Origin of the sequence: Streptomyces sp. NBC_01481 (assembly GCF_026339995.1) — a bacterium.
In the GTDB taxonomy this organism is placed as follows: domain Bacteria; phylum Actinomycetota; class Actinomycetes; order Streptomycetales; family Streptomycetaceae; genus Streptomyces.
Window position 1 is genome coordinate 285,603 of the sequence record NZ_JAPEPT010000004.1, and the last position, 461,373, is coordinate 746,975.

The 461,373-nt window shown below is 69.1% G+C and carries 392 protein-coding genes and 21 pseudogenes (2 of these 413 running past the window's edge); 219 read left to right on the forward strand and 194 right to left on the reverse strand.

Annotation, left to right across the window (positions count from 1 at the left end; all coding sequences use genetic code 11):
• Positions 1 to 71, reverse strand: the start of a protein-coding gene (locus tag OOK40_RS23040; protein ID WP_266486527.1) for a YncE family protein. 1,150 nt of this gene lie to the left of the window's left edge; 71 of the gene's 1,221 nt are visible here — the first part of the coding sequence; the start codon lies at positions 69 to 71; its stop codon lies beyond the left edge, outside the window.
• A 250-nt stretch (positions 72 to 321) separates the two neighbouring features.
• On the opposite strand from OOK40_RS23040, the gene OOK40_RS23045 reads away from it, so the two are divergent.
• Complete coding sequence (locus tag OOK40_RS23045) at positions 322 to 981, forward strand: TetR/AcrR family transcriptional regulator (protein WP_266485148.1); 660 nt, start codon at positions 322 to 324, stop codon at positions 979 to 981.
• Between the two features lie 46 nt (positions 982 to 1,027).
• On the opposite strand, the gene OOK40_RS23050 is transcribed toward OOK40_RS23045, so the two are convergent.
• Both OOK40_RS23050 and OOK40_RS23055 read right to left on the reverse strand, forming a co-directional pair.
• Complete coding sequence (locus OOK40_RS23050; RefSeq protein ID WP_266486530.1) at positions 1,028 to 3,082, reverse strand: FUSC family protein; 2,055 nt, start codon at positions 3,080 to 3,082, stop codon at positions 1,028 to 1,030.
• A gap of 92 nt (positions 3,083 to 3,174) precedes the next feature.
• The gene (locus OOK40_RS23055) at positions 3,175 to 3,348 is read right to left on the reverse strand and encodes a hypothetical protein (RefSeq protein WP_266485150.1); all 174 of its coding nucleotides are present in this window, start codon (positions 3,346 to 3,348) and stop codon (positions 3,175 to 3,177) included.
• 251 nt (positions 3,349 to 3,599) lie between these two features.
• On the opposite strand from OOK40_RS23055, the gene OOK40_RS23060 reads away from it, so the two are divergent.
• From OOK40_RS23060 to OOK40_RS23070, 3 genes are all read left to right on the forward strand, one after another.
• On the forward strand, positions 3,600 to 4,130 hold the full coding sequence (locus tag OOK40_RS23060) for a hypothetical protein (protein WP_266485156.1): 531 nt from the start codon (positions 3,600 to 3,602) through the stop codon (positions 4,128 to 4,130).
• 19 nt (positions 4,131 to 4,149) lie between these two features.
• Entirely contained in the window at positions 4,150 to 5,046 is an 897-nt protein-coding gene (locus OOK40_RS23065) for a DMT family transporter (protein ID WP_266485162.1), read from the forward strand.
• A gap of 97 nt (positions 5,047 to 5,143) precedes the next feature.
• On the forward strand, positions 5,144 to 7,555 hold the full coding sequence (locus tag OOK40_RS23070; RefSeq protein ID WP_266485165.1) for a SpoIIE family protein phosphatase: 2,412 nt from the start codon (positions 5,144 to 5,146) through the stop codon (positions 7,553 to 7,555).
• Between the two features lie 73 nt (positions 7,556 to 7,628).
• On the opposite strand, the gene OOK40_RS23075 is transcribed toward OOK40_RS23070, so the two are convergent.
• Positions 7,629 to 8,282 (reverse strand): M15 family metallopeptidase, encoded by a 654-nt coding sequence (locus OOK40_RS23075; RefSeq protein ID WP_266485168.1) that lies wholly within the window; start codon positions 8,280 to 8,282, stop codon positions 7,629 to 7,631.
• Between the two features lie 24 nt (positions 8,283 to 8,306).
• Here OOK40_RS23075 and OOK40_RS23080 point away from each other — a divergent pair, with 24 nt between their 5' ends.
• Complete coding sequence (locus OOK40_RS23080; RefSeq protein ID WP_266485170.1) at positions 8,307 to 9,113, forward strand: class I SAM-dependent methyltransferase; 807 nt, start codon at positions 8,307 to 8,309, stop codon at positions 9,111 to 9,113.
• A gap of 120 nt (positions 9,114 to 9,233) precedes the next feature.
• Here OOK40_RS23080 and OOK40_RS23085 read toward each other — a convergent pair whose 3' ends face one another.
• The gene (locus tag OOK40_RS23085; protein WP_266485173.1) at positions 9,234 to 9,536 is read right to left on the reverse strand and encodes a dsRBD fold-containing protein; all 303 of its coding nucleotides are present in this window, start codon (positions 9,534 to 9,536) and stop codon (positions 9,234 to 9,236) included.
• A 228-nt stretch (positions 9,537 to 9,764) separates the two neighbouring features.
• On the opposite strand from OOK40_RS23085, the gene OOK40_RS23090 reads away from it, so the two are divergent.
• The 6 genes from OOK40_RS23090 to OOK40_RS23115 all read left to right on the forward strand — a co-directional run bounded on the left by OOK40_RS23090 (position 9,765) and on the right by OOK40_RS23115 (position 15,031).
• A complete protein-coding gene (locus OOK40_RS23090) occupies positions 9,765 to 11,096 on the forward strand; it encodes an ABC transporter substrate-binding protein (RefSeq protein WP_266485176.1) in 1,332 nt (443 codons plus the stop codon).
• Complete coding sequence (locus OOK40_RS23095) at positions 11,093 to 12,031, forward strand: sugar ABC transporter permease (RefSeq protein ID WP_323136096.1); 939 nt, start codon at positions 11,093 to 11,095, stop codon at positions 12,029 to 12,031. Before OOK40_RS23090 ends, OOK40_RS23095 begins: the two co-directional genes overlap by 4 nt.
• On the forward strand, positions 12,031 to 12,864 hold the full coding sequence (locus tag OOK40_RS23100; protein WP_266485179.1) for a carbohydrate ABC transporter permease: 834 nt from the start codon (positions 12,031 to 12,033) through the stop codon (positions 12,862 to 12,864). The genes OOK40_RS23095 and OOK40_RS23100 overlap by 1 nt, the downstream gene beginning before the upstream one ends.
• A 38-nt stretch (positions 12,865 to 12,902) precedes the next feature.
• Positions 12,903 to 14,093 (forward strand): ABC transporter ATP-binding protein, encoded by a 1,191-nt coding sequence (locus OOK40_RS23105; RefSeq protein WP_266485181.1) that lies wholly within the window; start codon positions 12,903 to 12,905, stop codon positions 14,091 to 14,093.
• Positions 14,094 to 14,229: 136 nt separating this feature from the next.
• Positions 14,230 to 14,436: a cold-shock protein gene (locus OOK40_RS23110; RefSeq protein WP_266485183.1), complete on the forward strand. Its 207-nt coding sequence runs from the start codon at positions 14,230 to 14,232 to the stop codon at positions 14,434 to 14,436.
• Between the two features lie 85 nt (positions 14,437 to 14,521).
• Positions 14,522 to 15,031 (forward strand): DUF664 domain-containing protein, encoded by a 510-nt coding sequence (locus OOK40_RS23115; RefSeq protein ID WP_266485185.1) that lies wholly within the window; start codon positions 14,522 to 14,524, stop codon positions 15,029 to 15,031.
• A gap of 72 nt (positions 15,032 to 15,103) precedes the next feature.
• Here OOK40_RS23115 and OOK40_RS23120 read toward each other — a convergent pair whose 3' ends face one another.
• Positions 15,104 to 15,982, reverse strand: a complete 879-nt coding sequence (locus OOK40_RS23120; RefSeq protein WP_266485187.1) for a trypsin-like serine protease — start codon at positions 15,980 to 15,982, stop codon at positions 15,104 to 15,106.
• Between the two features lie 235 nt (positions 15,983 to 16,217).
• On the reverse strand, positions 16,218 to 17,456 hold the full coding sequence (locus tag OOK40_RS23125) for an AI-2E family transporter (RefSeq protein ID WP_266485189.1): 1,239 nt from the start codon (positions 17,454 to 17,456) through the stop codon (positions 16,218 to 16,220).
• Between the two features lie 211 nt (positions 17,457 to 17,667).
• Between OOK40_RS23125 and OOK40_RS23130 the strand changes: the two genes are divergently transcribed.
• On the forward strand, positions 17,668 to 19,887 hold the full coding sequence (locus OOK40_RS23130) for an NADP-dependent isocitrate dehydrogenase (RefSeq protein WP_266485191.1): 2,220 nt from the start codon (positions 17,668 to 17,670) through the stop codon (positions 19,885 to 19,887).
• A gap of 57 nt (positions 19,888 to 19,944) precedes the next feature.
• Here the strand turns inward: OOK40_RS23130 and OOK40_RS23135 are convergent, their stop codons facing one another.
• Entirely contained in the window at positions 19,945 to 20,676 is a 732-nt protein-coding gene (locus OOK40_RS23135) for a TetR/AcrR family transcriptional regulator (protein WP_266485193.1), read from the reverse strand.
• Between the two features lie 179 nt (positions 20,677 to 20,855).
• Here OOK40_RS23135 and OOK40_RS23140 point away from each other — a divergent pair, with 179 nt between their 5' ends.
• Positions 20,856 to 22,079, forward strand: a complete 1,224-nt coding sequence (locus OOK40_RS23140; protein WP_266485195.1) for a saccharopine dehydrogenase family protein — start codon at positions 20,856 to 20,858, stop codon at positions 22,077 to 22,079.
• A 273-nt stretch (positions 22,080 to 22,352) separates the two neighbouring features.
• Positions 22,353 to 23,720 carry a DUF1996 domain-containing protein gene (locus OOK40_RS23145; protein ID WP_323136097.1) on the forward strand — a complete coding sequence of 456 codons (1,368 nt, stop codon included), beginning with the start codon at positions 22,353 to 22,355 and terminating at the stop codon, positions 23,718 to 23,720.
• Between the two features lie 76 nt (positions 23,721 to 23,796).
• On the opposite strand, the gene OOK40_RS23150 is transcribed toward OOK40_RS23145, so the two are convergent.
• Complete coding sequence (locus tag OOK40_RS23150) at positions 23,797 to 24,747, reverse strand: DUF5996 family protein (protein ID WP_266485197.1); 951 nt, start codon at positions 24,745 to 24,747, stop codon at positions 23,797 to 23,799.
• A gap of 98 nt (positions 24,748 to 24,845) precedes the next feature.
• Positions 24,846 to 25,682: a hypothetical protein gene (locus OOK40_RS23155; RefSeq protein ID WP_266485200.1), complete on the reverse strand. Its 837-nt coding sequence runs from the start codon at positions 25,680 to 25,682 to the stop codon at positions 24,846 to 24,848.
• A gap of 114 nt (positions 25,683 to 25,796) precedes the next feature.
• On the opposite strand from OOK40_RS23155, the gene OOK40_RS23160 reads away from it, so the two are divergent.
• Both OOK40_RS23160 and OOK40_RS23165 read left to right on the forward strand, forming a co-directional pair.
• The gene (locus OOK40_RS23160) at positions 25,797 to 27,275 is read left to right on the forward strand and encodes a glutamate-cysteine ligase family protein (RefSeq protein WP_266485203.1); all 1,479 of its coding nucleotides are present in this window, start codon (positions 25,797 to 25,799) and stop codon (positions 27,273 to 27,275) included.
• 144 nt (positions 27,276 to 27,419) lie between these two features.
• Complete coding sequence (locus OOK40_RS23165) at positions 27,420 to 27,971, forward strand: hypothetical protein (RefSeq protein WP_266485205.1); 552 nt, start codon at positions 27,420 to 27,422, stop codon at positions 27,969 to 27,971.
• An 18-nt stretch (positions 27,972 to 27,989) separates the two neighbouring features.
• Here the strand turns inward: OOK40_RS23165 and phzG are convergent, their stop codons facing one another.
• From phzG to OOK40_RS23225, 12 genes are all read right to left on the reverse strand, one after another.
• The gene (gene phzG / locus OOK40_RS23170) at positions 27,990 to 28,655 is read right to left on the reverse strand and encodes a phenazine biosynthesis FMN-dependent oxidase PhzG (protein ID WP_266485207.1); all 666 of its coding nucleotides are present in this window, start codon (positions 28,653 to 28,655) and stop codon (positions 27,990 to 27,992) included.
• Positions 28,648 to 29,484: a PhzF family phenazine biosynthesis protein gene (locus OOK40_RS23175; protein ID WP_266485209.1), complete on the reverse strand. Its 837-nt coding sequence runs from the start codon at positions 29,482 to 29,484 to the stop codon at positions 28,648 to 28,650. The genes phzG and OOK40_RS23175 overlap by 8 nt, the downstream gene beginning before the upstream one ends.
• Before the next feature lie 40 nt (positions 29,485 to 29,524).
• Positions 29,525 to 31,465: an anthranilate synthase family protein gene (locus tag OOK40_RS23180; protein ID WP_266485211.1), complete on the reverse strand. Its 1,941-nt coding sequence runs from the start codon at positions 31,463 to 31,465 to the stop codon at positions 29,525 to 29,527.
• The gene (locus OOK40_RS23185) at positions 31,462 to 32,052 is read right to left on the reverse strand and encodes an isochorismatase family protein (RefSeq protein ID WP_323136113.1); all 591 of its coding nucleotides are present in this window, start codon (positions 32,050 to 32,052) and stop codon (positions 31,462 to 31,464) included. Before OOK40_RS23185 ends, OOK40_RS23180 begins: the two co-directional genes overlap by 4 nt.
• 41 nt (positions 32,053 to 32,093) lie before the next feature.
• Positions 32,094 to 33,299 (reverse strand): 3-deoxy-7-phosphoheptulonate synthase, encoded by a 1,206-nt coding sequence (locus OOK40_RS23190; protein WP_266485213.1) that lies wholly within the window; start codon positions 33,297 to 33,299, stop codon positions 32,094 to 32,096.
• Between the two features lie 28 nt (positions 33,300 to 33,327).
• Positions 33,328 to 33,816, reverse strand: coding sequence for a PhzA/PhzB family protein (locus OOK40_RS23195; RefSeq protein ID WP_266485216.1), 489 nt, complete (start codon positions 33,814 to 33,816; stop codon positions 33,328 to 33,330).
• A 469-nt stretch (positions 33,817 to 34,285) separates the two neighbouring features.
• The gene (locus OOK40_RS23200; RefSeq protein WP_266485218.1) at positions 34,286 to 34,594 is read right to left on the reverse strand and encodes an SCO5918 family protein; all 309 of its coding nucleotides are present in this window, start codon (positions 34,592 to 34,594) and stop codon (positions 34,286 to 34,288) included.
• A gap of 55 nt (positions 34,595 to 34,649) precedes the next feature.
• The gene (locus OOK40_RS23205) at positions 34,650 to 35,048 is read right to left on the reverse strand and encodes a CBS domain-containing protein (RefSeq protein WP_266485221.1); all 399 of its coding nucleotides are present in this window, start codon (positions 35,046 to 35,048) and stop codon (positions 34,650 to 34,652) included.
• A gap of 58 nt (positions 35,049 to 35,106) precedes the next feature.
• Positions 35,107 to 36,648: a DEAD/DEAH box helicase gene (locus OOK40_RS23210; RefSeq protein ID WP_266485223.1), complete on the reverse strand. Its 1,542-nt coding sequence runs from the start codon at positions 36,646 to 36,648 to the stop codon at positions 35,107 to 35,109.
• A 363-nt stretch (positions 36,649 to 37,011) separates the two neighbouring features.
• Positions 37,012 to 37,215: a cold-shock protein gene (locus OOK40_RS23215; protein ID WP_018536328.1), complete on the reverse strand. Its 204-nt coding sequence runs from the start codon at positions 37,213 to 37,215 to the stop codon at positions 37,012 to 37,014.
• Positions 37,216 to 37,522: 307 nt separating this feature from the next.
• The gene (locus OOK40_RS23220) at positions 37,523 to 37,870 is read right to left on the reverse strand and encodes a MerR family transcriptional regulator (protein ID WP_266485227.1); all 348 of its coding nucleotides are present in this window, start codon (positions 37,868 to 37,870) and stop codon (positions 37,523 to 37,525) included.
• Positions 37,871 to 38,306: 436 nt separating this feature from the next.
• Positions 38,307 to 38,930, reverse strand: coding sequence for a class I SAM-dependent methyltransferase (locus OOK40_RS23225; RefSeq protein WP_266485230.1), 624 nt, complete (start codon positions 38,928 to 38,930; stop codon positions 38,307 to 38,309).
• Positions 38,931 to 39,235: 305 nt separating this feature from the next.
• Between OOK40_RS23225 and OOK40_RS23230 the strand changes: the two genes are divergently transcribed.
• A complete protein-coding gene (locus tag OOK40_RS23230) occupies positions 39,236 to 40,921 on the forward strand; it encodes an RICIN domain-containing protein (protein ID WP_266485232.1) in 1,686 nt (561 codons plus the stop codon).
• Between the two features lie 189 nt (positions 40,922 to 41,110).
• Entirely contained in the window at positions 41,111 to 42,949 is a 1,839-nt protein-coding gene (locus tag OOK40_RS23235; protein WP_266485235.1) for a sulfatase-like hydrolase/transferase, read from the forward strand.
• Positions 42,950 to 42,985: 36 nt separating this feature from the next.
• On the opposite strand, the gene OOK40_RS23240 is transcribed toward OOK40_RS23235, so the two are convergent.
• Positions 42,986 to 43,411, reverse strand: a complete 426-nt coding sequence (locus OOK40_RS23240; protein ID WP_266485237.1) for a VOC family protein — start codon at positions 43,409 to 43,411, stop codon at positions 42,986 to 42,988.
• A gap of 270 nt (positions 43,412 to 43,681) precedes the next feature.
• A complete protein-coding gene (locus OOK40_RS23245; protein WP_266485239.1) occupies positions 43,682 to 45,190 on the reverse strand; it encodes a glutamate synthase subunit beta in 1,509 nt (502 codons plus the stop codon).
• 157 nt (positions 45,191 to 45,347) lie between these two features.
• Here OOK40_RS23245 and OOK40_RS23250 point away from each other — a divergent pair, with 157 nt between their 5' ends.
• From OOK40_RS23250 to OOK40_RS23265, 4 genes are all read left to right on the forward strand, one after another.
• Positions 45,348 to 46,058 carry an alpha/beta fold hydrolase gene (locus tag OOK40_RS23250; RefSeq protein WP_266485241.1) on the forward strand — a complete coding sequence of 237 codons (711 nt, stop codon included), beginning with the start codon at positions 45,348 to 45,350 and terminating at the stop codon, positions 46,056 to 46,058.
• Positions 46,052 to 46,888 (forward strand): SDR family NAD(P)-dependent oxidoreductase, encoded by an 837-nt coding sequence (locus OOK40_RS23255; RefSeq protein WP_266485244.1) that lies wholly within the window; start codon positions 46,052 to 46,054, stop codon positions 46,886 to 46,888. Before OOK40_RS23250 ends, OOK40_RS23255 begins: the two co-directional genes overlap by 7 nt.
• A gap of 98 nt (positions 46,889 to 46,986) precedes the next feature.
• Positions 46,987 to 48,129 carry a serine hydrolase gene (locus tag OOK40_RS23260; protein WP_266485247.1) on the forward strand — a complete coding sequence of 381 codons (1,143 nt, stop codon included), beginning with the start codon at positions 46,987 to 46,989 and terminating at the stop codon, positions 48,127 to 48,129.
• Positions 48,130 to 48,396: 267 nt separating this feature from the next.
• Positions 48,397 to 49,485: a sugar ABC transporter substrate-binding protein gene (locus OOK40_RS23265; RefSeq protein ID WP_266485250.1), complete on the forward strand. Its 1,089-nt coding sequence runs from the start codon at positions 48,397 to 48,399 to the stop codon at positions 49,483 to 49,485.
• Positions 49,486 to 49,555: 70 nt separating this feature from the next.
• Here the strand turns inward: OOK40_RS23265 and OOK40_RS23270 are convergent, their stop codons facing one another.
• The gene (locus OOK40_RS23270) at positions 49,556 to 49,894 is read right to left on the reverse strand and encodes a hypothetical protein (protein ID WP_266485253.1); all 339 of its coding nucleotides are present in this window, start codon (positions 49,892 to 49,894) and stop codon (positions 49,556 to 49,558) included.
• A 145-nt stretch (positions 49,895 to 50,039) separates the two neighbouring features.
• On the opposite strand from OOK40_RS23270, the gene OOK40_RS23275 reads away from it, so the two are divergent.
• From OOK40_RS23275 to OOK40_RS23290, 5 genes and pseudogenes are all read left to right on the forward strand, one after another.
• On the forward strand, positions 50,040 to 51,698 hold the full coding sequence (locus OOK40_RS23275; RefSeq protein WP_266485256.1) for an FAD-dependent oxidoreductase: 1,659 nt from the start codon (positions 50,040 to 50,042) through the stop codon (positions 51,696 to 51,698).
• Entirely contained in the window at positions 51,695 to 53,212 is a 1,518-nt protein-coding gene (locus OOK40_RS23280) for an ATP-binding protein (RefSeq protein WP_266485259.1), read from the forward strand. Before OOK40_RS23275 ends, OOK40_RS23280 begins: the two co-directional genes overlap by 4 nt.
• 15 nt (positions 53,213 to 53,227) lie before the next feature.
• Entirely contained in the window at positions 53,228 to 53,587 is a 360-nt protein-coding gene (locus OOK40_RS23285; protein WP_266485261.1) for a UBP-type zinc finger domain-containing protein, read from the forward strand.
• A gap of 271 nt (positions 53,588 to 53,858) precedes the next feature.
• A complete protein-coding gene (locus OOK40_RS35515; RefSeq protein WP_368078519.1) occupies positions 53,859 to 54,203 on the forward strand; it encodes a three-helix bundle dimerization domain-containing protein in 345 nt (114 codons plus the stop codon).
• 7 nt (positions 54,204 to 54,210) lie between these two features.
• Positions 54,211 to 55,890: pseudogene (locus OOK40_RS23290) on the forward strand (SulP family inorganic anion transporter); the annotation flags it as partial.
• A gap of 73 nt (positions 55,891 to 55,963) precedes the next feature.
• Here the strand turns inward: OOK40_RS23290 and OOK40_RS23295 are convergent.
• The 3 genes from OOK40_RS23295 to OOK40_RS23305 form a co-directional block, all read right to left on the reverse strand.
• Entirely contained in the window at positions 55,964 to 56,773 is an 810-nt protein-coding gene (locus tag OOK40_RS23295) for a Cof-type HAD-IIB family hydrolase (protein ID WP_266485263.1), read from the reverse strand.
• A gap of 64 nt (positions 56,774 to 56,837) precedes the next feature.
• The gene (locus OOK40_RS23300; protein ID WP_266485266.1) at positions 56,838 to 58,169 is read right to left on the reverse strand and encodes a diacylglycerol kinase family protein; all 1,332 of its coding nucleotides are present in this window, start codon (positions 58,167 to 58,169) and stop codon (positions 56,838 to 56,840) included.
• 96 nt (positions 58,170 to 58,265) lie between these two features.
• Positions 58,266 to 59,195, reverse strand: a complete 930-nt coding sequence (locus OOK40_RS23305) for a YhjD/YihY/BrkB family envelope integrity protein (RefSeq protein WP_266485268.1) — start codon at positions 59,193 to 59,195, stop codon at positions 58,266 to 58,268.
• Between the two features lie 272 nt (positions 59,196 to 59,467).
• On the opposite strand from OOK40_RS23305, the gene OOK40_RS23310 reads away from it, so the two are divergent.
• The 5 genes from OOK40_RS23310 (at position 59,468) to OOK40_RS23330 (ending at position 62,151) form a co-directional block, all read left to right on the forward strand.
• On the forward strand, positions 59,468 to 60,136 hold the full coding sequence (locus OOK40_RS23310; RefSeq protein WP_266486539.1) for a GAP family protein: 669 nt from the start codon (positions 59,468 to 59,470) through the stop codon (positions 60,134 to 60,136).
• A gap of 169 nt (positions 60,137 to 60,305) precedes the next feature.
• On the forward strand, positions 60,306 to 60,743 hold the full coding sequence (locus OOK40_RS23315) for a DUF6325 family protein (protein WP_266485271.1): 438 nt from the start codon (positions 60,306 to 60,308) through the stop codon (positions 60,741 to 60,743).
• Positions 60,744 to 60,770: 27 nt separating this feature from the next.
• Entirely contained in the window at positions 60,771 to 61,049 is a 279-nt protein-coding gene (locus tag OOK40_RS23320) for an SHOCT domain-containing protein (RefSeq protein ID WP_266485274.1), read from the forward strand.
• A 48-nt stretch (positions 61,050 to 61,097) separates the two neighbouring features.
• Complete coding sequence (locus OOK40_RS23325; RefSeq protein ID WP_266485277.1) at positions 61,098 to 61,388, forward strand: YkvA family protein; 291 nt, start codon at positions 61,098 to 61,100, stop codon at positions 61,386 to 61,388.
• Positions 61,389 to 61,455: 67 nt separating this feature from the next.
• Positions 61,456 to 62,151 carry an alpha/beta fold hydrolase gene (locus OOK40_RS23330; protein ID WP_266485279.1) on the forward strand — a complete coding sequence of 232 codons (696 nt, stop codon included), beginning with the start codon at positions 61,456 to 61,458 and terminating at the stop codon, positions 62,149 to 62,151.
• Positions 62,152 to 62,218: 67 nt separating this feature from the next.
• On the opposite strand, the gene OOK40_RS23335 is transcribed toward OOK40_RS23330, so the two are convergent.
• From OOK40_RS23335 to OOK40_RS23350, 4 genes are all read right to left on the reverse strand, one after another.
• Positions 62,219 to 62,677: an SRPBCC domain-containing protein gene (locus tag OOK40_RS23335; RefSeq protein WP_266485281.1), complete on the reverse strand. Its 459-nt coding sequence runs from the start codon at positions 62,675 to 62,677 to the stop codon at positions 62,219 to 62,221.
• A 43-nt stretch (positions 62,678 to 62,720) separates the two neighbouring features.
• On the reverse strand, positions 62,721 to 63,362 hold the full coding sequence (locus OOK40_RS23340; RefSeq protein WP_266485284.1) for a TetR/AcrR family transcriptional regulator: 642 nt from the start codon (positions 63,360 to 63,362) through the stop codon (positions 62,721 to 62,723).
• Between the two features lie 185 nt (positions 63,363 to 63,547).
• Positions 63,548 to 64,888, reverse strand: coding sequence for a M1 family metallopeptidase (locus tag OOK40_RS23345; RefSeq protein ID WP_266486540.1), 1,341 nt, complete (start codon positions 64,886 to 64,888; stop codon positions 63,548 to 63,550).
• Positions 64,889 to 65,101: 213 nt separating this feature from the next.
• Positions 65,102 to 65,470 carry a low affinity iron permease family protein gene (locus OOK40_RS23350; RefSeq protein ID WP_266485287.1) on the reverse strand — a complete coding sequence of 123 codons (369 nt, stop codon included), beginning with the start codon at positions 65,468 to 65,470 and terminating at the stop codon, positions 65,102 to 65,104.
• 200 nt (positions 65,471 to 65,670) lie between these two features.
• On the opposite strand from OOK40_RS23350, the gene OOK40_RS23355 reads away from it, so the two are divergent.
• The 9 genes and pseudogenes from OOK40_RS23355 to OOK40_RS23395 form a co-directional block, all read left to right on the forward strand.
• Positions 65,671 to 67,464, forward strand: coding sequence for an enoyl-CoA hydratase-related protein (locus OOK40_RS23355; protein ID WP_266485289.1), 1,794 nt, complete (start codon positions 65,671 to 65,673; stop codon positions 67,462 to 67,464).
• Between the two features lie 48 nt (positions 67,465 to 67,512).
• Positions 67,513 to 68,601, forward strand: coding sequence for a hydrogenase expression protein HypE (locus tag OOK40_RS23360; protein ID WP_266485292.1), 1,089 nt, complete (start codon positions 67,513 to 67,515; stop codon positions 68,599 to 68,601).
• Positions 68,602 to 68,699: 98 nt separating this feature from the next.
• Entirely contained in the window at positions 68,700 to 70,484 is a 1,785-nt protein-coding gene (locus OOK40_RS23365; RefSeq protein WP_266485294.1) for a nickel-dependent hydrogenase large subunit, read from the forward strand.
• The gene (locus OOK40_RS23370; protein WP_266485297.1) at positions 70,481 to 71,083 is read left to right on the forward strand and encodes a hypothetical protein; all 603 of its coding nucleotides are present in this window, start codon (positions 70,481 to 70,483) and stop codon (positions 71,081 to 71,083) included. Before OOK40_RS23365 ends, OOK40_RS23370 begins: the two co-directional genes overlap by 4 nt.
• 56 nt (positions 71,084 to 71,139) lie before the next feature.
• Complete coding sequence (locus tag OOK40_RS23375; RefSeq protein ID WP_266486542.1) at positions 71,140 to 71,757, forward strand: DUF5947 family protein; 618 nt, start codon at positions 71,140 to 71,142, stop codon at positions 71,755 to 71,757.
• The gene (locus OOK40_RS23380) at positions 71,754 to 72,452 is read left to right on the forward strand and encodes a DUF6084 family protein (RefSeq protein WP_266485299.1); all 699 of its coding nucleotides are present in this window, start codon (positions 71,754 to 71,756) and stop codon (positions 72,450 to 72,452) included. Before OOK40_RS23375 ends, OOK40_RS23380 begins: the two co-directional genes overlap by 4 nt.
• Positions 72,449 to 73,825, forward strand: a pseudogene (locus OOK40_RS23385) (hypothetical protein). The gene OOK40_RS23380 and the pseudogene OOK40_RS23385 overlap by 4 nt, the downstream one beginning before the upstream one ends.
• Positions 73,822 to 74,370 carry a hydrogenase maturation protease gene (locus OOK40_RS23390; RefSeq protein WP_266485301.1) on the forward strand — a complete coding sequence of 183 codons (549 nt, stop codon included), beginning with the start codon at positions 73,822 to 73,824 and terminating at the stop codon, positions 74,368 to 74,370. The pseudogene OOK40_RS23385 and the gene OOK40_RS23390 overlap by 4 nt, the downstream one beginning before the upstream one ends.
• Positions 74,371 to 75,045: 675 nt before the next feature.
• Positions 75,046 to 75,365, forward strand: a pseudogene (locus OOK40_RS23395) (cation transporter); the annotation flags it as partial.
• 559 nt (positions 75,366 to 75,924) lie between these two features.
• Here OOK40_RS23395 and OOK40_RS23400 read toward each other — a convergent pair.
• Together OOK40_RS23400 and OOK40_RS23405 are read right to left on the reverse strand one after the other, a co-directional pair.
• The gene (locus OOK40_RS23400) at positions 75,925 to 76,929 is read right to left on the reverse strand and encodes an NADP-dependent oxidoreductase (protein ID WP_266485304.1); all 1,005 of its coding nucleotides are present in this window, start codon (positions 76,927 to 76,929) and stop codon (positions 75,925 to 75,927) included.
• A gap of 341 nt (positions 76,930 to 77,270) precedes the next feature.
• Positions 77,271 to 77,741, reverse strand: coding sequence for an aldo/keto reductase (locus tag OOK40_RS23405; protein ID WP_323136114.1), 471 nt, complete (start codon positions 77,739 to 77,741; stop codon positions 77,271 to 77,273).
• A gap of 58 nt (positions 77,742 to 77,799) precedes the next feature.
• Between OOK40_RS23405 and OOK40_RS23410 the strand changes: the two genes are divergently transcribed.
• The 3 genes from OOK40_RS23410 to OOK40_RS23420 are packed head-to-tail and all read left to right on the forward strand — an operon-like array spanning position 77,800 to position 79,594.
• Positions 77,800 to 78,771, forward strand: coding sequence for a helix-turn-helix domain-containing protein (locus tag OOK40_RS23410; protein WP_323136098.1), 972 nt, complete (start codon positions 77,800 to 77,802; stop codon positions 78,769 to 78,771).
• A 27-nt stretch (positions 78,772 to 78,798) separates the two neighbouring features.
• Positions 78,799 to 79,224, forward strand: a complete 426-nt coding sequence (locus OOK40_RS23415; protein ID WP_266485307.1) for a VOC family protein — start codon at positions 78,799 to 78,801, stop codon at positions 79,222 to 79,224.
• Positions 79,225 to 79,231: 7 nt separating this feature from the next.
• Positions 79,232 to 79,594: an MmcQ/YjbR family DNA-binding protein gene (locus OOK40_RS23420; protein WP_266485310.1), complete on the forward strand. Its 363-nt coding sequence runs from the start codon at positions 79,232 to 79,234 to the stop codon at positions 79,592 to 79,594.
• Between the two features lie 207 nt (positions 79,595 to 79,801).
• Here the strand turns inward: OOK40_RS23420 and OOK40_RS23425 are convergent, their stop codons facing one another.
• Positions 79,802 to 80,326, reverse strand: coding sequence for an ankyrin repeat domain-containing protein (locus tag OOK40_RS23425; protein ID WP_266485313.1), 525 nt, complete (start codon positions 80,324 to 80,326; stop codon positions 79,802 to 79,804).
• A 124-nt stretch (positions 80,327 to 80,450) separates the two neighbouring features.
• Between OOK40_RS23425 and OOK40_RS23430 the strand changes: the two genes are divergently transcribed.
• Entirely contained in the window at positions 80,451 to 80,615 is a 165-nt protein-coding gene (locus tag OOK40_RS23430; protein WP_266485316.1) for a hypothetical protein, read from the forward strand.
• A gap of 429 nt (positions 80,616 to 81,044) precedes the next feature.
• On the opposite strand, the gene OOK40_RS23435 is transcribed toward OOK40_RS23430, so the two are convergent.
• The 5 genes and pseudogenes from OOK40_RS23435 to OOK40_RS23455 all read right to left on the reverse strand — a co-directional run bounded on the left by OOK40_RS23435 (position 81,045) and on the right by OOK40_RS23455 (position 84,201).
• Entirely contained in the window at positions 81,045 to 81,401 is a 357-nt protein-coding gene (locus OOK40_RS23435) for a hypothetical protein (protein ID WP_266485319.1), read from the reverse strand.
• 1,571 nt (positions 81,402 to 82,972) lie between these two features.
• The gene (locus OOK40_RS23440) at positions 82,973 to 83,155 is read right to left on the reverse strand and encodes a hypothetical protein (RefSeq protein ID WP_266485322.1); all 183 of its coding nucleotides are present in this window, start codon (positions 83,153 to 83,155) and stop codon (positions 82,973 to 82,975) included.
• Positions 83,156 to 83,197: 42 nt separating this feature from the next.
• Positions 83,198 to 83,383, reverse strand: a pseudogene (locus OOK40_RS23445) (isoprenylcysteine carboxylmethyltransferase family protein); the annotation flags it as partial.
• Positions 83,384 to 83,665: 282 nt separating this feature from the next.
• Positions 83,666 to 83,908: a DUF2933 domain-containing protein gene (locus OOK40_RS23450; RefSeq protein ID WP_266485327.1), complete on the reverse strand. Its 243-nt coding sequence runs from the start codon at positions 83,906 to 83,908 to the stop codon at positions 83,666 to 83,668.
• 26 nt (positions 83,909 to 83,934) lie between these two features.
• Positions 83,935 to 84,201 (reverse strand): SHOCT domain-containing protein, encoded by a 267-nt coding sequence (locus OOK40_RS23455; protein ID WP_266486550.1) that lies wholly within the window; start codon positions 84,199 to 84,201, stop codon positions 83,935 to 83,937.
• A gap of 202 nt (positions 84,202 to 84,403) precedes the next feature.
• Between OOK40_RS23455 and OOK40_RS23460 the strand changes: the two genes are divergently transcribed.
• The 5 genes from OOK40_RS23460 to OOK40_RS23480 all read left to right on the forward strand — a co-directional run bounded on the left by OOK40_RS23460 (position 84,404) and on the right by OOK40_RS23480 (position 91,575).
• Positions 84,404 to 87,151 (forward strand): heavy metal translocating P-type ATPase, encoded by a 2,748-nt coding sequence (locus tag OOK40_RS23460; RefSeq protein ID WP_266486553.1) that lies wholly within the window; start codon positions 84,404 to 84,406, stop codon positions 87,149 to 87,151.
• 818 nt (positions 87,152 to 87,969) lie between these two features.
• Positions 87,970 to 88,590 carry a hypothetical protein gene (locus tag OOK40_RS23465; protein ID WP_266485329.1) on the forward strand — a complete coding sequence of 207 codons (621 nt, stop codon included), beginning with the start codon at positions 87,970 to 87,972 and terminating at the stop codon, positions 88,588 to 88,590.
• Between the two features lie 70 nt (positions 88,591 to 88,660).
• Positions 88,661 to 89,137 (forward strand): DUF6153 family protein, encoded by a 477-nt coding sequence (locus OOK40_RS23470; RefSeq protein ID WP_266485332.1) that lies wholly within the window; start codon positions 88,661 to 88,663, stop codon positions 89,135 to 89,137.
• Between the two features lie 89 nt (positions 89,138 to 89,226).
• A complete protein-coding gene (locus OOK40_RS23475; RefSeq protein ID WP_266485334.1) occupies positions 89,227 to 89,880 on the forward strand; it encodes a DUF305 domain-containing protein in 654 nt (217 codons plus the stop codon).
• 636 nt (positions 89,881 to 90,516) lie between these two features.
• Positions 90,517 to 91,575: a vWA domain-containing protein gene (locus tag OOK40_RS23480; RefSeq protein ID WP_266486556.1), complete on the forward strand. Its 1,059-nt coding sequence runs from the start codon at positions 90,517 to 90,519 to the stop codon at positions 91,573 to 91,575.
• 257 nt (positions 91,576 to 91,832) lie between these two features.
• Here OOK40_RS23480 and OOK40_RS23485 read toward each other — a convergent pair whose 3' ends face one another.
• Entirely contained in the window at positions 91,833 to 92,540 is a 708-nt protein-coding gene (locus OOK40_RS23485) for a TetR/AcrR family transcriptional regulator (protein WP_266485337.1), read from the reverse strand.
• Between the two features lie 121 nt (positions 92,541 to 92,661).
• On the opposite strand from OOK40_RS23485, the gene OOK40_RS23490 reads away from it, so the two are divergent.
• Together OOK40_RS23490 and OOK40_RS23495 are read left to right on the forward strand one after the other, a co-directional pair.
• Complete coding sequence (locus OOK40_RS23490; protein WP_266485340.1) at positions 92,662 to 93,285, forward strand: class I SAM-dependent methyltransferase; 624 nt, start codon at positions 92,662 to 92,664, stop codon at positions 93,283 to 93,285.
• 111 nt (positions 93,286 to 93,396) lie between these two features.
• Entirely contained in the window at positions 93,397 to 94,044 is a 648-nt protein-coding gene (locus tag OOK40_RS23495; protein WP_266485343.1) for a DUF2218 domain-containing protein, read from the forward strand.
• Between the two features lie 164 nt (positions 94,045 to 94,208).
• On the opposite strand, the gene OOK40_RS23500 is transcribed toward OOK40_RS23495, so the two are convergent.
• Complete coding sequence (locus tag OOK40_RS23500) at positions 94,209 to 95,021, reverse strand: tyrosinase family protein (RefSeq protein ID WP_266485346.1); 813 nt, start codon at positions 95,019 to 95,021, stop codon at positions 94,209 to 94,211.
• A 1,570-nt stretch (positions 95,022 to 96,591) separates the two neighbouring features.
• Between OOK40_RS23500 and OOK40_RS23505 the strand changes: the two genes are divergently transcribed.
• The 3 genes from OOK40_RS23505 (at position 96,592) to OOK40_RS23515 (ending at position 100,718) form a co-directional block, all read left to right on the forward strand.
• Positions 96,592 to 97,797, forward strand: coding sequence for a PLP-dependent cysteine synthase family protein (locus tag OOK40_RS23505; RefSeq protein WP_323136115.1), 1,206 nt, complete (start codon positions 96,592 to 96,594; stop codon positions 97,795 to 97,797).
• Positions 97,794 to 99,101 carry an MFS transporter gene (locus OOK40_RS23510; protein WP_266485349.1) on the forward strand — a complete coding sequence of 436 codons (1,308 nt, stop codon included), beginning with the start codon at positions 97,794 to 97,796 and terminating at the stop codon, positions 99,099 to 99,101. The genes OOK40_RS23505 and OOK40_RS23510 overlap by 4 nt, the downstream gene beginning before the upstream one ends.
• Positions 99,102 to 100,421: 1,320 nt before the next feature.
• Entirely contained in the window at positions 100,422 to 100,718 is a 297-nt protein-coding gene (locus OOK40_RS23515) for a hypothetical protein (protein ID WP_266485352.1), read from the forward strand.
• Positions 100,719 to 100,949: 231 nt separating this feature from the next.
• Here OOK40_RS23515 and OOK40_RS23520 read toward each other — a convergent pair whose 3' ends face one another.
• Positions 100,950 to 101,555, reverse strand: a complete 606-nt coding sequence (locus tag OOK40_RS23520) for a TetR/AcrR family transcriptional regulator (RefSeq protein ID WP_266486562.1) — start codon at positions 101,553 to 101,555, stop codon at positions 100,950 to 100,952.
• Between the two features lie 65 nt (positions 101,556 to 101,620).
• Between OOK40_RS23520 and OOK40_RS23525 the strand changes: the two genes are divergently transcribed.
• Complete coding sequence (locus OOK40_RS23525) at positions 101,621 to 103,000, forward strand: cytochrome P450 (RefSeq protein WP_266485355.1); 1,380 nt, start codon at positions 101,621 to 101,623, stop codon at positions 102,998 to 103,000.
• A gap of 164 nt (positions 103,001 to 103,164) precedes the next feature.
• Here OOK40_RS23525 and OOK40_RS23530 read toward each other — a convergent pair whose 3' ends face one another.
• The 3 genes from OOK40_RS23530 to OOK40_RS23540 are packed head-to-tail and all read right to left on the reverse strand — an operon-like array spanning position 103,165 to position 105,349.
• The gene (locus tag OOK40_RS23530; RefSeq protein WP_266485358.1) at positions 103,165 to 103,518 is read right to left on the reverse strand and encodes a sulfurtransferase TusA family protein; all 354 of its coding nucleotides are present in this window, start codon (positions 103,516 to 103,518) and stop codon (positions 103,165 to 103,167) included.
• Positions 103,515 to 104,684 carry a cysteine desulfurase family protein gene (locus OOK40_RS23535; RefSeq protein ID WP_266485360.1) on the reverse strand — a complete coding sequence of 390 codons (1,170 nt, stop codon included), beginning with the start codon at positions 104,682 to 104,684 and terminating at the stop codon, positions 103,515 to 103,517. The genes OOK40_RS23530 and OOK40_RS23535 overlap by 4 nt, the downstream gene beginning before the upstream one ends.
• The gene (locus OOK40_RS23540) at positions 104,681 to 105,349 is read right to left on the reverse strand and encodes a metalloregulator ArsR/SmtB family transcription factor (protein ID WP_266485362.1); all 669 of its coding nucleotides are present in this window, start codon (positions 105,347 to 105,349) and stop codon (positions 104,681 to 104,683) included. The genes OOK40_RS23535 and OOK40_RS23540 overlap by 4 nt, the downstream gene beginning before the upstream one ends.
• Positions 105,350 to 105,434: 85 nt before the next feature.
• Between OOK40_RS23540 and OOK40_RS23545 the strand changes: the two genes are divergently transcribed.
• The 3 genes from OOK40_RS23545 (at position 105,435) to OOK40_RS23555 (ending at position 109,066) form a co-directional block, all read left to right on the forward strand.
• Positions 105,435 to 106,799: a rhodanese-like domain-containing protein gene (locus OOK40_RS23545; RefSeq protein ID WP_266485364.1), complete on the forward strand. Its 1,365-nt coding sequence runs from the start codon at positions 105,435 to 105,437 to the stop codon at positions 106,797 to 106,799.
• A complete protein-coding gene (locus OOK40_RS23550) occupies positions 106,796 to 108,055 on the forward strand; it encodes an MFS transporter (RefSeq protein ID WP_266485367.1) in 1,260 nt (419 codons plus the stop codon). The genes OOK40_RS23545 and OOK40_RS23550 overlap by 4 nt, the downstream gene beginning before the upstream one ends.
• 810 nt (positions 108,056 to 108,865) lie before the next feature.
• Positions 108,866 to 109,066 carry a hypothetical protein gene (locus tag OOK40_RS23555; protein ID WP_266485375.1) on the forward strand — a complete coding sequence of 67 codons (201 nt, stop codon included), beginning with the start codon at positions 108,866 to 108,868 and terminating at the stop codon, positions 109,064 to 109,066.
• A 418-nt stretch (positions 109,067 to 109,484) separates the two neighbouring features.
• Here OOK40_RS23555 and OOK40_RS23560 read toward each other — a convergent pair whose 3' ends face one another.
• A complete protein-coding gene (locus OOK40_RS23560) occupies positions 109,485 to 109,931 on the reverse strand; it encodes a hypothetical protein (RefSeq protein ID WP_266485377.1) in 447 nt (148 codons plus the stop codon).
• A gap of 1,347 nt (positions 109,932 to 111,278) precedes the next feature.
• On the opposite strand from OOK40_RS23560, the gene OOK40_RS23565 reads away from it, so the two are divergent.
• The 3 genes from OOK40_RS23565 (at position 111,279) to OOK40_RS23575 (ending at position 120,023) form a co-directional block, all read left to right on the forward strand.
• Complete coding sequence (locus tag OOK40_RS23565; RefSeq protein ID WP_266486565.1) at positions 111,279 to 118,937, forward strand: DNRLRE domain-containing protein; 7,659 nt, start codon at positions 111,279 to 111,281, stop codon at positions 118,935 to 118,937.
• Between the two features lie 126 nt (positions 118,938 to 119,063).
• A complete protein-coding gene (locus OOK40_RS23570) occupies positions 119,064 to 119,555 on the forward strand; it encodes a hypothetical protein (RefSeq protein ID WP_266485379.1) in 492 nt (163 codons plus the stop codon).
• A 162-nt stretch (positions 119,556 to 119,717) separates the two neighbouring features.
• Positions 119,718 to 120,023 (forward strand): hypothetical protein, encoded by a 306-nt coding sequence (locus OOK40_RS23575; protein WP_266485381.1) that lies wholly within the window; start codon positions 119,718 to 119,720, stop codon positions 120,021 to 120,023.
• Between the two features lie 436 nt (positions 120,024 to 120,459).
• Here the strand turns inward: OOK40_RS23575 and OOK40_RS23580 are convergent, their stop codons facing one another.
• Positions 120,460 to 120,840 (reverse strand): hypothetical protein, encoded by a 381-nt coding sequence (locus OOK40_RS23580; protein ID WP_266486616.1) that lies wholly within the window; start codon positions 120,838 to 120,840, stop codon positions 120,460 to 120,462.
• Positions 120,841 to 121,003: 163 nt separating this feature from the next.
• On the opposite strand from OOK40_RS23580, the gene OOK40_RS23585 reads away from it, so the two are divergent.
• Complete coding sequence (locus OOK40_RS23585) at positions 121,004 to 123,337, forward strand: SpoIIE family protein phosphatase (RefSeq protein ID WP_266485383.1); 2,334 nt, start codon at positions 121,004 to 121,006, stop codon at positions 123,335 to 123,337.
• 476 nt (positions 123,338 to 123,813) lie between these two features.
• Here OOK40_RS23585 and OOK40_RS23590 read toward each other — a convergent pair whose 3' ends face one another.
• Entirely contained in the window at positions 123,814 to 124,569 is a 756-nt protein-coding gene (locus tag OOK40_RS23590) for an ankyrin repeat domain-containing protein (RefSeq protein WP_266485385.1), read from the reverse strand.
• 16 nt (positions 124,570 to 124,585) lie between these two features.
• Positions 124,586 to 124,816 carry an organomercurial lyase gene (gene merB / locus OOK40_RS23595; protein WP_266485387.1) on the reverse strand — a complete coding sequence of 77 codons (231 nt, stop codon included), beginning with the start codon at positions 124,814 to 124,816 and terminating at the stop codon, positions 124,586 to 124,588.
• 7 nt (positions 124,817 to 124,823) lie between these two features.
• Here merB and OOK40_RS23600 point away from each other — a divergent pair, with 7 nt between their 5' ends.
• From OOK40_RS23600 to OOK40_RS23610, 3 genes are all read left to right on the forward strand, one after another.
• Positions 124,824 to 125,006, forward strand: coding sequence for a hypothetical protein (locus OOK40_RS23600; RefSeq protein ID WP_266485389.1), 183 nt, complete (start codon positions 124,824 to 124,826; stop codon positions 125,004 to 125,006).
• Between the two features lie 7 nt (positions 125,007 to 125,013).
• Entirely contained in the window at positions 125,014 to 125,208 is a 195-nt protein-coding gene (locus OOK40_RS23605) for a hypothetical protein (RefSeq protein WP_266485392.1), read from the forward strand.
• A gap of 261 nt (positions 125,209 to 125,469) precedes the next feature.
• A complete protein-coding gene (locus OOK40_RS23610; RefSeq protein WP_266485395.1) occupies positions 125,470 to 126,783 on the forward strand; it encodes a sodium:proton antiporter in 1,314 nt (437 codons plus the stop codon).
• Positions 126,784 to 126,826: 43 nt separating this feature from the next.
• Here the strand turns inward: OOK40_RS23610 and OOK40_RS23615 are convergent, their stop codons facing one another.
• The 3 genes and pseudogenes from OOK40_RS23615 to OOK40_RS23625 form a co-directional block, all read right to left on the reverse strand.
• A complete protein-coding gene (locus OOK40_RS23615; protein WP_266485398.1) occupies positions 126,827 to 127,135 on the reverse strand; it encodes a hypothetical protein in 309 nt (102 codons plus the stop codon).
• Positions 127,136 to 127,514: 379 nt separating this feature from the next.
• A pseudogene (locus OOK40_RS23620) lies at positions 127,515 to 127,706 on the reverse strand (MFS transporter); the annotation flags it as partial.
• A 49-nt stretch (positions 127,707 to 127,755) separates the two neighbouring features.
• On the reverse strand, positions 127,756 to 128,877 hold the full coding sequence (locus OOK40_RS23625) for a PP2C family protein-serine/threonine phosphatase (RefSeq protein WP_266485401.1): 1,122 nt from the start codon (positions 128,875 to 128,877) through the stop codon (positions 127,756 to 127,758).
• Positions 128,878 to 129,458: 581 nt separating this feature from the next.
• On the opposite strand from OOK40_RS23625, the gene OOK40_RS23630 reads away from it, so the two are divergent.
• The 4 genes from OOK40_RS23630 to OOK40_RS23645 all read left to right on the forward strand — a co-directional run bounded on the left by OOK40_RS23630 (position 129,459) and on the right by OOK40_RS23645 (position 132,565).
• Positions 129,459 to 129,644, forward strand: coding sequence for a hypothetical protein (locus tag OOK40_RS23630; protein WP_266485403.1), 186 nt, complete (start codon positions 129,459 to 129,461; stop codon positions 129,642 to 129,644).
• A 64-nt stretch (positions 129,645 to 129,708) separates the two neighbouring features.
• A complete protein-coding gene (locus OOK40_RS23635) occupies positions 129,709 to 129,843 on the forward strand; it encodes a hypothetical protein (protein ID WP_266485406.1) in 135 nt (44 codons plus the stop codon).
• A gap of 227 nt (positions 129,844 to 130,070) precedes the next feature.
• Positions 130,071 to 130,235 carry a hypothetical protein gene (locus OOK40_RS23640; RefSeq protein ID WP_266485408.1) on the forward strand — a complete coding sequence of 55 codons (165 nt, stop codon included), beginning with the start codon at positions 130,071 to 130,073 and terminating at the stop codon, positions 130,233 to 130,235.
• Positions 130,236 to 131,038: 803 nt separating this feature from the next.
• A complete protein-coding gene (locus OOK40_RS23645; RefSeq protein ID WP_266485411.1) occupies positions 131,039 to 132,565 on the forward strand; it encodes an SDR family oxidoreductase in 1,527 nt (508 codons plus the stop codon).
• A gap of 143 nt (positions 132,566 to 132,708) precedes the next feature.
• On the opposite strand, the pseudogene OOK40_RS23650 reads toward OOK40_RS23645, so the two are convergent.
• The 3 genes and pseudogenes from OOK40_RS23650 to OOK40_RS23660 all read right to left on the reverse strand — a co-directional run.
• A pseudogene (locus tag OOK40_RS23650) lies at positions 132,709 to 132,834 on the reverse strand (acyl-CoA desaturase); the annotation flags it as partial.
• 83 nt (positions 132,835 to 132,917) lie between these two features.
• Positions 132,918 to 134,369: a radical SAM protein gene (locus tag OOK40_RS23655; protein ID WP_266485414.1), complete on the reverse strand. Its 1,452-nt coding sequence runs from the start codon at positions 134,367 to 134,369 to the stop codon at positions 132,918 to 132,920.
• Positions 134,369 to 136,984 (reverse strand): glycosyltransferase, encoded by a 2,616-nt coding sequence (locus tag OOK40_RS23660; protein ID WP_266485416.1) that lies wholly within the window; start codon positions 136,982 to 136,984, stop codon positions 134,369 to 134,371. Before OOK40_RS23660 ends, OOK40_RS23655 begins: the two co-directional genes overlap by 1 nt.
• Positions 136,985 to 137,338: 354 nt before the next feature.
• Between OOK40_RS23660 and OOK40_RS23665 the strand changes: the two genes are divergently transcribed.
• From OOK40_RS23665 to OOK40_RS23675, 3 genes are all read left to right on the forward strand, one after another.
• Positions 137,339 to 137,623, forward strand: coding sequence for a hypothetical protein (locus OOK40_RS23665; protein ID WP_266485419.1), 285 nt, complete (start codon positions 137,339 to 137,341; stop codon positions 137,621 to 137,623).
• A gap of 440 nt (positions 137,624 to 138,063) precedes the next feature.
• The gene (locus OOK40_RS23670; protein WP_266485422.1) at positions 138,064 to 139,419 is read left to right on the forward strand and encodes a chloride channel protein; all 1,356 of its coding nucleotides are present in this window, start codon (positions 138,064 to 138,066) and stop codon (positions 139,417 to 139,419) included.
• A 1,272-nt stretch (positions 139,420 to 140,691) separates the two neighbouring features.
• On the forward strand, positions 140,692 to 141,222 hold the full coding sequence (locus OOK40_RS23675; RefSeq protein WP_266485425.1) for a gluconokinase: 531 nt from the start codon (positions 140,692 to 140,694) through the stop codon (positions 141,220 to 141,222).
• Here OOK40_RS23675 and OOK40_RS23680 read toward each other — a convergent pair.
• The 5 genes from OOK40_RS23680 to OOK40_RS23700 all read right to left on the reverse strand — a co-directional run bounded on the left by OOK40_RS23680 (position 141,200) and on the right by OOK40_RS23700 (position 148,435).
• Positions 141,200 to 143,605 carry a tetratricopeptide repeat protein gene (locus tag OOK40_RS23680; RefSeq protein WP_266485428.1) on the reverse strand — a complete coding sequence of 802 codons (2,406 nt, stop codon included), beginning with the start codon at positions 143,603 to 143,605 and terminating at the stop codon, positions 141,200 to 141,202. The two genes, OOK40_RS23675 and OOK40_RS23680, sit on opposite strands and share 23 nt — an antisense overlap.
• Positions 143,606 to 143,696: 91 nt before the next feature.
• On the reverse strand, positions 143,697 to 144,170 hold the full coding sequence (locus tag OOK40_RS23685) for a hypothetical protein (protein ID WP_266485430.1): 474 nt from the start codon (positions 144,168 to 144,170) through the stop codon (positions 143,697 to 143,699).
• A 307-nt stretch (positions 144,171 to 144,477) separates the two neighbouring features.
• Entirely contained in the window at positions 144,478 to 146,040 is a 1,563-nt protein-coding gene (locus tag OOK40_RS23690; RefSeq protein ID WP_266485432.1) for a SpoIIE family protein phosphatase, read from the reverse strand.
• Between the two features lie 335 nt (positions 146,041 to 146,375).
• Positions 146,376 to 146,948, reverse strand: a complete 573-nt coding sequence (locus tag OOK40_RS23695) for an ATP-binding protein (RefSeq protein WP_266485434.1) — start codon at positions 146,946 to 146,948, stop codon at positions 146,376 to 146,378.
• Between the two features lie 278 nt (positions 146,949 to 147,226).
• Complete coding sequence (locus tag OOK40_RS23700) at positions 147,227 to 148,435, reverse strand: MFS transporter (RefSeq protein ID WP_266485437.1); 1,209 nt, start codon at positions 148,433 to 148,435, stop codon at positions 147,227 to 147,229.
• 401 nt (positions 148,436 to 148,836) lie between these two features.
• Between OOK40_RS23700 and OOK40_RS23705 the strand changes: the two are divergent.
• Positions 148,837 to 149,204: pseudogene (locus OOK40_RS23705) on the forward strand (TetR/AcrR family transcriptional regulator); the annotation flags it as partial.
• 143 nt (positions 149,205 to 149,347) lie between these two features.
• Here the strand turns inward: OOK40_RS23705 and OOK40_RS23710 are convergent.
• Positions 149,348 to 149,758, reverse strand: a complete 411-nt coding sequence (locus tag OOK40_RS23710) for a VOC family protein (RefSeq protein WP_266485439.1) — start codon at positions 149,756 to 149,758, stop codon at positions 149,348 to 149,350.
• A gap of 173 nt (positions 149,759 to 149,931) precedes the next feature.
• The gene (locus OOK40_RS23715) at positions 149,932 to 150,909 is read right to left on the reverse strand and encodes an AraC family transcriptional regulator (protein WP_266485441.1); all 978 of its coding nucleotides are present in this window, start codon (positions 150,907 to 150,909) and stop codon (positions 149,932 to 149,934) included.
• A gap of 313 nt (positions 150,910 to 151,222) precedes the next feature.
• Here OOK40_RS23715 and OOK40_RS23720 point away from each other — a divergent pair, with 313 nt between their 5' ends.
• A complete protein-coding gene (locus OOK40_RS23720) occupies positions 151,223 to 151,945 on the forward strand; it encodes a response regulator transcription factor (RefSeq protein ID WP_266485443.1) in 723 nt (240 codons plus the stop codon).
• On the opposite strand, the gene OOK40_RS23725 is transcribed toward OOK40_RS23720, so the two are convergent.
• Positions 151,929 to 153,236, reverse strand: a complete 1,308-nt coding sequence (locus OOK40_RS23725) for a beta-ketoacyl synthase (protein ID WP_266485445.1) — start codon at positions 153,234 to 153,236, stop codon at positions 151,929 to 151,931. The two genes, OOK40_RS23720 and OOK40_RS23725, sit on opposite strands and share 17 nt — an antisense overlap.
• A gap of 306 nt (positions 153,237 to 153,542) precedes the next feature.
• Here OOK40_RS23725 and OOK40_RS23730 point away from each other — a divergent pair, with 306 nt between their 5' ends.
• The 8 genes from OOK40_RS23730 (at position 153,543) to hypE (ending at position 163,589) form a co-directional block, all read left to right on the forward strand.
• The gene (locus tag OOK40_RS23730) at positions 153,543 to 155,339 is read left to right on the forward strand and encodes a fatty acyl-AMP ligase (protein ID WP_266485447.1); all 1,797 of its coding nucleotides are present in this window, start codon (positions 153,543 to 153,545) and stop codon (positions 155,337 to 155,339) included.
• 74 nt (positions 155,340 to 155,413) lie between these two features.
• The gene (locus OOK40_RS23735) at positions 155,414 to 157,222 is read left to right on the forward strand and encodes a fatty acyl-AMP ligase (protein WP_266485449.1); all 1,809 of its coding nucleotides are present in this window, start codon (positions 155,414 to 155,416) and stop codon (positions 157,220 to 157,222) included.
• Positions 157,223 to 157,424: 202 nt separating this feature from the next.
• Positions 157,425 to 157,820, forward strand: a complete 396-nt coding sequence (hypA, locus tag OOK40_RS23740; RefSeq protein WP_266485452.1) for a hydrogenase maturation nickel metallochaperone HypA — start codon at positions 157,425 to 157,427, stop codon at positions 157,818 to 157,820.
• Between the two features lie 3 nt (positions 157,821 to 157,823).
• Entirely contained in the window at positions 157,824 to 158,588 is a 765-nt protein-coding gene (hypB, locus tag OOK40_RS23745) for a hydrogenase nickel incorporation protein HypB (RefSeq protein WP_266485460.1), read from the forward strand.
• Positions 158,585 to 160,981, forward strand: coding sequence for a carbamoyltransferase HypF (hypF, locus tag OOK40_RS23750; RefSeq protein ID WP_266485462.1), 2,397 nt, complete (start codon positions 158,585 to 158,587; stop codon positions 160,979 to 160,981). Before hypB ends, hypF begins: the two co-directional genes overlap by 4 nt.
• Positions 160,982 to 161,033: 52 nt before the next feature.
• Positions 161,034 to 161,357, forward strand: coding sequence for a HypC/HybG/HupF family hydrogenase formation chaperone (locus OOK40_RS23755; RefSeq protein ID WP_266485465.1), 324 nt, complete (start codon positions 161,034 to 161,036; stop codon positions 161,355 to 161,357).
• The gene (gene hypD / locus OOK40_RS23760) at positions 161,354 to 162,478 is read left to right on the forward strand and encodes a hydrogenase formation protein HypD (protein ID WP_266485468.1); all 1,125 of its coding nucleotides are present in this window, start codon (positions 161,354 to 161,356) and stop codon (positions 162,476 to 162,478) included. The genes OOK40_RS23755 and hypD overlap by 4 nt, the downstream gene beginning before the upstream one ends.
• A gap of 31 nt (positions 162,479 to 162,509) precedes the next feature.
• A complete protein-coding gene (gene hypE, locus OOK40_RS23765; RefSeq protein WP_323136116.1) occupies positions 162,510 to 163,589 on the forward strand; it encodes a hydrogenase expression/formation protein HypE in 1,080 nt (359 codons plus the stop codon).
• Between the two features lie 39 nt (positions 163,590 to 163,628).
• Here the strand turns inward: hypE and OOK40_RS23770 are convergent, their stop codons facing one another.
• Positions 163,629 to 164,207 (reverse strand): hypothetical protein, encoded by a 579-nt coding sequence (locus tag OOK40_RS23770; RefSeq protein ID WP_266485471.1) that lies wholly within the window; start codon positions 164,205 to 164,207, stop codon positions 163,629 to 163,631.
• 259 nt (positions 164,208 to 164,466) lie between these two features.
• On the opposite strand from OOK40_RS23770, the gene OOK40_RS23775 reads away from it, so the two are divergent.
• Both OOK40_RS23775 and OOK40_RS23780 read left to right on the forward strand, forming a co-directional pair.
• A complete protein-coding gene (locus OOK40_RS23775; RefSeq protein WP_266485474.1) occupies positions 164,467 to 164,961 on the forward strand; it encodes a peptidylprolyl isomerase in 495 nt (164 codons plus the stop codon).
• 144 nt (positions 164,962 to 165,105) lie between these two features.
• Positions 165,106 to 166,251, forward strand: coding sequence for a PP2C family protein-serine/threonine phosphatase (locus OOK40_RS23780; protein WP_266485477.1), 1,146 nt, complete (start codon positions 165,106 to 165,108; stop codon positions 166,249 to 166,251).
• Here OOK40_RS23780 and OOK40_RS23785 read toward each other — a convergent pair.
• Positions 166,238 to 167,623, reverse strand: coding sequence for an aminopeptidase P family protein (locus OOK40_RS23785; RefSeq protein ID WP_266485479.1), 1,386 nt, complete (start codon positions 167,621 to 167,623; stop codon positions 166,238 to 166,240). The genes OOK40_RS23780 and OOK40_RS23785 overlap by 14 nt on opposite strands.
• Before the next feature lie 187 nt (positions 167,624 to 167,810).
• On the opposite strand from OOK40_RS23785, the gene OOK40_RS23790 reads away from it, so the two are divergent.
• Positions 167,811 to 170,195, forward strand: coding sequence for a collagenase (locus tag OOK40_RS23790; protein WP_266485481.1), 2,385 nt, complete (start codon positions 167,811 to 167,813; stop codon positions 170,193 to 170,195).
• A gap of 130 nt (positions 170,196 to 170,325) precedes the next feature.
• Positions 170,326 to 171,057, forward strand: coding sequence for a GntR family transcriptional regulator (locus OOK40_RS23795; protein ID WP_266485483.1), 732 nt, complete (start codon positions 170,326 to 170,328; stop codon positions 171,055 to 171,057).
• 15 nt (positions 171,058 to 171,072) lie between these two features.
• Here the strand turns inward: OOK40_RS23795 and OOK40_RS23800 are convergent, their stop codons facing one another.
• Positions 171,073 to 172,638, reverse strand: coding sequence for a glycosyltransferase family 39 protein (locus OOK40_RS23800; protein WP_266486569.1), 1,566 nt, complete (start codon positions 172,636 to 172,638; stop codon positions 171,073 to 171,075).
• A 374-nt stretch (positions 172,639 to 173,012) separates the two neighbouring features.
• On the opposite strand from OOK40_RS23800, the gene OOK40_RS23805 reads away from it, so the two are divergent.
• Positions 173,013 to 173,621: a rhomboid family intramembrane serine protease gene (locus OOK40_RS23805; protein WP_266485485.1), complete on the forward strand. Its 609-nt coding sequence runs from the start codon at positions 173,013 to 173,015 to the stop codon at positions 173,619 to 173,621.
• A 51-nt stretch (positions 173,622 to 173,672) separates the two neighbouring features.
• On the opposite strand, the gene OOK40_RS23810 is transcribed toward OOK40_RS23805, so the two are convergent.
• A complete protein-coding gene (locus OOK40_RS23810) occupies positions 173,673 to 174,083 on the reverse strand; it encodes a putative quinol monooxygenase (protein ID WP_266485487.1) in 411 nt (136 codons plus the stop codon).
• A gap of 172 nt (positions 174,084 to 174,255) precedes the next feature.
• On the opposite strand from OOK40_RS23810, the gene OOK40_RS23815 reads away from it, so the two are divergent.
• The 3 genes from OOK40_RS23815 to OOK40_RS23825 all read left to right on the forward strand — a co-directional run bounded on the left by OOK40_RS23815 (position 174,256) and on the right by OOK40_RS23825 (position 177,701).
• Complete coding sequence (locus OOK40_RS23815; protein ID WP_266485489.1) at positions 174,256 to 175,782, forward strand: serine/threonine-protein kinase; 1,527 nt, start codon at positions 174,256 to 174,258, stop codon at positions 175,780 to 175,782.
• 185 nt (positions 175,783 to 175,967) lie between these two features.
• Entirely contained in the window at positions 175,968 to 176,735 is a 768-nt protein-coding gene (locus tag OOK40_RS23820) for a transglutaminase domain-containing protein (protein WP_266485492.1), read from the forward strand.
• Between the two features lie 9 nt (positions 176,736 to 176,744).
• On the forward strand, positions 176,745 to 177,701 hold the full coding sequence (locus OOK40_RS23825) for an aldo/keto reductase family oxidoreductase (RefSeq protein ID WP_266485493.1): 957 nt from the start codon (positions 176,745 to 176,747) through the stop codon (positions 177,699 to 177,701).
• 14 nt (positions 177,702 to 177,715) lie between these two features.
• Here the strand turns inward: OOK40_RS23825 and paaN are convergent, their stop codons facing one another.
• The 4 genes from paaN to OOK40_RS23845 all read right to left on the reverse strand — a co-directional run bounded on the left by paaN (position 177,716) and on the right by OOK40_RS23845 (position 184,060).
• Positions 177,716 to 179,413 (reverse strand): phenylacetic acid degradation protein PaaN, encoded by a 1,698-nt coding sequence (gene paaN, locus OOK40_RS23830; protein ID WP_266485496.1) that lies wholly within the window; start codon positions 179,411 to 179,413, stop codon positions 177,716 to 177,718.
• A 6-nt stretch (positions 179,414 to 179,419) separates the two neighbouring features.
• On the reverse strand, positions 179,420 to 180,394 hold the full coding sequence (locus OOK40_RS23835; protein ID WP_266485498.1) for a hypothetical protein: 975 nt from the start codon (positions 180,392 to 180,394) through the stop codon (positions 179,420 to 179,422).
• 35 nt (positions 180,395 to 180,429) lie between these two features.
• A complete protein-coding gene (locus tag OOK40_RS23840) occupies positions 180,430 to 181,923 on the reverse strand; it encodes an APC family permease (RefSeq protein WP_266486572.1) in 1,494 nt (497 codons plus the stop codon).
• Positions 181,924 to 182,170: 247 nt separating this feature from the next.
• Positions 182,171 to 184,060: an ABC transporter ATP-binding protein gene (locus OOK40_RS23845; protein WP_266485500.1), complete on the reverse strand. Its 1,890-nt coding sequence runs from the start codon at positions 184,058 to 184,060 to the stop codon at positions 182,171 to 182,173.
• Between the two features lie 378 nt (positions 184,061 to 184,438).
• Between OOK40_RS23845 and OOK40_RS23850 the strand changes: the two genes are divergently transcribed.
• On the forward strand, positions 184,439 to 187,072 hold the full coding sequence (locus OOK40_RS23850) for a SpoIIE family protein phosphatase/ATP-binding protein (protein WP_266485502.1): 2,634 nt from the start codon (positions 184,439 to 184,441) through the stop codon (positions 187,070 to 187,072).
• Between the two features lie 45 nt (positions 187,073 to 187,117).
• Here OOK40_RS23850 and OOK40_RS23855 read toward each other — a convergent pair whose 3' ends face one another.
• The 3 genes from OOK40_RS23855 to OOK40_RS23865 all read right to left on the reverse strand — a co-directional run bounded on the left by OOK40_RS23855 (position 187,118) and on the right by OOK40_RS23865 (position 190,367).
• Positions 187,118 to 188,296, reverse strand: a complete 1,179-nt coding sequence (locus OOK40_RS23855; RefSeq protein ID WP_266485504.1) for a serine hydrolase — start codon at positions 188,294 to 188,296, stop codon at positions 187,118 to 187,120.
• Between the two features lie 149 nt (positions 188,297 to 188,445).
• Positions 188,446 to 189,105: a response regulator transcription factor gene (locus OOK40_RS23860; RefSeq protein ID WP_266485506.1), complete on the reverse strand. Its 660-nt coding sequence runs from the start codon at positions 189,103 to 189,105 to the stop codon at positions 188,446 to 188,448.
• A complete protein-coding gene (locus OOK40_RS23865; protein WP_266485509.1) occupies positions 189,093 to 190,367 on the reverse strand; it encodes a sensor histidine kinase in 1,275 nt (424 codons plus the stop codon). The genes OOK40_RS23860 and OOK40_RS23865 overlap by 13 nt, the downstream gene beginning before the upstream one ends.
• Positions 190,368 to 190,577: 210 nt before the next feature.
• On the opposite strand from OOK40_RS23865, the gene OOK40_RS23870 reads away from it, so the two are divergent.
• From OOK40_RS23870 to OOK40_RS23880, 3 genes are read left to right on the forward strand one after another with little or no spacing between them, the layout of a single operon-like run.
• A complete protein-coding gene (locus OOK40_RS23870; protein WP_266486574.1) occupies positions 190,578 to 190,814 on the forward strand; it encodes a hypothetical protein in 237 nt (78 codons plus the stop codon).
• Positions 190,811 to 191,584: an ABC transporter ATP-binding protein gene (locus tag OOK40_RS23875; RefSeq protein ID WP_266485511.1), complete on the forward strand. Its 774-nt coding sequence runs from the start codon at positions 190,811 to 190,813 to the stop codon at positions 191,582 to 191,584. Before OOK40_RS23870 ends, OOK40_RS23875 begins: the two co-directional genes overlap by 4 nt.
• 3 nt (positions 191,585 to 191,587) lie before the next feature.
• On the forward strand, positions 191,588 to 194,128 hold the full coding sequence (locus OOK40_RS23880; RefSeq protein WP_266485514.1) for an FtsX-like permease family protein: 2,541 nt from the start codon (positions 191,588 to 191,590) through the stop codon (positions 194,126 to 194,128).
• A 45-nt stretch (positions 194,129 to 194,173) separates the two neighbouring features.
• Here the strand turns inward: OOK40_RS23880 and OOK40_RS23885 are convergent, their stop codons facing one another.
• The 4 genes from OOK40_RS23885 to OOK40_RS23900 form a co-directional block, all read right to left on the reverse strand.
• Entirely contained in the window at positions 194,174 to 194,569 is a 396-nt protein-coding gene (locus tag OOK40_RS23885; protein WP_266485516.1) for a DUF3592 domain-containing protein, read from the reverse strand.
• Between the two features lie 98 nt (positions 194,570 to 194,667).
• Positions 194,668 to 196,089, reverse strand: coding sequence for a DHA2 family efflux MFS transporter permease subunit (locus tag OOK40_RS23890; protein WP_266485520.1), 1,422 nt, complete (start codon positions 196,087 to 196,089; stop codon positions 194,668 to 194,670).
• A 12-nt stretch (positions 196,090 to 196,101) separates the two neighbouring features.
• Entirely contained in the window at positions 196,102 to 196,914 is an 813-nt protein-coding gene (locus tag OOK40_RS23895) for an alpha/beta hydrolase (protein WP_323136099.1), read from the reverse strand.
• A 59-nt stretch (positions 196,915 to 196,973) separates the two neighbouring features.
• Positions 196,974 to 197,432 (reverse strand): cupin domain-containing protein, encoded by a 459-nt coding sequence (locus OOK40_RS23900; RefSeq protein ID WP_266485523.1) that lies wholly within the window; start codon positions 197,430 to 197,432, stop codon positions 196,974 to 196,976.
• 156 nt (positions 197,433 to 197,588) lie between these two features.
• Between OOK40_RS23900 and OOK40_RS23905 the strand changes: the two genes are divergently transcribed.
• On the forward strand, positions 197,589 to 198,203 hold the full coding sequence (locus OOK40_RS23905) for a TetR/AcrR family transcriptional regulator (RefSeq protein WP_266485526.1): 615 nt from the start codon (positions 197,589 to 197,591) through the stop codon (positions 198,201 to 198,203).
• A gap of 94 nt (positions 198,204 to 198,297) precedes the next feature.
• Here the strand turns inward: OOK40_RS23905 and OOK40_RS23910 are convergent, their stop codons facing one another.
• Positions 198,298 to 198,702 carry a hypothetical protein gene (locus OOK40_RS23910; protein WP_266485528.1) on the reverse strand — a complete coding sequence of 135 codons (405 nt, stop codon included), beginning with the start codon at positions 198,700 to 198,702 and terminating at the stop codon, positions 198,298 to 198,300.
• A 239-nt stretch (positions 198,703 to 198,941) separates the two neighbouring features.
• On the opposite strand from OOK40_RS23910, the gene OOK40_RS23915 reads away from it, so the two are divergent.
• Both OOK40_RS23915 and OOK40_RS23920 read left to right on the forward strand, forming a co-directional pair.
• The gene (locus tag OOK40_RS23915) at positions 198,942 to 199,637 is read left to right on the forward strand and encodes a L,D-transpeptidase (protein WP_266486582.1); all 696 of its coding nucleotides are present in this window, start codon (positions 198,942 to 198,944) and stop codon (positions 199,635 to 199,637) included.
• A 379-nt stretch (positions 199,638 to 200,016) separates the two neighbouring features.
• A complete protein-coding gene (locus tag OOK40_RS23920; protein ID WP_323136100.1) occupies positions 200,017 to 201,003 on the forward strand; it encodes a chitinase in 987 nt (328 codons plus the stop codon).
• A 237-nt stretch (positions 201,004 to 201,240) separates the two neighbouring features.
• Here OOK40_RS23920 and OOK40_RS23925 read toward each other — a convergent pair whose 3' ends face one another.
• Entirely contained in the window at positions 201,241 to 201,849 is a 609-nt protein-coding gene (locus OOK40_RS23925) for a GPP34 family phosphoprotein (protein WP_266485531.1), read from the reverse strand.
• A gap of 164 nt (positions 201,850 to 202,013) precedes the next feature.
• On the opposite strand from OOK40_RS23925, the gene OOK40_RS23930 reads away from it, so the two are divergent.
• Entirely contained in the window at positions 202,014 to 202,193 is a 180-nt protein-coding gene (locus OOK40_RS23930) for a hypothetical protein (protein WP_266485534.1), read from the forward strand.
• 95 nt (positions 202,194 to 202,288) lie between these two features.
• Here OOK40_RS23930 and OOK40_RS23935 read toward each other — a convergent pair whose 3' ends face one another.
• A complete protein-coding gene (locus OOK40_RS23935; protein WP_266485537.1) occupies positions 202,289 to 203,167 on the reverse strand; it encodes a C40 family peptidase in 879 nt (292 codons plus the stop codon).
• Positions 203,168 to 203,401: 234 nt separating this feature from the next.
• On the reverse strand, positions 203,402 to 203,764 hold the full coding sequence (locus OOK40_RS23940; RefSeq protein WP_266485540.1) for a hypothetical protein: 363 nt from the start codon (positions 203,762 to 203,764) through the stop codon (positions 203,402 to 203,404).
• Positions 203,765 to 203,995: 231 nt separating this feature from the next.
• Here OOK40_RS23940 and OOK40_RS23945 point away from each other — a divergent pair.
• Positions 203,996 to 204,833, forward strand: a pseudogene (locus OOK40_RS23945) (PP2C family protein-serine/threonine phosphatase); the annotation flags it as partial.
• A gap of 11 nt (positions 204,834 to 204,844) precedes the next feature.
• On the opposite strand, the gene OOK40_RS23950 reads toward OOK40_RS23945, so the two are convergent.
• From OOK40_RS23950 to OOK40_RS23960, 3 genes are all read right to left on the reverse strand, one after another.
• Complete coding sequence (locus OOK40_RS23950; protein WP_266485544.1) at positions 204,845 to 205,966, reverse strand: glycoside hydrolase family 26 protein; 1,122 nt, start codon at positions 205,964 to 205,966, stop codon at positions 204,845 to 204,847.
• Positions 205,963 to 207,711, reverse strand: a complete 1,749-nt coding sequence (locus OOK40_RS23955) for a glycosyltransferase family 2 protein (protein ID WP_266485548.1) — start codon at positions 207,709 to 207,711, stop codon at positions 205,963 to 205,965. Before OOK40_RS23955 ends, OOK40_RS23950 begins: the two co-directional genes overlap by 4 nt.
• Positions 207,712 to 207,809: 98 nt before the next feature.
• The gene (locus tag OOK40_RS23960; RefSeq protein WP_266485551.1) at positions 207,810 to 209,798 is read right to left on the reverse strand and encodes a PQQ-binding-like beta-propeller repeat protein; all 1,989 of its coding nucleotides are present in this window, start codon (positions 209,796 to 209,798) and stop codon (positions 207,810 to 207,812) included.
• Positions 209,799 to 210,045: 247 nt separating this feature from the next.
• Here OOK40_RS23960 and polX point away from each other — a divergent pair, with 247 nt between their 5' ends.
• Positions 210,046 to 211,779 (forward strand): DNA polymerase/3'-5' exonuclease PolX, encoded by a 1,734-nt coding sequence (gene polX, locus OOK40_RS23965; RefSeq protein WP_266485553.1) that lies wholly within the window; start codon positions 210,046 to 210,048, stop codon positions 211,777 to 211,779.
• A 17-nt stretch (positions 211,780 to 211,796) separates the two neighbouring features.
• Here the strand turns inward: polX and OOK40_RS23970 are convergent, their stop codons facing one another.
• Positions 211,797 to 212,666, reverse strand: coding sequence for a UbiA family prenyltransferase (locus OOK40_RS23970; RefSeq protein ID WP_266485555.1), 870 nt, complete (start codon positions 212,664 to 212,666; stop codon positions 211,797 to 211,799).
• A 120-nt stretch (positions 212,667 to 212,786) separates the two neighbouring features.
• Between OOK40_RS23970 and OOK40_RS23975 the strand changes: the two genes are divergently transcribed.
• The 4 genes from OOK40_RS23975 to OOK40_RS23990 all read left to right on the forward strand — a co-directional run bounded on the left by OOK40_RS23975 (position 212,787) and on the right by OOK40_RS23990 (position 216,228).
• A complete protein-coding gene (locus tag OOK40_RS23975) occupies positions 212,787 to 213,842 on the forward strand; it encodes a type III polyketide synthase (RefSeq protein WP_266485559.1) in 1,056 nt (351 codons plus the stop codon).
• A gap of 13 nt (positions 213,843 to 213,855) precedes the next feature.
• Positions 213,856 to 214,383 (forward strand): isoprenylcysteine carboxyl methyltransferase family protein, encoded by a 528-nt coding sequence (locus tag OOK40_RS23980; protein WP_266485562.1) that lies wholly within the window; start codon positions 213,856 to 213,858, stop codon positions 214,381 to 214,383.
• Complete coding sequence (locus OOK40_RS23985; protein WP_266485566.1) at positions 214,380 to 215,396, forward strand: NAD(P)/FAD-dependent oxidoreductase; 1,017 nt, start codon at positions 214,380 to 214,382, stop codon at positions 215,394 to 215,396. The genes OOK40_RS23980 and OOK40_RS23985 overlap by 4 nt, the downstream gene beginning before the upstream one ends.
• 67 nt (positions 215,397 to 215,463) lie before the next feature.
• The gene (locus OOK40_RS23990) at positions 215,464 to 216,228 is read left to right on the forward strand and encodes a YqjF family protein (RefSeq protein WP_266485570.1); all 765 of its coding nucleotides are present in this window, start codon (positions 215,464 to 215,466) and stop codon (positions 216,226 to 216,228) included.
• A gap of 28 nt (positions 216,229 to 216,256) precedes the next feature.
• Here OOK40_RS23990 and OOK40_RS23995 read toward each other — a convergent pair whose 3' ends face one another.
• Positions 216,257 to 217,879 (reverse strand): IclR family transcriptional regulator C-terminal domain-containing protein, encoded by a 1,623-nt coding sequence (locus OOK40_RS23995; protein ID WP_266485573.1) that lies wholly within the window; start codon positions 217,877 to 217,879, stop codon positions 216,257 to 216,259.
• Between the two features lie 175 nt (positions 217,880 to 218,054).
• On the opposite strand from OOK40_RS23995, the gene OOK40_RS24000 reads away from it, so the two are divergent.
• From OOK40_RS24000 to OOK40_RS24015, 4 genes are all read left to right on the forward strand, one after another.
• A complete protein-coding gene (locus tag OOK40_RS24000) occupies positions 218,055 to 218,810 on the forward strand; it encodes a CoA transferase subunit A (protein WP_266485576.1) in 756 nt (251 codons plus the stop codon).
• Positions 218,810 to 219,454 (forward strand): CoA transferase subunit B, encoded by a 645-nt coding sequence (locus OOK40_RS24005; RefSeq protein WP_266485579.1) that lies wholly within the window; start codon positions 218,810 to 218,812, stop codon positions 219,452 to 219,454. Before OOK40_RS24000 ends, OOK40_RS24005 begins: the two co-directional genes overlap by 1 nt.
• A 44-nt stretch (positions 219,455 to 219,498) precedes the next feature.
• Entirely contained in the window at positions 219,499 to 220,689 is a 1,191-nt protein-coding gene (locus tag OOK40_RS24010) for a thiolase family protein (protein ID WP_266485582.1), read from the forward strand.
• Positions 220,690 to 220,783: 94 nt separating this feature from the next.
• The gene (locus OOK40_RS24015; protein ID WP_266485585.1) at positions 220,784 to 221,965 is read left to right on the forward strand and encodes a 4-hydroxybenzoate 3-monooxygenase; all 1,182 of its coding nucleotides are present in this window, start codon (positions 220,784 to 220,786) and stop codon (positions 221,963 to 221,965) included.
• Positions 221,966 to 221,982: 17 nt separating this feature from the next.
• On the opposite strand, the gene OOK40_RS24020 is transcribed toward OOK40_RS24015, so the two are convergent.
• From OOK40_RS24020 to aceA, 3 genes are all read right to left on the reverse strand, one after another.
• Positions 221,983 to 222,852 (reverse strand): 3-hydroxybutyryl-CoA dehydrogenase, encoded by an 870-nt coding sequence (locus tag OOK40_RS24020; protein WP_266485588.1) that lies wholly within the window; start codon positions 222,850 to 222,852, stop codon positions 221,983 to 221,985.
• The gene (aceB, locus tag OOK40_RS24025) at positions 222,849 to 224,441 is read right to left on the reverse strand and encodes a malate synthase A (protein ID WP_266485590.1); all 1,593 of its coding nucleotides are present in this window, start codon (positions 224,439 to 224,441) and stop codon (positions 222,849 to 222,851) included. The genes OOK40_RS24020 and aceB overlap by 4 nt, the downstream gene beginning before the upstream one ends.
• A gap of 84 nt (positions 224,442 to 224,525) precedes the next feature.
• The gene (gene aceA, locus OOK40_RS24030; protein ID WP_266485592.1) at positions 224,526 to 225,827 is read right to left on the reverse strand and encodes an isocitrate lyase; all 1,302 of its coding nucleotides are present in this window, start codon (positions 225,825 to 225,827) and stop codon (positions 224,526 to 224,528) included.
• Between the two features lie 358 nt (positions 225,828 to 226,185).
• On the opposite strand from aceA, the gene OOK40_RS24035 reads away from it, so the two are divergent.
• Positions 226,186 to 227,592: a short-chain fatty acyl-CoA regulator family protein gene (locus tag OOK40_RS24035; protein ID WP_266485594.1), complete on the forward strand. Its 1,407-nt coding sequence runs from the start codon at positions 226,186 to 226,188 to the stop codon at positions 227,590 to 227,592.
• A 317-nt stretch (positions 227,593 to 227,909) separates the two neighbouring features.
• The gene (locus OOK40_RS24040) at positions 227,910 to 228,131 is read left to right on the forward strand and encodes a DUF5999 family protein (protein WP_266485597.1); all 222 of its coding nucleotides are present in this window, start codon (positions 227,910 to 227,912) and stop codon (positions 228,129 to 228,131) included.
• 31 nt (positions 228,132 to 228,162) lie between these two features.
• Here OOK40_RS24040 and OOK40_RS24045 read toward each other — a convergent pair whose 3' ends face one another.
• From OOK40_RS24045 to OOK40_RS24055, 3 genes are all read right to left on the reverse strand, one after another.
• Positions 228,163 to 228,309 carry a hypothetical protein gene (locus OOK40_RS24045; RefSeq protein ID WP_266485600.1) on the reverse strand — a complete coding sequence of 49 codons (147 nt, stop codon included), beginning with the start codon at positions 228,307 to 228,309 and terminating at the stop codon, positions 228,163 to 228,165.
• Between the two features lie 78 nt (positions 228,310 to 228,387).
• Positions 228,388 to 230,823: a SpoIIE family protein phosphatase gene (locus OOK40_RS24050; protein WP_266485602.1), complete on the reverse strand. Its 2,436-nt coding sequence runs from the start codon at positions 230,821 to 230,823 to the stop codon at positions 228,388 to 228,390.
• Between the two features lie 2 nt (positions 230,824 to 230,825).
• Entirely contained in the window at positions 230,826 to 232,955 is a 2,130-nt protein-coding gene (locus OOK40_RS24055; protein WP_266485604.1) for a SpoIIE family protein phosphatase, read from the reverse strand.
• A gap of 256 nt (positions 232,956 to 233,211) precedes the next feature.
• Here OOK40_RS24055 and OOK40_RS24060 point away from each other — a divergent pair, with 256 nt between their 5' ends.
• Positions 233,212 to 234,648, forward strand: coding sequence for an amidase (locus OOK40_RS24060; protein ID WP_266485607.1), 1,437 nt, complete (start codon positions 233,212 to 233,214; stop codon positions 234,646 to 234,648).
• 100 nt (positions 234,649 to 234,748) lie between these two features.
• On the opposite strand, the pseudogene OOK40_RS24065 reads toward OOK40_RS24060, so the two are convergent.
• The 3 genes and pseudogenes from OOK40_RS24065 to OOK40_RS24075 all read right to left on the reverse strand — a co-directional run.
• Positions 234,749 to 234,937 (reverse strand): annotated as a pseudogene (locus OOK40_RS24065) (type III effector protein); the annotation flags it as partial.
• A 76-nt stretch (positions 234,938 to 235,013) separates the two neighbouring features.
• The gene (locus tag OOK40_RS24070; protein WP_266485609.1) at positions 235,014 to 235,289 is read right to left on the reverse strand and encodes an isoamylase early set domain-containing protein; all 276 of its coding nucleotides are present in this window, start codon (positions 235,287 to 235,289) and stop codon (positions 235,014 to 235,016) included.
• A 300-nt stretch (positions 235,290 to 235,589) separates the two neighbouring features.
• Positions 235,590 to 235,781 (reverse strand): DUF6381 family protein, encoded by a 192-nt coding sequence (locus OOK40_RS24075; protein WP_266485611.1) that lies wholly within the window; start codon positions 235,779 to 235,781, stop codon positions 235,590 to 235,592.
• Positions 235,782 to 236,312: 531 nt separating this feature from the next.
• Here OOK40_RS24075 and fusA point away from each other — a divergent pair.
• The 3 genes from fusA to OOK40_RS24090 all read left to right on the forward strand — a co-directional run bounded on the left by fusA (position 236,313) and on the right by OOK40_RS24090 (position 243,185).
• Positions 236,313 to 238,415, forward strand: a complete 2,103-nt coding sequence (gene fusA, locus OOK40_RS24080; RefSeq protein ID WP_266485613.1) for an elongation factor G — start codon at positions 236,313 to 236,315, stop codon at positions 238,413 to 238,415.
• Positions 238,416 to 238,586: 171 nt separating this feature from the next.
• Positions 238,587 to 240,518 carry an NAD-binding protein gene (locus OOK40_RS24085; RefSeq protein WP_266486584.1) on the forward strand — a complete coding sequence of 644 codons (1,932 nt, stop codon included), beginning with the start codon at positions 238,587 to 238,589 and terminating at the stop codon, positions 240,516 to 240,518.
• A gap of 588 nt (positions 240,519 to 241,106) precedes the next feature.
• Positions 241,107 to 243,185 carry a SpoIIE family protein phosphatase gene (locus tag OOK40_RS24090; RefSeq protein ID WP_266485616.1) on the forward strand — a complete coding sequence of 693 codons (2,079 nt, stop codon included), beginning with the start codon at positions 241,107 to 241,109 and terminating at the stop codon, positions 243,183 to 243,185.
• A 12-nt stretch (positions 243,186 to 243,197) separates the two neighbouring features.
• Here the strand turns inward: OOK40_RS24090 and OOK40_RS24095 are convergent, their stop codons facing one another.
• Both OOK40_RS24095 and OOK40_RS24100 read right to left on the reverse strand, forming a co-directional pair.
• The gene (locus OOK40_RS24095; RefSeq protein ID WP_266485619.1) at positions 243,198 to 243,818 is read right to left on the reverse strand and encodes an L-threonylcarbamoyladenylate synthase; all 621 of its coding nucleotides are present in this window, start codon (positions 243,816 to 243,818) and stop codon (positions 243,198 to 243,200) included.
• A gap of 55 nt (positions 243,819 to 243,873) precedes the next feature.
• Positions 243,874 to 244,386, reverse strand: coding sequence for an NAD(P)-dependent oxidoreductase (locus tag OOK40_RS24100; protein WP_266485623.1), 513 nt, complete (start codon positions 244,384 to 244,386; stop codon positions 243,874 to 243,876).
• Between OOK40_RS24100 and OOK40_RS24105 the strand changes: the two genes are divergently transcribed.
• Both OOK40_RS24105 and OOK40_RS24110 read left to right on the forward strand, forming a co-directional pair.
• Positions 244,387 to 244,725: a hypothetical protein gene (locus OOK40_RS24105; RefSeq protein WP_266485627.1), complete on the forward strand. Its 339-nt coding sequence runs from the start codon at positions 244,387 to 244,389 to the stop codon at positions 244,723 to 244,725. It begins immediately after the preceding gene.
• 9 nt (positions 244,726 to 244,734) lie between these two features.
• Positions 244,735 to 245,259 carry a GNAT family N-acetyltransferase gene (locus tag OOK40_RS24110; RefSeq protein WP_266485630.1) on the forward strand — a complete coding sequence of 175 codons (525 nt, stop codon included), beginning with the start codon at positions 244,735 to 244,737 and terminating at the stop codon, positions 245,257 to 245,259.
• Here OOK40_RS24110 and OOK40_RS24115 read toward each other — a convergent pair.
• Positions 245,252 to 245,395: a hypothetical protein gene (locus OOK40_RS24115; RefSeq protein ID WP_266485633.1), complete on the reverse strand. Its 144-nt coding sequence runs from the start codon at positions 245,393 to 245,395 to the stop codon at positions 245,252 to 245,254. The genes OOK40_RS24110 and OOK40_RS24115 overlap by 8 nt on opposite strands.
• 10 nt (positions 245,396 to 245,405) lie before the next feature.
• Here OOK40_RS24115 and OOK40_RS24120 point away from each other — a divergent pair, with 10 nt between their 5' ends.
• From OOK40_RS24120 to OOK40_RS24140, 5 genes are all read left to right on the forward strand, one after another.
• On the forward strand, positions 245,406 to 246,542 hold the full coding sequence (locus OOK40_RS24120; RefSeq protein WP_266485635.1) for a sensor histidine kinase: 1,137 nt from the start codon (positions 245,406 to 245,408) through the stop codon (positions 246,540 to 246,542).
• Positions 246,539 to 247,186: a response regulator transcription factor gene (locus tag OOK40_RS24125; RefSeq protein WP_266485637.1), complete on the forward strand. Its 648-nt coding sequence runs from the start codon at positions 246,539 to 246,541 to the stop codon at positions 247,184 to 247,186. The genes OOK40_RS24120 and OOK40_RS24125 overlap by 4 nt, the downstream gene beginning before the upstream one ends.
• A 519-nt stretch (positions 247,187 to 247,705) precedes the next feature.
• On the forward strand, positions 247,706 to 248,623 hold the full coding sequence (locus OOK40_RS24130; protein ID WP_266485640.1) for an ATP-binding cassette domain-containing protein: 918 nt from the start codon (positions 247,706 to 247,708) through the stop codon (positions 248,621 to 248,623).
• Positions 248,624 to 248,655: 32 nt separating this feature from the next.
• Positions 248,656 to 249,459, forward strand: coding sequence for an ABC transporter permease (locus tag OOK40_RS24135; protein WP_266486586.1), 804 nt, complete (start codon positions 248,656 to 248,658; stop codon positions 249,457 to 249,459).
• A gap of 192 nt (positions 249,460 to 249,651) precedes the next feature.
• Positions 249,652 to 250,182, forward strand: a complete 531-nt coding sequence (locus OOK40_RS24140) for a DinB family protein (RefSeq protein WP_266485642.1) — start codon at positions 249,652 to 249,654, stop codon at positions 250,180 to 250,182.
• Between the two features lie 196 nt (positions 250,183 to 250,378).
• Here the strand turns inward: OOK40_RS24140 and OOK40_RS24145 are convergent, their stop codons facing one another.
• Complete coding sequence (locus OOK40_RS24145) at positions 250,379 to 251,455, reverse strand: NAD(P)/FAD-dependent oxidoreductase (RefSeq protein WP_266485644.1); 1,077 nt, start codon at positions 251,453 to 251,455, stop codon at positions 250,379 to 250,381.
• Positions 251,456 to 251,650: 195 nt separating this feature from the next.
• On the opposite strand from OOK40_RS24145, the gene bla reads away from it, so the two are divergent.
• The 3 genes from bla to OOK40_RS24160 all read left to right on the forward strand — a co-directional run bounded on the left by bla (position 251,651) and on the right by OOK40_RS24160 (position 254,338).
• Positions 251,651 to 252,571: a class A beta-lactamase gene (gene bla, locus OOK40_RS24150; protein ID WP_266485646.1), complete on the forward strand. Its 921-nt coding sequence runs from the start codon at positions 251,651 to 251,653 to the stop codon at positions 252,569 to 252,571.
• 61 nt (positions 252,572 to 252,632) lie between these two features.
• A complete protein-coding gene (locus tag OOK40_RS24155) occupies positions 252,633 to 253,190 on the forward strand; it encodes an HAD domain-containing protein (protein WP_266485648.1) in 558 nt (185 codons plus the stop codon).
• Between the two features lie 170 nt (positions 253,191 to 253,360).
• Positions 253,361 to 254,338 (forward strand): glycosyltransferase family 2 protein, encoded by a 978-nt coding sequence (locus tag OOK40_RS24160; protein WP_266485651.1) that lies wholly within the window; start codon positions 253,361 to 253,363, stop codon positions 254,336 to 254,338.
• Here the strand turns inward: OOK40_RS24160 and OOK40_RS24165 are convergent.
• Complete coding sequence (locus OOK40_RS24165) at positions 254,313 to 255,815, reverse strand: DUF6056 family protein (protein WP_266485654.1); 1,503 nt, start codon at positions 255,813 to 255,815, stop codon at positions 254,313 to 254,315. The two genes, OOK40_RS24160 and OOK40_RS24165, sit on opposite strands and share 26 nt — an antisense overlap.
• A 122-nt stretch (positions 255,816 to 255,937) precedes the next feature.
• Between OOK40_RS24165 and OOK40_RS24170 the strand changes: the two genes are divergently transcribed.
• A complete protein-coding gene (locus OOK40_RS24170; protein WP_266485656.1) occupies positions 255,938 to 256,777 on the forward strand; it encodes an alpha/beta fold hydrolase in 840 nt (279 codons plus the stop codon).
• Positions 256,778 to 256,827: 50 nt separating this feature from the next.
• On the opposite strand, the gene OOK40_RS24175 is transcribed toward OOK40_RS24170, so the two are convergent.
• The 5 genes from OOK40_RS24175 to OOK40_RS24195 all read right to left on the reverse strand — a co-directional run bounded on the left by OOK40_RS24175 (position 256,828) and on the right by OOK40_RS24195 (position 262,892).
• Entirely contained in the window at positions 256,828 to 257,844 is a 1,017-nt protein-coding gene (locus OOK40_RS24175; RefSeq protein ID WP_266485660.1) for an ABC transporter ATP-binding protein, read from the reverse strand.
• A 26-nt stretch (positions 257,845 to 257,870) separates the two neighbouring features.
• Entirely contained in the window at positions 257,871 to 258,974 is a 1,104-nt protein-coding gene (locus OOK40_RS24180) for an ABC transporter ATP-binding protein (RefSeq protein WP_266485662.1), read from the reverse strand.
• On the reverse strand, positions 258,971 to 259,981 hold the full coding sequence (locus OOK40_RS24185; protein ID WP_266485665.1) for an ABC transporter permease: 1,011 nt from the start codon (positions 259,979 to 259,981) through the stop codon (positions 258,971 to 258,973). Before OOK40_RS24185 ends, OOK40_RS24180 begins: the two co-directional genes overlap by 4 nt.
• 111 nt (positions 259,982 to 260,092) lie before the next feature.
• Positions 260,093 to 261,856: an ABC transporter substrate-binding protein gene (locus OOK40_RS24190; protein ID WP_266485667.1), complete on the reverse strand. Its 1,764-nt coding sequence runs from the start codon at positions 261,854 to 261,856 to the stop codon at positions 260,093 to 260,095.
• A gap of 40 nt (positions 261,857 to 261,896) precedes the next feature.
• The gene (locus OOK40_RS24195) at positions 261,897 to 262,892 is read right to left on the reverse strand and encodes an ABC transporter permease (RefSeq protein WP_266485669.1); all 996 of its coding nucleotides are present in this window, start codon (positions 262,890 to 262,892) and stop codon (positions 261,897 to 261,899) included.
• Positions 262,893 to 263,253: 361 nt separating this feature from the next.
• Here OOK40_RS24195 and dnaK point away from each other — a divergent pair, with 361 nt between their 5' ends.
• Positions 263,254 to 265,137 carry a molecular chaperone DnaK gene (gene dnaK, locus OOK40_RS24200; protein WP_266485673.1) on the forward strand — a complete coding sequence of 628 codons (1,884 nt, stop codon included), beginning with the start codon at positions 263,254 to 263,256 and terminating at the stop codon, positions 265,135 to 265,137.
• A 98-nt stretch (positions 265,138 to 265,235) separates the two neighbouring features.
• Here dnaK and OOK40_RS24205 read toward each other — a convergent pair whose 3' ends face one another.
• From OOK40_RS24205 to OOK40_RS24215, 3 genes are all read right to left on the reverse strand, one after another.
• A complete protein-coding gene (locus OOK40_RS24205) occupies positions 265,236 to 266,687 on the reverse strand; it encodes an FAD-dependent oxidoreductase (RefSeq protein WP_266485675.1) in 1,452 nt (483 codons plus the stop codon).
• On the reverse strand, positions 266,684 to 267,868 hold the full coding sequence (locus OOK40_RS24210) for an MAB_1171c family putative transporter (protein WP_266485680.1): 1,185 nt from the start codon (positions 267,866 to 267,868) through the stop codon (positions 266,684 to 266,686). The genes OOK40_RS24205 and OOK40_RS24210 overlap by 4 nt, the downstream gene beginning before the upstream one ends.
• A 219-nt stretch (positions 267,869 to 268,087) precedes the next feature.
• The gene (locus tag OOK40_RS24215) at positions 268,088 to 269,287 is read right to left on the reverse strand and encodes an MAB_1171c family putative transporter (protein WP_266485683.1); all 1,200 of its coding nucleotides are present in this window, start codon (positions 269,285 to 269,287) and stop codon (positions 268,088 to 268,090) included.
• A gap of 594 nt (positions 269,288 to 269,881) precedes the next feature.
• Here OOK40_RS24215 and OOK40_RS24220 point away from each other — a divergent pair.
• Positions 269,882 to 271,630: a S8 family serine peptidase gene (locus tag OOK40_RS24220; protein ID WP_266485686.1), complete on the forward strand. Its 1,749-nt coding sequence runs from the start codon at positions 269,882 to 269,884 to the stop codon at positions 271,628 to 271,630.
• A 109-nt stretch (positions 271,631 to 271,739) separates the two neighbouring features.
• Here OOK40_RS24220 and OOK40_RS24225 read toward each other — a convergent pair whose 3' ends face one another.
• From OOK40_RS24225 to OOK40_RS24235, 3 genes are all read right to left on the reverse strand, one after another.
• Entirely contained in the window at positions 271,740 to 272,258 is a 519-nt protein-coding gene (locus OOK40_RS24225; protein ID WP_266485689.1) for a DUF3592 domain-containing protein, read from the reverse strand.
• Positions 272,259 to 272,384: 126 nt separating this feature from the next.
• Positions 272,385 to 272,807 carry a hypothetical protein gene (locus OOK40_RS24230; protein WP_266485691.1) on the reverse strand — a complete coding sequence of 141 codons (423 nt, stop codon included), beginning with the start codon at positions 272,805 to 272,807 and terminating at the stop codon, positions 272,385 to 272,387.
• Between the two features lie 74 nt (positions 272,808 to 272,881).
• The gene (locus tag OOK40_RS24235) at positions 272,882 to 273,511 is read right to left on the reverse strand and encodes a TetR/AcrR family transcriptional regulator (RefSeq protein WP_266485694.1); all 630 of its coding nucleotides are present in this window, start codon (positions 273,509 to 273,511) and stop codon (positions 272,882 to 272,884) included.
• A 66-nt stretch (positions 273,512 to 273,577) separates the two neighbouring features.
• On the opposite strand from OOK40_RS24235, the gene OOK40_RS24240 reads away from it, so the two are divergent.
• A complete protein-coding gene (locus tag OOK40_RS24240; protein WP_266485695.1) occupies positions 273,578 to 274,234 on the forward strand; it encodes an O-methyltransferase in 657 nt (218 codons plus the stop codon).
• Here OOK40_RS24240 and OOK40_RS24245 read toward each other — a convergent pair.
• Positions 274,218 to 275,444, reverse strand: coding sequence for a damage-control phosphatase ARMT1 family protein (locus OOK40_RS24245; RefSeq protein ID WP_266485696.1), 1,227 nt, complete (start codon positions 275,442 to 275,444; stop codon positions 274,218 to 274,220). The genes OOK40_RS24240 and OOK40_RS24245 overlap by 17 nt on opposite strands.
• Positions 275,445 to 275,835: 391 nt before the next feature.
• Between OOK40_RS24245 and OOK40_RS24250 the strand changes: the two genes are divergently transcribed.
• Positions 275,836 to 276,237: a DUF4234 domain-containing protein gene (locus OOK40_RS24250; protein WP_266485697.1), complete on the forward strand. Its 402-nt coding sequence runs from the start codon at positions 275,836 to 275,838 to the stop codon at positions 276,235 to 276,237.
• A 217-nt stretch (positions 276,238 to 276,454) separates the two neighbouring features.
• On the opposite strand, the gene OOK40_RS24255 is transcribed toward OOK40_RS24250, so the two are convergent.
• The 3 genes from OOK40_RS24255 to OOK40_RS24265 form a co-directional block, all read right to left on the reverse strand.
• The gene (locus tag OOK40_RS24255; RefSeq protein WP_266485698.1) at positions 276,455 to 277,597 is read right to left on the reverse strand and encodes a N(5)-(carboxyethyl)ornithine synthase; all 1,143 of its coding nucleotides are present in this window, start codon (positions 277,595 to 277,597) and stop codon (positions 276,455 to 276,457) included.
• A 123-nt stretch (positions 277,598 to 277,720) separates the two neighbouring features.
• Positions 277,721 to 278,539, reverse strand: a complete 819-nt coding sequence (locus OOK40_RS24260) for an alpha/beta fold hydrolase (RefSeq protein ID WP_266485700.1) — start codon at positions 278,537 to 278,539, stop codon at positions 277,721 to 277,723.
• A 267-nt stretch (positions 278,540 to 278,806) separates the two neighbouring features.
• Positions 278,807 to 279,670 (reverse strand): helix-turn-helix transcriptional regulator, encoded by an 864-nt coding sequence (locus tag OOK40_RS24265; protein WP_266485701.1) that lies wholly within the window; start codon positions 279,668 to 279,670, stop codon positions 278,807 to 278,809.
• Positions 279,671 to 280,135: 465 nt separating this feature from the next.
• Between OOK40_RS24265 and OOK40_RS24270 the strand changes: the two genes are divergently transcribed.
• The gene (locus tag OOK40_RS24270; RefSeq protein ID WP_266485702.1) at positions 280,136 to 280,966 is read left to right on the forward strand and encodes a helix-turn-helix domain-containing protein; all 831 of its coding nucleotides are present in this window, start codon (positions 280,136 to 280,138) and stop codon (positions 280,964 to 280,966) included.
• A gap of 139 nt (positions 280,967 to 281,105) precedes the next feature.
• Here the strand turns inward: OOK40_RS24270 and OOK40_RS24275 are convergent, their stop codons facing one another.
• Both OOK40_RS24275 and OOK40_RS24280 read right to left on the reverse strand, forming a co-directional pair.
• The gene (locus tag OOK40_RS24275; RefSeq protein WP_266485703.1) at positions 281,106 to 283,583 is read right to left on the reverse strand and encodes an alpha/beta fold hydrolase; all 2,478 of its coding nucleotides are present in this window, start codon (positions 283,581 to 283,583) and stop codon (positions 281,106 to 281,108) included.
• A gap of 49 nt (positions 283,584 to 283,632) precedes the next feature.
• Positions 283,633 to 284,034, reverse strand: coding sequence for a nuclear transport factor 2 family protein (locus tag OOK40_RS24280; RefSeq protein ID WP_266485705.1), 402 nt, complete (start codon positions 284,032 to 284,034; stop codon positions 283,633 to 283,635).
• Between the two features lie 222 nt (positions 284,035 to 284,256).
• On the opposite strand from OOK40_RS24280, the gene OOK40_RS24285 reads away from it, so the two are divergent.
• The 6 genes from OOK40_RS24285 (at position 284,257) to OOK40_RS24310 (ending at position 291,303) form a co-directional block, all read left to right on the forward strand.
• On the forward strand, positions 284,257 to 285,651 hold the full coding sequence (locus OOK40_RS24285) for an MFS transporter (RefSeq protein ID WP_266485706.1): 1,395 nt from the start codon (positions 284,257 to 284,259) through the stop codon (positions 285,649 to 285,651).
• A gap of 86 nt (positions 285,652 to 285,737) precedes the next feature.
• Entirely contained in the window at positions 285,738 to 287,297 is a 1,560-nt protein-coding gene (locus OOK40_RS24290) for an NAD(P)/FAD-dependent oxidoreductase (RefSeq protein ID WP_266485707.1), read from the forward strand.
• Positions 287,294 to 288,304 carry a ketoacyl-ACP synthase III family protein gene (locus OOK40_RS24295; protein WP_266485708.1) on the forward strand — a complete coding sequence of 337 codons (1,011 nt, stop codon included), beginning with the start codon at positions 287,294 to 287,296 and terminating at the stop codon, positions 288,302 to 288,304. Before OOK40_RS24290 ends, OOK40_RS24295 begins: the two co-directional genes overlap by 4 nt.
• Before the next feature lie 100 nt (positions 288,305 to 288,404).
• Positions 288,405 to 289,490 carry a ScbA/BarX family gamma-butyrolactone biosynthesis protein gene (locus OOK40_RS24300; RefSeq protein ID WP_266485709.1) on the forward strand — a complete coding sequence of 362 codons (1,086 nt, stop codon included), beginning with the start codon at positions 288,405 to 288,407 and terminating at the stop codon, positions 289,488 to 289,490.
• Positions 289,487 to 290,218 (forward strand): HAD family phosphatase, encoded by a 732-nt coding sequence (locus tag OOK40_RS24305; protein ID WP_266485710.1) that lies wholly within the window; start codon positions 289,487 to 289,489, stop codon positions 290,216 to 290,218. The genes OOK40_RS24300 and OOK40_RS24305 overlap by 4 nt, the downstream gene beginning before the upstream one ends.
• 44 nt (positions 290,219 to 290,262) lie before the next feature.
• The gene (locus OOK40_RS24310) at positions 290,263 to 291,303 is read left to right on the forward strand and encodes a ketoacyl-ACP synthase III (RefSeq protein ID WP_323136101.1); all 1,041 of its coding nucleotides are present in this window, start codon (positions 290,263 to 290,265) and stop codon (positions 291,301 to 291,303) included.
• 171 nt (positions 291,304 to 291,474) lie between these two features.
• Here the strand turns inward: OOK40_RS24310 and OOK40_RS24315 are convergent, their stop codons facing one another.
• Positions 291,475 to 292,404, reverse strand: coding sequence for a LysR substrate-binding domain-containing protein (locus OOK40_RS24315; RefSeq protein ID WP_266485713.1), 930 nt, complete (start codon positions 292,402 to 292,404; stop codon positions 291,475 to 291,477).
• Positions 292,405 to 292,551: 147 nt separating this feature from the next.
• Between OOK40_RS24315 and OOK40_RS24320 the strand changes: the two genes are divergently transcribed.
• The 4 genes from OOK40_RS24320 (at position 292,552) to OOK40_RS24335 (ending at position 295,585) form a co-directional block, all read left to right on the forward strand.
• The gene (locus tag OOK40_RS24320) at positions 292,552 to 293,502 is read left to right on the forward strand and encodes a zinc-binding dehydrogenase (RefSeq protein WP_266485715.1); all 951 of its coding nucleotides are present in this window, start codon (positions 292,552 to 292,554) and stop codon (positions 293,500 to 293,502) included.
• A gap of 2 nt (positions 293,503 to 293,504) precedes the next feature.
• The gene (locus tag OOK40_RS24325) at positions 293,505 to 294,152 is read left to right on the forward strand and encodes an NAD(P)H-binding protein (RefSeq protein ID WP_266485716.1); all 648 of its coding nucleotides are present in this window, start codon (positions 293,505 to 293,507) and stop codon (positions 294,150 to 294,152) included.
• Complete coding sequence (locus tag OOK40_RS24330; protein WP_266485717.1) at positions 294,149 to 295,234, forward strand: hypothetical protein; 1,086 nt, start codon at positions 294,149 to 294,151, stop codon at positions 295,232 to 295,234. The genes OOK40_RS24325 and OOK40_RS24330 overlap by 4 nt, the downstream gene beginning before the upstream one ends.
• Positions 295,235 to 295,351: 117 nt before the next feature.
• The gene (locus OOK40_RS24335) at positions 295,352 to 295,585 is read left to right on the forward strand and encodes an Lrp/AsnC family transcriptional regulator (RefSeq protein WP_266485718.1); all 234 of its coding nucleotides are present in this window, start codon (positions 295,352 to 295,354) and stop codon (positions 295,583 to 295,585) included.
• Positions 295,586 to 295,598: 13 nt separating this feature from the next.
• Here OOK40_RS24335 and OOK40_RS24340 read toward each other — a convergent pair whose 3' ends face one another.
• The 5 genes from OOK40_RS24340 to OOK40_RS24360 form a co-directional block, all read right to left on the reverse strand.
• Positions 295,599 to 296,282, reverse strand: a complete 684-nt coding sequence (locus OOK40_RS24340; RefSeq protein ID WP_266485719.1) for a CPBP family intramembrane glutamic endopeptidase — start codon at positions 296,280 to 296,282, stop codon at positions 295,599 to 295,601.
• Between the two features lie 120 nt (positions 296,283 to 296,402).
• Positions 296,403 to 297,341 (reverse strand): glycoside hydrolase family 16 protein, encoded by a 939-nt coding sequence (locus tag OOK40_RS24345; protein ID WP_266485720.1) that lies wholly within the window; start codon positions 297,339 to 297,341, stop codon positions 296,403 to 296,405.
• Positions 297,342 to 297,506: 165 nt separating this feature from the next.
• On the reverse strand, positions 297,507 to 297,695 hold the full coding sequence (locus OOK40_RS24350) for a YbdD/YjiX family protein (protein ID WP_266485722.1): 189 nt from the start codon (positions 297,693 to 297,695) through the stop codon (positions 297,507 to 297,509).
• Positions 297,692 to 299,812 (reverse strand): carbon starvation CstA family protein, encoded by a 2,121-nt coding sequence (locus OOK40_RS24355; RefSeq protein ID WP_323136102.1) that lies wholly within the window; start codon positions 299,810 to 299,812, stop codon positions 297,692 to 297,694. Before OOK40_RS24355 ends, OOK40_RS24350 begins: the two co-directional genes overlap by 4 nt.
• A gap of 63 nt (positions 299,813 to 299,875) precedes the next feature.
• Positions 299,876 to 300,106 (reverse strand): DUF3311 domain-containing protein, encoded by a 231-nt coding sequence (locus OOK40_RS24360; protein WP_266485724.1) that lies wholly within the window; start codon positions 300,104 to 300,106, stop codon positions 299,876 to 299,878.
• Between the two features lie 172 nt (positions 300,107 to 300,278).
• On the opposite strand from OOK40_RS24360, the gene OOK40_RS24365 reads away from it, so the two are divergent.
• The 5 genes from OOK40_RS24365 (at position 300,279) to OOK40_RS24385 (ending at position 305,658) form a co-directional block, all read left to right on the forward strand.
• Positions 300,279 to 301,850 (forward strand): sodium:solute symporter, encoded by a 1,572-nt coding sequence (locus tag OOK40_RS24365; protein WP_266485726.1) that lies wholly within the window; start codon positions 300,279 to 300,281, stop codon positions 301,848 to 301,850.
• Positions 301,851 to 301,873: 23 nt separating this feature from the next.
• On the forward strand, positions 301,874 to 302,455 hold the full coding sequence (locus tag OOK40_RS24370; RefSeq protein WP_266485728.1) for a SigE family RNA polymerase sigma factor: 582 nt from the start codon (positions 301,874 to 301,876) through the stop codon (positions 302,453 to 302,455).
• Entirely contained in the window at positions 302,452 to 302,739 is a 288-nt protein-coding gene (locus OOK40_RS24375) for a hypothetical protein (protein WP_266485731.1), read from the forward strand. The genes OOK40_RS24370 and OOK40_RS24375 overlap by 4 nt, the downstream gene beginning before the upstream one ends.
• Positions 302,740 to 303,345: 606 nt before the next feature.
• The gene (locus OOK40_RS24380; protein WP_266485733.1) at positions 303,346 to 304,893 is read left to right on the forward strand and encodes a diguanylate cyclase; all 1,548 of its coding nucleotides are present in this window, start codon (positions 303,346 to 303,348) and stop codon (positions 304,891 to 304,893) included.
• Between the two features lie 114 nt (positions 304,894 to 305,007).
• A complete protein-coding gene (locus OOK40_RS24385) occupies positions 305,008 to 305,658 on the forward strand; it encodes an HAD family phosphatase (protein ID WP_266485735.1) in 651 nt (216 codons plus the stop codon).
• Positions 305,659 to 305,707: 49 nt separating this feature from the next.
• On the opposite strand, the gene OOK40_RS24390 is transcribed toward OOK40_RS24385, so the two are convergent.
• Together OOK40_RS24390 and OOK40_RS35320 are read right to left on the reverse strand one after the other, a co-directional pair.
• Positions 305,708 to 306,064 (reverse strand): hypothetical protein, encoded by a 357-nt coding sequence (locus tag OOK40_RS24390; protein ID WP_266485737.1) that lies wholly within the window; start codon positions 306,062 to 306,064, stop codon positions 305,708 to 305,710.
• Positions 306,065 to 306,136: 72 nt separating this feature from the next.
• On the reverse strand, positions 306,137 to 307,792 hold the full coding sequence (locus OOK40_RS35320; RefSeq protein WP_323136103.1) for a LuxR C-terminal-related transcriptional regulator: 1,656 nt from the start codon (positions 307,790 to 307,792) through the stop codon (positions 306,137 to 306,139).
• Between the two features lie 296 nt (positions 307,793 to 308,088).
• Between OOK40_RS35320 and OOK40_RS24400 the strand changes: the two genes are divergently transcribed.
• The gene (locus OOK40_RS24400) at positions 308,089 to 308,475 is read left to right on the forward strand and encodes a VOC family protein (protein WP_266485745.1); all 387 of its coding nucleotides are present in this window, start codon (positions 308,089 to 308,091) and stop codon (positions 308,473 to 308,475) included.
• Between the two features lie 256 nt (positions 308,476 to 308,731).
• Here the strand turns inward: OOK40_RS24400 and OOK40_RS24405 are convergent, their stop codons facing one another.
• The gene (locus OOK40_RS24405; protein ID WP_266485748.1) at positions 308,732 to 309,868 is read right to left on the reverse strand and encodes an NAD(P)/FAD-dependent oxidoreductase; all 1,137 of its coding nucleotides are present in this window, start codon (positions 309,866 to 309,868) and stop codon (positions 308,732 to 308,734) included.
• 90 nt (positions 309,869 to 309,958) lie between these two features.
• On the opposite strand from OOK40_RS24405, the gene OOK40_RS24410 reads away from it, so the two are divergent.
• Complete coding sequence (locus tag OOK40_RS24410) at positions 309,959 to 310,654, forward strand: TetR/AcrR family transcriptional regulator (protein WP_266485751.1); 696 nt, start codon at positions 309,959 to 309,961, stop codon at positions 310,652 to 310,654.
• Between the two features lie 181 nt (positions 310,655 to 310,835).
• Here OOK40_RS24410 and OOK40_RS24415 read toward each other — a convergent pair whose 3' ends face one another.
• The 3 genes from OOK40_RS24415 to OOK40_RS24425 form a co-directional block, all read right to left on the reverse strand.
• A complete protein-coding gene (locus OOK40_RS24415; RefSeq protein ID WP_266485754.1) occupies positions 310,836 to 311,306 on the reverse strand; it encodes a GNAT family N-acetyltransferase in 471 nt (156 codons plus the stop codon).
• 57 nt (positions 311,307 to 311,363) lie between these two features.
• Positions 311,364 to 311,531, reverse strand: coding sequence for a hypothetical protein (locus OOK40_RS24420; protein WP_266485757.1), 168 nt, complete (start codon positions 311,529 to 311,531; stop codon positions 311,364 to 311,366).
• A gap of 645 nt (positions 311,532 to 312,176) precedes the next feature.
• On the reverse strand, positions 312,177 to 312,521 hold the full coding sequence (locus OOK40_RS24425; RefSeq protein ID WP_266485760.1) for a hypothetical protein: 345 nt from the start codon (positions 312,519 to 312,521) through the stop codon (positions 312,177 to 312,179).
• Between the two features lie 113 nt (positions 312,522 to 312,634).
• Between OOK40_RS24425 and OOK40_RS24430 the strand changes: the two are divergent.
• Both OOK40_RS24430 and OOK40_RS24435 read left to right on the forward strand, forming a co-directional pair.
• Positions 312,635 to 312,757, forward strand: a pseudogene (locus tag OOK40_RS24430) (IS630 family transposase); the annotation flags it as partial.
• A 64-nt stretch (positions 312,758 to 312,821) separates the two neighbouring features.
• On the forward strand, positions 312,822 to 313,361 hold the full coding sequence (locus tag OOK40_RS24435; RefSeq protein WP_266485762.1) for a GNAT family N-acetyltransferase: 540 nt from the start codon (positions 312,822 to 312,824) through the stop codon (positions 313,359 to 313,361).
• On the opposite strand, the pseudogene OOK40_RS24440 reads toward OOK40_RS24435, so the two are convergent.
• Both OOK40_RS24440 and OOK40_RS24445 read right to left on the reverse strand, forming a co-directional pair.
• Positions 313,358 to 313,462 (reverse strand): annotated as a pseudogene (locus OOK40_RS24440) (IS5/IS1182 family transposase); the annotation flags it as partial. The gene OOK40_RS24435 and the pseudogene OOK40_RS24440 sit on opposite strands and share 4 nt — an antisense overlap.
• A 151-nt stretch (positions 313,463 to 313,613) precedes the next feature.
• Positions 313,614 to 313,766, reverse strand: a complete 153-nt coding sequence (locus OOK40_RS24445; RefSeq protein ID WP_266485764.1) for a hypothetical protein — start codon at positions 313,764 to 313,766, stop codon at positions 313,614 to 313,616.
• Positions 313,767 to 314,343: 577 nt separating this feature from the next.
• Here OOK40_RS24445 and OOK40_RS24450 point away from each other — a divergent pair.
• The 4 genes from OOK40_RS24450 (at position 314,344) to OOK40_RS24465 (ending at position 323,706) form a co-directional block, all read left to right on the forward strand.
• On the forward strand, positions 314,344 to 314,859 hold the full coding sequence (locus OOK40_RS24450) for a GNAT family N-acetyltransferase (RefSeq protein ID WP_266485766.1): 516 nt from the start codon (positions 314,344 to 314,346) through the stop codon (positions 314,857 to 314,859).
• 735 nt (positions 314,860 to 315,594) lie between these two features.
• Positions 315,595 to 316,947: a beta-ketoacyl synthase N-terminal-like domain-containing protein gene (locus OOK40_RS24455; RefSeq protein ID WP_266486591.1), complete on the forward strand. Its 1,353-nt coding sequence runs from the start codon at positions 315,595 to 315,597 to the stop codon at positions 316,945 to 316,947.
• A 78-nt stretch (positions 316,948 to 317,025) separates the two neighbouring features.
• Positions 317,026 to 323,385 carry a type I polyketide synthase gene (locus OOK40_RS24460; protein WP_266485768.1) on the forward strand — a complete coding sequence of 2,120 codons (6,360 nt, stop codon included), beginning with the start codon at positions 317,026 to 317,028 and terminating at the stop codon, positions 323,383 to 323,385.
• Between the two features lie 111 nt (positions 323,386 to 323,496).
• A complete protein-coding gene (locus tag OOK40_RS24465; RefSeq protein ID WP_266485770.1) occupies positions 323,497 to 323,706 on the forward strand; it encodes a DUF5988 family protein in 210 nt (69 codons plus the stop codon).
• A gap of 262 nt (positions 323,707 to 323,968) precedes the next feature.
• On the opposite strand, the gene OOK40_RS24470 is transcribed toward OOK40_RS24465, so the two are convergent.
• The 3 genes from OOK40_RS24470 to OOK40_RS24480 are packed head-to-tail and all read right to left on the reverse strand — an operon-like array spanning position 323,969 to position 327,967.
• The gene (locus OOK40_RS24470; protein WP_266485773.1) at positions 323,969 to 325,228 is read right to left on the reverse strand and encodes a VWA-like domain-containing protein; all 1,260 of its coding nucleotides are present in this window, start codon (positions 325,226 to 325,228) and stop codon (positions 323,969 to 323,971) included.
• Positions 325,225 to 326,487, reverse strand: coding sequence for an AAA family ATPase (locus tag OOK40_RS24475; protein ID WP_266485775.1), 1,263 nt, complete (start codon positions 326,485 to 326,487; stop codon positions 325,225 to 325,227). Before OOK40_RS24475 ends, OOK40_RS24470 begins: the two co-directional genes overlap by 4 nt.
• 58 nt (positions 326,488 to 326,545) lie before the next feature.
• Complete coding sequence (locus OOK40_RS24480) at positions 326,546 to 327,967, reverse strand: hypothetical protein (protein WP_266485777.1); 1,422 nt, start codon at positions 327,965 to 327,967, stop codon at positions 326,546 to 326,548.
• A 1,201-nt stretch (positions 327,968 to 329,168) separates the two neighbouring features.
• On the opposite strand from OOK40_RS24480, the gene OOK40_RS24485 reads away from it, so the two are divergent.
• Positions 329,169 to 329,774: a calcium-binding protein gene (locus OOK40_RS24485; protein WP_266485780.1), complete on the forward strand. Its 606-nt coding sequence runs from the start codon at positions 329,169 to 329,171 to the stop codon at positions 329,772 to 329,774.
• A gap of 65 nt (positions 329,775 to 329,839) precedes the next feature.
• Positions 329,840 to 330,619 carry a calcium-binding protein gene (locus OOK40_RS24490; protein ID WP_266485782.1) on the forward strand — a complete coding sequence of 260 codons (780 nt, stop codon included), beginning with the start codon at positions 329,840 to 329,842 and terminating at the stop codon, positions 330,617 to 330,619.
• Between the two features lie 238 nt (positions 330,620 to 330,857).
• On the opposite strand, the gene OOK40_RS24495 is transcribed toward OOK40_RS24490, so the two are convergent.
• Positions 330,858 to 331,178: an alpha/beta hydrolase gene (locus OOK40_RS24495; RefSeq protein WP_266485785.1), complete on the reverse strand. Its 321-nt coding sequence runs from the start codon at positions 331,176 to 331,178 to the stop codon at positions 330,858 to 330,860.
• Here OOK40_RS24495 and OOK40_RS35460 point away from each other — a divergent pair.
• Positions 331,098 to 331,313 (forward strand): winged helix-turn-helix domain-containing protein, encoded by a 216-nt coding sequence (locus OOK40_RS35460; protein WP_353961858.1) that lies wholly within the window; start codon positions 331,098 to 331,100, stop codon positions 331,311 to 331,313. The two genes, OOK40_RS24495 and OOK40_RS35460, sit on opposite strands and share 81 nt — an antisense overlap.
• Positions 331,314 to 331,425: 112 nt before the next feature.
• Here the strand turns inward: OOK40_RS35460 and OOK40_RS24500 are convergent, their stop codons facing one another.
• The 6 genes from OOK40_RS24500 to OOK40_RS24525 form a co-directional block, all read right to left on the reverse strand.
• Positions 331,426 to 332,592, reverse strand: coding sequence for a hypothetical protein (locus OOK40_RS24500; RefSeq protein ID WP_266485788.1), 1,167 nt, complete (start codon positions 332,590 to 332,592; stop codon positions 331,426 to 331,428).
• Entirely contained in the window at positions 332,589 to 333,383 is a 795-nt protein-coding gene (locus OOK40_RS24505; protein ID WP_266485790.1) for a PP2C family serine/threonine-protein phosphatase, read from the reverse strand. The genes OOK40_RS24500 and OOK40_RS24505 overlap by 4 nt, the downstream gene beginning before the upstream one ends.
• Positions 333,384 to 333,398: 15 nt before the next feature.
• Positions 333,399 to 334,163, reverse strand: coding sequence for a hypothetical protein (locus OOK40_RS24510; RefSeq protein WP_266485792.1), 765 nt, complete (start codon positions 334,161 to 334,163; stop codon positions 333,399 to 333,401).
• A complete protein-coding gene (locus tag OOK40_RS24515) occupies positions 334,153 to 335,112 on the reverse strand; it encodes a hypothetical protein (RefSeq protein ID WP_266485794.1) in 960 nt (319 codons plus the stop codon). The genes OOK40_RS24510 and OOK40_RS24515 overlap by 11 nt, the downstream gene beginning before the upstream one ends.
• A gap of 89 nt (positions 335,113 to 335,201) precedes the next feature.
• A complete protein-coding gene (locus OOK40_RS24520) occupies positions 335,202 to 335,657 on the reverse strand; it encodes a hypothetical protein (protein WP_266485796.1) in 456 nt (151 codons plus the stop codon).
• Positions 335,644 to 336,639, reverse strand: a complete 996-nt coding sequence (locus tag OOK40_RS24525) for a serine/threonine-protein kinase (protein ID WP_266485798.1) — start codon at positions 336,637 to 336,639, stop codon at positions 335,644 to 335,646. Before OOK40_RS24525 ends, OOK40_RS24520 begins: the two co-directional genes overlap by 14 nt.
• 50 nt (positions 336,640 to 336,689) lie before the next feature.
• Here OOK40_RS24525 and OOK40_RS24530 point away from each other — a divergent pair, with 50 nt between their 5' ends.
• The 4 genes from OOK40_RS24530 to OOK40_RS24545 all read left to right on the forward strand — a co-directional run bounded on the left by OOK40_RS24530 (position 336,690) and on the right by OOK40_RS24545 (position 340,174).
• The gene (locus OOK40_RS24530) at positions 336,690 to 336,890 is read left to right on the forward strand and encodes a hypothetical protein (protein ID WP_266485800.1); all 201 of its coding nucleotides are present in this window, start codon (positions 336,690 to 336,692) and stop codon (positions 336,888 to 336,890) included.
• A 658-nt stretch (positions 336,891 to 337,548) separates the two neighbouring features.
• The gene (folE, locus tag OOK40_RS24535) at positions 337,549 to 338,082 is read left to right on the forward strand and encodes a GTP cyclohydrolase I (RefSeq protein WP_266485802.1); all 534 of its coding nucleotides are present in this window, start codon (positions 337,549 to 337,551) and stop codon (positions 338,080 to 338,082) included.
• Between the two features lie 199 nt (positions 338,083 to 338,281).
• Entirely contained in the window at positions 338,282 to 339,448 is a 1,167-nt protein-coding gene (locus tag OOK40_RS24540; protein WP_266486593.1) for an MFS transporter, read from the forward strand.
• A 72-nt stretch (positions 339,449 to 339,520) separates the two neighbouring features.
• Complete coding sequence (locus OOK40_RS24545) at positions 339,521 to 340,174, forward strand: NUDIX hydrolase (RefSeq protein WP_266485807.1); 654 nt, start codon at positions 339,521 to 339,523, stop codon at positions 340,172 to 340,174.
• A 111-nt stretch (positions 340,175 to 340,285) separates the two neighbouring features.
• Here the strand turns inward: OOK40_RS24545 and OOK40_RS24550 are convergent, their stop codons facing one another.
• Positions 340,286 to 341,656: a DNRLRE domain-containing protein gene (locus tag OOK40_RS24550; RefSeq protein WP_266485819.1), complete on the reverse strand. Its 1,371-nt coding sequence runs from the start codon at positions 341,654 to 341,656 to the stop codon at positions 340,286 to 340,288.
• Positions 341,657 to 341,972: 316 nt separating this feature from the next.
• On the opposite strand from OOK40_RS24550, the gene OOK40_RS24555 reads away from it, so the two are divergent.
• The 4 genes and pseudogenes from OOK40_RS24555 (at position 341,973) to OOK40_RS24565 (ending at position 345,266) form a co-directional block, all read left to right on the forward strand.
• Entirely contained in the window at positions 341,973 to 343,313 is a 1,341-nt protein-coding gene (locus OOK40_RS24555) for an MFS transporter (protein WP_266485822.1), read from the forward strand.
• Between the two features lie 5 nt (positions 343,314 to 343,318).
• Complete coding sequence (locus tag OOK40_RS24560; RefSeq protein WP_266485825.1) at positions 343,319 to 344,308, forward strand: hypothetical protein; 990 nt, start codon at positions 343,319 to 343,321, stop codon at positions 344,306 to 344,308.
• A gap of 328 nt (positions 344,309 to 344,636) precedes the next feature.
• Positions 344,637 to 344,843 (forward strand): annotated as a pseudogene (locus OOK40_RS35465) (hypothetical protein); the annotation flags it as partial.
• A 282-nt stretch (positions 344,844 to 345,125) separates the two neighbouring features.
• Positions 345,126 to 345,266 carry a hypothetical protein gene (locus tag OOK40_RS24565; RefSeq protein WP_266485828.1) on the forward strand — a complete coding sequence of 47 codons (141 nt, stop codon included), beginning with the start codon at positions 345,126 to 345,128 and terminating at the stop codon, positions 345,264 to 345,266.
• A 171-nt stretch (positions 345,267 to 345,437) separates the two neighbouring features.
• Here the strand turns inward: OOK40_RS24565 and OOK40_RS24570 are convergent, their stop codons facing one another.
• From OOK40_RS24570 to OOK40_RS24580, 3 genes are all read right to left on the reverse strand, one after another.
• Positions 345,438 to 346,712 (reverse strand): IPT/TIG domain-containing protein, encoded by a 1,275-nt coding sequence (locus tag OOK40_RS24570; RefSeq protein ID WP_266485830.1) that lies wholly within the window; start codon positions 346,710 to 346,712, stop codon positions 345,438 to 345,440.
• A gap of 435 nt (positions 346,713 to 347,147) precedes the next feature.
• Positions 347,148 to 347,891 carry an IPT/TIG domain-containing protein gene (locus OOK40_RS24575; RefSeq protein ID WP_266485833.1) on the reverse strand — a complete coding sequence of 248 codons (744 nt, stop codon included), beginning with the start codon at positions 347,889 to 347,891 and terminating at the stop codon, positions 347,148 to 347,150.
• Between the two features lie 746 nt (positions 347,892 to 348,637).
• Complete coding sequence (locus OOK40_RS24580; RefSeq protein WP_266485836.1) at positions 348,638 to 349,285, reverse strand: TMEM175 family protein; 648 nt, start codon at positions 349,283 to 349,285, stop codon at positions 348,638 to 348,640.
• 294 nt (positions 349,286 to 349,579) lie between these two features.
• On the opposite strand from OOK40_RS24580, the gene OOK40_RS24585 reads away from it, so the two are divergent.
• The 4 genes from OOK40_RS24585 to OOK40_RS24600 all read left to right on the forward strand — a co-directional run bounded on the left by OOK40_RS24585 (position 349,580) and on the right by OOK40_RS24600 (position 353,356).
• On the forward strand, positions 349,580 to 350,245 hold the full coding sequence (locus tag OOK40_RS24585) for a hypothetical protein (RefSeq protein ID WP_266485839.1): 666 nt from the start codon (positions 349,580 to 349,582) through the stop codon (positions 350,243 to 350,245).
• A 112-nt stretch (positions 350,246 to 350,357) separates the two neighbouring features.
• Positions 350,358 to 350,603, forward strand: a complete 246-nt coding sequence (locus tag OOK40_RS24590; protein WP_266485841.1) for a ferredoxin — start codon at positions 350,358 to 350,360, stop codon at positions 350,601 to 350,603.
• Positions 350,593 to 351,984, forward strand: coding sequence for an NAD(P)/FAD-dependent oxidoreductase (locus OOK40_RS24595; protein ID WP_266485843.1), 1,392 nt, complete (start codon positions 350,593 to 350,595; stop codon positions 351,982 to 351,984). The genes OOK40_RS24590 and OOK40_RS24595 overlap by 11 nt, the downstream gene beginning before the upstream one ends.
• A gap of 142 nt (positions 351,985 to 352,126) precedes the next feature.
• The gene (locus OOK40_RS24600; protein ID WP_266485845.1) at positions 352,127 to 353,356 is read left to right on the forward strand and encodes a cytochrome P450; all 1,230 of its coding nucleotides are present in this window, start codon (positions 352,127 to 352,129) and stop codon (positions 353,354 to 353,356) included.
• A 134-nt stretch (positions 353,357 to 353,490) separates the two neighbouring features.
• Here OOK40_RS24600 and OOK40_RS24605 read toward each other — a convergent pair whose 3' ends face one another.
• The gene (locus tag OOK40_RS24605; protein WP_266485847.1) at positions 353,491 to 354,993 is read right to left on the reverse strand and encodes an MFS transporter; all 1,503 of its coding nucleotides are present in this window, start codon (positions 354,991 to 354,993) and stop codon (positions 353,491 to 353,493) included.
• Between the two features lie 137 nt (positions 354,994 to 355,130).
• On the opposite strand from OOK40_RS24605, the gene OOK40_RS24610 reads away from it, so the two are divergent.
• Positions 355,131 to 355,571 (forward strand): MarR family winged helix-turn-helix transcriptional regulator, encoded by a 441-nt coding sequence (locus tag OOK40_RS24610; RefSeq protein ID WP_266485850.1) that lies wholly within the window; start codon positions 355,131 to 355,133, stop codon positions 355,569 to 355,571.
• Positions 355,572 to 355,613: 42 nt separating this feature from the next.
• Here OOK40_RS24610 and OOK40_RS24615 read toward each other — a convergent pair whose 3' ends face one another.
• Positions 355,614 to 356,222, reverse strand: a complete 609-nt coding sequence (locus OOK40_RS24615; protein WP_266485852.1) for a hypothetical protein — start codon at positions 356,220 to 356,222, stop codon at positions 355,614 to 355,616.
• A 391-nt stretch (positions 356,223 to 356,613) separates the two neighbouring features.
• On the opposite strand from OOK40_RS24615, the gene OOK40_RS24620 reads away from it, so the two are divergent.
• The 4 genes from OOK40_RS24620 to OOK40_RS24635 all read left to right on the forward strand — a co-directional run bounded on the left by OOK40_RS24620 (position 356,614) and on the right by OOK40_RS24635 (position 361,446).
• Entirely contained in the window at positions 356,614 to 357,453 is an 840-nt protein-coding gene (locus OOK40_RS24620; RefSeq protein WP_266485855.1) for an SDR family oxidoreductase, read from the forward strand.
• Positions 357,454 to 357,459: 6 nt separating this feature from the next.
• Positions 357,460 to 358,800, forward strand: a complete 1,341-nt coding sequence (locus OOK40_RS24625) for an NAD(P)/FAD-dependent oxidoreductase (protein ID WP_266485857.1) — start codon at positions 357,460 to 357,462, stop codon at positions 358,798 to 358,800.
• 121 nt (positions 358,801 to 358,921) lie between these two features.
• Entirely contained in the window at positions 358,922 to 360,406 is a 1,485-nt protein-coding gene (locus OOK40_RS24630) for a cytochrome ubiquinol oxidase subunit I (protein WP_266485859.1), read from the forward strand.
• The gene (locus OOK40_RS24635) at positions 360,403 to 361,446 is read left to right on the forward strand and encodes a cytochrome d ubiquinol oxidase subunit II (RefSeq protein ID WP_266485861.1); all 1,044 of its coding nucleotides are present in this window, start codon (positions 360,403 to 360,405) and stop codon (positions 361,444 to 361,446) included. The genes OOK40_RS24630 and OOK40_RS24635 overlap by 4 nt, the downstream gene beginning before the upstream one ends.
• Before the next feature lie 90 nt (positions 361,447 to 361,536).
• Here the strand turns inward: OOK40_RS24635 and OOK40_RS24640 are convergent, their stop codons facing one another.
• Positions 361,537 to 363,117 (reverse strand): GMC oxidoreductase, encoded by a 1,581-nt coding sequence (locus OOK40_RS24640; protein WP_266485864.1) that lies wholly within the window; start codon positions 363,115 to 363,117, stop codon positions 361,537 to 361,539.
• A gap of 171 nt (positions 363,118 to 363,288) precedes the next feature.
• The gene (locus OOK40_RS24645; RefSeq protein ID WP_266486595.1) at positions 363,289 to 363,774 is read right to left on the reverse strand and encodes a gluconokinase; all 486 of its coding nucleotides are present in this window, start codon (positions 363,772 to 363,774) and stop codon (positions 363,289 to 363,291) included.
• Positions 363,775 to 363,914: 140 nt separating this feature from the next.
• On the opposite strand from OOK40_RS24645, the gene OOK40_RS24650 reads away from it, so the two are divergent.
• The gene (locus OOK40_RS24650) at positions 363,915 to 364,877 is read left to right on the forward strand and encodes a 2-hydroxyacid dehydrogenase (protein WP_266485867.1); all 963 of its coding nucleotides are present in this window, start codon (positions 363,915 to 363,917) and stop codon (positions 364,875 to 364,877) included.
• Between the two features lie 52 nt (positions 364,878 to 364,929).
• On the opposite strand, the gene OOK40_RS24655 is transcribed toward OOK40_RS24650, so the two are convergent.
• Together OOK40_RS24655 and OOK40_RS24660 are read right to left on the reverse strand one after the other, a co-directional pair.
• The gene (locus OOK40_RS24655; RefSeq protein ID WP_266485870.1) at positions 364,930 to 365,874 is read right to left on the reverse strand and encodes a cyclase family protein; all 945 of its coding nucleotides are present in this window, start codon (positions 365,872 to 365,874) and stop codon (positions 364,930 to 364,932) included.
• Entirely contained in the window at positions 365,871 to 367,685 is a 1,815-nt protein-coding gene (locus tag OOK40_RS24660; RefSeq protein ID WP_266485872.1) for a glycoside hydrolase family 15 protein, read from the reverse strand. Before OOK40_RS24660 ends, OOK40_RS24655 begins: the two co-directional genes overlap by 4 nt.
• 336 nt (positions 367,686 to 368,021) lie before the next feature.
• On the opposite strand from OOK40_RS24660, the gene OOK40_RS24665 reads away from it, so the two are divergent.
• Both OOK40_RS24665 and OOK40_RS24670 read left to right on the forward strand, forming a co-directional pair.
• Positions 368,022 to 368,990: a DUF389 domain-containing protein gene (locus tag OOK40_RS24665; protein WP_266485875.1), complete on the forward strand. Its 969-nt coding sequence runs from the start codon at positions 368,022 to 368,024 to the stop codon at positions 368,988 to 368,990.
• Between the two features lie 265 nt (positions 368,991 to 369,255).
• Positions 369,256 to 370,176, forward strand: coding sequence for an aldose 1-epimerase family protein (locus OOK40_RS24670; protein ID WP_266485877.1), 921 nt, complete (start codon positions 369,256 to 369,258; stop codon positions 370,174 to 370,176).
• A 213-nt stretch (positions 370,177 to 370,389) separates the two neighbouring features.
• On the opposite strand, the gene OOK40_RS24675 is transcribed toward OOK40_RS24670, so the two are convergent.
• Entirely contained in the window at positions 370,390 to 370,857 is a 468-nt protein-coding gene (locus OOK40_RS24675; protein WP_266485880.1) for an SRPBCC family protein, read from the reverse strand.
• Positions 370,858 to 370,864: 7 nt separating this feature from the next.
• On the opposite strand from OOK40_RS24675, the gene OOK40_RS24680 reads away from it, so the two are divergent.
• From OOK40_RS24680 to OOK40_RS24690, 3 genes are all read left to right on the forward strand, one after another.
• On the forward strand, positions 370,865 to 371,023 hold the full coding sequence (locus OOK40_RS24680) for a hypothetical protein (protein WP_266485883.1): 159 nt from the start codon (positions 370,865 to 370,867) through the stop codon (positions 371,021 to 371,023).
• A gap of 191 nt (positions 371,024 to 371,214) precedes the next feature.
• Entirely contained in the window at positions 371,215 to 371,406 is a 192-nt protein-coding gene (locus OOK40_RS24685) for a hypothetical protein (RefSeq protein WP_266485885.1), read from the forward strand.
• Between the two features lie 311 nt (positions 371,407 to 371,717).
• Entirely contained in the window at positions 371,718 to 372,584 is an 867-nt protein-coding gene (locus tag OOK40_RS24690) for a class I SAM-dependent methyltransferase (protein ID WP_266485888.1), read from the forward strand.
• Between the two features lie 23 nt (positions 372,585 to 372,607).
• Here OOK40_RS24690 and OOK40_RS24695 read toward each other — a convergent pair.
• From OOK40_RS24695 to OOK40_RS24710, 4 genes and pseudogenes are all read right to left on the reverse strand, one after another.
• Positions 372,608 to 372,727: pseudogene (locus OOK40_RS24695) on the reverse strand (TetR family transcriptional regulator); the annotation flags it as partial.
• A 132-nt stretch (positions 372,728 to 372,859) separates the two neighbouring features.
• Complete coding sequence (locus OOK40_RS24700) at positions 372,860 to 373,624, reverse strand: hypothetical protein (protein WP_266485891.1); 765 nt, start codon at positions 373,622 to 373,624, stop codon at positions 372,860 to 372,862.
• A 34-nt stretch (positions 373,625 to 373,658) separates the two neighbouring features.
• On the reverse strand, positions 373,659 to 374,639 hold the full coding sequence (locus tag OOK40_RS24705; RefSeq protein WP_266485894.1) for a GNAT family N-acetyltransferase: 981 nt from the start codon (positions 374,637 to 374,639) through the stop codon (positions 373,659 to 373,661).
• A gap of 443 nt (positions 374,640 to 375,082) precedes the next feature.
• Positions 375,083 to 375,793, reverse strand: a pseudogene (locus OOK40_RS24710) (AraC family transcriptional regulator).
• Here OOK40_RS24710 and OOK40_RS24715 point away from each other — a divergent pair.
• Positions 375,792 to 376,157, forward strand: a pseudogene (locus tag OOK40_RS24715) (DUF2000 family protein); the annotation flags it as partial. The pseudogenes OOK40_RS24710 and OOK40_RS24715 sit on opposite strands and share 2 nt — an antisense overlap.
• A gap of 151 nt (positions 376,158 to 376,308) precedes the next feature.
• Here the strand turns inward: OOK40_RS24715 and OOK40_RS24720 are convergent.
• On the reverse strand, positions 376,309 to 377,355 hold the full coding sequence (locus OOK40_RS24720) for a M36 family metallopeptidase (protein ID WP_266485898.1): 1,047 nt from the start codon (positions 377,353 to 377,355) through the stop codon (positions 376,309 to 376,311).
• A gap of 1,247 nt (positions 377,356 to 378,602) precedes the next feature.
• Positions 378,603 to 379,340, reverse strand: coding sequence for a cyclopropane-fatty-acyl-phospholipid synthase family protein (locus OOK40_RS24725; protein ID WP_266485900.1), 738 nt, complete (start codon positions 379,338 to 379,340; stop codon positions 378,603 to 378,605).
• Positions 379,341 to 379,884: 544 nt separating this feature from the next.
• Between OOK40_RS24725 and OOK40_RS24730 the strand changes: the two genes are divergently transcribed.
• Entirely contained in the window at positions 379,885 to 380,844 is a 960-nt protein-coding gene (locus tag OOK40_RS24730) for a GlxA family transcriptional regulator (protein ID WP_266485903.1), read from the forward strand.
• A 75-nt stretch (positions 380,845 to 380,919) separates the two neighbouring features.
• On the opposite strand, the gene OOK40_RS24735 is transcribed toward OOK40_RS24730, so the two are convergent.
• Entirely contained in the window at positions 380,920 to 381,171 is a 252-nt protein-coding gene (locus tag OOK40_RS24735) for an acyl-CoA dehydrogenase family protein (protein WP_323136117.1), read from the reverse strand.
• 238 nt (positions 381,172 to 381,409) lie between these two features.
• Between OOK40_RS24735 and OOK40_RS24740 the strand changes: the two genes are divergently transcribed.
• Complete coding sequence (locus OOK40_RS24740) at positions 381,410 to 382,042, forward strand: HD domain-containing protein (protein WP_266485906.1); 633 nt, start codon at positions 381,410 to 381,412, stop codon at positions 382,040 to 382,042.
• Here OOK40_RS24740 and OOK40_RS24745 read toward each other — a convergent pair.
• On the reverse strand, positions 381,982 to 382,461 hold the full coding sequence (locus tag OOK40_RS24745) for a carboxylesterase family protein (protein ID WP_266485908.1): 480 nt from the start codon (positions 382,459 to 382,461) through the stop codon (positions 381,982 to 381,984). The genes OOK40_RS24740 and OOK40_RS24745 overlap by 61 nt on opposite strands.
• 650 nt (positions 382,462 to 383,111) lie before the next feature.
• Between OOK40_RS24745 and OOK40_RS24750 the strand changes: the two genes are divergently transcribed.
• The 4 genes and pseudogenes from OOK40_RS24750 to OOK40_RS24765 all read left to right on the forward strand — a co-directional run.
• Complete coding sequence (locus tag OOK40_RS24750) at positions 383,112 to 383,927, forward strand: hypothetical protein (RefSeq protein WP_266485912.1); 816 nt, start codon at positions 383,112 to 383,114, stop codon at positions 383,925 to 383,927.
• Between the two features lie 389 nt (positions 383,928 to 384,316).
• Positions 384,317 to 384,961, forward strand: coding sequence for a dihydrofolate reductase family protein (locus OOK40_RS24755; RefSeq protein WP_266485914.1), 645 nt, complete (start codon positions 384,317 to 384,319; stop codon positions 384,959 to 384,961).
• Positions 384,962 to 385,087: 126 nt separating this feature from the next.
• The gene (locus tag OOK40_RS24760) at positions 385,088 to 385,354 is read left to right on the forward strand and encodes a transposase (protein WP_266485917.1); all 267 of its coding nucleotides are present in this window, start codon (positions 385,088 to 385,090) and stop codon (positions 385,352 to 385,354) included.
• Between the two features lie 35 nt (positions 385,355 to 385,389).
• Positions 385,390 to 385,560: pseudogene (locus OOK40_RS24765) on the forward strand (IS5/IS1182 family transposase); the annotation flags it as partial.
• A 52-nt stretch (positions 385,561 to 385,612) separates the two neighbouring features.
• Here OOK40_RS24765 and OOK40_RS24770 read toward each other — a convergent pair.
• The 4 genes from OOK40_RS24770 to OOK40_RS24785 form a co-directional block, all read right to left on the reverse strand.
• Positions 385,613 to 386,032 (reverse strand): hypothetical protein, encoded by a 420-nt coding sequence (locus tag OOK40_RS24770; protein ID WP_266485920.1) that lies wholly within the window; start codon positions 386,030 to 386,032, stop codon positions 385,613 to 385,615.
• 197 nt (positions 386,033 to 386,229) lie between these two features.
• Positions 386,230 to 386,523, reverse strand: a complete 294-nt coding sequence (locus tag OOK40_RS24775) for a hypothetical protein (protein WP_266485923.1) — start codon at positions 386,521 to 386,523, stop codon at positions 386,230 to 386,232.
• Positions 386,524 to 387,061: 538 nt separating this feature from the next.
• Positions 387,062 to 388,033 carry a hypothetical protein gene (locus OOK40_RS24780; protein WP_266485927.1) on the reverse strand — a complete coding sequence of 324 codons (972 nt, stop codon included), beginning with the start codon at positions 388,031 to 388,033 and terminating at the stop codon, positions 387,062 to 387,064.
• Positions 388,026 to 388,646, reverse strand: coding sequence for an RNA polymerase sigma factor (locus OOK40_RS24785; RefSeq protein WP_266485929.1), 621 nt, complete (start codon positions 388,644 to 388,646; stop codon positions 388,026 to 388,028). The genes OOK40_RS24780 and OOK40_RS24785 overlap by 8 nt, the downstream gene beginning before the upstream one ends.
• Before the next feature lie 400 nt (positions 388,647 to 389,046).
• Between OOK40_RS24785 and OOK40_RS24790 the strand changes: the two genes are divergently transcribed.
• The 4 genes from OOK40_RS24790 to OOK40_RS24805 all read left to right on the forward strand — a co-directional run bounded on the left by OOK40_RS24790 (position 389,047) and on the right by OOK40_RS24805 (position 392,150).
• Entirely contained in the window at positions 389,047 to 389,277 is a 231-nt protein-coding gene (locus OOK40_RS24790; protein WP_266485933.1) for an ATP-binding protein, read from the forward strand.
• Positions 389,278 to 389,332: 55 nt separating this feature from the next.
• Positions 389,333 to 390,460, forward strand: coding sequence for a peptidoglycan bridge formation glycyltransferase FemA/FemB family protein (locus OOK40_RS24795; protein ID WP_266485935.1), 1,128 nt, complete (start codon positions 389,333 to 389,335; stop codon positions 390,458 to 390,460).
• Between the two features lie 214 nt (positions 390,461 to 390,674).
• Complete coding sequence (locus OOK40_RS24800; protein WP_266485939.1) at positions 390,675 to 391,190, forward strand: hypothetical protein; 516 nt, start codon at positions 390,675 to 390,677, stop codon at positions 391,188 to 391,190.
• A gap of 372 nt (positions 391,191 to 391,562) precedes the next feature.
• Positions 391,563 to 392,150 carry a hypothetical protein gene (locus OOK40_RS24805; protein WP_266485942.1) on the forward strand — a complete coding sequence of 196 codons (588 nt, stop codon included), beginning with the start codon at positions 391,563 to 391,565 and terminating at the stop codon, positions 392,148 to 392,150.
• Positions 392,151 to 393,164: 1,014 nt separating this feature from the next.
• On the opposite strand, the pseudogene OOK40_RS24810 reads toward OOK40_RS24805, so the two are convergent.
• Positions 393,165 to 393,325: pseudogene (locus tag OOK40_RS24810) on the reverse strand (IS5/IS1182 family transposase); the annotation flags it as partial.
• Positions 393,326 to 394,727: 1,402 nt separating this feature from the next.
• On the opposite strand from OOK40_RS24810, the gene OOK40_RS24815 reads away from it, so the two are divergent.
• Positions 394,728 to 395,024, forward strand: a complete 297-nt coding sequence (locus OOK40_RS24815) for a hypothetical protein (protein WP_266485947.1) — start codon at positions 394,728 to 394,730, stop codon at positions 395,022 to 395,024.
• 137 nt (positions 395,025 to 395,161) lie between these two features.
• Here OOK40_RS24815 and OOK40_RS24820 read toward each other — a convergent pair whose 3' ends face one another.
• The 3 genes from OOK40_RS24820 to OOK40_RS24830 all read right to left on the reverse strand — a co-directional run bounded on the left by OOK40_RS24820 (position 395,162) and on the right by OOK40_RS24830 (position 398,591).
• The gene (locus tag OOK40_RS24820) at positions 395,162 to 395,548 is read right to left on the reverse strand and encodes a VOC family protein (protein WP_266485951.1); all 387 of its coding nucleotides are present in this window, start codon (positions 395,546 to 395,548) and stop codon (positions 395,162 to 395,164) included.
• Positions 395,545 to 395,838: a helix-turn-helix transcriptional regulator gene (locus OOK40_RS24825; protein ID WP_266485955.1), complete on the reverse strand. Its 294-nt coding sequence runs from the start codon at positions 395,836 to 395,838 to the stop codon at positions 395,545 to 395,547. The genes OOK40_RS24820 and OOK40_RS24825 overlap by 4 nt, the downstream gene beginning before the upstream one ends.
• A 203-nt stretch (positions 395,839 to 396,041) precedes the next feature.
• Positions 396,042 to 398,591: a discoidin domain-containing protein gene (locus OOK40_RS24830; protein WP_266485960.1), complete on the reverse strand. Its 2,550-nt coding sequence runs from the start codon at positions 398,589 to 398,591 to the stop codon at positions 396,042 to 396,044.
• Positions 398,592 to 399,104: 513 nt separating this feature from the next.
• On the opposite strand from OOK40_RS24830, the gene OOK40_RS24835 reads away from it, so the two are divergent.
• From OOK40_RS24835 to OOK40_RS24855, 5 genes are all read left to right on the forward strand, one after another.
• Positions 399,105 to 399,743: a hypothetical protein gene (locus OOK40_RS24835; RefSeq protein WP_266485963.1), complete on the forward strand. Its 639-nt coding sequence runs from the start codon at positions 399,105 to 399,107 to the stop codon at positions 399,741 to 399,743.
• Positions 399,744 to 400,101: 358 nt separating this feature from the next.
• Entirely contained in the window at positions 400,102 to 400,698 is a 597-nt protein-coding gene (locus tag OOK40_RS24840; RefSeq protein WP_266485967.1) for a hypothetical protein, read from the forward strand.
• 859 nt (positions 400,699 to 401,557) lie between these two features.
• Positions 401,558 to 403,879: a LuxR C-terminal-related transcriptional regulator gene (locus OOK40_RS24845; protein WP_266485969.1), complete on the forward strand. Its 2,322-nt coding sequence runs from the start codon at positions 401,558 to 401,560 to the stop codon at positions 403,877 to 403,879.
• Between the two features lie 231 nt (positions 403,880 to 404,110).
• Positions 404,111 to 404,743, forward strand: a complete 633-nt coding sequence (locus OOK40_RS24850) for a dioxygenase (RefSeq protein ID WP_266485972.1) — start codon at positions 404,111 to 404,113, stop codon at positions 404,741 to 404,743.
• A 30-nt stretch (positions 404,744 to 404,773) separates the two neighbouring features.
• Positions 404,774 to 405,934: a hypothetical protein gene (locus OOK40_RS24855; RefSeq protein WP_266485974.1), complete on the forward strand. Its 1,161-nt coding sequence runs from the start codon at positions 404,774 to 404,776 to the stop codon at positions 405,932 to 405,934.
• Between the two features lie 136 nt (positions 405,935 to 406,070).
• Here the strand turns inward: OOK40_RS24855 and OOK40_RS24860 are convergent.
• The 5 genes and pseudogenes from OOK40_RS24860 to OOK40_RS24875 form a co-directional block, all read right to left on the reverse strand.
• A pseudogene (locus tag OOK40_RS24860) lies at positions 406,071 to 406,451 on the reverse strand (hypothetical protein); the annotation flags it as partial.
• 132 nt (positions 406,452 to 406,583) lie between these two features.
• Positions 406,584 to 407,753, reverse strand: a complete 1,170-nt coding sequence (locus OOK40_RS24865; RefSeq protein WP_353961859.1) for a GTP-binding protein — start codon at positions 407,751 to 407,753, stop codon at positions 406,584 to 406,586.
• Positions 407,754 to 407,758: 5 nt separating this feature from the next.
• Positions 407,759 to 407,929: a 50S ribosomal protein L32 gene (gene rpmF / locus OOK40_RS35470; RefSeq protein ID WP_353961860.1), complete on the reverse strand. Its 171-nt coding sequence runs from the start codon at positions 407,927 to 407,929 to the stop codon at positions 407,759 to 407,761.
• Positions 407,930 to 408,005: 76 nt separating this feature from the next.
• Positions 408,006 to 408,569 carry a GNAT family N-acetyltransferase gene (locus OOK40_RS24870; RefSeq protein ID WP_266485981.1) on the reverse strand — a complete coding sequence of 188 codons (564 nt, stop codon included), beginning with the start codon at positions 408,567 to 408,569 and terminating at the stop codon, positions 408,006 to 408,008.
• A gap of 26 nt (positions 408,570 to 408,595) precedes the next feature.
• Entirely contained in the window at positions 408,596 to 410,062 is a 1,467-nt protein-coding gene (locus OOK40_RS24875; protein ID WP_266485983.1) for an alpha/beta hydrolase, read from the reverse strand.
• Between the two features lie 187 nt (positions 410,063 to 410,249).
• Here OOK40_RS24875 and OOK40_RS24880 point away from each other — a divergent pair, with 187 nt between their 5' ends.
• Genes OOK40_RS24880 through OOK40_RS24925 form a run of 10 tightly spaced genes read left to right on the forward strand, consistent with a single transcriptional unit; the run spans position 410,250 to position 421,491 of the window.
• Complete coding sequence (locus OOK40_RS24880; protein WP_266485986.1) at positions 410,250 to 411,506, forward strand: ATP-grasp domain-containing protein; 1,257 nt, start codon at positions 410,250 to 410,252, stop codon at positions 411,504 to 411,506.
• On the forward strand, positions 411,503 to 412,354 hold the full coding sequence (locus tag OOK40_RS24885; protein WP_266485990.1) for a DUF364 domain-containing protein: 852 nt from the start codon (positions 411,503 to 411,505) through the stop codon (positions 412,352 to 412,354). Before OOK40_RS24880 ends, OOK40_RS24885 begins: the two co-directional genes overlap by 4 nt.
• Positions 412,351 to 413,442 carry a cysteine synthase family protein gene (locus tag OOK40_RS24890; RefSeq protein ID WP_323136105.1) on the forward strand — a complete coding sequence of 364 codons (1,092 nt, stop codon included), beginning with the start codon at positions 412,351 to 412,353 and terminating at the stop codon, positions 413,440 to 413,442. Before OOK40_RS24885 ends, OOK40_RS24890 begins: the two co-directional genes overlap by 4 nt.
• Positions 413,439 to 414,494: a dipeptide epimerase gene (locus OOK40_RS24895; RefSeq protein ID WP_266485994.1), complete on the forward strand. Its 1,056-nt coding sequence runs from the start codon at positions 413,439 to 413,441 to the stop codon at positions 414,492 to 414,494. Before OOK40_RS24890 ends, OOK40_RS24895 begins: the two co-directional genes overlap by 4 nt.
• Positions 414,491 to 415,750, forward strand: coding sequence for an MFS transporter (locus tag OOK40_RS24900; protein ID WP_266485996.1), 1,260 nt, complete (start codon positions 414,491 to 414,493; stop codon positions 415,748 to 415,750). The genes OOK40_RS24895 and OOK40_RS24900 overlap by 4 nt, the downstream gene beginning before the upstream one ends.
• A 10-nt stretch (positions 415,751 to 415,760) precedes the next feature.
• A complete protein-coding gene (locus tag OOK40_RS24905; protein ID WP_266486000.1) occupies positions 415,761 to 416,552 on the forward strand; it encodes a class I SAM-dependent methyltransferase in 792 nt (263 codons plus the stop codon).
• Positions 416,553 to 416,610: 58 nt separating this feature from the next.
• Complete coding sequence (locus tag OOK40_RS24910) at positions 416,611 to 418,203, forward strand: ABC transporter substrate-binding protein (protein WP_266486003.1); 1,593 nt, start codon at positions 416,611 to 416,613, stop codon at positions 418,201 to 418,203.
• Positions 418,200 to 419,153 carry an ABC transporter permease gene (locus OOK40_RS24915; protein ID WP_266486006.1) on the forward strand — a complete coding sequence of 318 codons (954 nt, stop codon included), beginning with the start codon at positions 418,200 to 418,202 and terminating at the stop codon, positions 419,151 to 419,153. The genes OOK40_RS24910 and OOK40_RS24915 overlap by 4 nt, the downstream gene beginning before the upstream one ends.
• Positions 419,150 to 419,956 carry an ABC transporter permease subunit gene (locus OOK40_RS24920; protein WP_266486008.1) on the forward strand — a complete coding sequence of 269 codons (807 nt, stop codon included), beginning with the start codon at positions 419,150 to 419,152 and terminating at the stop codon, positions 419,954 to 419,956. Before OOK40_RS24915 ends, OOK40_RS24920 begins: the two co-directional genes overlap by 4 nt.
• Entirely contained in the window at positions 419,953 to 421,491 is a 1,539-nt protein-coding gene (locus tag OOK40_RS24925) for an ABC transporter ATP-binding protein (protein WP_266486010.1), read from the forward strand. Before OOK40_RS24920 ends, OOK40_RS24925 begins: the two co-directional genes overlap by 4 nt.
• Before the next feature lie 5 nt (positions 421,492 to 421,496).
• Here OOK40_RS24925 and OOK40_RS24930 read toward each other — a convergent pair whose 3' ends face one another.
• The 3 genes from OOK40_RS24930 to OOK40_RS24940 all read right to left on the reverse strand — a co-directional run bounded on the left by OOK40_RS24930 (position 421,497) and on the right by OOK40_RS24940 (position 426,475).
• Positions 421,497 to 422,231: a TIGR03943 family protein gene (locus tag OOK40_RS24930; RefSeq protein WP_266486013.1), complete on the reverse strand. Its 735-nt coding sequence runs from the start codon at positions 422,229 to 422,231 to the stop codon at positions 421,497 to 421,499.
• Positions 422,228 to 423,238 (reverse strand): permease, encoded by a 1,011-nt coding sequence (locus OOK40_RS24935; RefSeq protein WP_266486015.1) that lies wholly within the window; start codon positions 423,236 to 423,238, stop codon positions 422,228 to 422,230. Before OOK40_RS24935 ends, OOK40_RS24930 begins: the two co-directional genes overlap by 4 nt.
• Positions 423,239 to 423,646: 408 nt before the next feature.
• The gene (locus OOK40_RS24940; RefSeq protein ID WP_266486018.1) at positions 423,647 to 426,475 is read right to left on the reverse strand and encodes a BTAD domain-containing putative transcriptional regulator; all 2,829 of its coding nucleotides are present in this window, start codon (positions 426,473 to 426,475) and stop codon (positions 423,647 to 423,649) included.
• A 229-nt stretch (positions 426,476 to 426,704) separates the two neighbouring features.
• On the opposite strand from OOK40_RS24940, the gene OOK40_RS24945 reads away from it, so the two are divergent.
• The 6 genes from OOK40_RS24945 (at position 426,705) to OOK40_RS24970 (ending at position 431,907) form a co-directional block, all read left to right on the forward strand.
• Positions 426,705 to 427,091 carry an SH3 domain-containing protein gene (locus OOK40_RS24945; RefSeq protein WP_266486021.1) on the forward strand — a complete coding sequence of 129 codons (387 nt, stop codon included), beginning with the start codon at positions 426,705 to 426,707 and terminating at the stop codon, positions 427,089 to 427,091.
• Between the two features lie 421 nt (positions 427,092 to 427,512).
• Complete coding sequence (locus OOK40_RS24950; protein ID WP_266486023.1) at positions 427,513 to 427,980, forward strand: hypothetical protein; 468 nt, start codon at positions 427,513 to 427,515, stop codon at positions 427,978 to 427,980.
• 72 nt (positions 427,981 to 428,052) lie between these two features.
• Positions 428,053 to 428,244 (forward strand): hypothetical protein, encoded by a 192-nt coding sequence (locus OOK40_RS24955; RefSeq protein WP_266486026.1) that lies wholly within the window; start codon positions 428,053 to 428,055, stop codon positions 428,242 to 428,244.
• A 39-nt stretch (positions 428,245 to 428,283) separates the two neighbouring features.
• Positions 428,284 to 429,195, forward strand: coding sequence for a hypothetical protein (locus OOK40_RS24960; protein WP_266486029.1), 912 nt, complete (start codon positions 428,284 to 428,286; stop codon positions 429,193 to 429,195).
• Between the two features lie 1,092 nt (positions 429,196 to 430,287).
• The gene (locus OOK40_RS24965) at positions 430,288 to 430,686 is read left to right on the forward strand and encodes a hypothetical protein (protein ID WP_266486032.1); all 399 of its coding nucleotides are present in this window, start codon (positions 430,288 to 430,290) and stop codon (positions 430,684 to 430,686) included.
• A 33-nt stretch (positions 430,687 to 430,719) separates the two neighbouring features.
• Positions 430,720 to 431,907, forward strand: coding sequence for a 3-hydroxybenzoate 6-monooxygenase (locus tag OOK40_RS24970; RefSeq protein ID WP_266486599.1), 1,188 nt, complete (start codon positions 430,720 to 430,722; stop codon positions 431,905 to 431,907).
• 49 nt (positions 431,908 to 431,956) lie between these two features.
• On the opposite strand, the pseudogene OOK40_RS24975 reads toward OOK40_RS24970, so the two are convergent.
• The 4 genes and pseudogenes from OOK40_RS24975 to OOK40_RS24990 all read right to left on the reverse strand — a co-directional run.
• Positions 431,957 to 432,469: pseudogene (locus tag OOK40_RS24975) on the reverse strand (transposase); the annotation flags it as partial.
• A gap of 93 nt (positions 432,470 to 432,562) precedes the next feature.
• The gene (locus OOK40_RS24980; RefSeq protein ID WP_266486035.1) at positions 432,563 to 435,397 is read right to left on the reverse strand and encodes a type 2 lanthipeptide synthetase LanM family protein; all 2,835 of its coding nucleotides are present in this window, start codon (positions 435,395 to 435,397) and stop codon (positions 432,563 to 432,565) included.
• Between the two features lie 252 nt (positions 435,398 to 435,649).
• The gene (locus OOK40_RS24985) at positions 435,650 to 435,850 is read right to left on the reverse strand and encodes a DUF6229 family protein (protein WP_266486038.1); all 201 of its coding nucleotides are present in this window, start codon (positions 435,848 to 435,850) and stop codon (positions 435,650 to 435,652) included.
• A gap of 519 nt (positions 435,851 to 436,369) precedes the next feature.
• Positions 436,370 to 436,762, reverse strand: a complete 393-nt coding sequence (locus OOK40_RS24990; protein WP_323136118.1) for a hypothetical protein — start codon at positions 436,760 to 436,762, stop codon at positions 436,370 to 436,372.
• Between OOK40_RS24990 and OOK40_RS24995 the strand changes: the two genes are divergently transcribed.
• Positions 436,735 to 437,892, forward strand: a complete 1,158-nt coding sequence (locus tag OOK40_RS24995) for a CocE/NonD family hydrolase (protein ID WP_266486041.1) — start codon at positions 436,735 to 436,737, stop codon at positions 437,890 to 437,892. The two genes, OOK40_RS24990 and OOK40_RS24995, sit on opposite strands and share 28 nt — an antisense overlap.
• Before the next feature lie 141 nt (positions 437,893 to 438,033).
• On the opposite strand, the gene OOK40_RS25000 is transcribed toward OOK40_RS24995, so the two are convergent.
• The 3 genes from OOK40_RS25000 to OOK40_RS25010 all read right to left on the reverse strand — a co-directional run bounded on the left by OOK40_RS25000 (position 438,034) and on the right by OOK40_RS25010 (position 442,099).
• Positions 438,034 to 438,576: a trypco2 family protein gene (locus OOK40_RS25000; RefSeq protein ID WP_323136106.1), complete on the reverse strand. Its 543-nt coding sequence runs from the start codon at positions 438,574 to 438,576 to the stop codon at positions 438,034 to 438,036.
• Positions 438,576 to 441,167: a CHAT domain-containing protein gene (locus OOK40_RS25005; protein ID WP_266486077.1), complete on the reverse strand. Its 2,592-nt coding sequence runs from the start codon at positions 441,165 to 441,167 to the stop codon at positions 438,576 to 438,578. The genes OOK40_RS25000 and OOK40_RS25005 overlap by 1 nt, the downstream gene beginning before the upstream one ends.
• Before the next feature lie 320 nt (positions 441,168 to 441,487).
• A complete protein-coding gene (locus tag OOK40_RS25010) occupies positions 441,488 to 442,099 on the reverse strand; it encodes a TetR/AcrR family transcriptional regulator (RefSeq protein WP_266486080.1) in 612 nt (203 codons plus the stop codon).
• A gap of 168 nt (positions 442,100 to 442,267) precedes the next feature.
• Between OOK40_RS25010 and OOK40_RS25015 the strand changes: the two genes are divergently transcribed.
• The 3 genes from OOK40_RS25015 to OOK40_RS25025 all read left to right on the forward strand — a co-directional run bounded on the left by OOK40_RS25015 (position 442,268) and on the right by OOK40_RS25025 (position 445,735).
• On the forward strand, positions 442,268 to 443,110 hold the full coding sequence (locus OOK40_RS25015) for an alpha/beta fold hydrolase (RefSeq protein WP_266486083.1): 843 nt from the start codon (positions 442,268 to 442,270) through the stop codon (positions 443,108 to 443,110).
• 57 nt (positions 443,111 to 443,167) lie between these two features.
• Positions 443,168 to 444,082 carry an MBL fold metallo-hydrolase gene (locus OOK40_RS25020; RefSeq protein WP_266486086.1) on the forward strand — a complete coding sequence of 305 codons (915 nt, stop codon included), beginning with the start codon at positions 443,168 to 443,170 and terminating at the stop codon, positions 444,080 to 444,082.
• Between the two features lie 798 nt (positions 444,083 to 444,880).
• Positions 444,881 to 445,735: a GNAT family N-acetyltransferase gene (locus OOK40_RS25025; RefSeq protein WP_266486089.1), complete on the forward strand. Its 855-nt coding sequence runs from the start codon at positions 444,881 to 444,883 to the stop codon at positions 445,733 to 445,735.
• A gap of 634 nt (positions 445,736 to 446,369) precedes the next feature.
• Here the strand turns inward: OOK40_RS25025 and OOK40_RS25035 are convergent.
• The 4 genes and pseudogenes from OOK40_RS25035 to OOK40_RS25050 all read right to left on the reverse strand — a co-directional run bounded on the left by OOK40_RS25035 (position 446,370) and on the right by OOK40_RS25050 (position 450,981).
• A pseudogene (locus tag OOK40_RS25035) lies at positions 446,370 to 447,130 on the reverse strand (class I SAM-dependent methyltransferase).
• Positions 447,131 to 447,296: 166 nt separating this feature from the next.
• Complete coding sequence (locus OOK40_RS25040) at positions 447,297 to 447,896, reverse strand: N-acetyltransferase (protein WP_323136107.1); 600 nt, start codon at positions 447,894 to 447,896, stop codon at positions 447,297 to 447,299.
• Positions 447,897 to 448,346: 450 nt separating this feature from the next.
• On the reverse strand, positions 448,347 to 450,404 hold the full coding sequence (locus OOK40_RS25045; protein WP_266486092.1) for a phosphocholine-specific phospholipase C: 2,058 nt from the start codon (positions 450,402 to 450,404) through the stop codon (positions 448,347 to 448,349).
• A 175-nt stretch (positions 450,405 to 450,579) separates the two neighbouring features.
• The gene (locus tag OOK40_RS25050) at positions 450,580 to 450,981 is read right to left on the reverse strand and encodes a hypothetical protein (RefSeq protein WP_266486095.1); all 402 of its coding nucleotides are present in this window, start codon (positions 450,979 to 450,981) and stop codon (positions 450,580 to 450,582) included.
• Positions 450,982 to 451,142: 161 nt separating this feature from the next.
• Between OOK40_RS25050 and OOK40_RS25055 the strand changes: the two genes are divergently transcribed.
• Positions 451,143 to 453,314 carry a TerD family protein gene (locus tag OOK40_RS25055; RefSeq protein WP_266486098.1) on the forward strand — a complete coding sequence of 724 codons (2,172 nt, stop codon included), beginning with the start codon at positions 451,143 to 451,145 and terminating at the stop codon, positions 453,312 to 453,314.
• Positions 453,315 to 453,426: 112 nt separating this feature from the next.
• Here OOK40_RS25055 and OOK40_RS25060 read toward each other — a convergent pair.
• From OOK40_RS25060 to OOK40_RS25070, 3 genes and pseudogenes are all read right to left on the reverse strand, one after another.
• Positions 453,427 to 453,588 (reverse strand): annotated as a pseudogene (locus OOK40_RS25060) (fructosamine kinase family protein); the annotation flags it as partial.
• Positions 453,589 to 453,632: 44 nt separating this feature from the next.
• The gene (locus OOK40_RS25065; RefSeq protein ID WP_266486100.1) at positions 453,633 to 454,661 is read right to left on the reverse strand and encodes a TolB-like translocation protein; all 1,029 of its coding nucleotides are present in this window, start codon (positions 454,659 to 454,661) and stop codon (positions 453,633 to 453,635) included.
• Positions 454,662 to 454,761: 100 nt separating this feature from the next.
• Complete coding sequence (locus OOK40_RS25070; RefSeq protein ID WP_266486102.1) at positions 454,762 to 456,048, reverse strand: MFS transporter; 1,287 nt, start codon at positions 456,046 to 456,048, stop codon at positions 454,762 to 454,764.
• A gap of 1,083 nt (positions 456,049 to 457,131) precedes the next feature.
• On the opposite strand from OOK40_RS25070, the gene OOK40_RS25075 reads away from it, so the two are divergent.
• On the forward strand, positions 457,132 to 458,628 hold the full coding sequence (locus OOK40_RS25075; RefSeq protein ID WP_266486104.1) for an alkaline phosphatase family protein: 1,497 nt from the start codon (positions 457,132 to 457,134) through the stop codon (positions 458,626 to 458,628).
• A gap of 443 nt (positions 458,629 to 459,071) precedes the next feature.
• Here the strand turns inward: OOK40_RS25075 and OOK40_RS25080 are convergent, their stop codons facing one another.
• Positions 459,072 to 460,271: a serine hydrolase gene (locus OOK40_RS25080; protein ID WP_266486107.1), complete on the reverse strand. Its 1,200-nt coding sequence runs from the start codon at positions 460,269 to 460,271 to the stop codon at positions 459,072 to 459,074.
• A 309-nt stretch (positions 460,272 to 460,580) separates the two neighbouring features.
• Positions 460,581 to 461,373, reverse strand: the end of a protein-coding gene (locus OOK40_RS25085; RefSeq protein WP_266486109.1) for an FAD-binding oxidoreductase. The gene runs 812 nt beyond the window's last position; the window shows 793 of its 1,605 coding nt (coding positions 813-1,605); its start codon lies beyond the right edge, outside the window; it ends in the stop codon at positions 460,581 to 460,583.

Sequence of the window (461,373 nt, forward strand, 5' to 3'; positions counted from 1 at the left end):
GCGGCGGTGTCGGTGGTCGCGGCGGGTGCGACGGGTGCGGCGAGAGCCGATGTCGAACCTGCGACGGTCATGGCGACGGCCGTGGCGAGTGCGCGCAGCGCGCGCCGGGTGATCCGCTGTGGACGCCGGCTTGCGGGCAGAGACATCGTCGTCGTTCCTTCCGTGGGGGGCGCTACCGGACGGGCTTGTGCGAAGAGCTGCGGCAGGCAGAGTCTGAATACGGGCCGCTTCAGACTGGGCTACTGGAAAGTAACGACAGGCGGTGAGGTCCACAAGACTCGCGACACGAGAAAATGACCGGGACCGACGAGGGAGGGACGCGTGGCCGGCAGGCTCAGACAACCGACGGGCCGCTACGGGGGCAGGTCCGCCGAGGAACGACAGGGCGAACGGCGCCGGCGGTTCCTCGACGCCGCACTCCAGCTCTTCGGCGACAGCCCCGGCTACCGGGCCACGACCGTGGCGGCGCTGAGCGAGGCGGCAGGCCTGTCCACCCGTCAGTTCTACGAGGAGTTCCGCACCCTCGAAGACGTACTCGCCGCTCTGCACCTCCAGGTCAACGACTGGGCGGAGGAGGCCGCGCTGGCCGCGCTCGCCGAGGCCGAAGGCATGCCGATCGCGCAACGTGCCGCGGCGGCGTTCCGCGCGTACGCCGCCAACGTCACCGGCGACCCGCGTCGTATACGCATCACGTTCGTCGAGATCATCGGCGTCAGCCCGCGGCTGGAGGAACAGCGTCTGGCCCGGCGCTCGCGCTGGGTGGACCTGATCTGCGCCGAGGCGGCAGCGGCGGTCGAACGAGGCGAGGCGGCACCGCGGGACTATCGCGTCGCCGCGGCGGCCTTCATCGGAAGCGTGAACGGCCTGCTGCACGACTGGAGGGCGGGCTGGGTGGATGCGACGCTCGATCAGGTCGTGGACGAGCTGGTGCAGTTGCTGCTGGGAATCCTGCGCCCGGTCGACCGGGAGCCGGGCACGTAGAACGCTGGTGCCCGCTCGCCGTGTTCGGCGCGCTCCGCGCGGCACCTCACTTCCCGGGCGGCACCGAGCTCTCGATATGCGTGAGTTGGGCCGCGAGGCTGCTCAGCCACTGCTCCAGGTCGATCAGCATCGGCAGGGGAGCGAAGGCCCGCACCCCGGGCGGCGGGTGGTACGCCACGGGGGCGGGCGGCCCTGGCTCCCGGTTCTCGTCGGCGCAGAGCGCGGCGATCCGGTCCGTCGCCCGGGCGAGCTGTTCGGCGGTCGTACGAGCCCAAGCGGCGGCGTCCGGGGGAATACCGGTCGGCGGCAGGTCGAAGCGGGGCAGCCAGTGGGCGCCGAGCAGCACATGGTTCGCCGTGATCAGCGCGGCGTGCCAGTCCATGGGATCGGCCGACGCATCGCCCGGTTCGCTCCGGAGCTGGAAGTACGCGGCCTCGGCGAGGCGGAGGCGGTGGACGACGGGGAAGGTGGGTGGTGCGGGCGCTGTTCCCGGCGGGGTGGCGAGCTGCACCCGCACCGTCCCGGTGATCAGCGGGCCGCAGGACTGCAGCAGGTCGGACACGGTTCTTCGTACCTCGCGCCGGGCCCCGGCCGGCCAGGCGAGGAGCCCGCACAGCAGACCGATCGCGCTGCCCGTGACCACGTCCAGGATCCTTTCCTCGGCCAACTGCCAGGAGGCGGGGGCGATCTGGGCGAACGCGGCCGACACCACCAGCGTGAACAGGGCCTGGGCCCAGGCGATCCCGAAGAGCGGGCCGAGAGCGAAGGCGGCCAGCATGGCGGGCGCCAGCACCGCCGCGTACGCATCGGTGTGACGTCCGACGACGAGCAGAAGCGTGCCCGCGGCGACCGCGCCGACGAGCGTGCCGATCAGCGCGGAACGCACGGCCGTCCAGGTGGCCCCGGCGGTCGTACGGCCAAGAGTGAGCACGGCGAGCAGCACCCAGAAGCCGTGGGACAGGTCCAGCGATCCGGCGATCAGGCGGGCGGCGCCCAGCCCGAGCGCGGTCCGGATGGCGTTCTGGAACAGGACCGAACGAAGCGTCATATGGCCGGCGAGGCGGCGCCACCACAGGTACGGGGTGCGAGCGTCGGCGTACCAGAAGAGGGCGTGCGGCTGGATCGGCGCAGTGCGTCTGCCGTCCAGCCCGACGCGTACGGCGGTCTGCAGGATCCGCGCCGATTCGGCCGTGCCCAGTACCTCGGCCTGGCGGCGCAGTGCGGGGACCGGCGGCGCGGTCCCCGGTGGCCGGGCAGCCCGTGCGACGCGCAGCGCTTGGAAGCGCTGTATCGCCGTGTCCAGGGCGGGGGCCGCCGACCGCGGGGGCGGGCGGCCGGTGCGCAGGGCCTCTGCGGTGGAGGAGCAGTGCGCTGCGACGCGGGCGAGCATGTCGGCCGACGCGGCATCCGCCTCCGCGTCGCGGCCGGCCGACGGGGTCGCGCCCAGCTGCGCCAGTTGGTCGAGGAGTCTGCGTGCCGCGGATCCGGCCTGGGCAAGGGCGCGGGCCGAGCGCCCGGCCCCGGCGGGCCGTTCGGCGGGTGGAAGACGGGAGAGCCGCAGCCGCCGGCCGGTCGCCCGCAAGCGGTCCGCAGAGTCGCCGCTCTCGCCGGCCGCTGCCGCGGCCGCCGCGCGACCGGCTGTCGCGACGGCCTCCGTCAGGCTCTCCCGGTAGGAGACGGCCGGCGCCGCGGGCAGCAGGAAGACCTCGCACGCCGCGAGCAGCAGCACGCCCAGCGTGAGGCCGGCCAGCCGCGATCCCAGGGTGTCCGGCGCGTAGGGCGGAAAGCAGGCCAGGATGTAGAAGAGCTGGAGCCCGGGTGCCGCTCCGGCCGGTCGGGGTCCCGCGACCGCCGCGAAGCCGACCACCAGCATCCCGAGAACCGCCGCCCAGGTGTCGACGGCCAGCACCGTGCCCAGAGTGACGAGCACCAGGCCGACCGGCAGTGCGCGCAGCATCACCGCCGCCCGCTGCCGCCCGGAGCCGGGGATGGGGGACAGCATCCCGAGTGCCACCGGTCCGAACAGGGCGTACAGCGCCGGCACCGGCTGATCCGCCCCGTACACGAAGGGGTAGAACCCGGCGCACGAGGCCGTGGTCACCCGGACCGCCCGGTGCACGATCGCCGTACGGTCCGCCTTCCGCGTGACAGCGCGGTGGCGCCGCGAGTCCGCCTCGGCGGGGCGTGCCCGGCTCACGGCCGGATCTCACGGTTGCCGGGGCCCATGTCCGCGGGCTGGCGGGGCGCGTGCACGGACAGCGGCGGCACCTTGCCGTGGACGACGAGCCGGTGGCGACTGCGGAACAGCGCGACCGTGACCAGGACAGAGGCCCCTGTTCGCGCGGCCGATGACGACTCTGCGCGCATGGGCACGTTCCTCTCGGGCGACGCCGCCGCAGCGTCGCGGGTCGTTCGGGCATGCGCCCTTGATCCCTCGGGCCATTGTCGGCTCGGGGCCGCGGGTCCGCAGCCCGGGCCGGTGCCGGTGCCGGTGCTGTGCGGCGGATGATCGGCCGGATCGCGGGAGAGCGCCGGCCGGGGCCACCATGGCAGTGAGTGCACGGACCGGTCCCGTGGCGCCGCGGGGCGCCGGACCCCTGCGGAACGTGGGAGGTCGTATGTCTGCCGAGCGTGCTGCCCCGCTGATCTGGGACACGATCGAGCGCTACTTCGCACTGCTCCAGGCCCATGTCCCGGCGGAGCGGATGCGGGACGAAATCCTCACCGACGACTTCCGTACGGGCTTCGTCAACGGGCTGATCTGGCAGGGCGATGAAGGGCTGCGGGACTTTCTGGAGGCCCGCGCGGAGTTCTTCGACGAATCCCACGTCGTGGAGCAGCTGTCCCGGCCCGAGCGGCTGCCCAGCGGCCGCTGGCGCGCCCATACCCGGCTGGAGTTCTTCCTGCGGCAGCGGCTCGAAGGATCGCCGGTGAGCGAGACGTTCACCGGAAAGGCCTTCCATGTCTGGGAGTTCGCCCCGATGCCCACGCTCGTCGATCCACCCGGTGAGGAGCTACCGGGTGACGAGCCGTCGGACGGCGGCTGGCGGGTCGCGGCGCAGCTGGTCGAAGGCTTCGCCGCCCTCGACGAGAACGCCCGACGGCTCTTCGCGCAGCCCTCCGCGGGACTGAACCTCGACGAACCCTGAGAGCGGGAGGCCGACCACCGTGCACCTGCTGCTGCCGGTCCTCTTCGCCCTCTGCGCGGCACTCAGCAACGCGGTCGCCACCGTGCTCCAGCGCAAGGCGGCCCTCACCGTGCCTCGCTCCGAGGGCCTGCGCGCGGGGCTGATGCTCGATCTGCTCAAGCGTCCCGTCTGGCTGGCCGGAATCCTTGCCGTCATCGCGGCCGCCGTCTGCCAGGCGCTGGCGCTGGTGACCGGGCCACTGACGATCGTTCAGCCGCTGTTCGTCCTGGAGCTGCCGCTCACCCTGATTGTCGCCTCGCTGCTGATGCGGCGGCACCTTCCGCGCGTCGGCTGGGTGGCGGTGGCCGGTGTGGTGGCGGGTCTGGCTGTCGCCCTCGCCGCGGCGTCCCCCACGGGCAACCGCACCCACGTGGCGCTGGATCGCTGGGTCCCCGCGCTCGCGGCGTGCGTGGGACTGGTCGTCGTCCTCGCCCTGGCGGCACTGAAACGCCCCGAGGGCCGGGCACGTGCCGCCTGCTTCGGCGCGGCGACCGCCATCAGCTACGCGCTGACCGCGGCTCTCATGAAGGCGGCGATGCACATCCTGGACGACGAGGGGATCGTGGCGTTCTTCACCGCATGGCAGACCTACGCCTTCGCGGCGGTCGGCGGGGGAGCGCTCTTCCTGCTGGAGAACGCGATGCAGTCGGGCCCCCTGGTCGCCTCCCAGCCCGCACTGACCCTCGGCGACGCGACGGTGAGCCTGGCCCTCGGTATCACTCTGTACGAGGAACATGTCCGCTCCGGCTGGTGGCTGCTCCCGCAACTGTTCGGCGTCGTCATGATCGCCACGGGTGTGTTCGCGCTCGCCCGGATCCCGCTGACCCGGTCGGTGGTGTCCCCCGACGAGCCGCAGCGAGTCGGAGACGCGCCGTGAGCGCCCGCACATCAATGCGTACGGGAGTGCCCACCCGGTTGTGCCCGTCGCGGGCAAGGCGGATTCTGGAGGCAATGAACCGGGCTGGTGTGGCGCTGTGACCGCATGGGGTGCGGCGCAGAGTGCCGATTTCCGTGGTCCGCTCGATGTCGCCAGGGCTGCCACGGTGGTTCTTGATGCGCAGGACACGGTCATCGGATGGAGCCGCACGGCCGAGGAACTCTTCGGATACGCGCAGGACGAGATCATCGGAAAGCCCCTGGACACCTTCCTGCCGCCCCGGCAGTCCTCCGGGCTCACTGCGGCCGACGAGCCGGGTTCGGCCCTGGGTGCCCCGCTGAGCGGCGGCGAGATCCGCGTCGCCCAGCACAGTGACGGCCGCTCGCTGCTCGTGGCCACGGCGGTGAGTTCCCTGCCCGGCAGCGGCACGGCGGCCCATGTCCTCGTCGCGACGGCACTGGAGAGTCTGCGGCTGTGGGAGTCCCGGCTGGCGCTGCTGCACGGGCTGGCCACCCAGTCGCCCGTCGGCCTGGGCATCTATGACACCGACCTGCGGCTGACATGGTGCAACGCCGCCTACGAGCGGGAGATCGGGCTGCCGTTCGCCGAGTTCCGCGGTCTGCGGGCCGACGAGCTGTACTCCGAGGGAAGCTTCTTGACCGAGAGCTACCCGAACACCCTCGACGCGGTCATGAACCACGTGCTCGACACCGGTGAGCCGATCCTCGACCTGCACTTCCGCGGCCACCCGCCCAGCGATCCAGACGTCGAGCACCTTTGGTCGTGCTCCTACTACCGGCTGCAGGACGCGGACGGGCATGTCTTCGGGGTCTGCGAGGACGCGTTCGACATCACCGATCGCTACGAGGCGCAGAAGCGGCTGGCCCTTCTCGTCGAGGCCGGCCGTGGAATCGGCACCGTCCTCGACGTGATGGTGACCGCGGAGGAGATCGCCGAGGTGGCAGTCCCGGAATTCGCCGACGCAGTGACGGTCGACCTCGTCGAGGAAGTGGTGGAGGGCGAAGTGCTGGGCGCCGGTGGCCCGGCTGGGGGCGTTCTCGTACGGGTCGCTTCGCGATCGGCCACGGCGACCGGGATGAGCGAGCCGGACGAGTCGGAGAAACCGAATCCGCCTTCCCCTGTCGACTACCCGCCGGGTTCCCCGCAGCTGCGCAGCCTCTCCTCGGGCGGGCTCGTGCTCGCGGACGACACCTTGGTCGTTCCGTTGCGAGCCGGCGGCAGCCCGCTGGGACTGGTCACTTTCCGGCGCGCACCGTCGGTCACCTTCGACAACGGCGAGATAGCTCTCGCCGACGAACTGGCAGCCCGTACAGCGGTGTCCATCGACAACGCGCGACGCTACTCCCGTGAACGGGCGGCCTCACTCGCCCTCCAGCGCCAACTGCTGCCGCGCCACCTGCCGCAGCAGACAGCGGTCGACCTGGCCTACCGCTATCTGCCCACCGACGATGTGACTGGGGTGGGCGGCGACTGGTTCGACGTCATCGCACTGTCCGGAACCCGGGTCGGGCTCGTCGTGGGCGATGTGGTCGGCCATGGCCTGCAGGCGGCGGCGACCATGGGCCGACTGCGCACGACCGTACGCGCGCTCGCCCAACTGGACTTGTCCCCCGACGAGTTGCTCACCCGGCTCGACGATCTGGTGGGCCAGTCGGCAGAGGATCTGATGGACGCGGTGGGTCCGCCCGTCGAGCCGCGCGAGGACGACGCCACCGGGGCGACCTGTCTCTACGCCGTTTACGATCCGGTCTCGCGCCGCTGCACCATGGCCCGGGCGGGGCATCTGCCACCGGCGGTCGTGGACCCCGAGGGCCGCCTGTCCTTTCCTGACCTTCCGGCCGGTCCGCCGCTGGGGCTCGGCGGTCTGCCGTTCGAGTCGAAGGAGCTCGAGCTGCCGGTGGGCAGTCTCATCGCCATGTTCACCGACGGCCTGGTCGAAACCCGCGGCCGCGACATCGATCAGGGCCTGAACATCCTGGGGCGGGTGCTCGGCGACCGCGGCAGGTCGCTGGAAGAGCTGTGCGACCGCGCTCTGTCGGAACTCCTGCCGTACGGCACGACCGCCGACGACACGGCACTGCTGCTCGTACGCACCCGGGAACTCGACCCCGGACACGTGGCCCACTGGGAACTGCCCGCCGAACCGGTCGCGGTGGGCCACGCCAGGGAACTGGCTACCGGTCAGCTGCGCGAATGGGACCTGGAAGAGCTGACGTTCTCGACCGAACTCGTCGTGAGCGAGCTGGTCACCAACGCCGTCAGGCACGCCGCTGGGCCGTTGCAACTGCGCCTCATCCGCGACCGCACGCTCCTGTGCGAGGTCGCGGACGCCGGCCACACCTCGCCACATCTGCGCCACAGCGAGGAGGAGGACGAGGGCGGGCGTGGCCTGTTCATCGTCGCGCAGCTGGTTCACCGATGGGGCACCCGGTACACCGAGTCCGGGAAGACGATCTGGACGGAACAGGTCTTCCCCTCGGCGGAATGACGGTCCGCGACGGCGGCCCGGACGTCCCGCGCGGCGCGCTGAGCTGTTACGCCGGGCCGGACCCTAGCACGGATCAGTCCAGGGTGCGCGGCCCGTAGAGGGCGGCAGCGGCCCCGGTGGCCAGGGCCCAGTAGCGGTCGCCGAAAGACCAGTGCCACCATTCCGTGGGGTAGTTGACCAGGCCCGCACCCGTCAGTGCGCCGCCAAGGATGTCCCGGTTGGCACGGGCGTCGTCCGGGATGTTGGCGGCATGCGTATAGCAGGCGCCGTCGCTCTCCTCGGGGCTCGCGTTCATCCGGGTCCCCAGGTCCAGTTCACGGCCGTCGGCATGCGCAAGCGTCAGGTCGACGGCCGCACCGGCGCTGTGCGGGGCGATCTCGGGCGGGGACACATAGCGGCTCGCCGCGGAGTGGACCTGGCCATCGGACCAGTCGGGACGGTCGGCTCGTAGCTCGTCCGCGTACTGCTCGAAGTACCGGCGCTGCAGCGAAGGCGGCCGGTAGCCCTCGACGAACAGCAGCCGCAGACCGGGCGGAAGCAGTGTCTGAGCCGTGAGCAGACGATCGTAGACGCCCTCCCGCAGCCGGGCGAAGGCGCCCGAGGGATCCTCCTTCCTGGCATCGACCAGCAGGGAACCGCCATGGCGGACGTCCACGAGGCGCTCCCCGCACTCCTGGACAGGCAGGGCCACGATCTTCGGGTCCGACATCAAGATGATCTCGCTCATGACCTGCACCTTAGGATGACGGCCGTGACTGTGTTCGACGATGCGGAGCGCCGGACCTGGGCCGGGCGGGCCGAGGCGTACGCGGCCAGTTTCGCGGGGCTCTGCGCCTACCCGGTGCCCATGCTGCTCGACGCCGCGGAAGTCCGGGCGGGTACCCGCGTGCTGGACATCGGGACCGGCACCGGAACCGTCGCCAGAGCCGCGGCCGGGCGCGGAGCGAAGGTAACGGCCGTGGACGCCGAGCCCGGCATGGTCGCTCTGGCCGCGCGGGTCGCACCGGGCGCGAATGTACGAGTCGCCGTACTGCCCGATCTCCCCTTCGCCGACGGCGAGTTCGACGCCGTCGTGGGCAACTTCGTGCTCAACCACGTGGGACAGCCACACGTGGCCCTGACCGAACTGCGCCGGGTGACCCGACCGGGAGGGCGTGTCGCGCTGACGATCTGGACCGCCCCCACCGCCGCCGGACAGGCTTTGTTCGGACGCGCTCTTCAGGCGGCGGGGGTCTCCCGGCCGGCCCATCTGCCTGTTCTGGCCCCGGAGGACAACTTTGAGCGGACGGCCGGTGGGCTGGCCGGGCTGCTCGGCGCCGCGGGCTTCGCGGACGCTGCCTGTCGGACACTCGCCTGGAACCACCGGGCAACCGCCGAGGAGTGGTGGAGCGGACCGGCCGCTGGGGTGGCGTCGATCGGGCAGGTCGTGGTGAGTCAGACCGCCGAGGTGGTGGCGGAGATCAAGCGGCACTACGACTCGATCAGTGCCGAGTTCGCCGGACCGGGCGGTGTGCTGGCTCTGCCCCAACTCGCCTTGCTGGGTTACGGACAAGTCTGATCCACGATGCCACCGGCGGCCGGAGGTCAGTCGGTCCCCGCGCCCGCCAGTTCGGCGACCACCGCGGCTTGACCCGACGGCTATACCCCGTCGACCGGGTGTGAGGGCAGCGCTGTCGACCTATGTCACCGCGTCCGACCAGCCGTAAGGCGGCCCTGCGCGCCCTGTCCCCGGACCCGCGCCCACTGCCTCCAGGTCCCGGTCCGCCGCACGCATCAGCTTCCCGGCGATGTCCCGCATGGCCCGGCTCGCCGCGAGTTCGTCGCCGATCGCCGGCACGTCCACGTCCTGGGGATTGCAGTGGGCCACCCCATGGCCGGTGAGCGTCGTGGTGCCCGTGTCCAGCACCGCGCGGGCCTTCGTCTTGCCGTCCTCCTCGGACAGATAGACGCTGACCTTCCACTCCAGTGTCCGATGAGTCATCGCGCACCTCCTCGCCCGCGGCCGCGGAGCCGCCGCGACGCAGTCCTGCCTTCAGGATCCACCCACCTGTTCCCGGTCGCGCGCCGCCCCCTGGCCATACGGGGGATCTCCGTCCACGACACGCCGCATCGCGGCTGGCAACGGCAGGTGAGGGGCTACCTTCGCCCGACGAAGGCGCTGCGCGGGGTGACTAGGCACCCGGTGACCGCCGGGTCCGGGAGGTGAATGGTGGGGCGCACGAACGGACAGGCCCGTCCGGTACGGGTGCGCGGCAAGGCATCGCCGCGAACCGCCGGCCGTCGTGCCGGGCAACGGCTGCGGTGCCTCGTCGCGCTGTCGCTGCTGGCCGGGCTGCTGACGTCCTGCGGCTCAGAGGAATCCGGCGGCCCGGTCAGCCTGAACTGGTACAACTTCCCTGACGACTCGGGCGCCCTGGCCAGTGCGGCGAGCAACTGCAGCCGCGACTCGGGCGGGCGCTACACCATCTCGTACCAAAAGCTCCCGCGCGCCGCGGACGGCCAGCGTCAGCAGCTCGTCCGTCGGCTAGCCGCCGAGGACAGCGCCATGGACATCCTGGGCCTCGATGTCACCTGGGCCGCGGAGTTCGCGGAGGCCAAGTGGATCCTGCCGTGGACGGGCGCCAATCGCCGCAGGGCCACAGTGGACACCCTCGAAGTGCCGCTGCAGACGGCGACGTGGAAGGGCAGGCTGTACGCCGTCCCGTACAACACCAACACCCAGTTGCTGTGGTACCGAGAGGATCTGGTGCCCAAGCCGCCCACGACCTGGGCGGAGATGCTGGCCATGGCCCGCGTCCTCGCCAGGCAGGGCAAGCCCCACTTCGTGGAGATCCAAGGCGCCCAGTACGAGGGACTGACGGTCTGGTTCAACACGCTCGTGGAGAGCGCGGGCGGCTCGATCCTCAACCGGACGGCCACCGCACCCTCGCTCGGCCCGCCCGCGGTCCGGGCGGCCACGATCATGCACGACCTGGCGACCTCGCCCGCCGCCGACCCCTCCCTGTCCAACCAGATGGAGGACCAGAACCGGCTGGCCATGGAGTCGGGAACCGCGGCCTTCGAGCTGAACTACCCGTTCGTCTATCCCTCGATGAAGTCGAACAACCCCGAGCTGTTCAAGAGTTTCCGCTGGGCGCCGTACCCGGGAGTCGAACCCGGCCGGCCGGCGAAACCGACCATCGGCGGTATCGACCTCGCCATCGGCGCCTATTCGAAGCACCCCGACCTCGCGTTCGAAGCCGCCCTGTGCCTGCGCAATCGTCAGAACCAGATGACCGCGGCGATCGAAGGCGGACTTCCGCCCACCCTGCGCTCGCTCTACTCCGACAAGGCGTTGATCAAGAGCTACCCGTTCGCCGCCGACGTGCTCTCGGCCCTTGAGAACGCGAGCACCCGCCCCCAGACCCCCGCCTACCAGAACGTGTCCATCGCGATCTCGCACACGCTCTCCCCGCCCTCGGCGATCAATCCCCGAAGCGATGTCGATGAAATCGGCAACCAGATCGAGGACGCCCTCGAGTCCAAGGGGCTGATCCCGTGAACACCCCGACCTCCGCTACGGCGACGGCCCCGGCCCCCGGCACCACCGAGGCACTGTCCGAGGGCGCACGGCAGGAACGACGGCTGGGCTGGCTGCTGTGCGCGCCCGCGGTCGTCGTCATGCTCGCCGTCACGGCCTACCCCATCGGCTACGCCATCTATCTGTCCCTGCAGCGCTACGACCTGCGCTTCCCCAACCAGGCGAAGTGGGTGGGCCTGAGCAACTACGGGGCCGTGCTCTCCTCCGACTTCTGGTGGGAGGCGTTCTGGGTCACTCTGTTCATCACCGCCGTGTCGGTGGCCGTGGAACTCGTCCTCGGCTTCGCGCTGGCCCTGGTCATGCACCGTGCCATCTTCGGCAGAGGGACGGTGCGTACCGCGATCCTGGTCCCGTACGGCATCGTCACCGTCGTCGCCGCCTACTCCTGGCAGTACGCATGGACTCCTGACACCGGCTATCTCGCCGCGCTGCTTCCGTCGGGTGAAGCCCCGCTGACCGAGCAGTGGCCGGCCATCGGGATCATCATCCTCGCCGAGGTCTGGAAGACCACCCCCTTCATGGCCCTGCTCCTGCTGGCCGGACTCGCCCTGGTGCCAGAGGAGACGCTGCGCGCCGCCATGGTCGACGGTGCGTCCTCCTGGCAGCGTTTTATTCTGGTTACGGTGCCGTTGATGAAGCCGGCCATCCTGGTCGCCCTGTTGTTCCGCACCCTGGACGCCTTCCGGATCTTCGACAACATCTACATCCTGACCTCGGGTGCTCACGGCACAGGATCGGTGTCGATTCTCGGCTACGACAACCTGTTCACGTCACTCAACCTCGGCATCGGATCGGCAATCTCCGTGCTCATCTTCATCTGCGTCGGCCTGATCGCCTTCGGCTTCATCAAACTCTTCGGGGCTGCCGCCCCCGGTTCAGAGGAGGCGGGCCGCTGATGGCCAGTGCAGGCAAGAGGCACATCACCGGCTGGGCCATCACCAACATCGTGGTGATCGCCTACGCACTGTTCCCGGTCTGGTGGATCGCGGCTCTGTCGTTCAAGGACCCCAGCACCCTCACCGACGGCAACTTCGTCCCCGACAAGTGGACGTGGGAGAACTACCGCGGCATCTTCGACACCTCGGAGTTCACCCGTGCCCTGATCAACTCGATCGGTATCGCCCTGATCTCCACGGTGATCGCCGTGGTGCTCGGCACCATGGCCGCCTATGCCGTGGCGAGGCTTCGCTTCCCCGGCAAGAAGCTGCTGATCGGTATGTCCCTGTTGATCGCGATGTTCCCGCCGATCTCCCTGGTGTCCCCACTGTTCAACATCGAGCGCATCATCGGGATCTTCGATACCTGGCCGGGGCTGATCATCCCGTACATGACCTTCTCCCTGCCGCTCGCGATCTACACCCTCTCGGCGTTCTTCCGGGAGATCCCCTGGGATCTGGAGAAGGCGGCCAAGGTCGACGGGGCAACTGCAGCCCAGGCCTTCCGGCTGGTGATCGCACCCCTGGCAGCGCCGGGCGTGTTCACCACCGCGATCCTCGTCTTCATCTTCTGCTGGAACGACTTCCTGTTCGCCATCTCCCTGACCTCGACGACCGCGGCCCGCACCGTGCCGGCGGCGCTCGCCTTCTTCACCGGGAGCAGCGCGTTCCAGCAGCCCACCGGTTCGATCGCCGCCGCCGCGGTGGTGATCACCATTCCGATCATCGTCTTCGTGCTGCTGTTCCAGCGGCGCATCGTCGCCGGACTGACGTCCGGGGCCGTCAAGGGCTGACCGGCAGCAGCCGACCGTCAGGACAAGGAGCAGCGACCGTGGCCGAGATTGTTCTCGAGGGCATCACCAAGAGGTTTCCCGACGGCGCCCTGGCCGTTCAGGACGTCAACCTCACCGTGGCAGACGGGGAGTTCGTCATCCTGGTCGGCCCCTCCGGTTGCGGCAAGTCCACGACCCTCAACATGATCGCCGGGCTGGAGGACATCACCGACGGCACCCTGCGTATCGACGACCAGGTGGTCAACGACAAGGCGCCCAAGGACCGCGACATCGCGATGGTCTTCCAGAGTTACGCCCTCTATCCGCACATGACCGTGCGCGAGAATATGGGGTTCGCCCTGCGCCTGGCCAAGGCCGACAAGGCCACCATCAAGAGCAAGGTGGAGGAGGCCGCCCAGATCCTCGACCTGACGGAACATCTGGACCGTAAACCGGCGAACCTCTCGGGTGGCCAGCGGCAGCGTGTCGCCATGGGCCGCGCCATCGTCCGCAGTCCCAAGGCGTTCCTGATGGACGAGCCGCTGTCCAACCTCGACGCGAAGCTCCGGGTGCAGATGCGCACCCAGATCGCGCGTCTCCAGAAGCGACTGGCCACCACCACCGTCTACGTCACCCACGACCAGACCGAGGCCATGACCCTCGGGGACCGCGTGGTCGTCATGCGCAGCGGCATCGTCCAGCAGGTGGGCACCCCGCAGCACCTCTACGACGCCCCGCGCAACCTGTTCGTCGCCGGGTTCATCGGCTCACCCGCCATGAACTTCATCCACGCCACGCTGGAGGAGAACAGGCTGCAGACCGCCCTCGGTGACTTTCCGGTGAACGACGAAATCCGTCGCAGCCTGGAGCGGCAGAACGCCCCGCGCGACCTCATCGTCGGGCTGCGGCCCGAAGCGTTCGAGGACTCCTCGCTGGTGGATCCGGACCGGGAAGGGACGCGGTTCAGCGCCAGCGTCGACGTGATCGAGTCCGTGGGCTCGGATGTCTACGCGTACTTCAGCGAGGAGGGCTGGGAGGCGACCATGACCTCGGAACTCGAGGAGCTGGCAGCCGACTCCGGCCAGAAGGACACCGGAGCCGCAGCCAACAAGATCGTCACGCGGCTCGACGCGTCCACGCGCATTACCGAGGGAGGCGGCCGGGCCGAACTGTGGGTGGACACCTCACGCATGCATGTCTTCGACCCGCGCACCGGTGTCAACCTCACCCACCCGGAGAACAGCGGCTGAGCCTTTCGCAATTGCCAGCGTGTCATGGCACGCCTGGCAGCGGACGGGTGGGGAACATTTGAGGACCACAGTCGCCATGGGGCTGCGGTCGGCACGTCAAGGACATGCCGTGGCAAGCGAACAAGGAATGTGACCAATGGCAACTGGCACGGTGAAGTGGTTCAACGCGGACAAGGGCTTCGGCTTTATCCAGCAGGACGACGGCGGCCCGGATGTATTCGTCCACTTCTCCGCCATCCAGGCCACCGGCTTCAAGGAGCTGGTTGAGGGAAACAAGGTCGAGTACGAGGTCACGCAGGGCCCCAAGGGCCCCCAGGCGGAGAACGTCGTCCCGCTGGCCTAGGACCCCCACACGAGTGAGACACGCTCTGCCCACCGGTGACCCCGAGGGCAGAGCGTGTCTGCTTCAGCGACCAAGGGATCAGTGCATGAACAGCTCAGATTTGCTGGCCGATGCGTTCGAGCGCATCCGGGAAGCAGTACATGGTGCCGTCGAGGGGCTTTCGCCGGACGACCTCAATGCCCGGCTGGACCCCGACGCGAACTCGATCGCCTGGCTCGTGTGGCATCTTTCACGCATCCAGGACGACCACGTGTCCGACGCGGCCGCGGTGGAGCAGGTGTGGTTCTCACAGAAGTGGGCGGACCGTTTCGAGCTGCCCTTCGCCAGGGGAGCGACCGGCTTCGGCCACACCAGCAAGCAGGTCGCCGCGGTACGGGTCGAGTCCGCCGAGCTGCTGCTCGGCTACTTCGACGCCGTCCACGAGCAGACCGTGCGATTCGTCGGCGGCCTCGACGACGCGGCACTCGACAGCGTGGTGGACGAGTCCTGGTCCCCGCCGGTCACCCTGGGCGTCCGTCTGGTCAGCGTCATCGCCGACGATCTGCAGCACGCGGGCCAGGCGGCTTTCGTGCGGGGCTCTCTGGAACGCCGGTAGCCGGAACAATGAGGACTGCGGTGCCGCCGGGTCCCGGACCCGGCGGCACCTGTGGAGCATGTGTGGCAGCTGCTACGGCAGCTTCGCGAAGGGGGAGAGGAAGGCGCGGGCCCCGGGGGTGTCCAGGCGGTACGCGACGTTCGTGGCGTAGCACGGCGTGTCGCCCGTGATCGTGGTGGCGACCAGGGTGATCTTCCCGCCCAGCGTGGCGAAGTTGGGGCCGCCGGAGTCGCCGTAGCACGCGCCGCCGTTGCCCTGCGGCGCGGTCATCGCGAGGCGTACCCAGGCGGTGTTGAGCGCGTCGAAGGTGACCGGGGCCTTCATCCGCACACCGCCGCCGGGATGGGTCTGGCCGCCGGGGCCTCGCTGGGCCTCCTGCGTCCCGTAACCGGCCACGAAGAACGAGGTGTCATTGAGCCCCTGCGGACCCAGCGCACCCAGTGCCCCGGCCTTGGGAAGCGTGGCCGGGGTGAACGTCCAGCGCGACTTGACCTGAGCGGCGGGCAGTTCGATCACCGAGATGTCATGCGTGTCCGAGGCAGGGCCCGGGTATGCGGGGTGGCTGTGGGCCGTGCCCTGGACGGCGACGGCCTTCGCCACGGCCGCCGGGTCGCCGGGGTGCGCGGCGGAGGCTTTGTCGAGTGCGCCCTGTACGTCCTGGTCGAGGGAGACGTAGAACTTCACGTTCGCCGGCCAGTCGGTGGTGCAGTGCGCGGCGGTCAGGAAGGTGTCCGCGTCGATCATGGTGCCCGAGCAGACCCAGTCGACCCGGTCGGGGGTCGCGGGGTTGTCGTCGTTGTCCCAGGTGGCGACGAGCGCACCGACTTCGGTGCGCTCCGGCGCGGGCATCGCGTTGTACGAGTTGATCGCTGAGGACGGCAGAGCGGCGCCGAACACCAGGGCGCAGGCCGCGGCGCTGACGGTACTCAGGCGTACTGGAACGGCAGTCAAGAGAAGCCCTTCGGTATGAGGGAACTGGGGTTCTCCTGTGGGGGTGAGCGACAGTGAAGCGCGCGGGTGGCCGGTGCGGCAAGAGTGCCGGGAATCCTTGGCTGTTGTTTGACGGATCTCCTGTTGCGTACGGGGTGTCGCAGCAAGGTTTGCGCTGACCGGTCCGGCCCCCCCGGGGGCTGCGGACGAGCGCCGGGTTCTGGTGAGGGCCGGGGCGCCCGTAATCCGCAAGGCATTACGGGACGGGGGAGGCCGCCTTCTCCAGCGGTTCCGGTTCGGGCGCCCGGCGCAGCGCCTGACGGGCCGACCACACGACGGACACCAGCGGTACGGCCACCACCGCGCCAAGGATCCCGGCCGCGATGGCGCCGCCGATGACCGTGAGCGCGACCACCACCGGGTGCAGCCGAACCGCCCAGCTCATCACGATGGGGTGCAGGAGATGGCCCTCGATCTGCCCGATGATCACGATGAGCGCGATGACCAGCCCCGCGATGAGCGGACCTTTCGCTGCCAGGGCCACCACGGCGGCGACGGCCAGGGCGATGGGCGAGCCGATGAGCGGAATGAAGGCGGCGAAGAACTCCAGCAGAGCCAGCGGGAGCGCGAGCGGCACGCCGAGGATGAACAGGGCCACCCCGACCAGGACGGCATTGGTCGCGGCCACCAGCACGATTCCGTGCGTGTAGCCGGTGAAGGTCCGCCAGGCCGCACGGCCCGCGACCGACACCCGTTCCCGGGCGGCCACCGGAAGCTGCTCGCAGAACCAGCCCCACTGCCGGTCGCCGGAGTGAATGAAGAAGACCGAGCAGAACAGGGCCAGCGCGAGCACCGTCAGCACCTCGACCAGCCTGTGCGCGCCGCTCATCGCCGTACTGATGAGGGTGGAGCGGTGGCTCGAAAGGAACTGCCCGATCCGGGACTGGAGGTCGGTGAGTGCGTCAGGGTTGAGCCGGAACGGCGGCTTCTCAAGCCAGCGCTCGATTCTTCCGATGCCTGCCTCGAACTCCCGTTGCAGTCCGGCCCGCTCTCCCGCCACCGACTCGCCGATCAGGGCCAGCACCCCGAGGACGATGACGATGCTGCCGAGCAGGGACACCGCGACGGCGAGCGGTCGCGGCATCACGCGCCCCAGCAGGTCGGCGACCGGCCGCAGCATCGCGGTGACGACCAAGCCGAGAAAGACCGCCACGGCAATCTCGTGGAACCGGCCCAGCACCGAGAAGACGGCATACACGAGGGCACCCACCACGAGGACCCGCCAGGCGTACGAGGCTGCCGTCTGCAGTGCGGGATGCACCGGCAGCCGGTCGCCGGGCCGGGAGCGGGACAGCGGCCCCCCGCCCGGGTTCCCGGCCGCCGGGCGGCTGATGCCGTGCAGGGCTTGACGCGTCGCAGTGCGGATCCGGCGCCGGCGCCCTACGGAGGGCCGGCCGGGGTCCGGGTTGCTGGACTGCGGATCCGATGGCCACATCCACAAGCACGTACCACCGGGGGCGCCCCGTGCCACGCCACCGGCGCGATATTCGCCCGAAGGCACCCCGATCCAGGGCACCGGATCCCTGCCCGGCACAGAGCGTGGCGCCCGGTTCCAATTCCCGGTGGGGCAGGGCCCTGCCGGGTGGCGCCCGAACACGAGATATCTTGATGTCGAGCAATGTTGCAGACGTGGAGTGGAGTATCCGGTGACTGACTCGACCATCATCTATACGCACACTGACGAGGCCCCCGCCCTGGCGACCTATTCGTTCCTGCCTGTGGTCGAGGCGTACGCCGCGACGGCCGGTGTCAGGGTGGAGAGCCGTGACATCTCCCTGGCCGGCCGGATCATCGCTAGCTTCCCCGAGCGTCTGGAGGAGGGACAGCGGATCGAGGACGCCCTCCACGAACTGGGCGAGCTCGCCAAGACTCCGGGCGCGAACATCATCAAGCTGCCGAACATCTCGGCTTCGATTCCGCAGCTGAAGGCTGCGATCGCCGAGCTGCAGCAGCAGGGCTACGCGCTGCCGGACTACCCGGACGACCCGAAGACCGACGAGGACAAGGACGTCCGCGCGCGGTACGACAAGGTCAAGGGCAGTGCCGTGAACCCGGTGCTGCGCGAGGGCAACTCCGACCGCCGTGCCCCGGCGTCGGTGAAGAACTACGCCAAGACCCACCCGCACCGGATGGGCGCCTGGACCGCCGACTCGAAGACGAACGTCGCGACCATGGGCGCCGGTGACTTCCGCTCGACCGAGAAGTCCGCGGTCATCGCCGACGCCGGCTCGCTGCGTATCGAGCTCGCCGGTGACGACGGCAGCACCACCGTCCTGCGCGACTCGGTGCCGGTCCTCGCGGGCGAGGTCGTGGACGCGTCCGTCATGCGCGTCGCCGAGCTGCGCGAGTTCCTCACCGAGCAGATCGCCCGCGCCAAGGCCGAGGGCGTGCTGTTCTCCGTGCACCTGAAGGCCACGATGATGAAGGTCTCCGACCCGATCGTCTTCGGCCACGTGCTGCGCGCCTTCTTCCCGAAGACGTTCGCCGAGTACGGCGAGACGCTGGCCGCTGCCGGTCTCAGCCCGAACGACGGACTCGGCGCCATCTACCAGGGCCTGGAGTCGCTGCCCGAGGGTGCGAAGATCAAGGAGTCCTTCGAGGCCGAGCTCGCCGCCGGTCCCGAGCTGGCGATGGTCGACTCCGACCGCGGCATCACCAACCTGCACGTGCCGAGCGATGTCATCGTCGACGCCTCCATGCCGGCCATGATCCGCACCTCCGGTCACATGTGGGGCCCGGACGGTCAGGAGGCCGACACCCTCGCGGTCCTTCCCGACAGCAGCTACTCCGGCGTGTACCAGGTCGTCATCGACGACTGCCGCGCGAACGGCGCCTTCGACCCGTCGACGATGGGTTCCGTACCCAACGTCGGTCTGATGGCGCAGAAGGCCGAGGAGTACGGCAGCCACGACAAGACCTTCGAGATCCCCGCCACGGGCACGGTGCGGGTCGTCGACGGCAGTGGCACTGTCGTCCTGGAGCAGACGGTGGGCGCCGGCGACATCTTCCGCATGTGCCAGGCCAAGGACCTGCCGATCCAGGACTGGGTCAAGCTCGCCGTCACCCGCGCCCGCGCGACCGGCGCCCCGGCTGTGTTCTGGCTCGACGAGAGCCGCGCGCACGACGCTCAGCTGATCAAGAAGGTCAAGGCCTACCTCGCCGACCACGACACCGACGGTCTGCAGATCGAGATCATGTCTCCCGTGGAGGCGACCGCGTTCTCGCTCGAGCGCATCCGCCGCGGCGAGAACGCCATCTCGGTCACCGGCAACGTGCTGCGTGACTACCTGACCGACCTGTTCCCGATCCTGGAGCTCGGCACGAGCGCCAAGATGCTGTCGGTCGTCCCGCTGATGAACGGTGGCGGTCTGTTCGAGACGGGTGCCGGCGGCTCGGCGCCCAAGCACGTCCAGCAGCTGGTCAAGGAGAACTACCTGCGCTGGGACAGCCTGGGCGAGTTCTTCGCCCTCGCGGCCAGCTTCGAGCACCTCGCGCAGACGACGGGCAACGCGCGCGCCCAGGTGCTCGCCGACACCCTCGACCGGGCGACGGCCACGTTCCTCAACGAGGACAAGTCGCCGACCCGCCGCGTGGGGGGCATCGACAACCGTGGCAGCCACATTTACCTGGCCACGTACTGGGCCCAGGAGCTGGCCAGGCAGACCGACGACGCGCAGCTCGCGGGGGCGTTCACGGCTCTCGCCAAGACGCTCACCGAGCAGGAGCAGACGATCGTCGACGAGCTCCTCGCGGTGCAGGGTTCCCCGGCCGACATCGGCGGCTACTACCAGCCCGACGCTGCCAAGGCCGCGGCGGTCATGCGTCCGTCGGCGACCTTCAACCAGGCCATCGCGACGCTCGGCTGACGCGAAGGCGGCGGCACGGACGCCGTCCGTCCGCACCTGTTCCGCCCCGGTCGGCACTCATGCCGACCGGGGCGGCTTCGTTGTCCGGGCCGTGGAGCCGAGCTGGGCGGATGCGCTGTCCAGCAGCATGTCCAGGGCCGTGGGATACGCGCTGTGGTTCATGCGGGCGACGAGCAGGTGCGCCGTGGCCGCGATGTGGGGATGCGTCGTCGCGGGCAGCCGGGCATAGGTGGCCCGCCAGACCTCCTCGTCCGCCTCGCGCGCCGCGGCAGGCAGCGCGAGTGAGGCCGCGTCCAGCGCGGCGAAGGCCAGGGTCTGGTCGATGAACGCCTGATAGATCCGGACGGCGTCGGCGTCCGTGAAGCCCGCCGTACGCAGCACCCCGAGGATCGTCTCGTCGGCGGCGACCTCGTGCGCCCTGCCGGACACCCGACTCGCGGTGAGGACGGCCGCCTGGGGGTGCCCGAGGTACGCGGCGTGGATGCGCAGCCCCAGTTCCCGCAGGTCGGCCCGCCAGTCACCGGTGCTCTTCCAGCCCGCCACGGCCCGCCCGACGAGCACGTCCCCGATGGCGAGCGTCAGGTCGTCGATGCCGCTGAAGTACCGGTACAGGGTGCTCGGGTCCGCGCCCAGGGCGGTGCCGAGGCGGCGCACGGTCAGGCCCGCGCTCCCGTGCTCCCGCAGCATGCGCAGGGCGGTCTCAATGATCAGCTGCTCGGAGAGCACCGCCCCGTTCTTGGTGGGACGACGGCGTCGCCGGGCCTCTTCCGGCACGACGGGCTTGGCCACGGCGCACTCCTTCCACGGTGACCGTGCGGACCCCGGCGAGCTTATGCCAACACCATTGACGTGAAAAGGGGCGCGAGCGTTGGATCGATGACAACGGGCGCCGCGACCGGAGCAGCGTCCTGCCCGTTATGACCACTGAATCTGCTATGCCCGCTGTGCCTTGGAAACGGAGTTCTGTCATGCGTGTTCTGCTCGTGGGAGCCGGCGGCGTCGGTACCGCCATCACCCGGATCGCGGCCCGCCGATCCTTCTTCGACCACATGGTCGTCGCCGACTACGACCTCTCCCGCGCCCAGGCCGCCGTCGCGGCTCTGGAGCCGGACGGCCGCTTCCGCGCCGTACGGATCGACGCGAGCGACGAGGGGGCCGTCACCGCTCTGCTGAAGGAGCAGCGATGCGACGTGCTGCTCAACGCGACCGACCCACGCTTCGTGATGCCGCTGTTCCAGGCGGCCCTGGCCGCCGGGGCGCACTACCTGGACATGGCGATGTCGCTGTCCCGCCCGCACCCGGAGCGTCCGTACGAGCAGTGCGGAGTCAAGCTCGGCGACGCCCAGTTCGAGCGGGCCGGGGACTGGGAGCAGGCTGGATCGCTCGCCCTCGTCGGCATCGGCGTCGAACCCGGCCTGTCCGACGTCTTCGCGCGGCACGCCGCCGACGAACTCTTCGACGAGATAGAGGAGATCGGCATCCGCGACGGGGCGAACCTCACGGTCGACGGATACGACTTCGCGCCCTCGTTCAGCATCTGGACCACCATCGAGGAATGCCTCAACGCACCCGTCGTCTACGAGGCGGGCCGCGGCTGGTTCACCACCCCGCCCTTCAGCGAGCCCGAGATCTTCGACTTCCCCGAAGGGATCGGACCCGTCGAGTGCGTCAACGTCGAGCACGAGGAGGTGCTGCTGGTGCCGCGCTGGGTGGACGCGGGACGCGTGACCTTCAAGTACGGCCTCGGAGAGGAGTTCATCCGTACGCTGCAGACGCTGCATCTGCTGGGTCTGGACCGCACCGATCCGGTGCCGGTGGCCGCGGCGGACGGGTCGGGTACGGTCCTCGTCTCCCCGCGCGACGTGGTCGCCGCCTGCCTGCCCGACCCGGCAACCCTCGGGGAGCGCATGCACGGCAAGACCTGCGCGGGCACCTGGGTGAAGGGAACCAAGGACGGCCGACCGCGCGAGGTCTACCTGTACCACGTGGTCGACAACCAGTGGTCGATGCGTGAATACGGCTGCCAGGCCGTCGTATGGCAGACCGCGATCAACCCGGTCGTCGCCCTGGAACTGATCGCCGCGGGCACCTGGACCGGCAGCGGTGTCCTCGGCCCCGAGGCGCTCCCCGCCCGGCCCTTCCTGGACCTGCTGACCGAGTACGGCTCGCCGTGGGGCATGCGGGAGCAGTGAGAGCGCCCGCCGACGTTCTTCAGGCCCGCGCCACCGCCCCGCCGGAGCCGTACTCCTGACCCGAATCAAAGAATCTCGGTTCGTACTGAGCAGAACAGTCCCCGTCTCCGTATCCCTGTGCGTCGTGCTGTGCCCTCCGCCCGAGCGGGCGAGGGCACGGTCCGGCTCGGCCGAGGGCACGACGTCCCGGCGCGACGACCACAGAGGGGCGGACCAGTGAGGTACAGGCAGAGACACAAGCGGTCCAGATGGATCGGCATCACTGTTGCCGGAGTGGCGGCTCTGGCCGTCGGGGGCGGGGCGATGCTGATGACCGACAACAACGCCTCGGCCGCGCGTGACTCCTGGGGCGGGCAGGCCGCACAGGCACCGATGACCATCAACTGCCCTGACGTCGCAGTCCGTTTGTCGAACGTTCCGGAGCAGGCACGGCCGGCCGTGGACAATCAACTGGCGCAGCTGGACACTCAGGTCGCGGATGCCTACGAGCAACTCGCCGCGGCCGGCACGCAAACCGACCGGAGCTGGGTGCGCACGCGCGTGCTGGAGCCGCTCTCGTCCCAGCGCCGCGGCACCCTGGACCGTATCGCCACCGAGATCGAGCGCGTCTCGAACCGGCCTGCTGGTCTGGAATCGATGGCCTCCTGCACCGTCAAGAAGGACGACGTGGCCCCCGCTGCCGCACCCGCGTCCGGCTCCGCGGCTCCGAACGCCCCCGCTCCGAGCGCTTCCGCCCCTGCCAGCGGCGACAAGGCGCAGACCGGCCCCCGCAGGTCGGACTTCGTGGACATCCGCAGAGTGCGACCGAATGTCGCGGCGCCGCGCCTCCAGGCCAACGCCTCGCGCGGCACGTTCAAGTCCCGCTGCGGGCGCAACGAGAACAAGCACTTCAACCCCGACAACGTGATCGTGGCCCCCGGCGTGAGCAACGGTGCCCACCACATGCACGACTACGTCGGCAATCTCGAGACCGACGCCTTCGCCACCAACGACGACCTCGCCGCCGCCGGGACGACCTGCACGAACGGCGACCGCTCCACTCACTACTGGCCGGTCCTGCGACTGCGCAACGGAAAAGTCGAGAGCGACGCGAGCCTCCCCGGCGGAGGCCAGGACGGCAACGTCGGACGCATTCTCCAGCCCGCTTCCGTACAACTCACCTTCCGCGGCAGCCCCGTCAGCAAGGTGACGGCGATGCCCACGTTCCTGCGCATCATCACCGGCGACGCCAAGGCGTTCACCAACGGAACGGCCAACGCCAACGCGTCCTGGAGCTGCACCGGCTTCGAGAACCGGCAGCTGAAGGAGAAGTACCCGATCTGTCCGCAGGGCAGCAATGTGGTGCGTACCTTCAACTTCCAGAGTTGCTGGGACGGCAGCAACACCGACAGCGCGAACCACCGCACGCATGTGGCCTTCGCCCGCCCCAACGGCACGTGTCCCAAGGGATTCAGGGCCATACCCCAGCTGGTCCAGCGGATCACCTACAAGATCGCGCCCGGCTCGGTCTTCGCCGTCGACAGCTTCCCCGAGCAGTTGCACAAGCCCGGCACAGACCACGGTGACTTCATCAACGTGATGTCCTCGTCGCTGATGAAGAAGGCGGTGAGCTGCGTCAACAGCGGCCGCAGGTGCGGCTGACGCCCGGCGGACCCGGCACGGCGAAGCGCGTCGCTGCCGGGTCCACGGCAGGCCTTCGGCCGTAAGCCCGGCGGCTTCAGAGTCCGCCGGGCGGGAGGGGCAGTCGCGGGTCCGTGATGCCGCCCGGAGAGGCGAAGTGGCCGACGTCCCAGCCCGCGCGCCGGGCACCGCCCTGGTACGCGCTCTCGTAGAAGGCGAGGACGGTGGCACGAGGATCGCTCTCGGCGCGTGCCGCGTCGTAGGGCAGCACGGCCAGGTGGGTCTCGTAGCGCGGTGACCAGTACGCCGACGCGGGTTCGAGGGGCTCCTCAGTCAGTCCCGCGGGCTCGGGCGCCGTGTAGGAGTAGAACGCCGGCTCGGGAAACAACTCGTCACCGAACCAGAATCCGAAGCTGATCAACTCCCGCGAGTACGCCTCTCGCGTCACCGGATCGACTTCCGGCGGCTGGTCGGTGTGCCGCCCCGAGAACCGGGTGTGGGCGATGTCGAGCGAATGCCAGAAATGGTGGACGGGGCTGGCCTTTCCCGCGAAGCCGGAAGCGAATTCCTCCAGTACGACGGCCACCTGGCTGAGGAGCCGCCAGTAGCCGTTGGCCAGTACGGGATCGTAGGCCGCGTGCTCGGTGTCCTCGGCGAACGGCCGGCCTGCATCGGGCAGCCCGTAGGGCTTGGGAAGGCTGATTCTCACCCCGAGGCCCAGGGCGGCCAGAGCATCGAGCGTGTTGTCGTGGAAGGACGCGACGGACTGGCCCGCGAGCGGGAACGACCTTGCTCTGCCGTCCAGCGTTGACACGACGAGTCGGTGGTCGACGAAGTCGAAGTCGACCGTGAAGACCGAGGTGCCGTCGACGTCTCTCATCGGACGTGTCGTGATGCCGCGACCGGTGAGATGGAAGGGAACGTTCCACCAGTGGTTGCGCCGGGAACTCGCGGCGAGGCGGATCTTGCCGACGATCTGCTCGAATCGATGCAGCGTCTCTTTGGTGTCCTGCCACTCGCTGAGCGGCATCGGCGGGAACAGCTCCATCGCGGCACCTTTCCTGCCCGGCGCGCCTGCTGGCCAGGCCCTTCCATGATGACCACGCCTGACACGTACGGCATCCTGCCGCACCGCGAGGCGCGACCTTAGGGGCGCTCGAAGAGCTGCAGTACGCCGCCGACCGAGAAACACGCGGCGCCGGTGATGGTCCCCCATTTGGCGACGGCGGCGTTGATCACATCCCCGGTGGTCGGGTTGGTGAAGTCGGCCAGCGCCGCGACCAGGAACAGCGCCGAGCCGAGCTGGTTGACGGCGACGATCCACCAGCCGAGGTTCCGTACGCGCAGCCGGGGAGGGCCGTGGCTGACCTCGACGAGGGCAAGGTGCCCGGAGATGAGGAACAGCAGGCATCCGATGAGGTCCGGCGTCCAGATCAGCCGGTTCACCTGCTGGGAGGACAGCCCCTTGAAGAAGGAGTCCAGAAGGTTGACCCCGAACACCAGCGTGCCCGCGAACAGGACGAACGTACTCAGCCAGTCGATCTGCAGGGGCTCGTAACTCCACCACCGCCACCGATGCGTGACCAGGGTGCCCCCCTCGCTGCGGCGCCTCGGGGCGTTGACCGTCTGCAGCAGGGAGGCGTACGCGCCGGCGGTGAAGAACAGGCCCCCGACGAGGTAGACCGTGGCGCTCAGCGTCGGATCGCCGGACCCGAACTGGGCGAGTGCGGCGCCGAGGACGAACAGCGCTCCACCGATCGTGAATGACACCGCGGCCACCGCGTTGAGGGCGCGAAGCCGGTGGAGGGCTTCCTCGTCGGCGTACTGCGTGACGGCCTCGGCTCCCTCGGGCCGGACCGTGAGCGTCCCGCGTTTGCGGGCCGCGCGTGATTCCCAGACCGCGGTGCCGCCCCCGGCGAAGCGCCAGGTGAGGCGCGTGGTGAACGGTCCAGCGCCCTCGGCGCGCTCTTCGCTGTGACTCACGTGCCGAGCCTACGAGCGAGTGCACGCCGGAACGCGGACCTCTTGGCTGGTCCGGGTGGCGGGGGAGTGGGACCCTATGAGTGGGGTGTCTGCCGAGGGGACTCGGGAGGGCCGATGGGACGAGACGTCCCGGCGCTGGTATTCACCCGTGACGACCGCCGCCGGTACCGGATCAAGATGCAGGAATGCCTCGACGCGTTCGCGCAGATGCTGCGTGAATCGCGATTCGAGTTCGAGCGGCCCCAGGTGGGTCTGGAGATCGAACTCAATCTGGTGGACGCGAGCGGCGAGCCCACCATGCGCAACACCGACGTGCTGGAGGCGATCGCGGATCCCGCCTGGGCGACCGAGCTGGGCAGATTCAACCTGGAGATCAACATTCCGCCGCGGCGGCTGACGGCCGGCGGACCCGACGCGTGGGAGCAGGAGATCCGGGACGCGCTCAATCACGCCGAGGGCCGCGCCGCGGAGGTCGGCGCGCATCTGATCATGGTGGGAGTCCTGCCTACGCTGCGCCAGCCGGACGTGAGCGAGGCGGCGCTGTCGGAGAACCCCCGGTACCGGCTGCTGAACGAGCAGGTGTTCGCGGCTCGCGGCGAGGATCTGCGGATCGCAGTGGACGGCGTGGACCGGCTGCGGACGTACGCGGACACCATCACGCCGGAGGCGGCGTGCACCAGTACCCAGTTTCACCTGCAGGTCTCTCCGGACGAGTTCGCGGGCTACTGGAATGCGGCACAGGCGATCGCGGGGGTTCAGGTGGCCCTGGCCGCGAACTCGCCGTTCCTGTTCGGCAAGGAGCTCTGGCACGAGACGCGCATCCCGCTCTTCGAGCAGGCCACCGACACCCGCTCGGAAGAGATCAAGGTGCAGGGGGTGCGACCACGAGTGTGGTTCGGAGAGCGCTGGATCAACAGCGTCTTCGATCTCTTCGAGGAGAACGTGCGCTACTTCCCCGCGCTGCTGCCCCTGTGCGACGAGCAGGACCCGAAGGACACCCTGGACGGCGGCGACACTCCTGAACTGGCCGAACTCACGCTGCACAATGGCACGATCTACCGCTGGAACCGCCCGGTCTACGCCGTGGCCCACGACAAGCCGCACCTGCGGGTGGAGAACCGCGTTCTCCCCGCCGGCCCCACGGTCGCCGACGTCCTCGCCAACGGCGCCTTCTATTACGGGCTCACGCGCGCCCTGGTCGACGAGGAACGGCCGGTCTGGTCGCGGATGTCGTTCTCTGCCGCCGAGGACAACCTGCACGCCGCGGCCCGCAACGGGATCGACGCGCGGCTGTACTGGCCCGGGATGGGCGAGGTGCCTGCGTCGGAACTCGTACTGAGACGCCTCCTGCCGTTGGCGCACCGGGGACTGGAGCGGTCGGGAATGGATGCCGCGTGGCGCGAGCCGCTGCTGGGGATCATCGAGCAGCGGTGTGTCACCGGCCGCAATGGCGCGGTCTGGCAGAAGGAGATGTTCCACCACATCGATGCCACCGCCCATGTCAGCCACCATGAGGCGCTGCGGCGGATGACACGGCAGTACATGGAATACATGCATCTCAACGCGCCTGCGCATACCTGGCCCGTCGAGTGATGCAGCTGCGCTGTGCCACTTCGGCTACCGTTTGTCACTGATAAATGCCCGCATTTCGGGCATGGTGTCTTCACGGCGGAAGGGCGCACGCATGACCCCGATCCTGGCCGACGCTGTGGTCGGCGCGCCCGGTTCCGTGCCGGCATGACGATTCCCGACCCGGAACCGCGAGGCGGCGCCGTTGAGCCGAGCATCGCCGCCACCGCCGCCCGCGCCGGCGACACTGCGGCCGCACGGCTCAAGGAGCGGATCTACGCGACCATCACCGTGGCCGCGGTGGTGGTGACTCTCGCGGAGGCAGACACGCACGACCCCGAGGAGGCGGCGCTCACCGTGGCCGGGACGGCTCTCGGGGTCTGGCTGGCAACGCTGGTCGCCGACGAGCAGGCGCATCGTGCCGTGAGCAAGCGTGGCGCGAACCGGGCGGAGATCCGGACGACTTTGTACGTCTCCGCTCCGTTGTTGCTGAGCGCGGTGGGGCCACTTGTGCTGATCGGTGTGTCGGCGCTGGGCGCGATGGATCTGGGCACCGCGCTGCTGATCAGCGCCGGGGTGGAAGTGGCGACCCTCTTCCTGTGGGGCTGGCGAACCGGCCTTCGGATGGGCAACGGGCCGCTGAGCGCCCTTGTCTCAGGCCTGCTGGACACCGCGATCGGCGTAGGGGTCGTGGGCGTGAAGCTCCTCGCGGGTCATTGAGCCGGGCGGCGATGTCCGTCAGGGCTGCAGGCGGGTGGCGCTCCAGCCGTTCGGTGTGCGGTCGTAGCGGAGTCTTTCGTGCAGCCGGTCGGTGCCGTTCGCCCAGAACTCGACGGCGCGCGGGACCAGTTCGAGGGCGATATAGGTCAGCGGGCGTGGCTGCGGTCCCGCCTGGGCGAGGGTCTGGGCGCGGGCGCGCAGGGCTGGCACGTCGTCCAGGGGCTCGCTCTGGCGGGATGCGGTTGTCATCGCGTGGATGAAGACCGGCCTCTCGGCCCACAGGGCTTCGGTATCGGCGTCGGACAGTTCTCGCACCGGGCCGCCGAGGCTGACCTGCCGACTGGTCTCGCGCCAGTAGAGCAGGCCGGAGGCCCAGGGGTTCGCCCGTAGTTCGCGAGCCTTGCGGCTTGTTCGGTGGGTGGTGAAGACCAGGCCGCACTCGGTGAGCCGATTGACGACCACCGTGCGCAGGGAAGTCCGGCGCTGGGTGTCGGCGGTGGCCAGAGCCAGAGCTCTCGGTTCACGAACACCGTGAGCGTGCGCGTCATCAAGCCAGCTGTGGAGCAGCGCAATCGGGTCGGGCGGCGGCGCCGTGTACTCGGGGAAGGCGATGTCGATGGTCGCCGTAAGGGATTCGGAGCCGGACCGGGTGCCGGGGCGCGCGTTCATGGGCAGGTCAGACATGGAGGGTTCCCTGGGCTGTGATCACGCCGTCGCCGCCGACCTCGACCGACTCGACGTGGGTTCCGATTCCTTCGGCGCGGGCGAGCATGCGGGAGGGGCGGCCCATCTCGACGCCCTGCATGATCTCGATGCAGCGGCCGCGGGTGAGAGCGCCGTGCCGCAGGAGGTGGACGACCAGCGGGCCCGCGGCCGAGCCGGTGGCCGCGTCCTCGGTCACTCCGTAGGCGGGCGAGAACATCCGGCTGCGCCAGTGCGCGCCGTTGCCGGCGAAGCAGTTGGTTGCCATGTCCTCGAAGGCGGCCAGCGCGCGGTGGTCGGGATTCAGCGCGGACAGTGCGCTCACGCTGTCCAGGCCGACGAACACGTGCCGGGGCCCGTTGTGGTAGATCTCCACGGGCAGCGTCGAGGCGGGCACACCCAGCGCGTCGAGAAGTTCCCCGGTCCGGTCGAACGGTTCCCAGGTGGGCAGCGGCTGTTGCATCCGGGCGGTGGTCACCCGGCCGTCCGTGCGGTCCAGTTCGAAGGGGATGACGCTGACGGCGGTCTCCAGCTGGAGGCGGTCGCCCGGGATGCGGCGGGCCAGTGCGAGGGCGGTGCCCAGCAGCGGATGCCCGGCGAACGGCAGCTCGTTGACCGGCGTGAAGATACGGATCCGCGCGTCACCGCCCTGACGCGGGCGCAGGACGAAGGTGGTCTCGGAGAGGTTCATTTCGCGGGCAATGCGCTGCATGAGCTCCGGGCTGAGGTCGTCGCTGTCGAAGAAGACCGCCACGGGGTTGCCGAGCAGGCGTTCTCGGGCGAAGACGTCCACGACGACGTAGGGGTGCATCCGATGTCTCCAATCACCGCTGGCAGCAGCGGCTTCGGGGTCAGGCGGGCACGGCGGCCGGGCGCTCGGTGGTGCCGGTGGGTACGAGGGTCGGGCGCATCGCCCGGTGTACGGCCTGTGCGACGAGTCGGACTCCGTGCTGGGTGAGTACGGATTCGGGGTGGAACTGCATCGACGTGAAGTGAGGCCCGCGCAGCGCGTGGACCTCGCCGCTCGCCCGGTCGCGGGAGACGTCCACCCTGCCGACACCGTCGATGTGTTCGGTGTCGCGGCGACTCTGCGCGGCGTACGTGTTGTAGAAGCCGGCCCGGACGCGGTCGCCGAAGAAGTCGATCTCCTGTTGCGCGCCCTGGTTGGGATGATCGCGGCGCTCCAGGCGGAAGCCGAGCCGCAGACTGAGGACCTGGTGGCTCAGACAGACGGCGAGGAACGGCCGCCGCTGCGCCAGCAGCGTGTCCACTGCCGAGCGCAGGGCCTCCATGCGGGGGTGGCCCCGCTCGCCGGGGTCGCCGGGTCCGGGTCCCAGCACCACCAGGTCGTAGCCGTCGAAGGTGTGTGCCTGGTCGAACCGGCGGACGGTCACCACCAGCCCGAGGGACCGGAGTTGATGGGCGATCATGGAGGTGAAGGTGTCCTCCATGTCGATGACCAGCACGCTGCGTCCGGTCAGGTCGGGCGGCGACCCCTCCCGCGGCGTGTCCGGCCGCAGCCAGAACGACGCGAGGGTGTCGTTACGGCGCTCCAGCGCGGCGCGGACGCTGGGATGCGCGGCAAAGCGGGCGACTTCGCCGGTGTGCGTTTCGGGTGGGGCGGCGGGTGCGGATTCCAGGGCGGCGATCAGTCCGGCCGCCTTGGCCCGTGTCTCGGCCGCCTCCGCACCCGGGCCGGAGTGGCGTACGAGGGTCGAGCCGGCCCCGATCCGCACCCGCCCGGCCGGGCTGATGTCGGCGGTGCGGATGAGGATGGCCGAGTCCAGGGTGCGGCACCCCTGCTCGTCGAAGCCGATGAGGGCGGCGATTCCGCTGTAGTAGCCGCGGCCCTGCTGCTCGTGCCGGGCGATGACGCGGCAGGCGCTCTCCAGCGGGCTGCCGGTCACGGTCGGCGCGAGCAGCGTCTCACGCAGGATGCTGCGCACATCGCGGGTGGTGCGGCCCTGGATGTAGTACTCGGTGTGTGCGAGCCGCGCCATTTCCTTGAGATACGGGCCGGTGACGCGGGTGCCCGGCTCACAGATCCGGGCCATCATCTTGAGTTCTTCGTCGACCACCATGCACAGTTCGTCGCTCTCCTTGGGGTCGGCGAGGAAGTCCATGACGCCGGTCAGGCTGGGGCCTGCGGCCGGGTAGCGGTAGGTGCCGCTGATCGGGTTCATCACCGCCGTCGCGCCTCGTACGCTGATGTGCCGCTCCGGCGATGCCCCGACGAAGGTGCGTGAGCCGGTGTGGACGACAAAGGTCCAGTACGCGCCCCCCTCGCTCTCCAGCAGTCGGCGGAAGAAGGCCAGGGCGCTGTGGGGCCCGTAATCGGTGATGTCGGCCACGAAGGACCGCTGGATGACGAAATTCGCCCCGGCGCCCGTGCCGATCTCGTCCGTGATCACCTGCTTGACGGTCTGTGCGTACGTGGCGTCGTCGCTGTCGAAGCGCCCGCCCGACAGGGAAGTCGCCACGCGCGGCAGCCGGGAGAGCGCTGCGCCGAGCGGCATGGTCTGCTGCTCGGTCACCGTCATTGAGATCAGCGGGGAGTGGTCGTCGTGGCAGGCGAATCCGCGTTCGGTGATCTGCCGGTAGGGGATGAGCACAAGTGTTTCGTGGCGGCCGGGTGTGGCTGTGCGCGGGAGCGGGATCCGGGCGAGCGTGGCGGGGTGCGTCACGCTGCCCGTGAGGATGTCCAGTTGGCCGGGGCCCGTGGTGTGGGGGCGGTGGAGGATGGCGTAGGCGGGTGGGGGATCGCGGAGGATCCGGTCCAGCAGGGTGGTCATGCCAGGGCCTCCTTGGTGGTGATGACCATGGCGCAGCGCCGGGCGGCGTAGCGGAGAGCCATGCGGTGGTCTTCGAGGGAGAAGTCGGCGACGGCGTCGGAGACCAGGAAGGTCTGGATGTCGTGGCTGAACGCGTCGGCTGCGGTCATGAGGACGCCGATGTGGGCGTACACCCCGCACAGCACCAGCTGGTCGCGGCCCCGTCGGCGCATCCACTCCAGCAGCCGGGAGCGGTGGAATGCGCTGTAGCGCCACTTGGTGAACACCATGTCGTGGGCGGTGGGCGCCAGTTCGCCGGTCACGCTCTGCTCGGTGGGTGTGGTGCGCATGCCGGAACCCCAGAAGTCCCTCAGCAGGCCGCGCTGTTGGTCGTTCATGCTGCCGGGCTGTGCCGTGTAGGCGGTGGGGATGCCGCGAGCCCTGCAGTGTGCGCGAAGGAGTGCCGTGTTGTGGACGAGTTCGCTACGAAGTGGGTGGGGGAGTGGTGCGAGGAAGTAGCGCTGCATGTCGTGGATGAGCAGTGCGGCACGGTCGGGATCGACGCTCCAGCGGGCGGTGTTGGCGGGCGGCTCGGCGGCGGCTGCCATGAGGTAGGGCTCGGTGGGCGCCATGCCGGTCACGGTTGTCCTCATGCCGGGTCCTCGTCCAGGTTGGAGCCGCCGGGGGAGAAGGCGGAGACGACGGACAGGGCCTGGTCGAGGTTGAGGCGGGGGTCGCACAGGCTCGTGGAGTGGCGCCCGCCGGTCATGGACAGGTCCCTCTCGTCGCCGACGCACTCCAGGACATCGTCCGGAGTCGTCTCCAGGTGCAGTCCCCCGGCGATGCCGCCGCCGGCCCGGACCGCCTGCCGGAACGCGATGACTTCGCGGATCGCGTGCTGGACGACGCGGGTCTTGGTGCCGTTGGCCGTCTGCACGGTATTGCCGTGCAGCGGGTCGGTCAGCCAGCTGACGGGGTGGCCGGCGGCGCGGACCGCTGCGACGAGGTCGGGCAGACGATCGGCCACGGTGTCGGCGCCCATCCGGGCGATCAGGGTGAGCCGGCCGGGCTGTCGCTCAGGGTCGAGACGTTCGCACAGGGCGAGGAGCTCACCCGTGCGGACGGTGGGGCCGACCTTGCAGGCGACCGGGTTGGCGATGGCGGCGAGGAGGGCGACATGGGCGCCGTCCACCTGACGGGTGCGCTCGCCGATCCACGGCCAGTGGGTGGAGCCGAGATACAGCCGGCCCGCTTCGTCCCGGCGGAGCATGGGCACTTCGTAGTCGAGGAGCAGCGCTTCGTGGCTGGTCCAGACAGGCGCATCGATACGGGTGCTGCCGGGCGGTGCTGCCCAGCCCAGGTGGGTCATGATGTCGCTCGCGGCCATGTAGCCGGTGAGGATGCGCAGGGGGTCGGGCCTGCGGCTGTCCGGTGTCGGCTGTGGCCCGTTGACCATGTGCCCCTGGTAGGAGGGGAGTTCGAGGTCGCCGACCTGCTCGGTTCGGTGCGTACGCGGCTTGGCGAACTGTCCGGCGATCCGGCCGACGCGCAGTACCGGCCGGGCAGTGGCCATGCGCAGTGTTCCGGCGAGCAGTTCCAGTACGGCGATCTTGCGGCTGACGTGGGCGGGCGTGCACTCGGCGGGGTCCTCCGAGCAGTCGCCGCACTGCACGACCACGCACTGTCCGGCCGCGACCTGGGCCAGCAGACCGGAAAGGGTACGCAGGTCCTGGGGCCGTGACAGTGCGGGGCGGGCGGCGAGGGCGTGGCGCAGCCGCCGTACTTGTACGGGGTCGCTCCACTGCGGCTGGTGCAGCGCGTTGTCGAACCGGGTCTCGCTCAGCAGGTCTTCCATCACATCGCCCCTCGTTCCCGGCCGGCCTTCAGGTGGGAAGTCCTTCTCGCTTGATCCGGGGCACTGGGATGCCGAGCGCGCGCAGTTGCTCGCAGGGGTTCATGAACTCGCGGTTCTGCCTGATCTTTCCGTTGTCGAGCAGGAAGGAATGCAGGAAGCGGTTGTGGTAGTAGCCCTCCGGATAGCCCGGGAAGAGGATCTTTCCGCGGCCTTCGCACTCGACCCAGAAACGGTTCGGGTCCTGCGTCTCGAAGATCTGGATGTTGTACCACTGCCAGTCCGGGAAACAGGCCAGCGACCAGACGGCATGCTCGGCAAGCCGGTCCCGGCCGCTGATGACGATCGGCTCCCCGTTGTCGGTGGTCCACAGGCCGCCGCTGCCGTCGGCGGTGAACAGCTCGTGCCGGCGCAGCCGGTCGGGGCCTGTGGTGTGCATGTACTTCTCGACGGTGGCGCGGTTGGTGCGGCGCAGTTCGGCCGCATCGGTGAAACCGTGCGTCACGACGGCGTCGGACATGGCTCTTCCCCCTTGAGGCGTGGACGGGCCCAGGGCGTGTTTGAGAAGTCGCTCCCCCAGAGCTTCGCCTGGGAGGTACCCCCACCCCGCGACGCCTGGCATGCGCACTCGCGGTGTTGTCGGAGTCGCCCAAGTACGTCCAGTACGAGGGCGATCTCCCCCAGACTTCGTCCGGGGGTGCCCCCACCGCCTTGCGACTGCACGCACCAGACGCCGCGGGGCCCGCCCTGCGGGCGGACGGCGCTACTTCTCAAACACGCCCCAGCGAGCGGGCGGTCAGCGCGATCGTCCAGGTGCGCGCTCGGGATCGGCTCGGAGCTGACCTGAGGAGCGGTGGATTCCGGGCGGGTCGACGCGTGACACCGGGCCCGGCGACCTGGTCGCGGACAGACGGAGGAGGACCCCGACCGGTTGCCGGTCGGGGCCCTCGATGCTGTCCGGTCCGGGTTCGCGCCCGTCCCGCTGTCGGTCAGATGCGCGCCGCTGTGCCGAGCTGCACGGACGCCGATTCGAGCGGGGTGAGGACGGGGGGAACGACGGGTGCCGGGGTGGCATGGCAGGTGAAGCCGAGCTTGGTAAGGGCCCTGGTCACTTCGCCGGCGGTGAAGTCACGGCGGTCCTGGCCGGTGATCACCTCGCCGACCTGCTTGACGGGGAAGACGCGGCGGCCGATGGTCACTGACTCACCCGTGACGGGTTCGGGCTTGATGCCCTTCATCGATTGCTGCACGTCACTCTTGACCAGGTCGAAGGGGAAGCGGGCGATGACGCAACGCATAGTGCCTCAACAGGGTTGGAGGGAAGGGCGGACACGGATGCCGACCAGGGGGAGATCAGTTTCTGAGAGCGAGGACGCCGAGGATGTACCCCTCTTCGTCGACCACGGGCGAGGAGCCGAGGGATCGGGCCCGCATGGCGTATTCCGCCTCGGGCAGCGAGGTCTCGGACAGGGTGAACGGTCCCCGGTCGTGGACGATGTCCCGCAACCGAGTGTCCTCGGTGTACCACGAGCCGCCGCGGTACGCGGTGAGCTGGGCGCGTGAGACAAGACCGGCACAGCGGTCGTCCTCACCGCGGATGATCAGGTGCCCCACGCCGGCGCCGATGAGGACGGAGAGGGCGACGTCGACGATCATGTCGTCGCCGACCTGCGGTCCGGGTGCGGTCATGGCGTCGGCGGCAGTCAGCCCGATGCGGTCCGTCTGCCGTGGCTGCGTGAGAATCAGCGTCAAAGGACACCTTTCGTGTTCTGCGGGTCGACCGGTCGCGCGTGACTGCCGGCGTGCGGTGTCATACGGCGCTCTTGAACGAGGACTGGCGCTGCGAGGTGGTGCCTGCCCGCCCCTGCGACGCGGCGCGGGAGCGGCGGGCCTGGGAGGGACGGCTGCGCTTGCCGCGTGAGGACGAGGAGCCGCCCTTCGCTCGCTCCGGCACCGGTGCGGTGATGGTGACGGGAACGCCCGAGGGCGCCTGGGCTCCGGTGATGCGGCTCAGTTCGGCCTCGCCGGAGCGCACCTGTGCGACCTGCGGGGTGATGCCGGCGTCGGCCATCAGGCGGGTCATCTCGCGGCGCTGATTGGGAAGGACCAGCGTGACGACGCTGCCGGACTCGCCGGCACGGGCGGTGCGGCCGCCGCGGTGCAGGTAGTCCTTGTGGTCGCTGGGGGGATCGACGTTGACGACGAGGTCGAGGTTGTCGACGTGGATCCCGCGGGCCGCGACATTGGTGGCCACCAGCGCCGTGACGTGGCCGGTCTTGAACTGGGCGAGGGTGCGGTTGCGCTGGGGCTGGGACTTGCCGCCGTGCAAAGCCGCGGCCCGTACGCCGCTGTTCAGCAGGTGCTTGGTGAGCTGGTCCACGGCGTGCTTGGTGTCCAGGAACATGATCACCCGCCCGTCGCGGGCCGCGATCTCAGTGGTGGTCGCGTGCTTGTCGGCGCCGTGGACGTGCAGTACGTGGTGCTCCATGGTGGTGACCGCGCCTGCCGACGGGTCGACGGAGTGGACCACAGGGTCGTGCAGGTAGCGGCGGACCAGAAGGTCGACGTTGCGGTCAAGGGTGGCGGAGAAGAGCATCCGCTGGCCCTCGGGGCGTACCTGGTCGAGCAGCTCGGTGACCTGCGGCATGAAGCCCATGTCGGCCATCTGGTCGGCCTCGTCCAGCACGGTGATGCCGACGCGGTCCAGGCGGCAGTCGCCGCGCTCGATGAGGTCCTTGAGTCGGCCGGGAGTCGCCACGACGACCTCGGCACCGCCGCGCAGCGCGCCGGCCTGGCGGCCGATCGACATACCGCCGACCACGGTTGCCAGTCGCAGCTTCAGCGACCTGGCGTACGGGGTGAGCGCGTCGGTGACCTGCTGAGCCAGCTCGCGGGTCGGAACGAGAACCAGGGCCAGCGGCTGCCGGGGCTCGGCGCGCTTGCCCTCGGTCCGCGCCAGCAGCGCCAGGCCGAAGGCGAGAGTCTTGCCGGAGCCGGTGCGTCCGCGGCCCAGTGCGTCCCGGCCGGCCAGCGTGTTCGGCAGGGTGGCCGCCTGGATCGGGAACGGTACGGTCACGCCCTCGGAGCGGAGCGCCGCCAGCAGGGGTGCGGGCATCTCCAGGTCCTCGAAGGCCTCGACAGCGGGCAGCGCCGGGGTGATGGTGACGGGCAGGGCGAACTCTCCCTGGCGCGCCGCGGGGCGGCGCCCGTAGCCTCCGGAGCGGCTGGGGGCGGCCGAGCGGCCCGGAGCGCCCTGGCGTCCCTGCGACTGCGTACGGAAGCCGCCGCTCCTGCCGGAGCCGGCGTTGCCCCTGCGGGAGTAGCGGTCGTTCGTGCGAGCTGTGCGGTTCATGCAGAACCTTCCTCGATGCGGCACGTATCGAGGGGTTCCCGGCAGCAAAAATGAGCAGCCATGAGAATCGCAAGAACGAGCCGGAATGAAAACGAAGACGAAGTACGGCCGCCGGCGAAAGCGGAGGGCCGATACGTCAAAATGAGTGACATGCGCCGGAGCGGCTGCGATGCCGAATCATGGGGGATCGGGCGGACGTGTGTCCGGCAGGAGCAGGAGGGCGGATCGACCGCCCTGCGGCGTTGAAACGTATGACGTCTCGCCGCATATGACGTCACTGCGGCCTGGCCAAACCCGGAAAAAGCAACGAGCCGGGGCCCGCACCCCAAGGTGCGGGCCCCAGCTGCGTTGTGCGTTTCAGCCTCAGGCGGGAACGATGTTCTCGGCCTGCGGGCCCTTCTGGCCCTGCGTGACGTCGAAGTTCACCTTCTGGCCTTCCTGAAGCTCACGGAAGCCCTGGGTGGCGATGTTCGAGTAGTGGGCGAAGACGTCGGGGCCGCCACCCTCCTGCTCGATGAAGCCGAAGCCCTTTTCCGCGTTGAACCACTTGACGGTGCCAGTAGCCATGTCTTATCTCCTTCGGGGCAGTGCCGGAGCCCGCACTGTGCGAACTCCGCGTCGCCTTGATGATTGCCCCGTCCGGAAATAAATCCGGAAATACATAAGTGCACGATCCGGCATTGATACCGGTCCGAGCACTTGAAGTCTTTGGGAACCACAACTGCAACTGAGAACAACGGTAGCACGACGCAAGCGGCCGGGCGCGGCGAGTAATATCACTCCGCCCGTCGCGCCATAAACCCTCATCGCCCGTTGCCCGAATTTCTATGCCTGCCGCGACAGATATCGGCTGCCCGCCGAGCTGGGGGCGCTGTCAGGAGTCGGCCGCCCCGCTCGAGTCTGCCGTGGACCGTCGCAGCTCTTCATTGAGTCGCAGGGCCTCCTCGAGCTGGTCCTCCAGAATGACGATGCGGCAGGCTGCCTCGATCGGTGTACCGCCGTCGACGAGCTCGCGCGCCCGGGCGGCGATGCGCAGCTGGTAGCGGGAGTAGCGGCGGTGGCCGCCCTCGGACCGCAGTGGGGTGATCAGCCGGGCTTCGCCCACGGCCCGGAGGAAGCCGGGCGTGGCGCCGATCATTTCGGCGGCGCGGCCCATGGTGTACGCGGGGTAGTCGTCATCGTCGAACCGGTCGGCGGCGGGCGAGGGGGTTTCTTGGGGCATTCGCACCTCTTCTGAAACGCGTCGAGGGGCCCCAGTGCGTACACACCGGGGCCCCGAGGGGTATCAACACCATCTGCCGGCGCTGTGCGCTGGCTTTCGTATTCCGCTGGTCCGTCCTTGAGACCGGACGTGCGGGGATCGCGGATGCGTGACCGGGGACCACCTTCCCATCGGGGTCTGCGGCACCCGGGCGAACCGGAGTATCGCCCGGGCGATCCTGATGGCGTCTGCTCCTCTCTTTCTTCGGGGTGTGCGGGTCTGAACATCTGGTGCCGCGCAGCGCTTGGCCTGCGCTCGCACCAGTCGGCTGTGTTGCGTATCGCCGACGTGATCGGCTACGCAAGAAACTTTAGCCGCGTGGCCATCCAATTTCTACCTTGTCGGCCATAGATTTTGAGGACTGGGGAGAGCTAGGGCCTGTCGTTCGGATCAGGCCCTAGGCGGACAGGGCGACGCCGAGGGAATGGGCTGCCATGGGCTTCGGCGCACCCTTCTCGTAGAAGACGTCCAGTTCCGAAATCGTGAACCCCGCGCTGGTCAGCATGCCGACGATCGGCCTGGTGAGGTGACACCCGCCGAAGAGCCGCTTGTTCACCGGCTCGAGGCGTCGTTGCCAGCGGCGGACGTTCTCGTCCCCTTCGGGAGCCAGCCCGTGCTCGACGAAATGCAGCGTCCCACCGGGCTTGAGGACGCGGCGCACTTCGCGCAGGGCGGCGTCGGCATCGGGAATGGTGCACAGCGTCCACGTGGACAACGCGGCGTCGAAACTGTCGTCCTCGAACGGCAACGACTGCCCGTCAAGCCCGGCGCGCCGCACCGGGATCCGTGACGCCCTGACGCGCTCGCCGGCAATCCTCCACCCGACATCGGAGGGCTCGACCGCGGCCACGCCGTTGACGGTCTCCGGGTAGAAGGGAACGTTGTGCCCCGTCCCGAACCCGATCTCGACGACTTCGCCCTTCAGGCCCTCGCAGACTCGGCGTCGCAGCGGCTGGGCGGTCTTGGCTCCGCAGGCGACGTTGACAACCCGCGGCAGGACCCGCTCGGCATAGAACCCCATGGCGACCTCCGCGTCTCTCGTCCAGCATGGCACCGGAGCAGCTCGGATGCAGTGCCCGGCGGGCTGTTCGCCTGCTTTGGAACGGTGCCGAGCGACGAATGGGCGTGAGGGACTGCTTCCCGCTGTGGGTGGCGAGTTGAGCGCCAGTCGCCGGTCTCGCCGCGAGCGGCGACTTACCCGCGGAAACACCTTTCGCTGAGGTGCCGACTGCCTCACTATGGGCTTTTGTTTCTTGCCGGTAACACTGGCGCGTTTTCCACTGGGCAGCGGGTCGCTCGCGCTGTAATGAACGAGGAGTCAAGAGGGTGCCAGAGCTCCACCAGATCGGTCCCGGTCCCGCGGACGAGAAGCCGGTCTACGCCGCCCTGTCGGACGCGGAGCTCACCGAACGCATCCGCGCCGGTGCACCTGCCGCCCATCCCGCCGCCCAGGAGCTCAAGCGCCGCCACCTTCCCGCCGTCCTCACCTACGCCCGGCTCTGCGGACGCCATCAGGCCGCCGGGCACCAACTGGCCGTGCAGGCCTTCGACCTGGCCGTTCAGGAGGCGTGCCGGGGCATCGAACCCCGGGGGAACTGGCGGCACCATGTGCTGATGCTCGTTCAGCGGGTGGGTCTCGCCTGGGCCGTCGGCAGCCGCCGGGACCGGCTCGAACCCGATTTCGCCGCATGGATCGACGAGACGGCCGACTTCACCGCACCGGATGTGCCCATGTCCCGGCTCCGGTTCGAGGCGTCGTCCGCGATGCTCACCGGCTTCTACCGGCTGCCGGAGCTGACACGGGGCATCCTCTGGTACGCGGTGGTGGACGCGGAACCCGTCGCCACCGTCGCCACCTTCCTCAGCGTCAAGCCGGAGCTCGTACCGGAGCTGCGGGACAAGGCACAGGACGCCATGCGGCAGGCCTATCTGCGGGCCTATCTGGAGCGTGGCGGGGACAGGAAGTGCCTGGGCTTCCGCCGCATCATCGAGGCGGCGGCGCGGCCGGGGGACCGGCGGCACAGCGAGGATCTGACGCTCCACCTGGCGGAATGCCCCAGCTGCACCCGGCTGCTTGCGGAGCTGGCGCGGATGGGGGACGACCCCCGCACCGTGTTCGCCGAAGGGCTGCTCGGCTGGGGCGGACCGGCGTACGCGGACCGCGGTCCGGTGCGCGGGCTGCTCGATGCCGTACCGGCGCAGCCCGACCGGTCGAAGGCCACGGCCACCATGCCGGCGTACGCCGCTCCCGGGACGCTGTCGGGGCGCGACGGGACGTCGCGGAAGGGCGCGAGCCGGCCGTCCCGGACCGTCGTCCTCGTCGCCGTGGCGGTCGTGGGCGCCGTCGTCGCCGGCACTCTGCTGGCGAACGCCTCCGAGGACTCCGGTCCGGCACGCGTGCGTGCGAAGGAGCCCCCGCTCAGGGAGAGCTGGCCGGCCGTTGCCGCGCCCGCCCCCGCCCCCGCCCCGACGAAGAGTCCCACCCGGCAGCCGTCGAAGAAGCCTTCACCCTCGCCGAGCCCCACCGCCTCGCTCACCGCCCGCAAGACCCCGGCGCCCACTGCCTCGAAGAAGCTCCCGCCCCCGCCGTCACCGATCGCTGCCGGGAACGGCTTCACCCACGTCGTGAATGCGGATTCCGGGCTGTGCCTGGACATCGTGAACGGCGTGATGGAGAACCGTACCGACGTCATCACCGCCCGCTGCAGTGGCGCCCCGACCCAGCAGTGGAGCCTGGACTCCATCGGACTGCTGCACAGTAAAGAGGACCCCGACTACTGCCTGGACTCGCGCGGTGACACCGACCGTGGCGTCGGTATCTGGTCCTGCGCCTCGGTCGACGGCCCGAACGGGCTGAATCTGCTCTTCACCGTTGATGGATCGGGAGCCATACGGCCACGGATCGCGCCGGACTTCGCCCTTGAACCCCTGGGCGGCTCCGAGGGCGCTCCCCTCGACTTCGACCCCGCGGACGGAGACCGCGACCAGCGCTGGACCACGGGTGTTGCCTGATCGGCGGGCTGGTCAGCTCAACAGGGGGACCCCGTCAACCACTTCACCCTCCCCGCGTACGCTTCCCGCGCGGGCGACCCCGGTGATTGAACAAAAGCCGCAGGCAGGCCGTACACATGGGCGCGGCCCCGAACTCACGAGCCTGGTCCGCCGTGCCACCACCCGGCTTCGTACGGAAGGACCTCCGGCGTGTCGCTCTTCACGCGCTCCAGCCAGCTGCCGCCCGCGGACATGGCATCCACAGAGGAGGGCCCGGCGCCGGACGGCCACTCGGAGCGCACGCCGGACGACGACGCCGCGGGTCGGGACAGCACCGCAGGTGACGCCACCGGCGACGACCCGCACGAGCCCGTCGCCGGCGGCAGCCGGCGGGACAGGCATCCGGCCGCGGCGCGTGCGGTGGCGTGGGCGACCACCGCCCTGGCCGCCCTGCTCGTATTCTTCGCCCTCCTCATGCCGCAGGACGTCGCCCGCCTCACGCCCAGCACGTTCATACGCATACCGGTGGAGGGGATACTCGGCGCCGCCGTACTGCTTGCCCTGCCGACGAGGGCGAGGCGTGCGGCGGCGGTCCTCGCCGGGGCGGTCCTCGGCATGCTGACCCTCCTCAACTTCCTCGACATGGGCTTCCATGAGGTCTTCGGCCGAGGGTTCAACCTTGTGCTCGACTGGATCCTGCTCGACGACGGCGAGTCGTTCCTCCAGGACTCGATAGGCCGGGCGGGCGCGATCGGTGTCGTCATCGTGGTCGTGATCCTCGTGCTCGCCCTGCTCGTCCTCATGACGCTGGCGGTCGTCCGGCTCAGCAACCTCATGGCCCGGCACAGCGCCGTGGCGACCCGTACGACTCTGATACTCGGGACCGCCTGGATAACGTGCGCGGCGCTCGGCCTGCAGCTCGCCGGGGCGCCGGTCGCCTCCAGGAACACCTACGCGCTCGTGCACAACCGCGTGGACCTCGTGAACGCGACCCTGAAGGACGAGAAGGCGTTCGCCAAGGAGGCCGCCGTCGACGCCTTCCGCAACACCCAGCCCGACCAGTTGCTGACCGGACTGCGCGGCAAGGACGTCATCTTCACCTTCATCGAGAGCTACGGCCGCAGTGCGGTCGAGGACCCGTCGATGGCGCCGCAGGTCGACGCCGTACTCGCGGACGGGACCAAGCGGCTGCGCGCGGCCGGGTACTCGGCCAGGAGCGGCTGGCTCACCTCTCCGACGTACGGCGGCGGCAGCTGGCTGGCCCACTCCACCTTCGCGTCGGGCCTGTGGATCGAGAACCAGCAGCGCTACCGCACCATCACCGCCGGGGACCATCTGACCCTGCCCGGCGCCTTCCGGAGCACCGGCGCCTGGCGGACGGTCGGCATCATGCCGGGCGTCACCAAGAACTGGCCGGAGGGAAAGTTCTACGGCTTCGACAAGGTCTACGATTCGCGGCATCTCGGGTACGAGGGCCCGGAGTTCAGCTGGTCGACCATGCCCGACCAGTACGCCCTGAAGGCCTTCGAGCGCCTGGAGCACGGCAAGAAGCACGACAAGCCGCTGATGTCGGAGATCATCCTGACCTCCAGCCACAACCCCTGGGCACCCCTGCCCAAGACCCTCGGCTGGGACGAGATAGGTGACGGCTCCGAATACGACGCCATCGAGAAGGCGGGCAAGGACCCCGTGGACGTGTGGAAGGACTCCGGCGAGTTGCGCGCCGAGTACGCCAAGTCCATCCAGTACTCGCTGGAGAGCCTGATCTCCTATGTGGAGAAGTACGGCAACAAGAACACCGTGCTCGTCTTCCTCGGCGACCACCAGCCCGTGTCGAAGGTCTCCGGCGACCACGCCAGCCGGGACGTACCGATCGCGATCGTCGCCCACGACCCGGCCGTGCTGGACCGGATCTCCGGCTGGGGCTGGCAGGACGGCCTGAAGCCCGACCCGAAGGGCCCGGTCTGGAAGATGGACGCCTTCCGCGACCGCTTCCTGACCGCGTACGGCCCGAAGCCCGGCCCCACGCCGTCCCCGGCGGCCCGGTGACGGGACTTTGAAGACCCGGCCTGGCGCGCCCGGTGATCAGACGACCGGCTCTCCGATGCCCAGCATGTTCCCCTCGCTGTCGCGGAACCAGGCGCCGCGTTCACCCCGTGCGCCCTTGCTCGGGTAGTTCCCGTCGATCTCGGCGATCCCGCCACTCGTACGCAGTCCGGGAAGGTCGACCTCCTCGAACACGACGCCGCGTCGCCCGAGTTCCGACACGACGGCCTCGATGTCGTCGACCTCCCACCCCATCTGGGTGAAGGTGCCGGGTGACGATCCCGCGGACTGGAACAGGGCGAAGTCCACGCCTCCGCAGCGGTACAGCAGCCCGCCGGGCCGCTCGTCGACCGGTTCGAGTCCGAGCATCTCGGAGTAGAACTGCCGCGCCCGGTCCAGGTCCTGGGCGGGAAGCCTGGTCGCCACGCGTGCGCCGGCGAGAATGCTCGTGTCATGTGCGTTCATACGTCCCACTGTGCCGTGAGCAGGGCGAAGGGGCAGCTGCGACGAAGCCGTCCGCCTGGTTTCTTGTGGCGGACGGCTTCGTCGTGATGTTCAGAGATCAAGATCGGCGACGGCACATAAGTGTCCTTGGCCGCTGGACGACACCGGCGCGAGCCGGCGGCGGGATTCGAACCCGCGTTGCTCTCTTGACAGGAGAAGTAGCCGCAGCCTGCGCACCTGAACGAGTTTCACAGTAGCTCCGGAGCGGCTGCGCGGGCACGCGAATAATCGTCAGGCCACCAGGGGCCGGTCCGTAGGGGCGACGGGAGCCGGGAGCACGGTGGAGCCGGTCAGATAGCGGTCCGTCGCCGCCGCGGCGGAACGCCCCTCCGCGATGGCCCACACCACCAGGGACTGGCCGCGTCCCGCGTCGCCCGCCACGAAGACCCCGTCCCTCCTGGTGCCGCCCGTCGCCTCGGCCGCCTCCGTCGCTTCGGCCGCGAAGGCGGCGTCCCGCGCGAAGTTCCCCCGCTCGTCCAGCCAGAGTCCCAGCTGCTCCATCAGACCTGTGCCCCGTTCGGGGCCCGAGAAGCCGAGGGCGAGCAGGACCAGCTCCGCCGGGATCACCCGCTCGGTGTCCGGCCGCGGCTTTCTGTGCCCGGGTTCCACTTCCGACAGGCGCAGCGCGCGCACGTGTCCGGCCGGGTCCCCTTCGAAGCGGAGCGTGGCGGAGGCGAAGACCCTTGGATCCGTGCCCTCCCGCCCCCGGGCCTCCTCATGGGCGTGGGAGATCCGGTAGACCTTCGGGTACGTGGGCCAGGGCTCGGCATCCCGCCGGGAGCCGCCCGGCTCCGGATTGATGTCCAGCTGCACCACGGAGGCCGCGCCCTGGCGCAAAGCGGTGCCCAGACAGTCCGAGCCGGTGTCCCCGCCACCGACGATCACCACGTGTTTGCCCTCGGCGGTGACGGGGGGCGAGGCGTAGTCGCCTTCTCTGACGCGGTTGGCGAGGGTCAGGTAGTCCATGGCCTGATGGATGCCGTACAGCTCGCGGCCGGGGACGGGGAGCTCCCGCTGCTGCGTGGCTCCGACGGCGACGACCACGGCGTCATGGCGCCTTCTGAGCTCGGTGGCGTCGAGATCGCTGCCGATGTCCACACCCGTGCGGAATTTGGTCCCCTCCGCCCGCATCTGCTCGATGCGGCGGTCCAGGTGCCGCTTTTCCATCTTGAACGCGGGGATGCCGTAGCGCAGCAGCCCGCCGATGCGGTCGGCCCGTTCGTAGACGACGACGGTATGACCGGTACGGGTGAGCTGTTGCGCGGCGGCCAGTCCGGCGGGTCCGGAGCCGATGACGGCGACGGTCTTCCCGCTGAGCCGCTCCGGCGGCTGCGGGGAGGCGTACCCGCGCTCCCAGATCTGGTCGGCGATGGCCTGCTCGACGTTCTTGATCGTCACCGGATCGGCGTTGATGGTCAGCACGCAGGCGTCCTCGCACGGTGCCGGGCACAGCCGCCCGGTGAACTCGGGGAAGTTGTTCGTCGCGTGCAGCCGTTCGGCCGCGGCCCGCCAGTCGCCGTGCCTCGCGTACGCGTTCCACTCGGGGATGAGATTTCCCAGCGGGCAGCCGCTGTGGCAGAACGGTATGCCGCAGTCCATGCAGCGCCCCGCCTGCTCGGAGACGAGGGGAAGCAGGACCTGCCCCGCGTAGACCTCGTTCCAGTCGCTCAGCCGCTCCTCGACGGGGCGCGGGGGGACGGGCCGCCGGGGGGTCTTGAGGAAGCCGAAGGGGTCGGTCATGCGCCGCGCCTCCAGTGTTCATTCGCGGTGCAATAGGGCGGTCTGGCCAGCCTACGCCTGCTTTGTTCCATCTCCGTCGAACGTCTGACGAGGGGGAACGGTTCGGCTGCGGGTGAACCTCGCTGCGGAGACCGGAACCCTCACGTAGGTTCCGGCCATGGTTGATCATCGCTCCATTGACGTCGGGGGCATCCTGCTGAGCTTTCAGGTCTCGGGTCCCCCGGACGCTCCACCAGTCGTCCTGCTGCACGCGCTGGGCGAGGACGCGACCGACTGGAATTTCGTCGCTGCCGCGCTCGCGGCCGGCCGACGCGTCTACGCCCTCGATCTTCGCGGTCACGGCCGGAGCGCTTGGCCCGGGGAGTACTCGCTGGAGCTCATGCGGGCCGACGTCATCGGTTTCCTGGACGCGCTCGCGCTCGACCGGGTGGACCTGATCGGGCATTCGATGGGCGGGATCGTGGCCTGCCTGCTCGCCGAGGAACATCCGCGGCGGGTGAACCGGCTCGTCCTGGAGGACGTTGCGGTTCCACGTCCGCGCGCGAAGACGACCCCGACGAGGCCGGAAGGCGAGCTGACCTTCGACTGGGACATGGTGCTCGCCATCAGGAAGCAGATCGACGCGCCTCCCGCTGCGTGGCTGGAGCGGCTGGGTCTGATCACCGCGGAGACGCTCGTCGTGGGCGGCGGTCCGCCCAGTCATGTGCCTCAGGACGGCGTGGCCGAGTTGGGCAGGCTGATCCCAGGCGCCCGGGTGGTCACCATCGCGGCCGGGCACCTGATCCACAGGGTGGAACCGAAGGCGTTCACGGAAGCAGCGGGGACGTTCTTGGGATGTGCCGTTGAGGAGGGCCAACAGTCATGGTGAGCAAGCGAGTTGTTCTCGTTACCGGCGGTGGTACGGGGATCGGCGCGGCCACAGCCCGTCTGCTGGGCGAGGCCGGGCACCACGTCGTTGTCTCGGGACGCCGGCCGGAGCCGTTGGAGCGGCTCGCGAAGGAGACCGGAGTTCTCGCCCACCCGTCCGACATCGGTGATCCCGACGCCGTGCGTGATCTCGTCGCGGCGTCCGTGGCTGCCTACGGCCGACTCGACGGTGTCGTGCTCAATGCCGGCGTGGGGAGAGGTGGAGCGGTCGGCGACCTGTCGGTCGAGGACTGGGACACCGTCATGCGGACCAATGTCACCGGCCCCTTCCTGCTCCTGCGCGCCGCACTCCCGCACCTGCTGAAGGCCAAGGGCTCCGTCGTCGCCGTCGCCTCGGTCTCCGCGCTGCGCAACGGGTCGGCCAACGCCGCGTACGCAACGTCCAAGGCGGCCCTCCTCCAGCTGTGCCGCTCGCTCGCCGTCGACTACGGGCCACATGGGCTGCGCGCCAATACGGTGTGCCCCAGTTGGGTGCGTACCGAGATGGCCGACCGGCGGATGGTGCGATTCGCCGAAGAGGCGGGGCTGGGGGAGGGCGGCGTCGATGTGGCGCACGGCGTCGATGCGGCGTACGAGGAGGCGACCCGGCTGCTTCCCGCAGGCCGCCCCGGAGAGCCGCACGAGGTCGCCGAGGCGATCGCCTGGCTGCTCTCGCCCGCCGCGTCGTTCGTCAACGGGGCGGTGCTCACCGTCGACGGCGGGGCGACGGCGCTCGATCCCGGGACCGTCGCCTTCGACTTCCGCATCGAGCCCCGTGCCGAAGGCAGCTGATCCCCCTCGCTGATAGTGAATCTGCGGCACCGGCGCGCGATGATTCCGTGCCGCAGGGGGAGTCTTCCTTCCGACCGCACTCTCGAGAAGGTGGACTGATGACCAACCTGCACGACACCCTTCAGGTGAGCGTCAGCAACGGATCGGTGCCGGGCGCGGTGGGCCTGGTGGCCCGCGGCGACCGCGTCGAGGTGGCGGCCGTCGGTTCCGTCGACGGCACCGCGCCGATGGCCAGGGATTCGATCTTCCGTATCGCTTCGCTCACCAAGCCCGTGGTCGCCGCGGCGGTCATGATGCTGGTCGAGGACGGCCGCATCGCGTTGGACGACCCGGTCGGCCAGTGGCTGCCGGAGCTGGCGAAGCCGACCGTCGTTCGCACGCCGGGCAGTCCGGTCGACGACGTGGTCCCGGCAGCGAGGCCCATCACCGTGCGCGATGTGCTCAGCTCCCGCGCCGGGCACGGCTTCCCGTCGGACTTCTCGCTCCCGGCGGTCCAATTGCTGTTCAGTGAGCTGAAGCAGGGACCGCCGCGGCCCCAACTCGTCGCGGCGCCGGACGAGTGGATGGGGGCGCTGTCCGGTATTCCGCTGCTGTACCAGCCGGGGGACGCGTGGCTGTACAACACATCCTCTGACATTCAGGGCGTTCTGATCGCCAGAGTCTCGGGCCGTCCGCTGCCCGTGTTCCTGGCCGAGCGGCTGTTCGAGCCGCTCGGCATGAGCGACACCGGATTCGAGGTCCCGGCCGACAAGCTCGACCGGTTCACCAGCTACTACCAAGCGGATCAGGAGGGCGCACTCGAACTGGTCGACGCCCCCGACGGGCAGTGGAGCAGCCTCCCGGTGTTCCCGTCCGGTGCCGGGGGGCTGGTCTCGACCCTCGACGACTGGCACGCATTCGCCCGGATGCTGCTCGCCGAGGGGACCGTCGGCGGCCGCCCCCTGCTGTCGCCCGAGTCGGTGCGGCAGATGACCACCGACCAGCTGACCCCGTCCCAGCGCGCTGCGGGCACGTTGTTCCTGGAGGGCCAGGGCTGGGGCTTCGGCGGCTCGGTCGACATCGAGGCCATCGACCCCTGGAACGTCCCGGGACGCTACGGCTGGCTCGGCGGCACCGGAACGGCAGCGCACATCACGGCGTCCACCGGCGCGGTCACCATCCTGCTCAGCCAGCGTGCGATGTCCGGACCGACTGCGCCCGATCTGATGCGGGACTTCTGGCGGTACGCGGCCGCCACCTGAGACCGGGCGTGGTGCGGCTTGTCGTCCCCCGCCGCCGGTTCACATGGATGGGTGCTCGACGTTGGCTCGACGACGCGGCCTGCGAGTGCCCCCGAGGCGAGGCGCAACTGCTGGTCGGCGGGCCTGCTTGCCTTCACTTAGCTAACGAATGAGCGCCGTTGCTATCTCGTTAGGATTGTACTTCTTGACGCTTTTATGGGGGTGGAGTTGACTTCCAGCCACCTCGGCCGCAGTAACGCGGTCGGTCAGGGAGGTTGAGTTCCACAGATGAACGCACTACTGCGTCGTTCCGCCGTTGCTGTCGCCGCATCCACCATGGCTGTCTCGCTCGCTGCCTGTGGCGGCGATGAGGGCTCGGGCGTGAGGATGAGCGACGACATCACCGTCGGTCTGCTCCTTCCGGAGAACGAGGCTGCTCGCTACGAGAAGTTCGACCTGCCGGTCATCAAGGAGAAGATCGGACAGCTGACGAACGACAAGGGCAAGGTGGTCTACGCCAACGCGAAGCAGGACGCGACGCTGCAGAGCCGGCAGGTCGAAACGATGGTCGCCGACAAGGTCGATGTGCTGATCGTGGACGCGGTGGACTCCAAGGCCATCGCGGGCTCGATCAAGAAGGCCCACGACGCAGGTATCCCGGTCGTCGCCTTCGACCGTCTCGCCGAGGGGCCGATCGACGCCTACACCTCTTTCGACAACGAAGAGGTCGGCCATGTGCAGGGCAAGGCGCTGCTCACGGCACTCGGCGACAAGGCCAAGGACGGCCGGATAGTGATGATGAACGGTGCCGTCACCGACCCGAACGCCGCCATGTTCAAGAAGGGCGCGCACACGGAACTCGACGGCAAGGTCAATATCGGCGAGGAATACGACACCAAGGACTGGAAGCCGGAGAACGCCACCGCGAACATGGAGGCGGCGATCGACTCGATCGGCAACGACAAGATCGTCGGTGTCTACTCCGCCAACGACGGCATGGCGGGCGGCGTCATCGCCGCCCTGAAGTCGGCCGGTATCTTCCCTATCCCGCCGGTCACCGGCCAGGACGCCGAGCTCGCCGCCGTGCAGCGCATCGTCGCGGGCGAGCAGTACGCCACCGTCTACAAGCCGTACGCGCCGGAGGCCGCTGCCGCCGCCGAGATGGCCATCCTGCTGGCCAGGGGCATGGAGCTCGGCATGGCTCAGACGGACGTCGACAGCCCGACCACCAAGGCCATCCCCTCGGTGCTGGTCCCTGTCATCTCTGTGACCAAGGAAAACATCGGGGAGACGGTCATCAAGGACGGCGTCTATACGGCCGCGGAGATCTGCACCCCGAAGTACAAGGCAGCCTGCGCCCAACTCGGTCTGAAGTAGGACCTCACCCGGCAGCGGCACCGCGACTCCAGGGGTGCCGCGGGCCGGGCTCAGAGGGGCCGATCTGCCCTCAGCCCTTGTCGCCGGGCCGGTCCTGGTCGCCGCTCTCGCTGTCGGCCGCGCTGTTGAGCACCTTGAAGTCCTTGTCCAGGTGGACATCCGTCTGCATGCCGTCGGTGAGCGTGACCTCGACCTCGTAGTAGCCCTCTTCGTCGCCGACCTCGGTGCCGGTGACCGTGCCGCCGCCGGTGTGGGCGAGCGCGGCGCTGCTTGCCCTGTCGAGGGCTGGTCCGGTGATGGCCGGTGTGCTGTCGTCGTCGCCGGAGCCCGCCACGGCAATGCCCGTGCCCGCGCCGATGAGGGCGGCCGCGGCCGTCGCGCCGACGATCCACATGGTCCTGCGGTTCATGGCTGCTGCCTCTCGCCGAGGGTTGCTGTGCGGAAACATGATGCGCCGGCCCACCTGAAGGGACGCTGAACCGGCCGACGCCGGTGGCCCGCCCAGTTGGGCATCCGCATCGCTTTCGTGATCGATGCGGCGCATTATGGGGGGCATGGCGAAGCCGACCATCCTGACCGTCGATGACGATCCGGGAGTCTCCCGAGCCATCGCCCGTGACCTCCGACGCCGGTACGGCGACCGGTATCGGGTTATTCGTGCGCCTTCGGGTGAAGAGGCATTGGACGCCTTGCGCGAGGTGAAGCTGCGAGGCGAGCCGCTCGCCGTGATGATCGCCGACTACCGCATGCCGACGATGAACGGCGTGCAGTTCCTCGAAGCGGCCATGGACCTCTTCCCGCTGGCCAGACGGGTGCTTCTGACGGCGTACGCCGACACGGGCGCGGCCATCGACGCGATCAACATCGTCGATCTCGATCATTACCTGCTCAAGCCGTGGAGTCCCCCGGAGGAGAACCTCTATCCGGTGCTGGACGCACTGCTGGAAGTGTGGGCGAGCGCACCCGACCCGGAGGTCGGAGAGACAAGGATCGTCGGCCACCGCTGGTCGGCGCCGTCCTTCGCCGTACGGGAATTCCTCGCCCGTAATCTCGTGCCCTACCGCTGGATCGCCGCCGACGAGCCCGAAGGCGGGCGGCTCCTGGACGCGGCCGGCCTCAGTGCCGATGATGTGCCCCTGGTGATCACGGCCGACGGCAAGACCCTGCAGGCGCCGACCGAGGCCGAACTCGCCGCCCAGGTGGGGCTGAGCACCACCCCCGCCGCAGACTTCTACGACGTTGTCGTCATCGGCGCGGGCCCCGCAGGTCTCGGCGCCGCCGTCTACGGGGCCTCCGAGGGCCTGCGCACGGTGCTGGTGGAGCGGAGTGCGACCGGTGGGCAGGCCGGTCAGAGCAGCCGTATCGAGAACTACCTGGGCTTCCCCGACGGAGTGTCCGGTGCGCAGCTGACGGACCGGGCACGTCGGCAGGCGACCCGTTTCGGCGCCGAGATCCTCAGTGCGCGGGAAGTGGTCTCGCTCGAGGCGGCAGGGGCAGGCCGGGTGCTGCGCTTCAGCGACGGGACCTCGATCGGGGCCCACACCGTCGTCCTGGCCACGGGCGTCTCCTACCGGCGGCTTGAGGGGCCGGGCCTTGACGAGTTCACCGGAGCGGGCGTGTTCTACGGCTCGGCGTCCTTCGAAGCGGCCAGCTGCACCGGGGAAGACGTGTACATCGTCGGAGGAGCCAACTCCGCGGGCCAGGCCGCCGTCTACTTCTCCCGCTACGCCGAGCGCGTCCATCTCCTCGTGCGCGGCCCCGACCTGACCCGGGCCATGTCGCACTACCTGATCCAGCAGATCGAGAGCATCCCCAACATCCAGGTGCACCCGCACACCGAAGTGGCGGGCGGCGAGGGCGAGTCGCATCTTGAGCGCCTGGTACTGCGTGACAACCGCACCGACGCTGTCACCACGACCGATGCCTCATTGCTCTTCGTCTTCATCGGCGCCGAACCGCCGACGCAGTGGCTGGAAGGCGTCGTCTCCCGCGACGAACGGGGCTTCGTGCTGACCGGCCCCGACCTGCTGTCCGAGGGGGCGCGCCCCGCGGGATGGCCGCTGGCACGGGACCCGTACCACCTCGAGACCAGCGTGCCCGGTGTCTTCGCCGCCGGCGACGTACGGGCCGACTCGGTCAAACGGGTCGCTTCCGCGGTGGGGGAAGGCGCCATGGCCGTCTCCCTGGTGCACCGCTACCTGGAGGCGCAATGAATGCCCCGATCCGCGACAGGCTCAGCCCGGCCGAACTGCAGACCCTCTTCCTCTTCGAGGCCCTCGACGACAAGCAACTGGCCTGGCTCTCCGAGCGCGGCCGCGTCGAAGTACGTCAGGGCGGAACGCCCGTCTACTCCCAGGGCGAGCCCGCCACCTGCTTCTTCGTGCTTCTCAGCGGCACCGTCGCCGTCGTGCGCCGTCTCCACGGCGATGACATCGAGTTCGGCCGCACCGACCAGGTGGGCGTCTACAGCGGAGCCACTCAGGCCTACCTCGGGGACCGGGTGGACCAGGTCTACCCCAACAGCCTGAAGGCCATCACCGACGTCGAACTCTTCGTGCTGCCCGCCGAGGAGTTCGCCCACGCGATACGCACCTGGTTCCCCATGGCCCTGCATCTGCTCGAAGGCCTCTTCTTCGGCACCCGCGCCAGCAACACCATCATCGGCGAACGCGAACGCCTGGAGGCCCTCGGCTCACTCACCGCCGGACTCACGCACGAGCTCAACAACCCCGCGGCCGCGGCCGTACGAGCCACCGACACCTTGCGCGACCGGGTCACCAAGATGCGCCACAAGCTCGCCCTCATCGCCGACGGCCGGGTCGACGGCACCCGCCTGCACCATCTGGTCGAGATGCAGGACGAGGCCGTCAAGCGCGCCTACAACGCCCCCAAGCTGTCGGCGATCGAGGCCGCCGACGCCGAGGACGAGGTCACCGACTGGCTGGAGGACCACGACATCGACCGGTCCTGGGACATCGCGCCCGTCCTGGTCGCCGGTGGCATCGACCCCGCATGGCTGTCCGCGGCCACCGACAGCCTGGGCGACGAGAACCGGCAGGCCGCAGTGGGCTGGCTCATGTACACCATCGACACCGAGCTGCTGATGGGGGAGATCGAGGACGCCGTCAGCCGCATCTCCGGCCTCGTGGAAGCGGCACGCCAGTACTCCCAGCTCGACCGCGCCGCTCAGCAGCCCGTCGACGTCCACGAACTCCTCGACGCCACCCTGGTGATGCTGCAGGCCAAGATCCCCCCGGGCGTGCGGGTGGTGAAGGAGTACGACCACGACCTGCCGGCCGTCCCGGCGTACGGCGCGGAGCTCAACCAGGTCTGGACGAACCTCATCGACAACGCGCTCGGCGCGATGAACGGCAGCGGCACCCTCACGATCGCCACCTGGCGCGACGGCGAACACCTCTTCGTCGAGGTCCGCGACACCGGTCCCGGCATCCCCGCCGACATCCGTCCGCGGATCTTCGAGCCCTTCTTCACCACGAAGCCGGTCGGCGAGGGCACCGGCCTGGGCCTCGACATCTCCTACCGCATCGTGGTCAACAAGCACCACGGCGACATCAGAGTGGACTCGCAGCCGGGCGACACGAGATTTCGCGTATGCCTGCCGATCACACCGCCCACGGACGCCGAGGAACCGCCACCCGCCGCTGCCGAAACGTCCCGGGCCTCCCCGACTTCCCCGACTTCCCGAACCCAACCTGCCTCCGGATGAGCGAGGAGAGAACTGATGGCACACGACCAGATTCCGGGCATCGACCTCGCAGCCAGGCCGAGCGGTGACGGGTGCGCCGAGTGTCTGGCCGGTGACGGTCCAGGCTGGTGGTTCCACCTGCGGCGCTGCGCCGAGTGCGGGCACATCGGCTGCTGCGACTCGTCGCCCTCACAGCACGGAACGAAGCACGCGAAGCAGGTGGGGCACCCGTTCATCACCAGTTTTGAGCCGGGGGAAAGCTGGTTCTGGAACGTGAACACACAGGAGTACTACGAGGGGCCGGAGTTGGCTCCCCCCACCTCGCATCCGATGAGACAGCCGACACCGGGCCCTGCGGGCGCGGTGCCCGCGGACTGGGAGCGGCACCTGCACTGACGCAGGGGGCCGAACCGGCGTCGTCCGCCTCGTTGGTGTCCCGGACGCGGCCCGGGGGCGATCTTCACCGGTCGGCCGGAGAATGGGGCGTGGCGGCTTCGCCGTCAGGCGATGAGCGTGCCCCCAAGGGTTTTGGGGTCTGGAGGTCGTGGGCCATGCAGTCTGTGACAGTCCGGAGCGGAGCATGGGCCTCGGCCGTGCGCGTCCGGAAGGCGCAGGGGGAACAAGGGATGGTCGGGCTGCCGCCCCCGAATACCGGGCCGGCGCGGCCATGACGGCCGAGTCCTTCGAGGGGGAAAGTCGCTCTCCCGGCCTGGTGGACGGCGGGCATCCGGCGACGCAACCGAGCAGCGCGCCAGCCGCCTCGCGAGACGAACTCGTGGCCATTCAGAACGTGGCGGCGCGACTGAGAGCCGCCTACCCTCAGGCCGACGCAGCCACCGTAGAGGCGACGGTCGGGACTGCATACGGCTCATTCCGCCAGGCCAGGGTGAGAGCTTTCCTCCCGATCCTGGTCGAACGCCGAGCCCGGACAGTGCTCGGTGCTGCTGCCCGTGCGGCGGTGGGGGAAGCAAGGACGTTCCAGCCTCCGCCCGCGGCGGGGAGCGGGCCGTGACCATCGGATGAGTTGGCGCTTTCCCGTGCCCGGTGTGCCGGGCCTCGCCGTCCTCAAGGGATACCGGCGCGGCTGGCTGCGAGGCGACCTCGTGGCCGGGGTCACCGTCGCGGCCTATCTCGTGCCGCAGGTCATGGCGTACGCCAGCGTCGCCGGTCTGCCGCCGGTCGTGGGGCTGTGGGCGATCCTGCCGGCCATCGTCCTGTACGCCTTTCTCGGCTCGTCACGGCTGCTGTCGGTGGGTCCCGAATCGACGACCGCGCTGATGACCGCCACGGTGGTGGGGCCGCTGGCCGGCGGTGATCCCGCGCGGTACGCCGTCCTGGCCTCGGCGCTCGCCGTCGCCGTCGGCCTGATGTGCCTGCTGGCGTGGGCTGCGCGGCTCGGCTTCGTGGCTGACCTGCTGTCGCAGCCCATTCTGATCGGATATCTCGCCGGCGTCGCACTGATCATGATGGTGGACCAGCTGACCAAGCTCACCGGTGTCCCGACGGAGGGCTCCGGCTTCTTCCCGCAGCTGCTGTCCTTCGTGCAGAACCTGGGTGAGGCGCATCCGGCGACGGTGATCTTCAGCGCCGTGGCCCTGCTCTTTCTCTTCCTGGCGGCCCGCCTGCCCCCCACGGTCCCCGGTCCCTTGCTGGCCGTCGTGCTCGGTACGGCCGTGGTGGCGGCTTTCGGTCTGGAGGACCACGGCCTCGCGGTGATCGGGGAGATCCCGGCCGGGCTGCCGGGCCCGAAGCTTCCGGCGCTGGGCGACCTGCCCGAGCTGCTGCTTCCCGCGGCCGGTGTCCTGCTCGTCGGCTACACAGACTTCATCCTCACCGCGCGTGCCTTCGCCACCGACGACAGCGGGCCGCGCCTCGACGCCAACCAGGAACTCCTCGCCCCGGGCGCCGCGAACCTCGGAGCCGGCACGCTGCAGGGATTCCCGGTGAGCAGCAGCGCCAGCCGGACCGCGCTCGCACAGTCGGCAGGCGGACGCACCCAGGGGTATGCGCTCGTCGCGGGTGCGGCCGTACTGGCCGTGCTCCTGTTCCTCAGCCCGCTGCTCCACAGCACACCCACGGCCATACTTGGCGCGCTGGTCGTCTACGCCGCCGTGCGGATGATCGACCTGTCAGGCTTCCGACGGCTGGCCTCCTTCCGGCGCAGGGAACTCCTGCTGGCCGTCGGGTGTCTCGGCGGGGTCCTGGTCCTGGACATCCTCTACGGGGTGCTCGTGGCCGTGGGCCTGTCGGTCGTCGAGCTGCTGAGCAGGGTGGCGCGACCGCACGACGCCGTCCAGGGCATGGTGCCCGGCCTGGCCGGCATGCACGACGTCGACGACTACCCGCAGGCGCGGATCATCCCCGGGCTGCTGGTCTACCGCTACGACTCCCCCCTGTTCTTCGCCAACGCGGAGGACTTCAGACGCCGAGCCCTGGCAGAGGTGGCCGCGCAGGAGAGTCCCGTCAGGTGGTTCGTCCTCAACGCGGAGGCCAACGTGGAGGTGGACATCACCGCGCTGGACGCGCTGGACGCACTGCGACGGGAACTGACCGGACGCGGCATCGAGTTCGCGATGGCGCGCGTCAAACAGGATTTGCGGGACGAACTGGAGGCGTACGGGCTCACCCGGTCCGTGGGCGAGGACCGGATCTTTCCCACCCTGCCCACGGCGGTGGCCGCGTACCGCGCCTGGTGCGGGGAGAACGAGAACGGTGGCGGCGGCCACCCGGCCGACGGGTCCCCCGGCAAGATCGGCCGGACAGGGCCTAGGTTCAAGCGTTGCCGAAGAGCTGTTCCAGGACGACCGCCACCCCGTCCTCCTCGTTCGACGCGGTGTGCCGCGGCACCGCAGCGAGTACTGCCGGATGCGCGTTGGCCATGGCGTAGCCGGTGCCTGCCCATTGCAGGATGGTCAGGTCGTTCGGCATGTCGCCGAACGCGACCACTTCCGTGGCGTCGATTCCGCGTGCGGCGCACAGTGCGGCCAGGGTGCTTGCCTTGCTGACACCCGGCGCGCTGATCTCCAGCAGACCGGCCCCGCCCGAGTGGGTGAACTGCGCCACCCCGCCTGCCGAGGCTTCCGCGGCTGCGAGCAGGAAGTCCGCGTCGAGCTGCGCCGACCAGGCGAGCAGCTTGGTGATGGGGACATTGGTCAGCCACAGGTCCGGCAGGGACGCCACGGCGATCTCGGTGTCGGCGGCTCCGGGGAATCGCAGCCCGAACCCCGACTCGTACAGGACCTGGTGGCCGGTTTCCACGGCGAAGCCCAGTCCGGGTGCGGCTTCCGAGAGTGCGGTGGCCACGTGGCGGGCGGCGGCTACGGGCAGGGCTCGTGTTTCGACGACGGTGCGTGCCGTGGCGTCGTAGACGAGGGCACCGTTGCTGCATACCGCCGTTCCGACCAGCCCGCTGGCTGTGGTGAGCATGTCGACGAAGCGGGGCGGCCGGGCGGTGACGAGGACGACCTCCGCGCCGGCGTCGACCGCGCCGCGCAGCGCGCGAACGGTGCGCTCCGAGAGAACACCGCCGCTGCGCAGGAGGGTGCCGTCGAGATCGGTGGCGATCAGCCGAGGAGGATGCATCGCCCGATGTTACTGAACTGCCCGGCGCACGCCCTGTCTTCAGGCCCGGAGCCTGGCGGGGGCCTCAGCTGCTGCCCGTGGCGAGCTTCCCCAGCCGCCGCCAGTCCATCGGCGGCCTCGTCGGGGGCACACCGGGGCGGTCGCGCGGAACCCGTACGCGCAGGGCCCGCGGCTGGATCCGGCAGCGGACGGGCGTCGGCAGGGTCAGTGCCTCGCCGTCCACGCCGACCTGGACTTCGGGCTCGTCCGCGTCGACGACCACCTCACGGACAGTCAGCACAGTGAGTCCGTGCGCATGTTTGCCGCGAAGCAGGTCGGCTGCTTGCGCCGGGCTGTCGACCTTGATGCCCAGGACGCCGAGGATGCCGGAGTCCAGCCGGTCCCGGCGCCCCAGTCCGGCGCGATCGCCCACTTGGTACGGGTTGTTGCTCACCAGTACGGCCTGGGGCTCGTGTACGGCATCGGGCTCGCCGGTCGCCTCGTCGGCGGCGCGCAGGACCAGGCGGGGCCCGCTCCGGTAGGTGAGCAGGTCCGGAATCATCCGCATGATGGTGCGCACCTTGTCGTTGCGGTAGGCGGGGCTCTGCACCACTGCGGCGTACGTGCCGAAGGAGGCGTTGTTGACGAAGGCGAGCTCTCCGATGAAGCCCAGGTCGACACGGAGTTCGACGCCGTCGGTGAGTGCGTCGAGGGATGCCGACGGGTCGTCCCGGTCGAGGCCCAGATCCAGGGCGAAGTGGTTGCGCGTTCCTGCCGGGAGGACCAGGAAGGGAATGTCGTGTTCCGCGGCGACCGCGGCGACCTGGGCCTGTGTGCCGTCGCCGCCCGCGACGCCGAGCAGGTCGGCGCCATCGCTGATGGCCCGGCGCGCGAGCTCGGCGACATCTCGTGGACCGCCGGGCTCCAGCACCAGAACCTCGGCGCCCAGTGCCTCGGCCTTTTCCCTGAGGTGGAACTTCCCCACCTTTCCCCCGCCCGACCAGGGGTTCATGATCAGGAACGGACGTTTCGGGGGCGGAGTACGGAATTCAGGAGTGGGCGCGGGTTTCGGGGGCCTGAGGGCAGCCCGGCCTGCGGAGCCCGCCGCCGCGCACAGTGCGAGGGAGCCGACGACCACCCACAGCAGGTCGTACAGCGCGTACAGCACGATCACGGCCACCGGTGCGGCCGCCCCCACCACGAACGCGAGCATCCTGCCGAGTCCGCGGCGGGTCAGTGCCCACCACGCGCAGGCCGCGCTCAGGGCCAGTCCGCCAAGCCCCAGGGCCACCAGGGCCACGCTCTTCAGTCCCGCGAACACCAGCGGCAGGAGTAGGGCCGCGGCTCCAGCGGCAATCGCCGAACGAGCGAGCCAGCGTCTCGCCCGGGCGCTGCGCGCTCCGGCCACGATGTCCATGGACCCTCCCGCCGCCGGCTGTGGCTCATTGCACCGCTGCGAGGCGGCTCACGCATCACCTTTCACGGGTGGCTCGTCGTCGCTTGCGGATGGCTCTCATGGTGCGCGCGTCACGTCCCCTTCGGCCAGGCGGGAGGGCGGACTGCCGAGGTGACGAGCCAGGAGCGGTTGCTGGGCCGCGACGGCTCCCACGGTGATGCCGATGGCGATCGCCACGCAGACCACGATGAGCCACGAGAGCATGACGAAGACGGTGCCGACCGAGCCGTATTCGGACAGTGCGCGATTGAGCGCCCGTGGCATGTAGAACTGCGCCGCGACCGACAGACCGCTCACGCCGATCGCCGTGAGGAAGGCACCGGGCAGGAGGGGCGGCCAGCGGATGAGGCCGCCGAGCAGAAGGTGCTGGCTCCACCACCACAGCCCGGTCTGGGTCACGACGGTGACCGGGATGCCGAGCCACAGCCCTGCGCCGAAGCCGTTGCGCAGCGGCGCCTGCACGATAAGGACGGCCAGCCAGACGCCGATCCAAGCCAGCCACCGCCAGGGGGCGATCCTGGTGCCCGTCCTCGGCAGCTCCCAGGCCCGCTTGCACAGCCGCTGCATCGCCCGGCTGACGGCGGTCGCGGAGAGCAGCAGCATCAGTGCCCCCACCACACCGGTGGCCTCGCGCAGGCTGCTGGCCGTGGACTGATACACCTTCGCCAGCTCCTGGTTCGCGGCGCCGCTGAGCCCGAAGACCGCGCGTACGGAGCTGATCAGCTGGTTGCGTACGGCCTCCGGGGCGAAGGCTCCGACGACGAAGAGCAGCGGGACCGCGGTCAGGAAGCACTGCGCCGCCAGCCGGGTGGCGGAGTCGAAGATGTTCACCGACACCATTCGAGCGGCGAGATGGGTGATGACCGGGAAGCGTGCCTCGGCCTGCTTGTGCAGCCACTTCGCCCTGGTGAGCAGCTCCTGGGACCGGACCCGCCGCCACGACGGCCGGAAGATCGAGCCGACGCGACGACCCGATACGCCCCCCACCCCCTTCCTTCCCTTGCTCGGCTGCGCCCGGAGATCCTCGGGCTCTTTGCGGGGCATCAGCCGGCCGGTACTGCACCCGGGCTCTGTGAACGGCCCCTCACCCGCGACGGCACCCGTCCGATAGGCGTCATGGCGTTGCTCCTTCCCTGCGTCCAGCGTGGGGGACGCGGCACGCGGCGGCATCTCGGCAGAGGGTGGGACACGTCGGCCAAAACGTGCCGCTTTCTTGGTCATTGCGTAGGCTCGTGACATCGCCGCACGATTGGGGCGCCATGGTCCTCGACCTCCTCCTCATCGCGCTGGCCATCACGCTCGACCCACTGCCGATCATGGCTTTCGTCCTGGTGGTGTCGTCCACCAGGGGTGTGTGGAAAGGGCTGGTCTTCATCCTGGCCTGGCTGGCCTGTCTCGTCGCCGTGATGGCCCTGGTGCTGACGCTGACCGGCGGAGATCCGCCGTCGCCCAGATCCGCGCCGTCGACGGCGGGGATCGCGGTGAAGCTCGCCATCGGCGTCGGGCTGGTCGTCTACGGCGAACGCCGGCGACGGCGCATGCGATCGGCCCGCGAGTCGTCGTCCTACCGCTCCACGTCGTCCGCTTCCGTGACCTCCCGGATGGACCGCAGTTCGATCTGGGCGGCGGCAGGACTTGCCGTGTTCCTGCAGCCCTGGGGCATGGTCGCTGCGGGCGCGGCCACGGTCCTCGAGGCCGACCTGTCGCACTCTTCGTCGTTCCTGGCGCTGTTCGGATTCGCGATCCTGGCCACCGCGAGCCTGCTCGCCGCCGAGCTGTACGTCGTGTTCGCTCCTGAGGCTGCCCAGGCGCGGCTGATGAAACTGCGCGCTTGGATGCAAGGCCACCAGGAACAGGCGATCGTGGTGATCTGTCTCCTGCTCGGCCTGTGGCTGACCGGGAACAGCATCTACCAGCTGACCAGTTGACGTGCGTCATTCTGCCGACTGACGTGCGGCACCCTGCGGAAGTGCGAAGCCCTGCCCAGGGTGCTGCAATGGTTGAAAAGGGCCGTTCGTCGCCGTCTCTCGCGGCGAGCGCCGCCGGACATGAGCGGCGGGCCAGGCCCGGACCCCGAACCGCTCGTGAGGAGTGGCCATGAGCGATGACGTGGAACAAATGGGACCCGTCGACTACGTGGTCGTCGAGTTCCCCGGCAACCGCATGACGGGCGAGGGCTTCCCGATCCTCCTCGACCTGGTCGAACGGGGCATCATCCGCATCCTCGACCTCCTGTTCATCCGTAAGGACAGTGATGGGTCTGTTGCGGCACTGGACCTGAAGGATTTCGGGGACGAGGTGGATCTGACGGTCTTCGAGGGCGCTTCGTCCGGTCTGCTGGGCCAGGACGACATCCAAGAGGCCGCGAACGCGCTGGAGCCGAACAGCTCCGCCGGAATCCTGATCTACGAGAACGTCTGGGCGGCACCTTTCGCGCGGGCCATGCGGCGCAGCGGTGGGCAGTTGGTGGCGAGCGGGCGCATTCCCGTCCAAGCGCTGCTCGCCTCGCTGGACGCGACCGAAGCGACCGCGTGAGCCGCACACCCTGGGAGATGAGTGAACATGCCCGGACTTCTTCGTGGTGTCGCCCGCACCGCCGTCGTCGCCGGAACCGCCACCGCGGTGTCCAACCGCGTGTCGCGGCGGCAGGCCGGCCGATGGGCACAGCAGGACGATCAGCAACAGGCGAGCCAGCAGGCCGCGGCGCCCCCTCCGCCTCCCCCTGGCGACGACATGACCGCCAAGATGGATCAGCTCAAGCAACTGGGTGACCTCAAGGCTCAAGGGGTACTGACCGAAGAGGAATTCGCGGCACAGAAGGCCAAGATCCTCGGTAGCTGACACCGGACGCGGTGTGGGGTATGCCTGTTCCAGGAGACAGGAGCAGACATGCGTACCGAGATGTGGGTTGTGGTGGCGGTCGTCGCGGCTCTGATCGCCGCCACGGTGGTGCTTGCGGGCGTGCTCCTGGTCAGACTCGTGAGGGCACGGCGGCTGCTGCGGGACGCCGGAATTCCGGTGGAGAACAAGGTGATCTTCTGGGGCGCCCTGATCTACCTGGCGAGCCCGGTCGACCTGCTGCCCGACCCGGTGCTTCTCGACGACATCGGCGTCCTGCTGCTCGCGCTGCGTTCCCTGCAGTCCGCGGTGGACAGCGCAGGCGTCGCCCGCCGGCCCTGAAGCCGCGGCCGTATCTGTCGAAGCGCCCGGGACCGGTGTTGTCAGACCCCTCCGCTACGTTGCCACCATGACGGAATTCGTACTGGTTGCAGGCGCGTGGCTCGGATCGTGGGCGTGGGACGAGGTGGTGCCGGAGCTGCGTGCGGGCGGCCACGGCGCCCACCCCTTGACGCTCTCCGGCCTCGCCGACAAGCAAGGTGTTCCGGCCGGGCAGCAGACCCATGTCCAGGACATCGTCGACGAGGTCGAACGCCTCGATCTGCGCGAGGTCGTCCTGGTCGGACACAGCTACTCGGGCATCCCGGTCGGTCAGGCGGCTGAGCGGATCGGCGACCGCCTGGCCCGCGTGGTCTTCGTCGACTCCAACGTTCCTGCCGACGGCGAGTCGTTCGTGTCCGGCTGGTGGGAGGGCCCGGCGAAGCTGGAGGCCGCGATCGCCGGGAACGGTGGCTTCTGGGCACCGCTGACCGCGGCCGACTGCGACGGCCAGGGGCTCACCGATGAGCAGATCGCACGGTTCGTGGGCGGCTCGACACCGCACCCGCGTGCCTCTCTGGCCGAGCCGGCCGTGCTGGCTCGCCCGCTCGGCGAGCTTCCGGTGACGTACATCAAATGCCTGCTCGACGGCCCCGAACCGAACCCCGACGTGGCCGAGCTGCTGGCCAGCGAGCACTGGCGGCTTGTCACGATGGACACTGGCCACTGGCCCATGTTCTCCCAGCCGCGCGAGCTGGCACGGATCCTCCTGGAGGCGGCCGGGTAAGCGCGTTCGAGTCGGACAGGAACGGGCCATATCTGACGAGGTGGCAGGTGGGCTGCGTTCACGAGTGCTATGCCGGTGCTTGTGCTGACAGCAGTCTCTCCAGCTTGTCGAGGGCTTGAGTCCAGCCTGCCTCGTGCAGGGCGTAGCGCTCCTCAGTGGCGAAGTCGCCGTGCGTGAGGACCAGCTCTGTGGCCGTCCAGCCGAGATCGTGGAGGGTGAGCGTCACCACTGTCTCCCGGTCGTCGGGGGTGGGGGGCTCCCAGCGGAAGGTGTAGGACAGGTGAGCCGGCGGGTCGACACCGAGGAACTGGCCCGTCAGGTGGAAGAGATCTCCTTCCGGAGGCTGCATGGCGATGCGATAGTCGCCGCCGGTCCGGAGGTCGCTGTCCACACGGGGAATGGCGAATCCGTCCGGACCGAACCACTTCGCCAGCTCCTGCGGTTCGGTCAGGGCCCGGAACACAGCCGCGCGCGGTGCGCGCACGATGCGCTGCAGATGCAGGGTCGGACGGGCTCTGTTCGTCATCACGGACCTCCTCGGGTCAGGGGCCGCAGGGTGGCACTTGGCTTCATGTGACGGAGTTCTGGTGCGCCTGGCTCTCAGGCGTGGGCCGGGCGTCGAGGGCGCGCAGAAGGTGCTCGACCAGGCGGTCGAAGTAATCGGGCTCCAGGTGCGCGTGGCGGACGCTCAACCGCCAGTAGACGGGGGCGGCGAGCAGGTCGAGGGCGAGTTCGAGATCGAGGTCGGTGGGCAGTTCGCCGCGCTCGACGGCCCGCCGCAGTATGGCCGTGCCGAGTGCGCGTCTCGGTTCGCCGATGGTGGTACGTATCGCCTCGGCCAGGGCCGGGTTGCGCACGGCCTCTGCGGTCAGGTCCGGCAGGATCGTCGCCACGTGGGGATCGGTCAGCCAGTCGTGCAGCGCCTGCAGTACGGACTGCAGGTCCTCGCGGAGTGAGACGCCCTCGGGAACGTCGGCGAGCGGGACGACGCTGAACTCCGACAGCACCGCGATCACCATGTCCTGTTTGGACGGCCAGCGGCGATAGAGGGCACTCTTGCCGACCCCGGCGCGTCTGGCCACCGCCTCCATCGCCAGTCGCGCATAGCCGTGCGCGGCCAGTTCCTCCAGGACGGCCTCGGTGATGGCGGTGGTGATCCGCGGCCGGAAGAGGGCGTTGCCGGTCGGGGCGCGCCGGGGGACTTCGGACATGACTCAAGGCTACCTGTGGGCGGGACGGTACCGTCCCGTTCAGGGTCGAGGGGTTGTTCGCCGCGTTCGTTGAGGCCGACCGGGACGCCTCACCGCATGACGACGGGTCCGTTTCCGCCGGGGCAGCGGCAACCGGGCAGCGCCCGGGCGCTGCCGCCGCCTCCGGCGGGCCGTCGCCGTGACGTCTACGGCTTGGACGGCTTGCCCTTCGTCCCGATCCACGTGTGGAACAACTGGTCCAAGTCCTTGCCCGACTGCCGCTCCGACAGGCGGATGAACTGGGCAGTGGTCCCGTGTCCGTCGCGGTGGTCGGACGCCCACGTGCGCAGGATCCGGAAGAACGTCCTGTCGCCGACCGCCGTGCGCAGCTTGTGCAGAGCCATCGCCCCGCGCGCGTAGACGGGCGTATCGAAGATGTGCGCCCCGCTGCCGGGGTCGGCGGGCGGGAACGCCCACAGGTCGCTGCTCGCCGGGCCGGCGTAGAGGGCGTCGAAGGTCTTCTGTGCGCTCTGGCCGCCGTGCTGTTCGTCGTAGAGCCACTCGGCGTAGGTCGCGAAGCCCTCGTTGAGCCAGATGTCCTTCCAGGTAGTGAGGGAGACAGAGTTCCCGAACCACTGGTGCGCGCTCTCGTGGACCAGGGTGCTGAGGTCCGGCGCCCGGTCGTACACCGGCCGTACCTGGGTCTCCAGGGCGTATCCCGCCTGCGGGGCACGGTCGACGATGGCTCCCGCGCCCTTGAAGGGGTAGGGGCCGAAGAGCTTGCTCTCCCACGCCAGGACCGACGGCAGCTTCTTGAGTACGGGCGCCGAGGCGGCCGCCTCACGGGGGTCGACGGCGTTGAAGACCTTGAGGCCGCCGGGCGTGGTGTACTGCTCGACCTTGAACGTGCCCACCGTCGCCATGGCGAGGTACGCCGCCATCGGCTCGGACTGCCGCCAGCGGAAGGTGGTACGTCCGTTGGCCGTCTTCTGCCCGCGGAAGACACCGTTGGACACGGCGGTGCGCCCCGCGGGGACAGTGATCGCGAAGTCGTAGGACGCCTTGTCCTTGGGGTGGTTGTTGGCGGGGAACCACGTCATGGCGCCCTGCGGCTCACCGGCCACGAACGCCCCGTCATCGGTGGGGATCCACCCGTCGAGGGACCCGTCCGGATCGGTGACAGGCCCGGGAGTGCCCGCGTAGGTGACCGTGGTGCGGAACTCCTGGTCCTTGCGAAGGGGTTTCCTCGGGGAGACCACGAGTTCCTGTCCGTCGCGGCGGAAGGCCGCCTTGGCGTGGTTGACCGTGATGCTCGTGACCTTCAGCCCCTTCAGGTCGAGGTCGAAGCGGGTCAGCCGCTCGGTGGCCCGGGCCGTGATGACCGCCCGTCCTTCGAGGTGACGGGTCTTCGGGTCGTATCCGAGGGTGAGGTCGTAGTGGTGGACGTTGTAACCGCCGTTGCCCGCCAGGGGAAAGTACGGGTCCCCCACACCGGACGAGCCCGTCGTAGCGGCCGCGGGCCCGGCGGCCGCGGCGAGCAGCGCCACGACGGCGGCGGGGAGGCCTGCCGCGACAACGGCGCCTCTCCGGTGGGGAGTCGCGCGCCCGGCGGTCTGCTGGAGGGGTGGCGTCACAAGGGCTCCTCTGGGCTCGGTAGTGATCATTCGGGCCCAGCCTATGGGTCTCCTCCGCCCCAAAACTCCCTCGAATCAGTCAAGTCACGCCCAATGCCCGGCGCAGGGACGGTACTTGGCTGTCCATCAGGTCTCCTCTTCCATACGGATGGCCTTCCTGAGGTCCTCGAACGCCTCGCCGGGTTTGTTCCCGTGCATCTCCAGAAGCGCTGCGGCGATGGCATCGAGCTTGCGCTGGATGGCGTGCTCGGCCCGCCGCTCCGAGTTCTTGAGCAGGGCCAGGAGCAGCAGAGTGACGGCAGTCATCGATTCTCCGGCGAGCAGCAGCCACTGGTCCGAAAGCTTCAGGGCGTGGGCGACGGCGACGAGTGCCACCAACGCCAGACACACTCCGAAGAACACGGGTGAGCTGGTGAAGTTCGATGCCCGCTCCGCCAGCCGGGCGAACAGTCCGGGCTCGTCGCCACCGCGGTCGGCGGGATGCTGAAAAGTCATGCGACGTGCCTACCCGACGGCGTCGTGCGCGAACGCCGGGGCCGCACATGCCGCGGGACCGAACCGCCGGGTGGCCGTCGCCATGTCCGCTTTCGGGTGACCTCGTGGCCCGGCGCCGCCATGGCCTATCCGGCGTACTCGACGATCACAGGCGGCCGGGGAGACCCCTGCCTGAGACATCGACCGCTGGGAGGCCCGCCATGCACATTCTGCTTGTCGCCACGGCGTTCAACAGCCTCACGCAGCGCCTCCACGCCGAACTGAGGGATCACGGTCACAGCGTGGCGGTGGAACTCGCGGTGCACGGCGAGTCCTTGACCGACGCCGTACGCCGTCATGAGCCCCAGCTCGTCGTCGCGCCGATGCTGAAGACGGCGATCCCGCGCGAGGTGTGGTCCGCGCACACATGCCTTGTCGTCCATCCGGGGCCCGTCGGAGACCGCGGGCCCTCGTCCCTCGACTGGGCGATTCACGAGGACGCCGGCGAGTGGGGTGTCACGGTCCTGCAGGCCAACGCGGAGATGGACGCGGGCGACGTCTGGGCCTCAGTCGTCTGCCCGGTGCCGCCGGTGGCCAAGAGCGACCTCTACCGCGGCGAGGTGTCCGACGCGGCGGTGGCTGCGGTGCTGCTGGCGGTGGAGCGGTTCGCCACCGGGACGTACTCCCCGCGGGCGCAGACCGAAGGCGGTGCGGGATCCGGCCGAGCCCGGCCGTATCTCGATCAGAGCGTCCGGCGGATCGACTGGGCTTCGGAGTCCACCGAGACGATTCTCCGCAAGCTGCGGGCCGCGGACTCGCAGCCCGGCGTACGGGACGAACTGCTGGGCGGCGAGTGGTACTTGCACGGGGGCCACCGCGAGTACGAGCTGCGCGGCCACCCCGGCGACCTTCTTGCGACCCGGGCCGGAGCCGTCTGCCGGGCGACGACAGACGGCGCCGTATGGATTCCCGAGCTGCGGGCCCGGCGCGGGCCGGGGCAGCCCCCCACGTTCAAGCTGCCTGCCGTCACGGCGCTCGCCGGCCGGCTGCCCGCCTTGCCACAGAGCCCCGCGCCCTCGCGTCCGGACGGCCAGCGGCGTGTCTGGACCGACATCAGCTACCGCGAAGAACGCAATGTCGGCTTCCTCTCGTTCTCGTTCCCCGGCGGCGCGATGAGCACCACGCAGTGCCGGCGCCTGCTGGCGGCCTATCGCGAGGCCTGCTCGCGCCCTACGTCGGTGCTGGTCCTCGGTGGCGGCCGGGTCTTCTCCAACGGCATCCACCTCAATGTCATCGAAGCAGCCGAAGACCCCGGCGCGGAGTCCTGGGCGAACATCAACGCCATCGACGATCTGGTCGAGGCCGTACTGACGACCACCGACCGGCTGGTGGTCGCCGCAGTCGGCGGGTACGCCGCCGCGGGCGGGGTGATGCTCGCACTGGCGGCGGACGAGGTGTGGTGCAGAGCGGGCACCGTGCTGAACCCGCACTACCGGCTGATGGGGCTGTACGGCTCCGAGTTCTGGACGTACACGCTGCCTCGCCGAGTCGGTCCGGCAGTGGCCGAGCGTCTGATGCGCCAGGCTCTGCCCGTCAGCGGGACGGCCGCGCATCGGCTGGGCCTTGTCGACCGTCTCGTCGAGTGCACCCCACAGGACTTCGCCGCAGAGGCGGCCCGGCTCGCCGGACATCTCGCTTCCCTGCCCGCCGTGCAGCAGCGGATCGCCGCGAAGAAGGCCGAACGGGACCACCAGGAGAGCCTCAGGCCGCTCGCCGCCTTCCGGGAAGAGGAGCTGGCCCACATGCGGCGGGCATTCTCCGACCCGTCGGCCCCGTACCACGCGTTGCGTCGCGCATTCGTCCGCAAGGAGAAGCCGCTGCGAACGCCGCCGCATCTGGGCGTTGCGGTGCCGGCAGTGCGCATGACGGATCAGCTCCGCTCCGAGCCCCGTGTCACTGAACCGGCCCCCGATATCTCGGCCCCGGAGCCGGATGCCTGTTACCAAGAAGGCTGAGACCGAAATGCCGACGTTCCTGCCATACCTCCCCGAGGGGGCATCCTGATGAATGCAGCCACGCCGACCGCGGCCCAGGACACGGACGCCGCCGGGGGACCTGCCGACGAAGCGTCCCCGATCCATATCCTCTGGATCAATGCCGGGCTGAGCTGCGACGGCGACTCGGTAGCCCTGACGGCGGCCATGCAGCCGAGTATCGAGGAGATCGTCACCGGAGCGCTTCCCGGCCTGCCCAAGATCGCTGTTCACTGGCCTCTGATCGACTTCGAATGCGGTCCGGTCGGGGGAGCGGACACGTTCATCGAATGGTTCTTCAAAGGCGAGCGCGGCGAGATCGACCCGTTCGTCCTGGTGATCGAGGGATCGGTCCCCAATGAGTCGATCAAGCCGGAAGGCTACTGGTGCGGCTTCGGCGACAACCCCGAAACCGGCCAGCCGATCACCACCAGCGAATGGATCGACCGGCTCGCGCCCAAGGCACTGGCTGTCGTCGCGATCGGAACCTGTGCCACCTACGGCGGGATCCACGCCATGGCGGGCAACCCGACCGGCGCGATGGGTGTGCCCGACTATCTGGGCTGGGACTGGAAGTCCAAGGCCGGCATCCCGATCGTGTGCGTGCCCGGCTGTCCGATCCAGCCCGACAACTTCTCCGAGACCCTGACCTACCTGCTCTACCAGGCGGCGGGCTCTGCTCCGATGATCCCGCTGGACGACAAGCTCCGGCCGACCTGGTTGTTCGGTGCCACCGTGCACGAGGGATGCGATCGCGCGGGCTACTACGAACAGGGCCAGTTCGCCGAGACGTACGACTCACCCAAGTGTCTCGTCAAGCTCGGCTGCTGGGGCCCCGTCGTCAAGTGCAACGTCCCCAAGCGGGGCTGGATGAACGGGATCGGCGGCTGCCCGAACGTCGGAGGCATCTGCATCGCCTGCACGATGCCGGGATTCCCGGACAAGTTCATGCCGTTCATGGACGAACCGCCCGGCGCGAAGATCTCCAGCGCCGCCAGCGGTGTGTACGGCACGGTGATCCGCCGACTGCGGTCCATCACGGCCAAGACGGTCGACAAGGAGCCGAAGTGGCGCCACACGGGGGAGAAGCTGACCACCGGTTACCGGCGGCCCTGGTGATCCCCTGCCCCATCCGCATCAGACCTCCCCGCGCCGCATCCGAATGAGACCTCCCCGCGCGACCCAACTCCAGCTTGAAGAAGGGCACGGCACTCACGATGGCACCGACGACGAAGGCGGCCGGCGACGGCAGTGGCCTGATGGAAATGTCCTGGGATCCGATCACCCGGATCGTGGGCAGTCTCGGTATCCACACAAAGATCGACTTCAAGCAGAAGCGGGTTGCGGAGTGTTACAGCACCTCGTCCGTCTTCCGCGGCTACAGCGTCTTCATGCGCGGCAAGGACCCCCGGGACGCGCACTTCATCACCAGCCGGATCTGCGGGATCTGCGGCGACAACCACGCGACCTGTTCGGTGTACGCGCAGAACATGGCGTACGGCGTAAAGCCCCCGCATCTCGGTGAGTGGATCATCAACCTCGGCGAGTCCGCGGAGTACATGTTCGACCACAACATCTTCCAGGAGAACCTGGTCGGGGTCGACTACTGCGAAAAGATGGTCCGCGAGACCAACCCCGGCGTCCTCGAACTCGCCGAGCGCACCGAGGCACCGCACGCGGGGGAGCACGGCTATCGCACCATCGCCGACATCATGCGGTCACTCAACCCGATCGAGGGCGAGTTCTACCGCGAAGCTCTCCAAGTGAGCCGCTACACCCGGGAGATGTTCTGTCTGATGGAGGGACGCCATGTGCACCCCTCCACGCTCTATCCGGGCGGAGTCGGCACTGTCGCCTCCGTACAGCTCTTCACGGACTACCTCACCCGCCTCATGCGCTACGTGGAGTTCATGAAGCGCGTCGTCCCCCTGCACGACGACCTGTTCGACTTCTTCTACGAGGCCCTGCCCGGCTACGAGGAGGTCGGCCGCCGACGCGTGCTGCTCGGCTGCTGGGGAGCCCTCAACGACCCCGAGTACTGCGACTTCACCTACGCGAACATGACCGGTTGGGGACGGCGGATGTTCGTCACCCCCGGCGTCATCGTCGACGGCAAGCTCGTCACCAACGACCTCACCGAGATCAACCTCGGCATCCGCATCCTGCTGGGGAGCTCGTACTACGACGACTGGCAGGGCCAGGAGCAGTTCGTCACCCACGACCCGCTCGGCAACCCCGTCGACCCGCGCCACCCGTGGAACCAGCACACCATTCCGGCCCCGCAGAAGCGGGACTTCAACGACAAGTACAGCTGGGTGATGTCGCCGCGCTGGTTCGACGGCAAGGACTATCTGCCGCTGGACACCGGCGGCGGCCCGATCGCCCGCCTGTGGTCGACTGCGCTGTCCGGCCTCGTCGACGTCGGCTACGTCAAGGCCACCGGCAACAGCGTCGTCATCAACCTGCCGCGCACGATGACCAAGCCCGAGACCACCTTCGAGTGGAAGATCCCGCGCTGGAGCAACGCGCTGGAACGCAACCGCGCCCGCACCTACTTCCAGGCCTACGCCGCGGCCATCGCCCTGCACTGCGCCGAGAAGGGCCTGGAGGAGGTACGGGCCGGCCGCACCCAGACCTGGGAGAAGTTCGAGGTGCCGGACCAGTCCATCGGCGTCGGCTTCACCGAGGCCGTGCGCGGTGTCCTCTCCCACCACATGGTCATCCGGGACGGGAAGATCGCCAACTACCACCCGTACCCGCCCACTCCGTGGAACGCCAGCACGCGCGACACCTACGGCACACCCGGCCCGTACGAGGACGCCGTGCAGAACACGCCCATCTTCGAGGAGAACTCGCCGGAGAACTTCAAGGGCATCGACATCATGCGCGCGGTGCGCAGCTTCGACCCGTGCCTGCCCTGCGGCGTTCACATGTACGTCGGCGGCGGTAAGACCGTGAAGTCGATGCACGTGCCCACCGGCCTGAGCGGTCTGGCCGGATGAGCGCGGCAGCCCGCACCGCGGCCCCGCCGAAACACGGCGACACCGGGGTCATGAACGCGGAGCAGGCAGGACGGCGCGTGGAACAGGTCCTCGACAAGCTGGCCGCCACCGGTGACGAATCGGCACGTGCCATGGCCGAGGAACTGGTCGGGGTCCTGATGGACTTCTACGGCGCCTCTCTGGCCCGGATCGTCCGGCTGCTCGACGCCCCGGGCGCCGGCGGCCGCCTGTCCGGCCTGCTCGAAGACGAACTCGTCTCGAGCCTGCTTCTCCTGCACGACCTGCACCCCGAGGACGCAGGCACGCGCATCGCCCGTGCCCTGGACGCGGCCGGTGACACGGCCTGGGAGGTGGCGGGCTTCGACGACGCCTCCGGAACGCTGCGCCTGCGGTCCGCGGGCGGTGGAGGCTGCGGATGCGCCGCCACGAGCGCGGCGGCACTACAGGCCGTCGAGAACTCTCTCACCTGCTTCGCGCCCGAGGTGACCGCCGTGGAAGTGGAGACGGTCGCCGCCGCCGGGGAGCCCGCGTTGCTCCAGATCGGGACCCCTCCCACCTCCCGCACCGGGCCCGGACCGGCCGGGGCGACGACGCGGTGAGCGCCTCTCGGCTCCGGCCGCGGCCTCCTGCGCCGCTCGCCGGTGAAGTCCGCGGACTGCGACGATTTCTGACGGGACGTCCAGTCCCGCAGGCGAGTTGCGAACTGTGCGGAGCGGTGGTGGCCGAAGACAGTCACCGCCACCTGGTGGACACGGACAAGCGTGCACTTGCCTGCGCCTGCGTCTCGTGTGCCCTCCTGTTCGAGCGGCCCGGCGCTGCGGGCGGCCGCTTCCGGGCGGTCCCGGACCGCTATCTCGCCGACCCGGACCATCGCCTGGACGACAGCGCGTGGGACGTTCTGCAGATCCCGGTCGGTGTCGCCTTCTTCTTCCGCAACGCGGCGCTCAACCGCCTGGTGGCGCTCTACCCGAGTCCCGCGGGCGCGACCGAGAGTGAACTCGAACCCTCGGCGTGGCAGACCGTGCTGGGCAACAGTCGCCTGGCCGCGCTCCTCGAACCCGACGTGGAGGCGCTGCTGCTGCGCCGTGCACAGGGCGGTGGCCGGCCCGAGTGCTACCTCGTCCCGATCGACATCTGTTACGAACTGGTGGGCCGCATGCGCCTGTTGTGGCAGGGCTTCGACGGCGGAGCCGAGGCCCGGGCCGATCTGGAGGCGTTCTTCGAGCAGGTCGGCCGCCGCGCCCGTGCGGTGCAGGGAGAGGTCCGGCCATGACGGAGTTCGCCTTCACGTGTACGGGCGTACGGGCCGACCCGTACGCGGCCGGTCCGACGCTCGTCTTCAGGCTGCGCATCACCGCGTCCGACAACGCCCGCGTGCACGCCCTGGCCCTGCGCTGCCAGATCCGCATCGAGCCCGCGCGGCGCGGCTACGAGCCCGCGGAGGCCGATGGGCTTGCCGACCTCTTCGGTGACCGCTCGCGCTGGGGCAGCACGCTCCAGCCGGTTCAGTTCGCCCAGATCTCGCACATGGTTCCCGGCTTCACGGGGGAGACGGAGACCGACCTCGCCGTGCCCTGCACGTACGACATGGACGTCGCCGCAACCCGGTACTTCAACGCCCTGGAGGCGGGCGAGGTGCCGCTGCTCATGCTGTTCTCCGGAACGGCATTCACGGGAGCGGGCGGCTTCCGCGTCGAGCCGGTGCCGTGGGACCGGGAGGCGGCCTTCCGGATGCCGGTCGAGGTGTGGCAGGAGATGGTCGAGCAGCACTTCCCCGGCTGCGGCTGGATCCGGTTGCCCCGCGACACCGTGGACGCACTGCTCGCCTTCCGGTCACAGCGGGCGCTGCCCTCCTGGGAGGCGGCCGTACGAGCCCTGCTGGCCGAGGCCGAACGGCCGGGGCCCCGGCCGGGCCACGCCCTGGACCGGGCGCTGCTGCCACACGCGACGGGAGGGACGGCGCGGTGACGACAACTGCCTTCGCACCGGAGACGGAAGCCAGACTGGCCCATGCCCGTCAGGTGGCGGACGCGGTGCTGTTCGAGGGCTATGTGCTCTACCCGTACCGCGCCTCGGCCGCCAAGAACCGGCTGCGCTGGCAGTTCGGCGTGCTCGTGCCGCCCGCGTGGGGCGCCGAGTGCGAGGAGCACGAGTTCCAGCACACCGAATGTCTGATGGAGCCGAAGGCGGGCGCGAGTCTCGCGGTCGAGGTGCGCTTCCTGCACGCCCAGCGGCGGACCGTACAACAAGCCCTGCTGGACGGCGGTTTCGAGACGGTGCCCGAACTCCCCTTGGAGGACCGCGTCCTGGTGCCCTGGGACGAGGGCGTCGAAGAACGAGTCGAAGTGCTCGCCCCGGTGGAGAGGCTGACCGGAGACGGCGTCTGGACCCTGCCGCCGGCCTGAAGACCGGCCAGCCTGGACGGCGAGATGAGCGTGACCATTCGCCGGTGCGAGGAGATCAGCGGCGTCCTGCGGCTGTCCGCGCGTGAACTCGACGGCCCCTACCGGGTGATGTGCCTGACCGCTGTCGTGGAGAACACCAGCACCTGGAGCCCGCCGGACGGCTCGGCCGACCGGGACGCCGCGCTGGCGTACTCGCTGGTGGCCGCGCACCTTCTGATGGGCCTCAGCGCCGGGTCGTTCCTGTCGATGACGGATCCGCCCGAGTGGGCCAAGGGCGCGATCGCCTCGTGCCGCAACCTGCACACCTGGCCGGTCCTGGCCGGGGAAGCCGGCCGCGCGGACCTGGTGCTGTCCTCCCCGATCATTCTTGAGGACCACCCCGCCATCGCCCCGGAGAGTCCAGGGACCCTCTACGACGCCACCGAGATCGACGAGATCCTCGCGCTGCGCACCGCGGCCCTCACCGACGAGGAGAAGCGCGAGGCCCGCGGCACCGACGAACGTGCGGCTGCCGTGATCGACCTGGCCGACTCGATGCCCCCCGAGGTCCTTGAACGCCTGCACGGCGCGGTGCGTTCGCTGCGGGAGGTGACCGGCTCCGACCTGGTGGACGAGGTAAAGCGGCCGGACACCCCGTGGTGGGACCCGGCAAGCGACTCCGGCTTCGACCCGGCACACGACCGGGTCCTCGTCGACGGCCGGCCACTGGGCGCCGGGAGCCGCGTACAGCTGCGCCCTGGCCTGCGCCGCACCGACGCACAGGACCTGTTCCTGCACGGCCGCAGCGCCAGGGTCGAGGCGGTGCTGCACGACGTGGACGGTGCGGTGCACCTGGCGGTGACCGTCGAGGGCGATCCGGGAGCCGACATCCGCCGCGAGCAGGGCCGCTTCCTGTACTTCCAGCCCGACGAGGTCGTCCCCCTGGAGGACGGATGAAACGGCCACAGGACAACAGCGCCCGGACTCTGGTCGCCGGGGTCGGCAACATCTTCCTCGGCGACGACGGTTTCGGCGTCGAGACCGTACGCAGGCTGGCCGCGGAACAGCTTCCGGACCACGCGGAGGTCGTGGACATCGGCGTACGAGGCGTACACCTGGCGTATGAACTCCTCGACGGCTACGACACCCTCATCCTGGTCGACGCCACGGCACGCGGCGGCGCACCCGGCACGGTCTACCTGATCGAAGCCGAGCACGCGGGCGGCATCGAGCCCCAGGGCGCCCTGCTGGACGGCCATCGGATGTCCCCCGACGCGGTCCTGGCCCTCCTGGAAACCCTCTGCGCGGGCACCGGCGCCCGGCCACCGCGGCGCACCCTGGTCGTCGGCTGCGAACCCGCAGGCGTGGAGGAAGGCATCGGCCTCAGCCCGCCGGTGGCTGCCGCGGTGCCGGAGGCCGTGGGGCTGATCCTGGGCGTGCTACGGGACGGCGAGCAGGAATCGTCCGCGCGACCGGCTGCGGTCGGCGAGGCCGCGAAGTGAGGAGACAAGCATGAAGAAGACAATCATCGGCGGCGCGGCCGCCGCGGTTGCTCTGGTGGCCGCTGTCAGGCAGTTGCTGCCGGATCTTGCGCGGTACCTGCGTATCCGCAAGATGTGAGCGACGGACTCATAATCCGTCGGCCGTGGGTTCGAGTCCCACCCGCCCCACTCCAGTAGTGCCCTGACCTGCAGGAACGTCCCTCTTGGGGCGTTGGGGCGCGAACTCGGGCTCAACGGAGAGAATCCGCTGCTCACGGCTTTGGGGCATAGTGCAGCTCCTGTTGCTCGGGGAGTAGAGGACTTCTCTGACCTGCGCTGATGTGGGTGATCAAGGTTGTTGCCGACTGGAGGGACGGCCGCTGCCGGGCTGGAATTCAAGATCGAGGGGACGCACAGGGGACGCGGGGCGTCGGTAGTGGCCCCGCGACCCCGCCTCGTGTGCCCGGTCTGGGGTGTTCCGGCGGGTGCCGTGCGGTCGTCTTGAGGTGCCGGAGAGCAAGATCACCTTTGCGGGGCTGGTCGCCTCCGGCATCGGTACGAAAGCGGGATCGGACGAGGGGGATGGGCCTGAAGCGGCCCGAACTGAAAACCGCCCGAACTGAAAACGGTCCGGCCAGCTGGTTCTGCACGCAAGTAGCGACAGCGCATGTACCTCTACTTGAGCAGCATCCAGCTTCGGTCATGCCGTTCCTGTCCGCCTCCCAACGCCGCGCCGGGCGCGAACTCGGCTCCGCTTCCGCGGTGGCGGACTCCAAACAGACCCTGCTGTGCACCTACCTGTCCGCCGTGCTCCTGCTCGGCCTGGTCCTCAACGCCACCCTCGGCTGGTCGTGGGCCAACCCGATCGCCGTGGTCATCGCCGTTGTCGCGGTGAAGGAAGGCGGGGATGCCTGGCAGGGCAGGGCTGCTGCGCGCCCACTGCTGCCGCTGTGGTGACATCGGCGGCCGAGCCCGATACATGCGGCTGCCGTCCCGGGTGCGGCTGCTGCAAATGATCTTCAGCCCCGGTGCTGTCGTGACTGATGAACATTTGCCCCCGACGTTGGTAGTCAACTGCCTCCGAACCGCTGTCAGTTCTCGGGTTCTGGCTCAAGTCTCCGAGATCCGCGTGTGGGCGACCTCCCCCGGCGCTACGGCATCGACCGCGACTGCCGTGGCGAACTACGCCTACGACGACGCGGGACGCTTGCGGCAGACGTGGGATCCCGGAAACCCCTGCCCTCAAGACGACCTATGCCCACGACGCATCCGGCCGTGTCACACAGATGAAGCCTCCCGGCCAACTGGCCTGGACCTTCGGGTACGGAAAGGTGGGCACTGGCCCGGTATCGGTGACGGGATGCTGCTCAATGTGTCTCGCGCGACGCTCAAGGCCAGCTCCGCGGACGAGACCGACGGCGGCACGTCCGAGACGGGCGTGGTCTACGGGGCGCGCCCTGCCCGTCGGCCGCCCTCGGTGTCGGTGAAGAAGACCGGGGTCCTCGGGGTAGTGGGGTGCGGGATCTTCTCGTTGCCTGAGGAGGTCTTCGCCAGTCGTCTGGCGGGGGCCTGCCCTCACGTCATCGCGACGACGACCTTGCCGGCCTTCGCGCGGCCCTTCTCGACGTACTCCATGGCCTCCCGGGTCTGATCGAACGGGAAGACACGGTCGACGACGGGGCGGATCTTCCCGGTGTCGATGAGCGGTGTGAGTTTGCGCAGTTGGTCGCCGCTGGCCTTCATGAACAGGAACGAGTACGTCACGTTGCGGCGCTTGGCGCGGCGCCGGGTCTTGAAGCTCAGCGCGCTCATCGCCAGTCGGAGGATCGCGTTCGCGCCGAGCTCGCGGGCGAAGGCCGCGTCGGGAGGGCCTGCGATGCTGATGACCTTCCCGCCGGGCTTGAGTACCTGCAGGGACTTGTTGAGCGTCTCGCCACCGAGGGTGTCGAGGGCGACGTCGTAGCCGTCAAGGACCGTCTCGAAAGCCTGCTTCTTGTAGTCGACGACGATGTCCGCGCCGAGCTCCTTCACCAGGTCGACGTTGGCCGTGCTCGTGGTGGTGGCAACGTGCGCGCCCAGCTGCTTGGCCAGTTGGATGGCGATGGTGCCGACGCCGCCGGAGCCCGCGTGGATCAGGACCTTCTGGCCTGGCTGCACGTGTGCCCGCTCGACGAGCGCCTGCCATGAGGTCAGGGCGACCAGGGGAAGGGACGCGGCCTGCGCCATGGTGAGCGTGGCCGGTTTGATCGCCAGGTCGTCCTGGTGGACGGCGATGAGTTCGGCGAAGGTGCCGATGCGGTCCTTGGCGGGTCGCGCGTAGACCTCGTCGCCCACCGCGAACGGGGTGACGGCCGATCCCACCTGGACCACCACCCCGGCGAGGTCGTTGCCCAGGATGAGCGGGAGACGGTAGGGCAGGATCGCCTTGAAGTCCCCGTCGCGGATCTTGAGGTCCAGCGGGTTGACGCTCGCCGCGTGGATCCGGATCAGGACGTCGTCGGCGCCCACCTGCGGGTCGGGCATCTCACCGGCGCGCACCCCGGCCGTGTCGCCGTACCGCTCGACCCTGAAGGCCTTCATCGTCGTCTCCGTTTCTCGTCCGCGAGGGGACGGGATCTCTGTTGATTCTGGGCTTCTCCCAGTACCAGATACTTTGTGGCGTTTGCTTCGGTCTCTTGGAGCCCCTCGCCGGTGCGGCGGGAGGCAGTCACCGACGTGGAATCTGGCGCGGTCCTCAGGAGCGGCGCCACTACCGGGAATCAGCCGCAATGCCTTCGGGTGTCAGGCCACCGGTGTGGCGGGGGCCTTGGCGCGGCTGGAGTCGCCTCCCTGGATGCCGCCCAGGGATCCGGCGATTGCCTCGTGGGGAACTCCGAGAGGTACCGCGCCGACTTCAGACAGGCGGGCGAACTGCTCTGGGGTCAGCTGGACGTCGAGAGCGCCCCGGCAGCTGTCGAGCTGGGTGAGGTTACGCGGCCCGATGATCGGGATGAGCGAGGTCGCGCGGACTGGGCGGCACGCTCCCGCACCCAGGCCATCGACACCTGGGCAGGCGTCACGCCGATCTCCTCGGCGATGGCCAGGACGGCGTCGGCGACGGCGGTCTTCTGGTCGGTGCTCTCCGTGTGGATGACCGCCCCCAGGTCGCTCAGCCGCCCCTCGGCGCTGCGGCGGTATTTTCCGGTGAGCAGTCCGCCGCCGAGCGGGGACCGCAGGGCGGCGCCGAGTCCGAGGCTCTCGGCCATCGGCAGCAGCTCGCGGTCGGCGGTCCGCTCGACGAGGCTGTACTCGTTCTGGATGCCCACGAGGGGAGCCCAGTTCTTCAGGTCCGCGAGGGTCGCCGCTCGGGAGACGCGCCAGGCGGGGAAGTTGGACAGGGCGGCGTGGTGGATCTTTTCGGAAACTCACCAGGTCGTCGAGCCCGCGCAGGATCTCTTCCATACTGGTGGCGTGGACAGCGCGCCGCGAGTGGATATCCCAGGGCCGTACGTCGGCTCCCCGCCGCGCGGGCGGGTCGCCGCGGCGGCTGCGGCCTTCCCCTGCGACGGCGTGGTCAACGAGTCGGTCCGAGTTCGGGCCGCCGCCGCGCTTCGGCCCTTTGTGGCCTGGTACATCGGCTACCGGCAGGACGGCTTCCCGGCCGCAGAGCACCGGGGGATGCCCTCACCCCACTTGACGCTGATCTTCACGCTCGACGATGTGCTCACAGTGGCCGGCCACCCTGATCCCCGACAGGCACCGGGAAAATACGACACCCTGCTCGGTGGCCTGCACACGTCACCGGCGCTGATCACCCACGAAGGCCGGCAGTCGGGCATCCAGATCGCGCTCCACCCGCTCGGTGCGCGGGCGCTGCTCGGCCTGCCTGCCGGTGAGCTGGCCAACACCGATCTCCCGGCAGACGCCGTCCTGGGCCGTATGTGCGGTGAGCTCCAAGCGCGGCTGCAGGCGGCCGACAGCTGGCCGGCGCGCTTCGCCGTGCTGGACACGCTGCTGCTCCGGGCGACCTCCCCCTACGGAGGCGTTCCGCCCGAGGTCGCCCGCGCCTGGCGGCTGTTGATCCGCACCGGCGGTGCCGTACCGGTGTCGGCGCTGGCCGACGAGGTCGGCTGGAGCGGACGCCATCTGGCGGACCGCTTCCGCCGGGAGACCGGGCTCACGCCCAAGGCCGCCGCGAGGGTGGTCCGATTCGACCGCGCTCGCAACCTGCTGGCAGCCGGTGCCGGCCGGTCGGAGTTCCCCCGGCTCGCCGACGTGGCGGCGGAGTGCGGCTACTTCGATCAGGCACACCTCGCGCGCGAGTTCCGCTCCCTGGCCGGCTGTGCCCCCAGCACGTGGCTGGCCGAGGAGTTCCGAAACGTCCAAGCCCCCAGCGGCGAAGCAGCGGAAGGTGGGGTGCGGCAAGAGCCCAACGAGTGCTGAAGGACTGGCCGAGGAGGCTTGGTGGACATGGACGACCCGACACCGGCACCGCAGGTGTGGCCCACCCTGCGGGCCCACGACGCCCGCGCGCTGATCCGGTTTCTGATCGACGCGTTCGGATTCGAGGAGACCGTGGTCCACGGGGAGGGTGACCGCGTCGACCATGCCCAGCTGTCCTGGCCGGAAGGCGGCGGGATCATGCTCGGCTCGGCGAAGCAGGACGGCGAGGACGACACCTGGCCGCTGCGCCCCGGAAGCTTCGGGGCCTATGCGGTCACCGCCGACCTCGACAGGTTGTATGCCCGCGCGAAGGCCGTCGGCGCCGAGATCACCTCCGAGCTGCGCGAAACTGATTACGGCTCCAGAGAGTTCGCCGCCCGCGATCCCGAAGGCAACCGGTGGTCGTTCGGTACCTATCGCGGGGAGCCCCGCAACGCCCCGGATCCGGGCTGATCCGGCGATGGCACTTTCAGCACTGGACCGACTCCGGTCGATCTGCCTGGCACTCCCCGAGGTGGACGCGCAGCTCAGCCACGGGGAACCCAGCTGGTTCGCCGGGAAGAAGATGTTCGTCACTTTCTCCGACCACCACCACGACGACCGGCTCGCATTCTGGTGCGCTGCACCGGCCGGAGTCCAGGAACACCTGGTCGCCTCCGACCCGGTGCACTTCTTCCGCCCGCCCTACGTCGGCCACCGGGGCTGGATCGGCATCTACCTCGATGTCGCCGTCGACTGGGCCCGGGTGAAGGACCTCGTTTTGGACGCCTACTGCCTGGTCGCCCCCGCGCGCTTGACCGCGGCACTGGAGGCGGAGGCCTGACCAGAACCTCGCCTGGAGGGGGTCCAGTCGGGTGGCGGAACGACCGCCTGGTGAAGGACGGCAGTGTGTCGGCGGCTGAGCTGTGGCGCGCTCTTGAGGTTCTCGTTGCGGGACGTCATAGGCAGATAGCTGAGCCCCTGGCTCAGGCGTGATGCGTGCCAGAGTCTCGAGGCACAGACAACGCGCGGGCTGTCACGGCCGCCTGGGTCAGAGTTCCGTACGGCTTTTCGCGCCGTGGGCGCACAGCCATCGGACGACCTCGTCGGCGTCCTGGGCACGGGCGATGTCGAGCGGCGTCATGTCGTCGTAGCCGATCCAGTCAATGTCGGCGCCCTGCTGGTGCAGGTACTCGACGGTGGAGAGGTGGCCACCGTGGCAGGCGCCCCAGAAGGCGCAGGTGATCTCGTCGGGGGTCGGTGGTTCGGGGGCGTCGACGTACGCCTGCACGCGATCGAGCAGGCCGAGGGGAGCCGCGTCCTGGAGGGTGGCGTGGGCGCCGTGTTCGATGAGTCGGTGGGCGGCGCGCCATTGGCCGAAGGCGCGGGCGTCGGTGAGTGGGGTGCCGCCGGAGATGACCGCGCCGGGGGCTTCAATGTCGGCTCCGGCAGCGATGAGTGCGTCGAGGGCGGGGACGTCGTTACTGCTGGCTGCCCAGTGCAGGGGTGTTTCGGTGTGCGGGCCGGTGAAGCGGGCGTTGGGGTCCGCACCGGCGGCGACCAGGGTCGCGATCACCCGCGGCCCGTTGGGGAAGTGGCCGGGCCAGTCGGTGGCGATGTGCAGCAGGCTGCGCGACTGCTTGCCAGCGGGCCGCAGGGATCACCCCCGGTTTCGAGCTGGATCCCGTGCACCCGTCGGCATGAGCACAGGGCTGTGGAACACCACCCTGGCCGGCGAGCCGCTGTCGGCAACTGTCTCCGACGGCACCCTGCCCTGGCTGGCCGTGCACACCGCCGTCCTGCTCGCCGTGGGACTGGCGGTCTACGGCGGCAACATTCGCCGCGCGCAGCGGGAGGGCCACTGAGGCCCATGTGCCGACGCGCATCGGCGCTCTGGTGCGGTGGCTCAACACCGCGTACGGGCGCGTCAGATCACTGTCGTGCAGGGTCTGTGCCAGGAAGCCCAACGCCAGATGGCACCCTTGTGAGGAACTCGCGCTTGTCAAGTTGCAGTCCGCCGCGATGGCTGCCCGCACCTGGCTGCACGATCAGGACCAGCTCCGCAGGGCTTCACGCGCCTTGAATGGGTCGTGCACGCCAGCACATCAGCGAGGCGCCGTCGCTGCTGAGGCAGGTGAACAACCTCGTACGCGGGGCGATGCTCCCGGTGATGCCGAGGCGTCGGTCATGGACGCAGCCCGGCGTTCGATCTGCAGAACCCCTGTCATTGGGGAGCGTAATGAGATCTAGAAGAGAGACAGCCGAAATACATGCAACTTCTGTGCAGATCACCGTCAGCTGGCGTCGTCCCAATCGTCGTCATTGTCGCCGTACCACCAGCCCGCGCACTGAAGCGAGCCCGCATGCCGCAGGCATACCCGGATGTATCGGTGGGCACCGTCAATTGGATTGGTCTTGGAGGTTGAAAAGCTCCCGGATCCGGTTGCGGTCCATTCGCAGTAGGAGTAGCCCGAATTAGGCGTCTGGGCCATGATCCAAGGTGTCTCTTTCCAATAGGCTTCTCCTGTGCCGGAAACCGCGAAGTTGGACCGGTCGATCGAGAGGATGTCCCCGCGGACGACGCTGTCGGCCTTTGCATAGACAGCAGCGTTGCCCCGGTCCGTGTAGAGGTGGACCTTCGTTCCATGCAAGGTGACAGGGTAGTGCGTCCCAACTTCGGCCCAGCCCCGCCAGGTCGTGCCGTCAGTGTTGCGGCGACAGACGTTGTCAACGGAGGCACTCGCTGAGGTCGCAGAGCCCAGGTTGACTAGAGTCGCTGTGGCGGCTGTGATCAGAAGCGCAGTTGCGATGCGTGCCATCCGGTTAGCAGTCATCCTGCGAAACATCTGGTCTCCTTGAAGGTGAACAACCTTTAGTTTTAGGGCAGTTAAGCAGAGGGCATGCACCTCCGACAATCCCATGTACAGTTCTGACCTCACGACCACCGTACGATCCGGGGGTGTATGCAACCCCGATGATCACGGTGGGCGTTCCCGTTCTCACTCGGGGGCCAAAGCAAGATCGCGAATCAGACTTGAGTAACCCCGCGTAATCCAACCCGACGCGATCGCCTGAGCATCCGCACCCTTGCCCAGCTACAGGACTGTTAGGAAGCCCTGGGGCACCATTCGGTCAGGGCCTCGGCGAAGTCTGGTGATGCCCGGTTCGTGGTAGGTCCGGCAGGGAAGCGAGGCAGACACGGGCCTCCACGATCATGTGAACCGCCCCAGCGGATTCGTCAACAGCGCCTGAGGGCGCCATCACGGTGGCAATGTCCACCGAGGTGGCCGGTGTATCTCCCTACGGTGGCGTGTGAGGCTTGCTCGCCCCGCGAGCGAACCCTCGTGCGACGGTACGGGAATCCGCTGCGCAAAGCGTCGGTTTCGGCGAGCAACTGTCCTGCACTGCACGCTCTTGGCCCACCCGCAGCACCGGGGGGCGTCCAGGGGACGGTGAGGGGACACAAGGATCTACTCAGACTGCGAAGGATGTACAAGGCCCCGCCAGGGACATCCGCTCTGACATGGAAAAACGCCAGAGACTCAGCCAGACCGACAAGGGCCGTCACGATCACCAAAGGACTCATAATCCGTCGGCCGTGGGTTCGAGTCCCACCCGCCCCACTCCAGTAGCGCCCTGACCTGCAGAAACGTCCCTCTTGGGGCGTTGGGGCGCGAACTCGAGCTCAACGGAGAGAATCCGCTGCTCAAGTCATTGGAGCGTAGTGCAGCTCCTGTTGCTCACGGAGTAGAGGACTGCTCTGACCTGCGATGATGTGAGCGATCAAGGTCGTTGCTGGCTGGAGGACTGCCTCTGTCGGGCTCGAATTCAAGATCGAGGGGACGTGCAGGGGACTCGGGGGGTCGGTAGCGGTCCGCGACGCCGTCTCGTGTGCCTGTCTGAGGTGCTCTGGCGAGTGTCGTTTGGTCGTCTGCAGGTGCTGGAGAGCAAGATCACTTTCGCGGGGCTGCTCGTCTCGGCACTGGTACGCAAGCGGGAGCCGGCGAGGGTGCTGGACCTGAAGCGGTCCGAAGTGAAAACGGCCCGGAGTGAAAACGGTCCGTCCGGATTGCCGTCCCGACACGTCCCGGGATCATCGGTCGCCAACACCCTCTGGATCGGCGACGGTTTGGGGAGTGCCCCCGCAACATCCGACAGGCGGCTCGCCGCTGGCAGCACGGCTGGCCGCACACGTCACCCGAGGGCATGGCCAGGACGTCCCTTACGGAAGCGCACCAGTTCGCGGATTCTTGGACGCCATAAGGCCCAAACCCGCGCGGGCGTACCGCTTCGCGCTCGACCTCGCGTACGGGTTCCGGGCGGTGAGGATCGTGTCGCGCAGCAGGGTGCGCTCCGCGGGGTCGACAGTGGCGATGTTGCGGCGGATACCGTCTCCGAGTGCCATGGCTGCTCCTCACGCAGTTGGTGCCCCCTGCGGCCGCCGACTGAGGTAGATCGTCAGCGGCGTACCGTACATCTCGGTGAACAGGGCCACGAGGAACGCGCTGTAGGCGCCCATCGCCCGCAAGTCCCGTTTGGTCTTGGGGTGGAAGAGGCTGGCGGCGAACAGCATGAACAGGGCAGCGGTGTTGAGGACCACAAGTGGCCACAGGCCATATGCGGCGTCAGCCATCATGTCCTCCTCGGGGGATGGTCCGCCGTCCGCGGGCCAGTGCGCTCATTCGTCGCTGGTAGGTAGTCGCGTCGAGCCGGCCGTGTGTGCGCATGCCGACCAGCCACCGCGCCGCAGCCTCCAGGCCGGCGCGGTGGCCCCGAAGCCGGGCCAGGGGGGGGCAACGGTTCCCGCGGGGGTCATCAGGCGGGCCGTGTCGTAAGCCAGGGCCGCCGTGATCAGTACGCCGATCAGGGTCGCCGCCAGTGCTTGCATGGCACGTCCCTGCCGCCGCCGTGTGTCTCAGCGGAAGGGCCTGTGGTCGTGTGGCTCGCGGTCCTTTGGCGGATCGTCGTGGTCATGCCCGCGCCCCTTCATGTCATCGCCACCGTGCATGCCACGCATCATGAAGAACATCATCAGCGGGCAGGCGAGCGCGATGAGGAGGAAGGCGAGGGTGCCGAGCGGCACTCCGAGCGCCAGTGCTCCGACGACGGCGATGGCGACCGCAATCGCGTACAGCCCGTAGTTCCTGTTGTTCTTCATGGCCGGTTCTCCTCCTTGGGCGGGCGTCAGTGTTTGGTGAGGGGACCGGAGGAGCGCAGGGCGGCCAGGCGCCGCTGGTACTCGTCTTCGTCGATGTCGCCGCGGGCGAACCGCTCGGCGAGCAGCTGCTCGGGCGAGGGCCCGCCGTGCATGTGGCTGTGCTCGGGGGCACGGTTCACGGCGCGGAAGAGCAGGACAGCGGCGGTGATGATCAGGGCCCAGAAAAGGATCATGCTGGCCGACATGGCGAACCAGCCCCAGCCACTGACGTCGTGGTCGTACCAGAACATCACTGCATTCACTTCCCCGGGCTCGGGACTGCGGGCACGGGGCCCGCCGTCCATCCGGCGTTCTCTGTCACTGCCACAGTCGCTCCCGCCCGGGTCCCGTGCCCAGGGCCGCCCGGTCCTGTGCACCGGGTCGTTCGGCCTCTACCTGATAGGGGTAGGCGCGAGCGATGCTGAGGGTGTCACCGTGCAGAGAGGACGGTTCGCCATGGGCGTCGCCGATGCGGTGGTGGTGATCTTGGTTGCCGTGCTGATCGCCGGTCTGGGGTGGTTCTTCTTCGGGCCGCGCCGTGCCCGTACCGCGCGGCTGGAGGGCGGGGTGCAGCGGGTCGAGGTGACGGTGCGCGGCGGCTACAGCCCCGACGTCATCAAGGTCCGGCAGGGCATTCCGCTGGAGCTTGTCTTCAACCGGCAGGAGTCCGGAGAGTGCACCAACCGGGTGGTCTTCCCTGATCTGCGGGTGAGTGCCGGGCTGCCGGCGTATGCGCGTACCACCGTGCGGGTGCATCCGGCCGAGGCGGGTTCGTTCGGGTTCGCCTGCGGGATGAACATGATCCACGGCACGCTGCTCGTCGAACCGGACAGTGGGGAAGGCCCTTCGGAGGGTCGCGAGGTCCGGGGCGCTGCTGCGTCCGGGGCGCCGGGCGGTGATGCCGCAGCGGCCGAGGCCGAGGCAGCAGAGGCCGCCGAGCGGCGCGCGGAGATCAATGACCTGACGCGTCGTGTGGCCCTCGGCGCGGTGCTGACGGCGCCGGTGCTCTTCGCCGTGATGGCGCATGAACTCTTCGGCGCCGACTGGGTGCCGGGCTGGATGCTCAACCACTGGTTCCAGCTGGCTCTGATCACTCCGGTGATGTTCTACACGGGGTGGCCGATCCACCGCATCGGCTGGCTGACCCTGCGCCACCGCGGCGCGGACATGAACTCCCTGATCACGCTGGGTACTTCGGCTGCGTACGGCTACAGCCTGCTGGTCACCCTCACGCCCTCCCTGTTGCCCGAGGACGTGCGCGAGGTGTACTTCGAGGCGGTCGGAGTGATCCTCACCCTGATCCTGCTCGGACGTCTCCTCGAGGCGCGCGCCAAGGCGGGCACCGGCGAGGCCATCCGCGCGCTGCTGGGCCTTCAGGCCCGTACCGCACGCGTGGTGCGCGACGGAACCGAGGCGGAAGTCCCTGTGGAAGACGTCGTCGTGGGCGACGAGATCGTGATCCGGCCCGGGGAGAAGATCCCCGTCGACTCCCGGGTGCTGTCCGGGTCCTCGGCGGTGGACGAGTCCATGGTCACCGGTGAGCCGATGCCCGTCACCAAACGGGCGGGTGACACGATCATCGGCGCCACCGTCAACACCACCGGTTCCTTGCGGGTACGCGCGAGCAAGGTCGGCGCCGACACGATGCTGGCCCAGATCATCCGCCTCGTGCAGCAGGCCCAGGCGTCCAAGGCGCCGATCCAGCGGCTGGCCGACGCGGTCTCTGCCTACTTCGTGCCCGCCGTCATCGCCATCGCCATCGCCACGTTCGCGCTCTGGTACACGGTCGGTCCGGCCCCGGCGCTCACCCTCGCCCTGGTCTCCGCGGTCGCCGTGCTGATCATCGCCTGCCCTTGCGCACTGGGCCTGGCCACCCCGCTGTCCATCATGGTCGGCACCGGCAAGGGCGCCCAGGCGGGCATCCTCATCCGCTCCGCCGAAGCTCTGGAGACCGCCCACAAACTCGACACCGTCGTCTTGGACAAGACCGGCACCGTTACCGCGGGAAAGCCTGTCCTGACCGATGTTCACGCGGCTGACGGCTTCGAGGAGTCCCAACTGCTGACACTGGTGGCGGCGGCCGAGGCCGACAGTGAGCACCCACTGGCGGGCGCGATCGGCACCGGCGCCCGGGAGCGGAAGCTCAGCGTGCCCGCTGCGAGCAGCTTCGACTCGGTCACCGGTAAGGGCGTGCAGGCAACCGTCGACGGCCGCGCCGTGCTGGTCGGCACCGCCCGCCTGCTCTCGGACGTGGGCATCGACACTGGTGCCCTCGCCCCGGTCGCAGCCGAACTGTCGGCGCAGGGCAAGACGCCCGTACTCGCCGCCGTCGACGGCCGGGCAGCCGGGGTGCTGGCCGTGGCCGACACCGTCAAAGACGACTCCGCCCAGGCCATCGCCGCCTTGCAAGGGCTCGGCATCGACGTGGTCATCCTCACCGGCGACAACGCCCGCACCGCCGCCGCTATCGCCCAACAGGTGGGCGTCCACCGGGTGCTGGCCGAGGTGCTTCCCGAGCACAAGGCCGACGAGATCCGCCGTCTGCAGGGCGAGGGCCGCACCGTGGGCATGGTCGGCGACGGCATCAACGACGCCCCCGCCCTCGCCGCCGCCGACGTCGGGCTCGCCATCGGGACCGGCACCGACGTGGCCATCGAAGCCGCCGACATCACCCTCATCTCCGGCTCCCTGACCGGCGTGGTCACCGCCATCCGGCTCTCCCGCGCCACCATGCGCAACATCCGGCAGAACCTCTTCTTCGCCCTGATCTACAACGCCGTCGGCATCCCCCTCGCAGCCGGCGCCCTGTACCCGTGGCTCGGTCTGCGGCTCAGCCCGATCATCGCCGCGGCCGCTATGGCACTGTCCTCCCTGTCCGTGGTCACCAACTCCGGCCGCCTGCGCCGCTGGCACACCACCCCGCTGCCGAGAGCCGAAACGGTCCACGTCGAGCCCCGGGTCGAATCCGCCGCCGACCGGACCGAGCCCGAAGCCGCAGGCGATCACGAGCGCAGCGACCACACCACGGTGGTGGACCCGGTGTGCGGCATGCGCCTTGCCCCGGCAGCCGCCGCCGAGCGGCGCGACACCGCCACCGGCAGCCTCTACTTCTGCTCCCCGCGGTGCGCAGCCGCCTACGACACCGACCCGGACCATTACCGCGCACCGGCACCCGGCGGATCGCACGGAGATGAACCCCACTGACCACCGCTCCCAGTCAAGCGCCGCCGATCCCGCCCCTTGCCGACGCGGGGTACGCCGAACTCACTGCGGCCCTGCGCCGCACACCGCGACTGTGAGGGGGCGTGGCAGGGCGGCCGCGACCAGAGGCTAGGCTCAGCGCATGGTCACGGCTTGGTCGTCGCCCAGCAAACCTCGGGCCCGCTTCGCGGCGGGTCCACTGCGCGTGCTGTGGTTGGCAGCCCTGCTGTTCGGCTTTCTGTTCACACACGATGCGAGCGCCCACAGCGCCCACAGCGCCCCTAGCCACCCGGCCGCCAGTGTCGCGAGCCCCTCAGCACATACGCATGGTGCGCAAGGCGACCCAGCCAAAGAGCAGCATCACGACGACGGCCAGGATTCTTCCCATCCAGCTGCGGAATGTGCGGCCGGACAGCCCCAGCAGACATCGGGACCTGCAAGCCCCTCGCTCACCCCGCTCGACGTGCAGACGCCCTGCCACCGAGTCGTAGCAGGGAAGACGGGCCCGCCCCCGAACCAGGTGGCTCTGCCCCCGTTGCGAAGTTCGACGAGCTCCGTGGTCCAGCAGATCTAGATTCCGGCGTTCCCGGATTCACCTGTCCCACGCCGTCCGTACCTTTTCCCCTGCCTGGCGCGCGGTAGCGCGCCCGGCGACGCCTTCGTCGCCTGCGGTCGGCCACATCCCGGAGCCGTAAGGAACCGAATTCTTGTCCTCGTCGCAACTCTTCGACCGACCCGTCCGCACTCCGGAACCGGCTACCCCCGAGCGCGGTCGGGCCGCCTTGCGTAAAGCCCGCTCCCGCCGCGCGCGTAAAAGTTCCTTGCCGGCGCGCTACCTCGGATACGTCGGTTACTTCGTCGGCGCCGGTCTCATCAGCGGCGCCGTGGTCCACCACCCGCTCGACCCGGCCCGCTACACGAGGATCGCCGTCTACGGTGTCCTGGTCTTCCTGGCCGCCACCGTTGTCAACGAATTCATCCTCGCCCGCGAGCGGCCGGGCTTGCCGAGAATGGTGGTGGTGATCGGCGCCTCGCTCCTGCTGTCGTTCGGCATCGGCATGCTCAGCGGGGGCATGCAGCACTTCGACGACTTCCCGGCCCGCGGAGCCGTACTCATACCCGCGGGTGTGACCGTGTCCTTCATCGCGTACGTCATCAAGGACGCGGACACGTCCTGGCACCGCATCTTCAGCGTGGCGGGGCTGGCCGTGCTCCTCGCCGCATGCGTCAGCTTCGTCGGCCTGCGGCAGTTGGCGGCCTCGATGGGTGAGTCCTCGCAGGGCGGCGGGCACAGCCACGGAACGGAGGAGGAGACGAAGCAGGACGAGCACCCTCCCGGCCACCAGGAGCCCTCCCCGCCTGCCGCGCCGAGCCCCAGCGCATCCCCGCCTGATGGCGGCGCAGCAGAAGAATCAGGTCACGACGACGGCCACGCCCACTGACTGAACGGGATCAGCTCGCCGGGCGTACTACACAGCGCCTCGGTTATCGTCGGCAGCGGAGGTAAGCGACATGGGGCACCAGTACACACGAGCAGTCGGCGGGACAGCACGCCTTCTGCTTGTCGTCGTGCTGGCCGTCGGCGTGTTCGTCATGCACACTGTCGGTCACCCCCTAGGTGGCTCCGGCTCGGACATGTCCTCCGCGCCTCACACGGTGGGCACTCACACGGTCGGCACGCTCTCCATGCACGGTGACGGAGACGGCGGCACACACCCGGCACCGCCCAACATCGCCGATAACCCCGTCCACGGCGCCGAGCCGGCCGACGCCGTCTCGTCGCCGCACGACCCGGGCATGGGGATGGACATGGCGTCACTGTGCCTGGCGGTGCTCGGTGCCTGGGCCCTGGCCTGTCTGCTGTACGCGGCGTTCACCGCACGGCGGGAATGGCTGGCCGATCTTGCCGCCCGGGTCCTCGCGCTCGTACGCCCCGATCCTCCGCCCAGACCGCCTGACCTCGCGCAACTGTCGATCCTGCGGATATAGGCCGCCGCCCCCGTGCGGGCGAGCCCATGAGGGCGGCCTGCCGAGACGACGACGCATCCATCCGCAGAATCGACCATGAGGTACAGAACATGACCGTCTGCAAGCGTTCCTTCCGCATGCCCTTGCACCGCCGCGTCGCGATGGTGGGAGCCGTCGCCGCCGCGACCCTGCTGCTCGCCGCCTGCGGCAGCAGCGACACCTCCGGCGCAGGGCACGAGGGCCACAGTTCCGCTGTCACTCAGGAATCCACGAAGTCGTCGACCGCAGGCGCGTTCAACGACGCGGACGTGACGTTCGCCCAGTCGATGATCGTGCACCACCAGCAGGCCCTGGAGATGTCCAAGCTGGCAGACGGCAGGGCGTCCGACCAGGAGATCAAGACCCTTGCCGGGCAGATCGAGAAGGCTCAGGATCCCGAGATCAAGACCATGCAGTCCTGGCTCACGTCCTGGGGCAAGCCGGAGTCGTCCGGCATGGACCACGGCGGCATGAACCACGGCGGCGGCGCCATGCCCGGGATGATGTCCGAGAAGGACATGGCGGCCCTGACGGCCGCCAAGGGCACGGACTTCGACCGCAAGTTCGCCGAGCTGATGATCGCCCACCACAACGGGGCCATCGACATGGCGAAGGACGAGCAGAACAACGGCGGCGACGCCGCTGCCAAGAAGCTCGCGGACGACGTCATCAAGAACCAGTCCACTGAGGTGAAGCAGATGCAGGGCATCCTCGACCGGCTCTGATCCGCCGCATACCCAACACTGTTCCGGGCCTTCCGCGCGAAGGCCCGGAACAGCGAGGGGCGCTGCTGGTGCGCGCGCTGTTCCTATGCCTGTCGGGGCTGGCGCGTCCCGCGATGGTGATGACGAGGCCGATGGAGATGGCCCCAGTCGTTGCGGTCGGTGCGCCTGTTGCAGGGGCGACGGCCGAGTCGGCGGAATTGACAGTCCCCGCTGCCCGGCGGCCGAGGAACAGTGCGTGGCGCCGAAGGCCACCCCCGCACAGGACGGCCCGTCGGACCAGGCGCCGGGACAGGGGGCGCGGTCAAGGGTGGGGCGCAGCCCCATCGTCGCGCGACGCCCGTAGGGCGCCCGTGAGTGTCTGTGAATAAACCCCCCGTTCCCGATCTCTTCTGTGGCTGGCGAGCGGTTTCAGTCGTTCGGGAGGCGGTGGCGGTCTTCCGTACGCCCTGGCCGGACGGTAAGGAATCCGCAAGACGGTCCGCTTCCGGTGTGCCGCCGTGGACGATTGCCGGGCGTCGCCTGCTTGCCGGACACAGCACTGGATGCAGGCAGGTGATTGAGCGTCAAACGCCGTTGTCAGTGCCTCCCCATAGAGTGAAAGCATCACTCGGGGATCCTCGGAGGGGGAGCAGAAACGTGTCCGCAAACAAGATCCAGCACAAGGTGAATCACGTCGCGCTGGTAGTGGACTGTTCGGGTTCCATGCGTCCGCACCAGAGTCAACTCATTCGCGTTGTGGACGAGTTCGTGGCGGGGTTGAAAGCCGAGTCGGACAGCCTCGGTCATGAGACCCGGATCAGCCTCTACTCCTTCGACCACAAGGTGGAGAACCTGGTCTGGGACATGGACGTGAAGCATCTGCCGTCTATGCGGGGTCTGTACCAGGTCAACAATGGCGCTACGGCCCTCATTGAGGCTTCTCTGAAGTCCCTGGACGACCTGGGCCATATCTGGGAGGAATACGGCGAGCACAGCTTCCTCCAGATCGTGGTGACGGATGGTGAGGAGAACGCCTCCGGCGGCGACAGGCGGCACGACGGCGACATGGCCATTCTTGGCCCCTGGCTCGAAAGGATCACGGCGAAGATGAGCGGGCTTCCGGCTCACTGGACTTCCGCGATCCTCGTTCCGAACTCCCTGGCCAAGCGGACCGCCCAGAACTACGGTTTCCCGGCCGGGAACATCGCCATCTGGGATGCGGATTCCCAGAAGGGCGTCGAGGAGGCGATCGGCACCGTGCGCGCTGCCGCCACCAGCTTCCTGCGGGGGCGAGAGCAGGGGGTGCGCGGCACGAAGAGCCTGTTCGCCGTCGGTCAGGACGTATCGGTTGACGAGGTGCGGGCGAATCTCGAACCGATTCCGGCCGACAAGTACCGGCTCCTGAAAGTCGACAAGGAAGTCGAGATTCGCCCCTTCGTCAACTCACATCCGGGTGTGACGTACGAACGTGGTTCGTGTTACTACCAGTTGGGCGCCCGGGCTCAGGTTCAGCAGAACAAGGAAGTCATCGTGGTCGAGAAGGACACCGACCGCGCCTACACGGGCGACGCGGCGCGCAGCCTTCTGTTCGGTACCGGTATCCAGGGGACCGTCTCCGTGAAGGCGGGGAACAATCCCAAGTTGGAGGTGTACGTGCAGAGTCGTTCGGTGAATAGGAAGCTCAAGCAGAAGACCCGTCTGCTCATCATGCTCTGAAATCAAAGAGCGAAGAGCGGGGGTGGTTCGGGAGCAGCCTGCTCCCATTGCTCGACTCCGCTATGAGCAACTCATGTCGCCCCGTGGTGCCGGACGGCGGAGCCTGCTGGACGCGCTGGCGGAGCCTGCCCGGTCCCTTGATGCTTGGTGCGCCCTTGCGGAGGTCGGCCTCATCATGCATCTGCATGACCACCGGCTCAGTGTCCGCCAGTTCCGGGGAACCTCTTAACGCAGCTTGGGCGATTGCGCGTTCTCGCTCATGAATCGGTCGACTGGTGTCCACGGGCTGTGTGGTGCCGTGGGCCGTGCCGCGGCTCGACAGGGGATGAAGCGACCGTTCCGCTGGACTGACGGGAGTGCTTTTCGGGTGCGGGGGAATCGGTACGAATCACAGCGGGGCGCATCCCGGCCATCGTGATCGTGACGAGCCGGTGGACCGCAGCCTTGGAGGGCAGGTTGCCCGCCGCGGTAAGGGCGTGAAGGCAGTAGTTCGCGAGCTCGTCAGGGGCGATGTCGTCCCGGAGGTCGCCAGCCTGTGCGCCCTCGGTCAGCAAGCTCTTGATCATGTCGTGGAGTTGCTGCTGTGCGTGGGTGACGTGCGGGCCTCGGTGCAGGAATGCCGCGACGTCGGTGTCGCGATGGCCACGTGACTCGTGGGCGATGAGGGCGAACGCCTTCAGCACGGCTTCGAGCCGTTCGCCGGGGGCGCCGGCCTGGTCCCGGACTTCGGAGAGATGACCGAGGTGCACGGTGATCTGTCGTTCGTGCCAGGCGAGCAGGATCGCTTCGACGTCCGGGAAGTACTTGTACAGCGTCGCACGGCCGATCCCGGCTTCTTTGGCGATCTGCGACATCGTCACCGACGTCGGCCCGTGCTCGCCAACCAGCGCCGCGGTGGTGTCCAGGACCGCGGTACGCACCGCTGCGCGGTGCGTACCGATCGTCTCGTTCCACAGTTTCGGCACCGCCCCAGTGTACGACCCGACGACATGGAGACAGTATGGGTTGACAGTGACAAAGTGTATCGATAAAGCTGGTGTCGTCACGGGGGCCCGGGACAATCGCGGCTACGGGAAGGAGACGAGGATGGCTGACCCAACCCGCCACCTCCATCACGGGTCCAAGACCCCTCTCAAGCCCGACGACCTCTACGCAAGCCCGCCGCCGTGGGACATCGGTCGGCCGCAGCCGGCGTTCCTCGCCCTCGCTGCCGCCGGTGCCGTCCGGGGCCGGGTACTGGACGTCGGCTGCGGTACCGGCGAGCACACGCTCATGGCGGCCGGTCTCGGCCTGGATGCGACCGGAGTCGATCTCGCTTCCCGGGCGCTGCGCGCCGCCGAGGCCAAGGCGAGCGACCGAGGCCGTACAGCGCGGTTCCTCCTCCACGACGCCCGGCAGCTGGTCGATCTCCAGGAGTCCTTCGACACGGTGCTCGACTGCGGGCTCTTCCACATCTTCTTCGACGACGACCGCGCGGCGTACGTCGAGGGCCTGCGCTCCGTGGTGCCGCCGGGCGGCCGCTATTTCATGCTCGGCTTCAGCGACCGGCAGCCGGGCGAGTGGGGCCGGGTGCGAAAGCTGACGCGGGACGAGATCGCAGCCTCATGCGCCGACGGGTGGCGCATCGACTCCATCGAGCCGACCACGATCGACATCACCACCGACCCAGATGGCGTTCGGGCCTGGCTCGTCGCCCTCACCCGCATCTGAACTTCCGCAGGGCGGACACCGTGTATCCGCGCAACAGCCCGTCGATGCTCATACGGACAGAACCATTGCCCGAGGCGCCGACCCTGCGGAGGCAGCCCAGAAAGGCATGCCATGCTGACCGCCGAAGCCCACATCGAGACCGGACGCGCGAGCCGGTACCTCGTCCAACTGTGTCGGCACTTCAACAACAAGGGCCGACACCTGGGCCACCGGCCGCGCGCCCATCAGGGCGGCGACGCTCAGGCGCTCCGCGAGATGCAGGCAGTGGCTGCCCAGGCGCACGTGGAATGGTCGGACACGCACGGAAGCGTCAGCCTTCCCTGGGGCCGGTGCACCATGCAGGCCACCCCGAACGTGCTGACACTGCGCATCGAAGCTGCCGACGAGGAGAACCTTCGGAGACTGCAAGACCTCCTCGCCGGGCATGTCGAAAGGTTCGGCAGGCGCGACCGGCTGAAGGCGAATTGGCAGCGTCTTGAAGCCTCCACACCCCCACCCGACGAAGTCATCATCACAACTCCCGTGCCCGAAGGAGGACTCTCGAAGCGCCGACGACACGTCGGGACGATAGGTCTCGTCGCGGTCGTCGTGCTCGTCATAGCCGTGCACCTCGGGCTGGGTGGAGCACTGCTGGCGAACTGGCGATGGAGTGGTTGGGCAGCCGGCATCGTCCTGGCGGTCGTCCTCGTCAAGGCCATCGTCGTCACCGGCCTTGGCCGCTTCGCCATCCGCCGCGGCAAAGCTTCCAAGCCCCGCTGAAACCTGCGGCACCTCCACCCGCAGGCGCAGCGGCCGCACTGTTGCTATCGCGGATCGTCTCCGAGAACTCATGAACTCGATGAGGATCCCGAGCTCGCCCGGTTCCTCGCCTCGGACGAGGCGTTCCGCGTGCCGCTCCGGCCGGCCGCCACGTATGTGCTGGTTCAGGGGACGACGTCGTAGGTGAACAGGGCGGTGTTGTCGAGTGTCTTCCGGGGAGTGACGCCCGCGCCCAGGGGTGAGACCAGCGGGTCGTCGATCCGCTGGCCCAGCAGAATGTTCGCCGGCTCCGACATCGTGGGCAGATAGGTTCGCCCGTGACGATTCATCCAGCCCTCCCAGAGCCGGTCCACATTGGCGTGGTGAAGGAAGAAGACCGGATCGTTCGGAGACGAGGCCGGGGCCATGTCCCCGCCGATCCACCGGTGTACCTGGTTGTGGAGCCCCGTTCCGGTGAAGCCCTCGAGTCGGCTGCGGAACCCTCGCGAGTTCGCGAGCCAGGGATCGAAGTCGTACGTGGCGAGGTCCGGGTCGCCGAACGGTGCCGCCAGCGTATTGAAGGCGGCCCCCACGTCCAGGGCGTTCGGGAGAGTGGGGGAACCGCTCCCGAACACGCGGCGCAAACCCCTGTCCGTCTGGCGGAGGTTGACGTTCGGGCCTACTTCCAGCCGGACCCGGAAACTGTTCGCGTCGCCGGCGTTGAAGGCGAACGGCCCGTCGGTCACCGGAACGCCCGTCCCGCCCATGAAGTCCGGCTTCCAGATCAACGCGGTCTCGGGGGCGGGCAGCGATCCGTCGATCGACCAGTCCCAATAAGGGATTCCGAAACTGGCATCGTTCAGGACGCGTTGGAGGTGCGCCTCCAGGAGATTCAGCAGCGGACGCCCTGTCGGCGCTATAGCTGGTTTCGTCGGCCGCTGACCGGCTGTGTCCCCCCGATGAGGACAAGGCTGGAGGGGTGCGGCCGGTACCGGCACGGATTCACCGGATCAGTCGTGAGGCGCCTCCTCACTGGCGGTCCTCGCCCTGGTGGCGTAGGGCACCGCACCGCATCACCGGCAGCCAGGGGGGATTGTGAGGAAGATCATGGTCGGTCGCAGTGTGACATCGTCGTGAACCCGCGCGGAAGGTGCCGGGCCGGATGACCTGCCGACTCGTCACTTCAGCAATGAGATCAGGAGCATTGCACCCGCCGCTTGGTGTGGAGCCTGTGTGTGGCGCGTTAAGCCGGTGTTCCATGGGACGTTGCGCCGCGCCGCCGAGTAGCGGTTAGCATCACGGCATGGTTACGGCCCGGTCTCGCTCCGGCTTGCTGCGGCCCCGCATTTCCGCGGGGCCGCTGGGTCTGCTGTGGCTGGCCGCGCTGCTGCTCAGCATCGCGTTCACACACGGCGTGAGCGCGGAGAGCGCCGAGGGTCATATGACGGCCGGTGTACCGCCAGTCCACGCATCCACGGGGACTCAGGAGGCTCACGCGAGCGGGGCCGGACACAGTGACGAGGTCGCGTACACGTCGCTCGAGATTGTGGCAGGCGAGGACCGTCACGACGGGCACGGTGACGGCTCATCCCATCCCGCTCAGGAGTGCGTGTCCGGCCAGCCGCAGCAAGGCCTGGATCTGGCTGCTCCTTGTCTGACCCCACTTGACTCGGCGTCGCCCACGCATGCCTATGCGGTGGGGAAGTCCGGCCCGTTCCGGCCTGAGTCGGCCCTTGCCCCATTGACGGGTTCGAGAGCCTCAGTAGTTCAGCAGGTCTAGATTCCGGCGTCCCCGACTGGTCGCCGCCTCCGAGAATCGACAGCCCCCTGCCGGGCGGGTCGGCCAGGTGCGGCCAGATCCGGCACCCCAGACGCCCGTACGCCACATTTCCGTGTGCTGAGCGGGATCCCCGGTGCCTGCCCGGACCCTGCTGATCTCTGAGTGCCGCTCTCTCAACGAATGTGAGAAGCGGCAGCCACCCGGAGGAACCATGCCGTTCCATCCCCTGCTTCGCCCTCACGTCAGCCGCCCCGCTGCCAGTGCTGCGTGGCTGCTCAGGCTGATGGTCTTCGTTCTCGGCGGTCTGCTCCTGTGGGCATCCGCGTGCTGTGCCATGCATGCCAGCGAGAGTCATACGCACAGCAGGATGCCGGTGTCGTCCGGCCACGCAGAAGCCGTCGAGCCGGAGTTACAGCACGGGCCGCACCCACATCCCGGCCTTACTTGCAAGCCGTACGCGGTCGGCCAAGTGCTGACGCAAGCCAGGCAATTGCCCACGGACGCAGCGGCGTCGGGAGTCTTCGCCGGAGTAGCGGCGGGAGTGACCGCCGCCATGTCCGTCCGGCCGCAGCCCGCACGGCCCCACAACAGCAGATCCCGGATACGGCGTTCAGGCCGGGCCACACTCGCCGTCGTCTGTCGGTGGCGGATCTAGACCTGGGCTTTTGCGGCCCATCGAGATGCGGCTGCCGCGCGCTGCCACCAGGACCGAGGCACCTGCCCGGTCCTGGCAGGACCGCACGCGAGATGAGTACTCCGTCACGCCACCACTGAACGAGAGCGGAATGATGCGCCCGCAAACCACCACTGACATCAAACCCCCGGCCCGCTCAACCATTTCCGGGCTGGTTGGCAATACCCCGGTTCTCCGGATTTCCGAGCCCCTCTCCCCTGCTGATCGCGGATTCTGGGCGAAACTGGAGGGCTTCAACCCCGGAGGAATCAAGGACCGCCCCGGCCTGCACATGGTCGAGCAGGCCCGTGCCCGCGGCGACCTGCGCCCCGGCGGCAGGATCATCGAGTCCACCAGCGGCACCCTCGGCCTGGGACTCGCCCTGGCCGGCATGGTCTACGACCACCCGGTCACCCTGGTCACCGACCCTGGTCTCGAGCTGTCCATGACCCGGCTGCTGACCGCCTACGGAGCCCAGGTCAACGTCGTCTCCGAACCCCACCCCACCGGCGGTTGGCAACAGGCGCGGCGCGACCGGGTGGCCCAACTCATGAAGCAGCACCCCGGCTCGTGGTGCCCGGACCAGTACAACAATCCCGACAACACCACCGCCTACACCCCGCTCGCGCTGGAACTGGCATCCGAACTGGGTCCCATTGACGTACTGGTGTGCAGCGTGGGCACCGGCGGGCACTCCGCCGGCGTATCCCGCGTTCTGCAGCACCTCTACCCGGAGATGACACTCATCGGCGTCGACACCATCGGCTCGACCATCTTCGGGCAGCCCGCCCGTACCCGGCTGATGCGCGGCCTGGGCTCAAGCATCTACCCCCGCAACGTCGCCTACGACAACTTCAGTGAGGTCCACTGGGTGGCCCCGGCCGAGGCCGTGTGGACCTGCAGGCAGCTCGCCTCATCCCATTACGCCACCGGCGGGTGGAGCGTGGGTGCGGTCGCCCTGGTGGCCGGATGGCTGGCGCGCACCCTGCCCGCGGACACGAACATCGCGGCAATCTTCCCCGACGGCCCCCAGCGTTACCTGGGCACCGTGTACGACGACGACTACTGCGCCGCCCACGGCCTGCTCGACTCCCCACCGCCCGGCGAACCCGAGGTGATCGGCCGCCTGGACGAGAAGGAGGTCACCCGCTGGACCCGGTGCGAAAACGTGGTCGACCCGTTCACCGTGTCCGACCCGACGCAGCAGAACGACGCGGTCGACCTGCTCGCCGATTCCCATGCGGAATCTGACGTGCCGGTGGAAGCCGACGCTGTTGGGCCGCTCGCCCAGTCCGACGCGCTGCAGGAGGGCGACCGATGAAGGCGACGATTGCCCAGGTGCGCTCCTACGAGCGCAGCGTCCAGCTATTGATGGTGAACCAGTTCACCATCAACCTCGGCTTCTATATGTTGATGCCCTATCTGGCAGCACACCTGGCCGGCCCCCTTGGGCTCGCGGGCTGGCTCGTCGGCCTCATCCTCGGCGTACGCAACTTCAGCCAGCAGGGCATGTTCCTGGTCGGCGGAACAATGGCCGACCGGCTCGGCTACAAGCCGATGATCATCGCGGGGCTTGTGCTGCGCATCGTCGGCTTCGCGACCCTTGGGCTCGTCGACTCCGTACCCGCCCTGCTCGCAGCGTCGGCCGCGACAGGCTTGGCCGGGGCCCTGTTCAATCCGGCCTCCCGCGCCTACCTGGCGGCGGACGCGGGGGAGCGCCGAGTCGAAGCGTTCGCGCTGTTCAACGTCTTCTACCAGGCGGGCATCCTGCTTGGTCCGCTGGTGGGCATGGTGCTGACCGGCGTCGACTTCCGCGTCACCTGCCTGACCGCGGCCGGCATCTTCGCCGTGCTGAGCATCGTGCAGATCCGGGCCCTGCCCGCCCGTCGCGCCGACGACACGAAGGACCGGAAGGCCGGTCGGCGCGAGAGCGTACTCGCAGAGTGGCGCGGCATCGTCGCCAACCGGCCGTTCCTGCTCTTCTCCGTGGCCATGATCGGCTCGTACGTCATGTCCTTTCAGGTCTACCTCGCGCTCCCGCTGGAAGTGCGACGCCTTGGCGGCGAAGGGCAATTCGGCACGGCTGCGGTCGCGGTGCTGTTCGCCGTCTCCGGGCTGAGCACGATCGTCCTCCAGGCGAAGGTCACCGCCTGGTGCAAAGCCCGCATGGAGCCGGGCCGGGCGCTCACCTGGGGATTGCTGACGATGGGCGTTGCCTTCCTGCCCCTCCTCGTGGCCACGGCTGTGCCCGTGCCGGACGGCGGAGTGGGACTACGGCTGCTTGCGGCCGTGCCGCCGGCGCTAGCCGCACTGCTCCTCGCGCTGGGCACGATGATCGCCTACCCGTTCGAGATGGACACCATCGTCCGGCTCTCTGGTGACCGCCTTGTCGCCACCCACTACGGGCTGTACAACACCATCTGCGGTGTCGGTATCACCCTCGGAAACCTGCTGACCGGCGCGGCTCTCGACGCCGCCCGCGCGGCAGGCGTCTCCGCGCTCCCGTGGATTGCGCTGTTCCTACTCGGTCTGGCCTGTGCCGCCGCTCTGTTCGGGCTGCACCGCACTGGCCGCCTGGCGCCGCCACCCGTACCGGAGGCACAGCCCGAGCCCGTGACGGCCTGACCGACGGTACGCGGTGGAGGGGCGGACGGGTTCGCCCTCGTCCGCCCCTGCAGCCACCGCGCCCACTTCCTGGAGCATCGATGCGGACCCCTGCTTTGCCAAGTCCAACTGGTGTAGTTTCGCGCCCCCTTAACGGTGTGCTCTACGACCTGGGCCGGTGGTGTGTCAAAAACGCGATCCGCCCCCACGGGGGAAGAGGGCCGGGTCTCACTCGTCGGTAAGGGCATCCGCTGCGCACAGGTTCGATTTGCTCCGGCGAGCTGGGGCGACGTGAGCTCGGTGCCTCACGGCTGCCCCCTTGGGGACGGTCAGGGGACATGGAGGGGACACAAGGACTCGCACAGATCTGCAAACATCGAGCAAGACCAACGGCACGCACCCCATCTGACCAGCGAGAACGTCAAGGATCAGGGTAGAAATGCAAAGGCCGTCGCGATCACCAAAGGACTCATAATCCGTCGGCCGTGGGTTTGAGTCCCACCCGCCCCACTTTGCAGGCCTCTGACCTGCGGAAACGTTCCATCGGGCGTGCAGATTCAGGACTTTGGCTCAACGGACTGAATCCGCTGCTCACGAGTTCAGCGGCGGTTCGGTGGACAGTAGTTGGCGCTTCTCTGACCTGCGCGGTGCGTCGGCTCATGGTCGACACCGGCTCAGTAGGTGGCCCTGCGCCAGGGGAGAGGCGGGGCATTCGGGACGCTGGCAGGACGCAGGGTATGAGGAGGGGCTCAGAAGGCCCATCGATCCGACACCGCTGCGGCCGTTTTGGCGTGAGCGACGAGGTGTCAATGACACAAGCCCGGGATCGTCGCGGGGGCCTGGACCGTTGGGTTGAGTCCGCGATCGGTTGGAGGCGCACGGGCTGCAAACGGCCCGAAGGGACAATCTGCTCGCCTGGAGACGGCTTTGAGACAGGGCAGGCGCATATCGACCCCCGGACTCTTTCCGCCCAACTGCTGCTGCATCTGCACGCGGGGCCGATGCAGCTCTACCGTTACGTGGACGCCAAGGAGGAGCTCCTCGGCCTAATGGCCGACGCGGTGTAGCGGAGGTCCGGTCCCTCGGCCAGCATCAGGAGCGCCGCCCTCAGTGGTCGACCTCCTCGGGGCGGTCCGCCACGAGGTCGTGGAGAGGCGCGGGGAACGCGCTAGCGGCCTCGCGGTCCTGCTGGCGGGCCTGGCGGTCGGCCTCTCACGCAGATTTAGCCAGGCGTGATGATCCAGTCCACAATGGAATTGGTGACTACGTGCGACGCGGCGCCCACCTCTGAACGCCTGCATCGAATCGTCGAACGGCACGACACCGAACGAGGAGGACCCCATGTACGTCGTGGTCCAGCACAAGATCTTGAACCCGGAGACGGCGTTTCCCCGTGGCCAGGCCCTTATCGACGGCACCGGAGCGCCCGACGGCACCCGGGTGCTGCAGTTCTACCCGCACGTCGACGGATCTGTCGTGACGTGCCTCTGGGAGACGAAATCCGTGGCAGACGTCCAGGGCTTCGCCGACACAACTCTCGGTGACTCGAGCGTCAACGTGTCCTACGAGGTCGACGCGGAGAAGGCATTCGCCGACCGCCCTGGTGGCCTGAGGCCGAAGTCGGCGCCTGTCACCTAGGTCTTCCGGATCACCTCGCGGACCAGATGAAGATGCCCGCGATGTGCAGGGCGGCGAGATGCGGCACGGCTCGCGGCTCAAGGATTGACGACATAGGAGTACGTCGAGGGCGTGGGCAAGGAACAGGAGGGTGAGAGGAGGCCGCTGGTCACCAATTGACGAGGTGCTGTGCGAGGGGGCCGTCGACAGAACGGTCGCGCTCGATCGTCCCCCGCCTGAGTGGGGAATGCCTCACTGAGGGTCGGGCGCGAGGAACGGCGCGAGGGCTCCCAGGGCCTGGAGAACCTGGTCAGCGGTCGGTGTGCTGGCGGGGTCGAGGAGCCATTGGAGCATCAGGCCCTCGCTCAAGGCGATGAGTATCGAGGCCATAACCTCAGCCGGCACAGGAAGGTCCAGGCCTGCTTCGGTGCAGGACCAGGTGATGAGTGCTGCGCCGGACTGGCGGGTCTCGGCCAGGTGGGCGGCGAGCTGGGTGCGAAGTTGGACCGAGCGTAGTGCCGCTGGGAAGGCTTCGACGCAGCCGATGATGGCCGGGCGCATCTCGTCGAACGCGTCGATCATCGCGGTGAGTGCCAGTTTCAGCTGGTCTCGCGGGTGGGCTGCCGGGGCTGCGGACAGTGCCTGTTCCACCCGCTGGGTCCAGGTTCGGAAGCACTCGGCCAGCGCGGCGTTGAGCAGTGCCTCCTTGCCTCCGAAGTGGTAGCCGATGGACGCAAGATGCGTTCCGGAAGCAGTGGCCAAGTCACGGGCGGTCGTGTGGGCATAGCCCTTTTCCTGCAGGCACGCCACGGCTGCGGTGAGCAGCCTTTCGCGGGGACTCTCGGAGGACTGTTGCATGTCCACGATCCTATGCTAGTCATATGTACGTCCGTCATTGACGCACGTACATATACGGAGATCCGATGCCCGCGCTGCCTCCCGGCTCAGCGATGCCCAGCCCGTTCCAAGTCATCCGACTCGTCCGTGATCCGATGCGTTTCTTCGAGGGCCGGCGACGCCGGTACGGTCCGGTATTCCGTGCCCCGGTCTTCCGGATCGGCTGGTTCAGCCCGCCGAAGGAGGTGTTCGTCGCGACCGCCGAGCTGGCCGAACGCGTCTATGCCACTGACGCCGGTGGCGGACGTGCCGGCGAAACACGGCGTGACTTCATGGCCCCCGCGGTCGGCGAGCACTCCCTGCTGAGCCTGGACCACGAACCCTGGCAGCGGCACCGCAAACTGCTCACGCCGCCGCTACGCGCCAAGGCGATCGCCGGGTACCGCGACGAGATCGCCAGGATCGCGGCGCAGAACATCAGCCGATGGCCGATGGGCCAGCCATTTCCCCTGCGTGACCGTATGCAGGAAATCACCCTGGAGGTGATCATGCGGCTGGTGTTCGGCATCACCGACACCGAACGGCTGGACCGGCTACGCCCGCTACTGCCCACGCTTGCCGACCCCGGCAGCCCTTACACACTGATGCTGATGCCGACGGCCGCACGCGATCGCGCCCTCGGCTCCCGGCTGCTTCGGCGGATCCCGTTCCTGCCCACCACCCGATTTCTCGCCGCTCGCGACGCCGTGGATGAACTCTTGTACGAGGAGATAGCCCGCCGCCGTGCCGAGCCGCAGGACAACGCCACTGACGTGCTGTCACGGCTGCTGGCAGCCCGGGACGACGACAGCCGACCGATGACCGACCAAGAGCTTCGCGATGAGCTGATCACCATGCTCGAGGCCGGGCACGAGACCACCGCGACGGGCCTGTCCTGGACATTCGAGCGCCTCCTGCGCAACCCGCAGGTGCTCGACAAGCTCCGCGCCGAACTCGACAAAGGCCAGGAGACCTACCTGGATGCGGTGGTGAAAGAGGGACTGCGTACCCGTCCCGTCGTGTATTCGGCACTCCGCCTCCTGGACGCTCCCCTCGAGCTTGGCGGATACGAGGTGCCTACGGGCTGGGCCGTCGGCCCAGCCATCCCCCTCATCCACCATGACCCGGTCGCCTTCCCCGAACCCTACGAATTCCGTCCCGAACGATTCCTCGGCGACGGAGCCACCGCGGCCAACAAGTCATGGATGCCCTTCGGCGGCGGCCGCCGCTACTGCGTCGGCGCCCAGCTCGCCCTCCTGGAAATGCGCGTGATCATCCGACAGATCATCGACCGTATGGACCTGACCGCCGAAGACCCCCAACCGGAACGGCCGCAAATCAGGCACGTCACCCTCGTGCCGTCCCGACTGACCACCGTCACAGCACAACCACGCGCCACCACCACGACAGGAACGGAGAACCGATAGGCGACCCCCAAACCGGCCTCATCCTGGACGACAACGACCGCAGCATCGGCTCGGGTCTGGACCGGGCTCTCGGACCAGATGGAATTCCTCGCGCAGCTGGGGCTCCTGCCCGACATGCCGTCCTGACTCTGCCGTCCCTCTGCACGACGGGAGGCCAAGCCAGGTCAGGGGACTGGCGTCTGGTGGATGGCCGGACCTGCACCGTAGCCGCCTGCGCTCGCAACGGTGTCCAGGCGCCATGGCGATCCTGGATCCGTGCGCTGCGCGGACTCGGCGACGACAAAGGCGTACGTCGCGGCAGTCCCGTCCCCGGGAACGGGGCCGAGGTAGGTGTGGCCGGTCAGGTGGGACCAGGCGGCCAGGTCCAACGGGGCGGCCGGATCGGTGGCCTTCACATGCACGACGGTGCCCGGCGGTGCGCCGTCGATCTCGCTGCGGAGGCGCAGAAAGAGGGTGACGCATAGCAGGCCCGAGCCGTCGACGACCAGGGGCGGGCCTGGACGGACGGAGGCGGTCATGCGAGACCTTCGCGGGCAGCGGTGATCAGGGCTTCGGCGGCGCGGTCGATGTCGTGCGCCGTGGTCCAGCGGCCGATCGACAGCCGTAGAGCGCCCAGGCTGCGGGCGTCGTCCAGGCCCATCGCGTGCAGGACGGGTGAGGGGGTGTGGGTGCCGCTGTGACAGGCTGAGCCGGTGGAGGCGGCGATCTCCGGTACAGCGGCGAGGAGTTCGTGGCCTCGGACGCCGTCGATGCTGATGTTGAGGGTGTTGGGCAGACGCGGTTCCACGGGGCCGTTGAGGTGCACCCGGCCCGGCAGCGCCTCGACCAGGCTGGCGTGGAGGCGGTCGCGCAGCCCAGCGACGCGTTCGGGGCCGCCGCTTGCCAGGTCCGCGGCGGCGAGGTGTGCGGCGGTGCCAAGCGCGACGGCGAGCGCCACGTTCTCGGTGCCCGCGCGCAGGCCGTGCTCCTGGCCGCCGCCGTAGAGCAGCGGTTCGAGCGTGACGCCGTGGCGTACGTACAGGGCGCTGACGCCTTTGGGCGTGTACATCTTGTGCCCGACGACCGTCAGCAGGTCGACGCCCAAGTGCCTCACGTCCAGCGGGATTTTTCCGGTCGCCTGGGCGGCGTCGCAGTGGAAAAGCGCACCGTGGGCGCGGGTGATGCGGGCCAGGTCGGAGATTGGCTGGAGGGCGCCGGTCTCGTTGTTGGCGGCCATGATTGAGACGACGACCGTGCTCGGCGTGAGGCCGGAGGCCAGAGCGGCCGGGTCGACCAGGCCGTCGCTGTCAACTGGCAGGTACGTCACCTCAATTCCGTGCAGGCGCTCCAGCGCGCGGCAGGTCTCCAGCACGGCCGGGTGCTCGGTGACCTGCGTGATCACATGCGGGCGGTCAACCTTCGCCGCCAGGACGGCACCGCGCAGGGCGAGGTTGTTCCCTTCCGAGCCGGGGCCGGTGAACACGATCTCGCCCGTCTCCGCGCCGATGAGCTCGGCCACCTGAGTGCGGGCGCGGTGGAGGGCCGCCTTCGGCTCTGCCGCATAGGCGTGGTCGCTGGAGGGGTTGCCGAACCAGTCCGCCAGGTACGGCCGCATCGCTTCGACCACCCGCGGGTCGACTGGGGTGGTGGAGTTGTAGTCGAGGTATATGGGCCCGCCGGCCAGGCCCGGGTGAGCGGGGATCACGCGGCACTCTCCGTCTCCACGGGCAGCTCGGCCAGCCGCCACTCCAGCATCCCGTCGGTGAGCCGCACCGCCCTGCGTCCGCTCTCACGGAGCAGACGTACCGCGTCGTAGGCCAGCACGCAGTAGGCGCCCCGGCAGTAGGTCACCACCTCGGTCTCCTCGGGCAACTCGGCGATGCGGTCGGCGAGTTCCTCGACCGGGATGGAGCGCGCGCCGGGGATGTGCCCGGCCGCGTACTCCTCGGCCGGACGCACATCGAGGATGACGACCTCGCCTGCCGCCGTGCGGGCGAGCAGGTCTTCCCGGTCCACCTCGGCCGCGTCGTCCGTGCCGAGGTAGGCGGTGCGGGCGGGTTCGACGGCGGTCTGATGGGCTTGGGCGACCTGGCGCAGCAGAGCATAGAGGGCGGCGACGTCGTCTCCGGCCAGCCGGTAGTGGATGCGTACGCCGTCACGGCGGGTGGCCACCAGTCCGGCCTGCTTGAGGGTCTGCAGGTGCGCCGAGGCGGTGGTCAGGTTCAGCCCCGCGGTCTTGGCGAGCGCATCGACGGTGCGTTCGCCCTGGGCCAGCAGATCGAGCAGTTCCAGGCGCTTTCCACTGCTCAGCGCCTTGCCGGTGCGCGCGAATGCGTCGTACAGCGCGGCTTTGCGTGCGGGGTCTCCCATGGCATCCTCCATCGTTCCATGGAATATTGTAGCTAAGGGTGGGTGCTGAAGCGACCTGCACCTGCCGTGACACCTGGAGGATCCGATGGGCTTCGCCGACGACCACTTGATGCCGCTGGTCGATGAGGGGCTGGGCAACAGCGCCTATCTCGTCGACCTCGGCGACGGACGGGCCCTTGCCGTGGACGCGAGCCGAGATCTGCGTGCCCTGCGGACGGCTGCCGGGCGGCGCGGGCTCACGGTTGCCTTCGCCGCCGACACCCACCTGCACGCCGATTTCCTGTCCGGTGCGGTGCAGCTGGCCGCCGACGACGGCGCGGCCGTACTCGCCTCCGCCGCCGGGAACCGCGCCTTCGAGCACACCGCGCTCGCCGACGGCGACGAGACCGACCTCGGCGGACTGACCCTGCGGGCCCTGGCCACGCCCGGCCACACCGACGAGCACCTGTCCTTCCTGCTCCTGGACGGGGCACGCGAGCTCGGAGTCTTCACCGGCGGTTCGCTGATCGTCGGCTCGGCGGCCCGGACGGACTTGCTCGGCGCCGAACGAGCGGAAGAGCTGGCCCGGGCCCAGTACCGCTCGCTCCAGCGCCTCGCCGAGCTGCCGGACGCGACCGCGGTGTGGCCGACGCACGGCGCCGGGTCCTTCTGCTCCGCCCCGCCCGGCGCGGAACGCACCACCACCATCGCCGCGCAGAAGCAGGCCAACCTGCTGCTGGCCGCGCCCAACGAGGACGCCTTCGTACGGGAGTTGCTCGGCAGTCTCGGCTCCTACCCGACCTACTTCGACCGCCTGGGCGAGATCAACCGGCGCGGGCCCACGGTGATCGGCTCCGCGCCCACGCTCGCCGCACTCACGACGGCCGAGACACGCCAACTGCTGGGCCAGGGCGCACAGCTCGTCGACGTACGCCCTGTCGCGGACTTCGCCGCCGGCCACATCCCCGGCGCCATCTCCATCCCGTTGCGGGACCAGTTCGCCACCTGGCTGGGCTGGTTGCTCCCCGACGACGTCCCGCTCGTCTTCGTCACCGCCCCAGGACCGGACCCCGCCGAACTCACCTGGCAGTCCCTGAAGATCGGATACGAGCAGCTGGCCGGGCACCTCGACGGCGGCATGGCCGCCTGGACCGCCGACGGCGGACCGCAGCAGACCATCGCGCTGGTCACCGCCGACCGGATCGGCGAGCGTCCCGTCCTCGACGTACGCCAGCGCGCCGAACACACCACCGGCCACATCGCCGACGCGGTCCACATCGAACTCGGCGACCTCACCGCACGCGCCGATGAAGCGCCGGACGGCGCGGTGGTCCACTGCGGGCACGGCGAACGCGCCATGACCGCCGCCAGCCTCCTGCAGCGTGCCGGGCACCGGAATCTCGCCGTCCTCGACGGCGGTCCTGCCGAATGGTCCAAGGCCACCGGCCACCCCGTGGAGGAGACGGCGTGACCGTCCCGACCGCCACCGACGGCATACGTCTCGGACTGCGTGCCAATCTGGCTCAGTTCAGCCTGCTCGTCGCCATCAACGCCCTGGTCGGCGGGATGCTCGGCCAGGAGCGCACGGTCCTGCCGCTGCTGGCTGACGATGTCTTCCACCTGTCCGCTTACACCTCCGCGCTGACCTACATCCTGGCCTTCGGCGCCACCAAGGCCGTCACCAACTTCTTCGCCGGCACCTGGTCCGACCGCTACGGCCGCAAACCAGTACTGATCGCCGGGTGGCTGATCGCCCTGCCGATACCCGCCATGCTCGCCTGGGGGCCGACCTGGGGCTGGATCATCGCCGCCAACATCCTGCTCGGCGTCAACCAGGGTCTGACCTGGTCCACCACGGTCATCATGAAGATCGACCTGGTCGGCCCGGAACGGCGTGGGCTGGCCATGGGTTTCAACGAGGCCGCTGGCTATGTGGCGGTCGCCGCCACCGCCATGGCCACCGGCGCGATAGCCGATCACGCCGGACTGCGCCCCGAGCCGTTCCTGCTGGGTGCCGCTTACGTCGTCCTGGCCCTGGGCCTGTCCACCCTGGCGGTGCGCGAGACCCGCGACCACGCCCGCTTCGAAGCCGCCCGCCACGTCACCCCTGTCGGCAGCGAGCACGACGGGGAACTGACCACCGGCCAGATCGCGCGCCTCACCAGCCTGAGCGACAAGGCGCTGTCCGCCGCCAGCCAGGCCGGCATGGTCAACAACCTGAACGACGCCCTCGCCTGGGGCATCTTCCCCCTGCTCTTCGCCGCCCACGGACTGTCCATCGCCCAGATCGGCATCCTCGCCGCCCTCTACCCCGCCGTCTGGGGCGCCGGGCAGATGCTCACCGGCTGGTGGTCCGACCACATCGGCCGCAAACACCTGATCACCGCCGGGATGCTGCTGCAGGCCGCCGCCATCGCCCTCGTCGGCGCCGGGACAACGTTCGGCGTCTGGGCCACCGCCCAAGTCCTCCTCGGCATCGGCACCGCCCTCGTCTACCCCACCCTGCTCGCCGTCATCGGCGACGTCGCCCACCCCGCCTGGCGCGCCCGCGCCGTCGGCGTCTACCGCCTGTGGCGCGACGGCGGCTTCGCCGTCGGAGCCCTTCTTGCCGGAGTGCTCGCCGACGCCTACAGCCTCACCACCGCAGTCTGGGCCATCGCCGCCCTCACCGCAGCCTCCGGCCTTCTCGTCGCGGTACGCATGTACGAGACCCACCCCCGCACGTGACACCAGGGGCGCGCCAACCACCGGTACGGCCGACTGGCCGCATGTTTGCAGCGGCAAGGCTTGTGCACTGACGTAGGGGCATGCCCTGTCGAGTCGCTCCCCGTCGACGTAGATCGACCACCTGCCGCTCGGGTCGCGATGCCACACCCCTCTGCGCGTTGGAAGGGGACTCCGCTGCGCGGAGGTTCGAGCCCCCTTTTCCGAGCTGGCGCGATCGGTCCTGTGCCCTTCGATTCCGTCCAACTGGGACGCGGTCAGGACGCGTTCGGGACACGAGGACAGGAACAGACCGACAAAGACGAAGCAGTAGCGACAGGGCTCGCCCCATCTGACCTGCGAAAACGTCGTGGATCGGCATAGATCGACGAAGGCCGCCAAGATCCCCAAAGGACTCATAATCCGTCGGCCGTGGGTTCGAGTCCCACCCGCCCCACACCTGTAGCGCCCTGACCTGCGGAAACGTTCCCTCTGGGGTCAGGGACACGAGCTTGCGCTCAACGGAGAGAATCCGCTGCTCAGGAGTTTGCTGCGTGGCATGTCCTCGACGGCTGAGAAGTCTCTGACCTGCGGTGAAGGAACCAGCGTCAACGGGGTGGGGCGCCTTCTGCAGAGCAAGACGTGGCGATGTGGGGACGCTGTTGGGGACACGACGAAATCGTTGGGCAGTGAAGGTGGCCCATTGGACTTCGATGAGCGCGGGTTGAGTGGCGCGGTACGAGGACCGGCGGGAACTGTTCGACGACCGTGTCCGTAATATCCGTCGCCTGGTATCGGTGGCTGTGGAACCTGTATAACCGGCCGCCTTGATGCGTGGCGGTGTGTGCCGCGCTGTTCGGCGCAGGCGCCGCCGACCGTGCCAGCGGCTCGTACGCCACCGTCACCGCATGGCAGAAGGACTCCTCCGGCTGGAAGGCGCAGTTCTCCACGAGCGCCGGACGCGTCGGCTCGGTTCACACGCCGGTGTCGGCGGGCGGTGAGCGTCACCTTCGCCTCCGGGGCGACGCCGTGTAGACCGGGTCTTCAAGGCGGCCAGGTCGGCGATGGCCTGCTTGGCCGCGGACGCCGGCGTGTCACCGCTCTCGCAGTCGCCGAGCAGGGAGATCCCGAGGAATAGCTGTTGGGCCCATCGGCGTGGGCCCCGAGTACGGACCGGTCCACGCCGCCCACACGGCCCTCCGAAGACCCGTGCCGCACTCGTCGACGAAGCTGTAGCCGATGTCGCTCCAGCTGTTCGTCTGCACGTGGAAGGGACTGGTTGGTGGGCTCGTCGTGGGCGCCGAGGTCGGAGTCCCGGCGGATTGGTCCATCGGCCTCGGTCGGTTCCGCGCCCCGGGCGGACCTGGTCGGGTTGGTGGACGGAGCGGCTCCTCGCGCGCACTGTACGAACCAGTCGGCTCCTCGGTGAGAGAGGCTGCGAAGCAGGGCTGCGTCACCCCAGGCCGTCGCCGGGAGGCAGCTCGCCAGTGCACGTGGCACGCCCGAACTCGCCCATGGCGGTGGCGCGCTGGACGTGCTTGCCGCGGATCGCCAGCGTGCACGACGCCTGTCCGCCCTTCCCGTCGAGGACGATGGCGACGGTCGGAGCCTTGCCGAGGGGCACCTGAACCGACTTCCTCCACGGAGGGGTGACGGCCTTCTCGACCGTGGCCGTACCGGCCTCGCTGCGGGCGAGATATGAGATCTCGGCGGTCCCCGTCCCCGTGACCTCGTACGTCACCTCGGCCGTCGGCACGGCGCGCGGCTTCGGCTGCTCGTCGGTGTTGAGGATGCCGTAGCCGACGAGCCCGAAGCAGGCGAGCAGGGCGGTGCCGGCGATCAGCAACCCCCGCCGGTCCGGGGAGCCCCCCGTGCTCTCGTGTTCGTTCTCCTCCCGCACTGCGTTTTCCGCAAGTTCATTGGACGACATGAGAGAGCCCGGCTTTCGGTTGGTTGGCAGATGAACCGGGTGGTTATACACCACGCCTCCGGCCGAGTGCGAGCGAACGGAAGAATCGGGCGAACCGTACCCCCTTCGGCTCATCAATTGTCCTTTATGTCGCCAGGGTTGACCGGGCCTCGCAAGAGTGGTTAGAAAGCCCGCTGCAATGCTCGTGATCTTGTGGTTCATATCTTCCGCGCGATCACTCTGCATTGCTCCAAGCTGGGCGGAAACCTCCGCACCAGCTCGTTCGGCGTGCCCATTTCGCGTGCAGCGATGCGGGTGCGTCGATGCGAAAGGGCATAGAAGGTGAAAGTTCCGTACGGGAGATATATCTCCTGTCTGGTGGTGTCGGCGGTGGCGGGAACGCTGCTGCCGCAGGTCGCTTATGCGGCCCCTGTGTCGTCGTCGAATGACGGCGGTAAGGGGATCGTCGACACCGTCAAGGGCTGGTTCTCCGACGACGACGAGGAGGCGGACAAGCCGCCGGTCGGGGGGAAGCTGGAGATACCCAGCCGCCAGAAGCTGCCGAAGGGCGAGAAGCTTCCGAAGGCCAAGCGGGTCAAGGAGCTGACCGAGCGGCGCACATCGCAGGCGCGGTTCTTCGAGCTGTCGGACGGCCGGGTGGAGGCGGAGCTGTCGGCCGTTCCGGTCTCGTACAAGTCCGGGAAGTCCTGGAAGCCGATCGACACCGCGGTGCGGTCGACGACGGCGAAGGGCTTCGACTTCGCAAACACGGCCAACACCGGCCGGAGCTGGTTCGGTTCTGATCCGGGCAAGCTGCTGCGTTTTGAGTCCGCGGGCGGCGGGGCCATCAGCCTGGGCCTGACGGGCGCGGTCGGGAACACCCTCAAGCCGCAGGCCGGTGGCGACACCGTCACGTACAAGGGCGCTGTTTCGGGCGCCGATCTGCAGTACACGGTGGGCCGGGGACAGGTGAAGGAGAACATCGTCCTGGCCGAACGCTCGGCCGGTCCGGTGTCGTTCACCTTCACGCTGAATGCCGAGGGTCTGACGCCGAAGGCGCGCAAGGACGGCTCGGTCGCCTTCTACGGTGAGGCGCCGGGCACTCCGGTGATGGTGATCCCCGCTCCGTATATGACGGATGCCAAGAAGGACGCGCTGTCGCCGACGGGTGGTACGTACTCCACGAAGGTCAGCCAGAAGCTCTCCCGGGACGGGAAGAACTGGAAGCTGACCCTCGCGCCGGATGCCAAGTGGCTGGCGGCGAAGGAGCGTCAGTACCCGGTGGTGATCGACCCGACGATCACTGTCGCGCCGAACGCGGCCACCTCGCAGGACACGATGGTTCTGTCGGATCAGCCGTCGGTGAACTTCAACACCACCTGGAAGCTGTCGGCCGGCAAGACGGACACCGGTATCGCCCGCTCGTTGATCAAGTTCCCGCTGTCGGAGGTCCCGGCGGGTGTGAAGGTCGATGCGGCGCGGCTGAGCATGTACTACGACCAGGCCCACACCACGAACGGCAACGCGGTGACGCTGGAGGCGCACCGGGCGACGGGTGCGTGGGACGAGTCGACGGCGACCTGGTCCAACACCAGTGCGCTGGTGGGTGAGCTGTCCGCGACGACCGTCATGATCGATGACGGTGCTGTGGGGACGGCGGCGGTCGGCGAGTGGCCCGGTGGCACCACGACCGGTGGCGCCGCGACGTACGACGACTTCGCGTACAACAAGAACGCGCTGACCGGTGAGACGTACTCCTGGCAGCCGCAGGTCGCGGAGACCGATACCTACCGGGTGGACGTGCACTACCCGGCGGCCTCGGACGCGGCCACGGCCGCCCCGTACACCGTGAACTACAACGGCGGCACGAAGAACTACACGGTCAACCAGACCGGTACGGGCGGGGTCTGGAAGACCCTGGATGCCGCTGAGTACAGCTTCGTCAAGGGCAACACCGGCAAGGTCGTCCTGGGTGACACCGGCAGTGCGACGACGCGGACGCTGGCGGACTCGGTCCGGCTGGTGAACCCGGCGCAGATCGTGAAGCCGGTCGGCAAGTACAACCAGTGGCATGACTTCCCGGTGACCGACACGGTCCAGCGCTGGGTGTCCGGGGTCAATCCGAACCACGGGTTTGTGCTGCAGGCCAAGGACGACACGCTGGCCGGGACGCTGACCGGTGGTCCGCGCTACGAGGCGGGGGACGGCGACTACGGCGGCGAGACCTCGTCCATTCCGCGCCTGACGGTGACCTACGGCAAGGTCGGCACCGCGCTGAACTCGCCGACCGTGGTGCACTCCACGGGCCCGGAGCTGTCCTGGCCCGCCTATGTGAACACCAGCGGCGCGGCGAACGACGCGATCGTGGAGTACCAGCTGCACCGCTCCACGCAGCAGGTCTTCACTCCGTCCGCGGCGACCCTGATCGCCCCGATCCCGTCGACGGCGACCGCGTACACGGACACCACCGCGGTGCCGACCCCGGACTCCAGCTCCAGTGAGATCGGGAAGTCGTACTTCTACCAGCTCGCGGTGAAGACGCAGGGCGGTGAGCTGCTCGGCTCTCCGACCCGGGTGGTGGGTATCCCCAAGGCCGGCCGGACGATGAAGATCATCCAGGCGGGTCAGACGGACACCACGCTGTCCTCGCAGCAGCCGACCACCAACCAGGACGCGATCCAGTCCCTCGGTGTGGGCCAGACCTGGCTGAGTGTCGGCAACAACTCGCCCACGTACGGCAAGACCCGCGCCGTGGTGAAGTTCCCCACCAGCTCGATCCCCACCACCGCGACGGTGCTGGAGAACAAGATGTACATGTGGGGAGCGGAGACCACCAGCACCACCAACGGTGCGATCTACGAACTCCACTCGCTGACCCGGGACTTCACCGAGACCCAGGCCACCTGGAACAACGCCAACGCCACCACGCCGTGGACCACGGCGGGTGGCGACATGTCCGCCACCGTCGCCGACACCGTCCCGCAGATCACCGACGAGGTCGGCCGCCACTGGTGGGACGCCACCGGACTGATGCAGTCCTGGGTCAAGACACCCGCCAACAACAAGGGCGTAGCCGTCAAGCTGAAGGACGAGACCACCACCGGCCCGCAGGAACGCACCCTGTTCCTGTCGTCGGAGGCCTCCGACCCCCAGCTGCGCCCGTACATGCAGGTCATCTACGTCGACTCCACCACGGAGGACACGTACTACGCGCCGACCACTCCGGCCCGGATGACGCCGAACTCGCAGTACACGGTCGAGTTCACCGTCACCAACACGACCGCGACCGCGTGGGCCGCGGGTGAGCGGCAGCTGTCGTACACCTGGAAGCTGCCCGACGGCACGGATGTCACCACCGGCGGCAACCAGCTGTCGACGGCCATCCCGGCGCTGCTGCCGGGCAAGTCGGCGACGATTCAGGCGCAGGTCAAGACCCCCATCAATTCCGATGAGGGCAACAAGCGCCTGGACTACGTGCTCGGCTGGGACGTCAAGAAGGTCGCCGACGGGACCTGGCTGTCCGTCGGGACCGGCGCCATCCCGCCGCTGAAGCAGAACGTCACGGTCGAGGACCCCACGTCCAACACGCTGGGTCTGGAGAAGTTCTACGGCTACACCGGCAAGAACACCGGCGCCGGCGCCAGCATGATGAACAACCTCGCCTCCGGCAACGTGGTGTGGTCGTATAACGCGTTCAACAACCCCGGCCGGGGCCTGAACACGTTCTTCCGGCTGGCCTACAACAGCCTCGACACCTCCGACACGGTCTCCGGTCACGGCTGGTCCATGCAGGCATCGGGGCCGATCCGTCTCGGCGCGCCTCTGGAGTTCCACCCCAAGCCGAACCCCACCGAGATCCGTCTCCCGGACGGCGACGGCACCACCCACGTGTTCCGCTGGGACTCGGCCACGAGCTCGTGGAAGGCGCCGGCCGGCGTGCACTACAAGCTGGCCGCCAAGGCAGGTTTGGACTGCCAGCCGACGAAGGACCCGATCCCGGACGCCTGGACGATGACCCGGCCGGACGGCACCCGGTTCCTGTTCGGCTGTGACGGCTACCTGACCTCCACGGTGGACAAGAACGGCAACACCATGCTGTTCACCTACGAGGAGCGGAAGTCCAACAACAAGCCGACCAAGTTCCTGACGTACATCACCGACCCTGCGTCGCGGCAGACGCTGACGGTGGACTACTTCAAGAAGGGCGACGCCTCCTACGAGTACGTCTCGAGCACCGGCACCATCGCCACGGGCTCGAACCTGACCAACTCCAAGATCTACGACCACATCAAGTCGGTCACCGACGTCTCCGGCCGTAAGATCAACTTCTGGTACACCGACAAGGGTCTGCTCGGCCAGTTCACCGACGGCGTCGGCTCTTCGCAGCCGAAGGTGTTCAAGTTCGTCTACGACGCCACGCAGGGCAACAAGAACGTCAAGATGGTGACGTCCACCGACCCCCGGGGCAACGCCACCAAGCTGGACTACTACGCCCCGCAGACCGGCGACGACCCGAAGTACCACTGGTGGACCAAGGCCATCACGGACCGGCTGAACAACAACACGACGTTCGCCTACAAGGCGAACACGACCAACACGAATTTCACCGACACCAAGGTCACCGACGCGGAGTCGCACGTCACGGACTACGTCCTGGACGACTTCTCCCGCCAGGTGAAGTCCACCAACGCCAAGTCCGAGACCATGGACCTGTCCTGGGACGCGGACAACAACGTCATCCTCCAGAAGGAGGCGAACGGCGCCCAGACCACCTGGACGTACGACCAGAAGACCGGCAACCCGCTGACGATGAAGGACGCGGAGGCCAACAAGAACGGCACCGCGGCGACGGTCTACACGTACCAGACCCGTCTGGACGGCTTCTCGGCCGATCTGTCCACCAAGACCTCCCCCGAGGGCCGCAAGTGGCAGTTCGGCTATGACGCCTTCGGCAACCTGAAGACGGTCACCGATCCCCTGGGCGCCGCCACCACCTCGGTGCCCGACGACTACACCACCAAGTACGACTACGACGGCTATGGGCAGTTGACCAAGGCCACCGACGCCAACGGCAACGCCACCGTCAACTCCGACTTCGACGTCATGGGCTACCCCAGGACGATCACCGACGCGGAGAGCCACGCCACCTCGTTCGTCTACGACGCGCGCGGTCAGGTCACCTCGGTGACCGACGTGCTGGGCACCACCACCACCCAGACCTACGACGCCTTCAAGCGTCCGCTGGTCAACAAGGTGCCCAAGGATCAGGCGCAGGGGGTGTTCATCACCACTCCGGCCCCGGTGTACGACGCGAACGACAACGTCACCAGCAGCACCGCCCCGGACGGCGTGGTGTCCACCGCGGTCCATGACGCCGCGGACCAGGTGACCGAGTCGACCGGCCCGGACAACAACCTGAGCGGTCGCACGACGCGCTACACCTACGACAAGGTCGGCAACCTCAAGGCCACGACCGAGCCCAAGGGTGTGGCGACGACCTCCGTCCCGGACGACTACGTCACCACCAACACCTACAACGAGATCTACCAGCTCATGGCGGTGGTGAACGCCCAGGGCGACAAGGTCTCCTACGAGTACGACAACGTCGGCAACGCGGTCACGGTCATCGACCCGAAGAAGAACGCCACCGCCGACACCACCGACTACACCAGCAAGAGCTTCTTCGACCTCAACCACCGCGTGACCAAGGTCACCGACGCGGCGGGCAAGTTCACCACGCGTGAGTACGACAAGGACTCGCTGGTGGTCAGGAGCACCGACAAGGAGGGCAACGCCAGCGAGGTCGTCTACGACCAGCGCGGCAAGACGATCGAGCAGCGGGTCCCCTACTCGGGCAGCACCCTTCGCATCACGAAGTTCGAGTACGACCAGATGGGCAACACCACCAAGGTGATCAGCCCGCGCGGCACCGCCACCGCGGCCGTGGACGACTTCACCAGCCGCACCGAGTACGACAAGCTCAACCGCCCGGTCAAGCAGTTCCAGCCCTACGACCCGGCGGACGCGCGCTACAACGACTCCAACGTCTACACCCAGACGACCTACGACGCGGTCGGCCGCCCCTCGCGGGTCTCCGCGCCGCCGTCGGCGGGTCAGACCGTCCGCAACGACACCGACTACACCTACTTCGACAACGGTTGGGCCAAGACGTCCACCGACCCGTGGGACATCGTCACCTCCTACGGCTACAACCAGACCGGCCAGCAGGTCTCGCGCACCCTCACCTCCGCCGGCGGCTCGAGCTCGCGGACCCAGGGCTGGGCTTACTACCCCGACGGCAGCCTCCAGGCCCGCTCCGATGACGGCGTGCCGGTCGGCGCCCACGTGGTGGTGGCCGACAACTCCGACACCCAGACCACGTCGGCGACCGGCACCTGGGCCACGGCTTCGGCCACCGGCCAGCAGGGCTACGACCACCGCACCCACGCAGCGGGGGCGTCGACGGACACGTTCACCTGGACTCTGAACGTTCCGCAGGACGGCAGCTACACCGCCTACGCGAAGTACCCGACGACCTCGGGCGCCTCCACGGCGGCGAAGTACACCGTCACCCACGACGGCGGCACCACCGACAAGACGGTCAACCAGACCACCGGCGGCGGCACCTGGGTCTCGCTGGGCTCGTTCACCTTCAAGCAGGGGAACACGTCCAAGATCACCCTGGCGACCGACGCCTCCGGCAAGGTCGTCGCCGACGCGGTGAAGATCGTCCGCACTGCCACCGAGACGGACAACGAGAAGAAGAACTTCACCTACTCGTACGACCTCAACGGCAACCTCACCTCGACCGGGGACACCTCCTCGGGTGCCAAGATCGACACGTACTCGATGACCTACACCGGGCTGAACCAGGTCCAGAAGGTCAGCGAGTCGCTGTCCGGCATCGAGAAGAAGGCCACGTCGTTCACCTACGACGCCAACGGCCAGAAGGAGACGACGACTCACCCCGACCAGTACGCGCAGTCCATCTACGACCTGCGTGAGCTGGTCAAGACGGTGAAGGTCGGCAAGTCCGCCTCGGACGCCTCGCCGAAGACCACCGACTACACCTATACCGACCGCGGCCTGCGGCTGAAGGAGACCAAGGCCAACGGCAACACGGTCGACTACGCCTACTACCTGAACGCGGCGCTGAAGACCCAGACCGAGAAGAAGCCCAACGGCACCCTGGTCTCCTCGCACACCTACGCCTACGACGCCAACGGCAACCAGGCGCAGGACGTCGCGTCCAAGATGAACGCCGACAACCACGGCGCGTACCTGAACTCCACCACGGACTACACCTACGACCCGGTCAACCGGCTCGCCCAGTCCGTGAAGACGGGAACCGGCGCGGGCACCGAGACCTACGTCCACGACAACAACGCCAACGTCGTCACCCAGACGATCAAGAACGTCACGACCAACTACACCTACGACCGCAACCGGCTCCTCAGCTCGAGCATCGGCGCCGCCGGCAACAGCTACAACTACGACCCGTACGGCCGACTGGACACGGTCGTCGCGGCCGGCAAGGTGGTCGAGGACCGGGACTACGACGGCTTCGACCACGTGGTCAAGAACGCCAAGCTGCAGACCGACGGGGTCACAACGAAGACCACCACCTACGTCTTCGACCCACTGGACCGCACGGCATCCAAGACGGAGGGCGGCAAGACCACCGACTTCAACTACCTCGGTACCTCCAGCGAGGTTCTGAACGAGGCCGTTGCCGGCGAGGTCACCAAGTCCTACCAGTACAGCCCGTGGGGCGAACGCCTGACGCAGCTGAAGCACAACACCGACGGCACCGAGGAGCTCGGCGTCTACGGCTACAACGGCCACACCGACGTCGAAACCCTCACCGACACCAGCGGTGACACCAAGTCCACCTACGGCTACACCGCCTACGGCACCAACAACGACGCCGAGTTCACCGGCATCGACAAGCCCGACACCGCCCAGCCCGACAAGGAGGCGTACAACCCCTACCGCTTCAACGCCAAGCGCTGGGACGCCTCCAGCGGCACCTACGACATGGGCTTCCGTGACTACAGCCCCGGCCTGAACCGCTTCACCAGCCGGGACATGTACAACGGCGCCCTGTCCGACATGCGGCTGGGATCGGATCCCTTCACAGGGAACCGCTACGCCTTCACCGGCGGCAACCCGATCAGCGGCGTCGAGATCGACGGGCACAACTGGTGCGAAGGAGGCTCCTACTGCCCCTGGGACGACAACTTCGCCACTGCCTATGTCGGCGCCGTCAAGACTGTCGCCGACACGCTTGCCAGCCCCGTGATGGCCGCAGAGCCGATCCTTCGGGAGAAGTGCCCTGGATGCTTCGGAACTCCCGGTAATCCCAATGGAGTGGATCTGGGATTCGAATGGGTCTCAGGCACCGGCCCCAAGGAGCGAGACTTCGGCGGAAACGACGCCTTCACGCAGTCGCTCATGGACCACTACCACGTCCAGCGCGTGCGGGAGATCGCGGCCGATAACATCAACATCGGCAACTACAATATGGGCGAAACGGTCGCACAGGGAGAACCGGACGAGAAGACGGGGTTCATACCGAATAACGGCTTGAATCACTCCCTGAACTCCAAGACCCTCTTCATGGACTTCACGTCGAACATGTCCGCGGCGTTCCTGGGTTCCTACACCATGGACTACACGGTCAAGTCCATCGACAAGGAGGCGGGGACGGCGACCATTCAGTTCCATGTGCACAACAACAGCACCATGAACTCTGGAACGCATATTGCCCCGGAGCTCGGCGGGTACAGCGATTGGTGGGATGAGAACATCGCCGGACCCCTCAATACGTATTACGATACGGGGCGTTTCAGCAAGAAGGAGCAGGACATCACGTGGACGGAGACGGTCGACCTCGGCGACACCACGGCTCCGTCGCAGTCGTCGTCGTCATCGTCGTCGGGGGAGTCGAGTGGCTTCCTGGACACCGTGACAAGTTGGCTGGGCAGCCTCTTCTGATGGCAGGCTGACGCGTTCGCTCCCGCCGGTTGCCCGGTCGGGACACGCCTTGAAAAACGGCGGGGCTGCCCCCCAGGGATTCCTGGGGGGCAGCCCCGCCGCCCGGAACGACTGGAAGCAGATAGCGTGAAGCTCGACGTATTTCGCATCGGCGCAAGCCTTGCGACTGCCACCTTGACGGTACTCGCCTCGACCGCTTGCGGGACGACTAAACCCGCACCCGCCCACGTCCTTCCGGAGGCTGTGCATCATTCCGAATTGGTCGGCCGATGGGACGGAGGGCGGGAGTGCCGATCGCCACTTCCGGTCATTCGGCTGCGTGATGATTACACCTTTTCCGTCAAGGATTTTCCGGTCGCGTGGGACGGCCCCGGTCCGGACTCGCAGGTGACGCGCCGTTCGACCGACGGGAAATGGCATGCGGTCAACAAGGACCCCGGCCTGACACCCTATCTGGTGCTTAAATTCGAGAATGAGAAAGACAACAAGCTTCTGCCATTCTATGTGGAGAATGGCGAGTTGGGGATGAGCGGGAGTGTCCCGGTGCCCGGGGAGCCCGGCCAGTCCTACTCGTGTTACTACAAGCGCACTTCTGCCGACCCCGACTTCGGCCGATAGCGGGTCTGCCCGAAGCTATGACGCTGATCACAGCGCAGACCCGTGATGATCCGGAGCCCGGTTCCGCTGGGTTCTTGGGAGGGCGTGGCGAATCCGCGGCCCTCCCAGGGAGCCAGGGGGACCGGGGGAACCGCACCGGTTCATACACGAGGGGTGGGACCGATGGACCGAATCAGCCGCATGCTGCGGGCCGCCGACATGAGCCGGTATGCCTCCACGTTCGCATCCCGCACGACCGTGAAGGCACGGCTCCCCCTCGACTTCTCCGCGGGCAGCCTGCGAATCGTCGACCGCGTGGTGGACGGTCTGCGGCAGGGGGCCGGCGGAGCCGATTGGGTGGGGCGCCGAGCGGCTGAAGGGGCGCTGTGTGGACGCGGTGTGGACACAAGCATCTGCACAGACCTGCAAAGCCCGATTGAGAGCCGCAAGCAATGCATCCGTTGGCCTGCGAAAACGCCCAAGATCTGAGTAGAAACGCAAAGGCCGTCACGATCACCAATGGACTCATAATCCGTCGGCCGTGGGTTCGAGTCCCGCCCGCCCCACTACGCAGGCATCTGACCTGCAGAAACGTCTCATCGCGGGTGCGGATTCAGGACTTTGGCCCAACGGGCTGAATCCGCTGCCCATGTGTTCGACAGCGTTGCCGTCGGCGGTAGTTCGAACTGGCCTGACCCTGCGCGGATGTGTTGGCCCCACAGTCCGGGAAGTCGCCGCATCTGGCCAGTGTGAGCGGCTGGACGGCGAATTCGGGACGCCGGCAGGACGCAGGGAATCGGAAGCGACTGCCTTGGCACCATGTTGCCCGACATCGCTCCGGACGTGGGTGGTGTAGTCCGCGCGGTGTGGCGGCAGGCCGCGGCCGGCGGCCTCCGCCGGGCTCCGGCCGGCGCCCGAGGCCGTCTCAGTGAGTGCGGCCGACGGGTCGGAGGTCGCGGCCCGGCTGGCGGAGGTGGTCGCCGACGGTGCCCCTGCCACGCTGCCGGCCGCCGCGCTCACCGGCGGCAACACGGCCGGGCAGCACGCCGCGGCCCCCCGGCTCCCAGTCGAGCAGGCGCTGGCCCTGCCGCTGGACTGCGCGGGCCAGGTGGAGGGCGTCCTGGTGGTGGGCGTCAACCCCTGCTTCCCGCCGGCCGGGGCCTACCGGGACTTTCTGGAGGTGCTCGCCGCCGCCGTGGCCGGGGCGCTGACGGCCGCGCTCGCCCACGACGAGCAGCGCCGGCGGGCGGAGGCGCTGGCCGAGCTGGACCGGGCCAAGACCACCTTCTTCGCCAACGTCAGCCACGAGTTCCGCACCCCGCTCACCCTGCTCCTGGGCCCGCTCCACCCTGGCCGACGAGGACCGGCCGGAGCGGCGCGAGCAGCTGGAGCTGGCCGAGCGCGGCGCCCTTCGCCTGCTGAAGCAGGTCAACACCCTCCTGGACGTTGCCAGGGCCGAGGCCGGGCAGATGCGCCCGGCCCTCGAGCCGGTCGACCTCGCCGGTGCTACGGCGGAGCTGGCAGGGGTGTTCCGCTCCGCCTTCGAGGCGGCCGGGCTGACGCTGGAGGTGGACTGCCCGCCGCTGCCCAAGCCGGTGTCCCTGGACCGGGAGATGTGGGAGAAGATCATCCTCAACCTGCTCAGCAACGCCCTGAAGTTCACCTTCACCGGCGGCGCCCGGGTGCAGGTGGCCGTGGTCGGCGACCGGGCCCGGCTGACCGTGACCGACACCGGCACCGGCATCCCCGCGGACGAGCTGCCGCGCCTGTTCGAGCGCTTCCACCGGGTCCGCGGTGCCCGCTCCCGCTCCCATGAGGGCAGCGACCTCGGCCTGGTGCTGGTGAAGGACCTGGTGGATGCGCACGGCGGCACCGTCGGCGTGGACAGCCGGCTCGGCCAGGGCACCACCGTCACCATGGACCTCCCCTTCGCCGCCGCCCACCGCCCGGACCCGCCCGCGGCCGGCGCCGGATCTCTCGGGGAAACCCGCGGGGAAGACGGAGGCGGCCGGCCCGGCCGCGCCGCAGCCTATGTGGACGAGGCGCTGGGCTGGCTGGCGGCCGACCCCGTCCCCGCCGCGGCCACCCCCGCGGCACGCACCCCGCAAGCCCCCGCGCCCCACGATGCCCTCCACGGCCTCGGCCCGCACGAAACCGACCGCCCCCACCGGGCCCGCCTGCTGGTCGTCGACGACAACGCCGACATGCGCGCCTACCTCACCCAGCTCCTGCAGCCCGACTACGACGTGCTGCTCGCCGCCGACGGCCGGGCCGCCCTGGAGATGGCTCTGGCGCAGCCGGTGGAGCTGGTGCTCAGCGACGTGATGATGCCCCGCATGGACGGCTTCGAGCTGGTCCGGGCGCTGCGCGCCGACCCGCGCACCGCCCGCCTGCCCATCGTCTTGCTCACCGCCCGCGTCGGCGAGGAGGAATCCGTGCAGGGCCGGCACGCCGGCGCCGACGACTACCTGGCCAAACCCTTCTCCGCGCGCCAGCTGCTGGCGCGCGTCCGCACCGGGTTGGAACTGTCCCGGCTGCGCGAACAGGTCCTGACCGAGACCCGCAACCAGCTGGCCGTGCTGGCCTCCCTGGCCGACGCGGGCCTGCGGCTGTCCGCCACCCTCGACCCGGACCAGATACTGCAGACTGCCGGCCAGATCCTGCGGCCCGACTTCGCCGACCAGATCAGCATCCACGTCACCGCCGCGGCACCCGCCCCGGCGCAGTCGCCCCCGGCATACATCGCCGGCACCCCCCTTCTTGCCCGCGAGGCACTGGCCACCGCCGCCACCCACGCGATCAACGGCACCGCCCCAGCCCCAGCCACCCCGCACCCGCCGCCCGCCGCAGTGCTGGCCCTGCCGCTGCACGCCCACGACCAGACACTGGGGGCCCTGGTGCTGGTCCGGCGCACCGACTACTCCGCGGTCGAACACAAGTATCTGGAGAACCTCGCCCACCGCCTGGCCCTGGCCTACGACAACGCCACCCGGTACCACAACGAGCGCCGCGTCGCCCTGACCCTGCAGCGTGCCCTGCTGCCCCACCACCTGCCCCAGGTGCCCGGGGTGCGCCTGGCCACCCACTACCGGGCCAGCAACCGCGGCGCCGAGGTCGGCGGCGACTGGTACGACGTGATCGCACTGCCCGACGGTGCCGTGGGGCTGGCCATCGGCGACGTCATGGGCCACGACGTGGAAGCCGCCACAGTGATGGGCCAACTCCGCTCCGCCCTGCACAGCCTCGCGATGGAGGGCGCCGGCCCGGCCCGGGTGCTGGCCAGGCTGGACACCTACCTGCAGTCGCTCGCCACCGAACGCTTCGCCACCTGCCTGTACGCGGTCTACAACCCACACCGCCACCGCCTGCGCTACGCCGCCAGCGGGCACCTGCCGCCGCTGCTGGTAGCCGCCGACACCGCCTACCTGGAGCTGCCCCCGGCGCTGCCGCTGGGACTGGGCAGCACCCCAGTCGACCGCGAGGTGGCGTTCCCGCCCGGCACCAGCCTGCTGCTATACACCGACGGCCTGGTGGAAAACCGGGCACTGTCCCTGGACGACTGCCTGGCGGCCCTGCCCCAGACCTGCGGCGCGCTGCCCGCCGCCGCCCGCACCGACCCCCAGCAGATCACCGAACGGGCTCTGGAGCTGCTGAACACCCCCGACCGGGTCGACGACGACACCGCCCTGCTCGCCGCCACCGCCGAACCATCGCATCGAACCGGCGACCCGCAGGCTGGCGGAAGTGCCATACAACCTACCGTGGCTTCGAGTCCCACCCGCCCCACCACAGTAGTGCCCTGACCTGCGGAAACGTTCTTGCTGGAGCATTGGTACGCGAAGTATGGCTCAACGGAGAGAATCCGCTGCTCACTTCGTTGGCGCCCTTGTGCAGCCCGCGCCGGACGAAGAGGGGCTAGCTACTCTGACCTGCGGTGATGTAAGCGATCAAAGCTTGGTGGCTTACGCGGCAGCCGCTGTCGGGCAAGATCGAGGGGACGTATAGGGGACGCGGCGGATCGGCAGCGGTTCCGCAGCCCGTCCCGTGGGACCCAGTGCGCTGTCGGGGGTGGCTGCCCTCGGTGTGCCGGCGGGCTCCGCCTGGTCGTCTTGGTGCTGCTCGGGCAAGACCGCCTTCGCCTGGGCGCTGGCACGCGACGGTGTGGTCGGCGGGGGCGTTGGCCTGGAACGGTCGTACCGGCTGGATGATGAAAACTGCCCGAACTGAATGAGGTCCAGGCATCTGCCTGAGGGCCAGCGACGTTCAGGACAGCCCGAATCTAGAGGCAGCGCGGAAGCTCGCTGCAGGATTTCGCGCCTTGGGTGCGCAGCCAATCTCTCACCTCGTCGGCCTCGCTGACGAGGGCTATGTCAAGTGGCGTCTTGTCGTCGTAGCCGATCCAGTTGATGTCCGAGCCTCGCCGGAGCAGGTACTGCGCGGTCTGCAGGTGCCCGCCGTGGCAGGCACCCCAGAAGGCCCGCGTCACCTCGTCGGGCGCCGGTGCTTCCATTGCATCGACGAAGGCTTCGACGCGGTCCAGCAGGCCGAGAGTCGCGGCGTCCTGGAGCGCGATGTGCGCACCGTGCTCGATGAGGCGGTACGCGGCCTGCCACTGGCCGAATGCACGGGCATCGGCCAGTGGGGTGCCACCGCCGATGACTGCACCGGGCGCCTCGACGTCGGCTCCCGCTTCGATGAGGGCGTCGAGTACGGCTACGTCGTTACTGCTGGCCGCCCAGTGCAGCGGCGTCTCAGTGTGGGAGCCGTCGAACCGGGCGTTGGGATCGGCTCCAGCTGCAGCGAGGGCAGCGACAACCGCGGGCCCGTTGGGGAAGTGGCCCGGCCAGTCGGCCGCGATGTGCAGGAGGCTGCGGGAAGCCCCGCCCGCGCAGCCTTCTCCTGCAGCTTCACTGATCCTGGCGGTGGCCAGGCCGGGGTGGTCGGCGAGGAGCTGCTGAAGTGCCGGAAGATCGCCGGTACGAATCGCCTCGGTCACGGCGACGGCGAGCGGAGCGTGCGAGTGGAGCGTCACCATGGCCGGTCTCCCTTGCTCAGGCGTGGTCCGATTCTGTCAGCAGTCGGCCGAAGACCGCCTGCCCCAGGGCCTCGGCGCGGGTCTGATCGACGGCGTTGCCGGTGAACTCGTGGTGCTGCGTGGACCACTTGTGGGCGGTGGCGCGGCTGGTGAAGAAGTTCAGGGCGCCGCAGGCGGTGTCGGCGGCGGGGCCGGTGCAGGAGCGTTGTCCGACGAACACCACGGCAGTTGCCGGTTCCCACACCATGTGGCCCTTGGCGGAGGTGACGGTGACCGGTTCGCAGCGGACCCTGCACCACGTGGCCTCGAGCGAAACCGTCCCCGAGGGACGGCACGCGCTGCGCTTCGAGTTCGAGCCCACTGGCGCGCCGGACATCGCCCATGGCAAGGGCACACCAGGCCGGGCCCGCTGTACTTCGACGGCCGCCTGGCGGTGAGACCGATATGCCACTCACCACCCCGGTCATCTTCAACCCGGGCGGTATGGCCTGCGGCGCCAACCCGGGATCGGCCGTCACCCCCGACTATCCGGCACCGTTCCGGTTCACCGGCACCCTGCACACCGTCACCGTCGACCTGTCCGGCGACCTGATCGTCGACGCCCCGAGCGAGATGCGCATGCACATGGCCCGCCAGTAGCCGTCCGGCCGGGGCTGCTCAGCCGGTGCCGTCCAGCAGCAGCCCCAGCCGCTGGCCAGCCTGGAGCGACTACGCCCCGCCGTTCCACTGCCTTGGCGGCACCACCCGGCGTGGCCTCGTCGACGTCAGCGGGGTGCCCTGCGCCGACCTGTAGAAAGAGGCCATCGGCGCGTTCATGCGGAATCAGCGGGGCTGCCGCAGCGGCGCAGGAGTCGACAATCTGCCGGGAGCGACGGGCGTGTGGATCCGGAGGGCGAGAACATGAGCAGTGGCGCCTGGACCGGTGTGGCGGTGGCGGGCGTCGCTGCCGCGTACGCATTGGGCTCGCGTCGGCTGTCCTCGACGCCGCTGTCGTCGGCGATCGTGTTCGTCGGCTCGGGGATCCTCCTCGGACCGGCCGTGCTCGACCTCGTCGACCTGGAGCGCGACCCCGCCCCGATCATCGCGCTTCTCGAAGCCGCCCTGACGCTCGTCCTGTTCACCGATGCCATGACGATCCGCAGACGGGACCTACGGACCGGGGGCTTTCTGCCCTGCCGTCTGCTGGGCATCGGACTGCCGCTGAGCATCGGGGCGGGCTGGCTGCTTGCCTGGCCTCTGCTGCCGGGGCTGACGGTGTGGGAACTCGCACTCGTCGGCGCCATCCTCGCCCCCACCGACGCCGCCCTCGGAAAGACCGCCATCTCCCATCCCCGCGTCCCGGCGCTCGTACGTCACGGGCTGAACGTCGAAAGCGGCCTGAACGACGGCATGGTGCTGCCCTTCTTCGTCCTGTTCCTGGCAGCCATCCCGGGCACGCACTATGCGGAAGAGGGCGTGGCGGGTGTCTTCTGGCGCGCCCTGGTGCTGAGCACCGCGCTGGGTCTCCTGGTCGGTGGGCTCGGCGGTCGGCTGCTGCAGTGGTCCCGGGCAAGGGGATGGGTCACGGGGGAGTGGCGGCAGGTCTACCCGCTGGCCGTCGCGGCAGCGTCGTACGAACTCGCCGTCGTGACGGACGGCAGCGGCTTCATCGCCGCCTGGGTCGCCGGATTCGCCTTCGGGTTCGTCCTGCGCCGTCACCGGACCGGCCACAAGCAGGAAGACCCGGACCGCACGGCCGAGTTCGCCGAGAATCTCGGAGGACTCCTCGCGTCGATCAGCCTGCTGGTCTTCGGCGCGGTCCTGCTCGGCCCTGCGCTGGAGCACCTGAGCTGGCGGATCATCCTGTACGCGGTGCTCAGTCTTACCGTCGTCAGGATGCTGCCGGTGGCCCTCTCGCTCGCCGGGAGCAGGCTGCGGCCCCCGACCGGGGCGTATATCGGGTGGTTCGGGCCGCGAGGTCTCGCGTCCGTCGTGCTGGCGCTGCTCGTGGTGGGGGAGAACGTCCCCGGGGTGGAACTGCTGGGCAGGGTGGTCGCGATCACCGTCGGCCTCAGCGTCCTCCTGCACGGCGTCTCGGCCGTGGCCCTCGCCGAGCGGTACGGCCGCTGGTACGAGAAGGCCGCGGCCACCCCCCGCGACCTGCGCGAGGGCACACCCGTACCCGAGAGCCCCGCGCGCCGCAGGCTGGATCCCCCGGACCCGCCCGAGAGGTGAGGCAGCGCCCCCGGGCTCGCTGCATCACGGCATTGCGCGTGGCTCAGCCGTCTCCGTCAAGCAGCCGGCGCAACTCGATCTCAAGCCATTGGCTCTCGTGACGCCACGTGTCCAGGGCGGTCACCAGCTGGCGGCTCACGGCGTCGGCCGTCAGCGAGCGCCACCGGCAGCCGGTAAGAAACTCGACGAGTACCCCGATCCGCTCGTCGTGGCGGGCCACCGGCACCGCGTCGGCCGCTCCGTGTCCATTGATCGCGGCGAGCGCGCGACGGCTGACCATTTCGGGGGTGAGCCTCCGCCACGCGTACGGGCTCAGCGCCTCGCTCACGGCGCGCACGCGCGCATCGATCAAGGAAGCCGGCCGCACCATCGGAAAAGCCCTCCGCAATATCTGGGGACGCTCCCCGTCAACGGCCACGTCACCAGTCGGCACTGGGCTGCCCAGGCCCTGCATCGTGGGGAGCGGCATGTTGCGCAGAGCGTAGAGGGCACACCAGGGCACGTCCAGCTCTACATCGGCCGCCACCGTTCCGGCGCCCGGCAGTAAAGGGCGTCCCGAGCGTCGCCACCCGCAACTACGTGTTTGAGTTCGATCTCACCGGATGGGGCTGGATCCATCTGATCATGGGCGAAGTCATCACTCTCGCCGGTTTCGCCCTGTTCCAGGGCGCCACGTGAGCGAGGGGCTTGGGTGTGGGGCTGGCCGACCTGGCCCTGTGCGCTCTGCTTCGTTCCGGCACTGCGGACACGCTGACCGACGCGAGCTGGGACGCCAGCGCGCGAATGCCGAGCCCGATCAACAGGAAGGGGATGGTGGCGATTTCCGCGCCGACGTCTGCGTCGAGCGCGGCCATCAGGGCCACCGCGCCCGCGAGCAACGCGAGGATCCCGAGCCGCACGACCCGCCGCGGCGAGACGTCCGGGAAACAGTGGCCGGCCGACCGCCGAGTCCCACCTACGGCTTCCAGCCACCTACGCGGGGTGCTCCTGGGCCCGGGTGTTCGGGCACCGCACGGCGACGAGGGCCGCGATGTCGTCGTCGAGCCTTCCGCCGCTGTAGTGGAGCAGGTCCCGGTGAAGCCGGTCGAGCAGTTCGCGGGGCGGCGCCGGGCCTTGCCGCCGCATCCAGTCGGGCAGGGGGAAGAACTCGCCGGTGCGGTCCCGGGTCTCCGTTACGCCGTCGGTGTAGAGCAGCAGCTGGTCGCCCGGGGCGAAGGCGACGGTGTCGACGCAGTAGCGGTCTCCGATGAGCGTCGCGAGGTTGAGGGGCGGCGAGGGGGCGGTGGGCTCCAGGACGCGGATCTCCCCGCGGTGCACGAGCAGCGGCGGGGGGTGCCCGCAGTTGAGGAGTCTGACGTGGCTGCTGCCGTGCGGGATCTCGGCGAGAAGAGCGGTGGCAAAGTGCTCCGGCAGGTCCTGGGCGGGGAACGTGGCGCTGTGGCGGGTGATGCTGGTCTCCAGGCGATGGATGATGCCCCTCAGGTCTGGCTCGTCGTACGCGGCCTCCCTGAAGCTGCTGACCACCGCCGCGGCCGCTCCGACCGCGGGCAGGCCCTTGCCGCGTACGTCGCCGATGAGCAGCCGGACCCCGTACGGTGTGTCGGCCGCCTCATAGAAGTCCCCGCCGATCCGGGCCTGCTCTTGGGCCGCCAGATACAGCGACTCGATCTCGATGTCCGCGACGAGGGGCGGCAGGGGGCGTAGCAGCACCTTCTGGGCTGCGTCGGCGACGAGTCGGACGTGGAAGAGTGTCTCCTCCCGCTGGAGTCGGACATGGCTTGCGTATGCGGCCGCCAAGGTGACCGCGGCGATCGCAGCCACCGTGTATGGCGTCCCCAGGTCGGTGTAGACGAAGCTGAGGCCGATCATGACCAGCAGGCAGAACGTCCCCAACAGCATCGTGGGGAGCACAGGCCACATCGCGGCGGCGAGGGCGGGTGCGGCGGGCAGGAGGCGGCTGACGGCGATCTCCCTCGGTGTGGAGAATGCCAGGGCGGCGATGAGGACGGTAAGGATCACCGGTGACAGCAGGGCAGGGTCCCACCGGCCGCCGTAGGGAGGACGACGGCGCCGCGGCCGCCCGGGCGTGATCACAAAGTGCATCATATCGGGGTGAAGTAGGCCTTTATGTACTCCGAGGTCCGAGCGGCTGGGCTTCGACGTCGGCGATGCGCTTCTTGGCGACTCGGTCCGCAGGAAGCCGTCCGACTCCTCATCCACGGTCCCGTCAGGCCACAGGGTCGTGTACGACCACCCTCCGCCGACCCTCTCTTATAGGGATCAACCCGAAGCTCCTCAAGGATCGCCCCCGCCGCATCCGCGCCCCTCAACGCCACGTGACGAAGAGGCTTTCTATGCTCGTAAAACAGAACGTGAGCGGGTTACAGACCGCTCCAACGAGTGATCCGGACACCTTCGACGTGGTCAGTAGAGGCCAGGATCTGGAGTTGTGTCTCGGTGATCTCGTTCATGCTGCCTCCGTCCAGCCGCGCGCACGGGCGTGGTGCCGCAGCTCCACCCGGGCCACCGCTGATCGGCCCGCCTCGGTCCAGAGGGGGTGTGACGCCGATGTGATCGTTGTTGAGCGTCGGTAGGCCCCGGATCCGATCGACTGCGAGCGTCTCGTCTCGCTGGTCGAGTCCACCGGCGAACGCGTCGTACTCACTGAGGCCGACGTGCCGGTGAGCGTGCTGTTCCCGGCAGCAGTGGTGGCCGAGCTGGAGCACTGGGCCCGCGCCGATTACCCCACACCCGTACCGATACCGCAGGACCCGGAAGAGGACGACGCGAGCGAGACGACGTGGGACGTCGGTCGGCTTCGGGTCGAGCCGTTGGCCAGCCCGCAGGAGCACGGGCCCTAACACCCGGTACGTGCGCGCCGATGGCAGGCGCGTCAGCTTCGCCCGGGGCGGGATAGTGGTGGCCGTGCAGCTGACCGCCGACGAGGCGGCGTGGCTTGAGGGTAAAGCCACATGTACGCGCCAGGGATTTATGGACCCCAAGCAGGCAGCGGCATTCGAAGAATTCCTGGCCCGACAGCCCGCGGCCGGCGAGCAGTGACTTTGAGACGGGCCCAACCTCGGGCCGGGAATTGCGGCCCACCGCAGGTGATCAAACGGCCAACTACGATGGTCAGACTGGCCAACTGCAGTACTCAGTCACAGCCGACTGGTAGATGGTCATTCCGATTCCTACCTGGCCAGTCGCGTCGGGGCGTGTGGAGGTGACCTCGCACATGAGTACGTCTACGGATAGCCTGGCGCCGCCGCGATCAACAGGATGGCTCCATGAGTGAGCTCGAGCGTTATCCCCAAATCCCTGCGGGACCCGCCCGCACCCATCGGCCCGTCCGCAAAGTGATGAAGGCCGTCCTCATCGTGGCGGCCGTAGCGGCGGCGGTTCTGCTGCTCTACTTGGCTCTCTTCATCGGCATCTTCGCCATGGCAAGTTGATCGTTGCACCACCGGCTGCTGATCCAGTGCCTGCCCGACGGCAACGAGACCGCTGCGGACATTCCCCGCTCTCCAGCCGAAACGGCCATCAGGCCAAGAAACGCTTAGGGCTGATCGCTGCGGCATCGCCCTCGCCTCAAGGCACGCATGGGAGCAAAGCCAGGCTCCCACTGGCGCCGGCGGCAGGTAAGGCCTACCGCTCGACACCGTGGCCAGCTATGAGTCGACGTCCGCACATAACTTCGGCTGATGCCCGCCTCTGCGGCCGGCCCGGGCGCCGAGAGGCCGTACGCCCTGCTCGTGGAAGCCCTCGCCTGCACCGGAAAACCGCCGGCCAACTCTCGGACGCATGGTCAACAGGAACCGAACTCGGCTTCGTGGCCTGCTCCGGAGCGAAAACCTGGAACGTCCCCGGGGGCGTGAGGTATCCCGATGGTGGGGGCTGACGGCTGAGGAGCGGGCCCGTCGTGAGCGAGTGCGGTTCGCTGCTGCTGAGGAGGCACGGCCCGCGCAGCGCGAAGAGCGGCCGACGTCTCTGACCTGCGCTGATGCAAGCGTTCAAGGCTGCGGTTGGCTTATGCGGCGGCGCTGTCGGGCTCGACGCAAGATCGAGGGGACGTACAGGGGACGCGGGTGCCGGCAGACGGCGCAGGGCCGCATTCCAGAGACCCTCCGCTCAGCCGACACGTCCCGGTCCCGAGCGCCTACGGAGGGCGGCACCACATCCGCTGCTGCCTCATGAGCGAAATCCGTCGACAGAGGCGAGAGTGGCATTGACGTACCTCTCCGGATCGGAGGCTTCCATGAGCGGCCCGGACACGCGAAGCCTGCACTGTCTGGTGACGGGCGCGACGGGGTACATCGGAGGCCGGCTGGTCCCCGAATTGCTGGACGCCGGGTACCGCGTACGGTGCATGGCCCGGTCTCCGGACAAGCTGCGCGACCACCCGTGGGCAAGGCACGCCGAGGCGGTTCGCGGAGATGTGACCGATCCTGATTCGGTCGGGTGCGCTCTGCGCGGTATCGATGTCGCCTACTACCTCGTGCATGCCCTGCGGGCCGGAGACGACTTCGAGGAGACCGACCGGAAGGCCGCCCAGGTGTTTGCCGAGCGGGCTCGCGTTGCGGGCGTACGGCGCATCGTCTACCTGGGCGGGCTGACCCCGGCCGATGTGCCGGAAAGCGGACTGTCGCCCCATCTGCGGTCCCGCGCCGAGGTCGGCGAGATCTTCCTTCGCTCGGCTGTGCCGGCGACCGTGCTCCGCGCCGCGGTCATCATCGGCTCCGGTTCGGCGTCCTTCGAGATGCTGCGCTACCTCACCGAGCGCCTGCCGGTCATGGTCACCCCGAGCTGGGTCAGCACCCGCATCCAGCCGATCGGTGTCCGGGACGTGCTGCGGTATCTGGTGGGTAGTGCACGGATGCCCGACGAGGTGAACCGCGCGTTCGACCTCGGCGGGCCCGACATCATGACATACGAGCAGATGATGCAGCGGTACGCGGTAGTGGCCCGCCTGCCCCACCGCTTCATCCTGCGTGTACCGATGCTGACGCCCCGTCTCTCCGGCCTGTGGATCGGCCTGATTACTCCCGTTCCCCCCTCCCTCGCGCGGCCGCTGGTCGAGTCGCTGCGGCACGAGGTCATCTGCGGCGAGCACGAGATCGCCCGGTACGTACCCGATCCGCCTGGTGCACCGATCGGCTTCGACCAGGCGCTCACCCTGGCCCTTCAGCGCGTACGCGATGCTCAGGTCGCCACCCGCTGGTCCTCCGCCTCGCTGCCCGGCGCTCCGAGCGATCCACTGCCCTCGGACCCGGACTGGGCCGGAGGCAGTCTCTACGTCGACCGACGCGCGCTCGCCGTCGACGCCTCACCGAACGCACTGTGGCAGGTCATCGAGGGGATCGGCGGTGACAACGGCTGGTACTCCTTCCCGCTCGCCTGGGTCGTACGAGGCTGGCTCGACCGGCTGGTCGGAGGCACCGGACTCCGCCGTGGCCGCCGGGACGCGGCACGGCTCCGGGTCGGGGACTCGCTGGACTTCTGGCGCGTGGAGGAGATCGAACCGGGCAGGCTGCTGCGGTTGCGTGCAGAGATGCGCCTGCCGGGGCTCGCCTGGCTGGAGATGAACTGCGACCAAGACGAACAAGGCCGGGCGCGCTACCGGCAGCGTGCGCTGTTCCACCCGCACGGTCTGCTCGGGCATGTCTACTGGTGGAGCGTGTCGCCGTTCCATGCGGTCGTGTTCGGCGGTATGGCCCGCAACATCGCGCAGGCCGCAGTCCAAGCGGACGCCGCTCATGACGGCCACGGCACGAATCCGGGCTGAGGCCGTGAGTCCGGGCCCAGCACGTGCGTGTTGACGAAGGGGATCACGTCGCCATCCCGGCCAAGCGTGAGAGGGGCGAGCTGTGCCGGGACCTGCGACATGACGACTCCGGCGAATGCTGGCTGCTGCCCCTGCCAACCGTGAGCGATGGCCAGCGTCCACCAACTGGCCCCGATGAACACGAAAGCGCCCCAGCCGCCGGTGTAGAGCGCGCCCACCGTCGTGATCCGTGCCGTGTAGTAGCCGGGTCGGCGGCCCATCAGCCCCGCGGGGCATCGGTGGTGGACCAACGCCCCCGTCTCGTGTGCCCGTTCGGGGGTGTTTCAGCGGCTGCTGTGTGGTCGTCTGGACGTCAGAGCTCGGTGTTGATGATCGCCTCGATCAGGACTTTGCCCTCCGACGTCATGTTGATCTCCTTGGCCCGGTCGTTCACCGCAGTCAGGCCGCGTTCCTCCAGTGAACGAAAAATGTGCCGCCACGGCTCGTCCAGCAGGGACCGTCCGCTGAAACGCCGCTGGTGAAGCTCGTCTCGCAGCGGCTGTAGGGACGACAGCGCCATCTTGATCGACCTGGCCTCTTGGGCGTCTTCGGAGAACCGCGTTGCTGACTCCAGCGGAAGTCGGCCGGACTCCAACGCGGCTGAGTACGTCTTCGGGTTCACATCGGTGATCGCCTCCGACGTCTGGCAACTGGAACTACCACCCAGTCCGATCGCGACCTCGGCTTCCTGCTTGTCTTGGTCGACCATGATGGACTTCCACTTTTCCGGGCCGAGGCCGTCTCGCGCAAAGTACATGGTGGGGTGCTCACGGAAGCCTCCGCGGGTCAGGCCCTCGGTGAGGACCTCGCGCATCTGGTACTGCTCCCCGAGGGACGGCCAGCGATGGCCGGTTTCGGCCAGCTTGCTCCGGTAGGCGGGCAGTTGCCAGGCCGCAGGCTTCTCCCCGGACACTCCGGTTCTGGTGTCGCTGAAGGACTTCAGATGCAGCTTGGCGCACACCACGGCCGTCAGATCGTGCTCAGCGACGATGTCGAGGTCCCTGCGGACGCTGTCGACGCTCTGGTCAAGCAGCCCGTACATGAGGTCGATGCTGATCCACTCGAAGCCGACGCGTTGTGCGTTGCGAATGAAGTCCACACACATCTGCGCGGTGTGCTCGCGGCCACACTGCTGGAGCACCAGGTCGTCGAACGACTGCACCCCGCTGGACAGTTTGGTGCAGCCCAGTTCGGCGAGCAGTTCCAATTTCTCGACGGTGAAGGTGCTCGGATCCCCCTCGAAGCGGATGGCCGTGTCCGGCGTGAAGTTGAAGTTCTCGCGATAGAAGGTGATCAATCGGCTGATGGCGCGCGGTGGGAGCAACGATGGAGTGCCGCCGAAGACGTTGAACTCGCCGATCGGCGCTGACCCCAGATGGGGTACCTCACGCAGCCACATTTCAGCTTCACGGATGTTCCAGTCGACCCATTGGCTGGCCATGCGTTCGGTAGCATCCGGCCTTCCCTTGATCAACACCACTGGGTACTGGCAGAACCGGCACCGGTACGCGCAGGTGGGGATGTATGACCACAGGTGGATAGGCGCAGTCGAGGCGAGTTGCCGGTCGAGATCGGTCAAGAAGTCCGACGGTGAATAGTCCGGGATGTTGCCAGGGAACACGTGGGCGCCGAACGGATCCTCCGTCACGTATTCGAGCAGGTGTCGATTCGCTGGGGCAGCCAGCACCTCGAGCACCGAAGGCACCGGATATCGCGGATCAACCTCATACAGAGAGGCCACAGCCTGTCCATTGCTCAGGCTCATCAGAACACCCCTCCATTTCCGAAGTAGTTGTGTGCCTCGCCGGATTCCCTGTCCTCGCAGAAGTACCCGACAAACTCGGAGAACCGCTCGGGCGGCACCTCGCGCAGGCAAGCCGGCAGCGGTGGTGGATAGCCGATGTCCTCACCCACAGTGGCGCGCAGCCTGGCGAACAGCTCGTCGGCGAACTCGAAGTACAACCGGTAGGACGGTGTCTTGTAGGAGTGGATCGGGGCGAAGTCGATCAGCCGCATTTCGTCTTTGATCTCCGCGATCCGGTGACCGAGCCGATGGGCGAGAGAGGGTCCGAAGAACTGGATGACTGCGTCGTTGTCGAGAAGGGAAGGGGTAAGCATTACGGGGAGGATGGTGTTCTTCGGCGTGAAGTCTTTGACCGAGAAGTCCCACGCTTGTTGCGCTTCGTCCTCAGTGAGATCTCCCTCGCGGTCCAGGGTTGGGTCCTGTACGCGGATGTCCCGCATGACGATGATCCCGTCGGAACCGTATGCCCGACCGGTGATCACCTCATCGATGGCGTGGTTGACCCTCCGGGGATTAATTTGAACTCGAGACGTGGGAACATAGGTGATCTCCTCCCCGGAGTTGCGAACCCGAATCCCGAAGTCCCAGTCGTCGGAAAGGTGGTTCACGAAACGCCCGTCCTGCAGCTGGTAGGCGATCTCGATGCCGCCGACCTTCTCGTAGGCGTCTCTGTCGACCGCAAATCCCTTGCCGTCCGGGAAACCACCGAACAGCCCGAACGTCACGGCTCGGCAGCGGAGCGTGCGCTGGATAGCTGTCCACAGTCGTGGTCGGCGGGTGAAGTGCTCTGCGGCGTAGTAGTAGTTGCAGACACCGATGGCGGCCTTGCTCGACTCCATCGCGGCGAACAGCTCCCACAACCAATACTCGTCCACCTGGCAGTCAGCGTCGGCCGAGACGAGGTAGAACCTCTCATCGGCGGCGCGGCGCCCGCGTCTTCTGCTGCGTACCGACGCGAAGTCCATGCCCTTCTTCCGTGCGCAGGCGACACCCTGCTCGTGTTCCGGGACGACGTGGATCGCCAGATCGGGGTGGTCGGCGGCGAATCGGCGCGCGATCTTCACTGTGTCGTCGGTGGAGTTGTTGTCCACCACCACAATCTCGTACAGCGTCTTGTCGAGCGGTCCATCTGCACCACGCTGTCCGTGGAGTGAGCTCAGCACGGCAGGCAGATTGTCCGCTTCGTTGTAGACCGGCAGTACGACGCTGAGCCGTGTCCGCTCGTCCATCGGGGCAGGGAGCAGCTCGGCCAGCACCTGATCGACACGGGAGGTATCGAACTGGCCCTTGCCGAGCCGGTAGTTGAACTCCGCCGTTTCCTCGCTCCGCTGCTCGTCCAGTACCAACTCGGCCACACTGTCAACAAATGACTGAGTGGGCAGATCATTTGTGGTGAGTTCCATGACCGGGGCGCGGAAGCCCTTGTCGCCGTACACCGTGTCGTACAGTGCGTAGCGACTGGTGATGTAGGGGACGCGTGAGGCGATCGCCTCCCCAATCGGGTTCCCATAGCTTTCGTAGTCATAGGAGGTGAGGAACGACATCACGTTGGCGTGGGCGAGCAAGTCCCGCACCGAGTATCCGCGCCCGGACGGACATCCGACATGGGTTTCGTGCGGCGCGAGCCAGCCGCCGAAAACGACCCGATCGCGCACTCCGAGCGTCTCGGCGAGACGGATGAGCTTCGCGTGCTCCTCCGGCGATTCTGAGGTGTCGCCGGCAACGAAGAGATAGGCGTCCGCGAGGTCCGCGAGCTTGGCCACCAGGTGTATGTCCCGGTCGATCCGCTTCTGCGGGATGATCCTGGTACAACGGGCGATGAGCACAGCATCCTCTGGGATTCCGTGTTCGCGGCGAAAACCGGCGTTGTACTGGTCAACGACTGCTGGCACGTGCGTGAAGCTGTTGGGGAAGACACCGATGTTCTGCAAGCCCGGAGTCCACTCAAGAGTCTTGCGCCGCGCCTCCTCGTGCGGCACGACATAGTAGATGTGTGGTGAGTTCACAGGAGCCACAGTGCGCGAGTACGGAAATTCACCGTACTTCTTGATTCCCGGTTCGCTCTGCCACATCAGATCGTGGTCCCGCCACAGTACGAAGCGGCCCAGCTTATTCCGCCGCCCGTAGTGCTCGATGGCTCGGTAGAGCGCCTTCGTGTACACGATGTTCTCCGGCAGAGTGCCGTTTTCGACCATCACGAAGGACACGTCGAGGCGTTGCCAGTGCTCCACGATCCGCTGACCCAGCGCCTCGGCGACGGCGTCCACCCGCGGCAGCAGTTGCTCGCCCAGGCCCTCCTGAATGTACTCGTTCAGGACGGCGGCAACGAACGATTGGTCGTAGTCCGGGATCTCGTCGATGCCGTCGATCCGGTCGAGTTGAACCCAGTCCGGAAGCAGCAAGGCTTCGTCGGTGTAGGGCCTGAAGAATGAATTCTTGTCAGCCTTGATGTCGTAACCGAGGTCGAGATACGCGCGATAGCCCTGGTTCCGGAACGCTAGCGCGGTCTTCACGAACTCCACCACCACGCCGGAAATCGGAGTGGCGTCGAAGGAGACTCCCCACAGTACGGTCATGGAATCGACGCTCCTGCCCGCTGTCGGACCTTGCGGCTTCCTCGACGCTAACGCGCTCAGCGACCGCTGGCGAGGGCACGTCAATGGCCAGCGAGAGCGATGGCCCCCTGGGCCGGCCCCGTTGCCGTCTCACGGCGGGAGCCCAGCTCATCGGCGACAGGTGCGCCGATGATGCCATTCCGGAGCCCGGCACGAGCCCGGTACGTCGGCACCACGACGATCGTCGGCACGTCGCGGCCGGACCGACGCCTCCTCGGGTGACACCACGGCTGCACGTACCGCCACTTGGGTGGTACGGCGTCCTGAGCCGTCGGTCGGGATGCGCGGTGCTTCCCTCCGGTGGATGGTGGAGTCATGAACCAGCACCACCATCAGTCCCATGGGACGCTCGAGATCGACACCCGGCTTGTCACGACCGGTGCCGTGCTCACCGCAGCCGGAGCCATGGTGGCGTGCGCCGGCATGGCCATGGCGGCCTTCGCCGTGTTCACGGCAGGTCGGCGGATGATTCGCGACATGGACGTGCCCCCGGCCCAGCAGGCGGCCATGAAGTGGCGGCAGGCCAAGGAGGCGTCCCTGGCGGGCATGAGGGCGTGGCAGTCCGCGTCCGACGCCCAGAACGGGTCGCTCGCCCGCTAGCTCCGGCGCAGCCGCTCCGCCCACCGGGTCCCTGGCCCGGTGGGCGGAGCGATGCCTCCGGTCGGGGACTACGTGCCGACCCGGCGGCAACCACAGCCGGCGGCCGGCGGGCGCGACGCCGTGGAAGGTCGCGGGCCACGAGCGCCGGATCGACCGGCTGGTGGATCCCGGCGACCCGGCGCCCGACGAGCTGAAAATCCGTCAGCCGGACCGGGACGCCCTCGACTTCGCGCTGGAGTTCCCTGCCAGACCGGCCGTGACGGGACCGCCCATCCGGTAACCCAGGACTACCCGCTTGGGTGGCCCCGGAGTGCCGGCGTCAGGACGGAGTGCCAGAGTGGAAAAGGGCCGCTCGCAGCAAGGTGGCGGGCATTTGGGCATTCGCTGAGAACACCTGGTGAGACCACGCATCAGGTCCGCATCGCGAGGAGGCAGTGCGCATGCCCGTCGCCACGCCAGGACCGGCGGACGCGTCACCCCAGGATCCACTGACACTTCTCCGGAGCCGCAGTTATCTGGGGCTTCTGGTCATGGCTGCACTGGTCGGAGTGCCGGTGTCAGCGGCGGCGTTCGGCTTCCTCGCGCTGGTCGGCGAGCTCCAGCCGTGGATCTACACCGATCTGCCCGAGGCGCTGGGGTTCGATGGAACGCCGGTGTGGTGGCCGCTGTCGCTGCTTGCCGTCGGGGGACTGCTCACGGGGCTTGCCGTGCAGTACTTGCCGGGACACGGAGGCCATGAACCGTCAGGCGGGTTCAAGAGTGCGGGCGCGCCCCGGCCCATCGAGCTACCCGGGATCTTCTTCGCCGCCCTGGCGACCCTCGCCTTCGGTGCGGTCCTCGGACCGGAATCGCCTCTCCTGGCCCTCGGCGGCGGGCTGGCCGTAGCCGCCGTGCGCCTGTTCAAGCGGGACCTCCCGGAGCGGGCGAGCGCGGTGATGGGAGCGGCGGGCAGCTTCGCGGCCATCAGCTCGCTGCTGGGATCGCCGCTGCTGGGAGCGTTCCTCCTGATGGAGGCATCGGGGCTCGGCGGGCCGATGCTGGGCGTGGTGTTGGTGCCGGGGCTGCTCGCTGCGGGCATAGGTGCGCTCATTTTCGTCGGCCTGGGATCCTGGACGGGCCTTGGCACTTACTCGCTGGCAATCCCGGACGTGCCGAAGGCCACGACCCCGACAGCCGCAGAATTCGGCTGGGCGCTGATCGTCGGGCTGTCAGCCGCCTTCCTGGGCGTGGGAATCCGATGGCTCGCCGTTCGCCTGAAGACGCACGTCGAACGCCGACGCCTACTGGCCACGGTGGTCCTGGGCTTGGTCGTGGCGGGGCTGGCGATCGGCTATGCGGAGAGCACCGGCAAGCCCGCGACGGACGTGTTGTATTCCGGCCAGGTGGCGCTGAATCCTCTTCTCTCGCAAAACGCATCGTATTCGGTGGGCACGCTGTTGCTGCTGGTGCTCTTCAAGGGCCTGGCCTACTGCGTATCGCTCAGCAGTTTCCGGGGAGGCCCCATCTTTCCCGCGATGTTCGTGGGAGCGGCGGGCGGCCTCCTGCTCTCCCACGCCCCGGGGCTGTCCCTCACCGCGGGGTTCGCGATGGGCATCGGAGCGATGAGCGCCGCGATGCTGAGACTTCCGCTGGTCTCCGTCCTGCTCGCCACACTGCTGATCGGGTCACAGGGGCTCACCGTGATGCCGTTGGTGATCGTCGCTGTCGTGGTCTCGTACGTCGCGACTGCCAGGCTCACACCTCCTCCTGACCCGGAGCCGGGTCGGGAGGAAAAGCCGAGTCTGCAGCACCCCTGAAAAACGCGTCCGGAGTATCGCAGGCACGCTCAGGACGCGAGGAATCGCGAATGCCCCTGGAACGGGAAGGCCGAGTCATGGCGGACCCGTGGTGCTCGGCGCGGCACTGCTCGTGGGCGAGGTGCTGGGACTGCCGGTAGGACTTGCGGAAGGGATCGCCGTCGGCGAGGCCGACTGGCTGGGGCGGCCACTGGAGGGACGGGGCGTCGGCCTGGCCTTCACGGGGGGACCGGTGGGGGCTGCTGGAGTTCGGGCAGCCGGGGATTCCCGGTCAGTGGCCGTCGGACGAGGGCGCCGAGTCGCATCACTGGTCCGGTCCCGGGCACTTCCTCTGGCCGGGCGTGTGGCCGGACGTTCCGGTATGCGTGAGGCTCCAGGTGATTCGGTGACGGGGACATCCGGCTCGTCGGAGGATGCCCGTTCCGGGGTCGGCGCTGCCAGTGGGGAGCCGTCGGAGCGCTGGGACAGCAACGATGCCGCGGCCAGGCCGCCGAGCATGGCGAAGGTGGCCGCGGCAAGTGTCCGACCGCCGTACTTCTGCAATCGCGGCGCACGGCGGCGCCGGGCTGACGGCGCATCGGCTGAGGGAGCGGGCGACCAGGAAACGTCGGGGGACTCGAAGGAGCCCGGTCCCTCGATGACGAGGGCATCCAGCGCCGCCAGGTCGGATGCCCGTGCACCGCCGCTCCCGTCGCTCGGCGTTGCCATGTCGGAGTCGTATGCCCCGCACTCTGGGCACGTCACGGCGCCGTTGAGGGCGCGGCGGCAGGGAAGGCAATAGTCCATGGGTTCGACCGCTCAGTACGTGATTCGCAGGACGGAAGGGCAGTCGGCCGACCAGGCTGCGGGGCAGCCGGCGACCGGAAGGCGCCGTTCGGTGTCTTTCGGAAGGACCCTTGGCATGTGCGAACCTCACTCACTCACCGGTCTGCAGGCGGGCACCGGTTACCGAGGTCAACGAGGCTGAGAGAGTCAGCGTTCAATCAGCGGCTGAAACGTGGGCCACGCAACTCCCTTGGAGGTTGTGGCTGGTCACACCAGCGCCATCGATCCGCTGTCCCGTCCGACAGCCACGGCCCACTCCGAGTCAACTGGGCTCACGTCCTGGGGCTGAACGTCCTCTTCGGCGCGGTGATTCTCTTCGCCCCTGTGATGTACGGAGCCGTCTTCGATGGCGGTGTGGACACAGGCATCTGCACAGACCTCTAAAGGACCACGTCAAAGTCTGAGCACTGGCTACCCTTGTGCCCGTCCAACTACGAGGGGTGACGCATGGGCAGCGACGGTCGTCCGCGAGGCGTCGTGGTGGTCATGGGGGTGGCCGGTTGCGGGAAAAGCACGATCGGTCGGCTGCTCGCCGAGAAGCTGGGTGTCTCCTACGCGGAGGCCGATGACTTCCATCCGCCCGACAACATCGCGAAGATGGCCGCGGGAAAGCCTCTCGACGATGATGATCGGCGCCCCTGGCTGACGGCCATCGCGGGCTGGATCCGGGACCGCGGCAGAGCGGGGGAGGGCGGGGTCGTCTCGTGCTCGGCGCTGAAGCGCCGCTACCGGGACATGCTGTGCGAGGCCGGGTCGCCGGTCTGGTTCCTGCATCTGACCGTGGAGCGCGCGCTCGTGGGCGAGCGGGTCGCCGCGCGCAGCGACCACTTCATGCCGGTCTCCCTTGTGGATTCGCAGTTCCAGACGTTGGAGCCGTTGCAGTCCGACGAGCCGGGCGTGGCGGTCGACGCGTCCGCCACGCCCGAGGAAATCGTGCGGGAAGCCGTCGCGCGCCTCAGTCGCGCCGGAACCGTATGAGCCGTGCCGCGACCTGTCGGCGCGCGGCGGTGGCACCTATCTCGGCGTAGATCTCTGCCGCCATTTCCAGAGCCTGCACGACCATGTCAGAGGTGCTGCCGATCGTCTCCCGGCAGCGGCTGATGCCGTCCCATGCCTTCGCCAGCTCCAGTCGGCTGCCCACCTGCCGGGCCGGCTCGAGGACCGAGTTGAAGTCAGCCAGAGCCTCACGACGGTCACCTGCCTTGTCCAGCAGGATGCCCCTGTGATTGAGCACCTCTACGACTCCGAGTTCGTCGCCGACGTCCCTGTAGCCTTCTCCGGCCGTGTCCAGGTGGCGGAGCGCCGTATCCCTGAGTCGGGCGTCCTGTTGGAGCAAGCCGGCATGGAAGAGGGAGACTGCGAGATTCTTGGTGGCGTTGGCGGTGCCGATGCCGTCACCGATGGTGTGGTAGAGCGCCAGCGCCCGCTGGAGCAAGGTTGCGGCGCGGCGGAAGAGGCCTTCGTCGTTGCGCTCGATCCCTACCTCGTTGTGCACGATGCCTTGCTCGTTGAGCGCGTTGGCCTGTCCGAGCTTCTTGTCCTCGGGCGTGATGTGGTGCGGCAGCTCGCCACTGAAGATGAGCTCCGCCTCGCTCAGGGCCTTGAGGGCGTCGTCGTGGAGGCGGCGCAGTCGGTTGATGATGCCCAGGTCGTTGAGGGCCACCGCGAGCGCGGGCCGGTCACCGATGCGCCGGGCTGCGTCCGCCGCCTCAGCGTGTCGTTCGGCCGCCTGGTCCCAGGGCCCGTGGCTGCGCAGCGGGCCGGCCATGGCACTGGTGAGTCGGATGGTCCAGCGGTCCAGACAGTCGCTCCACTCCTTGTCCTCGCGCCGGGCCTCGTCCTCCAGTCGTGCGATGTCGAGGCATGCCAGCAGGTGCGTCCGGTGCCGCTGGTACCACGCCAGAGCCTCAGTTCTCGAGGAGGTGGCGGGAGCGGTCGTGGTGTTTCCTGCGGTCGGTGCGGGGCGCGACGGGGGCTGGTGCGGTTCGACGCGGGGGCGGACGTGGCGGGTCAGCGACGGCTCGGCGCTGGCGGACCTCTCAAGGGCGGTGCGCCAGTAGTGGTCCAGCATGCCGTCGATCGCCTTGTGTGTCGTGGTCGGGCGGACCTTCCCCCTGGCAAAGGGAACGAGCAAGTCGTGCATGGTGTAGCTGACTTCGGCGTGGTGGGCTGAAGGCAGGGCGACGATGTCGAGGAGGGACGCGTCGCACAGGCGCTGGAGGTGGGTGCCTATGCAGGACTCCTTCTTCCTGCCGACGAGCGTAGGTGACAGGCCGGCCAGTGCGGCCGCGGCGCGGACGCTGAAGTCGGATCCGAGTGGATGGAGTCCCAGCAGCCTGAAGACCCGCTGTGTGCTCCTTGGCAGATGCCGGTAGGACGCCTCGAAGAGAGCGGAGACCGCCAAGCTCTCCGAGGAGCAGAGGTCGTCCAGGCCTTGGAGAGGGCTCTCGGCCTGGCTGGTCTCGGCCAGGATCCGGTGGAGGTCGGCGCTGCTGCCGCGCAGTCGCGCAGCGAGGATTCGGATGGCCAGCGGCAGGTGCCCGCACTGCTTGAGCAGACCGGCCAAGGCATCCTGCTCGATGTGGTCGGCATCCTGGCCCGCTGCGTGGCGGAACATGCGCAGGGCGTCGGCTGCCTGCGGCGGCTCCAGGTGCCGCGGGGTGCAGTCCAGGAGGTGGAGCCCTGTCCTGTGACGGGTGGTGACCAGGAGGAGGTGCTTGCCGTCACCGGGTAATACTTGCTGAACGTGGGCGCAGTCCTGGACGTTGTCGAGTACCAGCAGCGTCTGCCGGCCTGACGTCCAGCTGCGCCAGAGTCTGGCCCGTTCGACTTGGCTGGTCGGTATCTGGCTTGCGCTGATTTTGGCCACCTGGCTCAGGAGTGCAGCCAGCGTCTCGGTGGGCGTGGGCCGGGTGTCGGAGTAGCCGCGCAGGTTGAGGAATTCCTTCGGTCCCTGGAAGCGGCCTTTGAGTTCGTGCGCGGCGGTCAGGGCGAGAGCGGTCTTGCCCACACCTGCCATGCCCCACAGCACGACGACAGCTACGCCGTGCCTTTCCCGCTCCAACCGGTCCACTTCTGCGCGGATCGCGGCCAGTTCCTGGCTCCTGCCGGTGAAGACCGAGCGGCTGGGAGGGCACGGCAGAAAGTCGTTCGTGAAGAGGGGCTGGGAGCCGACGCCCCCAGCTTCCGTGCTCTGGTCGTCACCCATTCCCTGGGGCCTTTCTGCAACACGGTAGTTGACCTCCATGTCGCCGTGCTGTACGAGGAACGACGTGCCGGCTTTGTTCGTCTGGGAGTAGCGCGAACCGGGCACTTGGCTCGGATGCGGGCCGCCGTGCTCGGCCCCTGGAGATACGTTCACAGCGGACCACCGCGCCCTGTGGCCGGACCTGACGGCTGTCGGCCGGCGTCCGCTGTGATGTTGCGCCTCTCGCCGGGAATTGCTCCTTGGTTCACCGGTCACCGCCGCGGTCCGCTCCGGCACCGGGGGCGCTTCCCCGCGACTGTGACGGGGACACCTGACTCACGTGGATGCTGCCGCCGCCCTGGACGGCGAAGAGCTGACCGCCATCACGGGCGGTGTTGTTCTGCACCCAACTCTGCTGGCGCTGGGGGAGCTCATGGCACACCTCGTCCACCATCGCTCTCAGGTCGTCTTCGGCCTCGGGGTGCTCGCGCAGGAGCGCTGCCAGTCGCCGCCTCCAGGGCCCGACCAACTCCGTGCGGACGCCGTCTGCATCCTCGTCCTCCTCCACGAGGGCGGCATCACCGCGCAACTGCGCCTCGACGGCCTCCAGCGCGTGGCCGCGGCGATGAAACAGCCGGGCCGCGGCGGCTTGGGCCGACTCCCACGCATTGGTGGCCATCGCCGCGACGATGGTGTGTGCGCCGGCCATCGCCAGGGTCGTCAAGGGATCCGTGTCCAAGGTTTCTCCTTCAATCCGGTTCGGGTCCTCACCGGACGCGTACGCCCGGCGCGTTCACTGGATCTCACCGAGGGATCCGCCGGTGGCGGGGCATCAGTGCACGAGTGATAGCCCCCAGAGGCGCGGAAGCGATCAGCAACAAGGCGGCCTTCATAGTTCGCCGCCCAGTACAGATTCCGTGAGTCCGAGCGCCCGACGCCAGCATCAACTGCCTGGCCCGGATCCAATCCTGTCCTACAAACGCATCATTCCGCCTGAACTGGCCTAGCGCTGGGGTTGAACGCAAGTTGCGCAAGAAAGGCAAATGTCAGTCGAAACCGTCTGCAAGTCGATCCATGTCAGACGAATCCTGATCGCGGACGGGAGTCTCCTCGCCTTCTGGACAGGGCCTGGCCCGGGCGATGAGCAGGGCTACGTCGTCGTGATCTCCCGGGTGGCGCAGGGAGCGCAGAAGCATGTCGCAGGTGTCGTCCAGTGAGCGATCGGGGTCGTCCAGGACTTCGAGGAGAGTGTCCAGACGTGCGTCGATGGGCTGGTCGCGGGTCTCGACCAGCCCATCGGTGTAGAGGACGAGTTGGTCGCCCGACACGACGTCGAGGCGGGTCGTGTGGAAGGGGACGCCACAGCCGCCAAGCGGTGCGCCGGTGGGCAGGTCCAGAAGTTCGCGCTTGCCGTCCGGATGGAGGATGACGGGCGGCAGGTGCCCCGCGAGGGAGACGTGGCACTGCGCGCTGTGCGGGTCGTAGACGGCGTAGACGCAGGTGGCGATGGTGTCCAGGTCCTCGGTGATGTGGTCGAGGTGCTGCAGGACTTGGGCGGGGTCGAGGTCGAGGCCGGCCAGGGTGCGGGTGGCGGTGCGGAGCTGGCCCATGGTGGCGGCGGCGCTGACGCCGCTGCCCATGACGTCTCCGACGACGAGCGCGGTCTTGTCGCCGCCGAGCGCGATCACGTCGAACCAGTCGCCGCCGATCTCGCTGGCTGCCTGGGCTGGCTGGTACCGGGAGGCGACAGCCAGCCCAGGCCGTTGCGGCGGCGGGTGGGGCAGCAGGCTGCGCTGGAGGGTGAGAACGGTGCGGCGTTGTTCCTGCACGGCACGGTGGCGCTCGGTGACATCCACGCTGGAGGTCACCACCCCCAGCACTTTCCCGTTGGGCGCTTCGAGCCGGTGGAAAGAGATCGACCACGCATGCTCGTTCTCCGGGTCGGCTGGGGTGCGGCCGACGGTGTACTGGTCCGAGACCGGGGTGCCCGTAGCCAAAACCTCGCGCATCGTCGCTTCGAAGGACTCGTCCAAGAAGGGCAGCACGTCATGGACGTGCCGGCCCACATGCTCGGCAGCAGGCACGCCGTTCATCCGCTCCTCCGCCGCGTTGACCGAGACGTACCGAAGGTCGGTGTCCAGTACACCCAGTCCGATCGGCGACTGGGACACCAATCGTGCGGACAGTGCCAGATCCCTTTCGACCTGCCGTAGCGTTGCCTGATCCGCGGCCAGGCCCAGGGCGTAGTTGTCCCCCTGGTCGTCCTGCAGACGCATGTTGCGGAACTCCACCAGCCGCGTGCTGCCGTCCTTGTGCCGGACGGGGAAGACGCCGGCCCAGCTACTGCCCTCTTCAATGACCTGGGCGAACACGCCCAGTACGACCTCCATCTGCTCCTCATGGACCAGCAAGTTGCCCGCGTACTGGCCGAGGGCCTCCTCGGCGCTGTAGCCGAACAGGTCCTCGGCCTGCGGGCTCCAGAGATCGATCCTGCCCTCGGCATCGAGTACGACGGCGGCGACGCCCAGCATGTCCAGCAGACCACCTGACGCGACGGAGGCAGACCCAGTCGGTCCCAGGTCGTCCCCGAAGGATCCGGTTGGACTCATCGCAGGCACTCCTTCCGCCCGCCGCCGCACTTTGCTGCCTGCCACGGCTCGGGCCCGCGCGTCGCCCATCGCTCTGGGCTACTCCATGGTCTCCCCGCAGCCGCCGACCACGCACCCTCCAGCCTCCGCTGCCCGGGCTACCCGCTGGGGGAGCAGATTAGTGGGTCCGTAGCCGACGGAGGGCGGCAGGATGCGCTGCCATCAGAGGCTGACCTGGGAAGATGCCCCGCGCGCCTCCACCCTCGGGCGAAGAGGCGGAGCCGTTTTCATAGGTACTGCACCTCCGCTGCGCGCAGGTGCGGCCATGCCGCCAATGCCAACTCTGCGCGGAGAGGTCAGCTGGGCCTGTTGTGCTCAAAGTGCATCACCGGGCAGGCGGCGGCCAGACATGCCGCGAGGTCCGCGCTGTCCGCGGAGTCGGCGGCGGGGAAGACTGCCTGGATTTCCTTGCCGTGCGTGTGCATCGGGCGTACGTGCAACGCGCCGCTGGCCTCGCGGGCGAGGCTGTCGACGATCATCAGGCCTCGACCGCAGTCCCGTCCGGGATCGGCCTTGAGCTGTGGCCGCGGCAGGAAGGGGTGGTCGTCATGCACGGCAAGCGCCAGCGTCGTCCCGGTTCTGGTGAGTGTCACCGTGGTCCTGGCCGACTCCGGGACGGCGTGCCGTGCGGCATTGCCGACCAGCTCGGAGATCACGAGCGAAGCCGTGTGCAACCCGTCCTCGCGCAGCCCCCAGTCCCGCAGGACGCCTGTCGCCCTCTTTCGGGCGACAGGGACCTCCGCGGATACCGCGAGCACGGTGAAGCCGTAGACGCACACAGCATTGCCCGGCTTTGGGCGAGAGGCCGGGACGCGGTGCGTGTGGGTACGGCGCCGTGCCGCGGACGGATTCGAGAGGGTGGTTCGCATGGCGATTCCCGGTGGTTTGCCCGGCAGGGTTACCGGCGGCTGTTGAGTTGCGCCCTCCTGAAGGCGCGGTCTGTGACCAGCGGCCGGCCACGCTGAGTCGACCGCTGCACACGGTCGGTTCCGCGGGAGCGGAGTGGGAGTGCTACCGACCGATGTTCGACATTGCCGAACCCTAATCGGGTTTCGATGATGGGACAAGGGTCAGTTCAGGGCATTTGTCTCCACCGGGCAGCCCAGGCGTCGGCTCCCCCTCGGACAGGAGGGCTCGGGCGCCCTGCTTACGCCCCCGTCGGCGGTCGGCGCGCAGCGTATGTTCCCGCGCCCGCCGCCAGCAGCATCACGCAGCCCGTGAAAATCAGCCCGGCCTCGCGCAGTCCGATCCATGTGGCCATGGCGCCGACACCGACCACCGGCAGGGAGATCCCGGCGTAGGCGACGACGAAGAACGCCGAAATGGTGCCGCCTCGTTGCTGTGCCGGGGCCGCGCCGCTGACCAGGGTGAGTGCCGCGCGAAAGGCCAGTCCCTGGCCGCTGCCGCCGCACAGAGCGCCCAGGACGAGCAGAACCAGGGATTCGGCGATCAGTGACGCCGCCACCAGCATCAGGCCCACGACGAGGATGCCGCACCCCACGGGGAGCGCGAGTCGCGTGCCGATCCGTTGTGTCAGGGACTGCCCGACGGTCGAGGCCAGGAACACGGAGAATGCCAGCCCGCCCGCTACGGCCAGGTTGTGCACACCCAGCGTCTGCGAGGCGAAGCTCGGTGCGACCGCCGTGAACAGCCCGAGGAGCGCGAAGCCGGCGAACGCCGCCACCGCGGCGGGGGCGAAGACACCCTTCACCTCCGGAGGCACCGTGAGCCCCTGCGGCTTCAGAGGCGGCCATCGCTTCGGCTCCGCCACGGTCTCCGGCAGGAACCAGGTGATGCCACTGGCCACAGCCACCAGCCCCAGATGGACCCAGAACGGCAGCATCAGCGGCCACGGCGCGTACTCCGCGAGCAGCCCGGAGAGCAGTGGCCCGCAGCCCAGACCACCCATGTTCGCGGCAGTGGCGGCGAACCCGGCTCGCGCCTTCTTGCCGGGAGGGGCGAGCTCGATGATGGCCGCTGTCGCCGCACCGCTCAGCAGGCCGGCCGCGCCGCCGGACAGCAGTCGCCCCGCGAAGAGCAGAGGCAGACCGCTCTGCAGGAGGAAACATCCCGCACTCGCGGCCGACAAAGCCATGGCGCACAGGAGCACCGGTCTGCGGCCGACCTCGTCGGAGTAGTTCCCCGCCACCAGCAGCACGGTGATGACCGCGACCGCGTATACGGCGAAGACCACGGTCACCATCAGCTCGGAGAACCCGATCTGTTCCTGGTAGAGCCCGTACAGCGGTGTGGGCAGAGTGGTCCCTGCCATCCCGATGGCGAACACCGCGGCCGCAGCCGGATAGCCCGGCCGCCAACCGCCGGCTGCGTTCACTGCTCCCCTGCGAACGATCACGCACGTCACCTTACGAGCGGTGTCACGCCCGCATCGTTACTCACGGCCCGGCAGGCCGGCCGGGAGCGTGGCGGTCATCGTCCGCGGGTTGCTCCGCGCCGCCGGTGTGCGGGTAGGGGGGAAGCTGGATAGGAGTCGTCTTCCTCCTCGTCCAGTGGCGGCAGTTCGACGGTGTAGCGCGGCTGGAGGAACAGTCCCTGATGCTGCGGTGCAGTCGGCGAGCCTGCTGTGTTCTGTATGGGCTGAGCAGGATCGGGGTGGGGAGAGGCAGCAGTCATGTACAACCATCCGGAGTTGAGGGCGGCGCGGACCAAGGCGGAGCTGCCGACCGGTGATGATCGGGATCTGTCTGCTCCGCGTGCGCAAGCCCATTAGATCGCATTGGCGGCGGCAGCGGCGGCCAGGCCGCCGCCCTGCGCAACTCCGCCGGGACCGGCACCGTCTCGGACAACCTCACGGGCGCCCTGACGGAGTTGTTCGGGTCGGTCGCGGTGGCGATCGTCGGCCTTGTCATTCTCGGGATGACCTGCGTGCCCCGCTCCGCCGGACCACGCCGACCGGCATCCCGGTCCTGACGGAAGCTGCGGCCATGATCGCCTCCTACCTCACCGCCGAGCGCGAACTGGGCCGCATCGCGGCGGATGCCGATGTCGGTACGCTCGCTCCCACGCTGATCGGAGCCGTGCACATGCTGTTCGCCGATCGGAAAGGCACTCCGCCGGAGGCTGAAGCCGTCCACAAGGTCGTGACCGCGGTCATCGCCGGGTAACCGGGATTGTCCAGGTTGGCGGCGGCAGCTCCAGTCCGCAGGTGCCCCCACGCCGACAGCGGCGGCACCACCCGCGTGCCCCTCGGGTCTCGCCACGAGTGACGCGCCGGCCGCCTCGGGGGAGACCGGCGCGTCACTGCCGTTCAGGCCTGCTGCTCGCTGATGTTGACCAGCCAGGTGATGCCGAAGCGGTCCGTACACATGCCGAAGACGTCGCCCCACATCTGCTTCTCCAGCGGGACCGATACCGTGCCGTCGCCGGAGAGCTTGGTCCAGTAGCCGCGCAGTTCGTCGGCGTTGTCTCCGCTCAGGCTCACGGAGATGTTGTTGCCGAACTTGTACTCCATCCCGGGTGGGGTGTCGGCGGCCATGAGCGTGAAGCCACTGTCGGTCTCGAGCATGCTGTGCATGATCTTGTCGGCTCCGGCTTCCTTCTGGCCGAAGTCGCCGAACGTGTTCACCGTCAGGGTGCCGCCGAAGATCCCCTTGTAGAACTCCATGGCTTGCCGGGCGTCGCCGTCGAAGGCGATGTACGGGTTGAGGCGAGAGGGCACGGGGTGTTCCTTTCGTGATGGGGCGTCAGTTCTTGCAGATTAGGCCGCGTGCTGCCGGTCATCGGGGCGACTCCCCGGCAAGTGAACGTCGGCCTGCTGCCGCCCCGCCATTCCGCCCGGTCCCCGCCGCCTTCAGTCTCTGGGACTTGGCTCCGTAGGCCGTCCTGAAATGATCAGAAGCGCCGGGTGGGCACGCCGGTCCGGTAAGCGCCCGGGGTCGCGCCCGTCCACCGGCGGAACGCGCGGATGAATGTCGCCGCATCGGCGTAGCCGAGCCGTGCGGCGATCTGGTCGACTCCGAGTCCGCGGGTGGACAGCATCTCGACAGCGCGAGCGTGCCGCGCTTCGTCCACCAGGCGCCGGTAGGACGTGCCTTCCACAGCCAGACGGCGGTGCAGCGTGCGGGTGGAGACGTACAGCTCGGCTGCGGCAACACCCATGTCGGGGATCCCGTCCGGCCACTGCGTGAGCAGTTCCCGTACCCGCGCTGCGAATCCGGTGTCGGCGCGGCGGGCCAGCAGGAGGTCGCACTCGCGTTCGCATACCTGCATTGTGTGCCGGTCCGCCTGTGGCAGCGACTGATCCAGTGCCGCTGCGAGGGTGACGATCGCGTTGCGCGGCGCCCCGAAGGCGATCGGCGTGTCGGCGAACGCCTCGTACGGTGCGGGCTCTTCAGGTTGTGGGAAGCGCAGGTCCAGCCGGAGGGGTGTGAAGGGCCGGCCCACAATGGTGTCCAGGATGGTGCGGATGTTGGCCATTTCCCGCTCGACGAAGAAGTGCCGGACGGGCTGGGGCACAAGCCCGTCGTCCAGGACGAGGCGGACCTCGTCCCTGTCTTCTTGAAGGTGGATCCCGACCATGGCGAAGGTGAGTTCCAGGTAGCGCAGTCCCACAGCCGCCGCTTCGCGCAGCGTCGGGCTGGCGAGGAGTGCGAAGCCCCACACGCTGTACGTGCGCAGCGGAATCCTGCTGCCGACCTCAAGGCCCAGGCCGGGAGTATCGCCCGTGGCGCGGACCAGGTTCTGAGCCACGAGGAGTTCCTGCCAGGCTCGGACATGTGCGGTGTCGTCGGTGAGAGCGTTCCGGTCCACGCCGCTGCCGTCGAGGCAGGCGAGTACGGGCACTCCGTGCTCGACCCCGACGTCGACCATCGCGCGGACGCCAGCGATGCCTCGCTGGAACTGCCGCGGACTGGTGGAGACTTCGGCCGCCGCCGTGTGTCCGGAACGGCCAACAGTATGGCTGCCATTGCCTGAAACCAGCACGACCAATCCCCCTAGCATCGGAAGGGATCGATGCGGCGTATCCCGCCGCAGGCTGCCATTCAGACTATCCGGGACGCGTGTGCGGGCCAGGGCGCGCAGGTGGTATCAGCCATGGTCACCTGGGGCTCGGCGCATCCCACAGCCATCGCGTGTGCAACCGCTGTACTGGAATTTCCGAATCGCGCAGGCGGAGTGATTGATGGACGAATTCAGCACGGTGGAAGCGATACTGGTCGACAATGAGGATCTTGTGCGCCGGGGATTTCGGCAGGCCCTCGGGGAGGCGCCGGACATCACCGTGATCGCCGATACGAGGGTCGGCGAGGTGGCACTGCGAACGGTCGAACTGCGGCAACCGCAGGTCGTACTCGTCGATGCGGAGTACGAATTCATTCAGCAACTCGCCCGGCCGGCCCGGGCGTCAGCGGCTGGAATCACGCCCGGAATCATTGTCCTGACCAGTATTGGCCTTGACAGTCATTTGTTCGGGTCGCTCAAGGCCGGTGCGAGCGGGTTTCTGCTCAAGAGCTCAAGCCAGGAGGAACTCACCTCGGCCGTCCGGGCGGTCGCCCGCGGCGCGGCCTTCATCTGCCCCACGATGACCCGGCGGCTGATCGATCGGTTCGAGATCCTCCCGCCGCCGCACGAGCGCTCTCACGCGGCCGCTCTGGCTGCCCTGAGCGGCCGGGAGAGGCAAGTCCTGTTGGGTATCGCCATGGGCAGGTCCAACCAGGAGATCGCCCTCGATCTGCATGTGTCGCCCGCCACCGTGAAGTCCCACGTCTCGCGCATCCTCGCCAAACTCAAGTTGCCGAACCGGATGCACGCGGCGCTGATGGCTCAGCGGAGCGGCCTCGTCCAGTCGCCCCGGCCTCCTGGGCCTCCCGGCCGTCCCGCAGCCGCGGTCAGGCGGGCTTGGTGAACGCGAGGACCACGTTGTGACCGCCGAAACCGAAGGAGTTGGAGATCGCCGCCGTGACCTCGATGCGCCGCGGACGCTTCGTGACGAGCTCCACCTTCACCTCGGGGTCCTTGTTGTCGAGGTTCCTGGTCGCGGGAATCACGTCGGTGAACACGCTCAGGGCCGTGAAGATGGCCTCGATCGCGCCGGACCCGCCTATGAGATGGCCCGTAGCCGATTTGGTCGCGGTCACAAGGGCATGCGGTCCGATTGATTCCAGCACTGCCGCTGCTTCGATGCGGTCCCCGACGGGCGTACCGGGAGCGTGCGCGTTGACGTGGACGATGTCCTGGGGGCTGAGGTCACTTGCGCGCAAGGCCCGGCGGATGGCCCGGACCTGACCGTCCGTCGAAGGAGCTGTCATGGCGTGCGCGTCGGAGCTCATGCCCGTACCGGCGAGCGTGGCATAGGTGCGCGCGTCGCGGGCTCGTGCGGATTCGGCTCGCTCCAGTACGACGACTCCGGCGCCCTCGGACATGACGAAGCCGTCGCGGGCACTGTCGAACGGCCGCGACGCGGCCTGGGGGTCCTCATGCCGGCTGGACAGGGCTCCCATACGGGCGAAGGCCGCCATGGACAGTCGGCCGATGCACGCCTCGGTGCCGCCGGCGACAACGACATCGGCACGCCCCGCACGCAGTATGGCGAGCCCCATGGCGATTGCCTCCGCTCCGGAGGCGCAGGCGCTGGTCGGCGCGTGGGCGCCGGCGCGGGCGCCCAAGTCCAGACTCACGGCGGCCGCCGAACCGTTGGGCATCAGCATCGTCACAGCGAATGGCGACACGCGGTCGGGCCCCTTGGTCGAGGAGACATCATGCTGCTCGACCAGCGTCTTTCCTCCGCCGAGGCCGGTACCGATCACCACGGCCAGTCGCTCCGGCGCCACTTCGGGTGCGCCGGCGTCGGCCCACGCCTGTCGAGCGGCGACCATGGCCATCTGCTGGCAGCGGTCCATGCGCCGCGCCTCGACCCGGCCCAGCGCCTCGGTCGGTTCCTGACTCAGCCGGCCTGCCAGCCGTACGGGCAGGTCGCGGGCCCATGGTTCGTCCAGCACGGTGATCGGGGATTCACCGGCCAGCAGCGCCGTCCAGGTGGAGTGGACATCGGCGCCCAGGGGTGTGGTCATTCCCAGGCCGGTGACCACAACGCCGGTCGTACCGATGACTGTTCCGTTCGGGAGACCCGGGAGAACGGGGAGATCCGGGAGCTTCGGATAACCCGAGGAGTGGTCGTCAGATGCTTCGTAGGACATCACGGTTCCCTTTCTGAAGCCTTCTGGGGAAATGTTCTCCCTTGGACATGGGCCGTTTGTCGTCCACTGCCCTTGGTCATGACGGTAGCCAGTACGAGGCGCTTTCCGTAACGGTCGACGGACGGAACCGTGAGGGCGACCGAAGGCTGAATTTCTGTCCGTCTTCCGGGCTACTGGACAATGGCCTCCGGTAGGGGAGGGACTCCGTCCGACGGCGAATACCCCATATTCCTCAGGCGACTTAGCATCTCTTCGAGTGCAACGGCAAAGGCAACGCCAATGGCCAAGCCGAACAGGAGGACCACGATGTCAGAGGATGCCCTCACAGACTCCCGACCCGAGCCGACGACCTTGGTCGAGCTCTGCAGGTATCGCGCGTCCAGGGAGCCCGATCGACGGATGTTCGCCTTCCTGGAGAACGGCCTCGACGAGTCCGACTCACTCGGCCTCGCCCAACTCGACGCCCGCGCAAGGGCGATCGCCGCGCGTCTGAGCAGGCAGGCCCCGCCGGGCGCTCGCGCCGTGCTGAGTTTCCCGCCGGGCCTGGACTTCGTGTCCGCCTTCTTCGGGTGCCTGTATGCCGGCCTGATCGCCGTGCCCGCTCCTCCGGTGCTGCGCGTCGGCGTCGATGACCGCTATACGCGCTTCCAGACGATCGTTGACAGCTGCCGGCCGGATCTCCTGCTGTCGAACGGGTCCAGGCTCAGCCGTGTCGAGGCGTTGCTGAAGGACGTGTCCACATCGCACCGGCCGACCTGTGTGGCGACGGACGAGATAGGTGAGGCGGACGCGGATGGCTGGAACGCCCCCCGGATCGGCCCCGATACGGTGGCCTACCTGCAGTACACCTCCGGTACGACCGGTCCGCCTCGGGGCGTTGTGCTCACCCACGGCAACGTCCTGCACAACCTCTCGCTGATCCTGGCCAACGGTTCCAGGGCCACGGACGACCTCGCACGACAGCCGCCCGTCGTGTCCTGGCTGCCCGTGTTCCACGACATGGGACTCATCTCCGGAGTTCTGCAGCCGATCTATGTCGGGTACGACGCCGTGCTGATGCCGCCCACCGCGTTCACTCAGCAGCCGGCCAACTGGCTGCGCGCCATATCGGACCGCGGGGCCGGCATCAGTTCGGCACCCGGTTTCGGGTACGAACTGTGCCTGCGGCGGGTGTCGGAGCAGCAGTTGCGTTACGTCGATCTCAGCGGCTGGCGGATCGCGGTGGTCGGGGACGAGCCGGTGCGTGCAGAGATGATCGACCAGTTCAGCGCCATGCTCGCCCCCTTCGGCTTCCGCCGCGAGGCGTTCTTCCCGAGTTACGGGATCGCCGAGTCCACCGTCATGCTGAGCGGCGGGCCGGTGGAACCCGAACCGGTGATCCGCCGGTTCGACGCGGTGGCGCTGGCGAAAGGCAAGGTGCAGCCGTCCGCGCCCCAGGACGAGGCCCGTCGGCTGGTCGGCCTGGGCCAGTTGCACCCGTCCATGACCATCGCAGTGGTGGATCCAGCCACCGGCGAACCGTGCGCCCCGGACGAGACGGGCGAGATCCTGGCTTCCGGACCGAGTATCGGTACCGCGTACTGGAACGCCCCCGAGGAGACCGCAGGTACGTTCAACGCCGCCGTGCGCGGACACGAGGGCCGCCGGTTCCTGCGCACCGGCAGCCTCGGCTTTCTGGACGGCGGCCAGCTCTTCGTCACCTGCCGGGTGGCCGACCTCATCGTCGTGGAAGGCATGCAGCACTACCCGTACGACATCGAGGCGACCGCGGCAGGAAGCCACGCCGCCATACGGGACGGCTGCTGCTGTGCCTTCGCTGTCGAGGACGGCGGACGCACGCGCCTCGTGGTCCTGGCCGAGATCAACAGTCGATTCCGCCTGGCGGCGGGCCATGCCCCGGACACCCCGCCAGGTGCCCGCGCGATCGTGGGGGCGGATGAGGTCGAAGAAGCCGTCCGGGAGGCCGTGTTCGCAGGCCACGGCCTCCGGGCCGACGACGTTCTCCTCCTCAAGGCCGGTTCGCTGCCCTTCACCACCAGCGGCAAGCTGCAGCGCGCCCAGTGCCGGTCCAGGTACCGGGCGCGGGTGTTCGACACGGTCTGAATTCGCTCCGTGCAGGGAGGCCGCGCATATTGCCCGCCGCCCTCCTTCCTTCTTCCTCCGTTTGGAGTGGTCTCATGCGTACTGATCAACAGCACGGTGTCCGACTGCCCGAGGGGGTGGCCGGCGAGTACGGCGAGCTGCCGACGCTTACCGACCTGTGCCGCGCTCGTGCGGCGGCCGAGCCCGACCGGAAGAGCTTTGTGTTCCTGGGCGACGGGGTCGAGGAATCGGACTCACTCACCTTGGCCGAACTCGACCACCACGCACGGGCGATCGCCGTGACGCTGCGAAAGCAGGTTCCCACCACGCGCGCACGCGCGCTGCTGAGCTACCCGCCCGGACTGGATTTCCACGCCGCCTTCCTGGGCTGCATCTACGCGGGTCTGATCCCGGTCCCGGTGGCTCCGCTCGACGGCACGCGGGGTAATGCCAAGTGGACCCGGGTGGAGTCGATCGCCGCGAGTGCAGAGCCCTCCCTGTTCCTGTCCACCGGCCCGATGCTTGCCGCCGCGGAGCCGGTCCTCACCGGCATCGACGGACTCGCCCGACTCACACGGGTGGCGACCGACGAGGTCTGCCTCGACCTGGCCCTGCGATGGACCCCGCCGGCGGCCGCCGCCGAGATGGTCGCCTACCTGCAGTACTCCTCGGGATCGACCGGCGTGCCGAAAGGCGTCGCGATCACTCACGGCAATGTGCTGCACAACCTGTCGTTGATATACGACAACACGCGCCGGCCTGCCGACGATGCCGGGCTGCCCCGCCCGTCGTCGGTGTCGTGGCTGCCGCCGCACCACAACATGGGCCTCATCTGCAACGTCCTCGACCCCCTCTTCTCCGGCCGGGACGTCACACTGCTGCCGACGATGACATTCGTACAGCGTCCGCTCACGTGGCTGCGAGCGATCTCCCGGCTCGGACGCGCGGACAGCTGCGCGCCGAACTTCGCCTACGACCTGTGCGTCCGCCGGGTGACCGACGCCCAGCGCCGTGAACTCGACCTCAGCCGTTGGGAGATGGCTCTGGTTGGAGGTGAGCCCGTCCGCGCCGATACGCTCGACCGCTTCAGCGCGGCATTCGCAGAGGCCGGCTTCCGCCGCAAGGCGCTGTCCCCCGCGTACGGCCTCGCCGAGGCGACAGTGATGGTCACGGCCTGTCCGGTCGGCAAGGGCCCGGAAGTCCTGCGGGTGGACTCCGAGGCGCTCTCCGCCGGAAAGGTGCGCCCAGCCGCGTCGGCACAGGACAGTCGGGAGCTGGTCGGCTGCGGCCCGATCCATCCGTTGAGCACGGCTATTGCCGTCGACCTGGAGACAGGCAAGCCCTGCGAGGAGGACGAGGTGGGCGAGATCTTCGTGTCCGGCCCGAGCGTCGCGACGGGCTACCTGAACGCTCCCAAGGAGAGTGCCGAGACCTTCATGGGGACCCTTCCCGACCAGCCGGGCGAGCGGTTTCTCTGTACCGGTGACCTCGGATTTCTGCACAGCGGGGAGCTGTTCATCACCGGTCGGGCGAAGGACGTCATCATCATCGCCGGTGCCAACCACTACCCGCAGGACATCGAAGCCACCGTTGAGGCCAGCCACCCGGCAGTCCGCGAGTTCGGTACGTGCGCGGTGTCGGTCGACGACGGCGCACACGAGCGGCTCATCGTGCTCGCCGAGACGACGACAGCAGTCGGCGGCGAGAGTGATGAACCGGTGAACGCCCAGGAGATCAAGCGGGAGATCAGGCGCGCCGTCCATGCAGGTCACCGCATTCAGGTTCACGATGTCGTCCTTCTCAAGCCGGGGACGCTGCCGCTGACGACGACGGGCAAGCTGCAACGGCGCGACAGCCGGGAGCGGTACCTCGGGGGCTCCTTCGAGGCCGCCCTGATCGAGTAGGGACCAGTCGTTGGCGGTGATGTCCGCCGCTGCCCCGAACGGCGTACGCAGCCCGGTCGCGACGGCGCGCCGGGCTCCGGGCCACGTGGTCCCGGCCTGTAATGGGTGCCGAACGGCCCCAGCCCTCAGCTTGCACGGGCGGGCGACGCCCACCGGGTCCGGAGCGTTCGGCCGCGGTCAGCCTGTGCCAGGACGGAGAGCGATGCACGAGATGTCCATCGCGGTGGCTGTCGTCGACCAGGTGGAGCAGGCGGCCGCCGAGGCGGGCGACGTCATCGCCGTGACGTCCGTACGGCTCCACGTCGGCGAGTTGGCCGGAGTGGTCCCCGACGCCCTGTCGTTCTGCTTCGAACTGGCCTGTGCCGGGACCGTCCTGGAAGGTGCCGAGCTGATCACGGAGTTCGTGCCGGGTCGTGCCCGCTGCGAGCTGTGCGCCGACGAGTGGGCGGTCGGCATGCCGCCCCAGCTGTGCTGTCCGGTGTGCGGAAAGGCGGCCGTCGAACTGCTGTCGGGCCGCGAACTGCAGATCGTCAGCGTGCAGGTGGAGGACGGCCAGGGGCACCGACGCACCCGTGAACCCATTTCCGAGGAGTGCTGAAGCATGTGCCGTGTGGTCGATCTGCAACAGGCGGTCCTCGCCAAGAACGACGCGACCGCGCACGCGCTGCGCGTCGGCCTTGCCGCCCGCGGCACCACGGTTGTCAATCTCCTGTCCAGCCCCGGCAGCGGGAAGACCGCTCTGCTGGAGGGTGAGCTGCTGCTGGCACGGGAGCGGGGAGTACGGGTCGCTGCCCTGACCGCCGACCTCGCCACCGAGAACGACGCCGTGCGGCTGGCCCGTTCAGGCGTCCCGGTCAAGCAGGTGCTGACCGACGGTCTGTGCCACCTGGAGGCCGGGATGCTGGGCGGGCACCTGGAGGGATGGCTGCCCGATGACACCCGGCTGCTGTTCGTGGAGAACGTCGGCAACCTGGTCTGTCCGGCCTCGTACGACCTCGGCGAGACCTTGCGGGTTGTGCTCGCCTCCGTAACGGAAGGGGAGGACAAGCCGCTGAAGTACCCGACCGCCTTCGGTCTGGCACACCTGGTTGTGGTGACCAAGACCGACATCGCGGAGGCGGTCGAGTTCGACGAGGCGGCGTTCCGGGCGCATGTCGCGCAGATCAATCCCGGGGTGGAAGTGCTGCTGACGTCGGCGCGGCGGGGCGACGGCGTGGGCGCGCTGCTGGACCGGGCGACGGCGGCGGCCGACGGCGAATCGGTGCACACACCCGTGATGGCTCGTCAGGAGCGGCACCATCACCACGATCACGGGACGCACGCCCGTGCGGCGGCCGCCGGCGCCACGGCGCAGTCCGGCTCGTGAGCGGTCCGCAGCGGGCCGCCGTCGCCGTCGTCGATCAGGCGGTGCAGCGCAGGCGGGTCACGGTCCGGGGCGTGGTGCAAGGCGTCGGGTTCCGGCCGTTCCTGTACACGCTCGCCACCGGGCTCGACCTGGTCGGTCATGTGACCAACACTGGTGAGGGCGTTGTCGCGGAAGTCGAGGGTCCGCCCGCCGACGTCGCCCTGTTCTGCGACCGCATCGGGGCGCAGGCGCCGCCTCTCGCGCGCGTCGAGTCCGTCGACCATCATGAGGTCCCGGCCACGGGGGGTGAGGGGTTCGTCATCGCCCGCTCCACGACCGGCGGCCCCGCGCGCACCCTCGTCTCGCCGGACATGGCGACCTGCGCCGCCTGTCTCGCCGAACTGGCCGATCCGGCCGACCGGCGTCACCGCCACCCCTTCATCACTTGCACACACTGCGGCCCGCGCGTCACGATCGTCCGCGGTCTTCCGTACGACCGGGACCACACGACGATGGCCGACTTCCCGATGTGCGCCGACTGCGCCCGGGAGTACGCCGATCCGGCCGACCGCCGCTTTCACGCGCAGCCGGTCGCCTGCCACGACTGTGGCCCCCGCCTGCGTCTGCTCGCGGCTCAAGCGGATACGGAAGGCTCACCCCGGCCCATTACCGCCGCGGACCCCGTCGCCGAGGCCCGCAGACTCCTGTCCCAGGGCGCGATCCTCGCGGTGAAGGGACTCGGCGGATATCACCTCGCCTGCGACGCCTCCAACTCCCGGGCGGTGGCCACATTGCGCCGGCGCAAGGCCCGCGGCACGAAGCCGTTCGCCCTGATGGCCAGAACCGTCGCCGACATCGAGCACCTCGTGCATCTGGGCCCCGAGGAGCGAAGCCTGCTGACGGGCCGCGTCAGGCCCGTCGTCCTGCTGCGGCGGCGCACCGACGCGGGATTTCCCGGGGTCTCGGAGGAGGTCGCCCCGGGCAGTCCCGATCTCGGCGTAATGCTTCCGTACACACCCGTGCACCATCTGCTTCTGGGCCTGCCCGGCGATGCCGACGGGCTACGGCTGCTCGTGATGACCAGCGGGAATGTGGCGGGGGAGCCGATCGTCACGGAGGACACCGACGCGCTGACCCGGCTGGCGCACCTGGCGGACGCCTGGCTCATGCACGACCGCGGGATCCATGTGCCGTGCGACGACTCCGTGGTGCGGGTGTGCGACGGGGAGGAGCTGATCGTCCGCCGTTCTCGTGGCTACGCCCCGCTGCCCATCGCATTGCCCGTACCGGTGCCCGCGGCTCTTGCTGTAGGCGGCGACCTCAAGAACGTGTTCTGTCTCGCGGAAGGGCGCAGGGCCTGGCTGTCGGCGCACATCGGGGACATGGACGACCTCGCCACACAGCAGGCCTACGAGCGTGCAGAAACGCAACTGGAGTCGATCACCGGAGTGCACCCAGCGCTGCTGGCGGCAGACCGGCATCCCGGCTATCGCTCCGGACAGTGGGCCACCCGGCACGCGGCCGGACGACAGGTCGTACGGGTCCAGCACCATCACGCGCACATCGCCTCCGCGATGGCGGAGCACGGACTGGACGGGAGCCGCCCGGTCATCGGGGTCGCGTTCGACGGCACTGGCTACGGTGACGACGGGGCGGTGTGGGGCGGGGAGTTCCTGCTCGCGGACTACGACGGGTTCAGCCGCCTCGGACACCTCGCCTACGTCTCCCAGCCGGGCGGCGACGCCGCGGTGCACCGCCCGTACCGCATGGCACTCGCCCATCTGCGCGCTGCAGGCATCGCCTGGTCCCCGGACCTGCCCTGCACTGCCGCTTGCCCGCCCGGCGAACTCCGGGTCCTGGAGCAGCAGTTGGAGCGGAACCTGAATTGTGTGCCCACCTCCAGCATGGGGCGGCTGTTCGACGCTGTGTCCTCGCTCGCGGGCGTCTGCCATCGGTCCGGATACGAAGCTCAGGCAGCCGTCGAGCTGGAGGCGGCCGCCCTGACGGCAGCGGCCGAGGACGACGCGGGCTACTCGTTCGCCGTGCGGCCTGCGGGCTACGGCCGGGCCGCGGCAGCCGCCGACCCCGCTCCCGTTCTGGCAGCGGTCGTCGCCGACGTACGGGCGGGCACCTCCCCGGCCCTCGTCGCCGCGCGCTTCCACCGGGCCGTCGCCGGTCTCGTACGCACGATGTGTGTCATGGCGCGGGAGGAGCACGGGCCGGACACCGTAGCGCTGACCGGCGGTGTCTTCGCCAACGCCCTGCTCTCCTCGGCGTGCGCGCGGTTGCTCCGCGAGGAGGGCTTCACCGTCCTGCGCCACCGCCACGTCCCGCCGAACGACGGGGGACTGGCGCTCGGGCAACTGATGGTGGCCGCACACGCCGCCGTGGCCCAGCGGTCGAACAGCGACTGACGATGCGCCCGGAAAGAGCGGGCCACGAACCCCCCACAGCGAGGAGAAGCGCATGTGCCTGGCGGTACCCGGGAGAGTCCTGGACATCGAGGAACGCGACGGCACCCGTATGGCCAACGTCGATTTCGGCGGCGTCGTCAAGGAGGTGTGCCTGGAGTATCTGCCGGACCTCCAGGTCGGCGAGTACGCCATCGTCCACGTGGGGTTCGCCCTGCAGCGCCTGGACGAGGAGTCGGCCAAGCAGACGCTCGAGCTCTTCGCGACGCTCGGGATGCTCCAGGAGGAGTTCGGCGATCCGTGGGAGCTCGCGGCACAAGCGGGTGGATCCCCGCTGCCCGCCGCCGGTATCGACACACCCCAGGAGGCACAGAAGTGAAGTACATCGACGAGTTCCAGGACCCGGATCTGGCGCGGCGCCTGCTGGATGACATCCACTCCACCGTGACCAGACCGTGGGCGCTGATGGAGGTCTGCGGGGGACAGACGCACACGATCATCCGGCACGGTATCGATCAACTGCTGCCCGACCAGGTGGAGTTGATCCACGGACCCGGTTGTCCCGTGTGTGTCACCCCGCTGGAAGTGATCGACAAGGCGCTGGAGATCGCCTCCCGTCCGGAGGTGATCTTCTGCTCCTTCGGTGACATGCTCCGTGTGCCGGGCACCGGCCGTGACCTGTTCCAGGTCCGCAGCGAAGGCGGCGATGTACGGGTCGTCTACTCGCCGCTCGACGCCCTGAGGATCGCTCAGCAGAATCCGGGCCGGGAAGTGGTGTTCTTCGGCATCGGATTCGAGACGACCGCGCCGCCCAACGCCATGACGGTGTATCAGGCGCGCAGGCTCGGGATCCGGAACTTCAGCCTGCTGGTGTCCCATGTCAGGGTGCCTCCCGCGATCGAGGCGATCATGCAGTCCCCGAGCTGCCGGGTGCAGGCCTTTCTCGCGGCCGGGCATGTGTGCAGCGTGATGGGCGTGTCGGAGTATCCCGAGCTTGCGGAACGGTTCGGTGTCCCGATCGTGGTGACCGGATTCGAGCCGCTGGACATCCTCGAGGGGGTACGCAGGACCGTACGGCAGCTGGAACGCGGGGAGCACACCGTCGACAACGCCTACCCGCGTGCCGTCCGCCCCGAGGGAAACGCCGCGGCCCAGGCCATGCTGGCGGATGTCTTCGAGGTCACCGACCGTGCCTGGCGCGGTATCGGAACCATCCCGGGCAGCGGCTGGCGGCTGTCCACGCGGTACCGGGACTTCGACGCCGAGTACCGCTTCTCGGTCTCCGGCATCCAGACCAGGGAGCCGGCGGAGTGCCGCAGCGGCGAGGTTCTGCAGGGGCTGCTGAAGCCCCATGAGTGCGAGGCCTTCGGCACGCTGTGCACGCCCCGGACCCCGCTCGGCGCCACCATGGTCTCCAGTGAGGGCGCGTGCGCCGCGTACTACCTCTACCGGCGACTGGACATCAAAACCGCATCGCTGGAGGCGAGCCCAGTTGTCTGAGACCACACAAGCGCCCTCGATCGATACGCCGGTGAACGGCTCGGCGCAGACCACCGAGCTGCCGGACCCCACGGCGTGGACCTGCCCGGCCCCCCTGCGAGACCGCCAGAGCCGGGTGGTGATGGGGCACGGCGGTGGCGGCGCCCTCTCCGCCGAGCTCGTCCAGCACATTTTCGCGCCCGCCTTCGGGGGAGAGGTGCTGCGGCAACTGGGCGATTCCGCGGCGCTCTCGCTCGGCGGGGTCCGGCTGGCCTTCTCCACGGATTCCTTCGTGGTGCGACCGCTGTTCTTCCCCGGTGGCAGTATCGGCGACCTGGCCGTCAACGGCACCGTCAACGACCTTGCCATGAGCGGTGCCCAAGCCGCGTATCTCTCCTGCGGGTTCATCCTGGAGGAGGGGGTCGAGCTCTCGGTGGTCTCACGCGTGGCCGGGGCGCTGGGCACCGCCGCACGCACCGCGGGGGTCGAAGTCGTGACCGGCGACACCAAGGTCGTCGAGGCAGGCCACGGCGACGGGATCTACATCAACACCGCCGGGATCGGCATCATCCCGACCGGCGTCGATCTGCGGCCGCAGCGCGTCGTCCCCGGTGATGTGGTGATCGTGAGCGGCGCGATCGGCGTCCATGGCGTAGCGATCATGAGCGTCCGTGAGGGCCTTGAGTTCGGCGTCGAGATCGAGAGCGACTGCGCCGCGCTCGGCGGTCTGGTGCAGACGATGCTCGCTGTCACCCCGGACCTGCACGTGCTGCGCGATCCCACCCGCGGAGGCCTGGCAGCCGCGCTGAACGAGATCGCGGCGGCCTCCGGCGTCGGAGTCGTCATCCAGGAGCGCAGCATTCCTGTCCCGCCACCCGTGGCCAATGCCTGTGCCATCTTGGGGCTGGATCCGATGTACGTCGCCAACGAGGGCAAGCTCGTGGCGTTCGTCCCGCGCGAGCACGCGGAGCCGGTCCTCGAGGCGATGCGCTCGCACCCTCTGGGCGCTGACGCGACGGTGATCGGCGAAGCCGTGGAGGCGCACCCCGGCATGGTGGTGGCGCGTACCGGACTCGGCGGCACACGGGTGGTGGACCTGCCGATCGGGGAGCAGCTGCCGCGGATCTGCTGATACCTGTCGGCTGCACGGGGGATGGGCTCCGCGTCGCCGCTATCCCTGGTTGTTGAGGAAGCCGATGGCCAGCGCGCCCCACCAGCAGACCTGGGATATGAGGGCGGTGGCGGCGCCCCACATCAGCGTGCGCGCCGGTGGGGAGGCCGCCGCTGCTCCGGCGATCCGGCGCCGCAGGATCGCCGCCTGCAGGCCGTTGAGGGCGAGGAGCAGCACGAGGGCCAGCTTGATCCGGGTGAGGGGGGAGGCGAGGTCGGGGTGGAGCATGATGCCGCTGGCCACGAGTCCTGCGAGCCCGGCCCAGATCGGGGTGTGCAGGCGCGCCGCGCACCCGACCGCCTCGCCCAGTTCGCACCGGCCGGTGAGCCACAGCAGTCCGTAGTAGTCGGCCACCAGAACGGCTCCGAAGCCGAGAACCAGGGACGCCAGGTGCACGAAGAGAGCCGCTGTGTGCAGGGCGGGGTCGGCACGCAGGTGCGTGGAGATCCATACGCATGCCGTCCAGCCCAGGCAGATCAGCAGCGCACCCGCGGCCGATGTCCACCAAACCGGCAGTGGGCCGGTGTTGTCCCGGTCGGCCGGGCGGCCGACCGAAGAGATGGAGGGGTGGCTGGACATCGACGGCTCCGAGGACTGAGATCTTACAAGAAATTTAGGTAAGGCTTACCTTGTCTGCATGCTGCGGGTCAATGCGGCCGTATCCCTGTCGGATCCACCCGAACATGCCGAGACACGTACAGGTGGCCTCAACTTCCCTGCAGGGGACGGCCCTTCGCGATCCGTCGGACCGGCCCGGCAGGACTGCAGACAGACGTGATTCTCCGCGTAGCGCGGGTCTGGTGTGCGGTCCGGTGACTGGGGGTGTCAGGATGAAGCCATGAGTAACGTGTTTTTCGACATCACCATCAACGACGAGCCCGCCGGCCGGATCGTCTTCGCGCTGTTCGACGACGTGGTCCCCAAGACCGCGAGGAACTTCCGCGAGCTCGCCACGGGCGAGCACGGCTACGGCTACGAGGGCTCTTCCTTCCACCGCGTCATCCCGGACTTCATGCTCCAGGGCGGTGACTTCACCGCCGGCAACGGCACGGGCGGCAAGAGCATCTACGGCGCGAAGTTCGCCGACGAGAACTTCCAGCTCAAGCACACCAAGCCGGGCCAGCTCTCCATGGCCAACGCGGGCCCCAACACCAACGGCTCGCAGTTCTTCATCACGACCATCGTCACCGACTGGCTGGACAACAAGCACGTCGTCTTCGGCGAGGTCGTCGAGGGCATGGACCTCGTGAAGCGGATCGAGGGCCTGGGCTCCAGCAGCGGTGCCCCCAAGGCGAAGGTCACGATCGCCAAGTCGGGCGTCGTCGAGGGCTGATCCCGTCCGCGCGGCGACCGCCGCGCGAGCTCAGGGGCCGGGCGAATCGCTACCACGGCGGCCGCCCGGCCCCGACCCGTTCCACTTCGGGGTGCAACCGTGGCGGCGTGAGCGCGGAGCCACGGTGCGGTGTATGCAGGACCTATGAGTCATGGACGACTCCGCCGGAGCACTCGCTGGTCATGGGAGCCGGGTCACGCCCTTGTGGCTGTTCCCCTCGCGATGATCGCGATCGTCACGACGGTCGACATCCTGGCTCCCCCCGACGTCCACCTCGGCCCCTTCCTGGTCGCCGCTCCCGCGGTCACGGCGTCCTTCGCCGGGCCTCGGACGACCGCGTTCATCGGCGCGGTCGCCGTCCTGGCTCAGGCGGCGGTCGCGATGGCCCGCACCAGCCTCACCGACCTGAACCACACCTTCCAGATCATCGCGCTGATCCTGATCTCGGTCATCGTGACCTTCTTCGCCTACCTGCGAGAACGGCACGAGAAGGAACTCATCCAGCTCCGCTCCGTGGCCGAGGCGGCCCAGCAGGTGGTGCTGCGGCCGCTGCCGCAGCGGATCGGTCCGCTGCGTATCGCCTCCGTCTATCTCGCGGCCGAAGCGGAGGCGCAGATCGGCGGCGACCTGTACGCCGCCGCGCGCACGGCACACGGGACCCGGCTCATCATCGGGGACGTCCGGGGCAAGGGGCTGGAGGCGATCGGGGACGCCGCTCTCCTCCTCGGCGCCTTCCGGGCCGCTGCCCATCGGCAGGCCGACCTGCCGGCGCTCGTGGCCTATCTGGAGGGAACCGTCTCCTCGAACCTGGACGACCCCGGGGCCGATCCCGACGACCCCGACGATCACGGCGAGGCATTCATCACCGCGGCCGTCCTCGACGTCCCGGACAAGGAGTCGACCCTTGACCTGATCAATTGCGGTCACCCCTCGCCCCTCCTGCTGCGCGGTGGGCAAGTCACCGCGCTGGACGTGCGCCGTCCGGCACCACCCCTGGGCCTCACCGAATTCATGGACTCCGACGTCGCCCCCGAGGCCTTCGCCTTCGAGCCGGGCGACATCATCCTGCTCTACACGGACGGCGTCATCGAGGCCAGGGACCGGTCCGGCACCTTCTACCCCCTTGCGGAGCGGGTGGCTCCGTGGACCGGAGAACATCCTGACGCCCTCCTGAGCCGCCTCTGCCAGGACCTCCTGAGTCACGCGGGCGGAAGCCTGGGCGACGATGCGGCGATGGTGGCCATCGAGCGCATGCCGGGCATGGGGGAGTCCGGGATCAGCCCGCGGTGAGCGTGCCCATCCATTCCTCGACCGCGTCCGGGGTGCGCGGCAGCGCCGCGGACATCAGCCGGGCGCCGGACGCGGTGATGACCAGGTCGTCCTCGATCCGTACGCCGATGCCCCGCAGCTGCCGCGGCAGCGTCTCGTCGTCGGGCTGGAGGTAGAGGCCCGGCTCCACGGTGAGGACCTGGCCCTCCTCCAGTACGCCGTCGAGGTAGGTCTCGGCGCGTGCCTTGGCGCAGTCGTGGACGTCGAGGCCGAGCATATGGCCGCTGCTGCACAGGGTGTAGCGGCGGTGGAGGTCGCCCTCGGGGCTCGTCAGGACGCCCCACTCCGTCAGGCCCTCTGCGATCACCCGCATGCAGGCGCGGTGGAAGTCCCGGAAGCTCGCGCCCGGTTTGAGGGCCGCGATCCCCGCGTCCTGGGCGGCGAGAACCAGTTCGTACACCTGGCGCTGCACGGGGGAGAAGCGGCCGGACAGCGGAAGAGTGCGCGTGATGTCCGCGGTGTAGAGCGTGTCGGTCTCCACGCCCGCGTCGAGCAGCAGGAGCTCGGTCGGGTCGAGGGCGCCGTCGTTGCGGATCCAGTGCAGGACACAGGCGTGCGCACCGGACGCGGCGATGGTGTCGTAGCCCGTGCCGTTGCCCTCGGCGCGGGCCCGCAGTCCGAAGACGCCCTCAATGTGGCGTTCGCCGCGCGGATGATTCAGCGCCCGGGGCAGGGCGCGTACCACGTCCTCGAATCCGTCGGTCGTGTGGTCGACGGCGAGCTGGAGCTGGCCGACCTCCCAGGCGTCCTTGACGAGGCGCAGTTCGGACAGCGTGGTGGCCAGTGCGGTGTCGCTGGAGGCGTCCCGGGCCGGCGGCAGCCGGTCCAGGCCGTCCAGGTGCGCGCAGCGGATTCCGGTGAGGCGTTCGGTCTCGGCGAGGTCGGGACGGCGGCCCACCCAGAATTCGCCGTACCGCCGGTCACGGTAGAACTCGTCGCCGTCGCGGGGGGAGCGGGGGCGCAGATACAGGACCGCCTCGTGGCCGTGCGGCCCGGACGGTTCGAGGACCAGTGCGTGACCCGGCTGGTCCTCTCCGGTGAGGCCGGTCAGCCAGGCGTAGGCGCTGTGCGGGCGGAAGCGGTGGTCGCAGTCGTTGGAGCGCACCTTCAACTGCCCCGCGGGTATCAGCAGTCGCTCGCCCGGGAAGAGCGCGGAGAGCCGGGCACGGCGGGCCGGTGTCACGGCGTGGGCGGGCACGCGGGTGTCGGCCGGAAGCGGGGTGGCCGCCCAGCCGGTGCGCATGAAGGACGCCAACTCGGGTGAAACGGGCAAATCGTGGCTGCCCGTGCCGGGGCGCGCGGGCTGGTGGGTGAGAGTTTCGTCGGCAGTCACGGGAACTCCTCGAAGACGAACGGACTCTGAGGGGTTGTCAGTGCAATTTCACATTACTATGTTACGGGTCACATCGTAGACCATCCGAGTCCGGAAGCGATTCACGTCCGTGCTCGGCCGGTTCGCGATGACCGCACCGCTGTCACACCGCACAGCCACCTCCCACCTCCCACATCAGGAGTCACCGGTGTCCCAGCTCAGATCCGCGCGCAGACCCCTGCTCGCCTCCGCGCGCAGACCCCTGCTCGCCGGAGCAATAGCCGTCGCCCTGCTCGCCCCGCTCGGGCAGACCGCCCAAGCCGTGGACAGGGAGTCGGCGACCCCCAAGGCACCCGCCACCTTCGCCGCCCGGCCGGGCCCGGTCGCCACGCCCGCGACCGCAGGCGCCGACAACCCCTTCGACGAGGTCGAACACCTTGCCAAGGCACCCAAGCCCGCCTTCAAGCCGGCCTCCGCACCCGGCGGGTTGGCGGAAGGCCGCACACCCGGCCGTCAGAGCAAGGGCAAGAGCAAGGCCTCTTCCAGCGCCCCGGTCAGCGCCGCCGGAGTCCCCTGCACCCTCGACGGCATCACGCGCCTCGCGCCGGAGCAGCTCGCCGACTTCCTCGCCGACCCGGCCGTCACCGCCGACGGCTGCCTCCGAGACCTCATCTGGACCTGGGACGCCCGGCTGACGCCGGTGATGTCCGACGCCCACGTCCAGGCCGTCGGCCGCCGGATCTCCTCGCTCGCCGCCGCCCACGACGGCCGCAACGGCACCCACCTGCTGGAGATGTTCACCTATCTCCACGCCGTCGTGTACCACGACTTCTCGCGCCCCGAGATAGACATCACCGACGTCCCGACCACCGAGATCCTCCGGCGCGCCATCTACGACTTCGGCAGCGCGGCCCGCACCTTCCAGGTCACGCGGACCAATGCCGAGACCCTGCGCGAGGCGCTCTACACGGGCAGCGCCCCCGGCCTGCGGCACAGCCAGCTCGGGCTGATCAGAAAAGTCCTCGCCACGATGGACCGCTACCACAAAGGGCAGTACGACAACGCCTCCTGGGGCGGCGCGGCCCTGGCCGCCCTCTCCGTGAACTACCTCGGCATCTACCCGGGCAACCGGGACTCGGCCTTCCACAACGTGGTCACCGAGAACCCCTCGTACCGCGCCTCCTTCCGGGCCTTCGCCGACTACACGCACCTCAAGGGCACCGTCAACGAATGGGTCGTGCGCGACGCCCTCGGCGAATACGGCCGCTTCGGCCAGGTCGACGCCCTGAAGGCGCGGATCGTTCCCGACCTCGGAGCCCTGCTGCCCGTCGCACGCGCCAACTTCGGCGACGGAAGCCGCCCCTGGGCCTCACTCGTGTCGTGGCTCAACTTCTACGAGGCGTGCAAGCCCTACGCCGTGTGCAAGGAGGACATCGAGCGGAAGATCTTCCCGTACACGTACACCTACGACAACGGCGCCATCAAGGTGCGCACCGGTCTCGACCGCGCCACCGTCGACCAGCTCTACTACGCGAGCAAGCAGGTCAGGGCGCAGTTCCACCGGGTCCTCGGCACCGAGCAGCCGCTGGCCGGCGACACCAACACCTCGCTGACGATCGTGCTCTACGGATCGCGCGCCGACTACGAGGTCTACCACCCGATCCTGACGGGGATGGGGACCCAGAACGGCGGCATCTACATCGAGCGCGGCGCCACCTTCTACACCTATCAGCGCCGGGTCCCGCAGGACTCCTCGCTCACCCTCGAGGAGCTGTTCCGGCACGAGTACGTCCACTACCTCAACGGCCGCTGGGCGGTGCCCGGCTACTTCGGCGAAGGGCCCTGGTACAGCGGGGACCGGACCACCGCGATGGACGAGGGGACGGCCGAGTTCTTCGACGGCGCCACCCGCGACGACGGGATCAAGGTGCGCAAGTCCTTGGTCCGCGGAATCATCAATGACACCGCGGGCGGCGGACCCCGGATGACCGTGAACCAGCTCCTGCACGCCACGTACGACGGGGACGGCTTCCGGTTCTACAACTACGCGGGCACCTTCTTCGAGTACCTGTGGACCGAACGCCCCGCCCTGCTCCGCGAGATGTACGGATACCTGCGGGCGAACGACCCCGCGGGCTTCGACGCCTGGCGCACCCGCCTCGGCGGCGACGCGGCGCTGCAGCGGGCGTACGACAGCTTCCTCGACGCGCAGATCGCCAAGATCGACGACTTGTTCGTGCCCAACACGACCTTCACACCCAACGACCGGCTCAGGGACGCCACTTCGGAAGCCGTACGCCAGTCCTTCGCCACCGCCACGTACGCGGACCCGGTGTGCTCCGAGGGGGGCGAACCCGGCAAACGGCGTTTCACGTGCACCGGGAGGATCACCGCGAATCTCTCCGACGCGGGCAGCCCTGACCGTGTCTTCAAGGACATGTCCGAGACGGTCGACTACTTCATCCTCGACCGTGCGGGGGCGGCGTCGAACAACCTCGCCGACATGAACTGCTCCTTCGGGCCGGTCGAGATCTGGAGCAACCGGCAGGCAGGCTCGTCGACATACCGCTGCGAGGGGCCGCTGCGCAGCTGACGCGCTCAGCCCTGGGCGGTCCCGTCGTGGTGCGCACGACGGGACCGCCCACACCGAAAGCCCCAGCCCGACCGGGCATTGAAAGGTGACATTGTACGCTGGCACTCCGCATCATCCCGGAGGGCATGCCATGGGCGACCTGAAGCAGCGCAACCTGATCACGGCCCAGGAACGGCTGCGCGACCAGGTGGCCCACGCGCTGCGCGCCGCGCTCGTCGCCGGTGAACTGCGTCCCGGCAGTGTCTACTCCGCCCCCGGTCTCGCCGCCGACTTCGGCATCTCCGCAACCCCCGTACGTGAGGCGATGCTCGACCTCGCCCGCGAGGGCCTGGTCGAGCCCGTACGCAACAAAGGCTTCCGGGTCACTGAAGTCAGCGAACGCGATCTCGACCAGTACACCGAACTGCGCGCGCTGATCGAGGTCCCGACCGTCGGCAATGTCACACGGACCGCGACCACGGAGCAGCTTCAGGCACTGCGCCCGATCGGCGAGGAGATCGTGACCCAGGCGCGGGAGCACAACCTCATCGGGTATCTGGACGCCGACCGCCGCTTCCACCTCGGCCTGCTCGCCCTGGCAGGCAACGACCGTCTCGTCGAGACAGTCGGCGAGCTGCGCAAGCGGTCCCGCCTCTACGGTCTGACCCGCCTCGACGAACGAGGCCAGTTGATCTCCTCCGCCGAGGAACACCTGGAACTTCTGGACCTGATGGTGGCGGGCGACCACGCCGCCGCCGAGGCCTGCATGGCGCGCCACCTGGGCCATGTCCGCTCCCTCTGGGCCCAGGCACGCGACGAGCCGGTCGAACCCCGCCCCAAGCGCGCCCTCGGCACAGCCGTCATCGGCCGCCAGGCCCGCTGACCGGCACCGACATGGTCACGGCCGGCGGAAGATCGTGATCGAGTGGCCGACCTCCTCGACCGGTCTGCTGCTGTCGATCAGCGCCTTGAGCCGGCCGCTCGCCTTGGCGATCGAGGAGTCGGACACGACCAGCAGTCCGTGAACCTGGTCCGGGGGCACCGTGCGCGGGTCGGACGCGTCGATGCCGTAGAAGGCAGGCACCCCGCTGCCCTTGTAGACGAGCCAGATCTGCTCCCCCGGATACCGCTGCCTCAGACGGTCGGCGAGCCTCCCCAGGTCTTGGCCCCAGTCGACGTTGGAGTCGTGCAGATGCAGGTGGGTCTTCGACGGTCCGCCGAACGCCTCGTTGGAGTACGGCAGGTAGTACGGGTACGTCCGCAGCGAGCTGACCGCGACGAACAGGACCAACACCGCCGTCACGACGTGTGCCCACCGCCGTCTCAAGGCGACCACGCAGGCCGCGGCGACGGCGAGGAACATCGGCAGGAAGACGGCGTAGCGGACACCGAAGTCGCGGGACCCGCTGAGCGCCGCGGCCAGCAGCACGGCCGGGGGGACAAGCACATACGGTGCGGCGGGCCGCAGCCGGGGCAGCGCCACGACGGCAACAGCACCGGCGAGCCAGAGCGCCAGCATGCCCAACGGGGTCTTGATCAGCAGCGCGGCCGGCAGGTAGTACCACAGCGAGCCGACGTAGTGCCTGCCCAGTAGGAAGCCGGTCCACTTCGCGTCCTCGAAAGCGAACTGGACGCGCATGCCGTCCCGGTACGGCTGGGGGAACGGCAGCCAGTCGACGGCAAGTCCCCGCAGCCCGTGGGCGACCGGCACGCCCTCGGGCGCAGCCCAGCGCAGGCGTGGGTCGACGGCGAGATACGTCGCCCACACCACGGCGACCATGACCAGCGCCACCGCGACCGCCGCCGCCACGCCGAGCGCAAGCAGCCGCGCCGTCCCGCGCCTCCCGGTGCCGGGCGTCCGGCGGGCGTACCAGACCGACAGGACGACCAGGAGCAGCAGCACTGGAACCGCGGGCAGCGCGCTCATCTTCGTGGACACGGCCGCGCCGAGCGTCGCCCCGGCGAGCGGGAGATACAGGCGGGGCCGCAGCCGTGCCCGCCACAGCGACCAGACCGACGTCAGCAGGAAGCCCGCCATGGGTACGTCGAGTGTGGCCAGCGATCCGTGAGCGATGACGTCGGGCGAGAACGTGTACAGGGCGAGCGCTGTCAACCCGCCCACGGAGCCTGTGAGGTCACGGGCGAACGCGAGGACGACCAGCCCGAACAGCAGCGTCATCACGATCACCGGCAGTCGTGCCCACAGCATCACCCGCCACGGATCGTTGCCCGACTCGTACAGGAGGTGCCGCCCGAGCGCCCCTTGGTTGCCGACGAAGGCAGGGTCGAGATGAGGGTGGGCCAATGCGGGTCCGGTCGCGATGATCAGCTTGCCCAGTGGTGGGTGCTCAGGGTTGTACCGCAGGCTGTGCTGCTGTACGTAGACCACCGCCGTGCCCACGTACACGGGCTCGTCGATGGTCGGGGTCTGCTTGACCGCGGTCGTGACCATGGCGAGGGCCATCTGCGCGAGGAGCGCGGCCACGGCGAGTGCGAACAGCCATCGCCGGTGGCGCCGCAGGCCGTCGAATCGGCTCGGGGGCTTCCCGGTGGCCGACGCCGTTCGCGGGTGAGGCACAGCGGGCGGAGCGGCGTGCTCGGCAGCGGCGGGTTCGAGGACCGAGGGTTGATCTTGCGTCATCGGCCGTGTATTCCGGAGAGCGACGTCATGGCCCTACTTTCCCCTATCCACATCCGTCGCCGTGACCCGACGGGTGCGTACCGCATCGCCCTTCGTGGCCCGCGTCCTCGCCGGGCTGAAACCGGCCGGAGGTGGAACCGAGCCGGTGCGCCGGTCGTTTCCGGGGTGGATACATACGCACGGTGCAGGGGGCTGCGATGGCAGGCGCGGAAGTCAGCGAGTGGCGCGGGTCGTCCCGGGTCGCGGCCGCGGCCAAGCTGGTGGTCGGCTGGGTGGCGCTGCTGTGGGCGCTGGAAGCGGTCGACGTGGCCACGGGCCATGCCCTCGACTCGTACGGAATCGTGTCGCGCGAGCCGTCCGAACTGGTCGACATCGTCCCATCCGCCTTCATCCACTTCGGCTTCGGGCATGTCGCGGCCAACAGCCTCCCGCTCCTGGTCTTCGGCTTCCTCGCCGCACTCGGCGGCATCCGGCGTTTCCTGGCCGTGTCGCTGCTCATCGTTGTGGTGGACGGCCTCGGCGTCTGGCTGATCTCGCCGTCGAACACCAACACGGCAGGCGCGTCGGGCCTGATCTTCGGCCTCTTCGGCTACCTGGTGGTGCGCGGCTTCGTGGACCGCAAGCTGCTGGAGGTGGGGGTGGGTCTGCTGATCGGCGCGATCTGGGGCAGCTCGATCCTGCTCGGCATATCCCCGGCGAACACCGAAGTCAGCTGGCAGGGCCACCTCTTCGGCCTGATCGCGGGTGTGGCGGCGGCGTTCGTCTTCCGGCGCCGGGCGGGAAGGCCCAGCCCGGCCGGCGTGTGACGTCCGTAAGATCCGCCTCGGAGCCCGGGCCCGGGTGGGGTGAGGGCGGGGTCACCGGGATGTGTGTCCGGCGATCCGGTTGACGGCATCGGACCAGTCGACCGGCAGGTCACCGCGGGGCAAGGTCCAGCTGATGATGACCGGATCACGAAGCCGTGCGTGGAAGTCCCGCATGATCCGTTCGTGCGGCTGGGCTCCCACGAATGCGTCCAGCGCTTCCTGGTCGCGCCAGGCGGATAGCGTCCAGAAAGTCTTCACAAACGGCTCGCCCCTCAATGACATGCCAAGACACCCGTCGGCCGCGAGGACCTGCCGCCGAATGGACTGAGCGGCCGCGAAGAAGCGGGGAATGTCCCAGGCCCTGCGCAGGACCAGGCGGGATCCGAGGACCAGCACCTCGTCGGGTAGCGGACCCGCACTTCTGGAGGCGGCCGCCGTGGCGGTCCAGGGGAGCGTAGGCATCCCGGTTCCTCCTCGGAATCGGTTGTCCGGCCGATCGGATCGCGGGCCGTTCCAGCGTGACCCGTCGCAGCCCCCACCGCCTGGCGTGTGAGCCGAACCGGTGGCACGCGCGCGCCCGTGCGCTGCGTACCGGGGGAGCCGACCCGGCGCGCCTTGCCCTAGCCTGTCGCCCATGAACACACCGGGGGACCTGGTCGACGGGCGGTTCGAGCTGATCGAGCGGCTCGGGAGCGGGGGCATGGGCACGGTGTGGCGGGCGCGCGACACGGTGCTTCAGCGCGAAGTCGCCCTCAAGGCAGTCCGGTCCGATGTGGGTGTTTCCGAGGCGGTCGGCGAGCGAGTGCTGCGTGAGGCGCGGGCGCTGGCGCGACTCAGTCACCCCCACGTGGTGACGATCCATCAAATAGTGGCGATGGATCCCCACCCGTGGATCGTGATGGAGCTGGTGCCCGGTGTCTCGCTCCACGACAGGCTCGACCGCGGCTCCCTGACCCCAAAGGAAGCCGCGCGCATCGGGCGTCAGGTGCTCTCTGCCCTGCGGGCCGCGCATGCGGCGGGCATCCAGCACCGGGACGTCAAACCCGCCAATGTCCTGCTGCGTCCCGACGGAAGTGCCGTGCTCACCGACTTCGGGATCGCCGCACTCCAGGGTTCGACGTCGCTGACGGTCACCGGCGAACTCGTCGGCTCGCCCGAATACATCGCCCCGGAGAGAGTCCGCGGCCGCGACGACGACCCGGCGTCCGACCTCTGGTCCCTGGGGCTCGTGCTGTACGTAGCAGTCGAGGGCGTCAGCCCGCTGCGCCGGACAACGGCGCTGACGACCCTGGCCGCGGTGCTCGACGATCCGGTGCCGCCGCCGACGCGTTCCGGGCCGCTCGCGCCCGTGCTTCAGGCACTGCTCGTACGGGACCCGGCGGCGCGCCCCGACGCGGCACGGCTGGACACGATGCTGGCTCAGGTGGAGTCGGGTGCCGCGCCGCACTGGGCGCAGCCGACGATGACCACCGCGCTGCCGCCGATGCCAGGCGGGCCCGTGCCGCCCGTACCGACTCAGCTGGACAGCCCGCGGCCGACCGTTCCGCAACAGCCTCAGCCACTGCCCACCCAGGACCGGCCGCGGAGCCGTACACCGATCCTCGTCGCCGTGATCGCCGCGGCGCTGGCGGTCACCGCGGCGACCGCGCTCGTCCTCACACTGGGCGATCGGGGGGACAACAAGGCGGGCGGCAGCCAGGGTTCGTCCGCGAGTACGTCGTCGTCGGCCGCGACGGCATCGGCCCCGGGCCCCACGCCGAAGCCGACGCCCACACCGACTCCGACGGTTACCCCGACGGAGTCGGTCACCCCGATCACTCCGCCCCCATCAGCAGGCGGCTGGATCGCCCAGCTCTTCTCCGAGCCGGTCGGCTCCGGCACCGCCGCCCGAGACCTGCGGCTCGCCAAGGTCCGGCAGTCCGTGCCCGAGGCGGCCTTCCTCCGCAGCGACGACTACGCGTCGCTGCGCCCGGGCTACTGGGTGATCTACGCCCCGGGCCCCTTCGCCGACGGCCGTGCCGCGCTGACCTTCTGCGCCGAACGAGGCAGGACCTCGGCGAACACGTGCATCGGCCGCTATCTGAGTACGAGTTCGGCCGACGCCGGGCTGCTGTGCCGCCCACCGGCGACCAGCCCGGGCGGCCGCTGCACGCGCTCATAGCCGCGGCGAACGGCTCCAGCGATCCGCTCCAGCGAATTGCTCGTAGCTGGCGCGCGTGGCCTCGCCGGGTACTCCCATAGGCCAGGAACCCCCATCGCTTGAACGGGCGGATCAGCCGACCGTCTCGATCGCGGAACACCAGGCTACTCACGCACCGGCATCACAAGGCTCGTAGCATTCAGGGCATGACAAGCGCTGTGCTGACTCCGTGGTGGCGACACCGGCGACCCGCAACGACCGTTGCCGACGACGACCTCGGGTCCGCGGACCCCACCCCGATCCTCGACTGGCGTCACCCCCAAGTGCAGCACCTGCTCGCAGCCGCCCGGGAAACCACGCAGCCCGGGGAGCGCGCACTGCTCCAGGCCGCGCACCACCTCATCAGTGAGACCGTCCGGCCGGTGTACGCGCTCAACGACACACAGCCCGTCTCCCGCACACTGGCGCGAGGCGTCGGTTCCTGCAGCCAGCGGCTGGCCGTGCTCGAAGCGGTCGCCCGCGCGGGCGGCAGCTCCACCCGTGTGCGTGGCCTTCTGGTGGACGGTTCGTTCTGGTACTCGCGCTTCCCACGGCTCCGCCGCCTGGTGCCCGACACGGTCCTCCTCGCCTGGCCGGAGTTCCGTATCGGGCAGACCTGGCTGAACGTTTCCGAGCTGTACGCGCCGCTCGACGCGCTGAGCGCGGCCAATCCCCGGGGATTCACCAACACCGGATCGCAGACGCTCTTCGAGGCCCTGGCCTCCACCGCCGTGGACTGGGACGGCTCGACCTGCGGTTCGGACAGCTGCTCGTCCTTCGACCTGTCGGCGCTGGTGCGCGAGGACCTCGGGCGCTTCTCCTCGCGCGACGAACTCTTCGCCGCGCACGGCCAGACCCTGTGCCCGCCGGCCAGGATCATCGGCGGTGCGCTGCTGGGCCGTCGCGCGGCGGGTGCTGCTGATGCCCCGTCGTAAGGTGACCAGGTGACGACGAAGACCGGGACGAGCGGCGGGCGGCTGCTGTACGGGTGCATGGGGCTCGGAGGCAGCTGGGACACGGAGCCTTACGGCGCGCGGGACATCGCGGACGCCGAGGCGGCGATCGAGGCGGCACTGGACAGTGGGATCACCACGTTCGACCACGCCGACATCTACCGGCACGGGAAGGCCGAGGCCGTCTTCGGTGAGGTTCTCGCCCGTACCCCGGGGCTGCGTGAGCGCATCGTCGTCCAGACCAAATGCGGCATCCGTCTCGCGGACGATGAGCGGCCCGGCATCTACGACCTGAGTGGGCCGACCATCGCCCGGCGGGTCGAGGAGAGCCTGGCCCGGTTGCGGACCGATGTCATCGATGTGCTGCTCCTGCACCGCCCGGATCCCCTGGCAGACCCGGACGACATCGCCGAGGCGCTGACGTCGCTGCACCGGCAGGGTCTTGTGCGACGGTTCGGTGTGTCGAACATGGGCGCCGTGCAGATGGCTCCCCTTCAGGCACGTCTCGATGTCCCGCTGGTCGCCAACCAGCTGGAGATGAGCCTGCAGCGGCGGGACTGGCTCGAAGCCGGTGTCCTCGTGAACACCCCGCAGGCAGCCGCCAACGGCTTCCCGTTCGGGACGGTCGAGTTCTGCCGGGCGAGCGGTATTGCGCTGCAGGCGTGGGGGGCACTCGCTCAGGGTCGTTTCACGGGCCGCCAGGAAACGCCGGGCGAGGTCGCGACCGCGCAGCTCATCTCGGCACTGGCCGACAAGAAGGGCACGACGCCGGAGACGATTCTGCTGTGGTGGCTGCAGCGGCATCCGGCCGCAATCGTGCCGGTGGTCGGCAGCGCGCGTCCTGAACGTATCCGCGCCTGCCGTGACGCGGCGCAGCGGGAACCGGACCTCAGCCGCGAGGAATGGTACGAACTCTGGCTCACCGCCCGCGGCGCGCCTCTTCCCTGACGGCGCCACACTTCCTACGCACCGACGGAGCTCATGTCCCGTACCCGGGCCGCGGGGCGGCGGGCCTGCACGAGGCGGAAGCGGCCGGTGATGAACGACGGGTCCGCAAGCGCGGTTTGAGCACCCGCGGGCGTGCCCGCCTCGCAGAAGTCGCCGTACACCGCCGACTGGTCCACGAAGGCATTCCCGGCGAGGTTCTCCGACAGCTGCACCCCGGCGTCGAGGGCTGCCGCCTCGGCCGCCCCCAGGACCAGCGGGTCCGTCGAGTGGACGGAGAAGTACTGGCCGCCGTGGCCGCGCACGGTGCGGCGGAAGATGTCCAGGCTCTGCGAGGTCGATTCGGTGGCGATCACGAAGGAGACGGGACCGGCCCACTCGCGTGAGTACACCCTCTCGTCGTGTGCCTCCAGCCGGACGATCAGTGGTGTACGGATGTCCGCCGCCGGATGGTCGGGGTGGCCGACCGGCAGGGATGCGTGCACCACCACGCCGCATCCGGCCGCGTGGGCGAGGGAGCTGCGGATACGGTCGCTGCCGATCGCCCCGAGAATCCCCGCCGCACGCCGCGGTTCCGCCAAAAGGCGCTTCACGGCGCGGCTCAGGTCGACGCTGAACCGCCCTATGGGCTTGTGGCCTTCGTTGGTCGTGATCCCGCGGGACGGCACCAGGATGTTCTGCGGCGCTGTGCAGGTCTGGCCGCTGCACAGCGACAGGGACAGCGCCAGCTCGCGCAGCATGGTGCGGTATTCGTCGGTGGAGTCCACCAGCACGGTGTTGGCCCCGATCGATGTGGCGAACACGTCGGCCTGGCGGGCGTTGCGTCGCAGCCAGTCGCCGAAGCGGGCCGAGCCGGTGAAGTCGATGAGCCGGACCGCGGGGTCGGTGGCGAGCCGGGACGCCAGTTTCTCGCCGGGCTCTTCCGCCGCCAGTGTCACCACGTTGGGATCGTGCCCCGCATTCGCCAGGACGTCCCTGGCGACCTGGACGGTCAGCGCGAGCGGGAGGACCGCCCGGGGGTGCGGCTTGACGATCACCGGATTTCCGGTCACCAGGCTGGCGAAGAGGCCCGGATAGCCGTTCCAGGTGGGGAAGTCGGGGCAGCCGATGAGCAGTGAGACGCCGCGCGGTACCACGGTGCAGGTGCCGTCCATCCGCACCGGGTCGCCCAGCTTGCCGGGCCGCTGCCAGGACAGCTCGGCGGGATTGCGTACAGACTCGGCCAGCGCACGGGCCACGGCCTCAAGTCCCCGGTCCTGCGCCTGCGGACCGCCCGAGCGGTGGGCCGTGGTGTACGCCTGCCCCGTGGTGTGGTGCAGCGCGTGCGCGATCTCATGGCTGCGGTCGTGGAGCCGGCAGAGCATCTCCACGGCGAGCGAGGCCCGGCGCCGCGGTCCTGCCGCACGCCAGCCCGCCGTCGCCCGCACCGCCGCCTCCACCAACTCGCTTGGTTCGGAACGGAGATAGCGCACGCCCAGGCTGAGGCCGTACGGAGAGCACTCGGTCCCGACCCGTTCACGGGCGCCGGGCTGCCCCAGGCCGAAGTCCTTCCCGAGCATCGACCGGAACACCGCTCCGCCGCTGTGCGCCGCCCCTCTGCGACGGTCGACGGCACCGGCCGGCCCCTCGGTGAACGGAGCGAAACCCGCACCGCTCACCACAGCCTTGACGGCCTGCTCCAGCAGGTTGCTCTCGTCGAAGGAGCCGGTACGCATCAGTGGTCAGCCTTTCCGCGGATCCGCGTGCTCCGCGGCCGCTCGGGAGGACCGGTCGCGCCAGCGCGCGTACTCCGCTTCCGGCTCGCCCGTGTACGACCACGGCACCCGGGTGGCCCGTCCCTTGAGGAGGTCGAAGACCGTCGCGGCCTCGACGAGAAGTCCTGCATGGGCGAGACCGTGAGCGAGATGGTTGAGGTCGGCGACGTCCTGTGCCGCCTCGACGGGGGACCGGACCGCTATCCAGCGTTCCATGGTCTCCATGAGGTCCCAGCGCTCCCCGGCCCAGTAGCCGACCATCGCGTGCGGGCTGACGCCTTCGTTCTCGGTGCGGTGACGGAACTCCTCCGCGCGGGCGACCTGCGGCATGACAAGCAGCGGGGAGCCGGCCGGGGCGTAGACCGCGCAGTCGCGGGCGAAGGCGTAGGCCTGGCCGTGGGAGCCGTGCCAGCGAGCCGTCATGTAGCGCAGAGCCTGATGGTGCGCCTCGCGGTGGTACGGATCGCGGGCCAGCAGTTCCGGCCACCACCGGTTCATCGCCTGGGCGCCGTTCTCGTACAGCCTGCCCAGGGTGATCAGCGACACCCAGGGATGGGGGTCCTGGGGGAAGGCATCGGCGGCGTTGAGACAGATGTGGGCCGTGCGGTCCAGGATGTCCGGGCCCGGGATGGTGCTCGTACGGGCGGCTGCGAAATGCCGCATCACCTCGGTGTCGGCCCGCAGTACGAGGGCGTCCGCGCTGTGCGGCTGCGCGGTCTGCCAGGCTTCGACGATCCGCTTGTCGGCGGCGGTGTGGGCGAGCAGCCGGATGCGGTGACTGCGGCGGTCCCAGTCCCTGTGGGGACTGGTTGCCAGCAGTTCGTGTGCGCCTTCCCAGCGGCCCATGACCATGTCCTCGCACGCGGCGGACAGGGCCTTGTCGCCGAAGGTCTGGTCGTAATGCGGTGCCGCGGAGCGTCTTCGGTTCCAGGCCAGGGCCATGGCAGGCGTCCTTTGATCAGAAGGCGGAACAGGTGTCAGAAGTCGGTGAGGAGTTCGTCCTGACTCCTGGCCAGGTTGACGGCCTGGGTCTCGCCGGAGTCCGCGCCCCCGAAGGAGTCGTCCATGACGCGCGCCCGGTCGGCGTCGAGACGCCCGCGCTCGAAGTACGGCCGCTGCCTCAGCCACGCGGCGAGCATCGGTACGAGCCCCAGGGCGAGCGTGCCGAATCCGATGACCAGCGCTGGGGTGCTCAGGGAGGCCACGGACTCGATCATGATCCAGAGCATGAACAGCGCGCCGGCCAGCGGCCACAGTCCCATGAGGAGGAAGTTGGACACGGAGGCCCGCAGCAGTTTGCGGTGGACGACGACGGCGCCCAGTCCGGCGAGGCTGTAGTAGAAGGTGACGAGGAGACAGACTCCGCTCACGGCGTCCGAGAGCATCGACTCGCCCGGCTCGAGCCGCACGGCCTCGACGATGGCGAGCGTGCCCGATGCCACGGCGATGACGACGGTGGCCAGCCACGGCGTGTGCCGCTTGGCGTGGATCCGGCCGAGGACGGGGGGAAGCGTCCTGTCCCGGCCCATGGCGAACAGGGTGCGGCCGGCCTGGATGAGGGCGGTCTCCAGCATGGCGACCGTCGACAGGAGCAGCGCGAGCACCAGCAGGGTGCCGCCCACACCCGGCCAGACCCGCTGGCCGAGCTCGATCAGAATGCCCTCCGGGCTGTGCGACACGGCGTCCGGCGTCATGAGGACATTGACCGCCACGGCGACCAGCGCGAAGAGCAGGAACGCCAGGACCACACCGATGACTCCGCCGAACCCCGATCCGCGTGAGCCGCGCCGGGTTTCCTCGCCGAGATTGCTGGTCACGTCCCAGCCCCAGAACGCGAACGTGGCGATCAGCGCGCCCGTCACGAAGGACTCCTGCCCCTCGAAGTGGCTGAAGCCGAACCAGGAAAAGGAGAACTCCGTCCCGCCGCCGTCGGACAGCAGCGCGGCCAGCGCGAAGCCGATCAGCAGGACCACCTGCACGGCCGTGATGACGGTCAGCGCGCGGGCTCCGATCCGGGCTCCGAACGCCACCACCCCTGCCATCAGGAGGAACCAGCCCGAGCCGACGAGCGCGGCCAGGACCGGATCACCGACCAGGCTCGGCGCTACGAGTGACAACGTCGCATTGCCGGCGGGCACCGTGCTGGACGCCATGAAGACGGTGCAGGCGACCACGAGCGACCAGCCGCACAGGAACCCGAGGAAGGGGTGCAGCGACCGGGCGACCCAGCTGTACGCGGCTCCCGCATTGGGGTCCACACGGCCGAGTTGCCGGTAGGCCAGGGCTATGCCGATCACGGGTATCGCGCAGTAGAGCAGCGCGGCAGGGCTCGCCACACCGACGGCGGCGATCAGCGCGGGAATCGTTCCGGCGACCGTGTACGCCGGACCGCATCCCGCGACGGCCATGACCACCATGTCCCACGTGCTGAGGGCGTCCGCCCGCAGACCGCCTCCGGTGCCGGATCTCATGCTCAACGGACGTGCCTTTCAAGAGAAACAACCACGGCGCAGCCCACGGCGCCCCCGGGGGAGAGCAGACCCGTCAGGGGCTGACGAAGGGGTCAGGGTGTGTCGATTCAACGACGCAGGGGCCCACGGGCACCCAGAATGTGCGGTTGACCGGCGTGGACTCGGCAGATCCTGCCGAAATGAATGTGAATTTGCAAGACTTCGAGCAGGGGAATATCCACATTCATGCGACATGGCCGCACCGAGGTCAGTGGACGGGGTGCGCCTCCTCCGCTCCCGGGCGCTCGAACTGGGTGCGGTACAGCTCCTCGTAGCGTCCGCCGGCGGCCATGAGTTCATCGTGGGTTCCGCGCTGGACTATCCGGCCCTCCTCGACGACCAGGATCAGGTCGGCGGCCTGCACGGTCGAGAGCCGGTGGGCGATCACCACCGCGGTACGGCCCTCCAGTGCCTCGCCCAGTGCTTCCTGCACGGCCGCCTCGGAGGTGGAGTCGAGGTGGGCCGTCGCCTCGTCGAGGATGACGACCCGCTGGCGGGCGAGCAGCAGCCGGGCGATGGTCAGCCGTTGCCGCTCGCCGCCGGAGAGCCGGTAGCCGCGCTCGCCGACGACGGTGTCCAGGCCGTCGGGGAGCGAGGCCACGAGGTCGGCCAGCCGGGAGCGGCGCAGAGCGTCCCAGATGTCGTCCTCGGTGGCGTCGGGCCGGGCGAGGAGCAGGTTGGCGCGGACGGATTCGTGGAAGAGATGGCCGTCCTGGGTGACCATGCCGATCGTCTCGCGGATCGAGTCCGAGGTCAGGTCGCGAACGTCGATGCCGTTCAGCCGTACAAAACCGGCATCGGCGTCGTACAGCCTCGGCATGAGCTGCGCGATCGTGGACTTGCCCGCGCCGGACGAGCCGACCAGCGCGACCATCCGGCCGGGTTCGGCGCGGAAGGAGATGTCGCGCAGAACCTCCGTGCCGCCGCGGGAGTCGAGCGTGGCGACCTCTTCGAGGGAGGCGAGGGAGACCTTGTCGGCGGAGGGGTAGCCGAAGCGGACCCCGTCGAACTCCACGGACACGGGCCCGTCCGGCACCCGGCGGGCGTCCGGCTTCTCGGCGATCAGCGGCTTGAGGTCGAGGATCTCGAAGACCCGCTCGAAGCTGACCAGGGCGCTCATCACCTCGACGCGTGCGCCGGCCAGTGCGGTCAGCGGGGCGTAGAGGCGGGCGAGGAGCAGGGCGAGGGCGACGACAGCGCCCGGGTCCAGGCTGCCGCGCAGCGCGTAGTAGCCGCCGAGTCCGTAGACCAGGGCGAGGGCCAGGGCGGACACGAGGGTCAGGGCGGTGATGAAGACCGACTGGGACATGGCGGTACGGATGCCGATGTCGCGCACCCGGCGGGCGCGGGCGGCGAATTCGGCGGACTCGTCGGCGGGGCGTCCGAAGAGTTTGACGAGGGTCGCGCCGGGGGCGGAGAACCGCTCGGTCATCTGGGTGCCCATGGCCGCGTTGTGGTTGGCGGCCTCGCGCTGCAACTTGGCCATGCGGGAGCCCATCCGGCGGGCGGGGACGACGAACACCGGCAGCAGGAGCAGGGCGAGCAGGGTGATCTGCCAGGAGATGCTGAGCATGACGGCCAGCGTCAGCAGCAGGGTGACGAGGTTGGACACGACGCCGGACAGGGTGTTGCTGAAGGCTCGTTGGGCCCCTATGACGTCGTTGTTGAGCCGGCTGACGAGGGCGCCGGTGCGGGTCCGGGTGAAGAAGGCGACCGGCATCCGCTGGACATGGTCGAAGACCGCTGTGCGGAGATCGAGGATCAGCCCCTCGCCGAGGGTGGCCGACAGCCAGCGGGTGAGCAGACCGAGCGCGGCCTCCGCGATGGCGATGACAGCGATCAGCAGCGCGAGCCGGGTGACCGTGCCGGTGTCCTGGCCCTTGACGATCGCGTCGACGACGCGGCCGGCGAGGACGGGTGTGGCCACGGCGAGCAGCGCGGTGACCACGCTGAGCAGCAGAAAGCGGTAGAGCTGCCGGCGGTGCGGGCGGGCGAAGGAGGCGATGCGTCGCAAGGTGGCCCGGGAGAAGGGCCGTCGCTCCTGTTGGGCGTTCATCGCACTGTGGAGCGATGTCCATGCGGTGACTTCCATGTCCATGCGGTCTCTCCGGATTCTGGTGGGCCGACGCGGTACCCGTCGGCCGGCGTGGCCCGGGGCGCACCCAGAACGCTATGACCTGAACCAAACTTGAGGTCAATGGATTCCTCGGAACGGCCGTGGCCCTGACCGGGCAATCACCCGCTGCGGCGTCGTTGGTCCGGTGGTCGCGGAACATTGCCGGCCGTCGTCCGATGCTAGAAATGGGGCATGAAGGGACATTCCCTGCGATCCCGGCTCTCATCGAGCCGTACCTTCGTCGGTCGGCTGCTTCGCGGCCGGGGCGGACGTCCCGTTTCGGGAGGCGAGCGGAGCGCAGGAGCCCGCAGAGCGCCCTCCGCGCCTTCCCGACTGGGTCCGCACAGTGCGGCCGGTCAGGTGCTCCTCCTGCAGATCGTGGTCGCGGTACTGCTGATCGCCGGGGCCGTGGTGGCGCTCGTCTTCCAGGCCCGGTTCGACAGCGAGCGGGACGCCGAGAACCGCTCCCTCGCCGCCGCGGAGTCCTTCGCGGACGCTCCGGGCACCGCAGCGGCGCTGATTATCCCCATTCGGGCCGACGTGCTGCAGTCCCACGCGGAGGAGGCCCGGCGGGGATCAGGAGTGGACTTCATCGCCGTGATGAGCAGGGACGGTATGCGCTGGGCCGACACCGATCCGAGCCTGATCGGCCGGCGTGCCGAGGGCATCGAGCGCGCGGCGGCCGGAGAAGCCTTCACGGAGATCTTCGAGGGAGACCCGAACGACGCGGCCCGGGCCGTCGTCCCTGTCATCAACGCGCAGGGCTCCGTCGTCGGTCTGGTGGCCGCCGGCGTCCGGATCGAACACATCGGGAGCGCGGTGGACCGGCAGCTGCCGTGGCTCTTCGGCTGCGCCGGCGCCGCGCTTGCCCTGGCCACAGTGAGCTCCGCGCTGGTGAGCAGGCGGCTGCGACGCCAGACGCACGGTCTTGGCCCCACCGAGATGACCCGGATGTACGAGCACCACGACGCGGTTCTGCACGCCGTGCGGGAAGGCGTGCTCATCATCGGGGGCGACGGCCGGCTGATGCTGGCCAACGACGAGGCGCGCAGGCTCCTCGAGCTGCCGCCGGGCGCGGAGGGGCGCCACGTCGCCGATCTCGGCCTCGATGCCGACACCGCGGAGCTGCTTGCCTCGAGTCGTGCCGTGACCGACGAGGTGCACCTGGCCGGGGACCGCCTGCTCGCCGTCAACACGAGGCCCACGGACGCGTACGGCGGTAGCTCCGGCAAGGTCGCGACGCTGCGGGACACGACCGAGCTGCGCGCACTGTCCGGCGTGGCCGAGGTGGCCCGGGAGCGCCTGAAGATCCTTTACGAGGCCGGGGTACGGATCGGCACCACGCTGGACGTGACGCGGACCGCCAAGGAGTTGTCGGAGGTGGCGGTCCCGCGGTTCGCGGACTTCGTCACGGTCGAGCTGCTGGACCCAGTGGTGCGCGGCGACGAGCCCTCGGGTGCGGACAGGGAAATGCGCCGTACGGCAGTGAGCGGCATCCGCGGCGATCACCCGTTCCAGCCGGTGGGCGACGTGGTCCGGTTCGTCGTCCCCAGCACGCCGATGGCGGTGGCGCTGGCCAGCGGCCATGCGGTGCTCGAGGCCGATCTGACCGTCGCCCACGGCTGGCGCGCCCAGGACCCCGCGGGAGCGGACCGGGCCCTCGCATACGGCGTCCACTCGCTGGTCGCCGTGCCATTGCAGGCGCGTGGCGTCGTCCTGGGCATGGCCAACTTCTGGCGCGCGGAGCGTCCCGAACGCTTCGAGGAGGAGGATCTGTCCTTCGCCGAGGAACTGGCCGCCCGCGCCGCCGTGGCCATCGACAACGCTCGCCGGTTCACCCGCGAACACGCCATGGCGGTAACCCTCCAGCGCAGCCTGCTGCCTCGCGTCCTGCCAGAGCAGAACGCCCTGGATGTCGCCTACCGCTATCTGCCCGCGCAGGCGGCCGGGGTGGGTGGCGACTGGTTCGACGTCATCCCGCTGCCCGGAGCCCGGGTCGCCCTGGTCGTCGGCGACGTCGTGGGCCACGGCCTGCACGCCGCGGCCACCATGGGCCGTCTGCGCACAGCGGTCCACAACTTCTCCGCCCTCGACCTGCCACCGGACGAGATCCTGGGGCACATCGACGAACTGGTCTCCCATATCGACCAGGAAGAGGGGGCCGGCGGCGAGGGCATCACAGGAGCCACGTGCCTGTACGCCATCTACGATCCGGTTTCCGGCATGTGCAGCATGGCAAGGGCGGGGCACTTCGCCCCCGCGCTGGTCCGCCCGGACGGCACGGTGGACTTTCCCGAGGTGCCCGTCAGCCCACCGCTGGGCCTGGGCGGACTGCCCATCGAGACCGCCGCACTGCAACTGGCGGAGGGCAGCAGGCTCATTCTCTACACCGACGGGCTCATCGAACACCGCGGCCGCGACATCGAAACCGGACTGCGCCTGCTGGGCGCCACCTTGGCCGAGGACGCGAACCGTACGCCGGAGGAGACGTGCCGAGCCGTGTTCAGCGCCATGGAGTCCTCGCACCGCAGGGACGACATCGCGCTGCTCGTGGCCAGGACCCGCCTGCTGGACTCCGCCAAGGTCGCCGAGTGGGACGTCCCCTTCGACCCGGCGGCCGTCGCTCCCGTCCGCGCCGCGTGCGGCCATCAGCTGGAGACATGGGGCCTGGGGGATATCGGCTTCACCACTGAGCTGATGCTGAGTGAGCTGATCACCAACGCGATCCGCTACGGATCCGAGCCTATCCATGTGAGATTGCTGCACGAACGCCGTCTGATCTGCGAGGTGTCCGACGGCAGCAGCACATCCCCCCACCTGCGCCGCGCGGCCACGACGGACGAGGGTGGGCGTGGTTTGTTCCTTGTCTCCCAGTTCGCCTCGCGGTGGGGCACCAGGTACACGCCCACCGGGAAGGTCATGTGGACCGAACAGTCCCTGGCCGACGGCCGGCAGCCGGCGGCGGGGCTGCTGCTGGACGATGTGCCCTGGTGACGAATCGGCGCCGCCGTCACCGGACCACCAGCCGCCGGCGCGCTGTTAGTTCCCGTCGGTGGCGCAGAGTTCCTTGTCGATCAGCGCGTTCTGTGCCAGTTCCGTGGAGAGGTCACTCGCCCCGTCGCCCGTTGCCTCCAGGACGACGGCCCGTCGGCCGTCGGCGCTCACCCCGTCCCGGGTGGTGTAGCCGGCCAGGTCGCCGGCGTGGCTGTAGTAGACCCCGCCGCACGACAGCGGGATCCGCATCAGGCCCAGGCCGTAACTCGCGCCGGGCCAGACGGGGTCCAGTTCCGGCGCCCGTACGGTCGTCTTCATCTCGGCCATCTCGGCCGGGTGCAGCAGTCGGCCGCCCAGGAGCGCCGAGAAGAAGCGGGTCACGTCTCCGGTCGTGCTGATCATGGCACCCGCCGCGCCGGCCGCGGTCGGGTTGAAGTCGGTGACGTCGATCGTCGGGCCGGAGTTGCCGAAGTTCGAGTAGCCGTGCAGGTGGCGGCCGGGAATGCGGGGATACGTGTTCGGGGCGAAGGTGTTGCGCAGGCCGAGCGGCCGGATGATGCGCCGCGTCACCTCCTGCTGCCAACTGTTGTCGGTGATCTTCTCGATGATCATTCCGGCGAGGATGTAGCCGGTGTTCGAGTACGCCCACTTGGCGCCGGGCTCGAAGTCCGGCGCGTGCTTCATCGCGATGGCGACGAGCTGGGACGGTGTCCAGGTGGTGTAGCGGTCGGCCTGGAAGCCGTCCACGCTGTTGATCTCGGGGAAGTCCGCGGTGTAGTTGAACAGCCCGCTGGTGTGGTTCAGCAGCTGTCGTACGGTGATCTTGCTGCCGTCGTTGCCGTTGCCCTTCACCACGCCCGGCAGCAGGTCTTCGACGGTGTCGTCCAGCGACAGCCGCCCCTCGCCGGCGAGTTGCAGCACCGTGGTGGCGACGAACGTCTTGGTGGTGCTGGCGATCCGGAACCGGTCACCGGCGCGCACCGCTTCCCCCGTGGCGGTGTCGGCCACCCCGGCGGTGGCGTACCGCTTGCCGCCCGGGCCCGTCGACTGGGCCAGGACCCCGACGGTGCCGGTCTTCTGGATCGCGTTCACGCTGTCCTGAAGCCTGTTCTGGGGCCCGTCGTGCGTCGGCCCGGCGGCGCTCGCGGCGGGTGCCGCGAGGCCCAGGCCGAGTGCGGCCAGCGCGGCCACCAGCGTCGTGTTCGTGAGATGGCGGTTCATCATGAGCTGTTGTCTCCTTGGGAGTTGGTGTCGCAGCGCGGCGAGCGGTGCGATCACCAACGTAGAAAGAAGAAGGCCGGACCACGATCAAGCCAGCTGGCCACTGGGCGGTACAGCCTGCTGTACCGCCTCGGTCGTGCTCACGGGTCGGCTCACGTCAGTCGGCGGAGATCCTCCAGATAGCGCAGGACGGCGGCGACCCGGCGGTCCACCTGGTCGGTGGGGGACAGGTCGAGCTTGGCGAAGATGCTGCGGATGTGCTTGTGGACGGCGCCCTCGGTCACGACGAGCCGTTCGGCGATGGCGGTGTTGCCCAACCCCTCGGCCATCAGGGCGAGTACGTCCCGCTCGCGGGGGCTGAGCCGGTCGAGCCGGGTGTCCTGGCGGGAGCGGGTGAAGAGCTGCGCGACGACCTCGGGGTCGATGGCAGTGCCCCCGGCCGCCACCCGCCGCAGCGCGTCCAGGAACTCCTCCACCCGTCCGACGCGCTCCTTGAGCAGATAGCCGAGGCCGCCCACACCGCCGGTGAGCAGCTCGGTGGCGAAAGTCTGCTCGACATACGCGGACAGCACGAGGACCGCCAGATCGGGCCGCCGGCGCCGGGCCTCGACCGCAGCGACGATCCCTTCGTCGGTGTGGGTCGGCGGCATCCGTACGTCGAGGATGGCGACGTCCGGTTTGTGTGCGTCGATGGCGTCCAGCGCCTCGTGGGGGGTGCCCGCGGTGGCCACCACGTCGAGGGACTCGGCGCGCAGCAGGAGCGCGAGTCCCTCGCGCAGCAACGGGTCGTCCTCGGCAATCACGATCCGCATGGAAGATCCACCTTCAGGGTTGTCGGGCCGCCGGGCGGGCTGGCCAGGGAGAGGTTGCCGTCGTGGGCCGCGATCCGGCGGCGGATGCCGGTGAGTCCGGAGCCGCCGTCCTCGTCCGCGCCGCCCCGGCCGTCGTCCTCGACGCACAGGTGGAGACGGCCGCCGCGGCTGCGCGCCGTGACGGTGGCGTGTTCGGCGCCGCTGTGTTTGGCGATGTTGGTCAGGGCCTCGGCCACGATGAAGTAGGCGGTCGCCTCGACGGAGGCGGCGCACCGCTCGGGGACCTCCACGTCGATCCGGCAGGCCACCGCGCAGTTCGCGGCAAGACCGGCGAGCGCGCCGGCGAGCCCGCGGTCGGCCAGCACCGGCGGAAGGATGCCGCGCGCGACCGTACGCAGCTCGGCGAGCGCCTGCTCGGCGGCGGACTGGGCGCGTTCGAGGAGTTCGTCGGCGCCGGCCGGGTCGCGGGCCACCATGCGGCGGGCTGCGCCGAGCAGGACGGTGACGGAGACGATCCGGTTCTGGGTGCCGTCGTGCAGGGAGCGCTCGATGCGGCGCAGTTCGGTGGCGTGGGCGTCCAGGGCCGCGGCGCGCGTGGCGGTGAGCTCGGCGATGCGCAGGGACAGGTCCGTGTCGGGGCCGGCCGCGAGGAGCCGCCGTCCCGGCCGGGCCTGCAGCCGGGCCATGCCGGGCGTGAGCCCCAGGATGATGGCGATCCAGCCCACGCCCAGCATGGCCACGGCGAGGGCGTCCGGCCAGGAGTGCGCGTTGCCGAGCCCCATGGACGTGGCCGTCGTGTCCTTGGGCATGAGCTTCCAGTACAGCGGAAAGAGGCTGTCGCGCGCGGCGGAGATCGGCAGCAGGACGCCGAGGAACCCCAGGAGGAACCCCAGGGTGGCGTGCCGGACCAGCCAGCGCAGCTCCCGTCGGGTGGTGGGGTCGAGGAGGGCGAGCCGCAGTTGCGTCGGCGGAGCTCCCGGGGCGAGGACCTCGGGCCCCCAGCGGCCGAGCCGCCGGCGCTCCCGGCCGGCCAGGGTGTGCAGCGCGCCCAGTGCGGCGGGCGCCATGAGCAGCCCCACCCCGACCAGGCTCGCCGCGGCGGTGACGGCCAGCCAGAGCAGCACGAACAGGGCCGGCAGGGCCGTACTGAGCCCGGAGGCGAGCTGGCCGATCCCGGCGCCCGCGGCACTCGTGGTCCGTACGACGGTGTCCTTGAGACCCTCTCGGCGGTCACCGGCCGTCGCGTCCTGCTGGATCGCCATCCGCCGTCCTTCCGTCTGCTTCGCGAACGACCTTATGCCGCAGCCTGTTTGCCGTCAGCCGAGGGGAGAGGGAGTACAGCCTGCTGTACCTCGAACCGGGCGGTCTGCGGGATCGGCCGGGAGGGGTGCTGATCCATAGCGTCGGAGACAACAGCCGTACCGCAACGGACCAACCGCTCAGCACCCTGGGAGGAAGCCCCCATGACGACCATGGACCCCTACCACCTCGCCACCCCCGCCGACCACACGCACGGCGCGCCGTCGCCCGCCCTCACCCGCGGGGAAGTCGTCCGCACGCTGCTGTGGATCGTGGTGGTGATCAGCGCGGTCTCCAACATGGCGGCCTCCTACGGCAATGCCGACACCTGGGTGCACCTGGCCTGCGGCGCGGTCACCGTCCTCGGCGCCGGGACCCTCGTCGTGCGCAATCTGCGAGGCCGTCGATGAGCGCCGCCTTCGCCCGGACCCGCCGCTCGGCGGCCACCGCACACGGCATGCCCGCGCCCGCCATCGCCCTGGACCGGGTCAGCAAGGCGTACCCGGGAGGCGTACGCGCCCTCGACGACGTGTCACTGACCGTGGAACGCGGCATGTTCCTCGCAGTGATGGGGCCTTCGGGCTCCGGCAAGAGCACGCTGATGCACTGCGCCGCCGGGCTGGACTCCCCGACGTCGGGGAGCGTCCGCATCGACGGCCACGAGATCGGCGGCCTGAACGAGACCCGCCGCACCGAACTGCGCCGGGAACGCGTCGGTTTCGTGTTCCAGGCGTACAACCTGATCCCCTCGCTCAGCATCGAGGACAACATCACGCTGCCGCTGCGGCTGGCGGGCCGCACCCCGGACCGCGACTGGGCGCGGACGCTCGTGGAGCGGGTCGGTCTTGCCGACCGGCTGGCGCACCGACCGGCCGAGCTCTCCGGCGGCCAGCAGCAACGAGCCGCAGTCGTACGGGCGTTGGTGGCCAAGCCGGCCGTCGTGTTCGCCGACGAGCCGACCGGCGCGCTGGATCTGCGCAGCGCCCACGAAGTTCTCGACCTGCTGCGGGATCTCGTCAGCGAACTCCACCAGACAGTGGTGATGGTCACCCACGATCCGGCGGCCGCGGCCCGCGCGCACCGGGTGCTGGTGATGGCCGACGGCCGCGTGGTCGAGGCCCTCGACACACCCACCGCCCCCGAACTGGCCCGCCGTCTCGTCGCGCTGGGAGAGGTCTGAGTCATGCTTCGTCTCGCGATACAGATGGTCAGGCACCGGATCACCGCGCTGATCGCCGTGGCCAGCGCGGTGCTCGGCGGCGCGGCCCTGATCACCGGCACCGGCGTACTGGCCGAGTCCGGCCTGCGCTCCCACCTGCCCGCCGGCCGTCTCGGCGGCGCGGCCGTCGTGGTCGCAGCGGACCAGGAGTTCCATCCGATCGGGGACCTGCCGATCGCGCTTCCGGAGCGGCGTAGGGTCCCGGCCCGACTGGTCGGTGAACTGGCCGAGTTGCCGGGTGTCACAGCGACGGTCGGCGACATCAGCTTCCCCGCCGCCCTCGTCGACGCCCACGGACAGGTCGTATCGGCCGGGGATCCCCAGGCGGCGGGGCACGGCTGGTCCTCGACGCGGCTGCTGGACGGGACGCACGCCGACGGCCGCGGTCCGGCCGGTTCCGGCGAGGTCGCCGTGGACAGCGCGACCGCCGCAGCGGCGGGGGTGAGGGTGGGCGACCGGGTCCAGGTCGTCGCGGGCGCCCGGCCCGCTGCCGGTTACCGCGTCTCGGCGGTGGTCGACGCGCCGGGCGCCGGTGTCTTCTTCGCCGATGCGACGGCCGTACGACTGGCAGGGCGTGACGGCGGCTCGCACGCAGAAACCGTCGACCTGATCGGCCTGCGTACCGCACCCGGCGCCGAGGAACGGGTCGCCGCCGAAGTCCGTACGAAGCTGAAGGGCACGGGTCTTGAGGTGACGACGGGCGCGGGCCGCGGGGACCTCGTGTCGCCCGGCGCGGGCGCGTCCCGCTCGCTGCTGATCCTCCTCGCCGGTTCGCTCGCCGGGATCATCCTGCTGATCACCGGTTTCGTCATGGCGAGCGCGCTGGCGGTGTCGATCGCAGGGCAGCGCAGGGACCTGGCGCTGATGCGGGCCGTCGGCGCGACCCCGAAGCAGATCCGCCGCCTGGCCGCCGCCCAGTCCACCGTCGTCGCGGCCGTGGCCCTCGTACCCGGCGTGGCGCTCGGCTACCTGCTGGCCGGGCAGTTCCGCCGGCTGCTGGCGGACCGAGGGGTCATCCCGGCCGAACTCCCCCTGACCATCAGCCCGTTGCCCGCCCTCGCGACCGTCCTCCTGATGGCAGCGGCCGTGCAGATCTCGGCCCGAGGCTCCGCGTGGCGCACCTCCCGGATGCCGGCCACCGAAGCGGTCGCCGAATCACGCAGCGAGCCGCGCAATCCGTCGAGGATCCGGACGCGCATCGGCCTGCTGGTCATCGTCGCCGCAAGCACCATGTCGGTCCTGCCGCTCTTCTCCCGCACCGTCATCGGCGCGACGGCCACGTCCCTCGCGGGCATCCTCGGGGCGATCGGCCTGGCCCTGGCGGGCCCGGCCCTTGTCCGGGGCATCGGGAACGCGGCGGCCCGGCGCACACACTCCGGCGTCTCCGCCCCGACCTGGCTGGCGATGGCCAACGTCCGCGCCTACGCGCTGCGCAACGCGGGGATCGTCAGCACTCTGGCCATGGCGGTCGTGTTCGTCCTGACGTACACCCTCACCCAGACCACCGTGCTGGCCGCGACCGCGCACGACACCCGCACGGGCACACTCGCCCAGCAGCGCCTGAGCGCGCCGGGCCTGGGAGGACTGCCCGACGGCACGCTCGCCGCCGTACGGAACACGGCCGGTGTACGGGCGGCGGCCCCGGTCGGCACGACCACCGTGGTGTGGCCCTACAAGCAGTTCGGCGACACGGAGACCGAGTCCGGCTCCGCGATGATCCTCACGCCGGACGCGACGCATGTCCTCGACCTCGACGTACGGGAGGGCGGCCTGGACCGTCTCACCGGCGCCACCGTCGCCGTGAGCAGCGATGTCGCCCGCTCGCGCTCCGCAGGAGTGGGCCATCGGGTGAACCTCGTCCTCGGTGACGGCGTACGGGTCGTCGCCACGGTCGTCGCCGTCTACGCCCGCGGCCTCGGTTTCGGCACGGTCGTCCTCTCCCACGATCTGGCGGCCGGACACACCACGACGGGCCTCGACCAGAGCATCCTCATCCGCACCGACGGCACGGACAAGGCCCGGCAGGGGCTCACCGTCTTCGCCGCCTCTCGCCCCGGCCTCGCACTCGAGAACACGGACGCCGGTTCCGTCGGCAGCTTGAAAGACGCCCCGCCCGAGGTGTGGATCAACCTGGTCACCATCGTGGTCCTGCTGGTCTACCTTCTCCTCAGCATCGCCAACAAGCTCGTCGCCGCCACCGCCCAGCGCCGGGTTGAGATCGGGGCCCTGCGCCTCAACGGCACCACACCACGTCAGATCCGCGCGATGATGCGACGCGAGGCCGCCGTGACCGCCGCCACCGCGCTCACCACGGCCCTGCTGCTGTCCGCGCTGCCCCTCGCCCTCCTGGGCCAAGGGTTCCTCGGCCGCCCCTGGCCCGCGGGCCCCGTCTGGCTCCTGCCCGCGCTCGCGCTCACGGTCACCGTGACGGCCTTCCTCACCATCGAACTCCCGACCCGCCAGGCACTGCGTACGCCGCCTGCGGACGCCATCCGCGCACAGTGAACGCCGCTCTCGGCCCGGCGGGCGTACCGGTCGCGGTCCGCACAGTCAGTCCGTCAAGGCGATCCACACAGCGAAGCCCAGGAAAACGATGCCGCCGATGAACAGGGACACCGGCGGCCCCACCAGGTGCCGCCACATGAGCACCCGAGCCGTCTGCGGGGCGTGGGGCAGATACACCACCCCCACCTCCCGCCCCGTCGCCAGCCCCAACCCGGTCCCCCGGGCCCGCGGTGCGAACTCCACCCGGTGGCCGTTCAGGTCGGTGAAGGCGATGACCGGCACCCACGTCGGGCCTTCGGAGTCGCTGGACCGCACGTTGTCGACCACGACGCCCTGCGTACGCGTCCCGTGCTGCCGCAACCGCCGTACCACCACGGTCTCCCGCAGCGCGGCCCCAAGGACCAGCAGGGCGGCCGCCCCGCACGCCAGAGCAGCCAACATGCCGCCACCTCTTCCTTGCTCACGCCTGTATGAGCCTCGGACGCAAGAGACGCACTGACCTGGCGTTCGGTTGCGGCCCCGGCTGGGGCCGCCTGGATTCACCTGCCGGTAAGAGGAACAGGCATGGACTGCTCGGAGTCCACGTCGGCGGAGACACGTCCGGCGCCGCCGGGGGAGCGGCGGCCGGCGGTCACGGCGCTCAGGGCGAGGACGGCCAGCCCGCACCCGGCGATGATCCACCAGGCTGCTGCCCTCGCCCCGGCGCCGACCACACCACCGATCACCGCGATGCCGATCGCGGAGCCGACCTGCCGGCTGGTCGCGGCGACCGCGGCGGCCACCCCGGCCCGGTCGCGCGGCAGGCCGGCGACCGCCGTGTCGGTGATCGGTGCGTTGACGAAGCCGAAGCCGAGGCCGAACAGCGCGTAGACCAGGGCCAGCAGGACGTACGAGGGGTGAGCCGAGCGGGTGACGAGCACGGCCAGCACACCGCTGGCGGCGATACCGGCACCGGCGATCAGCAGCGGTACCCGCGGGCCACGGCTGCCCACGATCCGCCCGGACAGCGGCGGGCACACCAGCGACAGCACCGCCATCGGCAGCATGCGCAGCCCGGCCTCCAGCGGGCTCAGCCCCAACTCCCCCTGCAGATAGAGCGCGTTGGCGAACAGGAAGCCGCCGAGTGCGGCGAACGCGAAGAGGGCTGTGAGGGTGGCCCCGCTGAAGGGCGCGCTGCGGAAGAGCCGCGGGTCGATCAGCGGTTCGGCGCGCCGGTTCTCGTACGGAACGAGCCCGCCCAGCGCGCCCGCCGCCGCGATCAGACAGGCCACGATCAGCGGTGAGGTCCAGCCCTTGCCGGGAGCCTCGATGGCGGCGTACGTCAGCGCGCCGAGCAGGACGATCACCAGCAGCTGCCCCACCGGGTCCGCGCGGCGGGCCCGTGCCGCGCGGGACTCGGGGACGAACAGCGCGGTGAGGATCAGCGCGGCCAGCCCGATCGGCACGTTCAGCCAGAACACCGACCGCCAACCGACCGACTGCACCAGTACGCCGCCGATGACCGGCCCGGCCGCCATGCTGATGCCGACCACTCCACCCCACACGCCGATCGCCCGGGCCCGTTCCCGGGGCTCCGGGAAGGTGTTGGTGAGGATGGCCATGGCGACCGGGGTGAGCATGGAACCGCCGACCGCCTGCACCATGCGGAAGACCACCAGCCACCCCGTGGTCGGCGCCAGACTGCACAGCGCCGAAGCGGCGGTGAAGAGCACCAGACCGAGCTGGAAGATCCGTCGCCGCCCGACGCGGTCGGCCGTGGAGCCGGCCAGGGTCAGCAGCGCGGCCAGCACGATGGCGTACGCGTCCAGCGTCCATTGCAGGCCGGAGACGGAGGAGTGAAGGTCCTGCTGCATCGAGGGCAGGGCGACGTTGAGGATGGTGGTGTCGAGGCTGACGAGCAGGACGCTCAGGCAGCAGACGGCCAGGACCAACGTCCGTCGGCCGTCGCGGGGTCGGTGCACGGGCGCTTCCCTTCAGGGCCGGTTCGTGGCGCGCGAATCGGCGAAGTCCCAGACCACGGCGAGGAGTTGCTCGGGAGTCTCGATCTGGGGCATGTGCCCGGTGCGGTGGAGCAGCTCGAACCGGGCCTCCGGCATGGCCGCCGCGTAGGCGCGTCCGTATGCGGCGTCGACGACCTCGTCGCTCTCGCCCCACACGACGAGGGCCGGGTGCGTGACCTTGGCCAGCCGCTCGCGGAGGGTGGGGTCTTCCATGACGTACGGCCCGGAGTAGACCTGCAGTGCGGCGCGGTTGGCGGCCATGACGGCGCGGGCGGCGTCCGGGAGGGTGGCGGGGTCGACGGCGAACTTCGCGGGGTCGTGGAAGGCGAGCCGCGACAGCTCGGCGGGGGTGAGCGAGGAGGTGTCGGCGATGGGGTGGCCGGGGACCTTGATGCCGACGGCGTTGAGGAGGGCGACGCTGCTGATCCGGTCGCTGCCGAGCAGGGCCAGTTCGGCGGCGATCCAGCCGCCGATGGAGTTGCCGACGACGGTGACGTCCGTGAGGCCGAGTTCGTCGAGCAGCCGTATGTAGGACTGGGCGAGGGTGGCGACGTCGGTCAGCCAGTCGGGCCGGGCGGTGCCGCCGAAGCCGGGGTGTACAGGGGTGATGACCCGGGCCGGCCGCAGTTCGGCGAGCAGCCCGGCAAACGGCGCGACGGTCTGCGGACCGCCGCCGCCGTGGAGTAGCAGGAAGGGGTGGCCCTGTCCCTGGTCGTCGACGGCACGTCGAGGTCGCCGGAGGCGAGGGAGAGGGTGTGGACGGTGCTGGTCATGAAGTGTCCTCAAGGGGTTGAGCGGTCAGAAGACTGGGCGGTCAGAAGCTTTGCGGTCAGAGGGCTGGACGGTCAGGCGAAGTCGGTCGCGGGAACAGTGGCGTAACGGCTCATCACCTCGACGGTCGACTCGGCGTTCATCTCCCGGCCGCCGGCGATCATGTCCCTCAGGTCGCGGAAGTACTGCACGTACAGGTCGGGCGTGAAGGTGTTGAGCATCACCGCCGGCTCGTCGCCGGGGTTCGCGAAGGTGTGCGGAGCGCCGGGCGGGATCATCGCGAGCGTGCCGGCCGGGGCGACGTGAGTGGTCTTGCCGACGGTGAAGTGCACGGTGCCGGAGACGACGTAGAAGCCCTCGTCGTGCTGGGCGTGACGGTGCTGCGGCGGGCCTTCGGTGTGCGGGGCGAGGGTGATCTCACCGATCCCGATCCGGTGCCCGGTGGTGCTGCCGTCCTCGAGGATGCGCATCTGGGTCGGGCCCAGACGGATCGTCTCGCCGCCGTCCGGGCCGACCACGGAAACCTCGTTCATTGCCGCCTCCTTCACGTCCTTCATGAGAGCCTGCTCTCACGAGCGTAGGGGGCCAACCCTCGTTATGCAAGTGAACTCTTACGACGAGAGTGAGCGGTGATAAGGTGCCCGCGGAGGGACGGCAGGAATGAGCGGGAATGGGGACGTGACGTACCGATGGCGACGACACAGACGGACACCGGCCGCAGCAACCAGAAGAAGCGCACGCGTACGGCGATCGTCGATGCGGCCCGCGAGCTCATCGGCGCGGGCGGCGAAGTGACCATGCCCGCGATCGCCCGCGCGGCCCTGGTCTCCGACGCCACCGCCTACCGGTACTTCCCGGACCTCCCGTCGCTGATCGGCGAGGCTCTCGCCGGCGTGTGGCCCGCCCCCGCCGACGCACTCCGCCCGGTCGCCGATTCCCGCGACCCCGTCGAACGTGTCGCCTTCGCCTGTGAGTTCCTGCTCCGCGGCGTTCTCGTCCGCCAGGGCGCGGTGCGCGCGATGATCGCCGCCACCATCACCCGCCCCGAGGCGGCGAGGGAGCGGCCCGGCATCCGCTTCGGCCTCATCGACCACGCGCTTCTGCCCCTGGAGGACACGCTGGGGGCGACAGATCCGGACGCGTTCGCCCAGCTCAAGCGGGACCTCGCGGTGGTCGTCAGCGCGGAAGCCCTGTTCAGCCTCACCGATTTGTGCGGGCTCGCCCCCGACGAGGCCGTCGCCAGCGCCGTACGAACCGCGACGACCCTCACCGAGGCCGCGGTGCGCGCGGCCTCGCAGGGGTGAAACGGAGCCGGGCGGCCGGTCGGACAGACATCACGCCGCTACAAGGACGCGTCCTGGCACACGTCCCGCGCGCACGGCGGGTCGGCCGCAGGGGCTACTTCCACTCGAAGACCTTACCCGCCACCTTTCCTTCCTCGGTCGTGTCGAACTCGAACACGCCCACGACCCCTACGAGGTCCGCGAACTTGGCTGCGGCAGTCTCGTAGAAGATGGCGCCCCGCCAGTTCACTCCGCCGGTGTCGGTGAAGTGACCGACGCCCTGACCGTGCCAGGTGACCGTCTCTCCCTCATTGGTCATGATGATCCCTTGGCCGTCGCCGACGAGCGTGCCGTCGGGCCGTACGAACGACTCGTACGTCCCGATGTCCCTGACCGCCGCGTTCAGCAGCGTGCCCACCGCCTGGAAGGAGACTTCCATCGCGGGCTGGCCGTTGTCGCTGGGCAGGACACGCATTGCGGTGGTCTCGCCCAGTTCTTCGCCGAGCAGATCGCCGAGCATGATCGGACTCCTCTCGAAACCCTCTCGGAACTCCTGATCCGCCCCCTCATCCCGGACTACGCCGGAAGCCTCCCGCCGTCAAGCGGAGGCCGACGGGAGCCGACGGCGGCCGCGTCCCCCGGCACCACCTTCCCTGGCGGCTGTTACGGAACCGTCTTCCTTTCGCGTGCAACTACCGGGTCCCCATGACCGTCTACCAGGCGGAACTCGGACTACGCACGGACAAGGAGCCGACAGACGTGGGGGACATTCGCCGACGAGGAGTCGTCGCACTCGGGATCACCGCGCTGGTGACCCCGTTCACTCTGGCCATGGGGACCACGACCGCTCAGGCGGCGTCGTGTACGACGCAGACAGGGCCGTACCAGAAGCAGGTCGAGAAGTTCCTCGGACGCCCGGTGGACGGAAAGCAGTCGGCCGCCGACTGCAGGGCGATCCAGGCCTTCCAGACGAAGCATTCGATCAGCCCGAACGCGGGTCTGGCGGGGCCCATCACCTGGGGCGTCATGGATCTGATGAACAAGCAGAAGGCCGTCGGGAAGAACCCGAACAGGTCAGGCAAGTGCCCGGTGAACAAGGGCCGCATCGCCTGCGTCGACCTGACGCTCCAGCTGAGCTGGGTCCAGGACGGCAGCAAGCTGGTGTACGGACCGGTGGCGGTACGTACCGGCCGCGACGGTTACGAGACCCGCACCGGCCTGAAGAAGATCTACCTGCGGGACATCGACCACGTGTCGAGCCTGTACAACGTGCCGATGCCCTACAGCCAGTTCATCGACGGGGGCCAGGCCTTCCACTCCGTGGGCATCAGCGTCTGGGCACCGCCCGGCTCGCACGGGTGCGTGAACATGACCAAGAGCGACGCTGCCAAGTACTGGAGCCTGCTCCGCAACGGCGACGACGTCTTCGTCTACGGCCGCAAGCCCGGAACCTGACCCGCTCGCACAATCTCCGGCGGGTGGCGACCGTGACGGTCGCGGCCCGCCGGGATGCCGCAGCCAGAGCCCTGTCGAAGTCCCCTTCGCCGAACCGGCCGCCCGGTTCGGCGCATTGCGCGAGCCGTCGTATCGGCCCAGGCCAATATGCCCCGGTGCGTGGACATCGAAAAATGCGGCCGGGATCGCGCGCGGGGCCTTGACAGTGGCCAATGGTCTGGACCAACTTGTACGTCCAGCGGTGGCCACCGTTCCGATGCGCAATCCCCCCACTCACGCCGCGCGTTCACGCAGTGCGCCTTCCGCGTGCCGCGGTGTGCTCTCCCCCCACGGAGGCCATGCAGTGCACAGGAAAGTACGTCCCCGCACGCTGAAAGCCATGCTCGCCGTCGGCGTTCTCGCGGCCGCCGGTATCGCCGTACCCGCTGCCAATGCGACCGAGGAGTCGGCGCCTCGCGACACCTCGGTTGCTCCCGCCGCCGTCCCCGAGCACGCCGTGACCGGTTACTGGCAGAACTTCAACAACGGGGCGACCGTCCAGACCCTCGCGGAGGTCCAGGACCAGTACGACATCATCGCGGTCTCGTTCGCTGATGCGACGAGCACGCCCGGCGAGGTCACCTTCAACCTCGACTCAGCCGGCCTCGGCGGGTACACCGTCGAGCAGTTCAAGGCGGACCTCGCCGCGAAGAAGGCCGGCGGAAAGTCCGTGATCATCTCCATCGGCGGCGAGAAGGGGGCGGTCGCCGTCAACGACGACGCCTCCGCAAAGGCCTTCGCCGACTCGGCGTACCGACTGATGCAGGAGTACGGGTTCGACGGCGTCGACATCGACCTGGAGAACGGTCTCAACTCCACGTACATGACGCAGGCGCTCAAGTCGCTGTCTGCGAAGGCCGGTTCGGGCTTCGTCCTGACGATGGCGCCGCAGACCATCGACATGCAGTCGACGTCGAACGAGTACTTCAAGACGGCACTGAACGTGAAGGACATCCTGACCGTCGTCAACATGCAGTACTACAACAGCGGTTCGATGCTCGGCTGCGACGGCAAGGTCTACTCGCAGGGTTCGGTCGACTTCCTCACCGCTCTCGCCTGCATCCAGCTCGAAGGCGGCCTCGACCCGTCCCAGGTCGGCATCGGCGTGCCCGCCTCCACGCGGGGCGCGGGAAGCGGCTACGTCGAGCCGTCGGTGGTGAACAACGCGCTCGACTGCCTGACGCAGGGCACCAATTGCGGCTCGTTCGAGCCGTCGAAGACCTACCCGGGGCTGCGCGGTGCGATGACCTGGTCCACGAACTGGGACGCGGCTGCGGGCAGCGCCTGGTCGAATGCCGTCGGACCGCACGTCCACAGCCTGCCGTAGAACAGGAGGGCCGTCCGTCAGCAGCGCCGCCGCTTCACCTGGCGGCGCTGCTGCACGTGGATCCGCGACGGAACAGCCATGTCGCGGGATGTACGGGATGCCCGCCGTGATGCGCGCGCCTGGGAGGCTGGATCGCTGGGACACAGTGGGGAAGACACATCCTGGATGAAGAAGCGGGCACCGTGAGACGCGGCGGCGTTCGACGCCCGAGGAACGCAAAACACTGACGCGCCGCCGTCATTCGCCTCGCCAGATGTTGTCGAAAGCCGCGTCCTCAATGACGCGCCGCTGCCGTTCGCCGTCCAATTCCCTTACCGCGTCGTGGACGGCGGCGAGCACTGTCGCCACCGGGTCGTCGGACACGCTCGGGAGGTCAGCGGTCCCCTCGTCGCGGATCCCGACGGCCGCGGCAAGGGCGGCGAGGACGGGATCACCTGATGACCAGCGTTCCTCCGCCTTGCGGCGGGCAGCCGAATCGAGCAGCTCCGTCGCGCTGTTCCGGGAGGGCATCCAGCGGTGGCGGCGTGGCTGAGCGAACTGCCCTTCCGCCTCAAGGGCGGCCAGATAGGCCGCGGACAGCCCGCGCCCCCGGCGCCACAGCCAGTCGTCGACCGACTCGTACGGTTCTTCGACGGCGATGGACGACGCGGCCTCATCCAGCAGGCGATCGGCGATCGCGGGCCGGAGGCTCGGCACGAGGTGATCGTCGTCCAGCCTGACGGCTTCGGCGCCCAGGAGGTCGATCACTTCGGCTCCTGCGAGCGCAAGGGAGAGATCGCCTTGCTCCACGGGCCGACCGGACGCCCTGTCCATGGCAATGATCAACAGGTCCCGCGGTGTGGTCATGAATGGCTCCCCATGCCCGGGGCATCAGCCACCGGCCTGCCTCTGTCCTTCGCCCGCAATCTCATCTACCCCCTCAACGTCCCACAGCCGGACCTGCCTGTCCTCCCGGCAGTGCGGAACACCCATCCTCAGCACGACGTTACGGCAGCGAGGGAAGGGACAGGATGACGAATACGAAGAAGGACGTTCAGGATGCGGCCGAGATGGCGCGTCGTGCTCGGTTCGGCAGTCTGCCGGAGCCAATCCGTCTGGAGGACACCGTTCAAGAGCTCCCTGCCACGGCACCGGACCCGTCGAAGGATACGTACGACTCCAACGAGTGGCTGACGCGTAACGCTCTGTAGCGCAGTCGAGTCGGTGTACGTGGCGTGGTCGTCCAACGCCGTTCGCACCAGTGGCCGACCCCCGTGGCGGTCACTGGTGCGAACAGCGCGCGGCGTCAGAAGGTGCAGGTCGGGACACCGTCCAGCCACGCGGGCCCTTGGATGTAGATGTTCGTGACCCACGCCTTGTAGTCGGGCAGGTAGGACCAGGCGTCGTTGGTGTAGCCGTCGGAGGTGACCAGTTCGGCGTGCTTCTGGCACTCGACGCGGATGGTCGTGGCCTGCGGGAAGGCGTAGACGCGCGCGGCCTTGGTGGACGGCTGGGCCTTGGTCCAGACACCGGTGCCCCAGGTCTGGAAGATGTGCCCGCTCACCGGTCCGGTGTTGACGCGGACCGCCCCGTAGTAATCGCCGTTCAGCCGCACGTCGCTGACCATGAGTTTGGTGCCGGACTGTTTGGCCTCCACCATCTTGCCCGCGCCGAGGTAGATGGCGATGTGGTGCAGCTGCCGGGAGTTGCCCCAGGCCAGCAGATCGCCGGGGAGCAGCGGGGCGAGGCCCTGTGCGGCGGTGAAGCGTTCGGCCGCCCGATGTGTGTAGTACTGCGCGCTGGCGACGCCGTTGAGGATGTCCGACCCGGTGGCCTCGGCGTAGGCGTGGCGGACGAGACCGGAGCAGTCGAAGCCGAGCCGCTCGGGATCGTGCTCGCTGGCCGGGTCGGTGGGATCCACCTGCCCGTACGTGGCACCGGGCTGCGGGCCGTGGCCGCCGCCCCACGTGTACCAGACGTCGGCCGCGACCTGCGCGCACGCGGCGGCGACGGCGCGCTCGGCCGCCGCGGAGGCTCCCGGCGCCAGGACGGCACACTCGCCGGCGGCGGCCGTACGAACGGCCTTGGCTGCGGGGGTGGTTGAGGCGGCCGCGGATGTGGGCGCCCAGAGGAGGAAAGCCAGTAATCCGATGAGTGAGCCGATGAGACCGGATCGGCGGAGCATGCAGGGACCCTCGTTTCTTGTTGCCGTAACTTCCGTACGCAGAAAGCAGCCTGCGGGGCCGTGGCCGCGCTCGTCGAGGGTCCGGCGTCGCCCCAACTGGACGGGCAACGGGAAACACCGGGAAACCCCTGCCGAGCAGGGCACTTTGCCGGGGGAGTCTGTCCGGGGCGGGGAATGCACGAACTTCCGGAGCCGCCGTTCGGCGGCTCCGGAAGGTGTCCACGCGGGGAGGAACTACGGCTGGAGGGTGATCGAGTTGATCGGCGTCATGTCCTTGTCGATGTACCAGCCGGCCGGCAGGTAGCCCTGACAGCCCGTGCCGTTGTACCCGGTGCACGTCCGCACGGTCGCACCGCCGGTCTGGTTGTTGAAGATGCGGTATGTCCCGTACATGTTGCTGAGGTTGTGGGCCCCGTAGGTGTAGAACGTGTGGGTCGGGTGGTCGTTGTTCCAGCCCGCACCGGGGTACATGCAGACGTACCCGGACTGGCACCCGTGGCTGCTCGCCGCCTGGGCCTGGGTTGCGGTGAGTGTCGTCATCGTGCCGACAGCGAGCGCGAGCGCCGCGGCGGTCCTCATCATCTTGATCTTGCGCACGATTCCCCCTGGGAATGTCTTGTTGCGTGCTGACGACTTCAGCCTGTCGCCGGGTGCGCACCGGGGTCGATGGGTTTCCTGTTGCCCGTCGGGCGAGCGGCCGGGAAACCGCCGGTGACCAGGCCGGACACCGGATCAAGGTCAACAGCCCGAAACGTTGGCAGCGCAGCGCCAAGGCCGCGCGGCTCCGAACAGAGCACTGAGCCGGACCGCGACCGTGACCTGCCCGTGGAGGTCACCGAACTCATCCGGGCCCGCGGCGGTCCCAGCGGGAACCGCGCCCGTGTGCTGGAGGCCGAGCTCTACACCCGTGCCCGCGAACTGCAGGAGGTCAACGAACGTCTGCGCCAGGCCCACGCCCGTGAACGCGAGGTGGCCCTGGCTCTCCAGACGGCGATGCTGCCCGCCCCCAGCCCGATGGGGCACCACTGGACGGCCGTGCGCTACTGCCCGGCCGCCGCGCCCTGAATGTGTGCGGGGACTGGTACGACCTGGTCGACCTGCCCGGCGACCGGATCGGGGTCGCGGTCGGCGACGTCGTCGGCCACGGACTGGCGGCCGCATGCGTCATGGGTCAGCTCCGCAGCGCGCTCAGTGCCGCCTCCCGCGTCGCCGATGGCCCCGCCCGGCTCTGGACGTCCTCGGCCTGTACGCCCGCTCGGTCGACGGTGCCGAGAACACCACCGCCGTACAGACCTTCATCGACTGGGACAGCCGGACCATCAGCTACAGCAGTGCGGGCCACCTGCCGCCCGCACTGCTGCGTGCCGATGGAACCGTCCAGTTCCTTGACGAGGCCACCGACCCACCGCTCGGCGCCCGCCTCGAACACGTCCCCAGACCGCAGGCCACAGCGGGCTTCACTGAAGGCGCAACCCTCGGCTCCTATACCGACGGCCTGATCGAACGCCGGCGCGAGGACATCGACACCGGAATGCGCCGTCTCGCCGACTCCCTCACCCGCCACCAAGGAGCCGACCCCGAGGCAATGGCCGACGCCCTCCTGCTGGAGCTGCTTCCGTCCGGCGGCGTCACCGATGACACCGCCCTGGTCATCGTGCGGCTCTGACGTCTCAGGGTTCAGCGAACGCGTGGCGTCATACCCGGCTCCCACTTCTGCTGGTACCGGCTCGCCGACGCCCCTGCCGTGAAGGCCGCTGAGGATGCGCGAGACGTGCCCACGCGCCAGTCGATCTCCTTCACCGCCTGGTACCAGACGATGCCGATGATGTCGCGGTGGCGCGGCAGTGAGCGGAACATCTCGGTGATCCACTCTGCTTTGCGTCCGGCGGCGTCCGTGGCGCCGAGTTCGGTGATGACGAGTGGCTTTCGCGTGAAGCGCCGTATCTCGGTCCTCGTCGGCGTGAAGAGGCGGTCGAAAGACTGGTAGTTCTCCTTGCCAACGGTGCCGTAGTAGCCGGACAGCCCCACCCAGTCCACGTACGCGTCTCCCGGGTAGAGCCGGGTGAGCGGCGTGGAGTTGGTGTAGCTGACGTTGGGGCTCCACACCCACAGGGCGTTATGTGCTCCCACCTCGTCAAAGATTGTGTGGACATGACGCCACGCCCGGACGTACTCCCCGCGGCGGTTGCCGTTGGACTGCTCGCACCAGGGGTACCAGTAGCCGTTCATCTCGTGGGCGAGACGGATGGCCACCGGATAGCGGAGCGACTTGATGCCCCGCGCCCATGACCGTATGTACGGATCGAAGGAGCCCTGGATGATTCTCGACAGCCGGTACTCGGACTGCTCTCCGCGCAGGGTGGGTTCCTCGGCCTCGGCCTTGTGGTCCCACGGCTCCCAGGCGACCAGGGGCAGCATGCCCCGCCTGGCGACACGGTTGATGGCATCGGCGTCGAACTGATCGCTCTCCCAGTCGGCTGAGAACTCGTACACCTGCGGGCGGTGCCCGGTCTGCCGGGCGAAGGCGGCTGCTTCGGTGAAGTCATGGGCCCCCGCCGACGTGAAGACGCCGATGAACGCCGATCCCGCTGCGGGGAAAGCGACCGTGGGCCGCTTGGCGGTGGGGTGCGGGGCCGGCTGCTCGTCCGGCAGTACGGTCGTCGGGGGCAGCACGGCGTCGGCGCGCGCGGCTGCCGCTCGGCGTTCGCGGTCCGCCAGGCCCGGCGCCACCTGGAAGGTGTACCAGAACAGCAGGGCGGCACACAGCAGCGCGAGCACCCGTGGCGTGGTGATCCTCATTGCTCGGCCCTCGCGGTGCGCAAGCGGGTGGAGACATCCTGCGCCAGCGCGAGCAGCGGCGGGGCAGAGCCGGCCGCAAGAGCCAGCAGCGTCCAGATCCGCATGCCGGTGTAGTCATGGTTGTTGAGGAAACTGACGATCAGCAGGCACCCGGCCAGCAGCGCCCAGATCAGGTGCAGCCGGAAGGTGCGCAGGGACTCCGGGCTGCGCAGTTCGCCCTTGGCGGTGACCACGTACGCCAGCGGCCGGCGCAGCAGTGCGTTCGCCGCGGCCGCGATGTAGACAGGCCCGGCGAAGAGCGACAGCAGGATGCCCGCCATGCCGATCTCCCGCCTCTCGTGCTCGGCGAGGTTGAACCGGCGCAGCCACAGCCAGAGGGCGAATGAGCCGCCCATGCCCGCCGACCACAGCAGGAACCAGGGGAGCCCGGGCAGTTGGATGGACGAGACTCCGAGCAGCATGTACAGGGCGGTGGCAAGGGTGCCGAGCGCCAGGCTCATGGCGACGCTCGGGTAGTAGAACTGAACCAGGTCGTACAGCAGTCGCTGGCGGGGACGGAGCCGGATGCCCTGCCTCAGCCTCGGGTTGAGCTTGATCTCCCAGATGCCGTAGGCCCAGCGCCTCTGCTGGTTGAAGTAGTCGGTCCAGGTGGTCGGGCCCTCGCCCACGGCCACGACGTCGGGGGTGTAGACGCCCTTCCAGCCGTTTCCGGTGGCGGGATTGACCGTGCCGTGGATCCTCATGCTGGTCAGATGGTCCTCGATGATCGAGTCCTGGTAGCCGCCGATCTGCTGCCATGCGGCGACCCGGTAGAGGTGATTGGTGCCGATCAGCAAGGGGGCGTCCAGACCGTTGCCGCCGCGTTCGACGATGCTGCTGAACAAGTACTGCTGCACCGAGGCGCCGTGGGCGACCCAGTTGTCGTAGGCGTTTCCGTACACCTGGGGGGCCACCACGAACGCCGTGTCCGGGTCGTGGAAGTAGCCCAGGGTCCGCTCCAGGAAGCACGGCAGCGGCACATGGTCCGGGTCCATCTGGGCGACCACGTCGTAGTTGTCCTCGTGCTCGGCGCGCCAGGCGTTGTGGTTTCCGGACTTGGTGCGTGCGCGGAAGGGGCCGGACTGCTGGTTGTACTCCGGCCGGTCCTTACGGCTGAAGTGGTGGACCCCGAGGCGCGCAGCCATCTGACGTACGGTCGGATCGTTTCCCTCGTCGAGGATCCAGACGTCCACGGTGCAGTCCCAGCGCTCGACCTCCAGCATGGCCCGCAGCGTCCGTTGTACGACGGCTATCGGCTCCTTGGACGGCACGATGGTGGTCAGCATGGCGACCCGGAGCCCCTGCGGCGGCACCATGGGGATCGGGTCCTTCGCCCGGAAGGCGAACACCCAGATCGCCACCGCCTGCACGATTTTGATCGTCTCGACCGCGATGACCAGGCAGAAACCGGTCCGGGCCAGGAACAGCCAGCCGTTGCCGACGCCGGTGATCCCGGGGCCGGGGACGTGTTCGGGCAGCAGCAGCCAGCCTATGAAGACGATGTCGGCCAGGGCTGTGGCGAGGGTGAGCGCGGTGAGCGACACCCGGTGGCCCGGGCGCAGTACGGAGCAGTACTCCACTTTCCGGCCCGGGTTGGCCAGCGGGCCGCATTCCCGTGCGGCACGAGCGTAGGCAGCGACGGCTGAGGCGTTGCGACGATTCCTCTTTTCGGCGCGCCGGTCCGGGCGGCATGAATATCTGGACATTTCCCCCCTTGCTGACCAACAGCGTCACTCGGACGTGAATAAGCCGCTAGCTGCGGTGAATAGGACTGCTTGCGTCGCCGGCCCGGTTCCCGGTTGGTTCAAATCCGAACGGCGTAGAGCGTGCTGTCGTCGCTGCCGAAGTACACCGTGTCCTGGGTGACGGCAGGTGAGTGCACCGGAGCGGAGGCGGAGTAGGCCCACAACTGCTCTCCTGTCGCGGCATTCACCGCGTACAGCTTGGTGTCGGCGCTGCCCACGTACACCACCGAGCCTGCTGCGGCCGGAGCGTGGACGTCTCCTGTGGCGGTGAACTCCCATGTGGGCTTGCCTGTGCCGGCGTCCAGCGCGTGCAGTGTCTTGCCGCCCCCCACGTACACCACTCCTTTGACGATCGCCGGGTTGGATCCGACGGAGGCGCCCTCGAATCGCCAGACTTGCTTCCCTGTGCCTGCGTCGACCGCGTAGAGAGCGCCGTCGGTGCTGCCGAAGTAGACGACGCCGCCCGCTACGGCCGGGATGCCGGACACGGCCCCGCGAGTGGTGAAGGCCCACCGCTTCTCGCCGGTGTTCGCGTTCACCGCGTAGAGGCTCGTGTCGCTGCTGCCCACGTACACCGTCTCGCCGGACACGGCGGGGGAGTGGGTGTCGTTGCCCGTGTCGAAGGTCCACCGGCGCTTTCCGTCGGCCGCGTCGAGGGCGTACAGCCGGTGGTCCGCGCTGCCGACGTAGGCAACGCCCCCTGTCACGACGGGGGTATGGACGATGCCCCCTGTGGTGAACCGCCAACGGACCTTGCCCGAACGCGCGTCGAAGGCGTACAGGGTGCGGTCGTCGCTGCCGAGGTACACGCTGCCGCCCAGCACGGTCGGTGCGGAGCCGATGGCCGCGGCGGTGGTGTACTTCCATCGCTGCCGCCCGCCGGCGGTGGTCAGCGCGTACAGCGTGCCGTCGTTGCTGGCCGCGTAGACCAGATCCCCGGCCACCCTCGGGTAGGACAGCACCGTGCCGGTGGTCGTGAACCGCCAGCGCAGCGACCCCGCGGCGGGCGACTCGCGATCCCGCGTGAGGCCCCAGGTGGCCGCTGCCAGCCCGCCGGCCCCCAGGGCACCGGCCGCGGCGTACAGCAGTCGGCGACGGCTGACCGGCTGCTCCGGCACAGGCTCCGGCCCGGGCTCCGGCAGGCTCGGCTGCTGCTCGGGCACGGGGGAGTGGTCCGCCGAAGTCGACGTCGGCAGGTCCGGGAAAACGAGCGTCCCCGACGTGTCTTCGTCCTGCCAGGGCTTGGGCAGCCAGCCCGCGCCGAGCAGTTCCACCGGGGAGCGGCCGCCGGTCAGAGCGGGCATCAGGGCCGACAGGGCCGGGCGGTCGGCAGGCCGCTTCGACAGGCACCAACCGATCAGTTCGCGCAACCCGGCCGGTATCGCCTGGAGTTTGGGCTCCTCGTGCACCACGCGGAACAACAGGGCCGGTACGGAGGCTTCTCCGAAGGGACCAGCACCCGTCGCGGCGAAAGCCAGAACCGAGCCGAGCGAGAACACGTCCGACGAGGGCTCGATCGGCAGTCCCTGGATCTGCTCGGGAGACATGTAGCCCGGAGACCCGATCGTGGTGCCGGTGAGCGTCAGTCCGCTGTGCTCGGCGAGCCGGGAGATTCCGAAGTCGATGACGCGTGGCCCGTCCTCGGCCAGCAGCACATTGGCGGGCTTGAGATCCCGGTGGATGAGAGCCGCACCATGAATCGCCGTCAGCGCTTCCACCAGCGCCGCACCGAGCGCCCGTACGGACCGCTCCGGGAAGGGGCCGCCCTTGTGCACCGCTTGCTGGAGCGAGGGGCCGGGAATGTACGCGGTCGCCAGCCACGGCCGGCTGCCGTCGGGGTCCGCGTCGACCACCCCGGCCGTGAAGAATCCGCTCACGGCGCGCGAGGCGATCACCTCGCGGGCGAAGCGCTGCCGGAAGGCGGGGTCTTGTACGTAGTCGGGACGGATGACCTTGATCGCGACCCGCCGACCGCTCGGCGAGTACCCGAGGTAGACCCGGCCCATGCCGCCACTGCCCAACTGGGCAACCAGCCGGTATGGCCCCACGACGGTGGGGTCGTCAGGTCCCAATGGCTCCAAGGCGCCCCCCCGGGTCACATCCTGGACAAACAACCGTGTCACTTGCGGCGGCAGTGTATCGGGTATTCATGGACATCAGATGGCGAAGGCGATCATCTCAATAAGTAAGATGAGATGAAGGGATCTTGTGTTCAATCTGCCCGGTACGAGCAGGTGAACCCGGATGGCCATGCCCAGGCGTGCCTCCCCGGCCGTACCGGAGCACCATGAAGGTATGGTCCGAGCGAACGAGGACGTCGAATCACTCCTCCAGGAGTACGCCGACCTGATCGCGATCAGCGGCGGTGACGCCTTCAAGGCGCGTGCCTACGAAAAGGCCGCCCGCGCCGTCGGCGGCTACCACGCGGACGTCTCGAAGCTCGACGCCAAGGCCCTGCGGGAGATCCCCAACGTCGGCAAGTCGATCGCCGACAAGATCGCCGAGTATCTGCAGTCCGGCCACGTCGCCACCATCGAGGAGACCCGGGCCTCGATTCCCGCCGGGGTGCGCGAGCTGATCACCATCCCCATGCTCGGGCCCAAGAAGGCCATGGTCCTCTACGAGGAGCTGGGCATCTCCTCCGTGGACCAGCTGCTGGACGCCATCGATGCCGAGAAGCTGCGCGACCTGAAGGGCTTCGGCGAGAAGACCGAGGAGAACATCCTCCACGGGATCTCCCTGATGCAGAAGGCCGGTGGCGGCCGGATCCTCATCGGCGCGGCCATGGACATCGCCGAACAGATCGTCTCCGACCTGTCAGGCATCCCCGGATGCGAACGATGCACCTACGCGGGATCGCTGCGCCGCATGAGGGAGACGATCGGGGACATCGACATCCTGGTGGCGGCCGAGCAATCGGCGCCGTTCATGGAGGCCCTGAGCGGCCTTTCCCAAACGGCCGAGGTCATCGCGCACGGCGAGAAGAAGACCTCCATCCGCACCACCAAGGGCCTCCAGGTGGATCTGCGAGTCCTTCCGCCCCAATCCTGGGGAGCGGGACTGCAGTACTTCACCGGATCCAAGGCGCACAACATCCGCACCCGTGAGATCGCCGTACGCCACAAGCTCAAGCTCTCCGAGTACGGGCTCTTCCACGCCAAGACCGGCAAGCTGATCACCTCGGAGTCGGAGGAGGACATCTACGACAGGCTCGGCCTGCCCTGGATCCCGCCGCCCCTGCGTGAGGACCGGGGGGAGATCGCGGCAGGAATGCGCGGCGAACTCCCCGACCTGCTGGCCGAGAAGGACATCAGGGGCGACCTGCACACCCACACCGACCTCACCGACGGCCTCGCCCCGCTGGAGGACATGGTCGCCGCCGCTGCCGCCCGGGGCTACGCGTACTACGCGATCACCGACCACGCCCCGAACCTCTACATGCAGCGCATGACCGACGAGAAGATCCTGGCTCAGCGCGAGCGCGTACGCGAACTCGACCGGAAGCACCACGGGATGCGGCTACTGCACGGAACGGAGCTCAACATCGGCCCGGACGGCGAGGTCGACTGGCCCGACGACTTCCTGGAGGGCTTCGACCTGTGCGTGGCCTCCGTCCATTCACACTTCAACCAGAGCCGGCAGGCGCTCACCCGCCGGCTCGTCCGCGCCTGCGAGAACCCGCACGTGGCCGTCATCGGGCACCCCACCACCCGCAGGATCGGCAAGCGCCCCGGGATCGACGCCGACTTCGACGCCGTCTTCGAAGCCTGCGCGAGAACGGGCACCGCCCTGGAGATCAACGCGCATCCGGAGCGACTCGACCTCTGCGACGAGGACATCCTGCGCGCGAAGCGGTACGGCGTGAAGTTCGCGGTGAACTCGGACGCGCACTCCACCACGCATCTGCCCTACATGCGCTACGGGGTGGGCACGGCGCAACGCGGATGGCTGACGAAGGACGACGTCATCAACACCTGGCCGCTGACGAAGCTGCGCCGGTTCCTGCGCAAGGGTGGCGCGGGGGCGTAGTGGCGATGACGCCGGCGTCACGAAAGGGCGGTGCCCCGTGCCAGGAGCAGTGCCACATCGGCCGCCGCCACGGCGACCGTCCCGGCGAACGCCGCCTTGCGCCAGTACCGGCCAAGTGCGAGCCCCGCGACCGCTGTCGGCACTGCCGCGAACAGCGTGGCCGCTCCCCATGCGCCCGGCGGTCCCGCGGGGCCCAGCACCAGTACCGCCGTTGCCGCCACCAGGGGGACCGGCAGCAGCAGCCGGGTGCCGGTGACGCCCAGCCGGTGCGGCAGTCCGCGTACCCCGGTCCGCAGATCGTCGGGGATGTCGGGGAGTACGTCGCCCAGATGGGCCGCGATGCCAAGGAGTGCTCCGGCCGTCACGGCCCACCATGCCGGCCAGGGACGGCCGGGCATGCTCAGGGTGACGAACGCCGGAAGACTGCCGAATCCGACCGCGTACGGGAGCCAGGACAGCACCGTCGCCTTCAGCTTCACGTTGTACGCCCATGCCGCCGCGACCGCGGCGAGGTGCACCGTACCGGCGGCAAGGCCGCAGGCCAGCGACAGCGGCACACACAGCAGGAGGGCGGCGAACGCCGCGGCCCACACAGCGCCCGGGCCCACGGAACCGTCGGCCACCGGCTTCCCCCGGCGGCCGACCGCGGCGTCGCGCTGGGCATCGAAGGCGTCGTTGCACCAGCCCACCGAGAGCTGGCCGGCCAGGACGGCCGCGCCGATCAGCGCGCAACGGGCGCTGCTGAGGCGGGCACTGACGGCCAGTCCGGTGGCCAGGACCGCCACCGCGACCACCGGTCCCGGATGGCAGGACAGAACCAGCCCGGCCGCGCGGCGCAGGGGCCACGAAGCCGGGGCGTATACGGGTGACCGATCCGTGGTGCCCATCGTGTGATCGTAGGCACTCCGAGGCGCAAGGGTGTGACAGCCGCACGGGCTACTTGAGGTGTCCCGTGCCCGCGCGCGGGCTAGGAATGGGCCCATGATGCCTTCCAGGCGGGAAGCCGGATGACCCGGATCGCAGCCGTTCACGGCGCCCTGGCACCCCACCGCCACCCCCAGCGCGACATCACCGACATGGTGGCTCGCACCTGCCTGCCACCGGGCGCCGACCGCCGTGTCCTCGATCGCCTTCATGAGAACGCGCAGGTGCGCACGCGGCACACGGTGCTGCCCCTGGAACGTTACGGCGAGCTGGACGGCCTCGGCGCCGCCAACGACGTGTTCATCACGGCGGCCACGAGCATGGGTGCAGAGGTGGTTCGCGGTGCGCTGCGGACTGCGGGGCTGCGGCCCACCGATGTGGACCTGCTGATGTTCACCTCCGTCACCGGAGTGGCCGCGCCCTCCGTCGACGCCCGGCTCGTCGGACGTCTCGGCCTGCGGCCCGATGTGAAACGGCTGCCGGTCTTCGGCCTGGGCTGCGTCGCCGGAGCGGCCGGCGTGGCCCGGCTGCACGACTACCTGCTCGGCCGGCCCGACCACGTGGCCGTGCTCCTGTCCGTCGAACTCTGCTCGCTCACCTTCCAGCGCAACGACACGCGGCCCGCCAACCTGGTGGCGACCGCACTGTTCGGCGACGGGGCGGCGGCCGTCGTTGCCGTCGGCGACAAGGCGGCCCGGGCGGCGGGCCCCGAGGTGGTGGCCACTCGCAGCCGCATGTACCCCGACACCGAACACCTCATGGGCTGGGACATCCAGAGCTCCGGCTTCGGCGTGGTGCTCGACGCGGCCATCCCCGACGTCGTGCGCCGCCATCTCAAGGGCGACGTCGAGGGATTCCTGGAGGAGCACGGCCTCAAGCCGAAGGACGTGGCCCACTGGGTGTGCCATCCCGGTGGACCCAAGGTCCTGGAAGCCGTCTCCGACGTTCTCTCCCTGCCCGACGGTGCCCTCGACGTCACCTGGCGCTCGCTCGCCAATGTCGGCAACCTGTCCTCGTCCTCGGTCCTGCACGTCCTTCGGGACACGCTCCAGCAGAAGTGTCCCGAACCGGGAACGCCCGGTCTGCTGCTGGCCATGGGACCGGGATTCTGCTGCGAACTGGTGCTGCTGCGCTGGTAGTTCGGAGAAACCGATGATCTGGTACACCGCCGGGGTGCTGGCTGTCGCGGCCGAGCGACTCGCCGAACTCGCCGTGGCGCTGCGCAACGCCCGCTGGAGCCGGGCACGCGGCGGCATCGAAACCGGCAGAGGCCACTACCCCGCCATGGTCGCCCTGCACACCGCCCTGCTGGCGGGCTGTCTCGCCGAAGTCCGGCTGGCCGGCCGCCCGTTCCTGCCGCTGTTCAGCTGGACGATGGTGGTCGTGGTGGTGGCCGCCCAGGTCTTGCGCTGGTGGTGCATCCGTACGCTCGGACATCAGTGGAACACCCGCGTCATCGTCGTCCCGGGCCTGCCCCTGGTGACCGGCGGGCCCTACCGATGGCTGCGCCACCCCAACTACGTCGCGGTCGCCGCCGAGGGGCTTGCCCTGCCACTGGTCCACGGTGCGTGGGTGACCGCCCTTGCCTTCACGGCGCTCAACTCCCTGCTCATGGCGGTTCGCATCCGGTGCGAGGACGGGGCCCTGGCTCTCGCGACAGCCGGAGGAGTGCGGACGTGATCGACGTGCTGGTCGCGGGCGGAGGCCCGGCCGGCCTGGCGGCCGCGATCCATGCCGCCGGGGCGGGGATGGAAGCCGTGGTCGTCGAACCGCGCCCCGCTCCCGTCGACAAGGCGTGCGGCGAGGGAATCATGCCCAGCGGTGTGGCGGCGCTGCGTTCGCTGGGTGTCGACGTGTCGGGCCGTGATCTGCGCGGGATCCGCTACCTCGACGGTGCCCGTCGTGCGGAGGCAACGTTCCGGGACCGCCCGGGGCTCGGCGTACGGCGGACGGAGCTGCACGACGCCCTGTATCAACGGGCCCTGGACATCGGGGTGAAGATCGTGCCGGGCAAGGTGGGGGAGGTCCGCCAGAGCCACGACCGGGTCAGGGCGGCGGGGCTGACGGCGCGTTGGCTGATCGCCGCCGACGGCCTGCACTCACCGCTGCGCCGCGCGCTCGGCCTGGACAGTCCCGGGGGAGCAGTACACCGTCGCTACGGCCTGCGGCGCCACTACCGCATCGCACCGTGGGCCGACTTCGTGGAAGTCCACTGGTCCCGCCACGGTGAGGCGTACGTGACGCCGGTCGGTGACGACCTGGTGGGGGTCGCCGTGCTCAGCCGCCACCGTCGCTCCTACGAAGAGCACATGGCGGGATTTCCCGTACTCGCCGAGTTGCTCCGGGACCGGGAGGCGAATTCCGTACGCGGCGCCGGACCGTTGCGGCAGCGGGCGCGGACCCAGTGGTCCGGGCGGGCCCTGCTCGTCGGCGACGCGGCCGGCTATGTCGATGCCCTGACGGGTGAGGGTGTCGCCTTGGCGCTGGCGACGGCCGCGGCCGCCGTTCGGACTCTGGCCGCCGCCCGTCCTCAGGACTACCCCGCGCAGTGGGCGCGGCTGACCAGGCGCCACCGTCTGCTCACCGAGGGTCTACTGCGAGCCGCCCGGTACCCCGGCACAGCACGCCTGATCGTTCCCGCGGCCCACCGCCTGCCGGCCGTCTTCAGAGCGGCGGTGCACGCACTGCAGTAGGCGCAGGCCAGGAGCCCGGCCGCGCCCCCGTCCCGGCTGCCGATGGGGACTCTGAGATCCTGACAGGGTGCTGCACACACCACGTCCTCCCCAGTCCATAACGGCGGACTCACCCCACCCCGAGGTGAGCCCCCTGCTCACCCAGTCCTGGCTGGACCTGGCATTCGTGCACTGGGCCGCCGACCCGGCGGACGTGGCACCGCTCCTGCCGCCCGGCACGACTCCCGACACCCTCCACGGGGTCACCTACATCGGACTTGTCGCCTTCCGGATGCACCGCGTCGGCTGGTTCCGCCTGCCCGGCGTCCCCTACCTGGGCACTTTTCCCGAGACCAACGTCCGTCTCTACTCGCGCGATTCCCATGGGCGGCGCGGGGTGGTCTTCCGGTCGCTCGACGCCTCCCGGCTGATCCCGGTGGCCGTCGCACGAGCGGCTTTCCGGCTGCCGTACCTGTGGTCTCGCATGTCGATCCGGCGGGACGGCGACGTGCTCACCTACACGAGCACGCGGCGCTGGCCCGGACCGCGAGGCGCGCACAGCCGGATTGCCCTGCGGATCGGTGAGAGGGTCGAGGACCCCAGCGAGCTGGAGCACTTCCTGACCGCCCGCTGGGGCATGCACAACACGTTCTTCGGCCGGTCGGTATACCTGCCCAACACGCATCCGCGCTGGCCCCTGCACCGCGGCGAGCTCATCGAGTGCGACGAGGACCTGGTGAGGGCGGCGGGACTGCCCGAACCGGAGGGCGAGCCGGTGAGCGTGCTGTACTCGCCGGGGGTCCCGGTACGCTTCGGCCGCCCGGCCCGCCCCGGCGGTATCCCGACCCCTTAGGTCCTGTAGGCGCGCCCCAACGCCCGGCTCAGGCCGTCGGGATCCTCGTGAAGCGCCCCGCGATGTGCAGATCGGCCTCGATCGCGGCGGCGGTCGCCCGCAACTCGGGAAGGACCTCGGCCAGGCACTGCTGAACCGTGCGGCGGCTGCTGTGCATGGCGACGTTCACGGCCGCGACCGACTTTCCGTCGAGATCGCGCACCGGTACGGCGATTGAGCGCAGGCCCTCCTCGAGCTCCTCGTCGACCAGCGCGTACCCCTCTTGTGCCACGCTCTGCAGGACCGCTTCGAGTTCCGGCAGGCCGGTGACGGTCCGGGGCGTCAGCGCCCGCCGTTCGGTGCGCTCCAGCCGGGCGGCGCGTTCATGCGGTGGCAGGCCGGCCAGCAGGACGCGGCCCATGGACGCCGCGTACGCCGGAAATCTCGTACCGATCTGGATGTTGACGCTCATGATCCGGCCGGTGGCGACGCGGGCCGTGTACTGGATGGCGTCGCCGTCGAGCACGGCCAGGGATGCCGAGTCGTGCACCTGCTGGACGAGGGTGACCAGATGGGGCGAGGCGATCTCGGAGAGTGTGGTGCGCGACAGCGGCGGACAGCCGAGTGCGAGCACGCTCGGGGTGAGCCGGAAGGCCCGCTCCCGTGCCTCCACGTACCCCAGGTGCTTCAGCGTGATGAGGGCGCGGCGGGCAGTGGCCCGGGCGAGACCGGTGGCCTCCGCGACGGCGGCGAGAGTGAGTTCCGCCCTGCCGTGCCCGAAGGCGGTGATCACCGTGAGGCCGCGCGCTAGCGACTCCACGAACTCCGCGCCGAGCTCCTGCTTGGAGGCGTTGGTCCAGTCGGCGAGTCCACCGGCGGGCGGCTCGTCGGCCCGCTCTTCATCTGCCGGGTGACTCAGGCGATGTTCCATTGCGGCAACGGCATCGCGCGCCCGTGGCAGCAGTGACTCCCGCAGCGACTCGGCGCTGTGGCGGCTGGTGTGGCTCACCAGGCTCACGGCGCAGACCACTTCGCCGTCGGGAGCCCGGACCGGCAGTGCGAGGGCGATCAGTCCCGGCTCGATCAGCTGGTCGTCCACGGCCCAGCCCTGCGCGCGTGCCTCGGCCGCGCGCTCTTCGAAGGCGTGGCCGTGCGGGTCGGCGGTCCGTCGCGCATGCCAGTGCGCCCACTCCTCCTCGCTCCAGTACGCGGCGAACACCGTTCCCTGCGCGGTGCGTTCGGCGGGCAGCAGATCCCCGATGCGGAAGGTGAGGGACATGGCCCGGCGCCGGGTGGTCTGATGCACGAAGCGGATGCCGTCGCGGTCCGGTACGGCCAGGGACACGGACTCGTCGAGTTCGGCGGCAAGCTTCTCGGCGAGCGGGCCGAGCAGTCCCGGCAGCCGGATGGCGGCCAGATAGGCGTTGCCGAGTTCCATGAGGCGCGGCGCCAGGACGGCGCGGTGGCCGTCGAGCCTGAGGTAGCCCATGCGTGCCAGGGTGGCGGCGATCCGGTCGATGGTGGAGCGGGCGAGGCCGGTGGAGCGTACGAGCTCGCTCACGGTCATCGCGCCGCCGGCCTCGCTGATGATGCGCAGCACGGAGATGCCGCGCATCAGCGGCCCTACGGCTTCGGCGGGTGCCGTGTCGTGGGTCGGCGTTGTGACGGCCATCGGCCCTCCGTGCGGTTGTGGAGCGGGGTCCTTCTGGGTCCCTCGGCGTTCCGTGCAGCCGTTGACATTGCGTGGCCGGTGAACGCACACTCTCGAAGTAGAAGTGAACTGTAGTTCATCTGGCGAACAACAGCATCCCTGCAGGTTCTGTCGGCTGGTGACAAGGAACCCCTCCATGGACAAGGCCAAGCAGAGCGCCGCCGAGGCGATCGCCGACATCGGCGACGGCGCCTCGCTGGCCGTCGGCGGCTTCGGGCTGAGCGGTGTGCCCAACACGCTGATCGCGGCGCTCCTGGCTCGTGGTGTCCGCGGGCTGCAGGTGGTTTCCAACAACTGCGGGGTGGACGGCGCCGGGCTCGGCACCCTGCTCGCCGCGGGCCGTATCGCCCGCGTCACCGGCTCGTACATCGGTGAGAACAAGGAATTCGCCCGCCAGTACCTCGGCGGCGAGCTGGAGGTCGAGCTCGTCCCCCAGGGCACTCTCGCCGAGCGTCTGCGGGCCGGTGGCTGCGGCATCCCCGCCTTCTTCACCCCCGCCGGAGTCGGCACCCAGGTCGCCGACGGCGGCCTGCCCCGCCGGTATGCAGCGGACGGCCGGGTGGCCGTGCCGAGCCCCGCCAAGGAAATCCGCACCTTCGACGGACTCGAGCACGTCCTCGAGTACGGCATCACCACCGACTTCGCGCTCGTACGGGCCGCAAAGGGCGACCGCAACGGCAATCTCGTCTTCAGCAAGACATCCCGCAACTTCAACCCCCTCGCCGCGATGGCGGGCCGCGTGACCGTCGCCGAGGTCGAGGAACTGGTCGAACCCGGCGAGATCGACCCCGATGCCGTCCATCTGCCCGGGGTGTTCGTCCAGCGCGTGGTGGTGCTCACCCCCGGGCAGGCCGCCGACAAGCAGATCGAGAAGAGGACGGTACGAGGCTGATGGCCTGGACACGAGACGAGATGGCTGCCCGCGCGGCCGCCGAGCTGACCGACGGCTCGTACGTCAACCTCGGCATCGGGCTGCCCACTCTCGTCCCCAACTTCCTTCCCGAGGGCGTGGATGTGGTGCTCCACTCGGAGAACGGGATCCTCGGCGTCGGGCCCTACCCGACTCACGACGAGATCGACCCCGACCTCATCAACGCGGGCAAGGAGACCGTCACCGTCCTGCCCGGAGCCGCGTTCTTCGACTCCGCACTCTCCTTCGGCATGATCCGCGGCGGCCACATCGACGCCGCCATCCTCGGCGCCATGCAGGTCTCCGCCACCGGCGACCTCGCCAATTGGTCGATCCCCGGCAAGATGATCAAGGGTATGGGAGGCGCCATGGACCTGGTCCACGGAGCCCGCCGCGTCATCGTCCTGACCGACCACACGGCCAAGGACGGCTCACCGAAGATCGTCCAGGAGTGCACCCTGCCGCTCACCGGCAAGGCCTGTGTGCACCGCATCATCACCGACCTCGCCGTCCTCGACGTCACCGAGGACGGGCTGCACCTCGTCGAGACCGCTCCCGGGGTCACTCCGGACGAGGTGCGGGACAAGACCGCCGCGCCCGTCCGTATTCCCCTCCCCACCAGCTGATTCCCCCTGACCACCATCTCCCTCCGCCCGCACCAGGAGCTGACATGACCGACCGCCTTCGTGATGTCTATGTCGTCGACGCCGTCCGCACGCCGATCGGCAAGTACGGCGGCGCCCTGTCCGGCGTACGCCCCGACGACCTCGCAGCCCATGTGCTCGGCGCGCTCGTCTCCCGTACGCCCGACCTCGACCCGGCGCGTATCGACGACGTCTTCTTCGGCAACGCCAACGGCGCGGGGGAGGAGAACCGCGACGTGGCCCGTATGGCAGTGCTGCTGGCCGGGCTCCCCGTCACCGTGCCCGGCGCCACGGTCAACCGGCTCTGCGGCTCGGGCATGGAAGCGGTCATCCAGGCGGCCCGGGCCATCGCCGTCGGGGACGCGTCCATCGCCGTCGCGGGCGGCGTCGAGTCGATGAGCCGCGCGCCCTGGGTGGTACCCAAGCCCGAACGCGCCTTCCCCGCGGGCCACCAGGAGATGTTCTCGACCACGCTCGGCTGGCGCATGGTCAACCCGCGCATGCCCAAGGAGTGGACGGTAGCCCTCGGCGCAGGCGCCGAACTGGTCGCCGACCGCTACGGCATCGACCGCGAGGCACAGGACGCCTTTGCCCTCGAAAGCCACCGGAAGGCCGCGCGTGCCTGGGACGCGGGACTGTACGACGCGGAGATCGCCCTGGTCGACGGCGTCGATCTGGCCCGCGACGAATGCATCCGCGACACCACGTCGACCGAGGCCCTCGCCAAGCTCAAGCCCGTCTTCCGCCAGGGCGGCACCGTCACGGCGGGCAACTCCTCACCGCTCAACGACGGCGCCGCGGCCCTGCTGCTCACCGACGAGGACGGCCTGCGCGCCACCGGGCGCGAGCCGCTGGCCAGGATCGGCGCCACGGCCGTGACCGGCATCGAGCCGCAGTACTTCGGAGCCGGGCCCGTCGAAGCGGTCCACCGTGCACTCAAGAAGGCGGGCCGCGGCCTCGGGGACCTGCACACCCTCGAACTCAACGAGGCGTTCGCGGCCCAGGCGCTCGCCTGCATCGGACAGTGGCCAGGACTTGACCCAGCCGTGGTCAACCCGCGCGGCGGTGCCATCTCCATCGGCCATCCGCTCGGCGCGTCGGGCGCCCGCATCACCGGAGCCGTCGCCCACCAGCTTGCCGCAGCAGGCTCCGGCACCGGAATCGCCGCCCTGTGCATCGGCGTCGGCCAGGGCCTGGCACTGGTACTGGAGAAGTGACTGGATGACCCGGTCGGCTGACCCAGCAGCAGGTCAGCGTCAGTTCCGGGAGATGGGGGCACAATGTGAACCACCCCCGGAAAGAAGGCTGCTGATGCACACCACCGTCGGCATCATCGGCGCAGGCCCCGGCGGACTGCTGCTCGCCCGGCTGCTGCGCAACGCCGGCATCGACAGCGTGACCCTCGAATCACGCGACCGCGCCCACGTCGAGAACCGCCAGCGGGCAGGCATCCTCGAACAGGGCACCGTGGACGCCCTGCGTTCCGCCGGAGTCGCCGAGCGCATGGACCGCGAGGGGATGGTCCACGACGGCGTCGAGCTGCGCTTCGACCGCGGCGCCCACCGGCTCGACTTCCTCGCCCTCACGGGCGGCAGGAGTGTAACGGTGTACGCCCAGACCGAGGTGGTCAAGGACCTGATAGCCCGCCAGCTCACGGACGGCGGACCGCTGTTGTTCGACGCCCAGGTGCGCTCGGTGGAGGACGCCGACAGCGAGCGGCCGCTCATCCGATACCTCCACGAGGGGCGGGAGCAGACACTCACCTGCGACTACGTCGTCGGCTGCGACGGCTTCCACGGGGTGACGCGCAATGCCGTCCCCGAGTCGGTCCGCACCACGTACGAGCGGATCCATCCCTACTCCTGGCTCGGGATTCTCGCCCAAGCACCCCCGGTCTACGACGAGTTGATCTACGCCCATTCCGAGCGGGGCTTCGCCCTGGCCAGCATGAGGTCGCCCGCCGTCAGCCGCCTCTACCTCCAGGTGCCGAACGACACCGATCCCGCCGACTGGCCGGACGAGCGCGTCTGGGACGAGCTGGACGCCCGCTTCGCCATCGACACCGACCCGGGCTGGAAGCTGGAGAGGGGCCCGGTCTCTTCCAAGTCCGTTCTCCCGATGCGCAGTTCGGTGACCGAGCCGATGCGTTTCGGCAGCGTCTTCCTGGCCGGGGACGCGGCCCACATCGTCCCGCCGACGGGCGCGAAGGGCCTCAACCTGGCGGCATCCGACGTCATCGTCCTGGCCCGCGCACTGATCCACGAGCAGAACACGGGCTCGACGGAACTGCTCGACGCCTACTCCGACACGTGCCTGCGACGGGTCTGGCGAGCGGAACACTTCTCGTACTCGATGACGACGATGCTCCACACGGATCCGGCGCAGTCCGCGTTCGACACCCGGCTGCAACTGTCCCAGCTGCGCCGCCTGGCGAGCTCGCGGCACGCGGCGGCGGAACTGGCGGAGAACTACACGGGGTTGCCGACCGTGTAGAGGCAGGCAAGCCGGCCTCAGCCCCGGTCGTAGGTGTGGAATCCCCGGCCGGTCTTGCGGCCCAGGAGTCCTGCCTCGACCATCCGCTGGAGCAGCGGCGGCGGTGCGTAGAGAGGTTCTTTGAACTCCTCGTACAACGACTCCGCGATGGAGGCGACGGTGTCGAGGCCGATCAGGTCTGCGAGCTTGAGCGGGCCCATCGGGTGGGCGCAGCCGAGTTCCATGCCCGAGTCCACGTCGGTGGCGGTGGCGAAGCCCGATTCGGCCATGCGGATCGCCGAGAGGAGGTACGGAATCAGCAGGGCGTTGACGACGAAGCCGGCCCGGTCCTGGGAGTGGATCGCGGTCTTGCCGAGGGTGTCGCGGGCGAACGCCTCGATGGCGGTGACGGTCTCCGGCGCGGTGTGGAGGGACGCCACCAACTCCACAAGGGGCAGGACGGGTACCGGATTGAAGAAGTGCAGTCCGAGGACCCGGTCGGCGCGGTGGGTGGCCATGCCCAGGCGCATGACCGGGATGGAGGAGGTGTTCGTGGCGAGGATCGCCTCCGGATCCTCGACGATCTTGTCGAGGGCGGCGAAGATCTCAGTCTTCGCATCGGTGTTCTCGATGACGGCCTCGACGACGAGCTGACGGTCGGCCAGGTCGTCGAGGCTGCCGGTGAAGACGAGCCGGCCAAGGGCGTCTTCGGCGGCGATACGGTCGAGCTTGCCGCGCTGGACGGCGCGTTCGAGGGAATCCGCCGCACGCCGCCGCGCTCCACGGGCCGCGGTGGCATCCGCCTCGCACACGACCGTGTCGAGACCGGCTCGGGCGCAGACCTCGGCGATCCCGGCCCCCATCTGGCCGCCACCGACCACGCCTACTCGTGTGATGGACCCGTTCATGACTGCACTTCCGATCGGCGGACGAGGTGGCGGGCGTAGGCATCGGGGGTGAAGAACGCAGGCAAGTCCCGGGCCAGGGCGGTGCGTTCGAAGATGGCCCGGACTTGGTCCACCTGGGCCCAGGGGTACTCCGCCCCGAGGGCGGCGATCTCGTCGTCCAGCAGTTCGACCACGGTGTCGCGTTCGACGAGGCCGTGGCGTATCCACTGCCAGACCTGCACGCGGGCGATCTCCGCGGTCGCGGCGTCCTCCATCAGTCCGTACAGGGCGACGGCGCCGCTGCCGCGCAGCCAGGCGTCGAAGTAGCGCAGGGCGACGGCGACATTGGCGCGGACACCCTCCGGCGTGGGCGGGCCGGCGGTACGGCGGACTGCGAGCAGGTCGGCAGCGTTCACCTCGACGTCGTCGCGGGTGCGATCGATCTGGTGCGGCCGGTCGCCCAGGACGCTGTCGAAGACGTCACGGCAGAGGGGCACGAGGCCGGGGTGGGCGACCCAGGACCCGTCGAAGCCGTCCTCGGCTTCCCGTTCCTTGTCGAGCCTCACCTTGGCGAAGGCCGCCTCGTTCGCCTGCGCGTCGCGACTGGGGACGTGTGCGGCCATGCCTCCGACGGCGTGCGCGCCCCGCTTGTGGCAGGTGCGCACGAGCAGTTCGGTGTAGGCGCGCAGGAACGGCGCCGTCATGGTGACCTTCGCCCGGTCCGGGAGGACGAAGTCGGGGCGGTGCGCGAAGTTCTTGATCAGGCTGAAGAGGTAGTCCCAACGGCCCGCGTTGAGCCCGGCGCTGTGTTCGCGGAGCTCGTAGAGGATTTCCTCCATCTCGAACGCGGCGGTGATCGTCTCGATGAGGACGGTGGCGCGGATGGTCCCGCGGGGGATGCCGAGCAGGTCCTGGGCGAGCACGAAGACGTCGTTCCACAGGCGGGCTTCGTAGTGGTTCTCCAGCTTGGGGAGGTAGAAGTACGGTCCGCGGCCGGCGTCGACCTGCCGCCTGGCGCAATGGAAGAAGTACAGGCCGAAGTCGACGAGCGAGGCGGGCACGGGGCGATCGTCGATGACGAGGTGCTTCTCCGTGAGGTGCCAGCCCCGGGGGCGGACCATGATGGTCGCCGGACCGTCGCCGAGCCGGTACTCCTTGCCTTCGGGCGTGGTGAAGTCGATACGCCGGTCGATGGCGTCGCGCAGGTTCAGCTGGCCGCCGACGATGTTGCCCCAGGTCGGCGAAGTGGCGTCCTCGAAGTCCGCCATCCATACCTGCGCGCCGGAGTTGAGAGCGTGGACGGTCATGCGCCGCTCGGGCGGGCCGGTGATCTCCACCCGGCGGTCGGTCAGGCCCGGCGCGGGCGGAGCGACCCGCCAGTCTGGGTCGGTACGGACGGCCGGGGTGGCGCGCGAGAAGTCGAGCGGGCTGCCGCAGGCGAGCCGCTCGGCACGGCGGCGGCGCTCGGCGAGAAGTTCGAAGCGACGTCCGGCGAAGGCCGCGTCGAGGCGGCCGATGAACTCCAGAGCGGCGGGGGTGAGGATCTCGTCGTGACGGTCACCCGGAGCGCCGAGGATCTGGACTGTGCTGGTCAGAACGGTTGTTGACATGCAGGTCTCCTCAGCTGGAGTGGTGCGGACCGGACGCGGACACTCGTGCGGTCCGCACCTGGACACGGGCTGACTGGACACCCCCTAGTGGAACTGCTCTTCCTCGGTGGAGCCGGTCAGCGCCGTGGTCGAGGAGGCGGGGTTGACGGCGGTCGAGACCAGGTCGAAGTAGCCGGTGCCTACCTCGCGCTGGTGCTTGACGGCGGTGAAGCCCTGCTCCTGCGCGGCGAACTCCCGCTCCTGCAAGTCGACATAGGCGGTCATGCCGTGCTCCGCGTAGCCGCGCGCCAGGTCGAACATGCCGTGGTTCAGCGAGTGGAAACCGGCCAGGGTGATGAACTGGAAGCGGTAGCCCATCGCGCCCAGCTCCCGCTGGAACTTGGCGATCTGGTCGTCGTCGAGCGACGCCTTCCAGTTGAACGACGGCGAGCAGTTGTACGCCAGCATCTGGTCCGGGTGCTCGGCGTGGATGGCCTCGGCGAACTCGCGGGCCTGCGCCAGGTCCGGGGTGCCGGTCTCGACCCAGATCAGGTCGGCGTACGGGGCGTAGGCCAGACCGCGTGCGATGACCGGGGCCATGCCGCTGCGCACCCGGTAGAAGCCCTCGGCGGTGCGCTCACCCGTGACGAACCGGGCGTCGCGCTCATCCACATCGCTCGTCAGCAGGTTCGCGGCCAGGGCGTCCGTGCGGGCGACGATCAGGGTCGGTACATCGGCGATGTCGGCGGCCAGGCGGGCCGCATTGAGGGTGCGGATGTGCTGGGCCGTGGGCACCAGGACCTTGCCGCCCAGGTGACCGCACTTCTTCTCGGAGGCGAGCTGGTCCTCGTAGTGGATACCTGCCGCACCTGCCGCGATCATCGCCTTGGTCAGCTCGAAGGCGTTGAGCGGGCCGCCGAAGCCCGCCTCGGCGTCGGCGACGATCGGCGCGAGCCAGTCGGTGCCCTCCTGTGGCGTACCGGCCGTGCCGCCCTCGGCGGTGGCGATCTGATCGGCGCGCAGCAGCGCGTTGTTGATCCGGCGCACCACCTGCGGAACGGAGTTGACCGGGTAGAGGCTCTGGTCGGGGTAGGTGTGACCGGCCTGGTTGGCGTCGGCGGCAACCTGCCAGCCCGACAGGTAGATGGCCTGCAGACCGGCCTTCACCTGCTGTACGGCCTGACCGCCCGTCAGGGCGCCCAGCGCGTGGATGTAGTCCTGTTCGTGCAGCTGGCGCCACAGTCGCTCGGCGCCTCGCCGGGCGAGCGTGTGCTCCTCGCGGACGCTCCCCGACAGCCGCACGACGTCCTCCGCGCTGTAGGTGCGCTCGATGCCGTTCCAGCGGGGGTCCGTGGCCCACCGCCGGGCCAGCTCCTGTGCCGCCGTCTGTGTCCCTGCCTGCGCCATGACCGTCTCCTGAGGGGATCGAAAGCAAAAGATCATCTGTGAAGTTTGCGAAGGTCCATCGTCTTCGCTCGGTGTGCGGCCCGCCGTGCCCTCACTCGTGAGCGAAGGTGAGCAATGTTGACGAGCCGCCGGGAGGGAATTGCCGGGATCACCGACGTCAGGGCATGAGTCGTGCCCGGATTTCCGTTCCGGTCGCCGGGTCCGGCGGGCCGCACTACGACTCTGGCAGTGGCACTGAGTGCCAACAAGCTTGGCAGTCTGCCAACTTCTGCGAATCTTCAGCGCCTTCCTTGCCAAGATTGCGAAGACCTTTATGGCACTCCTTCACATAGGCTGTGCGCCGGTGAAAGGGGCCGGGATGAGCAAGAGCTATGCGGGGGCGCGGCTGAGGCGGCTGCGCGAGGAACGGCGCATGAGCCAGGCCGAGCTGGCCCGGGTCCTCGCGATCTCGCCCAGTTATCTGAACCAGATGGAGCACGACTCCCGGCCGCTGACCGTGCCTGTACTGCTCCGGCTGACCGAGGCGTTCGGCGTGGATGCCGGATTCTTCTCCGAACGCGATACCAGCCGCCTGATGGCTGACCTGCGCGAAGCGATGGCCGACGAGGTGGCCGCCGCTCGGGTGTCGGCCTCCGACCTGTCGGAACTCGCCTCCCGACTGCCCGGTGTCGCGGAGGCGTTGCTGCGTCTGAGCCGCCGCAATCAGGAGCTGGGTGAGCGGCTCGCCGAGGCGGCCGACGGCCGTGCCGTCTCCGCCGAATCGTCCACGCCGCGCACTCCGCACGAGGAGATCCGCGAGTTCTTCTATCGGCGCCAGAACTACCTCCACGACGCCGACACCGCCGCCGAGGAGCTGGCCGCCACCGTCGGCATCAGGCCCGGCGAGGTCCGTCAGGCACTGGCCGCCCGTCTCGCCCATCAGCACCGCGTGCGCGTCACCTCCGACGGCGACAGGCCGCACCAGTTCAATCCGCGGGACCGCACGCTGCACCTCTCGCCCCGACTGAGCCCGGGCCAGCAGGCGTTCCGTATGGCCACACAGCTGGCGCTGCTGGAGTACGGCGACGAAATCTCCGGACATGCGTCCGAGGATTTCGACGAGGGCACCTCAACCTGGAAGCTGGCGCGGATCGGCGTCGCCAACTACTTCGCCGCTGCGCTGATCCTGCCGTACCGCGGCTTCCACGCCGCCGCCGAGGAATTGCGCTACGACATCGAGCGCCTCACCGACCGCTTCGGCCTCGGCTACGAGACGGTCTGCCACCGCCTGAGTACACTCCAGCGACCGCGGCTGCGCGGGGTGCCCTTCTCCTTCGTACGCGTGGACCGCGCGGGCAACATGTCCAAGCGGCAGTCCGCGACCGGTTTCCACTTCTCCCGGGCGGGCGGCACCTGCCCCCTCTGGAACGTGTACGAGGCGTTCGCCGCCCCCGGCCGTATCCATGTCCAGATCGCCGCGATGCCCGACGGCCAGCGGTATCTGTGGACAGCCCGCGCGGTCACGCGCAACCGTGGCGGCTGGGGCGAGCCCGGCAAGACCTTCGCGATCGGCCTGGGCTGCGAGATCCGGCACGCCTCGCGGCTCGTCTACTCCGACGGCCTCGACCTCGACAACGCCTCGGCTGCCACACCGATCGGTATGGGCTGCCGCGTCTGCGAACGTCTCGACTGCCCACAGCGCGCCGTGCCCCCGCTGGGGCAGCGGCTCGCCATAGACGAGAACAGCACGACCTTCGTTCCCTACCCGATCGCGCCCTCACGCTGAACCGATCAGGGCAGGCCGGAAGGGCGATGGCCAACGGCTGGGGCGAGGGTTCGAGCTCGCTGGGCCGGGACCGCCTGGTGGACCAGCCCGCGGCGGAAGGGGAGTAATCGGCAATCGGGCATCACGACGGCCGACCCGCCCCCGGTCCGTGCCGCACAACGACCGCCGTGGGCCGGTGAGTTCTCGTTTCCGGCCCGGTCATATCCGGTGACACAAGCGGTACGAACAGAGCGCACCATCATTCGTGAGACCTGCGAAGCCGGAATCCAGCAGCAAGGATCAGCGAGTACCGGACGATCAAGAATCGGAGACGTGAGATGTGTTCACATCGGCCCGCGTGCCCCACCGCCGACCACCCCGACCGTGACGCCGCCCGCGTCGTCGCCGCGCATCCCGAGCAGGGCTGGAGCCTTCTCTGTAACGGCACGGTCGTCTTCGACGACACCGGCGAGCTGTTGCCGGGCGGTGAGATCATTCCGCCGCATCGGCCTGTCATTACGACAATGCCCTCCCGCGGGGGGCTGGCCGTCGCGGCCTGAGGCCCCTGCGAGTCGGCGGCGGGGTCCGTGGTCAGGTGCTCAGGTCCTGGCAGAAGGGGCAGAGCTGGTAGCGGCCGTCGTTCACCACGCTTCCCCAGCCGCGGCACTCGTCGCAGTCGCGGGCCAGGGCGATGTTCGCGCGGGGGGCAGGAGCATTGGGGTGGGCTCCGGTGTTCATCAAGTCATGTTCCTCGGGTAGAGGGCTATGCATGGCGAAAGTATGCCAAATGGTGCATAGACATGCAAATGCGGACCCTTATACCGGCTGCTCGGTCCAGATCGTCTTGCCGTCGCGCGTGTACCGCGTCCCCCACCTCTCCGTGAGCTGGGCCACCAGGAAGAGTCCGCGGCCGCCCTCGTCGGTGGATCGGGCCCGGCGGAGGTGCGGTGAGGTGCTGCCGGTGTCGGACACCTCGCAGATGAGGTGGCCGTCACGGATGAGCCGTAGGGTGATCGGCCCGCCGCCGTACCGATAGGCGTTGGTGACCAGCTCGCTGACGATCAGCTCCGTGGTGAAGGCCATCTCGTCCAGTCCCCACTGGGCCAGTTGGGACGCCACCAGCGCCCGGGCCCGAGCGGCGGCGGTCGGCTCGACGCGCAGCTCCCACGTCGCCACTTGTTCCGCGGCCAGGACGCGGGTACGGGCGATGAGCAGAGCCACGTCGTCGGCGACGTCATCGGTGGGCCGGTCGTGCAGCAGCGCGACCTCGACCGCCCTGCACGTGTCCTCCAACGAGCGGGCGGGTGCCGCCAGCGCCCCCGACAGATCGGCCAGACTCTCGTCGACGTCTCGCTTCCGGCCCCGGATGAGGCCGTCCGTGTAGAGGGCCAGGAGGCTGCCCTCGGCCAGTTGCAGCTCGGCAGCCTCGAACGGCAGCCCGCCCAGGCCCAGCGGCGGACCTGCGGGGATGTCGAGGAGGTGGACGCGCCCGTCCGGGGTCACCACCGCGGGCGGCGGGTGGCCGGCCCGGGCCAGGGCGCAGTGCCGCGAGACCGGGTCGTAGACCGCGTACAGGCAGGTCGCGCCGACGACTTGAGGGGAACGCTCGTCGGTCGGCTCCTGCTCGGCGGCCAGTCGGTCCACCAGGTCATCGAGGTTGGAGAGGACCTCGTCCGGGGTGAGGTCGAGATTCGCCAGGGTGTGTACGGCGGTACGCAGCCGGCCCATGGTGGCCGCTGCGTGGATGCCATGGCCGACCACGTCGCCGACGACAAGGGCGACGCGCAGCCCGGAGAGCGGGATGACGTCGAACCAGTCGCCGCCGACACCGGTCGTGGCGTCGGCAGGCAGGTAACGGTGGGCGACTTCGACCGCCGGGTGCCCGGGAACCTCGTGGGGGAGCAGGCTGTGCTGCAGGGTCAGCGCCGCCTCGTGCTCCTGGGTGTAGCGGCGCGCGTTGTCGATGCAGACGGCGGCGCGGGAGGCGAACTCTTCGGCGAGAGTGAGGTCGTCCTCCTCGAACGGCTCGAGCCGCCGAGACCGCCACATGCTGATCAGGCCGAGCACGAGCCCCCGCGCCACCAGAGGCACCACCATCAGCGAGTGGATGCCCAGTGCGAGAGCGCGCTCAGCCCGGTCCGGGTCCATGGTGAGCCACGTGTTGGCGCCCTCCATATGCGCGTCGAGGATGGGACGCCGTTCGGCCAGGCACCGCGCCTGCATGGTTTCCGGCGGGACGTGAATCGTGTGTCCCAGCGGATACATCACCTCCGCCGTGTCCGACAGAATGCTGCGGACCGCCGTCCGGCGCAGCGGGCCGAGCACTCCCCCCTGAGTGGGCTCTTCGCCGCGGGTCACCGGCTCCAGCAGGTCCACGGAGACGCAGTCGGCGAGGTCCGGGACCGCCACCCCGGCCAGTTCGTCCGCCGTCTTCGCCACATCCAGCGTGGTTCCGATGCGGGCGCTGGCCTCGTTGAGCAGGGCGAGGCGGCGCCGGGCCCGGTAGCGGTCGGTGACGTCTTCGACCGTCTGCGTCACCCCGAGGATCCGCCCGGAGGAGTCGTGCATCCGGAATGCCGATACCGACACGACCAGTTCACGGCCGGGATCCCGCCGCAGACGGGCGGGCTGCTCGGTGAAGATCGACGACTGGCCCGTCTGCAGGACCTCCCGCAACTGCCTCTCCACCGTGTCGGTGTCCTGCTGGATCAGGAAGTCGCTGGTACGCAGCCCGCGGTGCTGCTCGACCGATATCTCGCTGAACCTCGCGATCGCCCGGTTCACACGCAGGATCGTCAAGTCCGGGGCATGGACGGACAGACCGATGGGGGAGCGGCGGAACAGTCCGTCCAGGACCGACCGGTCTGTCTCCCACTGGATCACTTCCTCGGCCGGCGCGGCAACGAGAAACCACTCGCGTGGGGAGTCCTCGCCCCTGGCGACGACCCTGGTGCGACAGCCGAATTCCATGCGACGGCCGTCGCGGTGCCGGACGGGCACGATCCCGTACCACCCCTGGTCGCGTACGCATTCCGCCACCGAGTCCATCACGAACTCGTGGTCACGGGGGTCGAGCAGGAAGCCGACCGCGGGCCGCCCGAGCACTTCGTCGGGTCGATAGCCGAGGAGCGCCTCGGCCCGCTTGCTCCAGCCCACGATCCTGCCGCGGTCGTCCAGCACGCCGCACGCCGCGCGCCGCACCGCGAACGGGTCATCCGGGCTCTCGTTGAACGTCGTCACCGGTGTGTCCATCACTACCACCCTGGCACTACCCGGGCGGGACCGCCCATGCGATGGGGCTCGGGGTGATTCATCGCCGGCGCCGGTCGAGGCAGAGTTCTCGCGAGGAGCACTGCCACATCGTCCTGCGCCGCGGAGGGCAGCAGTCGGCCGAGGACGCGGTCGCAGATCTCCTCCAGAGGGAGGTCGAGGTTCCGCAGCGCCTGGGCGAGTTCCTGCATGCCCTGGTCGAGGTCTCTGTCGCGGGCCTCGATGAGGCCGTCGGTATAGAGCACCAGCAGACTTCCGGGGGGCAGGGGCACCTCTTCGGTCCGGAAGTCCTGTCCGCCCGTTCCCAGGGGCGTGCCCGAGGGGCCGTCGAGGAACGCGATCGTCCCCCGGGCGTCGACCAGTGCCGGAGGCGGATGGCCCGCCCGGGCGATCAGGCAGCCGCCGGCGGCCGGGTCGTGGACCGCGTAGACGCACGTCGCCATTTCGTTCTCGCCCAGATCGGCCACGGCTGCGTCCAGGGAGCGGAGCATCTGAGCCGGGGGGATGTCGAGGCGTGCCAGCGTGCGCACCGCTGTGCGCAGCTGGCCCATGACAGCCGCCGCATGGATTCCGTGCCCCATGACGTCCCCGATGACAAGACCGGTCCTGCCCTCGGGCAGGGTGATGACGTCGAACCAGTCGCCGCCGACCTCGTGGTCGCTGGCGGGGAGGTAGCGCCCGGTGAGTTCCAGGCCGCTCACGTCCGGCAGCGCATAGTTCGTCAGGCTGCGCTGCAGAGTGAGGGCCGCCTCCCGCTGGCTGGTGTACATGCGGGCGTTGTCGATGTTCAGCGCCGCCCGGGCGACCAGTTCGTCCATGAGTACGCAGTCCTGCTCGTCGAACGGCTCACGGCTGCGGGTACGCGTCACCACGACCGCGCCGAGCACCTTGCCGCGAGCCACCACGGGGATCAGCCGCGCGCACCCTATGCGGGCACTGAGGTAGGCCCGCAGTCGCTCGGCCTGCGGATCGGGGATCAGCTCGGGGATGTCGGCCTGGTAGAGGTTCATGGGGCGCCCGTCCGCGATGACCTGCTCGTACACCGAGCCGAGGGGGACCTGGAAGGTCATGCCCGGCGCCAGTTTCGCGGTGGGGGCGGACGGGTCGGGGAAGGCGGCCGCCATACGACGCACGACCCCCTGGGTGGATGCGGCGGCGTCATCGGGTTCTAGCACCGCCTCCAGCAGCTGTACGTCGGCCGAATCGGCCAGCTGGGGCACCAGCACCTGCACCACTTCCTCGGCGGTCTGGCGCAGGTCCAAGGTGGTCCCGATGCGCTCGCCGGCCTCGGCCAGCAGGGCGAAGCGCTGCCTCGCCCGCTCGGCCTCGGCCTGCGCCTGCTGCCCGTCGGTGATGTCGATCAGGGAACCGATCAGGCCCAGGGGCCGCCCGTCGTTGCCGAGCAGCGGAGCATAGGAGCAGGACCAGGTCCGGTCGTGATCGGGATCGCCCGCGGTACGACCGGTGCGGCGCACGTCGACCACCGCCGTGCGGCGGTCCAGCACCTGCCGCATCACCCTCTCCAGCGCGGCGGCGTTGACTCCCGGTGTGATCTCGGCCGGCCGCTTGCCGAGGTGCTGGGCCGCGGAGACGCCATTCATCCGCGCCAACGCGTCGTTGACCCGTAGAAAGCGCAGATCGGGACCGAACATGGCCAGACCGATGGGGGACTGGGTGAACAGGCCTTCCATGGCCGCCAGCGAATCCCGCATTCTCAGCACCGCGGAGGTCTCCACCGCGATGGCCAGAATGCCCGTGCCGCCCTGCGGGTCCGCACTCGGGCAGATCCACATCTCCATCGGCACGAGGTAGCCGTCGCGGTGCACCAGAGGGAGGGCTCCGACAACCGCCTCACCGGCCATGACCTTCTGCGTCAGCTGATCGGCGAGCTCCCTGTTGGGCTCGGGGACCAGCATCGCAATCCCGTACTGGCCCAGCAGCTGCTCCGGCGCGTAACCGAGCAGCTCCCGGGCGGCGAGCGACCACTCCACGACGCGGCCCTGCGCATCCGCCCGCCACAGTGCGATGGGGAGCAGGTCACGGAGCACACCCGCGTATCCGACCGCCGACAGGGGGTGGTCCGGCACATCACTCGTCGACTGGTGTGTGTCCACGCGATGACCTCGCACCGGGGTGTGGGGGCCTCTGCCTGCCGACCACTCCCTGGCGATCTTCCGGTGGGGTGCAGCTTTCGGGTGCCGTTATGCACATATCAGCCTATCCGAGGCAGTGCACGGTCGATCCGTGCCGGTTCCGGCGCTTGTGCTGGAGCGCGGTGCAGTCGCCATCGGCCAAGAGGCTTGGGACTCGTTGTGGCCGACGCCTGCGCGGCATAGCGTTGACTGCGTCCCGACAACCGCGGAGGCCTGTGTGAGCGATCCCCTGAGCGCGACCGTTGTCCATGCCTTTGGTGACGACGTGCTGGGAGAGCACGACGCCGTGAGCCTGGCCCGGCTGATCCGCGACGGAGAAGCCGATCCGGCCGAGGTGGCGCGCGCCGCCGTGGAGCGGGTGCGGAAGGTCGGCGGGGATCTGCACGCCGTACAGGTACCGGCGTACGAGCAGGCCGTCGCCTCCGCCACGGGCGGGCCGGGGACCTTCGCGGGGGTGCCGACCTTCATCAAGGACAACATCGACTACCGCGGTCTGCCCACGGGTTTCGGTAGCTCCGCGTATGTGGCGCGGCCCGCGCGGCGGCACGCGCCGTTCGCCCGGCAGTTCCTGAGCACCGGCGTGACCGTGCTGGGCAAGACCCGGCTGCCGGAGTTCGGTTTCAACGCCACCACCGAGTACGAGAACGCGCCACCGGTGTGCAACCCCTGGCACACGGGGCACTCCTCGGGCGGCTCATCGGGCGGCAGCGCCGCGCTCGTGGCCGCCGGCGCCGTGCCCATCGCGCATGCCAACGACGGCGGCGGCTCGATCCGCATCCCCGCCGCCTGCTGCGGGCTCGTCGGCCTCAAGGCCACCCGCGGCAGGCTGGTCGCCAACGAAGAGGGCCGCACCCTGCCCATCAACCTGGTCAGCGACGGGATACTGAGCCGGTCCGTACGGGACACCGCAGCGTTCTTCGCTGCCGCGGAGCAGCACTGGCGCAACCCGAAGCTGCCACCGCTCGGCCTGGTCGAGGGCCCGTCACAACGCCGTCTGCGTATCGGGCTGTTGCTCGATTCCCCGAGCGGCGTCACCACGGACGCCGCCACCCGCGCTGCCGTGACGGACACCGCGACCGCATTGGAGAAGCTGGGCCACACCGTGGAGCCAGTACGGATCGTGCTGGACGAACACTTCGCCGAGGACTTCATCACCTACTGGGGCCTGCTGTCCTTCCTCGTGGGCGCCACGGGCAAGCGGCTGGACCGCCACTTCGACCGGCGCCGCATGGACGGTCTCAGCCGTGGCCTGCGCGATCACTACCGGCGCCGGCTGGGCAGCACTCCGGCGGTGCTGCGCCGGCTGGGCCGCTCCCGCGAGGCGTACGCGGCGGCCTTCCGTGACCACGACCTCGTCCTCTCGCCAGTCCTTGCACACACCACGCCGCGCCTTGGTCATCTCAGCCCCGGTGTGCCGTACGAGACGCTCATCGAGCGGCTCACCTCCTACGTCGCCTTCACTCCGCTGAACAATGTGGTCGGCAGCCCCGCGATCTCCCTTCCCGCGCGCATGGCGACCGAGGACGGCCTGCCGATCGGGGTGATGTTCTCCGCCCGGAACGGCGACGAACGCACGCTGCTGGAAATCGCGTTCGCGCTGGAGGCCGACCAGCCCTGGCGCCGTATCCAGGATGTCCGGGCGGCCACGCCGTGACGAAGGGGCCGGCGAGCCGGGCGGGGCGTGGGTCGCGCGGGAAGGTTCGGTGCGAGCGGTGATCCGGCCGGCGGGCCGACGCAGGTCGGCCGCGTTGGCCGCGGGCCAAGGCGGTGACGGATCGGTTGGCGGCGCGGCGGCCGCGGGTGGCCTGCTGGCGCTGTTCCCCGGTGGTGCCGACGGCGCCAGGGGGCACCCGCAGGTAACGGCGCTCGGCGGCCCGGTGGCCGGTGACGCCGAGGGGGCGGGAGAGGTCGGCCCAGCTGGCGCCCGCCTCGCGGGGCGATTCCCGGCCACCTACCGACGGTGGCCGGACTTCGCCGCCCCCGCGATTTCGCGGCGGCGGGGACAAAGGGTGGCGGGGATCAGGTGTGCAGAATGCTGTTGTGGCCGTCGTGGGCGTCGGCGTGTTCGTCGTCGAACCAGTAGTCGCCGGCTGCCAGGTAGCGGAATCCGTAGCTGTGCTCAGGGGGCAGGTTGAGGGTGACGGCGAGGGTGCCGTCCTCTCTCGCCACCAGAGGATGGGCGCCGGGCTGCCAGTCGTTGAAGTCGCCGACGACACTGACCTGGCCGCAAGGCTGGTCCGCGGGGATGACGAACGTGATCTCTGTGTCGTTCTTGCGGCGGGAACGCTCCAGCATGGAGAAACCTTCCTCTTCGGAGAGCAGTGGGGGCCAGCATTGCCCTGTTCGTGCTCTCCCGTCGCGCCCGGCTGCGCCAACGGCGCCGCCGGTCGCCCGTATGGCCCCCGGGACACGGCGTCTCCCTCGCCGTGGAGTGCCTTGGGCGCCGTTCGCGCGAGTGTTCGCGACCTGGTGGGCGGGCGCGCGGCGGCGAAGCCTGAGCAGGTCTCCTTGAGGCTCAGACGCACATGCCGGCCGGTGGCCTCGCGCGGCTTGAGGGTCGCGGGGCAGCCACCGGCCAGCAGGTGCACAACAGCGTTAGTCCTGCAGGTACATGTCCCCGCTCGCCATGCTGCTCTGCTGCTCGCTCTCCTCCATGAGCCGGCGGGCCTTTTCCGTCAGTCGCCGACGCTCCTGCGGGTCGGTGGCACGCTCCGCTGCCTGTTCCAGCTCCTGCGCCTTCTGGCGCATCTGCCGGGCTCGACCGCCGGTCTCGTCTGCAACGCTCATGATCACTCCTTGGGTGACGGGGGAGAAGAGCGGGCCACACCAGCGAAACAGCGCCCCCCACCACACGCATCTCGAACGCTCACCCACCGTGATCTGCGCAGTTCCCGCAGGCTTTGGGTATGCGGCTGCGGCGAGAAAGTCGGCGCAGCGGGCGCATCGCAAAAAACCCCGTGCTCCCGCCGCATCAAGTTCCTTACACTCACCAGGAATCGCGCGCTACAAGATCGCAGCGCGCGCCTTGACGAGTGAGGGGAGCCGGGCCGTGCGTGACCGCACCGCTGTCGTCGTTCCCCCGTCACAGTACGAGGTGATCCTGGTGTCTTCGTCTGTCCGGCGTCGGCTGCGCGGCCCACGCCGGATCTCCGCGACGAACACCTGACCCCCTGTCTGTTCGGCCTGAACCAACGCCCTCGGAAACATCACGGGACGTTGCTCCGCCGTGAGGGGTATGTGCCTGGCCTGAGTGCAGGCCGTGGTCCGTCCGGGAAATCGCGCTGGCTTGTTGTCGGTCATTCCTGAAAGGCCAGAGTTGTGCGCACCGAAAACCGTCACTTCGACAATCCGCTCACTGGCGTCCGCAATCTGGGCATCCTCGCCCACGTCGACGCCGGCAAAACCACCGTCACCGAACGGATCCTCTATGTGACCGGCGCAACGTACAAGCGTGGCGAGGTCCATGACGGTACGACCGTCACCGACTTCGACTCGCAGGAGCGAGATCGCGGGATCACGATCTTCGCCGCTGCGGTGAGCTGTGACTGGGACGGTCACCGGATCAATGTGATCGACACTCCCGGCCACGTCGACTTCGCCGACGAGGTGGAGCGCTCGCTGCGGGTGCTCGACGGCGCCATCGCGGTGTTCGACGCCGTCGCCGGGGTCGAGCCCCAGAGCGAGTCGGTCTGGCGACAGGCCGACCGCCACGGGGTGCCGCGTATCGCATTCGTCAACAAGCTGGACCGTACCGGTGCCGACCTGGACCTGGCGGTCGAGTCGATCCGGGCAAGACTGCATACGGTTCCGCTGGTGGTCCAGCTGCCGATCGGTCAGGAGGACGGGTTCACCGGCGTGGTGGACCTGCTCCGTATGCGGTCGCTGGTCTGGTCCGACGGGTGCGGCACCTTCGAGGACGGTCCCGTACCGGGGGACTTGCAGGACGAGGCACGCCGGCGCCGTCGGCTGCTCGAAGAGGCGGTGGCGGAACTCCACCCGATCGCTCTGGAGGAATTCTGTGCACGGTCAACGGTCTCCGCGCAGACGCTGACGGCAGCGCTGCGGGATCTGACACTCGCCGGTGACGCCGTGGTCGTGCTGTGCGGATCGGCCTACCGCAACCGCGGGATCGAGCCGCTGCTGGACGCTGCCGTGGCTTACTTGCCCTCGCCGCTGGACGTACCGGCGGTGCACGGCACCGTCGACGGCTCGGAGCAGGAGCGGGCCGCCGACCCGTCCGCGCCGTTCGCCGCGCTCGTGTTCAAGGTGAACGCGACCGCCACGGGACGGCTGACCTACCTGCGGGTGTATTCGGGAACGATCAGCAGAGGAGAGGCGGTGTTGGACGTGCAGGCGCGGCGCACCGAGAGGGTCGGCCGGATCCTGCGCGTGCAGGCGGACCGGCACGCGGAGTTGGAACGGGCAGTGGCCGGAGACATCGTCGCGGTGGTCGGAGTGAAGGCGGCACGCACCGGTGCCACGCTGTGCGCACCGGCGGCGCCGCTGATCCTCGAACCGCCGACGGTGGCCGATCCGGTGGTCTCCGTGGCGGTGGAGGCCCGCAGGAGCATCGACACCGACCGCTTGGCGTCTGCGCTGGCACGACTGGTCGAGGAAGATCCGTCGCTGCGGGTCCGCACCGACCGTGAGACCGGTCAGACGGTGCTGTCGGGCATGGGCGAGCTGCATCTGGAGGTCGCGGCGGAGAAGATGCGTCGTGCGCACGGGCTGGATGTCAGCGTCGGCCGGCCGCAGGTGGCCTACCGGGAGACGGTCTCCCGTGGGGTGTCCGGGCTGGTGTACCGCCACGTCAAGCAGGATGGTGGCGCCGGGCAGTTCGCCCATGTCGTCCTCGACGCACAGCCGTTGGACGCCGCAGAGGTCGACGGCGGCGACAGCGGCAGGGCGGTCGACTTCGAGTTCGCCTCGACCGTTGTCGGCGGACGCGTGCCGGCGGAGTACGTACGGGCGGTGGAGGCCGGATGCCGGGGCGCTCTGGCTGAAGGGCCCCTGGGCGGCAACCCGGTCACCGGGCTGCGGGTCACCCTGACGGACGGGGCCACCCATCCCAAGGATTCCTCGGAGATGGCGTTCCGTACGGCCGGTCGGCTCGCGCTGCGGGAAGCACTGCGCGCCTGCGCGATGGTGCTGCTGGAACCGGTGGCCGAGGTCACGGCCACGGTGCCCGAAGACGCCGTCGGCGGAGTCCTCGGCGACCTGGCGGCACGGCGCGGCCGGATCTCGGGCTCGACCGCCCGGGCAGGCACGGCAGTGATCACCGCGACCGTGCCGCTGGCCGAACTGTTCGGCTATGCCTCCCGGTTGCGCAGCCGAACCCAGGGCCGGGGCACCTTCACCAGCCGGGCCACCGGCTACGCCCCGGTACCGAGCGGCGTGTTGAGCGCGATGCCGTCACGGTAGAACGCACTGGTGGCCCCGCCCTTGTACGGGCGGGGCCACCACCGGAGCCGTATCGTAACGACGGGCCGACCCCGATACCCCGGGTTCAACCCCGCGGGCCCGGCAAGGGAGTCTTGGGCTGTGTCCTCACTTCTTCCTCAGCAGCCTCAACACGGCGTCCCCGAAGGGCAGATGATTGTCTGCGGTGACGACGCGTTGGCCGCCCGTCTCGCCTCCGAACTGCACGACGTCTACGGGGAGCGGGTGACGCTGGTCGTCCCGCCCGCCCGCTCCTCGACAGGTGGGCAGCCCGCCGTGGCGCCGAACCGTATCCGGACGTCTGCGCTCTTCGGGCGGGTGTCCGCTGCGATGAACCGGCCGGGTGGTGCCGACAACGTCGGTTCCAGTGGCGAATTCCTCCTTCCGGTACGGGAGGTGGAGGCTGCCGAGCCCTCGGAGGAGACACTGCGTCACGCCGGAGTGGAGCGGGCCGCGGCCCTGGCCCTCGTGTATGACGACGACGAGATGAACATCCGGGCCGCGCTGGCCGCCCGGCGGCTCAACCCCCGGCTGCGGCTGGTGATCCGGCTCTACAACCGCAAGCTGGGCCAGCACCTGGAGGGCCTGCTCGACCAGGCTGCCGTCGTCGCCATGCCGGGTCTGGACGTCACCGCGCTGGACGCCTCCACCACCGTGCTGTCCGACGCGGACACGGCAGCGCCCGCCCTGGCAGCCGCAGCGGTGGCCGGTACGAGCAAGGTCGTGCAGGCCGGCGGGCTGCTGCTGCGTGCCGTTGAGCGCACCCCGCCCGGGCGCGGCGAGGTACCCGATCCCGGCTTGTGCACGCTCGCCCTGCTGTCGTCCACCACCAACGACCCTGCGGGCGCCGAGGGTTCGGACAGCAGCGGCCCGCAAGGTCCCAGTCTGCTGCCCGACGACGCCACGGTCGCGGCGGCCACCGGACGGGGGACTGTCGTACTGGAGACGATCTCGTACGCCGGGCTGCCCGTGCCGTCCCGTCGGCTGGCCGGCCGGGGCGCCCCACTCAGGGAGATCTTCTCGCGTCGGCTGCGCCGCGCGCTCGCCGGTGCCGCCGCGGCCGTGGTCGCCCTCGCCGTCGCGTCCTGGCTCACGACCGGCGACCATCCGATGCACGCCGCGTACCTCACGCTCCTCGACCTGTTCGCGATCGGGGACCCGGCCGTCGGTGAACCCACCGCCCGCCAGGTGCTCCAGCTCCTGTCCGGACTGGTGGGTCTTGCGCTGCTGCCGGTCCTGGTCGCCGGATCACTGGAGGCTCTCGGCGCGTTCCGCGGAGCAGCCGGACTGCTGCGCCCGCCGCGGGGACTGTCCGGGCATGTCGTGCTGCTCGGCCTGGGCAAGGTCGGCACGCGGGTGCTGGCCCGGCTGCGTGAACTCGGCATCCCCGTGGTGTGCGTGGAGGAGGATCCGGAGGCGAGGGGCATCCCGCTCGCGCGCCGGTTGCGCGTGCCCGTGGTGCTCGGCGATGTCACCCACGAGGGTGTGCTGGAGGCTGCCAAGATCCATCGGGCCCATGCCCTGCTGGCGCTGACCAGTGCCGACACCACGAACCTCGAAGCGGCGCTGTACGCCCGTACCGTCAAGCCGGATCTGCGGGTCGCGCTGCGGCTGTACGAGGACGACTTCGCCACCGCCGTCTACCGCACCCTGCGGGCCGCACACCCCGACGCGCTCACCCGCAGCCGCAGTGTGTCCACGCTCGCGGCCCCCGCGTTCGCCGGGGCGATGATGGGCCGTCAGATCCTCGGCGCCATCCCGGTGGAGCGCAAGGTTCTGCTGTTTGCCGTGCTCGATGTCGCCGGGCATCCGCGGTTCGAGGGCTGCACCGTCGCCGAGGCGTTTCGGCCCGGCGCGTGGCGGGTGATCGCTCTGGACACGGCGGGCCCCTCGGGGCGCCGGTCCGACCTCGCCGCATCCCGTCCGTACGGAGCCGACCGGACTGGCGCCGGGTTGCTGTGGGACCTCCACCCCGGCTACGTCCTGCGGCCCCAGGACCGTGTCGTTCTCGCCGCCACCCGCCGCGGGCTGGCGGAACTCCTGGGACGGCGCACCGGGTCCCGCCCCGGCCCGCACCCGGCCTGAGCGCTCGGAGATCCTGGGCGGGCCGGTCCAGGAGGCGGGCGCCGACGACCGCGTCGGCGCACGTCCGGGCCCACCCGCCGCAGCCAAGGGGCGCGGGCCTGAGGCTCGGGACTCTCCTGAAGAGCGAGGCGGCCCGTGGTGGAGGCCGGCTCGCCATGCCCAGGGCGAAAGCCCTCGCCCAGCGTCCCGCGGGCGGACGTCGTGGATGCGACGACAGCCGGGCGGCGCCGGGTGCGGGACCACATGTCCCGCGCACAGCTGCACCGGGCGGGCGGGCGGGCGGGCGGACGGTACGGCGAGGCGGAGCGCGCGGATCCGCAGCCCCGACGACCCTCGCCTCACTCGGCCGCCGAACGCCCTGGGCGCCGTCCGTCAACGACGCGGCGACCTGACCGAGGCAGAACGGCTCTACCTGCGGGTCATCGGCATCGTGACCGGTACGGCGACCTGACCGGCCCGGGCGGGAAGGCGCCATCCGTACACAGTCGCCCTGAACCCTGCACAATGTAGGACAAAGGCGCCTGAGCCTCGTCCGGCCTTCCCTGTGCGGTCGAGGGGGTGCGTGCCGCGGGTGGAAGGCGATGGTCGGTGGCGTCCGTTCGGTCGGAGGGCGAGAAGGCTCCTGGTCCGCTCTGGTCCGAGCCCGGGACGCTGCTGCAGCACGTCCCCGTTGCCGTCTTCGCCATCGATGAGGACGACCGGGTCTGCTACTGGGGGCCCGGCGCGCAGGACCTCTTCGGGCACGACGCCGCGGGTGTGCTGTCCCAACCTGCAGGTGTTCTCTTCGCGGATCCGCCCCGAGGCGCCCCCGACGCTTCGGTACGGCTGGCGGAACGGGGCCGCACACTGGGGTACTGGCGCGGCCGGCTGCCGGCACGGCACCGGGACGGCGCAGTTTTCGACTGCGGATTCAGAGTGTTTCCCGTGACCGGCGCCGGGGGCCGCTCGGTGGTCATGGCCCTGGCGAGCCGCAGTGCCGAGCTCGATCGGGTGAAGACGAACCTGGCCTTCCTCGATGCCCTCTTCGAGACCTGCCCCATCGGCCTGGTCATGCTCGACGAGGAGTTGCGCTACGTCCACCTCAACCAGGCGCTCGCCGACATGGACGGTCTCCCCATCGAGGAGCACCTCGGGCGGCGGATGGAAGAGATCATGATCACGTCCGACGGCGGTGAGTACCAGCGGATGCTGCGTGCCGTCGCCGCGCGGGGACGGCACGTCGTGGGCGCCCTGGTGGGTGTACGCACACCGGGGCACCCGGATCGCGATCAGGTGCGGTCCGTGAGCCTCTTCCCGCTCAGCGGCGCGGTCGGCTCCCATTCGGGAGTGGGCGGACTGCTGGTGGACGTGACCGACCGGGAGCAGGCCATCATGGAGGCAACCGCCGGCCGTCAGCGGCTGGCCCTGCTGGACCGAGCCGCGGCCTCCATCGGCACCACCCTGGACGTGGATGTCACCGCCCGGGAGCTGGTCGCGGCCGCCGTGCCCGACTTCTCGGACGCCTCCGTCGTCGAAGTCGTGGAGTGGATGGACGAACCCGAAGTGTTCAACCCGCACCTTCCGCTGGTCACCCGCCGGATCGCCTCCGGTACCGTCCTGCCCCCTCCCGCCACCGAACTCGTGAGCGGGCTGGAGACCGTCACCTACCCGCCCGGCTCGGCCATCCACCGGATGCTGCAGACAGGCCGCCCCGTCTCCGTCCTGGTGAACGACGAGTTCATGACCCGGACAGTCATTCACCAGGCCCGCGCCCAGCTGCTGAGAGACAGCGGTCTGGTCGGCATGATCATCGCTCCGCTCATCGCCCGGGGCACGGTCCAGGGCCTCACCATGTTCGGACGCTCCGCCGCCCGGCCCGCCTTCACCGACGAGGACCTCAGCCTGGCCGGTGAGCTCGCCTCCCGCGCGGCACTCTGCCTCGACAACGCGCGCCTCTACAGCCGGGTACAAGACATCGCGCTCACCCTCCAGCGCGCGCTGCTTCCCAGTGCGCCGGCGACCAGCCCATACGTGGAGGTCGCCCACCGTTATCTGCCCGGCAGCCACATCACCGAGGTCGGCGGCGACTGGTACGACGTGATCAACCTGTCCGGCGACCGGGTCGCCCTGGTCGTCGGCGACGTGATGGGACACGGAGTACCGGCAGCCGCGGCCATGGGCAGGCTGCGCCTCACCGCCAAGGCGCTGGCCAGGCACAACCAGGAACCGGACGACCTGCTCGCCGAACTGGACGCCTGTGCCCAGGAGGCAGGGATCGAGCTGGCGACCTGCCTCTACATCGTGTACGACCCCACGACCGGCCGCGCACGCATCGCCAGCGCCGGGCACCCCCCGCCTCTCGTGCGCCACCCGGACGGCACGGTCGAGACCATCAGCGAGGTCCTGGGAATTCCCCTCGGGGTGGGCGGTCAGCGCTTCAGAACGATCGAGATCACTCTGCCTGAGGGCGCCGTTCTCGCCCTGTACACCGACGGCCTCATCGAAACACGCGGCAAGGACATCGAAGTGGGCCTGGCGGCCGTACGCGCCGAACTCCGAGGAGCTTCGGGCCAGTTGGAAGAGACGGCGGACCGCATGCTCGCGAGCCTGCTGCCCGACCCGCCGGACGACGACACGGTGCTCGTCCTCGCCCGCGTCCGCCGTACGCCACGTAACCAGCGAGGGTGACCATCGACGCGGCTACTCGAAGCGCGCGGTGTCGCCTGCCCCTCGGCGTACGATCTCGAGTTCGCCGCCGGAGAAGTCGATGACGGTCGTCGGCTCGGTGCCGCAGTCGCCCGAGTCGACGACCGCGTCCACCACGTGGTCGAGTCGCTCCTTGATCTCCCAGCCCTGTGTCATCGGCTCGTCCTCGTCGGGCATGAGCAGGGTGCTGGAGAGCAGCGGTTCTCCGAGCTCGGCGAGGAGAGCCTGGGCCACGGCGTGGTCAGGAATCCGCACTCCGACCGTCTTCTTCTTCGGGTGCAGCAACTGGCGCGGCACCTCTTTCGTCGCGGGCAGGATGAAGGTGTAACTGCCGGGTGTCGCCGCTTTGATCGCGCGGAACACGTCGTTGTCGATGTGCACGAACTGACCCAGCTGCGCGAAGTTCTGGCACACGAGGGTGAAGTGGTGACGATCGTCGAGGTTCCGGATCGACCGGATCCGGCTGATGCCGTCACGACTGCCCAGCTGGCATCCCAGCGCGTAGCAGGAGTCCGTCGGGTACGCGACGAGCGCCCCGGACCGGATGCTGTCAGCCACACTGCTGATCGTGCGTCGCTGAGGATTGTCGGGGTGCACGTCGAAGTACTTGGCCATTCGCCGAGTCTAGAGGCCCGTCCCGTAAATGATTTCCGACGGGACTTCGGACTGGTCAGCCGGTGGGCCGCGCCGCCTTCCAGGCGCGGTGGTGGACGTCGATCGCATCGGTGGGGGAGGGGCGGCGGGGCGTCAAGCCGAGCAGGCGGCGCGCCTTGGCGCTGGTGACGAGTTCGTCCTGGTCGGCCGCCATCTGCATCATGCCGCCGGCTTCGGCGCTCTCCAGGGAGATCTCACCGGTGTAGCCGGCGGCGCGGACGGCGGCGTACGGGACGTCCAGGGCGCGCAGCCGCTGTTCGTCGGCGATGACGAAGGTCTCGCCGTCGACTATGGCGGGGTTGTCGAGGATGCCTACATACGCCTGGGCGAGGTCGTCGACGTGGACCCAGCTCCAGCGCTTCTCGGTGTCTCCGTAGAAGACCGGGTGGCCGGCCTCGGCGGCGGCGAACCACTGGCCGGTCATCGACGTCGTGGCGGGCCTGCCGTACAGGAAGCCGGGCGTTACGTAATGAACACTGGCCGCGGCCACCGGGCTGACCCCCTCGCGCATCACCCGTGTCGTCGACACGTGCGCAGCCACGGCCTGGTCACCAAGGAACGCCACGGCGTCGACGCCCGCGGTAACGACACCGTCCTCACCGACACCGACACCGACACCGACACCGACACCGACACCGACACCGACACCGACACCGACACCGACACCGACACCGACACCGACACCGACACCGACACCGACACCGACACCGACACCGACACCGGCCGGGCCCGCGTCGCAGCGGCCCAGCCCGCCCACCTCGCCAGCGCCCGGCGCCGCGTCCTCGACCACATTCCGGCCGACCTGGTCCCCACTGTCGCGGGCGTCCTGCAAGCCCTTACCGAAGCGACGCTGCACGAGCGTGCGTAACATCGCGGCATGCCTCAACTCCAACGCCTCCGCTTCGACCACGCCCCGGCGCTGCTCAAGTTCGAGCAGGAGAACCGGGCCTACTTCGCCGCGTCGGTTCCCGACCGTGGCGACCACTACTTCGCCCACTTCGATGCGCGGCACCGTGAGCTGATGGCCGAGCAGGCCGCTGGGCTGCACTTCTTCCATGTACTGGTGGGCAGCAGCGGTGAGGTCCTGGGGCGGGTCAACCTGGTTGATGTGGAGGACGGTTCGGCCGAGCTCGGATACCGGATCGCGGAGCAGGCCGCTGGGCGGGGACTGGCTACTGCCGCCGTTCGAGAGGTCTGCGCCCTGGCTGCCGCCGAGTACGGACTGACCACGCTGCGGGCCGTCACGATACTCGACAACCCCGGCTCGCGAGCCGTGCTGGCCCGTACGGGATTCGCGCCTGCCGGAGAGATCGAGCTGGACGGTCGCCAAGGCCTCCACTTTGTACGGGACCTGCAGGACGCTCGCGTCGGCGCCGACCTGGCGCCGGGCGTGATCAGATGACGAGCGCGCCAAGCGCGAGGAACGCAAGGCCCAACGCGAAGGCGACGACGACGCCGAACGTGCCCGCACGCGCGGGCGACCCGCATTCAGCGGCCGCGCGTCCGAAGTGGTGGCCGTCACGTCGTGCGGCGCTCATTGACGCTTTGTTGGCGCTCGTCGTGGTGCTCTTCGAAATCTATTTTCTTCACAACGATGTGTTGGAACTGATGCGGCAGCAATTCACGGTTGCCGCAGGCGTTGTCCTGGGTCTTGCGGCTGTCGGGAGTTTGGCGTTGGTGGCTCGGCGGCGCTATCCGGTGCTGGCCGGCCTTGTTGGCATCGCCCTGGTTGCGATGACGCCGAATGTGCCGCCGGTGGTGTTGCCGATTGCCGCGTATTCCGCCGTCCGGTACTGGCGGTATCGACGGGTCGGTGTCGTGATCGGTGTGCTGTCCCTTGCCGTGGCACTGCCTGTGGCCGTGGCCATCGGGGGCAAGCTGGACACATACGTGGGTCTTGACGATGTGCCCACGATGCTCCTGAACCAGGTGGTTGTCATGCTCGGGGCTGTGCTGCTGGGCATGTACGCCAGAGCACGGCAGAGGATCACCGAGAATTTGAGGGAACGCGCCGAGCGGATGGAGCGAGAGCAGCATCTGCTTGCCGCCCAGGTCCGGTTGGAGGAGCGGGCCCGTATCGCTCGTGAGATGCACGATGTGGTCGCGCACAGGGTGAGTCTCATGGTGGTGCACGCCGGTGCGCTGGAAGTCAGCCCCGGAGACGCGGAGCGGACGGAGCGGACCGCGAAGTTGATGGGGCAGACAGGTCGGCAGGCTCTGGACGAACTGCGTCAGATCCTGGGGGTGTTGCGGCTGGATGAGGCCGAGGAGGCTTCGGTAGTGCCTCAGCCGGTATTGGACGATCTGCCGGATCTCGTGGAGCAGTCCAGGTCGGCTGGGCTACGGGTAACACTTGAGGTGCGCGGGCGGCGCCGTCCCCTGGAAGGGATGGTCGAACGCACTCTGTATCGGCTCGTCCAGGAGGCGTTGACCAATGTTCACAAGCATGCCGGCCGCGCGGTGACGCGTGTGCGGCTGCGGTACTTGCCGGATACGCTGCAGGTCGTCGTGGAAAATGACACCGCCTCGGCACCACCGCCGTCGCACCTGCCCAGCAGCGGCCACGGCCTGGCGGGGCTGCGGGAGCGGGTCACGATGGTGGGGGGGACGTTTGACGCCGGTCCCGTCCCGAGCGGCGGATTTCGGGTCTCGGCGCGGATACCGGTGGAGAGGGCAGGGAGTTGAGCATCGCCGTTCTCCTCGTTGACGACGAGGAACTCGTTCGGGTCGGCATCAAAACGACCCTGGAAGCCGACCCCGATATGTCGGTGGTCGCCGAAGCGGCCGATGGGGCCGCCGCGCTGAGCCTGGTCCTGTCCCACCAGCCTGACGTCGTCGTGATGGACATCAGGATGCGGGGCATGGACGGTCTGACCGCCACTCGCAGGATCAGCGACTTGCCAAGGCCCCCGAAGGTGGTGGTGCTCACGACGTTCGACGTCGACGAGTACGTCTACGACGCGTTGCGAGCGGGGGCTGCCGGCTTCCTTCTCAAGGACACGCCGCCACGCGACCTCGCCCGAGCGGTCAAGCTCATCCACCATGGCGAAGCGATGCTGGCACCCTCCGTCACTCGGCGGCTGATCACGAAATTCGCCCGTCGCGGTCCCACCGCCGAGTCCCGTGACCGGATCGCCGGACTGACTGACCGCGAGCGTGCGGTGTGGCGTCTCGTCTCCCAGGGCTTGTCCAATGCCGAGATCGGCTCGGCGCTGCATCTGGCCGAGGCGACGGTGAAGACGCACGTACGAGGGCTTCTCACCAAGCTCGACTGCAACAGGGTCCAAGCCGCCGTCCTCGCCCACGAAGTGGGACTGCTGGACGAGTGATCGCAGCCCTCCAATCGGGGACCGAACGGCCGTCGCACGATTTCCCGTGGCAGCGTGGCAGCGTGGCAGCGTGGCAGCGTGGCGCCTGGGGTACGCGGGACCCGGGCCGACCGGCCGCTCCCAAGCGTGAGCCTTGTTCCGGCCACCTCATTCCCGGATCCAGCGGCTGCCAGTGCGCGACACACAGGACATCCCGCGCTGCGCAGAAGCGGGAAACGCGTCGATGGACCCGCGGTTCCTGTCCCGTTCGCGGTCCTTCTGGACGCCGCGGCTCGCCCGGCAACCGACCGACACAGCCGTGTTACTTCGAGGATCCGGTACCGCTCCTGACCTGCCCCGAGCCTCGCCAGGGGGGCGCACCTTCGGGTGGACAAGCCCTCCGCCTTCAGGTGAGGGAATCCGGCGTGCGCGGGCAACTCAGGGGTGATGAATCGAGAACCCGCGGACGATCCGTCGCGCGCACCGCGCAACTTACCGTGGCTTGTCAGCAGATGTGGCGACAGAGAACGCGGAGAAACGATGATCGAAGTACGCGATCTGACCAAACGGTTCGGCGACAAGGTGGCAGTCGATCGTATGGGCTTCACTGCCCAACCGGGACGGGTCACCGGATTCCTGGGAGCCAACGGGTCAGGCAAAACCACGACGATGAGGATGATCCTCGGGCTGGACCACCCGACCTGCGGGCAAGCCCTGGTCAGAGGGCGTCCCTTCCCCACGCTGCGTAGCCCGCTGCGGGAGGTGGGAGCCATGCTCGACGCACGATCGGTCGACCCCGCCCGCACAGCCCGCAACCACCTCCGGTGGCTGGCGCAGAGCAACGCCATTCCCCTGCGCAGGGTCGATGAAGTCCTCGGCACAGTGGGGCTGACCCACGCCGCGGCCATACGGACGGGATCCTTCTCACTCGGCATGGCACAGCGTCTCGGCATCGCCGGAGCACTTCTCGGCGACCCGGAGGTGCTGCTGCTCGACGAGCCGGTCAACGGACTCGACGTTGAGGGCATCCTGTGGCTCCGCACCCTTCTGAAGGGCTTCGCGACCGAAGGCCGCACGGTGTTCGTCTCCAGCCATTTGATGGGCGAAATGGAGCACATCGCTCAGGACCTTGTGATCGTCGGTCGCGGCAGACTCCTCGCCGAAACGTCGGCATCCCATCTTCTCAGCAGCGGGACGACTCGAACGGTCCACGTGCGGTCCTCGGACACCGGCCGACTGGCCGAACTGCTGACCGCTGCGGGCGCTGGGCTCACTCGCGAGGGGGAATCGCTGCTCATCACCGGCCTGACCAGCGAACGGGTCGCGGATGTGGCAGCGCGGGCGGGCGTGCGCCTGCACCAGTTGAGCACCAGGCAGGCCACCCTCGAAGACATGTATCTCGAACTTACCCGAGACAGCACCGAATACCGCAGCGACAGCCTCCCCGCACGCGCTTGAACCGCGACCCGATATTGACGGAGTTGAACACCGTGACACACGCCGCATCGTCCACCGGACGCCGACCTACAGCCGTTGACTCCGGGGTACCGCACCTGGGCCACGCCATCCAAGCGGAGTGGACGAAAATCCGATCGGTTCGCGCCCTATGGCTCCCGCTGGTCGCTGCCGTTGTTCTCGCCGTCTCATTCGTGACACTCTCCGTCGCAACCAAGAACCCCATGTACTCCACGGGTATCCAGAAGGCGCTGGATACCTCCAACAAGAGCTTTCTGCTCACCCAGCTTGCGGTGATGGCGACGGCGGCCTGCGCCATCACCAGAGAATACGGAGCCAACGGCATCCACACGTCGCTGCTGGCCGTGCCGCGGCGCGGGCGGTTCTTCACAGCCAAGCTCATTGTCGTGGTGACACTGGCAACCATCACCGGACTGTTGATGAGCGCGCCGTCGGTAGCGATCGTCTTCGGCTCGCTCGATATCCAGGGAAGCATCACCGACACGGCCGTTGTCCGGGCCGTGATCGGTGCGGCGCTCTATACCGGAGTGCTGGCGCTGCTCTCCCTCGCGATCGGTGCCATCGTGCGGAGCACCGCCACCAGTATCACGTTGTCGATTGGGCTCTTCTCCGTTCTACCCACGACCCTCGCGATGATCCAGTCCGACATGATCGGGAAGGCGGCGGAATTTTTGCCCACTAATGCCGGAATGAAGCTCCTAGGAGTGGAGTCCGGCGGCGCAGCCCTCGGCCCGTGGACCGGCTTCGCCGTGATGTGCGTCTGGGCCGCGGCTGCCACGATCACCGCTGGCTTCCTGCTGCACAAGAGAGACGCATGAATCCGGACGCGCGTCATTTTCGAGTGCGGTGCGAGGATGGGCCTATTCCCCAACGAGCTCCGCGTCAGGGACAGTTCAGCATGAGCGCCGCGCGACCCGGCTGGCTTCGGTCAAACCGATTCAGTGGAGCAGCAACGCTGGTCCAGCAACAGATATTGGCAGAACATCCAGATGCAGCCTAACGTCCCCACCATGGTCCACAGAATCGAACCTCCGTCAGAACCCCCGGTGACCCTCAGCAACCCAGCCGAACTGCTGACCGGCTACCTCGACTTCTACCGAGACGCCGTGCTGCGCAAGCTGGAGGGAATGTCCGACACGGAGCTACGACACAGCCGGCTGCCTTCCGGCTGGGCACCACTCGGCCTGCTCAAACACTTGGCCTACGTAGAGCTGCGCTGGCTGCGGTGGGGGTTTGCCGGCGAACACATCAAAGAGCCTTGGGGTGACGTCAAAGTCAGCCGCGAACCATGGCACATCGATTCGACCGAGACCTTCGACGACATCAGGACGTTTTTTCAGGAGCAGTGCGCGCGCTCTCGCAGCATCGTCGCTGGGGCACGGTTGGAGGACAACGCAGCCACGCTTGGTGGGCGCGTTCCGGCCGAAGAAGATTGCCCGACGCTGATCTGGATCCTCTTTCATCTCCTCCAGGAGTACGCCCGGCACGTCGGGCACCTGGACATCGCACGTGAACTCGCCGATGGCGTCATCGGCGAATAGCCGGGTGCGATCGCGGGCTCGGGCCACCGCGTGCCGCGCAGCCGCTTGCGCAGATCGTCAAGGTCCGCCTCGGGACAGGCAATTCGCCACGGTCTGACCGTGTCGGGCCCGGCGCCGCGTCCCGAATCGTGGCGGGAATGAGGCATGGTGCAGTCCTTTCATGGTGCGGGTTGTCGCAGACAGCGCCGAGCCAGATTCAGTCGTGGGAGCGGTGTCCGGGGCGGAGCAGGGCTTCGATGCCGGGGCGGGTGTCGCCCACGACTCGCTCGCAGTTGGCAGCCTCCGCGGCCGGGCTGAAGGTCTGGTCCTGAGTGGCCGCGCGGCGGGCGACCGCCGCCGCGGTATCGGCGGTCACGAGGTCCGCGTTGATCGCCGCCGCTGCCTGCACACCGGAGGCCGCGGCCACGGCGACACCGGCCATGAGGTCGGTGACATTGCCCGCCACCCACACTCCCGGGACGCCGGTGAAACCGCTCGCGTCCGATTCCACGTAACTGCCCACGCCCAGGGGGTGTTCCACGCCTGCCAGGCCAAGACCCGACAGCACGTCACCGCGCGCCTCGAAGCGCGGCGCCACCGCCAGGGCCCGCACGGGCACACGCGTACCCGAAGCCAGCCGCACTCCGGTGAGACGGTCGTCGTCGACATCGAGCCCGACCACCTCGCCGTCGACCACGGCGATACCGCGCGCGGCCAGCTGCTCCCGCTGTTCCTCGGCCGGGTTGCCCGCGGTGTGCAGGAACACGCTCACATCCGCCGACCACTGCCGGAACAACAACGCCTGGTGCACTGCCCCCGGACCGGTCGCCAGCACACCGATCGGCGTGTCGCGCACCTCCCAGCCATGGCAGTACGGGCAGTGCAGTACGTCACGGCCCCACAGCTCGCGCAGGCCGGGGACGTCGGGAAGCTCATCGACCAGCCCTGTGGTCACCAGCAGACGCCGCGCGCCGTAACTCCGGCCGCTCGCTGTGTCGACGACGAAGCGTTCGCCGGTACGACGGGCGCCGGTGACCAGATCCGGCACGATCTGCCCGCCGTATCCGGTGACCTCCTCCTGGCCGGCCCGCAACAGCTCGCCCGGCGCGAGGCCGTCCCGGGAGAGGAATCCGTGAACCCCGGAGGCGGGAGCGTTGCGCGGTTCCCCGGAGTCGACCACCAGCACCGAACGCCTGGCCCGGGCCAGAGTCAGCGCCGCCGACAGCCCGGCCACGCCGCCCCCGACCACCACAACATCCAGATCAGCGATGTCTCGCTTGTTCATCTCAGTCATGCCGACACCCTGCGTCCGACGCGATGGGCACGGCAATGTTCCTTGCCGTTTCAGCAAGGAGGAATCGGTATGAGGTGACGGGTCTCGGCCAGCGGGGGCGTAATGACGTCACATGGCGCCTCTGGGGGAACCGAAGGAACTGCCGGGCTTGTCTGGATCTACGAACGCTGGTCGTCGTCAGAGGAGAGAGTGATCTTGGAGAGCTTCACAACGCGCCCGAGCCGCCGCGCAATTCTGACCCTGGGTGCCGCGACGGCACTGGCTGTTGCTGTGTCCACGGACGCTCAGGCCTCGGCGGTGCCGCCCGGCGCGGGGGACGACATTTCCCGGGCCCTGGGCAACCTTGAACGGGAGCACTCCGCTCGGCTCGGTGTCTTCGCGCGCAACACGGTCACCGGCAGGAGCGTCCTGCACCGCGCGGACGAGCTCTTTCCGATCTGCTCGGTCTTCAAGACGATTGCCGCCGCTGCCGTCCTCAGAGACCTCGACCGGCACGGCGAATTCCTCGCCAAGTGCATCCGGTACACCGAGAAAGATGTCGCCGACTCCGGCTATGCCCCCATCACGGGCACGCCCGAGCACCTGGCAAACGGCATGACAGTGCGCGAACTGTGCGCGGCCGCCATCGAATACAGCGACAACACCGCGGCGAACCTCCTGCTCCACGAACTCGGTGGCCCGACGGCCGTCACCTGCTTCTGCCGCTCGATCGGGGACCGGACGACCCGGCTCGACCGGTGGGAGCCCAAGCTGAACTCGGCCGAACCATGGCGCGTGACAGACACCACGAGCCCGGGCGCCATCGGGCGGACCTACGCCCGGCTCGTACTCGGCAACGCACTCGCGCCCCGGGACCGGCAGCAGCTGACCGCATGGCTGCTCGCCAACACCACCAGCGGGTCTCGCTTCCGCGCAGGCCTCCCCAAGGACTGGACCCTCGCGGACAAGACGGGCACAGGCGACTACGGGACCACCAACGACGTCGGCGTCGCCTGGACGCCCGACGGGGCACCCATCGTGCTGGCCGTCCTCTCCACCAAGCACGACGCCCGCTCACCGGCGGACGAACCGCTCGTCGCCAAGACCGCGGAATTGCTGGCGGCAGCACTCGCATGACGGGGGCGGCGGGCGCCCGGCGCCCCACGTTGGAGCACCGGGCCCGAGATATCGTGCGGTCGTGACCGGTTCTGCCCAGAGCCCATTGCTCTTCCTCGACGTGGACGGACCACTCATTCCCTTCGGCGCGCCGGAGCGGTATCCGGACGGGTATCCGACCTATCACTCGGGTTCCGACCCACTGGGCGCCGACTCCCATCCACTTGTGGCCAGGATCAATCCCGAGCACGGACCCCGATTGACGGCGCTGCCGTGCGAACTGGTCTGGGCCACGACATGGATGGGCGACGCGAACGAGTGCATCGCCCCGCGGATCGGGCTGCCGCAGTTGCCGGCGGTGATCTGGCCGGAGCCGTCCGAGGCTGATGAGCGGGACGCGAGGAAAGGGCTGCACTGGAAAACCCGCGCCCTCGTCGACTGGGCCGCTGGGCGCTCATTCGTCTGGGTCGACGACGAGATCACTGACACGGATCGGCTCTGGGTGTCGACACACCATCGAGGACGGGCCCTGCTTCATTGTGTCGACCCTCGCCAGGGCCTCAGCGACGCGGACTTCGCCGCTCTCGACGAGTGGCTGCGAGGGACTCACGGGACGCCGACATCGCGTGGCGTGACGTAAGGCCGCCCGAGAGGCAGAGTGTTCGGCGCACGCCGAACACTCTCTCCGTGATGGCATCGGGGCCCACGGTGAGTGGGGGGAGGCAACCTCTGCGGCCCGCCGACCATCCTCCATACGCGACGAGTTGCACCGCTACGCAGCCCGCCCAGCACCTCAGCGCATGGAGAGAGATGACAACGGTCCATACATCGGTCGTCGTACCCTGCTTCAACGAGAGTGAGGTGATCGGCGCCTTTCACGCGGAACTTGTCGCCGCTCTCGAGCCCACCGGGACGGTCTTCGAGATCTGCTACGTCGACGACGGCAGCAGCGACCGGACCCGTATCCACCTCCTGGACCTTGCGGCCGCCGACCCCCGCGTGCGCTACACCTCCTTCAGCCGTAACTTCGGCAAGGAGGCAGCGATGCTCGCCGGGCTGAGGATGTCATGCGGCGAAGTGGTCGTCCTCATGGACGCCGATCTGCAGCATCCTCCGGAGCTCGTGCCGCGCATGCTGGAGCTGCACCGGCACGGCTTCGACCAGGTCATCGCCCAGCGCGACCGGGCCGGAGAAGGCCCTGTCCGCAGGACGCTCAGCCGGGCGTACTACGGTCTCGTGCGCCGGTTCATGGAGGTCGAAATCGTCGACGGGGCAGGCGACTTCCGGCTCCTGTCGCGCCGTGCCGTCGACGCCGTCCTCTCCCTGCCGGAGAGCAACCGGTTCTCCAAGGGGCTCTTCTCCTGGATCGGTTTCGACACTGTCAGCTTCACCTACGAGAATGTGCAGCGGGCGGCCGGGCAGTCCAAGTGGGGCGGCCGGCATCTGCTCAACTACGGCATCGACGGGCTGCTCTCCTTCAACAGCCGCCCTTTGCGCATGGCGATCCACACCGGACTCTGGCTGTTCCTGTCCGCCGTCGGCTACGCACTGTGGATCATCGCGAACGTCCTGCTCGACGGTGTGGACACCCCCGGTTACGCGACTCTGATCACCGCCATCGTCGCCCTCAGCGGCATCCAGCTCGCCACGCTCGGTGTCATCGGCGAGTACGTCGGCCGCATCTACCACGAGGCGAAGAGGCGGCCCCACTATGTGGTCCGGGAGACCGACACCTCCCACGCGGCCGCCTCCGCCCGCGAGCTCACGGACGCTGCGTCGCGTCAGTGACCTTGTCCAGGTGGTAGTAGTCGGCGACACATTGCGCCGGCCAGATCCTGCGGCCCTGGTTGCTGAACGGCTCCAGCATCTGGGCTACCGAAACCGGCGTGTACGGCGCGACCTTGGCGCCGTGTGCCGCCTGCTCGCGCAGATACCGGTCCTGGCGGTCCCACTTCTCGGCCCGTACCTGCATCGCGTCCCCGAGCCCGTTCAGCGGGCCGACCAGTCCCAGCACGGCCGCGGCGCACACCGCCGCGGCCGCAAAGGACGCCACGCCCGTACGGCGCACATGCTGCCGAAGTGAGCGCCCGATGAAGGCACCGGCGCCGACCAGCAGCATCACGTAGAGCAGGAGGTAGTCGTTCCATGTGCGTTCCGTCGTCACGACGTCTGCTCCGAAGACGGGGTACGTGATGACAGTGCACAGGTAGCCGGAGACCAGGAAGGCCGCAGCGCCGAGACTGGTGAGCAGCACAGGGCGGCAGGGGAGCAGGGCCGCGGGCCGCCGGGCGCGGCCGCGTGCCAGCAGGCCGAGGAGTACGCCGGCGGCGACTGCTCCGGTGTACTGCCAGGTGGTCAGGATCGTCTCGAGGATCTGTCCGAACCCGCGCAGGGAGCCCAGCAGCGATTCGGGGGCGAGCATGGACGCGCGGTCGGCGCCGTAGTGCTCGCGGCGGTTGCGTGAACCGGGAGACGTCATCAGCACGACGGTGCCGACGACGACGCCGGCCATCCCGAGCAGCGACCAGCGCCGTACGAACGCCCTGACCCGCACCGCGAAGACGTGGTGCGCGAACAGCACCACACAGGACAGCACCACCAGTGCGACCACGGACGCCTCCTCGGAGAGCGTGCCCATGAAGACGCCTGCCGTGAACACGACGGCCAGGGCGGACATACGGCTGCGGCGGCCACCTGCGCGCAGCAGCGGGAGGACGACAGCACAGGCGAGCACCGGTGCGACGGTGTGCGAGACGGAGGCCGCGGGCCAGTAGAACGTCTTGTAGGTATTGGGGGTCGCGAAGAGGAACACCGCGGTGATCATGGACGCAACGAGCAGTGGGAGACCGCGCGGCACCTCCAGGTCTGCCCTGCGCAGGAGTTGAGCGGCCAGCGCCCACAGCAGCGCCAGCATGAGCACGCCGCTGATCAGCCCGAACCACTGGTGCCCCGCGACCGGGAACCGGGCGTAGAGACCCACCAGCAGACCGTTGCCGACCCGTCCGTTGTCGGTGAAGTAGAACTTTCCGATCAGCCCGGATATGCCGTGGTCGCGCACGCTCGGAAGGAAGCACCACTCGTCCGCACTCGGGCGCACGTGCCGGCCGATCCACGACGCCATGACGAGCAGACCGAGCGGCAGCAGTGACAGAGCCAGGGGCCAGGCGGTCCGCCATGACGACGAGGTGCCTCGGCCGCCGATACCTCGCTCATCACGCGACTCGTGGTCCCGCTCTTGTGTGACGCTCGATGCGTCGACGGCCATATCAACATTGCCTTTCGGGAAACGACTGGTGCGAATCCCTAGAGGCGATTCCGGGATGTGGCGTTCCACTGCCAGGGGCAACCCAGTTGCTCCGTCCGAAGGCTGCTGACAGGGTCTTGGCCATGCCTACCTTCTCCGCCCCTGACGGAACCGAGCTTGCCTACCACGTGTCCGGACGCGGCGCTCCTGTGGTCTGCCTGCCCGGGGGGCCGATGCAGGCCTCCGCGTACCTCCGCGACCTCGGCGGCCTTTCCGCGCACCGGCAGTTGATCATGCTGGATCTCCGGGGCACCGGCCAGTCCGCGACACCCGAGGACGCCGCCTCCTACCGCTGCGACCACCATGTCGATGACGTGGACGCTCTGCGCGAGCACCTCGGCCTGGAGAACATGGACTTGCTCGCGCATTCCGGCGGCGCGAATCTGGCCGCGCTGTATGTGGAACGCCACCCGGAACGCGTCAGCAAGCTCGCGTTGATCACGCCGGGTCCCATGGCCGTCGGGGTCGCGGTTTCAGGAGACGTCCGGCGCGAGACTGCGCAGCTCCACAAGGACGAGCCGTGGTTCCCCGCGGCGTTCGCGGCCTTGGAGGCGATCGTTGCCGGCAAGGCGACGGACGACTCCTGGCAGGCCATCGCGCCCTTCGCCTACGGCCGCTGGGACGAGGAGGCACAAGCCCATCAGGCTGCTGAGGCCGGGCAGAAGAACATGGAGGCGGCGGCCGCCTTCGGCGCCGAAGGCGCTTATGACCCGGAAGCCACCCGGGCTGCGCTCGCACTGTTCGAGGCGCCGGTGCTGCTGCTCGCCGGAGAGGGCGATCTGAATTCTCCGCCTCCCGCCATGGCCGAGTTCGCCGGGCTGTTCCCGAACGCCGAGCTCGTCATTCAGCCCGGAGCCGGACACTTCCCGTGGCTCCACGATCCCGACCGGTTCGTGGCCACCACCGCGGCGTTCCTGGGATAGGCGGCCGCGACTGCGCGTCAACCACTCGATCGCGACCCACCGGGCACTCCCTAGTCGGCTTCCCCAGAGATGTTCTCCGGGAAGTGGCAGGCCACCAAGTGTCCCGACTTCAGCTCTCGCAGCGGCGGTTCCTGTATCCGGCAGATGTCCTGCGCCTTCCAGCAGCGGGTGTGGAAACGACACGCGGGCGGTGGGTTCACGGGCGAGGGCACGTCGCCGGTGAGGAGGATCCGTTCGCGTTTGGTGCGGCGCTCGGGGTTCGGGACGGGGACCGCGGACATCAGTGCCACCGTGTAGGGGTGCATGGGCCCGCTGTACAGCGACTCCTTGCCGCCGATCTCCACCACCTTTCCCAGGTACATCACCGCCACCCGGGTGGAGACGTGCCGGATGACCGACAGGTCGTGCGCGATGATCACGTAGGTGAGGCCCAGCTCCTCCTGGAGATCGTCCAGCAAGTTGACCACCTGGGCCTGGATGGACACGTCCAGCGCCGAGACCGGCTCGTCGGCCACGATCATCTTCGGCCGCAGTGCCAGCGCCCTGGCCACGCCGATGCGCTGCCGCTGGCCGCCGGAGAACTCGTGCGGGTAGCGGTTGTAGTGCTCGGGGCTGAGCCCGCACAGTTCCAGCAGGTCCTGGACGGCGCTTTTCACTCCGTGCTCCGTCTCCACCTTCTGCAGCCGGAAGGGGGCGCCGACGATCGTGCCGACCGTGTGCCGGGGGTTGAGGGAGGAGTACGGGTCCTGGAAGATCATCTGGATGTCTTTGCGCAGGGGCCGCATCGCGCCCGGCGACAGGTGCGTGATGTCGTGCCCCTCGAACTCGATCTTCCCTGCGGTGGGCTCGAGGAGCCGGATGATCAGCCGCCCGGTCGTGGTCTTGCCGCAGCCCGACTCACCGACCACGCCCAGCGTCTCCCCGGGCAGCACGCTGAAGTCGATGCCGTCCACCGCCCGCACCGCGCCGACCTGACGGCGCAGCAGGCCCTGGGTGATGGGGAAGTGCTTCACCAGCCCCTGGACGTTCAGCAGGGGCTCGTGATCGGTGGTCTGCGGGGAGCCCATGAGTCCTCCACCTCCTTCGTCCGGCCTCACAGCCGGGGCGCCACTTCCTTGACGAAGATCCGGCGCCGTTCCTCCGGCAGCAGATGGCAGGCCACGAGATGGCCGGTGCCCGACGCGTCGGTGAGCTCGGGGACCTCCGTGAGGGACTTGTCACCGTTGCGGTCGGCAAAGGGGCAGCGCGGGTGGAACGCGCATCCGCGCGGCAGTCTGATCAGGCTCGGCGGGTTCCCGGCGATCGGGATCAGCCGCGCCTGCATTTCGCGGTCCATGCGCGGCATCGAGCCCAGCAGGCCCCAGGTGTACGGATGCTCGGGCGCCGTGAACAGCTGCTTGGCCTGCCCCTTCTCCACGCACTTGCCGGCGTACATCACCAGGATGTCGTCGGCCAACTCGGCCACCACCCCCAGGTCGTGGGTGATGATGATCACCGCGGAGCCGAACTCCTGCTGCAGCTCGCGGATGAGGTCCAGGATCTGCGCCTGGACGGTGACGTCGAGCGCGGTCGTCGGCTCGTCCGCGATCAGCAGCGAGGGGTCGTTGACCAGAGCCATGGCGATCATGGCGCGTTGGCGCATACCGCCGGAAAACTGGTGCGGATAGTCGTCGACGCGGGTGGCGGGCTGCGGGATCCCCACCCGTTCGAGCATCTCCACCGCCCGTAGGCGGGCCTCCTTGCGGCTCGCTTTCGGGTGGTGCACCCGGTAGGCCTCGGTGATCTGGGCGCCGATTGTGTAGAAGGGGTGCATCGCGGTCAGCGGGTCCTGGAAGATCATCGCCATCTTGCGGCCCCGCAGGTGCTGCACGCGTTCGGGAGGGGCGGAGATGAGTTCTTCGTCGTCCAGCCAGATCTCGCCGGAGATCTTGGCCTTGAGCGTGCGGTGCAGGCCCATGATGCCCAGTGAGGTCACCGATTTGCCGGAGCCGGACTCGCCCACGATCCCCAGCGTCCGGCCGCGCTCGAGCTCGAAGGAGATGCCGTCCACGGCCCTGACCAGGCCGTCGTCGGTGTCGAAGTGGATGCGCAGGTCGCGTATTTGGAGAAAGCCGGTACCGGGCGGGGCGCCGCGGCCCGCCTCCACACCGCCGATGGGCGCCTCCGTCGGCGTGTGTTCGTGAGGTTTGCGGCTCATGAGTACCTCACCCGGGGGTCGACGGCGACGTAGAGCACATCCACCACGAGGTTGGCCACGACGATGAAGAAGGCGGCCAGCGTGGTCACGGCCATGATCTTCGGCAGGTCGTTGTCGGTGATCGCCTGCACCGCGTACTGCCCGACGCCGGGCAGGGAGAAGGCGGTCTCGGTGAGTACGGCGCCGCCGAGCAGCAGACCCATGTCGAGGCCGAAGATCGTGATGATCGGGGTGAGCGCGGAGCGCAGACCGTGCTTGACGACCACCGTCCGTTCGCTCAGGCCCTTGGCCCGTGCGGTGCGGATGTAGTCCTCGCTCATCGTCTCCAGCATGCCTGCCCGGGTGAGCCGGGCGTACAGCGCCGAGTACAAGAAGGCGAGGGTGACCCAGGGCAACACCAGATTCTTCGCCCACATCAGCGGGTCCGAGGTGAAGGGCACGTACTGCAGGTTCGGGAAGATCGGCCACTTGTAGCTGAACAGTGCGAGCGAAACCAGCGCGGTGAAGAAGATCGGCAGCGAGACGCCTGCGAGCGCGATGCCCATGGAGAGCCGGTCGAAGATCGAGCCGCGCTTGAGCGCCGACAGCACGCCGATCGACACACCGCTGACCAGCCAGATGATCGCCGCCCCCACGGCCAGCGACAGCGTCACGGGGATGCGTTCGGTGATCTGCGGCCAGACCGGCAGGTGGCTCTTGAACGAGTAACCGAAGCAGGGCACCGGGCAGTAGGAGGCGTCCGGCCCGTAGTGGAACGTGCGGCCGGCGAAGATCCCGCGCACGAACTGCCAGTACTGCGTGTACAGCGGCTGGTCGAAGCCCAGGTTCTTCTGGACGGCGGCCAGCGCCTCGGGACTGGGGTCGCGTCCGACGTACTGAGCCGCCAGCTGGGTGCTGGTCTCGCCGGCCAGCCGGGGCACCAGGAAGAAGATCGCGAAGGTGATGGCCGTTACGACGAACAGCAGGATCACCGCCGCCGCTAGGCGCCGGATGATGTACGCACCCACGGTCGGGCGGCGCGGCCCCTGCCGGCCGGACCTCGGCCCGGTCGGCAGGCGCCTCGCCCTTCACCTCCTCAGCTCCTGAAGTTCCGGAACGGTCCGGGCGTCCGCCACGGGCTACTTGACGCCGACGTTCAGGTAGTCGTACATGCCGTAGGCCGGGGTGACGAACACATTGGTCGCGCTGGCCGGGCGGTAGAGCGGGCCCTTGCGGTACAGCAGAGGCACCAGGGGCGCCTGCTGCATCGCTGCCTTGTCGATGTCACCCCACGCCTTGATGCGGGCCGAGTTGTCGGTGTTGCCGATGGCAGCGTCGAGCATCTTGTTGATGGCGGGATCGTTCAGTTCGGACAGGTTGCTGTTGCCGGACGCCTTGATGGCCGTGCCGTCGATGATCTGCTGGAGGAAGCCGTAACCGGTCGGCCAGTCGGCGGCCCACGCCATCATCATCAGGCCGAGACCGTGCGAGTGGACGAACGCGGGAGCGCCGGCGTTGTCGGTGAAGTACTTGCCCGACGGGTACTGCTGGATGCCGACGTTGACCCCGATCTTCTTGAGCGATGCCTGGACGGCCTGGGCGATCGCGACTTCGTTGGGCCGGTCGGCCCGGGCGGAGAGGTTGGTGGAGAAGCCGTTCGGGTGACCGCACTGGCTGAGCTCATTCTTGGCCGCGGCGAGTCCCTCCGGCGAGTTCGCTCCCTTGTAGCCAGGGGTCTTGTACAGGTCGTACGTGACATGACCGGAGACCGTGGGCGGCAGGATCGTCGTGGCGATGTCACCGCGGATGTCGCCGCCGGTCGCCGTCTGCGCGGAGACCTTGTCGATGGCGTACTCCATCGCCTTACGGCAGTGAACATTGTCGAACGGCTTCACGGCGGTGGATATCGCCACATAGGCCAGGGCGCCATTCTGCGCGTCGTCGACGTGGCCCTTCTGGGTCGGGTTGGTGAGGACGGTGGCCTGGGTCTGCGCCGCCATGCCTGCGCCCGCGATGTCCAGCGTCGCGTTACCGGCGATCAGGTTCTGGTCGATCGTGGTCTGGGCGATGTTGAACTGGACGGTGATCTTGTCCGGGAGCTGCTTGCGGATCGGGTCGGAGGCCGCGCTCCACTGCGGGTTCTTCACCAGCGTTGCGCCCTTGCCGTCCTGGTAGCTCTGGAACATGTACGAGCCGGACGAGATCACATTCTTCACGTAGTCCGAGCCGGTGTCCTTGGCCCGCGGGACCGGAGCCGTCTGCGGACTGCTTACCAGGTAGTCGAAGTCCGCGAACGGCTGGCTGAGGCGGAAGACGATGGTGGTGTCGTCAGGCGTCTCGATGGACTTCAGGTCGCCGGTCCTGTCCTTGTACGGCCCTTGGTACTCGGGGGTGTTGTTCACCAGATACGCGTTGAAGTACGTGGGCCCGTTGGACATGACCTCGGGCGCGTAGTTGCTGCGCTCGATGGCGTACTTGACGTCCTTGGTCGTGATCGGAGTGCCGTCGGAGAACTTCAGGCCCGGACGGATGTGGTACGTCCAGGTCTTGCCGTTGTCACTGGGCGTGCCGAGCTCCGCCGCGAGGTCCGGCACGAGCTTCAGACCGGCGTTGCCGGGTGCCGGCTGGAAGGTGGTCAGCGCCCTCGCGTAGATCCGGGAGAAGTCCCACATGAAGGCGTAGTAGGTGTTGCCGGGGTCCATCGAGTCCGGTGTGCTCGACAGCTGGTACGCCACCGTCCCGCCCTCGTGGTCGGAGGGATTGACCACGCCGGTGATGCCGGCGTTGTAGGCGGGGGCTTTCTCCGACGATCCGCCACCGCCATTGCCTCCGCCGCACCCTGACACAACCAGCGCCGCGACTGCGGCCCCCGCAAGAACGACTGTGGACTTTGATGTCCTCATGACGAGCTCCCCTCGCCTGAGACGGGAATCGGTACGCGCATCACTTGCTCCTCGGGTCCAGGGCGTCCCGGAGTCCGTCGCCGAGCAGGTTGAATGCCAGGACAGTGATGAAGATCGCCAGACCCGGGACCAGCATGAACCACGGATCCGCCTGGTAGAGGCTGATGGCCTGGTTGAGCATGCCGCCCCAGGACGCCTGCGGCGGCTGGATGCCGACGCCGAGGAAGCTCAGACCGGCCTCGAAGAGGATGTTCGTCGGGATCAGCAGCGTCGAGTAGACGATGATCGGTGCGACGAGATTCGGCAGCAGTTGCTTGAACAGGATGTGCGGCCCCCGGGCGCCGAGGGTGCGTGCAGCGTCGACGAACTCGCGCTCGCGCAGCGAAAGCGTCTGGCCGCGAATGATGCGGCCCATGTAGGGCCAACTGAAGAAACCGATCACGAAGATCAGCACGCTGATATGGAGCGTCAGCCCGTGCAGTCCGAAGGCGCCGCCCTGCAGCGACGCGGACAGCGCGATCGCGAAGAGCAGCAGCGGGAAGGCCAGGAAGACGTCCATGAGGCGGCTGATCACGGTGTCGACCCAGCCCCCGTAATAGCCGGCGGCCACGCCCAGCACCGTGCCGAGGGTCACCGACAGCACGGTCGCGCCGAACGCGACCGCCAGCGACACCCATGCGCCTTCGATGATCCGCGCGAGGAGGTCGCGGCCGAACTGCGGCTCGACGCCGAGGGGATGGTCCCAGCTGATCCCGCCCCAGGCTCCCTTCGGCCTGAGCAACACCGGGTCGATCAGATTCTGGTGGAAGGCGTTCGGATCAAGCTTGAAGACGGATTCGATGACCTTGGCGAAGACTGCCAGCACCATCAGGCAGAGAACGACGATGCCGCCCGCGACCGCGACCTTGTCGCGCTTGAACCGCATCCATGCGATCTGCCCGAGCGACCGGCCCTCGATCGCCTCGCCCATCCCGGACAGCACGGACTCCGGCTGCGCCTCGGCGGCTGAGCCGGTGACCTCGATGGGGGCCGTCATGGCCGTGCACCCCCTGTCCGGTGGTGACCGGTTCCAGGTGCAGCCGTGACGGACGATGGCCCGGTGGGCGGTGATCATCCATCCAGCACCGGTCCGAAGGGTCGCCAGACCAGGGCGGATCAGAACGCCTCATTATAGGTCGAATTAGACAATAGAGATGTAAATAAAAGGGGAGAAGATTAACCAGCGGCGCGCCCAACGGCACGAGGGGGTCGGAGCGGCAGGGTGGCCTATATGCCCTGAACGAGGACATCTTGACAGGCGCACGATGACGTCTTAAGCAGGATCTGAGGAGGTTTGCTCCATATCGGCAGGTGAGAGCACCTGTGACCTGCACGGACGGCTGGGTGAGGAGAAGGCCATGGCGCGCGCGGTAGGTATCGACCTGGGAACGACGAACTCGGTGGTCTGCGTTCTGGAGGGCGGTGAGCCCACCGTCATCACCAACACCGAGGGCGCCCGCACGACCCCGTCGGTGGTCGGGTTCGCGAAGAGCGGCGACGTACTGGTGGGTGAGGTCGCCAAGCGGCAGGCGGTCACCAACATCGAGCGCACCGCACGGTCGGTCAAACGACACATGGGCGACGCGGACTGGCGTTTTCCCGACCGTGGCGACATCGACGGCAAGCGCTACACGGCGCAGGAGATCTCCGCCCGGGTACTCCAGAAACTCAAGCGCGATGCCGAGGCGTACTTGGGCGAGGACGTGACGGACGCCGTCATCACTGTCCCGGCGTACTTCAACGACTCCCAGCGCACCGCCACCAAGGAGGCCGGAGAGATCGCGGGCCTGAAGGTGCTGCGCATCATCAATGAGCCGACTGCGGCCGCGCTGGCCTATGGCCTGGACAAGGAGAACGACCAGACCATTTTGGTTTTCGACCTCGGCGGCGGCACCTTCGACGTGTCGCTGCTGGAGATCGGCGAAGGGGTCGTCGAGGTGAAGGCCACCAATGGCGATACGCACCTGGGCGGTGACGACTGGGATCAGCGCATCGTGGATTATCTGGCCAAGCAGTTCAAGAACGCGTACGGCATCGACCTGTCCAAGGACAAGATGGCCACGCAACGGCTGCGTGAGGCCGCCGAGAAGGCGAAGATCGAGCTGTCGGCGGCGACCGAGACGAACATCAACCTGCCGTATCTGAGCGCGTCGGCCGAGGGGCCGCTGCACCTGGACGAGAAGCTCACACGCTCTCAGTTCCAGCAGCTCACCGAGGATCTGCTCGAGCGCTGCAAGACCCCGTTCCACAGCGCGGTGAAGGATGCGGGGATCAAGGTAAGCGACATCGACCATGTGATTCTGGTCGGCGGCTCGACCCGGATGCCCGCCGTGACCGAGCTCGTCAAGGAGCTCACCGGCGGCCAGGACGCCAACAAGGGTGTGAACCCCGACGAGGTCGTCGCCATCGGCGCTTCGCTGCAGGCGGGTGTGCTCAAGGGTGAGGTCAAGGACGTCCTGCTCCTCGACGTGACCCCGCTGTCCCTGGGTATCGAGACCAAGGGCGGCATCATGACCAAGCTGATCGAGCGCAACACCACGATCCCGACCAGGCGCTCGGAGATCTTCACGACGGCCGAGGACAACCAGCCGTCCGTGCAGATCCTGGTCTACCAGGGCGAGCGCGAGATCGCGGCGTACAACAAGAAGCTCGGGATGTTCGAGCTGACCGGTCTGCCGCCGGCCCCGCGCGGGGTCCCGCAGATCGAGGTCGCCTTCGACATCGACGCCAACGGCATCATGCACGTGACCGCGAAGGACCTGGGCACGGGCAAGGAGCAGAAGATGACCGTCACCGGCGGCTCCTCGCTGCCGAAGGACGACATCGACCGGATGGTCCGCGAAGCGGAGCGGCACGCGGAGGAGGACCACCGCCGCCGCGAGGCCGCCGAGTCCCGCAACCAGGGCGAGCAGCTCGTCTACCAGACCGAGAAGTTCCTCAAGGACAACGAGGACAAGGTCCCCGGTGACGTCAGGACCGAGGTCGAGACCGCGCTCACCGAGCTGAAGGAGAAGCTCAAGGGCGAGGACACGGCCGAGATCCGCACGGCAACCGAGAAGGTCGCCGCGGTCAGCCAGAAGCTCGGCCAGGCGATGTACGCCAGGGCGCAGGCCGAAGGCGCCCCCGCCTCCGGCACCCCCGCCGGCGAGCAGGCCAAGGCCCAGGAGCAGAACAAGGCTGAGGACGAGGTCGTCGACGCCGAGATCGTCGACGACGACAAGCAGGAGGGGAGCGCGGGATGAACCGCCCGGATGACGTTCATGGCTTCCCCGGCCCGCAGCGACATCGGCGACCACCTCCTGCGCCCGCGCAGGAGGTGGTCGCCGAACCGCGGTCCGACTCAGCGGTTCTCCGCGACCGGCGTGGCGCCCGAATCGCGGTCGCCGGGTTCCAGCGCCGCGAGTTCCTCGTTGGTGAGGGGCGGCTTCTCCAGTTGCGGTCTGCGGGGACCGCGCAGGGCCGAGAGGATCACACCGGGGCGGACCAGGCGCTCGACACCGGCCTGTAGCGTCATGACGTCGCTGAGCGCCTTGGCCATGTAGAAGGAGCCGGTGGCCGTCTCGATGAGCCGGTTGACGTAGCGGCTCAGGAGCCGGTCGACTGCGTTGGGGGTTTTGCCGCGCGAGTCCGGGAAGTAGATGTCCTGTCCGGTGGCGAGGGTCCACGCCGCACTCGTGGGCCGTGAGATGGCGCGCTGGGCCCGGCCGGCCAGGCCCGGGGCGGAGATTCCTGTCCGCCGGAGCTCGGCGCGCAGTGCGAGGGCGCCCAGCGCGGCGACGGACATGCCGTGCCCGTAGACGGGGTTGAGGGCGGCGACCGCGTCGCCGATCGCCACGTAGCCTTCGGGGGCCTTCTTGAGCTTCTCGAAGAGGCGGCGCCGGTTGATGGTGCTGCGCGTCACGACGATGTCGCTCAGGGGCTCGGTCCGGGAGAGGATGTCACCCACCAGGGGATGCCGGACGCCACGGGCGAAGTCGAGGTAGGCGGAGTCGTCGTCGGTGGGCTCACCGCCGCGGGTGCCTGAGAGGCTCACCAGCCATCGCTGGTCTTCGATCGGGATGATCGTGGCGACCTGTCCCGGCTGGGGGAGTCGGGCATCGGCCTGGATATTGACGACCGGGAATGCCTCGGTGCCCTTCGGGGCCCGGTAGACCCGGCTCGCGTACACCACGCCCGCGTCGATGGTGAGCTCGCGTACGGGGCCGACCCCGAGGTCCTTCAGCCAGTGCGGACCGCGGGAGGAGCGGCCGCTGGCGTCGACGACGAGGTCGGCGTCCAGGGCCTGCTCGGATCCGTCCGCCGGCCGGACGCGGACTCCGTCAACGCGCCCCGCACTGCCGGTCAGGCCGAGCAGTTCGGCCTGGGACAGTACCCGGATGCGCTTGTCGCGCAGGACCCGGTCGCGTATCGCCCAGTCCAGGAGGTCTCGGCTGCAGGCGATGAGATAGTGCGATTCGGGCCAGCGCCGGTACCAGCCCTCCGGCGACAGGGACACCATGTCGGTGGGCAGGGCTATGCGCCGGGCGCCTGCGGCGCGCAGCTGGGCCATCACGCCCGGGACGAGGGTCTCGATGGCGTCGGCTCCACCGGACCACAGCATGTGGGCGTGGCGTGCCTGGGGGAGACCCTTTCGCGGGGCGGGCCGACTGGGCAGCAGGTCGCGTTCCACGACGGTGACTTCGTCGACGTGGGAACTGCAGGCCACGGCGGCGAGCATGCCGCCGAGCCCTCCTCCGATCACCACGGCCCGGCGGGGGGCGCCGGCCCGGCGGGGTCTGGAAGGTTCGCTCATGGGGTGCTGCTCTCAGTCAGGGCCGCGCGGCGGCACGCTTCGTGGACGAGTGGCGAGCGGCGCACGGCATGGGACATCTGCACGAGATCGTCCGCTGTCCTGGACGGCTGCCGGGCACTCTCGGGCGTGGCGAGGTTGTTCCGGCCCGGGTTCGCTGCCTGTGCCGTGCTGGCCGCCGCGATCATGGCGGCGTCCGCCAGCCTCTGTGCATGATCGTCTGTCTGTCCTTGCGCCAGCGCTGCCGCGTACGTGTCGGTGTGGATGCTGTGGTCGAAGTAGGGCGTCAGGGCGAGAATCCGGTCGTGGATGGCGGCCTCGCGTTTCATGAGGCGCAGGTCCAGCGACGCCCATCGCCCGATGGTCACGCTTGCCGACATGGAGCTGGCCGCGCTGTTCAGCGCGCGGGCCAGGTACCCCAGCCGCCGGTAGCGCACGGCGGTGCTCCAGCCGACGCTGATCCGGTGACCGATGAGGGGGAAAACGAAGCCGGTGCCGATCAGGAGTGCGGACACCTGCGCCAGGGGCGGGGCGACGTAGGTGCTGAGCCCGTCCCAGTCGCGGCCTGCCCAGCGGGCTCCCATGGCGGCGAACTTGACGCCGTCGAAGCCGAGGTTGAGCAGATAGCCGAAGACGATCAGCCTCAGTCCGTACCGCAGCATGCGCCCGACGCGCCGTGACCACCGCCAGCACAGGACCGTCATGACGACGGCCGCGACCGTGTGGGCCAGCAGATACAGGACGATCATCTCGCGGATGAACGGCGTGTTGGCGTAGTACGTGTCCAGGTCCCGCAGCCGTTCCACCGGCGCGTCCCCGAGCGCGAACAGGACGATCAGTGCCACGACCACGAGGCTGTAGGCCGCAATGCTGAGGCGGGAGGTGCGTCGGGTCTGCTCGGGAGGCCCGCCCCGCCAGTTGATGACGAGGACCAGGCAGGCGCCGCTGAACGCGGTCAGGATGCAGTAGACCAGCGGTGCGGAGAAGTTCGGTATCCCGGTGATGCGGTTCACGGCCGCGATCGTGGACGGTGCGGCGAAGAGAAAGACGAAGCTGGCGACCAGGAGCAGGCCGGACACCGAGCGCAAGAGTGTGTCGTCGGGGTTCCGGCGCAGGGCGGGCAGCTTCAGGAGAAAAGCCGTGAGCATCACCGCGCCCGGTATGTAGAAGCTCAAGCCCTCCATGGTCGGCCGACCTCCTCCGCGAATCGTAGGTGATGAGACGAACTGCCCTGTCCTGCTTGGCCGGTGGGGCGTTGCCTGAATGGTGCCAGGGCTACTGGCCGGACCACACTCGTCGTGACTGTCCTCACGACGCCGCCCGGCGCTGCGCGTTCAGTAAGACGAGGCCTGTCGGCATCGGAAATCGCGGTCCGCCGGCGCGGGGCGCGCCCTTGGGCCGTCTCATACGGACAGACCTTCGGGACTGGCTGCCGGCCGACGGGCAGCGGCTACGACGGGCGACGTCGCGAAGGCACGCGACACCCGAGCCAGATGCCGGCGGCCCGAGCCGATCGCCGCGCTCAGGCCAGCCCCGGAAGCCTCCGACGCAGTCTCATATGGGTGCGGCTCCTGGCGGAGACCGGCGTGCAGGGTGACGGCCACCATCGCGGCCACGGCGATGACCTCTGCGTCCTCGGCGGACTTGCCTCGCTCCAGCGCTGCGTCGTAGGCCCTGACGCGTGCCGTGGTGTCGAAGTACGGGGCCAGGACGAGCAGCATGTCGTAGATCGCCGCCTCTCGGTGCGTCACGCGCAGATCCAGCGACGACCAGCGGGACAGCCGCAGAGGCACGGTGGAGCCGCTTGATGTGGCCCGCAGCTCGCGCCAGAGAGGCCCGAGCCATCGGTAGGCACGCCAGGCGTCCCAGGTCTCCGACAGTCGGGGCGCCATGAGCGGAAGCAGGAAGCCCACAGTGGTCAGCAATGCCCCGGTGGAAGCCACCGGTGGCGCGATGTTTGTGCTCCAGACGTCCAGATTGTTTCCGGTCCACCGGGCAATGACCGCTATGAACTTGGCGATGCCGAAGCCGAGGTTGAGCAGGAACCCGACCACCAGAACCACCAGGCCCGCCCTCAGCCACCGGGTTACCTTGCGCGACCAGCGCCAGCACAGTGCCGTCACCATGACAGCGGCCACCGTGTGACCGGCCAGGTAGACCAGGATCATTTCGCGGATGTAGGGCGTCGTGGCGTAGTGCGTGTCGAGGTCCCGCAGTCGCTCCTCGGGAGCGTCTCCCAGCGCGAACAGGACGAACAGAGCCACGATGACAACGCTGTAGCCGGCGATCCAGACGCGAACGGTGCGACGGATTCTTTCCGTAGGGCCGCCGCGCCAGTTCACCAGCAGTACCAGAGAGGCACAGCTGAAGGCGCACAAGATGGCGTAGACCAACGGCGCGGAGACGTTGGGGATGCCAATGACGCGGTTGACGACCGTGATCGTGGGCGGCGCGGCGAAGAAGAACCCCGCGCCGGCCATCAGGATCAGTGCGCACACCGAGCGCACAAGGGGATTGCGCCACCCGTGCCACAGCGCAGGCACCTTGGCGGCGAACGCGATGCCCAGAGCTGCAGCGGGATAGTAGTAGTCCGTCCCGTTCATGCCTCAGCCCCGGAGCTCGCGGCGCCCCGGGGAAGCTTGAATCCGCCCCCTCTGCTCACCGGTCTCCCCGTCCATAGCCGTCGTCAACGATGCAGCCTCCAACCGGAGTCCACGTCCTGCAATGGCGCCCTGCACGCGGCCCGGAAGAAAGACGGATCGTCGCCCGGCGGCGCCGTTTCCTTTGCTTCTGGCCTACTTGACGTTGCCGAGCACGATGATCTCTCACGTGTCACCTTCCGACAAACATCATCTTGGGACGATGCAAGAGCCTGAGGGGGTTCGTATGCGGATAGGGGTGAGATGGAGGGACATATGCGCGTCGACGGGAGTCCGGCGCTCAGACGCTCACCATCGAAGCCGGGCCCCCGATCGCACCGGAACCTCGTGCACCGTTTTTGCAGGACGGCGGATTCGCGGCCAATCACCCTTCCTGCAAGGGCACTTGTGTGATCGAACTCTTCCCATGCGGGGCCGATTTCTGACATCTTGCGTTCACCACTTCCCACACTCGGCCCGGTAGGCGCCACCAGCGCCACCGGGCTCTCGGAGGATGCCTTGCATACCCTCATATCCAGCCGACTGAGACGCTCGGTCGTGGCCGCTGCCGCCCTTGGAGCGGCCGTCGTGTTCGCGACTCCCCTCGGGGCGGCGCACGCCGCCCCGATCGCGTCCGAGACCTCAGCGACCTCCGTAACGTCCCCCGCCGCGTGGGCCGCAGGTACCCGCGCCTACCTGGTCATCACTGCGCCGGGCGACAGCTCGGCCGTACGGACGGCCATCACGAGCAACGGCGGCACGGTCTTCGCGAACTACGAGGCGATCGGCGTGATCGTCGCGCACTCGAGCTCCTCGGCCTTCGCCGGCACCATGCGCGGCGTCAGCGGCGTCCAGATGGTGGGCGCCACCCGGACCTCGGACGTACCGGCCGATGCGTACAACCCCGCGTTGCCCGCGACTCCCACGCAGGCCACGACCACCCTCACCGAGTCCAACCGCTGGGACATGACCCAGATCAAGGCCGACAAGGCCTGGGCCGTCACCACGGGCTCCTCGGCCGTCAAGGTCGGCGTCCTCGACACCGGCGTCGACGACCTTCACCAGGACATCGCGCCGAACTTCGACGCCGCCGACTCCGTCTCCTGCGCGTACGGCAAGGCGGACACCCGCACCGGCGCCTGGCGACCCTTCGGCGATCACGGCACGCATGTGGCAGGCACGATCGCGGCCGCCAAGAACGGCAAGGGCGTCATCGGCGTCGCGCCGAGCGTGAAGATCTCCTCGGTCCGGATCGCCGAACCGAACACCAGCATGTTCTTCGCCGAGAACACCGTCTGCGGGTTCATGTGGGCCGGTGACCACGGCTTCAAGGTCACCAACAACAGCTATTACACCGACCCGTGGATGTTCAACTGCCCGGACAACGCCGACCAGGCGGCCATCATCGAGGGCGTCAAGCGGGCGCAGGAGTACGCGGAAAACAAGGGCTCGCTGCAGATCGCGGCCGCGGGCAACTCCAACTACGACCTGGCCAACAAGCGGACCGACACCTCGAGCCCGAACGACTCCACCCCGGTCACCCGCACCATCACCAACGCCTGCATCGACATCCCCACCGAACTGCCGGGCGTGGTGACCGTCGCGGCGATGGGCAACGGCAACGTCAAGGCCTCGTACTCCAACTTCGGCCGGAACATCATCGACGTCGCGGCCCCGGGCGGCGACGGCGCATCCGGTGTCTACTCGACGCTGCCCGGCGGCAAGTACGGCACCATGAACGGCACTTCGATGGCCTCCCCGCACGTCGCGGGTGTGGCGGCGCTGCTGGCGAGCACCGACCCTGCCGCCACGCCGGCCGACCTGCGGGCCAGGCTGTCGTCCCAAGCCACCGACACTGCCTGCCCCTCCGACAGCCGTTGCACGGGCACGACCGCCGTCAACAGCTTCTTCGGCGAGGGCCAGGTCGACGCGCTCAAGGCCGTCGGCGGCACCCCGCCGCCCGGCGCGTACTTCGAGAACACCGCCGATGTCGCCATCGCCGACAACAGCACGGTGGAGTCCCCGGTCACCGTGACCGGCGTCAGCGGCAATGCACCGGCCACGCTCAAGGTGGGCGTGGACATCAAGCACACCTACCGGGGCGACCTCGTGCTGTCCCTGGTGGCCCCGGACGGCACGGTCTACACCCTCGAGGACTTCCCGAACAACGACGGCACCGACAACGTCGCCAAGACGTACGCGGTGAACGCCTCTTCGGAAGTGGCGGCGGGAACGTGGAAGCTGCGCGTCAGTGACGTGGCTTCCCAGGACATCGGCAAGATCGACGCCTGGAACCTGACCTTCTAGGGGCACACGCGCGTCACAGGGTCCCGGGTGGAACTGTTCGAGGTTCCCCCGGGACCCGGTTCCGACCGCCGGCGACTCCATGGTCGTCAGGCTTGCCGCTGGGCAGAACCTAGGGTTCGGAAGTCCAGTACTGCCCGGGACTGGTCCCGCCGTCATCGGTCGGCGAGTCCGTGAACACGGCCAGACCGAAGCCGATCGCGGCGAAGAAGAGGCCCATGGACGTGAAGACGACCAGCACCCCGACGGCGAGGCACGAGGCGACTCCCAGCCCGGGCGACGCCCCGGCAGGCACCGCCCGCTCGGGGCGCTGCGGCAGATACCGCACGGGCACGATGTTCCCTGCTGCATAAGGCTGCTGCGAGGCGATCTCGGCCCGCACATCCCGCCCGTCCGACGTCCGGAACCCGAGGATCAGACGCCGCTGGCTGTGCCTGTGCCCGTCCGACGAACGGCGGTGCACAACGAACGTGTCCAGACACTGAGCCTCGGCCACCAGCCCTTCGCTCAGGGTCCGCTTGTACTCCGCAGCCCGTCGCACCATCCAGACGAGCATTCCGATCCCGAGGGCGGCAAACAGCAGCCCGAGCGTCCCGAATACAAGCCCGGAAGCCCCATCCTCAGCAGACATCTCGCATCCTCCTACTGACAGGCCGGCCCCGCAAACCCTGCACGCCGGGCCGACGACGCCTGTGAAGATGGAAAGCGGGGGAGCGGCGGTTCCCATTGCGGGTACTCACAAGCCATGATCTGCGGTCTACTTGGCCAGCAACGCCGCAAGGTGGGTGGCGGTCTGCTCGCCCGCCCGCTGCTTGATCAAGCCTTCCTTGGCAGCCGCACGAAGCCTGACCTCCGACTTGGTCTCCTCGCCGTTTGTCACGACCGCAGTGACCAGGACAGGGTTCATGCCGCCATACCCGCCGCGGGCAAGAACACGGATCGTCTGTTGGTCCGGGCCAGGTTCCACCGGCACGGGATCGACTGTTCGCCCCGCTCGTCCGAGCACATGGACGACGTACTCGACGGCCTCTTCGAAGGGCAGGGGGACGACCAGGTCGATCTCCAGAACGTTCTTCTTCATCAGCTTGGCCACGAACCTGGTCAAGCGACCTCCACCCCCAGCAAACGCAGCCACAGCTGCAAGCTCCTCGGCCAGAATCTCATCCTCGCTCTGGTGCACGCACCCTCCACCCCGTTGCTTCCTGTCTGCGCTCTTCATGTAATCAGTTGCTGGACGCCCACCAGAGCGTGTTGTCACTGCGTGCGGCGGAGAAAGGCGTCGACCAGTCGGTCGGTGAAGTCCTGGCCGATCGCCTCGTCCGTCACCAGGACGCGGTAGTAGAGGGGGCCTACGAGCTGGTCGGTCTCGGCCGCCAGGTCGAGGTCGGCGGGCAGCTGGCCCCGTCGTACGGCGCGTTCCAGAGGCAGCCGGTCGCGGCGCCGCTGTTCGTCGAGGTACCTGGCCCGGAAGTCCTCTGCGAACGCCGGATCGTGCTGCGCCTGTGCGATCAGGGCCTTGAAGACGGCTCCGGAGTCGGACTGGCCGAGGAAACAGGCCAGTTGACGCAGATGGGCGCGTAGGTCGAGGGCGATGTCGCCGTGATCGCGCGGGATCAGCTCCTCGGTCATGTCCTGCAGGAAAGCGTCGACAAGGACATCGGTCTTGGTGTTCCACCAGCGGTAGATGGTCTGTTTGGCGACACCGGCTCTCGCCGCGATGCCCTCCATGGTGAGGCCCGCGAAGCCCTTCTCGGCGAGCAGGTCGTCGGCCGCCTCCAGGATCGCCTGCCGGGCCTTTTCGCTGCGCCCGTGCCGGTTGCCGTGGTGCCCCCGCCCTGGCCGGCTGGTGGAGCTGTCCTCGGCGGTTCCTGTTGCGGGTCCCATGTCGCCTCCCTGGTCTCAGGTTAGCGACTCTAGACTCAACGCAACGGTGCGTCTATTCTAGCGTTTATGACGATCACTCACACACTCGCCGACCCCCGGGTCGAGGTCGCCCTCAGCAAGATGTTTGCGCAAGCCGCGCACGACGAAGCCACGGCGGCCCGCGTGCAGGCACAGCGGCCCGGCGGCTTCGGAACGCCGCAGGAACACGCCGACGCCGCGGCAGAGATCTACATGCCGATCTCCGCCGCCGGCGGGCAGTTGCTCTACAACCTGGTCCGGGCTGTCCGACCTGCCACCGTCATCGAGTTCGGCATGTCCTTCGGGATCTCCACGCTGCACTTGGCCGCCGCCGTGCGGGACAACGGCGCCGGACGCGTCATCACCACGGAGTTGAGCAGGGACAAAATCGCCGCAGCCCGCAGCACCTTCGTCGAGACCGGTCTGGACGACGTGATCACGGTGCTGGAGGGAGACGCCCGCGAGACTCTCAGCGGCATCGACGGCTCTGCGGACTTCGTCCTGCTCGACGGCTGGAAGGACTTGTGTCTGCCCGTACTGCGCCTGCTCGAACCGCAGATGAAGCCCGGCACCCTTGTCGTCGCCGACGACGTCGACCTGAACAGTCTGCAGCCCTATCTCGACTACGTTCGCTCCCCGGCGAACGGCTACCAGAGCGTGACGTTCCCCGTAGAGGACGGCATGGAGATCAGCTGCCGCCTCTGACGGCGGGCCGAGCGGTCTCGATGACCGCGACTTGAACGAGGGCGTGTGTGCCGCTGGTACGCCAGGCGCCGCCTGTTGCCTCCAGCTCCGTCAGCGTGTTCGGGGCGAGGCCGGTGATGACGTCGGACTTCAGCGTCCGTAGCGCGGCGACCGGTCCGGGGAAGTACGCGGTGACCTCTGAGAAGGGAGTGGTGGCAGGCCAGTGGCGGTCGCCGACGAGTCGGCGGTAGTTCAGGTCGCCCTTCATGACGGTCAACGTGGCAGACGCGAAGTCCTCCCGGAGCTCGACCGGCATGTCCGTGTAGGGGAGTGGAGCGCACGCGAAGGGATGGGCGCGCAGGACGAGACGTCCGTCGGTCACCGCCTGCCGCAGCCGCTCACCGATTTGCGAGGCTCGTCCGGAAGCCGCGGACATACGTGCCAGGCAGTCGAGCACGTCGGACGTGGTGGCGTCGGAGACGTAGTACGGATACGGCTTGATGTGCAGGCTCACGGACGAGGCGCGGTCCGTGGCGAGCAGATGGTCGGCGAGCACCAGATCGGGCAGCAGCTCCGGCCCGGCATTGTCGGCGACCAGGCATACCTTGCCTGGTCGTCCGTTCTCCAGCAGCTCCCAGAGCGTGGCCGTGTCGTCGACGACGAGCCCTGTGACGCGCTCGCCCAGACCGGAATTGCCGGTCGACAGTTGGAAACCGAGGTCGGCCCTGTTCCCCCACAGGGACGCGTGCAGCAGTGCGGTGTCCTGTTGTGCTCTCGGCAGCCGGGGAGTCTTGTCGAGGGCAGCGAGTTCCGAATCGACGGTCGTACCCATGAGTTCGGCGCGTTTGAAGGGTGCGAACGGGTCGATGCCCTGCCACGGCCCGGGCGCGAAGTAACCCAGCGCGGCCAGCAGCTTCCGGTAGAAGTAGCTCTCCGCCCATAGGAACGGCACGTCTGCCCAGCGGCGCCCGATGTGGCCCTCGTCCCACTGCCGCCACGGAGCGGCATCCGGTTCGGCGTCGTCGAGAGCCTCGATGACGCCGCCCTCGGCGATCTCGCGCAGCAGGGCATCCAGTGCGTACTGCGCTTGTACGGGATAGACGGTCGCCTTGCGTACGCGCTCGATCAGGGCGGGGTGCCGCTCATGCAGTACGCCCCAGGCGAACGAGCCCACGATGTTGCTTACGACGACGGGGGCGTCGCCCGCGTGGGCGGGGTTTGGCTGCGACATGCTCGACGGACTCCTTCTGCGGATACCTCGGACGGTGCGGACGCACACGCGAGCGGCGTCACCGTACGCCGCGCTCGTTCAGAGGATGACTCTCACGGTGAGTGTTCCGTCACCCGCTTCCTGTTCCACGAGACCGATCCGGCATGTGCTCAGCGCCGCCGGGCCGATTCAGCCCCCGTCGCCTCATCGTGCGCGCCGTAGGCGCGGGTGGCGGTCGCGTTGAGGATGTTCCATCGCGAGGAGTCGGCCGGTGGCTGGTCGACGGACCTCGCCGACGCGCGCAGCGGGACCGGTCGTGATGGACTGGATGAGTAGGAAATAGCTGCAACGGTCCCTTCGGGACCTCTTGCTGTGGTCGCTGTGGACCGCCTCCACCGGAGCGGAGATACTCATGACCGGCGTCGTAGGCAAGACCAGGAACATTTTTCTGGTATGGCTCGTCTGGCCATTGATCACGTTGGGCATCTATCACCTGGTCTGGTACTTCAAGGTGAACCGCGAAGCTCGTGACTTCGACGGGCGTATTGAGGTCAAGCCAGGTATGGCTGTTCTGGCCATCACCCTGGGTTGGCTGGTGATCGTGCCCCCGTTCGTGTCGATTTACAACACGGGTGAGCGAATCGCGCGAATGCAACGTACAGCCGGGATGCAACCCACCTGTAATCCGTGGATCGGGGTCATTCTCATTTTTGTCTTCGGCCTGTACCCGCTGTACTACCAGCAAGAAATGAACCGCATCTGGGCCCAGTACGAGCACCTCGAAGAGGGCGAGCGCGTCCCCTTGGCTGTCTGACACGCCCCGGCGGTGATCGATCGAGCACCACCCGCTCAAGCCGGAGGCTGAGCGGGTGGTGCTCGTCGACGCACAAGACCACGGTCCGCGCATCGGCTCGGGGGCTACCTCGTGGTGGGCGATGCAAGTAGCCAGGTGCGACAGACCACTTGGCGAGCTGCCGGCGCCGAAGCCGCCCCGCGGGGCGAGGGCATCGCAGGGGTTCTGCGGCCGCTTGTCAGTCGGGCAGGTGCGGGTACTGAGCCGAACGGTGCTGGAACGCCAGGATGCTGGGGTTCTGGATGACACCGTCGCGGATCTCGATGGCGCGTCGGATTGTCTCGTTGGACTCCCAGGTGGTGGGTCCGGTGAGCACGGCCCGCAGGAAGGGGAGCAGTGCCTCGCTGTTCTCCCAGGTCGCGGAGTTCCACAGGTAGGACGGGCTGTGGTCGACGCCGTAGTAGAGGATGTTCTCGCCGACCACGAACGTCGGCTCGATGAACGATGTCGGCCGCGCCCAGCTGAAGCCCATGCCCTCGTCGCAGGAGACATCGATGATGAGGGTGCCCGGTGTGAGCAGACCGAGGTCGTCGTCGCTGAGGAACATCAGCGGAGCCGCGGTGTCCTGCAGTACGCAGTTGACGATGATGTCGTGCTCGGCGAGGAATCCGGCCAGTCGTACTCGGCCGGCGTCGGAGTGGACGTAACTGAGGCTGGGGTCGGCTTCGTCGCGGTCGAACTGGATGATTCGCGCGGAATGGATCGGCGAGCTGACGGCTGTGACGCCACGTTGGGTGAGGACGTCGACATCGTGCACGCCCAGGGCGCTCAGAGCTGTCACGGCTCCGCGGGCGGTCGCGCCGAAGCCGAGGACGGCCGCTCGAAGCCGACGGCCGTAGTCGCCCGTCGAACCGCTGATCTGCAAGGCGTGAAGTACGGAGGAGTAGCCGGCCAGCTCGTTGTTCTTGTGGAAGACGTGCAGGTTGAACGAGCCGTCGTTGGTCCAGTGGTTCATCGCCTCGAAGGCGATCAACGTCAGCTTCCGGTCGATCGCCAGCTGAGTGAGCCTTTCGTCCTGGACGCAATGCGGCCAACCCCAGAGGACCTGTCCATCGCGCAGTTCCTCGAGATCTGCCTGCAGCGGTTTGGCCAGCAGGACGACATCGCACTCAGTGATCAGCTGCTCACGGGAGCGGAACCCGGCGACGAGGGGCGCCAATTGCGCGTCGGGAATGCCGAAGCGCTCCCCGTACCCGCGTTCAAGGAAAATACGTTCCCGGAGGTCCGGGTCGATCCGGTCGAAGTGTGACGGGTGAATCGGCAGTCGACGCTCGTTCTCTTTGCGCGACTGTGCCATCACTCCGAGAGTGAGAAGGTGCACGTGAACCCCTTTGAGTGATGCTGCCCAGCATAGATCGCCACGTTCACAAACGCGTGATCATGGCAGGGGAGCTGCTCGCAAGCCGAAGCGGGCCGACAGATGCCCTTACGCGGCAAGGATCCGTCAACGCCGGGACTGAGGCCGGGGCCGGGTCAGGAACTCCGCGATGCGCTGCCCCCATGAACCGATGTCGGCGCGCGTCCGGGACACGTGCAGGTCGGCGTGTGGCAGCCAATGGGCCAGCGATTCCGCGCTCGACAGAGGGTGGCCGAGGTCGTCCGCCCAGGCCAGGATCAAGGCCGGCTGGCGCAGCGCGGCGATTGCCGTGGGGGAGGGCAGGTCGGACAGCGCCAGGCCGCGCAGGATGGACGGCAGTACCCGCTCGGTGGGTGTCGGTGGGAATTCGGGAACATCGGCTACGACTGCGGGGCGAGGCTGTTGTGCCCTGGCGGCGAGCCAGGCGTCCACTCCCTCTCTTTCGATGGTGTCAGCGGATTCCCGGTTGGCCTGCGCATGCGCCTGGCGCGTCCTCCAGGCGGTGGGTGGGATGAGCAGGACCAGTCGGGAGAACCGCTCGGGCGCTTGGACAGCGGCGTGCAGCACGGTGCCGCAGCCCATCGACGCGCCCATGGCGGTGACGGGCTCGGTGGCGCCCAGGTGGTCGAGCAGGGCCAGCAGATCGTCGGCCAGCGCGGCATAGGTGTAGTCGGCGTCCACGGGGTCGCCGGTGGATTGCCCGTGCGCCCGGGCGTCGTAGCGGACCAGGCGCTGCCCCGCGTCCAGTAGCGGCGCCCAGTCGAACAGGCCCATCCGCTCCTCGGTGGCCTGACTGACGAACCCGCCGTGCGCGTACAGGGCGAGAGGTCCCTCACCGGCGTCGTAGTAGACCAGCTCGGCTTGGCGATGCCAGAAGCGGCCTTCCCTGACCGTGTGCCCTCCCACTGCCCTCATAGTGCGCCTCGTCTCGGCCGCGTCAGCGCAGGAGCTTCTTCGGGCGGGCCCGGCGAACGGAGCCCCGCCGACCACCTCTGGCAGCGGCTTGTCGGGATGGATTGTCGGATGGGGACAGTAGGCGATGTTCCCCAGGCCAGGCTGCCGGCCGCGCCAGGACTGGTGGCTGATTGATGCGGCACCGGCGCAAGGCGCGCCACTGCGAAGGCCTGCCACGGGGCGCGGGGGTACCTCGTGCCCTCTCGTTGGTCGCGGCGGCTACGAGGTACGCCGCCCCGCGGGCTCGTCGGGCCATGCCGACCCGGCGGCCAGGCGGCTGAGGGCCTTCTCCGATGCGGTGTCCGGTTCCGCGCTGAAGACAAGAACCTGCTGCCCCGGACTGTCCGGGGGCTCCACGTTCTCGAAGGCCAGCTCCATGCATCCCACCACGGGGTGCCGGAAGAGCCGGGTGCCGAAGGCCCTGGCACGCACAGGCGGTTGGGACCACAGCGCCGCGAACCCGCCGTCGAATTGGGCGAGTTCACGGATCAGGGCGGCCAGCCTGCCGTCCCGGGGATTGTCCGTCGAGGCGAGACGGAGGCGGGCGGCCATCTGGCGGGCTTCGTCCGCCCACTGCGGATACAGCTCGCGGGTGTGCCGGTCGAGGAACAGCATCCTCGACAGGTTCGGGCGGTGGCGTGCGCTGAGAGGGCTGTCCCTGTCGAGGTGGCAGGCGAGCAGCGCATGCCCGAGCGGATTCCAGAAGAGGACGTCGTGGCGGTGGTTGAGGGCGACGGCGGGCATGCCCTTCAGTCCCCGCATCAGGTGCCGGACACCCTGCCCGGTGCATTCGTCGGGTACCGGTTCGTCCCCCCGCGCGAGCCGGTACATGTGGTCGCGTTCGCCGGCGTTGAGCCGTAACACCCGGGCGATAGCGTCGAGTACGTCGGGCGGGGCGTGGTGGTGACGGCCCTCTTCGAGGCAGATGTAGTGGGTCAGGCCAAGCCCGGCGCGTCTCGCCACCTCCTCGCGCCGCAGGCCCGGACTGCGGCGGCTCGAACCAACGCCGGGAGTGGGTTCTTCCGGGGGCATGCGGGCACGCCGGGTGCGCAGGAACTCCCCCAGATCGGTAGGTACGTCCATGCGAACAAGTCTCCAACAGCCGGGGAGATTGGGGGAGAGGCCCAGCCTGCCCCTGTCAGCCCCACCCCGCGAATGGGCACTCACTCCGCGCAATCACAAATTTGGCTGACGGTTCAACAATGCCCCCACACTTCCCGGATCTTGGTCTATTTCGCTCTCACAATTGACCGAACAGTGCGAGACTTTGAGCGCCGAGTGGCCGATTATCATCGGACCGTGTGTGCCTGACCCGGATGACCCGTGACCTGGGCATTTTTGTCGACACCGCGTGGAATCACCCTTCGCGAAACACGGATTTCACTCCACAGCAGACAGGAAAGCACATGCATCACAGGCGAGAGTGACCTACGTCACTATGGCTTCTTTTCGATGTACGCCCGCCCGCACGGCATGACACGCGCCCCTGTATCACCATGCGGAAGGAGACCAGCCTTGCAGAGGTCCACGGGGGATCGAGGAACCGAATTGGGGAGATTCCTCCAGTCAGTGCGCAGCAGGCTGCGCCCGGAAGACCTCGGCCTCGCCGGTGACGGCAAGCGCCGCCGGGTGGCCGGACTCAGGCGTGAGGAAGTCGCCCTTCTCGCCGGAGTGAGCGTCAACTACTACACACGGCTGGAGCAGGGACAGAACCGCAATGCCTCACCAGAGGTGCTGGACGCACTTGCCACCGCGCTCAGGCTCAGGCCCGATGAGCGGGCCCACCTGCACGACCTCGTCCGGCCGACCCACGCCACCAAGGCGCCGCGGACGACCGAGCAGGTGCGCCCGGGCCTGGAGCGGATGATTGGCTCCTTCGAGAGCGGGCCCGCCGTGCTCCTCGGGAGACAGACCAAGGTGCTCGCCTGGAATCACCTGGCCCGCATCCTCTTCACCGGATACATCGATCTCACCGGCCGGGACGGCGACCTCGAGCCGCCGAACCTGGCCCGGTTACTGTTCCGCGCCCCCGGTGCGCGGCGGCTCTACACCGACTGGGAGTACGAGGCCCAGGACCTGGTCGGCTATCTGCGACTGATGCACGGCCGCTACTCCGGGGATCCCGAACTGACCGACCTCATCACCGAACTCTCTGCGAACAGCCGGGAGTTCGCCGCGATGTGGTCGGAGCACCGGGTCTGGGACAAGTCCCACGGCACCCGCCGGCTCAACCATCCCGAAGTTGGTGCGCTGACGCTCATCTATGAGACGTTCAGGCTCCCCGAGGCTCCTGACCAGGCCATCGTGCTGTACCAGGCCGAGCCCGGATCGCCTTCCGAAGCCACACTTCGCAGGCTTCTGGAGAAGCGGGAGAGGTGAGCGCACCCGGGTCTTGCGCGGACGCCGGATATGCCCTGTCCCTCGGGAAGGCTTCTTGAAGCCTTCCGGAAACGCCGACACGGCGGATACCCGGCCACCGACAGGAGGGCCATCAGGTATCCGCCGTGAGTTCTCGGCACTACGCGGCGAGGAACTTCTCCAGCGCAGTGGCCAGCGCGATGGGGGTCTCCACCATCGGGTAATGGCCCGAGTTGCCCATGATCAGCAGTTCGGCGTTCGGGTAGTGCTTCATCCAGGTCTCGTTCATGGCGTCGGCGGTGACCGCCGGATCGTTCTCGCCGACCACCGCCAGCGCGGGCACCTCGGCCCCGGTGATACGGGCCGAAAAGTCCGTGGAGCGGAAGGAGTCGAGGTAGCCGCGGAAGGCCACCGGGCCCACCTCCTTCATCGACTGCTGCGCCCAGGCCTCCACCCAGGTTGCGGAGAGCCGGTTGCCGGTGGTCATATCGACGATGATCCGCCGGTTCTCCACCTGGTGGGCGGCGTCGGCGAAGAGCGGGAAGTCGGCGTCGGGTATGGGCATTCCGGTGGCCGGCACCGGGCTGAGGCCGATCAGCTTGCGCACCCGCTGGGGCGCCTTGAGGAGTACTTGCTGGATCGGCATGCCGCCCAGCGAGTGGCCGATGAGCGAGAACTCCTGCCAGCCGAGGCTGTCCGCCAGCGCGAGCGCGTCCGACGCGATCTCGTCCGTGCTGTACGTGCCTGCCACATCGAGCGCCTTGCCGAAGCCCCGGGCGTCCATGAACGCATACGTGAACCGGGTCCCGTCCAGATAGGGCCACCAGGCGCGGAACGATTCGAGTCCGCCGAAGATTGAGTGCAGCACGATGACCCGGTGCGGGCCATTGCCGACGACATGGCTGTTGGGGACATAGCGGCCGTTGCCGGACATGGTTTCCTCCATGGAATCGGTCGGACGGGTGGTGGCTTCCTGAAGGTCGGGAGCCAGGTCGGGGGATGGATCGGGAGCCGTGAAGATCCGGTGCAACTCGCCGTACAAGGCGTCGAGTTCGTCGTGGTGGCCGTGCATGACGATGTGCCCGTCGGGGCGCACCAGGTGGAATCCCGCGCGCCGGCAGCGCAGTTCCCGGTGCGCGCGGCGCAGCAGTTCGGTGCCGCGCCGCCCTGCGCCTGCGGGGCCGGCCCCCGCGTCGATCACCCGGACCTGGCGGTGCCACGGCCGGGCGAGGTGTCGTACCGCCTCGGCGAGCCGGCCGTCATCACTGCCCTTGGCGGGCGGGACGACCACGACGGCGAACCGCGTGGGGTCGGCTTCGGGCCCCGCGGCGCCCAGGCCGAGGGCCAGGTCCCTCGGGAGTGCGGCGCCCTGCCTGGCGTGCCGACGCAGTGAGGACCTCATGTCGCACCAGTCCGCGGGGACCAGTCGGCGGGGGCTCTGCGCGGTGGTCGGGGCCGTGGGGTAGACCCAGCGGCGGCCGGCCGCGATGGGGACGTAGAACCGCTCGAGGGTCCGGGTGCGGTCCAGCGCGCGCATGGCGGTGTCGCGCAGCGCCACCTGCGTGCTCTTGTTCCACATGGCCGCGCGGGTCTGCAGATCGGTGTCCCGGACGACGGCGTCGGCCACAGCGGCCCGCTCGGGGGTGTAGCTGTCCAGCAGTCCGGTGCGTGCGTCGCCACGGATGACGGATGCCAGTTTCCAGGCCAGGTTCTGGGCGTCCTGGATACCGGTGTTGAGGCCCTGGCCGCCCATCGGGCTGTGCGCGTGTGCCGCGTCTCCCGCGATGAACACCCGGCCCAGCTGGAAGGAGGCGGCACGGCGCCGGTGGACCCGGAAGGTCGTGACCCAGTCCGGCTCGATGAGCCGCAGTCCGCCGGGGCCGCGCACGTCCACCAGGCTCTGCATGTCCGAGAGCGTGCCGTTCTCCAGGTCCGCGGGGGCATTGGTGAAGAAGCGGTACAGGCCGTAGGGCTGGGGGACGATCGCCAGTACGCCGATCCGCGACTGGTAGTAGTGGATCTCGTCGGGGTCGAGCGGATTGTTCGCGATCCGGGCGTCGGTGATGAGGAAGCGGTTTTCGTACGTCGCCCCCTCGTACGGGATGCCCAGCTGGTTGCGTACGACGCTCGCCGCCCCGTCCGCGCCGATCACCCAGGGCACGGTGCAGCGCTCGACCGAGCCGTCGGCACGTTCCAGTGTGGCGGTCACCCGGTGGCCGGGTGTGATCCGGCCGCTGAAGTCGAGGCCCTGGAGCCCGAGCAGCCGCACCTCGCGTTCGATCGCGCCGCCCAGGCCCTTGAGGCCGGAGATGAGGATCTCCTCGGTGTGCCGCTGCGGAAGGCAGTACGGGGCGAGCGCGTCGGGCATCCGCATCCGGGTGACCGGGCGCCGCTCCGAGTAGTACGTCATCTGCCGTAGTTTCACGGCGACTTGGTCCACCGATCCTGCAAGGCCCAGATCCTGCAGGACATCCAGGGTGCGCGGCCATACGAGCATCGCCTTGGAATGCACACTCGCCTGCGCGGCGGCGTCGACAAGACGCACCCTGATGCCGCGCCGCAGGAGTTCGCACGCCGCGGTCAGACCGGTCGGCCCGGCTCCGACGATGAGCACATCGCAGTCATTCTCGGTGGTCATGGAGAGCCTCCTACGTGCTCGGCCACTGGGGCTGGGGTACTGCTCGGCTTCAGGTGAGGAAGGCCAGCGAAATGGCGTAGCTGTCCTCGTGCATGCGGTAGCGGTCGATCAGCCCGTCGGTCACGCGGAGTTCGAGGGCGAAGTCCGACGCGAAGCTCTTTCCGGTTGCATTCACCTTGTACTGGAAGTGGCCGAGCGCGATGGCGAGCTCGCCTTCCACCACGATCCGGTGAACCTGAAATTTCTCCGGCTCCATGTTCTCGCCGGCCTGCCGGAAGAATTCACGTATCTGCTCGTGGCTCGACCTGCTGCCCATCCAGGGAATGAGACCGGTGTCGCCGGGAGTGAACCAGTCGATCGGCTCGGAAAGCAGTGCTGTCGCACGTTCGAGATCACCGCTGCCGAGCAGCCGGAAGTATTCCTCGACGACGCTTCGTGTGGAGTTTGGCATGCGCCGAAGGTATTCACGTTTCGGCCGGATGAGACAGACCCTGACAGTGGTAGGAACGTGGGCCATATGAGGGCGCGGGTACTGGCTAGGCCTCCGTCGCGACTCGGATGCTCGTTGCCGAATCAGCCGACAGGAATCGAAAGGCCTCCCATGTCAACTGTCAATAGTGCGGACGGGACAAGGCCGGCTCCGGCCACCGAGCCGGCCGCGTCGCCGAACAGCATGACGCGGCGCCAGACGCTGACGCTTGTGCTGCTGCTCGGCGCCCAGTTCACGCTCGCGGTGGACTTCTCGATCATGAACGTCGCGGTTCCGGTCATCGGCCGGGAACTCGACGTCGCCCAGGAAAACCTGCAGTGGATCGCCACGTCCTTCGCCCTCGGAGCGGCCGGCTTCAGCCTCCTCTTCGGCCGTATCGCGGACATGATCGGGGCACGCCGGGTGTTCCTGGCGGGCCTGGCGCTGCTCACGGTCGCCTCTCTGCTCGGTGGTCTCGTCGACGCCTCGGGGCCGCTGCTGGCCGCCCGCGTCGCCCAGGGCCTCGCCACTGCGATGGTGACTCCCGCGGGCCTGGCTCTGCTCACCACCTCGTTCCCCGAAGGACCGCTGCGGGAGCGTGCGTTGGGACTGAACGGAGCCATGCTCTCCGCGGGCTTCACCTGTGGTGCCATTGTCGGCGGTCTGCTCACCGACACGCTGAGCTGGCGCTGGGGCTTCTTCATCAATGTGCCGATCGGCTTGCTGCTGATCGTCGTCACTCCCATGCTCCTCCAGAGCGGCAGCGGACGGCGCGGCGGCAAGCTGGACATCCCCGGCGCAATCACGGTGAGTGCCGGTCTGGTCGCCCTCGTCTACGGCATCTCCGCCGCCGGCCAGTACGGCTGGGGTGACACCACCACACTTCTCGCCTTCGGGATCGGTGTGGTGCTGCTCGCGGCCTTCGGGTACATCGAGCTGCACGCCGCCGAACCGCTCGCGCCGCTGCGCGTGTTGAAGCTGCGCAGCGTGACGTGGGGGAACATCGGCGGCTTTGTGACGTTCATCGGGTTCACCGCCATGATCTTCCTGCTCACGCTGTATCTCCAGGATGTGCTGGGCTACTCGGCGATGACGACCGGTCTCACCTTCGGTGTGCTGGGCGTCGGCGCCTTTCTCGGCGGCGTCACCGCGCCCCGCTGGATCGGTGTCCTCGGCAGCAGCCAGGCGCTTTTGGTTGCCGGCCTGATCGTCCAGGGTGTCACCGTCGGTGTGCTGTTCTTCGCCGGAGCCGAGCGCGGCTGGCTGGTCCCGGTGCTGATCCTCGCCTTCCTCAGCAGTTATGGCCACGTGGCCGCCATCGTGGGCTTCATGGTCACGGCGACGTCCGGGCTGCCGAACGAGCAGCAGGGCCTGGCCACCGGTATCACCACGCTCACCCAGCAGGTCAGCATCACCATCGGTATTCCGATCATGAGTGCCATCGCCACGGCCCGGATCCGCTCCCAGGCGGGCGCACCGATCAGGGACGCGACGCTCAGCGGGATCAATGTGGCGATCCTTGCGAATGGTCTGCTGATCGTCGCTGTCGCCCTCCTCGTCGGCTTCTTCCTCAAGAAGCGCAGGACAGCGCTGAGCTGACCGGTTACGAGCTGAAGGGCCGGCCGACCGGCCCTTCAGCCGCCGACGTACACCCCCGCCATGAACACCGCTGTCACCCAGGGGAAATGATGCATCGAGAGAAGAACCACAGGTCGCTCACGCACACCGGGGCCGACGTCCTGATCATCGGCGCCGGGCCGACCGGCCTCATGCTCGGCTGCGAGCTGCGGCGGCGGGGCATCGACTGTGTCGTCGTCGACCGGGAGACCCGGATCGACCGGCGCACCCGCGCGGTCATGGTGCACGCGGCCGGTCTCGAACAGTTCCAAGCGCTGGGCCTGCGCGCGGAGTTGGAGGCGCGGGGCGTCCCTCAGCAGCAGATCTCCTTCCACACGTACCGCGGCGCCACGTACACCATCGGCTTCGCCGGACTGGACACCGCCTACCCGTACTACCTCAATGTGCCCCAGCCCGAGGCCGAGGCGGTACTGGCCGGCGCGTACCGGGACATGGGCGGTCGGCTGATCCGCGGTCTGCGCTACGAGCGCCACACGGAGGACGCCGACGAGGTCCGGGCCGAGCTGACCGGTGAGGAGGGCACCCACCTCGTGACCGCGCGCTACCTGGTGGGCGCCGACGGCGCCGGCTCCACCGTGCGTGAGCGGCTCGGCGTCGAATTTCCCGGCGTCACCTACCCCATGAGCTACCTCCTTGCCGAGGGCACGCCCGCCGTCCCGGTCGCCCGCGACGAGTCCGCCATGTACATCGGCCCGGCGGGGGCGGTCTCCCTCCTCCCGCTGCCCGACGGCCTTGTCCGCATAGCGGGTCCCGTTTCCGCCGCTCAATTCGATCGCGCCACCACCGTCGAGGCGGCCGAGTTCCAGTTGACGGTGGACCGTCTCGGATTCGGCAGCACGCTACGGCTGGCCGAGGCGCGCCGCGTCGCCCACTATCAGGTGCACGAGCGGCTCGCCGACAGCTTCCGTACCGGCCGGGCAGTACTCGCCGGGGACGCCGCCCATCTCAACTCCCCGGCCGGCGGCCAGGCCATGAACACCGGCTTCGGCGACGCGGCCGCGCTGGCCTGGCGGTTCGGCCACCTCCTTGACGGCCCGGACCCCGGTCCGGCCGGCCCCGGCCCGCTCGATGACTACGCACGCGAGCGGCGGGCCGTTGCCTCGGATGTCGCCCGAACCACCGGAGTGCTCGGGCTCCTCGACGCCATGCGCGAAGCGGTGACCCCGGCCGCGCACCAGGCGGTGGAGGACGCGCTCTCGGGACTCGCCGAGGCCTGGAGCCAGTTGTACGTCACCTACCCGGCCGCCGCCTCCGATGGCGCAGCTGCCCAGGAGCGGCCGCACCGCGACACCTACCGGCTGCGGCCGGGCGCCCGGGTCCCCGGCCACACCCCGGATCCGCGCCGCTTCACCCTGCTCCTGCCGCCGGGCAGCGAACCCTCGGCCGACGCCTGGGGGACCGGCATCCCGGAAGGCACGCTCAGCGCCGGACAGACGCCCCGCCAGGCCGCGCTGTTGCCGGTCCCCGCCGCCGTACTCGTACGGCCCGACGGTCATGTCGCGACCGTGCTCATACCGCCGCCCGGCGGCCGCCCGACAGCAGGTGAACGCGGGGAGCACACAGGGCAGGCGCACCACCACGACGTCACCAAGGGAGTCGCCGTATGACCACGCCCGTTCTCACGATCTCCGGTACCGGCAGCTACCTCCCCGAGACCCGGCTGGATGTCGCCGACGCCGCCGAGCGGTACGAGGGGGAGGCCGACCGTATCCTCTCCACCGGGTACCGCACCGTCTGCGCCGAGGACACCCTCTACCCGGCGGACATGGCGCTCATCGCCGCCCAGCGCGCACTGTCCGCGGCGGGTACCAAACCCGAAGACCTCCAGCTTCTGCTCGTGACCGCCATCCACCGGCACGGCCACAAGCGGCTCTGGTCACCCGCCTCCTGGCTGCAGTCCCGACTCGGCTGTCCCCAGGCGCTGCCCCTCACGATCAACCAGGGGTGCAACGGCCAGATGCTGGCACTCGACGTGGCGAGCCGGTTTCTGGCGGGAGGCAGTGGCGGGAGTGTGCTCGTCGTCGCTGCCGACCAGTTCGCCTCCTCGGGCTTCGACCGGTTCATCGCCGACTACGGCATCGTCTACGGCGATGCCGCCGCGGCAGCGGTCCTGACGTCCGGGCCGTCCGGGCCGGGATGGCGGGTCCTGCGCACCCGTACGGTCTCCGATCCCGGCCTCGAAGGACTCCACCGCGACAACGCGCCGGGCCCCGAATACCCCGAACTGCTCGACGCGGAGCATGACGTGCGCGGCGCCAAGCGGAGGTTCCTGAGCGAGAACGGCACGGACCGGCTGCAGCGCTCCACCAGGGCGGCCGTCAACGAGATACGTCGTGCCCTGCTGCCGGACGGCGACGACCCCCGGCTGCGCCGGGTCGTCTACCCCAACCTGGGGCTGCGCCTGCTCGAGGAGAACTACTTTCCCGAGTTCCCGGGCGGCGAGGCCACGTCGCTGTGGGACTTCGGGCGGACCGTCGGACACCTGGGAAGCGGCGACCAGATCGCCGGTCTCGACCACCTCGCCGACGAGGAGTTCGCCGCCGGCGACCGGGTCCTGCTGCTCGGCGCCGGGGCCGGATTCACCTGGACAGGAATGCTCCTCGAACACGACTGAACTTCCGGACGTGGCCTATCGAAGACGACCGAACTCTCATATCACCGCAGGCGGTCCGCCGCACAGGGCCGACCCACCTCACAAAGGCAGGGCTCTGACCATGACGACCACGACTCTCTCGCTGGACGACCTCACACCCGAGGACGCCGAACTGACCTACACCCGCACTGTCGACCGCGCACTGGTGCACCGGGACTCGCTGGGCGAGGTGTTCCTCACCGACCTGCGGCCGCTCGGCAACACGTGCTACGCGGCGGCAGCTCAACTCCCGCGCTCCCACGCCTATTACGGTGACCATCTGCTGCGCCCCAGCGCCTACGACCCGGTGCTGCTCCTGGAGGCGTGCAGGCAGTCCTGCCTGGCCGGCGCCCATGAGTTCTACGGGGTCCCGGCCGACCACAAGTTCATCCTCACTCATTTGCGCATCCAGCTGACGCGCCTGGAACGCATAGCCGTGGGGGCGGCCCCCTGCGCGCTGTCGATGCGGGTGACGGTCGTCGCCCACCGTCGGCGAGAGGGCCGCACCACCGGACTGGACTACGAGATCGGCCTGTTCGTCGGGCGGACCGAGATCGGTACCGCCTCTGTGGGCCTCCGGTTCAAGTCACCTGCAGACTATGTCGAGTTGCGGCTGACGAACCGCGGCGGAATGCCGCTGCCGTCATCGGGTACGCACGAGGAGACCACGCCGACGACGGCCGTGGACCCGTACCTCGTCGGCCGGACCAACCCTCGCAATGTGGTGCTCGCCGACGCCGAGACCAATGACGACACCGCGCGGGCGGTGCTGCGGATACCGGGTGACCACCCGAGCATGTTCGACCACCCCCAGGACCACCTCCCCGGCATGGTGATCGCGGAGGCCGCTCGGCAGATCGCCCTGCTGACCGCGCTGGAGGCCCGCGGCATGTCCCCCTCCAAGACCCTCCCCACAGCCCTGTCCGTGGTCTTCAGCCGGTTCGGTGAGCTGGAGAAGACGACCGTGATCACCTCTCGAGTGGGCGAGGAGCGGCAAGCCGCGGCCGCCGACGAGGACGTGTACTACACGCAGGGCGGCACCGTGGAGCGGGACCCCGCCGCGGCCGAGTCCGCCGGCCGGCTGCCGGTGCGGGTCGTGGCCGACCAGGACGGCGAGACACTGTGCGTCTTCTCCCTCACCCTCAGCCGCGTCGGGCTCCGGTCATGAGGCATCTGAATCCGCCCGGACGGGAGACCTCGGCCGCCTTCTTCGACGTGGACGAGACGCTGATCAACGTCAAGAGCATGTTCAGCTTCCTGGAGTTCTATCTGCGCAAGCGGGGCGAGCCCGAGGCCACCTACGGGCGCCTGTTCGCCGAACTGCGCCACTCGGCCGGGCTGGGGGTGCCCCGCAAGGACATCAACCGCCATTACTACCGCTTCTACGCGGGTCACAGCGCACAGCAGCTGGCCCGGGCCGGCCGCGAGTGGTTCACCGCCGAGCAGGAGAAGGGGAGTCTGTTCATCCCCGAAACGCGGGCATGCCTCCAACGCCACCTGCAGCAGGGCGAGTTCGTTGTCCTGCTGTCCGGTTCCTTCTTCGCCTGTCTGGAGCCGGTCACCGAACATCTTGGCGCCCATTGGGCCATCGGCACCCGGCCGGTGATCCGCCGGGGCAGGCTCACCGGAGAGGTGCTGACCCCCATGATCGGATCGGCCAAGGGGCGCACCGCGCGGGCCACCGCGGCCGTGAGGGGGTTCGACCTCGCGGAGTGCAGTGCCTACGGGGACCACTCGAGCGATCTCGACCTCCTCGCCTCGGTGGGGCGGCCGGTCGTCGTGGGGGAGGACCCCGTCCTCGTGGACCACGCGGCTCGTGCGGGCTGGCATCGGATCGTCCCCGGCCACCCCCCGGCGTTGACCCTGGTTCCGGCAGAAGGCACCGCGGTCCGATGACCGCCCGACACCCAGGAGGCGATATGTACGGCCCGATCGGGATTGTGAGCACAGGCTCCTACCTCCCTGCCACCGTCGTGGGGAACGAGGAGATCGCCCGGGGTGCGGGGGTGACGGATGAATGGATCGTCCGCAAGACGGGAATCCGTCAGCGCCGGCGGGCCGCCTCCGGGGAAGCCACCTCGGACCTGGCGGCCGAGGCGGCCAGGCGGGCGCTGGACCAGGCCGGACTGCGACCGGCGGACCTGTCGTACATCGTCGTCGCCACCTCGACCCCGGACCAGCCGCAGCCCGCGACGGCCGGGATCGTCCAGAACCTGCTCGGCGCGCGGAACGCGGCGGGCTTCGACCTCAACTCGGTGTGCAGCGGCTTCATTTACGCACTCACCGTCACCCAGCGGCTGCTCCAGGCAGCCGACCGCGCGACATACGGCCTGGTCGTGGGGGCAGACATCTACTCCCGCATCCTCGACTACTCCGACCGCAGAACCGCCGCCCTCTTCGGCGACGGTGCGGGCGCTGCGGTCATCGGGCCGGTCGACCAAGGGCAGGGAGTCATCAGGACCAGCCTGCTCACCCGGGGTGACCAGCACCATCTCATCGGCGTGACGGCGGGCGGCAGCCGGCTCCCCGCTTCCCCGTCGACTCTCGCCGGAGGCGACCACTACTTCCGGATGGAAGGGCGAGGGGTGCGTGGTTTTGTGCAGGAGCAACTGCCTGCGGCCATACAGGACTTGCTCGCCACCGCAGGGGTCACCGGCGACGCCGTCGACCACTTCGTCCCGCATCAGGCCAACGGGGTGATGCTCGCGGAGGTCTGGCCCGACCTGGGGCTCGGATCAGCCGCGCTGCATCTGACGCTGGAGCGGTACGGCAACACCGGCGCCGCCTCAGTCCCCGTCACCCTCGACGAGGCGCACCGGCAGGGCCGGCTGGCCGTCGGCGACCGCGTGCTGCTGGCTGCCTTCGGTGGCGGCATGTCCGTGGGGGCGTCCTTGGTCGACTGGGCCTCCACGCGCCACGCACGGCACGGGACGGCGCAGTCCCTCGCCGGCCTCATCCCCGCCCCCAGGGGCGCCGTGTGAGGGGCCGCCCGGTCCAGCGCCCACGGGGGCGGGACCGGGCGGCCCGACTCAGAAGGGAAAAGTCACTTTGTACGAGAGAGCACCCCGCGTGCCGGACGAGAAGCAGAGGGCGGCCGTCATCGCTGCACTCCTGGAAGCGATGCGGCACTGGATGGCCGCCGAGGATCCGGTTCAGGCCGCCCCGCCCGCAGAGGTGAGCCATCCCGCCGTTTCGGCGAAAGCGGCCGCGACTTCCTCGAAGCGCGCGGTCACGGGAGGCAACTCGCCCTCCGGAAAGACGATTTGAGTCACGAGATCGTTAACAGGTCCGGCCACCGGTGCCCAGCGCAGCCAGTCGGCCAAGCCGTCCGCCATCCCCTCACCCACCAGACCCACCGTGCGCCCGTCGCGCAGCACCCGCTGTGTGGGGTCGAACGCGACCGACCGCTCGATCAGCCGGGGCGTCGCACCGGCCCGGCGGAACATCTCGACCACCTGGTCGTAGTGCGCGGGATTCGCCTCCCGCGCATGCACCACCACCGGGAACTCCGCGACGGCCGCGAGCTCCACCCCCTCGGGCACGCCGGCCGTCAGCGGGTGCCCGGCCGCGACAAGCACGCCCTGCCGCTCCCGGCGCACCGGCCGCAGCCGAACCCCTGCGACCGGCTCGGGCGTACGCGCGACGCCCGCGTCCGCCCGTCCGTCGAGCACCGCGCGCGCGATATCGGGCGTACGCACCGGCTCGGCGCTCACGTGTACCTCGGGGTGGCGGGCGCGCATGGCCTCGACCAGCTGCGGGACCGTGCCGTAGCCGGTGCTCGTGCTGTAGGCGAGCCGCAGCCGGCCCAACTCACCGCGCCCCGCTCGCCGCGCGGCGTCCCAGACCTCGTCGAGCGCTGCAAGCGCCGCGGCTCCACGATCCTGGACCGCCCGTCCGGCGTCAGTCAGCTCCACCCTGCGCGTCGTACGCTCCAGCAGCCGCACGCCGAGCTGGGCCTCGAGCTGACGGATCTGCGCGCTCAGGGCGGGCTGCGCGATGTGGAGCCGCTCGGCCGCCCGCGTGAAATGGGATTCCTCGGCAACGGCCAGGAAGTAGCGGAGCAATCTCGCCTCAGGTGTCATCGCCACCAGAATAGGCACGCGGAAGTCGCCGGAATCGGGGACGGCATCGGCATCGGGAATCGGGGTTGGGATTCAGAAGCGTCGCCTATGAGTCGAGAGCACACCGGTCTTTCCCTCCGGCGCTCCCTCGCTCCTAGCGTGAACATCATGAATCCAACCCCTCTCCCCGCTGACCCCGTGACCATGCGCGCCTACGTCGGCACGCCCGAAGGCCCCGACCTCCGGCAGGTACCGGCGCCAAGACCCGAGCCCGGGGAGGTGCTGGTACGGGTCGGGGCCTTCTCCGTCAACCGCGGGGAGCTGGGCCTGTTCGCCCGGCGTGAGGAGGGGTGGCGCCCGGGCCAGGACCTCGCGGGAACTGTGGTCCGCGCCGCGGCCGACGGAAGTGGTCCGGCGGCCGGGACCCGTGTGGCGGCGATGGTCGACTTCGGCGCCTGGGCCGAGTACGTGGCGGTCCCCACCGACCGGATCGCGCCCCTGCCGGACACGGTGAAGGTGCCGCAGGCGGCGACCCTGGGCGTGGCCGGGCTGACGGCTCTGCGTGCGCTGCGCCGCGGCGGTGCGCTGTTGGGGCAGCGGGTGCTGATCACCGGCGCGAGCGGCGGCGTCGGGTCGTTCGCGGTCCAGCTCGCGGCGGCCGCGGGTGCCGAGGTGACTGCACTGACCGGCAGTCACAGGTCGCTGGACGTGGCGGCGCTCGGGGCCCGGACGGTCATCGATGAACTCGGCAGCCTGAAAGGGGAGTTCGACTTCATCGTCGAGTCCGTCGGCGGCGAGGTGCTGACGACGGCGCTCAAACTGCTCGCCCCGCTGGGGCACATCGTGCTGCTGGGCACGTCGTCGCGGCTGCCGGCCGCTCTGACGATCTCCTCCTTCGTTCCGCATGTCCGTCAGACACTTCACCCGTTCTGGGTGTTCGGCTCCGGGGAACCGGTTGGCGGGGATCTCTCCGTGCTGCTGCGGCTGATGGCCGCCGGGCAGATGGATCCTGTCGTGGGCTGGACGGGCTCATGGGAGCGTCTCCCGGAAGCGATGGAGGCTCTGCGGGAGCGCCGCGTGGCAGGCAAGGCCGCGCTCATCGTCGACGAAGGCGTGTGACCGTGGCCCGGATCGTGGTCGCGGCATCGGGATATCGCGGGTCCACCGGTCTGTTGGTCGCCCGCGCGGGCCGGGAGCGGGGCCATGGCGTCGTCGAACTCACCGATCTCGGGGACGATCCCGCCGTCGGCCGGGCACTCGACGGCGCGGACGCGATCGTCCTCATCCCGCGGCGCGGCAACGCCTGGCGCCACACGCACCAGGCCGTACGCACCCTGATGGCCGCGGCCACACCCGTCGGCGAACCGCCCCATCTGGTGCTCCTCAGCTCCTTCGCCGTCGGCCACGGGCGGGCCCACCCCCTCAACCGGATCGACGACGCGCTGCTGCCCGGCCGGGTCGCCGCGGAGGAAGAGCTGCGCGCCGGTGGCCTGCCCTACACGATCGTGCGGCCCACCTGGTTCACCGACGACCCCCCGGGTTCTCACGCGCTGACCTTCACCCAGCACCCGAAGCCCGACGGCATGGTGGCCCGTGCCGACATTGCCGCCACGCTCGTGGCGGCGGTCGAGATCCCTGCGGCCCGCTCCACCACCTTCGCCCTCTACAACGAGCCTGGGGAGCCGGTCGCGGACTGGGCCGCGGCTTTCGCCCGCCTCCGCTCGGACAAGGACGACCAGCCGTGCCCCGACCCCGAGGACCTCTCATGATCTCGCTCCCCGAAGCCCAGCACGCCTGGGAGTCGACGTTCCGTACGGATCCCGATGGCCGGCCCTTGGCACCGCTGTTCCACCGGCTGCTGATGCTCGACGTCGTGGGTACGCCGACGCCGGAGGACGCCGCCCGGCTGGAGGGTGCGCTCCGGACTCTAGAGGCGGAGTTCCCGTACGGCCCGGACGGGCTGCTCACCGCTCTGGCCTGGGGACCCGGCTGGTTCGAGCGGCACACCTCGCTGCGCCGCTCCCCGGTGGGGCGGCCGCTGCCCATGGCCCGTTGGGAGAATCCCGTCCTCGAAGAGATCGATGCCTGTCTTCATCTCGCCGGCGACGACGAGGAGTTGCTGGCCGACATCAGCCGCCGGCTCTTCGGGGCGGGCCCCCTCGACCAGCGCACCCGGTTGCAGCTGCGCGAGGTACGCACCGGATTCGTGGGCCGTGGCCTGCCGGCCCGGCGCCTGCCCGGCGCGGGCCTGCCTCGGAGCGCGCCGCTGATGCTTGGCTTCCACTCGGGTCTGCGCGGCAACCAGGCCGACGAGGACAGCATCACCATCACCGAAGGGCCGCTCGCCGGTGGGACGACGATGCACGTGAGCTATCTGACGCTCGACCTCGACAGCTGGTACGAGCAGGACGCGGACACCCGCAGCGCGCACATGTTCTCCCCCCGTGTCAGCGCCGAAGCCGCCGGGAAGCTGGTGGACGATGCGCGGAGCGACGCGGACGACCTGCCCGCCGCGGCCGCGTCCCACGGACTCGTCGGCCACGCCCAGGCCACTGGACGGGCCCGACTGAACGGCCGCGCCCGTATCAACCGCAGGGACTTCGCCACCCTCGACCACGGCTCACCCGGCACGCACTTCGTTTCCCTGCAGCGCACGATGGAGGACTTCCACGCGACCCGCGCGGTGATGAACGCTGCGGACGCACCGTCACACCACCGGGCGGTCGGAGTCCGGCGCCGCAACGGCATCAACGGCTTCATCGAGGTCCGCAGCCGTGCGACCTTCGCCGTTCCGCCGCGCGGCACGAGGTCATTTCCCTATCTCTCGGCACCGGCCCCAGGCACGCCCTGAACCCGGCCCCTTGGTCACGCGTGGCACGACGGCGCACACTGGCCTTGACCGCGAGGGCACAGCGCCGCGGCGCCCGCCCCGCGGGAGTACCTGCTGCGAGGCGCAGGGAGGTTCGTCATGGTCGAGGCCTACATCTTGATCCAGACCCGAGCGGGCACGGCACGTGATGTTGCCGCGGCGGTGTCAGCCATCCCCGGCGTGCTGCGAGCCAAGGCGGTGGCCGGCCCGTACGACGTGATCGCACAGGCCGAGGGGGAGACCGTGGATGACCTGGGCCGCCTGGTGATCGCCCGGATCCAGCAGGTCGAAGGCATCTCCCGCACCCTTACCTGTCCCGTGGTCGAGCTCTAGCCAGTCGCCCGCCTCACCAGCGGGCGACCGCCCAGGCGAGCGCATAGCCCGCGCTGTTGAGGGCGCAGTGCAGCGCGACGGGCGGGATGAGGCTGCCGGAACGGCGGCGGAGTTCGCAGAAGAAGACCCCGGCGATGGCGGTGCCAAGGACCACCGCCGCCACGGACAGGGCGACGCCGGTACTGCTGGTGCCGAAGACCGTCTCTGCGGCCGCGTTCGCGCGCGTGAGCCCCCGCGCGGGCTGCACGTGCCAGAGCCCGAAGAGCACCGAGGAGGTGGCGGTGGCCCAGGTGGTTCCCCGCCGCCGCTCGACCATGGCCCAGAGCACTCCCCGGAACGCGATCTCCTCGAGCAGCACGGTGCCGAGCGGTACGCGGACCAGCACGCGGAAGACCAGCTGTTCCGCGCTCAGCCCCGCTGCACGTTCGTCCAGGAAGGCATCCCGGGTGAACGGCATGGCCAGACCCAGCAGATAGATCACCAGGACGGCTCCGACGAGGACCAGTCCCCAGCGCAGTCCCCGGCGGGCGGAAGCGGCGCCGAGTCCCAGGTCCGCCCAGGTGAGGCCGTCCCACCGGGCGATCAGCAGGAGAACCGCGGTCGTGGCGGCGCAGAGGGGGACGTACCAAGTGGCCGCCAGCTGGTTTCCCCACACCTGCACGGCAGCGAGAATCGCGATGACCAGAGTGATCCGCATCGTCGTACCAGGATCGCCAATCCCGGTGGCGGTCCCCAAGCAACGCGCCGGGCAGCGTTCTCATGGCCGGGCTCCGTGGCGCCGGCAACACGGCACGGCAGGATCCGTACGCGAGGTTCGTCAGGCTGTGCCGCTGGTGAGAACGGTGACGTGGTCGATGAGCATGGGACTGCCGGGGCGGGTCCTCGGGGTGGGTGTGCTCTTCCCGGCGAGAGCGTTGGGGAAGCCGCCGCCGATGGCCAGGTTGAGGAGGATGAAGTGCCCGTGGCCCGTGGCAGCGCTCCAGGCGGCCTCGTCCACCTGTGCCGAGCCGACGGTGTGGTATTGCCTGCCGTCGACGTACCAGCTCAGCCTCTCGGGCTGGGTGGTGCGGTCCCAGTCGAGGGTGTACGTGTGGAAGTGGCCGGTGCAGCGTGTGCGGGGGCAGCTGGTGGTGGCGGCGATGCCGGTGCTTTCGTTGCACGGGCCGCCGGTGGGGGTGCCGCAGTGCATGACGCCCCAGATCCGGTTGAGGCCGTTCACGTTCTCCATGATGTCGAACTCGCCGGCGGTGGGTGAGGGTGCCTGGCCCGTGCGGAAGGGGGCGCCCATGGTCCACAGGGCGGGCCAGTAGCCTTCGGCGGCGGGGCCGGTGACGGCGGGGAGTTGGATGCGGGCCTGGATGCGCAGTCTTCCGCCGGCGGGAGGCTGGAAGTCGCTGCGGCGGGTTTCGATACGTCCGGAGGTCCATCGCCCGGCACGGTCCCGCAGCGGTGTGATCCGCAGGTTGCCGTTGCCGTCGCGGCTGAGGTTGGCCGGGTCCGCGGTGTAGGTCTGGACCTCGCCGGTGCCCCACTGGGGTGGACCGCCGGGGTATCCGGTGCCGAGATCGATGATCCACTTGTCGGCGTCGGGCAGACTGCCTGCTGCCCCCTCGAAGTCGTCGGCCAACTCCAGCCTCCACACGTGTGTGGCAGACGCCGGGGCACCTGCGTTCACCGGTGCAAGGCTCGCGCAGCAGGCAGCCAGCGCGACGGCCACCGCACGGCGTGTGCGGCCCTTGAGCAGCGGCAGCTTCATCGAGTCCCGCTTCCCGCGCCGTGGTGGCGACCGATCCCAGATCCGACATCCATGCTTCCGCACCTTATGTGCGGTGATGTTCGGTTGGTGCTTGGCGCGCCCGGACAGTCCAGCCAAGAGGAGTGGGGTGCCGCGACCTGGCAACGGCGCGGCACCCCGGGTCGGTCAGCAGCAGCGGCTGCTCGGGTGGGCCTCTCGGTGCGCGACGCGTAGCTTCTCGTACTCCGGGCGGGTGGGGACAGGGGCGTCGGGGTGGTTGCGGCGGTGTCGTTCGCAGTAGCGGTCGTACGCGGCCTCGCCGGTGAACTCCCGTACGTACCAGCGCAGTTCGTCCAGCACGTGACGGAGCGTCATTCGCGGACTCCGGCGAGCTCCTTGCGGGGCCCCGGCACCGGTACCTCGAGCTGTGAGGCGACGTACGGCGCTTCCGTGGTGGGCAGCTGGGCGGGCGAGTGCAGGGCGCGGGCGCACACCACGGCCGCGTTGGCGATCACGGTCACGACCAGCAGGAGGAAGACGGCGATGAGGACGCCGTCGACGGTGGAGTTGGTGACCACGGTGTGCATGTCGTCCATGGTCTTGGCGGGAGGAAGCACGGTGCCCGCGTCGATTCCGTCGGCGTACTTGTGCCGTTGGGAGAAGAAGCCGACGCGCGGGTCGTCGGAGAAGATCTTCTGCCAGCCGGCGGTGAAGGTGACGGCGACCACCCAGGCCAGCGGGACGGCGGTGACCCAGGCCCAGCGCAGCCGTCCGGACTTGACCAGGACGGTGGTGCAGACGGTGAGGGCTACTGCGGCGAGCAGCTGGTTGGCGATGCCGAAGAGCGGGAAGAGCTGGTTGATTCCGCCCAGCGGGTCGGTGGCGCCGGTGTAGAGGAAGTAGCCCCAGGCGGTCACGACCAGTGCGCTGGTGATCCAGATGCCAGGCTTCCAGTTGACGCGGCCGATCGGCTTGTAGACGTTGCCGAGCATGTCCTGGAGCATGAAGCGGCCCACTCGGGTGCCCGCGTCGACCGTGGTGAGGATGAACAGCGCCTCGAACATGATCGCGAAGTGGTACCAGAAGGCCTTCAGTGCGGCCCCGCCGAAGACCCCGGAGAAGATCTCCGACATGCCGACCGCCAGTGTGGGCGCCCCGCCTGAGCGGGCGATCAGCGTCTGTTCCTCCACCGCCTTCGCGGCGGCGGTCAGTTGATCGGGTGTGATCGTGAAGCCGAGGCCGGCGACCGCCTGGGAGGCGGATTCGACGGTGGTGCCGAGCATCCCCGCGGGGGCGTTCATCGCGTAGTACAGCCCCGGGTCGAGGACGGAAGCGGCGATCAGGGCCATGACGGCGACGAACGACTCCATCAGCATCGCGCCGTAGCCGATCATCCGTACCTGCGACTCCTTCTGGATCAGCTTCGGGGTGGTCCCGGAAGCGACCAGGGAGTGGAAGCCGGACAGTGCGCCGCAGGCGATGGTGATGAACAGGAACGGGAAGAGGGAGCCGGCGAAGACCGGTCCGGTGCCCGAGGTGGCGAAGTCGCTGACCGCCTCGGCCTGCAGCTTGGGTGCGGCCACCAGTACGCCGACCGCGAGCAGCGCGATGGTGCCGATCTTCATGAAGGTGGAGAGGTAGTCGCGCGGCGCGAGCAGCATCCACACCGGCAGAACGGAGGCGACGAATCCATAGCCGGCCAGGCAGAAGACGAGAGTCGTCGGGCTCCAGGTGAAGGCGTCGGCGAGTGAGGAGTTCTCCACCCAGCCGCCGCCGACGATGGCGAGGAGCAGCAGTGCGACACCGATCAGGCTCGTCTCGGTCACCCGTCCCGGGCGCAGGTATTGCAGATAGAAGCCCATGAAGAGGGCAATGGGGATGGTCATGGCGACCGAGAAGGTCCCCCACGGGGAGTGGGCGAGGGCATTGACGACGACCAGTGCCAGCACACCCAGCAGGATGATCATGATGACGAAGACCGCGATCAGCGCCGCGGCCCCGCCCACCTTGCCGATCTCCTCACGGGCCATCTGGCCGAGCGACTTGCCGTCCCGGCGCATGGACAGGAACAGCACCACCATGTCCTGCACCGCCCCGGCGAAGATCACCCCGACGACGATCCAGATGGTCCCCGGCAGATACCCCATCTGTGCCGCCAGCACCGGCCCGACAAGCGGCCCGGCCCCTGCGATCGCCGCGAAGTGATGTCCCAGCAGGACTCGGCGATCGGTCGGCTGGAAGTCGACCCCGTCCTCGAGCCGCTCGGCGGGCGTGGCTCGAGTGTCGTCGAGCTTCAGCACGCGCCGGGCGATGAAGCGTGAGTAGAAGCGGTACGCGATGGCATACGACCCGAGGGCCGCGACCACCAGCCATACGGCGGAGATCTCCTCGCCCCGGGCCAGGGCCACCATGCCCCAGGCGAAGGCGCCGAGCAGGGCAACGAAAGTCCACAAAACAATCGATTTCGGACGCACTTGGACGTTTTTTGGCATGGAGGATCCTCGGCTCGGCGGGTCAGGGGTGAAGGGCGAAGGTGAAGGAGAAGTGGGAACGGGTCAGGGCTTGGGCGGACGCCGGGTCAGCAGATACGCCGCGAGCAGGGCGAGGCTGCACACCGGCACCCAGGCGAGCTGGTACCAGTAGAAGAACGGCACCCCGGCCAGCTGCGGCCGGTCCTGCGCGTACCAGGGCACCCACAGCAGGGCAATGACGGGAGCGACGAGGCAGACGCCGGCCGCTGCCCGCCGCCAGGCGTGGTGGTGGCGGGGGAGCGGGATCCGTACCACGGGTGACCTCCTCATTCCTGTCGGTCTGTGCAAGAGTTGCCGGCGTCCGTGATTCGGTTGACAGAAGATTTCAGAGAGATTTCCCTGGTTTTCCTGTCATCGCAGCCGGCCCTACGCGCAACTCGTATGCGACAGGGCTCGCGCACTCCCAGGACACCAAGGACGGTGACCGATGACCGAAGGTCCCATGGTCGCGGCGTTCCTCGCCGTCATCGGCGGTGCGTCGCTGCTTGCCGTCACCGCGCGCCGCCTGCACGCCAACGACAATCTGCCCTCCTTGGAAGGCTGGGCGCTGGCCGACCGTAGCCTCGGCACCGTCTGGACCTGGCTGCTGCTCGGCGGCACCATCTTCACCGCGTACACCTTCGCCGCCGTACCCGGCCTGGTGTACGGCAACGGGGCACCCGCCTTCTTCGCCCTCCCCTACACCGTGATCGTCTGCCCGCTCGCCTTCGTACTGCTGCCCCGGATGTGGAGCGTGGCACGGGACCACGGCTACGTCACGGCCGCCGACTTCGTCCGCGGGCGCTACGGTTCGGGCCCGCTGGCCCTGGTGGTCGCACTCACCGGCATCCTCGCCACCATGCCCTACCTCGCCCTGCAGCTCCTGGGCATCCGCGCCGTACTCACCGCGGGCGGGCTCTACCCGAGTGCGGCCACCGGCGACCTGGCAATGGCCGCGATCTTCGCCGGTCTCGCGGTCGCCACCTACCGGCACGGTCTGCGCGCGCCCACCGTCATAGCGGCGCTCAAGGGCGTGGCGGTCTTCTGCTCGGTACTCGCCGTCAGCTGGCTCGTCCTGGCCCGTCTCGGCGGCCCCGGTGCCATCTTCGACCAGGCCGCCCGCCGGCTCTCCGGCCCGGACGCCGGCCACGCCTCCCTCGTCCTCTCACCGGACCAGCAGCCCGCCTTCGCCACCCTGGCCCTGGGCTCGGCGCTCGCCCTGCTGATGTACCCGCATGTCCTCACCGCAGCCTTCGCCGCCTCCAGCCCCCGCGTGCTGCGCCGGGTCGCCGTTGCCCTGCCCGCCTGGACCGCGGTCCTCGCACTGTTCGGGCTGCTCGGCATCGCGGCGCTCGCCTCGGGCGTCGAGACCCCCGAGGGTGGCGCCGAGGCCGCGGTCCCCATCCTGGTGGACCGCCTGATGCCGGGGCCGCTGGCGGGTCTGGTCTTCGGCGCGATCACCGTGGGTGCGCTTGTCCCGGCCGCAGTCATGTCGATCGCGGCCGCGACCTCGTTCGTGCGCAATGTGTACACCGAGTATTTCCACCCCACCGCCACGCCCAAGCGTCAAGTACGGATCGCCAAGGCGGTCTCCCTCACGGCCAAGGCGGGAGCTGTCGCGTTCGTCTTCGGGCTGCGGGACCAGGACGCCATCAACCTCCAGCTCCTCGGCGGTGTCTGGATCCTCCAGATCTTCCCCGCGGTGGCCATCGGGCTGTTCACCCGCCGGCTGCACCACCGGGCGCTGCTCGCGGGGTGGGCCGCCGGGATGCTGTTCGGCACGGTCATGGTCGTACGGGAGGGCTTCTCGCCTGTCGTACCGCTCGGCCTGCCCGGCATCTCCGGTCATCCGGTGGAGATCTACGCGGGGCTGGCCGCTCTGATCCTCAACCTGGCCGTCTCGCTGGCCGGCACGGCGGTACTGGACCGGATCGGCACACCCCGGGGCGCGGACTCCACCGCGCTGCCACGTCGGCTGACAGTCAGGCACCGTCCCGAGACTGGAGCGAGCAAGGCATGAGCATAAGACGGACAGTCCGGCCCGTGACCGCCAGCATCCCGTCACCACCGCCGCAGGTGGCCGGGCCGGCAGGCGTGGCAGCGGCAAGTACGGCCGAGCCCGCCGGAACCGCGGAAGCGGAGCGGGAGGCGGCCGTAGCCCGGCTCTTCGACCTTCACTACACCTCGATGCTCCGACTCGCCGCGCTGCTGGGCGCCGACGATCCCGAGAACATCGTGGCCGAGGCGTTCTACCAGATCTACCGGAGGTGGCGGAAACTGCGCGACGCCGAATCAGCGGAGGCGTATTTGCGCTCCACCGTCTGCAATCTCACCCGGATGCGGATACGTCATCTCCAGGTGGCGCGCCGGCACGCCGAGGCACCGCCGGCCGACCCGGTCGCCTCGGCCGAGAATTCGGCCCTGCTCCGTGACGACCAGCGGGTGTTGGTCGACGCCCTCCAGCAACTGCCCGCCCGGCAGCGCGAAGCCCTCGTGCTGCGGCACTGGCTGGGCCTGAAAGAAAGTGAGATCGCTGACGCGATGGGTATTTCGGCAGGATCGGTCAAGACCCATACCGCGCGCGGCCTCGCCGCTCTCACCCAGGCGATGGAGACACGGCGATGAGCACCACCCCGGGTGCCCCCGGCACTGAGAAGCAGCTCCGCGAGACTCTCGAGGCCCTCGCCCACCAGGTGCGGCCCGCCCCCGACGCCTATCGGACCGCCCGTGGCGACTGGCTCCGCCGCGAACGCAGGCGCCGCCTGGTCCTGGCGGTCCTCATCACGGTCGTCTTCGCCCTCGCCGTACTGATCGGTCTCTGGGTACTCAACCAGACGCCTTCCGGCTCGGGCGCGATCTTCAACGGTGCCCGTAGCCCGGTTGCCTCCGCACCCCCACACGGTCGCTGAACTCCGGGTCGTGCTTACCAGCTCCACGACGCCGACGTCATCGGCGCACAGAAGCTGTCGTTATTTCAGGTGAAACCCCCTCGCGGTCATACGACTCGGGCATAGATCCCTCTACCCTCTTATCGCACTTGATGTAGACCACGGAGCTGTCCAGGGAGCTTGTGTCTGCCCTTCTGAGCTCGATCACCCGCGGGGGTTCGCATGATGCAGGGAGGGGCCGGCCGGGGTGGTTCGATTCACGCCACCTCTGGCGGCCGACTGCAGGTGGCAGGGGTGGGCAAGGCGCTGTGCATCGGGTCTGCGGTCACCGCCGCAGGAGGAGTGGGTGTGACGGCGGCCGCGTCACTGGGGGCAGGCATCGGCGTGCCGGCAGCGCACGCGGTGGCTGTCTGCTCTCTGCTCGCCCGTACCCGAACGGCGCCGGACAGGGTGCGTCCTCGCATGATGCTGCTCGCTGCTTCGGTGGCCGGGGGTGGTCTTCACCACCTGCTGCTGGGGCAGCTCGCTTCGTCTCCAAGACGCTCTTCTGTTCTCTCTTCTGTCGTTGAGCTGCTAGCAGTTGCGGGGCTCACCGTTTGTCTTGGGCTGGGTGTCGCCGGACTGGTGGTGGCAGCCGCGGACGGCGGCACGACCCTGGTCTGGTTACGGCGGCTCCTGGACGGATGGATGATCGCAGGATCGCTGCTCACGCTGAGCTGGGTGCTGCTCATGCATCGCGCCGACCAAGGCGGTGATGTGTCGGGGTCGCTGTTGGATCTCGCCCGCGTCGTGACGGACATCCTCGTCCTGGGACTCCTGGTCGCCCTGCGCTTCGGCCTGAGAAGGGGGGAGCGCACATCGGTCACCGTGTCGACCGTGGCCCTCGTCCTCCTGGCGACGAGCGACATGCTGCGCATCCTCTTGACCGCGCCTGGCATCTGGTGGGGGATGCCTCTCGCGGCGACATGCTCGATGACCGGACTGTTCCTCGTCGCCGCCGCGCCGTGGCTGCCGGGCGGTGCCAGCGTCGTGGGGGTCGACCAGCGGGAGATGCCAGTCGTCGGGGTAGTGGCGGCCTTTGTGCCCGTGGTCGTCTGCGTGCTGGCCATGGCGGCGCACACCCTTGCCGGCGGCCACACCGATGTCGTGATGGTCGTCCTGGCAGGTTCTGTGCTTCTCGGGCTCGGCATCCGACAAGGCGTCACCCACGCCGACCATCTGCGTATCACGCGAGAGGCCGCGGCACGTGAAGCCCATTACCGCACGCTGGTCGACGGGTCGAGCGACGTGATCACCATCGTCAGTCTGGAGGGTCGCGTGCTCTACATCAGTCCGGCCGTCCGCCAGGTTTTCGGATACCGGCCCGAGGATCTCGTAGGCGCCCGCCTGCCGCTGTACACCCACCCCGACGACCTGGACCAGCTGATGCAAGCCGTCGAGACACTGCGCCAGGAAGCCGAGTCGGGTGCCCGCGGCCCGGGCAGCTACGTGTCCTGTCGGGTTCGGGCCGCTGACGGGCGATGGCGCCACGTCGAGTCGACGATCAGCCACCACTCCGACGGGCTGATCTTCAACAGCCGTGATGTGACCGAGCGGGCAGCGGTGCAGGCACAGCTCGAGCACCTGGCATTCCATGACGCGCTGACCGGCCTGCCCAACCGAGCGTTGTTCGCCGACAGAGTCACGCACGCACTACGGAAGAGGACCACGGCCACGACCCCACCCGCGCTGCTCCTCTTGGACCTGGACGGTTTCAAGGCAGTCAACGACTCGGCCGGACACGCCGCAGGAGACGCCGTGCTCGTTCAGGCTGCCCGTCGGCTCCAGGCATCGGTACGTGCTGAAGACACGGCCGCCCGTCTGGGTGGCGACGAGTTCGCCGCACTGCTGGAAGGGGAGGCGGGAGCATGCCATTTCCGGACCAGGGAAGTTGCGGAGCGGATCCTCTCCGCCCTGGCGAAGCCGTACGGCATCGGCGGCACTGATGCTGCGGTCTCGGCTTCCATCGGAATCGCCGTAGCCACTCCGGGGATCACGCCCGACGAACTCCTGCACAACGCCGACCTGGCCATGTACGAGGCCAAGGCCGCCGGAAAGGGCCGCATCCGCATCCACCGCCCGGAGCCGCGCTACATCCACTGCGAGACCTCGCTTCCCGCCATCACGAGAATGTAGGCGCCCACCTCGTCCCGCTCGTCCGCGCCGGAGCCCGCGTCGGACGCGGCCGGCTCGTCGAGCGCCCCGAGAATATCGAGGCCGCCTGACCGAGCAGGCACCTATGCTGCGGGGATGATCAAGCCGATTGAACTCGTGATATTCGACTGCGACGGGGTGCTGGTCGACAGCGAACGCATCGCTGCACGTGTCCAGGTCGCCTTGGGAGCGGAGCTGGGCTGGCCGCTCACCGAGGACGAAGTCATCAACCGGTTCATCGGGCGCTCCAGCGCCTCCATCCACGAGCAAGTCTCAGCCAGGCTCGGCCATGAGACGGCGGCAATCTGGTGGGAGAGGTTCGAACAACTCCACCGTGAGGCAGTGGATGCCGGGTTGTCCCCCGTCGAGGGATTGCCCGAGGCACTCGACGCGATCACCCTGCCGACCTGCGTCGCCTCCAGCGGCTCCCACGAGAAGATGCGCCACACCCTGGGCCGCACCGGCCTCTACGAACGCTTCGCGGGCCGCATCTACAGTGCCACCGAAGTCGCCCGCGGCAAGCCGGCCCCTGACTTGTTCCTGTATGCCGCACAGCACATGGGCGTGGACCCAGCAGCGTGTGTGGTGGTCGAGGACAGCCGGCCCGGCGTTGAGGCGGCCCGCGCCGCCGGCATGCGGGCCTTCGGCTATGCCGGCGGACTGACCCCGGCCGAGCGGCTCGAAGGCGCCGACACTGTCGTGTTCCACGACATGCGCAAACTGCCCAGTCTCGTCGCCGAACAGTGACTGTCCCTTGTCTGCACAGACAAGGGACAGGTCGGTGTCATGTTCTGGGTCACTGGGATGCGGCCTCGCGACGATGCCTCATCGGCACCGTAGCCAGGCCGAGCGGCCGCTCGCTGAACGCCGGCTCGGCCGCGACCTCGAAGAACGTGTTGGTGCTCGAGTCGCCCAGGGCCGCGTCGACGTACTCCTGGACCGTCGCCAAGGAAGGCGACTCCCACAGGCACACCACCTGCGAGGCGTCCGTGCTGGGGTAGAACTGCAGGACCCGGACCCCCTCGGGAGCGCCGTCCCCGGTCTGCAGCCGCTCTCCACGCGGGAAGGCGGTGCGGGGGTCCTGGATCGCATGCTTGGCCACGACGTACATCTCGGCCTCCTTCGTCCTGCGGCCCCGGGCGGAGCCGGTCATGGCCTTGACGCTACGGAGACGGCGCGGGGTCCGGCATCGCTCGAACCCACCATTCGGTGACGCGACCCGTGGTCAGGACCGACCACCGGCGCGGACCAGGCCGTGTTCGAACGCAAACGCGCTCGCCGCGGTCCGCGACCCCACGTCGAGCTTGGCGAAGATGTTCTGGAGGTGCCGGGCCACGGTGTGCTCGCTGATCACGAGCCGCTCGCCGATCTCCTTGTTGCTGAGCCCGCCCGCCAGCAGCCCCAGCACCTCGACTTCCCGCGCAGACAGGCCGTGCCGGTCCCGAGGCGGGGTGCCGAGCGCCTTGACGGCTGCCAGGTCGGGCGCCGCACCCAGCCCGGCGAAGGCCGTCCTCGCGGACTCCAGCTCCAGCGCGGCCGACTCCTCGTCACCGAGGGCCCGGCAGGCCCGGCCCACCAGCACTCTTGCCCGCGCCGCGTCGTACGGCGCCCCGAGGTCGGCCCAGCCCTCGAACGCCCGGCGGGCGCCCCGCAGTGCCGGCTCGACCTCGTCACGGGCGAGATCGAGCGACGCGCGGGCATGGGCATGGGCGGCAACAAGGGCCTCGGTGCGATGGCGCCTGAGGATCAGCTCGAACTGCTCGCAGGCCGCGCGTGCCGCGTCGAGGTCGCCCAGCGCCAGCATGATCTCGACGTACGCCGGGAGGAGGGCCGCCTGCTGCAGCGGCTCCACCTGCTCGACCAGGCCTCGCCGGATCGCCGCAGCCGCGGCGTCGACCCGGCCCTGGACGAGGTTGAGCAGGGCCAGCCCGGGCAGCGGGTCGCAGCCCAGCCCGCTGGCCGTGCGGTAGCACGCTTCGGCCGCGTCGACGTCTCCGCGGAGGCGGTGGATCTCCCCCTGCCGGTAGTGCGCCTTCCCGGTCGCGATCCGGTTGAGCATCCCGTCGGTGAACCGCTCCGCGGCCTCGCCGGCCTCGCGTGCCGCGTCGTCCCAGGCGCCTTCCAGTTGGAGCATCTCCGCGCGGTGCACCAGACACAGGCCGTTGTGGGCGACCATCTGCGGGCGGGCCGCGCACCAGGCCGTGAGCGCGTCGGTCCACTCGCGTGTGTGCCGGATCTCGTGGGCGTCGTGGCAGAAGTCGATCGTGTTGCAGTAGACGATGCCGCTCACCACTGGGGAGAGCGCCCCCGAGGTGACGACCACGAGGACCTCACCGGCGAGACCGAGGCCCTCCTCCGTCCTGCCCTGCTTGACCAACGCCCGGGCTTGGTCGTCCCTCGCCAGCCAGGCGAGGTCCGCGTCGCCGAAGCGGTCGCCGATGGCCACCGCCTCGGCGGCGGTGGCGAACCCGTCCTCCCAGTCCCCCTTCCCCATCTGCCGCAGCCAGACGGGGATCAGCAGGTAGCCGCGCTCCACACAGTCCTCGCCCGCGTCGTCGACAAGCCGCCGGCCCAGGTCGAACCAGCCTGCCGCGCGCGCACCCTGCCCGCGGAACAGCAGACTGTGCCCGATCCAGAACGCGGCCCGGGCCGCCGAGGGGGCGCGCCCGGCCTCGAGATGGGCTCGGTGCGCCGCCTCGAGCGCGGCCACGTATTCCGCGTCGCGCCCCAGCATGTACGCCGCGCGGGCGAGCGTCTCGAGGTCTGCGGCGGCCGGCTCCCGCGCGGCACGGGCGCGATTCAGCGCGTCGTACGCCTCGAGCCACGCCTCGCGCTGCGCGCACGCGCGACCCTGCTCCAGCAGGACGTCGGGATCCGGCACATGTCGATTATCGACCCGCCGACCCGCGCTGTCGCCCGCTGTCCGGCCGCCGGCTCGTCGCGCGCCAACCGCGCCTACCTTGCCTCGGCGCTCAGTACGAGGATTCCCGTCCGCACACGGGGGAGGAGCCCACAAACCAATGGCGGAGTCGAGTGGTTCTTCGGCACGCTGAAGTACGAACATCTCTACCGCGCCACCATCGGCGACGGCAATCACGCGCGGTTCACCTCGCCGTCGAACACGGCGATGAGCGTGTGGCCTTTGGCGGACCCGCTACTTGACCTGGAGTTCCTGATATGGCCAGTAAGTTCACCGAGCTTGCGATCGACTGTGCCGATCCCAACGGTCTCGCCCGGTTCTGGTGCTCGGTCCTTGACTACGAGGTGCAGGACGAAGGCGACGGAATAGTCACAATTGGCTCCCCTATGGCGCCTGCAGGCAAGAACCACCTTGGCCCAGTGCCACCGACGTTGACATTCGCGCACGTGCCTGAGGGCAAGACCGTCAAGAACAGGCTCCACCTCGACATCAACCCAACCGACAGGGAGCAGGACGAAGAGGTCCGTCGCCTGCTCGACCTAGGTGCTCGACGCGCCGACGTCGGCCAGGGTGATGAGAGCTGGGTCGTACTTGCCGACCCGGAGGGGAACGAGTTCTGCGTCCTCGCGGACCGCTGCCGCTGATGGTGGTGGGGGTGAGGGTCTGGACGCCCAGGCCGCGACTAGGTTCTGTCCGGTCGATCGGGCCGGATCAGTGAGCGGGGTCTGGTGCGTGCAGCTGCAAGGCGGAGGAGGGAGCCGACGCGGAGCGTCGGCGACTGACGACAACGCGGCAGATGTGCGTGCCAGGGCACGCGAGCCCGGCAAGATCGGCCGGACAGAACCTAGAGGCGACGGGCGCCGGTAGAGGCTTCTGCGGGATTGCTGGGGCGGTCGAAGTTCACCCGGCCTGCGCGTAGTTGGTGAAGAGGTCGACGAGGCTGTGCGGGGCGTTGTCGTCGAAGCACAGCTTGTGGTTGCGGGAGGCCTCGGTGGCGGCGGCTGCGCTGCGCGGGAAGAGGGCTTCCTCGTACGCGGTGAGCGCGGCCTCGGTGTCGTCGGGGTGCGTCGCGAGAGCCTTGCCGAGTTCGGCGCCGTCGTACATGGCGAGGTTGGCGCCCTCGCCGGCGAACGGGGACATCAGGTGGGCGGCGTCGCCCAGCAGCGTCACGCCGGGCACGCGGTCCCAGCGGTGTTCGATCGGCAGGGCGTTGATGGTGCGCGGGACTGGAGCGGTTTCGCCGTCGGTGATCAGCGCGGTGAGTTCTGGGGCCCAGCCGTGGAACTCCTCGGCGACGCGGGCGGTGGCCGCGTCGGCGTCGGTGAAGTCGATGGAGGCAATCCACTCCTGCGGCTTGTTGAGCGCCACGTAGGTGTGCAGGGTGCCGTCGGTCTCCCGGTGGGCGAGGATCCCCCTGCCGGGGGCGAGTGCGTGGAGCGCGCCGCGGCCGACCGTCTGTGCGCTGGACGGGTGGCGGGTGTCGCCGTCGAACAGGTAGGTCTCGATGAAGGACGTGCCGACGTACTCGGGTTCTGCGTCGGACAGCAGCGGACGGATCCGCGACCACGCACCGTCCGCGCCGACCAGGAGACCGGTCTCCACGGTCGCCCCGTCCGCGAACGTCACTTCGTGCCGGCCGCCCCCGAGAGGCCGGACCGCAGTGGCCTTGTGCCCCCATTTGATCGTGTCGGCCGGCAGCGAGTCGAGCAGAATCTGCCGTAGGGAGCCGCGGTGGACCTCCGGACGCCCGCCGGTGCCGTCGTCGGGTTCGTCGAGGAGCACGGTTCCGTGCTTGTCGAGCACCCGCGACGCCTCGGCGCCCTGGTGGATGAGGCCGAGGAACTCCTCGAAGAGGCCTGCCGCGTCGAGGGCGAGCTGCCCGTTGTAGTCGTGGATGTCGAGCATGCCGCCCTGGGCGCGGGCGGTCGGCGAGGTCTCGGCCTCGTAGATCGTCGCCGGGATGCCGTGGACGTGGAGGACGCGGGCGAGGGTCAGTCCTCCGAGCCCTGCGCCGATGATCGTGACGTCAGTGGTCATGGTGATTCCTTATGTGTCGCACGCCTGCCGGGTGGGCACCCGGCAGGTCGTCTCTGGAACAGTGTTCCAGGCGTGTGTCAGGATGCATGCATGGCAACCAGGACGCGTCGTCCAGAGCGACGAGAGGAACCGCTCTCCCGCGAGCGCATCGTCGAGACCGCGATCGGGCTTCTCGACACGGCTGGAGAGGGCGGACTCACGTTCCGCGCACTGGCCGGGCGCCTCGCCACGGGGCCCGGTGCGATCTACTGGCATGTCACGGGCAAGGACGAACTTCTCCATGCCGCCACCGACGCCGTCGTCGCCGGCACTATGACCGCCGGCACCGCCGATACAACGCCGCAGGAAGCGATCCGCGCCCTGGCACTCGGCGTGTTCGACGCGATCGACGCCCACCCGTGGATCGGCACGCAACTCGCCCGCGCCCCGTCGCAGTCACCGATGCTGCGGGTCTTCGAACACATCGGACGCCAGGTCCAAGCGCTCGGGGTACCCCACGCAGCCCAGTTCACCGCCGCGTCCGTGCTACTGAACTACATCCTCGGAGTGGGCGGACAGAACGCCGCCAATGCCCGCGGACACCAACCGGACACGAACCGGAGCGAGTTCCTCGACACCGCCTCGGCCGCATGGGCAAACCTCGATCCTGACGAGTACGCGTTCACCCGAAACGTCGCAGACCAACTACGCGATCACGACGACCGAGCAGAGTTCCTCGCCGGCATCGACCTGATCCTCACCGGAATCACCGCCCGTCAATGGCCGACTGACCCGGCGCCGTCGTAGCCAGCCTCGCGCAGCCTCGGGACCCTGGCTCATGGACAGGCACATCGCCAGGAGCAAGCTGGGGAAAGTGCCGCCGATGGTGGGGAATTACGTGCCGTAACACCGGCGCTCACGTACGAGTGGAAGGGCCACTGCCAGCCCGGCGACGAGACGCCGGTTGCCCGGTGCGGCAGGGTGCCTGTCACGGGCGCCAGTACAGCGAGGGGTCTGGATGGTCGGCGAAGCCGAGTGCACGGTAGAGCGGCTCACCGTCGGGAGAGGCGTACAAGTCCACTCGGGCGACCTCACGTTGCCGGAACCAGTCGAGCAAGCCTTGCATGATTACGCGGCTGTGGCCGCGCCGTCGGTACGCCGGATCGGTGACCACGCCGATCACGTGTCCGATCCGGCCGTTGCGCAGGTGCGGGCCGGGCAGCCGTTGTTCGATGGTGCCGATGCCGCAGGCGGCGAGTCCGTTGTCGCCGCGTACAACGAGGATCCGCGCGGCGTCCGCGTTCACCTGTTCCTTCAGCACGGCGGCAAGAGGCTCCCGCCAGTCGTCACCTGTTGATGAGGGGTTGAAGAAGTCGCCGCCGAGGGTCTCAAACAGCAACGCCCGCAGGCGTACGAGCTCAGCGACGTCGTCCTGCACTGCCTGCTCTATACCTGACATGTAATAACCCTATAGTCGATAGGGGTCTTACGGCTAGCTGGTTCGAGGGCAGTGCCGTCAACGCCCACTGCACTGCTCAACCGGGCTGCCCAGCACGGGGATTGCGCAGCGCAGGTCGAGCCGGTCGAACTGCCTGCCGAGTTTGCCGGGCAGCACGACACTCCACATACGCGTGAACCTGTCGGCGTGGGCGCTCGCCTGCGTATGGCGGGGCTTGGAGATCACTTACGACCTGTGCAGGCGTGCTGGCCGCCGCCGACGCCAGGTGACGGCCCTTGCGTATTGAACTAGCACTTCGCCCCGCCAGTGCGATGTCGGCGGCGTAGGCTCGAAGCTGGGTGCCGGGTCGCGCCTCCCCCGTCGCGATCCGGCACCCGTCCGTCCCGTGCCATCACGTTCGGTCCCCCGGCGGGTGCGGGCGGCGCCCACCCAACACCTCGACAAGCCCTACGTGAGTCTCTCCGTCGATGTCGTGGTCGCCGAGGAAAGGGCTCAGCGAGCAGGAGGAGCATCGCCTCCTGCGGGCACTTACGGACTGATGCTGGCGGGGTGAGGGCCGACCGGCTCCCTCACCCGCCCTTGAGTGCCCCGTCAATGCACGCGCACCGAAGTGGGGAACAGGAGCATGCCTGAGGGATTTCCCGGATCCTCATCACCGAGCCCCCGAATCTGCACCGCCTGTCCCGGCCGGTTCTCGAACAGCTCTACGGCATCCGGCCCGGGGGATAACGAAGGGGCGGGCCCACACCGCTCACGACCTCACTCAAGAGGTCGCGCTGGGGGTGGGACTCGCCAGCACCTCGATCGAGCAGCGGCGCGAGCAGCTCGACCGGCTCGGCCTCGACCTGGCGAGGGTCAACGCGCCGTAGGTCACTTGCCTTTGCCGTGCACATAGAAGTTGGCTTCGTTGTCGGCTGGGTTGTCGCCCGCCATTCCGGAGGGGTCGTACCAGTGATCCTGGACGACGAGGGCGCCGGAGGGCGTGCTCTTCGGGACGGTGAGGGTGATGCCGGTGTTGAAGTCGGGGGCGATCAGACCGTGACCGGTGTCGCTGCCATTCGGCACATGGCCGGATTCGGTGATGGTGCAGCCGACGAGCTGGGGGTTGATGATGGTGCACGTGCCGACAGGATCCCCGAAGACGGGCGAGATCGGGGCGGTGGCCCCGACTGGGCTGAAGGTGGCGCCGTTGGCCGTCTGGACGATGATCTTCATGCCGGGCTCGTAGTCGCATCCGGCGGCAGTCAGACACCACAGGCCGGTCACGGGGTTGTAGGTCTGGGAGCCATGAGCAACGGTGCCGACGGGGTATACGTAGCCCCAGGTTGCACGTCCGCGCCGGCACCAACGCTCTGTTCGCCGCCCTGGAGGTCGCCACCGGCAAGGTCATCGGCTCCCTGTGCCGGCGGCACCGGGCCGTCGAGTTCAAGAAGTTCCTGGCCAAGCTGGACAACTGATCCTCGACAGTTCCTTATTGGTTTGCCGTCGGCGAACCCGGTCGGATAGGAAGACTGCATGCTTAGAGGCAGCAAGGTCGGGCTCAGGGCCCGCCACGAGGACGACATCCCGATCCTGCGGGCCGAGCTCTACGACGACGTGGTCAACGCCTCGCGGGCCGAGGGCGGGCCGTGGCGGCCGATCACGCCCGGCTCGAAGGACCCGCGGCTCGTGGTGGACGACAAGGAGCAAGGGCACGTCCCGTTCTCTGTAGTGGAGCTGGGCGGCGGCACGCTGGTCGGCACCGCGACGCTGTGGAGCATCGACAACCACAACCGGTCCGCGCACATCGGCCTTGGACTGCTTCCGTCCTCTCGCGGCAAGGGCTACGGCAGCGATGTAGTCGCGGTGCTGTGCCACTACGGTTTCGTCGTGCGCGGCTTGCAGCGGCTGCAGATCGAGACGCTGTCGGACAACGCCGCGATGCTGCGCTCAGCCGAGCGCAACGGCTTCGTCCGCGAGGGCGTGCTGCGCTCCTCGGCCTGGGTGATGGGCGAGTTTCTTGACGAGGTGCTGCTCGGGCTCCTCGTCCAGGACTGGAAGCCGGACTCGAAGTAGGCCCGCTTGTCGAACCTCGTGGCCGCGGCCCGGGAGTTCTCCAACTCGTTGATCGTTCGCTCGACTTCGTTTCTTCGCTGGTAGATCGTCTTGTCGCAGCCTGCGAGTCGCGGTCTCACGCAGCAGCTGGGTGCCATCAACGTCTGATCGACATCAAGGGTCTGGCGGATGTCGGGGTGCCGCTTCGCGAGCGGAGGTGGCCGGGAGCATGCGGAGTCGGTGGCGTGGGTGCTCTCGGACACCTGCCGCGGGTCACCGGCCGGTGAGTTCGGCGAGGAAGTCGGTGTTCGCCTTCACGTCGTGTTCGACTGTGATCTCGTGGCGGGGCAGGCCGTTGAGGGCTTTGGCGAGGACTGCGGGCAGCATGCGGCTCGCGGCCGCCGTCCCGTCCTGCGACAGCTCCACCCGGGTACAGCTCGTTGGCCAGCCAACCGGCCGGCCCCTCCTCGGGGTTGGCGCGGAACCCGTAAGCCGCCCCGGATCTCCCTGCGGTGCGCTTGATCTTTCGAGCAGCGTCCAGACCTCGATCAGGTCTTCCGGCCCCCAGGTCCTGCCGCACCTGTGCTCCTCCGCCCCCACCCGTGATCACTCGTCGACGAGATGGCCGACGAGGGGAAACGAGGCCCGGAAGGTTGCACAGCGCTCCCCGCCACCTGGCCGCAGCTGTACAAGAACAGCACATACAGAGCACCAACTGCGTTGCAAAAAATGCCAGTTGGGCAGGCCATCACTTTCGATCCCATGTTGGGTGGGCGGCCCGGACTCCTCGCCGGCCCAGAGAGCAAGGCGAGCGCTGGGCCGGGGAGTTCACTTCCGCTGCGTTCCGTAGTGCGGCGTGTGCTATCTGTGATCAATATGGCGTGAACCCCTCTTGAGGCGGCCGGGGGAGTGGCAAAAGACTGGCTCTGCGCCAACGGCGGACTGGCGCTCCGCTGTACTCCGTGGCACATCAGTCAGGTTCGCGATTTGAGGAGATTGCCGAATGCCCGACTCCGGGCCCCGAGGCACCGCACACCCGATCACGCTGACCGACGGCACAACCACTCGGACCCGGGAGGTGACACCCGATGACCTCGGACCGGTTCAGGCGCTGCACCGCCGTTGCTCGCACGGCAGTCGAGCCCTGCGCTACCACGCGGGTAAGCCCGAGTTGTCTCCGGCCGGCTGGCGGCTGTTGTCCGACCCGGAGCGTGGCACGACCTTGGTGACCACCACCGCCGAGTGCCGGGACCGCATCATCGCCATGACCAATGTCATGCGGACCGACCGGCCGGGGGTGGGCGAACTCGCCGTGCTGGTCGAGGATGAGTGGCAGTCCAAGGGACTGGGCACCGCGCTGGCCGTACACGCGGCGGATGTGGCTCGCCGAGCCGGCCACCACACCCTGACCGCCGCGGTCGCCGCGGTCAATACGCCGATGCTTCACGTCCTGGAGAGTCTGGACGTACCGCCCGTCCGTGTCTCCGGGCCAGTCCTTGACGTCCACATACCGCTGTAGCTGAGCCCTACGGCCTGCGGCGGGAACGGTGCAGCTCCTGATCATTGATGATGCGCCGATGGCGGCGTAACGTGACTGTGCCTGTGCCTGTCGAAGTCCGAGCCCCAGCGGTCTTTGGCCGTGGATCAGCAGCTGATCGACGAGCTTGTGGGCGCCTGCCCAGGTCGAGGGCCTGCAGCTGACGGGCTTGGGCGGGCTGCTCCAGCTGACGGCCAAACGGCTACGGGTCCGCTCTGGAGGTCGAAGTCACGGATCACCTCGGCTATGGCTGACACGACCCGGCCGGGAAGAGGCACCCGCCTTGGCGCGGAACTCGGGGCGGCCTCCGCGTGATAGTTCCAGTCAAATGGCAGAACGATAATCACACTTTCCCGTCACGTGGAGCCGATTCTGCGGAGCTGCGGAATGCGCCGGTGGATATGGGCGCGCGTTTGCCGTCATTCAGTGCTCCGAGCGCCGCGAAACCAGTCTGTCGGTGACTGACGGTCACGCCTTACCGTAAATATGGCTCTTACCGGGGCGAACTCGCAGTCGGTTTGCTGCAATTCCTTGGGGGCCGGCGGATACGCCATGCCCGTTCATCGAGCTCTGCCGAGATCGATGCGAATGTCCGAGCAGATCCCGGCCGACGGCCGGCCGCTCACCCGTGGGTCCAGTGCTTCTCGTTCCGGACCCGGCTCAGCCCTGCAGCGGTGTGGTGGTGATTCGCCATGCCCACACACACGGAGGTGTGACATGAGCGGTCGGACCAAGGCAGTGGAAGGACACACGGGCTCGAACGCGCGGGATTCCGTGGTAACGGGTATGGGTTTCTGCCTGCCGGGTGAAGGCCGTCCCGTTTTCACCGCGGAGGAAGTCTGGGACATTGCTGGGCACGGGCGTTCATGTCTCTTGCGTGATGGTGTCTATCACGGCCCGGTCCACCTTTCGAAGGCAATGTTCGAGGAGCGTCTACCCGGGTTCCCGGGGGTTTTCGCCCGGCACTTCACCTCCGCGCATCGATTCGGCCTTGTGTCGCTCGCCGAGGCCTGCGCGGACGCCGGACTGGACCTGCAGGCAGGGGATTTGGCCACCGCCGCGATCCTGGCGGGGCGGGGCGGAGTCGACGCCCAGGTCGCCAGCTACCAGGCAGTCATGCGGGCCGACCCCGCGACGATCAGCCCCCTGGGGGCCATGGATCTGTTCATCGGGACCGAACTGGCGGTCTCCCCTTCCGATGTCGCCCTGGTGCAGGGGGCGGTGACCCGCTCCACAGGGCCGTGCTACACCGTGTCCTGCGGTTGTGCCTCCTCCGCCGTGCAGCTCGGACACGCCCGTCGCATGATCGCCGACGGTGTGGTGGACATGGCGGTGGTGACCGGCGTCGACGTCTTCGACGTCGCTCTGGTCCGCAACGCCCAGCGCCTGTTGCGTGTTGCTCAGGAAGCCGACGCGTCCATACGCTCGTCGGGCAAACCAGCCCTCCTGCCGTCGTTCGACCGCATCATGCGCCCGTACGACCGGCGTGCGGACTGTGTGAACTACGGCGAGGGTTCGGTGACGCTCGTGCTGGAAAGCCGCGAGCGCGCCCATCGGCGCGGAGCCCACGCATACGGGCAGATCCTTGCCCAGGCCACGACACGGGACGGGCTCGCCAACCCGCTGTCGAGCGACGAGAGCGGAACGGGCTTGGTGGCCGCCGTCCGCGCCTGCCTCGGCAACCGGTGGTCCATCGAGCAAATCCCGTACATTCACGGCGGCAGCGACGGCGACGCCGTCGTCACGGCCTTCGAGGTCAATGCGGTCAGGCAGCTGTACGGACCGGCCGCGGCGCATCTGCTCATGACGTCCCAGGAAGGCTGCTTCGGTCACAACGGTGCCCCGGCCGGTTGCCTCGGCGTGGCATTGACCCTCCTCATGATGGAACGCGGCGAGGTCTGCCCCACGGCCAATTGCGAGGAGCCGGCGGAGGGCCTGGTGTTCGATCCCGTACCCGGCGTGCGCACGCGTCCCCTCGACTTCCACCTCGCCCTGAACTTCACGTACCAGATCGGCGGCGTGAAGAGCGCCGTCCTGCTCGGAAGCCTGGACGCCCCCGGGCCGCGGTGAGCGCCGAGCCGTGCACGACCACTCCACAGCGCAATTTCAATCCGGACCCGTCAACCCGACGGGAGGGGGAGGTTTCTGATGGTCCAGCAGGAGCACGGTGTCAACGGTGGGTACGAGCGTATCGCCGTCGTCGGACTGGGATGCCGGCTTCCCGGCGACGCCGATTCACCGGCCGCGCTGTGGCGGCTTCTCGCCGACGGACGGGACGCCGTCGGCGACCCTCCCGCCGGAAGGGCGCAGCACGGGACGTGGGGCGGTACGTGGGGCGGCTCCGGGCCCGGGGACCCGATGGCCCGGCAGGGCGGCTATCTGCGTGATGTGGCGGGCTTCGACGCCGGATTCTTCGGAGTCTCCGGTCGCGAGGCAGACGTACTCGATCCGCAGCACCGCCTGCTCCTGGAGGTGGCCTGCGAGGCGCTGGAACATGCCGGGCTGCCGCCGGACCGGCTCGCCGGGAGCGCGACAGGGGTATACGTGGGGATCAGCTACAACGACTTCTACGAGGGACTGGCCGGGCAGCCTCTGGAGCTTGAGGGCTCGCTCCTGACGAACGGTCACTGCGTCGCGGCGGGGCGCATCTCCTATCTGCTGGGACTGCACGGTCCTTGTGTCGCGCTGGACACGGCCTGCTCCTCTTCGCTCGTGGCACTGCACCTGGCCTGCCGGGCGCTGGCGGCGGGCGAGTGCCACCTCGCCCTGGCCGCGGGGGTCACCCTCATCCTCGGGTCGAGGACGATGAGGTCCTTCGCGCGGATGGGCATGCTCTCGCCGACCGGCCGCTGCCACACCTTCGGCGCAGCTGCAGACGGCTTCGTACGCGGTGAAGGGTGCGGCGCCGTTGTCCTCAAGCGCCTGGCCGACGCCCGGCGGGACGGTGACCGGGTGCTGGCGGTGGTGCGTGGCTCGGCCGTGAACCAGGACGGCACCTCCGACGGACTGGCCGCTCCCTCGGCGGACGCCCAGGAGGCCCTGTTCCGCCAGACCTTGGAGCGTGCCGACGCCGATCCCCGGGACATGGGGATGATCGAGACGCACGGGACGGGCACGCCGGTCGGCGACCCGATCGAGTTTTCCAGCCTGGCCCGGGTCTACGGCGTGGGTCGCGGCCGGTGCGCGCTCGGGTCGGTGAAGACCAACGTGGGGCACCTCGAACCCGCCTCCGGAATCACCGGCCTGATCAAGGCAGTTCTGTGCCTGCAGCACGGACTCGTCCCGCCCAATCTGCACTTCACCGAGTGGAATCGGGCCATCTCCGCGGAAGGCACGCGCTTCTTCGTGCCCACCACGCTGACGGAGTGGCCCATCGACTCCCGCTCGCGGCTCGCGGCGGTCTCGTCCTTCGGCTATTCCGGCACCAACGCCCACGTCGTACTCGAGCAGGCACCGGCCGGTGCTCCCCAACGCCCGTACCTCCCGCGCCGGCAGGAGATGCCAACGCCGGAGGTCTTCCTCGTACCGGCGGGATCCGCCAAGGCACTTCCGGCGGCGGCGGAGCGGCTCGCCGACTGGCTCGAGCAGGACGGGGCGAACGTCCCCCTGCGCGACGTCGCCCACACACTCGCGCTGAGGCGCTCCGCCGGCCGCGGTCGCCTCGGTGTGGTGGCCTCCTCTCGCGACGCCCTGGTTGGCGCCCTGAGGTCCTTCGCCGCCGGAAGGGCCCAACCGGGCGTGGTGTCGGGGGCCGTGGCCGCCGGGGTCTCGCGGCGCCCGGTGTGGGTGTTCTCCGGACAGGGCTCGCAATGGCCCGGCATGGGACGCGCCCTGCTGGAGCAGGAACCGGCCTTCGCCACGGCGCTGGCCGAAGCCGACGCGCTGATCGCGGCCGAGGCCGGCTTCTCCGTGCTGGACATGGTGTCCCTGGGAGTGCCGGTCACCGAATGCTCGCGGGTGCAGCCGCTGCTGTTCGCCATGCAGACAGCGCTCGCCGCCCTCTGGCGGGGATACGGAATCGAACCGGCCGCCGTCGTGGGGCACTCCATGGGTGAGGTCGCGGCGGCGGTCGTGGCCGGAGCGCTGACCCTCGCCGACGGCGTCAGGGTCGTCTGCCGCCGCTCCTCGCTGATGACCAGGATCGCGGGTGCCGGCGCGATGGCGACCGTGAGCCTGGACCGTGCCGCGGTGGAGCGGGAACTCGACGAGGCAGGGTTGAGCGGAGCGGTCTCGGTTGCCGTGCTGGCCGCGCCCGGCTCCACGGTCGTCGCCGGCGGCACCCGGGATGTTGAACGGTTGGTCGCCTCCTGGGACGCCCGGGCCATACCCGCGCATCTGGTCGCCGTGGACGTCGCCTCGCACTCGTCCCAGGTGGATCCGCTGCTTCCCGGTCTGCAGGAGGCGCTGCGGGATCTGACGCCGCAGCAGCCCCGCGTCCCGTTCTATTCGACCGTTCTCGACGACCCGCGCCAAACACCCGCGTTCGACGCCGAGTACTGGTGCGCGAACTTGCGCCGACCCGTCAAATTCGCCTCCGCGATCGCCGCCGCTGCCGCCGACCGGCACCACGTCTACGTCGAGGTCTCCCCCCACCCCGTCGTCACCCGCTCCGTCACCGACAGCCTGCCACGCGTCCTCGACAACCCGGTCGTCCTGCCCACGCTCCGCCGTGACGAGGAGGAAGCGGCCACCTTCCGCACCCAGCTCGCCGCCCTGCACTGCGCCGGCGTCCCTGTCGACTGGCCGGCGCTCTACGCGGACGGTGAGCTGTGCGACGTACCGTTCCTCACCTTCGACCGGCAGCGCCACTGGGCGGACCACACGGCCCCCGCAACACCGGCGCCGGTTGAGCCGACGGTCACTGGCTTGCCCGGCACCCACGCCGAGATTCCCGGGGAACAGGTCCGCTACTGCTGGCAGGCTGACGCGGGCATCGAGGCAGTGCCCTGGCTGGCCGACCACCGGGTGCACGGGGACCCGGTGTTCCCGGGCGCCGGCTACTGTGCCCTCGCCCTCACCGCGGGGTGCGCGGTGTTCGGCGCGCCCCCGCAGGACATCCAGGTGACCGGCCTGCGTTTCCTGGAGCTGCTGCGGCTGACCGCGCACACAGAGGTGGTCACCACGGTCACCGCCACCGCGGCCGACCGCGCCACCTGCGAGATGCATGCCCGCGGTGATGAGGGAAGCTGGGTACTCCTGGCGACCGCCGAACTGCACCACGCCGGAGCCGGTCCCCTGCCGCCGGTTCAGAAACTGACATCGCTGCCGGCCCAACACCCGGTCGTGCTCGACCCGGCCACGCTCTATGCGGGCATGCGCGCCCGGGGCATCGAACACGGCCCGGCCTTCACCGGCATCACCAGCCTCCGGGTCTCACGCGACGGTGACAGCAGCTGGGCCAGCGTGGCATTACCGCAGGCGGCGGCATCCGCGCCGCACGACCTGCGGATCCACCCGGTCCTCATCGACTGCTGCGCCCAGGTGCTCGTGGCGGGGCTCCTGCGGGATCCCGGCCGCGGTCTCGTACTCCCGGTCGGACTCGGCGCGTTGCGCATCCTCGAGGACCCCATGACGGCCGCGTACTGCCACGGCCACATCACGCAGGAGCGGGCCGACGGTGTCACCGGAGACCTTCGCCTGCTGGACGAGGCGGGCAAGACGGTGCTCGCCATCGATGGGCTGGAGCTGATACGCCACGGCGCGTCGGATGTCGCGGGATCAGGGGGAGTCGACGGCTGGTTCCTCGAGCCCCGGTGGCACGGAACCCCGCGAGCCGGGGCTACGGCTGCGCCCTCGCCAGGTAGTTGGCTCGTCATCGGGGAGGGGGACGGCTCCGCGCGGGAGCTGGCCGGTCTGCTGCGCACGGCGGGGGCGGAGACGGCTGTGCTCGACACCCCGGTGGGCGACCATCCGCCGGCAACGGTCAAGGACGCGCTCGCCGGCGGCTGGGCCGGCCGCCCGGCGAGCGCCGACGCGGTGGCCGTCCTGTGTGCACCGCCCGAGGAAGGCCCGGAACCCGCCGTGGACGGTCTGGGGCGCGCCCGGCGGCTCATCGGCACCGTCCAGGCGGTACTCGCCGGCTTCCCCAAGCCCCCACGCCTCTTCCTCGTGACCCGTGGCGCCCAGAACGTGCGGCCCGGCGAGACCGCCGACCCCGGCCAGAGCGCCGTGCGGGGAGTGGCACGCGTCCTCGCCTACGAGCACCCGGAGCTGCGTGCCACCCTTGTCGATGCCGACCCGGCCGACACGGCACTGCACCACCTGGCGGCCGAACTGCTGAACGCGGGGCCCGAGGACGAGATCGCCCTGCGCGGCGGCCACCGCCACGTCGCCCGGCTGGAATACGCGCCGCTCACCAAGGCCGAGCACACGGCGGCCACCACCCGTACCGTCCGCTACGGCGCCGACCGATTCCGCCTGCGCATCGGCCGCTTCGGCGACCTGGACAGCCTCCAACCGGCATTTGTCGCCAGGGCGGAGCCGGGTGCCGGGGAAGTGGAGGTGAGGATCGCTGCCGCAGCGGTGAACTTCAGGGACGTACTCACGGCCATGGGCCTGCTCGGAGACGGCGAGGAGGCGAGGCACCGCATCGGGTTCGAGTGCGCGGGGACGGTCGCCGCGGTGGGGGAGGGCGTGCGGGCCGTCCGCGTCGGCGACCCGGTGCTCGCCGTCGACCTGCGGGGCGGTGCCTTCGGTACGTTCGTCACCGTGCCCGACCACGCCGTCGCGCCCCTTCCGGCCGGGATCGGACCGGCAGCGGCTGCAGCGCTGCCCGCCGCGTACGTCACCGCCTGGTACGCCCTGCGGCACGTGGCCGGACTCACCGCCGGCGAACGGGTTTTGATCCACTCCGCGAGCGGCGGTACGGGACTGGCCGCCGTCGCGGTCGCCCGGATGCTGGGGGCCGAGGTGCTGGCCACGGCCGGCTCGGCGGAGAAGCGCGCCTATCTGCGTGGCATGGGGATCGAGCACGTCATGGACTCCCGGTCGCTGCGTTTCACCGAGCAGACGCGCGCCGCCACGGCAGGCGAGGGCGTCGATGTCGTCCTCAACTCGCTGTCGGGCGCCGCGATCCGGGCCGGTCTCGAAGCCCTGCGGCCCTTCGGCCGTTTCATCGAGCTCGGGGTGCGCGACATCCTTGCCGACGCGTCGATCGGTCTGGCGCCGTTCCGGAACAACATCACCCTCAGCACTGTCGACCTCATCCAACTCCAGCACGACAGGCCCGAGGTGTTCACCTCCGTGCTCCGCGAGGTGCTCGCCGAAATCGCGTCCGGCCGGCTGGCACCCCTCCCTCACCGGACCTTCCCTCTCGCCGATGCCACGGAGGCGTTCCGTCTCATGGCCGGTGCGAGCCACATCGGCAAGCTCGTGCTGACCGTTCCGGACCAGGGCGACACCACCGCGCGTATTGACGGGGAACCATCGGCCGTGCGCCCGGGTGGCGCCTACATAGTCACCGGTGGGCTGCGCGGTGTAGGGCTTGAGGCAGCCCGCTGGCTCGCCGGGCAAGGCGCGGGACATGTCGTCCTCAACGGCCGCTCGCCCGGCCCTCGGTCCACCTCACGGACCCTTGAGGAGCTGAGGGCCGGCGGTGCACGGATGACCGTGGTTCTGGGCGACATCGCCGATCCGGGCACCGCCGAACGCCTCGTGGCCACAGCCACCGCGGATGGCCTGCGGCTGCGGGGGCTCGTGCACGCCGCGATGGTGCTCGACGATGCCGCGATCACCAACATCTCCGACGAACAGCTCTCGAAGGTCTGGCGTCCCAAGGCGACGGGTGCGTGGAGGCTGCATGAAGCCACTGCGGGTCACAGCCCCGACTGGTTCGTCGTGTTCTCCTCCATGGCGTCCCTGCTGGGCAATCCGGGTCAGGGTGCCTACGCCGCCGCGAATTCCTGGCTCGACGGCTTCGCCGGCTGGCGTACCGGTCGCGGTATGCCGACGCTGTCCGTCAACTGGGGCGCGTGGGGCGAGACCGGAGCCGCCGTGGACTTCGCCGACCGCGGCTACCGGACCATTCCCACGAACAAGGGACTCCAGGCGCTGAACGCCCTGCTCGTGCACGGGCGCATCCGCACCGGCGTGATCCCGGGTGAACCGGAGACGTGGATCCTCCCGGCGGTCCGGAACTCGTCGCTGTTCGGCCTCCTCACCGACGACCGGGCCACGACCGCCGGACCGGAACCGGTCCCCGACATTCGCGGCGAGTTGGGCGCCCTTCCGGCAGGTCTCGCACGGCGTACCGCTCTCGAGGCGTACATCACCGGTCACATTCGCGCGGTGCTCCGGCTGGGAGGGGGCACCACCTTGGATCCACAAACGCCCCTGAAATCCCTCGGGTTCGACTCGCTGCTCTCTCTCGAACTGCGCACCCGCCTCGAAGCGGGCCTCGAAATCAAGATCGCCGCCAACTTCGTCTACCAGCACCCGACGCTGGCGGCCCTGGCCACCGGCCTCGCCGACCACATGGGCCTTGTGCTTGAGGACCACACCGCGTCGTGAGCCCGCGAAGGGACGCGGAGCCCGTTGCCGGGCCGCGGGAACGGGGCCCGGCAACGCTCCTTCGCCTCCTGCTCAGTTTCGAGTCAGCCCAGGCTGCTGGAGGCAAGAATCATGACCCCGTCGAATCTCGTGCTCCTCCAAGGAGGCCCCGACGACCTTCCCCAGCTCTGGGCAATGCCCCCCGGGGGGTACGGAGAACCGGTCAAGATCCTGCGCCACAACGCCTACGAGCACTTCGAGTTCGCGCACGAATACCGGACCTTGCACGGTGAGACGATGCCGGTCTACCGATGGACCTACCGCACGTACATCGCGGAGTGAAGCTGCCGATGTCCACTTCGAACCCAGGGCTCAGGTCTCGGTTGTGGCGACAATGCACCACTGGCCGACCTCTCGGCACTCCGAGTCGTAGATGGCCGAACCATCGCCGGGCTTCAAGGGGGAATGGTTTAGGTTCCCACCCCAGTATCGGAGGATGCGGTGGAACCCGACCGGCCAGCGCAGGGCCGCCGCCCGCCGACACCGACCTGGAGCCGGACGCTGCCACCCCGCTACTGGTGATCCGGCCGGGGGAGTAGGCGGCTCACCGAGCAGCGGGAGCAGACCCGATGACCACCACTCGTGCCCACTCGGGCGGCGAGTCCGGCACGTAGTCGGGATCGTCTTCGTCCCACGACCGGGCTGCCTGCTGCCGAGGGAACAGGCCCACCACCGTCCGGCACGGCGGTCGTGTGCCCGGCCAGGGTGTCTGACCGTCGGTCAGGACCACGATGACATCGGGGCGGGGCTGCGCTCGGAGCGCCCTGGCGAAGCCCGTACGCAGATCCGTACCGCCACCGCCCACCAGCGATATTCCCTCGGCACGGCAAAGCGGCTGCACCACGCGGGCCGCCGCGTCGCACGACAGCACGGTGACCAGGTCGCGACGGCCGCCCACGGCACGGGAGATCGCCGCAACTTCGAGGAGCGCGCTGCCCAGTTCGGTGTCACTGACCGAGCCGGATGTGTCGATGATCACGGAGACCCGAGGCGGCCTGCGCCGCAGGCTCGGCAGAACAACGCCGGGCACCCCGGCCGAGCGCCGCGACGGCCTGCCGTAGGTGTAGTCCTCGCCCGCGCCGGGGCCGGAGGCCGCCGAGCGGACTGCCGCTCCGAGCAACTCCCGCCACGGCTGCGGCGGGTGGAACGCCTCGTCCGCCCACCGCTGCCACCCCTTCGAAGCGTTTCCCGGACGTCCGGTGATGCCGTGCGCCACCCGGAACCGGACCGCGTCCCGTTCCTGCGCGCTGAGGCCGTGCCCGCCGTCCGGTCCCAGGTCCCACTCCCGTTCCAGTCCGTCCGCGCCGCTGCCGCAGTCCAGCCAGGCCAGATTCTGCCTATGCGGCCCGAGCCGGAACTGGCGCAGGTAGTCCTCCATGAGCTCCCCCTCGGGCAGCCCCAAGGACACCGGTTCGACAGCGCCTTCGGGCCGGACCAGCCCGTCACCGAACGCGTCGTCGTTGATCTCGCAGTCTGCGGCGATGTTCATCCGCAGCCGTTCCGCCGGGCCGGTCAGCGCGTGCTCCCGCGCGACCCGGTCACTGCGCCCGTGGTGGTCGCGCAGAAGGTGCGACACCTCGTGCACCCATACCCCCGCGAGTTCTTCGACCGGTGTCCGATCGACGAACCCCGGCGAGACATAGCACCGCCAGTGCCGGTCGACGGCCATCGTCGGTACCAGCCGCGACTCGACGGTGTGCAGGGCGAACAGGGCTGTCGCCAAGTAGGGCCGGACCCGGGCGGCGTGCAGTCGGGCGGCGAACAGCTTGTCGAGGTCCAGTGTCCCCGATGTGCCTGGGCTCATCGTCCGGCCTTCGCGGCGACCGCGGCTCGGGCCGCCGCGTGGTCTGCTCGCCGGGAGAGGGACACCGCTCCGGCGAGCCCTTCAATCGTTGCCGGAACGTCCCAGTCCTCCTGGCGCAGCGTGGCCAGGGTGGTTGCGGGGACGACCACCAGGTCCGGGGCTCCGGTCTCCACCGCCCGGACCAGGAGCGCCCACGCCGCGTCCCAGCGGGACTTCTCCGGGCGTTGGCGGACTGCCGCCACCACACCGTCGAGCACGGCTTGGCGAAGATCCCCCCGCTCGGGCAGGGCGGCACTCGCGGGGTCGGCGAGAAGCACCTCGGGGTCCGGGAGGTCCATCCGGTCCAGGCTCGCCAGCAGCTCCAGCCCCGGACCGTCCCCGACAGTGCCCCTGACCAGCAGGGAAAGTACGTCCCGGGAAGAACAGGCCGCGGTCGCGAAGGCGATCAGGCACAGGGCCATCTCCCAGCTTCGTGGGGACGGCCAGGGGCCGCCCCGGCGCGTTTCGCTGCTGGGCAGTTGGTGCACGAGTTTGGGTCGGGCGGTGAGGAGCCCGCACACCGCGCGGCGGGCGAAGTCCACGGCCCCCGACAGCTTCTCCGGAGCGAGCCGTGGCAATGTTGCCCGGGGCCAGGTCCCACCGAGGCCGCGTACGACGACCTCGTGGTCGTGGGTCCACTGAAGGTGAACGAACCGGTTGGCCAGCGGCGGGCTCAACTCCCAGCCGTCGGCCGCCGAGGACCGCGGATTGGCGGCAGCCACGATCCGGACCCCGGGCGGCAGTTGCAGGGCGCCGATCCGCCGCTCGAGCACCAGGCGGAGCAGGGCGGCCTGAACGGCTGGTGGTGCGGTGGACAGCTCGTCGAGGAACAGCAGCCCTCGGCCGGCCCGTACCAGTCGCACCGCCCAGTCCGGCGGGGCCATCGGGACACCCTGTTCCGCGGGATCGTCTCCGATCACGGGCAGTCCCGAGAAGTCGGACGGCTCGTGGACACTGGCGATCACTGTGGTCAGCGGAAGGTCCAGGGCCGCGGCAAGCTGTGTCAGGGCCGCAGTCTTGCCGATACCCGGCTCCCCCCACAGAAGCACGGGAAGGTCGGCGGCAACGGCCAGCGTCAGGGCCTCCAGTTGTGTGTCGTGGCGCGGTTCGGTGGTGGCATCGCGCAGCAGCGCCAGCAACTCGCCGGCGACATCGAGCTGGGCGGCGTGGGCCGGGTCGGAGGGGGTGCGTGTGGCAGTGAACGGGGTGCATGTGGGCATGTTTGATCACCTATGGGTTCGTGGCGAGCAGAGTGGGTGCGGGGACGGACGTCCCAGGTCAGGCGAAGTTCGCGTGGCGCGGGTGCGAGCGGAGGTCACGGGGACGGCGATCCCCGGGGCGGCTGCGGCCAGATCGTGGTCCAGGTCCGACCATGCCTGCCCTGAACAGTCCGTAGGTGATCCGCCGCAGCGCGGCCGCCTCCAACTCGTCCCGTAGAGCGCCGGTGCGCAGCAGTGCGTCGGGGCCGAGCAGGCCCTCGACGACGGTCAGCGCACCGACGGTGTCGCCATGGTCCAGTCGTTCGCGGACACCGGCGAGGCAGTCTGGACGACGGTGCGCGTCGTCGATGGCCCGCAGGCAGGGAAGCGGAGTACCGGTCAGTGCGGCCAGCAACTCCTCCCGGCGGATCTCCGCCGGGTCGTGGTCCAGCGCCGCCAACACTCCATCGACCAGGCCGATCCGGTGCTGAGCTCCCCGGCACTCCACGAGGCGCGATTGTCCTGCCGGGTCCGGAATCCGGGACGGAGTCCGGGAGGAATCGGCCGGCGAATAGTCCGGTACGAGTGCCGAGGCGACCAGCGGGTGCAGCCGGTCGGGCTCGATCGAACCGATGCGGATCAGTTCCAGGTCGGGCAGCACCCACGTCGCCGCGTCGGGCAGGACCGGCAGTGCGGAGGCGCCGTCATCGGTGGATGCCGCCGCGATCCGCAATGCGGGCGGCCCGACGCAGTCGCTGTCCGCGACCAGGTCCAGGACCAGCCGATGCCGGCCCCCGAACCGCACGAGGACGGTGCGGGTGGGCCGCCCCTCGGCGTTGAGCAGGATCCCCGCCTCGGCCGCCCACCGGTCAACTGCACAACGTCGCCCCTGCGGCACCGCCCCCAGCAGATCCGCGTCCCTCACAGAACAGCCGTCGGCGGGCGGCCGATCGGCTCCGGACCGGATCCGCAGCTCATCGGTCCTGCGTGCGTCCCACAGGTGGCGGTGCAGGTCGAGGCGGAAGCGCCGGTCGGGATGGGGATGCGGGTGACGGCGGGCGCTCGCCTCGGAGTGGGATCCGTCCCACAGCGCGAGGCTGATCCGCTGACCGGCATCGGCCCACGCCGGCGGAGTCCGGACCACGAGGTGCACTGGGCTTTCGCCGTTGCGCCCCGCAGACTCGTACCGAGCCAGAGCGATGGTCAGACCTGGGCGCAGCAGCCCGTCAGGCGCGATCCTCGGCATCTGCCAGCGCAACAGATCAGGCGCCAGATGGCGGAGATCGGCCCGGACCTGGGCCGCAAGTTCCTGGCCATGGGTACGGGTCAGGGAACGCAGATTGAGATCGACATCGATGCCTGCGGCGGCACACGCCCCCGCCCAGTCCCCGGCGAGGCGTCGGGCGGTCGCAGTCTCGATCATGGACGACGGCACGGCGAACTTGCGCACGCGCAGCCAGAAGGAAAGGCGGGAATCCCCATTCGCGATCTGAGTGAGCATCAGCACTCACCTTGCGCGGACGGGACCCCCAATCTGCCAGGAGAATGAGTCATCATCGCCGCGAGCATAACGCGCCTGACCGTGATCTTTCAGGTTGCTCCCGGTCGGAGCGCGACCCGGGCCCTGACAGCGGCCGCCGAGCGCACGGACTGCGAGCCGATCGCGGCGACCGTCGGCTGTGCTGATGGTCCTTCACCCTGCCGCACCCAGCCGCACAACCGGGCGTGGCTCGAGGCACGGGGGAGATTTTCGGTATCGAGTCGGTGGCCGCTGCGCGGGGGTGAAGTACTGGGTACAGGCTCTCCGCGGGCTCCGGAGTCGCGCGGGCCGATGAGGTCCTCATGCGCGTGTGCGACAGGGGGCATGGGTCCCCGCCGTACACCGTCGGGTCGGTGTGACCGCGCCAGCTTGTCCGGATGCGCATCATTCCAGCTCATCCGTAACAGCTTCCGCTAGAGATGCCTGGCGAACCTCGGACACCCCACTGGGCAAGGGCCGACGTCGCCGGGCCACGCATGGGACGGCGCCCCTCGATGCCTTCCAGATCGTTTTGCGAACGCCGATCGCCCCGCGTCTGGGAAATAGTTCAATGCAGTACGGACTAACCGATTCAGTTTGCACTCCCGATTGATGAGAATCCGACCGTCGGCGCGTTCAGAGGTTGATCCCTGACCCGGGCCGTATGACGGTCCACGCGCGGAGACAGTGAATGCGGTATTGGCGTTAATTCGCCTTCAGTTGGGTTTCGTATCCCGACATGCTCTGGTGGCCGGACGTTCCTGATGCTTCGTCGGCGGAGTAGGCGCCGGCGCATGAGCAGGAGAGGGAGTGGATGATCGACGACCGCTGAAGGCTGCCTGGGCATCCGGGCATCGAAGTCCGGATGGGCCGGATCCATCGGACGTCAGTGACCTGGCATTTACCCGCCCACTCGCCGCGTTTGGCGAGCCGTTCCGCCACCGCGGCCGTCCCTCCGGGAGGCAATGCGGCCCGGCCGTACGACCGAATTCAACGTTCACAACTCTTAGGGGGGTTGGCCATGAGTAGAGGGCATTTTCGCACCGTCGCACTTCTGGCAACATGCGGTTCCATTCTGTGCCTCACGGGTGGGGCTGGTGCGGCCTTCGCCGCACCGTCGCCAGGCATTCTCGCTACGACGCTGGTGAACAAGACCGGCACGACCATTACTGTCGTCGCCGGCGTGGGACGGGGGAACACCATCACCGTCTGGCAGACCGGCACCAGCATCAGGATCAGGGACACCGGAGACACGGTCGCACCGTCTGGCGACTGCACCGCAATCAGCGCGACCGAAGTCGCCTGCCCGGCCGCCGACACCACTGAACTCGTGGTCAACGCAGGCGACCAGGCCGACAATGTCACCTCCTCCCTGGCGAACCTCGGCGTCACGCTGATCGGCGGCCCGGGCGACGACAACCTCTATGGCGGGTCGGGCAACGACACCCTCCAAGGCGACGAGGGCTCCGACTTCCTCTCCGGCGGCGCAGGCAACGACACCCTGACCGGGGGAGCCGAAGCGGACAGGATCTTCGGCGGCGGCGGCAACGACTCCATCGAGGGGCGCGGCGGCGCGGACATCATCAACGGCAACGCCGGAAACGATGTGATCGACGGTGGCAGCGGCAATGAGCAGATCGGCGCCGGCAACGACTACGCGGACGGCGGAAGCGGTCGGGACACGATCGACGCCGTGGACAACGTCAGCGGGAACGACTACGTCGAAGGGGGCCCTCACATGGACGACTGCCGGGCCGACCTGGGCGACAACGTCAGCGGTTGCCCGTGATGAGCGCGTGTGAGCAGCACAGCAGACCCCGGTATGCGGCTGGACGAAACGAAAGGCGGACATCGATGAAAGCCCGGCGCATCTGCATCATGATGGTGGCAATCGGCGCACTCGTCTTCGCCCCTCAGGTCGGCGCCTCCGCCGCGGCCGGTGCGGTGCCCGGCGGCGGAGTCCTCGCCGGCACCACGGTCGTCGAGGAGGTCGGCGACAGCTTGGTCGTCACGGCCGACGAGGGTGTGTCGAACGACATCACCGTCCGGCGGCGCGGCAACGTTGTCGTGGTCACGGACACAGGGGACACCGTGGCCGCCGTCGCTCCTTGTCAGCTGACGTCGGCACACACGGCCGAGTGCCCGTTGCCCATCACGGCGGTTCGGGTCAACGCCAAGGACGCCGATGACGATGTCACCATCTCCCCGAACCTCGACGCTGCGGGGACGGTGGTCGGTGGCGAAGGCGACGACCGGCTCAACGGCGGTCCTCGGGCAGACCGGCTCGTCGGCGACGACCCGGCCTCCTTCGGCCTGCTGGCGACTCCGGGCAACGACACCATCAACGGCGGCCCGGGCAACGACACCATCTCCGGGCTGGCGGGCAACGACACCATCAACGGCAATGCCGGCAACGACACGCTCAACGGCGACGACGGCAACGACACCCTCAACGGCGACCAGGGCAATGACACGGTCACCGGAGGCAGAGGCAACGACACGCACAACGGTAACGAGGGCAATGACACCCTCAATGCCGTGGACAACCTGATCGCCAACGACAGCCTCGACGGCGGCCTGGGCTTCGACACCTGCAACCGCGATACCGGCGACACGGCAATCAACTGCCCCTGAGAATCGCCTGTCATCCGACGGATCCGCCGCATGACCGAAAGGTGTCGGGCCACGCAGCTGAGGGCCCGACACCGCAGGGTGCCGACGGCGGCCGCACGCCTTTCGCGGGCGCTGACCGGGCAGCCCGCCGAAGGTCCTTCCCGCAGCCGCCCACGAGGGCAGACGGGGGCCCCGACCGGATCGATGGTCGGGGGCCCCGTCCTTGTCCCCCCGTCTCGCGCTGTGAGCCGCCACGGAGTCAGCGCCGCAAGAGGAAGTCGAACACCGCCTGACGGCCCTTGTCGCTCACCGCTCTGGTCTGCACCGAGTGAGCGGCACCCGGCACCACCACGACCCGGGCTCGCGGCGTCAACTTCTTCTGGTCGTAAAGCCATTCCAGCGGCGTCGACAGATCCCGGTCCCCGCCGAGCAGCAGTACCGGTATGCCAGGGAGCCGTCGGTGCTCCGGCGGCAGCTGCGGAGCCGGGGTGCGCGGCCAGTGCTGCTCGGACCCACCCGCGCCGGGCTGCTCGCCGCGCTGGCACAACCGGCTTCCACCGCCCAGCTCGCGGCACGTCACTTCCTCAGTCCCGCCACGGTTTCGTACCACCTGGGCGTGCTCCACCAGGCGGGTCTCGTCGTCCGCGCCCGGTCCGGACGCGCGGTGCTCTACCGCCGCACGCCGGCGGGTTCCCGTCTGTCGGGGAGCCGGTAGACACGGCAGGCGGTGCCGCCGCAAGTCCGCGTCTGCGTTCGCCTGCGGCTGCTCGGCGATGGCCGCCAGCTCTGGGTTGGGGCGCGCGGCTCGCTCCGGACTGGCCGCTACTTCACAGCACCGCCACCAGGATGATCAGCACGAGGACGGCGACGAGGACCGCCACGGTCTTCGCCGAGGGCTTCCACTCGTCCTGACCGTGCGGCACGGCGCCCGCCGGGCCTCCAGTGCCTCCGGGGACTGTCGACGGCGGGTTGAACACATCCTGCCCGGTCGCCGCCGCGCGGGCGCACCACGGGCACGCGCCCAGATGGGAGCCGTAACTGTGACGCGGCCGCTCGCCACAGTTGCGTATCTGCGAGCGTTCGCCGTCCAGCGCTTTGAGCCACTCCTGCGCAGACGGCCGCGCGGGCGGACTCTGCACCCCTGGACCGAACGCGCGGCGCGCCAGCTCGAGCAGCGAGGGCGGCAGCACGGTCGGTTCGATCACGGCCCGCGGCACGACGACCCGGTCCGGCCACACTACGTAGGAGCAACTGGCGGCGATGTTGTCCTTGACCGTGGCCTCGGAGTCACTGTCGTGCGGTACGCCTCCGAAGGGATGGTTCCCGGCGGTCAGCAACTGGTAGATGAGGACGGCCAGTGCGAAGTCGTCACTGGACCGGGTGGCGGGACCGCCGGCCTGCCGCTCCGGAGCGGAGTAGTCCGCGGTCTGCATGAGGGACGGGAAGAGCTCGCCCGAGGCCGGATCGTTGAACGCGATCGAGTCGCAGTCGAGGAAGGTGACGAAGCCGTTCTTGTCGACGACGACGTTGTTGCTGGAGAAGTCGCCGATGATCAGCCCCTGGTGATGCATGCGCGCGGTCATGAACGCCAGATTCCAGGCCACCCCGAGCAGGAACTTCCAGTCCGTCTCCGGCGGGAAGAGCCGCAGCCGCTGCGACCGCGTGAACAGCCCGATCAGCTGCACATGGTCCGGCTCGCCGAACCGCCGCATGGCGTACCCCAGGAACTCCCCGCCGGACCCGTGGGCCAGTGCGGTGGGCCAGGCCAGTTCCGGCGGCTGGCTGCGGTCCGTGGGGCGGCCGCCCAGCGGGGACACCGTGAGCATGCTCTCCAGCCGCCGCTCCTGCTCCGCGCCCGGCGGCTCCCGGTAGAGCTTGACCACGAGATCGGCGCGGCCGAGCACGGGGAACACGGCTGCCTGGCCACCCCCCTTGAGGGGTTCCTCGGCCAGTACGACGTGTTCCGCCCCCAGATACACGCGTGGCCCGGTCATGGCCGTACCGCCCTCAGCAGGGTCTTGTCGTCGCCGTTCAGTGCGGTGAGCCGGTCCGAGCGCAACAGCGTGGCCAAGGCCTCGTCATCCTCCTCCGGGACGGGCCCCGGCTGGTCGAGGGAGCGCAGCACAGCCGAGGCAAAGGAGGCGTTCGGCGCCTGCGGACGCCCGCCGGACCAGGACAGCGCCGCCTGCGCCAGCCCGTCCGTGGACAGCAGCACACCGTCGATCCCGTCGTCGCGCACACAGTCGACCTGCGTCCGCTGCTCGGCGTCGGGCGAGGTGAGAAACACGGTCTCGTTGCTGTACTCGCTCACGATGTCCGGCTGGGGGAGCAAATGGAACTGCGGCTCGCCGTCCTCTGTTCCCGCACGCAGGATCACGAAGCCGTCGCCGACGCTGACATGCCCGAGCCAGGACGGCGTGAGCACCACCACGGTGAGCGTCGTGGCGAAGTCATCAGCCTCGCCCCGTGTCTGCCGGAAGAACTCCTCACGCACATCGCGGAAAGCGCCGGCCAGCAGCGCGCGCACCGCCTCCCCGCTCTCCGCGGAACGCCCGGGTGCCCGCCGCCCGAACCGTGCCGTTGCCAGTTGTACGGCGAGCTTCGAGCCCTGATCGGAACGCGGGCGGCTGCCTGCCCCGTCGGCGACCGCCAGGACCTCCACGGGCGCATGGGGCGGACCCGTGACGACATGGTGCCAGGCATCCTGGCACGGGACTCCCTCCCGCCGGTGGCGGTACCCCTCCACGCTCAGCCCGTGCAGCCTCCACCCGGCCCGCCCGTCCACGATCCCCGCCCCCGCTCAGGATTCCCAGGCCGGGCGCTGTGTCTTGAACTGGCTGAAGATCTTCTCGAAGACCTCGTCGCCGGCGCCCTTCTGCTCGGCGTTCGCACTGGCCGACATCATCTGCAGCAGTTCCCGGAACGGGAAGCCCTGCAGCCGGGCGTTGAACGTTGGAGCCAGGGCCCGCAGGACGTCCTCGCCCCGCTCTGTGATTCCGCCGACCCCGATCGCGTAGAAGCGGAAGTGCCGTGCGTCCTGCTCGGCTCTCAGTACGGGGACCAGCCGCCGCCACGCCTCGGTCTGATGCCCTGTCGCGTCCGTCGGCAGCCCGTCCGTCACCATGCAGATCTGCGGGCGGTAGTACTGCAGGCCGCTCTGCCGCAGCTCGGTCTTGCGCGATGCCACGATCCGCATGGTCAGCTCAAGCGCTTCGGTCATCAGCGTGACCCCGGAGGCCACGAACTGCGGCGAACTGAACATGTGCGCCGGTACGAACGGGCTGGTCGGCGTCCGGGGGTCCAGCAGATGCGGTCCCTTCCAGGCGCCCACACCCTGCCCGCCGAAGGTGACCACGGCGACCTCGACGCTGTAGCTGAGGCTGACGTCGTCGTGCAGCTCCTGCGTCCACCCCCGCAGTGCGTCGTTGAGCATCTGTATGGGCGGGCCGGCCATGGAGCTGGAGATGTCGAGACACAGCACCAGGGGAAGGCGCTGGGCGTTGTTCTCGAACTCGATGTCGGCGTACTCCATCGGAAGTGTCTTGGGCGGCTGGTCACTTCGCATGGCTTCTCCTGGTCTCACGGCTTGCGGACGGGAAGGCCAGCAGCACTCCCGACTCCTGCTCGGCGACGTCGACGAGGCAGCCGAGGGCCGACGGCGCCCGGTCGTCGTCGGCCCAGGTCGCCCGGTGCAGGCAGTGGTCGAGCTCGACGTACCCCTGGGGATGGAGTTCCGTGCGTACGATGGCCGATCGCAGCGGACCGGCCGGTACGACGACGGGGCGGCGGGCACGCCGTGGGGCGTGCGGGAGCGGTGCCGGGGCGGCGGCGCGGCCACCGGTGGCGAGGACGGGCGGGTGAGAGTGGTACGCCGCTGCCTTAGGCCCCTTGGAGCGCCGGACGGCCCAGGCGAAGACGAGTACCAGCGCGGCCAGCGCCGCGGTGAGCGCGACCAGTACCCAGTCCGGACCCGCGCTCTCGGTCTCCGGTGTGATGACCGCGTAGCGGTCGGCGGCCAGCTTCCCCTTGATGAGTTCGCTGCCACTGACCGGGCCGGAGGCTGCCTTGTTGCACAGGGCGTCGCACGCGTCCGCCTTCTTCAGCGCCGCGACGGTCCCGCTGTCCAGCTGCGTGATGACGCTGTCCGCACCCACGATCCGATGGCCGGCCAGCACGAGGAGCACGGTCCCGCCCGCGCCGCTCTCGCTCTTCGGCGGGAGGGTGACGACCAACTCCCCGCTCTTGAAGGCCTTTTTGTGGCGGACCAGTTCCAAGCCCTTCGCCGCGACGTCGAGACGCAGCGGCTGATGCAGCGTCACGACGACCGTGCGGCCGCCGCCGGCCTTCGCGGCGTCGGACCAGCAGCCCAGCAGGTTGACCCCGAGGCCGGGGCGGTCGGCCTTGCACGTGGCCGTGGCGTCCGCCCAGGAAGAAGAAGCGCCGGGAATCGCCGTCGCGATCAGCAGTGCAAGGAATGCGGTGAACAGCGACGCGCCCACCCGTTTCCGGCCCATCTTGCCCCCCTGCGGCCCGGGAATTCACCGTGATTCTACGGTGAACCGACTGCTCTTGAACCGGTATTGGCGTAAATAACTCCCCGCTCTCAGAGCCGGAAAACCTGATGGCAGCGGGTGAACATCTGGCGGGCCCGCCCAGCCCAGTCGGTGGCCAGCGTGTTGAAGTCCGACTGCGTCATCCTGCAGGTCAGCGGCAAGGAGCAGACGCCCGCAAGGCAGGGCTGCGGCCCTCGGACGTCCCAGACGGACAGCATGGGGAGCAACTGTTCGGTATTCCAGGCGTTCGCCGCTGCGGCGGCCAGCGCCAGCTGTTCGGGCTTGAGGAAACGGCCGTCCGTCATGAAGGCGACGAGCAGTCTGGTCGTCGTCATAAACCTCACTGTCACCACCCGTCCCACCTCTGGAAGATTGAATTCCATGGAGACGGACGTGGTGTCCGCGACGGATTGGATATTGCTCGCGGCCGTCCAGCCGTCGACCAGTCGCCGCCAGTTGGTGCCCAGTTCCAGTCCGCCGCCCGCTGCCGTCTCAGCCTCCCGCACGGCTCACCGCCTCGACCACCAGGCGGTCGGTCAGCCCGGCGTCCAGCAGTGCCTGGGCATGCAGCAGCAGACAAGACGGAATGGAGGTCCCCGCCGAACCGGCCCGTCGGCCTGCCAGTTCGCCCGTACGTACACGAATGGAATCGGCGACGGACGGGGGCGGCCAACTGGACTGCGTGGGGCTCGGCAGCAGAAGCTCGTCCAGTAGCGCGGCGAGCGCGGGCCGGGACTCCGGTCTCTTCGCCAGACACCGCCCGATCAGCTCGCGCAGCCCGTCCGGGACCGCGTCCAGCGCGGGCTCCTCGTGGACGACCCGGTACAGCAGCCCCTGACCGCCTCCGAAGGGGCCGTTGCCGGTGGCGGCGAAGGCCAGCACCCCGCCCAGCGAGAAGACATCGCTCGCCGGACCGGCCGGCACCCCGGTCATCTGCTCGGGCGACATGAACGCGGGCGTACCGATCAACATTCCGGGACGGGTGATCGCACTGGACCCGGCGAAGCGCGATATCCCGAAGTCGATCACGCGCGGCCCGTCCTCGGCCAGCAGTACGTTGGACGGCTTCAGGTCCCGGTGCACCAGCCCGGCGGCATGAATCACCTGCAGCGCCTCCACCAGCCCCGCGCCCAGCCGCCGCACTTGCGACTCCTGGAACGGCCCGTGCCGGGTGACCGCCTCCGCCAGGGAAGGACCGGGCACATACACGGTGGCCAGCCACGGCAGCCGCCCGTCTGTATCGGCGTCGATCACCGCGGCGGTGAACGCCCCGCTCACCGCCCGCGCGGCGGCCACCTCGCGGGCGAAGCGTCTGCGGAACTCCTGATCGTCCGCAAGCTCAGGCCGTACGACCTTGACGGCCACCGCCCGCCCGCTCGGTGAACGCCCCAGATAGACCCAGCCCATCCCGCCTGAACCTAACCTGCCCACGATCCGATAGGGCCCGACGCACTGCGGATCGCTCACCGGTGTGCGCAACTCCGCCACCCCCGCTCCAAGGTTTCGGCGGCCTACGCAAACCGCCGTGGATAGGCAGATTGTTCCGCGAAATCCCTGTCGGCGTTCCCTCCACGCGCATATTCGCCCGCGGCGTCAGCGATCCCGCCCGGCGGCCCGGTGACGGCACGGCCGAACAGGCGGGCCCGGACCTGCTGTTCTGCCGTGTCGACCGCTCGGGCCACACCGCGATCCCGGCGGTGGACGGCGCGCACGCGTCCTTGGTCACGACGGTCTGGTGAGCGCCGTTTCCGGAGATGGCCTCCTTGCGCAGACAGGTCGTGTCCGTGGCTTCCAGGCCGAACGTCGCGTCGAACGGCTGGCGTCGGTTGCTCGGGTAGGTGCCGTCGCCGTAGGTGAAGGGCGACGGACGGGAGTCCACAACCATGGCCTGGCCGCAGCCGGGATACGGCTGCGAGGAGGGGTCGTCACCGTAAATTCGCTGCGACTTTCGGTGAGCCGCGCGACGGTCGGTCACAGCTTCCGGAACGCTGGAAACCGACGATCTCCGGTCCGGTCCGCATCGCCGCCGCGCCGACTGCCTGCTGGTGGGGCACGGACTGGCCCGTACCCGACTTGAGAGTGCCGGACCGCCCTGGGGCGCAGTGTTGTTGCATTGCGCGACGGGCAGAATGAGCGGGCCGTGCTCCGGCGCTCAACAGGCGGTTCTTCTTTGCCATTCGGGCGCCGGGTTCCCCCTATTCACCTGGTTCAAGCGTCGGGGAAACGTTACTTTTCTCCGCGGCTTTGAGTACTTAGGTATTAGCATATGACCCGCGAATTGGGCTGATCGAGTGTCAGCCAAGCGGGCGATGTTCTCAACGAATGCAACTGGGTGGATAGTGAAATAACTCCACCGGGTTTCGGATCCCTTGGTGGAAGTGGGAATGGAGGCCGCAGGTGACCATTGAAGACTGGCTCAAAACCAATGTAACCACCGACACGAGGGCGCTCGGCTGGTACAGCGGCCCGGAGTGCGAGGACCGCATCGTCCGGGCATATCGTGAGCTGCTGAGCGGCTACGAGATCGACACCTCAAAGATCCTCAAGACCACCTGCCTGGTGGACGGCGAGCACACCGGCGTGGTGCGTGTCCAGGAGAACAACTTCTTCTCGATCTGCGCCCACCACTTCCTGCCGTTCTTCGGGAAGGTCGACATCTCCTACGTCCCCGGCGACCGCATTCTCGGACTCGGGAAATTCCCTCGCCTGGTCCAGGCGTTCAGCCGGCGCTTCCAGATCCAGGAGTACCTCGTCAAGGAGATCGCTGAAGAGATCATGTCCTCCGGCGGCGCAAAAGCCGTGCGAGTCACCTCCCGTAGCCGCCACCTCTGCATGTGCAGCCGTGGTCCCTCCGACCAGACCGTGACCACCGACACCTCATATGTGGCGGGCCATCAGGAGTTGCTGGCCAAGTTCGGCCTCGACGACTGATCCGGACTCGCGTGGCGGGAGGTGCGCAAGGCATCGGCCCTCCCGCCACGCGCACCGGTCACCCGGCCCTGGACGACCGCCGTGCGGGACAACATGCAAGCCAGCACAAGGAGAACCCGTGCGCCACAGGACGAGAGGCAGTCACCGCCGCGTGCCGGCGTCACCCTGGAAGTACGTTGTGGCGACATGGCTCGCCGGCGTGGTGGCGGCAGTCGGCCTGGGTGCCGTCTCACCGGCGGGATCCGCCCTGCGTTCGTCACTGGGGTTGTCAGCCGGTGAACTCGCCTGGGCCACATCGAGCATTACGGCTGTGAGCGCCGTCCTCGGCATCCCGGCGGGATGGTGGATCCGCCGCTTCGGCGCCCACCGGGCTCTGTCCTGGGGCCTGTTCGTCATGTCGGTTGCAACTGCCACGAGCGCGACCGCCGGATCCTGGGGTCTGCTGCTGGTGTCGCGCGTCGCGGAAGGAGTCGGCTACCTGCTGGTGTTCGTGGCAGGTCCGGTCGTTCTCACCCGCATGACGCAGGGCGGCATCCGATCGGCAGCGCTCGCGTTGTGGGGGACATGCGTTCCGATGGGTCTGGCCATCGCCGCGGCCACGGGCGGAATACTGGCATCCCAGTGGACGTGGAACCGATGGCTGGCCCTCACAGCGCTCGGTCCGTTGATCATGGCCGGAGTGCTCACCGCCGTCCTGCCTCGGCTGCCGAGGACGCCCGTGCAGCACCCTCGTCGCGCAGCCGGCACCTGGAACGGGGCGCTGAGGCTCGGCGCGGCGTACGGAAGCCTGTCGCTGGTCGGCGTCGGCGCGGTGATGGTCCTCCCGCTCTTCCTCATCGAGCGCCGAGAGGTAACGCCGACGGTGGCCGGCACCGTGGTGGCACTCGTCTGCCTGGGGAGTGCGGTCGGCGGGCTTGCCGCCAGCTGGCTGCTGCGGCGCGGCTGGGCCCTCTCCTCGCTCGTCCCGCTGGGCGTACTGATGCCGGTAGCCAGCCTCCCCGCCTTCTCGGCCGAATTCCCACTCGCGGTCAGCGGCGCCGCCGCCACGCTTGTTCTCCTCGTCGACGGACTGCTGATCTCCTCAGTCTTCGCTGCCGTCCCGGCCGCGGTGAGCCGTGCTGAGCATGTCGATGTCGCCAATGGCATCCTCAACCAACTCGGAAGTGTGGGAATGCTGTTGGGACCACCGGTCTTCGGCCTGGCAATCGCTGTGGCGGGATGGGGCGCCGTCGCTGCCGCGACCTTGGTCTTCGGCGGACTCGGCACAGTCCTTCTGCTGACGGGCGCCCGCACGTCCGCGACCGCCAAGGCAGGCGGCGTGCGGAAGGCGCCGGACGTCAGGAAGCCCAACCGCAACAGAATCTGACCGAGCCACGGCTGTGGGGATTCCCGAATGCCGTACGGCTGACGGCGGCCTTCTCCTTGAAAGGGGGCGGGGATGAAAATCGACTTCCTCCCGCTGCGGGACGACACCCATGGCGAGTATTGCCTGTACTGCCACGCCGAGACCGTCGAATGGATCGTCGTGGACGGAAGGAAACGGTGCACCTGCGGTTCGTGCGGCCGTGAGGCGGAAAGAGCCGTCGTCGTCGATCCCCGCATCTGCTGGTGGACAGATTCAGACGGCGAGTACTGGCATGAGAGTGCCGGCGTATTCGTAAGGGACCCACGAGGGAGATTTCTCTTCTTCCAGAGAACTGCCTTTCCCTACCGTCTGACCGTACCCGCAGGCCATGTCGAACGGGGAGAGGACCCCAAGCGCGCGGCAGCGCGGGAGCTCTGGGAGGAAGTAGGAATCCGCGACGCGCACGGTGACCTCCGGCTCATTGCGGACGAGCATCTCAATGGAGACATGTGCAGAAGGGGCTCCGACGCCCATCGTTGGCACGCCTATCTGCTGGACGTCGACGACCACCGGGCAGCCGGAGCGCAGGGGGAATTGACCGTGAACGAGGAGGGTGAGGCGCCCCTCTGGCTCACTCTTGACCAAGCACTCGCCTCCCGGCCGACGTTCGCCGTGGAACACATTATCGATCGCTATTCCGACAGACTCCTGCACGCCGCCGGGCGCCCTCCCGCGGAGGGGCTGTGAAGCGAACGTGGAGGCTGGCCGGAGCGGGGGATGTACGCCGTGCGAGCAGTCAGCGGGGGCCGTCCGTGGCTTGGTTGCGGACAGCCCCCGCGTCGTGCGAGAGGTGATCACTCAGTGGCAGCTGGTGGTGCCGTTGTCGCTGTAGGTCTTGCCGGCCTGGGGCACGAACTGCCAGTCGTAACTGTTGGAGTGCAGGGTGAACTTGAGCACGCCGTAGGTGTCGCTGTTGCGGGCTTGGCTGTTGGGCAGGATGGTGCCGAAGCTGTAGTGGCTGGCGCCGCCCATGCCGGCGACGAAGTGCCGGGCGCCGCGGGCGGTGTCGAGCTGACCGCTCGGGTTCATTTGAGCGAAACGCTCGTACTGGTGGTTGTGGCCTGTGACGATCACGTCGGCGTTGTTGTCGTAGAGCGCCTGAACGAGAGGGCCCGTGGAGGTTTCAGGAGCATGGTTGGCGCCCGACGTGAACCGTGGCTTGTGCCAGTAGGCGAGTGTGCACGGCTTGGTGCTGCCGGCCAGGTCTGACCGCAGCCACTGCTCCTGCGCCGAGCCGACGGACATGCTGACCTCAGAGTTCAGTGAGACCACGTGCCAGCTGCCCAGGTCGTAGGAGTAGTAGCCCCGCCCGGAGGGTCCGGCGACGGCGCCGTAGTAGCCGTAGTAGCCCGTGGCGCCTGAGGTGTTGTAGTCGTGGTTGCCCGGCGCCGGCTTGGTGCGCGCCTTGTGACGGCCCCACGTCGGGTCGTAGTACGTGGCGAACTCCGAGGCCGTGCCGCTGTCGTAGACGTTGTCACCGGCGGTGAACACCGTGCCCGGGATGCCGTCCAGCAGATTGGCGGTCGCGGTGTCGCCGGAGCCGGAGTTGGAGATGTCGCCTGCGCCGACCAGCACCGGGTCGCCCGAGGGCGGAGGGGTGGAGGTGGGGCTCGGCGACGGGCCGGTGCCGGTGGTGATAACCAACTGCGGGGCGTCGGCGCCGCTCTCCCGCGAGTCGTAGTAGGCGCCGTCGGAGCTGGACGAGGTCGCGCCGATGCTGAAGGTGCCGTTGCCGGTGACCAGCGAGGTCACATCGATCTCGTACCACGTGTCCTTGGTGACCGAGCCGACGCTGCCCAGGGTCGCGCCGTCGATGGCAGGCTTGTTGTTCCAGGTCGTGCCGGTCTCCGACCACGTGGTGTTGGTCATCGCCCGATACGTGCCGCCGGTGTTGCTGCCGCTGTTGCTGCTGACCGTGCGGATCCGCAGCTTGGCATTGGTCACCGCCCCGGTCAGACCGCTGACGGTGAACTTCAGGAACGACTGGCGCACCGGAGAGTTGTCGACCACGAACTGGGTCGACGTGCCGTAGTTGGTGGACGGGGTGCTGCCCTGCACATACGTGTCGGCAACGGGGGTGAAGGTGGAAGAGGCTGCGGTGGCCGCGGGGGCGGTGGTGAGCAAGGCGGCGATGGCGGCGGTCGTCAGCGCGACTGCTCCGCCTGCCATCGCTGCTCTCCGGAAGTGGCGGTTGCCCATCAGGTGATCCCATCTGAAGTGAGGGCTGTGGAGCGCGTCAGGGAACCTAGGGGCTCTCCGCGGCCATCACCCGCCGATTGGATGAACGTTGTGCGTGCTGTCGGCGAGGTCTTTTCGCGCCCCCTCACATGTTCTGACGGGCTGTGAGTCAGCCACTGCTGTTCATGTCCTGCTGTTCATGTCCTGCATGCCTGTTCGCCGACTGCCGTGGGTGGTTCACGCGTTGCGGACACCGGACGATGGGCCGTCGTCGTCGCGATCGAGTGCCGCCGCAGACGGACGCTCCGTGGGCGGTCGCCGTCGCCGCGGCGGCTCCTACCCGCTCGCCCAGTGCATGCCGCAGGAGGTGCGCAACCGCGTGTACCTGTCGACAATCGGCTGGTTCAAGGGGGCCGTCGGCACAGAGGGGTCCGGCAAGCTCCGACGACCCGTGCTCAGCGCCAACGTCTTCGCTCTCGGAGCGGTCAGCCTGATCACCGACATCTCCGCCGAGATGGTCACCGCAGTCCTTCCCCTCTACTTGGTACTCGGCCTTCAGCTGAGCCCGATGGCCTACGGAGTCATCGACGGGACCTATACCGGCGCCACGGCGCTGCTGCGGATCGTCGGCGGATACGTCGCCGACCGGACACGCAGCCGCAAGGCAGTGGCAGGCGTGGGTTATGCGCTCTCGGCCGTGGCCAAGCTCGGCTTGCTCGCGGCAGGCCGGTCGGTCGCCGCGGTCGGCCTGGTGATCGCTGTCGACCGGACGGGAAAGGGACTGCGCACGGCACCTCGGGACGCACTGATCACTCTGTCGACGCCACCGGACGCCCTGGGCCGGGCCTTCGGCGTGCACCGGGCGATGGACAGCGTTGGCGCCTTCCTCGGCCCGCTGGTGGCCTTGGCAGTCCTCGCCGCCGCCGGCCAGTCCTTCGACGCGGTCTTCGTCACCAGCTTCTGCATAGCCGTCCTCGGGGTCGTGGTTCTGGTGCTGTTCGTCCGCGACCGGCGCGACCTGCAACCCGCGGCCAGGCCTCTCTCACCGCGCGGCGCCGCATCGCTGCTGCGGTCCGCGCCGGTCCGCCGCCTCGTCCTCGCCGCCTGCCTGCTCGGACTGGCCACCGTCGGCGACGGCTTCGTGTACCTGCTGCTGCAGCGACGCGAAGAGCTGAGCACAGGCTGGTTTCCGCTGCTCGCAGTCGGCACCAACCTCGCCTATCTGCTGCTCGCCGCTCCCATCGGCGTCCTGGCCGACCGGGTGGGCCGACTGCCGGTGATGCTGTGCGGTTACACCGCGCTGGTCGCCGTCTATCTGCTGCTCTTCGGACCACTGGACGGATGGCCGCTGATCGTCCTGACGCTCGGCCTCTACGGCATCTTCTACGCCGCCACCGACGGCGTGCTCATGGCGCTGGCCGGCCCGCTGCTGCCCGAGCGGCTGCGCACCACCGGCATCGCAGTCGTCCAGACCGGTCAGGCACTGGCCTACCTCGTCTCCTCGGTCCTGTTCGGGATGGCCTGGCAGGCGTGGGGCCCTGCCACCGCCAGCCGGATGGCCGCCATAGGCGTAGTCGTGGCGATCGCCGCCACCGCGGTGCTGCTTGCTCGCCTACCCACCACCGTCGCCCAGGAGGTATCCAGTTGAGCGCCATGACCCAGCGGACTCGGATCACCATCCTCGTGGCCGCCACGGCGGTGCTCGCCGCCGTCGCCGTCGCCTACATCAACCTGGCCGCCCACCGGACCAGCGCCTCCGGCAACACCGCTGATCCCCTCACCGCCACCGCGGACCGCGCGACGCTGGCTCCCGGCCCACGACTGCTGGTGGTCAGCAACCGCCATCTCGCCACTGTCTCCCGGGAGGACCCGGGCGGACCGCGGACGGTCGCTCCGCTGGAGTGCGTCCGCGTCTACGCCGCGGCAGGCACCGGCGTCTGCATCCGTCCCGACTCCCCGTGGTCCTACCACCTGGTCGTCCTCGACCAGGAGCTCCATGAGAAGCGCGCGGTCCCGGTCCCCGGGCTGCCCAACCGAGCCCGGGTCTCGGCCAGTGGCCGCATGGTGGCGTGGACCACCTTCGTCGGCGGCGACTCCTACAGCGGCGGCGGCTTTTCCACCCGTACCGGCATCCTCGACACCCGCACCGGCGCGCTCGTCACCACACTGGAGAAGTTCGCGGTGACCAGAGGAACGCGGCCCTACCAAGCCGCCGACGTCAACTTCTGGGGTGTCACCTTCACCGCCGACGACAACCGGTTCTACGCCACGATGTCCACGGCCGGCCGCCGGTACCTCGTCGAGGGCGACTTCGCCGCCAGAACCGTGCGGACACTCAAGGAGAACGTCGAGTGCCCGTCGTTGTCACCCGATGGCACCCGCATTGCGTTCAAGCAGGCCATCGGCGCCGACCCCACCCGCGGCTGGCGGCTGTCCGTGCTCGAACTGGCCTCGATGCGGGTGACGACGCCGGCCGAGACCCGCAGCATCGACGACCAGGCAGCCTGGCTCGACAACGCCACGCTCGCCTACACGGTGCGTAACAGCAGCGGCGATCCCGACGTCTGGTCCGCGCCGGCCGACGGCTCCGGCGCACCTCGCCTACTGGTCCCCGGCGCGGAGTCCCCGGCCGCACTCGGCTGACCGGGCACCCCCGGGCAGTGGGCGGGTGTGGTGTATCGGGCGGACAAGCGCAGCCGACGCAGGGTGGTGCGCGGAAACGAGGAGAATGCATATTCGGATTTTACGTGTCATAGCGTGCTTATCGATGGGATATACGTTTTCCTCTTTACCTATCCCCTTGATTGCGGAAGCACGACGGAAGGCATGGTGGTTGGGCATGGGAAGGATTGCGGTCGCACCACTGGTCCTGGCAGCGATGAGCCTGGGCCTGGCGTGCAAGCTGTCGGAACCCGCAGCGGCAACCCAGAGGCCAACGAGCGCCGCGCCATCACGGGCTGCTGCCGCGCAGATGCCGAACGTGCCCCGGACGGCCGTCCGAGGGGACGTCACGGCCAGGAAGGGCCTGAGCATCCGTGCCCTGCCCACGGCCAACTCCACCAAACTGGGCGGGTACTCCGCAGGCGCCGAGATCAGCATCTTGTGCGAGGCGCACGGCCAGGACGTAGGCGGAGACACCACCTGGTACAGACTCGCCAACCGCTCCGGCTGGGTCGCCGCCCGCTACGTCCATGCCACACGCCCCGTACCGCCGTGCGACAAGCCGGGGCCCACGGGGCACGGGCCGACCGGACCCACGGGACCCACCGGGCACGGACCCACTGGTCCCACCGGACCCATTGGCCGCACCGGACCTACGGGACCCACCGGCCCTACGGGTCCCTCCAACACTGCCAACATCACCCCGGTATACACAGCCCCCCGCACACTGGGACCTGGACAGACCACTGCTTTGGTCGCCGTCTGTCCGGCCGGTCAAAGAGCCATCTCCGGCGGCTGGATGGCAGGCGACGAAGTCATCCCCGTGAACAACTACCGCAGCACAAGCTCCAACCCTGACGACAGTTGGACCGTCAACTTCCACAACCTCTCCAGCACGCAGCAATACTCCATCACCGCCATCGCCTATTGCTCGCCGTGACCGCACCGGGGGACCGCAGTGTTCACCTGGCGATCGTGTCGCTCGATCCCAACCGGCTACGGCCAGGTTCGCTGGACCAGCCGCTGGAAGACCGCGCTGAACGCCCTCGACAGCGGTCATGTCGAACGCTTGCAGGTCCGTTTCCAGCGGCTGGTACGGGCGGGGCGCAGGTCAGATGGCCGGGCCGGCGATGCGGGTATAGGTCAGCCCGTTGCTGACGCCCGCGGCAGTGGCGACCGTTACGGTGACGGCTCCTGCGGCGCCCGCAGGGGTGAGTGCAGTGACCTGGGTGGGGGAGAGCACGGTGAACGCTACAGGGGTGCCGCCGAACAGGACGCTGGTGGTGGTGGTGAGGTTGGTTCCGGTCAGTGCGATCACGTTGCCGCCACTGGCGGGTCCCTGGTTGGGAGTCAGGCTGGTGAGGATGGGGGCTGCGAGGTACGTGTAAGCGAGGGCGTTGCTGGTGCCGCCGGGGGTGGTGACTGTGACGGCTGCGGCGCCGGCCGCGTGGGCGGGGGTGACGGCGGTGATTTGGGTCGGGGAGTTGACGGTGAACGATGTGGCCGCCGTCGCGTCGAAACGCACCGCTGTCGCGTTGATGAATCCGCTTCCGGTCAGGATCACCGTGGTACCGCCCGCCACCGTTCCGGAGGAGGGCGCGATGTCTGTAGCCGATGGCGGTGCGGCGTAGAAGAAGTAGGCGGGGGGACTGTCGGGGTTGCTGGTGCCGCCGGGGGTGGTGACTGTGACGGCTGCGGCGCCGGCTACGTGGGCGGGGGTGACGGCGGTGATTTGCGTGGGGGAGTTGACGGTGAACGATGTGGCCGCCGTCGCGTCGAAGCGCACTGCTGTTGCCCCCGTGAGGCTGGTGCCGGTGAGGGTCACCGTGGTGCCGCCGGCGGTTGGGCCTTGGGTGGGGGCCAGGCTTGAGAGCACGGGGGCGGTCACGTAGGTGAAGGTTTGGGAGTTGCTGGTGCCGCCGGGGGTCGTGACTGTGACGGCTGCGGCGCCGGCCGCGTGGGCGGGGGTGACGGCGGTGATTTGGGTGGGGGAGTTGACGGTGAACGATGTGGCCGCTGTTGCGTCGAAGCGGACCGCTGTTGCGCCTGTGAGGTTGGTGCCGGTGATGGTCACCGTGGTGCCGCCGGTGGTGGGCCCTTGAGTGGGAGCCAGGCTGGTGATGGAGGGTACTGCCGCGTAGGTGTAGGTGACGGTCTGGGCGCTGGTGCCCTGGCTGGTGGTGACAGTGACATTGACTGCGCCCGTCCCGGGGGGAGTCACCGCGATGATCTGTGTGCTGCTGGTGACGGTGAAGGATGCGCCGGCGGTGGTGCCGAACCGGACGGCTGTCGCGCCGGTGAAACCGGTACCGGTCAGAGTGACTGTGGCCCCCCCGGAAGAGGGTCCCTGGTTGGGACTGACAGAGGACAAGGTGGGGGCAGCCATGGTTGTACTCCTTCACGCATCACTTGGGGCAAAGCCGCACGAGGCATAGGTGTGCTGGGCGAATTGGACGGTGTTGTAGATGAGTTGGAGCTCGCGGCGGGCAAGCCCAGTACGACGCGGTTGGGCATTTCCGGCCGCTGCCATCAAGGGCGGAAGCGGATGGACACATGCCCGGCACGTCGTCCCTGCCGTGGCCGGCGATTGAGTCGGGCTGTCAGCGGAATATGGGTCAGCGCCGAGCACGACCACCCACTCACCGAGCCCACCGCCAGGTAACGACAATTCAGATGCCGGTGAACGAGACTCGGGTGAAGACGGCTGCTGTGTGCCGGAGTTCACCGTTGGCGGGGAGCGCCCGGGCGCGAGTGGATGCCTACGCCCGGGCCTCTTTCACTGTCCGGCCCGGTGGTCAATCGGATGCCGGAAAACGCCGACTCAGATGCCCGGACCGCCTACGTAGGTGAAGCCGCCGACCTCCGTGGCGCTGCCGCCGGTGGTGGTGACGACGACGTCGACTGCGCCTGCGGTGCCGGTCGGTGTGACCACGGACACGGTGGTGCTGCTGACCACGGTGAACGGCGCAGTTACGCCGTCGAAGGTGATCGACTGGGTGGTGGACAGGTTGGTGCCGGTGATTGTCACTGCGGTGCCGCCGGAGGTCGACCCGGAGTTGGGGGACAGCGTGGTGACCGTGGGCGTGTCCACGTAGGTGTAGGACAGGCCGTTGTTGGTGCCGCCGGCTGTGGTGACGCTCACGCTGACCGCTCCGGGCCCGGCCCCTTGCGGGACGACGACGCTGAGCTGGCTGTCGGAGATCACCGTCGGGGTCGCGGCGTTGGCCCCGAAGTTGACGGCAGAGGCGGTGGAGAGCCCAGTACCGTTGATGGTGACTGTGTTCGTGCCCGCTGTGGGCCCGGAGGTGGGGCTCAGCACGCTCTTGAACGGGGCGCCGATGTAGAAGAACGACAGCGGATTGCTGGTGCCGCCCACTGTGGTAACGGTGACGTCGACCACGCCGGCCCCGGACGGGGAACCGACCGTGACCGACGTGGGGGTGTTGGCAGTGATGGTGGCCAGCTTGCTGCCGAACTTCACGGCAGTGGCGTTGGCGAGGTTGACGCCGGTGATGGTGACGGTGGTGCCGCCACCGGTGGATCCCTGGTTCGGGCTGATGGGCATGGGTGTACCTCCAGAAGATGGCAACGCGTGCGATGGTTGGAGGAGTGTCTTGTCCCAGCGGCCGGGCATCGCCACTCCTCAGCAAGCGATGCACCCGCCCTGGACCTGGCACAGCACGGGGTGGGAAGCACTGTGGTGCGCATGCGCCCGGATCCTCCGCAGCCGATCGACCACATCGACTCGGTCAGGACATGCGCCCGGGCTTGGTCGCCCGCGACTGGGGCGCCCCTGGCTCAGGCCATCGGGATGGGGGTGGGGGCAGGGAGACCGCTCGAGCGACGGACAACTCCTGACCACGCTCGAGCGCGCCGCACCGGTGGCAGGTCCTGTCCTGTGTGATTGCCGCTAGCTCAATCGCACTACGCAGCTTGGGCGAACGACGGACTGGCCATCGTTTGGCCTCGAAGAGGAAAGATGAACCTGCGGTTCCGGTACGCCTATTACTCCAGGTGAGCGAGCCCGTCCACAACCCCCCTGACGCCGCATCACCCGAAGGGCGGAGTCCCTGCACATACTTTCTTCCCGCCCAGATGGTTTCACGGCTGGACGACGCAGTTCTGCGACGAATGGCGGGTCGCCCGCGCCGCTGACCTGCGCCGGGCGCGCGCGGCTGGTACTTCCAGCGCGGCATCGGCGCACTGCCCGCGGCGTTTCGGGACCTCTCGCCGCTGGTTGACACATCGTCCTCCGAGACGAGTCGGCGCAGAGGCCCCCGACAGGCCTCCGAAGAGATCCGTAACGGAGTCCTACGGGGCGTCGGCCTGCTGGTCGGCCGAGCGCAGGCGCTTGGCCCGCTTGCCCGTCACCGTCTTGACTGGGATCAGCACCGCCCACCACAGCTTCGCAGCGGTCGGGGAGACGAAGGCGAGCGGCACGGCGACGGCGAAGACCAGCACCGTCGACGCCAGATCGGCCACATCGTTGCGTACGACGGGATCAGGCAGCGCCTTACCCAGCCACGGGCGCTTCCACAAAGCGACCGCAAGCGCGAGTTGTGTGGCGCCCATGGCCGCGACGGCGCCGGAGTAGACGGCCACCGACTGCGGCTCGTCCCCGTACTCGGCCAGCAGGGTGGTAGGGAAAGGCATCAGGGCGATCAGCGCCAGGCTCAGCAACCCGAGCCTGATGATCACCGCGTCCACCTTCTGCGTGTACCGGAAGATCTGGTGGTGGCCCCGCCAGAAAGCAGCGATGACCAGAAAACTGAGGGCGTACGCCCAGACGTTGGGCATCACATCCCCCAGCGCATGCTCGAAACCGGCGGGGTCCAGCCCGGGGGGCAGCGTGATGTCCAGCGCCAGCAGCGTCATCGCGATGGCGAACACGCCGTCCGACAGCGCCAGGAGTCGGTCCGCGCTCCCCTCGTCGTCCCGCACTCGCTGGTGGTCACTCACAGCCCCTCACCTTAGGGTTGAATGCCCGGGAATGATCGGATTGATCAACCCGAGGGTGGCGCCCCCCTTGACGAAGCTGCCGGGGTTGCGCAGGCGGCACCGTCCCACGCCGGTCGCGACCTCGTTCGTACGCACGTCGATGAGCCCGCGATGCGCCCGGTACCGCTCGCCGCGTGTCACCCTCACGCGCGCTCGGGGTGGCGCAGACACGAGTAATGGGTTCTTTCTGGTTGCAGTGGTCCGTCCCGGTGTCGGGTGTCCCACGGACGCGGAGAGGAAGCGAGCCGGCCGCCCATGGTGAGAAGACATCAGGCGCTGCGTACTCCGCTGGCCGCGGGCCTGGTGGGCATCATCTTCGCTCTGTTGCTCAGCGCCGCCATCATTCTGGTCCGCCTGACGCTGCCCGATCCGGGTGAGGCGAGCGGCGACTGGTTCTCCGATGCCTCGCGGCGGCGCACGGTGCAGACGGCGCTCGGCCTCATCCCGTTCGCGGGCATTTTCTTCCTCTGGTTCATGGGCGCTGTACGCGCACGTATCGGGGACGCGGAGGACAAGTTCGTCGCCACCGTGTTCCTGGGCAGCGGTCTGCTCTTCGTGGCGACCCTCTTCGGCGCCGCGGCGGCAGCGGGAAGCCTGCTGGCCGCGGCGGGTGCCTCCGGGGCCGGCTCCGGGCCGCAACTGCAGTCGTTCGGCCAGCACTTCACCTACGGGCTGCTGACGACGTATTCGATGCGCATGGCAGCGGTGTTCACCCTGTCGACCTCCTCCATCGGGCACCAGCTCGGAGTCCTTCCCCGATGGCTGTCCATCCTGGGCTATCTCGTCGCACTGACGCTGCTCTTCGTGACGGACAGCATCGCCTGGTCGGAGCTGGTCTTCCCCCTGTGGGCCCTGGTTGTCAGCCTGCACATCCTTGTGGCCGGTCTGCGCCGGCGGTCCGCATCGGTCTCCTCGGCGTGACGCGCTGTTCCCGGGCGATGTGGACCCATGACGCTTCTGGCCCGTCTGTGCTCGCGACAACACGACAACACCCGCAAGCTGAGGAACGGAACCACTGGAAGGGCGCACCTTGATGAGGCTTGTCGTCGATCTGAACCGCTGCCAGGGATATGCGCAATGCGCGTTCCTCGCGCCCGATGTCTTCGCCATGCACGGCGACGAGGCACTGCTGTACACCCCGCAGGCCGACGCCGAGCAGAGGGAGCACATGGCACGTGCCGTTGCCGCGTGCCCCGTCCAGGCCATCCTCGTGGAGGGCCTGGACGAAACGGCCGGTGCTCCCCCCGCCCACGCCGAGGAGGCATCCCGTGGACGGTGACCGCCAGCTGGAATGGTTGAGGCGCGAGGGACGGATCGTGATCGTCGGCGCCTCACTGGCCGGCTTGAGGGCCGCGGAGACGCTGCGGGACGAGGGCTTCGCCGGGTCCCTCACGCTGATCGGGGACGAGCCGTACGAGCCGTACGACCGGCCGCCCCTGTCCAAGCAGGTCCTGCTGGGGAAGGCGGCAGCCGACCGCACCGCGCTTCCCCGGCGACGGGACCCGGAGGCGCAGTGGCGCCTCGGGGTCGCGGCCACCGGTCTCGACATGGCGGCGAGGCGGGTGCAACTCGCCGACGGCGACGAGGTGCCGTACGACCGGCTGCTGATCGCGACCGGTGTCCGGTCCCGTCCGTGGCCGAACGAGAGCGAGGCGGAACTCGACGGGGTCTTCGTCCTGCGCACCCGCGACGACGCGGCTCGGCTGCACAGCCGGCTCACGCAGGGACCACGCCGAGTGGTCGTGATCGGCGCGGGATTCACCGGCTCGGAGATCGCCTCCGCCTGCCGGGAGCGGGGAGTTGCGGTCACCGTCGCGGAACGCGGCGCCGCGCCCCTGGTCGGTGCCCTCGGCGGTGTGATCGGCGATGTGGCCGCACAGATGCAGCGCGAACACGGTGTGGACCTGCGCTGCGGTGTCATGATCACCTCGCTGGAGGGTGACTCCGCGGGGCGCGTGCGCTCCGTCCACTTTTCCGATGGTGCCGCGGTCGAGGCGGACATCGTGGTCGTCTCGCTCGGCGCGACCCGCAATACGGAATGGCTGGCCGGATCCGGACTGGGTGCGGGCCCCCGTGGCATCGCGTGCGACGCGGGCTGCCGGGCCTTCGACATCCGGGGCATCGTGACCGACGACGTCTTCGTCGCCGGCGACGTGGCGAGGTCCCCGCACCCGCTGTTCGGGTACCAGTTCCTGTCCCTGGAGCACTGGGGCAACGCCGTCTCGCAGGCCGAGATCGCCGCGCACAACATGGTCAGCGCCGGTGCGGACCGACGCCCGCACATGTGGGTGCCGGCCTTCTGGTCCTCACAGTTCGGGGTGAACATCAAGTCGGTCGGGGTGCCGTCCATGGGCGAGGAGATCCTCATCAGCCAGGGTGCACTGGCGGAGCGCAAGTTCACGGGAGTGTACGGACACCAGGGCCGCGTCATCGGCGCCGTCGCCTTCGACAACTCGCGGTGGCTGCCGTTCTACCAGCGGCTGATCGAGTCGACCGCGCCGTTCCCGCCGCCGTTCCCGACTCTGGACAGGCGTTCCGACGGACAGCGTCCGCTCCCGGCCGATTTCCCCGACCCCTCCGTGCCCACCCACGGCCCCACCGTCACCCTCAGCGGCTACTCGCCCGCCGACCGGCGACTGGTCTTCACCCCCGGCCGATGACGACCGCGAGCCGTCCGGCGACCGCGGGACGCCCGATGGCGGCCCCTCCTGTCCGGGTCCGACCGGGGCCGGACCGCGCCACCACCCGAACTGTCTCCGGCAACGTCTCCACGGCCGGCGCCCACGCCCCCAAGGACCTGTCATGACGTCACTCCTGCGGCAGATCACCGACTATGCCAACCGCGCCAACCCCTACCCCCTCTACACGGAGCTCCGAAAGACGCCCGTGGCCCACGAAGAAGACGGCCCGTACGTCATCAGCACCTACCACGACATCCACAGCCTGCTGCACGATCCGCGGATCAGCTCCGAGGCCCGTAATCTCTCCGCGCCGGCGGCCGACGAGCTGCAGCAGCCGCAGGAGGAGACGAGCCTGCCGCCCGGGTTCCTGCGGCTCGACCCCCCTGAGCACGACCGGCTGCGCCGTATGACGAACCGCCCCTTCGGGCCGCCGCACAGCCCCCGGCGCGTCGAGGGCATGCGCCCGGAACTCGGTGAGATCGTCTCCGGTCTCATCGACGGTCTCGGGAACGGAGGCCGCATCGACCTCGTCGACCAGTTCTCCTATCCCTTCCCCGTGACGGTGATCTGCCGACTGCTCGGGGTGCCGCGTGAGGACGAGCCACGCTTCCACAGCTGGGCCGACACCCTCGCCGCCAGCCTGGATCCCGCCCCGAGCGAGGACCACGCCGAGCGGGACCGCATCGCGAAGGAGGCCAGGACGCAACTGGGCATGTACCTGGCCGCGCTGATTGAGGAGCGGCGCAAGGCGCCGCGTGACGACATGCTCTCCGCGCTGGTCAACGGCGGTGGACCGGACGGAGCCATGACGACGATGGAGGTGCTCAGCACCGCGGCCCTGCTGCTGATCGCAGGCCATGAGACGACGGTCAACCTGATCACCAACGGGATGCTCACCCTGCTGCGCCACCCCGATGTCCTTCAGCGCCTGCGGGACGAGCCGCGCCTGGCCGTGCCGATCGTGGAGGAGCTGCTGCGTTACGAACCGCCGGTGCAGTTGCTGCCGCAGCGCACACCGATCGCCGACATTGAGGTCCGCGGTGTCACCATCCCCAAGGGATCGTCGTTGTGGTTGGTTCTGGCGTCGGGCAACCGTGACCCGCAACGCTTCGAGGACCCCGATCGCTTCGACCCCGACCGGAAGGACATCCAGCACCTGGGACTCGGCAGCGGTATCCACAGCTGCTTCGGCGCACCGCTGGCTCGCCTCGAGACCCAGATCGCCCTGTCCGAGCTCGCCCGCAGGCTCGACAGTCCCCGCCTGGTGGAAGATCCTCCGCCCTACCGCCAGAACGCCGTCCTGCGGGGACCCCGCCATCTGACCATCGAGTTCGACGGCCTGCGCGCCTAGTGAGGCGGGTGACGAGACGGTCCTGTACGCGGGCGGGCCTTCCCGCCGAAGTGGTGGCTTCGGCGGGAAGGCCCGCAGCACGCCCGGAACGGCATCCGAAGCGTGCCCGGGCCCCGGAAGGGCCCGGGCAGGGTTCAGCGGGCGTTGGCCGGCACGTGCGCCTGCTGCGCCGCGGGCGCCTTGCCCGCCTCGACGACCCGGTGGCCCTGCTGTCCGCGCAGGCCGAGCCAGCTGATCAGCGCCACCAGCGCGAAGGCGGCGGCCCCGATGCCGAAGGTGAGGGTGAACGCGGATTCGGCGGGCAGCGGCGGCACACCTGCCGGCAGGTGCTCGATGGTCTTGGAGGCCAGGATCGTGGTGACGATGGCGCTGCCGATCGCGCTGCCGGTGGAGCGGGAGATCGAGTTGATGCCGTTGGCGATGCCGCTCTGGTGGTGCGGAACGCTCGCCATGATGACGGCGGGCATGGCGGCGTAGCCGAAACTGACGGCCGCGCCCACGATGAGGCCGGCGCCGATCACCGAGGCGGTGTGGGCGTGGTCGAGGGCCAGCCAGCCGAAGCCGACGGCTCCGAATGCCGCGGCCATGCCGAGCACGTACCGGGGGCCGCGTTGGCGGACCAGCCGGCCGCCGACGGGCGACGCGAGCAGCGAGACGATCGCGCCGGGCAGCAGGAACTGGACGGACGCGCGCAGGATGGAGGCGTCGAAGCCGAAGCCGGTGAGCGCCTTGGGCAACTGCACGAGGTAGGAGACGCCGAGGAAGTTCGCGAACATGCCGAAGCCGACGAGGATGCCGGCCAGGTTGGCCATGAGGACCGGGCGGTGGACGAACATTCCCATGTCGACGAGCGGCTCGCGCACCTTGCGCTCGACCAGCACCCAGACGGCGGTCATGACGGCCGCGCCGGCGAAGCTGCCCAGCGTACGGCCGGAGGTCCAGCCCCACTCGTGGCCCTGGGAGATCGGCAGCAGGAGCAGCAGCAGGGCGATGCCGAGAGTCAGCGCGCCGAGGAAGTCGGTGCGGCCGCCGGTCTTGTGCCGGGTCGCCGGGACCAGGAAGACGACGGCGAGCAGGGCGAGGACCGCGAAGCCGGTCGCCATCCAGAAGGCGTTGCGGTAGTCGGCGTCGTCGCCGGAGGTGAGCAGACCGGTGGCGACGAGCGCGAGCCCGCTGCCGAACGCGAGCGTGCCGCTGACCAGTGCCATGGCGCCGGGCAGCTTCTGCGGTCGGACCTCTTCGCGCAGGACGGAAAGGGCCAGAGGGAAGATCGCGGTGGCGGCACCCTGGAGCACCCGGCCCAGGATCAGCAGCGGCAGCGAGCTCGCGACCGCGGCGATGACGGAGCCCGCGACCATGACGCCCAGAACGGCCACCAGGGTGGGCTTCTTGCCGTGCTGGTCGCCGAAGCGTCCGAGCAGCGGGGTGAAGACGGCGGCGGACAGCAGGGTGGCGGTGGTCACCCAGCTGACGCCGGCGGTCGAGGTGCCGAGGTCGTTGCGGATCAGGCCCAGGATCGGGACCGGCAGGGTCTGCATCATCGACACGACCATGGCGGCAAGGCTCAGGGCGAAGACGATAACCGTCTCGTTCCTGTGCCGGGTGTCAGCGACGGGTGTGGGTGCGGCGGTGCTCATAGGAGTCGGGACCTTCTCAATGCTTCAGATCGCAGATGTTTGATGACATCAAGTACTTCGCAAGACGGTAGACCTTGATAGTTAAGGTAGTCAAGTAAATAATTGAGAATATGAAGCATCTTGAGTACGCTTCAACCATGCGCACCACCGCCCCGCAGGCCCCTACCAAGCTCCAGCTCCTGGAGCTGCTCGCCGCCATCGGCACCGCCCAGTGGCGTGATTTCGCGGCTGCCGCCGCCCACCACGGCCTCACCTCCACCCAGGCCAAGGTCCTCGCCCAGCTCCACGGCCCGCTGCCGATGCGCGGCCTCGCCGCTCTGCTGGTGTGCGACGCGTCGAACGTCACCGGGATCGTGGACCGCCTGGAGGCCCGCGAGCTGGTCCGCCGTGAAGCCGACCCCGCAGACCGCCGCGTGAAGAACGTCGTCGCAACCGACGCGGGCCGCGAGATCATCCGCCGCGTACGCGAGGAGATGCAGGAGACGCACGGCGCCCTCGACGCCCTGGACGAAACCGAGAGTGCGACGCTCTACGCCCTGCTGGAACGCCTGCGACCGCTGATGGAGCAGAACGCCTGACGGCCCGGCGGCCTGGGCGATCCGCTCTTCGGCCTGCGACCGCTACCTGGGAGATGTGAGCCAGGGTTCCGAGATGTCGTAGTAATTGACGTTCTGCATGAGGGACATCATCTGCTCGAATTCTTCCCTCATCTCGGCCGGTGGTTCCTTCTGCTCCCCCTCGCGAGCGGCCTTCTCCGAAGTGAAGTAGACCGCCTCGGTGAATCCACCGTCGCCGTGCAGCCCTACGGTGCCGCCGATCAGGTCCGGCCGGAACGCGGCAAGACGTTCGTCGTCGGTCGCGTCGTACATCTCACGGAAGAGGGCGGGATCGGAGACCCGCCCCTGGATGATCTGGACGAAGCCCGCGTCGTCCGATCCGCCCCGCAGGTACGACAGGACTTCACGGCAGTTGTGGAACGTGACCTCGCCGGTGAAGAGCTTCGAGGTCTCCGACCACCACGCGCTTTGCTCCGGCCGGTCGCTGTTGCGCTGCGCCGCTTCCGCCGACTCGAAGCGGACCACTCCCACGAATGTGCCTTCACCGGTCACACCCCCTGTGGAGCCGAGCCAGCCGGTAGCGCCAGCAGCAATGTCCGCCTGCCATCGGTCGAGCCGGGCCCGTAGTGCGGCGGCGTCGCTGACGTGGCCCTGGATGACCTGGATGAACATGAGCACCCCTCGTACAGATCGCCAAGCCGATGGAGCCACCGGCTCCTGTATCCGACGCTAGGGTGATCCACCCGGTCCGGCGAGCCGTGAGGTGACCACCGGGCCGATCAGCTGTAGCGTCCGCGGTCGGCCCTCGCTCTGTTCTTCCCGTACTGACTCTCGGGGCCCCGTAGCCCGACCGTGTGACATGCCCCGCCGAAATACGGCCGTGTGGCGCGCCGGTCCCTCCCGCTCACGACACAGGGTGCTTTCGTCTGTGCGCAGGCTGGCGACTGCTCCTGTGGGCCCTCCTGGCGGACAGTCCGAGGCCCAACCTCCCCCCTCATGCATCGCCCGTCGGCGTTCTTCACGTGGGCGGGCGGGGCCGTTCGAAGACGCCTAAGGAGAGCTCGTGGCAACTGGAGTCGACGAGAGCCGCGGAACCACATCCGCGCAGCTGCTCAGGGGCCAGAAGGCGCTGGTGACCGGCGCCAACTCGGGTATCGGCCTGGCGACTGCCGTTGCCCTGGGCCGGGCCGGAGCGGACGTCGTGGTGAACTACGTCGTCGGCGCGGACGAGGCCGAGAAGGTCGTGGCGCAGATCAAGGACTTCGGGGTGCGGGCCTACGCCCATGAGGCCGACGTGTCCGACGAGGAGCAGGTGGTCGCCATGGTCGCCCGGATGGTCGAGGAGTTCGGAACCATCGACATCATGGTGGCCAACGCGGGCCTCCAGCGGGACTCGGCCCTGACGGAGATGACGCTCGCCCAGTGGCAGAAGGTCATCGATGTCAACCTGACCGGCCAGTTCCTCTGTGCCCGGGAAGCCGCCAAGGAGTTCATGCGGCGCGGCGTGGTGAAGGAGGTGTCCCGGTCGGCCGGGAAGATCATCTGCATGAGCTCGGTCCACCAGATCGTCCCGTGGGCTGGGCATGTGAACTACGCCTCCTCCAAGGGCGGTGTGGGCATGCTGATGCAGACTCTCGCGCAGGAGCTGGCCCCTCATCGGATCAGGGTCAACGCGGTTGCACCCGGTGCGATCCGCACGCCGATCAATCGCGACGCCTGGTCAACCCCCGAGGCTGAGGCCGACCTCCTGCGGCTGATTCCGTATCGCCGCGTGGGTGACCCGGACGACATCGCCAACGCCGTCGTCGCCGTGTCCTCAGACCTGCTCGACTACGTCGTCGGTGCCACGCTCTACGTCGACGGTGGGATGACGCTCTTCCCCGGCTTCGCCACCGGAGGCTGATCCCCTGTGCAAGACCATGTGACGCCCCGCCGGGTGGTGATCCTCGGCGGGGGGTTCGCCGGGTTGTTCGCCGCTCGCGCGCTGCGGCGGTCACCGGTCGCCGTGACCGTGGTCGACCGCCGCGCCCACCACCTCTTCCAACCGCTGCTGTACCAGTGTGCCGCCGGGATTCTGTCCGAAGGCCAGATCGCGCAACCGCTGCGTGCGGTCCTTGGACGCCACCACAACGTGAGCTGCCTTCTCGCCGAGGCCACGGACGTGGATGCCAAAGCCCGGCTGGTCCATGCCAGTCGGCCCGACGGCGGAGCCGTTTCCCTCCCTTACGACGATCTGATTGTCGCCGTCGGCATGCGCCAGTCCTACTTCGGGCACGACGAGTTCGCCGAGTACGCACCCGGCATGAAGACCCTGGACGACGCACTGGGCATCCGCCGGCGGCTCTATCAGGCGTTCGAGATGGCCGAAACGGCCGCGGACGCCAAGGAGCGGCAGCAGTGGCTCACCTTCGCGCTCGTCGGTGGCGGGCCGACCGGTGTCGAGCTCGCCGGACAGATCCGGGAGATCGCCGGCCATACGCTCGACCGGGAGTTCCATGCGATCGACTCCGCCCAGGCCCGGGTGATGGTCTTCGAGGGGGCCGACGAGGTGCTGGGCGCGTTCGGTCACCCTCTGGCCCGCCGTGCCGCCCGAACCGTGCAGAGCCTCGGCGTGGAGCTCCACCTGGGCACGAAGGTGACCGACGTCGACGCGCACGGCCTGACGGTACAAGATCGTGACGGAGCGACGACCCGGTTCGACGCGCGAACCGTGCTGTGGACGGCGGGGGTCGAGGCGCCGCCCATCGCTGCCGCGCTGGCCCGGGCAACCGGCGCCCAACAGGACCGGGCCGGACGCATCGCCGTCGAACCCGACCTCACCATCGCCGGCCATCCGGAGATCCGTGTGACAGGCGACGTGATGAGCCTGAACCGGCTGCCGGGGCTCGCCGAGGTCGCCATGCAGTCGGGCGCGTACGCGGGCCGGATGGTGCGTCACGCAGTTGAGGGCAGGACGAAGGAGCCGAAGCCCTTCAAGTACTGGGACTTCGGCAGTGCCGCCTACATCGCCCGCGGCCGCGCCGTCGTCAAGGCCGGCCCGCTGCATCTCTCGGGCTTCACGGGCTGGCTGGTCTGGCTCTTCATCCATCTGGCCTTCCTCACCGGATTCCGCAGCAGGCTGGGAGCGGTGCTCAGCTGGTCCGTCGCCTTCCTCACCAGCTCGCGACGCGAGCGCGCCTTCACCATGCCCGACGCCGATGCGCCGGCCGACCAGGCGACCGGGCCGAAGGCGCCTTCGCCGCCTCTCTGACGACGGCCCCTGACGACGGCCCCTGACGACTGCCCCGCCCCGCCCCATCGCGGCCGTCACCCCTCCGCATCCTGTCCCTCCTCAGCCCCCGCCGCCCGCGGGGCCGACCCTTGAGGCACACATGCTCAGCACAGCGATCCATCTGGCGGCCACGCCGCCCCAACTGCTGCCGGCTCGTGAGCTGATGGCCTTCACTCTGGCTTCGCACATCCTGCTGGTCCCGTTCGGAGTGGCACTGCCGCTCATCACGCTGCTGATGCATCACCGGGCGCTTCGCCGCAACGATCCCGTTGCCCTCAAGCTCGCCCGGCGCTGGTCGGCGGTGATGGCCGTCCAGTTCGCCATCGGCGTCGTCACCGGCACGGTGCTGTCGTTCGAACTCGGCCTGTTGTGGCCCGGCATGATGGGGCGCTGGGGTGATGTGTTCGGGCTCGGCTTCGGTGTCGAGGCCTGGGCGTTCTTCCTGGAAGCCGTCCTGATCGCGATCTACCTCTACGGCTGGCGCCGGCTGAAGCCCTGGACCCACTTCTGGCTGGGCGTACCGCTGCCGCTGGCCGCCCTGATGGGGGCGTTCGGCATCATCGCCGCCAACGCGTGGATGAACACCCCGCAGGGATTCAGCCTCGATGCCCAGGGCAAGCCCGTCGATGTCGACGTGCAGCAAGCGATCTTCACACCGATGTTCGGTCCGGAGTACTGGCACTTCGTCGTCGCGATGCTCATGACCGCCGGTTATGTGGTCGCCGGGGTGTACGCGGTGGGCTGGCTGCGTGGGCGCCGAGACCGCTACCACCGCCTCGGGTTCACGGTGCCGTTCACCGTGGCCGCGATCCTGACACCGATCCAGTTCATGATCGGCGACTCCGCCGCGCGCGCCGTCTTCCACAAGCAGCCGGTCAAGTTCGCCGCCATGGAGATCGTCTGGAAGACCGACACCCACGTGCCGGAGTACATGTTCGGACGGCTGAACAGCGACGGGACAATCTCCGGAGGACTCAAGATCCCCCAACTGGACTCGATCCTCGCCGGCTTCAAGCCCAGCACCCAGGTGACCGGGCTGACCTCGGTGCCTGCCGCCGACCGCCCCACCGCGGTCCAGGCCACCATCGCCCACTGGGCCTTCGACATCATGGTCACCGTCGGCAGCCTGCTGATCCTGCTGGCGCTCTGGTACGCCTGGTGCTGGCTGCGGCACCGGGACCTTCCTCGCAGCCGCTGGTTCTTCCGCTGCGCCGCCATCGCGGGAGCCGCGTGCCTGGTCACCGTGGAGTGCGGCTGGATCACCACGGAAGTCGGCCGCCAGCCCTGGATCGTGTACAACCAGATGCGGGTCTCAGAGGCGGTGACCGACACCCGCGCCGAATCGCTGTGGGCGATGCTCGGCATCGTCATTGTCGTGTACGTGGTCGTGCTGGGCGCGTTCCTCGCGGCCATCCTGAAGTTGCGCACCCGCTGGCGAATCGCCGACGAGGGCTTCGCAGCCGAGCGCGCCGTCCTGCCTCCGGAGGCGGAAACGCCGTACGGGCCCAGAGGCGAGCCTGAGCCCGCAGCCGCCGGGACCGCGCCCCGTGGCGGCTCGGACCGAACCCCTGGTGGTGCATCATGATGGCGGATTTCATTGCGTGGGTGATGGTGCTCGCCATCGCCGCGTATGCCTGCGGTGGGGGTACCGACTACGGCGCAGGGTTCTGGGACCTCATGGCCGGGGGCGCGGAGCGCGGCAAGCGGCCCCGCTGGCTTGTCGATCACGCGATGGCGCCGGTCTGGGAGGTCAACAACGTCTGGTTGATCTTCGTCTTCATCGTCATGTGGACCGGCTTCCCGACGATGTTCCAGGCCGTCTTCGAGGCTATGTGGCTGCCGCTCGCGCTCGCGGCCGTGGGCCTGGTGCTCCGCGGCGCCGGGTTCGCCCTGCGCAAGCCGTCCCGCCGACTGGCTCAACGGCGGATCTACGGTGCGGCGTTCGCCATTTCGTCGCTGCTCACGCCCTTTTTTCTGGGGGCGGTGCTCGGCGGCATCGCTGCCGGTCAAGTCGCGGTCGGGACCCCCGCATCCGCGGACGCCTGGAGCAACCCGACCTCGGTCCTCACCGGTCTGCTGACCATCGCCGCCACCGCGTTCCTCGGGGCGGTGTTCCTGTGCGCCGATGCCCGACGGTTCGGTACGGAAGACCTCGTGGGCTACTTCCGTCTGCGGGCGCTGCTTGCTTTCGCCGCGATCGTCGTCCTCGCGCTCGTCGCCCTGCCCGTCACGCATGACGATGCCCGGCACGTCTGGGAGGGCCTCACCGGCGGCCTGGGTCTGCTGATGATTGTCCTGGCAGCGGTGTGCGGTCTGGCCACGGTGCTGCTTCTGGTACGCGGGTCCTACGGCTGGACGCGCTACACCTCGGTGGCGAGCGTGGCCCTCACTGTCGGCGCTTGGGGCTTCGCGCAGCGGCCCTACCTTCTGCCCACCTCACTGACGGTGGCGGAGGCGGCCGGCGCCCCTCATACCCTGCGCTGGCTGGCGATCGTCACCGGCATCGCGATCGTGCTGGTCGGCCCGGCTCTGGTGCTGCTCTACCGGCTCGACACGCAGGGTGAGTTGGAGCCGCTGACCGACGCCGACACGCTGGCGGCCAGAGCGCCTGGCGACCACCTGTAGCGGAAGCTGGTCAGGTTCCCTCAGCGACGGAGCCGGCGGCCGGTGGCGCGTCCATCTGCCGCCGGCTCCGTCGCTGCGTACGACACCCCGTCAGCGCAGCCGGGCGGCGATGTGGTCGCCGACACGCAGGGCGTTGGCGATCGCGGTCAGCGACGGGTTCACCGCGCCGATGCTGGGGAAGAAGCTCGTGTCCACTACGTAGAGGTTGTCGAGGTCGTGGGCCTTGCAGTCGACATCCAGGGCCGAGCTGCGGGGGTCGGTGCCGAACCGGACGGTGCCTGCCTGGTGGGCGGTGGCCCCGATGGGCATGCCCTTGTGGAGGTAGATGCTGTGCGACAGCAGGTGGTGCTCGTGCATGCCCAGGTGCCCGAGCATCCCCTGGAGCTTGTGCTGGAGGCGCTTGAGCCCGGCGACGTTGTTCTTCTCGTCGAGGGCCAGGTGGATGTCGCCGTTCTTGTCGAGGGTGACGCGGCTCTCGGGCAGCGGGAGGTCCTCTCCGCAGAGCCAGAAGTCAACGGCGTGGTGCGCGAGCATCTCGAACGGCATGTCCGGTGAGACCGCGCCTGCCCAGCGCGGGGCCTCGCCGTGGATCTGATCGGCGTCCGACTTGCCCAGCATCTGGATGCCGCCGAGCGGGAAGTCCCAGTCGTCGGCACCCAGGTACCAGTCGTGCAGTGCCAGAGTCTTCTGGAACTTGGTGGGGTTCGGCTCCTTCGACACCGCCATCAGCGCCAGGTTGTTGTGCCGCATGTAGTGGCGTCCCACCACGTCCGAGCTGTTGGCCAGGCCGTCCGGGTGTTTGTCGTTCGCCGAACGGAGCAGCAGGGCAGCGGAGTTGACCGCGCCGCAGGCGACCACGACGATGTCGGCGCTGAATTCCCGCGTCGATTCGCCCTCGAGCTCGGCAACGACACCGGTGACGGTGCGTCCGGTCGGGTCGGTCTGAAGGCGCCGGACATGGGCGCCCGTCACCATCGTGACGTTGTCGTGCTTCAGCGCCGGGTCGACGCAGATCACCTGGGCGTCGGACTTGGCGCCCATCAGGCAGGGGAAGCCGTCCACCCGGTCGCAGCGGATGCAGACGCTGTTATGGGTTGCTCTGCCGTGTTCGTCCTGGGTCAGGTTCACGCCGATGGGCAGATGGAAGGGGTGGAGCCCCTTCTTCTCCAGGTCGTCGCTGAGCTGCTGGATACGCGGCTCGTGTTCGACCGGGGGGTGCGGGTACTCGCCGCTGGCCGGGCCTTCCGTCGGATCCTCGCCGTGCCGCCCGTGTACGAGGTAGAGCTGCTCCGCCTGCGTGTAGTACGGCTCCAGGTCCTCGTAGCGAATCGGCCAGGCCGGAGAGATGCCGTCGTGGTGGCGGAGCTGGCCGAAGTCCTCGGGCCGGAGCCGGAAGAGCGCCGCTCCGTAGAACTTGGTGTTGCCCCCGACGTAGTAGTTGACCTCCGGGGGGAACTGATTGCCGTGCTTGTCGTGCCAGAACTCGGGGGCACGGTATTTCCCCTTGACGAAGACGGCGGTGGAGTCCCAGTTGTCCCGCTCGCGGGGCAGGTAGCCGCCGCGCTCCAGGATCAGGATCCGCTTGCCGGTGGGGGCCAGCCGGTGGGCGAGTGTGCCGCCGCCCGCGCCCGTACCGATGATGATGACGTCGTAGTGCTGATCGTCGGCCATGCGGGGTCCCGTTCTAGGAGTCGATGGCTGTCCTCGCCGTAGTGCTCGCCCGCAGGGCAGGTGGTGTGCGGGTCAAAATGCACCTGCATACGTGGGACATTCAGTGCCGAATCCGAAGCTATCGGGCGGCCTTGGTGGCGGCGACCGGATGAGTGCTGAAGAGGTCCCTGTTCACCCGATCGCCCGTACCGCGCTCGACGCCTGGTCGACGATGCTCTGCGGGTCGGCCGCCGCGTCGACGGTCACGCCGCGCTCGTCGGGCCGCAGCGGTTCGAGTGCGGCGTACTGGGAGTCCACCAGCCGGGCGGGCATGAAATGGCCTCTGCGTCCGGCGACCCGCCGTTCGGCGGACGCCCGGTCGAGCGCGAGGTGCAGGAACAGGACGTCTTCGCCCGCCCGGCGGAACAGGTCCCGGTATTCGTACCTGAGAGCCGAGCAGGCCATCACCCCGCCCCGGCCGGAGGCGGTCGCCTCCCGGATCCAGTCGGTGAGGGACAGCAGCCACGGCTTGCGGTCCTCGTCGTCGAGTGGTCGGCCGGCGGCCATCTTGGCGCGGTTCGCGGCCGGGTGGAAGTCGTCAGCCTCTACGAAGGGCACCGCGAGCCGATCCGCGAGCAGCCGGCCCACCGTGGACTTACCCGAACCCGACACACCCATGACCACCACGACCGGTGGCACCCGAGACGCTGCTCCCACGGAGGTTCTCCCAGCCTCGTCCGGTCCGACTCGGGCCGACGGTAGGACAGGGCCCCGCCCGCTGAGCTGCCCGACCGGCCGACAGACTCTACATTCAGCCCATGAGCCCCATGGACCGTCCGACCGGTCGGAGCGACGCGAGGTTTCTGCTCCCGTACCCGCCGTCGCAGATCGGGGGCCTGCCCGAGGGCCTGCCGGTCGCGGTGTGGGACGGTACCGGCTCTCCGCCCGGCATCGAGAGCCTGGCGGCGGTGGAGTTCTTCGTCATTCCGTACACCTTCGCGGATGTGGCCGCGCCGCTGATGCCCCGCCTGCCGCGGCTCCGGGTCGTCCAGTCCCTCTCCGCCGGCGTCGAGGACCTCCACCAGCACGTCCCCGCCGGCGCGGTGCTGTGCAACGCCGTCGGAGTGCACGACGCCAGCACCGCCGAGCTGGCGGTGACGCTCACGCTCGCATCGCTGCGTGGCCTCCCCGGCTTCATCCGGAATCAGGACACGGCCGAGTGGCTGAGCGGCTTCCGCCCCGCGCTCGCGGGCCGCACCGTCCTGCTGGTGGGCTACGGCTCCATCGCCTCCGCGGTCGAGGCCCGGCTCACCCCCTTTGAGTGCGACGTGCTGCGAGTGGCCCGGACCGCCCGAGCTGCCCCGCGCGGTCCCGTGCACCCCATCACCGAACTGCCCGAACTGCTGCCCCGCGCCGACGTCGTGATCCTCACCGTCCCGCTCACCCCGCACACCCGCGGCATGGTCGACGCGGACTTCCTCGCACGGATGGGGGACGGGACGCTGCTGGTGAATGTGTCCCGGGGCCCCGTGGTGGACACCGGCGCGCTGCTCGCCGAGCTCGGCGCCGGACGGCTGAGCGCGGCGCTCGACGTCACCGACCCCGAGCCGCTCCCCGCCGGGCATCCGCTCTGGCACGCCCCCAACACCCTGATGACCCCCCACGTCGGCGGCACCACCTCGGCCTTCCTGCCCCGCGCTCTACGCCTGGTCCGGGCCCAGTTGCTGCGCTACCTGAAGGGGGAGCCGCTGGAGAACATCGTGCTGCCGCCCACCCCCTGACGGAGGTCCGGCGCCGAGCTCTGCGGGTCGGCTTGCAGAGTCGGGGACGGCCTCAGAACACTGCGATCGGGTTGACCGGTGAGCCGGTGGCGTCCGGCAGCCTCAGCGGGGCGATGACGCACAGGAACGACCAGCGCCCTTCCGCCTCGCAGACAGCCACAAGGTCCTCGAACTGCAGGTAGTCCAGCAGGTGGAGGCCCATGGCGTGGACGGCGAGCACATGCACAGGGAAATCGACGCCCTCGGTGGAGCTCGGGGCAGTGTCGTTGTTCCCATCGCCGCCGAGCACCGCGACCCGCCGGTCCGCCAGAAACTCCAGCGCGGAGGGATGGAGCCCGGCGCGCATGTCTGCCGAATGCCACGCTCCCAGCTCGTTGCGGCGGCGGCGGTGCCCGACCCGGACGAAGAGGAGATCGCCGTCGGACACCCGGACGTGCTGGGCGCTCTCGGCCGCGGTGAGGTCGTCGAGGGTCACGTGATCGCCTGGTTCGAGCCACGGCACACCGCGCAGCCGCGGAATGTCCAGCAGCACGCCGCGTCCGACGATTCCGTCGCGAGCCGCTTCGACGGACAGGGCTGTCGCCCCGGCCGGCGTGACGGTGCTCGCGTCCACGCCGCCGTTCAGCGTGCCGTCGTAGATCACGTGACACAGGGCGTCGAGATGGCTGTCGGCGTCACCGTGAACGTTCATCGTGAAGCGGTCCCTGGCGAACTGGAGCCCGCTCGATTCAATCCCGCCCCGTACGGCGCCCGTCATGACGTGCCCGGTCGGCTCAGGATTGTCGGGCCCCGGTTCCGTCTCGATCTGCGCCGCCATCGTCACCGTGCGGCCCGACCTCACCTCGGCTGCGGCCGCCACCACGTGGCGCGGCGTGATGTCGTCCAGGGCACCGCGGTGGGAGCTACCGGCCTTGCGGCGGACGCGTGCGTAGAGTTCGGCGAATTCGCGGGCGCTGAGCCGCGGCAATTCCGCCGGGGTGGCCCTGACCGCGCTCACTTTCCTTCCCGGTCGAGCGCTTCGTCCAGGGTGACGGCAGCCATGATCAGCGACAGATGGGTGAACGCCTGGGGGAAGTTGCCCAGTTGCTCCCCGCTCGGACCCACCTCTTCGGCGAAGAGGCCGACGTGGTTGGCGTAGGTCTGCATCTTCTCGAAGGTGTACCGGGCCAGGGGCAGCCGCCCGGCTCGGGCCAGCGCGTCCACGTAGAGGAAGGTGCACAGGCTGAAGGTGCCCTCCGAGCCGCGCAGTCCGTCCGGTGATGCCGACGGGTCGTAGCGGTAGACGAGACTGTCGGAGACGAGCTTGCGGTCCATCGCGTCGAGCGTGGACAGCCAGGCGGGGTCCCTGGGGGCGAGGAACTTGACCCTCGGCATGACCAGGAGGGAGGCGTCGAGGACGTCGCCGTCGTAGTGCTGGACGAAGGCGCGCTCCCGCTCGCTCCATCCGCGTTGCATCACCTGCTCGAATACGGCGTCCCTCGCCTTGCGCCATTTCTCCAGATCGGCAGGTCTGCGGAAGCGGTCCGCCAGCCGCAGCCCCTGGTCGAAGGCCACCCAGGCCATCACCCGGCTGTAGGTGAAGTCCTTCCGGCCCCCTCGGGTCTCCCAGATGCCCTCGTCCGGCCTGTCCCACGCGTCGGCGAACCAGTCCAGCGTCCTGGTCAGCATCTTCCACCCCTCGTACGTGGCCTGCTGGGCGAGCTCAAGGCCCTGGGACACCGCGTAGAGGGCCTCACCGTAGATGTCGAGCTGGAGCTGGTCCGCGGCACCGTTGCCGATCCGGACCGGGGAGGATCCGCGGTAGCCCTCGAAGTGATGGAGGATCTCTTCCGGCAGGTCGGGGTTGCCGTCGACCCGGTACATCGTCTGGAGCGGCTCACCGTCCTTGCCGTCGCGCTCGTGCAGACGGGCCACCAGCCAGTGGACGAAGGCGGTGGCTTCGTCGGCGAAGCCGAGGTCCAGCAGGGTCCGCACGGACAGAGCGCCGTCGCGTACCCAGGTGAACCGGTAGTCCCAGTTGCGCTCCCCGCCGACCTGCTCGGGCAGCCCCGTGGTGGCCGCGGCAACCAGGGCGCCGGTGGGGGCGTAGGTGAGAAGTTTCAGGGTGATCACCGAGCGGTGCACCAGCTCGGGCCAGCGGCCCCGGTAGCGGGACTGGCGCAGCCAGGTGTGCCAGAAGTCGACGACCTCCCAGAACTGCTTGGTCACCCCTTCGACTGTCGGAGGTTCCGGCGTGGCGCCCGGAGCGCACACCGTGAAGACTGCGCCGCCGAACTCTCCCGCGCGCAGAGTCAGCCTGCCGCGTACGTCCTGGCCGTTCCTCTCCAGCGGGAAGGTGCCCTGGAGGTGTGCCTCAATTCCCGGAGCCCGGAACACGGCAGCGTTGTCGTCGAGTTCGAGCTCGTGCTCGGCGCGGCCGTAGTCGAAGCGCGGCCGGCAGTCGAGCGTGAAGTCCACGGTCCCCCGCACAACGCGCACCCCCCGGATCAGGGTGTGCCGGTCGCTGGCGACGCCGGTCCGGTCCGGGGGCATGAAGTCGATCACCTCGCCCACACCGTCGGGCGACATGAAGCGGGTCACCAGGACGGCCGTGTCGGGGTAGTAGAGCTGCTTGCAGGTCCCGTCCGGGTGCTCGGGGGCCAGCTGGAAGTATCCGCCGCGGTCGTGGTCGAGCAGCGCGGCGAAGATGCTGGGGGAGTCGAACCGGGGAGCGGCGAACCAGTCGACGACGCCCTGCGACGAGACGAGGGCAGCGGTCTGCAGGTCGCCCACCAGGCCGTGCTCGGCGATGGGAGGGTAGCGGTCCATGGCCACTCCCGGGGCTCGGAGATGCTCCTGCGATCCACCATCGCTCACCCCGGTGGTCCTCGCCATGCCGCGGCGGGGCGACCGCTCGCCCATGTCCCCAGGTCACGGGGCGGCGCTCTTACGGCGTAGGGCCCTGGCGGAGGGCCATCGACGGTGGGGCCACAGCAGGGCCGTCCGGGCGACCCTTGGGGGACCAGGCCGCGTACCGCTCTCGGTTTGCCGACCGCCCGCCCGGCGGGCGTTACTGGCTAGGGCCTGCCCAGGGCACGTGGGGTCCGCACTCGACGCGCGTCTGCGCCCCCGGTGCGGCCGAGTGGCCCGGCGATGGAGGTGTGCATGGAGATGATCCACGTCCGACTGGTGAGCCCTCCTGACCTGACGTCCCGTGCGGTTGGGCTGCTGGCCGACGACCGCTATGTGTTCAACCTGGTCGTTCTGCGCGAACTGGCGCGCAACCCCGACGGGGACGCGGTCGAGTGCGACATCCTGGCGGGTGCTGCGAACGACGTGTTGCGCGGTCTGCGCGAACTGGAACTCGACCGCCGCGGATCCATCGTCATCGAGCCGGTCGAGATGGCCTTCTCCGACACCGCGGCCAAGGCGGAGCAAAAGCAACTGGGGGCGCTCGCGCATGCGCCGGTCTGGGAGGAGGTCGAGGCGCGCATTCGTGCCGAGGGTACGTACCTGCCGAGCTTCTACCTCTACCTGGTCATCGCAGGCGTCATCGGGTCGGTGGGGATCCTCACCAACTCCCAGATCCTTATCGTCGCGGCCATGGTCGTCGGACCGGAGTACGGCGCCATCACCAGCGTTGCGCTGGGCATCGACCGAGGCAACGGCACCAGGATCCGTCAGGGCCTCTTCGCCCTTGCTGTGGGATTCTCACTGGCCATCGTCGTGACATTCCTGTTCTCGTGGGCGATCCGGGGTCTCGAACTGCAACCCAGGGCATTCGACCTGGGCATCAGACCGGTCTCGAGCCTGATCGACGCCCCCAACGTCTTCTCCGTCGTCGTCGCGGTGCTGGCCGGAATCGTCGGGATCGTGTCGCTGACCCAGGCCAGAACCAGCGCGCTGCTCGGCGTCTTCATCTCGGTCACCACCATCCCGGCTGCCGCTGACGTCGGCGTCTCCTGCGCGTTCTCCAGCTGGAGCGAGGCGCGCGGGTCCATGCTTCAGCTGCTGCTCAACATCGTGCTCCTTATCGCGGTGGGCGTCCTGACGCTCAGATTCCAGCGGGCTGTGTGGCGGCGCATCGGCCGAGGCAGCGTGCACTCGCGCAGCAGGCGCCCGCGCGGCGGGTGACGCCGCCGTTCCGACCGGGGGACAGCGGAGTGCCCGTGCGTCGACCGGAAGATGGTTCGGCCGTCGGTTGCAGCCGCGGGGCCGGCCCGTCATCCACCGCCCGTGGCTCCAGTGGGCGAAAGCGCCGAGCGATTCCGCCCGTGGGAACGTGTCGCGCTTGACCGGCTCCGCACGCAGCCTCATGCTCCCGACGGAGTCCACTACCGCAGGTCACCCCATCGACCGCGGTTGAGAGCGCCCGCCGGGCGGACCAAGGGGGCCACGCGTGCAGGAGAGCCGCACCGGACAGCAACTGACGCTCCGCCACGGCCCCCACACCGCCGTCGTGGTCGAGCTGGGCGCGGCGCTCAGGTCGTACAGGGTCGGTGAACGCGCCGTGATCGACGGATTCGCCGCTCAGGACCGGATCACCGGCGGCCGCGGCCAGATCCTGGTGCCGTGGCCCAACCGGATCAGGGACGGCCGGTACCGCTGGGACGGGCAGGAGCTCCAACTCCCGCTCACAGAGCCGGCCGGCGGCAACGCCCTCCACGGGCTGCTTCGGTGGGTCTCGTGGTGGGTCGTGGAGTCGAGCGACAGCCGGGCCGCACTGGCCGTGCACCTGTGGCCGCAGCCGGGCTACCCCTTCCACCTCCACGTCCTCGCCGAGTACACCCTCGGAGAGGGAGGACTTGAGGTGGCCGTCACGGCGCGGAACCTCGGCGAGAGCGCCGCACCCTACGGCTTCGGCCAGCATCCCTACGTCATGGCGGGCACTGAGGCCGTCGACGAGGCGGTGCTGACTGTCCCCGCGCGGACGAGGCTGCGCACCGACGAGCGTGGCTTGCCCGTGGCCGCCGAACCGGTCGCCGGGACGGCGTACGACCTGCGTGCACCGCACGCCGTAGGAGCACGCCGACTGGACACCCCCTTCGGCGACCTCGACCGGGACGCGGACGGGCGGGCGGTGGTCCGCCTGGCCCACCCGTCGGGTGCCTTCGGTACGGACGTGTGGCTCGGCGAGGGCGCCGACTATGTGCAGCTCTACACGGGCGACACTCTGCCGCCGGGGGAGCGGCGTCGAGCGGTCGCCGTCGAGCCGATGACCTGCCCGCCGGACGCCTTCCGCAGCGGCACCGCGCTCGTCAGCATCGGCCCCGGCGAACGGCACACGGTCCGGTGGGGGATCACGCCGTGGGGAGAGTGACCTGGCCGGCGCGCGTCCGTTCCTGGTGATCGCTGCTGCGGCCGGAACGGCGAGGACATAGCCAAGGCCGAGTTCCTCGATCAGCCGAAGGACCTTCGTCGGACCAACGGCCGTCTGTCGGTCGCTCCGAGCGCCCAGGGCGGACGGGCCGGGCATGGGGTGCATGTCCCGGCCGGGTGCTGAGAGGAACTGCCTGAAGGCCTCTGCCTCAGGTCATTGGCCGCTGCGGCTTTCCACCGCGGCGGCGACATCGTCGAGGTCCTTCGCGATCGCCCTGCTCACGGCCCTGACGCCGAGTCCGCCGAGCAGCTTGGCGAGCAGGCCCCTGAATCCGCCGGGCGGGACGGCCGAGAATGTCATCCGCACGGTCGTCGCTTCCGGTCCGGCGGTCAGCAGCGCGAACTCCGACACATAGTGGGCGCCTTGGGAGTCGGCCTCCACCACGAAACGCTCAGGGGGCTCGCTGGCGGTCACATACATTTCCTCGGTGGCCTCCTTGCCCAGCATCCGCCGGGTCTCGCGCCACCGTGTGCCCACCGCGAAGCCGCCCTCGGTGAGGACCTTGATCCGCTCCACACCACTGAGCACACCCTCTGTGCCCTGAAGGTCGGTCAGGGCCTCCCACACGCGCTCGGGAGACGCCCGGATCACGCGCTCGACGACGACAGTCCGCGTTGCCATAGGACCCATGGAACCACCGGGCTGCGTCAGCCGCCCCGCTCTGCCGCCCATATGGCCGCAGCTCTGCTGGAGCCGACCGGATGCGTTCACCTTCGACGCCATGCACAGCCAGGTCGAGGACGCCCGCTTCCTCGTCGAGGACAGGCACGCGCACTCATCGCGCTGATCGGGGGCAACCCCCCACCCTGCAACGACAGCTCAAGCAACTGCCCTTGAAGGATGTCCCGCGCTGGACAGGAATCGCACCACCGGGCATGGCCGCGACGAGATCCGCCGCATCCAAGGTCGCTACCGTGGCCCGACAACAGTTCCCCACGCAGACCATCACCACGATGGCTGACATCGACAACCTCCCAGATGCCCGAGCCGAACTGCCCGCCCCCGGGGTCCAGCGCTGCCGCGCCCGAACCGACGCGGCACCAGGCACTTGACGTGGTGGTCCTGGTGGGCGTGTGCGCGGGGGTGTACCGCGCGGTCGCCGAGGCTGGCTTCTCCGTGATCATCGGGGGAGTCGCCCGGCTGTACGGCACGTGGCGATTCTGGCGCTGACCGGTCAGGTTGCTTCCGATTGGACCCGGCCAGGGCGGGCTCACCATTCACCTTCCGTCACGGCGGCCGGCTTGACGTCACGATTGGGAAGTCCGGTACAAATAGATCTTTGAGTCGGTGCGAGTGAGCCGAAGCACGATAAGCGCCACACAGGCAGCTGTGTTGTCACCAAGGTCCTGTGCGCGTGGTGGCTATGTAGGCCGTTGGTGTCTGCCGCACTCCAGTCGGCAGATTCCCGGTCGGTCGTCGAGCCGTGGAATCATCGGCAGCAGCCGGACAGTTGGGGATCTCTGTGAAGGTGGTGGGCGGACGTGGCGGCCGGCTGGGAGTGGGACGACACGTTGTTCGCGGGTACTGCCACGTACTATCAGCGCGGGAGGCTTCCCTATGCCCCCGGGCTGGTGGACGTGCTCGCCGAGGTTCTGAAGCTCGATGGGCAAGGGCGCCTCATCGACGTGGGATGCGGACCGGGAACCCTCGCCCTGAGTCTGGCCCGCTTGTTCGGCGAGATCGTCGGCGTGGACCCGGACAGGGAGATGATCGCCGAAGCCAGGCGTGAGTCCGTCGAGCGAGGAGTGACCGAGAAGGCGCAGTGGGTTCAGGCTCGGGCGGAAGATCTTCCCGCAGGACTTGGAACGTTCACCGTGGCCGCCTTCGGCCAGTCCTTCCACTGGATGGACCGCGACCTGGTGGCGGCAACGACCTGGGACATGCTTCGGCCTGGCGGAGCCCTGGTGCACATCTCGGACCTGAAGACGGAGACCCGAACCTTCGACGGTCTGCCGTATCCAGCGGTGCCCTATGCGGCGATCGAGGAGCTGGTCAGGTACTACCTCGGACGGGTCCGACGAGCCGGCCGGGGGGTGCTGCCGCAGGGAACACCCGGCGGTGAGGCCGCGGTGCTCGCCCGGGCGGGATTCTCCGGTCCGCAGCGCCATGTCGTTCCCGGCGGACAGCCGTTGGAACGCACCGTTGACGAGGTCGTCGCGGGGGTGTTCTCGATGTCGTTCTCGGCTCCGCACCTGTTCGGCCCGCGCCGCGACGAATTCGAGGCAGACCTGCGTCGGCTGCTGCTGGCGGTCTCCGCGTCGGGCAGGTTCTCCGAACGCCAGCCGAGCACCGAGGTCTTCGTCTGGTGGAAAGACCCCGCCGAGCCGGTACCTCTGCCGGTTGCGTGACTCTTCCGCTCTTCCGAGCAGGCCGCGTGTCGTGCCACCTCGGCGACCGTGACTTGGTCGAAGCCGTGCTCCCGGAACAGCTCCAGCGCCGCGTCGGCGATCGCCGTGCGGGTCTGCTGCTTTTTGGTCTCTCGAAGGCCCACGACTGCATGATAGTGCCACCACAAATTTGGGGTGACACCAAGATTTTGGAGGTTACGACGACCATGGCCTTAACCTTCGGCATCTATCCCGGCGGACTCCTCGGCGATGGCAAGGGAATCGTCTACCCGGTCCTACCAGACCTGCCGGACCGCATCATCGACGCGCTCGACGCGCTGCAAGACGACACCGCGACACTGTCGGTCCGCGCCTACCGCCCGTTCGCCTCTACGGTGAAATCGCAGGAGCCGCCAACGCCCGCCGACCCGCAGACCTACCTCCAGCGCGGACGCAAACTCGATCTCGTGTTGCAGTTCCGCGAGCCGTCCGGCGAGCTGGACGGGTGGCTGGATTTCGTCCGCGAAACCGTCCGGACAGGCGGACCGCATCTGGCATCGCTCCAGATATGCGAGGAGCCCAATGCCGACCTTCCCGTCCTTGACGGCAGCACCGCCAACGTCCTGAACGCGCTCGTCCAGGGGGTCATCGCGGCCAAGCAGGAGGCCCGGGCTCTGGGCCACAATCTGGCGGTCGGCTTCAACGCCCTGCCGACCTTTGATCCAGCCGACACCTTCTGGTCCGAGCTTGCCGCCCTGGCCGACGCACGCTTCCTGCAGAGCCTGGACTATGTAGGCCTCGACTTCTTCCCCGACGTTTTCCGTCCCATTGCCGCCGACCAGTTGGCCGGAGCGGTCACCGCAGTCCTCACGGGCTTCCGGCGCACCGACCTGCCGAAGGCTGGCATCCCGGACTCCGTCGCCATCCGCATCTGCGAGAACGGCTGGCCCACCGGCCCTGATCGCACCGAGCAGCGACAGGCCGCGACTCTCGAAACTGTCGTCCGGACCGTGACCGCCCTCGCCGCCGAACTCAACATCGACGGTGGGTTCGGGCAGCACCGGGCCTTCCTCGCGGGCCGAGTGTGGAGGGGTCTCAGCGCCAGTCGTCGATCACGTAGGCGTCGGGGTGGCTGTAGCAGGGTTCGTTGGGCCTGTGCATGGTCACGCCCTGCAACCAGGTGCGGAAACCGCGGTCGACCATTCGACGGTAGGCATCCGGGCGGCCCAGGTTCATCCCGGCGTCCAGTTGACCCAGTCCGCGCTCGGCGGCCAGCTGCTCGCACGCGCCAAGCAGTCGTTCGAACCGGTTGGCGGCCTCCGGGCCAGGGCGTACGGCTCCGAACTTGACGAAGCACACGTCCTCGCCGGCCTCCGACCCGGCTCCGCAATGGCAGACGGCCAGGCCATCGAGCTCGGAGCCGACGCCCTGAAGCAGAATGGTGTCACCGAGCCCCTGCGCGTGCGTGGCCACGATCTCGCGTTCCAGGCTCAGGCCCTCGTACACGGCCCCGGTCAGTGCGCGACAGAGGCTCAGGGCGTCGGGCTGCTCGGCGGCGGGCAGCTGGCCGTACAGCACTCGGCCGGGGACTGCGGCACTGCCTGCCACCTGCTTCTTCATGATGGCTGTGAGGAATCGGGGCCAGAAACCGTACCGGCGGTAGAGCTCAAGGTGTTTGGGACTGTGCGAGAAGGTGAACAGGCCCAGGTGGCGGTTCTCCCAGGTGTCGAAGCAGTCCATGACCGGCTCCATGAGGCGCCTGCCGACGCCCTGGTCCCACAGGTCGGGACGCACGGTCAGCGGACCGAAGTACCCGACGCTGCCCCAGTTGACGGCGAAGTTCGATCCAACGACTTCGCCCTCGACCGTCGCTGCGAAGGCCGCCTGTGGATCGGCCGCCCAGCGAGTGCGGACGTAGTCTGCGGTCCCGAAGAACGTCTTCGGCTCGGGAGCCCCGAGGAACGTCCCGAAGGCGACCCTGAAGATCTCGTCGGCCCGATCCAGGTCCGCCTCACCCAGCGGGCGGACCGACACAGGGCCCGTGCCACTCTTGCGCTCCCCTGCCGGTGGGATCATCGCTCTCTCCTTCCCGACCCCCTGTTTCATCGCACCACGGGCGTGCGCCGCAGGCGAGGCGAAAGGTCCACCGATACCCAGGGACCGAGGACCCGGCCGGTCTGCCTTGCCCGTCCGCCGGGAGGCAGCTGTCACCAGGCCGAATACCGACCGGTCGAACAACGGCTACTACAGGTACCGAGGCCCAGGAAGGCCACCCCCTGCCCGGGACGGGGAGTCAGTCGACGGGTGCTGTCCGTCCTCGGGCTCTGGCACACAGTCCGTGAACCATCTTGGGTTCGGCTTCATCGGGCTCTTGCGGTCTCCGATCGGTGCTGGTCGCGCGCCTCGCTCCTCCGGCTGACGCAGGGCCGGCAAGATCTCTCACGGAATGTGTGCCAGAACCCGCAACTGGGGCTATAGAGCCAGGAGCCGGTGGGGTAGCAAGCGCGGGTGACCCATGCTCAGTTGACGGCTCCGGTACGGGCGTACCGGCCCGGGGTGATGCCGACGACTCGCTTGAAGTGCCGGGTGAGGTGGGACTGGTCGTAGAAGCCGGCGGCGGTCGCCACCTCGCCCGACGGCTGTCCGTCGAGTAGCAGGCGCCGGACCAGGTCGACGCGGCGGGACATCATGTACTGATGCGGGGCGATGCCGAAGGCGGCGCTGAAGGTGCGTACGAGATGCGTGGGGTGGGCGTGGACGAGGCGCGCGGCCTCTTCCAGAGCGATGCCTTCAAGCAGTCGCTCGTCGAGGAGGTCACGCAGGCTCTGGGCGATGCCGGGGGCGTGCTCCGCACTGCCGAAGCCCAGCCTGGGGCGCAGGTGCTCGCGCAGGCGCTCGCTGATGAGGGCCAGGCGGCTCTCCGCCTCGAACTCGTCGCCCCGGTTCGCGAGGGCTGTGTGCAACTGTCCCACGCGTTTGCGTAGGACGGGCTCGGTGAGGTCCGGGCCGTCCACCGCCGGCCCGATGAAGCTCTTGTCCAGCTGCGTCATGTCGAGGTAGAGCACACGCTTGTGGAAGCCGTGAGGGGTGGCAGGTGAGCCGTTGTGGGGGACCTGCGGCGGGAGCAGGCTCACGGTGTCGCTCGGGGTGCCGCGCTCGTGGCGGTCCAGGTCCTAGCGGACTGCGGCGTCGTCGACGATCAGAAAAGTCCATGCGTCGTGGACGTGCATGGGCTTCGACACCAAGATTGCCGTCTTGCTGCGCGACGACCTTGAGTCGTGGCAGCGGCTGAATGTGACCGCCTTCCTGGTCAGCGGGCTCGGCACGGTGTCACCGGAGGTGATCGGCGAGCCGTATGCGGATGCCGACGACACCGAGTATCTGCCGATGTTCCGCCAGCCCGTGCTGGTCTTCGAGGGCACGAAGGAGACACTGACTGCCGCGCACGGTCGTACGCTGTCTCGCTCGCTGCCCAGAGCCGTGTTCACATCAGATCTGTTCAGCACTGGCAACGACAGGGACAACCGGGCGGCTGTACGGTCCGTGGGCACGGATCAGCTCGATCTGGTAGGGATGGCCATTTACGGGCCGCGCCATCTTCTCGCCGCCAACCCACCGCCGTCCCGCGTCGGGAGGCAGCGCCGGGGGCGGCGGCGCCATTGCCCACGCCCCCGGACCGCCCTGATCAGCGCCCGACGCATCGGTGGCCGCCGCCTCGAGCGACGGCCACCGATCGGCGAAGCGGTTACTGAATGCCGGGGATCTCGCGGCCCTTGAACGCACTGCGGACGGTGTCCGCCGCGCTCGTGCCGTACATGCGCTCGGCTGTCGCGATTGTCGTCAGTGCCGCGTCCTTGAAGCTGGTGTCGGGCGCGAAACCGAACTGGGCGTTGATGATGATGCGGTCAGCGGTCCTCGCCCCGAGCGCGTTGCGGATGTCGAAGAGCGCGCGGGACCAGATCTCGCCGTCCGCGTGGACCTCCCCCACCCGGTCCCCGTAGACCTTGCTTCCGTCGATGCGGCGCAGGCAGTGCGGGGCGCCGCTGTACGTGACCGAGTCCCAGTCGGCGACGCATGCCAGGTCGGCCTTCATCGGCCAGCCGTACTTGGCGTCCGCGTGTGCGCCGACCTCGACGGCGAGGTAGTCACCGAAGGCTTCGCCGATCGAGCCGGCCTCCAGCGACGTGCCGAAGCCCGGCACTTGGGCGTGGTGCACGGCATGCCCGTACTCGTGGACGATCACCTCGGCGTCCTCGGCATCGTCCACACCGCCCTTGCCGAAACGGATTTCGGCTTTCTTGTCGGTGAAGAAGGAATTGTCCGCACCCCACTGGTTTATACGGACCGGCTGGACTCGGTTGTTGGCCCCGGGCAGTTCCCTGCCGAAGCCCAGGCCCTGCAGGTACTCCTGTGCCTCGTTCACCCAGAAGTAGGCCATGACCTGCTCGAACTGGTCGTCGTGCCGGGTGTACGAGCCGACGTCAGTCGTCTTTGCCGAGGCTCCCGTGTCGGATCTCACGGAGGCCCACGTCCCGGACAGGCCGCCACTGCCGTCCAGGTTTCGCAGCGCGGCGACGGCATAGGCAGAGGTCGGTACGGCTCCAGCGGCGTCCTTGGCGTCGGTGAGCAACTGATCACCGGACGACTGGACGGGATTGACCATGAAGACGCGGGCCTGCGGCGCAGTCGGAGCGGATCCGGAGGCCGAAGCCGAACCGGCCGGGCCGGCCAGGGTGAACAGCGCCACAGTGGCGGTGGCTGCAGCCAGGCCGCGGGATGTGCGGCGAGCCATATACATCCTCCATCGATGGGATGTGATGAGCCGGATTGGGGGGTGGCTCGGTGCGGGCGTGATCCTTGCGCATCATGGGTTGCTTTGGCCATGGGTCGCCCATGAATTCGCCGACGAAAAAGGTCGCCAGCAGGACAATCCGGCGCCGGAACAGGTGCGCGCCGGACGAATCACATCCGATCAGGCGGCGTCGCGTCGGCTCTTCGCAGCTGCGCCCGTTCTGCCGGCCGGCAGGTCGCACATCCGGCGGGGAAGCGTGGTCTCTACCCGTACCCTGCGGACGTCGTATCACCGGTCGAGGGCGCCGGCGACGGTCGGGGCGCACAAGATCAATCTGCATGCTATGAGAGGAGCACTGAGACCCAGGCGGTGTTGCCGCTGTCGGCAACGACCGCGCGGATACGCATTCCTCTTCCTCCGCTTTGCCCGATTCTCCCTTGACGGCAGTGACCGCTGTTGGCGACGAGCCCCTCGACCACAACGCATGGCACACGAACGACGCTCCGTGCCAACTGGAGGCTCACAACGGACGGCGGCCCGGCGCGCGAGGCCTACGACAACGACCTCGACGCCTCCCTCGTCGCCGTGTCGGCCGGTTCGAACCGGGCCAAGGTTTGTCCATCGGCCTCCGCGTCGGCGAGGGCGGGGCGGCGAGGTGGAACATCGGGTAACGGCTGGCAGAGGACAACAACCCACGCGCTGTAGTCAGCATCACGAGCGTCGTTGATAGAACGACGCTACGGCGGGTTGACCGGTGTAATTGGGCCCTGCGTGGGGATCGGACAGTCGAGTCCAGGGCGCGTCTCGCTGGCGGCCCGAGCCGCTCCTGGCGTGGCACAGAGGATCACCATGAAGCCCCTGAGGTCGGGTAGCCGGTCACCATGCGCGGACCTGCGGCATGAGCCGGATGGCGCCGCCGGCGATCGTTCTCCACCGTCTCCAGGTAGTCGTCGCCTGTCAGGCCAGGCGGCAGCTGCGGGACCTCCGGCCGAGCAAGTACATGTCGTGCACCTGGAAGCGGATTCGCTGCCGCCCGGTTCATGTCAGACCCTCACCCGGGTGAGCTCCGGCATCTGGACGCGCGACGAAGGACGGCTAGACATCACGGCCCCGAGGAAGGCCGTTTGGGGTCGCGGACGCCCGCCACCATCACGGGTCGAACAGCAGCCCACGGCGCCATCACTTCCATCCGGGGCAATGCCCTGCAGGATCGGGGCACCGGGCCCCTGGCCTGCCACCCGCAGTTGTCACTCGGAGGTTCGGCGAAGTACAAGGGTGATGAAGCCGAAGCTGTCGCGATAGCTGTGCAGCCATTGAGAGCGGTGGGTGGAGGCAACGGCGAGAACCTCGGCGCTGTCGGGGTCCTCGGGGTGGTCCAGCGCCCACGTCGCCAGGGATCCGGTCCAGCACCACTCGAAGTCGTCGAGTTCCTGGCGTGTGCTGATGTGTCCGAAGACAGGGGTCCAGCCGTGGGCGACGACGCGGTCCATGGTGGTCGCCAGGTCCTCGTACTCGCCCAGCATCTCGCGGGCTTCGGTGGTGGGCTCGCACTCCCAATAGGCATCGCCGACCAGGACGCGGCCGCCGGGGACGAGGTATCTGTGGGCAGCGTCGAGGGTGGGCAGGAGACCGCCGAAGGGATGGGTGGCACCGACGCTGAGCACTGCGTCGAAGGTGTGGGGAGACGCGAACTCTGTGGCGTCCTGGTGGTGAAGTACGAGTCGTTGTTCGACTCCCAGGTTGGCGGCTTCCTTCCGGGCCTTGGCCAGGGCCTGAGCTGAGTTGTCGACGCCCTCGGCGGTCACATCCGGATGAGCGGCCAGGGTCCGCAGGAGCCAAGCCGCCTCACCGCAGCCGAGGTCGAGTACGCGTTCATCGCCCCGGACCACGGTTCGATGGAGCAGTCGGCGTACTGACGCATCGTCAAGAGGGCTGTTAATTGGGTGATCAGTGCGTGACAGCCGAGAGATCATTTCGCGGTCCATGGCGCGCAGCCTGGCAGGGTCGGACGCTAGTCGCATCTGCTTTACCCTGCCGATGAACGAGTACCGGACAACTGCAACACCTGGGCACACAGGGCGGAGTCATGTCTCGCCCTCAGATCTTGGACCTCAGATCGCGAAGTGGAGTCAACACCGACCTACCGATGGAGTCGGTTGTCACTGACAACCCAGTCGAAGCCCTGGGCACCGCAAGCCGGTACTGCTGCGCCAGCGCCGGTACGACGATGCCCGCCCCTATGTGCCCATTGACCAGGCGATCCAAGAGCCACGCTCTTACCGAAGAAGGGGTCGTCCACCACGCGGGCCCAGCCACCGTCCGGCTGGCGTCGGAGGATCTCCGTGGTGGTGGAGATGACCGGCTCGGGGCCGACACCGGTGAGGGTGGCGGTGTTTGATACCAGTGCGACGTCCGTCAGGCGATGTCTTTGTCAGTCATGAGGCGACCGTAGGTGCGATCCGGGCGAAGGAGTTATTTGGCATGCATGCCATGTAGCGATAGGATCGTGCCATCGGCGTGGGAGGTGAGATGTCAGGCGGAAAGCACCGCGTGGTCGTGGTGGCTCTCGAGAACGTCCTCGCACTCGACATCGGGATCCCCGTGCAGGTCTTCGGGAGCTGGCCGGATGGGCCCTACACGCTGACGGTGTGTGCGGAACAGCCCGGGCTCGTCGCGATGCACGGCGGCCCCGTGTTGTCGGTTGCCGATGGGTTGGACACCCTGGCTACCGCAGGCACCGTAATAGTCCCGGGGTACTTGGAGCCCGACACCCCCTCCGCCGCGGTCAGCGCCGCGCTCGCGGAGGCGGCAGCTCGGGGCAGCCGCATGGTGTCCATCTGCTCGGGCGCGTTTGCCCTTGCCGCCGCCGGCCTGCTCGACGGCCGACGGGCCACCACACACTGGCAGTACGCAGCAACACTGGCGAAGCAGTACCCACAGGTGACGGTACAGTCGGAGGCTCTGTACATCGACGAAGGCCAAGTGCTGACCTCCGGCGGCGTCACTGCCGGCCTCGACCTGTGCCTGCACCTCATCCGCCGCGATCACGGCACCCGACTGGCGAACCAGCGAGCACGTCTGCTGGTCGCCGCGCCTCACCGCACGGGCGGTCAGGCCCAGTTCATAGACCTGCCGATGCGCCCCGACCCGGACGACGGACCGGCGCCGGTGTACGAGTGGGCCCTGCACAACCTGCACCAGCCACTCACCGTGGACCAGTTGGCGCGCCAGGCCGGGATGTCGCGTCGCACCCTCATCCGCCGCTTTCACGCCGACACCGGCCGACCGCCCATGCGTTGGCTACTCGACGCAAGGCTCGGCCTCGCACGGGAACTCCTGGAATCGAGCGACCTGACAGTGGAAGCGGTCGCACGGCGCTGCGGCCTGGGCACGCCGGCCAACTTCCGGACCCTGTTCAAAGCCCACGTCGGAGTACCGCCCCGCGCGTACCGCGAGACGTTCAACTCGGCCCCGCTGAGCAAGGCTTGATTTCCGGCCGATCGTTGTCGTCAACCACCGTCCACCCGTCCGCGCACACGCCTGCCCTCACGGAGAGTTCGATGCTCAGCGGCTGTCACTGACACAGTGCTGGTTGATCCCCCGCTGGCGATCGAGCAGGCCCAGTTCGATCGTCGCGTTGTCGTCCGCCTCGCCGGTGAGGTCGCGGATCGGACGGATGTCGATGCCGGATTGATCCAAGGGGACCAGGAGCATGCTGATGCCGTGATGTGCTGGGGCGTCGGGGTTGGTCCGGGCTAGGACGAACGTCCAGCTTGCCTTGTGCGCGCCGGAGTACCACAGCTTCTGCCCGGTCAGTACCCACCGGTGGCCGTGCCGTGCCGTGCCGTGCCGTGCCGTGCCGTGCCGTCCGGCCGGTCCGAGCCGGCGCCCGGCTCAGAGAAGCCCTGCGCGAAGACGTACTCACCGGAGGCGATCCTTGGTAGAAACCGGCGCAGCAGATCCGGCTAGTCAGTCGAATGAATGGCACGAATGTTGCGACAGGTGGCACGCATGCACCTGCCGTGGTTGGACTCGGGACGCCTAGCCTGCACATATGGACTTTTCGCTTGAGCTTCCGACTGGCCCGTTGGCCGAGGCCATCGTCTCCGCGGTCCGTGACTCCGAAACCACTTCCGTCTTCAACCACAGCGTGCGGAGTTTCTATTTCGCGCAGCTACTTGCTGAGCGCGACGGGTGTCTGGAAGATGCCGCATACGATCGTGACCTGCTGTTCGCCGCAACCGTCCTGCACGATCTGGGTACCGGCAATCTCGCGAAGGGCGAAGCCCGCTTCGAGGTGGAGGGTGCCGACCTGGCGGCAGCTCTGCTGCAGGAACATGGCATTCCCACAGCGGACATCGACCGCGTCTGGGAGGCTATCGCTCTGCATACCTCCCCTGGCATTGCTGAGCGCCGAGGACTGCTGAGTTACCTCACTCGCGAAGGTGTGGGGATGGACTTTGGGCGCCATGCAGAGCTGGCCTCTGCATGGCAGGAGGAGATCCACGCCGCCTACCCCCGTCTCGACATGGTGCGTTCGTTGGTCGACGCCATCGTGGAACGAGCTGCTCGGTCAGACGCCGCGGCGCCTCGCTACTCCATTGGCGGCGAACTGCTGCGCGAACGTCAGACCGACGGTGTGACAAGGATGGAGTTGGCGGCCGCCTCATCTCCTTGGGGAGAGTAACCACTCTTCCGGCTAGGGAGCCAACGTTCTCGGAGGCTGGCGCGAGGGCGGGGCTCATCAAACGAAGGGCATCGCCTCGCGATCGGCTTCGGAAGCGACTTCGTGTTGAATTCGAGCTCCACGGCCGCCGCCTCCGAATACCGCCTCGCAGCCACCGGACACCTCCTCCCAGGACCCCACGATCCGATCTTCAGGAGGTGTCCACGCGGGCGGGGCTTGGTGAAGGCGGTGCGTGGGGTGGTGACGTTGAGGAAGAGGCAGTCCTCGTCGTTGGACTTGGGCCCGACCGGCGGGATGAGGCCGGTCTGGGGGCAGGCGGCGCCCGGCTCGGTGGCGTCCCGAACACCGTGCCACTTCTTGGCGGGCGCGCGGGGACCCCCAGCGGCGCTCGCTGGTGGGGGGACGGATGCTGTCGGCACCGCGTCTGCCAGGTGAAGTCGTAGGTACAGATACGGTAGTCGACGGCGGCGCTTGGTTTCGGGGACTCTGCCGGTTGGAATAGCAGGTCGAGCAGTACGTATTTTCAGCGTCGGCAAGCCGCTGATGGGGATCTTTGGAGATGGCTCTGGCCGCGATTCTGTGAACGGACAAGCCAGCCGACGGTGTTTGGGCTCTCACCGTCTCAGGCGGTTCCCGGTAGGCCGGCGGGGAGCGGACCGGCTGGGGGCGGGGTGCGCCGACCGCGTACCGCAACGGCGCGGGCGGCGGCGTGCTCATTCATGCCTCGCATTCATCCTCGGGGAATGGCTCGGGCCCAGCCGCCAGAGCGCTGTCGGCAGGCCGTCGTACAGGTGTGACCGAGCGCTTCAGATGGCCGCTCTCGCCAAGTGAGGCGCTCATTCTCGAGCCGTACAGAGGGAGGGGACACGCACGAGCGTCCGCAGCTTCCCCTGGCAAGTAGGTGCTAGCAGGGACTCGCTTGAGGAGGCACGTCGGCGGGATGGCCGGTCACTCGTTTGGCCGTGCACGAAGGGCGAGGCAAGGCGGGGCGTGTGAGTTTGGGCGGGTCTCAAGCGCAGTCTGCGCGGGCCGCTCGGCCCATTCCAGTCCGAAGCGAAAGGGGCTCTCCATGGCTGACAAGCTCTTTGAGCACAAGGATGCATCGGGCAAGGTCACCATCGCCGTGTTCCGTGAGCAGGCGCCAGCACCTTCGGCACACTTTTTCGAGCTCCCTGTCTCTGTTCCCGACGACATGGTGGTGGTCGGTGGTGGGGCGATTGGGGCAGAGACGCCGCAAGGAGCGTTGCTGACCGCCTCGTTCCCGCACAACGACCGGTCGAGGTGGTTGGTGTCCTCCAAGGACCATGACGTGCCCAATCCGCACCGCCTGCAGGGCTTTGCTATCGGTTTGAAGATCAACGGTTTGTCCCGCGGCGATCTCTTGAGTCATCTCCGTTACCAGCAGGCTGACAGCAGCGAGGGTGCGCATCCCGACCTCGGCATCAGCGTCCCGAACGGGTTCACCCTGATCAGCGGCGGTTTCCGCGTGAACTGGCCACCCGGGGCCGGAAATCTGGCGACTGCTTCCTTCCCCGAGATCGGCCCAAGGTGGCGGGCCCGGTCCAAAGACCACAAGGTCTCCAGCCCCTGCACCATCACCACCTTCGCCATCGGGCTGCGGACCAACCTGCCCGGGATTGGCAGGGTCGAGCGCGGGGAGGCAAGCAATGGCAGCAGCGAGACTGCCCATCCGTCCGTTGACACCCAGCTCTCCGGGGACTTCGCCTTGACCGGTATCGGGGCAGAGGCACGCGCCAACGGGGCCGGGCAACTGCTGTGGCGACTCGAACCGATCAACCAGGGCACGAGGGCGTCATCCAAGGACCACGAGATCTCCTCACCGGGCACCATCAGAGCATTCGCGCTCGGCATCAAGATCGTCTAGTACCACAGCCGTAGATCGCGCCGGTGACTGCGGTGACGCTGGACGCAGGGCAGCCACCCAGTTTGGACGCGGCCTGTGATCTACCGTGAGTGGGGAGTGCCGGTGCGGCGTCCCGGCCTGGTGGCGTAAGCAGGACACCGTGCTGCACGCTTCAAGATCGGTCGGCATGTGCTGTTCGAGGAATCGGGCGTGCGGCCTGAATCAAGGCGCACGGCATACCTGCCCAGCCCTGCTGCCGGGCGTCGCAAGGACGCTGACCGCGGGACGGGTGCTGACCGATGCACCGAGCAAGGCGGTCGACGAGTACGAAGCTGGGCGCATCGCAGCGATGAGTCTGCCGGCGCCCACAGGTCTACCTCCCGACCGAGCCAACCAATGGGGAGTAAAGCATGGGCCTCATCCACATCGAGCTGTTCGCAACCCTCGACCTCGTAGGGCAGTCGCCCGGCGGCCCCGACGAGGACCCGGTGGGGTTCCCGTTCGGCGGCTGGCAGGCGCCCCTGCTGGACGAAATCGCCGGGGCACAGGTGGGTGCCGCGTACGAGGGCACGGACGCCCTCCTGCTCGGCCGGCGGACGTATGACATCTTCGCCGCCTACTGGCCGTACCAGGAGGGCGGCGAGGACGACGAGATCGCCACGCTCTTCAACAGCGTCCCGAAGTACGTGGCCTCCCGCGGCAGGCCCGACCTCTCGTGGGCCAGGTCGACGCAGCTCGGCCCGGATCTGGCCGACGCGGTGTGCGAGATCCGTGACCGGCACGAGCACGTGAAGGTCGTCGGGAGCCTGAACCTGGTGCAGACCCTCCTGCGCGAGAAGCTCTTCGACCGTCTCGACCTCTGGGTGCACCCGATCGTGCTCGGCGTCGGGAAGAAGGTGTTCGACGGTGGCGCGGTGCCCACGAACGTCACACTCCTCGAACCGCCGATAGCCAGTCCGAAGGGCACCGTGTACCTGCGCTACGGACTCGCCGATGGCACGCCCGGGACGGGGGACATGAGCGCACCCGATCGCGGTGTCGGGCGCGACGACTGAAGCCGCCCCGCACCAGGTGGTCCGCGTCGTCGGCGCCGCCAGGTCGGCATTCCGCCACGGCGTGGCCGTTCGAGGCGCCGACGCCGTGACGAAGTGCCTCGTGAGGGGGTCGCCTGCCGTTGCGCAATGGTCTGGCAGGCTCCGTCGCCCTGGGCCGTTTCTTTCGGATCATCGGATCGTTGGTCTGGTGCGTCGTTGACTGACGCCCAGTGGGCACGGATCGAGCCGCTGCTGCCGGACCGGACACCTCGGGGAGGTGGGCGGTGGCGGGATCACCGACAGGTGATCGACGATCTTGCGTGGCAGTACCGGACCGGCTCGCTTGGATGGATCTGCCCGCCGAGTTCGGGTCGTGGAAAGGAGTCCATAACCGGCTGCGGAAGTGCACCGTGAGCCCGCTGCCCGCTGCCCGCTGCCCGCTGCCCGCCGACCAAGCCGCCAACCGCAAACGTCTGGGCGGCCACGGCGGCCGTCCGCCAGCCTTCGACCGCGAGGCATACAAGCGACGCAACACCGTCGAACGCTGCATCAACAAGCTCAAACAGTGGGGCGGCCTGGCCACCCGCTACGACAAGACCGCCACCCACTGGCTCGCCTGACTCCACATCGCAGCCATATTCATCTGGTCAGCGAGGTGATCCGAAAAACAGCCTAGAGCTTTGCGATGTCCTTATGTACCAGTTCGGAGCCGTGATACGCAGCCAAGCGCACCTTGAGCTGATAGCCCTTCGGCGCCTTGATGATCCGGTTGGGCGTCTCCAGCAGGTTGTTGCCGTAACAGGGAGGCTCGGAGTTGAGGGCGGTCCAACCGTCACCCACGTCCTTCGGGTCGTTCCACTCCACCCAGACGCAGTCGGGCTCGCCGGAGTAGGCCTCCACCGAGATGATATTGACCGAGTTCACCGCGCCGTCGACGCGCTCATAGGTCACAGTCGCGGAATTGTGGTGGCGGCCGGTACCGGCCGCCAGGTTGACCGGGCTGACCACGGTGGCGGCCGCGACCGGAGCCGCTCCTCCCGCTACCGTCGCGGCCACGACCGCGACGGTGACAGACAGGGCAGGTATGCGCATGATCCGTCTCCACGAAACTAGTTGAGGAAGACTCACCTTGTGAGATTGACTTCCGCGGGAAACGCGAAGCCTCCGGCTCCACCGTCACACGACGAGAGCCTCGGATATCCCGCCCCCCCGAGAACGCCCTCACCCTCTCGCAGAGCAACGGCCGAGCACATCGGTGAAACCACTGAGTTCGACTACGTAAGCGCGCGTCAACATCGGCATCTCATGACGGTCCGTCGGGTGTTCGGCGGGCCGTTTCGGCTGTTCAGGCTGAGTGTGGGCATGCTTGGGAGCCGGCTGACCACCGCGGCCACCGAACAGATCCTCGGGCCTCGTCCCTCTGGCGACAATGCCACCAGCACGACGCGGGCCAGGTGCGTTGTGAACAGGCGGCGTGCTTCGGCCAGCGTGACCGCGGTGAGCCCGGCCTCGTCGGTGGTGGGCCCGGCGGCGTTCATCACGGTGGCCGGCACGGTGAGGAAGGCGTGGGCGAGCATGGCCATGGTTGTCCACCGGTGCCGGGAGTTCCAGCACAGGTACCAGGCCAGCTCGTCGGGTCGTGTCGTTACGGCGCACGAGCAGGGTGTGGCCAGCCGTCCGCGCAGGAGACCCCGCCCGGGAGTTGCCGGTCGCGCGACCAGCCGGCCCGCCTCCGCACGCCGTCAACACCGCCAGCCTCATCCCCCGCTTCGCCCTCTTCAACTTCAACTCCGCTAATTTGCAGATCACTTGGCATGGCAACTCAACGACATCGCAGATCGGAACACCCACCAGCGTCCGAGCCTGGAGTCAGTTCGGCTTCGCAGATGGTGCTGCGCAGCAGTCCGCATGACGACGGGAAACTGGAGCGCTGGCCAACTATCCATCGAGATGGCCATGCATCGGGTTCTGACCGCACATCCGTAAGGCCCAAGCCTGGCGCCAACCCCGGTGCCTTCGGCGACAGCGTCCCGAGCTGCTCAGCTGATTGCGCGGTGGCCGGCCGGCCTGGACGCGGGCCGCCTTTCTGGCGTAGTCGTCACGGAAGAGCGGTCAGAACCCCTATGGGCGCTCGGGGAAGGCGCCTGTGACTGCGAGTTTCACCATGGCAGAGCTATCCACGACCGTGTCCTCCGTGCCGATCTTGCCGTCGATTTTCCCGCCGGCGAGATAGAGAGTGCGCTCACCGAGGTACTGGTGCGTCTTCGGGTCGAGGAGCAGCTCGACGCGGAGGTTGAGCGATGCTGTGTGCTTGGAGTCCGGCTCGTAGACGGCCAGGGCCGTTCGGCCCGCCGCGTCCTTCACCGGCTTGTTGTCGATCAGCACTCCGGGGATGGTGCCGAGTGCGCGGAACAGGGAGGTTCGCACCCGTGCCGGAATGAGGTCGACCGAGGAGAAAGTCTCCACGATGCGCCGGTAGTTGGCGTTGTTCGTCGATTCCTGCAGGTCGTCCTCGATCGGGATCACATCGCGCAGGGCGGTGAGCAGGCTGGCCGGGTCGTCGGGCAGCTTCGCGACCTTGCTCCGCATCTCCTTGGGTGCACCCCAGCCACCGTCCGCCGCCCTTTCGTAGCCGTCGGCTTCCAGGCGGCGTGCTTCGTTGCCGCCGAATCTCCGCCATTCCTCGTAGTAGTCGGATCTGGCGTAGTTCCCTGTGTATTCCTTCCCTGTGGTCCGGTCCTTTATCGTGATCGGGTTGAGGTCGTTGACGAAGTTCAGCGGTGCCTTGTACACCGCGACCTTGCGGTAGATCCACTCAGTGTCGCGGGGCGTGGTGATGGCCGCGTAGTTGATGGGCGGCGGCGGAGGCTTGACCGCATCCTGCGGACCCGCGTTCGGTGTCGGCACGACCGTCAGCAGCCCGGCGGCGACGACAGCTGCTGCCGCGCTCACCACCGCCAGTCTCCAGCCTCCGCGCCTGCGACGGGGCTGGGCGATCTCGTCGAGCAGTCTCTGGCGTACCGGGGTGAGCCGCGCGTGGCCTGGAGCCTGCACATCGGCACCGATCTCCCGGAGAATCTGCATGTCATCCATGACTGGTCGCCTCCTGCGCGTGGCTCAGATCGTTGCGAGCGGGGTCGGGCAGCGCGGCGGCGCCGGCCGCGGCGCGGAGCTTCTTACGCGCGCGGTTGAGCCGTGAACGGACCGTTCCGACGGGGATGGACAGGGCTTCGGCCACTTCCGGGTACGTCAGGTCCGCCCACGCCACGAGCAGGAGTACATGCCGGTCCCTGGCCGGCAGCGCGGCGAGGGCGCCTGCGAACAGCCGATGTGTGGACTCGGCCGTGACGCGGCTGTCGGCGCGGTCCGTCCACGGCTCTGCATTGGCCAGGAGATCGCTGCGGGCCATGGCTCTGAGCCGGCGCACCTCGCTGCGGCGCTGCTCGCCGATGCGATTGGCCGCGATGCCGTACAGCCACGGCAGCGCGCTCGGCTGTGCCAGGTCGTAGCCCGCCCGTTTTCGGAAGGCGATGAGGAAGGTCTCAGCTGTGATGTCGTCGGCACTCGTGTCACCGAGCCGGCGGGCGGCGTACCGGTGGATGTCCGCGGCATGGCGCCGGAAAAGTTCGCCGAAGATGTCAGGACGCTCCAGGGACTCTGCTATGACCGAGGCGTCCTCGGTGAGTCTTTCGGGCGGGCTGTTCACGCGGTCTCCGTATCTGCCGGCGGTCGACTACACCCCTATTCGCCGAACTCATCGAAAGGGTTCACGCCAGGGATGGGATGTCGGCGCCGCCCGATCGGGGAAGGGTGTCAAGGGGACTCCCCACGACCGGCCCCGGCACCGCCTCGTCGTGGAGCAGCCAGCATGCCCTGGCTGCGCCGCCTCCCGTGACCAGCTCGAAGAGGGCAGGGGCGTGCGGGGCCGAGAGTCCTTGGTGATCGCAGCGGCTAGCGCTGCCGTGTACCCGTCGGCTACCCGCGTGGTACTCGGCCTGGGCAGGGACGTTCAGCCGCTGCGCGTAGGCGCGGTCCATCGCATCCCGTGCCCGAAGCATGCAGCGGACGGTCCGCCGTCAAGCCCTGCTTCCCCCGCCGACATCCGAGTGGAGACGCCCGAGGGCGATCTGGGACTGCGCAAGCTGCCGGAAGGCGGAGTTCGGTTGTACGTCGCCGATCGTTCGCCTGTAGTGCTGGTCTGGTACACCGAGCCCGACTGGGATACGGAGAGCGGGCGGGGTATCTTCCTGATCGCGTTTGTGGCGGACCTGTGGGACGTCACGCCCAGGAACGGCGGCAAGCAGGTGTGGGCGCAGTTCACTGCCGTGAACTCTTGACCCGTCCGGTGATCCCGGGCTTAGGGTGGCCGCCCCGAGCAGGAGCACCCTACCCATGACCAGCCTGTACGTGCGGGAGATCCCGCGCGAGGAACATCTGGCCCACCTGCGGCTGTCTCCCGACGTGAGCCATCTCCAGATCCCCGAGTGGGGCGGCGTGAAGCCCGACTGGCTGCCGGAGAGCATCGGTTGGTTCGAGGGCGAGACGATGGTTGCGGCGGCGCTCGTCCTGTACCGGCCGCTGCCCGGGACGCGGCGCTTCCTCGCGTATCTTCCCGACGGCCCCGCGATCGACTGGCGGACCCCTCGTCTGGAGCGATGGCTGGACCCGCTCGTCGCCCATCTGGAGCGGATCGGGGCGTTCTCGGTGCGGATCGGGCCGCCCCTGGTCGTACGTCACTGGGACGCGGCCACCGTGGCGGAGGGCATCGCCGCCCCCGACGTACGTCATCTGCACGATCTGCCTGCGGCCGACATCGACGGATTCGCGCTCGACGCCGCAGAGCGGCTGCGGCGGCTCGGGTGGCGGCCGTGCAAGGAGGACGACGGCAGCGGTTTCGGCCTCGGTCAGCCGCGCTACGGCTGCCGTATCCCGTTGGCGGGGCGCTCGGTGGACGACCTTCGCGGCGCCCTCGCACCGCATTGGGAACAGTCCTTGCGCACGGCCGAGACGGCAGGCGTCCGTGTCTCGTGGGGCTCGGCCTCCGATCTGCCCGAGTTCTACCGCCTGTACACCGCGACCGCTGCCCACGACGGCTTCAAGGCCCGCCCGTTGGACTACTTCCGGCGCATGTGGCAGGCCCTGAACGCCGAGGACGACGACCGGCTCCGCCTCTACCTCGCCCAGTACGACGGTGAGGTGCTCTCCGCGGCCCTCATGATCAACGTCGGCTCCCGAGCCTGGCACTCGTACGCCGCATCCGGCCGCCGGGGGCGCCAACTGCGGCCCAGCAGCGCGCTGTTGTGGCGCATGCTGTGTGACGCGCGGGCGGCGGGCGCCGAGACGTACGACCTGCGCTCCATCACCCCCGCCCTCACCGAGGACCGCCTGCTCGGCCGGCTCCGCTTCAAGACGGGGACCGGCGGGCGGGCCGTGGAGTACCTGGGGGAGTGGGAACTGCCGGTGGGCAGCCAGGGCAAGGTGTTGCAGCGGGCGTTGGGGGTCTACCTCGGGCGCAGGTGACCCTGACCGCAGTCGTCGTCGACACCGATCCGTTCACGGACATGGTGATGAGCCCTCCGTATCGAAGGTCGGCTCAGCGTGGCCCGCGCTGCTGGCCTGCGCGTTGCTCCTGCCACGGTGTCCGGATCCTTGAGCTGAGCGACAAGCCTCGGTTCACGGATCAGCAACCAACGTCTCTCTGCCTCTTGGTCCCGGGCCGGTCCAGAATGCTGCCATGGCCGATGAGGAATGCAACGAGGCAGAAGCACGCTCATTCCTGTCGTGCGCAGCCGAGGTGGCTCGGCTGCTGGACCTCGGGAACGCGGCCGGCGTGCCGGAGGACCGGCGTGCGCGGCACCTGGCCCATGTGGTGCGCAAGCCACTGCTCGAACGCGCCGGCCTGCCTGAGGAGTTCTTTGCCCCGTTGATGGCCGCTTCCGTCTACGACCCGGACCCCAGCTTCTGCCGCTGGTTCATCGAGCCGGCGCTCTACGCATTCGGACGCCGGCGGGTCATGACAGCACTGCTCGACTATCTGCGGACGGGCACGGACGCGGAGCGAGCAGGCGCCATGCGGGCCTGGTACTGCGCCCACTTGCCGCTGCACGCGGACCGGTCCCCGGCCTACGCACCCGGTGGGAGTCACGATCCCGCCCTGGACGAGTCCCACGACGTGGTGGACGAGTGGCTGGAGGCTTCCGGCGGACAGTTGCGTGGTTGCGCCGCCTCACTGAACCGCGACGAAGCCTGAGGCCGCTGCCGGGGCGGGCTCCCGTTGCCACGGCGCTTTCGCTTGCCCCCTTGGAAGTTACGGGGCAGCCCTTTGAGCCGCTTCTTTCGGATCAAGCCGGTAGAGCGGCGGCATCTGGTGCCGCGCGTCGCAAGGCGGGCGCCCGATCACTGGACGTCGTCTGACGCTCTGGCAATGCAGCAAGGTGCGGTGCCAGGCAGCGCGTACCGGGCATGATCCAGAAGACACGGCCCAGGCAGCCCCCCGGTCAGTGGCCCGGGCGGCTGACCAGGTGCGGGCCATCCAGGCGAGGCGCCGGGCCCGTACGGCATGGTGCCCAGGGCCGCGGCGCGCCGCGGCGGATGCTGATGGCTCCCCGTGCAGGAGAGGCCCGTGAGTGATTCCAGCCCCCGAGTGATCCCGAGGCCGGCATCTGTTGCAGCAGGCGATGACGTTCCCGCTCCCGGGGTCATCGGCATCGGACTCGCCGCGGTGCTGACGTTCGCGTTCGCCCAGGGCTCGTGGCAGTGGTTCGCCACGTTCATCGGGGTAACGCTCCTTGCGGTGATGGTCGCCTTCCAGCGACGGTCGCAGTGGACGCCGGACATCCGCTCGGCGTACATGCGCGGCCTGGTCGCGTACGCGCTGGTCGTGGGCTTGTGCGTGGCGATCGCACTTGCACCCCTGCTGCAGCGCCGGGCCTGGCTGTTCCCGATGCCGGGCACGCGCAGCGAGTGCGGGCTGATGGGCAGGTACGAGGCCCTCCAGGTGAAGTCCGCGCTGGGGAACCTGGCCGGCAGTGACGGTGCTGCCCTGGCGTTCGCGCAGGAAGTCCAGGCCCGCAAGGCCGTTGCCGAGTGCCTGGCGGTCACGACGACTCTGTGGCTGCCCCTGTACGGGCTGGGGGCGGCGGTGCTGGTGGGGGCGGCTGCGTATTTCCGCGACCGGGCTCGAGCCCAGGCCGACGCCGTCGGCTATTGAGGTTTCGGTCTGGGGTGACGTCATGGTTTGGGCCGGGACGAGTCTGGTCTAGGCGATGAAGCCGTCCAGCAAGCCGGGCCGGGTACTGCATGCGTTTCAGGCGGGTGCGGGCCAGTGCGGCCAGTTCGTCGATGCGGCACTGGGCCGGGTTGCCCAGACGCCTGCGATCTCGCACGAGCCTTCGTCGATCTCGTCCGTCACCGGCGTGGATACCTGCTGCTGGAGTGGATTCGTCAGGCCGAACAGGACGGCCCGAAACCGATGCGGGGTTTCGCCGGTTCCTCCGCCAGGACTCGACACTGACACCGTCGGCCTCACCCTCCCGTGGAGTTCCGGCGTCGTCGAAGGCCACGTGAACCGAGTGAAGACGCTCAAGCGAGCCATGTACGGGCGGACCTCGTTCGAACTCCTCCGCACCTGGATCCTCACCCAGCCATGAGACATCGAGAGCTGGGCATACAGTCGGGGCTCATGAAGTCGCCACAGCCCACGGATCCGCAAGCCGAGGCCGCACAAGGCCGTATCGCTCTCTGGCTCGACCCGGAGGACTTGCGCCGACTGGCGCAGCACTGCTGTTGCGCCGACGACGCAACCGACGAAGACAAGGACCGCTGCGGACGACTCCGCTTCCGGGCTAACGCAGCCTTGCACAAGCACTCGGCATGAGCCGACAGGGAGACGCGTCCGTCACGGAACTGCGGCCCGAGCCAAAATTCGAGCTCGGCGGCACGCTGGGGCGCTGATCGAGAAGGGATGATTGAGCTCCTCCACGACCACGCCACCAGATCCCTGCATGTCCTGATCTGTCAGCACCCTGCCCTCGTAGACGACGCGGCTGACGAAGGTGAGGGGATTGCCGAAGTTCACGGTCCACAGGTACATGGCCCGGTCACGCGGTCACCGTGGGGGTGGCAGTTCTTCGAAAAGTCGTGCCGTCCACGACATAGACCGGTGTCCTTGCGCGGCCGGCGAGATCGCCAGCAGCGGCGTGGAACGGGTGTCGCTGACCGGGCGCCGCAACGTGAGGTTCGAGCGCCTGTAAGTGGCCACCAGCAACACTCGGTCAGCTAGAGACCGACGCCACGGACCGCCACGCTGGACATCACCGCCACGACGGCGCACCAGCGCCACCAGCTCTCGAACTGCGGCTCACTCAATCCGGAGAACGGCTCGATCTACTTCGGATCATCCGCTGAGATCACGCCGCCCAGGCCCGCCTAGCGCCCCAACAGGCCCACCAGTTGGAGGACTCCCTTAGGATCGAGCCGTGATCAAGTCTACGAAGGCTGCGGGATTGTTGGACGCGGCCGTGGACTGGTGGGGGCTTGCAGTCTCTGTGTTCCTCCTGGCAGGAGCCATCAGCGACTACCGCGACGGTGGGTCCCTGGCCTGGCCCATCGCTGGGGCAGTACTGGTCCTCGTCAGTGTCTGGCTGCTCCATCGCCGGGTGATCCGCCGAGACAGGAAGCCCACTTGTCCACGGCCGTAGGGACACCAGGCAGCGACCCAGTGCCCTCGTTCTCGTGTGCCGCCACGCGGCCGACTTCATTCGGCAGCGTTCGGAGTCGTCCACTGCGGTGCAGCGAGCCCGGCCGACCGTCGAAGAGCACGCAGGTGCCCAGGCATACGGTCCCCTGTACCGCCGCCTCCGAGGCACCAACAGACTTGGACAGCGTGCACTATCAAAACCCCAGGCCAGCAGCCCGGGCTGCTTTATTGCCGACCGGAGAAACGCCCCGGTCAGCTCATGTCGTTGCCGCCTGGCGCCACGGTATGTTGGGCCCATGCCCGGACACCCGCCTATGTGTCCCGCGTGCGACCAGCCGATGACTGCTGGCGGCTTCGCCCTCGCCCGGAGGGACGAGGATGGCGCGCGAGCCTGCCGCATGCTGTGGCGGTGCCCCGGTCGGCATGTCTGGTGGAAGTGGGCGGACCGTCCGGGCGACCCACCGGAGCTCTGCCCGCACCCACAGCTCTTCCGATCCTGACATCTTCGACTGCCTCAGCGACGGCACAGCCACATCCCTGAGCGGCCCAGCATGACAGTCGGAAGCCCGCGCCTGCGTGAAGTAGAGGGGCAGCGATCGAACTCCAAATGCGGGTGTCACACGACGCTTGGACGGTGCCTCAAATCCGGGTGCGGGTGAGGTGGACGGCAACGAGTTCGGTGGAGGTGAGGCCTTGCTTTACGCGTATGGCCGGGATGCCGACGCTCTGTTCAGGGTCATGAAAGCCGCCCTGCGCGCACTGCCCTTCCACCCGGCCCACGTCATTCTCCGGCGCGGGGACGCAGGGGATCCCGAAGCCGCCGAGTCTCGCGTGGAGTTGTGAGGACCCCGTGCCAGATTGCGTGGGCAGCCTCGGTCGACGCTGAGCGCGGCCAGGTCCACGGCGCAACGGCCGTGCCCCGCGCTGAGGTCTTGAACATGGAATTCCCCGTGATCGTCGAGTCAGCCGATTCGACGTAAACCCCGTTGGCCCATGGAGGGTGGGCGGGGCCAGGCAGGATCCAGACGAGAGTGCCTAGCCGGCTTGCTGGGTGGCATGCCATGATCACGCCCAAAGGGGGGACGAGCCGTGGGTGTCTACAGCGACCTGTTGATCGGCTTGACGGCGCTGCTGATCGCAATCTGTGGAGTGGCTGCACTCGGTTGGGGCTGGCTGCCGTCCTGGCGGCGTCGGCGCATCGTCCGCCCGCGCCTGTTCGGCTGGGCGCAGCTGACGAATGCTGCCGCGCTTGTCGTCCACCTGGTCGGTGGCTTGCTGATCCAGGACCCTTACGTTCGCTCCACCGTCACCATGTCCGGCGCGTGGGTACTGGTGCTCGGCTGTCTATTGAACGTGCAGGCAGAGCGCCCGGCGCGAAACCGCTAGAGCCACACGACATCCCGGGCCGTCATCCAGCCTGGGCGCCGCCGCCGGGCCGTCAGAGAGCATCCCCAGCGTCGAGGCCCAGGTCCTGAATCGCTGACCGCGGACGGTAGATCGCGGCTGGCGCCTGCGCCGGGTCCCTACTTGCTGTGCACGATCTGGATCAGGTTGCCGCAGGTGTCGTCCAGAACCGCAGTGGTGACCGGGCCCATCTCCAGCGGTTCCTGGGTGAAGTGCACCCCGAGCTTGCGCAGCCGGGTGAACTCCGCTTGTACGTCGTCCACGGCGAAGGAGGTGGCCGGGATGCCGTCCTGGACCAGCGCCGTCTTGTACGGCTCCACCGCGGGATGGCCGGAGGGCTCAAGCAGCAGTTCGGTCCCGTCGGGATCTTCCGGCGAGACCACGGTCAGCCACCGGTCCTCGCCCAGCGGGACGTCGCGCTTCTCCACGAAGCCCAGCACGTCGGTATAGAAGCGCAGGGCCTTGTCCTGGTCATCGACGAACACGCTGGACAGGTGGATCTTCATGGGGTGCTCTCCGGTGCTTCGGGCCTGAGCCATCGGGTCACGATGCGCTCAAGGGGTTCGGTGTTCAGATCGTGGAACTTGTAGCGGCCCTGGCGCCGCGAAAGGACCAGACCCGCGGATTCCAGTACGGCCAGATGCTGGCTGATCGCCTGGCGGGACAGCCCCAGTCCGTGTTTGGTCACCAGCCGTGTGCAAATCTCGAACAGGGTCTGGCCGTCGCGTTCCACCAGCTCATCAAGGATGCGCCGACGGGTGGGGTCGGCCAGTGCCTTGAAGACATCCTCCGCCATAGCCAACACCATAGGCAAGTGGTGACTTGCCTATCAAGTGAGGCGCCCTGTCGGCACCTGGTCCAGATGAAACTGCCTGGATGTTGGGCTGGTCCCTCTGGCCATTGCGGGGTGTTGTCACTTCCGGTCAGGTCGGAGTGGGCGGAGCAGTGCACGGGTGGACTATCGGGGTCTGCCCAAAGGCGGGTGGTCGGTCTGGTGTGTCAGCCCAGGTTGAGGATCGTGGCTTTGCTGGGTACGCCTTGGGCGTTGAGTGCGAAGAGGAAGTAGGTGCCTGGCAGGGCGATGCCCGGATCGGCCGGCACGGTGACTTCGTACGTCCCGGTGTTCGTCTGGCGGGTGGTGAGCGGGACGCGGCGCTGGTCGTTGTCGGTGGAGTGGGTCGCGGCGCCGGCGCGGACCAGTGTGAAGGAGATGACGGCGGTGTCGGTGGTGATCGTGAGTTTCGTCCCGTTGGCTGCGTGGGCCGGGACGCCGCCGGTGATCTGGGGCCGGGTTTTCTCGGTGCCGTCGGTGTTGAGGAGGTAGGGCGGGGTGAAGATCGCCCCGTCGGGGTGGTTGGTGGCGCAGGCTCCGCACAGGCCGCCGCCGCCGCTGAATATGCGGCCGTCGGGCAGCAGGTTGGCGACGCTGTGGTAGTTGCGGGGCACGGCCATTGCTGCCATGCGGGTGAACCTGCCGGTTGCCGGGTCCCAGATCTCCGGGGTCATGGCTGAGGTCGCGTCGCTGAAGGGGACCGGGTAGGACTGGCCGCCGAAGACGGCGACCTTGCCGTCCGGCATCACGACGCTGTTGGCGAACGCACGGGCGTGGGCCAGGTCGCCGGTGCGGGCGCTGACCGGCTTACCGCCCCCGTTGAGGTCGACTGTGTAGGCGCGCCGAGTTGCTTTGACGTTCTCGTACGCGGTGGCGCCGCCCAGGGTGAGCAGCTTGCCGATGTCGTACGCGACGGCGTTGCCGTTCATCGCGTCCGGGCTGTCGGCGCGGGTGCCGGCCGCGGTGATGCTGCCGTTGCCGCTGGTGGAGATCCAGTTGATCTGCTTGCTGGGGCCGAGGTGCAGGACGCGCCCGTTCGCGGTGGCGTGCAACCACTGGTGGTTGTCGGCGCGGTAGGGGCCGCGCGGGTCGGCTGTCATGGTCGTGGTGACGGGGACGCCGCCGAGCTTGCGCCACGTGCCGCTGGCGGGGGACCAGACTTCACCGCCCTTGCCGCCGTTGCCGCCGCTCCAGGATCCGCCGAGGACGAAGGCGTCACCGGTGGACAGCAGCGTCATCGCCTGATAGCCGCGTGCGATGTTCATGTCCGCGGCCGAGGTCCACTCGCCGGTCGCCGGGTCGTACACGCTGGCGCGCTGTGCGTTGGAGCCGCCGGTGACCAGGACCCGGCCATCCTTCAGGACTGCTGTGCCGGGGCAGAACATGTCGTGCCCGGTGTTGTCCACCCGGCGCTGCGTGATGCGGCCGGTGGCCAGGTCCATGATTGCAGTTTGCGTATAGCCGTTGCTGCCGCCGAAGCGGTCGGCGCCGTATGCGGACCACGCGAGCATCTTGTTGCCCGGCAGGACCGCGGTGGCGACAGGGACAAGCGGGAAGCCCGTCAGCTTGCCCCACAGGCCGTGGGCGGCCGGGTCGGCGGGAGCGCTGAGGCGGATCTCGGCCGCCGAGGACCACGGACCGCGGCCCCCCGCCTCGGTGGTCGCGGTCAGTCGGACGTAGCGGGCGGTGACGGTACGCGTGAACGTGGCCCCTTTCGGGGTGTCGTCGTCCTTCCAGGTTCCGCTCGCCACCGGGGTGCTGAAGGAGGTGCCGTTGGTGCTGGTGGTGACGGTGTAGGCGCCGATCCGGCCGTTGACGCCGGTGCGGCGGGGTTCGTAGGACAGGGCGGAGACGCGGCGGGCCGTCTTCATGTCGATGGTGATGGTGTGCGGCAACGGCGTGGCCGTAGGTGTCCACTTGCTGTGCCACAGGGTGTTGGGGTCGCCGTCCAGGGCGCGGGCGGGGCTGTGGTCGCCCTTCGCCGTCTCGTGGTCGCTTGCGGTCGCGGTCCAGCCGTCGCGGGGCAGGTCGACCACGGCTGCGGTGGTGCCCGGATCGCCGAGCAGGTTGATCTCGGCGGCGCTGGTCCATGAGCCGCGGTTGCCGGCCTCGGTGGTCGCGGTCAGCCGGATGTAGCGGGCGCCTTTGGGCGCGAAGCTCAGGGTCTTGACGGTGTTGTCGTCGGCCAGGGTGCCGGTGGCCACCGCCTCCCCCCACACGGTTCCCTCCGCGCTGAGGTGGATTGCGTACTCGCCGATCCGGCCGTTGATGCCGGTGGCTCGGGGCTGGTAGACGAGCGCGGAGACGACCACCGTCCTGTGCATGTCGATGGTGATGGTGTGCGGAAACGGCGTGGCCGTGGGCGTCCACTGGCTGTGCCACAGGGTGTTGGGGTCGCCGTCCAGGGCGCGGACGGGGCTGTGGTCGCCCTTCGCCGTCTCATGATCGCTTGCGGTCGCCGTCCAGCCGTCGCGGGGCAGGGTGGGCGCGGCAGGCTCCATCGCAACGGCGGGAGCAGCCTGGTGATGCGGAGCCGGCGGCGAGACCGTCGGTTCGGCCGCCGGCAGCGCCCGCCCCGGCCCGGCGCTCGCGCGGCCGCCGAAGACGAGGAGGGGGACGAGAGCCGCGAGGACAGCGGCCAGGGGCAGCAGAATCAGACCCCGGGATCTGAACCGGGACCACCGGCTCAGACACCACAGCGCGAAGCCACGGATCATGTCGTCGTCCCCCCACGGACAGGGCGCCGCCTTCCACAGCCACGCCACGCGGGACCTGACCATGGCACCAGGCCCCACGCTTGTAAAGACTCCGGTCATAGCTGACAGCCACGACGTACTGGGCGGCAAACGGTGTGCGATGCGGGCAGGTTCAGCCCGTTCCGGGGCCGCGATCACCACCACTTCGGTCCGGTGAGGACCCGACGGGCTGCGGACGCACCTCCCTCACCCCTGGCGTCCTCGCAAGGAGCACGGCCCATCGAGGAGATCGAGCGGCGGGTACGCGAGGAGGTCTACTGGCACTCCTCCATCGAGCGGCACGCCATCAATGGGCTGCCGTGGTGTGAGCCGGTGACCAGCGCGGAACTGCTGGGCCGAGCTGCCGTCGAGGCCGGGGAGAGCCGTTTGGTACCGGCCGGTAGGCTGCCGGTCGCAAAAGAGGGAAGGTTACAAATGCCAAGCTGCTTACCGTCGTTGCGCTCGGTGCCGCTGTTACCGCTCATCATGGCCGCCGTGTTCATGCTGCCGACGCCGCTGGGCTCCTCCGCCGCCGCGTCCCCGGTCTCGGACGCACCGTCCGGCACCGCACGGCAGGTGCAAGGTTGCGGGCAGTTGCGGGTGACGGGCCGGCTGCCCGCGCCCCCGGCCGGGACGGCTGCCCGGCAGGAGGTCAGCGTCGGCGATGACTGCAAGCTGGACTTGGGCCCGGTCCGGTTCGTGCCCGCCCCGGACGGGGGGCGGCACACGGCAGCGGACAGCCGGGAGCTGCGCACCTGGTCGGAGATGTACGACTGCTGCGGGATCCTGATGACCGCGTTGTACACCACCACGACCTGGGGAAACGCTGACGGCGGGGTGCGCGAGGTCAACACCACCGCGCGGCACTACTGGAACCGAGAACCGTGGGACGCAGGCTGGTCCCTCGCGGGCACGAGCGATGGTGTGGATTGCCATGCTGCCTGCCCAGGGGCCCGCGCCGCCGCCCACGCAGCGTTCGGCTACCGCGGGATCTTCGACTTCACGGGTGACTGGTACGCCAACACCCATGACTCCACTGTGCAGCTGAACGGGGACGGCACGGCCTTCTGTCGACTCGACGTGACCTTGCGGCATACCTTCATCGGCTGGCGCTGGGTGCGCGGCTGCGCTTGACGGCAAGTCTGTCGTGGCGAGCTGTGGGTGGGTTGTTCGGCTCGTTGCCTTTTGCGAGTCATGCCGTCGCTTCACTTGGGCCCGCTAGTCAGCCTTCGGCCTACCGCCATCCGGATACCTCATGCTCCCGGCTTTGGTCAGCGCAGCGCAGGCCGTCAGCAGGTTCGCAATTTCTGCCAGCCATAGATCACTCGTGTCGGGGCTTCCCACGCTCGGCGAGCCACCGTCTGCGCCTTCGGACTCCCTGCACGCGCATGCCGAAGTTGTTTCGGCCGAGAGGGTTTTGCGTCCACACATACACGTGTTGCCGCGCGGTGAGTAGAGTCCGGAATCATCACCCCCACTTTGAGGAGCGATTGTGCCCGAGTCGGACACCACCACATTGAAGACCCAGTACGAAGCAAGGGTTGCCGCCGACCTACATCAGAACACGGCCGAACAAGAGCGCATTCAGGCGGAGATCGAGGCTCTGCAGGCCCAACTGGCTTCGCTTGAGCAGGACCACGAACTCCTGGTTGGCATGCGCTCCGCCTTGGGCGGCGAGACAGCCGAACCCCAGACGGTCCCTGCAGCTCGTCGGACCGTCAAGAAGCCGGGCTCAGCCACGGCGAAGACCACGCGCACGCCCTCCGCCAAGAAGACAGCGACGAGGAAGGCGGCTGCCAACAAGACCCCCGCCACGGGCCTTGCACAGAAGGGACCCACCCTCACGGACTTCGTGCATCAGCACCTCAGCGGTCAGACCGAGCCGCGCACCGCTGCCGAGATCGCAAAGGCTCTCGCCGAGGCGCACCCTGAGCGCAACATCAACGACAACCTCGTGCGCACCACGACCGAAAGGCTGGTCGCCCGCAGTAAGGTCGTCCGGGCCAAGCAGGGCGCTACCGTGTTCTACACGGCTGCCAAGAGCGCCGAGGACTCCGCAGTTCTCAAGCCCGCCGAGGCAACGGCCTGACCACAGAGGTTCCGCAGCAGGCCGGCCGCACAGTCTGCCGCCGCGGTAGTCACACGAGGTGCTGCTCAGGCTCCTCGTCCAGGACTGGAAGCCGGACTCGAAGAGCTAGGCTGCCGCCCGACGGTCAAGGGCGGGCCGCGGAGCAGACATGGACGGCCGAGGCCAGGACGGCGACGTTTTCCCGCGTGGGCGGTGGGCCCTGTTCGCCGACCGACAAGCGATACGCCCAGGCCGAGGCCGCCAATCAAGACGGGGAGGTCCTTGCCTGGCCGCCACCGCTGGGTGGTCGAGCGCGCCATGTCCTGGCTGAAGGGTTCCATCGACAACACCGCCAACGTGTGCGGCCACGTCGAGGTGGTCCTCCCCGGGGCCCTCCCTGTGGGGCGGAGGTCTGCGCCGAGCTTGGCGGCGCCGAGGCGTGCGCCGGGTCCGGCTGTTGCGTGCGCCCGCGCGCGGCTGTAGCGCCGTTCGGCCGACCGGCTTGATCCCGGCGCGTGGCGGGGCGGCTTCAGTCGCCGGAGTGGGACCGGCGGCCGTCCACAGCGAGCGCATAGCGGACGCTCAGCCCGTGCTCAGCCGCCGTGGGGCGTGGCTCACCTTCTCCTGAGGCGGTGGTGCCGGGTGCGGCCGGTCGGCGAGGATTCGACGGATGAGTACGAGTCGAGGGTGCGAGGAGTGCGGGGGAGAGCTGCCCGGCAAGGACCGGCGTACGGGAAGTGAGCCGGCGCAAGGCGGTCGGCCAGCCCGCTACTGCTCTGCCGCCTGCCGACAGCGAGCCTTTCGCCGCCGCTCGGCACAAGGCGGCACGGGCCGTACGCGGCAGGCTGCCGCGGCTGGGGCCCCGGCACCGGCTTCGCCCGTGCGGGGCCGGGAACTGCCGCGTGCACTCGACTCCTTCGTAGGCCGCAGCCGCGAACTGTCCCGGTTGCGCACCCTGGTGAAGTCGGCGCGGCTGCTGACCCTCACCGGCCCCGGCGGAGTCGGCAAGACCCGCCTCGCGCTGGAATTCGCCGGGAGTATGCGCGGCGGCGCCGATGGTCGGGCCCAGTTCGTCGAGCTGGACTCGTTGCACGACGGTACCCAGCTGCCCCAGGCTGTCGCCACCGCATTCGGCCTGGGCGAACGCGGCGGCCGCAGCGGCGTCGAGATGCTTGCCCACACCCTGGGCGAACGCTCGATGTTGCTGATCCTGGACAACTGCGAGCACCTGGCCGAGTCGTGCGCACAGCTGGCCGCGGCCCTGCTGAGCCGGTGCCCCCGGCTGCGGATCCTGGCCACCAGCCGCGAGGTGCTGCGGGTTCCGGGCGAAGTGGTGTTCCGGGTCGGTGAACTGTCCCTGTCACCGCTCGCCGCCGGGTGCGACCCGGCAGCCGTGCTGCAGGCCGACGCCGTACGGCTTTTCGTGGAGCGAGCCGCCGGACGCGTACCTGGATTCGCGCTGGACGTCGGCAACGCCCGTACCGTGGCGGAGATCTGCCGACGTCTCGACGGGATGCCGCTGGCCATCGAGCTGGCGGCGCGCCGCACCGGAGCCCTTCCGCTGAGCGACATCTTGGCCGGCCTGGACGACCAGCTCGCGCTCCTGACGGACGGCAGCAGGACCGGGCCCGGCCGGCACCGCGAACTGGCCGCGGCAATCGACTGGAGCCATCGATTACTGGCCCCGGAGGAGCAGACCCTCTTCCGCCGACTCGCCGTCCTCGTCGGCGGATTCGACGCCGTTGGCGCGGCCGTGGTCTGCGCCGACGGCGAGGTGCCGTCGCGTGATGTGCTGCGCGTGCTGTGCGCCCTGGAGGCCAAGTCCCTGATCGTACGGCTGCCGGGGACCGAAGACACCGCGAGATTCAGGCAGTTGAGCGCCATCCGCGCCTACGCACTCGACCGACTTGCCGACTCCGGCGAACTGCACAGGACCTGGCAGAGGGCCCTGGACTGGCTGACCGGTCTGCTGGAGCCCACCGCCGGCCGGCTCTTCGCCGACCAGATCGGCGGAGCACCGGCGAGGGAACGGGAGAACCTTGCGGCGGCAGTCGCCTATGCCACCGACCGCGACGGCAGGCCGCCCCTGGGGCTGGCCCTCGCGCTGGCGCGGGTGCGCTTCCAGCAGGAGCAGCTGACGGCCGCCCGCGCCCTGCTGACCGCAGTACTCGCGCAGGACGACGGCTCGGCGCACGGCGGTGCGGCACCGGCGCTCGCCGCTCGCGCTGCTTGCCAGCAGCAGGACCCTGCGGCCGCGCTGCACTTCGCGGAGCAGGCGGTGGCGATCGAGCGGCGGCGCGACAACCCCACCGCACTCGCCAACGCCCTGGACGCGCGGGCCGCCGCCCTGGTGTGCGGCGGCGAGTTCGCCCGGGCCGTCGCCGACTTCGCGGAGTGCCTGGACATCGTCGCCACACTCGGCCGCCCCCGCGACACCGCGTCGTGCCGCCACCATCTGGCCTGGGCGCTGCTGCACATCGGCAAGGCGGCCGAGGGCGACGAGCTGATGGCGTCCTGCCTGGCGCTGCTGCGCGGAAAGTCCACCTGGGCCCAGTCGGCGGCCGCTCTGCACACTGCCGGTGCGATCCGGCTCGCCCTGGGCGATACCGAAGCGGCCCAGGGCCTGTTCGCCGAGGGCCTGCGCACGGTGCCCGGAGAGAGCTTCCACGCGCTGTATCCACTGGAGGGGCTTGCCGTCGTGGCAGCCGAGCGGGGCCAGATGAAGCGGTCAATGCGGCTGTTCGCGGCCGCTGCGCAGGCGCGCCGGCGGCTGGACACCGAGCCGGAGGCCGAGTGGTGGCGCCAGGTCGAGTCGGCGACGGCCCGAGCGGCGGAGGCGCTGACCCCGGCGGGGCGGGACACCGCGGTGGCCCAGGGACGCGGGATGGGCTGGGAGCGGCTGATCGGGTACGCCCTGCGCGGCAACGGCGAAGGAGCGACGCCGGCCGTCCGTACGGACAACGGACAATCCCCGCTCACAGGGCGGGAGATGACGGTGGCGGCGCTGGTCGCCGAGGGACTGACCAACCGCGAGATCGCCGCTCGTCTGGATCTATCGGCGAGCACCGTCTCGACCCACCTCGACAACGTGCGGGACAAGCTGGGCATGCGCTCCCGTACGCAGATCGCGCTGTGGGTGGCCGGAAGGGAGAAGCGCCGGGCCGCCCCCGCGCACGATCCGCGCCGCGGCGAGGTTTCGTAACGCCGCCAAGCCACCGGTCATCCGATCGATCCGCACGCCCGCCGCAGCGACCAAGCTGACGCGGAACAGGGCATTCCAAGGACCCGACGGCGTGGATCCGGGTCCTCCCCCCCCACGGAATGCCCTGCCTGCACAGTGACCCGGCAAGGAGATGCGGTGCGGCACGACCACGATGCGGACGGCGAACACACGAGCTCGAGGCGGGCGTTCATCAGAACGAGTTCGGCGGGAATGACCGCCGCCCTTGTGGCGACAAGCGCGGCCGGCACCGCCCTGGCGGCACCGGTGAGCCCGGTGCAGGAGGCACGCGCGGCGGGACGCCCGCCGGCAGTCACGCCCGCCTGTGACGGTCACGAGACCCCGGCGGCGACGGAGGGCCCGCTCTTCAAGCCGCAGTCTCCCGAGCGGACCGACTTCATCACCCCCGCTGTCCACGGAGTGCGGCTCGATCTGAGCGGCATCGTCTACGACACGACCTGCAAGCCCCTGCCCGGGTCGCTCATCGAGTTCTGGCAGTGCGACCAGAACGGCGACTACGACACCGCAGGCTTCTCGCTGCGCGGACACCAGTTCACCAACAGCAGGGGCGCGTTCCGGCTGAGCACGATCATCCCCCGGGACTACTGGGGCCGTTGGGGTCAGCGGGCACCCCACATCCACACTCAGGTCCAGGCCCCCGGCGGACCGGTGCTCGTCACCCAGTTGTACTTCCCCGACGACACCCAGGCGTACGGCCGTGACTTCGCCGCGCTCAATGCCGCGGACCGGCTCCTCAACCGGGCCTGCACGATCACGCTCGCGGGCCCGCAGGGCGGCGGATACACCGGCGCCTTCGACTTCGTCATCCAGACCACGGCCAAGTAGCCGACCGCCGATCACTCAAGGAGTTCCGTGATGAACACGAGCAAGTCATCCCGGCGCCTGCACCTCGGTCGGTCACCGCTGGTGACAGCGCTGGCCGCGGGCGCCATCGCGGCCGGGGGCCTGATCGCCGCCGGCACGGGCTGGGCCGGACCCGCGCCCGCCGCCAAGGACGTGGCGGCCACACCGGCGCGCCTCGCCGGACAGTGGCAGGCGACCAAGGTCCCGGTGGCCAAGGGGGACATCACCGCCGTGGCCGCGCTCAGCGACAGGCAGGCCTGGTCCGTCGGCTACCGGCTGAAGAGCGGCACCGAGCTGGAGGCCCTGGCCCTGCACTGGGACGGCACGTCCTGGACGCAGCAGTCGACGCTGCCGGACGGCAGCTTCCCGCAGGCGCTCGCCGTACGGTCGGCCAGCGACATCTGGGCGGTCGGCGCGACGGCGGCCCACTGGGACGGCACCTCCTGGACCACGCGCAATCTCGGCCGTGACCCCGCGGGCCGGTTGGCACCCGACGCGGTGGTGACGACGTCCGACGGGAAGGCCTGGACGGCCGGCCGCGCGGTGCCGCAGGGCATCAAGAACGGGGTCCCCGCCATCCAGGCGTGGGACGGCACGGCCTGGCGCCGGCAGACCCTGCCCGACGTTGGCAAGGGCGAACTCACCAGCCTCACCGCCGTCGCACCGGACGACATCTGGGCGGCGGGCACGTCCTTCGCCACCGACGACGCCGCGGAGACGGCCCTGCTGCTGCACTGGGACGGCACCTCCTGGACGCGGGCCGCCGCACCCACCGCTGCCAAGAACGAGCACCGCTGGCTCAGCGGCGTCACCGCACTGGGTGCCGACGACATATGGGCGGTGGGCGGTTCGACGTCCAAGGGAGGCGATCGCCCCTACGCGGTGCACTGGGACGGCAAGAAGTGGACCGACGTTACGACACCCGCTATCGCCGACGGCCGGCTTCGAGCCGTCGGCAGGGCGGGGGACGGAAAGCTGTGGGCGGTCGGCGGCAAGGGTGCCGTCTCACTCGCCCTGCGCTTCGACACGCAGCAGCGCCGCTGGGAGAAGGCAGCCGACCCCGGTGTGGTGGTACGAGGGTTCACCACTGTGCCGAGCACCGCAGACCTGTGGACCGTGGGCGTCGCCAAACAGGGCGACCTCGTCCCGGCGGTGACACGCCTAACAGGCTGACCGGCACACGGGACCCGGGCCCGGACCGCACGCCATGGTCCGGGCCCGGACCATGCGGACGGTCATGCGCGCTCAGACCGCGTCGAGTGCCAACGCCTGGTGCGTCTCACAGCAGCCACCAACCGACGAGGGCGCTTCACACGATGGCGAACACCGCAGTGGTCGCCGAGAACCGGAGTGCGGCCTCCGAGCAGACGGCGAGGACGACCGCGAGCCCGGCGAGGAACAGCACCGACAACCAGGGCGAGCCGGAGAAGGTGTCCAGCACCGATCGCGGCACGGTGACATTGAAGGTGGCCGCGGCCATGGCACCGAGTACGAGGAACCCGCCGGCGGGCAGGAAGTCGTGCTGGAAGCCGAGCCGGAACTCCTCCCACCGGCCATGCCCCTGCTGATGGCCGGTGTGCCGGGCCGGCATCCGCAGCCACTCCGAACGGCCGAGCTTCAACCACAGCCAGCCCCTCGCCGCGGAGGTGGCACGTGAGGCGATGAGCCGGGCGGCAATCATTGCCAGAGAATGCTCGCCATCGTCGGACACATGGTTGAGTCGGCATGGCAGTTCACCGCCTCGGGTTCCGCGAGTCCGGCGATGGCGGGCATACCAGGTTGGGCAGTGCCGTGGCTGCGACCACTGCCCAACCCGGTGGCTTCACATGTGCGGTACGAGTTCGGGGTGCTCGTGCTCGCAGGCGTCGTCGATGCCGTAGGTGTCCCACGCGGGGAACGGATCTACGGCCTGGAGGCTTTCGCCATCTTTCATGAGGCAGTCGGCAACGGCGGCCTGAAGCGCCTCGGTGCGCAGGCCGGTACCGATAAAGACCAGTTCCTGGCCCTGTGCGCTGTCCGCGTCCCGGGCGCCGGAGGGTTCGAAACGGGCGACGGAGCCGGCCTGTGACCACAGGCCGGTCACGCCCGGGCGGCTGGCCAGCCAGAAGAACCCCTTGGAGCGCAGGATCTGACCGAAGGTCCCGCTGTCCAGTCCCTCGGTGACGAACGTCCACAGGCGGCCCGGGTGGAAAGGCGCCTGGGAGCGGAAGACCGTGCTGGAGATGCCGTACTCCTCGGTCTCCGGAACGTGGTCGCCGTTGAGTTCCATGACCCAGCCCGGGGCTTGCTGGGCACGTTCCAGGTCGAACAGCCCGGTCCCGAGCACATCGCCGAGGTCCACGCGCCCGCAGGTCGCGGCCACGATCCGGGCCACTGGGTTGAGGCGGGTCAGGGCTGCGCGCAGCCGGTCGGCGCTCTCCGTATCGACGAGGTCGAGCTTGTTGAGCACGATGACGTCGGCGAACTCGATCTGGTCCATCAGCAGGTCGCTGACGGTGCGTTCGTCGTCCTCGTACTGGTCGAGTCCGCGCTCGGCGAGCCCGTCGCCGCCTGCCAGTTCCGGCAGGAAGCCCACGGCCTCGACGACCGTGACCATGGTGTCGAGGCGGGCCAGGTCGCCGAGGGTGGCGCCGTCGTCGCGGGGGAAGGCGAAGGTCGCTGCGACGGGCATCGGTTCGGAGATGCCGCTGGACTCGATGAGGAGGTAGTCGAAGCGGCCGGCGCGGGCGAGGCGGTCGACCTCCTCGAGCAGGTCGTCGCGCAGGGTGCAGCAGATGCACCCGTTGGTCATCTCGACCAGGCGTTCCTCGGTCCTCGACAGGGCGGCCTCGCCGCCGCGGACCAGTGCGGCGTCGATGTTGATCTCGCTCATGTCGTTGACGATGACCGCGACGCGCAGGCCTTCGCGGTTGCTCAGCACATGGTTGAGCAGCGTGGTCTTGCCCGCTCCGAGGAAGCCGGACAGGACTGTGACGGGCAGTCGTTCGGCCATGCCCGTCAGCCTTCGGGGCGTAGCAGGCCGCGCTCGTACGCCTTGGCCAGCCGCTGCGGCACCAGATGGGCGGTGCCGTCGACCGTGATCGGCACGAGCTGCGGCGTGATCGCCTTCCACTGAGCGCGGCGGTGACGGGTGTTGCTGCGGGACATCTTCCGCTTGGGTACAGCCATGGTTCGGGTCCTCTCTGGGCGGCGCGACGCAGACGCTACATGAAAATGGATTCCATTTCCAATGCGGGCTTTACCGTCACTGCGGCATCGGGATCTCGAAGTGCACGGTGCCGACACCGGGACCGTGCTCACCGGTCGTCCGGGCGTCGAAGACCTCCTTGGCCATGCTCCGCCAGAACGCTTCGGCGCCCTCCACATGGACGTTGGTGTGCAGATAGATGCTGTCGTAGCCCGGGGTGGTGGCGGCGAAGTCGCATGCCCTGCGCACCAGGGTCCGCGCCAGACCGTGCCGCCGGTGCTCGGCTTTGACGTAGACACGGACGATCTGCGCGGTCGTGCCCGGCGGGTAGCGCTCGGCGAGCCGGCGCGGGTGCGGCGGATGAGCGGGACCGACCGATCGCACGCCGGTCGTGGCCACTACCTCGTCGCCGTGCACGGCCACCAGCAGCAGATGCCGGGGGTCGTCCAGGTAGGTGCCCACGATGTCGACGACGTCGCGGTGCCATTCGGGTACGTAGCCGTAGCCGAATTCCCGGTAGAACGTATCGAGCATCACGCGGCGCGCTCGCTCCACGTCGGCCACCATGGCGGGGCGCACGACGTACGCGGGGTGCGGTGCGTCTTGCAGGGCATCGGTCATCGCGTAACTCCTTATTCGCTGAGAACTCATTCGTTGGGGACTCGGGGTGTCGGCAGACCTGGGCCTTCGCAGTGCACATCCGTCACCGGGACGGTCCCGTCGACCAGATACGCGGCAGCGGCGCTGTCCACGCACTTGCTGCCCCGGCTGGCGAACACGCCGTGGGAGTAGTCGTCGTGGAGGGTGACCAGGCGCGAGCCGGGCAGCCGCTGCCGTAGCTGCCGGGCGCCCTCGATGGGTGTGACGGGGTCGTGTTCGGAGGCGATCAGCAGCGCCGCAGGCGCCTCGGGGCTGCCGAGCCGGGTGCTGTGGGCGGGTATGTGGTGCCAGTAGGTGCAAGCAGAGGCTTCGATTCCTGTGACGATCGGCTGCGGGTCCCGTTGCCGCAGTCGCCGGAGGTCGGCCGTGACCCGACCCGGCGTCGGGCCGGGCCCGTCCGCACACTTCACGACGCGGTTCGCGGACTCATAGGTGCGTGAGGCGGCGTCGCCGAAAGGAGCGGCGGGGCGCAGGAGTTCGGTGCTGCTGTCGTGCAGGTACGCACCGATGCCCGCCGCGAGGCCCTCCCAGCGTTCCGTGCGGCCAAGCGCTCGGTACACGGCACGGTCGAACTCGGCCGCACCGAAGCCGTTCACGGGGCGAGTTGCGAGTCCTTGGCGCGCCTGGCGATAGGCGTCACGGACCCGGCCGGCGCTGCCGCCGAGACCGAAGCGCTCTTCGTACCGGGCGGCCCAGGCGAAGAACACCTCGCGCTGGCGCAGCAGTGCCCGGCTCTGCCGCAGGTCGAAGTCGTACCAGTCTCCGGGACCGACGACGCTGTCGAGCACCATACGGCCGACGCGCTGCGGGAACAGTGCGGCATGGGCGGCGCCGAGGTAGCTGCCGTAGGAGACGCCCAGAAAGCCGATCCGCCGTTCGCCGAGTGCGGAACGTATGGCGTCCATGTCCCGGGTGGTCTGAGTGGTCGACAGATGCTCCAGCGCGTCGCCGACGCCGGCCGCGCAGTCGTCCGCCATACGCCTCAATGAGTCGAGGTATGCCTTTTCCGCGGTCTGGCCGGACGGTACGGGCTCCGCTCCGGGGCTGTCGAAAAGGCCGCCCATTGGGCCGCAGTCCGCGGGTGCGCTCTGTCCCGTGCCGCGCGGGTCGAAGCCGATGACGTCGTATGAGCGGCGCACGCGCTCGGGCAACTTGGCCCGTTTGGTGACGGCGTACGCCAGCCCAGGGCCACCGGGCCCGCCCGGGTTCACCAGCAGAATGCCGCGCCGCTCCCCGGGTGGCCCCGAAGCGCGTACGCGCGAGAGGGCGATGCTGATGCGCTCGCCGTCCGGGTGTTCCCAGTCGAGCGGGACGCTCAGCCACCCGCACTCCACTCGATCGGGGGCGGCCGGGACCGGCATGGACTCCGGGCAGGCGCCGAGACGCATCGATGGAACGCGGGTGGTGGTGGCGTGGACCGGGGCGGCCGGGACCAGGGCGGTGGTGGTGGCCATGAGGGCGCACAGCGCGCCCCGGCGGCGTGTAACAGGGATCACGGGTCTCGCATTCAGAGAATCGACGCTGGATCAGATGACAATGAAAACGATTGTCGATAGCGTGTGGCTCCGTCAAGGCGGGCCGTCCCGGACGGGTGCCGCCGACGCGTCATGCGTCCAACCCGCGTTCTGAGAAGAGGAAGCCGTGGCCCATCTGCTGATGGTCGAGAGCTGGGTCGGATCGATGAGCAGGCTGCTGCCAAGAGCGATCCGCGAGGGCGGGCACGAGTTCACCTTCCTCACCCGTGACCTGCACCACTACCTGCGCTCCGCCCCTGAGGGCACCGGGCACCCGCTGCTCGCGGCACACAACGTGCTGACCGCCGACACCAACGACATCGAGGCGTTGCTGCCCTTCGTCGAGCGCACCCACGGTGCACTGGGTTTCGACGGGGTGATCACCTCCTGCGACTACTACCTTCCGACGGCTGCGCGGATCGCCGGACGTCTGGGGCTGCCGGGCCCCTCCTCCGCAGCGGTCGAGAACGCCTGCCGCAAGGACGCGACCCGCAGTGTCCTTGCCGATGCCGGAGTGCCGGGGCCGCGGTTCGCGGTCTGCGCGGACTGGGCCGAGGCCGCCGATGCGGCGCGGGAGATCGGCTACCCGCTGGTGCTCAAGCCCGTGGACCTGTGCGCCGGGATGTTCGTCCGACGCGTCGACGACGAATCGGAGCTGACCCGCGCCTACAGGGCGCTCGCGGACTTCCCCGTCAACGCGCGAGGCCAGCGCCGCGAGCCCGTGGTCCTGCTCGAAGAGCTGCTCCGGGGGCCGGAAGTAAGCGTCGAGACCGTGTCGTTCGCCGGAACGGCGCAGGTGGTCGGGGTGACCGACAAGAGCATCGGCGGGGCGCCGGCCTTTATCGAGACCGGCCACATGTTCCCCGCAGCGCTCGCTGCCGCTGACGCCAGGGCCGCTGCGGAGACGGCAGTTCAGGCGCTGAAGGCCCTCGGCCTGGACGAGGTCGTGACGCACACCGAGATCAAACTGACAGCCGACGGCCCGCGGGTGGTCGAGGTCAACCCACGCCCCGCCGGCAACCGCATCACCGAACTGGTCCGTCATGTGACGGGGATCGACCTCGCCGCCGCCTGCGTCGACGTGGCTCTCGGCCGCGAACCGGACCTGCGCCGACGAGCCACCGGTCTGCGCAGCGCGGCCATCGGATTCCTGGTGCCGGACACCGAGGGGGTGCTGGAGTCCATCGACGGCGCCGACGACGTGCGCACGGCAGCGGGCCTGCTGGAGATCCAGCTCGCCGAGCCCGGCAAGGTCGTCGAGGCAGCGGGCAGCAACAACGATTACCTGGGCCACGTGATGGCCGGCGATGCCGAAGGTTTCGGGGCTCGCGATCGGGTCGAGACGCTGCTCTCGGCGCTCTGTCCGAAGGTGGTCGGCCGATGACCGCCATCACCGACACGGATGTCGCCGCCGGCTCGTACGACGAACTCGTCGGCCGTGTCCTCGGCGGAGGCTTCGGCCCTGACCCGCGCACCCGGCGGATCGCGGTCGCATTCTCCACGCGTCAGGCTGTGAGGCACGACGGGCGCAGCGGCGGCTACCGCAACGAAGTGCTGAGCCTGCGTCTGGCTGAAGCAGTGGGTTCCTGCGCGGTCGAGCCCGGTGGGCTCCCGGACGGCGCGATCGACGACTGCGTCGGCGCTGATGTCGCCCGCCTCCTGGAGCATGAACTGCTGCCGGTGCGGGTGGCCGCGCTCGACGCCTACCTGATGCACGTCCTGCCCCACGGTCCCGCGAGCGGCGCACGGCCCTGTCCGCTGCCCGCCGGGAGTTCCCTGGAGAAGTCACGGGCCAGGGCCGCGGCTGTCGTCGATCTGCTCGATGTCGCCCCGGGGCGCACCGTGCTCGTCGTGGGCGTGGTCAACTCCCTGCTGGAGGCGTTGCGGGCGCGTGGTCTGGCGTACATACCTTGCGACCTCAAGGGCGGTACGACGGAGTGGGGCGAGCCCGTACGGGCCGACGCGCTGTCAGAACTGGAACGCTGTGACGCCGTCCTCGCCTCGGGCATGACACTCGGCAACGGCAGCTTCGAGCCGCTGCGCAAGCACGCACTGCTGCACGGCAAGCCGCTGGTGATGTTCGCACAGACCGGAAGCGCGGTGCTGCCGCGCCTCATTGGCGCCGGAGTCAGCGCGGTGTGCGCGGAACCGTACCCCTTCTTCTGGCTCGACGGTGGTCCAGGGACCATCCACCGTTACGGCGGCAGTGAGCTCCCCGGAGCCGCCCTGTGACCACGGCCGTCCTCAGCCCCGCGGGCAACCGCGACCTGCTCGCCCTGCTCGGCCGTACCCCGCTCGCCCGCATCACCGTCGATCTGCCCTGCCCGCAGCCCGGTTTCTGGGCCAAGCTGGAAGGTCTCGGCGCCGGTGGCATGAAGGCGCGAGCAGCCGTATCCATGCTTCTCGGGGCCAAGGAGCGCGGTGAACTGTGCCCCGGTGCCCCGGTGGTGGAGTCCACCTCCGGAACGCTCGGCATCGGGCTGGCCTTCGCCGGTCAGGCCCTGGGGCATCCGATCGTGCTGGTCGGCGACACGGAGCTGGAGCCCTCGATGCGACAACTGCTGCGTGCACACGGCGCCCGGCTGGAGCTGGTCGACCGCCCGGCGGCCGAAGGCGGATGGCAGGCCGCCCGGCTGGCCCGGTTGCGGGATCTGCTGTCGACGCTGCCGGACGCCTACTGGCCCGACCAGTACAACAACCCCGACAACATCGTCGGTTATGCCTCCCTCGCTGCCGAGCTCACCGCTCAGTTGGACCACCTGGACGTGCTGGTCTGCAGTGTCGGTACCGGCGGCCACAGCGCGGGTGTGGTCGGACCGCTGCGGCGGCACTGGCCCGGGCTCCGGCTGATCGGCGTGGACGCCACCGGCTCGACGATCTTCGGCCAGCCCGCCAGGCCCCGCCTGATGCGCGGCCTGGGCAGCAGCATCCATCCGCGCAACGTCGCCTACGCCGCCTTCGACGAGGTCCATTGGGTCGGCCCGGTCGAGGCCGCCGGCGCCTGCCGGAAGCTGGCTGTCGGCAACTTCGTCAGCGGCGGCTGGAGCACCGGAGCCGTAGCGCTTGTGGCCGCCTGGGCCGCCCGCGTCCACCCGGGAGCCGTCGTCGCCACCGTCTTCCCCGACGGTCCCCACCGCTATCTCGGCAGCGTCTACGACGACGACTTCGCCGCCGCCCATGGGCTCGACCTGGCCACCGCTGCCAGGCGCCCCATCGAGATCCCGCATCCGCGGGCCGTGGAGGCCACCGGCTGGGCACGGTGCCGCGCCGTCACCGACCCGCTGCACAGCCGAACCCCACGCTTGGAAGAGAGCCCGTGAAGGTCAGTCAGCGCACCGTGCGTCTCCAACTCACCGAGCCGCTGCGCATATCCCGCTCGACGATGGCGGCCCGCCACGCAGTCTGGCTGTTCATCGAATACGAAGGCCGGCTCGGCCGCGGAGAGGCCGTCACCAGCGTGTACTACGGCCTCGATGCCGACACACTCGGGCGACTGCTGCACGCGGAGTCCCAGTGGCTGGCACGCTTCGCCGAACCGGAGAGCGCCCTGGAGGCCCTGCGCACCGGAGGCCGGGACAGCACCCCGCCCGCCGTGACCGCGGCCGTCGAGTCCGCGCTGCTCGATCTCCTGGGCAAGCGCGCAGGCATCCCCGTCCATGAACTGCTGGGTAGCTCCGCCCAGCCGTCCGCCCTGACTGCCCGCACCATCGGCATCACGTCGCCGAGACAAGCCGAAGCCCAGGCCGCCCGCCTGGTACGGGACGGTTTCTCGGTCCTCAAGATCAAGGCCGGTTCCCAGGAACCCGCCGACGACCTGGAACGCGTGCGGGCAGTGCGCGCCGCGGCTCCCCACGCCCGGCTGCTCCTGGACCCCAACGGAGCCTGGACCGTTGCCACGACGGAGAGGCTGCTGCCCCGCCTCGCGGAGCTGGGAATTGAGGCCGTGGAGCAGCCGATCGCACCCGGCGACCCCGAGGCGCTGGCAAAACTCGCCGAACGCTCGCCGCTGCCGGTCATCGCCGACGAGGACGCGGTCGGTTACGAGGACGCTCGCCGACTTGCCGGGCGGGTGCAGGGCATCAACGTGAAGCTCGCCAAGTGCGGCGGCGTCGCCGCGGCACTGCGGATCGCCGAACTGATCGCCGGCACCGGCACCGAGCTGATGCTCGGCTGTCTGACCGCCAGCACGCTCGGCATCGCCCCCGCCGTGCATCTCGCCGATCGTGCCCGGTGGATCGACCTCGACGGGCATCTGCTGCTCGCCCACGACCCGTGGACCGGTATCGGCGGCGCCGACGGCACCGTACGGGTAAGCCGCCACCCCGGCCTCGGCGTACGCCCGCGCGCCGAAGCGGAGAGTGAACGCGCGTGAGGACGTGGCACGAGATACGCGGCTTCCCCCTCGCGATACGACTCCTCCTGGTCAACCAGCTCGGCGTCAACGCCGGCTTCTACCTGCTCATCCCGTACCTCGCCGTGCATCTGAGCGAGGACCTCGGGCTGTCGGCCGCTGTCGTCGGCATCGTTCTCGGCGTACGCAACCTCAGCCAGCAGGGCCTGTTCCTCATCGGCGGATCGGCATCGGACCGGCTGGGAGCGCGCGGGGTCATCATCGCCGGATGCGCGCTGCGCACCGTCGGCTTCGGGCTCTTCGCCCTCGGCGACGGACTGACGGTGCTGCTCGCCGCCTCCGTACTCAGCGGGCTGGCCGGGGCGCTGTTCAACCCGGCCGTACGGGCCTATCTCGCCCAGGAGGCAGGGGAGCGCAAGGCAGAGGCATTCGCCCTGTTCAACGTCTTCGCGACCACCGGCGCCCTGATAGGGCCGCTGCTCGGCAGCGCCCTGCTGATGGTCGACTTCCGCGCCTCCGCGCTCACCGCCGCCGGGATCTTCGCGGTGCTCACGGTCGCCCAGGCCGTTGTCCTTCCGGCACGCCAGGTAACTCCGTCCGCGAACAGCGTCCTCGGGGACTGGCGAGAGGTGATCGGCAACCGCGGCTTCATGGCGTTCGCCTTTGCCATGGTCGGCATGTTCACCATGGAGAACCAGCTGTATCTGCTGCTGCCCGACGGCGCGCGCCGGGCGACCGGCTGGGACGGCGCGGCCGGCATCGTCTTCCTCGTCGGCACTCTCACCAACCTCTTGCTGCAACTGCGCATCACGCGGGCGCTGAAGAGCCGTGGCACCCGGACGAGATGGATCGGCGCGGGGCTCATGCTGATGGGACTGGCCTTCATACCGCCGATGACGGTGGCGGGGGCCGGGACACCGCGCGGCGGTGTCGGCGACGCGGCGCTCGGCGCGCTGCCTGTCCTGGCCGGGGCGCTGCTGCTCTACCTGGGCGTCATGATCGCCCAGCCCTTCGTGATGGAGCTGATCCCCCGCTTCGGCCGGCCGGAGCTCACCGGCACGTACTTCGGGCTGTTCTACGTGGTCTCGGGCATCGCCGCGGCCGTCGGCAACACGGTTGTCGGCTGGGCCATGGATGCCGGTGAGCGCGCGGGGGCGCAGTGGCTGCCCTGGGCATGCTGCCTGGCCTTCGGACTCGCCTCCGCCGCCGGCGTCGCCTGGCTGCATCACCGGCGAGTGCTTCCCGTCCACATGGCGCCCGTACCGGTGCCGGCATGAGGAGACACGCATGAGCAGCGCGAACCTACTGACCGACAACCCGGTCCTGTACGAATCCCGTTTCCCCGACGAGGCGCGTCTGGCGGGCCGCTGGGTCGAGGACTGTCTGCGGCGGTACGGGGCCGGTCCGCGGGTCCTGGACATCGGCTGCGGCACAGGCCGTGACGTGGCGTATCTGCACGCGGCCGGTCGCAGAGTCGTCGGCGCGGATCTGTCCGAGGCGATGCTGGAGCACGCCCGCGCGCACCACCCCGGTCCGGAGTACCTGCAGGCAGACCTGCGCGGATTCGACCTCGCAGCACGGCCCTTCGACGCTGTGGTGTGCCTGGACAGTGCGTTGCTGTACTGCCACACCAACGACGAACTCGACGGCTTCTTGACCTCCTGCCGCCGTTCTCTGGCACCCGGAGGACTGCTCGTCGCGGAGATGCGAAACGGGGCCTTCTTCCTGGGCCGTACCGAACTCCTCGACACCGCGTCCGTCAACGAATTGAGCCGGCAGGGCATCACCTACCGGTCCACCACCACCCTGCGCGTCGACCGGACCGCCCAACTGCTGCGCCGCACCCGTGTATGGACCGCCGACGACGGATCGCCGCCCGTCGAGCAGCGCTCCGCGTGGCGGCTGCTCTTCCCTCAGGAGCTGCGCCATCTCCTCGCCGTGCACGGCTTCGAGGTGCTCGCCCTGTACGACGGGCCCGGTCCTCGTACGGAGCCGCCATGGCGTGAAGGCGACCTGCCGGCCGCCACGGCCGATGGCGACCGGCTCCATCTCGTCGCCCGCCTCACGCGCGCCCACTGAACCCCACACGCCGTCGCCCCCCGCGCCCGATATCCGCTCGCACAGCAAGGACACCCACATGAACGACGTCCCCGTCAACGACTCCCGGTTCCCCGGCCTGCGCCGTCGGGGCTTCCTCGCCGCAGCCTCAGGCGCGGCCGGACTCGGCGCGCTCGCCCTCGCCGGCTGCGCCGGCTCCGGAACCGCCGCCGACCCCGCCAAGGGCGATGGCAAGCCCAAGCGCGGCGGACGGCTGCGCGCCGCCTTCGCAGGCGGTGGTGCGAGCGAGACCCTCGACCCGCACCTGGCCAATCTCTTCGCCGATGCCGCCCGTGCCAAGGCCCTCTTCGACAAGCTCGCCGACTACGGACCGGACCTCTCCGCGCAGCCCCGGCTCGCCTCTGCCTGGGAGCCGAATGCCGGCCTGGACCGCTGGAAGGTCACCCTGCGCAAGGCGGCCTTCCACGACGGCAAGCCGGTGACCGCCCAGGATGCCCTCTACAGCTACCGCCGCATCGCCGACCCGGCAAAGGCGTTCCGGGCCAAGGCCTCGCTGGAGCCCATCGACCTGAAGGCCAGCCGCGCTCTGGACGAGCGCACCATCGAGTTCGTCCTCAAGCGCCCGACCGCCGAATTCCCCAACGTCCTTGCCGCGTTCGGCGCCTACATCGTCCCCGACGGGCTCAAGGACTTCGACAAGAAGCCGGTCGGCAGCGGCCCGTTCCGCTTTGTGTCCTTCGCGCCCGGCAAGTCCGCCGTCTTCAAGCGCAACGACGCGTACTGGGACGGTGCCCCCTACCTCGACGAGCTGGAGTTCGTCGTCGCCAACGAGGAATCGGCGCGCGCCAACGCCCTGCTGGGCGGGCAGGTCGAGTACGCCCACGAACTGGGCCCCGCCACGGCCCGCGCCCACGAGAACAAGGGGCAGATCCAGATCGTCCGGCTCCGCAACAGCGCCATGCAGGGCTTCGTCATGAAGACCGACCGGCCGCCGTTCGACGACAAGCGAGTCCGCGAGGCGTTCTTCCTGATCGCCGACCGCAAGGAGCTGGTCGACGGCGCCCTGTCCGGCGCCGGCGAGATCGGCAACGACCTGTTCGGCAAGGGCTACGAGTACTACGCCGGCGGCCTGCCGCAGCGCGAACAGGACCTCGACCGGGCCCGCAAGCTGCTGAAGGACGCCGGAGCCGAGAAGCTCAAGGTCACCCTCGACACCTCACCCGTCGCCTCTGGCTTCACTGAGGCCGCGGCGATCTTCCGTGACCAGGCCGCCAAGGCCGGAGTGAGAATCGAGATCAGGACCGGCAGCAAGGACAGCTACTGGAAGGACATCCTCGACTCCGGGACCCTGGCCTCCTACCGCTCTGGCGCCATGCCCATTGAGTCCCACATCTCCCAGCGCTTGCTCACAGGTTCGACCACCAACGCAACCCACTGGAAGCACAAGGACTTCGACGCCCTGTACCAGCAGGCACAGTCCACCAAGGACAAGAAGGACCGCGCCGCCGTCTACGAGCGCATGCAGCGCCGGCTGCACGCCGAGGGCGGATTCCTGATCTGGGGCTTCGCCGACTGGATCCTCGGCACCGCCCGCAGTGTCCGGGGCGTCGAGCAGAAGGCACCCGCCAACTCCCTCGACTGGGCGCGCTTCGACAAGGTCTGGCTGGCGTGATCGGACTACGGTCCTGGGTCGCCCGGCGGCTGCTGCTCGGCGTGGCGCAGACGGCAGCCGTCGTGCTGCTCGTCTTCGCTCTCACCGAGGCGCTGCCTGGCGACGCCGCCGTGGCGCTCGCCGGCGACCAGCCCGACCCGGAGCGGATCGCGGCCATCCGCGAGGCGCTGCACCTGGACCGGCCGGCGTACGAACGCCTGGCGGACTGGGCGGCCGGGCTGCTGCACGGCGACTTCGGCACATCCCTGGCCTCGGGGCGGCCCGTCAGCTCGTACATCGCGAACGGCTTCGGGCCGACCCTGCTGCTCGCCGTGCCCACCATGGTGCTGCTGGTGCCGGCCGGGGTCGGCCTCGGAGTGCTGGCCGCCCGCCACGAGGGGCGGCTCGCGGACCGGCTCGTCAGTTCGGTGACGCTGGGGGTGTACGCGGTCCCGGAGTTCGCCTTCGGCGTGCTGCTGATCACCGTGTTCGCCCTGCGTCTCGGCTGGCTGCCCCCGACAGCCGTCGGCTACGGCACCGATCTGCTCGCCCACCCCGCGGCGCTGGTCCTCCCTGTCCTCGTCCTGCTGTCGCGGCCGGTGTGCTCACTGGCGCGCCTGGTACGGGCAGGCATGATCGAAGCACTTGCCTCGCCGTATGTCGCCCAGGCCAGCCGCTACGGAATCTCCGGCGCCCGCATCCGTTACGCGCATGCACTGCCCAACGCCATCGCGCCTGCCGCCCAGCAACTCGCCCGGACGATCGACTGGTTGCTGTGCGGGGTGATCGTCGTGGAGGCGCTGTTTGCGATCCCCGGGCTGGGAACGGTGCTGATGAATGCTGTCGCGGAAAGGGACGTTCCCGTGGTGCAGGGCCTCGCGGTCGTCTTCGGACTGACCGCCGTCGTCCTCAATCTGGGCGCCGACCTGGTCGTCCACCGTTTCTCGCCCCGGGCGGGGGTGGCGGCATGAGAACGCTCGGGGGCATCCGGCCGGGACGCTTCACGCTCGGCCTGGTGATCGTTGCCGTACCGCTCGCACTGGCGCTGCTCGGGCCGCTGTTCGCGGGCGAGCCCGGGCCACGAGCGCCCTCCTTCACGCCCGGCGGCGGACATTGGCTCGGCACCGACTTCGTCGGCCGGGATGTATGGCAGCAGGTGCTGCTTGGTGGGCGGTCCGTGGTCCTCGTCGCTCTGGCCGCGACGGCTCTGGCCTACCTGGTGGCCCTGCCCCTCGGACTCATCAGCGCGCTCACCCACCGGACATGGCTCGAAGAGCTGCTGATGCGGCCCGTGGACGTGCTGCTCGCCGTGCCGTCGCTGCTGTTGATCCTGCTGGTGGCCGCCGTCTTCTCGCCGGGTGCGGTGGGCCTCTCCATGCTGGTGGCCCTGGTCAACTTCCCGGACGCCGCACGGATCGTCCGCGCGGCCGCGGCCGAGGCGGCCTCACGCCCGGCCGTCGAGGCGCTGCGTATGCAGGGAGAGACGTGGTGGCGCATGGCCGTCGGCTATGTCGGCAGGTCGATCGCACGCACACTCGCCGCCGACGCGGGCGTACGGCTTACAGGGGTGCTCTACCTGGTGGCCACGGCGGCGTTCCTCGGCGTCGGCGTCGAGCCGGACGCCGCCGACTGGGCGGTGATGGTGGACCGCAACCGTACGGGGCTTTTCGTCCAACCCTGGGCCGTGGTGGTGCCTGCCCTGCTGATCGTCGCCCTGACCATGGGGAGCAACCTGCTCTTCGACGCCGTACTGCAACGGAGGAGGCGGACGTGAGCGCCGTCGCTGAGATCAAGGACTTACGCGTCGAGATCGACGGCCGGCCGATCGTCGACGGGGTCAGCTTTCAGGTCCGGCCCGGGAAAATCACGGCACTCGTCGGCGCGTCCGGCAGCGGCAAGACGACCACGGGCCTCGCGCTGCTCGGCGAGTACCCGGCGGGTGCCCGCGTGACCGGCGACGTACGCGTACCCAATGGCCTCGTCGGATACGTACCGCAGCACCCCGGCGCCGTCCTCAACCCGGTACGCCGGGTCGGCGCACTGCTGCGGGACATCGCCCGCGGCCAGGTGCGGAGCCTGCCCAGGCCCGAGCGCCGGGCTGGCGCCCGGACGCGTGTCCTGCACGCCCTCTCCGCCGCACAGCTCCCGGAGGGCGAGTCCCTGCTTCGGCGCTATCCGCACCAGCTCTCGGGTGGCCAGCAGCAGCGCGCCGTCCTGGCACAGGCACTGCTGCTCGGCGCCAGGGTGGTGGTCGCGGACGAGCCGACCACGGGGCAGGACGTGCTGACGAAGCGGCGCATCGTCGACCAGCTGGCTGCGGTCGCCCGGCAGGGCATCGCCGTGGTCCTGCTGAGCCACGACCTGGATGTCGTCCGGGCCTTGGCCGACGAGGTTCTGGTCATGCGCGGCGGCCGAGTGGTGGAGGCGGCTCCCGCGGAGCAACTGTGGCTAGCCCCGCGACATCCCTGGACCGCCGAACTCCAGGCAGCGGATGGGAAGCCGGGTGACAGCCCGCCGACGAGTGAAGGACACACGGCACTCCAGGTACGTGGCCTCACCGCCCGGCACCGCGACGGCGCCGGCATCAAGGAAGTCGTGTGCATCCCCGAACTCACCCTCCGCGCCGGCGAGTGCCTGGCCGTCGTCGGCCGCTCCGGCAGCGGCAAGACCACGCTCGCCCGCTGCCTGGCCGGACTCCACCGGGACTACGCAGGCGATGTGCTGATCGACGGCATACCCCTCCCGCACAGCCTGCGCGCCCGGACCCGTGAACAACTGGCCGCGGTCCAGTACGTCTTCCAGGACGCCAACGCCGCCTTCGACGAACACCGACCGGTCCTGGACCAGGTGGCACGCACGGCGGTGCGGCTGCGAGGAACGCACCCGCAAGAGGCCCTTGCCGAGGCCCTGAAAACCCTGTCCGGCCTCGGCCTCACGGAGGAGCTGGTGCGGCGCAGGCCCAGCCGGCTGTCCGGCGGTGAACTCCAACGGACCGCCCTCGCCCGGGCTCTGCTCGCCCGGCCGAGGGTGCTGATCTGCGACGAGATCACCTCCGGCCTCGACCCGGTTACCCGACGCGGCCTCCTGGACACGCTCGCCGTCCTGCTGCGTGACCGACCCGAACTGGCCCTGGTCCTGATCACCCACGACCTCCACACCGCAGCGACCGCCGCCCGGATCGGCGTACTGGACGCGGGTGAGCTCATCGAGCAGGGACCGGCACAGCAGGTGCTCACCGCGCCGCGGCACGATTTCACCGCTTCACTCGTGGCAGGCTCGGCCCGCCTGGCAGCGGATCCGCGTCCCTGACTACTTCACTCCTCGTACTCGTTGTGTGGGGCAGGGACCGGTCTGGCTTGGCTGATGTTGATGAACGGGATGACGCCGTCATTGACCGGGTCTTTGGTCTGCTTGCTGGTGTAGGTGCCGGTGACCTCGAGCCACGTGTCGGGTTGCATGACGGGGGGAATCTGGCCGGACAGGCCGATCTTGACCGGTTGGGCGTCGGCAGCACAGCAGTTGAGGACCATGCGGGTCAGGTAGGGCGCGCCGTTGCCGTCGAGGGTGACGAAGCCGGTGATTTTGATCCGCCGACCGTCGAGGGAGCGTCCGTGGTCGTAAACGGCGCGGCCGGCGTAATCGACGACGCTGAGCTGGAGGGAGTCACCGGCGGGGAGGGCGGGGAAGCCCCAGGGTTTTTGCAGGGCTGTGCCGGTGCGCATGGCGCTGTAGGAGCCCAGTGCGGGTGGGGCGACCAGGATGAGGGCGAACAGAGGCAGGACCAGGAGCCAGGAGATTAGTGGTTCGCGGTGGGCGTGGCTGCTCCGGTCGTGGTCCTCACGCGCGGGCGGGTTCTCCTGGCTCGCGCGATGCCGTCGCAGTTCGTACCAGACGGTGGCGATGGCGGCGACGATCAGGACGATGCCCGCCACGAGCAGCAGCGGGCGCAACCCGGCCTTGACGTAGCGCAGGTAGAGGTCGGTGAAGCCGGCGCGCAGCACAGCCCCGCCGACGAGGAACAGAACGGCTGCTTGAGCCTGCCGGTTCACAGCAGGACCGCCCCGACCAGGGCGGATATGAGGACGGCCAGGGTGAAGGTGGCGGGGGCGAACCGGAGCGCGAACCCGCGGCCGAACGTGGCGGTCTGCATGGCGAACAGCTTCAGGTCGATCATCGGTCCGACGACGAGGAATGCCAGCCGGGCGGTGAGCGAGAACTGGGACAGGGACGCGGCCACGAACGCGTCGGCCTCGGAGCAGATCGACAACAGCACCGCGAGGATCGCCAGGGCGAGGACCGCCACCACGGGGTTGCTGGCCGCGGTGTGCAGCCAGCTGGCGGGAACCACGGCTTTGAGGGTGGCCGCGGCCATCGCCCCGACGACGAGGAATCCGCCGGCGTGCATCACGTCGTGCCGTACTGATCCCCAGAACGCCGCCCCCTTGCTGAGGCCGTCGAACGACGGATGGGCTGGTGGGCGCAGCCACTCGGTGCGGCCCAGCCGCTGCCACAACCAGCCCATCGCGCACGCCACGAGCAGACTCGCCACGAAGCGGGCGAGGACCATCTCGGGGTTACGGGGAAACGCGACGGCGGTGGCGGTCAGGACGATCGGGTTGATCGCCGGGGCGGACAGCAGGAACGCCAACGCCGCCGCGGGGGTGACGCCCCGGCGCACCAGCGCCCCGGCCACCGGCACGGAGGCGCACTCGCAGCCGGGGAGCACCGCCCCGGCCATCCCGGCGACCGGCACCGCCAGGGCGGGCTGCCTCGGCAGCGCGCGGGCGAAAAACGACGGCGGGACGAACACCGCGATGATCGCCGACAGCAGCACACCGAGCACGAGGAAGGGCAGGGCCTGGACGAACACTGCGACGAACACGGTCATCCAGCTCTGCATCACCGGCGCGGACAACGCCCGGCGAATCGGCCCCTGCAGCAAAACCACCAGAAGCAGCAGCATGGTGAGGACGAGGGATGAGTTGAACTGCCAACCCTGAGGATCGTTCGCCTCGCGGTCGTCAACCCGACTCGGGGCCGCTTTGCTGGTGGTCACGGGCGAGGTACCTCCGGTACGGAAGGGCTTCGTGGGTCGGTTCCCCTCCACCTTCAGTACGCCGGTTCCGGCAGAGCTGCTCATTCTTCCGGTGCGCGTTTGATGCGCCGACGACGGTAGCGGCCGGCGGGCGCTCGCTGGGATGCTCGGCCCGGGCTGCGTGCACACCCCTGCCACTCGCTCCGGCTCGCCTCGGTGTCCTTGTGGGTCTTGGAGCTCTTGGTGATGGCGTCGGGACCTTCTTGCCGAGGCGGTCGCTGAGGTCGTCGAGGGCCTTGCTCTCTCCGCGACTCCGTCGATGGTGGTGTCGAGGACGGTGTCTCCTCTACGGCCGCCTCCGCCAGGGTGTGTCGGGCCAGACACGGGAATGGAGCTGGCGTCGTGGGCCAAGCCGCTCACTAGCGGTGGTCACCTGGAAGCGTTCAGCCTGGTGCGGATCTTTTCGGCGTCGGGGTGGTCGAGGTCGTCGAGGATGGTCAGGGCGTGCTGCCAGGTGTCGCGGGCCGCGTCGGTTTCGCCGGCGGCGTGGTGGCTCTCGGCGAGGTGGGTGAGCATTTCGGCTTCGTCCAAGCGGTTGCCGAGTCCCCGGTGCAGTTCCAGTGCGTGGTGGTAGCAGCTGATGGCCTGGCGGATGTTCCCGAGGCGGTGATGGGCGTAGCCGTAGGTGTCCCATGCGCTCGCCTCGCCCTCACGGTCTCCGCTGTCCTTGAACAGGTCCAGGGCCTGCTCGCAGTAGGTCAAGGCTTGGCGGTCGCCGCGCTCGGCCTGGTACCAGCCGAAGTTGTTCAGGACCTTGGCCTGTCCGACTTGGTGGCCGGCGGCTCGGAATAGCTCCAGCGCCTGCATGAGGTGGTCTCCCGTTTCCTCGTAGCGGTCGTGCTGGGCCAGCACCCACGTGATCTTGATCCGGGTGAATGCCTGGCCGACGGGGTCGGCGAGCCGGCGGAACAGGTCGAGGGCCTGCTCAAGATGGGGATGGGCGTCGTCCGGGCGGCCCAGTGCGCGGTAGGCGAGGGCGAGGCCGTAGTGGGCGTGGGCCTGCCCGGTTTCGTCGGGCAGCCGCCGGGCGGCATGCAGGGCGGTGTGCTGGGTGGTGAGGAGTTCGTGCCAGCGGCCGCACCGGTGGAGGTAGGTGGTCAGGGCCCAGGCCAGTTGCCAGGCGTGGGCGTCCAGTCCGGTGTCGGCGGCCTGTCGTACGGCGGCGAGCAGGACCGGATGCTCGGCGGTGAACCAGGCAGTTGCCTGCGCGGGGTCCTCGGTCCGCTCGGGGTTTGCGCCGGGGTGGCGCGGGTGCGGGGTGATGGGAGCGCGGTGCGGGTCGAGCAGGTGGTCGGCGGCGTGGGCGGTGTGCAGGTAGTGGTCGAACATGCGCTGGGCGGCCGGGTGCTGTTCGGTGTCCGCATCGAGGGCGTGGGCTTGTTCGGCGGCGTAGGCGCGCAGCAGGTCGTGGAGGGTGTAGCGGCCGGGGGCGGGTTCGCCGATCAGGTGGGCGCGGGTCAGTTCGGCCAGCAGAGGCCGTACCTGATGAAGAGTAAGGCCGGTGAGACTGGCAGCGGCGGGGGCCGAGAACTCGGGGCCGGGGTGCAAGCCCAGCAGTGCGAACAGCCGCGCCGCGCCCGAGCTGAGGGCGTGGTGGGACCAGGAGAACACGGTACGCACATCGGTCATCGGGTCGTCGCCGGTGAAGGCTTCCAGGCCACCGTCGGCGGCGCGCAGTTCGCCGGCCAGGGTTGCGAGAGGGACGGCGGGCCGGGTGGCGGCGCGGGCGGCCGCGATGGCCAGGGCCAGCGGCAGCCGGGCGCACCGGGTGATGATCTCGTCCACGGCGTCCAGTTCGGCTGCCACCCGGTGCGCGCCGAGGCGCTGCGCCAGCAGATCGCGGGACTCTGCCGGTGAGAGCAGGTCCAGGGCGATCGGGTGGGCGCCCTCGGCGGCGACCAGTCCTGCCAGCCGGTTGCGGCTGGTTACGACGGCCAGGCAGCCGGCCGTACCGGGCAGCAGCGGGCGGACCTGTTCCGCGGCGCCGGCGTTGTCCAGCACGACCAGTATCCGCCGCCCGGCCAGCAAGCTGCGGTACAGCCCCACCCGCGCCTCCAGGTCCGCCGGGACGCGCTCGCCCGGTACGCCCAGCGCGTCGAGGAAGCCGCGCACCGCCTGGTCCGGCGTCACCGCCACGCCCGAGGGGTCGAAGCCGCGCAGGTTCACATACAGCCGGCCGTCCGGGAAGCGGTCGGACACCCGGTGCGCCCAGTGCACCGCCAGCGCCGTCTTGCCCACCCCCGCCGTCCCTGACACCGCCGAGACCACCACCGCGGCCGGCTGTTCCGCCGCCGCTGCCAGGATCCCGTCCAGTTGGGCCAGTTCTTCCTCCCGCCCGGTGAACCCTCGTGCTTCCAGGGGGAGTTGCGCCGGGAAGGCCCGGCGGGCCTCCGCGCCGGCGGGCGGCGGTGTGCTGCGGGCCGCGGGTGGGGCAGGTTCACCGCGCAGGATCGCCTGGTGCACTTGCTGCGCCTCGGCGCCCGGGTCGGTGCCGAGCTCCTGGGCCAGCCGCTTCTGCAGGACGCTGTAGCAGGCCAGGGCCTCCGGGCCGCGCCCGGCGACCTGGAACGCCCGCATCAGCGCCACGGCGAGTGGCTCGACCAGTGGATGCTCGGCGACCAGACCGGTCAGGGCACCGATCACCTGCGCGTGACCGCCCACGCGCAACTCGGCATCGGCCCAGGCCATCACCGCGTCGATGCGCTGCTGCCGCAAGCCCTCTCTGGTACGTGCCGCCCAATCACCGGACAGCCCGGCCAGCGGCTCACCGCGCCACAACCCGAGCGCCTCACGCAGCACCGCCACCTGCGCGACGTCCGTGAGGCCCGCGTCACGGGCCTGCGCGACAAGGCTCCGGAACCGGTGAAGATCCACCCGGTCGGGCGGCACGTCCAGCAGATATCCTCCGGAGCCACGCCGAAGCTGCGGTCCGGTGGCACCGCTGTCCGCGCTCCCATCAAGGGGAGCAGCGATGCCCGCCAAAGCCCGGCGGTTCCGGGCAATGTGGGCGTAGAGCGAGGTGCGTACCTGAGCCGGCGGGTCCTCGCCCCAGACCCGGTCGATCAGCGTCTCGGCCGCCACCCAGCGCCCCGCGTCCACCAGCAGCACCGCCAGGACTATGCGCTGTTTGGCCGAACCCAGATCCACCGAGCGGCTCGCGACCCGTAACTCCACCGGCCCCAGCAGCAGAAACTCCACTTGCCCTCCCCCCGGCGCCGCTCTGCGTGGCCCGGGCGTCGGCTCCCGCCCCGCCACGCCCCGAGCGCCCACCCAACCACCCACTGACCAGCGATGCAAGATACCTGCAAGGTCGTTGGCAACCCCCCTGCCGCACCGTGTGAACAGCGGCCGTGACACCGGGGAATCACGGGCAGCTGCGTCTCAAGGCGTGTACGTCATCGCACCTTCCCCTCGCACAGGAGGAAAAGTGATCACGAACTTCAGGTCCAGGCTGACGGTGTCCGGGCTTGTGTCTGCGGCCCTGGCCGCACTCGCTGTTCCGGTAGCCGTAGTTGGAACGGCCGTGCCCGCGTCCGCGGCGGCGTACTGCGGCCGGACGGCTTCCAACCTCGACGCCACCGCCTACGTGCGGCAGACGGCGGGCGTCAGCGCGAACATGCGCAGCGGCTCCAGCACAAGCTGTGCGATCAAGGGCTGGGCCGATAATCGGGACACCCTCGACTACTACTGCTACACCAGCAACTCCAGCGGGTCCACCTGGACATACCTCAGGAATGTTACCGACGGAACGTACGGGTGGGTGAGCGACTCCCTGCTGCCCGGTAACGGCTCCGGCACTTGGTGCGGCTTCTGACCCGGAGGCCGCAGGCCGCACCGGCCGCAGAGGCCATCGCTGGCGTGTCGGCCGGCCCGAGCCCGCGGGTCGGCTGCTCGCTTGCACCAGGCCCAGTAGTGGATGACCGCGAAGTCCAGGGGCGGGTGTGGCGAGCCGAGCTCGTAGCGGCCGTCATCCTCAGCGGCTGACCCGAGAGGGGCGAGTGGATGAGCCCCGAAGACGCCGTCGGTTTCGTCGAGGACGCAATGCCCCTCATCCAATGCGTGCTCCGGTTCGCGGACCGGTAGGACCCCGCGTAGTGGACCTGCCCGGGCTGGGGCGGTAGGTATTCCGTACGCCTCGATTCTCAGGTCCATCATTCAGGGGTGGTGCCACTCCGGCTGGGCACGGTTCATCGTGGTTGGGTGCGGCGCACGCTTGGGATGAGAGGGGATTGGCGATGGCTCGGTTGGTCAGCAGGCAAGACCTCGACGTGGAGGTGGACTTCTACGGCTGGTGCCTGCAGGACGTGGACGACTCGACGGTGCCCGTATCTTTTCCCGAAGGCTTCGAGCAGGGAGCGTTCCTGACTGCGCATGAGGGCCGGCTCGACTTCGCCAGTGCAGGCCACACCCACACCGCGGCGCTGGCAGCGGAAGTGTGGGACGGCCCACCGGCGGCAGCCGGGCGCAGGAATGGCTGGGACGAGGTGGCCGAGAGCCGGATCTCGTGCTCCGCGGGGCAGCTGGCTGTGTGGACGGTGGCCGGCGGCCCGATGCATGGGCATGTGCAGCTGTCCGATCACGGTGCCGGATGGCGGGTACGGGCTCACTGCCGGGGCCGCGAGGCTGTTCGCAGGCTCGCTCGCGAGGGCGTCCCCGAGGGAGTGGAGCGCTACCTGGTCCAGTTCTGGCCCGACGATGCGTGACGAGGGGGAGGAGCCGGGCGGCTCCTCCCCCTTCCTGCAAACCCTGGAGTTCCTCGGCGCCGACCCCGGCAGATGCCGGACGAGCGGTGGAACGAGCTGTTCGCGGCCCTGCGCTCGAACCGTGACCGCGCCATCCTGGCGACGGCCGTCAGCAACGGCGTCCGCGCCTTGGAGCTGCTGCGCACCCGCGGGGCGACCCCGAGCTGGAATGCGCCGCAGACGAAACCCCGAGCGCCGGGCACACGTCTCATCCGCGCCGGGTGAGATACGACGACTGGGGGAGATATGCGAACAGTTCGAGGATTGGGTGCCCTCTGCCTGCTTCTGTCTGCGGCCGGAGTGGCCGGATGCGGCGAACAGACCGTGGTCGCCGACATTGACCCCGGTCCGAGCGTTCGAGTGGCCGCGCCCGACGGCGGCCGCGCGCGGCAGGTCTCCGACGCCTGGAAGGGATCGCAGGCCGCCCGGCAGTGGAGGGACGGATTCTTCTCCCTGGACTTGTGGATCCAAGAGCCCCAGTACGCCTTCCGCAACGGGGAGGACAAGGTGGCGTTCGGGAACCGGAACTTCGACCTGGAGGGCTCATTGCCCGGCAAGGCGGGGAAGGGCACGATCCGGTGGGAGGGCGGCGGTTCGCTGGCCGCCCCCCTCAAGCCGGCTCAGCAGGTGTTCGAGCAGTTGGACGGCGACGCGCCCGGGGGCGCGGACGGGGACGACGACAAGAACCCGCTGATCGTGACCGGGGCGAAGTTGGGTGAGATCACGATGGCCACCAGCCGGGGACCAGCTCGCGTCCCGGCGTGGTTCTTCACCTTGAAGGGATACGACACCCCGCTCAAGCACGTCGCGTTGGGCGATTCGATGCGGGTGAAGTCACCGGTCAAGCCGTTGGAGTCCCGGGCCCAGACCGATGACCTGATGCCGCTCCAGGGCCTCAAGTCGGTGGCCAAGGACGGTCGGAGCATCACGTTGTCGGCCGGACACGGCTCCTGCGACGAAGGCCCGGCGGTGAAGGTTCTCCAGACCGGGGACAACGTGGTCCTGTCGGCCTCGATCATCAACAGGGCCGAGGGTGCCTGCGCGAGCATCCTGTTCATCAAGGAGGTCACGGTGAAACTGGACCGCCCGCTCGGCGACCGCATCCTCCTCGACGCGTTCAGCGGGGCACCCGTGATCGTAGAATCGCCGGACTCGGCCAAACCGGTCGGCTCTTGATCCTCACCAGGCATTCGCGTTCCGCTGCGGACGGTGGGTAAGGAACCGGCGGCCCCAAGCCTTGCCCGTGGTCCAGCGCTGCTCGGTGCCTCCGTCGGCCGGGTCGAAGTCGAGCGGGCCTGCCCCCCGATGGCACCGGGGGTTCCAGTGCGAAGTCCGGGGCGATCTGGGGGTGGATGGTTCCCGAACCGTCCACGGTGAAGCGCAGATTCAATCCGTTCTTGCCGTTGACGGACCCGCAGTTCCACAGGCCGGCACCGCGGTCGGTGCTGCCGCGCGAGTCTTGGCCGTAGTCGGGGTCGGCGTTGCTGCGCAGTACGCCGATGGCTTCTGCGCTCCTCCACACCTGGGTCGCGGCTGCCGGTGCAGGCGCGGTGTGACCTCGGTGTGGTTGGCTCTCACGCCGCCCTCGATGGCGTCATCTCGGTGGCGACGTTGACGACCAGGGTGCAGCCGCCTCCCACCGTGATCGGCACCGGCCGGGGCGTGACCGCATACGGCCGGGATCGATGCCTTGGTTGGACACCACCTCATAGTGCTCGGGATGGCGCCCGCTGATGAGGCGGCACGCCAGACTCCGGCTGTGGCTGTGACCGGCCCAGCGGCCGCGCCCCAAGCTCTAGCCGGTGTGACTCGTGGTTCCGATCGCCTCGCGTGTCCTCGTCGGCGCGGCTCACGCGTTGTGGGGTGGGGGCGCTGGTGAGCGGGAGGTGGTCGGGGGTGGTTCGGGGGTGCTCTCCTTCGCCCAACTCTGTTGTGACATGTGTCACTTCAGGTGTCGGGCTCGGTGGGTGACCCGCGCGCGGGTGCTCGTTGGCCCTGTTCAGAGGGACTTCTTGAACTGGAGTGCGATTGTCGAAACTACGTAGCGTTCCTGTTCGTGATCAACGGGTGATTTTTTTGTCGATGTGATGAGTGATCGGGCGTCGTTCCCGACATCGTGGTGTTCAGGCCAACTTGGTCCTGATGCGGGCTTGTTGCCGTGCTGCCCCCAACGAAGAGGAACTGCGATGACTACTGAGCGCCGGAGGCCCGAGTGAGCGACGACGACGTCCTGGGGACGTCTCGCCCCAGGGCGGATACGGCCAGCCGGTGCGTGCCCCGCTGCCCCTTGACTACGAGGGCTTCTATCTCGGCCACCAGGAGTTCTTCCATGCCTTCGCCGAGATCCATCTCGGCAGCCGCCGCGCGGCCGAGGACGTGGTCCACCAGGTGTTCCTGGAGATCCTGGCCGGCTGGGAGCAGCTGCTGCAGGAAGACGGTCTGGAGCAGCAGACCCTCACGGTCCTGCACCGCCATGTCACCCGCCGGCTCGAGTACGAGGGCCGCACACCCGCATTCGTCATCAATGGGCCGATAGCCCAGAACCTGTGCGCGGTCCGCAAGGAGCTGGAGATCAGGTACGGCCTTCGGCCTGCCGCAGTCGGCTCCGCCCCGGGGTGTTTTCCCCAACTGCTTCCCGCGCCCGCGCGGATGGTCCCCCTGATCTGAACTTCCAGTCTTCCTGCAGTGAAAGTGAAAACAATGAAGATTGTCATTGCCGGTGGTGGTATCGGCGGCCTTGCGGCGGCGCTGAGTGTCGCACGGCACGGCAGCCAGGTGGTCGTCCTGGAACGAAAGGACAGCTTCAGCGAATTGGGCGCGGGTATCCAGCTCGGCCCCAACGCCTTCCACGCCCTCGACCGGCTGAGTGTCGGCGAAGCGGTACGTCAACGTGCCGTCCATATCGACGAGTTGAGGTTCATGGACGGCACCACCGGCGAGCAGGTTGCGATTATGCCGCTCACCGGCGCATATCGTGCCCGCTTCGGCAATCCGTACACCGTGGTGCACCGCGGCGACCTTTACCAGGCGCTGCTGGAGGCCTGCGTTGCGGAACCGGGCATCGCGCTGAACACCAACTGCTCAGTGACCTGCTACGAGCAAGACACGGAAAGTGTCACGGCCATCACCGACACGGGACGCCGCTTCACCGGAGCGGCACTCATCGGCGCCGACGGCATCCGCTCCGCGGTTCGTCACCAGATCGTCGGCGACGGCGTCCCGCGTGTATCCGGACATACGATCTACCGGTCCGTGATCCCGATGGAGCAGGTTCCGGAGGAACTCCGTTGGAATGCTGTCACGTTGTGGGCCGGACCCAAATGGCATTTCGTTCACTATCCCATCGGCAGCGGAAAGTTCCTCAACCTGGCCGCCACTCGGGACGACGGTGCACAGAACGTTGTGGTCGGCAGGCCGGCCGAGACAGCTCACGTGCTGACCGAGTTCCCCGATCTGAGCGACACGGCCCGGCAGTTGCTGGAGCTGGGGACCGACTGGAAGGAATGGGTGCTGTGTGACCGTGACCCCGTTGACCGCTGGACGGACGGACGCGTGGCTCTCCTTGGTGACGCGGCGCATCCCATGCTTCAGTACGCGGCCCAGGGCGCCTGCATGGCGCTCGAGGACGCGGTACTCATCGGCCAGTTGCTCTCGGGGCCGGCTGAGGACACCGCGCAACGGCTTGAGAAGTACCAAGCCGAGCGGTGCGAGCGAACAGCCAGGGCGCAGCGGGTGGCCCGAGCCATGGGCGAACAGCTCTATCACCCTGCCGGGGAAGCTGCCACCGCGCGCAACGCCATGCTGTCCTCCTTCACCGCCGACGAGTTGTACGACAAGGTCCAGTGGCTGCACGGAGCTCGCGTCGGCGGGACGGGAGAGCATCGTTGAGCAGGTTGCGCTGGCTGACCGCGGGGAGTCCCACGGTCCCGCACTCGGTCAGCACGATGGTGTGCAGGGCGTTGTTCGCGGCCCGGTCACCGCCCCGGTTGAGCCGGTGGCGGTGGGTGCGGCCGGAAGAGGCCGGGATCGGAGCGACCCCGGCAAGATGCGCGAACGCGCCTTCGGAACGCATCCGTTCCGGGCTGTCCACGGCCGAGGCGAGGAGTTGGAGCAGCGCGGGAGTGGCCTGGCTGACCAGCGGGCCCATCTCGGCGTCCAGCTCGGCGATCTCCTCGTCCATCGTCTGATGGCGACAGGCGAGCCGGCGCAGTGCCGCACGGGTGGCCGCCAGCGGGCGTGACAGATCGCAGCCGGGCCAGGGTGCGTACAAGCGCGGCTCGCGCCGGACCGGCGACCCGTTCGCGCAGCATCGCGGATGCGGACACCAGAAGGCCCGGATCTGCTTCATCGCCTGGGTGCGGGCCTTGACCGCGCTGCGGCGGGCGATCCGCAGCACGCGTACCGCCTCGACCACGCCGTCCCGGCTCTTGGGGACGCCGGTGGCCCCACCGACGCGCCGACAAATCCCCAACAGGACAGTCGAAGACGTCAGTCAGTCGGTAAGTCACACGCATCAGCAGAACCACCACTCACATTCCCACTGTCAGTCGAGGAGTAGGGGATTGGGCAGGGTGGCCGCGGGGTGCATGCGGAGGAGGGTGTGAAGGACTCCTGAGAGGCCGGACATGATGCTGGGGGAGAACGCTTCGCGGGCCAGCCCGCCGACCGGGCCGCGTTGTTCGAGGCCGGTGAGGATTTCGGCGTCGAGGTCAGAGGGGTCGCCGAAGTTCAGGGACGTGAGGAATTCCCACTGGCCGAGGTCGCCGTGGCACAGGGTGTGGCTCCAGCCGAAGCCTTCGGCGGCGCAGGCGCGTGCTGCGCGCTGGGCCATGTCGAGGTGGGCGGGATCGCCCGCGCGTCGGTGGAGATCGAGCATGCCGATGCCAACTCCCGCGCTGCCGTGGCACCAGCTGGTGAAGAAGTCCTCCTCCGCGCCGATGCGGACGTCGCGCCAGTTGCCGTGCTCGGGTTGGTAGAGGGACTCCTGGTAGGCGAAGGCCCGCTCGGCGAGGTGGGTCCAGCCGCGCTGTTCGGCCGCGGAACCCGCGTCGCTGAGGGCGAGCCGGGTCAGCGCCCAGCCGAGCCCGGTGGCGCCGTGGGCGAAGCCGCCGATGCCCTCGGGGTTGAGCCGGGTCGTCCAGCGGGCGCCGCTCGCGTCGACCGTGGCCAGCGCGGTCAGCCGGCGGCCGATGTGTGCGGCGGCGCCGAGCCAGCGGTCCTGCCCGGTCGCCGCGGCCAGGTTGAGGAGGGGGACGACTGCGCCAGCCGCCCCGTTGAGGAGGTCCACCTCGACGTCGTCCTCGACCAGTCGGCCTTCCGCGAGCAGCAGGGCCCTTTCGGTGGCCCGCTCCAGCAGCCAGTCCTGACCGAGCACCCGGTGCAACGCCATCCACGTCCACACCTGCGACGCGGCACCGCTGAACGCCCCGGGTGACGGCGTCGGCGTACGGTCCTCGGTGCCGACCAGTACCCGCAGCGCCCCCTCGAACGTCTCGGCGACGCCCGGCACATCGTCCGCCCGCCCGGCCAGCACCTCGGCCACGTACTCCGCGAGCGTCAGCGCCACCCCGCCCTGCCCGGTGTAGAGGTCGGCTGGCAGCACCCTGATGGACCACCCGGCGGGGGTGAAGACAGGGCTGATCCAGGTGACCGTACCGTCCTCGCCGCGCACCGCCCCGTCACACAGCCGCCGTACCATCTGCGCGGCCAGGTCGCGGCGGCGCCGCTCCCGGTCACGGGCGTGCGGGTCGCGGGCGGCGGCCTGCACCCGCTCAGGCAGCGAACGTTCATTGAGGTACGCGCCCACCAGCGCGTCCTGGATCACCGACTCCTCCAGCGCCAGGTCGGTGGTGCGCCAGTCCTCGACGGTGGTCCGTACGGCGGCCGCGTCCACGGTGAAGGTGAACATCGGTACGTCGCCTGCCAGTAGGTCCGCGATCTCACCGTCGATTGCCGCGCGGTCGGTCGGCGCGCCGGGCAGCACCTCGGCGTTGCGCCGGAGGATGTCCCGGGCGCGCTCGAGTGCCGCCGCCTCATCGTGCAACGACGCAGGGTGCCACAGCATCCGGCCGATGTCGACGTACGCCTGCGTCGGCCGCAGGATCCGCCGCGCCTGGGCGCCTTCGAAGCGGCGCAGCAGCCGGTACGCGTCGACCCCGGGCCGGCGCAGGTGCGCGGTCATCTCGAGGAAACCGGCCAGGATCCGGTCCCAGTACGTGCTCAGCACCGGGGTGGGGCTCGGGTGATTGCCGGCGGTGGGCATCGCCACCAGGTCCACCTGGAAGCGAGCCGCCGCGCTGCCACCATCTGCGATCACCGGGTTCGGGATCAGCGGTTGCTGGCCGGGCAGCGCCCCGATCCCGGAGATGTCCACCCCGCCGAGCGCGAAGCCGGTGCCGCGTACGGGCAGCAGTCCGGTACGCAGCACCGTACGGCGGATGGCCGCTGCCGCCACGTCCACCGCGTCCCCCCGGCCGCTGGGCGGGAAGGGCGCGGGGACGTCGAAGAGCGTCTCAGCGTCCACGATCACCGGGACCGGGCCCGCGGCGATCATGTTCTCGGCGTGCATGTCGGTGCCGCCGGTGCAGCGGAGGACGGCCAGCCAGTGTCCGACGTTGCGGTAGAACGCGGCGAGTTCGGTGTCGTCCGCACAGTAGCGGTGGCGGACGAACTCGGCCCAGCCGTAACCCTCGCGCGCCAGTGTCCGCGGCACCCGGATGCGCTCATCCGGCGCCGGGGCACCGGGAAAGTCAGCGTAGAGCTCCTCCAGCAGCGCTTCCAGCGCCACGTCGGCCTCGGACGGCCGGGGCTTGTACATGACGCTCCCGCCAGTGAAGTCAACCCGACTGACCGTCAGGCCGCCCCGGTGGGTGTCGCCCGCACCGAACGCGACGGCTCGCAGCTCCCCCGCGGGTCCCCCCAGCAGCGGCCGCAGCAGTTCGCGGTCCGCGGCGAACCGCTGCGCGAAACCGGCCGTCGCCGCCACCGACAGCCGAGCTACCGACGCGATCCGCGGGCCGGCGCTCGGGTATCGGCCGGCCAGCCGGTCGAGATAGCCCTCCTCACCGGCCTGCTCGATGAACGCGGCCCACGTCCTCGTGTCGGATCCGGCCCCTGCGCCAGGGGCGGCCCGCCCGCCGCCTTCTGCCAAGCGCAGCGCGTGCAGTTCAATCAGGAACATGCGGGACAGCTTCGCGTGCAAGGACTTGAGCAGGGCGGTGTGGCCGGCCTCCAGCACCGCTTCTCGTTCCTTCCGGCCCAGGGCGTCCACGGCGGTCAGCCGCCGGGCCAGCTCTTCCCGCCATGGTCGGGCGATGGTTCGTACGGGTTGGGCGAACCATTCCGCCTCGTCCTTCTTTTCCGGCGCCACTCCGCTCACCGTTTACCCTCCCCATTCCGCCGCGCGTTCGCGCCCTCGGGCGCCTCAAAGGGGCGCGGGGAACTGCGCGACCGAGGTGCGGACGCGTCGTTGCTTGGCAGTCAGTTCCCCACGCCCTTGTTTCGAAGCGCACTCCGCACGGCGCCCCCCAAAGAAGCGCATTCCGCAGGAGAAACGGTCAGGCAGCGCGCCTCGGAGAAGGCACTCCGTAGGAAGTCCCTCCGTAGAGGGTCCTAAAGGCGCCGCAGGTGATCAGCAGCACCAGCTGCCGCGCGACCCGCTCGGGCTGGAACAGAAGCCGTAGAGGGAGTCGCTCGGGTCGGTGAGTGCAGCCTCGGCGGCGGCGCCGCCGATGTAGAGGGGCCCGGCGGGGTTGGTCTGGCCGTACGCGCTCTCGGCGCCTGACAGCCAGGCGTCGAGCACGGCGGTGGTGGGAACACTGGTCTGGGGCATCAGCGGCCTCCGGACGTGGGGATTGGGACGGATTGCCCAGTGCTGAGTATCGCCGGATTCGAACACCCGTCAGACGGCCAATCTGGCCAAAGTCGTTTGGTGCTCTTGCGGCGTAACGCTATGTGTGTGGCGGGCGGGACGGTGGCACGGTCGAGCGGTGACCGGGCGATGAACCTCCTCAGCGACCCGCTCGGCCGGTTTCAGGACCGGGCGGAGATTGCCGCTCCGTGCAGCGCATGGCATCCCAGACCGGGGCCGGCCACGACCTGCCATAAGCCCAGCCCGATAGGCAACGGAAGTGACGCGGACAGAGACGAGTCTGGTTTCGCCCACGCACTGACGCGCGCCCGCGCCCAGCAGCTGCTGCCCGCAGAACTCGACGTCGAGATGTCGGCCGCCCACTCCTGGCCCTCTACCAAGGTCTGCTGGTGCTTGTCCGGGCCGGTACGGCCGCCGCCAAGTTGCACACCATCACCGACGGAGCCCTGGCGTCGATCGGCGTCAGGCAAGCCAAGACAGTCAAGCAAGCGGTCGCTGAGCTTTCGTGGGGAGGGGGTCGGCGAGGTAGTGCTGGATGGTGGGGGCAAGGAGGTCGGTGACGGTGTCGGCGGGAAGGGTGGCGATGTCGCCGACCTGCCAGATGTAGCGATTCATGACCATGCCGACGATCTGGGTGGCGATGAGGCTGGCGCGCAGGGTGCGTTCGGCGTCGGGCAGGCTGTGGGAGACGACGGCCAGGACGAGTTCGGAGAACAACTGCCGTAGGCGGTGCATGGCGGCGGGTTCCTGGGCGGCGGTGAGGATGATGGAACGCAGGATCTCGGCGGAGGCGGGGTCTTCCCACAGGCGCAGGGTGGCCTGAGGACCTGCTGTACCTGCCGGCGGTGTCGATCTTCCGGTACATCGAGACAGGCCCGATCGACTACTGGACCGGCCACGGCTACGCCGTCGTGATCGGCGACCAGCGCGGCACCGGCATGTCCGAGGGGGAGTTCGCGCTGTTCGGGCCCGCCGAGCAGCGCGACTTCTACGACACCATCGAGTGGATCGCCTCCCGGCCCTGGTCGACCGGGAAGGTTTCGATGATCGGGGAGAGCGCCTACAGCGTGAACCAGTGGCTGGCCGCCGCGCAGCGCCCGCCGCACTTGACCTGCGCGCTGATCTACAGCGGGTTCACGAACCTCTACCACGACGCGGTCTACCACGGCGGGGTCTACTCCATGGGGTTCCTCAACTTCTGGTCGACCGACCACCTCCGCGCCAGCGCGACCATCGGCGGCGGCACTCCGCCCAGGCCCGGCGGCGCTGCCTGGGTTGCGATGGCTCACCACCCCACCGTCACCCGCAGCGGGAAGCGGACTTTCCCGCAGTACGGCGACCGGCACGAGGCGACTGGCCCCTTCGCCCGACGAGCACGTCTGTGGCGCCTGCTACCGGACCTCACGCCGGAGGACCAGGAGCGCGCCATCGAGCACGAGCAGCCGGAGCTCACCAGCGAACAGCCCCGAAAGGCGGGGCCCCCACCACATCGACAGGAGGCCCCGCCATGGCCAACCTCTCCTCTACCCGATCGGCGCCGCTGTCGGCGCTACGTACGCGGCCGCCGCATGGGCCTGGCGCCGCTTCAAGGCCGCGGCCCGGGCGGGCGTGTACCCGGGATCCCCGCAGCACCAGGCCGCGCTCCGGTCGGTCAAGGACCGCACCGCACCCCAGTTCACGTACTGGCCGTACCTGCCGACCGCGATGCAGGCCGCCCACGACGAGCGGGCTCTGGACACCCCGGCGGCGAAGCCGCCCACCCCATGACCCCAACACCCCACACGGAGGAGGTGAGCACCATGACCACCCTCATCGCGGCCGCTGTGGTGCTCACCGCCACGGCGGCCGCCATATGTGCCCACCGCGCCCGTACGGCACAACGCCAGCTGTCCCGGGAGCAGGCCGTCGCGGCTGATCGGCGCTGTGCACCACCGCGGCGTGTGCCCCTCAAGGACCGTCTGCGGACCGTCCGCCAGACGCAGGACGCGCACGCCGCCTTGTAGTACCGCAGGCCGAAGGAAGTCGAAGCCTGATGCGGTGAATGGCCTCGTACGCCCTGGCGTGCGCCTGACGGGCTGTCTGCAGCCTGGATGGTGCCGGGCACTGACGCGAAGAGGATCTTGTGTGGAGCGCGGGGACGCGCTTCAGGCGTCCGGCTGGAGCGCCAATGCCGGGGGAGCCATCGTAATGAGCAGAGTGTGCGTCACTTCCTCGTGCAGTGTGCCGTCCAGGCCGAGAGAGACGGTCCCGTCCTCAGTGATCGCGAACTCGAGGCTGACCGTGCTGTCCTTGAGGTGGAACGGGTCCTCGCCCGCACTGGCCGAAGCCATCACGCGGCGGATCATCGTGATCGCATCGACCAGCACACTGTCCACCGTTCCGTCACGAAGCTCGTGCTGCTGTGCCAGATCAGGGGGGACAAGGGTCATTTCGATGAGATGGGTGTCCCGCTGAGTCACCGAGCGCCCGATCTTGAGTTTCATGCCGAGGAACGGCAGACGAAAGTTCCATGAGCTGCCCGCCGTCGCGGCGGCAACGGCATGAAGGGTGAGTCGCACCGAGGTGATGCGCAGATCCCTCTCGGTATCTGTGGCCGATATGTTCGACTGCGTCACCGCACTCTTGACCGCGGCCACCAAGTCCTCCACGGGGACGCCGTCGTCAGTTACGTTCATGCTTCCTCGCATCAGGTGTGGGTGGGCACGACCGCGGCGGGGTTGCCGTAGACCGTGTACGCCAACCAGGTGGGATCCGCGGCATCGTGTCCGGCGTGACAGCGTGCCTGGTGGGCCGCAGCACCGAGCGCCTCGCCCGCGGAGAGAGACGCGTAGAAGGCTTCGGCGAACCGCTGGGCGCTGTCACTGCGCACCGCCCACAGCGTGCCCACAAAGGCTCCGGCACCGGCTCCCATGAACTGCTGCGCCCACCCGAGCATCTGGGTGTACTGCGGGACCACTCCGGCGGCCCGGCATGCGTTGATGAAGACAAGCGGGCTGCTGCGTTCCAGGGCGCGGCGTGCGACCGCGCTGTTCAGCAGGGCCGGGACGAACGGGCCTCCCTCCAGGGCGATCGATGAACCACCGCCGCCGGTGTCGAAGGCGTTGTGGCAGGTGAAGTGCAGTGGCCCCGTCGTGCCGGCATCGATCACCGCGAGAATGTCGTCCAGTGTGTTGACGATCTTTCCGTTGCCGAGGATCCGGCTAAGCGACTCGATCTCGCTCGAGCCGTTGACGGGTACCCGTGAGGAGATGACGTAGTGCGGCTCGTCGATGGGCAGGGCGGGGGAGCGTGGCTGACCCAGGCTGTTTCTCAGGACCGGAAACTGTTCGACCATGAACCCTTCGTCGCGCCCCGGCGCGATGGGGTAGAGCAGCTCCCACGGGATGACATCGTGCTCGGTCGCGATACTGAACGCCGTGATGTGATCCCGCAGCTGCCAGAACTGCTCTTTGATCAGGTCCGGAACCATTTCGATCCACAGACCGACGCCTGTCTCCTTCATCCAGCGCCGTGCATGGCCGCCGGTGTAGTCCCCACGGCCCGCTGCCAGTCTCTGCAACATGGCGAACGCCCGCTCCGTGGCCACTTCCGGGTTCGCCGTGAGGGCCTGGGCGAGAACGGCGCCGTAGATGCACCGGTCTGAGAGGAGCCGGAAAGTGTACTGGTCGCCCACGCGGTCGACGAGCAGCGTGACTTCACCGGGATTGCTGCGAATCTCCCCCACCGTGGCGGCGCTTGGCGACCCCACCTCGTAGGGGCCGTCGGACTCCACCGACACCTCGAGGCCGATCTCCGTGAGAAAGGTCCCGCCCGCCCAGGCAGTCACCCTGACGCGGTGGAGGCCTTCTTCCCGGGCCAGAAATGAGAATCGCGCCGGTGCCGGGTCACCCGACGGCGCCACAGTGATGGTCTGTTCCAAAGGTCCTTGAGGGTCCAGCCCGGCAGGCGCCTGCACAATGACGGTCAACGGCGTGCCCTCGCCGCCCGGTTCGAACCCCTGCAACGGGGCCGACACCTCGTTGTCAATGGATGAAGGGCTGGTCGGCACCCGTACGATCAGACTCACCGGCCCGGACAACGCCGCGTGAGAGGGCATCTGCGCCACCAGGAATCGGCTGGTCACCGGAGTGATCGGCGCTGTTTCCTCAGCCGAGGCCTCGCCCAAGGGCGAACGCCTCACTGCCGACGCCGAGCCCATTGCGTGTTGTGCCCATCCGGCGCCCCACTCACGAACGTGGTCGGCAGCATCGGCACGTGTCCACCACTCGACGGCACCGGTCGGCCTTCCGGTCCGCGCGAGGTAGCCGGCCAGCACCCGCATCGCCTCGACGTCACCCGTGACAGCCATCTCGTGCAGTTGCCACTCAACCCCGTCATCCCGAGCCCACTGAGCGGCTCGGCCCAGTCGCTCTGTCAGCCTCGCGGCCAGAGAAGAGGCGACACGGGCGTCCAGGGTGTCAGCACCCTCCCACCACTCGATGGCCTCGTCAGGGCGACCGAGGCGGGCAAGTGCTTCCGCGACCCATCGGACGTGCCGCGTCCCGCGGACGCGCGCCAGACGGTGCAGCTCCTTGCGTGACACCTCCTGGCGCGTATCCGCCGCAGCGCGGGCCACCAGCTCCGCCACCGCTGTGGCGTCACCACCGTCTGCCAGCTGCCGCAGCTGCTCCTCGGCTTCGGCCACGCGTCCTGCGCTGTCGAGGGCCGCGACGAGTGCCCATTCGACGGTGGCACCGGCGGTGGCGGCACAGGTCAGCCATTCGACGGCTTCGGAGAGTCGCTCGGCGGCGCCGTCGGCCTGCAGGCGCTCCGCCAGCTCCAGCATCGCCTTTACGTCACCGCCCTTGGCCAGCCGTCGTAGCTGCTCCTCGGCTTCGGCCGCGCGTTCTGCGCTGTCGAGGGCCGCGACGAGTTTCCACCGCAGGGGGGCGCCGGCGTTCGAGGCACGGGTCAGCCATTCGATAGCTTCGGAGAGCTGCTCACCGGCGCCGCCGATCTGCAGGCGCTTCGCCAGAGTCCCCATGGCGACCACGTCACCGCTCTCGGCCAACTGCCGCAACTGCCGTTCGACCTCGACGGCGCCCAGATAATCCGAAAGCTCGTGCAGCGCGGTCTCGTCGCCAGCCGCGGCCGACTTCTGCCACCACGCGATTGCTTCGTCGTGACGCCCATCCGCAGCCAACGCGGCGGCCAACACACGCATCGCGAACGGGTCACCCGCCGCCGCGAGCCGCCACCGCCAGTCCTGCCCCTCCTGACCTGCCCCACCGCCCGACACTCGCCCTCACCCCATGCCGCATCGTCACTGAAGGTAGACGGAGAATCACAGTAGGGCGATACGGTCGGCTTCACGCCGTTTTGCTCAAAGCGGGGGCACGGCCGTCCCTGCCGATACGCACGTGCTCAGGCCGGTGAAGTAGGCAGCCCGAGGAGACGGGTGTGGCCGGCAGCGACCCGAACACCTCCCCCTCACGGGGTGCCCGTGCCGCGGATCTCGCCGGGTGAGCTGCCGAACGCCAACGTCATCGCATCCAGGGGCGCTCCCGCCGCACAGACCGTGCTGCATCTCTCTCCACATGGGCATCGGTATTGGAACTCTTACCCTCCGGGCACGGTGCTCAAGGATGCGTCCAGTAGCGTCTTGGCGGCTCGCCAGGCATCCGTGAACACCTGTGCGTCGTTGGTGGAGGCTGCCAGCGCATTGGCGCCCTCGAAGATCACGGCGAATTGCCTGCCGAGTGTCTCCGGGTCGGCTGCTCCGGCCTCAGCAGCGGTGGCCACGAGGCGATCGCGGAAGGCTTGCTTGTGCCGCTGCGCGAGGCGGGCGACTGCCGGGAGCTCTCCTGCGCCTTCGACGACGGCGTTGTGGAAAGGGCATCCGCGGATGAGCGCCGGCGAGTCGCCCTCGATGGGGGCGAAGATCGCCAGCAGTCGCTGAGCCGGGGTCAAGTCGGCGCGCTCCAGCTCTACTTCGGCGGCGATCGGTTTCTCCGACTCGAACCGGCGAAGGTACTCCTCCACCAGCGCGTTTTTGGTCGGGAAGTGCACATAGAAGGTCCGAGGCGAGACGTGCGCAGCCTCGATGAGCGCCGCCACACCGGTGGCGTGGATACCGCGTGCGTAGAAGAGCTCCTCCGCCGCCTGCAGGATGCGCTCACGCGCGCCACGCCCGCCGCGGGTCGCCCCGGTAGTTGATGTCGTTGTGCCCATACCCGTAAGTATAGCGATCGCTTTACATCTGACGCGGAGAGGGGTAGCCTCCATGTCAGGTAAAGCGATCGCTATACCTTGATGGCGCTCAGTGGCCCAGTGCCGGCTCCTGCCCACCCGAGCATCGATCACGGCTCCCGCGAGGCCGACCCTGAAAGGGAGAGTCCGGTGACCCAGTCCTACGCGCAGGCGCCTATCAAGACGGTGTCTGCAGCCAACGGCATCGAGTACGCGTATCGCGAGGTCGGCGAGGGCGGGGTACCGCTGGTTCTGCTCATGCATTTCCGGGGCAACCTCGACTACTGGGATCCGGCGCTGGTCGACGCCCTGGCCCAGGGCCGGCGCGTCATCGCCTTCGACAACACCGGCGTCGGCGGATCCAGCGGCACCTCGCCCAGCACGGTCACGCAGATGGCACTGGACGCCATCGCCTTCATCGACGCCCTGGACCTGGCGCAGGTCGACATCCTCGGCTTCTCCCTGGGCTCCTTCGTGGCCCAGGAGATCGCGCTGATCCGGCCCGCGCTGGTACGGCGTCTCGTGCTCGCCTCGGCAGCGCCCCAGGGCGCGCCCGGCATGCACGGGTGGGCGCAGTGGGTCATCGACTCGGTGGGCAAGCCGGAGGTCGTTCCCGCATTGGTGCTCGACGTCTTCTACACCCACTCGCCGGAGAGCCGGTTGGCCGGCGAGAAGGCCATGGGGCGGATGTTCTCCCGGGCCGAGCTGGATGCGCCCACCACGTGGCAGACGCGCCAGGCGCAGTACGACGCGGTCACCGCCTGGGGCATCCCCAGCTTCTCGCTCCTGGAGCGGGTGACCGCGATCCGGGCACCGGTGTTCGTCGCAGGCGGCGACAGCGACCCGATGATCCTCCCGCGCTACTCCCACCTGCTGGCCGGGCTCATCCCCGGCGCGGAGATCAAGATCTACCCGGACGCGGCGCACGGCTTCCTCTTCCAGCACCACGAAGAGTTCGCACGTGACGTCAAGGAGTTCCTCGAACGCGTGTGAACAGCCCGACGACGACACCAACCACCAGACCACATGCAGTGATTGACAGGAGACATCATGTCCACCCAGAGCAACCTCAGCACCAACTCCGGCCTCGGTTATGGCGTGTTCGTCGCGGACCCGCTGCCCATGGCCGGTCCCGGACCGCTCCCGAACGGAGAACCCCGCAACTTCCAGCCCATCGCGGTCACCCTGATCCACGGCACGCAGGACGCCGTGCTCGTCGACCCGCCGCTCACCGTCGACCAGGCGCAAGCGGTCGGTGACTGGGTCGAGGCGAGCGGGAAGCGGCTGACGCACATCGTCGTCACCCACGGGCACGGCGACCACTGGTTCACCGCCGGGGGGCTGGCCGAGCGCTTCGGCGCCCAGGTGGTCACTTCTGCAGGCGCCGTCGCACAGATGCACAACAACGTGTATGCCCGGGAGGTGCTGTGGGACGTGATGTGGCCGGGCCAGATCCCCCCGTCCCCCGTCACGGCCGTCACGGTGCCCGGCAACCGCCTCACCCTCGAAGGACACGACCTCAACATCGTCGAAGTGGGGCACGCAGACAGCGACGACAGCGCGGTGCTGCACGTGCCGGACCTCGATCTGGTGGTGGCCGGCGACGTGATCTACAACGGCGTGCACATGTACCTCGCTGAGTCAGCCGACGGCAACCTCGGCCCCTGGCGCAAGGCCATCGACACCGTCGCCACACTGGAACCGCGCCGGATCGTGGCGAGTCACCAGAACAAGGCCCTCGACGACAACGCGGAGCGGCTCATCGCAGAGACCCGCCGATACCTCGACGACGCCGAGGCCGATCTGGCCGCGCACGACACCCCGGTGGAGTTCTTCGACTCAATGCTCAAGCGCTACCCGGAACACCTCGGCCCGACCGTTTTGTGGGTCAGCTCCCGCGCCCTCTACCTCGCGCGTGAGGGCGGCGACCCGGTGCAGAACCTCGTAGCAGCCTGGCGGCTGTAAGCCAATCCGAAGACGCCGCCAAGGCCACTGTTCGCACTACCTGGTTGCTACATCGCTCGAGCAACCCGGAGAACCCACCCCACGAATGGATACGACCTGGGAACGGAGGCTGACGCGGAGGGCCACCGTCTCACCCTTGGCCGGGAGCTTCTCCAGCTTCAGATCGACCGCGACACAACTGGCCGGGCTCTCCGACCGGGGGCTGGCCGGGACGTTGAGCGTACATTTCGGGCGCGCGGACTGTGGGACAGCGGTCGCCGTCGACGCGAGCCCACTCGGTATGACGACGGCCGCCGCGCCGATCAGGGCGACCCATCGCGCGAACTTCCAGATCATCTCATTTCAGTCCTCTGCTGAGACGGGAGCTCCGGGTGGGGCTGCCGGGACGTCGGCACAGCACGGACCCACGGCAGTTGAGGGTGCAATATCACATCACACAAAACTTTGCGTCGTTCAACCAGCACGCGGTGTGAGGATGCCCCTCGCCGGCCATCGGCGGGGCGGGGGAGCGGTGGTCCGGAAACCAGCCGCCAACGGGTCCCGGGCGGCAAGGCGTACGCCGATCTCGTCAATCTGGTGGCCGATGCTCTGGGCCAGGACGGTTCCCGTGCTGTCGTGGGCGCTGACCGGAACGTCGAGACTGCGGCGCGCCGGCACAGGCACTCACACAACCGCCAGGTGCTCAGTCACAGTTGTGCCGAAGCACGCTCCATTTCACATGGGCAGGCTTGTCGTCACCGAGACCGCTCGCGATGTTTCCGGACGTGTGGCCGGACCGCCCTGTGATGGGATGTGCGCATGAGTGAGTCGTCCCTGCGTGACCGTATTGAGCGGTACTACGCAACTGTGCCGCTGCTGTTCGCCGAAGCCGAGGAGTTCGGTCCGCTGCGTCTCTTCGTACGAAAGGAGCCCGGCGCGCCGTACTACGGCGGCCCCAATCATGCCCGCCCCACCTCGGCAAGCTCTGCGGTTGTCACCGCCGCCGACATCGCTCGGGTGCGTGCCCGGCAGCGCGAACTCGGCGTCCCGGATGCCTTCGAGTGGCTCGCCGAGGTAACGCCTTCGCTGCGCATCCGTATCGAGGAAGCGGGGCTCCCGGTCGCGGAACGCCCGCTGATGGTCCTCGACCCGGACCACCGGCTGCCGTCGCAGCCCCTTCCCGAGGGCGTCACGATCCGGGCCCTGGCTGCAGACGATCCCGCTCTGCCCGCCGTCCTGGCCCTCCCAGGGCTGGCCTTCGCGGCAGAGGGCACGGCGGTGGGGTCGGCGGGCCGCACCGAGCTGGCGATGGCAGCCGAGAAACTTGTAACAGACGGCACGGCGTCAACGACCCGCCCTTCACTCCGCGCCGGCCACAAGACGCTGGTCGCGGCTTTTGCTCCGGACGGCACCCCGTTGGCCGCAGGCCACTACCACCCGGCCAACGCAACCACCGAGATCGGAGGAATCTGCACCCTCCCCACCGCCCGCCGCCAGGGGCTCAGCGCTGCTGTCACAAGGGCCTTGGCCACCCACGCCCGCGACCACGGCATACGCACCGTCTTCCTCGCCTACGCCGAGGACGAGGTGGCTCGCATATACGCCCGCCTCGGGTTCCGCCCAGCCGGCACCACGCTGCTAATCGCCAACCAGCCGGCTCGCGGACAGCTGTAAGCCGACGCGCGGGCGCGGACATTGTCCTCAGGCCCGCGCCCTGATCGTCGGGGCATGACGACCGATGACACGCAGCAGCCGGGCCCGAAGCGGAGCAAAGTCCTGGACGCCCTGGCACGCGCGGAGCGCGCCGTGTTCACCCGTCCCGCCCCGAAATCCGCGCCGGCCCAGATGAAATTCCTCCTTTGTCACGGCCCCCGCAGGGACGCCCAATATGTCGGTCGGCCTGCCGGGTCGTCGCCCGGCGCGCGCCGGTGGGTAGACGGTCGAGCCAGGACCCGGGTTCGGCGACGTCGCACGGGTCGGATGTGGCCTCGCAGGGGGCAGCGGTCAAGTCCATGTCCCGAACGTCGCAGGCGATCCGGCTGAGCAGGATCCGGAACGCTTGGCGCTCATTCTCATCGAGCGCCTCAAGGAGCCGGTCTTCGGCTTCCCGTACCTGCCGCTGCAGGTCCTGGAGGGTGTCGACGCCCCGGGCGGTGGCGACGATCTTGCGCTGGCGTCGATCGCCACAGGTGTCCGGTCGGCTGAACCTGACCGTGCGCTATGCCGGCCGCTCCACCACCTTGCGCACCCGTCGCCTGCCCGAACCCACCAACCACGCCGCGAGCCTGGCTCGCACCGGATACGACGCCTACAGCGCCGACGGCGGTACCTCGACGACGAAGAACAGGAAGGTGGTTTTGGTCGAAAGATCGTGGAAGTCGTCGGGGAACAGCTCACGGGCGGCCGGGTCGGGCTGCGGCTCGCTGATGACGGCAAGGCGGAAGCCGGCGGTGGTGAAGGCATCGGTCATCGCGTGCAATGGCTTGCGCCAGAACCTCATCGGGACGGACTGCCCGTTGAACGTCCAGTCGAAGTTATAGCTGGTGGTCGCAAAGTAGTCGGGCCGAGGATCCTGGATCGTGTAGGCCACGAAAGGGTGGTCCACCGACGCGATCAGTCGGCCGCCGGGCCTGAGCACTCGCCGCATCTCGGCCAGCGTCGGTCCCCAATCCTCCAGGTAGTGCAGGACCAGCGACGCGACCACGTCGTCGAACGCACCGTCGGCGAAGGGCAGGGGTTCGCTCAGATCGACCACGTGCAGGGCTACGTCGTCACCGAGGCGCCGCCTGGCCAGTGCCAGCATCCCGGCGCTGGCGTCGATGCCGGTGACGACCGCACCGCGGTCGCGTAGTGCAGCGGACAGGGGGCCCGAGCCGCAACCAGCGTCCAGGACCCGACGGCCATCCACGTCTCCGGCGAGGGCCAACATCGCGGGCCGCTCGTAGTACGCGTTCACGAGGTTGTTCTCGGTTTCGGCGGAGAACGCCTCGGCGAAGCAGTCGTAGTCATTCGCCTGGGCCGGACTGCAGGCTGGGCGAAGCTCTCGGGCATGTCGGTTACTCGGTCCATCGTCGCAGCCTAGTTTTCACATGATCCGCCGGACAGAACCTAATGAACCCGCGGGCCTGTTCACGTTACGGCCCGCCGCCTCGCTGATCGCGCGCAACCGACGACGAGCTGGACATCGCCACTGTGATGGTCCTGGGGATCAGGTCGAGTGCCTGCGGGTAGGCCCTCAGGCCTCGTGGGCGCGCAGGCCGACGCAGTCAAAGGCCCAAAAAACCTCTGAGTAGACGAAGGTGCCCGTCATCCACGGCTCGTGAGCGGACAACCGGGCGACCTGGAACGCGGCTTCAGGAATACGCAGCGACGGCGAACGGAAGCCCACCGCGCCGGCACCCTCGAAGCCGCGCGTGCCGTAGTAGCGCGGCGAACCCTCCAGGAATACCAACGGCACACCCTGGCTGTCGGCCGCCGCGAGAGCGTACGTGATGAGCTGAGTACCGATGCCCTGGCGCTGGAACTCCGGGACCACGCCCAGCGGTGACAGGGACAGGACGTCCACGATCCGGCGCGGAGCGTCCAACCGCGTCGCGCTCAGCAGGACATGTCCGACGACCAGGTCATCAACGGTGGCGACGAAGGACATAGGCGCCAAGGCAGCCTCCGCAATGCGAAGTGCCTCTACCAGCCCGGGAACCCGCTCGCTGTCACCGAAGGCGCGCGTATGAACCTCGCGAACGTCTCGGTGATCGTCAGCGGTCTCTTGCCGGATCACCAGCCCGGCACCACCGGGAGCGATCCGGGAGCCTTCAGGCGCATTGTGTGACGTCATGGCCGCGAGGGTAGCTCGCGGGGCGGCTCGTGCGCGAGGCAATTGCGCACCAGGTCGTTGGCGCTTGAGTGGCTCCTAGCGATCTGGTTGGCCCGAGTGTGCGCTGGTGGTTGGCACGTCGAGGAGTGCGTCGAACTCATGGGCCGAGGAGCGTTCCACGTCGGGGGAACCATGGGCACGATGAACTCATAGGGGTGAGCGGACGCGTCGACTGCGGTCTCGAAGGTCCGGTAGTACGGCGTGTGCGGTACTCCGGGAGGCCCCAGCGTACCGAGACCGTGTCGTCGGTGAAGACCGCCACCGTCGGACCGCCCAGCGCCCTTCGGTGCGAGCTTGGAGTTGCGATCCTCGGCAACCCTCCGGCATGCGCAGACGCGCCGCCCCGAGCACCTCGCGGTGCTGGAGCGGCGCGTGCTGCCGGCGGCCGACGACCGGATCAGCCGGTGAGGATCAGTTGGTGAGGATGCCCGGGTCGGACAGGCCCGAGGCACCGGTCTCGACCTTGCCCGCGAGGCGGCGGAGGAAGTTGGACGAGGTGGTGGAAGTGACCGTCACGTCGTACCAGTTGCGGCAGGCGCCCAGGTCGATGGAGTGCGTGACGGTCGCGCCCTTGCGGACCGTGAAGGTCTGGGGGGTGCCGGCGTAGGAGTTGGTGACGGTGAGGTAGGCGTCGGCGGTGCCGGCGTTGGTGAAGGTCAGGTCGAGGTTGCCGGTGGCCGCGTTGTGGCGGGCGGCGACCTCGGGGCCGGCGGTCTTGCCCGGGTTGCGGAAGCGGCGCAGGAAGCCGTTCGGGCCGTGGACGGTCAGGTCCGTGACGCCCTTCGAGTACCGCGAGTTCCAGGTGTCCGCGATCGACTTGCCCGCCTCGGTCGTGTACGTCCAGGGCGCGTCGCTACGGTTCGCCGAGGTGACGTAGAACTGGGCGCCCGCGGCCGGGCCGCCGCTGAAGGTGAGCTGGTAGTTGCCGGTGCTGGGGTCCGCGGATCCGTCCACGTGCGGCGCGTACGCGAGCGGGCGGGTGGGCTTGGCGCCCGGCTCCTGCCGGGGCATCGTGCCGACGGCCGGGGCGGGGGCCAGGAAGTCGGGGTGGCGGTCGCGGTCCGGCGGGAAGTACCCGTCGGTCGGCGGCAGCTCGACCGGCGTCGCCTCCGTACGCGCGAAGTCGAAGGCGGAGGTCAGGTCGCCGCAGACGGCGCGCCGCCAGGGCGAGATGTTGGGCTCCTCCACCCCGAAGCGGCGCTCCATGAAACGGACGATCGAGGTGTGGTCGAAGGTCTCGGAGCAGGTGTAGCCGCCGGTGCTCCAGGGGGAGACGACGAGCATGGGGACGCGGGGGCCGAGGCCGTAAGGTCCGGCCACGTAGCCCGTCTTGCCCGGGAAGTAGTCGAGCGCCGTCGGGGTGGTGGACAGGCCATGCTCGGGCCCGGACGGCACGTACGGCGGCACGATGTGGTCGAAGAAGCCGTCGTTCTCGTCGTAGGTGATGAAGAGGGCGGTGCGGGCCCACACGTCGGGGTTCGACGTCAGGGCGTCCAGTACCTGAGAGATGTACCAGGCGCCGTAGTTGGACGGCCAGTTGGAGTGCTCGGAGAAGGCCTCGGGCGCGGCGATCCAGGAGATCTGCGGCAGCTGGCCGGCCTGGACGTCGGCGCGGAGAATGTCGAAGAAGCCGTCGCCATTCTTGGCGTCGGTGCCGGTACGGGCCTTGTCGTACAGCGGGTTGCCGGGCTGGGCTCCGCGGTACTTGTTGAAGTACAGCAGGGAGTTGTCGCCGTAGTTGCCGCGGTAGGCATCGTTGATCCAGCCCCAGGAGCCGGCGGCGTCGAGGCCGTCGCCGATGTCCTGGTAGACCTTCCAGGAGACGCTGGCCGCCTCGAGGCGCTCGGGGTAGGTGGTCCAGTCGTACCCGGCCTCGGCGTTGTTGAGGACCGGGCCGCCGCCCGTGCCGTCGTTGCCGGTGTGGCCCGTCAACATGTAATAGCGGTTGGGGTCGGTGGAGCCGATGAAGGAGCAGTGGTACGCGTCGCAGATGGTGAAGGAGTCCGCGAGCGCGTAGTGGAACGGGATGTCATCGCGGGTCAGGTACGCCATGGTGGTGGCGGTCTTCGCGGGCACCCACTGGTCGTACTTGCCCTCGTTGAAGGCCTTCTGGCCGCCCGCCCAGTCATGGTTGAGGCCCTGGAGGAATTCCATGCCGAGGTCGTCGCCCGGGGGCCGGAACGGCAGGGTGACCTTCTTGCCTGCCGCCTGGTTCCAGACGGACTTGCCGCTGGGCAGGGTGACCGGGCGGGGGTCGCCGAAGCCTCGTACGCCCTTCATCGCGCCGAAGTAGTGGTCGAAGGAACGGTTCTCCTGCATCAGGACGACGATGTGCTCGACGTCCTGGATGCTGCCGGTGGTGCCCTGGGCGGGGATGGCGGCCGCCCGGGCGATGCTGTCGGACAGCATGGTGAGTGCGGTGGCGCCACCTGCCAACTGCAGGAAGCGGCGGCGGTTGAGTTCTGCCATGGTGAGTCGACCTCTGCGGGTGAGGGAGCTGGCGGGGGGCGCCCCAAGGAGAGCGCGCGAGGGGTACCGCCCGGCGGACGCCCCATGACCGCCCGCGGTACGGCGGGCAAACGCCCTGCGTCGGAGCTGACGGGCCGAGTCCGCATAACACATCGCGGTCTTCGTATCGAGTCCGCTACGCGTTCCGTGTGTCGGCGAACTTGTCCAGTTCGCGCATCGCCTCGGCGTGGGCGCTCATCCGGATACTCACACTGCCGCTCGTGAAGAGCGCCACACCAGCGACCGACACCGGCACGGACAGCCCGAGCACAGCCAGGGCTTCAGGCCAGTCGCGTTCGTTCTGGCACCAATCACCCCTTTGCAGGCCGTCGTTGGCCGTACCACGTTCGGTCAACAACCGTGACTCGCACTCCGCGGGGTAACGGTCGCCGGGCTCCTCATCGACCTCGTATGGCGTGAGCAGCAACAGGGCACACCATGTCCACTGGAGCGTCGCCACAGCCAACAGACCGATACCCCAGGCGCGTATTCGCCCGGCCCTGTCGCGGAAGTCGAGGTCGTACTCACGTGATCGCATGGCGGACGAATTTAGCAGCGGGTTCTCGCAGCTATCAGGGCTGTCCCGCAACTGTCGGTCGCGGGTGAGATGATCTTGCTGGGGCGGGTGTGATCACAGCGTCGGAGCGCGTACAAAAAACTCCTGTGCACCGGCTCGCACACCTCTGCGATCATCCCCGAATGGCGCACAGTCTCGAATCGCTGGTCATCCGGCACACACACCGCCTTTGCTCCCCCAACGGCTCCGCCGGGGAAGGAGCCACCGCCGCACGGCAGTTCGACGCGGCGCTGACATCCGTGGGCTTCAAGCTCTCGGCGGACCTGCTGGAGCGGCTGTCGGCGCTGTCCGAGGCCGCGGTCGTACGCATCGCCCAGCGGACGCTGCGCACCGTGAGCGAGATGGTGGGCGGCCACGTCCGGCACAACTCGTACTTCATCGACTTTCCGGCGAACGTGCCGGACACCGAAGAGTTCTGGATGCGGTGTGTGACGAACGCGCTCCGCGACGACAAGTCGCGCGAGAACGTGCTGACGCAGCTGGCACACGGGGTGCTGGACCTGCTCAGCCTCCCCACGTACGGCCGCTACCAGCACACATACGAGGAGATGCTCGCGGCGCAGGACGAGCTGATCGCCTCGGCGGGCGACCGGGTGACTGTCCTGCACCTCGGGCGGGACCTGGACGACGAGCTCACGGACCTGTACCTGGCCTTGGCGGGCAGCACGACGCCACTGGGCGAGGACCACCTGTGCGACCTCAAGACCCTCGCCGAGCGGTGCGCGCTCGGCCCCCAGCCGGAGTCGATCCCGGTCCGGGAGAACCGGGCGGTCGTCAACGAGGCCCGTCTCGCTGTCGGCGCGGACCTCCTGCTGGACACCGTCATTGATGTGCTGCGGCTGGCCTGCGCGCTGTCGGGCGGCGACGTGACGCTGCAGGAGCCGACCCGGTTTCGGGCTCTCTCGCGGCCGGCCCGCCGTGCGCTGCTCGCGGGCCTCGACGCCGTGGTCGCGGCGAACCCCGCCAAGCTGGCCGATGTGCACGCGCACCGCGAGCCTTTCAAGCGGCTCGGTGAGCGTCTCCACCCCCACGAGTACCCGCGCTGGCCGCACGCCGCCGATGTGTTCGCCGTAGCGCGGGGCGAGAAGGAGGCGCGGTCCTTCGACAGCCGTGTCGAGAAGCTGCTCGACGAGTTCGATGTCCTCGGTGCGGTGCAGTTGCTGATGTCCGCTCCCGGCAAGCTGTTCCGCGCCCTGGACCTCCTGCTGCGTATCGCCGCCGACCAGGAGGAGCGGGACGCGGTGGTGGCCGCCGCGGTGCGGGTCGCTCCCGAGGTCTCCGGCCGGGTCGTGCTTTCGGTCCGCGAGCACTTCCAGAACCGGGAGCGGGAGACCGACGAACCCCGGATCTTCGTCAACCGCCGGGGCCGCGGCTGGGCCACCCCCGACGTCCGGCCGCCCGTCCCCGCCGCCGACCGCGATCGTCTGATCGCCGCCCTCGACGCCGAGATGCGCCGCAGGCTCCCGGCGCCGGGCCGGCTGCTGCTCGACCCCGACGTCCTCGATGTGGCGCTCCCGCTCAGCGGCAGGGCGACCGCGGCCGGGCTCGGCGCACTGCCGCGAGGTTCGGTCTCGGCGGTCGACGGCGGCCAGCTGCGCTTCTTCGTGTACTGGAAGGAGACCGAGGACCGGACCGACTACGATCTCTCGGCGCTGCTTCTCCACGCCGACTACAGCACCGACTCCTGGCTTTCCTACACATCCCTCAAGGCTGTCGGGGGCGAGCACTCGGGCGATGTCACCGAGGCGGCTGACGGGGCCTCGGAATTCATCAACCTGTCCCTTGACCGGGTACGCAGCACATTCATCGTTCCGCAGGTCAACATCTACGCCGGCGAGGGCTTCGAGGAGGTCGAGGAGTCGTTTTTCGGTTTCATGCTGCGCGACGGTGAGCAGAAGGGCCGGCCGTTCGAGCCGCGCACGGTGCGGATGAAGTCGGAGCTTCGCGGGGTGGGTCGAGTGGCGTTGCCGCTCGTGTTCCGGCGAGAGGACGACGGCCGGTGGCGCGCGAAGTGGCTGCACCTGTATCTGAAAGGCATCTCGGCGGCCAACCGGGTCGAGGAGAACCAGGTGTCGGTGTCCAAGGTGGTGCGCGCCATCGTGGAGCGCGAGCATCTGACGGTGCGGTACCTGATCGACCTGATGTCCGGCGACACCACGTCCGTGGATCTGTGGGACGGCGAGCCCGTCCCGGACGAGCCCGTCATGTACATCGGCCTCGAACGTCCCGAAGGGCTGCACCCGGACTCCCGGGTCATCACCCTCGAAAATCTGCGCGACTTGATCCCTGGCTGAGTGCTAGCGTTGCCCACGGCGAGGCCATGAAGGGGCTTCCTTCTCAATTCCTTCCTGAAACAAGTTCTTTCGCTTTCCTCGCCCTCGAGGTCGCTCCGGGCGGTGCCCGCGCTCACCGCGCGAGTGCCGCCCGAGCCGTTTTCAGGGCCTGCTCCGCGTAGCCACGGCCGAAGAGCACGGCGTGCACCACAAGCGGGAAGAGCTGGTGCAGCCCGACGCGGTCCGCCCAGCCGACGGCGAGGGGTGTCGCCCGCTGGGAGCCGTCGAGGAATCGGGGTCGGCACGGACGCCGGGCGGTGGACAGGTGGTTTCCGGCGGTCAACCGATGAAAGCCGGTGCCAAGGCCGCGCTCGCCAGCTGTGTTGGTGCCCCGCTGCCGTCGGCGGGCACGGTCCATAGGTCCGTCACGAATTTCCCGGGCCTGGCATAGACGAGGGTTGCGTCGGCGGCCCACACCGCCTGGTCGTCGATATTGCTGCGTTCGGCCGTTGCGGTCTCGGTCATGGTCCGCAGGTCCAGCACATACAGGCGCCAGGGTGAGTCGGCCGGTAGGCCGGGCACCCGCTTCTTGTAGGCGATCCGGGTGCCGTCCGGAGAGAGCGAGGGGCATTCCACATTGCTGTGCACAGTGGTCAGCGTGTCCGCCGCGATGTCGCCTGCCGCGAGATAGGTCTGCCCGCGGGTGGACACCGTGGCGTAGAAGTGGTCATCGTCGGCGAAGGTCACGCCCCAGACGTTCACATCGAGGGATCGGTATCCGTGGCCGTCCAACTTCAGGTCGTACTCCTCCAGGTTGTCCTGCAGCTTCCACGTGCGGGTGTCCAGGATGGATGTGCGCGTGGAGAAGGCTGTGTCGCCGTAGGAGTGCCCCTTGACGAAGACCGTCCATGCGACCAGGTGCCCTGATGGCGAGACTCGGGCCCGGCTGGGGACCCCTGCCAGTGGGTAGCTGCGCCGTTCGTTCAGCTGCTCGTCGAGGATCACCGCTCGGTAGCTGTTCTGCAGGGGCCCTTGGGCGCTCCGCAGGCAGATCCCGGTGCCGCCTGAGGCGAAGAAGCGCAGGCACTTCACCCCCGACGTAGCGCGCTGTCCGTCGGGCCGTTCGGCAGGTACCGAGGCGAGTTCGTCGCGGTGTGGGCCGTAGGCCGTACTGCGGAAGATCATGCGCCGCCCCGCGCCCGCAGGCGCGGCCAGGGACACGCGGCCGTCCGCGACTGCCGGTCCGCCCGGCTGCGGACGACTTCGGCGGTCGGCTCGTTCGGCGGCATGGTGCACGGCGAAGGCGGCGACCGAACCCAGTACGAGAACGGCGGTGAGCAAAGTGAGAAGGCGGCTCTTGCGGGTCATCAGGCCCTGCCTTTCCGATGGGGCCGGGCCGGCCATTCGCAGGGTTGGCCCACCCAGGGGTCTCGGGTGCGGGAGAAGCCAGGGCGGCTCGGCAACGGCGTCACGAAGCGCTCTCCTTCGTCACCCGGCTGCCGGTGAGGCGCAGTACGAGCATCGCGGCCGCTGTGCACACAGCGAGCGCACCCGTGGCGGTGGCCAGTGCGATGCCGGTGCCCCAGGCTGACCAGAGGGCGCCGAAGGCGAGTGAGCCGGTGAAGCGGGCCAGCGCCTGGCCCGTACCGACCAGGGCGAGTCCCGTGCCGCGCTGGGCCGGAGGGAGGGTGTCGGCCGCGGCCGCGGCCAGCACCCCGTCGGTGGCGGCATAGAACGCCCCGTGCAGCACGAGCACCGGCAGGACCCCCGTCCAACCGTCTGAGAGCGGCACCAGCAGCAATCCGTACCCGACGAGCAGCAGGAGATGGCCAATGAGAAAGAGTCGGCGTCGGCCGATCCGATCGGCGGCCGCGCCCAGCGGCACGGCGAGCACCAGAAATGCTGCGGCAGTGCCCAGGGGCAGCAGGGGCAGGAGATGCCCGGGAAGACCGAGTTGGCGCTGGATCAGCAAGTACAGGAAGGAGTCGCTGACTGTGGTCAGCCCCAGCAGTACCGCGCAGCCGGTCAGGCGCCGCAGTCCACGTAGCCGCAGCAGCCCCAACGCGGCCCGCCATCCGCGCTCTTGCTCGGACGGCCGGGCTGCAGCGGGCACTGTCCCCCGGTGCCCGGGGACGAAGAGCAGCAGGATGAGCACACCCAGTGCGGCAATGCACCCGCTCACCGCGAACACCGCGTCGTAGCCGTCAACCGCCAGGTTCAGCAGGGCGAAGGCGACCAGGGGTCCGAGCAGCGCCCCGGTGGTGTCCATGGCCCTGTGCACACCGAAGGCCCTGCCCCGCTGTGCGGGCTCGGTGGCCAGCGAGATCATGGCGTCCCGGGGGGCGGTACGCAGCCCCTTACCGGTGCGGTCCACCGCCAACACGGCACCGATGAGCGGCCCGGTATGGACGAGCAGGAGCAGTGGCTTGCACAAGGCGGACAGCCCGTATCCCGCGGCGGCTACGGCCTTGTGGCGGTTTCCGCCCTTGTCGCCGAGGTGTCCGCCGAGCAGCCGTACCAGCGCGCTGGCCCCGTTGTAGATCCCGTCCAGGAGTCCGAAGCCGAGCGGGGACAGGCCGAGCCCGGTCACCAGGTAGAGCGGCATGATGGCGGTGACCATCTCCGACGACACATCGGTGACCAGGCTGACGGTCCCGAGCGCCAGCACGGTGCCGGGAACGGCAGACCGCCGTCCAAAACCGGTGCGGGTGGGCGGTGTAGGAGTACTCCGACTGTCAGCGAGGTACAACGGCATCACTTTCTGGCGCGGGCCGTGCGTTGGTCAATCAGCGTGATGTGCGGGAACCGCTGTGTCGAGCCCCTGGAGTCAGAGACTGCCGCGGTTCCGACCAGCTGGTCCGGGGCGAAGACGATGGCATCACCTCTCCTGCAGCACGCCCGGAAAGCCTCCCGGGTGGAGTGGGCGTGCTGGAGGGTCCGGAGGCAGGGTGCCTGCCTCCGACGCCGTTGAATGGAACGGAAATTGAACGGAAGAGAAAGTGGAGGGAACGGAACGCGTGGAGCGAGCCGGTTGATCCTGAGGAACGATCCGATCCTGAGCCTCGAACCGTCCGACGAACGGGCGTTGTCCGATCAAGCGGGGACGAGTAACTCATGCCGGGAGCCCCGGGACCGGTCCCTGGTGTTGGCGGGATGACAGCCCCGCTCCGGCGCGGGTCGACTGCGACGTACGCCTCCGATGCGATGTCCTCGACGTCGGCGGAGCGGCGGCGTTCGGCGGGCCTGCGGCCACGGTAGCGATCCTGGCGGCACCCACCGCCCGAGGAGAACGGCGCCCGTACAGCCGCCCTTTCGGGCAGAACGATCAGCAGCCGTGCGCCGTGTGGCGTGCGCGCGGCTGCCATCGCGCCAGATCACCTCGGTTAATACATGCCCAACATCTCGTTGCGCTATGCGAATTCGAGGGCGCCTATTGAAACAGCATGAGCCGGGGAATAAAGTACGGCCGACCGATACCCAGTTCGGCAGTGGCGTTGCGGCGGAAACCGCCACATGCGCGTCATCTGCCTCGACGCCGCCAGCACGCCATCCCCGAACTGATTCCCCCCGCACCGGTGATAGACGCGCGACGTGCCCGCAATCGAGGGCCGGCCGCGCCCCAAAGGCCCCTGGTGAGCCAACCACCCTGGGGCCACATGCCCCGATTGTCATGCACGCGGCCCCCACGAGGAGTGGAGACATGGCTGGCTCCCGCAGACGCAGACCGTTCAGGTTTCTGTGTTGGTTGATCGCGCCCATGGCGTTGCTCGTAGCGTTCGTCGCTGTACCTTCAGCTTCGGCCTCTACGGACTCGATCACCCTTGACAAGACAACGTACATGCAAGGGAACTCGATCAACGTCACGTACACCACCACAGCCAACAACAACAACTGGGTGGGCATTTACAAGGCGGGTGACACACCCGGATCGGCCGCCGCGATCAAGTGGGCGTATGCCACGAGTTCCTCGGGGACGCTGACCTTCGCCGTCAGTGGTGCCCCGGGCACGACCGAGGGGGACAGCAACCAGGCGGCAGGCACCACCCTGGTTCCGGGGGAGTACGTGGCCTACCTCCTGTGGAACAACGGCTACTCCCAACTGGCCAACCGTCACTTCTGGGTAGGGCCCACGCTGAGCTTGGACAAGTCCAACTATGCGGCCGGGGAAACCATCACAGCCAAGTACAGCGTGCCGGACCAGTGGGGACCGAAGAACAACTGGATCGGCATCTACAAGGAGAATGACACGCCCGGATCAGGTAGTTCCGTCGCATGGAAATATGCGACCGGCGCCTCGGGGTCGGTGACCCTCTCGACGAGCGGACTGGCGTCCGGGGGTTATGTGGCCTACTACCTCTACAACGACGGATACAGCACCGACCTGGCCACCGACCCCAAGCTCGGCGATCTGTACAGCGTACCGGTGCACTTCTATGTCGGTTCGCCCCCCTCGACGGCGGGCACGGTTCCGGCGCTGGACCACGTCTTCATGGTCATGATGGAGAACAAGGCACCCAGCGACATCTTCGGCACAAGCAACAACAAGCCCAACTGCGCCTCTCCCAGCACGGCGCCCGCTCCCTACCTGTCCCAGCTCGCCTGCAGCAACATCACGCTCACGAACTCGCACGGCCTCATGCACCCGAGCGACCCCAACTACGTCGCACTGGCCACCGCCCAAGTGGGCATCCAGGGCAACAACTTCTCCTACGTGCACAGCGTCGGGGGCACCAACACGAAGCACCTCGGCTCGATCACCGAGGATGCGGGCAAGACATGGAAGGGCTACATCGAGGGCACGAGCAGCAGCTGCGACCTCACGGCCAACGCCCCGTATGACCCCGACAACCTGCCGTTCCTCTACTTCAAGGGCGTGGGGAACGACACCACGTACTGCCAGAACCATCTGAAGCCGATCTCGCAGTTCTGGACGGACCTCCGGAGCACGTCGACCACGCCGAATTACGTGTGGTTCGTACCCAACAGCAACAACACCATGCACAACAACTGCAGCCCCAACATCCAGACGTGCGTGAGCGCCGGTGACAACTGGATGAAGAACAACCTGCCGACGCTCCTGAACTCCCCCGCGTTCAAGACACAGAAATCGCTGCTGATCATCACCTGGGACGAGGACAGATACTGGACGTCCGCCAACCCCATTCCCACGATCATCGTCGGCTCCCCGAACCTGCTGAAGGCGGCCGGATCGACGTCGAACACCTACTACAACCACTACAACGTGACCCGGACGGTCGAGGATGCGCTCGGCCTGACCCGCATGACCTCCAACGACACGAACGCCATCCCGATCTACGACATCTGGGCCTCGTAACCGGGCGCCTCACCACGTCCTGGTGAAACTCCACACCCGCGGCACCGGCATCGACACCATGGTCGATGCCGGTGCCGCCGACATGTCCGCCCAACGGTCCTGAGTGCCACTGGCCGAGGAGCCGGTCCAACTGTGCCGAGTGAAAAATCGGGTTCGAGCCGGCGAGATGGGCGCTGAAGTTGGCGGAGCTGCGGTTGCGGGGCAGCGCGGCCAAGGACGTTGAACTGCTGGCGCTGCGGCGCCATCTCGCGGTGCTCGAACGTGGCACCGGGAGCTGATCGCGGCAAGTTGGCGTTGCCGGCGCGCCGTACGGGCAGGACCAAGCAATCTTGCGAGACCGACATCCGGAGAGTCGCGGCGGCCGTCGGCCGGCCGCCCGGTCGAAGAAGCTGGGTTCTCCTGGACGGTCGTCGAGGGCTTTTGACCTGCAACTCTGCGCACTCCTAGCGCGGGGGGACCGCGCCGTCGTAGACGTTGTCCGGGGTGACGATCCCGGTGATCGCCCGGGCGAGAAGCGTGGACGGCTCCTGACCCTTGTGGGAGACGTCGGTGTTGAGCAGAAGTACCAACGTGGCCTTCTGTGAAGGGAGGTAGACGGTCACGCTCTCGTATCCCGGGATGGAGCCGTTGTGCCCGATCCAGCCGCCGGTCTCGAAGATGCCGAGGCCGTAGCTCGTGCCGGGGAAGCCGGTCGGCAGCGTCTTGAGTCGCTCCCTCTGGGTCTCCGGGCGGAGCAGCGTGCCGGTAGCGACGATCTCGGCCCAGCGGCGCAGGTCACGCAGGTCCGAGATCATCGCACCGGCCGTCCAGGCCCAACTGGGGTTCCAGTCCGTGCTGTCCTCGATCGCGCCACTCAGGGTCTGGTTGGTGTAGCCGTGCGCGTGCGGCTCGGGGAACTCGGCATCCGCGGGGAACAGCGTGTGGCGCAGGTGGGCCGGGCGAAGTACCCGCTTGTGGATGAAGTCGGCGACGCCGAGGCCGCTGACCTTCTCGATTACCAGACCCAGCAGGACGAGGTTGCTGTTGGAGTACTGGAAATTCTCGCCCGGCGCGAAGGTGTTCGTGTGCTTGAAGCCGTAGGCGAGCACCTCCTGCGGGGTGAACGAGCGACTCGGGTCGCTCAACAGGTCGTGCGCGAAGTCCGGGTCGGCGCTGTACGGGAACAGGCCGCTGCGCATCTCGGCGAGATGACGCAGCGTGATCCGGTCACCGTCTGGCACGCCGTCGATGTAGGCGGCGATCGGGTCGTCAAGACGGATCCGACGGTCGTCGACGAGCTTGAGCAGCGCGGTGACCGTGAAGGTCTTGGTCTCGCTGCCGATCCGCATGAACAGGTCGGTGGTCATCGGCCTGCGGGTGGCGGTGTCGGCGACACCGGTCGCGCGGACGTAGCTGCCCTTGCCCGGCATCCACAGTCCGACGACGACGCCGGGGATGCCGGCCTGTCGGCGGACTCTCTCGATGGCATTGTCCAGTCGGGCGGTCAGCTCGGGACCGAGGCCGTCCGGCGGGCAATTGTCCTTGTCGTACCGGTCGACGCCCATGGCGTGGACGGCCGTAGCGGGAGTCGCTGCCATCGGGGCCAGCACGGACGCCACGAGCAGCGCTGCGGCGAACAGCCGACGGGAGGGGGTGCGCGGCATGTCGGTCGCCTCTTCCAGATCAGGGACTCGGAGGGCAACGTCACCATCCGGACCCTGGGTCGAGGTCCCCGTCCGGTACGCGCTCCGGTGAGTCCACTCGTTCGGAGCCGCGCGGGCTTCTGAGGGAGCCCTGGCCCGGGCTCTCGCGGCCCCGCACCACAACGGTGCGATACCTCGGCCAGTACCACCTGGACATCGGCCTTTGACCGGACCCCGTGTCAGGCGGGGTCCGGTCCAGGGTGGTCACGCTGTCGCGGTGGATTTCGCGCACACCCGGCGGTTGCGATCACGGCTCTGCGACCGCGGCTGTCAGTTGATCAGGAGCCCGGGGTTGAGAATGCCGTGGGGGTCCAGGGTGTCTTTCGCGGCTCGGAGCGCGGCCGCGAACACGTCGGGGCGCTGGCGGTCGTATGCCGGGCGGTGGTCGCGCCCGATGGCGTGGTGGTGGGTGATGGTGGCTTTGTGGCGGTGCAGCACTTCGTTGGCAACCGTTTTGAGTTCGTCCCAGATGGCGACTTCGGAGCCGGGGCGGCCGGCGGCGAGGACGGTGAAGTACGGTGCGGCGCCGTCCGGGTAGACATGGGTGATGCGGCAGTTGATGGTTGCGGGGTGACCGGTTGCCAGGTGGGCGGCGTTGCCTACTTCGGTGCGGACGGCATCGATCAGTTGCGGCAGTCGGTCCCAGGTGACTGCCGTTTCGAATGTTTCGACGATGGCGCCCATGCGGGCCAGAGCGTCCCTGAGGTAGGGCATGCGCAGGAAAGCGGTGCGCCATGCGTCTATGGCCGCGCCGGCGGGCGTGCCGGGCTCGGTAGCAGGTTCTTCGGCGTGTCCATGGTGGGAGCGGGCAAGTTCGATGGCTTGTCCGAGACGGTGGTCAACGGGGGCATGGGCCGACTCGAAGCCGAGGATCAGTACAGCGGATCCGTCGTGGGAGGCGCCGGCCAGGGCCGCTTCACCGGGGTCGAGCAGGCGGCAGTTGGCGGGGTGGAGGTCGGACTGGGCGATGGACCGCAGGCCTCGTAGTGCGTCGGCGAACGAGGTGAAGGTGACGGAGGCGGCGGACTTGAAGACGGGTTTCTCCTGAAGCCGCATCCATGCC

Coding starts and splice junctions, on each gene's coding strand:
- OOK40_RS24640 (WP_266485864.1), bottom strand. CDS start 363,117: ATGGCCGACGATCAGCACTACGACGTCATCATCATCGGTACGGGCGCG.
- rpmF (WP_353961860.1), bottom strand. CDS start 407,929: ATGGCTGTACCCAAGCGGAAGATGTCCCGCAGCAACACCCGTCACCGC.
- OOK40_RS23835 (WP_266485498.1), bottom strand. CDS start 180,394: ATGGCCCTGGCCTGGAACCGAAGACGCTCCGCGGCACCGCATTACGAC.
- OOK40_RS23140 (WP_266485195.1), top strand. CDS start 20,856: ATGCGTGTTCTGCTCGTGGGAGCCGGCGGCGTCGGTACCGCCATCACC.
- OOK40_RS23715 (WP_266485441.1), bottom strand. CDS start 150,909: ATGGTCGACGTCGGGGTCGAGCACGGAGTGCCCGTACTCGCCTGCCTC.
- OOK40_RS23255 (WP_266485244.1), top strand. CDS start 46,052: ATGGTGAGCAAGCGAGTTGTTCTCGTTACCGGCGGTGGTACGGGGATC.
- OOK40_RS24045 (WP_266485600.1), bottom strand. CDS start 228,309: ATGAACACCGGAGCCCACCCCAATGCTCCTGCCCCCCGCGCGAACATC.
- OOK40_RS24235 (WP_266485694.1), bottom strand. CDS start 273,511: ATGGGACCCGCAACAGGAACCGCCGAGGACAGCTCCACCAGCCGGCCA.
- OOK40_RS23885 (WP_266485516.1), bottom strand. CDS start 194,569: ATGTTGGCTGCTCTGGCGTGCGGGGCGGCCGCCCTGCTGGTCCTTGGG.
- OOK40_RS24165 (WP_266485654.1), bottom strand. CDS start 255,815: ATGGCCGTCGACGCATCGAGCGTCACACAAGAGCGGGACCACGAGTCG.
- OOK40_RS24450 (WP_266485766.1), top strand. CDS start 314,344: ATGCCCGACTCCGGGCCCCGAGGCACCGCACACCCGATCACGCTGACC.
- OOK40_RS24295 (WP_266485708.1), top strand. CDS start 287,294: ATGACCACGCCCGTTCTCACGATCTCCGGTACCGGCAGCTACCTCCCC.
- OOK40_RS23955 (WP_266485548.1), bottom strand. CDS start 207,711: ATGTCCAGATATTCATGCCGCCCGGACCGGCGCGCCGAAAAGAGGAAT.
- OOK40_RS24195 (WP_266485669.1), bottom strand. CDS start 262,892: ATGACGGCCCCCATCGAGGTCACCGGCTCAGCCGCCGAGGCGCAGCCG.
- OOK40_RS23880 (WP_266485514.1), top strand. CDS start 191,588: ATGCTTCGTCTCGCGATACAGATGGTCAGGCACCGGATCACCGCGCTG.
- OOK40_RS23530 (WP_266485358.1), bottom strand. CDS start 103,518: ATGACCGCCTCCGTCCGTCCAGGCCCGCCCCTGGTCGTCGACGGCTCG.
- OOK40_RS23810 (WP_266485487.1), bottom strand. CDS start 174,083: ATGCCTACGCTCCCCTGGACCGCCACGGCGGCCGCCTCCAGAAGTGCG.
- OOK40_RS24630 (WP_266485859.1), top strand. CDS start 358,922: ATGCTCAGCACAGCGATCCATCTGGCGGCCACGCCGCCCCAACTGCTG.
- OOK40_RS23430 (WP_266485316.1), top strand. CDS start 80,451: ATGAGCACAGGGCTGTGGAACACCACCCTGGCCGGCGAGCCGCTGTCG.
- OOK40_RS23905 (WP_266485526.1), top strand. CDS start 197,589: ATGGCGACGACACAGACGGACACCGGCCGCAGCAACCAGAAGAAGCGC.
- OOK40_RS24800 (WP_266485939.1), top strand. CDS start 390,675: ATGGCCGATGAGGAATGCAACGAGGCAGAAGCACGCTCATTCCTGTCG.
- OOK40_RS24110 (WP_266485630.1), top strand. CDS start 244,735: ATGCCTCAACTCCAACGCCTCCGCTTCGACCACGCCCCGGCGCTGCTC.
- OOK40_RS23085 (WP_266485173.1), bottom strand. CDS start 9,536: ATGACTCATCGGACACTGGAGTGGAAGGTCAGCGTCTATCTGTCCGAG.
- OOK40_RS24330 (WP_266485717.1), top strand. CDS start 294,149: ATGATCTCGCTCCCCGAAGCCCAGCACGCCTGGGAGTCGACGTTCCGT.
- OOK40_RS24435 (WP_266485762.1), top strand. CDS start 312,822: ATGCTTAGAGGCAGCAAGGTCGGGCTCAGGGCCCGCCACGAGGACGAC.
- OOK40_RS23935 (WP_266485537.1), bottom strand. CDS start 203,167: ATGCTCCGCCGATCCGGTCTCATCGGCTCACTCATCGGATTACTGGCT.
- aceB (WP_266485590.1), bottom strand. CDS start 224,441: ATGTCAACAACCGTTCTGACCAGCACAGTCCAGATCCTCGGCGCTCCG.
- OOK40_RS24130 (WP_266485640.1), top strand. CDS start 247,706: ATGATCGAAGTACGCGATCTGACCAAACGGTTCGGCGACAAGGTGGCA.
- OOK40_RS23280 (WP_266485259.1), top strand. CDS start 51,695: ATGAATGCCCCGATCCGCGACAGGCTCAGCCCGGCCGAACTGCAGACC.
- OOK40_RS24245 (WP_266485696.1), bottom strand. CDS start 275,444: ATGTCGCAGCCAAACCCCGCCCACGCGGGCGACGCCCCCGTCGTCGTA.
- OOK40_RS24830 (WP_266485960.1), bottom strand. CDS start 398,591: ATGATCCGTGGCTTCGCGCTGTGGTGTCTGAGCCGGTGGTCCCGGTTC.
- OOK40_RS25040 (WP_323136107.1), bottom strand. CDS start 447,896: ATGACGTCACACAATGCGCCTGAAGGCTCCCGGATCGCTCCCGGTGGT.
- OOK40_RS23060 (WP_266485156.1), top strand. CDS start 3,600: ATGTCTGCCGAGCGTGCTGCCCCGCTGATCTGGGACACGATCGAGCGC.
- OOK40_RS23315 (WP_266485271.1), top strand. CDS start 60,306: ATGAGCGATGACGTGGAACAAATGGGACCCGTCGACTACGTGGTCGTC.
- OOK40_RS23975 (WP_266485559.1), top strand. CDS start 212,787: ATGACCCGGATCGCAGCCGTTCACGGCGCCCTGGCACCCCACCGCCAC.
- OOK40_RS25055 (WP_266486098.1), top strand. CDS start 451,143: ATGGCGCACAGTCTCGAATCGCTGGTCATCCGGCACACACACCGCCTT.
- OOK40_RS24590 (WP_266485841.1), top strand. CDS start 350,358: ATGAGGCTTGTCGTCGATCTGAACCGCTGCCAGGGATATGCGCAATGC.
- OOK40_RS24825 (WP_266485955.1), bottom strand. CDS start 395,838: ATGGCGGAGGATGTCTTCAAGGCACTGGCCGACCCCACCCGTCGGCGC.
- OOK40_RS23870 (WP_266486574.1), top strand. CDS start 190,578: ATGGACCCCTACCACCTCGCCACCCCCGCCGACCACACGCACGGCGCG.
- OOK40_RS23520 (WP_266486562.1), bottom strand. CDS start 101,555: ATGCAACAGTCCTCCGAGAGTCCCCGCGAAAGGCTGCTCACCGCAGCC.
- OOK40_RS24095 (WP_266485619.1), bottom strand. CDS start 243,818: ATGGCCAAGTACTTCGACGTGCACCCCGACAATCCTCAGCGACGCACG.
- OOK40_RS23645 (WP_266485411.1), top strand. CDS start 131,039: ATGAGCGGCCCGGACACGCGAAGCCTGCACTGTCTGGTGACGGGCGCG.
- OOK40_RS24000 (WP_266485576.1), top strand. CDS start 218,055: ATGGACAAGGCCAAGCAGAGCGCCGCCGAGGCGATCGCCGACATCGGC.
- OOK40_RS24140 (WP_266485642.1), top strand. CDS start 249,652: ATGGTCCACAGAATCGAACCTCCGTCAGAACCCCCGGTGACCCTCAGC.
- OOK40_RS24275 (WP_266485703.1), bottom strand. CDS start 283,583: ATGACCACCGAGAATGACTGCGATGTGCTCATCGTCGGAGCCGGGCCG.
- OOK40_RS24970 (WP_266486599.1), top strand. CDS start 430,720: ATGAAGATTGTCATTGCCGGTGGTGGTATCGGCGGCCTTGCGGCGGCG.
- OOK40_RS23370 (WP_266485297.1), top strand. CDS start 70,481: ATGAGCGCGGCAGCCCGCACCGCGGCCCCGCCGAAACACGGCGACACC.
- OOK40_RS23865 (WP_266485509.1), bottom strand. CDS start 190,367: ATGGCGATCCAGCAGGACGCGACGGCCGGTGACCGCCGAGAGGGTCTC.
- OOK40_RS23995 (WP_266485573.1), bottom strand. CDS start 217,879: ATGGCCGTCACAACGCCGACCCACGACACGGCACCCGCCGAAGCCGTA.
- OOK40_RS23260 (WP_266485247.1), top strand. CDS start 46,987: ATGACCAACCTGCACGACACCCTTCAGGTGAGCGTCAGCAACGGATCG.
- OOK40_RS24885 (WP_266485990.1), top strand. CDS start 411,503: ATGACCGCCATCACCGACACGGATGTCGCCGCCGGCTCGTACGACGAA.
- OOK40_RS24910 (WP_266486003.1), top strand. CDS start 416,611: ATGAACGACGTCCCCGTCAACGACTCCCGGTTCCCCGGCCTGCGCCGT.
- OOK40_RS23640 (WP_266485408.1), top strand. CDS start 130,071: ATGAGTGAGCTCGAGCGTTATCCCCAAATCCCTGCGGGACCCGCCCGC.
- OOK40_RS23215 (WP_018536328.1), bottom strand. CDS start 37,215: ATGGCTACTGGCACCGTCAAGTGGTTCAACGCGGAAAAGGGCTTCGGC.
- OOK40_RS24460 (WP_266485768.1), top strand. CDS start 317,026: ATGGTCCAGCAGGAGCACGGTGTCAACGGTGGGTACGAGCGTATCGCC.
- OOK40_RS23690 (WP_266485432.1), bottom strand. CDS start 146,040: ATGAGTCCAACCGGATCCTTCGGGGACGACCTGGGACCGACTGGGTCT.
- OOK40_RS25000 (WP_323136106.1), bottom strand. CDS start 438,576: ATGCGAGGAAGCATGAACGTAACTGACGACGGCGTCCCCGTGGAGGAC.
- OOK40_RS24385 (WP_266485735.1), top strand. CDS start 305,008: ATGATCAAGCCGATTGAACTCGTGATATTCGACTGCGACGGGGTGCTG.
- OOK40_RS23875 (WP_266485511.1), top strand. CDS start 190,811: ATGAGCGCCGCCTTCGCCCGGACCCGCCGCTCGGCGGCCACCGCACAC.
- OOK40_RS24565 (WP_266485828.1), top strand. CDS start 345,126: ATGGCAGGCGACGAAGTCATCCCCGTGAACAACTACCGCAGCACAAGC.
- OOK40_RS24795 (WP_266485935.1), top strand. CDS start 389,333: ATGACCAGCCTGTACGTGCGGGAGATCCCGCGCGAGGAACATCTGGCC.
- OOK40_RS23590 (WP_266485385.1), bottom strand. CDS start 124,569: ATGGTGACGCTCCACTCGCACGCTCCGCTCGCCGTCGCCGTGACCGAG.
- OOK40_RS23475 (WP_266485334.1), top strand. CDS start 89,227: ATGACCGTCTGCAAGCGTTCCTTCCGCATGCCCTTGCACCGCCGCGTC.
- OOK40_RS24685 (WP_266485885.1), top strand. CDS start 371,215: ATGCCCGAGCCGAACTGCCCGCCCCCGGGGTCCAGCGCTGCCGCGCCC.
- OOK40_RS24480 (WP_266485777.1), bottom strand. CDS start 327,967: ATGCTCACTCAGATCGCGAATGGGGATTCCCGCCTTTCCTTCTGGCTG.
- OOK40_RS23970 (WP_266485555.1), bottom strand. CDS start 212,666: ATGGGCACCACGGATCGGTCACCCGTATACGCCCCGGCTTCGTGGCCC.
- OOK40_RS23920 (WP_323136100.1), top strand. CDS start 200,017: ATGCTCGCCGTCGGCGTTCTCGCGGCCGCCGGTATCGCCGTACCCGCT.
- OOK40_RS24300 (WP_266485709.1), top strand. CDS start 288,405: ATGACGACCACGACTCTCTCGCTGGACGACCTCACACCCGAGGACGCC.
- OOK40_RS23275 (WP_266485256.1), top strand. CDS start 50,040: ATGGCGAAGCCGACCATCCTGACCGTCGATGACGATCCGGGAGTCTCC.
- OOK40_RS23415 (WP_266485307.1), top strand. CDS start 78,799: ATGGACGACCCGACACCGGCACCGCAGGTGTGGCCCACCCTGCGGGCC.
- OOK40_RS23815 (WP_266485489.1), top strand. CDS start 174,256: ATGAACACACCGGGGGACCTGGTCGACGGGCGGTTCGAGCTGATCGAG.
- OOK40_RS24675 (WP_266485880.1), bottom strand. CDS start 370,857: ATGGCAACGCGGACTGTCGTCGTCGAGCGCGTGATCCGGGCGTCTCCC.
- OOK40_RS23225 (WP_266485230.1), bottom strand. CDS start 38,930: ATGGGGTTCTATGCCGAGCGGGTCCTGCCGCGGGTTGTCAACGTCGCC.
- OOK40_RS24075 (WP_266485611.1), bottom strand. CDS start 235,781: ATGAGCGTTGCAGACGAGACCGGCGGTCGAGCCCGGCAGATGCGCCAG.
- OOK40_RS24335 (WP_266485718.1), top strand. CDS start 295,352: ATGGTCGAGGCCTACATCTTGATCCAGACCCGAGCGGGCACGGCACGT.
- OOK40_RS24820 (WP_266485951.1), bottom strand. CDS start 395,548: ATGAAGATCCACCTGTCCAGCGTGTTCGTCGATGACCAGGACAAGGCC.
- OOK40_RS23910 (WP_266485528.1), bottom strand. CDS start 198,702: ATGCTCGGCGATCTGCTCGGCGAAGAACTGGGCGAGACCACCGCAATG.
- OOK40_RS23125 (WP_266485189.1), bottom strand. CDS start 17,456: ATGTGGCCATCGGATCCGCAGTCCAGCAACCCGGACCCCGGCCGGCCC.
- OOK40_RS24570 (WP_266485830.1), bottom strand. CDS start 346,712: ATGGCTGCCCCCACCTTGTCCTCTGTCAGTCCCAACCAGGGACCCTCT.
- OOK40_RS23450 (WP_266485327.1), bottom strand. CDS start 83,908: ATGAAGAACAACAGGAACTACGGGCTGTACGCGATTGCGGTCGCCATC.
- OOK40_RS23860 (WP_266485506.1), bottom strand. CDS start 189,105: ATGCGGATCGTGATTGCCGAGGACGACCCGTTGCTGCGCGAGGGACTC.
- OOK40_RS24515 (WP_266485794.1), bottom strand. CDS start 335,112: ATGGGCCGGAAACGGGTGGGCGCGTCGCTGTTCACCGCATTCCTTGCA.
- OOK40_RS24680 (WP_266485883.1), top strand. CDS start 370,865: ATGGAACCACCGGGCTGCGTCAGCCGCCCCGCTCTGCCGCCCATATGG.
- OOK40_RS24575 (WP_266485833.1), bottom strand. CDS start 347,891: ATGCCCATCAGCCCGAACCAGGGATCCACCGGTGGCGGCACCACCGTC.
- paaN (WP_266485496.1), bottom strand. CDS start 179,413: ATGCGTACCGGCTCCTTCGACGAGAGCAACCTGCTGGAGCAGGCCGTC.
- OOK40_RS23525 (WP_266485355.1), top strand. CDS start 101,621: ATGCCCGCGCTGCCTCCCGGCTCAGCGATGCCCAGCCCGTTCCAAGTC.
- OOK40_RS24610 (WP_266485850.1), top strand. CDS start 355,131: ATGCGCACCACCGCCCCGCAGGCCCCTACCAAGCTCCAGCTCCTGGAG.
- OOK40_RS24720 (WP_266485898.1), bottom strand. CDS start 377,355: ATGGCTCGCCGCACATCCCGCGGCCTGGCTGCAGCCACCGCCACTGTG.
- OOK40_RS23265 (WP_266485250.1), top strand. CDS start 48,397: ATGAACGCACTACTGCGTCGTTCCGCCGTTGCTGTCGCCGCATCCACC.
- OOK40_RS23515 (WP_266485352.1), top strand. CDS start 100,422: ATGTACGTCGTGGTCCAGCACAAGATCTTGAACCCGGAGACGGCGTTT.
- OOK40_RS23115 (WP_266485185.1), top strand. CDS start 14,522: ATGAACAGCTCAGATTTGCTGGCCGATGCGTTCGAGCGCATCCGGGAA.
- OOK40_RS24875 (WP_266485983.1), bottom strand. CDS start 410,062: ATGGCCACCACCACCGCCCTGGTCCCGGCCGCCCCGGTCCACGCCACC.
- OOK40_RS24010 (WP_266485582.1), top strand. CDS start 219,499: ATGACCGACCGCCTTCGTGATGTCTATGTCGTCGACGCCGTCCGCACG.
- OOK40_RS24015 (WP_266485585.1), top strand. CDS start 220,784: ATGCACACCACCGTCGGCATCATCGGCGCAGGCCCCGGCGGACTGCTG.
- OOK40_RS23540 (WP_266485362.1), bottom strand. CDS start 105,349: ATGGGAGACCCCGCACGCAAAGCCGCGCTGTACGACGCATTCGCGCGC.
- OOK40_RS23335 (WP_266485281.1), bottom strand. CDS start 62,677: ATGACGAACAGAGCCCGTCCGACCCTGCATCTGCAGCGCATCGTGCGC.
- OOK40_RS24660 (WP_266485872.1), bottom strand. CDS start 367,685: ATGGACCGCTACCCTCCCATCGCCGAGCACGGCCTGGTGGGCGACCTG.
- OOK40_RS24650 (WP_266485867.1), top strand. CDS start 363,915: ATGAGCCCCATGGACCGTCCGACCGGTCGGAGCGACGCGAGGTTTCTG.
- OOK40_RS23200 (WP_266485218.1), bottom strand. CDS start 34,594: ATGCGTTGCGTCATCGCCCGCTTCCCCTTCGACCTGGTCAAGAGTGAC.
- OOK40_RS23855 (WP_266485504.1), bottom strand. CDS start 188,296: ATGATGAACCGCCATCTCACGAACACGACGCTGGTGGCCGCGCTGGCC.
- OOK40_RS25020 (WP_266486086.1), top strand. CDS start 443,168: ATGTCCACCCAGAGCAACCTCAGCACCAACTCCGGCCTCGGTTATGGC.
- OOK40_RS25010 (WP_266486080.1), bottom strand. CDS start 442,099: ATGGGCACAACGACATCAACTACCGGGGCGACCCGCGGCGGGCGTGGC.
- OOK40_RS23165 (WP_266485205.1), top strand. CDS start 27,420: ATGACGATTCCCGACCCGGAACCGCGAGGCGGCGCCGTTGAGCCGAGC.
- OOK40_RS24585 (WP_266485839.1), top strand. CDS start 349,580: ATGGTGAGAAGACATCAGGCGCTGCGTACTCCGCTGGCCGCGGGCCTG.
- OOK40_RS23800 (WP_266486569.1), bottom strand. CDS start 172,638: ATGGCCCTCGCCATGGTCACGACCGCGGTCAAGCAGACCCCGACCATC.
- OOK40_RS24375 (WP_266485731.1), top strand. CDS start 302,452: ATGAGCACCACCCCGGGTGCCCCCGGCACTGAGAAGCAGCTCCGCGAG.
- OOK40_RS23925 (WP_266485531.1), bottom strand. CDS start 201,849: ATGACCACACCGCGGGACCTGTTGATCATTGCCATGGACAGGGCGTCC.
- OOK40_RS24050 (WP_266485602.1), bottom strand. CDS start 230,823: ATGGACACACCGGTGACGACGTTCAACGAGAGCCCGGATGACCCGTTC.
- OOK40_RS25080 (WP_266486107.1), bottom strand. CDS start 460,271: ATGCCGCGCACCCCCTCCCGTCGGCTGTTCGCCGCAGCGCTGCTCGTG.
- aceA (WP_266485592.1), bottom strand. CDS start 225,827: ATGGCGCAGGCAGGGACACAGACGGCGGCACAGGAGCTGGCCCGGCGG.
- OOK40_RS24870 (WP_266485981.1), bottom strand. CDS start 408,569: ATGACCGATGCCCTGCAAGACGCACCGCACCCCGCGTACGTCGTGCGC.
- OOK40_RS24210 (WP_266485680.1), bottom strand. CDS start 267,868: ATGGAGGGCTTGAGCTTCTACATACCGGGCGCGGTGATGCTCACGGCT.
- OOK40_RS23440 (WP_266485322.1), bottom strand. CDS start 83,155: ATGGCACTCGGAGACGGTATCCGCCGCAACATCGCCACTGTCGACCCC.
- OOK40_RS23770 (WP_266485471.1), bottom strand. CDS start 164,207: ATGTCCAGCCACCCCTCCATCTCTTCGGTCGGCCGCCCGGCCGACCGG.
- OOK40_RS24615 (WP_266485852.1), bottom strand. CDS start 356,222: ATGTTCATCCAGGTCATCCAGGGCCACGTCAGCGACGCCGCCGCACTA.
- OOK40_RS24850 (WP_266485972.1), top strand. CDS start 404,111: ATGACCGCCGCCCTTGTGGCGACAAGCGCGGCCGGCACCGCCCTGGCG.
- OOK40_RS24320 (WP_266485715.1), top strand. CDS start 292,552: ATGAATCCAACCCCTCTCCCCGCTGACCCCGTGACCATGCGCGCCTAC.
- OOK40_RS24415 (WP_266485754.1), bottom strand. CDS start 311,306: ATGTCAGGTATAGAGCAGGCAGTGCAGGACGACGTCGCTGAGCTCGTA.
- OOK40_RS24350 (WP_266485722.1), bottom strand. CDS start 297,695: ATGACGCTCCGTCACGTGCTGGACGAACTGCGCTGGTACGTACGGGAG.
- OOK40_RS24070 (WP_266485609.1), bottom strand. CDS start 235,289: ATGCTGGAGCGTTCCCGCCGCAAGAACGACACAGAGATCACGTTCGTC.
- OOK40_RS24085 (WP_266486584.1), top strand. CDS start 238,587: ATGATTGTCTGCGGTGACGACGCGTTGGCCGCCCGTCTCGCCTCCGAA.
- OOK40_RS24305 (WP_266485710.1), top strand. CDS start 289,487: ATGAGGCATCTGAATCCGCCCGGACGGGAGACCTCGGCCGCCTTCTTC.
- OOK40_RS24265 (WP_266485701.1), bottom strand. CDS start 279,670: ATGGACGTACCTACCGATCTGGGGGAGTTCCTGCGCACCCGGCGTGCC.
- OOK40_RS23100 (WP_266485179.1), top strand. CDS start 12,031: ATGGCCAGTGCAGGCAAGAGGCACATCACCGGCTGGGCCATCACCAAC.
- OOK40_RS24040 (WP_266485597.1), top strand. CDS start 227,910: ATGTGTTCACATCGGCCCGCGTGCCCCACCGCCGACCACCCCGACCGT.
- OOK40_RS23665 (WP_266485419.1), top strand. CDS start 137,339: ATGAACCAGCACCACCATCAGTCCCATGGGACGCTCGAGATCGACACC.
- OOK40_RS24425 (WP_266485760.1), bottom strand. CDS start 312,521: ATGAAGATCATCGTCCAGACGGCCAACGGCGCCACCTTCAGCCCAGTC.
- OOK40_RS24665 (WP_266485875.1), top strand. CDS start 368,022: ATGGAGATGATCCACGTCCGACTGGTGAGCCCTCCTGACCTGACGTCC.
- OOK40_RS23510 (WP_266485349.1), top strand. CDS start 97,794: ATGAAGGCGACGATTGCCCAGGTGCGCTCCTACGAGCGCAGCGTCCAG.
- hypA (WP_266485452.1), top strand. CDS start 157,425: ATGCACGAGATGTCCATCGCGGTGGCTGTCGTCGACCAGGTGGAGCAG.
- OOK40_RS24740 (WP_266485906.1), top strand. CDS start 381,410: ATGGACTTTTCGCTTGAGCTTCCGACTGGCCCGTTGGCCGAGGCCATC.
- OOK40_RS24780 (WP_266485927.1), bottom strand. CDS start 388,033: ATGGATGACATGCAGATTCTCCGGGAGATCGGTGCCGATGTGCAGGCT.
- OOK40_RS24205 (WP_266485675.1), bottom strand. CDS start 266,687: ATGAGCGAACCTTCCAGACCCCGCCGGGCCGGCGCCCCCCGCCGGGCC.
- OOK40_RS25070 (WP_266486102.1), bottom strand. CDS start 456,048: ATGCCGTTGTACCTCGCTGACAGTCGGAGTACTCCTACACCGCCCACC.
- polX (WP_266485553.1), top strand. CDS start 210,046: ATGGTCCGAGCGAACGAGGACGTCGAATCACTCCTCCAGGAGTACGCC.
- OOK40_RS23980 (WP_266485562.1), top strand. CDS start 213,856: ATGATCTGGTACACCGCCGGGGTGCTGGCTGTCGCGGCCGAGCGACTC.
- OOK40_RS24240 (WP_266485695.1), top strand. CDS start 273,578: ATGACGATCACTCACACACTCGCCGACCCCCGGGTCGAGGTCGCCCTC.
- OOK40_RS24770 (WP_266485920.1), bottom strand. CDS start 386,032: ATGCGCATACCTGCCCTGTCTGTCACCGTCGCGGTCGTGGCCGCGACG.
- OOK40_RS24985 (WP_266486038.1), bottom strand. CDS start 435,850: ATGCCCCAGACCAGTGTTCCCACCACCGCCGTGCTCGACGCCTGGCTG.
- phzG (WP_266485207.1), bottom strand. CDS start 28,655: ATGTCTGACCTGCCCATGAACGCGCGCCCCGGCACCCGGTCCGGCTCC.
- OOK40_RS23295 (WP_266485263.1), bottom strand. CDS start 56,773: ATGCATCCTCCTCGGCTGATCGCCACCGATCTCGACGGCACCCTCCTG.
- OOK40_RS23845 (WP_266485500.1), bottom strand. CDS start 184,060: ATGGACATGGAAGTCACCGCATGGACATCGCTCCACAGTGCGATGAAC.
- OOK40_RS24390 (WP_266485737.1), bottom strand. CDS start 306,064: ATGACCGGCTCCGCCCGGGGCCGCAGGACGAAGGAGGCCGAGATGTAC.
- OOK40_RS24340 (WP_266485719.1), bottom strand. CDS start 296,282: ATGCGGATCACTCTGGTCATCGCGATTCTCGCTGCCGTGCAGGTGTGG.
- OOK40_RS24020 (WP_266485588.1), bottom strand. CDS start 222,852: ATGAACGGGTCCATCACACGAGTAGGCGTGGTCGGTGGCGGCCAGATG.
- OOK40_RS23780 (WP_266485477.1), top strand. CDS start 165,106: ATGAGTCATGGACGACTCCGCCGGAGCACTCGCTGGTCATGGGAGCCG.
- OOK40_RS23505 (WP_323136115.1), top strand. CDS start 96,592: ATGCGCCCGCAAACCACCACTGACATCAAACCCCCGGCCCGCTCAACC.
- OOK40_RS23175 (WP_266485209.1), bottom strand. CDS start 29,484: ATGCACCCCTACGTCGTCGTGGACGTCTTCGCCCGAGAACGCCTGCTC.
- OOK40_RS23360 (WP_266485292.1), top strand. CDS start 67,513: ATGAATGCAGCCACGCCGACCGCGGCCCAGGACACGGACGCCGCCGGG.
- OOK40_RS24865 (WP_353961859.1), bottom strand. CDS start 407,753: ATGGCCGAACGACTGCCCGTCACAGTCCTGTCCGGCTTCCTCGGAGCG.
- OOK40_RS23725 (WP_266485445.1), bottom strand. CDS start 153,236: ATGTCCTACGAAGCATCTGACGACCACTCCTCGGGTTATCCGAAGCTC.
- OOK40_RS23820 (WP_266485492.1), top strand. CDS start 175,968: ATGACAAGCGCTGTGCTGACTCCGTGGTGGCGACACCGGCGACCCGCA.
- OOK40_RS24145 (WP_266485644.1), bottom strand. CDS start 251,455: ATGACTGAGATGAACAAGCGAGACATCGCTGATCTGGATGTTGTGGTG.
- OOK40_RS23190 (WP_266485213.1), bottom strand. CDS start 33,299: ATGGAAGACCTGCTGAGCGAGACCCGGTTCGACAACGCGCTGCACCAG.
- OOK40_RS24600 (WP_266485845.1), top strand. CDS start 352,127: ATGACGTCACTCCTGCGGCAGATCACCGACTATGCCAACCGCGCCAAC.
- OOK40_RS23110 (WP_266485183.1), top strand. CDS start 14,230: ATGGCAACTGGCACGGTGAAGTGGTTCAACGCGGACAAGGGCTTCGGC.
- OOK40_RS24285 (WP_266485706.1), top strand. CDS start 284,257: ATGACGCGGCGCCAGACGCTGACGCTTGTGCTGCTGCTCGGCGCCCAG.
- OOK40_RS23160 (WP_266485203.1), top strand. CDS start 25,797: ATGGGACGAGACGTCCCGGCGCTGGTATTCACCCGTGACGACCGCCGC.
- OOK40_RS23270 (WP_266485253.1), bottom strand. CDS start 49,894: ATGAACCGCAGGACCATGTGGATCGTCGGCGCGACGGCCGCGGCCGCC.
- OOK40_RS23185 (WP_323136113.1), bottom strand. CDS start 32,052: ATGGCAGCCGCCGCCGAGCCGCCCGCCAACACCGCCCGCTGGAGCGTC.
- OOK40_RS24405 (WP_266485748.1), bottom strand. CDS start 309,868: ATGACCACTGACGTCACGATCATCGGCGCAGGGCTCGGAGGACTGACC.
- OOK40_RS24500 (WP_266485788.1), bottom strand. CDS start 332,592: ATGACCGGGCCACGCGTGTATCTGGGGGCGGAACACGTCGTACTGGCC.
- hypB (WP_266485460.1), top strand. CDS start 157,824: ATGTGCCGTGTGGTCGATCTGCAACAGGCGGTCCTCGCCAAGAACGAC.
- OOK40_RS23150 (WP_266485197.1), bottom strand. CDS start 24,747: ATGGAGCTGTTCCCGCCGATGCCGCTCAGCGAGTGGCAGGACACCAAA.
- OOK40_RS24115 (WP_266485633.1), bottom strand. CDS start 245,395: ATGAGCGCCGCACGACGTGACGGCCACCACTTCGGACGCGCGGCCGCT.
- OOK40_RS24545 (WP_266485807.1), top strand. CDS start 339,521: ATGAAAATCGACTTCCTCCCGCTGCGGGACGACACCCATGGCGAGTAT.
- OOK40_RS23490 (WP_266485340.1), top strand. CDS start 92,662: ATGGCTGACCCAACCCGCCACCTCCATCACGGGTCCAAGACCCCTCTC.
- OOK40_RS23340 (WP_266485284.1), bottom strand. CDS start 63,362: ATGTCCGAAGTCCCCCGGCGCGCCCCGACCGGCAACGCCCTCTTCCGG.
- OOK40_RS23220 (WP_266485227.1), bottom strand. CDS start 37,870: ATGCCCCAAGAAACCCCCTCGCCCGCCGCCGACCGGTTCGACGATGAC.
- OOK40_RS24315 (WP_266485713.1), bottom strand. CDS start 292,404: ATGACACCTGAGGCGAGATTGCTCCGCTACTTCCTGGCCGTTGCCGAG.
- merB (WP_266485387.1), bottom strand. CDS start 124,816: ATGGTGTGGGAACCGGCAACTGCCGTGGTGTTCGTCGGACAACGCTCC.
- OOK40_RS23930 (WP_266485534.1), top strand. CDS start 202,014: ATGACGAATACGAAGAAGGACGTTCAGGATGCGGCCGAGATGGCGCGT.
- OOK40_RS23730 (WP_266485447.1), top strand. CDS start 153,543: ATGTCAGAGGATGCCCTCACAGACTCCCGACCCGAGCCGACGACCTTG.
- OOK40_RS24345 (WP_266485720.1), bottom strand. CDS start 297,341: ATGAAGCTGCCGCTGCTCAAGGGCCGCACACGCCGTGCGGTGGCCGTC.
- OOK40_RS24225 (WP_266485689.1), bottom strand. CDS start 272,258: ATGTCTGCTGAGGATGGGGCTTCCGGGCTTGTATTCGGGACGCTCGGG.
- OOK40_RS23380 (WP_266485299.1), top strand. CDS start 71,754: ATGACGGAGTTCGCCTTCACGTGTACGGGCGTACGGGCCGACCCGTAC.
- OOK40_RS24725 (WP_266485900.1), bottom strand. CDS start 379,340: ATGGACCGCGAAATGATCTCTCGGCTGTCACGCACTGATCACCCAATT.
- OOK40_RS23545 (WP_266485364.1), top strand. CDS start 105,435: ATGGGCTTCGCCGACGACCACTTGATGCCGCTGGTCGATGAGGGGCTG.
- OOK40_RS23495 (WP_266485343.1), top strand. CDS start 93,397: ATGCTGACCGCCGAAGCCCACATCGAGACCGGACGCGCGAGCCGGTAC.
- OOK40_RS24645 (WP_266486595.1), bottom strand. CDS start 363,774: ATGGGTGTGTCGGGTTCGGGTAAGTCCACGGTGGGCCGGCTGCTCGCG.
- OOK40_RS23470 (WP_266485332.1), top strand. CDS start 88,661: ATGGGGCACCAGTACACACGAGCAGTCGGCGGGACAGCACGCCTTCTG.
- OOK40_RS23420 (WP_266485310.1), top strand. CDS start 79,232: ATGGCACTTTCAGCACTGGACCGACTCCGGTCGATCTGCCTGGCACTC.
- OOK40_RS24365 (WP_266485726.1), top strand. CDS start 300,279: ATGACCGAAGGTCCCATGGTCGCGGCGTTCCTCGCCGTCATCGGCGGT.
- OOK40_RS23735 (WP_266485449.1), top strand. CDS start 155,414: ATGCGTACTGATCAACAGCACGGTGTCCGACTGCCCGAGGGGGTGGCC.
- OOK40_RS24510 (WP_266485792.1), bottom strand. CDS start 334,163: ATGCGAAGTGACCAGCCGCCCAAGACACTTCCGATGGAGTACGCCGAC.
- OOK40_RS24410 (WP_266485751.1), top strand. CDS start 309,959: ATGGCAACCAGGACGCGTCGTCCAGAGCGACGAGAGGAACCGCTCTCC.
- OOK40_RS23675 (WP_266485425.1), top strand. CDS start 140,692: ATGGGCAGCGACGGTCGTCCGCGAGGCGTCGTGGTGGTCATGGGGGTG.
- OOK40_RS23195 (WP_266485216.1), bottom strand. CDS start 33,816: ATGTCCGACGCCGTCGTGACGCACGGTTTCACCGATGCGGCCGAACTG.
- OOK40_RS23755 (WP_266485465.1), top strand. CDS start 161,034: ATGTGCCTGGCGGTACCCGGGAGAGTCCTGGACATCGAGGAACGCGAC.
- OOK40_RS24490 (WP_266485782.1), top strand. CDS start 329,840: ATGAAAGCCCGGCGCATCTGCATCATGATGGTGGCAATCGGCGCACTC.
- OOK40_RS24955 (WP_266486026.1), top strand. CDS start 428,053: ATGCCGGACGAGCGGTGGAACGAGCTGTTCGCGGCCCTGCGCTCGAAC.
- OOK40_RS23300 (WP_266485266.1), bottom strand. CDS start 58,169: ATGGACATCGTGGCCGGAGCGCGCAGCGCCCGGGCGAGACGCTGGCTC.
- OOK40_RS24755 (WP_266485914.1), top strand. CDS start 384,317: ATGGGCCTCATCCACATCGAGCTGTTCGCAACCCTCGACCTCGTAGGG.
- OOK40_RS25050 (WP_266486095.1), bottom strand. CDS start 450,981: ATGCGATCACGTGAGTACGACCTCGACTTCCGCGACAGGGCCGGGCGA.
- OOK40_RS23390 (WP_266485301.1), top strand. CDS start 73,822: ATGAAACGGCCACAGGACAACAGCGCCCGGACTCTGGTCGCCGGGGTC.
- OOK40_RS23325 (WP_266485277.1), top strand. CDS start 61,098: ATGCGTACCGAGATGTGGGTTGTGGTGGCGGTCGTCGCGGCTCTGATC.
- OOK40_RS24400 (WP_266485745.1), top strand. CDS start 308,089: ATGGCCAGTAAGTTCACCGAGCTTGCGATCGACTGTGCCGATCCCAAC.
- OOK40_RS23950 (WP_266485544.1), bottom strand. CDS start 205,966: ATGAGGATCACCACGCCACGGGTGCTCGCGCTGCTGTGTGCCGCCCTG.
- OOK40_RS24855 (WP_266485974.1), top strand. CDS start 404,774: ATGAACACGAGCAAGTCATCCCGGCGCCTGCACCTCGGTCGGTCACCG.
- OOK40_RS24005 (WP_266485579.1), top strand. CDS start 218,810: ATGGCCTGGACACGAGACGAGATGGCTGCCCGCGCGGCCGCCGAGCTG.
- OOK40_RS25045 (WP_266486092.1), bottom strand. CDS start 450,404: ATGGCAGAACTCAACCGCCGCCGCTTCCTGCAGTTGGCAGGTGGCGCC.
- OOK40_RS23400 (WP_266485304.1), bottom strand. CDS start 76,929: ATGAAGGCCTTCAGGGTCGAGCGGTACGGCGACACGGCCGGGGTGCGC.
- OOK40_RS24470 (WP_266485773.1), bottom strand. CDS start 325,228: ATGAGCCCAGGCACATCGGGGACACTGGACCTCGACAAGCTGTTCGCC.
- OOK40_RS24635 (WP_266485861.1), top strand. CDS start 360,403: ATGATGGCGGATTTCATTGCGTGGGTGATGGTGCTCGCCATCGCCGCG.
- OOK40_RS23285 (WP_266485261.1), top strand. CDS start 53,228: ATGGCACACGACCAGATTCCGGGCATCGACCTCGCAGCCAGGCCGAGC.
- OOK40_RS23055 (WP_266485150.1), bottom strand. CDS start 3,348: ATGCGCGCAGAGTCGTCATCGGCCGCGCGAACAGGGGCCTCTGTCCTG.
- OOK40_RS23210 (WP_266485223.1), bottom strand. CDS start 36,648: ATGAACCGCACAGCTCGCACGAACGACCGCTACTCCCGCAGGGGCAAC.
- OOK40_RS23720 (WP_266485443.1), top strand. CDS start 151,223: ATGGACGAATTCAGCACGGTGGAAGCGATACTGGTCGACAATGAGGAT.
- OOK40_RS24475 (WP_266485775.1), bottom strand. CDS start 326,487: ATGCCCACATGCACCCCGTTCACTGCCACACGCACCCCCTCCGACCCG.
- OOK40_RS23320 (WP_266485274.1), top strand. CDS start 60,771: ATGCCCGGACTTCTTCGTGGTGTCGCCCGCACCGCCGTCGTCGCCGGA.
- OOK40_RS23575 (WP_266485381.1), top strand. CDS start 119,718: ATGGACCGAATCAGCCGCATGCTGCGGGCCGCCGACATGAGCCGGTAT.
- OOK40_RS24190 (WP_266485667.1), bottom strand. CDS start 261,856: ATGAGGACATCAAAGTCCACAGTCGTTCTTGCGGGGGCCGCAGTCGCG.
- OOK40_RS24160 (WP_266485651.1), top strand. CDS start 253,361: ATGACAACGGTCCATACATCGGTCGTCGTACCCTGCTTCAACGAGAGT.
- OOK40_RS25065 (WP_266486100.1), bottom strand. CDS start 454,661: ATGACCCGCAAGAGCCGCCTTCTCACTTTGCTCACCGCCGTTCTCGTA.
- OOK40_RS23805 (WP_266485485.1), top strand. CDS start 173,013: ATGGCAGGCGCGGAAGTCAGCGAGTGGCGCGGGTCGTCCCGGGTCGCG.
- OOK40_RS24730 (WP_266485903.1), top strand. CDS start 379,885: ATGTCAGGCGGAAAGCACCGCGTGGTCGTGGTGGCTCTCGAGAACGTC.
- OOK40_RS24170 (WP_266485656.1), top strand. CDS start 255,938: ATGCCTACCTTCTCCGCCCCTGACGGAACCGAGCTTGCCTACCACGTG.
- OOK40_RS24705 (WP_266485894.1), bottom strand. CDS start 374,639: ATGATCCCACCGGCAGGGGAGCGCAAGAGTGGCACGGGCCCTGTGTCG.
- OOK40_RS24290 (WP_266485707.1), top strand. CDS start 285,738: ATGATGCATCGAGAGAAGAACCACAGGTCGCTCACGCACACCGGGGCC.
- OOK40_RS23330 (WP_266485279.1), top strand. CDS start 61,456: ATGACGGAATTCGTACTGGTTGCAGGCGCGTGGCTCGGATCGTGGGCG.
- OOK40_RS23250 (WP_266485241.1), top strand. CDS start 45,348: ATGGTTGATCATCGCTCCATTGACGTCGGGGGCATCCTGCTGAGCTTT.
- OOK40_RS24905 (WP_266486000.1), top strand. CDS start 415,761: ATGAGCAGCGCGAACCTACTGACCGACAACCCGGTCCTGTACGAATCC.
- OOK40_RS24550 (WP_266485819.1), bottom strand. CDS start 341,656: ATGGCAGGCGGAGCAGTCGCGCTGACGACCGCCGCCATCGCCGCCTTG.
- OOK40_RS23610 (WP_266485395.1), top strand. CDS start 125,470: ATGAGCAGTGGCGCCTGGACCGGTGTGGCGGTGGCGGGCGTCGCTGCC.
- OOK40_RS23460 (WP_266486553.1), top strand. CDS start 84,404: ATGGGCGTCGCCGATGCGGTGGTGGTGATCTTGGTTGCCGTGCTGATC.
- OOK40_RS23565 (WP_266486565.1), top strand. CDS start 111,279: ATGGTTCTGTCGGATCAGCCGTCGGTGAACTTCAACACCACCTGGAAG.
- OOK40_RS23365 (WP_266485294.1), top strand. CDS start 68,700: ATGGCACCGACGACGAAGGCGGCCGGCGACGGCAGTGGCCTGATGGAA.
- OOK40_RS23695 (WP_266485434.1), bottom strand. CDS start 146,948: ATGCGAACCACCCTCTCGAATCCGTCCGCGGCACGGCGCCGTACCCAC.
- OOK40_RS24465 (WP_266485770.1), top strand. CDS start 323,497: ATGACCCCGTCGAATCTCGTGCTCCTCCAAGGAGGCCCCGACGACCTT.
- OOK40_RS23795 (WP_266485483.1), top strand. CDS start 170,326: ATGGGCGACCTGAAGCAGCGCAACCTGATCACGGCCCAGGAACGGCTG.
- OOK40_RS24355 (WP_323136102.1), bottom strand. CDS start 299,812: ATGCCAAAAAACGTCCAAGTGCGTCCGAAATCGATTGTTTTGTGGACT.
- OOK40_RS23240 (WP_266485237.1), bottom strand. CDS start 43,411: ATGAACGCACATGACACGAGCATTCTCGCCGGCGCACGCGTGGCGACC.
- OOK40_RS23310 (WP_266486539.1), top strand. CDS start 59,468: ATGGTCCTCGACCTCCTCCTCATCGCGCTGGCCATCACGCTCGACCCA.
- OOK40_RS24760 (WP_266485917.1), top strand. CDS start 385,088: ATGGTCTGGCAGGCTCCGTCGCCCTGGGCCGTTTCTTTCGGATCATCG.
- OOK40_RS24775 (WP_266485923.1), bottom strand. CDS start 386,523: ATGGCCATGCTCGCCCACGCCTTCCTCACCGTGCCGGCCACCGTGATG.
- OOK40_RS23775 (WP_266485474.1), top strand. CDS start 164,467: ATGAGTAACGTGTTTTTCGACATCACCATCAACGACGAGCCCGCCGGC.
- OOK40_RS23180 (WP_266485211.1), bottom strand. CDS start 31,465: ATGACCACCCTGCTGGACCGGATCCTCCGCGATCCCCCACCCGCCTAC.
- OOK40_RS35515 (WP_368078519.1), top strand. CDS start 53,859: ATGACGGCCGAGTCCTTCGAGGGGGAAAGTCGCTCTCCCGGCCTGGTG.
- OOK40_RS23840 (WP_266486572.1), bottom strand. CDS start 181,923: ATGAGATCCGGCACCGGAGGCGGTCTGCGGGCGGACGCCCTCAGCACG.
- OOK40_RS23655 (WP_266485414.1), bottom strand. CDS start 134,369: ATGAGCCTGAGCAATGGACAGGCTGTGGCCTCTCTGTATGAGGTTGAT.
- OOK40_RS24215 (WP_266485683.1), bottom strand. CDS start 269,287: ATGAACGGGACGGACTACTACTATCCCGCTGCAGCTCTGGGCATCGCG.
- OOK40_RS24250 (WP_266485697.1), top strand. CDS start 275,836: ATGACCGGCGTCGTAGGCAAGACCAGGAACATTTTTCTGGTATGGCTC.
- OOK40_RS23605 (WP_266485392.1), top strand. CDS start 125,014: ATGCCACTCACCACCCCGGTCATCTTCAACCCGGGCGGTATGGCCTGC.
- OOK40_RS24920 (WP_266486008.1), top strand. CDS start 419,150: ATGAGAACGCTCGGGGGCATCCGGCCGGGACGCTTCACGCTCGGCCTG.
- OOK40_RS23350 (WP_266485287.1), bottom strand. CDS start 65,470: ATGACTTTTCAGCATCCCGCCGACCGCGGTGGCGACGAGCCCGGACTG.
- OOK40_RS25025 (WP_266486089.1), top strand. CDS start 444,881: ATGAGTGAGTCGTCCCTGCGTGACCGTATTGAGCGGTACTACGCAACT.
- OOK40_RS23900 (WP_266485523.1), bottom strand. CDS start 197,432: ATGAACGAGGTTTCCGTGGTCGGCCCGGACGGCGGCGAGACGATCCGT.
- OOK40_RS23585 (WP_266485383.1), top strand. CDS start 121,004: ATGCGCCCGGCCCTCGAGCCGGTCGACCTCGCCGGTGCTACGGCGGAG.
- OOK40_RS24035 (WP_266485594.1), top strand. CDS start 226,186: ATGAGCAAGAGCTATGCGGGGGCGCGGCTGAGGCGGCTGCGCGAGGAA.
- OOK40_RS24605 (WP_266485847.1), bottom strand. CDS start 354,993: ATGAGCACCGCCGCACCCACACCCGTCGCTGACACCCGGCACAGGAAC.
- OOK40_RS25075 (WP_266486104.1), top strand. CDS start 457,132: ATGCAAGGGAACTCGATCAACGTCACGTACACCACCACAGCCAACAAC.
- OOK40_RS23355 (WP_266485289.1), top strand. CDS start 65,671: ATGCACATTCTGCTTGTCGCCACGGCGTTCAACAGCCTCACGCAGCGC.
- OOK40_RS24560 (WP_266485825.1), top strand. CDS start 343,319: ATGACCCAGCGGACTCGGATCACCATCCTCGTGGCCGCCACGGCGGTG.
- dnaK (WP_266485673.1), top strand. CDS start 263,254: ATGGCGCGCGCGGTAGGTATCGACCTGGGAACGACGAACTCGGTGGTC.
- OOK40_RS24950 (WP_266486023.1), top strand. CDS start 427,513: ATGGCTCGGTTGGTCAGCAGGCAAGACCTCGACGTGGAGGTGGACTTC.
- OOK40_RS24175 (WP_266485660.1), bottom strand. CDS start 257,844: ATGGGCTCCCCGCAGACCACCGATCACGAGCCCCTGCTGAACGTCCAG.
- OOK40_RS23660 (WP_266485416.1), bottom strand. CDS start 136,984: ATGACCGTACTGTGGGGAGTCTCCTTCGACGCCACTCCGATTTCCGGC.
- OOK40_RS24455 (WP_266486591.1), top strand. CDS start 315,595: ATGAGCGGTCGGACCAAGGCAGTGGAAGGACACACGGGCTCGAACGCG.
- OOK40_RS24280 (WP_266485705.1), bottom strand. CDS start 284,034: ATGCCAAACTCCACACGAAGCGTCGTCGAGGAATACTTCCGGCTGCTC.
- OOK40_RS24180 (WP_266485662.1), bottom strand. CDS start 258,974: ATGAGCCGCAAACCTCACGAACACACGCCGACGGAGGCGCCCATCGGC.
- OOK40_RS23075 (WP_266485168.1), bottom strand. CDS start 8,282: ATGAGCGAGATCATCTTGATGTCGGACCCGAAGATCGTGGCCCTGCCT.
- OOK40_RS24750 (WP_266485912.1), top strand. CDS start 383,112: ATGGCTGACAAGCTCTTTGAGCACAAGGATGCATCGGGCAAGGTCACC.
- OOK40_RS23670 (WP_266485422.1), top strand. CDS start 138,064: ATGCCCGTCGCCACGCCAGGACCGGCGGACGCGTCACCCCAGGATCCA.
- OOK40_RS23245 (WP_266485239.1), bottom strand. CDS start 45,190: ATGACCGACCCCTTCGGCTTCCTCAAGACCCCCCGGCGGCCCGTCCCC.